We start from the raw sequence: 340,727 nt of genomic DNA on the forward strand, positions 1-340,727 counted from the left end.
TGCGGTCCACCCCTCGGGATGGGCCTCGAGAAACGCGTACGCCAGGATGTGGCAGGCGCCGGCCGCGAAGAACCACTGATCGGCCCGATCCCACGCGAGCTGCTGATCGGCGCGTTCCAGTGGAGTCCGCCGGAAGACCGAGCATGGAACGTACACCCCGCCAGCGTATTACGTGGTACTGCTACGTTCCGCGCGAAAGCCCCCTGACGGCGAACCACTGCGGACTTCGCCGTGCTGAACGCATCGGCGGGCTATCGCCGTACATCGACGGTTGGATAAGCGGACGAGTCGGTGGTTGACCTTCGAGATTCACTGATGAAATCGCGTGGGAATCTATACATCGACCTATGAATGGATTCGTCGATGTCTATCCGGGTTTCCCGGAACAGTGCGGGAAATCCGCCACGATATCGACGAGCAGATCGCTGTCGTTGTCAGAGCCGTCGAACGTCGAGAGCCGTCTCCATCGCGGTGCGGTCATGGGCCTCGACGAAATATGCCCCGGCATCTGCGTTTTCGGCGACCGCTTCGATGAAGTCGGTTCCGCGATACAGCAATCCGGCGCCGTCATCGGTAGCGTACGCCGCTGGTATCACGCCAGCGCCGACGAGTTCGTGCAGCAAGGGGCGGCGCTGGGCTTCGGAGTCGTAATGCACGCCGTTGGCGTACGGCACGAAAGCCAGTCCGTTGGTGACCGGTTCCAGTCGAGGACCGAACGAATCGGTGGTTCCGCCCGCGTGCCAACAGATCGACCCGGCGGAGATTCCCGTCAACACCACACCGGCCTGCCACACCGTCCGCAGCGCGCGGTCGACCCCGTGCAAACGCCACATCGCCAGCAGGCCCGCGACGCTGCCACCGAACACCCACACCACGTCTTGTTCCAACAGGTGAGCGGTGATGTCTTCGACCGAGGGCATCGGGAACAACGACACGTGCGACGCCACGAATCCACGGCTCTGCGCCGCCTCGGTCAGGTAATGCAGCACAGCCTTGTCGTCACCCATCGCCGTTGCGAGCAGACATATCCGCGGCGCCCGACCCGAAACTCCCGACAGTTCCACGGCGAAGTCCGTCAAAGGGGTGAACGTGAATCGGGTGCGTTGTCCGGCACCAATTCCTCCGCTGGTGGCCAGAATGGTCGGTGCGTCGGCAGACATACATGCGAACGTAATACGCCCGTCTTGCCCGGGACAACCGAATACATCGGCGGTCAGCGGCGAAAGTCCTGGTCAGCGCCGAAGCGGCAGAGCTCGACGACATCATCGATCTCGCCGGCTTTGGGCCGGCTGACGCGACGGGGGGTTGGCTTGCGAATTGCCTCGAGATCTCGGTGCAGTTAGGACGTCAACTGTCCTATCTCCTCCGCATACTCGAATCATGAGCCAAACGGAATCGACTGCGGGACAGCTGGATCAGGCCGACATCACCGACTACAACGATCCGGACGCGCCGTGGAACCAGGCGTGGGACCAAGACGGCGGCATCGCCGATTGGAATGATGATGTGATCAAGGAGTTCCGGGAGAACTCGGGCAAGGTGGGTGGCGCTTACGCGGGCGGGGACCTCATCCTGCTCACCACCATCGGAGCCAAGAGCGGCAAGCGGCACACGACTCCGCTGGGCCCCCTGTACCGGGACGACACCATGTACGTGAGCTCGTTCATCGAGGACAAGTACCCCGCCTGGTGGTACAACATCAAGGCGAATCCGCAGGTCACCATCGAACTCCGCGACAAGACCTACCGGGCGACCGGTACGGTGCTCGAAGCCGAGGACTACCACGAGTTCGCGGCGTGGGTGCTGGCCGACAACCCGCTGCTGGCGGATTTCCAGTCCAAGGTCGACCGGCCGATTCCACTGGTCGTGCTGACCCTCGACAGCGAGGGCTGAACGCTACCGGGAACCTCCGGACACGGCCTGTCGACACCGACCACGCATCTGTTGTCGAATCCGACCGATGAAGAGGTCGAACTGATCGTGGAGCAGGAACTGCCTAAATCTGCCGTCGGCATCGGTGGCCACTACTCCGGCTTGGTTAGGCGCAGGTCACCTGTTCCGTCCGACCGGAAATTCCTCGCGACGCGATTGCGACATCACCAACCACCCTGTTGTCGCCAGCTTTCCGGGGATTTGGCCAGCGGATCTGGCGCCGACGGATAGGCCGGGGCGGGTTGCGGCACGCCGGACGGCGGGCCATAGACGGGAGCGGCCTGGCCGCTGTAGGGCTGCTGCGGATAGCCGGGCTGCGGCGTACCGAACTGCGGCGTACCGAAATGCGGGTTGTACGGTGGCGCGAATCCGGGCTGGGGTCGACCGGGCGGCGGATAGCCGGGGCGCGCAGACGACGGTCGGTAGGCCAACCATTTGGACGTCGCGGGCACCAGGGCCAGAACCATCGTCGCGATCGGGAAGATCACCGACACCAGTGCGCCTTCTCCGCCGAGTACGGGGCCGACCTCTTCGGGGCCGATAATGCGCACTATTCCGATCACGCCGACGATCCTCCACAGGATCGTCCCCGCGCAGCCCGCGACGACCAGCGCGCGGCCCGACGCCTTGCGATTGAACAACATGATCGCGCCGACGGCGAGAACGATCGCGGTGATGATGTGGCCGACCCCGACAGCCACGGCGACCACGGAGGGGAAGGTGTAGTAGCCGCGATAGCGGAGTAGGTCGAGCAGATCGATTCCCGCGAATTCCACACCGCCACGGGCGACGCCGATCACGAGAAGAACCACCGCGCCGCCGAGATTGCCCAGCACACCGAGACACGCCGACACGCCCGCGATGATCGCGGTGGCACCGCTGGGCGCCGGGGCCGAATTGCCACCGGGATACGGACCGTAGGTCCCCGGATACTGCTGATACGCCACTGTTCTCCCCCTCCGGCACCGCCCGTCCCGGCGCGCGTTCGGCTCAGAATAGAGCAGCCCACCGTCATCGGGCGGACCTGCCGGAGTGGAACCGCACCTCACAGAACCTGCCGTAGCCCGGGTCAGCACGGGTAGCCGCAGGTCGTTTGGATCGGCTCGAGGTCTGCTCGAGGTCCGCGCCTAGGTAAGCGGCCCAGAGTCGAGATATGTCGTCGCCCCTCGCTCCGATCTCCACTCCTCAGGGTGCCGCGCGAACGCGGCGCATGCTGGCGATGTTCCCCGGCCAGGGGGCGCAACGACCTGGTATGGCCGCGTGGCTGATCGAGCGCTACCCGGAGGCCGCGCGACTGTTCGCCTTGGCCGACGAAGTGCTGGACATGCCGCTGACCGAATTGTGCACCTTCGCGGATGCCGAGCAGCTCACTCCGACCGAGATCGCGCAACCCGCCGTGGCGGCGACTTCCCTCGCGGCCTACGAGGTTCTGCGCGCGGCCGGAGTCGAGCCGCAACTCGTGGCAGGACACAGTCTCGGTGAATTCCCGGCCCTGGTCGCGGCGGGGGTACTCCACCGTGTCGACGCGTTGCGGCTGGTCGGGGTGCGCGGCCGATTGATGGCCGACGTGGCCCGCCGGACGCCGGGGGCGATGGTTGCCGTATCCGGACTCGCAGTGCACCTGCTCGAAGACATCTGTGCCGACGTGAGTGGCGTCGTCGAGATCGCCAACCACAACGAGCCGCGCCAATCGGTGCTGTCGGGCGAACGGCGCGCGGTGCTCGACGCGGCGCGAGCGGCCAGGTTCGCGGGCGCCGACCGAACGGTCGAGTTGCGTGTCGGCGCGCCGTTCCATTGCTCGCTCATGGGCGAGATCGAAGACGAATTCGCCGCGGCTACAGCCGATGTGGTCTTCGCCGATCCGGTCCTGCCGCTGATCAGTTCCGTCACCGCGACCGTGGTCGAGGGTGGAGAACAGGCGCGCGAACTACTGCGTCGGCAACCGACCGGTCGGGTGCGCTGGGTGGATGTGCTCACCACCGCCGACGGGATGGGCGTCACCGACTACCTGGAGGTCGGCCCCGGCCGGGTGCTGAGCGGGCTCGTCGGCCGCACGGTGAGCGCCGCGACCGTTCGCAGCACCAATGACAGCCGTCGCATGACCGCCGTGACAAGGGCCTACCGCTGAAATCCGAATTCCGACAACCGATAAGGAGAGGTCACATGACCGGTACAGCCGAAGAGCTCACAGCTGTGGTCATCACGTCCATCGCTGACGCGATCGGACTGGAAGAAGACGAGATCCACAGAGAGTCCACTTTGATCGATGAGCTCGGCGCGGAATCGATCGACATGCTCGACGTCATGTTCCGCATCCACCGGGACACCGAGGTGGCGATCTCGGTCACCGATGTCGCCGATCTGCTCCAAGGCGGCATACCCGACGACGAGTTCGGGGACGAGAACGAGATCGTGACAGATGTGGGGCTGGCCCATCTCGAAAAGGTGCTGCCGCAGTTCGACCGCGATTCGCTGACCGGTCCGCTGCGCGGTGACCAGGTACTCGGCCTCGTGACCGTCGGCAATCTGATCGATCTGGTGCATCTGCTCGCGGCCCGGCAGCGCGAGGCCGAAAATGCGGCAGCGGGAGCACCCCGTTGAGTCGCGCCGGACGCATCGGGGGCGGCGTATGAGACGGGTTGTCATCACCGGTATGGGCGCGGTGACGCCACTGGGCGTCGACGCCCCGACCACCTGGGCGAATATGATCGCCGGCCGCAGTGGTATCAGTCGGTTGAGGACCTTCGACTGCACCACCTTCCCGGTACAGATCGCCGGTCAGGTACCCGACCACTTCGATCCGGCCGTCGCGGTGTCCCCGCGTGCCGACCGGCGGTGGGTCAATCGTCCGGGCCTTTTCGGGCTGGCGGCGGTGACCGAGGCATTGCGTGACGCCGGATTGGACGGCGAGATCCCCTACGAATCGGACCGGCGCGGGGTCGCGATGGGTGCCAGCGCGGGCCGACCGAGCGTCGACCTGCTGCTGCGTATCGCGGGTGCCCGGACTCGATCGGGAACCGGAGACGCCTTCGTCACCCAGGCGCCGAGCCAGGTGATGACCGGTAACCAGAACGTCCCACTCAACGCGATGGCGCGTCTGCTCGGGGCCCACGGTCCGATGGTCGGAATCCACACCGCGTGTGCGGGTTCCGGACACGCGATCGGCGAGGCGTTTCGGCTGGTGCAGGAGGGGGACGCCGATCTGATGGTGGCGGGCGGCTACGACTCGCTGACCGCATGGGCGGACATCATCGGTTTCGGGGTGCTCGGTGCGCTGACCGACAGGTACAACGACAGGCCGCAGGCAGGTTCGCGTCCGTTCGACGCACACCGGTCGGGATTCGTACTCGGTGAGGGGGCGGGGGCCTTCGTGCTGGAGGACCTGGAATCGGCGCGCGCTCGCGGCGCGCGCCCGCACGGGGAGATCCTGGGATTCTCCTCCACCCTGAACGCCTGGCGGATCACCGATTCGCCACCCGACGGTGCGGGCGCCACCGAGGCGATGGAGGCGGCCATCGCCGAATCCGGTCTGGGCACAACGGATATCGACTACATCGTGGCCCACGGGACCGGGACGCCCGGCAACGACCTCTCCGAAACCCGGGCCATCAAGAAGGTTTTCGGCGATCATGCCTACCGGCTGGTGGTCAGTTCGCCCAAGTCCATGGCGGGCCATCTCACCGCGGCCTCGGCGGCGTTGAACGTGATCGCCGGACTCGGTGCGATTCGCGAGTCGATCGTGCCGCCGACGACCAATCTCGACACTCCGGACCGTGCGCTGGATCTGGATTATGTCCCCCACATCGCCCGTGCGATGCCGGTGCGGGCGGTCGTGGTCAACGCCCTGGCCTTCGGTGGTTCGAACACAAGTCTCGTCATCGGAAGGGCCGCTTCATGAGGCGTGTGATGATCACCGGAATAGGGTTCGTGACGGCCTTCGGCGAAAGTGTCACCGCGACCTGGGACGCGCTGACAGCCGGTCGGAGCGCCGTCGGCCCGTTGCGCGCATACGACACCGGGCCGTTGCGTACCCGGATCGGTGCGGAAGCAACCGATTTCGACCCGGCGCGATTCATGTCGGCACGCACGATGCGGATGTCGACTCGCGGTGACCGATTCGGAATCGCCGCGGCACGGCTCGCCCTCGGCGACGCGGGGCTGGACAAGGACGCACTCGGCATCCGGACCGGACTGTATCTGGGCGGCAACAAAGACGTCTGCGATCTCGATCCGCTGATCGCAGGCATCGTCGGGATCCGGGATGTGGACGGGGAATCGAGTATCCGGATGATAGGGGAGCTCGCGCCGTCGGTGATCCCGCCGCTGATCTATGTGGAGGGGTTGCAGAGCGCCGTGTGCTTCCACGTGTCGTTGATGTTCGGCATACGAGGTCTCAACGCCTATTACGCGGGGGCCGCCGACGCGGGAGCCACTGCGATAGGCCGGGCCATGCGCACGGTGCGCCGCGGCGAGGCCGATATCGCGGTGGCAGGCGGCTGCGACGATGCCACCACGTGGTGGGCCATGTCGAAGATGGACGGCCTCGGACTGCTGACGACACAGAACGAACTCGTGCAGCGGGCATGTCGTCCCTTCGACCACGGTCACAGCGGCGCGGTGCTCGGCGACGGCGGTGTCGTCCTCGTGCTGGAAGAACGCGAGCACGCCCTCGCACGTGGCGCCCGTTGCTACGCCGAGGTGACCGGTTTCGGCATGGGCAACGAATCGGTACGGGCACCGGGCAGTACCGCCGACGGCCGCGGCCTGGTCCGGGCGATCGATCGAGCGCGCACCGACGCGCAGGCGGTCGATGGCATCGGGATCGTCGATCAGGTTGTCGCGCACGGATCGGGGACGCCGCTCGGCGACATCTCCGAAATGCGCGCACTGCGAACCGCTCTCGGAGCCGATGTCGACCGCGCGCAGATCACGAGTCCGAAACCGCAGACCGGTCATCTCCTCGGCGCCGCGGGCGCGTTGAACGTCGCCGTGGCCGCGCTGTCGCTCTACAGCGGCGTCATCGCACCGACGTCGAACTTCGAGAAACCCGCTGTCGATTGCGATCTCGATGTCGTGGCGGGCGAGGCCAGGGAGTCCGCGCCCGGCAACGCTCTGGCGTTGGCGCGCGGGCTGGAGGGTCAGGCCGTCGCGATCGGATTGACCACAGCGAGTTGAAAGGACAGACATCAATGCCGACCATCTCATCCGATATCCGTCATGTCTCGGTGCTGGCCACCGGGGCGTACCTGCCGGGGGATCCGATCGACAACGCCGCGCTGACCACGCTGTGCGGTGCGCTACCGCCCGATGTCCTCGACGAGATTCAGGTACGGACCAGACACTGGATCATCGACCCGGCGACCGGTGAACATCGGACCGGCACCGCGGATATGGCGGTCGCGGCGGCCCGGCAGGCGCTGGGACGTGCCCGTGTCGACCCGGCCGAAGTCGATCTGCTCGTCATGTCGACCGCCAGTCCCGAGTTCCCACTACCCGCGGCAGTGACCTATGTGCAGGAGAAACTCGGGCTGGAACAGTGCGCTGCCATCGAATTCCGCGCGGGCTGTGTCGGGGCGGTGCAGGGGCTGGACTACGCGCGGCGGCTACTGGCCGACGGCAGCTACCGGACCGCCGTCGTGATCGGCGCCGAATCCATCTCCCCGCTTTTCGCTCCGATGTTCCTCGGCCAGGATCCGGCGAAACTGCGGATGCGTGACCTGCTCACGATCTATACCTTCGGCGACGGCGCCGGCGCCCAGGTGCTGCGTGCGGGAGAGCCGGGAAGTGCGGGCGCCGCAGAGGAATTCACGTTCGCAACCCGGTGTATGGGCGGTGCTCGCAAACCTGGTATGCAGATCATCGGCGGCGGCACGGACGCACCGGCCGCGGTCCAGGTGCGCCGCAAGCGGCTCGTCGAGATGAAACTCGATGTGTCGGGCACCCAGAAGTTCGGGCCGCGTGTCTTCGCGGAGGCCATGGCGGACATGTTCGCCCGCTCGGGTTCGGCCGTGGCCGATTTCGACGCCTACGTGGTGCCCGAGGGCAACGCGGAGTACTTCGCCAAGGAGTTCGCCGCCGCCGGAGTCTCGGACGCCGACCGCGCGACCCTGGGCAAACGGATGGTCGAAAACCTGGCCGATGTCGGCGCGACCGGGTCCGCGGCGGTTCCGCTGGCCCTGGACGCGGGCTGGGTCAGCGGGCGCGTGCAACCGGGTGACACCGTCATGCTGCTCGCGATCGAGGCCAGCCGATATCTGTACGCGGGTCTCACCATGACCTGGGAAGCCCCGACGCCCGATGGAGCAACCGGTGTCGCCTGAGCACAACCTCGAGATCGTGCGGTCGGTCTACGACGGTTTCGTCAACAGGGGCGACACCACGGTCTGCGATGTGCATTATCGAACCGACGTGGTGGATCACCAGGGCCTGCCGGGTGCGCCGGGGGGCATCGACGGAGTCAAGTACACCATCGCCGGACTGCGCGCCGCCTTCCCCGATCTACACGTGAGCATCGACGCGTCCAGCGCCGACGGCGACTATGTCGTCATCCACTGCACGTGGCGCGGAACATTTCTGGGCACCCTGCTCGGTGTGGCACCGACCGGCGCTCCGGTCGAATTCCGCGGGGTGGTGGTGTGGCGGCTCGAGGCAGGACAAATGGCCGAGCGCTGGGCGATCGGGGTCGACAACGGGATGATGGAAGCACTCGGCCTCGGCTTTTTCGGCAAGCGGCGGAGACAGCGATCATGAGTGGACGGCCGACCGTACTCATCGCCGGGGGTGGAATCGGCGGGCTGGCCGCCGCACTCGCCTTGCAGCGAGTGGGGATCGCCACCAGGATCTTCGAGCGCGCCGAAGCCCTGCGCGACGGTGGGGCGGGACTGCACATCTGGACCAACGGAACCCTGGCGCTGGATTACCTCGGCGTGCTCGGACCGGTGCTCGATATCGCCCCCGTGCAGCGAGTCTGCCACTTCGGCACCTGGCGCGGTGAGCTGTTCGGCCGGTGGCCGGTGGCCGATTTCATCGACCGTTACGGGACGCCGACGGTAGCGATCCAGAGATCGGCTCTGCACGCGATCCTTATGAGCGCGTTGGCACAGCGGGAACCGGCGCCGCGGGTCAGGACGGGCGCGGAGGTCGTCGCGGTACAGAGCGACCACACCGGCGTGACAGTCGAGTTGTCGGACGGGAGTGTGGAACGCGGCGATCTGCTGATCGGTGCGGACGGCGTACACAGTACGGTGCGCTCGGCACTGTTCGGCCCGTCGCCCGCGCGCTACAACGGGCATATCGCATGGCGCGGTGTCGCCGAACTGCGGCACGATCTCATCCCGCCGGGCAGCTTCTACGGGTTGTTCGGGCCAGGAACGCGTTTCGCCTTCTACGACGTCGCGCCGGGCAAGGTGCACTGGATGAGCGTGGCCAACGGTCCCTCGGGCGGACGTGACGACGCCGGGGTGCGACGGTTGCTGGCCGAGCGCCACCGGGGCTGGATGCCACCAGTCGAGGACATCCTGGCAGCCACCCCGGAGAGCGCGATCATCCGCAACGATGTCTTCGACCGGAAACCGACCGGGCGCTGGGGCCGCGGACGGGTGACCCTGCTCGGCGACGCGGCCCACCCGATCACCTTCGACATCGGACAGGGAGCGTGCCAGGCGTTGGAGGACGCGCTCGTGCTCGCCGGTCATCTCGGCGACGCGGACGATCCGGTCGCGGCGCTGCGGTCGTACGAATCCGAACGCCGTAGGCGTACCTCGCCGATGCAGCGAACGGCATATCTGATCGGGCAGGCGGGTGCCTTCGAACATCCGCTGCTGGTCCGCACCCGTGAAGCGGTACAACGAGTGGTCTGGCCGATGATCGCGTTCCGGATCGCCGAACGAAACCATATTTCCTACGGTCGACGCTGGCGTGTGCCGGGGGCGGCCGCCGACAGCGAGGCGAGACCATGACGGGCAACAGCACCGACGAATACTTCTTCGCCCAGTTCGCCGACACCTGGTGGTCCCAGGATTCGCAGATGAGCGGACTGGCTTCCTTCCAGCGACCGCGCTTCGCCTATTTCGATACCCATATCGCCGAATGGGCGGGCAAACGGGTGCTCGATGTCGGGTGCGGCGGCGGATTCACCACCGAATTCCTCTCCGCCCGTGGCGCATCGGTAACCGGGGTCGATCCGTCGACGAGTCTGATCGACGTGGCTCGACGTCATGCCGAGCAGACCGGGAAGCATATCGAATACAGCGTGGGGACCGCGGAGGCCCTGCCGTTCCCCGACGCGGCCTTCGACATCGTCACCTGCGTAGACGTGCTCGAGCATGTGGCTGACCCGGCCCGGTCCATCAGCGAGATCGCGCGGGTTCTCACGCCGGGCGGGGTGTTCTGCTTCGACACGATCAACCGGACCGTGCGTTCACGCATCGTGATGATCTGGATTCCGGAGTACCTCCTCGCGGTAGGTACCAAGGGTGTACATCTGTGGAAAGACTTCATCACGCCCAGCGAACTGCGCGGTTATCTCGCGGACGCAGGTCTGGTCGGCGACGGTCGCCTACGCGGTCTGACCATTCTCGGAAAGCGTCGCGGCAAACTCGTGATCAAGGAAACCGGTGATCTGTCGTGCACGTATATCGGAGTCGCCCGGAAACCGCACCGCCGAAAAGAAGACAGGACACATGGTTGAATCATTGATTTCTATTTCCGAGGTATCCGATACCGCGATCTGGATGGCTGCCTATCGTGCCGAGGAATCGTTGCGGCCGGATGCTCTCTTCACCGATCCCATCGCCGAGAAATTGGCCGGAGAGTTACGTGCGGCGGTTTTGTCCTCCAAAGTGGCTGTGCCGGGCAGTCGCGATGGATGGCCGCCCGTGGTGCGGACCGCGTTGATCGACAGCCTGATCACGAGATCCCTGACCGAGGGCTGTGACCGTGTGCTGAACCTCGCGGCCGGCTGGGATACCCGGCCCTATCGACTCGATCTGCCGCCCGCTCTGTCCTGGTTCGAGGTCGATCTGCCGAAGATCATCGATGCCAAGAACCGGGTGCTCGCCGACGAGGTGCCACGCTGTCGCGTGACGAGGGGGTCGGTCGACCTGACCGACCCCGCGGCGTCCGCTGCTGTCGTCACGGCCATGGCCGATGGTGCGCGACAACCGCTGGTCATCACCGAGGGTTTGCTCCAATACCTCGAGCCCGCCGAGGTCCGGGCCCTGTCGGAAATTCTGCTCGCGGCCGGGATCCGCTGGTGGATCACCGACCTGTGGACCCCGTCGATGCTGCGATTGGTGAACCGAACCATGGGAAGACATCTCGGACAGGCCCGGTGGGCGTTCGGACCCGCGCGAGGGGTGGACTTCTTCCAGGGCTGGACTCGGGTCGACGGCGAGTCGATCTTCTCGGCCGCGGCACGGTGGCGTCGCTCGCCGGTATGGCTGCGGTCGGCCGCCGTGCTGCCCGGCGCACTGCTGCGTTCCGGTGTCGTGCGGCTGCGTGTAGCGGAATGACGACGACCGGGAGCGTAATTCGGGTTACGGGTATGTGAAGCCTCGCATATAAGGTATTTGCCGCCGGTATTGGCGCGTGCTACGCTCCCCGAACTATATGAACAGTGGTGTTCACTGGTCGATTTATATTATCGGTAGGGGACATGGTCGAATTCAGACTCTTGGGGTTCGTGGAGCTGGTTGTCGACGGCCGGACCATAGATCTGGGGCCTTCCAAACAACGCGGAATTATGGCAGTCCTCCTCGCCGAACCCGACCGTCCGATTTCCACCGATATTCTGGTCGATCGCGTGTGGGACGATCCCCCGGAAACCGTCCGGCATTCGGTATACACATACGTGGCTCGGTTGCGCCGGATTCTGCGCGCGGCCACCGGGCATACCGAGACGCCGGTACAGATTCGGCGAACCTTCGGCGGATACCGGCTGGAGGTGAGCCCGGACCGCATCGATCTGACCGAATTCCGCCGCCTCCTGGCTTCGGCACGAGCCATGGACGCCGACCATCCCGATCGACCCGCGACCCTGGCGCGAGCCCTCGATCTGTGGCGCGGTGAGCCATGTGCCGGACTCGACAGCGACTGGGCCAGGAATTTCCGGGAAAGCCTGCGGCAACTACGGCACGAGGTGGTGATCGAACGGGCCGACACCGGGCTGCGATCGGGTGAACTGAAAGCGGTTTCGGCCGATCTACGTAAAGCGCTGATGGACAGTCCTTTTGCCGAGGATCTGCACGAACGCCTGCTGACGGCCTACTATCTCGACAACCGAAGTGCGGAAGCGCTCTCGCACTACGACAGGATGCGCCGAGCGTTCGTCGCCGAACTCGGTGTGGATCCCGGTCCTCGGTTACGCGAGCTACATCTGCGGCTGCTCGGCCGACAGAAGCCCGGCATCCCCCGTCTCGTCTCGATCTCGACTTCGGTGGCCGCCGAGGTCGCTCGGCTACCCGATGCGATGACCTTCCGTGGTCGCGACGGCGAAATCGCCTCTATCAGGCAAGCATTCACCGAGGACACCGGTCACGGAGTCCGTCCCGTGCTGGTCACCGGCGGACCCGGAATCGGCAAATCCGCCCTGGCAGCACATGTAGCGACCCTGCTCCGCGATCGTTTCCCCGATGGCCTGCTGCGCGTGGATCTCGGCGGTCGGACCTCCGAACCCGCCGGCCCCACAGCGATACTCGCGCGCCTACTCCGCGGAATCGGCCTTTCCGATGCTGAGATCCCGGCCGATCCCCACGCCCGAGCCGCTCGATATCGGGCGTTGCTGGCCGAGCGTCGCATATTGGTGCTGCTCGACGACGCCGCCGGTGCCGAGCAGATCGCACCGTTGCTCACGGTCGGGCCCCGCAGTTCGGCGCTGATCACCAGTCGCGTGTCCCTCGGCCTCAATCGGATTCACACCGTGGTGCTGCGCGAACTCACGATGGCGGAGAGCATCGAAATATTGGAAGCCGATGTCGGGGCCGAGCGGATACGCGCCGAGGAATGGGCAGCGAGTGCCCTCGCCCGCTGTTGTTCTGGCATTCCGCTCGCGTTGCGGGCGGTCGGCGCGAGATTGGCCGCCCGCCCCCACTGGACCGTCGCGGGTCAACTCGGCAGGATGTCGGACGAGCAGCAGCGACTGAACGAATTCAGTTACGGCACTTTCGATATCCGCCGCAGCATGGCCCCCACGGTCGATCGACTGGGTCCGCGCGCCGCCGCCGTGTTCCGATACCTCGGCACCACCCTCGGCCCTCGCGAACTCTTCACGACCGCCACCCTGCCGGGCAATTCCGGCCCGTCGGGGATGGACGCCCTCGATGAACTGGTCGACGCTCACCTGCTGTCGGTCGTAGAGCAGACCGACGGCACCCGCGCCCAGTACCGCATGCTCGAGATCCACCGGCTGTACGCGAAGCAACTCGCGCGTGCCGCTGCCGCCGAACCCCTTCTTGCCTGACCTGTGCGTCTCGGCTTCGACAGCACTTGAACGCCGCGTCCGGGTTTCCCCTGTTCCGGAGACCATGTGGTCGTGTCTGCTAACGTCGATACATAGTAGATCTAGGTATCGGAGTCCGGTGCATATCGACAAAGATTTGGTAGCGGCATCGGCGACGCCGCTGGTGCTCGGGATACTCGCCGACGGCGATTCCTACGGGTACGCCATTCTCAAACGCGTCAACGAGTTGTCCGGCGGGCGTATGCAATGGACCGACGGAATGCTCTATCCACTGCTGCACCGGCTGGAACGGCTGGGCTATGTGACGTCCAGTTGGCAGTCCGCCGACAGTGGGCGGCGGCGCAAACACTATGCGATCACCGATTCGGGCCGGGCCGCGTTCGCCGAGCGCCGCACGCAATGGGCGGTCGTGGCAGACGCGCTCGGCCAGGTCTGGCGCAGTGTCGAGCGGCCCTCGGCAGTGGCGAAGGGGTGGGCGTGATGAGTACCGATGCCGAGCTGGAAGCGCAGATCGGGCAGTGGCGCGGATATGTCCAGCGGCATCGTGCGATATCGGCCGCCGACATCGAGGAGATGGAAGACCATCTGCGCGAGCGGATTTCCGACCTGACCGGCGTGGGACTGGCATCCGACGAGGCGTTCCTGGTCGCGGTCAAACGGATGGGCAGCGTGGACTCGATCTCGCGCGAGTTCGCGCGCGAACATTCCGATCGGCTGTGGAAACAGCTGGTACTGCTGCCGACCGAACCCGAAGGTGAGGCCGACCGTCCCAAGCGTGAGTTGATCATCGTGCTCGCCCTGGCCGTCATCGCGGCGCTGACGTTGAAGGTCGGCCTCGCGGTACTCGATGGCGCCGCGGTAGCGCGCAATGTCAGCCTGTTCATATTACCTTTCCTCGCTGGATGTTTCGCGTGGAAGCGGCAGGTGTCGCCGCGTGTCGCCGCTGGGTTGCTGGTGCCGTTCGCGCTCGCGGCCGTCGTACTGAACGTCTTTCCCTTCGCCCCGGATGGCTCGACCGAGGTCATCGCCGCGATCCACGCGCCGATCGCGTTGTGGTTCGTGGTCGGTCTCGCCTACGTCGGCGGGCAGTGGCGATCCGACCGTCGCCGAATGGATTTCGTCCGATTCACCGGCGAATGGATCGTCTACCTCACCCTGCTGGCCTTCGGCGGCGGCGTCCTGACGGGGCTGACGGTGGGCGCGTTCGACACGCTCGACGTGGACATCGAATGGGTCATCGAAGACTGGGTGATGCCCTTCGGCGTCGCGGGTGCGGTGATCGTCGCGGCGTGGCTGGTCGAGGCCAAGCAGAACGTGGTGGAGAACATCGCCCCGGTACTCACGCGGGTGTTCACTCCGCTCACCATCGTGATGTTGTCGGCGCTGCTGGTGGCGTTCGCGACCAACCGCAGCGTGATCGACATCGACCGCAATCTGCTGATCCTGATGGATCTGATCCTCGTGGTGGTGCTCGGATTGCTGTTGTACGCGATCTCCGCGCGCGATCCGCTGGCCTCACCCGACACCTTCGACCGGCTGCAACTGGTCCTGATCCTCAGCGCCCTCGCCGTCGACATGGTGATGCTGGCCGCGATGCTCTCGCGTATCGCGGAATTCGGCTTCACCCCGAACAAGACGGTGGCACTCGGCATGAACCTGGTGCTGCTGGTGAATCTGGTGTGGTCGGCGCGGCTTGGCTTCGGGTTCGTCCGTGGTCGGCGTGGGTTCGCCGACGTCGAACGGTGGCAGACCCGGTACGTGCCGGTCTACGGTGCGTGGGCCGTCGCCGTGATCGTCGTGCTGCCACCGATTTTCGACTTCGCTTGAACACGAAACCGCTGCCGTTCCGCCGAAACGGCCCATCATCACCGGGTTGCCGTGCGGTCCGGTCGGCCAACAGCCCCCGCGTCACCGCCGCGCCGCGGATATGGAACCAGCTCACGGTGCGCGTTCCAGCCGACTCACACGCGGGCCGAGCAAGTCGGCGGGGAATGCTCTCCGATCGGTTCAGGGTGATTCGGCCGTCGCCGTGCTCCGCCGGGAACTGATCTCTATCAGGTCGATGACGAGGTCGTTCGCGGTATCGGATCCGTCGTGAATACCTCGAGTCGGTTGGCGGGTCCCCCTTCGGGATATCCCGAGTCCGGTCGTATTGCCGACGAGTACGTCGTACACCGCGTACCGCTCGGGCTTCTCGCTCACGCACGCTCCGGCGGGTTCATCACGATCGCGGCCTTGCTGAAATCCCGCCGGCCTAACCAGGTTTCGGGTCTGCGGCCGTCTCGGCGCGAATACCGTCGAAAGCATCGGCGCAACGAGTCAGTAGGTCCTGAAGGGTGGCACGCTCCTCGTCGGTGAAGGCCGCACCCACGGCACGCTCCACGCGGATCGCACGCACATCCGCGTCCCGCATGACCTCCGCGCCGCGTTCGGTGAGGCGGGTCTCGAGTACATTGCGGTGCCACTCGTGCTGGCTGCGTTCGATGAGACCCCGCTCTTGCAGATTGTTCAGGATCGTGTTCATGGTCGGCGGGGTGACACCGCACAGCCGGGCCAACGCGGCGGCCGAGATACCCGGATTCCCGGTGAGAAACAGTAGGGCCGAATACTGCGGCACGGTGACGCCCGCCGGCTTCAACGCCGCGTTCTTGGCCACCGTGAGTGCCTGTTCAGCGCGTTTGATGTAGGACCCGAGGCGCTCCGAGGGTGGCATGGACGTCATGAACGCATCGTATCTGCCCGCCCTGTCATTCGACTCTTGACGTGTATTAGAGCTCTAATATAACTTAGAGCTCTATTTTAGAGATGACCTCATATGTACTCGAGCCAACCGAGGCAGGACCATGTTCCACACGCGCTTCCGTCATCGCTTCGCCCTCACCGCCGCAACGACTCTCACGGTCCTGGCCGCCGCCTGCGGCTCGGACGCTGCCCACGAGCCGATCGAAACCGCCTACGAGCTACCCGGCGATCGCGTGTATCCCGAGGGCATCGCCGCCGATCCCCGGACCGGGGACACCTACGTCGGTTCCTACAGCACCGGCGCGATCTACCGTGCGACCTCTGCGGCAACCACGGCCGAAGTCTTCTTGCCCGAAGGCACCGACGGCCGTCACACCGCCAACGGGCTGGAGGTCGATCGCGCCGGTCGGCTGTGGGTGACGGACTCGACCGCGGGCGTCACCGTCTACGACATCACCAGCCACGCCCTGCTCGCCCGCTTCGACGTTCCGGGATCGGCCCCACGTTTCGTGAACGATCTCGCCATCGCTACCGATGGCACCGCCTATCTGACCGACTCGGTCCGCGGTGTCGTCTACCGGGTCACCCCGCGACAACTGGACGAGACCATCACACACGGCACCCGAACCGATCTGCCGGTGGGATTCGACCTGAGTGGAATGCTGACGCCCCGTGATCCCGGCGCGTTCAACCTCAACGGGATCGTGGTCGACCCCGCCGGGGACTACCTACTCGTCGTCGACATGATCCCCGGTGAGCTGTACCGCATCACCCTGACGCCCGACGCCGTCACTCCGATCCACAAAGTCGTGCTGCGTGGCGGCGACCTCACCCACGGCGACGGCCTGGAACTACAAGACAACACGCTATGGGCGGCCCAGAACACGCTCAACACGATCAGCCGATGGTCGATCACGGACAACGGCGCAACCGCGACCCGCACCGACGCGCTCACCGACCCCGCTTTGAACATCCCGACCACCCTTGTCCGGCTCGCCGACCGAACACTGGTCGTCGCCTCCCAATTCGACCGCGGCGGGCCTATGGGGTCGGGCACGCCCACGAGCTTCCGAATCGTCGCCGTCGACGGCATCTGAGCAACGTCCGCGCACGCGCCCCGACGGCTGTCAGAGCCGTCGCATGCCGCGGAGAAGTTGCACGAGGGGGAGTGAAGAACTGAGGCCGACACGGAGTTCGGGGTGGACCGGGCTGAGATTCAGAATGACGGCATATCGAACACCGTGGTCGCGCCATTCACTCAACTGATCGAGGATCTCCGACGGAGTTCCGGCCAGGCAGGTGTCGCGGACAAGCGACGGCGGCACCCTGTCGATGTGGTCGAGGGCGTGGGTCTACGTCCTCTCCACCGGATTCCAACGCGACAAGGGCATCATCCTGCGCCGCGTCCGCGAGGACCGGATCACCGAACCCGATGCCTATATCGGTTGGGGTTCACGTGATGGACAATGGAATTGGGGAAATCCGCCCACACCGGTCCTCGAACACGAGCCGTCTGCCGAGAAGTTCGGCGAGATGTGCGTGCGCCCGTTGCGAGGTTCGGCATGGGGCGAGGAAGGTGACGGGAAGGTCGCGCAACTGTACGGGCCGAGCATCGTTCCGGGATCCACGCTCGATGACGGACTGCAATTGCTGGTGTCCCAGTGGAAGACCGACGAGGGGTGGCCCTATCGGGCCATGCAGTTCGAGGTTCCTGTCGGATAGGGACCGGACGGCGTACCGAACGGGGCGAACAGCGTCATACCGACGCTGTTCGCCTCCGCGCCGCGCTCCGGTTCGAATGAGACTGTCGCCAACGAGGTTTCAACCACGGCAGATCGGCTGAGCCTGATCGCGGTCGAAGCGGGAGTATCGTTGGTGCTGTCGACAGTGCTTCGGCGCTTCGTCGTTCAGTGCTGGTTGTCCGAAGGGATGCGCGGGTGGTGGGCGATGGTGGGAAGCGTGACAGGGCGGGCAATCGGGCAGGTCGGGGCCTGTTCCGGACGATGCTGGTCGTCGATCGTGTCGAGGTGGGCAGTTCGCAAGGATGCGTAACCGTCCGGGTCGGTGATGTCGAGGGTGATCCGGTCGGCATCGTCGTTCCGGGCGAATCGGTGCCCGGGCTGCTCGATACCGTCGACCGAGCGATCCTCGAGGCCGAGGACCAGTACTGGGATGTGGTGGTGCCCTATGTGCGGAGCGTGGGTGCGGCCGATCAGGAAGAGGTGGCGCGCGCGTTGTCGGCGTGGCATCGGGAGCAGCGGTGGGAACAGGCTGCGATGGACGCGCCCGCTGAGGACGTCATGTTCCTGTTGAGCAATGCCGGTCACGTCGCGGTCGGAGCCAACCCTCCGGCCAGCCCGATCCCGGTACTGGCCATCTTCGACCCGCTCCAGCTACGTCGGATCAGCCCGGCGATACGAGCGGCTTCCCGGCAAGCCGTGCTCGAGACGGCGACGCGCCCCGCGCTACTGCGGGTCCGGGCCGCGCACGAGGTTCTCGGTGCCCGGCCCTGGCGTGAATCCGACAGCCGTGAGGCGTCATCGCAGGCCGAGGCCTCCGCCGACATCAAAGCCCGGTATACCGCGCACGTGCGCCGCTCACCCCGTGGCGGTCCGGCCTGAACGGCCCACGAGCGAACCGATCCGCCCGACAGATCGAACTCGGGAATCCAGCTGGGCTCGTCCAGGGTCGCCGCGCCGACGACTAGCCTTGTCCGGTGACCATTACCGAGTTGCCGTTCGGATCCTGGCCGACTCCCGTCACGTCCGAATCCGTCGTCTCCGTCGCGGTGCGGTTGTCGGAGGTGCGGGTGGACGGGACCGACGTCTACTGGTCGGAGGGGCGTCCCACCGAGGGCGGCCGTACCCAGATCGTGCGCCGCGGTGCCGACGGCACCGGTACCGATCTGCTTCCGGAGGGAATGGACGCGCGGACCGCGGTCCACGAATACGGCGGTGCGGCCTGGTGGGTCGCCGACGGCGTGGTCTGGTTCACCAACTGGGACGACCAGCGGGTGTACCGGCTCGAGCCAGGGGGAGTGCCCGTTGCCTGGACTCCGATTCCCGCCGTGCCGCGCGGTGACCGGTACGCGGACGGGGTATTCGCCCGCGACGGCGTCGTGGCGGTCCGCGAACGCCACCCTGCCGACGGTCGCGGGGCTGTCGATGTCCGCAACGAGATCGTGCGTCTGCGCGCCGACCCCTCCTCGGAGCCGGAGGTCCTGGTGAGCGGCTCGGATTTCGTCGCCGCGCCTCGACTGAGCCCGGACGGTGCTTCGCTGGCGCTCGTGTCGTGGGATCACCCCTCCATGCCGTGGGACGACACCGTCCTGCGGGTGCGTGATCTCGCGACCTCGACCGACACTGTCGTCGCGGGTGGCCCGGGGGAGTCGGTGCTGGAACCGCGCTGGCAGTCCGACGGCTCGCTGCTGTTCCTGTCCGATCGCAGCGGGTGGTGGAATCTCTACCGCTGGACTCGCGGCGGCGCGGTCGCTCCGGTGAGCGAACTGGACGCCGAGATCGGCGTTCCCGCTTGGCAACTGGGCTCGGCCCGTTACGCGGTACTCGATGACGGCAGCATCGTGTTCGCGCGGTGGCGCGACGGCTACGACGGCCTCGGGATGCGCCGCGCGGACGGGTCGGTGATCGATCTCGACCTCCCCTTCTCCGTGATCACGGCGGTCGAGCGTGCCGGTTCGGATTCCGTAGTCGTGGTGGCGGGTACGCCCACCGCCGAATTCGGCGTCTACCGCATCGAATTCGGTGTCTCCGCACCACGAGTCGAAACGCTGCGTGCGCCGCGTGAGATCGCTCTCGGCGTCGCGGAGATCTCCGTCCCGGAGCCGATCGCCTTCCCCTCGGAGGACGGTTCCGGTGTGCGGCGGACCGCGCACGCGCTGTTCTACCCACCCGTGCGCAGTGGTTACGGCGGGCCGAGTGGAGAGTTGCCGCCGCTGCTTGTCATGATTCACGGCGGCCCGACCTCCCACGCGCTGCCCGTTCTGTCGCCGAGCATCCAGTACTGGACCAGCCGGGGATTCGCGGTAGTGGATGTCAACTACGGCGGATCAACCGGATACGGCCGGGCCTACCGTGATCTGCTCAAAGGCGCGTGGGGCGTCGTGGATGTCGCCGACTGCATCGCCGCGGCCCGCTGGCTGGGCGAACACGGTCGCGTGGACCCGCACCGGCTGGCGATCCGCGGCGGTTCGGCCGGAGGCTTCACGACCTTGGCAGCCCTGACCAGGACCGATAGTCCCTTCACCGCGGGTGCCGACCATTTCGGCGTCGCGGATCTCGAGGCGCTCGCGGCCGAGACACACAAGTTCGAGAGCCGCTACCTCGACGGTCTGATCGGCGAATATCCGGCCGAACGCGACGTCTATCGTGACCGATCGCCGATCCACCACGTCGACCGCTTCCGCAGTCCCCTGATCGTCCTGCAAGGCAGCGAAGATCCGGTGGTGCCGCCGAACCAGTCGCAGATGATCGTCGACGCGCTTCGTGCCCGGCGGATCCCGGTGGCCTACGTGGTCTTCGACGGCGAACAACACGGCTTCCGTCGAGCAGAGAATATCCGCCGCGCCCTCGATGCCGAATTGAGTTTCTACAGCCAGGTTTTCGGTTTCGCCCTGCCGCCGGAGGAGGGCATCGAGCCGGTCGACGTCGAAAACCTCACCCGGTGAGCGGAATGGTCGCTCGACCAAGGACTCACCACCGGTTCGATGCTGTGCGCTCGGCCGGAATGACATCGGCGGCATCACATGGCCGCCACCACGAACACGTCCACGCCACGCTCCGAGACCGATCGGTTGATCATGATCGGCGCGAATATCGGCGCGCAATGGATAAGCCGTTCGGCAGCCGAAGGCGGCAGCCGAACGCGTGCGAGAACGTCGGCCGCACCGCGTCCTCCGGTAGAAAACAGCACTACCGTCCGGCGCGGGAACTTCCGACCTACCCGGACCGTCTCACAGGACGGCCGTGGTCACCGGCGGCCCGCGGTTACCCGATCCCGAACTCAGCAGAAGTCCGCCGGGCGCGGCCGGATTGCGTGCTGACACGGCAAAACGTACGGGCTCGGGGAGGGTTCCGATGTCGTGGGCGAGCAGCACCAGCCACCGGCGCACCGACAACTGCGCCGCCCGTGCCAAGTGTTCGGCGACGCCCAAGGTGATACCGACGGTGACGGCGAACACGAGGTGGCTGAACAACATCGCCGGTGTCAACGCGATCGGGTGGGTGTGCTGTGAGGTCATAGCCAACACGAGATGACCGAGCATTTGGCCCGCACCGAGTTGGGCGACCAGTACCGGCATCCGACGTCCCGCCGGCCGGGCCCCCATGACACCGACCGCCGTGCATCCTGCCACCAGCAGTACCAGGGCGCTGTCGGTCGGGACCATCCCGCCGCCGATGCCGTGCGCGGCGAGGGCCGCCCCGCCCGACACCGCGCCCGTCATCGCGCCGCGCAGACGCGCAGCCTGGACGGACGCAGCGGACATGTCGGGAACGATACCGCCCTTGCCGCTACCTCGCCCTGGATAGATGCGGGCCGAACGAAACCCGCGGTGCCGATCGGAGTGTCGACGGCGGCACCACGGAACTCGGGCGGCGATCTCGTGGCACGCCCCCGCCAGGTGACGATCAACGGGCCTGGGCTGTCGAGACGGTCGGCGAATCGGTCGGGACCAGTGCGATCGCCGAAGTCGGTGCGCTGGAAATGATCTGTGCCGTACTGTGTTTGCCGATACCACGTGCAGATCAACTCTCGAACGAGGTCGTGTTTTGGCTCTGATCGCCCGATTTTCGTCACCGCCGTCGACCCTCTCGGGGGTAGATGTGGGGGTGGCACACGAACTACCGTGGTGGGCGGAGCCGGGCGGGTGGATGCCTTCGGTCGTCGATCCGGTTCGGGGACACGGTCATTCGAATCTGACACGTCTGGAACTGTTGTCGTCCAACAGATCCGCATCGGCAGAGGTTGGTGGCCGTGCTGCCGGTATCGCGGCGTAGCGACGCGGGGCCCACGGGGACCGCGCAGTCGCGGGTGTCGCTGTTCTCGGAGCGGTTCGCCTCCGCGCCGCATGAGGGCTATCGATACATGCGGGAGACGTACGGTTCTATCGCGCCGGTATGGCTTGCCCCGGGTGTGGCGGCCACCTTGGTGGTCGAATGGCAGGCCGCGGTGCGAATTCTCAACGACCCCGAACATTTCCCCGCCGATCCGACCAGGTGGGAAAAGACCGCTCGTACGGACAGCCCGGTTTTCGAGGTCTTGCGGGGGCGCCGCAACGCGTTGCGATGCGCCGGAGTGGAGCACAGCCGCTATCGCGCGACGATCAAGGCGGCTCTCGCCGAGGCGGATCGGTTCAAGGTGGAGCAAGCCGTCGAGCGGGCCGCGGAAAGTCTCATCGGCGAGTTTCACGCGGCGGGTAGCGCGGATCTGCGTGCGCAGTACGCGCTGCCGCTCACCGTTCGGGTGATGTGCGAACTACTCGGCCTCACCACCCGCCAAGCCCATCAGGTATGGGCCGAGATGGCCGCCATGATGGACGGTGTCCCCGAAGCGGGCGAACGGTTCGGGGCGGCCCTGTACGAAGCCGTCACGAGCAAACGCGCCCATCCCGCCCAGGACATGATGTCGAGGCTGATCCAGCACGAGCACGGCCTCGACGATATCGAGGTCGTCGAGCAGACGGCGTTGCTGCTGGGGCCGGGTACCGAGACCACCTGCAATCTCATCACCAACGCGGTACTCATCGCGCTGACCGACGAACGATTCGCCGGCGGGCTGCACGGTGGTTCCCTGGTGACCAGGGACGCGATCGACGAGGTTCTGTTCACCGACACCCCGCTGCCGAATTTCTGCATCACCTACCCGCGTCAACCCCAACTGATCGATGATGTCTGGCTTCCGGCCGACGAGCCGGTGGTGATCAGCATGGCCGCCTGCAACTCCGATCCCGCCCTCGAACCCACCAGGGGGTTCGACGTGATCGACCGGTGGGGCAACCGCTCCCACCTGTCGTGGGGTGCGGGACCGCACGCGTGCCCGGCGCAGGATATCGCCGGAATCATCGTCCAGCGCGCCATCGACCAGCTTTTCGACGTCCTGCCCGATCTTCGGCTGCCGCCCGACGAAGTGCCCCGATGGAGGTCGGGGCCCTTCCACCGCGCCGTGGTCACGTTGCCCGTCGTCTTCCCACCCGCTCCCGCCGTGTTCCCGGCGTCGCCGTGATCGGCTCACAGGAGGTTTCATGATCGTGCGTGCCCACGACCCGTTCGTCCTCACCGGCTCCGCGTGGACCGAGGAACTGGCGTGCCTGCGCGCCCGAGGCCCGATCGCTCGTGTCCGGCTACCGGGCGATGTGGAGGCATGGGCGGTCAACGACGCGGCCACGCTCAAGAAACTGCTGACCGATCCGCGAGTCTCCAAAGACGCCCAACAGCATTGGCCCGCACTGGTCAACGGTGACATCGCCCCCGATTGGGTGATGTATCCGTGGGTGGCGGTACGCAGCATGCTGACCACCTACGGCGCCGACCACAAGCGTCTGCGCGCGATCGTGACGCCGGTGTTCACCCGCCGTCGCCTCGAGACGCTGGGCCCGAGCATCGAAGCGATCACGACCGACCTGCTCGACCGGCTCGCCGTGCCGCAGGTCGACGAAATCGTCGATCTGCGTGCGGGTTTCGCCGACGAAGTGCCGATCCGGGTGATCTGCGAACTGATGGGCGTAGCGCCGGGACCCGCCGCGGAATTGTGCGCCTGCACCACGGCCATCCTCGACACCACGCTCACCCCCGAACAGGCGGGAGCCAACTTCGTCACGCTGTATCGGGTACTCGACGAACTCATCGCCGACAAACGAGCGAATCCGGGCGACGATGTCACCAGCGCACTGCTGGCCGCGTACGAGAAGGACGAGACAGCGCTCAGTGCGCGCGAACTCGGCGACACCTTGATGCTGATCATCACCGCCGGCTACGAAACCACCACCCACCTGCTGGATCAGGCGATCGTCGCCGTGCTCGGCGACCGTCGACTGCGTGCGGACCTGACGGGCGCGCGGGTGCCGTGGACGAACCTGGTGGAGGAGATCCTCAGGGTCCAGCCGCCGATCGTGCACATGCCGTTTCGTTTCGCCGTCACCGATATCGACCTCGGCGACGGCGTCCGCATCGCTCAGGGCGAAGTCATTCTCGCCTCGCTCGCGGGGGCAGGACGTGACCCGGGAGTCCACACCGATCCGGATGCGATCGATCTCGATCGTCCACACAGTGACCACCTCGCATTCGGCTACGGCTCGCACCACTGCCTCGGCGCACCGTTGGCCCGCCTGGAAGCCGCGATCGCCCTACCGGCGCTGTTCGCGCGATTCCCCGACATCGAACTCGCCACCGATCCCGGCGATCTCGAACACATCCCGAGCATCGTCGTCAACGGCCACCGCACCATCCCGGTCCGCCTGAACCAGCGTTGACATTCGCGGTCGATGACCATTGACCCCGCCGTCGCGGGGGGCCTGCGCCGATCGGCCGGGGAGAGTTCTCGATGGGCCGGTGGTCACGTCGGCCACGGTTCACACGGGCGGCGAGGATCGTCGCGGTGCAGTGTGGCGATCCATCCGTCGTGTGCGCTTCCTGGTTGGACGAGGAGTTTGCGGACCGTGCCCTCGAGGCGGAAACCCAACTTCCACACTGTCTTGCGACTGGCCCAATTGCCCACGACGGCCTGCCAGTGCATTACCTCGATGTCGTCGTGCGTGAAGGCGTACTCCAGGACCAGGCTCACCGCTCGGCCCATGAGGCCCGCACCCCGTGCGGCCGGATGCAGTCCGAATCCGATCGTGGCGGTGCCCACCCCGGTCGGTCGGTAGTCGACGGTGCCGCGGAATCGCGGTTGTTCCGCCGCTACGGACGTGGTGATCGCCCATCCGCGGCGCGAGGTCGGCGTACCTTTTTCCCACTCGCTGGCAGAGCGCTGTAAGAAGTCGTGCGCGTCATCGCGACCGTACGGCCGCGGAACCGTCGTGTAACGCACCATCTCGACGTCGCGGGCCTGCTCGACGATCGCGTCGAGATCCTGTTGTCGATGCGCGCGCAGTGTGACCTCGCCCGAGGCGAGGACCGGAACATCGTCCGGGTATCGGAAGGCCATGTTCATAGGACAGCAGGAACTGTCGGCTACAGCAATCGAATTCGACAGCGATGGGATCTCGCGCCGGGTGCGCCCCCTTACCCTGGGATGATCTCTAGGACAGGAGCTTCTCGATGGCAGAGCGACGTTATCTGCATTTGAACCTGGTAGCCAACGATCTCAACTTGCATCAGGGCGCCCACAAATACGAGCGGGCCCAGGGGATTGCCGAGCGTGGCACGTTCGAGCGCCTGCTCGAGTACGGCAGGTTCGGCGACGAGGGCCTGTTCACCGCGTTGTTCGTCGGTGACATCCCTGGCATGCAGGGTTCCCCGGCGTTCGACGGCGGACCGGCGGAGCCGATCACCGCGCTGACCGCGATCTCACAGCACACCAAGCATGTCGGCCTGATCGCGACGGCGTCGACGACGTTCTACGACCCCTACAACCTGGCGCGGTTGCTGGCCTCGCTGGACCAGGCGTCCGACGGCCGCGCCGGATACAACGCGGTCACCTCGGTGATCGACCGGTTCGCGTTGAACTACAGCTTGGAAAATCATTTGGACCGCGAGGCGCGCTATCACCGCGCCGACGAGTTCCTACAGGTGCTCCGTGGGTTGTGGGACAACAGATCGGTGCGCCGTGATCCCGACGGCCGCACCCGTTTCTACGCCGAACCGATCGATCACCGGGGCACCCTGTTTCAGGTCAGCGGACCGCTCAACATCGCGCCCAGTCGGCAGGGCAGGCCGCTGATCGCACAGGCCGGTGGGTCGGGATCGGGTATCCGGGTCGCCGCCAAACACGCCGATATGGTGTTCACGAACTCCTCCACCCGCGCGAGCGCCGCGATCTACCGTGAGACGTTGGACAAGGCGCTGGTCGAAGAGGGGCGAGCGCCCGGCTCCGTTCCGCCGATTCCCGGTCTCATTCCCTATCTCGGCCGGACGACGAAGGAGGCGGAGGAGAAGTTGCGGGAACTGGACAGCTACGTCGATTGGGAACCCCTCGCGCCTTTCGCGTTGGGACAGTTCGGTATCGAAGTTCCGCTCGGCGACCTCGCCGAACCGTTCCCCACGCATCTGCTGCCGCGCCCCGAGGATGTCGAGGCGACGATCAAGAGCACGTTCGGCAACTACGTGGGACTCTACAACTGGATCGAGGAGCGTCCGGGCGTGACCGTGCGCGAGGTCGTGGCACAGGCGGTCGGGCGCGGCGGTGCGACGCACCGCAAGTTCGTCGGCACCTACGACGGCCTCGTCGACGACTTCGCGGCCTGGCACGAGGACGGCAACGTCGGGGGCTTCAACCTGATGTTCTCGGCGGGCTCGGCGGCCATTCGGGAATTCATCGACGAGGTCGTGCCCCGCCTCATCGACCGCGGCATCTATCGCGGCGCTCCCGCCGACCGTCCACTGCGAGAACGTTTCTGAACCACCACATTTCGTGAGGTAGGCGATCAGTGCGAGGAAGGGCAGGTGAGATCACCTGCCCACTCCTCGACGGTTCGGATCAGGGCGTGGCTCGAGCGGTGATCTCGCGAGGACCGAGGACGTGACTGTCCGCCCCGGAGACCGCGACGGCGATCATGGCGCGACCGATTTCACGATTGTTGTTGATCATGTTCGGTGCCACCCGCCTGAGCAGCGGGACGAATGGTCCGGTGATCGCGTACCCGACGCGGTACAGTCGCGTTCTGGAGACCGCGCCGTCGGTCGGGTAGACGAATCCGGGACGGAACATGTACGCGCGGAGGGGAAGTGCGAGCAGATCATTTTCGGTCTTCCCCTTGACGCGCGCCCACATCGAGCGGCCCTTCTCGGTGCTGTCGGTGCCGTGCCCGGAGACGTAGATGAAGGTCAGTTCCGGGTTCGCAGCTGCCAGCGTGCGACCGATTCTCATGGTCAGGTCGTAGGTGATCCGGCGGTAGTCCTCTTCTTTCATGCCGACGGCCGAGACGCCGAGGCAGAAGAAGCAGGCATCGAACTCCGGCAGGTCGTCGGCGATCGCCGAGAGATCGGCGGGATCGGGCTGGACCAGTTCGCGCAGTTTTTCGTGCTCGATGCCCAGCGTGCTGCGCCCGACGGCGAGGACCTGCCCTACTCGCTCGTCCGCGAGGCACTCGTTGAGGACCCCTCGGCCGATCATGCCGGTCGCGCCGAAGAGGATCACTTTCCGGTCAGACATCGTGCCTCCATGGTGTGGGGATCTGCCCAGGTTGTGCGGCGAGGTTCGGGCCGCGTGTCATGTCAGGCATCGGCAGGCGCGATCAGAGTGGCGACCGCGTTCAGCACGACGGTGCGGCGTTGATGTTCGGGCACCAATCGCACGACATCTTCGGCCGGTTGGTGCCACATGTTCGCGACCGTCAGCACCAGGGCGAGGATATGCGCGGCAGGTTGGGCGGTGGTCACCGTCCCGCGTCGCTGAGCCGCTTCGATCGCCTCGACCTTCGCGCGCATCGACTCGGCCACCGCCGCGCGTTGAGCGGACTCGCCACGCAGCAGGTGATACCACATCAGGAACCGTACGACCTCGGGATGAGCCAGCCCGGCGTCGTAGAGCTGACCGGCGTACTCCGGCAGTCGGTCCGCGTCCAGCGGCACGGTCGCCATCGTCATCTCCACGATCATGTCGAAGACCGCGTCGAAGAGTTCGTCTTTGCCCTTGTGGAACGAATACACCAGTCCCGCACTGAATCCCGCGCGCTTGGCCAGCCGATCGATACGTGCTCCGGCCAAACCGAATTCGGCGAACTCGGCCAGCGCGGCGTCGAACAGCAGTTGCCGTTTCGCTTCGGGGTTCCTGGTGCGCACACCGTCAGCTTAGTTAATGAACGTTCATTTGAGAAAGCCGATGAGCCGGCGCAGGCTGTTGATGAACATTCATTCAACAACGGAGGCGTGGCCCGCATGGCGCATTGGACACCCGGTGAGTTCATCGGTCCGGCCGGACGTGACCAGACCTCCGGCACCCCCAAGCCCGCGAAACTCCCGAAAGGCGCGGACGATGCCGGGCTGGGCGCGCGACTGTGGGCCGACAGTGCACGACTCACTGCGGTCACCTTCGAGCCCTGACATTGCCCGGGAACGGGCGCGAAAAACGTCGCTGGTTCACCAGCAGGCACCCTCCCGGCAATTCCGGGAAGTGCTCGAACCCGGGTCTCCTTGACGATCGGTCAGCTCTGCCTTCATAGTGGTGAGGCATTCCCTGACCGATCGGTCAGGACGGTGGATCGAGAGGGTGGTTCGGCATGTCCACGATGCGCGCGGTAATGGTCTTCACCTCGGGTGGTCCCGAGGTGTTGCGGGTGGAGGAGATCGACCGACCGACTCCGGGAACCGGCGAGGTATTGGTCAGGGTGCACGCCGCCGGGGTGAATCCCGCGGATCTGCGCGGGCGCAGCGGGTTCGCGGATCTGCCCGCGCAGTACCGGCCCTCGATCGCGCGGCCCTCGGTGCCCGGCGCGGACGTCGCGGGCGAGGTCGTCGCCGTGGGCGCGGAGGTTACCGATATGGCGGTGGGTGATCAGGTCTACGGTCTGGTGCGGTTCCCGCCGTTCGACGGTCGGGGCTACGGCCGCACACATGCCGAGTACGTGAACGTTCCGGTCGCCGATCTCGCGTCGAAACCGAAGCGGCTCAACCATATCGAGGCGGCGGCGGTGCCGATGGCCGCGCTGACGGCGTGGCAGCAGATCCACCGATACGGTGCGGTCGCGTCGGGAGAGCGGGTGCTGGTCGTCGGTGCGGCCGGTGGGGTGGGACATTTCGCCGTGCAACTGGCTCGGCTGCGAGGCGCAGAGGTCGTCGCGGTCGCTTCGGGTCGGCACAAGGAGTTCCTGCGGGAGTTGGGCGTCGAGACTTTCGTGGACTACACCGTCGGGGACCCGATCGGCGCCGTGGGCACCGTAGATGTGGTGTTCGATTGTGTCGGCGGGGTCGATGCCGGACGTTGGCTGTCGGTCATTGCCGACGGCGGCCGTTTGGTGCCCATCACGCTGGGGTTCTATCCGCCCGAAGAGCTTTCGCGGCGCGGTATCGAGCGAGTCGGCGCGCAGGTGCGGTCCAGCGGCGCCGATCTGCGTGAGCTGAACGAACTGTTCGACGACGGCAGGCTCGTCGTCGCCATCGACAGCGTCTTTCCGTTCGAGGATGCACGTGGCGCGCACGAACGCGGGGAACGCGGGCATGTCCGAGGCAAGATCGTTCTGGAGATGGTGGCGGGCGGGCGGTGACCGCTCGACGCCGTGACGAGATCCTGACCGCCGCCCGGGAATTGTTCCTCCGCAGGGGCTATGCCGCGACCTCGATCGCCGATATCGCCGCGGCGGTCGGGGCCAGCAAGGCGGCGGTGTTCTACCACTTCAAGACCAAGGACAGTATCGCCGCCGAACTTCTGGAATCGCCGTCGCACGCCGTGACCCGGCTGATCGAGCGCGCCCGGGAACAGCGATTTGGTCCGGCGCAGATCCTCACCGACTACATCGAGGGCGCGGCCGAAACAGGCGCTCTCTTCATCGCTTTCGCGACCGACCCGTCGGTGGCGGACCTCATTCCGCAACACGACGCCGACGCCGCGTGTCGCCAGATCATCGAACTGCTCGCTGGCCCCGCACCGACTCCCGCCGATCGTGTGCGCGCCCGAGCGGCCTTCGCCGTCGCCCAAACCGTGGTGTCCGCGCTCCAGGAGAACGAGGGCCTGCTCGACGTCGAGGTCCGCGACGAGATCCGTGCGGCCGCGCTGCGCGCCCTCGGTGCCTGATGACCGGATCATCGGCCACGGGACCGGACCGGGATCGGTTGCACCGCAGGGCGGCTCAGCAGGGGGTGTGCGGTCTCCAGAATGCCGGGGTCACCGGCGACTCGAAGCATCGTGCGAGGCGGTTGCCGTGGCCCACGGTAACCTGTCGGCCGACTCGGCGTCGGTCGACTTCTTTCGGTGTGCCGTGACGCGGTGTTCCAGCCGTCGAGCATCTACGGCGATCTTCTCGCCGAGCCGACCGGTGCGGGTCAGAGTTGTCGGCTGAGGAGGCGACGACCGTCGTCGTGGAAACCGCGCGCGAGGTAGTAGCTGAACAGATGCCCGACATCGCGGCCGTCGGGCGCTACGACCAACTCCAGCGACGCGCACCCTCGCTGGGCCGCCCATCCGGCGCTGTCCTCGATGAGCCGACCCGCCAGCCCACGCCTGCGTGCCGTCGGTGTCACGAACAGATCGTCGAGCACGGCGATGTGCCCGTTCTCCAGGCCGAAGCCGGTAGTGGTGACCGCATAGCCGAGCAACCCGGTCCCCGAATCCACCACGGCGACACGCGCCGAGGGCCAGGCGAGCAACGTCGCCACGTTGTCACCCAACTCCTGTTCGTCGATGGCGACACCGTCCCCGGTATAGAACGCGTCGGCCAGAGCCGTCACCGCTACCAGATCGAGCGAGGTGGCAGCTCGCACCGTCGCAGATGAATTCGTCATACCCGCAGTACATTCGCTCGGCCCGGATCCGACAACCGATTTCACCCGAACTCGAGGCCGAGGCCGCCGATACTGTCGGCGCGTACTCCCGCAGCGATGGCTGTCGTGCTCGTCGCGGAACCCGTCGGTGCTCAACGCGCCGACTTCAGTGACTTGCAGGCCTGGATCTCGTTCGCGAGCGCGTCCTTGTCGCTGGTGTACACATTCACCGTGCACTGATGGAACCTGTCGCCATCGGCAACCATCGCGGTCACCAACACATTCGACGACGACTGCGTCGCCACGTAGAAACCCTTTCCGCCCGCGATATCGACATCCTCGAGTACGACGATGTCGGGCGCGCCGGTACCGCCACGCGCGAATTCGCGACGACTCGACACGAATTCCGGTGACGTCGGGAACATCTCGGTGCGCACCACGAGGTCCTGGGCCGCTTTCGGTTCGCCCCCGCGCGCGAAGACGACCTTGCTGTCGGATTCGGTGGCGGTCGTGCCCGCAGGCGGCGAGAAGCAGAACCCGCTCGCGGCCCGATACGGGCAATCCTTACCCGAGGATGCCGCGGTCGTGGTGGCGGTGGGTCTGTCCGCCGCATGACTGTCGGTTCCGCACGCGGCGGCGGCCAGGCACGCGACCAGCAGGAGCAGGCTTTTGATCTTCACGCTGTCTTCCTCACCGAGCCGGTCGCTGTCGACCGACCCTTCGGCTCTCGTTCGCACACGCGAACTCATTCGGGACGGGGTGTGGTCCGCAAACAAGACCGCGCGACAGTGTCGGCGAAGTGCTGCGGCGGTCACGGCGAGAAGTGTTGTTCGCGAGTGCTCGCCGTGTCATGGCCGATTCCGGCCATTATCACGATCGGCATGGGCTGATTCATCCGAACCGCGCCACGCGACCGAACCTGGAGTCGGACTCCGGTCGGGTGAATTGCCCTGGCGGACGTCACCTCCCGTCAGCTATTCCGCTATACCGGCGGACAGGCTGACGATGCGATCGCCACAGTGCCGGTACCAGCCAGTCGCCGGACGTCGACATTCCAGGTCGGCCGGCAAGGCGCATGTGGCCGCGTCGCGCGGATCCACGCGCAGCATGATTCACCTCGGGGCGCATCGACATCGATCCGCGCCGCACCCGGATCCATCTCGCCGACGCCGAAGATCACGGGGATCGAACGCGCGGCTTCCACCGGTGCACGAGAGGCCGGTGTAAGAAGATCAAGAACAATTTCCGTTGACGTGGGAAGGAATACCGGTGAATACCGAGATCAGAAACGCAGTGGTGACCGGTGGTGGTCGCGGAATCGGCCGCGCCATCGCCACGGTGCTCGCCGCGCGCGGCGCCGCGGTCGCGGTGTGGGACCGGACCGTCGCCGACGCGGAAGAGACCGTCGCGTCGATTCGCGAAGCAGGCGGTACGGCGGTGGCCGTTATCGGTGACGTCGCGGATTCGGCCGAGGTAGCCGATTCCGTGAAACGCACGCGTTCCGAACTCGGCCCGATCTCGATTCTCGTCAACAATGCCGCTGTCAGCGAATACGTGCCTTTCGTGGATATCACCGACGACGCCTGGGACAGAATGATCCGAGTGAACCTCAAGGGTCCGTTCCTGGTCACCAAGGCGGTGGTGCCCGATATGCTCGCCGCCGGTTGGGGTCGGATCATCAATATCTCGTCCTCGTCCGCGCAGAGTGGGGGACCGCTGATCGCGCACTATGCCGCGTCGAAGGGCGGTCTCATCGGACTGACCAAAGCGCTGGCGATCGAATACGCGGAGACCGGCATCACCGTGAATCACGTCCCGCCCAGCTCGATCGACACCCCACTGCTACGCGACGGCCTCGACCCGGACGAAGTCGCCGCGCTCGTCCCGATGAAGCGAACCGGTCAGCCCGACGATATCGCCTACGCGGTAGCGTATTTGGCGTCCGAACAGGCCGGATTCGTCACCGGACAGACGCTCAGCGTCAACGGCGGACGGTACCTCGCATGATGGACTCGCACCGTCGACGCAGCGCGCGTAATACCTGAGCGGTAGCCGCCTGGTTGTGGTTGGTGGGACCCGCACGCTTCTCGCGGGCAGACCGGAGGCCGTCAGCGGTCGATTCACCGTCCTGATGCCGACCGGCGTCTCGAGGGCCCGTAGTGCCGTGCGAGAGGTGTTCGCCGAAAAGGGTTTCACTCTGGCAACTCTCGACGACATCGCATATGCGGTCGGCTACACCAAAGGCGCTGTCCAGCGGTTGAATTCGGCGCGAGCGCGGACCGTTGTGAAGTACCCCAGCCGAGACATGTTGGGATTCCGTGCAAGTCTGTGATGAGGCGATATTTCCATCGAGGGCAGGCGAGGCATTATTCGATCTGTTGTTGCCCGGCACGATATGCACTGGGGGCCACCCCCGCACGGAAATTCCGGTCGAGTTGCCGGGCTGGACTACGCTGTGTAGTAAACGCGCAAGCAGGGGAGACCGAGTTGGACGACGTCGACGTGATCGCTCGATTCTGTGCCGCAACCGAGGCGGGCGATATCGACGCCGTGATCGCGACTCTCGCGGTGGATGCGGAGTTGGTCTCACCTCTGGTCGGACGTGCGGTCTTTCGCGGTCACGACGATCTGCGCGTCTTGTTCGCCGCCTTGTTGCCCACCCTGTCCGGCCTGACCTGGCGTCACCGGGTCGGCGGCGCGGGCACGGCAGTCGCCGTGGCCGAGGCTCGCGTGATAGGTGTGCGTATCGGGGACGCGATGTTGATCGAGTTGGACGTCGACGGACGTATTCGGCGACTGACCCCACACATCCGGCCTTGGCTGGGTTCGACCTTGTTGGCAGCGGTTTTGGGACCAAAACTGGCCCGCCACCCCGGGGTGGTTCGACGCTCGCTCCGACGAAACTGAACACCCGTTTCCGCTGGAATTCGGTGGAACCGCAATGGTCAGTCGGCATGGAGGACGAAGAACAGGAAACAGAGGAATCTCGTGCCGGTGCTTTCGTCGAATATGCCGGGGAACAGATCGCGGGCGGCGGGCAGGGCCGGTGGTTCGCTGATGACATCGATGCGGAACCCGGCGGTGGCGAAGGCCTCGGTCATCGCGTGCAACGGCCGGTCCCAGAAGCTCAGTCGGGCGGTCTGCCCGCCCATGGTCCACTCCTCCGTCCGGTTTCGGGTCTGGAAATAGTTGGTCTGGTTCCCGGCCAGGTGCTGCCCGAGGAAGTTGGCGAAGGGATGCTCGACCGAGGCGAGCAGTCGGCCGCCGGGGACCAGCACGCGCCGCAACTCGGTCAGTGTCGGTCCCCAGTCCCGCAAGTAGTGCAGAACCAAGGATGCGACGACGTCATCGAACGCGTTGTCGGGGAAAGGCAGCGGGTCGGCCAGATCGGCGACGCGCAGGTCCGCGTCTGCGCCGAGGCGTAGGCGTGCCTGCTCCAGCATTCCGGCACTCGCGTCGATCCCGGTGACGACGGCGCCCCGATCGCGGAGCGTGGCGAACAGCGGACCCGAGCCGCATCCGGCGTCCAGGATCCGGCGTCCGGTCACGTCCCCGGCGAGCTCGAGCATCGCGGGCCGCTCGTAGTAGGCGTTGAAGAGGCTGGTCTCGTTCTCGGCCGAGTAGCCCTGCGCGAAACTGTCGTAGCCGCCGGCTCGGGCCGAATCAGCGGGGCGTGCACGCTCTTCTGGATCCGGAGTCATGCGGCCCATCGTGACACGGCGAACCTGCTGATGTCCCCGCTATCGTTCGGTGGTCGGGTGGTGTCGCCGCATCCTCGGCGAGCGAGGTGAACTCGACCTCGATGCGTGAAATCCCCTGGTAAAAGGCGCTTCCGGAAGGCACCTGCGTGAACCGGCGTGGTGGTGATCGGTTCGGCAGTGTCGGGGGTGCTCCTCGCCGCCCGAATCCGACTTGCCCGTGTGGCCGTCGGGCGTCGAACAACCGTCGGAATATCCGTTCGGGGATGCCGTCATGGCGCGCGACCAACGGGCGTAGGGCCCTGTTTTCGATTCGATAGCCCGCTGATGAAGGGTGGTGCGCAGCTACCGAAGCTCGGACGGTCAGCACATGCTGGCCATGGTCGGATTGGAACCCCAGGTCGGGAATAGCGTGGCTCCGTTGACGGCAGTGGGTACGTTCTCGCGGAATTCGTAGTGATTCGAATCATGCTGGGCCACTCGTGCTATGGAAAATCCGGAAGAGGTGTACATCCAGCCGACCCGACTTCCACGGCGGAATCGCTCGGGTGGTGAATCCGCTGTACCTCGACCTGAATCTGTTGGCGCGGCTGCCCTATCTGCGCAGATCGACCGAAGGAGTCGTGAATGCCGCGGGCGTGGACGGGTCGAATTCGACGGACCGGCTGGAGTCGACGCGGAACGGGCAAGGTCGCGATGCTCGGCGGAAAATGTTTGCGGTGGAGTCGTATTCGGATGGCAGCGTGGGATGGAGGGGACACGAGATCGGTTGATACGACGACGGCCGGATCGGTCGATTCAGGTCAGATAGGTCGGAACCTGCGGATACACCACACGCAGATCACAGTGCGCGGTCCGTGCCAGTTCTACGATCCGGTCGATGTGATCGGCCCTGACGAACCCGAGGCCGTAGCCGTCCGATCCGGTGTCGAGGATGATCAGTGCGGTGGCGAGGTCGCGGCACCGTGCGGCGAGCGGCCACAGAAAGCTCTCGATCTCCTCGGGATTCCAGTCGTCCTCATCGAAATCATCCACCCAGTCCCAGTTCAACGACGCGGGGCATCCGGGCAGTTCGATCAGGTAGCTGCGGATTTCGGCCGGATCGGAGCGCCAATCGCAGTAGACGATGCCCGCTTCGTTGAGGTCGCCGCCATCGGGGTAGAGGGCATCCAGCAACGCCCCGGTCGGAGCCCGGTCCGCGAGTTCGACCGCGGCGATCGCGTCGGCCATTCGTCGCAGAATCGGCTCAGAGTCGGGTGCTATGAGTGCGACGATTTCGGCCAGGGCCTGTGGGATCTGCTGTGTGTCGGGCATACGGGAAATCTATTGGTTCGCACCGACAGCTAGCACCCGACCGACCGCCAATGGCTGGACGGGGCCCCGCTTTCGGACAGCGTGATATTCCAGAAGGGTGGATCGTCGGCATCCACCTCGAGAATCGGACCGCGTCACGAGTGACTATGTCCGCTGTGACGAAAGGAGGTCGCCTGAATGGTCGGGCGCCCGCTGTCGGATGACGAATGCGACCGACTCTGGCAAGCATGGAGTCCCGCCGAAGCCGCCGAGCGGCTCTCGGACGCGCCGCCGTGCTGGTATGTGGCAGCCGGGTGGACGCTGGATCTGTTCGTGGGAGGCCTCGGACGTGAGCACTCCGATCTCGAAATAGGTGTTCCGCGTGCACGATTCGCCGAGATCGTGGAGGCGTTGCCGGGCTACGAGTGGGGTGTCGTCGGTGACGGGCACGTCTGGCCGTTTCCCGAGCAAGCCGACAACCAGCATCAGACATGGCTGCGTGAACCGGCGACCGGGCTCTATCGCCTCGACGTGTTCCGGGAGCCGCACCGGGGCGATCGGTGGGTGTGCCGCCGCGACGCTTCGATCACCGTGCCCTACGACGAGCTGATTCTGCGCACCGCAGAGGGCATCCCGTACGTCATCCCCGAGGTCGTGCTGTTGTTCAAGGCCAAATCTCGGCGCGCCAAGGACGAGTCGGACTTTCTCCGGGCGCTCCCCGTACTGGACGGAGCACGCCGGTCCCGACTATCCGGGTGGCTGTCGCGAGTGCACCCGGGCCATCCCTGGCTGGAAGAACTCTCGAACCACGGGCACTGACAACTCTTTCCAGCACCGATCGCAATCCACGGTCGCGCTACTCGGGTGACGTGCGAGTGCACGCGGCCGCAGGAGAGAACGCGAGGACTCGAGGCGGCGAGCTGGTAGGCCCGTACTCTCATGGGTTGTGCCGTCACCGTTGCAAGACACGCTGTTTCTGCTCCTGATGGAGCCCGAGCGTCCGGCACCGCTGCGCGATGCCGCCGCCGCACTACCGCGCAGCCTCGCGGAGTTCTTCTCGATCGTGGGCGAGATCCCGCTCGGCCAGGACGGTTTCCCGCGCACCGTGTGGAACGAAGGCGGCGGAAGTCCCGCGGTCGGCGAGGTGACCGATGATTATTGGATCGTCGGCCTGCCCGATCTCCTCGCCGACTACTGGGCCGCCGACGTCACCTCGCTCGCCACGTTTCTCGAACCGGGCGTGTGTACCGACCCCGCTGCCACCGATGATGTCGATACAGAATCGATCACAGAGCTTCCTCCGGGCCCTATGCGTGGCCCGTTGCGTCTGCTGTTCACCAACGAGACCCGCGACGGTCGCGCTTTCGTCGAGCTCGACGGCAGCGACGACCCTCCGGTCCACGAACATTTCGCCTCGACCGGGTGGGACACGCCGCGCCCGTTCTCCGCCTGGTTGTTCACCCTGTTCGCCGACGGGTACGTCTTCCACGACTGGGCCCCGAGCTCGTTCTGGGGCCCGAATGCCGACCTCGCACGCTCCGAGGTGAAGGCGCCGCTCCAGCTGTTCAAATCCGGCCTGTGGCTGCGTGCCCACGGCCCGCTCACCGACGACGCTCGCGCGGCCCTCGTCGCCGAGTTCTCCGAACACGACGTCCGGCCGTACGACGACTCGGCCCTCGAACAATTCATCGACGACGATGCCGCGATCTGGATCGTCGGCGCCACCTACTGGTGGCTGTGGGCCGACAACACCGCCGCGCTCGCCCGAATCGCGACGGTCGCCCGCACCCATGGCGAACTCGGCGCCTTCATCGCCGACACCCGTGATGCCCGCACCGTGCTCGCCGACCTCGGATGACCTCCGGATCTTTCCGCCGCGCGCAGTAGGTGAAAGGTCGAGTCGCCTTTCCGATACCGCGAGGGGGAACGGCGTGGTGCCCGGTCAATCGTGTAATGCTCGCTCGCGCAACGTATCGAGGGTTCTGGACAGGATCCGTGAGACCTGCATCTGTGAGACGCCGAGTTGTGCGGCGATCTGACGCTGGGTTCGGAATTCGAAGAACCGCAGCACCAGGGCACGTCGGTCTTGTTCGGGCAGGGCCGCGATCAGCGGCCGCACCGAGAGGTAGTCCTCCACGACACCGTATTCGGGCTCGTCGGCGCCGAGCACCGCGAGTAGCGCCTCGGGCACACCGGGGTTTTCGTCGTCGGTGATCGGCTCGATCGGCGCTGTCCGATACGCGTTGTGGGCGATCATGGCTTGGGTGACCTCGGTCGTGTCGACGCCGAGTTCCTCGGCGATCTCGCGTGCTTTCGGTGGTCGACCGAACCGGTGGGTCAGGGCCTCGGTGGTCGGCCCGAGTTGCTGGTGGATCTCCTTGACGCGCCGTGGAACTCGCACCGCCCAGGTGTGATCGCGGAAATGGCGTCTGACTTCGCCCATGATCGTCGGTATGGCGAAGGCCAGGAACGGCGCGCCGTGCGTGTGGTCGAAGCGGTCGACCGCGTGGACGAGTCCGAGACGCGCGACTTGTCGCAGGTCGTCGAGGCTCTCGCCGCGGCCGGTGAATCGGCGGGCGATATTGTCCGCCAGCGGCAGGCATCGTCGGATCGCTGTGTTCCGCAAGTTGTTTCGACGTCGATCGGACGGTGCGAGGCCTGCCAGTTCTGTGAGGAGCGGTTCGATGTGGTCGTAGCTGTCGCGGCCGCGGTGCCCGTGCGCTCCGTTCGTGACGACGGGCGTGGAGGTACGCGTTCGTGGCGGGCGAAGGTCGAGGGCCGAACTCATCGGAGCACCGCCCCGGCACCGCCGCCGATCAGCCCGCTGGCTGATTCGTGTGTGCTTTCGAGGAAGCGTGGGCTGGATCGAGATCGTCTGGACCGGTTCACCGCTGGCGATTTCCGCATTGTGGACTCCCTGTGAATCGGGTTCGCGCGGGCGAACCAACCTTGTTCGGCGAAGACGCGGGACGTGACGCGTCGGGGTGAGGGGTGAGAACTTCGGGTTCGGAGGCGGCGATCTCGACCGCGTTGCCGCGGCCGGACGAAGGCGGCGCCAGGAGCCGGTGTCACGTCGCGGACGTCGGCTGTTCGGCCGACGCCCGCGACGGTTAATCCGGGCTGTGCCTGTCGAATTCGACTACCGCGAGGAACCTGTGGTCTGTGCGGCGTCGAGAATCGAACTCGTCACCGCGTCGGGCCGGGAGACGCTCAGGGCGTGGGACGCGCCGGGAATCTCGACGGTTCCTTTGGCACTCGCGCGATCGGCCATGAAGCGGTGCAGTGCGACGGGGATGTTGAGGTCGGCCGCACCGAAGACGAACCACGACGGGATCGACTGCCAGGCAGGGGTTTCGGTCGACAGTCCCGCGGTGAGCGCGATCTCGGTGACCGGGCGCTGGGTCGCGCACATCACGGCGGCTCGCGTCTCGGGCACGTCGGCGGCGAACTGGTGATGGAAAGCGTCGGGCCGGATGGCGAATTCGGTGCCTCCCTCGGTGAGGGGGTAGGCGGACAACGCTGCGCCGAGGGTGCCGCCGGGGAACTTGTTCGACAACTCGAGTGCGGACTCCCCGTGTTCGGGGGCGAACGCGCAGACGTAGACGAGGGCGGCCACCTTGTCACTGCCCGCGGCCGCTTCGGTGATCACCATGCCGCCGTAGGAGTGCCCGACGAGGATGACGGGTGCCTCGATTCCGGCGAGGATGTCACGCAGGTAGGCGGCGTCGCCGGGCAGGCTGCGCAGCGGGTTGGCGACCGCGACGACGTCGATGGAACGTTCGCGCAGTCCTTCGATGACGCCGGACCAGCTCGCGGATTCCGCGAAGGCGCCGTGGACGAGGACGACGGTGGGTTTCTGCTCGGTCATGTGCTTCTCTTCTCGTCATTCGGTGTGATATGTCAGTGGAGTGCGGCGCGCAGGACGCGGACGGCGTGTTCGATCGCGGCGGTCGACGCGGCCGTCGGGCGCAGGGGGTCGAGCATCATGAAGTCGTGGATGGTGCCGTTGTAGCGGGCGCTCGTGGTGCGCACGCCCGCCGCGATGAGGTTGCGGCCGTAGGCTTCTCCCTCGTCGCGCAGGACGTCGTTCTCGGCCACGATCAGGAAGGTTTCGGGCACCCCGGCCAAGTCTCGAGCGGTCGCTCGCAGCGGTGAGGCGGTGATCTCGCTCCGCCTGTCCTCGTCGGGCAGGTAGGCATCCCAGAACCACGCCATGGCTTTGGCGGTGAGGTGCGGTCCGTCGGCGAATTCGCGATAGCTTCCGGTGTCCTGGCCCGCGTCGGTGACCGGGTAGTACAGCGACTGGTGCACGAACCGCACGTCACCGCGCTGGGTGGCGAGGAGTGTCAGGGCCGCGGCGAGATTGCCGCCCGCCGAGTCTCCGACCACCGCGAGCCGGTCGGCATCGAGGTCTTCGCCCGCACCGTGTTCGGTGATCCAGCGCGCGGTGGCGTAGGCCTGCTCGAGCGCCACCGGGTAGCGGGCTTCGGGTGAGCGGTCGTACTCGACGAAGACGACCGCCGCGTCCGCGCCGACGGCCAGTTCACGAACGAGCCGATCGTGGGTGCCCGCGTCGCCGAGGATCCAGCCGCCGCCGTGGAGGTAGAGGACGGTCGGCAGCTGGGCCCGGGCGTCGACGGGGCGGACGATGCGAACCCGGACATCGCCGACCTCGGCGGGGACGGTGATCCACTGGTCTCGAACGGGAAGTTCATCGATGGGCGCGGCCTGGATGTCGTCGAGCACCTTGCGGGCCGCTTCGGGGCCGAGTTCGTAGAGCAACGGAGGATTGGCGGCGGCTTCGGCGAATGTCTGCGCCTGCGGTTCGAGGATGGGCTTTTTCATCTGGCTGCCTTTCTGTGCGGTCACAACACCAAGGACCGAGCGGCTCGCGGATTTCGTGACGGAAGGGCGCGAATACCGGTGCCCGGGCTGCTTTCTCGCTGTCGACCGCGGGTGGAATGGGCTGTGACGTCCTCGGCGAGCAGCCCTTCGAGCCGCGCGACGGGTCCGTTGCGAGTGGCGTCGACGAAAGCTCTCAGTAACCTGTCACGGGCCGCGCGTTGGACCGGTTCGTCGCGTGGCGCGGCGAGGTGGGTGCGGGCGCGCCGTGCGAGTTGGCGTGCGTTGGCTTCACTGATCCCGAGCCTGTCGGCGATATCGCGAAACGGATAGTCGAACGCCTCGCGGAGTACGAAGACGGCCCGTTCGGTGGGAGTCAACCGTTGCAGCAGTAGCGCGACCGCGTGTTCGAGGTCGACCGACCGCTCGAGCGCCGACGACGGGTCCTCGGTGGTGGCCACCTGCCCGGGTAGCCAGCTGTCCACCGGAACCTCGCGGCGCGCGCTGGCCGAGCCCGCGGCATTGAGCGTGACCCGGGTCGTGATCGTCACGAGGTAGGCGATGTTGTCGCGGACCATCGCTCGGTCCGTGCCCTGCCAGCGGAGCCAGACGTCCTGGACGACGTCCTCGGCGTCGGTCGCCCGGCCGAGCATCCGATACGCGATCCCGAACAGGCGCGGACGGACATCCTGGAATTCCGCCACGTAGGCGGCCGTTTCCCGCCCTACCGGACCGGGTGCGGAGCCCGGCTCGGAGATGACATCGGTGGTGGTCGTCGAGTGCATGGAGGCCGTCCTTTATCCGTGGTGGCCTCGACCGCCGAAACTGGATCGGTGATCGATTGACGGCCCCGGCGAGCCGCACAATCACCGTCGCGCGACACGGTTGTCGGTCGCGCCCTTGGCAATCCCGGGTGGACCCGACCAGGGACACGTGTCCACTGCGCCCGTCACCCCGGGGACCCCCGTGTGGACGCACACCGATCGGCTCGGCCGCGGTGAGGTTCGGTGGGAGGTCCGCTGTGGTGGACGCCACCGGGGTAGCTGTCCGGACCACGCTCGAGCGAGTGACATCATGAGCTGGCCCTACCGCCTGAGGTGGGACGTTGTGGATTCGGCGGTGGTGTGGTTGATGTCGAGCAGCGATTCGCTGCGTGGCAGGCGTAGTGAGTGTGAGCCACTGGATCGGCTACTGGCGGACGTCAGCTCCGGGCGGAGTCAGGTACTGGTGCTGCGTGGCGAGGCGGGGATCGGCAAATCCGCGTTGCTCGAGCACCTGGTACGCGGCGCGGCGGGTTATCGGATCGCGCGGGCCGGTGGTGTCGAGTCCCAGATGGAATTGGCCTTCGCCGGGTTGCACCAGTTGTGCGCGCCGATGACCGAATATCTCGATCGTCTTCCCGGCCCGCAGCGTGATGCGTTGGCCGTCGCTTTCGGTCTGAGCACCGGCAGTGTGCCGGACCGTTTTCTGGTGGGGTTGGCGGTGCTCAGCCTGCTGGCCGAGGTAGCCGAAGAACAGCCGGTGGTCTGTGTGATCGATGACGCCCAGTGGCTCGACCAGGTGTCCGCGCAGACGCTGGCCTTCGTGGCTCGCAGACTGCTCGCGGAGCGGGTGGCGCTGGTATTCGCGGTGCGGACCCCCACCCCCGAGGGTGAGGACCCGTTGGCCGGGTTGCCCGAACTCGCGGTTCACGGGTTGCGCGACGGCGACGCGCGGGCGCTCCTGGAATCGGCGATCCACGGGCGGCTCGACGAGCGCGTCGTGGATCGGATCGTTTCCGAGGCCCGCGGTAATCCGCTCGCGCTGCTCGAGTTGCCGCGCGGGTTGACGGCGGCGGAGCTGGCGGGAGGGTTCGGGCGTCCGGACGCCCGGCCGGTGGCAAGCCAGATCGAGCAGAGTTTCCTGCGGCGTATCGAAGCGCTTCCGCGCGCGACACAGCGGCTGTTGCTCGCGGCGGCAGCCGAACCGGTGGGGGATTTGTCGTTGTTGCGGAAGGTCGCCGAGAAACTCGATATCGGCGCGGACGCCATGGCGGTGGCCGAGGGGGCGGGGCTGATCGAGTTCGGCGCACGGGTCCGATTCCGTCATCCGCTGGTGCGGTCGGCGGCCTATCGCGCGGCAGACCCCGGTGAGCGCAGGAATGCGCATCGTGCGCTGGCCGAGGTGACCGATCCCGTATCCGACCCCGATCGCCGAGCCTGGCATCGCGCCAACGCGGCGGTCGCGCCGGACGAGACGGTGGCGGCCGAGTTGGAACTGTCGGCCGAGCGGGCGCAGGCCCGAGGCGGAATGGCGGCGGCGGCCGCGTTCTTGAGACGGGCGACCGGACTGACACCTGATCCGCGCCGCCGCGGAGCCAGAGCGGTGTCGGCGGCGCGGGCCGCGTTCGAGGCGGGCGCCCCCGATACGGCGCTCGAACTTCTCGCCGCGGCGGAGATGGGTCCGCTGGACGACCTCCAGCGGGGACGGCTGGCCCGGCTGCGTGCCCAGATCGCCTTCGCGCGCAGGCGCGGTGGTGAGGCGCTGCCCGCGATGCTCGACGCGGCCCGCCGACTGGAACTTCACGATGCGGAACAGGCGCGGGAGGCGTATCTGGAGGCACTCGGGTCAGCGATATTCGCAGGCCGACTCAACGGGCGCGGCGGAGTGCGGATGGTCGCCGAGGCAGCGCGTGCCGCACCGCCGGGGCCGCGCCGACCGCGGCTGGCCGACGTGCTGCTCGACGGCCTGGTGGCGAGGTTCGTCGAGGGTGGGGCCGAGGGCGGTGCGGTGTTGAAGCAGGCTCTCCTGGCGTTTCGAGAGGACGCGGGCGGAAACGCGGACGACATCATGCGCTGGCTTTGGCTGGCGTGGCCCGCTTCCGCCGATATGTGGGACGGCCAGACCTGGCACGACCTGGCCACGGGCGTGGTCCGGACGACACGCGAGACCGGGGCGCTCAACTTCCTACCGCTGGCTCTCGCCTATCGCGCCGTGGTGCACCTGCACGCCGGAGAATTCGATCTGGCCGCGGCGCTGGTCGAGGAGTCGGACGCGATCACGGCGGCGACCGGCAACGCGCCCATCGGATATGCCTCGTTGCACCTGCTCGCCTGGCGTGGCGAGGATGCCGAGGCCGCGGAGGTGATCGAGGGCGGCGTCAGATGGGCGACCACCTGGGGTGACGGCCGCTCGATCGGTGGCGGCCACTGGGCGGTCGCGGTGCTCTACAACGGGCTCGGCCGGTACCGGGCCGCCCTGAGCAGCGCTCAACGGGCGTGTGAGCACGATGATCTGGGTGTGATCGGTCCTGCCCTGCTCGAATTGGTGGAGGCGGGAGCCCGAGCCGACGCCCGCGAGGCCGCCGAGGCCGCCCTGCGGCAGTTGGAGATACGCACCGAAGCCAGCGGCACGGACTGGGCCCTCGGCGTACTGGCACGATCCAGAGCCCTGCTCAGCACAGGCCAGGAGGCCGAACCGCTGTACCGCGAGGCCATCGAGCGACTCGGACGCACCCGGATCGCGGTGCACCTCGCGCGTGCCCACCTGGTATACGGCGAGTGGTTGCGTCGCGAGAACCGGCGCGTGGACGCGCGCGCGCAATTGCGCACCGCCTACGACATGCTGCACGGTTTCGGCGCCGTGGCTTTCGCCGAGCGCGCCAGGCGCGAACTGCTGGCCACCGGCGAATCGGTGCGTCGACGCGCGGACGAGGACCGTGAGATCCTCACCGCGCAGGAAGCCCAGATCGCCCGTCTGGCCGCCGCGGGATCGACCAATACCGAGATCGGCGCCGAGCTTTTCATCAGTCCCCGCACGGTCGAATGGCATCTGCGCAAAGTCTTCGCCAAACTCGACGTCACCTCGCGCAAAGAGCTGCGCGGCGCGCTGGACACCTGAGCCGCTACCAGTTCTGCCCGCCCGCTCGCAGCACTATCTCGTTGACGGCGACGCGCCGTTCACGGGTCACGATGTAGGCGATCGTGTCCGCGATGTCCTCCGGCCGCAGCGCTTCCGGACGACCGGGCTGCCGGTGCGCGGACTCGTCCGCCACCCCGGGCGCGACCATACTGACCCGCACGCGTTCGGGCAGCAATTCCTGGCGAAGCGATTCGGTGAACCCGGCGCGGCCGAACTCGGTCAGGCTGTAGACGCTTCCGGCCCGCCGGGCGATCCGCCCGGCGGGTGAGCCCACGTTCACCAGATCGGCCACCCCACGGGGTGAGGTCGCGGCCGCGTCGATCAGGTACGGAACGGCGGCGTGGGTGACATGCAGCATGGCCGACACATTGAGCGAGATCATCCGGTCCCATTCCTCGATCGGAGTGTGCAGTGCGGTGTCGAGCACCATGACACTGTCGCTGTTGACCAGCACGTCCAAGCGCCCCAGCCGTTCATGGGTGTCCTCGACCGCCTGGTAGGCGAGCGCGGGGTCGGTGATATCGGCCGCCACCGCGACGGCGTGACCGCCCAGGGCGCGGAGATCGGCCGCGATTTCGTCCAACCGATCGCCGCCGCGCGCGACCAACGCCACCGCCGCGCCCGCGCGGACCAGGCGCCGCGCGGTCGCCCGGCCGATACCACCGGTGGCACCGGTGACGAGCGCGACGGCCCCCTGCAACGGCTGCTCTGACATATCTGCCTCGATTCCCTGGGTCGCTGACGCGTTCGGCACGTCGGACCGACGCGTTCAGCCTCGCGCGTTCGGCCCTCCGGTCGCCCCCGGGAAAGTCCCTGGTCCATGCAGACCAGGGATCCGACCCGACCTCACCTGTCGTGCGACACAGCGCCTCGGAGTTGACGACGGGAAGAGATCGACAACTTCGTGAAGATCTTGCGCAGATGCCATTCGACCGTGCGCGGACTGAGGAACAGTCGCGCGCCCACCTCCGGATTGGACAGGCCTTCTCCGACGAGCACGGCGATCTGCCGTTCCTGCGGCGTCAACTCGTCACCCGACACTTCGACGGCGCGCCTGTCGACCTTTTCGCCACAGGCGAGCAGTTCCCGGCGCGCGCGTTCGCCGAAGGCCGTCATACCGATCGAGACGAACATGTCGTAGGCGGTGCGCAGTTGATGCCGCGCGTCCACGCGTCGGGATTGCCGCCGCAGCCATTCGCCGTAGAGCAGATGGGCGCGCGCCAGTTCCGGCCGCAACAGTGTCCGACCCAACCGCTCGACAGCGTCGCGATACAGCGTGTCCGCGGTCTGCTCGTCGGCCAACAGCGCCCGGCAACGAGCCAGAATCCCCTGCGCCCAGTCCGTATCGGCGGCTTCGGCTTCGGCGACCAGACGTTCGAGCGCACCGCGGGCGACGTCGTCGTCTCCGGTCCGCACCGCCGCTTCGATGAGTTCGGGCAGCACCCACACCGAGACGATCAGCTGGGCGATCCGGGTACTGGCCTCGGCCGCGGTCAGCGCTTCCTCGTAGCGGGCCAGGCCGTTGTAGAGGACCGCCGCCGCCCAGTGCGCGGTGGTGACACCGGTCAGCTGGCCGTCCGCACCGGTCTGTTCGATGGTGGCGGCGATCAGCACCGACGCCTCGGCTTCCTTGCCCTGCATCGCCGTCAGGATGAGTGTCGTGTACGGGGCGAGAGGGATGCCCGTGGCGGCCGCGATCCCCTCTGATTCGGCGACGATTCCGGCGGCGGCGGTGAAGTCTCCGATCAACGAGGTCGCCGCCCCCAACGAGGCGAGATAGATCGGGAGTTCGGTCAGGATGCCCGCGGTCCGCACCACCTCGGCGGCTCTGGCGTAGGTCTCGAGCATGACCTGTTCGCCCCAGACGGCGGGGCTCAGGCCGCAGGCGGCCCATCCCCATTTCAAGAGGTCGGGCACGGGCAGGTCGACCAGCGCGGCCATCGCGTCGCGCAATGCCGTGATCGCGGTGCCCCTGCCTTCGGTGACGAGCAGGGCGCAACCCGCGAGCACCAGGTCGATGGGACGCGCAATCCCCTCCCTCGGTGCGAGTTCGGTGATCGCCTCGGAAATCGCCGTGAGGCTCGCGTTGTCGGCGGCGCCCCAGGCTGCCGCGCCCCAGGCGAGCAGATAGGTCTCGCGCGCGAGTTCCATGTCGAAGGGTTCCAGCCGCCGTGCCGCCGCGAGCAACATCGGCGGCGCTTCGTGATTGAAGCCCGCCGCGTGCGCGATGCGACCGCGCACCAATTGGGTTCGGGCGCTGAGTAGTTCGCTTCGCGCGTCGAGTTCGGCGAGGTCGACGTATCGGCGTGCGGCGTCGAGGTCGCCCGCCCGGACGCTGGCGTCCGCCGCTGCGACGGCGCGCTCGGCCCGCAGCGGGATATCGATGGTCAGTGCGACGGATCGCTGTAGGAAGGCTGCGGCGGCGGCCAGGCCTCCGCGGGCCTGCGCGCGGTCGGCAGATCGTGCGAGTTCCGCGGCGACCGACTCGTCGGGGTCGGCGGTCGCGGATGCCAGATGCCAGGCACGGCGGTCCGGGTCGGCCAGTGGGTCGGTGACCTCGGCCAGCGCCAGATGCACCGCGCGACGGTCGTGGTCCGCGGCGGACCGGTACACCGCCGACCGCACGAGCGGATGCCGGAAGGTGACCCGCACGTCGAAGGACAACAGCCCGTCGGTCGCGTCGTCGAGGGCCGTCGCCGGTGTGACGCCGAGTTTCTCGGCGGCACACCAGACGAGGGCGGGATCGCCGACCGGTTCGGCGGCCGCGATGAGCAGGAGCAGCCTACTGTGTTCGGGTAGCCCTTCGATCCGGGCCAGGAAGCTCTGTTCGAGCCGGTTGGGCAGCGTATCGGTGTGCAACAGGCCGAATCCGCCGGCCAACTGGGTGACACTGCGTTCCCGGGGCAGTTCCAGAAGTGCCAGCGGGTTACCCCCGGCCTCGGCCACGATCCGATCGCGGATGTGGTGATCGAGCCTGCTCGGAGTGGCCGAATCGAGCAGCGTGTACGCATCGGACTTGTCGAGACCGGCGACCTCCAGCTCCGGTAGACCGAGCAGATCGCGACTCCGCCCTCGGGCGGCGAACACGAGCGCCACCGACTCCGCGAGCAGACGACGCGCCACGAAGGCCAGCACCTGCGCCGAGGCCTGGTCCATCCACTGCGCGTCGTCGACGACGCACAGCAGGGGCCCACCCTCGGAGGCGTCCGAGAGCAGACTCAGTACCGCCAGTCCGACGAGGAAGCGCTCCGGCGGGGTACCCGCCCGCATCCCGAACACCGTCTCCAGCGCGTCACGCTGGGGCGCGGGGAGCTGTTCGAGCCGATCGAGCAGCGGCAGGCACAACTGGTGCAGGGTGGCGAACGCGAGCTCCATCTCGGATTCGGCCCCGACCGCGTGCAGCCCTCGCACTCCCGTCGCCGAACTCTCCAGGTATCGCAGCAGCGCGGATTTACCGACTCCCGGCGCACCGTGCACCACGAGCACGCGACTCTCACCGGTACGGACGGCCGCGATCATCTGATCGAGGACGGCGCACTCCGACCGGCGCCCCACCAATCGGGGATTCCCTGGAACCGCCACCCTGGCCCGCCTTCACCGTGATCGATCTGTGCTGGTCGATTCCAGCAATCACGGAGATTACCCCGACTTTGAAACATTCCAGTTTCGGTGGGGCTTATCGGTCCAGGTCGCGTCGTTTCCCCGGGTCCGCCGGTCCGGACGACTACTCGACCAGTTTCCCGACGGTCGAGACGTCGCGCATCAGGCGGGCTATCTCGGCGGGTACTTCGGGAATCGCTTCCCGTTCGATTTTCCCCGGCCCCGACCAGACCAGGTTCACGCGCAGTTCGGGATCGAGATCCGGGTAGTCCGAACGGTTGTGGCAGCCGCGTGTTTCGCGCCGTTCCACCGCGGCCTCCAGGGTCGCGCGGGCGGCGAGCACCGATGACTTCAGATCGAAGGCATGCGCCAGATCCTGGAAGCCCGCCGGATCGGGATGCACGCCGACGCCGGTGATCCGTTGCTCCAATTCGTCGAGTTCGGACAGTCCCGCTCGCAGCCCCGTGTCGCTGCGGACCACACCGGCGTGTTCGGTCATCGTATTGCGCAGCGTTCGCTGTAGTGCCCGGACGTTCTCCCTGCCGTCCGCCGCCAGGAGTTCGTCGACCTCGCGGCGGGCATCGGCGAGCGCGCCTTCGGAGCGGCGGTGCGTCAGCAGCGTTTCGGAGTACTGTGCGGCGGCCTCGCCGACGATCCTGCCGTAGACGAACAGTTCGATCAGTGAATTACCGCCGAGCCGGTTCGCGCCGTGCAGTCCGCTGGACGCCTCGCCGATCGCGTAGAGGCCGTCCACGCCCGTCCCGTGATCGTGTGCCCGCACCCAGACACCACCCATCGAATAGTGGGCGGTGGGCGCGATCTCGATCGGGGACCGGGTGATGTCGAGCATCTGCAGTTCCAGCATCGTCTGGTAGACGCGCGGCAACCGCCTCATGATCGTCTCGCGCGGCAGATGCGAAATATCCAGCCATACACCACCGTTCGGTGTGCCACGGCCTTCCTTGATCTCGGTGTAGGCGGCCAGTGCGACCCGGTCGCGGGTCGACAGTTCCATCCGCTCGGGGTCGTAGCGGGTCATGAACCGTTCGCCGTCGGCATTGCGGAGAATTCCGCCTTCCCCGCGCGCGGCCTCCGACACCAGTGTCCCCGCGGCGTTCTCCGGCTCGATCAGCCCGGAGGGATGGAACTGCACCAGTTCCGGGTCCCGGATTCGTCCGCCCGCCTGCACCGCGAGCCGGAACGAGTCACCGGTGTTCTCGTCACGTCGCGACGAGGTGCGACGCCAGATCCGGGTGTGCCCGCCCGTGGCGAGGATTACCGCGTCGGCCCGGAAGGTGTAGCGTCCGCCGTTGTCGAGGTCGAAACCGTAGGCGCCGAATACAGCGTTGTCGCGCACCAGGATTCGAGTCACGTAGCAGGTGTCGATGATTCGGATGCCGAGTTGCGCGGCCCGGTTCACCAACGTCCGCTGGATCTCGAGTCCGGTGTAGTCGCCCGCGAAGGCGGTGCGCCGGTAGGTGTGCGCGCCGAAGAACCGCTGCGAGATCCGTCCATCGGCCTCGCGTGCGAACGGCATCCCCCAGCGCTCCAGGTCATCGATGCCGCGTGCGGCGTTCTCGGTGACGATTCGCACGGTGTCGGGACGGGCGAGCAGGTAACTCTCGGTGATCGTATCCGCGGCGTGCTGTTGCCAGCTGTCCTCGAGGTCCATCGTCGACAGCGCGGCGTTGATGCCACCTGCCGCGAGCGTGGTGTGGGCGTCGGCCTTGGGGCGTTTGCCGAGCACGAGAACGTCGACGCCGCGCTCGGCCAGTTCGATCGCGGCCCGCAGTCCGGCCCCGCCGGTGCCGATCACCAGGACCGATGTGGTGATCCGACGTTCATCCGGGTAGTCGAGCATCGATTCCATTCCTTCGAACGAGGGTGGGATACGTGCGGGCGGCGTCGCGCCGCCCGCACGCCGGGATCACTGCCGCGCCAGCCACTCCGACAGCCGGGTCTGCGCGAGTTGGGCGTCGCGGCCGGGCAGCAGGGTGTCGAGTTCGAGTACCGCCCCGAAGTACCGCGCCCGCGGGTCGGTGACGACCTCGCGCGGATCGGAGCGCGCGACCAGGACCGTGCGGATCCACTGGTCGAGTCCGAACACCTCCGGACCCGCGACCTCGATTGTGCCGTTGAGCGGTGACCCCGCCGCGGTGCGACCGACCGCGGCGGCCACATCGTCGGCGGCCATCGGCTGCACACTCGCACCCGACAACCGCACGTAGTCGCCGTCGGTGGCGGAATCGGCGATGCTGCGGGCGAATTCGAAGAACTGGGTGGCATGCACCAGCGAGTAGGGCAGGCCCGAACCCTTGATCAGTTCCTCCTGGGCGACCTTCGCCCGGAAGTATCCGGACTCCGGCAACCGTTCGGTGCCGACGACCGACAGTGCGACGTAGTGGCCGACACCCGCTCCGCTGGCGGCGTCGAGCAGGGTCGTGGTCGAGGTGCGGAAGAAGTCCATGACGTCGTCGTCGGCGAACGACGGCGAGTTGGAGACGTCGATCACGACGTCGGCGCCCTGGAGGACTTCTTTGACTCCTTCACCGGTGAGCGTGTTCACTCCGGTGTCGGGTGCGGCCGCGACCGCGCGATGGCCGTGCTCACCCAGGCGTGTGACGAGCTTCGAGCCGATCAGCCCGGTGCCGCCGATAACGACGATCTTCATGGTCATGCCTTCCGTTCGAGGGTTGTTTCGGGGGCCGACGCGATTCCCCTGCACCAAGGACAGGGTGGTCGGCGATTTCGTGACGGTGTCACCGGTCGGGCGCGCTCATCGGTCGCGGCGGCGCGCGAGTTCCTCCGCGCCGACCGGTTCCAGAATCGGATATCCCGGCGGGCAGAACATCGTGACCAGGAAAACCGATTCGGCATCGTCGAGGTTGTTGCCGTCCCGGTAGTGAATGACATCGCCGGGTTCCCAGAATGTCTGTCCAGCCTTGACGATCCGCCGCGGTTCGCCCTCGAGTTCGAAGATGATCTCGCCTTTGAGGACATAGCCGTACGCGGGGCCCGGATGTCGGTGCGGGGGAGATCCCGGACTTCCGGGAGGAAGCGTGACCATGACCGTCATGGCCTCCGCTCCGACCGGGATCTGCGGAGCCCCGGACACATTTCCGATTACCACGATCCGCGGGGCGAGCAACTCCGCCTCGGGATCCTCGCGGTAGTGCGCGGGTTCTGTGCTCATAGTGATTCCTTTGCCATCGGCGGACAGGTGTGTGTTCGGTGACGGGTGGGACCAGCCACGCTCTGCTTGGCGCATACTCCGAGAAGCCGCCTGAAACCCGTTGCCCCCGCTCTTATCTCGCGACTCGACCGAACACCTCATCAGGTAGGACAAGACGACGGCCCGGATCGTGACGTCCCGACCGGTGCTCTAGATCCGCTGTTCCGACGGCACGTATTCGAACGTCGGCCCGGCGGTCGTCCGGCCGTCGCCACTCGGCATCCGCATCAAAGCCTGAGCCTGGGATTTGAGGGCATACATCGCCGCGACGGCGTCGCGCATCTGCGACGGACTTCCGTTGAAGGTGTCATCGAGCAGATAGAGGAGCAAACAATAGGTGTTGTTGAATTCCTCTTGCGCCACGCGGATCTCGCTGCCCGGCGGATAGTCGGCCGTGCGTGGATTGGGCCGCATCGGCGCTATCCCGTCCGGATCGATCGGCAACAGCTCGCCCGTCGGCCCGGACTGCGGAGTGTCGCCCTGCTGAAATCGCCTGCCCCGCGCGAGTTCCACGAAACGGTAGTAGTGGGCGACCTCGTCGCGCTCGGGGTGGAAGACATCCTTGTCTCCGTCCCACACCTCGGTCCGACCCGCCCCCTCGCCCTGCTCGACGATCTCCGCCAGCGCGGCCAGCGCCGACTTCAGATCATGAATCGGGATGATCGTGCCGCCGCCGCTGGAGAAGTGGACTTCGTTCAGTTGTCGTCGCGGGTCACCACAGAAGACCGCGTCTTCGCCCATGGAGTCGCACAGGGTCTGGATACCCGCCTCGATGGCGGCATAGAACTGCCCGATCGTCGTATATCGATCCGATTCCGGCGGCGCGTCGGCCGACGCGGGCTTCTCGATGGCCAGGAACTGCTCGAGCGCCTCGGATCCGAACGGCACCAGATCGACCCGCACGGACCGATCACCGTGCGGCAGCGGATACGGGTAGGCCGGAAGCATTTCCGGCGCGTCGATTCTCGGCTCACCGCCCACGGCGTTCAGCAGGTTCGCCGCCAACGCCATGTGCAGCATCTCCTCCACGAACACGCTGGCGATCACCTGGACCGCCTCGGTATTGCGCGCGGGATCCAGGGAGTACAACGCGCACAGGTACGGCGGAATCGTCGCGTGCTCGAGTTCGATCGCCCATTGCAGGTGGCGGCGAAGATCGTCCAATGTATCGATGGCGGGAGCGCCACTGGTATTCACGGTGCAACCTCGTCTCGGCAAGTCGTCAGCTGTCGACAACTAGGACAGGGCGCCGCGGCGATCCGTGACAACATCGCGCCCTGCTCGCCGTTCGATCGACGGTGTCGTCCTGTTACTCGGGGCCGAGCTCGCCGAAATCGACACTGCGCTCGATGATTCGGGCGTCCGCGATCCGGAATCGATAGGTTCGTGTGACGGTGAACCGCAGATGACTGGCTCGCAGTGTCCGACAGGGCAGGCCGTCGTCTCCGTGCAGAACGAGGTCGCTGGTGTGCCGCCCGGTCATGTCGGCGCGAACCGCGACCCTGGATTCGTCGGCCGATAATGCCCGGATCGTCCATTTCAGATCGCTGAAGGTGCGACGCAACCACATCGAGGTCGCGTACACCGCGCCCGGGCCGGTGGCCCGGCACGCCGCAGGTGCGTAGCCACCCGGCCGGTTGACGGCCTGGGGTGCGATGATCGTCGCGAAGTCGTCGATGGTCCCGTGGTCGAGCAGGGAGACCGCCAGCACGCCGAGGATCTTCGCCCGCATCACCGGATCCGTGGCCGGACCGTGCAACACGGTGCGTCGCGACATATCCGGATCTCGATGGTGGACGGTGGTCACGACCCCGCCCCGATCGTGGGCACGACACTCGACGGTGCGAGGAAGACGGGGCGCGGTGCGAGAAGACCTGTGGTGGTGGTCATTTCGCCTCCAACGGGGTCCGAGAACGATTCGCGGCGGTCGCGAGGATCGCGACGCCGAGGAAGTAGGGAATCAGCGTCGCCATGAAGGGGATGCTGAGAGCGAAGGCGATGGCAGCAGGTACCGCGTCGACGCCGTGCGGCAAGGCGATGGCGGCAACGACGGTGATCGCCAGCACTGCGGCCGAGACGTAGGCCGCCCGAGTGACGAACGTTCCGAAACGGCGCGGCACTGCCGATTCGCCGGTCGCCAGCCGGGCGAGAGCGCCCGCCGCGACGTACGCGGAGCCGACGTAGGCGATCTGCACCAGATCCAGCCAGACCAGGATGTAGCCGACGAAATCGACCGGGCCCGACAAGCCCCGCAGGTATTGCGCGGCAGACCAGTGCGTGTCCTCGACCGTGACCTGCTGTTCCGCGCCACCGGTGAGCACCATCGCCGTGCGCGCCAACAGGTTCAGCAGGAAGCCGCCCGTCGCGATTCCCAGGACGAACACCGCGGGCACCGCCACCGTCATCCGGTGGGATCGACGGAATCGCACGAGCAGTCCGACCGCTCCGACCAGGACAGCGAGCGATACGGCGAACAACACCGCGGTGTTGATCAGCATCGACGACGGCTGCCGGGCCGTGGGTTCGCCGGTGAAGCCCGCGATCGCGAAGAGGGCGATGGAGGCCGCCACCCAGTTCACCGCCGCGGTCGGGCCCGAGACGGCGACACATCTGATCACGGCCGCCGCGAGCGCGACGTAGATCCCGGCGAACACCGCGAATACCGGCGTGGTCACCTGCGGAACCTGGGCATTGATCAGTGTGAGGACCAGCCCGGTCGGCCACAGCGTGAGCAAGCCGTACACGGCTTGCCGAGAGGTCAGGTGGCTCATAGCGGGTCTCCATTTTCATAAGACAGGTCGACTTATGAAAGAGTGACTTTAACCGGACGACTTGTCAACTGAAATGTGAAAGGATCGATTTCGCCATGTGCCGACACGATCGGTCCGCCAGCGTGCGAGTCGGACTCGGTATCGCTTTCTCGACGCCGCCGCGGCAGACATTCGACCGACGGTTATCGTCGGTCTTCGGGTGTCGTAGCTTCCGCACGCGGAGATGGGGGTCGGGGTGTCGTTGCACCCACATGGTCGGCGGGTCCAGCGGTCGGCCGCGGTCGACGGGTTCCGCCTGGCATATGACCGAGTCGGGACCGGCGTCCCGGCGGTCCTGCTGCACGGTTGGCCCAGCGACAGGACCGAATACCGCGACGTGATCCCGCTGTTGAGCATGCTGGATGTCGTCGTACCGGACCTCCGCGGCTTCGGCGAATCCGACAAGCACCCCGGGGACGCCTCGACCCATTACAGTGCCGAGGCGCAAGCACGCAGCGTGATCGGACTCATCGAGGAACTGCGCTTGGACCGGCCGGTGCTGGGCGGACACGACATCGGCAGCAGGATCGCGGTCGCGGTGGCGCGCCTGCGTCCCGATCTGATCCGGGAACTGGTGTTGACGCCGCCATTGCCCGGCATCGGTGCACGGATCCTGTCACCCGAAGCCCAACAACAGTTCTGGTACGTGTCGTTCAACAAACTCGGACTCGCCGACGAACTCATCGACGGCAAACCCGACGCCGTGCGCGCCTTCCTTCGACATTTCTGGTCGCACTGGTCCGGCCCCCACTTCACCCTCGCCGATCACCACCTCGACCATCTTGTCGCGATGTACTCCCCGCCGGGCGCGTTCACCGCCTCGCTGGCGTGGTATCGGGTCGGTGCCGGGGGAGTGGCCCGTATCGCCGCCGAACGCCCGCCCACCACGGGCGAGCGACTGGCCGTGCCCACCACCGTGCTCTGGCCGTCCGACGATGTGCTGTTCCCCAGCAGCTGGGCCGATCGACTGACCGACTATTTCGCCGACCTGCGGGTCCACCACCTCGCGAATACCGGGCATTTCGTCCCGTTGGAGAGCCCGGATACGTTCGCCACCAACGTGATCCGCGCCGCACACCGAGACGTCGATCCTCGGCATTCGCGGTGAACGCGCGGGTTGGTGATGGTGCAGCTGGTCGCTGTTCGGGGCTGCCCGGCATCTACGCGTCGATGAGCGTGGTGTCATCCGGTATCGATCCCGCACTGAATGGTTGCCTTCCGCGTCATCGCAGACACGGACGGGCTGTAAACCACAGCTGGCGAGGGACCCTCGAGTCCCCGCGGATTGGACGGTGTCCGCCCCGAACATTCGGGCGGATTCCGCCGGGGGCGAGTTGGCTGACCGTGGTCGCGCCCCACAGTCGATAGAAATCCGGTGACAGCCGAGGTCGTGCGGTGATGATCGTCGATTCGGCGGTCATCGGGTCACGGTAGAACGCTGGGTCGTGAGCCCGCGTCCGACGCGGGTGCGGCGAGGTCTGTTGGCGAAATCCCGCTGTTCAACGGCCCTCGGCCGGGTAACACGTGAGAGTTCCGCTGTCGGTGTCGAGTTCGGCGGCGACCCCCAGAGCAATGGCGTGTGGGTCCGGGCCGTGGCCGATCTCGAGCCCGCCGAGGATCGGTTTGCCCAGTGGGAGCAGCAGATCGCGCAGTAGGTCGATGAGGTTCCAACCGCGGTCGGTGTAGTCCTCGAAACCGTGGAACCGGCCCAGGGCGATCGCCGCGATACCGTCGAAGGCGCCTGCGCGGATCAATTGGGTGAGTTGACGGTCGACTTGTCCGAGCCCGACCAGGCGTTGGGCTTCGATGACCACGATGGCGCCGGACAGGTCGGGGAGCCCGGTGCCGACCATGCCGGCCAGCGCGGCCAGCGAACCTCCCATCGTGAAACCGCGCGCACGGCCGGGTGTTTCGACCTCGGCCGACATCAGCCGCGGGTTGCGTGCGAGCACGTGCGGTCGGGTGGTGGTCAGCAGATGGTGGACGGTGTCGATCGCGTGGGCGCCGACCAGGCAGCCGTGGATACCGGGGACGCGGGTGTGCTGCCAGATCGCCAGATGCAGGTAGGTGATGTCGCTGAATCCGATCACAGGCTTCGGGTCGGCGCGGATCGCCGCGTAGTCGAGTCCGTCCAGGATCCGGTAGGCGCCCGCCCCGCCCCGGGTCGTGATGAGCGCTCGGACAACGGGATCGGCGTAGGCGGCGTTGAGATCGGCCAGCCGGTCCTTGTCCGTACCGGCCATGTATCCGTGCCGGTCGAGCGCGTGCTCACCGACCTGAACCCGAAGACCCCATTCGTGCAGTATTCCGGTCAGCGCCTCGATCGCGCCGGGGTCTTCGGGGAAGCTCGCGGGGGAAACGAGGCGAACGGTGTCACCCGGGCGAAGTGGTGGCCACGGTCGTACCGCGGATTCGCTCGATCGGTTCATCACCGACCGACGGTAGCGTCCGGTCGCATCGGGGGCACCGTCTCGGGGAAGATGGAACGAATATGCTGTGGCGTCGGATATTTGGACGCAATCGTGTGGTGTAGCAGCTCAGGGGGGAGGAGTCGGGCCTGCCGGTGGCAGCGCGTGCCGGGGTCTTCGGATCATCGAGGACGACGCGTTCATCGGCTCGCGGTCGATGGTCGTCGAAAGCGCCCGTGTCCGTACGGGCGCCAAACTCGGTGCCGGAGTGATCCTGACCAGATCGACACGAGTCTTCGACGCCGAGACCGGTGACGAGTTGCCGCGCGGTGAGGCCCCCGCCTGGTCGGTGTGTGTCGGCTCGACCAGGATCAAGAAATTTCCCGGAGGAGAGTTCGGGATGCCCTGCATGCTCGTTCTGAAGCGTCTGCCCGAGGGCGGGAGCCACGACAAACTCGCGCTCGAGGAAATCCTGCGCGACCACGGCCTGGCCGGGTGATCGCACGTAGCCCACGGCGTGGATCGGCCTACCGTGTCGGTGCCCGGGTCTAGGGTCGTGAGCCGAGACCGAAGGGAGTCACAGATGGTTGAGGCGCGGACCTATCCCGCGGGTGTGACGTCGTGGATCGATGTGGACTGCGGCGATGTCGAGGTCGCGAAAGCGTTCTACGGCGGCATATTCGGTTGGACCTTCGCCGACGCGACCCCGCCGACGGCGCCGTGGCGATACGTCATTGCACAGTTGGACGGCAAAGACGTCGCCGGAATAGGGGGTCCGGCTGATCCGGGGGCAGAACAACCTGCCCCGGCGACGTGGAACACCTATGTCGCCGTCGACGACGCGCAGGCGGTTGCCGGGCGCGTGGTGGATGCCGGTGGGAGTATCCGCGTGCCGCCGACTCCGGCGGGTGAGGGTGGAATTTCCGTCGTGTGCGTGGATCCGGTCGGCGTCGAGTTTCGACTGTGGCAGGCCGCACGTCGGCTGGGAGCGCAGATCACCAACACTCCCGGCGCGTGGAATTTCAGCAACCTCCACACGGCCGACACAGTCGCGTCGCGTGCCTTCTACACCGAGGTTTTCGGCTGGTCCATCGATGATCTCGGCTTCTCGACGATGATCCGCCGCCCCGGGTACGGAGATCATCTGGCAGCGACCGTCGATCCGAATATCTACGAACGCCAATCCGGCGACATGGTGCCGCCGGGCTTCGCCGACGCGATCGGCTGGGCGGTGCCGGTCCCGCCCGATCAGACGCCGCATTGGCATGTCGCGTTCACCGTGGCCGACCGCGACGAAACCGCCACCGCTGCGGACCGACTGGGCGGAACCGTGCTCGCTACCAGCGACAGCGAATGGACCAGGGACGCCCTCATCCGTGACCCGCAGGGCGCGACATTCACGGCGAGCCAATTCACGCCGCCGTCCTGAATCCCCTGCCTTCCGGGGGCGCGAGCAAGTCGGGCCCGACCCACCACAAGCCGTGTCACGGGTCCGGAACCCGTGACACGGCTGTAGTCGTACGGTGGGCCCGTTCGATCACGCGGCTTCGAGGGCCGCGGTGATCTTGCGGGTCATCTCGGTCATGGTCGGGCTGGGTTGGGTCTGATGGATTCCGGCGGCTTCGATGGCGACGAGGACGGTGCTGCGGAAGTTGTCGGCTTCGGCGGGAGCCTGTTCGCGGAGCAGGTTCATGGCCGCGGTGAGGGCGGGCAGCACGTGGTCGGCGAGTTCGGCCACGGTCTTGCCGCCGAGTTCGATCCTGCCCGACTTCTCGGCGAGCACGTGCCCGATCGGTCCGGTCGCCGAGGTCAGGGCGACGGTGCCGTTGGTGGCGATCCTGTGCGGTTTCGCACCTGCGGCGGCGAGCAGGGAGACGGCACCGTAGGCGGCGGTACGCAGGGTGGTCTTGTCCTGGTCGGTGAGGGTGATGGACATGGTGGGGTGCTCCTTGTAATCGGTGGTGCTGGAAGATGTTCGGACGGTGGGGAGGTGAGAAGTCAGCGGTGCTGCGCGTCCTGCGGGGCCCCGGCGGTGACGGTTTCGCGGACGGCGTCGGTGATGGCGCGGAAGTCCTTACGCAGCAGTGCGCCGTGGTTGCTGGCGACCTTGGCGCTGACGCGGATGCGGGGGTTGCGGGCGGTGACGGCGTCGAGGCTGGTGCGGATCTTCTCCTGTTCGTCGCCGCGGCTACCGAACGAGGTGCCCGAAGCGACCACGTAGCGGGTCGGGACGGTGATGTTGTCCAGGACGGGGCCGAGTTCGCGTTCGCGGGAGATGACGCCGATCTCGATATTGCTGTCGGCCTGTTGCGCGGCGGTCATGCGCGGGGTCAGGCCGGTGGGGCGCAGTAGCGGCAGGAACCAGCCCATCCTGCGGAACAGTGTGCGGATGCGTTTCTCCATGGCGTCGTCGAGCCAGTCGTAGGGGAACGCGCCGTCGACCAGGACCGCGCCCCGGGTGCGATCGGGATTCCGGCTGGCCCAGTGGGCGGCGAGGTATGCCCCGTAGGACCAGCCGACCAACAGCGGTCGTTCCACTCCCCGGGCGGTGAGGACGGTGTCGATGTCGCGCAGGCAGGTGGCGAAGGAGTAGTCGGCGGATGTGCGTGATTTGCCGCGGGCCCGCTCGTCGAAGGTGATGTGGCGGAAATCGGGGCCGAGGTCGGCGATGACTTTGCGCCAGTATCCCTGGGTGGCGAACTGGCCGTTGAGGTAGACGACGGGGATACCGGGACCGCCGGTGTCGGTGACCGCCAGGGCGGTGTCGTCGACCTGGACCATGCCGGTCCATCCCGAGTCGCTGGAGGACGTGTTGTTCTTCGTCATGGCAACTACTTTCGGCGCCGGCCCTGTCACGACCCTGACAGCGGTCTGACACGGCATCCGAGCCGGTGTGTCACCTGGTCAGCGCCGTGACAGGCCGGTGTCAGGGCGTGCGCCGATGGTGTGTGTCATGAGTAATTCAGCGATCGCGGTGTCCGGACTGCGGAAGAAATACGGGGACAAGGTCGTGCTCGACGGCATCGATCTGGAGGTTCCCGAGGGCACGATCTTCTCCCTGCTGGGCCCGAACGGCGCGGGGAAGACGACCACGGTGAACGTGTTGAGCACCTTGACGAAGGCCGACGGCGGGTCGGTACGCGTCGCGGGCCACGACATCGCCACCGAGGCGAAGGCGGTGCGCGCGGCGATCGGCGTCACCGGTCAGTTCGCGGCCGTGGACGAACTGTTGACGGGGCAGGAGAACCTGCGATTGATGGTTGACCTCCACGGGCTTTCCACCAAGGTGGGCAAGCAGACCATCACCGAGCTGCTGGAACGTTTCGATCTGACAGAGGCGGCGACCAAACCTACGTCGACCTATTCCGGGGGTATGCGCCGCAAACTCGACCTGGCGATGACACTCGTCGGGAACCCGCGGATCGTCTTCCTGGACGAGCCGACGACGGGACTCGACCCGCGCAGCAGGCGCACCATGTGGTCGATCGTCGGTGACCTGGTCGCCGACGGCGTCACCATCTTCCTCACCACCCAATACCTCGAGGAAGCCGATCAGCTCGCCGACCGGATCGCGGTACTCGACCAGGGCCGCCTGGTCGCCGAGGGCACCCCGGCCGAACTCAAACGACAGATCCCGGGAACCCATGTCCGGCTCCGGTTCACCGACACCTCCCGGCTCGACGGTGCCGCGCGACTGTTCCCCGGCGCCACGCGGGACGACGAGGTACTGACCCTGCGGATTCCCAGCGACGGCGGGACCGCATCGCTGCGCGCGCTGCTGGACCGGCTCGACGAATACGGACTCGCCGCCGAAGAGTTCTCCGTGCACACACCCGACCTCGATGACGTTTTCCTCGCCCTGACGGGCAGCAATACCGCGGAGGTAGTCGCGAAATGAACGCCAAATCCCCTTCGATCGTCATGTTGCGCCGCAACTTCACCCATATCGCCAGGAACCCGACGTCGGTGTTCAACGCGGTCCTCATGCCGATCATCATCATGCTGATGTTCGTGTACATGTTCGGTGACGCGTTCGACGTCGGCGTCGACTACATCGACTACGCGACACCGGGATTGATCCTGTTGGCCGTCTGCTACGGGCTCGGAGCCACGGCCACGGCGGTGAACTCCGATATGACGACCGGCATCATCAACCGGTTCAAGGTCATGGACGTCTCGCGCGGCGCGGTGTTGACCGGCCATGTCGTCGCCAGTGTGCTGACCAACATCGTCGCCATCGCCGCCCTCCTCGGGGTGGCCTTCCTGCTCGGATTCGGTCCCTCGGCGAGTGTGCTCGACTGGCTCGGCGTCGTCGGCCTGGTCGTGCTGCTCGGTTTCGCGACCGGATGGCTCACGGTCGCTTTGGGTTTGGCGGCGAAATCGCCGGAGACGGCGGGACTCGCCTCCGTGCCGCTGGTCATGTTGCCGTTCTTCAGCAGCGCGATCGTCCCGGCCGACAAGATGGGGCCCGGCCTGCGGCAGTTCGCGGAATACCAGCCCTTCACACCGATCATCGAAACCCTGCGCGGATTGCTGGACGGCGCGCCCGACACCGGCGACGCGATCACCGCCATCGCCTGGTGCCTGGGTATCGCGATCGTCGGATACTTCTGGGCGCGTTCCACATTCACGAAGCGAGCGTGACCGCGGCCAGGTCGTGCCAGCTCGCCCGTGCTCCTTCGGCAGTCGCCTCGGTGAACCCTGTTTCACCGAGGCGATCTCGCGTCTGCTGTTCGATTCTGGCCAGATCCGGTTGTGAACGATCCGCCAGCCCCCGCACACCCGCGGCGGCCGCGAGCAGTCGTGCGGCCTGCTCGTGGTGCTGCTCGCGCAGCGCCAGATCGGCGATCCCGACCAGTATCTGAGCGATCAGCGGTGCGTGGCCCGCCTCGGACGCCGCCTGGAACGCCGCGACCCGGTGTGCGCGGGCGGCGTCGAGATCCTCGGCGAGGTAGCCGAGCAGATCCCGGGTCACCGCGCGGATGATCGCCCGCTCGGCGTCGTCGCCCAGCATCGCGGTGGCGATATCGAGTTGTCCGCGTGCCTGCTCGGCGTGACCGCTCCAGCGCGCGAGTTCGGCCTTCGCCAGCGCGAGTTCGGCCAGCACGGTCGGCCAGGCGACGCGTTCGGCGTGACGCTGCGCCTCGGCCATCGCCGCCGCGCTCGCCTTCACATCGCCTGTCAGCCAATATAATTGGGCCTGCCGCGACCGGATGACCACCACATCCTCGATGGCCCCGACTTCGGTGACGACCGCGACCGCTTGTTCGTAGTACGCGCACGCACCGGCGAAGTCGCCCCGCACGGCGATCCGATTCGCCAGCTCGGTGAGGGCGAACGAAATACCCCACCTGTCACCTATCGCGCGGAATTCGGCCAACGCCGTCTCGAGACAGGCGTCGGCGTCGCGGCTGCCGTGGCCGAGTTCGATCCGCACCTTGCCCAGTTGCAGCCGCGCGACCGCCCGCACCCAAGGATCCTCGTCGCCCAGCATCGATTCCCACGCGGGCAGGAACGCGTCGGGCCCGTGCAACATGCGTTCGAGTGGGGCGGCGAATCTCGGTGCCGGATGGCGACTCTCGACACGCCGGCTGAGTTCGTGGGCCTTGCGAATCCAGTCCTGCGCCCGGTACTGGTCACTCTCCCGACCGGAGGCCACGAACTGCACGACGAGCCCGTACACCACGGCCCGGATCTCGTCGGCGACATCGCCGGGCAGGTCGACCGCCGCCATGATCAGCTCGTTGCCTTCGGCCTTGTGTCCGCCGAGCCACCAGTACCAGCCCGCGGCGGCGGCGAGCCGCATGGCGCCGTCCGCCTCGCCCGCCGCGAGCGCGCCGCGCATGGCGGCGGCGATATTGTCGTGCTCGGCCTCGAGCGTCGCGAGCCATTCCAGCTGCTCGGCGCGGCGTAGTCGTGGTTCCGCGATCTCGGCGAGTTCGGTGAAATACGCCAGATGCGCGCGGCGCGTCCGGTCCGATTCCGCCGCCTCCGCCAGACGCTGTTCGGCGTACTCCTTGATGGTGCCGAGCATCCGGTAGCGCGGTGCCCGATCACCCTCGGTGAGCACCAGTGACTTCTCGGTCAACGCGGTCAGCAACTCGAGCACGTCGGCGGCGTCGACGCCGTCGTCCGCGCAGACCGACTCGGCGGCTTCCAGACTCCCGCCGCCCGCGAACACCGAAAGTCTGCGCAGTACCGTCCGTTCGGCGTCGGAGAGCAGCTCCCAGCTCCAGTCGACCACCGCGCGCAATGTGCGGTGCCGTGGCAGCGCGGCCCGACTGCCGCCGGTGAGCAGGCGGAACCGGTCGTCGAGCCGGTGGGCGAGCTGGTCGAGGGACATCGTGCGCAACCTGGCCGCGGCGAGTTCGATCGCCAGCGGCATCCCGTCCAGTGCCCGGCAGACCCGCGCCAGCATCGACAGGGTGTCGGCATCGGTCGTGAGGTCCTTGCGCACCGCGCGAGCACGGTCGAGGAGCAGCCGGATGGCCGGAGCGGCTTCGATCTCGGCGAGGTCGGCGCCGTCCGCGGGCAGAACCAACGGTGCGACCGGCCACAGTGCCTCGCCGGTGATGCCGAGCGGTTCCCGGCTCGTCGCGAGGATCCGCAGCCGCCTGCACTCGCCGAGCACCCGATGGGCGAACGTCGCCGCCGATTCGATGACGTGCTCGCAATTGTCCAGGATCAGCACCATCGTCCGCTCGCGCAGCGCGGCGATCACCCGATCGGTCGGCTCCGCGTCCGGCGCCTCGCCGAGCAGCGCGTCGCGCAGTTTGAGCGCGGCCAACGTCGCCTGGGCCACGTCACCGCCTGGACCCAGGGCCGCCAGTTCGACCAGCCAGACCCCGTCGGGCAGGTCACCGACCAGCGTGCGGGCGGTTTCGGTGGACAGTCTGGTCTTTCCCGATCCGCCCGGCCCGATCAGGGTGGTGAGCCGATGTTCGGCGACGAGTTCACGGACCGCGGCGATATCGGCGTCCTTGCCGACGAAACTGGTCAGCTCGGCCCGTAGGTTGGTCTCGCGGTTCTCCTCACGCCGTCCCAGCTCACCTCGCAGTAGCGCGAGGTGCAGTGCGGCGAGCTCCGGCGCCGGGTCGACACCCAGCTCCTCGGACAGGGTTTCGCGCGTGCGCTCGTAGACCAGCAGCGCGTCGGTATCGCGTCCGGTCGCGACGAGAGCGCGCATCAACGCGGCGACCAGCCGTTCCCGCACCGGATTCGCCGCCACCACGTCGGTCAGTTCGGTGACCAGATCCCCGCCGTGACCGAGGCCGATCTCGATGTCGAACCGATCCTCCATCGCCGTCAACCGCAGCCCCTCGAGGCGGGTGACGACCGCGTCGAACGCCGCACTGTCCTGGAGACCGACATCCTGCATGGCCGCCCCGCGCCAGAGCCCGAGCGCTTCGCGCAGCCGTCCCACCCCGTGGGTGCCTTCGGCGGTGCGGGCCTGGGCGACAAGGCGTTCGAACCGCACGGCGTCGACCGCGTCCGGCTCCACCCGCAGTCGATAGCCGTCCGTCCGACCCTCCACCGAACCCTCCGGGAGCACCTTACGCAGCCGGGACACCAGACGGTGCAGGGCGTTCGCCGCCTCGACGGGCGGGCTCTCGCCCCAGATCCAGTCGATCAGCGTCGTTCTCGGGACCGCGTGACCCGGTTCGAGCGCGAGGGCGACCAACAGCCCTCGCAGCCGCGCGCCCGGCACGTCGGCGAGAGCGCCGTCGTCCGTGCGTACCTCGAATGGTCCAAGAATCCCGATCTGCACTCGGCCGATCTTGCCACGGGCGATCAACGGGCCTGCGCCGCTGACCGGGGCGCACACCTCGCGGGCCACCGGACTCGGTCGGTGTCAGCGCGCTGACAGTCCCGTGTCAGCGCCGTCGGCGAGTGTTGCCACAACAACCGCCACGAAAGGAAAATACGATGAGCCGAACGGTTCCCGTCCCGCAGAGCCTGCCCATGGACCGCGACGCGGGCCCCTTCGACCCGCCCAGCGCGATCACCCGACTGCGCGAGGCGCACCCGGTCAGCCTCCTGCTGTTTCCCGACGGTCACCAGGGCTGGCTGGTCACCGGTTACGACGCGGTCCGCGGCGTGATGGCCGACACCCGGTTCAGCTCCCGCCAGGACATCGGCATCGTCCATGTGCCCTACGAGACCCCGGGCATGCCCTTCGCGACCGAACCCTCCCCGCGGATTCCGGGGTTGTTCATCGCCATGGACCCGCCGGACCACACGCGACTGCGGCGCAAGCTCACCGGCGCCTTCACCGTTAAACGCATGAAGGAACTCGAAGAACACATCATCGATATCGCCGAGCGGCAACTCGACGAGATGGCGCGCCTGACCCCGCCGGTCGATCTGGTCGCGGCGTTCGCGCTTCCGGTGCCCTCGCTGGTGATCTGCGAAATGCTCGGTGTCCCCTATGCCGACCGGGCGACCTTCCAGACCAATTCCGCCCAGTTCCTGGTCAAGGACCAGTCGCTGGAGGAGAAGATGGCCGCCTACGGTGCGATGACCGCCTACCTCGCGGGACTCGTCACCCGGAAGCGCGCCGAACCCGGCGACGACATACTGTCCGACCTGGCCCGCGATGACGATCTGGGCATCGAAGAACTGGTCGGCATCGCCTTCCTGCTGCTGCTCGCGGGCCACGAGACCACCGCGAACATGCTGGCACTCGGCACCTTCGCGCTGCTCGAGCACCCCGACCAACTCGAACGACTGCGCGTCGACCGGGATCTGTTCCCCGCCGCGGTCGAGGAACTCCTGCGCTACCTGTCGGTCGCCGACATCTTCTACCGCTATGCCACCGAAGACATCGAACTCGGCGGCGAACTGATCACCGAGGGCTCGACCGTCGTCGTGTCGCTGCTGGCCGCCAACCGCGACCCCCGCCACTTCGACGACCCCGACACCCTCGACCTCGGCCGTGAGGCGCGCGGCCGTCTGGCCTTCGGCCACGGCATCCACACCTGCCTCGGCCAGCAACTGGCGCGGATCGAGATGCGGGCCGGGTTCGAGGCACTGCTGCGCCGCTTCCCGACCCTCGAACTCGCCGTCCCCGCCGACCAGGTCGAGCTCAGGACCGACATGAATATCTACGGCGTCCACGAACTGCCGGTCACCTGGACGAGGAGTTGACACCGATGCGAATCGCCGCGAATCGGGACCGCTGTATCGGTGCGGGCATGTGCGCGCTCATCGCGTCGGAGGTCTTCGATCAGGACGAGGACGACGGCAGGGTGCGTGCGCGCGCCGTGCGCGCGGAACGCGATCACGCGGCGGTGCGTGAGGCCGTGGCGGCTTGCCCGTCCGGGGCGCTGGAAATCGATGAATCCTGAGCTCCGCCGTCACCGGCCGTCGGGATATGTTGCCGCTTGGATCATTTCGGGAGTCTTGCGGTCGGGCAGGGTGGCGCCGTCGGGGGAGGTGTAGTCGGCTTGGACCTTGTAGTACCGGTCGTCGGCACCGTAGGCGGCGTAGAAGTTGAATCTCTGTGCTCCGGCACCCGCATACGGCGCGCCGTCGACGAAGCGTTCGAGTACCGGATGCAGATGGGTCGGGAAGTTCTCGCGGGAACACCGCACGGGGAAGCACACGCGCTGTATCCGCGGCGAATCCCAGGAGAAGGTGCGGTAGATGTTGAAACTCTGGCCCAGCACCCGCAATTCGTCTTCGGTGGCCGAGACGAGATCCAGCTCGGCCAGCGCGGCGCGGATGTCGTCGCCCGTGAGCGTTCCCGGCGCCAGTACCTGTGAGTAGACGTTCATGGTGTGGCTGAGGAAGTCCAGGCCCAGGATCGCGACTCGGTCGCCGTAATGGGTGAGATGTTCGGCGTGCCCGTGTATCGCCTCGGGGATCGCGGGAAATCGCAGCAACTGTCGGATACCGATGGTCTCGGGAAACAGCATCCAGATCTTCTGCACACCGGCGGCGACCCCGATATCGACGCCCCACAGCACGGGCAGCGTGGCGGACACCTCGGCGAGGACCCGCTCGATCGGATGACCGGTGAACGAGAGCAATCCGGCCTCACGCAGAATTCGCGCGGGCTGCGCGGCGAAGGCGAAGTTGTTCAGCCGCACATTGACCGCGCGTTGCGGCACCGGGTGGGTCGTGGTGCGCACGGCAGGCCACGTATCTGCGACACGATCACCGAGCGCGTCCAGGATCGGTTCCAGGACCGACGCGTCGTACCGCACCTCGACCGAGCGGGCGAACTCCTTCAGATCCCGCTGAAACCGGTCCACGCCCACGAACCAGGACTTATCCACGATTACCTCGAAACTCCACCGCCACAACAGGTGTGCACGGCTGCGTCAACGATCGCTTTCCCGCCTGCTGAAAACGATAACCCACCTGCTCGGCGGGTACCTGCGAAACACATGCCGTAGCGAGCGGACACGGCAGCAGGGGATTTGGAACCCGGTGTGCCTGCGGTGCATTCGACGCCGTATCTCCGTCGGATGGATGAGGTCGCGTTCACGACGTCGCTACCCCGCGCCGGGATGGCGTCGCACACTTCGGCGCGCGCGTCGATGTACGAGTTCGGCGATCGGTCGGATGGAACGTGCGTCGGTGCCGGTGACGAGCCTGCGAGGGTTTCGGGGACCGGTCGCAGCGACTACGTCTGGGCCGCATCGGGGATACACGGCGGAGCGGAATGGTCGATCTGCTCGCGCAGGATGTCACTGTGCCCGGCATGACGCGCGAAGTCTTCGATAGCGAGCAGATAGATGAATCGCAAACTGACCTCGCCGATGCGCGGATGTGTCCTGATCTCATCGAGATCGAAGGCGGCCGCCGCCACGCGAGAGCGTTCGCTGGCGCGCTCGAATTCCGCGATCACATCGGTCACCGACTCGTTGTCGTCGACCATGAAACTCGCGTCCCCCGGCGTCGTGGCACCGCCGCACTGGCTCTCGGGCACTCCCGCCAAGACATGCTGGAACCAGATCCGCTCGGCGACCGCGGCGTGTTTGAGCAGACCGAGCGGGGTGGTCACAGAGGCGACCAGGCGCAGGCGGGCGTCCTGTTCGGACAGGCCACGCACCGTATCGACCAACTCGGCACGGTTGCGGTCGAGCATGCTCTCCAGCAATCGGCGTTCGGTACCGACGGTGATTCGTGGCATCGACCATGTCATGGGGGGCTCTCATTTCGTTCGAATATGGTTGTTGTAGCGATGATTTCGGGTTCGAATTCTCCGCACGGAGGAGGAGTGGCACATTGTGTTGCGGCGCGCGATCGGTGTACCGGTGTCGTCACTCGTCCCTTGGGGCAGGTGATCTGCGTGAGGGAGCCCGCGCACGCGCTGAGGTCGATGATTCATGCCGCAGGCCCGGACGACCGCTCGCTGAGTGCGCGGTTGTCGGCTTCCGTCGTGCACGCCGGAACCGGCCGCTGAGCAGCGCGACACCGTACGTGGCTGGTCCGGTGCCCGCCGCTGAGCGGCTCGATCCCGATCATTCGAGGTCGAGATGCTCATCGGGTCGATCCGGGCACCGGCCGCATCCGGGCCGATCCTTCAACGCGCGATGCGACGGGACACGATGGTGACCAGCGGGCATCGGCCTATGTGACGTGGTCGGCTGCGAGCCGGTCCAGCCACTCCCGGAGGAGTTGCTGCTCGGCGCCGGTGAGTGTCGTTTCCTCGGGGAGGGTGGCGCGCAGGGCGCGGGCCGCGCCCGCCGGTCCGGTGTCCCGCACGGCCGGGCGCTCGTTGGTGACGGCCGTGACCATGGCCTCGCGCAGAGCTGTGAGCAGAGCCGGATTCCGCTCGGGCTCCGGCAGGGACAACCACGTGAGGACCGCGCCCCTGCCGGTGGCGTGAATGATCCCGGCCGCGAGTTGCTCGTCCACACGTAACCGGCCACCCGCGGCGAGCCGACGGACCCGTCCGCGCAGGATCTCCAATCCGGCCCGGAACGCGGACGACTCGCGTCCGGCGGGTTCGCTGTACATGAGGGTGTAGAGCGCCGGATTGGACAGTCCGAACTCGACCGCCAGATCCCAACCGGCCCGCAGGTCGTCGATGAGGTCGGTCGGGTCGGGATCGACCTTCTTGCTCGCTACGAACTTCGCGAAACCGTACTGCGCCACCGCTTCCAGCAACCCGTCCTTGTCACCGAAGAGCCGGTAGATCGCCGGTGGTTGCAAGCCCGCCGCCTCCGCCACCGCACGGGTGGTCACCGCGTCACGACCCCCACGTTCCAACAACTCGGCGGCAGCTTCGATGACGCGCTGCCGATGCTGTTCGCGCCCCGAAGCGACGCCGTCGGGTTCGACGGCGGTCGTGGGCTTGCTGGTCGGCGTGGGCGATCTCATGAATCAACGATAACGCTTGACTGTTTCCAGTGAGAGTATCATTGTTAACGAAATGACGTTTCCAATGGAATCAAAGTGAGGAACAGCATGATCATCGTGACCGGAGCCACCGGGCTACTCGGCCGTCGAATCGTCGAGAACCTGCTGACGCGGGTACCGGCCGACCAGGTGGGTGTCAGCGTCCGCGACGTGCGAAAAGCCCAGGACCTGGCCGACCGCGGCGTGCGGGTGCGACAGGGGGACTTCACCGACCCCGACAGCCTGGCCCACGCTTTCGAAGGCGCCACGCAAGTGCTCATCGTCTCGGTCGACAAGCTCGGCGCAGAAGCCATGCGGCAGCACCGGGCCGCTATCGACGGTGCCGTCGCGGCGGGCACACACCGCATCCTCTACACCAGCCATATGGGCGCCGCCCCGGCCTCGCGCTTCGAAGCTTGCCGCGATCACGCCGCCGACGAACACATGCTGCGGACCTGCGGCGTGCCGTTCACCTCACTGCGCAACGGGTTCTACGCCGCCAGCGCGATGCGGTTCTTCGGACAGGCCGCCGAGACCGGACAACTCGTGCTCCCCGCCGACGGAGCGGTGAGCTGGACCGCACACGCAGACCTCGCCGCCGCGGCCGCCGCCATCCTCGCCGACGAAGGCCGATTCGACGGCCCCACACCGCCGCTGACGGCCGCGCGGGCGATCGACTTCGAGGAGATCGCCGCGATCGCCGGTGAGCTCACCGGCCGAACCATCCGACGCGTGACCGTCTCCGACGAGGAGTTCCGTCAGCAGATGGTGAGCTACGGCGTCCCGGCCGAGCAGGCCGACATGATGGTGGACATCTTCGCCGCCGGCCGAGCCGGTGAATTCGCCGCCGTCGACCCGACATTGGCGACGTTGATCGGCCGCGAGCCCATCGGCTTCGACACGGTTCTGCGCGAGGCATTGTCGGCGAACTGAAAGGCCGCACTCGGACGGCTGCTCCGGACTGCGTGTGGACTCGCATCGAACGAACGAACTCCGCGTGACGCTGAACGAATGCGTGCGCGACGACGCCAATATTCCGTCAAGAACGGATCCGTACCGGTCAGGGATGTGTCAGCGACCGTCCCGGCCGGTACCACTCGGCGTATGCCTGATATCGACCCCGCCTGACGAACAGCGGGGACGCCATCAGGAGACACCGTGACGCTGCTCGAAATCTTCCCGTCGCTGCGGTCGGGAATGCCCTCGCGCCTGGACTCGGCGGTGTGGCCGCGTGAGACGCACTACGACGACGCGGGCCGCGTCACCGTGGGCGGGGTCGCGCTGGCCGATATCGCAGACCAGTACGCGACACCGACCTATGTCATCGACGAAGACGAGGTCAGACAACGCTGCCGCGCCTACCGCAGGGTGTTCCCCGACGCCGAGATCATCTACGCGGGTAAGGCCATGATGATCCGCGCCGTCGCGAAATGGGTCGGGCAGGAGGGACTTTCGGTCGACGTGTGCTCGGCGGGCGAGCTGGTCATCGCGCTCGCCGCCGGAATCGAGCCGGGACGGATCGTGCTGCACGGCAACGGAAAATCCTTCGACGAACTCGAGGCCGCGGTACGGGCGGGCGTCGGGCGGATCGTCGTCGACTCGCTCGCCGAGATCACCATGCTCTCGGCCCTGGTCGGCGGTACACAGAAGGTGCTGATCCGCCTGTCGCCCGGAATCGACGTGCGCGGGCATCCCGCGGTGAGAACCGGTGTCACGGATCAGAAATTCGGGTTCCCGATCGCAAGCGACGCCGCCGCCGAGGCCGTCGAGCGGGTGCTGCGCAGGCCCGAACTGGATCTCGTCGGCTTCCACTGCCATCTCGGCTCGCAGATCCACGATCCCGACCACTACGGCGAGGCGGTGCGGCGGATGATCGCCGAGATGGCGATGGTGCGGCGCGAGCACGACGTCATCCTGACCGAACTCGATCTGGGCGGTGGACACGCGGTCGCCTACCGGGGCGGCGACGCGGAGATGAACCTCGCCGAACTCGCCGATGTCATCGAGGACGCGCTCGACGCCGCCTGCGCCCGTCATCGGTTTCCGCGCCCGAGAATCGCACTCGAGCCGGGGCGAGCGATCGTCGCCCGCGCCGGTGTGACCCTGTACCGCGTGGTCTCGGTGAAACACGTCGAGGGCGGCCGGACGTATGTCACCGTGGACGGCGGTATGGGCGACAACGCGCGCGTGGCCCTCGACGGCGCGCGCTACAGCGTGGTCGTCGCGAATCGACACCCGGATTGCGCCCAGATGACCGCGACGGTCGCGGGCCGGTTCTGCGAAGCGGGTGACATCATCGCCGCCGACGTACGCCTTCCCGTCGACCTGCGCCCCGGCGAGGTTCTCGCCGTCCCGTGCACCGGCGCCTACCACCACAGCCTCGCGTCCACCTACAACAGCGTCGGCAGGCCACCGATCATCGCGGTCGGCGACGGTCGATGCCGCGAACTGCTGCGCCGCGAAACCATCGACGACCTGCTGCGCCGCGACGTCGGCCATTGACGACCCGTGCGACGGCGGAGAGCGACGTCCGGAGACTGTGCGGCACGACGTCTGCGGCCCTGAGTCGGGACCGACCCGAACAGAGGGTTCAGGAGATCTTGCGGCGGTAGGTGGCCATGGCGAAGAGGTAGGCGAGGACGAGGATGCCGACACACCAGGCCAACGCGATCCAGATGTCGGTGCCGACGGCTTGCTGGGTGAACAGGTCGCGGATGGCGTTGATGATGGAGGTGACCGGCTGGTTTTCGGCGAAGGCACGCAACGGACCGGGCATGGTGTCGGTCGGGACGAAGGCCGAACTGATGAAAGGCAGGAAGATCAGCGGGTAGGAGAATGCGCTTGCCCCGTCCACGGTCTCGGCGGTCAGTCCCGGGATCACCGCCACCCAGGTCAATGCGAGGGTGAACAGGAGCAGGATGCCCAGAACCGCGAGCCAGGCGAGTATTCCCGCACCGGAGCGGAAGCCCATGACCAGGGCGACCAGCACGACGACCACGAGCGAGATCAGATTGGCGACCAGCGAGGTCAACACGTGTGCCCACAGCACCGAGGACCGCGCGATCGGCATGGACTGGAATCGTTCGAAGATGCCGCTCTTCATGTCGAGGAAGAGCCGGAACGCGGTGTAGGAGATGCCCGAGGCGATGGTGATGAGCAATATGCCGGGCAGCAGGTATTGCACGTACGAGTCCGATCCCGAGTCGATCGCGCCACCGAAGACGTAGACGAACAACAGCATGAACGCGATCGGCAGGATCGTGGTCGTGATGATGGTGTCGACGCTACGGGTGATGTGGCGCAGGGATCGTCCGAGCAGCAGGCCGGTGTCGGCGAAGAAGTAGGTGGTCATTGTTGTTCCTTGCTGGTGGCCGCCGTACCGCGGTCATGGGAGGGGACACCGTCTTCGTCGCCGACGAGGGCGAAGAAGACATCTTCGAGGCTGGGCTGCTTCTCGACGTATTCGATTTTCGCGGGCGGCAGGAGTGCCTTGAGTTCGGTGAGCGTGCCGTTGACGATGATCCGGCCCCGGTGCAGGATCGCGATCCGGTGGGCGAGTTGTTCGGCCTCGTCGAGGTATTGGGTGGTGAGCAGTACCGTGGTGCCGTGTTCGGCGAGTTCCTTGATCGCCTGCCATACTTCGATGCGTGCCTGGGGGTCGAGCCCGGTCGTCGGCTCGTCGAGGAAGATGACCGGTGGGTTGCCGATGAGGCTCATGGCGATGTCGAGGCGACGTCGCATGCCTCCGGAATAGGTCGAAACCTTCCGTGTGGCGGCATCGGTCAACGAGAACCGTTCGAGGAGGTCGTCGGCGATCGTGTCCGCGCCCTTCAAGTGGCGAAGTTTCGCGATCAGCACCAGATTCTCGCGGCCGCTGAGGATTTCGTCGACCGCGGCGAACTGTCCGGTGAGGCTGATGGATTCGCGTACGTTGCCCGGTTGGGTGGCTACGTCGAACTCGTTGACGGTGGCGATTCCCGCGTCGGCCCTGGCCAGGGTGGACAGGATTTTCACGATGGTGGTCTTGCCTGCCCCGTTGGAGCCGAGCAGTGCGAAGATGCTGCCCCGGGCGACGTCGAAATCCACCCCGCGCAGTACATCCAGGTCGTCGAAGGACTTCTTCAGCCCTCGGACGTGAATCGCCGGTGCGTGCTGTGTGGTCATCGAAGGCCCTGCTCTTCTTTTCCGTTGTCACCGACGTGCTCGATGGCACTGACGAGCCGTGCCCGTTCCCGGTTCATCCAGGACTCTTCTCGGTAGTTGCGCGCGAACGTCTCGATGAATTCCACCGGATCCTCGCCGACCACATCGTGTATCGGGGTCGCGTCCGCGGCGCTCTGCTCGAACAGATCGGCGAGGTCTTCGAACATGGCGACCCCACCACCCTGTCCGGCGAACATCAGGTACCGCTCGAACGCGTCGACCGCGGTGCGGTAGGTCTCGGGCAGCTGTTTCGTGCGCGCCCTGTACTGCCGCCACCGCTTCTTCTCGCCGAGTTCACCGATCACTTTCGAGGTGAGCTTCGAGATCTCCATGCTTATTTGTCTCCTTTGTCGCGGAGCTGTTCGAGCCGTTCGGTGAGGAAGCTCCAGGTCCTCCAGAACTCGTCGAGATATTTCTGTCCAGCGGCGTTGAGGGAGAACACCTTTCGTGGAGGTCCCTTCTCCGAGGCGACCTTCGCCACGTCCACCAGGCCCCGTTTCTCGACTCTGATCAGCAGGGCGTAGATGGTGCCCTCGGCGATATCAAAGAAGCCCTGCTCGCGCAGCCATGCGGTGATCTCGTAGCCGTACGCGGGGCGGTCGGACAGGATCGCCAGCACGATCCCTTCCAGCGTTCCCTTGAGCATCTCCGTCTCCTGCTTGCCCATGAACACTCCTTCCATCTACTTAGTATTAATGACTACTGGTACATAGTTACACTGAGTAGTATCTCGCGCAAGCATCTCCGGCGTGGTTGTCGCAACTCGGATCCGAGTCGAATCGGCCTGGTGTGGGGCCCATCTCGCGCCTCGGATCGACGCGGCCATTCCGTGTGGATCGATCGGGGTGCGGCCTAGCTATAAGTAGATGTATACGTATGGTCTGCGTACTAACTATAAGTAGACATATACGTAGATGCAAGTGGGTGGTCGACGTGGCTTCACCGCCAAGGCTCCGATCAGATAGGACGGGGGCAGGCCGATCGAGCGACTACGGGTTCGCACGTGAACTCGCGGAACGCTTTTCGCTAGACGATCACTGCGTCCGGCAAACATGAACCGGCCCCGAACTCTTCCGGAATCGCGGGCCGGTACCGGTCATCGATGGAATAATCGGGGCCGACCGTCACAGGGCGACGGCTGGGGGTACATGGGGACGCGAAGAGCAGTGCTACAGGCGGGGCTGGTCATGCCGCTGGCGGCGGCATGCGCTCCGAATATCCTGCTCGGCAACCCCGGCGCGGTGCGGATCGGAGTGTCCTGGAGCGGGTCGGAGCTGGCCGCGTTCCGGAAAGTTCTCGCGCAGTTGGCATTCGAGCATCCGATCGAGGTGATTCCACTCGGCGACGAAATCGGCTCGGCGTTCACCGCGGGCGGCAAGTCGGCACCCGATATCGTGATGCTTCCCCAGGCCGGACAGGTTCGAGCCCTCGCGGAAGCGGGAAAGATCCGTTCGATCCCCGGGGACCCGTGGACAGGTGCCGACGGGCCGCGGTATCCCGAACTGTGGCGACAACTCCTGAACCACAAGGGAAAGACGTTCGCTCTGCCGTTCAAGGCGGCCGACAAATCCTTGGTCTGGTACGACCGCGAGTCGATCGAGCACTACGATCTCGGTGTCCCGGCCGACTGGACGATCGCGGACTGGCGCGATCGCGCGGAGGTCCTGTCGAATACCCCGATCAGGTTGCTCGCGCTCGGCGCGGCCGACGGTTGGGTATTGACCGATGTCTTCGAGAATGTGCTGCTCGCCGAATCTCCGCGCACCTACGACGATCTGGTCGCCCATCCGAAAGAACGCAGCTGGCAGCGACCGGCTGTGCGTGCGGCCTTCGGGCATCTCGCGACACTGTGGGGACAGCCGCGTGCCTTCCCCGGTGGTGCCGCGGTGGCGTTGACCCGTCAGTTCCCCGACGCGATCCGGGATGTATTCCAGCATCGGCGCGCCGCCATGGTTATCGCCCCCGACTTCGCGGAACCGATTGTGCGGTCCGGTCTGCGCGCTGCCGGACGCAAAGAAGATGTCGTCGGCATCGCATCGTTCCCCTCGGTCGGCCCCGGTGCGCACCGCCCGCGGATCGTCGGTGGTGACGTCATGGTGGTGACCGCTCCCGCGTCGCCGGTCGCCGAGCGCCTCGTCGCCGCGCTGGCCGCCCCGCAGGCGCCGGTGCCGTGGATCGAGGAGGACGGCGGTTTCATCGCGCCGAATCTTCGCACCGAAGCGCGGTATTCGGCGCTGATGGCACCGATCGTGCGAGCGCAGAGCGCCTGGAGCGCGTTCGATCTCTCCGACCAGTTGGGTGCCATCGGTGGACGGAACGGGTTGTGGCGCATCCTGACCGACTTCCTGATCGAGATCGGTGACCGTGCGAACGAGGATGCCGGCGGGGCGATAGACCGAGCGATCGCCGCACTCGACGGATTCGAGCGGGGATTGCGATGACGGGAATTTCGGAGTTCGACGCTGCCGGTCTGAAGCTCGAACTCACCCCTCGGCGAATGCGCGGGCCGCTCGTGCCGGGCGGTCGTCCGCGCAGGTGGCTGCGCTGGGCCGGGGTGCCCGCCCTCGTGCTGATGTGCGCCTTGCTGATCGCGCCGGCGGTGTGGACGGTGTGGACGGCGGCGGAGGCTCGTCCGCAGGTGGTGAGCTCCTGTGGAGTCCTGGCTGTCGCGTGCGTCGGACTGACCCTGATACTTCGACCGGGGCAGCGCGTGGAACTGCGTATTGCCTCGGGATCGGGACTCGCTGTCGTGGCGGTGGCGGCGTTGTGGTTTCTCGGCGCGGCACTGACCGAGGACGGCTTGTGGGCTTACCTGCGCACACTGGTATGGGTCGCTTTCGCGATCGTTCTGTTGGCATCGGCTCTGGCGCTCGCCTGGTGGTCGCGCAACGCCCGCTGGGTGTGGGCGCCGCTGATCGTCCCGTTCGGCATTTCCGCCTTCGTCTCCGGCGTCGCCTTCCGGCTGATCTTCGAATTTCTGGCAGCGCGCCTCGGTATCGATACCGTCGGCGGCTACCGATTCTGGTACGCCGCGATGCTGGGGTCGGCGTTCCTATGGACGTGGCTCGGCTTCCTCACCGGCCTGCTGCGGGCCGATATCCAGGCGATAGAAAATGATTCGGTGTGTGCAGGCTATCTGCACGATCCAGCGGATGGCGCCCGATCCACGGGTGGTGCCCTATCGGCGAGGTTCCACACACGAGCCCGGTTCGTAGGTCGTCTGCTGGCATTGGTGCGTCCCGTTCTGCTGGTCGTCGGTCTTGTGGTCGGTGTCGCGGCGGCCCGGGTTTTCGACGTGGTGCTGATCGGGGTGCCCGGTTCGATGCAGTACGAGGTCGACAGCGCAACGGTGCACTGGTGGCGATTGGCTACCGACGCCGACCTCGGGCCGGGGGTTGCCGCGGCGTACTCGCTGCCTTTGACGCTGGTCGTCGGACTCGTGGCCTGGTTGCTGCAAATCGGCATGCAGAGCCATCGGAGACGGCGAGATACGACGACCAAGCCTGCCTCCGCGACCGGACGGACGCGATTCGAACCGATTCGTGCCGTCGGCATCGCGGTGGTATCGTCGGCGGCGCTCATCCCAATCGCGGTGCTGATTGGCGTATGTCTCGTCACACCTTCCGGTTTCGCTTTCTCCGCGTTCTCGACGATATTCCGCGACGAGGCGCTGCGACACGCGTGGCAGATCACCGCGTGGGTTGCCACAATGGCCACGCTGATCGTGGTGTCCGCGGCGCTGCCGGTGGCCTATCGACTCGCCGCGTTGCGACCCGAGGGGGTGGCCTCGAAGCTCGCGGTGGTCACCCTGGTGGTGTTGTCGGTGCTGCCTGCCCAGACCTACCTCGGTGCACTGGACACGTTCATCGACGAATACGGGCTGTCCGGTACCAGAATTCCGTTGATCTTCGTCCATGTCGCTGCCGGGTTGCCGATCGCGGTACTGATCCTGCGCGGAGCTCTGCTGGCTCCACCCGGCAGTCCGGCCAACGATGAGTTGTATGGGCTCGCCACCTCGGAAACGACGCTCCGTCGACTGTGGACGTCGGCCGGGCCCGCCCTGGTCGCGGTCGCGGTGCTGGAATTCATCCAGGTCTGGAACGACTTCTTCATCGGTTTGATGATGAGCGGGGCAGGCGCCAGTCCGTGGTCGCTGCTGCTGTGGGGTGGGGTCAGGCGATTCAACGAGAGTTCTGCCGAGCTGGCAGCCGGGGCGCTGGTGTCGGCTGCGTTGCCGGTCCTATTGCTGTTGCTCACATGGCGACGGTGGCTGGTGCCCGGATTGACCGGAGGAGTGTCGCGATGACACAGCCGGATTCGTCGCGGCCGGACAGGACACCGCGGTCACCGATCTGGGACGGGCTGCTCGGTACCGCCGAGGTTGTCGCCTGGGCCCTGGTGCTCGAGTTGGGCCGCAATGTAGTGATCAGCTCGTTCGGCGAAAACGCCACCGTCAAGGCGATCGGGGGCGCCCTGCGTGGACTCGCGGTGGTGCTGGTGCTCGTCGCCGGTAGTTACGTGGCGTATCGGCGAACGGCGGGGTTTCGTGAGCAACGACGCGCCGATCGCGAACTCGCGATGGTCGCAGACCTGGTGGGACCCGGAGCGCCGGTGGCCGACGGATACGTCGGTAGTAGTTGCGCAGCGCCGCGCGAACTGTGGTCGTTGAACGACAACAGGGTCGCTGCGGTGCTGCGGCATCTGCCGGTGCGCGAATTCGAGACGGCGGCGTTGCTGGCTGTGTTGAGCGCGATCCTGGAAGCACCCGGACGAATACCGATGATCGATCCGCCGTCGGAACAGCGGACCACGCGAATGCTCTTGGCGGAACTGTGTGCGGGGCCGAACAAGATTGTCGAACATCTCCGCTCCGACCGGTACTGCTTGCGCGCGATGCCACACTTTTCCGCTATCGAAACCGTAGTCACCTACCCGGAGTGGCGGGCAGCGATGCCCGCACTGGTCGGGTACCACGCGGATCAAGCGGCCCGTTGGGCGATCGCGCTCGAGTTGACCCCTACTGCCAAAGTAGCCCGTCGGTGGTTCGAAGCCAAAGAACCTTACCTGCGCAAGATCCTGGAAGGCTGCATGGGAGACGATCTCGCACAACATATTGCGTATTCCACCGCGTGCGAGCTGGCCAGGATTTCCGACGCGTTGGACGTCTGGTACACGCGGACAGACTCTGCGGATCGTTTCGCGTTGGCGGGCCGCCTTCTCGGCATCCGCGCCTTGGAGGAACTCCCGTTGATTCAGTTGCGCGCGAACCTGCCTCCCCAGCCGCAGGGAGATAGCTCGCGTGTCCTTTCGAGCGGCGTGCTCGCCCGCTGGAAGCATCGCGAGGCTGTGCGCCGCCTTTCCGGGACGCGAATGAATCTGGTCGTGCCGCCGTCGACGCTGTCCGAAGCCGAAAGCGAACTGGAGGCCGCATGGTGGCTACTGCCACGAGCCGACGTCGCGGGGCAGGTGTGCGCGTTGATCAATCTCGCGATCGTGCACCTGAACCAAGGTCGTGTGGACGCTGCTCAGGACCGTCTCGAGCTTGCGGAATCGCTGACCGAGAGCGGGCGGAACCCCGGAGGTCGCGCCCACACCCATGAAATCCTGGGCGCAGTGCGTTGGGCTCGTGGCGAAAACGCCATCGCGCTGCGCTACTGGCAGCGCGCTTTGGGCTCCTATCTGACTCTCGCCGATGATCGAGGTATCGGCCGATGCCTCCAGCACCTCGGCTCGGCCATGGTCGTCGCGCCTGACTACGGCAGCCACTTACTGCCACCCCACCTGTCCTCGCCCCACGACAGAGTGGTTCGACAGGCCAGCGGCTGGCTTGCCGAAGCCCGCAGGTTGAATCCCTCGGTAGGCTTGGCCGGACACTATGCGGACAAAGCAAGCGCAGAGCTGAGGAGATTCGGTCCGGTGCCCGACTCTCGCGGCGCCCTGTCCGCGATCGACCAGTGGCCACTGCTCATTTCCGAACAGCGAAACGGGTAGGCGACTGCTCTGGACTCGAGGCTGTCGCACGACCAAGAGTCGTATCACTTATCCGCGCATCGCCGACATCGCGTCTGTGGACGGCACACCCGCTGACGTCGGCGCCGTCGACAACCCCGGCACACCGGCGGCATCGGAGAAGACGACAGTAGGATCGGCAGAAGCGTTCCCGCTGAGGCAGTTACAGCATATTTCTGGAGGAAGAACCCGATGACGACTGGGACCACCGAAGACACGCCGCAGGCGCCGCCGACGCCGCCGACTCGGGCGGAGCAACTGCGCGCGGTGGCGACACTGATCAAGTCGGGTGGTCTCAAACCGCTTGCCGTCTACACCTACGGCCAGCAGAAGACAGCCGCGAAGACCACCATGTACAAGTATCTCGGCAAGGGCGTAGTGGCGGGGACAGCCGCGATGTACCGCGTGCTCCTGCCGACCGTGACCGCGCCCGGCGAAGGGACGTTGCGCGACAAGCTGATCGAGCTCGTCGACCGGCAGGCGGTAGTCATCCAAACAGCGCCGCTGAGCAAGGTCGCCCTGACCTGGTTCGCCGCCGGCGCCCCGGCCGAGGCCAGTGAAGCGATGACCAAGGCCGCCATGTTCCGCATGGGATTGAACTACTACTACCGTCAGCCGTTCGAGGAACTGTTCGCGACCGAAGAAGGCCGCGCGGTGCTCGGCGATGACAATGTCCCCGCCGCGGTCGCCCAGTTGGTCGGCCCGGTGGCATACGGGCGGCTGGTCGGTGCCGCCCGAACCACCCACAGCGACCATGTCCGCATCGTCGACGAGTTCCTCGCCGCACGTCCGGTACCGGTGGTCGAGACCGATGCTGCAGTCGCCGCCGAGTCGAGCGACACCGTGGGCACGGAGCCGAACGACAACGCGACCGTCGCGGAGTCCTGAAACCCCGATTGCCGTGAGCGGCTGATAATTTCGGTCCGCTCACGGCCAACGGTGCATCGACCGCCGTGTTGGCCCCGCCAACTCAGGAAGGCTGCGTGCTGTCGGCATCGGACTTGCACACACCCGACAACCTCGACTATGGGCCCGCCACCGGACGAGTTACCGGCCCGTGTGCCCGATCGAGCTGTCGGGTTCCGGGACGTCACCGGTGAGATCGGCGCGGGACCGGCTGCTGTGATCGTGATGGACTGTGCAGGTCACCATTTTCCGTCCTGGACCGGCGATTTGCCCAGCTGGATCACAGGGAGGGGCTGGTCGAGGACCGGGTCGTGGCCTTCGTCGGTCAGCCATTCGCCCGTGGGGCGGACGGCGGCGAGGTTGTCGGAGGGCGGGAGGTCCTCGGCGTCGCTGTCGTAATAGTCGAACCAGGGGAGGCCCCGTTCGGCATAGGAATGCGCGGTCACCGGGGTGCTCGGCGCCGGTTCGCCGGTGATCTCCTGCCATTCGGCTGCTGAGACCAGGGAGGCACACAATACCGAGCGCACCCGCTATGTCGTGCCGAGCGTCGACCTCGCACCCTAGCTGTCACCACGTCCCGCAGAGCAGAACCTGCACGTGGGCGAACGGTGTGCGTTCTTGCGGGATAGGGACGAGAGGCGGCGTACGGAGCAGGGTTGGTGGCTGGGTAGGTTTTCTCGGTGATCGTCGCTGTCGAAGGGCCCAGTGCCGCTGGTAAAACCACGTGGTGCAGAGCTACCGGTGCACCGTTCGTCGCGGAATATGCCCTGACCGGTCGAGAGCCGGATGGATCGGACCCGGTGGCGCAGGCAAGCTATTGGGCGCAGGTCAATGTGCGCCGATGGACGCAGGCACTGGGCTCGGAGGAAAGCACCGGTGTGGCGGTGTGTGACAGTGACCCGCTGAAACTGCACTACAGCTGGTGCCTGGCCGCGGTAGGGGCGGCACCGCTCGTCCGATTCGAGAACGAACTGACCGCGGTCCGGGAGATGTTCGCGCAGCGTCGTCTCGGGTTCGCCGATGTTGTGCTGCTGTCGGTTCCGGATCCTGAGCAGTTGGTACGGCAACGCGACGGTGATCGTACTCGTCGGCGTGGGCATTTCGAGTTGCATGCTCGCTTGGCCGAACCGTTGACTCAGTGGTACGCGGGGTTGGAACGACTCGACCCCGGTCGGGTTTTGGACGGCTTCCCGCGCGAACTCGACATCGCGACCCTCCCGAAGCCGAGGGCGGACCGTCACGACGTGGGTTTGCTGGACAGCTTGATCGACGAACTGCCGCGGGTGTGACCACCCGGCCGCTACCTCGTTGGATCGTTCAGCGCGGTCGCCGCGACGCGTACCTCGGTGTCGGGGCGGGTCACCGACTCCGGATTCGACACCAGCATTCCCGGGCTGATCGCGCCGATGTGCAGCGGCTGAGCCGGAACGTACCGGAGTTGCGGACTCGGGGTGCTCCAGATCAACGGTGTCCCGTTGCGCCACCTAGGAGCTATCTCCACAGCGACTCGTAGAGCTCCTCGATCTCGGATACGGACGCGATTCGGGGGTTGTTGTCGGGTGATCCCGAAGCTTTGGCTTGGCGCGCCATGATGGCGACCTTCTCCCGCCACGAACTCTGGGAGATTCCGTATTGCCGTGGTCCGGGAACCTCGAGATCGGTGTTGAGGTCTCGCAGACCTGTCACGAGTCGCGCGGCGGCCTCGGAGTCGGACAGGTCATCGGTGGCGATTCCGAGCGTGCGTGCGCAGGTGGCGTAGCGCGCGGGCGCGGCGTCGACCGAGAACGCGGTGATGTCGGGCATCAGCATCGAGTTGGAGAGCCCGTGTGCCACAGTGAAATGCGCGCCGAGGGGACGACTCATGCCGTGCACCAGTGCGACGCTGGAGTTCGAGAACGCGATCCCCGCCTGGGTGGAGGCGAGCATCATCTGCGCTCGGGCCGAGGCGTTCGACGGGTCTTCGTACACGGTTCTCAGATTCGTGAACAGTGTGCGCATAGCGGTCAGCGCGAGGTCGTCGGTGAACGGATTGGACTTTCGGCTGACGAAGGCCTCGACGGCGTGCACGAGTGCGTCGACTCCGGTGTCCGCGGTGAGTCGTGCGGGCATCTGCATGGTCAGTTCGTAGTCGACCAGGGCGATGGTCGGCAGGAATGCCAGTCCCGCGCAGAGCATCTTCTCGTTGGTGGCGCTGTCGGTGATGATGGTGAATCGGGTGCATTCCGAGCCCGATCCGGCGGTAGTCGGTATCGCGATGAGCGGCAGGGTCGGGGTGTCGGTCAGGATCGGAGCCTTGTAGTCACCCATGGTGCCGCCGCGTGATCCCAGCAATGCCACGGCTTTGGCGGTATCCATCGGGCTGCCGCCGCCGATACCGACCACGCAGTCGAACTCGCCTCCGCGGAACACCTGGACGGCTTTGTCGACGGAGTCCGTGGTCGGGTCCGGTCGCACCTCGGAGAAGACCTCCGCTCGGACCCCCGCCGCGTCGAGTCGGGACACTATGCGGTCGAGGAACGGCTGTGCGGCGAGGTAGGGGTCGGTGATGATCAACGGACGCGACAGCTCCGCGTCCGACAGGACCTCTGCCAAGTCGGCGGAGCAGCCGCCGCCGATGCGGAGAAGCCGGGGTAGCGCGATAACGGATGACATGGTGGCAGTCTCTCAGGTGGTGCCCGGGTATCGAGGGCCCATGCAGGAGATGGGTCGACCGGGCGCGCTCGGTGAAATCGAGGGTGGAGTCACCTTCACCGCCTCGCCGGTTGTGCCGCGCCCACGTGGCGGTGGAGGAAGGCGATCTGGTCGGTGACGAACGCTACATGTTCGGGGCCGTCGTAGATGTCGAAGTGGTCGACGCCGGGGTAGAGGCGTAGTTCCGCGTATGGGGCGCTGCGGGCGGCGCGGATGGCTGGACCGGGGGCGGCGACTCGGTCCTGTTCGCCGACGCAGACCAGCCACGGGCAGTGCAGGGTGCGCGCGGCACGAGCGGGTCGGAATGGTCGGCCGAGTAGCCAGCGGGCGCTGACGCGGTTGCGCCAGCGGGAGTCCTCGCCGATCGCGACGACGTGGCGCCAGCCGTGTTCGCTGTCGGGCGCGTTGATGAACGCGGGTTGGTCGGGTTGTCCGACGGCGGGCAGGTAGCCCCCTCGGGCCGCGGTCAGTAGTGTGCGCAGTCGCACCGACAGTGGTCCGCGGTAGGCCTGCGAGAGGATGTCGAGGAACGGCACCTGACTGATCGCGGCGGCGATGCGGAGGTCTTCGGCCGCGGCGGCCAATGCGTTGCCGCCGCCCATCGACGAGCCGAAAGTGACGACTCGGTGCGCGTCGACTTCGGGGCGCGCACGGGCGTAGGCGATCGCGGCGCGCCAGTCTTCGAGTTGGCGGGCGGGCACGAACAGGTCGGGTTCGCCTTCGCTGTCGCCGAATCCGCGGTGGTCGAACACCAGCGCGGCGAATCCGGCGTCGGCGAAACGTTCGGCGAACGCTCCGAGCCGGTCGCGGCGGGTTCCCGAGAGGCCGTGTGCCATGACGATCACGGGGCCGGGCTCGGTCGTGTCGTCGGCGGGATACCACCAGGCGGCACACCGCTCGTTGCCCGAAATGAAGGTCGTGTCTGCGCGGGTCGTCATGTTGTCGAGTGTGTGCTGTGCGAGAAGGCAGCGCTGGCAGAAATTGGTCGCGGCGTTCACCCGGCCGCGAGGTGGCGGCTCCTCCGACACATCGAACCTGATCGAGTGATCGGGTAGGTCAACTGACTCGGTGCAGGGGTGATCCGGTCACGCTGTTCGCGACTCCGAGAGCAGATCGAGGCTGCCGGTTGCGGCCCGTCGACCTCAGGCCGCGGCGCGAAAGGCGCTGGGGCTCATACCTCTGTAGCGCTTGAAAGCGGCACTGAAGCCGAAGGAGTCGGCGTACCCGACGGCCTTGGCCACCTGGGCGACGGTGAGGTCGGAGGCGGTCAGGAGGTCTTCGGCCTCGTCCATGCGGTATTCGGTGAGGTAGCTCAGCGGCGGGCGTCCCATGAGTTCGGCGAAGCGCTTGGCGAAGAGGGCGCGCGATACTCCGGCTTGGGCGGCGAGGGAGGCCACGGTCCAGCTCCGGGACGGGGTGCCGTGGATGGCTTCGAGCGCGGGAGCGACCACGGGATCGGCCATGCCGCGGTACCAGGTCGGGGCAGCGGAGCCCGCGTGGGCGAACCAGGTGCGCAGGGTGCAGACCAGCGCCCAGTCGAGGAGACGGTCCATGAGCGCCTGTGAACCGGCGGCGTTGGTGGCGGAATCGACGGCCGCTTTCTCCAGCCAGTCGCAGGTGTCGACGTCCTCGCGGATGACGAGTACCGGGGGCAGGGCGCGAAGTAGGCGATCGGGGCGACGGCCCGAGGTTCGGTAGGCGCCCACGATCAGCGCGGTGGCCTCGGCCGAGTTCGTTCCCCAGTGGATTCCGGAGAGTTCTTCGGTGACGCATTCGGGATCGGCTGTGAAGCAGGCGATTTCGTATTCGATGTGGGGGCGGTTCAGCGAATCCGGGTGATCGGCGAGGTGGAAGGGTTCCGGGCCGCGCACGATCGCGGTGTCACCGGGCTCGACCGGCCTCCGGGTGCCGTCGGCCAACACCAGCACGCCGCCGCCGTGCAGCACCGTGACCATGGTCAGTGGGGCGCGGTCGGCGAAGCGGATGGTCCACGGTGCTTTCAGTACGGCGTGACTGACGGCCGAGCCTTCGGCTCGAATTCCGTTCAGGAGAGAACTCACCGGATCCATGCCACGCAGTGTAGACGAACTCCTATCTATTGAAGTGTTTCTCCTATGGATCGTCCACGCGAACAAGGGTGTACTGGACACATCGCAAAGTTAGACGTCACCGCCAGTCAGGAGAAATACATTGCCGCACAACGGTAGTGAGAACCACGGTCGTACCGCTCTGGTCGTCGTCGCCCATCACCGCTCCGATTCGCTCACCGCGCACACCGCCCGCCGGGCGACCGCGCAACTCGAGACGGCGGGCTACCGAATCGACCTCCTCGATCTCCAGGCGGAGGGATTCGATCCGCGCATGAACGCGGAGGACCAGCCGGACTGGGGAAACCGCGAGAAGCCGTATTCCGACGAAGTGCAAGACCATATGCGGCGCATCCTCGCCGCCGATGTGATCGTCACCGTATTCCCGGTCTACTGGCTGAGCGTTCCCGCCATCCTCAAGGGCTGGATCGATCGGGTGTGGAATTACGGATTCGCCTACGGCCGCAGCAAGTCTCGCCTCGCAGGAAAACGAATCCTGTGGCTGGGCCTGGGCGGAATCGCGGGCGACGATCCGGCACTGCCGGATATGCGGGCCGCCCTCGAAACCCAGCTCGACGCGGGCCTGGCCTACTACTGCGGCTTCGCCCATTCTTCGGTCGGCATACTCCCCGACGCCGAGGAACGCCGTCAGCGCCTCGACGCCGCGGGCAACTTCCTCCTCGACGACGCCAGCGCGGGCGCCGAGCGCACCGCCCAGTACGCCGAATTCGACCGCCGAGCAGCCGAATTCGTGGAGGAGTTCATCGTCGCCGACCGCGTACCGGCCTGACAGGTCGGGTCGGAAGGGGGCGGGCGGGTCCGAGGCTATCGGGAACTGGTCGAAGGAGTGTGGACGATCCACTGCCCCCTCCCGCGTGCTTTCGCTTCGTGCAGACTGGAATCCGCGGTGCGGAGCAAGGTTTCGGCGGTGACTCCCGCGACCGGGGTCACTGCCGCACCGATGCTGACCGAGACGTTCAATCGGTGATCGTTGACGGTGATCGGGATCGAGACGACCGACGACAGGCGGTGTGCGATGAGGCCGACCCGGTCGGTGTCGGCGGGAGGCGCGATGAGCGCGACGAATTCGTCACCACCGAGTCGTGCGATGAAGCAGTCGAATTCCCGTTCGAGGTCACGCAGTCCGGAGGCGACAGCGGTGAGGACCTTGTCGCCGGTGTCGTGACCGTAGCGGTCGTTGATGTCCTTGAAGTGGTCGATGTCGGCGAAACATATTCCGACCCGGTCGGTTTCGCTCGCGTTCGCGGTGCTCATGGAGGTGATCTGTTCGAGCAGGTAGCGGCGGTTGGGCAGGCCGGTCAGCGGATCGTGTCGGGCCTGTCGATGCAGATCGTCCTCGAGGTCGAACCATTCGGTGATTTCGGCACCGACGGCTCCCAGATAGTCGGGTTGTCGCCCCGTGCCTCGAATGTAGGTGACGACGAACGCCGCACGCCCGACGGTGCCGTCGGTGCGCAGCAGGCGGTGGCGCAGGGTGACCGAACCCTCTCGTGCCGGAACCAGTTGTTCGTAGAGCAGGGTGCTGATGTCAGCGCGGTCGTCGGGGTGTGCGAAGTCGTAGACCGATATCCCGCGCAGTTCCTCGACGGAGGTGCCGATCATCTCGGCCAGCGCCGGATTGGCATCCAGAATATTTCCGTCGAGATCGCCGAAGGCCACCGCGACGATGGGGCTGTCGAACAGCACGCGGAATCGCGCGTCGCGATGCAGGCCCGCGTCGTGGCCGGTCGGATCCGTGCGCCCGGTGCGCAGCGCGTGTTCTCGACGCTGATAGCCCTGACCGAGCGCGGTGACCAGTACGGCGAAGCGAACCGTCGCGTCCGGGCTGACGCTGTTGCCGACGAGGTCGGCCAGCACGCGAGCGGAGAGCGCAGGAACCCGGTCGTCACCCAGTCGCGCGTCCGCCAGTTCGGCGCCGACACGTGAACCGACGGTCGCGTCGAACGGTTCGGCATCGAGCGCGGTGAGCAGATCGATCACCAGGTCGCGCAACAGCAAGCGTCCCGGTTCGTCGGGTATCGGCAGATCCATCGCGTCGGACAATGTCTGCCACCAACAACCTGCCAAGCCCGCGGTCTCGATGCTTTCACCCACATTCGTTGTCGACGTGCCGCGCGATCCCGCGCGCGTCGTCACCGGCGGCGCAAGTTCGTCGGGCGTGAAGGTTGTCGTGCGACTGTTTCATCGGTGCACCCGATTATTGCAGCGACCACGCTTCGGCGACCTGCGGGCAGGCGGGCGAGCACTGTCGCCGGTGTGGGGCGAGGCCGTCACGCCATCCGTGACCGGGTTTCGCGCGGGACTGTTCGGTGCGGCGTCGCGATCGGAAGGTCCCCGCATTCCAGCCCGCCCGAATCGGGAGTCGGATGCGTCCGTCGATCGACCGGGCGCTCCCTGATCCGGGCCGCTGCGGCGCCTTCGTCGACCGTGATCCGGCCGTACAGCGGGCGGGTCATCCCACGATGCCTCGCTGTACTCGAGAGGGGCTGTTACGGGTTCACGGGCACGTCCTCGGCCGTCGTTCGGTCAGTTCGCGAGTTCGGCGTGCTTTTCCAGGAATGTTTCCACTGCGGCCGGATCTTCCAGGGGCAGTGGGTAGATCAGCAGTCGGTCCACGCCGAGTTCGGCGTAGCGCCGAGCGTTGTTCGCGTCCACCTCGACCGGATCGATCTGCATGAAGTTGATCTGTAGCCGTCCCAGGTGCGCGGGCCGGGGTACCTCGGCGGCGGCTCTGCGCAGGCCGTCGAGATGAACGATCAGGTCCTGCGGTGAACTGCCGCTGCCGATCCATCCGTGTCCCCGGCCGACCGCCCGCCGATAGGCGGCCGGGCTGTGGCCGCCGATCATGATCGGCACACCGTCGGGCCGTACCGGGCGTGGGTGGGCGTCGATGTGCTCGAAGTTCACGTACTTTCCGTGGAAGGCCGGTTCCGGCTCGGTCCACAGTTGCCGGATCGCGTCGAGGTATTCGTCGGTGCGCCCGCCGCGCTCGGATAGCGCCACCCCCACCGCGGCCATCTCCGGCTCGAGGTAGCCGGGCGCGACACCGAGCAACAAACGGCCCCGCGACAGTACGTCCAGACTGGCGGCCTGTTTGGCCAGCACCACCGGATTGCGTTGCGGCAGAATCAGAATTCCGGTGCCCAACTCCATCCGCTCGGTCAACGCGGCCACAAAGGACAGATGCACCAGCGGGTCGAGAATCGGGTCGGTGGGCGCCATCGGCGAGTCGGGCACCCGTGGGCTGGGTAACACCACGTGGTCGCCGACCCACCAGGATCGATAGCCAAGCTTCTCCGCTCGCCGCGCCAGCCGCGCGGTGTCGAGCGGACCCAACGTCGCCTTGGCACTGAGGCCGTACACGCCCAACTCCACGAACCCACACCTCCCTCGATACCCGTCTACCGATGCGGCGACCGCTACGCGATGCCGTGCAACAGTTCAGGCCGCCTGTCGATCCGCAGCGCGAAATCACCGCCACTTATTCCTGCGAGTCACGGCCACCGGGTTCGATACCGGAGCTACGACTTCCAGACGTAGACGAAACCACTGAGCGCCACTTGGGCGTTGGTGAGCTACCGGAAGCACGGATTCGGCCGAGAAAACAGGAGCCTGTCTCCTTTTATGGCTATTGCTCAGCTAGTCAATTTCGATACTAGTTTTCTTCACGAAAGATGTTCTCAGGCAAGGCTTATCAACATTCGTGATAACGACGTCGTTAGGTGAAATGCTGGCGTAGCAACAATGTGATAACAGGTGAAACCGTGACCGGAATTCTATGGCCGAACGCTGGATTCGGGAGGTTAATGGAGGTACCGAAACCGCTGAACACACAGGCGCTTTCGGTGTCGGGGAGTCCCGATTCAGTATCGACACAATCCATAAGGGGGAGGGCGTCATGCCTACCATCACTGCGGTTTCACCTGCGTCCGGTCCGTCGACCGGCGGCACGAGCGTGGTCATCACGGGCACCGGGTTCGGGGGACCGACCACGGTGCGGTTCGGTGCGACCGCAACCACATTCACTCTCGATTCGGCCACCCAGATCACCGCGATCGCCCCGGGTGGCGCTGTCGGCACAGTGCAGGTGACCGTCACCGACGGCACCGGTGCCAGCAACGGAGTCACCTACGAGTATCTGGCGGTTCCCTCGCTCACCGGTGCCACTCCGGGACAGGGATCCACCGCGGGCGGGACCACCGTCGTGCTCACCGGCACCGGACTGTCCGATGTCACCGCGGTCTCGTTCGGTGGTGTGCCTGCCACCTCGTTCACCGTCGATTCCGACACCCAGATCACCGCTGTCTCGCCTGCGGGAACCGGGATCGTGGTCATCACGGTGACCGCACCCGGCGGTACGAGTTCGGGGGTGTCGTTCGTGTACGTGGTCGTCCCCGACGTCACCGCCCTCGCGCCCGCCTCGGGACCGGCGGCCGGGTTCAACACCGTCACGGTCACCGGCACGAACTTCACCGGTCCGCTGACGGTGCGATTCGGTGGCACGGCGACTTCGTTCACGGTCGATTCGGCCACGCAGATCACCGCGATCGCCCCGCCGGGTACGGGAACGGTGCAGGTGAGCGTCGAAGGTAACGGCGGCGCGGGCACCAGCGTCGCTTACACCTATCTCTGATCCCCGGGGGAGGGGAGGCCCGGGCCGTCGGGTGGCACCGACGCCCCGGGCCGCGCGGCTCGTCGGCACGATCGCATGGGGCACCGAGCAACTCGACGGTCGGGCCGTCGAGCGCGACTCCGTGCGACGAACAGCATCATCGGAAGATAGGTAGATCGACCGATTCGGGCGTACCCGTGGAATGCGCATCATTGGCACGTGAAGCGAACGCTACGAAGAGCGCTGGTCGTGCTGGGGTGTGCGGTGATCGTCGTGCTGTACAACCCGATGGCCGCTCCGGCGCATCCGATGCCGGGCACCAACCTGCTGCTGGATGTGCGCGAGACAGCGATCGATGCCGAATTATCGATACCCGCAGCCGATCTCGCGCGGGCCAGTGGCATCGATGTCAACATGCGCGCGCGCCTGTCCGCCGACGACTCCGCCGGACTGGCGAACTATCTGCGCATCCATGTGCGGCCCACCACGCCGGACGGCGTGCCGTGGTCCGTCCGGATCGGCGACATGGATCTGGACTACGCCGACCGGTCGGCCACCGGTTCCTACAAGGAACTCGTCGTCCACGCGGAGTTGACCCCGCCGCCTGGCGTCGACATGCGGCGATTCGTCTTGGGCTACGACGCCGTCCTGCGCGAGGTCGCCACCCACATCGCCATCGTCTCGGTCCGTCAGGACTGGCGAGCCGGGCAGGTCGACGCCGGTAACGACGCCAGGCAGGTCGGTGTCCTGCGCACGGACACGGCGTCCATGACCGTGGCGCCTCTGCCGGTGGATCTGACCGATGCCGGTGTGTGGCGGGGATTGGCCGCGATGGTGGTACTCGGCGGCCATCACATTCTGGAGGGCACCGACCATCTCCTGTTTCTGTTCACCCTCCTGCTGCCCGCGGTGCTGATAGCCGGGGACGGTCGTTGGCACCCGGACAACCGCTGGCGTCGCGCCGTGCGGCACATCCTCGCTGTCACGATCGCATTCACCGCTGGGCACTCGGTCGCGCTCGTGGTCAGTGCCCTGAGTCGGGTGGAGATCCCCTCGGCCCCGATCGAAACACTCATCGCCGCAACGATCCTGGTGGGCGGCGTACACGCCGTCCGGCCGCTGTTCCCGGGCCGAGAAGCTGTCGTCGCCGGGATATTCGGGCTCGTGCACGGTATGGCGTTCTCGTTCACCCTGGCCGAACTGAAGTTGTCCACCGGCCAATTGGCGCTCAGTGTGCTCGGGTTCAATGTCGGCATCGAGGCCATCCAGTTGCTGCTGGTCGCGCTCGTCCTACCTTCGCTGCTGGTGCTGGCCACCACCCGAGCGCAGCCGGTACTTCGCGTCGGCGGCGCGGTCCTGGTGATCATCGCCGCCCTCGGCTGGGTGTTGGATCGACTCGGCGTCACCAATCCGATCGCCGATGCCGCGGACCGGTGCGGCACAATGCTTTTCCCGATCATCGTCACCGTGGCCGTGATCGCCGTCGTGGTCCTGGTCACCCAGGCGCTGAGACGACGGTCGCCGCTCGTTGTGGCCGAGATGGTTCCGTCGGAATGAGGCGTCGCGCCGGTCGCGGGATTCAGCTGGTGCTCTGTGAACTCGGTGGCGTGGCGATGCTTTCGAGGGATCTGCCCTCGGCGCGAACTCCGAGAATCAGGTCGACGACTCCGCCGAGGATCATCATGATCGCTCCGGTGCCGAAAGCGAGCGCGGTCCGGCCGGGGTCGCCGTCACCGGTGAGTTCGGCGAAGACCAACGGCCCGGCGATGCCACCGACCGCGGTGCCGACGGCGTAGAAGAAGGCAATGGCCATGGCCGAGTCCGGTAACAGGTCGAAGTCACCTGTCCGCGCGGCAGGCCCCGGTGGTCGCCGTTGCCCGGTGGTGCGGCGTGTGGTGAACGCGACGTGTCGAGTTGTGGCGTTGCGTTCCGCCCGGTTGCGTCGGGGCTACCCGGGTGGCGGATCGGTGGGTTCGAGTCCGGTGATCAGTCGCTCGACGAAGGCGATCAGTTCCGCGTGACCGAATGTGATGCCGAGCGACTGTTCGTTGACCAGGATCGAGGCGAAACTTCCGAGCATGATGGACAGGAGGACCGGTGGCAGGTCGTCGGGGTTCACGCCGCGAGCGCGCAGCAGGAAGGTGAACGCCGCTTGCTGGATCTCGCGGAATCGTTCGATGTACTGCGCGATCTCGAGCCGGATCTCCTTGCGGTGATTGGCCATTGCCATGAATTCCATGAGGAGTTTGCCGCCGAACGGTCCGGTGCTCACCTCCCACAGCGTGTGCAGCGGGAACTCGGTCGTGAGCGACTGTCGTTGCCGTTCGAGATTGGCTTCGGCGCCGCGTCGGAAGACCTCGAGGAACAGTTCGTCCATCGTGTCGAAGTAGTAGTAGACCAATGCCGGATTGACTCCGGCGGCGGCGGCGACCTTGCGTGTGGTGACGCCGGCGTATCCCTCGTCGATCATGACCTGCGTCGTCGCCTTGATGAGGGCGTCGCGGGTCTTCGAGTTCTGCGCGCCTAGTTTGCGAACGCCCACCGCACCCCTCCTGTGTTCCGCTGGATGGCAGATATGTCATGCATTTGCCCAAACCTATCACGCTAATGCATGTCCGAACCTGGGTAGGGTCGTTCGGCGAAATCTGTCGACTTCGGCTGCGCGATCCATTGTGGTGCAACCGTTCTCGGAGTCCTCACCGGACCGATCTCGGCACCTCCGTTGCCGTGTTTGCGCATAAATTAAACGGGTGACTAAATTCGAAACCAGCTGGTCAAGGACATCTCCGCAGTGGTGATCGGCGCCTGAACGGCTATGACCTGCGAATATGGTGAAGATCTGGGTTGTATGCGAAAGCGTTGACGCCCCAAGAGAGCTCGTGCTAAACAAGTGTTGAAACAAAACGGCTTGACCGAGGTTGCGATCGACCTTCGATGGCCACCGCCGAACGAACCGCGTCGTACGCAGCCCCGTGCCGACGCGAACTCCGCATCTGTGACGTGACCATCGATCATTCTGCCTGGTCGGAGCATATTCTGAGGAAATTTGCGCAGAATGTGTCCCTCGTCGACACGGGTGCGCGACGCTGCCGCGAATGCGGCGTTCGTCCCGCCGACTATTGAACACTTGCCTAAATCTGATCTCTCGGCCCGGATCGTGATCCGGCCGATCCGGTCATCGTTCGAAGGAGAACGTATGCGACCACCGCGTGCTCGCCGGTCCGAGTTGGCGACACCCGCCAGTAGCGAGTCCATGTGCGAGAAGGCCGCCGCATCGGGGGCCGACCTGGTCTTCATCGATCTGGAGGACGCCTGCGCGCCGTCGGTCAAGGAGTCCTCGCGCAGCATCGTCGTCGAAGCCCTGACCGGGCTCGATTGGGGCCGGACCACCCGTGCGGTGCGCGTCAACGGCCTCGACACCGAGTGGTGCCACGACGACATCATCTCCGTGGTGACCGGCGCCCGAGACGCCCTCGATGTCATCATCGTGCCCAAAGCGCGATCGGCTCGCGACGTGTGGTGGGTCGATGTCCTGCTCACGCAGTTGGAAGCCAAACTCCGGCTCACCCGCGCGATCGGTCTGGAAGTACTCATCGAGGAAGCCGAGGGGTTGGCCAACGCGGCCGAGATCGCGTCGGCGAGTCCCCGGGTGGAGGCGGTCATCTTCGGGGCCGGGGATCTGTCGGCGTCGTTGCACGCCAGGGTCGACGGGAACTTCCAGCCGCAAGCCGGCTACCCCGGCGATTTCTGGCACTTCGCCCGCGTGCAGGTGTTGACCGCGGCCCGCGCCGCGGGGGTCGACGCGATCGACTCGCCGTATACCGCCTATCAGGACCCCGCCGGATATCGAAGTAGCGCAACGCATGCCAGCGCTCTCGGCTTCGACGGCAAGTGGGCCATCCATCCGAGCCAGGTCGCGATCGCGCACGAGGTGTTCACCCCGACGACGCGCGAGATCGCCGAGGCCAGGGCCACCGCCGCTACCTATCGGGAGTCCGAGACGAGCGGCACGGGAGCGATCGGCTACGACGGGAAACTGGTCGATGCCGCGCACATGCGCCACGCGAGCACCGTGCTACGTCGCGCGGCACTGGCGGATGTCGAGCACGCGGCGGTCGCGCGATGAGCGAAACAAGCTTGGGCTCAGGACGATTGGCCGGCAAGGTGGCCGTGATCACCGGCGCGGCCTCCGGAATCGGACGCGCGACGGCCACACTGTTCGTGCGCGAGGGCGCGCGCGTGGTGTGTGCCGACATCAGCGGTGAGGAGAAGCAGACCGCGGCGGACCTGGGCGAGTCCGCGGTGGGCGTCCATGTCGATGTCGCCGACCCTGATGCCGTGAAACGCATGATCGCCACGGCGGTCGAGGAATTCGGCCGATTGGACGTGCTGTTCAACAACGCGGGCTACGGCGGCCCGCGCGGTCCGCTGACCGAATTCGACGACGACATCTTCGACCGGCTCGTCGCGGTCAATCTCAAGAGCGTGTATCTCGGGATGAAGTACGCGATCCCGGCGATGCTGGCGAACGGCGGCGGCTCGGTGATCAACACCGCGTCGACAGCGGGGCTGGTCGGCCAGAAGGGGCAGGCGGTGTACGCCGCGGCCAAGGGCGGGGTGGTGCAGATGACCAAGTCCGTCGCTTTGGATTTCGCCACCGAGGGCGTGCGGGTCAACGCGATCTGCCCCGGCATGACCTGGACGGCGCTGGCCCACCGCGGGGTCGGCGGGCCGCCGCCCGCCGACTCGATCCCGCCGCAGCCGATGAAACGGTGGGGACTGCCCGAGGAGATCGCCGCCGCCGCCCTTTTCCTGGCGAGCGACGAATCCTCGTTCGTCACCGGCACCGCGCTCCCGGTCGACGGCGGGTACGTCGCCCGATGACGACAACGAGCCGATCCCGCCGTCGCGCGGAGGCATGAATATGACCAGACCGTTCCGGTTCGCCGTGCAGGCGACCCGCGCAGCATCGGCGAAGCAATGGGTCGAGTTGGCCCGTCGCGTGGAGGGATTGGGATACTCCACGCTGTTCCTCGCCGATCACTACCTCGGAAAAGGTCCAGCCAGCAAAGAGGCGAGATGGCCTCCGCAGTATCTCGCGCCGTTGACGGCCATGGCCACCGCCGCCGCGGTGACTTCGACACTGCGCGTCGGCTGCCGAGTCTTCTGCGTGGATTACCACGTCCCCGCGGTGCTGATCAAGGAAGCCGCGACCCTCGACGTCCTCTCCGACGGGCGTGTGGAGTTCGGGCTCGGCGCGGGGTGGAGCGAACCCGAATACCGCGCGATGGGTCTGAAGTTCGCCGAGGCGCCCGATCGGGTCGGCAAACTCGAGGAAGCCGTCGCGCTGTACAAGGCCCACACCGGTGGGGAACCGCTCGACATCGACGGTGAGTACCTCACCGCGCACGGATACGCGGGATTGCCGCTGCCCGTGCAGAAACCGCATCCACCACTGATGATCGGCGGCAGTCGCAGACGCGTGCTCGGCTTGGCAGGCCGCGAAGCCGATATCGCCAGCATCAGCAATGTGCCGTTCGCCGCGGTGAACGCCGCGGGACGGACGCCGCAGCAGGAGGCGGTGTATCGCACCGGCCACGTGCGTGCGGCGGCGGGCGGCCGGTTCGGTGACCTCGACATCGAGAGTTCGCCGTTCTTCACCGCGGTGACGACGGATTCGGCCGAGGCGGTCGAGCGCATCGCTTCGCGCGTGCGCGCGTCCGAGGAAACGATCGCCGAGCACCCCAATGTGCTGATCGGCGACGTCGAGGAGATCGGCGACCGACTAATCGAACGCCGAGAAAGCCTCGGCGTGAACTACATCAGCATCCAGCAAACCGAGATCGAGAGTTTCGCCCCGGTCGTCGCGCGTCTGGCCGGGCAGTAGGAGGAGTAACGACATGGTGAAACGAGCGAGATTCAGTGAGTACAAGGACCGGTACGCCAACTACCGCTTCGAATTGACCGAAGAAGGCATCCTGTTCATGCAGTGCCATACCGACGGCGATTCGCTGGTGTGGGACTGGAAAGCGCACGACGACATGGCCGACGCCTTCGCCGATGTGGCGGGCGACCGCGAGATCAAGGTGCTCATCCACACCGGCACCGGCGCGAACTACAACGCGAACTGGGGTCTGCTACCCGACGGAAGTATGCCCGCCGAACCGATCTATCAGGCCATGCCCGGGTCTCGCGGACAGTGGAAGCTCGATGAAAAAGCCTGGTACAACCGCAATCTCATGTTCAACGTGCTCAATGTCGACGTGCCGGTCATCAGTGCGGTGAACGGACCGTGCAACATCCACTCCGAGGTCCCGCTGATGGCCGACATCGTGCTGGCCTCGGAGGACGCGTGGTTCCAGGACGTCGCGCACTTCCCGCGCGGGCAGGTGCCCGGCGACGGCCAGCACGTGATCTGGAACTTCCTCGTCGGGCACAACCGCGGCCGCTACCTGCTGCTGACCGGGAAGAAACTCGGGGCGCGCGAGGCGCTGGACTGGGGTGCGGTCGCGGAGGTGCACCCCAAGGACCAGCTGCTCGATCGGGCCTGGGAACTGGCCTACGAACTCGCCAAACGACCGCCGATGGTGCTGCGGTACACCCGACAGCTGTTCACCCACGAACTCAAGCGGGCGTTCCTGGACCAGATGGGGCAGGGCATCGGCCTGGAGACCTACGCCCAACGCGAATTCTTCCCGTTCGGCGGCGGGATGGAACCCCTCGACCGGGCATGGGACGACAAGCCCTGGTCGCAGAGCCAGTAGACGCGTCGAGTGCCGGAGGTACGCCATGCACGCACTGGACGGCGTCCGGGTTCTCGACCTGGGCACCTACCTCGCCGGACCGTTCTGCGCCACGGTCCTCGGCGAATTCGGAGCCGAGATCATCAAGGTCGAGCGGCCGAGTTCGGGTGACAATCTGCGACGGTTCGGCAGCGACACCGAGTGCGGCGACACGCTGGTCTGGCTCAGCGAAGGCCGCAACAAACGCTCGGTGACGTTGAACCTCGCCGACCCGCGCGGCCGGGAACTGCTGCGCGAACTGATCCGGGTCTGTGACGTCGTCGTCGAGAACTTCCGCCCCGGCGTCATGGAACGGTGGGGACTGGGTTTCGAGCAGATCCAGGAACTCAACGAGCGCGCGATCATGCTGCGGGTCTCGGCCTACGGGCAGCAGGGTCCGTACCGGGACCGGCCGGGCTTCGCCCGTGTCGCACACGGATTCTCGGGTCTGGCCTACCTCGCGGGTGAACCCGACGGTCCACCGGTGACACCGGGCTCGACCTCGCTGGCGGATTACATGACCGGGCTCTACGGCGTCGTGGGTGTCCTGCTCGCCCTGCGGGCCCGCGAGTCGACCGGTCGCGGCCAGTGTGTCGATCTCGCGCTGTACGAGTCGGTCTTCCGCGCGCTGGACGAGCTCGCCCCGGCCTACCAGCGCACCGGATACGTGCGCGAGCGCATGGGCGCCGACACCGTGAACGTGGTGCCGCACAGCCACTATCGCGCCGCCGACGGCGGGTGGATCGCCATCGCGTGCAGCAACGACGACATGTTCGCCCGGCTGGCCGAGGCGATGGGGCGACCCGAACTGGCGGACGCCGAGCGATTCGGTCCCAAAGCCGCGCGCTTGGCCCAGCGCGACGAGGTCAACGACCTCGTCGGCGCCTGGGTCGGCGGCCTCACCCGCGACGAGGTCCTCGAGCGCTGTCATCGGTCCGAAGTGCCCGCGGGACCGCTGAATTCGATCGCCGACATCTTCGACGACCCGCAATACCGAGCCCGCGGCACGCTGGTGACCGTCGATTCACGGATCGGTCCGCTCACCGTGCCGGGAGTACTGCCCACGCTGTCGGAGACACCGGGTGAAATCCGTTGGCTCGGAGGTGAACTCGGCGCACACACGACCGCCGTTCTCGCCGAACTGCTCCACCTCGACGCCGAGAAGATCGGTGCGCTACGCGCCGACGGCGTCATCTGAAAACCATCGACACAGAAGAAGGAAGAGATCATGGCCATCCAGGACAAACTCGCCACCGGCCGTGGCAAATACACACCGGACTATCCGGAACTGGGTACCGCGCCGGTCAGTTACGAAGACGCGATCTCCGAACAGTTCTATCGCGACGAGCACGAGGCGATCTTCAAACGCTCGTGGTTGAAGGTCGGACGGATCGAACAGATCCCCAAGACCGGGCGGTATTTCACGCGCGAGCTGGCCGGGCTGGGATCGATCGTCGTGGTGCGCCAGGCCGACGGCAGCGTCAAGGCGCTGCACAACGTGTGCGCCCACCGTGGCAACAAGGTCGTGTGGCAGGAACATCCGGCCGAGGAATCCTCGGGATCGTGCCGCGCGTTCACCTGCAAATACCACGGCTGGCGCTACGGACTCGACGGCAAGGTCGACCACATCACCAACCCCGAGCAGTTCTTCGACCTGGACCGGTCGACGCTGCGGATGCCGGAACTGCACTGCGATGTGTGGGCCGGGTTCATCTTCGTCAACTTCGCCGAACACGCCGAACCTCTGCGCGCCTTCCTCGGCGACCGGTTCGGCGCTCTCGACGCGTTCCCGTTCGACAAGATGACCGAGCACTACGGGTACAAGACCCGCATCAAGGGCAATTGGAAGCTGTCGATCGACGCGGTCCTGGAGTGGTACCACCCGCCCTACGTCCACGGGCGATTCATCGATCCGGACGTGGCCAAGGCCGAGAAACTGGTTCCGCCGATCGACTCCTATCACTACGACGTCTGGTCCAACCACATGTTGACCTCGGTGCCGGGACCGCCGCCGCTGCCGCCGCGCGAACCGGGGGCGCTCGGTCCCGCGCAGCGCAACCAGAAATGGATCTACAAGCTGTTCCGCGCCGGACTCTTCGGCCCCGACGACGTGCCGGACCTGGGTGAGCTGCCCGATGCGCTCAACCCCGGCGATATCAAGGCGTGGGGCAACGACTCCTACTGGCTGTTCCCCAACCTGTCGGTGCAGATCTGGGCCCGCAACTACTACATCACCTACCAGTACTGGCCCGAAGCCGTGGATTCGCACAGCTACGAGATCGACATCTACTTCCCGCCGCCCGCCAACGCCGCCGCGCGCTTGGCGCAGGAACTCGTGGCGGCCAGCACCATCGAATTCGCCATGCAGGACTCCAACACCGTCGAAGCGACCCACCAGGCGCTCTCGACCCGGGCCACCCGCCAATTCCACCTGTCCGACCAGGAACTGCTGATCCGCAACTTCCACAAGGTCATTCGCGACGCCGTCGCCGCCCACACCGCCGCGCACGACTGATCAGGAGACGAACATGAGCACGACGACTCTGCCCGACACCTTCCGTGATCTCGAACCACACGTCGCCGAATGGGCTCTGCCCACCAGGCAGGAACGCTACGACGTGCGCCTGTCCAAGGACATCGCCGAACTCGAACTCTTCTACGACGCGGTCGCCCCGCACGCGGAGGCCGCGATCGACCATCTCAACGGTTTCGATCTCGCGGACCTGCCCGAGCCGGAGACCCGGCTGTTGCAGTTGCTGTACTCGTTGATCATGGTGTCCTACCCGGTCAACATCTTCCGCCAGCCCCGAATCCCCGACTCCGGTGCCGCCTTCTTCGACACCACCGCCGAACCGGCAGTGTGATCCGATGGGGTACACCGTGACCGATATCGGCGAGACGACCGGAGTGGAGTTCTCCGGTGTCGGCGGCGGCGACATCGTCGACCGGTCGATCGCCGAGCAATGCCTCGCCGCCCTCGATCGCCGAGGGGTCGTGGTCTTCCGGGAAGCCCACGTCAGTGACGAGGACCTGGTCGAGTTCAGCAGGCTCCTCGGCCGCGTGGTGGCGTTGCCGCTGGGCGGGGAGTCGGAATTCCCCGAGATCCAGCGGGTGACCCGCGACGCCTCGAAGAGCAAACTGGCGGCCTACCGGGAGGCCACCTTCTTCTGGCATATCGACGGAACCACCGATGAAGTGCCCAACAAGGCCACCCTGCTGACCGCCCGGCAGGTCTCCGACGACGGTGGCGGCGACACCGAATTCGCCAACACCTACGCCGCCTATTCCGAACTGCCGGAACATTTCAAGTCGCAGTTGCGGGATCTGCGGGTCGTGCACAGCTTCGCGGCCTCGCAATTGCTCGCCGTGCCGAACCCGTCGGAGGCCGAACGCGCGATCTGGGATCGGACACCGGCCCGGGAGCACCCGCTGGTGTGGACCCGGCCCACGGGACGTCGATCGATGCTGGTCGGCGCCACGGCCGGGCAGGTCGTCGGCTGGTCGGAAGCCGCGGGTCGTGAGCTGCTGGATCGACTGCTGGCGTGGTCGACCCAACCGCGCTACGTGCTGCGACACACGTGGCGCCGTGGCGATCTCGTCATCTGGGACAACACCGGGATGCTGCACCGGGCACTGCCCTACAGCGAGTCGTCGGCGCGACTGATGCACCGGACCTCCCTCGCGGGTGAGGAAGCGGTCGCATGAGAACCGCGATCGTGACCGGAGGTGGCTCGGGTATCGGCCGGGCCATCGCCCTGCGGCTGGCCTCCGACGGGCACCGCACCGCGATACTCGACCTCGACGCCGAGTCCGCCGAACGCGTGGCCCAGGAGATCCGGGACAAAGGCCACGAGGCGATGGCGGTCGGCGGCACCGACGTCTCCGATCGCGCCCTGGTGGACGCGGCGGTCCGGACCGTGCGCGAAAAGTTCGGTCCCGCTTCGATACTGGTCAACAACGCGGGCAGGACCGGATTCGACAAATTCCTGCGCATCGACGACGAGCTGTGGAATCGGATGCTGGCGGTCAATCTGACCAGCGTCTACTACTGCAGTCAGGCGATCGTGCCGGACATGATCGATGCGGGCTGGGGCAGGATCGTCAATATCTCCTCCTCGAGCGCGCATTCCGGTCAGCAGTTCATGACCCACTACGTGGCGGCGAAGGCCGGGGTCATCGGACTCACCAAATCGCTTGCCCTGGAACTGGGTCCGCGCGGAATCACCGTCAACACGATCCCGCCGGGATTCGTGGACACCCCGATGCTGCGCAACTCCGAATCGCAGGGCATGCTCGGCGGCTCGGTGGACCACCACGCCGAACGCACCCCGGTGCGCCGCGCGGGCAAACCCGAGGACATCGCCGCCGCGTGCGCGTTCCTGGTGTCGGAGGAAGCCGGGTACATCACCGGCCAGGTGATCGGCGTCAACGGCGGTCGCAACACCTGACCGGCCCCGGCGCACAACGCGAGACCTGGGTCGCTCGAACAAGAGGAATTCCATGTATCAGAGAAGCGAACTATTCATCGGCGGTGAATGGGTAGCACCCGGTGGCGGCCTGTCGCCGCTCATCTCACCGCATACCGAAGCCCACATCGCCACCGCGCCGATGGCGAACCCGGACGACGTCGACCGCGCCGTGCGAGCCGCACGGGCCGCTTTCGACACCGGCCCGTGGCCGCGGACACCGCCGTCGGAGCGACTCGAGGTCGTTCGACGACTCGCGGCGCTGTACAAGCAGCGTCGCGGCGAGATGGCGGAGCTGATCAGCGCCGAGATCGGCGCACCGATCACCTTCGCCGAGCAGGCGCAGGTCGGCGTCGCGTCCTTCGCGCTCTCGGCGATCCGCCGGATCGCCGAGAACTACGAATGGGTCGAGCACCGGCCCGGCTTCTACGGCCGGGACATCACCGTCGCCAAACGGCCCGTCGGGGTCATCGCGGCCGTGGTCCCGTGGAACATGCCGCAGTTCCTCATGATCGTCAAGACCATTCCGGCTCTGCTCGCGGGCTGCGCCGTCGTACTCAAACCCGCACCCGAATCACCGCTGGACGCTTTACTTTTCGCCGAGCTGGCGGCGGAGGCGGGTCTGCCCGATGGCGTGCTGAACGTCATCCCGGGCGACGGCGCCGTCGGTGCGCGTCTGGTCGATCATCCCGGCGTGGACAAAGTGTCGTTCACCGGTTCCACCGCCAGCGGGCGAGCCGTCGCGCAGGCGTGCGCCGCGGGACTGAAGCCGGTGAGCCTGGAACTCGGCGGGAAATCGGCGGCGGTGGTTCTCGACGACGCCGATCCGGAACGTGTCGCGGAGGGGATCTGTCGCGCGAGCCTGGCCAACAGCGGTCAGGTGTGCAACGCGCTGAGTCGCGTACTCGTGCCCGCGAACCGGGCACAGCACTACATCGATGCGTTGGCCGCGGCGCTCGGGGCCCTCACGGTCGGCGACCCCGCCGACCGCGGCACCGAGATCGGGCCGCTGGTGGCACAGCGGCAGCAGCACAGAGTGCGCGACTACATCGAGGACGGGCAGCGCCGAGGCGCGAAACTGGTCGTCGGGGGAGCCGAGCTGCCCGAGGGCATCGACCGCGGGTGGTATGTCCGGCCGACCTTGTTCAGCGACGTGGACAACGATATGCGCATCGCTCGTGAGGAGATCTTCGGTCCGGTGCTGACAGTTCTCACCTACACCGGCGAAGACGAAGCCGTCGCGATAGCAGAGGATTCCGAGTACGGCCTCGCAGGCGCGGTGTTCACCGACGACATCGACCGCGGGCTCGCCGTGGCCGCGCGGGTGCGCACCGGCTCCTTCGGCATCAACGAGGGCTACATCATGGACCCGTTCGCCCCCTACGGCGGGGTCAAGACCAGCGGTTACGGTCGCGAACTCGGAAAGGAGGGCCTGGACGGCTACCTTGTGACGCAATCGATTTCCCGCGCAGCGCAACCGGTCCGAACGACCTGACGCGCATCCGGCCGTTCGGTGGACACCTGGGTCGCCGACGGTCGGTATCGGATTCGGCCGGTGGGCCGAATACCGCGCTGGGCGAGGGTGCGCCCAGCGTCGATCGGACACCGGGTGGTGCCGCGCCCACCGCCGCGACGAGATTCGTCACGGCGGTGGGACGGGACACGGCGATCTCGGCCGTGTGCTCGAGCGGCACCGCCGTCCACGGCGACGTCCAAGGGAGCGTCGCCGTGGCGGCGGTACGCCACCCGGTGTCCTCGATCTGCGACACCCGAGATTCGTGTACCGGAGCGGAACCGGTGCCGTCGCGACGGAGTGTGCCCGGCGCGACACGTTGCGAACCACCGCCACAACTCGGGCCGCGTTTGCGCCGATCACCCGCACCGGACAGCCACGCCCCATACTGAGGTCTACAACATAAAATGGGAGTCTCGTGCGCACACTCGGCCGACCGATCGACATCCTCATCGTGGAAGACGATCCAGGTGACGAGTTGATGACCATCGAGGCCCTGGAGGAGAACCGGGTCGGCAACACCTTGCACGTGGTCCGTGACGGGCAGGAGGCCCTGGACTTCCTCTACCGCACCGGGGACCACACCGACGCGCCACGGCCGGGGCTGGTGCTGCTCGACCTCAACCTGCCCAAATACAGCGGCCGCCAGATCCTCGAACGCATCAAATCCGACCAGGATCTGTGCGACATTCCCGTGGTCGTGCTCACTACCTCCTCCTCGGAGGACGACATCGTGAGCAGCTACCGCAGCCACGCCAACGCCTTCGTCACCAAACCGGTCGACCTGAGCCAGTTCCTCGACGCGATCAAGAAGATCGATGACTTCTTCGTCCAGATCGTGCGACTCCCCGAACATCCCCGATCCTCGCCCGGCAGCGGGCCGCGGTAGTCGCCTGTTCGCGCAGGCCGCCGATGACGCGGGTCGGGGCGCGCGAGACCTGCCTCTGAGAGACGCCGGCCCGTTCGGCGATCTGGGTCCGGGTGACCTCGGCGGGTTCGACCCCGACTTCCACGGCGATCTCCCGCGCGGGCTCTTTCGTTCCCCGGCTCCGCCGAGCCTCGGCGACGTGTCGATGACAGTCAGCCGAACGGTCGGCCTAGCGCAACTATTGGAAATGTGAGAATTCTAATCCGTATCTACGGTACGTGTGATCTACTCGATACGAGAGTCGCATTCTACTTACCGAGGTGCATCGCACGGCCGAGGAACAAGGTCCGCCAAGCGGACCACCTCCGGGTCTTCTCATCCCTCAGCTAGCTGATTCGGCTCTCGCCCTGTCCAACAGTCATCCAACGACGGCCGACCGAGGAACCCAGAAATGCTGATCAGAAGAGTTGTTCTCCCCATCGTGATCACCGCGAGCGCGATGGCGTCCCCATCGCTGACGGCAGGTACGGCAGCCGCCGAGCCCGCCGCCGCGGTCGGTTACACCGCCCGGACCACACCGGAATCGACGGTCATCGTCACCGATTCGGGTTCCATGGCAGTCCGCGACGGCGTGTTCACCATCGTGTCCGACCGCGGCGCGGTCCTCGCGGGCACCGAACTGTCGTTCCGCGTCGACGACTTCGTGTTTCCCATCGCCGCGCAGATCGACGGCAAGACCGCGACGCTCACGCCCCTGCTGGACCGCGACCACGCCGAGTACCGTCCGGTCGCGCTGCCGTACGAGGACAAAGCGCCGTTCAAGAACGAATACGATCGCGAACAGGCGGCATGGGGCCGAATGGTCAGCACCATCACCATGGGCGCCTCGCTCGGCTCGTTGGTCGGCGGCCTCAGTGGTGCCGCCGTGGGATGTGTGCTCGGCGGAATCGCGGGCGCGACAATCGCTTCGGCCGCCATCGTCGGGTTGTTCGGAGCCTTCATCCCCGCCGCGGCAGTCGGATGTGTCGGCGGGATGGTCGCGATCGGCACCCTGGGCACCCTCGTGGGTCAGCTGCTCGTGACCGCGCCGATGGCGATCATGGCGGCGGTCCAGTACTTCACCACCATCGCCGCACCGGCCCCGGCGAAATAGCCGCCTTCTCGGCCGATCCGCCCCGGTTGTCCCGGCGACTCGCTGCGGATCGGTCGATCATGAAGCAGCAGAACAATTCTCACGATCACAGGAGTACTGCCGTCATGCGCGAAATCCCGGCCGAACTGGTCGAACGCTACATCGGAGAAGGCTGGTGGACTTCCGAAACCCTGGGTGATGTCCTCGCCCGCGGGCTCGCCGCCGCGCCCGATCAGGTATTCGAAGTGCATTCGGCGACCCGGCCCTGGTCGGGAACCTTCCGCGAGGTCGAGACCGTGGCACGCAGACTCGCCGCGGGGCTGCGGGAACGTGGTGTCGGTGCGGGCGACGTGATCGTGGTGCAGCTGCCGAACTGGATGGAGGCCGCGGCGACCTTCTGGGCGGCCTCCATCCTGGGGGCCGTGATCGTCCCCGTCGCCCACATCTACGGGCGCAAAGAGGTCGGCTACATCCTGGAGAAGGTCCGGCCCGCGGTCTTCATCCGGGCCGAGCGTTTCGGGGCGAAGGTCTACGACCCGGATCTCGGCGCGGGCGTCCCCGTGGTCGGCGTCGTCGACCGAGATTTCGACGAACTGCTCGCCGACCGGCCGATGACGGGCGTCGGCTCGACGGATCCAGCCGGGCCCGCGGTCATCGCGTTCACCTCGGGCACCACCAGCGATCCCAAGGGGGTCGTGCACAGCCACCGCACGCTCGTCTTCGAGACGCGCCAACTCGCCGAACGCTATCCGGCCGATTTCGATCGCCAGATCACCGCGGCGCCGTTGGGCCACTTCATCGGCATGCTCAGCGCCCTGCTGATCCCGGTGGTGCAGGGCTGGCCGATCCACCTGCTCGACGTCTGGAATCCGCGAACGGTGCTGGCATTGATGGCCGAGCGGAATCTCGTCGTGGGCGGCGGAGTCCCGTACTACCTGACCAGTCTTCTGGACGAACCGGAGTTCACGCCCGCGCACCTTGCCAATATGCGGTACGCGGGAATGGGCGGCGCTTCGGTGCCCGCCGCGGTCACCGAACGACTCACCGCGCTCGGCATCACCGTGGTCAGGTCCTACGGGACGACCGAACACCCGTCGATCACCGCGTCGCGATACACCGCGCCGGTCGACAAGCGGCTCTACACCGACGGCGCCGCGACGACCGGTGTGGAGCTACGCCTCGCCGCCGACGGTGAGATCCTCAGTCGCGGTCCGGATCTGTGCCTCGGATACCTCGACGACGAACTCACCGCCCGGGTCTTCGACGCCGAGGGCTGGTATCACACCGGCGACATCGGCGAACTCGACGCGGACGGCTACCTGAGTATCACCGACCGCAAATCCGACATCATCATCCGCGGCGGCGAGAACATCAGCGCCCTCGAGGTGGAGGAAGCACTCGTCGCCATGCCCGAGATCGCCGAGGCGGCCGCAGTCGCCTCGCCGGACGAACGGCTCGGCGAACATGTCGCGGCCGTGATCCGCCTCGTCCCCGGCGCGGCCGCACCGACCTTGGAATCGGTCGGCGCGCATTTCGCGTCGAAGGGTCTGGCCAAGCAGAAATGGCCGGAAGAGATCGTCGTGGTCGCGGATTTCCCGCGCACGGCCAGCGGCAAGATCCAGAAGTTCCGTATTCGCGAGCAACTACGAGAGCGAATCCGCGACACCGCGGCGAACGCACCCCGGTAGTCGCCGCCATGTCGCTCGTAGGCCGACAGCGATACGCCGACAGACGAATTCGAGCGGAGCCCCGATGGGCGCAGCCCATCGCCGAAGAATCCGTTCCAAGAGGAGTTACCACCGTGAAAGTCAACCGAAGACTCGCAGTCCTGTCCGTCGTCGCGCTCGTATCACTGTCGGGTTGCGCCCGCACGGGCACCGAAGAGGCCGGTGGCCCCGTGGCGGCCACGAACCCCGCCGTCGCCGATCAATTCGGCGATCTCGGCACCGTCTGCGGCAAGGGCTCGCCGAAATCGGCTCCGGCGCAGGGCGTCACCGCGGACACCATCACCCTCGGAGTCTTCACCGATCTCGGATTCACCAAGAATCCCGAGTTCATCGAGGCTTCCGAGGTTTTCGCGTCGTGGTGTAACGCGCACGGCGGGATCGCGGGCCGCAAGATCGAGTTGAAGATCCACGACACGAATTCCACCGAGGTACGTCAACGGATGCGCGAGGCGTGTCGCGACGATTTCGCGCTCGTCGGCGGCGGGACCGGAATGGACGGGCTCGGCGTCAAGGACAGGCTCGCGTGCCTGCTGCCGAGTTTCCCGGCGCAGGTCGCCCAAATCGGCAGTGTCGCGGCGGATCTGGAGATCAGCGCGTCGCCGACGACTCTTCCCTTCCACGATATCGAGACCGGATTCCGGCGCTGGCTGGTGACCGAGGGATATCCCGAATCGATCGGCGCCATCGGAATGGTCGATGCCGACTCGCCGGTCATCAAGGCCTTCGCCGACAAAGCTCAGGAGAGTTTCGAATCGATCGGCGCGAAGATCGTCTACCGTGACCGATACCCGGTCGCCGGTGTGTCGGACTGGACGCCGTTCGCGCACGCGATCAAGGAAAAGCAGGTTCGTGGCTTGATCTTCAACGGTCAACCCTCGCAGTTGCCGAAGCTGGAGGACGCGTTGACCAGCATCGGGTATCGACCGGACTGGATCGATGCGAAGAACAACAATTACCGGCCGGGGTTCCTGCGTGAGGCCGGGCGCTCCATCGAATTCCAGAACAACGTGGTCGATCTCAATGGTGTCGCGCCGTTCGAGAAGGCGGACGACGTACCGGCCCTGCGCCACATCCAGGCGATGTTCGCCGAGTACGGCAAGAGCGCCGAGATCACGTTCCCGCAATTGCGGTCGATGTCGGCCTGGCTGCTGTTCGCGAAATCCGCGGCCGGTTGCGGAGACAATCTCACTCGACGCTGCGTCTACGACGCGGCCCTTCGGCAAACGGCGTGGACCGCGGGCGGCCTGCACGCCCCCGTCGACGTTTCCGACCGCGAAGAGCCCATCCAATGTTTCAATGTCGAGCGCGCCACCGCGACGGGTTGGGTTTCCGTCGAATTGGGAACGGACGGGCAGCCGTACCGTTGCGGTATCGCCCACTACCGGTTCACCAAGGATTACGGCGTACCGGCGACGCTCGCGGACGTAGGGAAGTCGATGGCCGATCTGGAGTGAGGCCGGGCCGATCCTGTCCACCGACACCGAGTGTCCGAGTTCCGATAGCATCGGTTCGGACGAGAATATTGCTCTCGTCCCGACCGCAACATGGTAGGCGGCTAGGATAGAGCATGACTCTCGTGCTCGCGGGAAAATGGATAACTCGGTGAGCGGTGGGGTTCGCAGGGTTGTGTCCGGTTGGGTAGAGAGGTGTCGCGATGACCATGTCTGATCCTTCTGTCGACGACGGTGTGAAGACCTCCGCGCCGGCGTGGGCCGACCGCGCCGCCGACAGGTCCCGGTCGGTGCAACGATCGCGGGCGCGCAGTGTGGAACAGGCGAAGGTGATCGTCGCGGCCGCCCGCCGACTGTTGCAGACCGAGGGAGCCACGCTCACCACCCAGGAATTGTCGAAGGAAGCGGGCATCGCGCTACAGACCTTCTATCGGCATTTCCCCAGCAAGGATCAGCTGCTGCTGGCGGTGTTCGAGGACTTCGTCAGTGAGCGACTCGCCGAACTCGAGGCAGGTGCGCGGGAGCTGCCGGATCCGGTGCACCGCTTGCGCTTCTACATCGAGGGCGTGCTGCGTTCGGTGGCCGAACCCGGTGGTGTCGGACAGCGTTTCGTCACCGCGGAGCACTGGCGGCTGCACCAACTCTTCCCCGTCGAGATGCAACAGGTGAATCAGCCCTACGCCGATCTGATCGAACGTGAACTGCGTTCGGCCGCCGAGGCGGGCTCGCTTCGACCGAATGATCCGGCGACCGACGCGTGGCTGGTGATGAAACTGGTCATGTCGGTGGTCCACCACGTCGCGTTCGCTCCCATGGAGGATGGCGCCGACGTCATCGAGCGGGTCTGGTTGTTCTGTCTGTCGGCGTTCGGCGGATCCCCGAGTGGTGAAGCTCGGCTCGGCGACAGCGGTGCCGCCGAGGCGAAAGACCTGTAGCCCGGCACCGCTGTCGCCGAGAGTATTTCGCTACCGGATCGACACTCCGAGGCTCGGTTCCGGCCCCGCGTAGGTCAGGTCGGCGTTCGAGCGGAGACGCCCTGGTCGTACCGACGTTCGCTCCGCAGCCGAACAACCTCGTCGCGCTGATACCTCGCGTGCTGTTCGTGGTGATCCCGTTGGTGACGCCGACGCTCATCACGCGGCCGTACCGGACGGCGTTGTAGCCGAGGTCGAACCCTGGGTGCTGGCGCAGTCGGCGAATACGCGGCCTTCATTTCCAGCGCCGGGCGCGAATCGGCGGCGCTGTGTCGTTGCCCGAACAGCACTCCGCGCAGCGGAATGACATCCCTCCGGTCGCTCGCGATCGAGCGGAGCGGCGATTCGTCGTGTCCGATGGGCGTTTCGACGCATTCCACCGAAGGGAAAAGCGTTCGCCCGCTCGTATTTCCGCAGGCGCGAGCTCAGCGCACAGGTCGATTCTCGTAAAAACGAGAGTGGCACTTCCCAAAAGTAGAGCCATGTTCTACCTTAGGTTGCAGTCAAGTTCCATCGAATGCTCGGGAGGTCAATGTGGACGGCGAAGCGTTCGACGGCGTGCACGTGGTCGAGTTGGCGCAATGGGTCTTCGTGCCCGTCGCGGGTGCTCTGCTTGCGGATTGGGGTGCCGACGTCATCCGAGTCGAGCGTCCCGAAGGCGACCCGTATCGTAACCTCGCCACCCAGGGCATCGGCACCGACAGCTCGGGCGTGAATCTGTCTGTGGCACTGGCGAATCGCGGCAAACGATCGATCGCGCTCGATCTCCACACCGAGGAGGGGCGCGCACTGCTCGATCAGCTGCTGGAGTCGGCGGATGTGTTCCTGACGAACTTTCGCCCGGCGGCGTTGCGCAAACTCGGACTCGACGCCGAGGAGTTGACGCGGCGGTTTCCCACGCTGGTCTACGCCCGTGGGCACGGCTTCGGTGTGCGCGGACCCGGCGCCGACAAACCCGGCTACGACTCCTCGGCGTTCTGGGCACAGGGCGGCCTGGCGCATATCCTCACACCGCCGGAACGCGAGTACCCCATCAGCCAGCGTGGCGCGATGGGCGACCGGAACGGCGCCATGGCCTTGGCATTCGGGATCGCGGCCGCGCTGCTGCGGCGTCAGCGCACCGGCACCGGGACCGTCGTCGATGTCTCGCTGCTTGCCACCGCGATGTGGACGCTGTCCTCCGATGTGCTCTCGGCGTTGGCGGGCAACACCCCCCGAGCGAGCAGCGGTCGCGGCGGTGCGGTCAATCCGCTCGTCGGGACCTACCGAACCGGCGACGGTCGCCATATCCAGCTGGTCTTCCTCGAACCGGATCGCTACTGGGCGTCGTTCTGTCATCTGATCGATCGCCGCGACCTCGTCGAGGACCCGCGCTACATCGATCTCGCGGCCCGTCGCGAGAACCTGCAATCCTGTGTGGCGGAACTGGAATCGGAATTCGCCAAACGGACCCTGCGCGAATGGGAGGACCTGCTGTCCGCGCTGGACGCGCCGTGGGCGCCGGTCCGCACGGTCGAGGAATTACTCGACGACCCCCAGGTCGTCGCCAACGACTACATCGGCACCGTCGACACCGAAGACGGACGTTCCTACTCGCTTCCGACCGGACCGGTGCAACTCGCACAGCGTCCGCCCGCGCTGCGGCGTGCCCCCGAACACGGTGAGCACACCGAAGAAGTGCTGCTGGAACTGGGCTGTTCGTGGGATCGGATCAGCGAGTTGAAGGACGCGGGGGTGATCCCGTGACCGCCAGGCCGCTACCGGTACCCGACGAGTCGTCGGCGCAGTACTGGGCGCACGCCCGCGAGCATGTGCTGAGTGTGGCGCGTTGCCGTCACTGCGATCGGTTCACCATCCCGCCGGGGGAGACCTGCCCGCACTGCCTCACCTCGGAACCGCGATTCCGGTTCGAGCCGGTCAGCGGCCGGGGCCGGGTCCGATCGTGGACGGTGATCCGGCGAGCCTCACTGCTCGGATTCACCGACGAAGTGCCCTATCTGCTGGTCGACGTGGAACTGGACGAACAGCCCGAACTGCGGATGATCGGCCGTCTCGTCGACGGCCCGAACACCGTCGTCCACGTCGGGGATCCGGTACGCGTCACCTTCGAGGACGTGACCGCCGAGATCGCCGTTCCCGCATTCTGTTTGGCGGGCCACCCGTGAGCGGGCGGTTCGCCGCGAGCGGCCGGGTCGCGATAGCGGGGTTCGCGCACAGCATGGTGGATCGGCACGCCGATCGCTCGCTCGGAGCGCTCACCGTCGACGTCGCCCGCGCCGCGATCGCGGATGCCGGACTGACACCACAGCAGATCGACGGGTTCGTGACCGCCGCGTTGTTCCCGAGCGCGGGCAGCCACACCTCCCGAGACGGCGTGAGCACGGTCTCCGCGGACTGGCTCGCGCAGCGGGTCGCGACGCAGCCGAGGTATGTCGCCGGTTTCCAGGGCATCGGTCAGCTGCCCGGCGCGGTCGCGTTGGCGGTCAACGCCATCGCCTCCGGCGCGGCGGACTACGTCGTGGTGCACCGAGCCCTGCACAACCCCGCGGGCGGATACCACGACACGGCGGTGCGAGAGGTGGCCGGATCGCAGCAGTGGACCTCGCCGCAGGGTTTCGGTGGTCCGCTGCCGATGATCGCGCTGCCCTACAACGAGTATCTCCAGCGATACAAGGCCGATCCGGAGACGATGGCCGATGTCGTGGTGGAGGCTCGCAAGAACGGCGCGCGGATCCCGTGGTCGTACTGGCGCGACCGACCACTGACGCGCGCGCGGTATCTGGCCGACCCGATGGTCAGTGATCCCGTGCGCCGCGTCGACTGCGACATACCGGTGGACGGTGTCGCGGCATTCGTGCTCACCTCGGCCGAACGCGCCCGCGACCTACCGCACCACCCCGTGTACGTGTCCGGTTACGCCAACAGCGGCCCCACGACCCGGCGACTGCCGCTGCACTGGCCGCTCGACGACATCATGGCGGGCGGTGCCGTAACAGCGCGGAGGCTCTGGGAGGCAACGGGTCTGGGACCGGGTGACATCGACCTGCCACAGCTCTACGACGGATTCTCGCCGTTCGTGTACTTCTGGCTGGAGGCGCTGGGCCTGTGTCCGATCGGTGAGGCGCACCGCTTCGTCCAGGACGGCGGAATCGACAGCGACAGCGCCGGTGGGTTGCCGGTGCTCTCGGGCGGCGGAGCTCTGGGAAACGGCCGGATGCACGGCATTCCGCAAATGCTCGAATGCTATCTGCAACTGTCCCGGCGCGCGGGTGTGCGCCAGCGCGACCGGGCGACGGTGGCATTGGCCGCCCATTCCTCACCGCATTTCGGTGGCGCGGTCCTCTACACCGCCGAGCCCGGCTGAGCCGGGACCGAGCACCCCATGAATTCCCATCACACGCCGCGTCGCGGCGGCAAGGAGGCATCGGCCGGATGGCAGCGATAATCAGCGAACGCGGCTCGTATGTGGCAGGCGAGTGGGTCGGTGGGACCGGAACGCTCGCCGTGGAGAATCCGGCCGACGAGACACATGTCGTCGACCTGGACGCCGCGACGCCCGCCGATATCGAACGCGCGATCGTCGAGGCCCGACGCAGTTTCGACAGCGGGGTGTGGGCCTCGATCCCGGTGGCCGAACGGATCAGGACCGTTCACGCGTTCCTCGACCACATCGAGGCCTCGCGGGACAGCTTGATCGCGACGATGGTCGCCGAAGCCGGTCAACCGCTGAGTTTCGCCGAAAGGTCGCAGTTCCTGGGCGGATTGGGCATCGCGCGTGCCACCGTCGCGTTGTTCGCCACGCTGCCCGAGGAAGAAGCCAATCCGGTGCCGGTGGACGAAGCGACCCGGGGACGGGTCGCGCTGAGTATCCGCCGCTTCGAACCGGTCGGCGTCGTCGCCGCGATCACCCCGTACAACGCGGCGCTGATCATGGCGTTGCAGAAGATCGTGCCCGCGTTGCTTGCGGGCAATTCGGTGGTGCTGCGCCCGAGTCCGCTGACACCGATCTCCTCGCTGATCCTCGGCTCGGCCGCCGAAGCCGCCGGTCTGCCGCGCGGTGTCTTCAGCGTGGTGATCGAGTCCGGCGCCGAGGGCGCGCATCTGCTGACCAGCCATCCCGCGGTGGACATGGTCTCGTTCACCGGATCGACCGCGATCGGCGCGCGGATCCTCGCCCAGGCCGCGCCGACGGTGAAACGGGTCGCCTTGGAACTCGGCGGCAAATCCGCCCAGATCTACCTGCCCGACGCCATCGCCCACGTGGCAAGGGGCGCGGCGGCCGTCGTCGCGGGGACAGCCGGTCAAGCCTGCGTCGCCGCCACCCGAATGCTGGTGCCCCGCGAAGACAAGGACGAAGTGCTCGAGGTGGTGGCGAAGACCTTCGCGGCCTTGAAGGTCGGATCACCGACCGATCCGGCCACCGCGATCGGGCCGGTGATCAGCGCCGCCGCGCGTGAACGATGCGAGCGATTCATCGAGGCGGCCGTGCAGAACGGCGCGTCCGTGGTCCAGGGCGGCGGCAGGGCGGCCGATATGAACCGCGGTTATTACGTCGAGCCGACCGTGCTCGACGTCCCCGACAACGCGAATCCCGCAGCGGCGGAGGAGATCTTCGGCCCCGTGCTCGCGGTACTCGGCTATCGCGACATCGACGACGCCGTCACCATCGCCAACGACAGCCGCTACGGACTGTCCGGGCAGGTCTACGGATCCGACACCGCCGCAGCGACCGCCGTCGCCCGACGGCTGCGCACCGGCGCTGTGAACGTCAACACCACGCTGTTCAGCGCCTACGCGCCCAGTGGCGGCTACAAGCAGAGCGGTTTGGGACGCGAACGCGGGCCCGACGGCATCCGGGCCTTCCAAGAAATCAAACACCTGGCCATCGGCGAACTCCGATAGCCGCCCTCCGATCCGAAGGAGTAACAATGACTTCCGACTTCTCGCTCGACTGGCTGATCTCGGTCGACGATCACATCCTCGAACCCGCGCACCTGTGGGTGGACCGGGTGCCGCGCGCGGACCGCGACCGGGCGCCGCATATCGAGGTCGACGACAACGGCGTCGACGCCTGGGTCTACGACGGCAAACGCTTCCCCAGTTCGGGACTGTCCGCGGTGGCGGGCAAGTCGAAAGAGGAATTCAGCCCGAAATCGCTGTCCTACAGCGAGATGCGGCCGGGATGCTACGACCCCACGGCCCGGATCGAGGATATGAACCGCGCCGGAATCCTTGCCTCACTGTGCTTTCCGACGGTGACACGGTTCTGCGGTCAGCTGTTCATGGAAGCCTCCGACCGCGACTTCGGCCTGGTATGTCTGCGCGCCTACAACGACTGGATGATCGAGGAATGGTGCGGCGCGGCGCCGGGACGCTACATCCCGCTGGTGCTGATCCCGCTGTGGGATCCGGCGGCGGCCGTCGAGGAGATGACGCGCTGCGCGAACAAGGGCGCGACCACCTTCGCGTTCTCGGAAAACCCTGAGCCCCTGGGACTTCCGACCATCCACGACGTCAACGGATACTGGGATCCGGTGATGGCCGCGGCCAACGACCTGGAGATGGTGGTGTCGATGCATGTCGGATCGTCGTCGACGGTGCCCCGGATCTCGACCGACGCCCCGTTCCTGGCCAACCTCGCCTGGGGCGCGACCAGGACCTCGGGCGCGATGCTCTCGTGGCTTTTCAGCGGCATGTTCCAGCGCTTCCCGAAGTTGAAGATCGCCCTGTCGGAAGGGGAGATCGGCTGGATGCCGTACTTCCTCGAACGCGCCGAGCAGGTCCTCGACAAGCAGCGGCACTGGGTCAAGAAGGGGATGAAATTCGGCGAACACGAGATCAGCCGCAATGTCGATCTCGACACCCTCGACATCCGCGCGACCTTCCGCGACCACATCTACGGATGTTTCATCGAGGACACCCACGGCATCGCGAGTATCCCCGACCTCGGCGCCGACAACATCATGTGCGAAACCGACTACCCCCATTCGGATTCCACGTGGCCGAACTGCATCACGGTGGTCAAGCAGCAGATCGCGCATCTGTCGCCGGAGATCCAGTACAAGATCCTGCGCGGTAACGCCGAACGGCTCTACCGCTTCACCCCCGCCGAGCCGCCGGTTCTCGCGGGGGTCTGAGATGCCCGGATGGACGGTCGAGGTCGACCGCGATGTCTGCCTGGGTTGCGGCGTCTGCGCGGCGTACGCGCCCGGCGCTTTCGACCAGGACGAGGACGGCATCGTGGTCTTCCTCGGCGCGTCGACCGAAACGTCGACGTCGATCCGGGCCGCCGTCGACGGCTGCCCGACCGGCGCCCTGCGACTGGTCGCCGACGACCTCCGCACCGACGACATCCTCGCCAACGACAAGGGAGTGTGAGCAGTGCTGCTCGAAGACAAGAACGCCGTCGTCACCGGGGCGGGATCGGGAGTCGGTGCCGCCTCGGCGCTGCGCTTCGCCGCCGAGGGAGCCCGGGTGGTCTGCGCCGACATCCAGGTGGAACAGGCGAAGGAGACGGTACGACGCATCGAGGCCGCCGGTGGCACCGCGGTCGCGGTGGCCTGCGACGTCGCCCGGGAGGAGGACGTCGAGGCGATGATCGCGAGCGCGGTCGATCACCTCGGCAGCGTGGACATCGTGTTCAACAACGCCGGAATCCCGACACCGCGGCTCGGCGCGTCGCTCGAGGAGCACACCGCCGAGGACTTCTCCCGGCTGGTCGCGGTCAATCTCGGAGGCGTGTTCTTCGGATGCAAACACGCGGTCATCCAGTTCAAGCGACAGGGCGGCGGCGGGGTCATCCTCAACACCGGATCGGTCGCCGGACTCGTCGCCTGGGGCGGGGCGGTGTACGCGGCCACCAAGGGCGCGGTCCACCAGCTCACCCGTTCGGTGGCGATCGAGGGCGCGCCGTTCGGTATCCGGGCGAACGCGCTGGGGCCCGCGGGTATGCCGTTGACCAAATTCATGTCGGCGGGCGGGCTCGGCGAGGATCCGGAGACGGTCGAGCGGATGGTGCGGGCAACGGCCGCCAACCATCCCCTGCAACGTCCGATCGCCGCCGAGGATTGCGCGGAGGCGGCGGTATTCCTGGTCTCGGATCGTGCCGCCAACATCACCGGTGTTCTGCTGCCGGTCGACGGCGGATACGTGGCGAGGTGAGACGACGTGAGTGCGAATAGTCCACTGGCGCTGCTGGATCGCGACCGAGTGCGCGAGTTGTTCGACCTGCGTGGCGCCTATCTGGTGCAGACCGGCGGCGACTATCGAGGCGATCCCTACCCCGTCTGGCACCGGCTCCGGGAAGAGGCCGAAGTGCACCCCGGGGTCGTCCACGAACTGACAGGCTACGACCGGCCCGCCGTATTCGCGGGACTGCCGATACCGGAACGTCCACACTTCTCGGCGTTCAGCTTCGCCGCGTGCGACGCCGCCTACCGAAACCCGGAGGTTTTCGCCTCTTCGCCCACACCGGTCGATCCCAACGACGGCGATCTGCGCACACAGAACAGCATGATCTCCATGGGCGGTGCCCAGCATCGACGCTATCGGTCGCTGGTCCAGCCCTCGTTCATGCCCGCCAACGTGGGATGGTGGATCGAGCACTGGATCGAGGAAACCGTCCAACATCTGATCGACGGCTTCGCCGAGCAGGGCCGCGCCGAACTCAACGTCGATTTCTGTGCGGCGATTCCGGTACTCACCATCACCAGCAGTTTCGGTGTGCCGGTATCGCAGGCGCTGGAAATCCGCGCGGCGCTGCGACAGCCGCAGGTGCTCATCGATCTGCTCCGTCCGGTCGTGGCCGACCGTCGCCGCACACCGAAAGACGATCTCATCAGCGTGCTCGTGGAGGCCGAACTCCCCGACGAGGACGGCACCGCGCAGCGGCTCACCGACGCCGAGATCTACTCCTTCGCGCTGCTGCTGTTGACCGCGGGCTCGGGCACCACCTGGAAGCAGATGGGCATCACCCTGACCGCGCTGCTCCAGCGACCGGACGTACTCGAGGCTGTGCGCGAGGACCGAAGTCTGCTGCGGCCCGCGATCGACGAGACATTGCGCTGGCTGCCGACCGACCCGATGTTCTCCCGATATGTGACGCGCGACATCGACTTTCACGGTGTCCACCTCCCCGCGGGCGCGGTGCTGCACCTGTGTATCGGCTCCGCCAATCGTGACCCCGCCCGCTGGGACGACCCCGACGAGTACGACATCACCCGACGATCGCGCCTGTCGTTCGCCTTCGGCAGCGGCGCGCACGCCTGCCTCGGCATGCACGTCGCCCGGGCCGAGATGACGACCGGAATCGCGGCACTGCTCGACCGGCTGCCGAATCTGCGACTGGATCCCGACGCCGAACCCCCCGTGTTCATCGGCATGTACGAGCGGGGCGCCACCGAAATCCATGTTCGTTTCGGTTGAACCGTCACCGCGAACATCTCGACAACGATGAGGACCACACGCATGAACCAACCGGTCTACCGAGCGCCGGATCTGTCGCTGCGCGGCGCGGAGCACGTGCGGCAATACCTGGAAACCGACGGAGCGGTCGGACACGAATGGAACGGCGTGCCGATCCTGCTGCTCACCACCACCGGGCGAAAGTCGGCGCGGCCTCGCACATCGGCGCTGATCTACGGCCGCGACGGTGACGACTACCTGGTGATCGCCTCGGCGGGCGGATCCGACACCCATCCGGCCTGGTATCTGAATCTGCTCGCCGAGCCCGCTGCGGTCGTGCAGGTCGAAGCCGATCGCATCCCCGTGCTCGCACACACCCCGTCGCCGCGAGAGCGGGAACGACTGTGGGAGATCGCCACCGGATACTGGCCGAACTACGACATCTACCAGACACGGACGAGCCGACCGATTCCGGTTGTCGTGCTGCGCCCCACGTCCGGGGAGACGCCTCGATGACCCCGCCGACACCCGTCTTCTCCAAGGGGCGCGACCTGGACGCCACCGCGGACCGTCTGCGTCCCTGGCTGTCGACTCACCTGAATGTCGCGAGCGTCGACATCGATCACCTCGAGTATCCGCAGGGCGCGGGGGTGTCCAACGAGACGATCCTGCTCCAGGCCCGATACGGCGACACCACAGCGGATTTCGTCCTGCGGGTCTGTCCGACGCCGCAGTATCAGATGTTCCTCGACCCGCGCTTCCGGTTGCAGTACGACATTCTTGCCGCATTGCGACAGCACGACGACGTGCGAGTTCCCGAGGCACTGTGGTTCGAGGAGGATCCCGCCGTGCTCGGGCGTCCCTTCTACCTGATGCGCCGCATGCGGGGCCGCGTCCCGGTCAGCATGCCGGTGTACAACGCCACCGGCTGGCTCGCCGAAGCCACCCCGGCGCAACGACACACGCTGTGGCGCAACGCGATGCGTCAGCTTGCCGCTGTCCACCGGGTGCCGGTGGAGGCGGTGCGGTTCGTGGATCGGCCCGAACGCGGGCTCACCGGCGACGAACAGCAACTGTCGTACTGGCGCGACTACGCCGACTGGGCGGTCGGCGCCGAAGTGCCCGGCGCCGTGATTCGTCTGTTCGACTGGTTACGCGACCACCGGCCGTCGGATTCGGCGGTCGGCCTGTCGTGGGGTGACGCGCGTATCGGGAACATGATGTTCGACGACGACTTCCGCGTCGTCGGAGTCATGGATTGGGAACAGGTGTCCTTCGCGGGACCGGTATCGGATCTGGCCTGGTGGTTGCTGTTCGACGAGGCCCACAGCACCGGCCAGGAACTGCCGCGGCTGCCCGGACTGGGAACCCGCGACGAGACCATCGCGCTGTGGCAGGAATTGACGGGCCTGCGCGCCGATCACCTCCGGTGGCACGAAGTATTCGCGGGCGTCAAAGCGGGCCTGCTCAGCATGCGCAGTCGTCGCATGCTGGAACTGCCGCCGTCGGGAACGCGGCGTTACTCGTTCCTGCGCCGAGCCTGCGAGATGGTCGGCATCGAAGAAACGGGGGATCTGTAGTGGCCGTCGACCTCGACCCCGCGCCCTTCGACGAAACGGTGGTGCTCTCCCCTGGGTGGCTCACCGGTGTTCTGGCGCAACGCTATCCGGGAACTGTCGTGACCCGAACCGACGTGGTCGAACGAATCGAGACCGTGGCGACCAAGGTTCGCTTCGGCGTCGAGTACGCCGGGCCCGCCGACGCACCGAACGCCCTGTGCGCCAAAGGATATTTCAACCCGGCCCTCCGGCGACCGGTGCGCACCGAGGCCGACTTCTACCGTCTGATGGCCGATCGTCTTCCCGTGCGGACCCCGCCCTGCGAGTACGCGGCCGTGGACGAGTCCACCGGTCACGGATTGATCGTCCTGCACGACCTGGTCGCGACCGGTGCCCGATTCCTGGACCCGATGGTCGGCTACAGCGCCCGACAGGCACTCGCCACCCTCGACCAACTCGCGACCCTGCACGCCGCCACGTGGGAGGCCGACGATGCCGCCCTGCGTCGGCTGTTCCCGCCACGGCTGGCATCCCTCGCCGGGCACGTCGGCGTCGAGCAACTCCAGAAACTACTCGATGACGGACGCGCACAGGGCATTTCGAGCGCCACTCGCCGCGCGGAACGACTCCTGGCGGCGATGGCGGTCCTCGACGAATCCGTTGCCGAGAATCCGGTATGCCTGGTGCACGGCGATCTGCACACCGGCAACATCTACGAACTGGCGGACGGCAGTCCCGGTCTGATCGACTGGCAGGTCGTCCAGTGCGGCACCTGGGCGCTCGACGTCAGCTATCACTTGGCAACCGTGCTGGATTCGGACGAACTGGCACGCAACGAACGTCACCTGCTCGACCACTACCTCGACCGGCTGGCCGCCTACGGCGGAATACCACCGGACCGAGAGACCGCGTGGCGCATGTATCGAGCGTCCCTCCCGTACGGACTGTTCCTGTGGTCGATCACCCGCGCCGTCGCCAGGCCGATCATCGAACACCTCACCGGACGTCTGGCCCGGGCGGTCGAACGTCACCGAAGTCTCGACCTGCTCGCCGTCTGAGTTCGAGGGTTCGATTTATCGACATCGACCTCATCAATGTCCGAATCGCGATAGATTCCCCCGCGCGGAACCGAACAATTTAGGAGAACACCATGCCCCATTCGCCCCTGGAAGAACTGCCTGCCGGAGGTGGCGGCCGCTGGCCCGCCAGTGCGGGAGGATTCCGATCGGCGCACTGGGGGGATATGGAAGTCGGTCTGACCACCTCGGCCGGGGCCCGCGACTGCACCGAACTCTACAAAGCGGGCGGGATGCCCGGCGGTGTCTGCCCCTGCCCCCACTACGGCTACATCTTCAGCGGCACCATCCGCGCCACCTACCCCGACACCGGACTACCGGACGAGGTCGCCACCGCGGGCGAGGCCTACTTCTTCCCGGCCGGACACATCCTGATCTACGAGGAAGCCACCAGGGCATTCGAGGTCAACCCGGCCTACGCCCTGCAACAGTGCATGGACGCCATCGAGCGTGCGGCCGGCGGGGGAGCGCGCTGATCGAGTGCGCGTCGGCGCATTCGAACCCGACTCGACCGTCACCTCGCGGTCGATGAACTCTTTGTGGAGATCACCATCCGCCTTCGAAGACCGCCTGTAGCGCTGGTATCGGATGTGCGACGGTGCTCGTGTTGGCGACCGCGACAACGATCAGGCCCAGCGCCGCCAACGCGAAGAACATCGCGAGCGAGGTCATCGCACGCCTGAATTGCCGGACCGTAGACGCTGTCCTGCCCTTCACCCGACACCACACACCGACGCCGATCGTCAGGATCGCGGCGATCGTGGCGATCACCGCCATCGCCGAGTGGTATCGGGTGAAGTCGGTGATCATCGCCTCGAGTGCGGGACTCGCGCGTTCGCCGGTGCTCGCGCGGTGGTCGAGTTGCTGCCCGAGTTGGTCGAGCGTGTCGGCGTGCTGTCCCTCGGCGTCGTCTCCGGTGAGCATCGGCAACAAGGAGGCGAAGGGGGCGACCGTGCCCTGAATATTGGCCATGAAGATGATCAGCGATGCCGCGGCGCAGACCGTGGCGAGCGCACCGCCGCCGACGAACGCGAACGTGCCGCGAGCCGTAGTGTTGTCGAGCTTCGAGAACGCGCGCCACACAAGCACACCGAGTATCGCGAACACGAGCAGCAGTAGTGCGGCGATCACGGCTTTGGCGAGGTGGTAGCGAAACCAGTAGTCGACCATGGTGTCCAGACCCGTCGAGAAATCGGCTTCGCTGGTCCGCCAGTACTCATCGAATTCCGCGCGGAACCCGGTGCGGAGATCGTCCTGGTCGAGGGCGCCCATCCCGGATCCGTAGGCTGCGAGCCGACCGGGGGCGAGGACGAAGGCGACGACCAGGACGATCGCCTCGGCGACGAGCACCGCGATCGCGGTTCGGAAGAATCCGCCAGGTGGGGACAGGGCGCTCGGGTTCGACAAGACGGAACCTTTCTCGGTGTCACCGTCGACGGTACCGAGTCCATCGACGTCGCCGCGGAGCCGACGGGAGGTGTCAGCAGGCGGGGGAGTGGGTGTCGGTGAGCATGGTGAGGTCGATCGTGTCGGCCATAGCCCGGTAGCCGGCGGGGCTGGGGTGTAGTCGATCGGGGCTGGAGTAGATCTGCTGGAGCACCGCGGGATCGGCTGGATCGCGGAGTGCGGCATCGAAGTCGACGATGCCGTCGGCACGGTTCTGTGTCCGAATCCAGGTGTTGATCTGTTGACGGTCGGTTTCGCTGCGCGGTGCCAGCAGGACGCCGTCGACGAGCGCGTCGGAGGCGGGCAGGAGTGTGCCCAGCCAGATCTTCTTACCGCTGCGGTGGGCCGCGGTGATGAGTTGTTCGTATCCGGCGATCATGGCGGCGACATCGGGGGCCGGTGGGAGCCCGAGATCGTTGATTCCCTCTTGGACCAGTATCGCGGCGACCCCGGCTTGATCGAGCGCGTCGCGTGGGAAACGTGACAGTCCACTCGGGCCGAGCAGTAGTGGTTCACCGCTGGTCAGCACACGGTTGCTGCCGATTCCGGCGTTGACCACCGAGATCGGGATATTCGCGGCGTCGAGTCGCCGTTGTAGCAGGTCGGGGTAGCGGCCGTTGGTGTCGGCTACCGCGCGGTCCGCGGGGACCGACAGGGCGGTCGCGCCCACGAATCCGTCGGTGATGGAGTCGCCGAATGCCACCACGGACCGGGTGTTCGCCGGTGCCGACACGTCCAGTGCCTCGACGTAGAACCAGGCTCCGGTGGTCGCGGAGAACTGGTCGGAGCCGGGCTGTCCGGTCAGGTCGCCGCTGCCGTGCGGGGAGTAGTAGGAGGTGGCGTTGGCGTTCCAGTGTTTGGTCGGTGGACCGGCGGCTCCGGACACGTGGATGCTGACGGCCAGCGGGGCGAAGGAAGCGACCGCGAAGGAGATCGGGTCGCTCGTGACATCGTTGCCCGCGGGAACGGTGATCGATGTCTGCCCGTCGAACTGCACCGGTGCGATGTCGCCGACCACCGGGCCCGAGACCTGGTTGCCGATGCTGACTCGGTCGAAGGTCACGGGGGTGAGTCCGAATCGGTTGGTCAGGTGCACACGCAGCTGGGTTCCACCCAGGTGAGGGGTGATGATCATGCGGAAGGTCTGATCATCGACCGTGAGCGGGGTCGGTTGTCCCCAGGCGTCGAGCGGGGTCACCGAATCGGTGGGGCTGGCCGTCCACGATGCTACGAAATGCGTTCCATCACAGTCGGATTGCGCGTGGCCGACCGCGGGATCGGTGCCGACCCCGACCAGCGCACTCACCAGCACCGCCACGGCGGCAGGCACGGTCAGCGCGGATGGACCCGAAGCGCGGTTTCGCCGCGGTGTCGGACCGGGAAAATTCATCGTCGAACTCCCATTCACGTCGTCGTGAGGTATCGCCGTTTCTGGCACACCGTGTCGAGTAGGTCGATCGGCCGTGATGTGCGGTCGGTGCGTCTCGGGTCGTCGTCGTGGCCCACGCCTATCTGGACATATCGGTCTATCTCAATCCTGCCGAACCGAATGAGCCGTGCCCCCGAACAGTCGAGGGTGTCGCGACCGCAGATTCGGTGTATCCGGAACTGCCTCGGTACCAGGGACCCGGCGTCGGCGGGTGCGCAACCCGATCGTCGGGTGTAGCCGCGGCCGGTGTGGCGTGGGCCCCGACCTCCCGCGCCACCGGTCACGCGGGCCGCGGCCACCGTCACGGAAGTACCGCCTACCCGCCCCCGAGCCGATCGCGGTGGGGGTTGGATGCATTGCGGCCCTTCCGTCGACACCATCTCGACGCGTTCGTCGAGATGTCCCGTGTGACGTGGCGATGGCACCGAATTGGTGCGCCGCGACGTGCACAAATGAACAGTAACGCGGTTACTGGTGGCGGGGAACCGGCAATCCGCGAATTGTCGAAAACCATATGCAGCGCTGAATAATTTTGTGATGCATGTGTGGTGAATCCTCGCGTAGGCAAACGTCGTGATGCCGAGATGGCGCCGTGGAAGCGACCGCAGTCCAGATCGTGCGGTATCCGACGCTGATGTCGTCGGCCGCCGCGTTGATCGGACGGTAGTCCGGCTACTCGGCGGGGTAATCCCGTCCCAACTTCTGGGATGGTTGTGTCGTTCAGGTCGTCCAGGCGCCGTTGGCGACGGCGGTCTCGACGAAGGTTCGGAAGTCGCGGGCGGGTCTGCCCAGTGCGCGTTGCACACCGTCGGAGACGTAATTGTCCATCCCGCGGCGGATAGCGCCGACGGTGTCGGCGAATTCCGCGGCGTCCGCGGCGGGCCATCCTTGTTCGGTGAGTTCGGCGATGAACTGTTCGTGGCGCAACGGGACGTATTTCAGGTCACGGCCGGTGGCGGAGGAGATCTCGGCGGCCGCCTCGCCGAGCGTCACCGCCTGGGAGCCCGAGACCTCGTAGATCTGTTGGTGATGGCCGTCTTCGGTCAGTGCCGCGACCGCCACGGCGGCGATATCTTCGGCGTCGACGAAGGTCGCCGCGCCATCCCCGCCCGGAAGTCGCAACTCGCCCGCCAGCACCGCGTCGAGGAAGAAGCCCTCGCTGAAATTCTGCGCGAACCACGCCGGGCGCACGATGGTCCAACGCAGTCCCGATTCCCGCAACGCTTCCTCGACATCGCCGAGAAGTTGTCCCACGCTGCTGTTCGCATCGGCATAACCGGGGGTGTCGATGCCGCGGCCGGACAGCCCGACGATCCGCTCGACGCCGAGCTCTCGGGCGCGAGCGACGAAGGGCTTCGCGACCGGATCGAGCTCGTACGGAACCAGATACACCGCCTCGACCCCTTCGAGAGCGATGTCCCATGTCGAACGATCCGCCCAGTCGAACCGAGGTTGAGCCGAACGTGAACCCAGGCGGACAGGGATGCCCTTCTCGCCGAGCTGGGAGACGACACGCGAGCCGGATTTGCCGGTCGCACCGGTGACCAGGATGGGTTGCTTTGTCATGCCTCGAGTCAATCCGCCGAGGGGGTGGCTCGGCCATCTCTGGAACGCTCGGATGGATTTTCGAGTGTCTATATTGAGAGGTGTGGATGGGCTCTCGGAGCTGTTGGACGGGGTTCGCGCCCGAGGAGCGTTGCTGACGCAATCGATCCTGAGTCCGCCGTGGTCGCTACGGTTCACCAGCGGCGCCGAGTTGAGCACGGCCACGATGCTGAGCGGCCGGGCATGGATCACGCCGTCGACCGGTGAGCCGGTGATGATCGAGGCGGGTGACATCGCGATCATTCGGGGACCGGCCCCCTACACCATCTCCGACGATCCGACGACCTCGGTGCACCGGGTGATTTCGGTGGCGGACTACTGCGCCGAGTCCACCGCACGGCTCGGTGAGGAGCAGCGTCCAGCGCAGCCGCGGACATGCGGCAACGTCGATGAGGGCGGCGCGACTCTGCTGAGCGGCGCCTATAAGAGTGCCGTGGGAATCAGCGAACGACTGCTGGAAGAACTTCCACCCGTGCTCGTCGTCCTCGAATCCAATGGCGAATATCCGATTCTGGACATCATCGCCCGCGAGATCCCGCATGACCGGTCCGGACAACAGGCGGTGCTCGACCGTTTGCTGGACCTCATGCTGACCGCCACCCTGCGGGCCTGGTTCGACCGGCCCCAGCGGCACGCCCCCGGCTGGTACCGAACCGGAGACGACACGATCGTCGGCCAGGCCCTGCGACTACTGCACGACCAACCGGCGCAGGCATGGACGGTCTCCGAGCTGGCCGCTCGCCTCGGAGCGTCCCGGGCGGGCCTGGCTCGCCGTTTCACGGCCGAAGTGGGTGAACCGCCCATGGCCTATCTGGCGGGCATGCGCGCGGCACTGGCGGCCGATCTGCTCCGCGACACAGATCTGACCGTCGCGGCCATCGCGCGAAAAGTAGGCTACGCCAACCCTTTTGCTCTGAGCGTGGCTTTCAAACGTCGTCGGGGTATCACGCCGACCGAGCATCGGTCCCTCGTCAGGCCGGGTACTCGCCTCGTATCGAGATGACGGAGCGCTCGAGCCCACGCAAACCGCCCGATGTGGTCCTCCGATTTTCAGCGACCGCCGAGTGCCACCGAAACCGCGGGCGTAGCCACCGGGCCTACTCGCGCCCGATCTCGTCCAGTTCGGCGAGGTCTTCTTCGGAGAGTTCGAGTCGGGCGGCGGCGATGTTCTCGCGCAGATGCGCGATCGAGGAGGTGCCGGGGATCAGCAGGATATTCGGCGACCTGTGCAGCAGCCAGGCCAAGGCGACCGATGTGGGGCCGACGTCGAGTCGGGTGGCGACCGCCGAGAGTGCGGAGGACTGAATGGGGCTGAATCCGCCGATCGGGAAGAACGGCACGTAGGCGATGTGTTCGAGGTCGAGTCGGTCGATCAACTCGTCGTCGTGGCGGTGGGCGAGGTTGAACATGTTCTGCACGCTCACGATCGGCGCGATGCCCTGGGCTTCGACGACCTGCTCGGCGGTGGCGTTGCTGACACCGAGGTGACGGATGACGCCCCGGCTCTGGAGTTCGGCGAGCGTCTCGAAGGCTTCGGCGATCGAGCCCGCCTGCGGTCCCTCGGCGTCGCCGAGTCGAAGGTTCACAAGATCCAGCGCCTCGAGTCCGAGGGATTCGAGGTTTTCCTCGACCTGGCGACGCAGCTGGTCCGGTTGCCGTGCCGTCGGCCACCCACCCTGCTCATCCCGCTGAGCGCCGACCTTGGTCGCGATGTGCAGCGACTCCGGGTACGGGTGCAGTGCTTCGCGGATCAGTTGGTTGGTGATGCGCGGTCCGTAGGCGTCGCTGGTGTCGATATGGGTGATCCCGAGGTCGACGGCCTCGCGTAGGACGGCGATCGCGCCGTCACGGTCGGCGGGCGGCCCCAAGACCCAGGGGCCCGCGAGTTGCATCGCGCCATAGCCGACGCGGGTGACGGTCAGATCGCCCAGAGCCCAGGTGCCGCCGGGCAGTGAAGGGGAGGGTGTGTTCATGCCTTTGTCTTTCGCATCGATTCTGCGGAGGGGCGTGGCGTCGGACTTCATATTGGTTGTGCAACTTCCTGATAGGAAGTGCGCACTTCGAAGTGCGTTGGTGACCCGCGGGTGACGGGAGTAGACGATGGGTCCGACCACGGCGGTCGAGAGAGCCGGGGCCACGATGGAGTACGACGCTCTCGTGGCCGCCTGCGCGAACCGGATATTGCTCGACCGTGACGGCGTGCGGCTGCTGGAAAACCTGTCCGTCGAAATACTTCTGAACGTTCGGTGTGCGCACCTGTTCCTGCCGGTTCGGCTCTCCTCGTTGCCGAATATCTCACCCCTTCACCCTGCGTTCGTTTCACTCGATGACCGGGGGGTATTGCACGACAGGCAACGCCGGTCTCGGCCGGTGCGCAGGTTCGGCCGCGATCTACATTCACGGGACGCGCCATGTCCCAGGATCCTCGACCGATCACGTCCCTGACCAACCGAATGCTCTCCGGCATCCTCGCGCCGAGGGCCGAAGTACCCGATCGCCTGCTCACCCAGGGGGCGGTGACGAACTGTGCGACGAATATCCAGGAGCGGATGGAATGCGTAACTTTGTGTGCGGCACGTGCGGACAGATGCTGTCGTTCGAGAATTCGGTGTGTCTGCATTGCAAGAGCCGGGTGCGGTTTCACCTGCCGAGTCGAACAATGCTGGCACTCGATCAGCACGGCAGCGTCGAGGTCGATGACACCACCTGGCGTAGCTGCGACAATCTGTCTCTGGCGCAATGTAATTGGCTGGTCGAGGCAGCAGAGGCCGACCCGTTGTGTCGGTCCTGTCGGCTCACACGGACGCGACCGGCCGACAACGATGTCGAGGGTCTGCGGGCGTTCGCCGACGCCGAAACCGACAAACGTCGGGTAGTGCTCGAATTGACCGAACTGGCACTGCCCATCACCGGACGTGAAGACGATCCCGACACCGGCCTCGGTTTCGATCTGCTCTCGAGCAGTGCCGAGCGAGTCACGACCGGACACGAGGATGGTCTGATCACCATCGATCTCGCCGAGGGTGACGACGTGCACCGCGAACAACTGCGAGTATCGATGGAGGAGCCCTACCGCACCATGGTCGGGCACTTCCGTCACGAGATCGGGCACTACTACCAGACCGTTCTGGTCGGCACCGGGGAGCACCGGTCCGGATTCGAAGCGCTCTTCGGCGATCCCGACACCGACTACCAAGAGGCGCTGTCGCGCCACTACGACCAAGGGGCCCCGCAAGGTTGGAAGTCGGAATTCGTCTCGTCGTACGCGACGATGCACCCCGCCGAAGACTGGGCCGAGACCTTCGCGCACTACCTCCACATCCGCGACACCCTCGACACGGCGGCGGCGTTCGCCATGGCGCCCGCCGCTTCGACCTTGGACTCACTGCTGCCAGGCAAGGTCGGCTTCGAGCGGATCATCGAATGGTGGCTGCCGCTGTCATGGGCACTCAATCAAATCAACCGCTCCATGGGCCACCAGGACCTCTACCCGTTCGTCCTGCCGCAGCGTGTGCTCGACAAGATGCAGTTCGTCCACGACCTGATCGTCCCCGGCAACTGAGACCGCCGTACACCTCGATCTGATCCGGCGGGACCGCGCACTGCGGCGGGCAGGCTTGCGCCCGGTCGCGAAACCCCGGTGCCGACGCCCGTAGTCGTCGCGGTCGACCCTCGAGTGTCGGAGTGATCGAACCTCGCGTTCCTCATGACCCACACCCGGGTCGGCGCAGCAGCTCGCCGAACTCGTGCCGGTTGCTGTCCATCCCGGACTGCCTCTCGGTGGCTTCGGTCGACATCGCGGTGTGGCTCGTGGCCCGGATGAAAGCGGTCAGCGCGTTGGTCACGAACTCACGGGGCAGTAGCGCGGCAGGTTTCATCGTGGACTCGCCGTGGGAGACCTGACGTGAGGTCATCCAGGAGACGGAGGTGACACTGCGCCGTCGGGTTCTGCCGTACCAGCGCAGCGCTCGAGGAACGGTGCGCGGCGACGCGAGGGCTCGGCGCAGCACCATCGTGTCCAGCAGAGCCTGATTGGTGCCCTGGGCCAGCGTGGGCGGCATGGTGTGGGCCGCGTCGCCGAGCAGCGTGATTCGGCCTCGTCCCCAGTTGCGCGGTATCGGATGTCGGAAGTGCGGAAACGGGGATCTGCTCAGGTCGTCGTCGGTCAACGCCGCCAGCACCCGGTCCACCGGTCGTGACCAACCCTCGAAATGCGAACGGATGGTGTCGATCGGGGAGTCGGGTCGCACGAAATCGGGGGACCAGGGCAGGTCGAACCACCATTGGAGGTGACCGTTGCCCGCGGGCCAGAGGCCGAGGTTCCCGCCTTCGCCGATGATGATCACGGCGACGTCGCTGTCGGCGATATCGGGCAGCTCGACCAGCCCCTGCCAGCTGCACCAGCCGGTCGGCTCCGCGTCGTCGGCGTCCAGTACCGCGCGTACCGTCGAATGTCGCCCGTCCGCGCCGATCAGCAGGTCACCTTCTGCCGATGTGCCGTCCGCGAAGTCGACTCGCACGCCGTCGGGGCTGTCGGTCACGGCGACGGCGCGAGCATCGACGCGGATGCGATGGATCGGAAAGTCGTCCAGCAGTCGTTCGAGGAGTACCCGACGCGGAACCATGCGGGTGGGTGCTCCCAGTTCGGCGTTCAACGCGGTCACGTCGACCGTGGCGACGCGGTGTCCGGCGGCTGTCGACACATGTACCGCGGAGAGGAGTTGACCGGCTCCGGTCATGTCGACGCCGAGCTGGGTGAGTACTCGGGCGCCGTTGGGCCAGATGGTAATCGCTCCACCGGCGGCTCGTACCGCGGAGGCTTGCTCGAACACGGTGACATCGTGGCCGTCGCGCAACAACCCTCGGGCAGTGGCTATTCCGCCGATCCCGGCGCCGACTATCAGTACCCGCTGCGCGGATGCCGTTGGGACAATGCTGTTTCCAGGTCTCTCACCTGTTCTCGACTTCCACACCCCTCAACCACGCGCGAGCGGCCGGATCGGTTCATATGGGGTTCGAGCCGATAGTCGCGAGTCGGCGGCGGAGTGGATCGGACGCAGGCCGAGTCGCCGCCCGCGTACGGATTCCGGTGAAGTCCATGCTTCGGGGGCCGTAGAAAACGACGATCAGCCGCGGCGGGAGAGATCGTCTCCGAGCGCGGCGTGGGCGTCTTCGAGTGTCTCGCAGACGTGCAGCAGGTCCGTGAGGCCGGTGAGGCTCATGGGGCGCAGGGTGGCGGAGCTGTTGGCGACGACGACGAGTCGGTCGCGCTGGTTCGTAGGCCGCACGTATTCGGCCAAGACCGCGAGTCCGGCCGAGGCGAGGAAGGTCACGTTCGACAGGTCGACGACGACGCCGTCGGCCCCCTCGGCGGGGACGGCGCGCAATGCCTCTTCGATTCCGGCGTGCAGTCGGGGCGCGGTCAGCACGTCGATCTCACCGCTCACCCGGAGCACTCGCACGGCACCTATCGCTTCGACCGCTGATTCCATCTGCGTGCCGGACTGATGCGACGACACCACACCCTGCTGTTGTGGTTCATTGGAGGTCACGAGGCGAGTTTACATTGTATCCGTCGGCGAGACCTGGGCACGGCGAGGGCGGTGTGCGGTCCAGCCCTCGAGGCGGTCGATCAACGCTTCGAGGGCGTCTTCGAATTCCGCGGCACTGTGATCCTGGGACAGCATCGGTTGAAGCCGACGCAGGTTCGGATAGTCCGACAGGTCCCGTGCGGGGACGGTCGCGGACTCGTGGACGGCCGCGGTGTCGTGGGGTGCGCGGGCAGCGACCTCGAGCAGGAGTTGGCCGAACAGGAATGTCGTGTAGGTCCGGTATGCCGCGACGGCGGCCTCGTCATCGAATCCATAGGACAATATCGTGTTCAGGAAGGTTTCCGTCCATCGCAGACTGCGTAGTGATGGCGGCACCCACGGAGCTTGCGGCGGGTGGGGTTCCTGTGGGAACAGTTCCGAGTGGTTCAGGGCGACCTGACGCACGCCGTGTGCCAGGCGCACCAGGAAGTCCTGCCAGTTGTCCGAGCGCGATGCTTCGACGAGGCATCTGCCGATCGCGTCATCGGGCTCGGCGTCACGCCTGTCGACGGAACCCTGACCGCACATTCGACACAATGTAGCTGGCAGCGTTTACCTTGTAAACTGAGCAGATCAGGTGTGACATTTCCGGATTTCCACACCGCGGCGCAGTCGGTCGCTTCCGTGCGTCCGGAGGGTCGGGGCGTCGCCGATGAACGATGCTTGCCCCGTTTCCTACGGCGTTGCCAGTTGGGTCACCTGTGATCGTTGAAATACTCTGACCGTGGTCTTGCTTCAACGCGCGCAGTGAGGAGATGTCCTGGTGGACGATCATCACGACGGTCGTGTCGAGGATCCGGCGACGCGGCCGGGCTCTCGCGAACCACGGTCGGGTGAGCGCCACGAATCGCGTGCGCCGTTGAGCCGCCGTCTGATCTTGGAATTGGCGATCGACCTCGTGGATCAGGAAGGCCTGCGCAAACTGACCATGCGCAGACTCGGCTCGGCGTGCGGCGTCGAAGCGATGGCCCTGTATCGATACGTGCACAGCCGCGAGGATCTGCTCAGCGGCATGGTCGACCTCCTGGTCGACGATCTACACGCCGATCAACTCGCGGCCCGACGTCAAGAGGACGGCTGGCAGGACTTCCTGGTGCGCTTGGCGCACGGCGTGCGTCAGATCGCGCTGGACCACCCCGAGTTGTTTCCGCTGGCGGCGACTCGCCCCCCGGAAGCACCGTGGGTGCGGCCCCCGTTGCGAAGTCTGCGGTGGATGGAGACTTTCCTGGAAACGATGCTCTCCTACGGGTTCGACGACGAGGCCGCCGTCGCGGCCTATCGCTCCTACACGACATTCCTGCTGGGGCAACTTCTGCTCGAGGTCGCGGCCCGAACCTCGCAAGAGACCGTTGCGACGGAATCGGTGGCCTCTCCTGTACGGGAGTTGTCGGACTATCCGAACCTGCATCGGCTGCAAACGTTGTTGTCGCAGGACCACAGTGCCGCTGAATTCGAAGACGCCCTCGAGGCGCTGTTGGACCGGCTCGAGCGTCAGGTCGACGTCCAGTAGAGGACCCCCTTTCCCTGGGTGCCGCTCACCAACGAAATGGGCGGTGATCCCCGCACACCGTCGCGCGACGCCCTCTGCGCCGTGCTCGGGACCGATACGCCTGCCCGATCGAACGATCAGGCCGCAGCGGAACCTCCGGCGGATAGCCTCGAACGGTGACCGACCCGCGCCCGCCCGCCGAATCCGCATCACTGACTATGGCACGTCAATTCCTCGGTCGCACAGTCGATCTCACCATCGACCGGCCTTACGGAAGTCGTCACCCCACCTGCGGATTCCTCTACACCGTGAACTACGGATTCGTTCCCGGCACGCTCGCGCCCGACGGCGAGGAACTCGATGCCTACTTTCTCGGCCCCACCGAGCCCATGACCTCCGCAACCGGAACATGCGTCGCGATCGTCCACCGTCTACACGACGATGACGACAAGCTGATCGTCGTCCCGTCCGACGGCCTCCACCTCGATGACTCGGCGATCGCCATCGCGGTCGAGTTCCAAGAGGAACCCGGGCACTACGTCATCGTCCGGTCCTGACCGGTCGGCCCGCGCCGGTAATCGTTACGGATCGGAATGCCCGCTCACTACGGTTCGTCGCGTTGGGGCAAGATGGGTTTCTCGTCGGCGGAACCACCTTGCTGAATCCGCCGCCCTCGCGCGAGTTCGGCGTCGAATTGGGCGCCGAGCAGGATGGCGATGTTGGTGAGCCACAACCAGACCAGGAACACGACCGCCCCGGCGAGAGATCCGTAGACCTTGTTGTATGTGCCGAAATGTGTTGCATAGAAAGCAAATCCGGACGATGCGGCGATCCACAGCAGGACGGCGAGCGAGCTACCCGGTGTGAGCCAGTGGAACCCGAGCTGGCGAGCGTTCGGTGCGGCCCAATACAGCAGGGCGAAGGCCAGATTGACCAGGATTGCCATCACCGGCCACTTCACGATTCCCCAGACCGTCACACCGACCGATCCGAAACCCATCCATTGCCCGACGGTTTCCGCGATCTGGCCGCTGACCACGACCCCGACCGTGCATATCGCGACCAACAGCACGATGACGGCGGTCAGAACGATCTGCAAGGGAACGGTTTTCCAGAGCGGGCGGCCTTCCTCGGTGTCGTAGATCGAATTGACCGCGCGCACGAACGCCCCGATGTAGCCCGAGGCCGTCCACAGTGCGGTCGCGATGCCGATGATCGCGATCGGACCGGCCAGCGAGCGTGAACGCTGAAGTTCTTCGAGGACCTGCACGATCACCGAATTGTCGCCGTCGCCGACCTGGGTGATGGTGTCGATCAAGGACTGGGTCGCCTCGGGTCCCGCCAAACCCAGCAGCGCCGACAGCACGATGGTCCCGGGAAACAGTGAGATGACGCTGTAGTAGGTCAACGCCGCGGCCCAATCGGTGAGATTGTCGCCCCAGAGCTCGGAGACGGTGCGGCGCAACACTCCCCACCAGATAGGGCGGTGCAGTGCCCAAGGACCTCTGATTCGCCGGTGCCGAACAACCGGATCTGCCGTGATATCCGACATCGACCAACCTCCCGCTCACACCGGCAGATACCCGGCGAATACCAGGCGAAACGGCTGAAAAGGGAGGTTGCTCTCGCGGCTCGGCGTGTCGGCAGCGACCCGCCCGCAGACACGGGGACGAGAGGGGAAGGGTCCTTAAATGGTTTGCGCCCGATCTCGCGTGCGGGGATGCTCGGCCGAACAGTCATCGAGAGGAACGTGAAATGGCCGCAGCCGGCACGCCGTCCGAGTCCGAGCCGCAGGTCCGCACGGCGGCCGGTGTGTTGCGCGGTCGCCGGGAGGCGGGACTGGCGGTCTTCCGCGGCATCCCGTTCGCCGAGCCGCCGGTAGGCGACCTGCGTTTCGCCGCGCCCCGGCCGGTTCGAGGCTGGGAGGGGGTGCGACCCGCCGTCGCCTACGGCCCGCCGCCTCCGCAGTCCGCGGTACTCGCGGTGGCCGACAGCACGGCCGGAGACGACTGGCTGACGGTCAATGTCTGGACGCCGGAACCGGATTCGGCCTCCGGACTTCCGGTGATGGTGTGGATTCCCGGCGGCGGTTACGCCATCGGCAACTCCGGCCTGCCGGATTACGACGCCGGACACCTGGCCGCGACCGGAACCGTGGTCGTGACCCTCAACTACCGTCTCGGTATCGAGGGGTTCGCCCAGATCGATGGTGCCCCGGCCAACCGTGGACTGCTCGACCAGGTCGCGGCCCTGGAGTGGGTGCGCGACAACATTCGGGTGTTCGGCGGCGACCCCGACCGGGTGACGGTCTTCGGACAGTCCGCAGGGGCCGGATCGGTCGCCGCGCTGCTCGTCATGCCGCGCGCCACCGGGCTCTTCCGTCGCGCGATCGCGCAAAGTGTGCCGGGGACGTTCTTCTCTCCCGAGCTGGCCACCGACCTCACCGCGGCCTTCGCCACCGAACTCGGCGTGGCTCCCACGGTGTCGGGGCTGTCGGAGGTGCCACCGGACCTGCTGCCCGCCGCGGGCGACGAGGTTTTCGCCAAGATGGACCGGTGGCGGGAGCGCTGGGGGCAGATCACCCTCCGGCCGATTCCGTACGCACCGGTCATCGACGGTGACGTGCTGCCCACGACCCCCTGGCAGGGGCTGGCCGACGGCGCCGCCCGCGACGTCGAGCTTCTCGTCGGACACACGCGCCACGAGCACCGGCTGTTCAGCCTGATCGACGGTGTGCTCGGCCAGGTCACCCCCGAACAAACAGAGACCGCGCTGCACGTTCTCACCGCGGGCCCGGATGGTGCGCGGCGGTATCGCGAGGCGTTCCCGGACGCCGACGACGAGGAACTCTACGAACTGGTCAACGCCGACTGGCTGTTCCGCATGCCCAGCGTCGCGCTCGCCGACGCCCGGATCGCGGGCAGCGGCCGGGTCCACCTCTACGAGCTGACCTGGACCGCCCCCGGCATGGACGGCGCTCTGGGTGCCTGCCACGGTCTGGATGTGCCGCTGGTCTTCGGCAACCTGGACAGTGGGCGGACCGCCATGCTGATCGGTGATCCGCCCCCGCCGGAGGCTGCGGAACTCTCGGCGCGCATACGCGGGTCGTGGACGGCATTCGCCGCGCACGGCGACCCGGGCTGGCCCGCGTACGACGCCGATCAGCGCCTCACCCAGATCTTCGACACGCCGTCGACGGTCACCGCCTACCCGGAGGAGACCTCGCGGCTGCTGTGGCGGGATTTCGCCTTCCCGGCGCTGCCGCTGCACGCGCGGTGAAATCTCGCCCGCGGGCTAGATCGACGATGTGGCTCTGCCTCGGTGTTCGACCACTCTCGTACGGAGGCCGAATACGACGTGCGCGTTCGAGCTGCGCCGACGCCCCGAGCGTGGCCAGGGGACGCGATCGTCGCCAGGTACCGTTGTGCGGTGAACCCAGCTGATGCGCGTCGCCTGAAAGACGGTGATCTCGAGACCCGCGAGGAAAATCTGCGGCTGCTACTCGTGCGGGCTGGTGACGGGGACACATCCGCCGAGGAAGCGCTGCGCGCGCTCGTGCGCGATTATCCCGACTACCACCGGTCGCTCTATAGTCGCGCGTTGAACCGGGCCGAGGTCTTCGGCGACGACACACTGAAGGCGCCCCTGCTCGCATCCCTCGGCGACACTCGGTACAACTGCCAGGCGTGGGCGGCGATGGGCTGCGCGGCGCTCGGCTTCCGCGAGGCGGTTCCCGGCTTGGTCGCGATGCTGGACCACTCACAACAGATGGCCCGCGACCAAGCGGTGATCGCGCTGGGCACCCTCGGCGACGAATCGGTCGTCCCCGCACTCACACCCCTGCTGCACGACTCGATCGCGGGAATGCGCGAACGCACCGCCGAGGCCCTCGGCATGATCGGCGGCGATGCGGCCCTGGCCGCACTATGGGACGAATTCGAGAACCGCAAGTACTTCCGCATCGGCTATATCGCCAGCGCGCTGTCCCAATTCGCCCCCGACGTGATCCCCAGGTTGTGCGCGGCCGCCGAGAGCGACGACCCCGACCAGCGATACTGGGCGGCTGTCGCACTCGGATCGACCGGCGACGATCGTGCGGTGCCGACACTGGAACGGCTGATGGCCAACGACCGGGGCTCGACGGTCTTCGACGGCATGGTGAGCGTGGCCGCGAAGAAGGGCCTGCGCACGCTACGGCGAATCCAAGCCGCGATCGCAGCGCGCGAATCCTGATACGCGGCTGCCGTTGCTGTAGTTGCCCGTGGTGGTGAAATGTCACTGGGATGGAAGAGACGATCGAGACTTCGGTCCTCGAAGAGATAGGCCGGGTTGATCCCGAGCCGATTCGCGAGCACTGGATGGTTGTTGCGGACAAACGCTATCCGCCGAAGCAGGTGTACCAACTGATCACCGGATTGCCACGATCGGCGTACACATCGCATCGAGCCCTCAGGGAGCTGCGCAGGTTGGGGCTGCGGACCAGTAGCTATACGCCGCAGCGGACTGCGGATGTTCACGCCGAAGACGCCGACAGGTCCAGTGGCAGTGCTGAACTGGCAGAGTCGTTCGCGACGTTGTTGCGGTTTCTCACCGACCGCGACCTGACAGCCCACCTCGCCGCCGCGGAGTCCGCGCTCGACCGTGCTGGATCGGAAACGAGTCGTGAGGTGGTCACCGAGTACGGATTCAGCGACGACCTGCTCGATGCCGCACTGGCCGTGCGCGCACATGTCGGGCGCCTCAGCGACGTCATCCATGCGACGGTTATCGCCCGTGTGCTACCGGCCATTCTGGAACCGGGAGAGATCGTCGTCCGCCGTCCGTCCCTGGGAGCGGGAAATGATCCCTCGCGTCCGTTCGATCTGGAAACCGACCGTCGAATAGCCGAATTCAAAGTCGCACAATGGAAAGGCGCCGACACCATGCGCAAACGAGGTGTCGTCGCCGATCTAGTCCACCTGGCACTCGATGAAAGCGGTCGGCGCGCTCAGCTGTTCGTCGTCGGTGCGCTGCCCGGCAGGTTTCTCACGACATCCACATCGACAATCGAGTGGGCGCTCGCCCGATCGTCCCCTCATGCCAGGGCACGATTCGCGGAACGCTTCGGGCCCGCCACCGATTTCACCATCGCGGAGTTCACTCGCGTTCACGGCGCCCACATCGAGCTCGTCGACCTGGCGACACTCGTCCCGTCGTTGACACTTCCGCCGGAGCTGATCTGACCTCGACAACGCCTTCGCTCGACGTGAAATCCCCGCAGGCATTTCGTGGTACCGCGCGACGCGGTTCGGGTACGGATCGGGAGGGGGACTTCGGCGACAGCGCTCCTCGCTGATCCGATGTCAGGTCCTGGGCCTGTCTCTCGTTCGGCAGACGGGAACGGGTGTGAGATTCAGACGCTGGGTGGTAGGCCTCGCTTGGTCTTGGGGCTGCTGAACACCAGATTCGTGGTGACATGGCCGAAAGTGACCAGCCGGTCGGCCAATGATTCGAGGTCGGTCATCGACTGGGCGACGACCTCGAGCAGGAAGCAGTCGTCTCCGGTCAGGTGATGCGCTTCGAGGATCTGAGCGGTGTTGTCGAGAAACTCGTGGAAACCCTTTCCCGTGCCGACGGTGAGGCGTAGGCGGATGAACGCGGTGAGGGGGTAGCCGAGGGCGGCGGGGTCGATGATCGCTGTATAACCTTGCAGGACACCGAATTCGGTCAGCCGCCGCACACGCTCGGCGGTCGAGGACGGCGACATCGCGACCGCGCGCCCGAGGTCGGCGATGCTGATGCGCCCGTCCTGCTGAAGCTGTTGCAGAATCGCATTGTCGGTGGAATCGAGAGATGGCCGTTGATTCGATGACACCGATCCGATGGTACCGGTGTTCCAACGGCAAATGGCGATATTCTCCGTTGATCAGTGGTTCATGAAGCGGGTTCCCGGCGCGACGATAGTGTCATGAACAACGCCCCCGCGCGTCGCGCTGAACTCGCGCTTGCCGCGAGTTTTCTGTCCGCCTTGATGTTCGGGCTGGAGATATCCAGCGTTCCTGTAGTCCTGCCGCTGGTCGGCGACCTTCTGAACGCAGAGTTCACCGATCTGCAGTGGATCATGAACGCGTACACGATCGCAGGCGTCGTCGTCCTGGTCGCGGCGGGTGTATTGGCTGATCGCTATGGTCGTCGCCGCGTATTCCTCACTGCTGTCACCGTTTTCGGGATAGCGTCGGCGCTGTGCGGATTGGCGCCGCAGGTTCCGGTTCTCATCGGTGGACGGTCGCTACAGGGTGTGGCCGGCGGGGCGATGATGATCTGCGGCCTGGCTATTCTGTCGCAGCAATTCCGCGAAGGACGCCCACGTGCTCGGGCCTTCGGGATATGGGGGATCGGTCTCGGCTTCGGACTCGGCTTCGGTCCGATCATCGGTGCCGGGCTGGTCGCTGTGGCGGGGTGGCGATGGGTATTTCTCGTGCATGTCCTGCTCGCCGCGCTCACTCTCGTGCTGATCGCCTTCGGGGTTCGGGAATCCCGTGAGGCCGCCCGGGGCTACCTCGACATCCCCGGCATGGTGACACTGAGCGTCGCGCTGTTCGCCCTCGTCTTCTACATCACCCAGGGGCCGACCGTAGGGTTCGCCAGCCCGCTCGGAATTGCGGTGCTGTGCTGTGCCGCAGCAGGATTCATCGCATTCATCCTCATCGAGCTGCACGTCGACCGGCCGATGGTTCCGTTGACGTTGTTCGGCATCCGACCGTTTCGTGGCGCACTACTGGGCGCGGTGGGCATGAACTTCAGTTTCTGGCCGCTGATCGTCTATCTCCCCATCTACCTCGAACGCGGACTCGGCTACGACGTCGCTACCGCATCCGCCGTGCTCCTGGCCTACACCTTGCCCACCTTCGTGCTCCCGCCCTCGGCCGAGCGACTCGCACTCCGCTTCGGAGCGCGCACGATGATTCCGATCGGCTCGGCCGTCATCGGCGCGGGGCTTTTCCTGCTCTACCTGGGAAGTGCGGTGAGCCAACCGAGTTGGATGACCATCCTGCCCGGGGCGCTGGTCGCGGGAGCCGGGCTGGGACTGACCAATACGCCGGTCACCAACACCACCACCGCCTCGGTTCCCGAGTCACGTGCCGGAACGGCCTCGGGAATCGACATGACCGCACGACTGACCTTCTTGGCGATCAACATCGCGATCATGGGATCGGTGCTCATGACCGGCATCACCGCCGGCCTGCGCGCAAACCTGCCCGGCCTGTCCGAGGATCGACTCCGGGATCTCGCTACGCAGGTGGCGAACAACGAGGACCCGGCACCGCTGATGGATACCGCCGGAGAACTTCCCGTCGGTGAACCGAGCCACAGTTGGATGACGAGCGCCGTCACCCAGGGTTTCGGCCTGGCCACGCTCTACGGTGCTATCGCGGTCGCAGCACTCGCGGTCGCGAGCTGGGCTGCCTTCGCGGAGTCGTTCTCGGCTGGGCGGCGGCGACCACGGCTGAACTTGCTACGTCGACAATCCGTTCGCGAGCAGTCCCGAATAGATTAGCCCGCTGATCTGCGAGGGACCCGTCCCCGGCGCCATGTTCGCGTTGGTCGCCGTCCGGACGCGGAGGCAACCGGAATTCACGCTATCGCGACACTCGCTGGGTCGGGTGATCACCGATCGCGCGGCGTGTACCACCGCGTATTCCAGTGAGGTTCAGGGTTCCCGGTAGAGGTCGGCGCGGTGGGACAGGCGTTCGGTGAACGAGGATTCCCACGCCTGTTCCTCGGTTTCGTCGACCACCACGGGAATGCGTCGAGAACGTGAAGGTGATCTCTGGTGTCGAACCTCGGCCACAGCGGGCCCCGACTGCTGAGCCAAAAGTTTTGTGTTCCAACCGATGTAGGCCTGCACGGTCATTCCCGCACAGTCCGCGGCATCTTGCAGAAGCCGCCAGTCGTTTTCGTCGATCGTCACGGTGACTGTGACGTCCCTGATCGCCATACCCCACACTAGTCACGCTTCGCGAACCGCGCGCTGGGTTACACGCCGACAAATCCGAGTTCGTCGTGCGCCATTCGTGGAGGGCCCGGGTTCGGTCGACTCGCCGGTGTGGTCGGCCACGCCGCGAATCCGAGCGTGCTCACCGTGTCGAATTCGATCGAGAACAATATTTCGTTCGTGAACATGTACGTCAGTGAATTCGCTGATGTCGACGGCTCCGGGGTCTTGCGTGGCTCTGAATCCGGGCTGTCCCCGTCGGGCCGATGTTGGATGGAATCGGTTGGCGGGCTGTGTGCTTCGTCGATAAGCCCCGCTTCCTCGGCTTCTGCTACTCGACGTGTTCCGCGGCGGTGATCATGTCACGCGAGGCATGCCAGAGCCGGGATGCGTGCCGAGGGTCGAGCGCGTAGGCGGCAACGCCTCGTCGGATGCCGGGCTGATGCGGGACGGCTTGGTTGCAGTCTTCGAAGTAGGTTCCGGTGACGGCCCGGACGAGTGGGGACGCGGCGAGCAGGACCGAGGTCGCGGCGCCTTGTTCGACGGTTTTCCAGGATACGTCGGTGCTGGTGGGGTCGAACGACGCCGGGGCAGAGGCGATGTCGCCGATGTGACGGGCGAGGTTGGTTGCGGTGATCCGTCCGGGGTTGAGGGCGTTGACGGTGATCGCGTCGGTGGCCCAGCGCCGTGCGGCTTCGACGGTGAACAGGATGTTCGCGGTCTTGGATTGGCCGTAGGCCGTCCACGGATCGTAGAGGCGGTGGGTGAAGTGGATGTCGTCGAAGTCGATGTCGCTGTTGAGATGTCCGACGGAGCTGACCACGACGACGCGGGCGTTCCCGGCCGCCGCCAATGCGTCGTGCAGTCCGGTGACCAGGGCGAAGTGGCCGAGGTGGTTGGTGGCGAACTGGAGTTCCCAGCCCCGGGGTGTGCGGGTTTCCGGTGGTGCCATGATGCCCGCGTTGGCGACGAGGATATGGAGTGGGCCGTTCCACGCGGTGACGAAGTCGGTGACCGACGCGGGGTCGGCGAGGTCGATGTGGGCGTATCGGATGTTCGGGTTGACGGTGTCTTCGGCGATGTCGGCGGCGACGCGTGCGCCGGCTTTCGGGTCTCGGGCCGCCAGGGTCACGTCGGCGCCCGCGCTTGCCAGCGCGCGGGCGGTTTCGACGCCGATGCCGGACGCGCCGCCGGTGACGATGGCGCGTCGCCCGGTCAGGTCGATGCCTTCGATGACCTCGGCTGCGGTGGATCGGGCCCCGAACGGGGTGGTGACGAGAGTGCTGTTCATTGCGAACCTTTCGACACGTACAGTAACCGGAGCTGACTCCGTTTACTCGTCCACTGTAAGCGGAGATGGCTCCGCTTACAACCGCTGTGCATGGGGAGACGTGATGACCGATCGTTCGGGACGGCCACTGCGAGCGGACGCGCGCCAGAATCATCAGCGACTGCTCGAGGTCGCCGCGGCGGCGTTTGCCCGAGAGGGGACGGGGGCTTCGCTCAAGGCGATAGCCGAGGAGGCGGGTGTCGGTATCGGGACCCTCTACCGGCGGTTTCCGACCCGCGAAGCGCTGGTAGAGGCGGTGTACGGCAACGAGATCGCTCGGTTGTGCGGGTCGGCGGAAGTGTTGGCCGCCGAGCTTTCGGCAGTGCGGGCTTTGCGTGCCTGGATGGGGCAGTTCTTGGATTTCATGGCCGCCAAACACGGGATGGCGGACGCCCTACGGGTCGTTCTGGCCGCCGACGACGACCGTATGCGCACCCGCGGACTACTACGAGACGCGCTCGCGACCCTGCTCGATGCCGGACGCGCCGACATCACGATCCGCTCCGGCGTGGACGCCTATGACCTGCTCATGAGTTTGGGCGGGATCGCCCTGATCACCGAGAGTGTTCGGCAGGAGGGTCTCGCGCCACGCCTACTGGATTTGCTCATCGACGGCGTGCGGCCGAACCGACCTGAGGGTGGCTTTGCGGGGAGTGCCCAGCCGAGCTGAGGGCATCGCAGGCGGCATAGGAACAGGTCGCGGAAAGTGCTGCGGTACTGCTGAGTTCAGTTGTTCTGTCGTCTTTGGAGGGCCCGGCGACGCGCTGCGGCCGCGCGGCGGTGCAAAGGTGCCGTTTCAGGTGATGCCGTGTCGGAGGGCTTGGTGTGCGGCGGTGGCGATGTTTTCGGTCCAGGGTTGTCCGTGGCCGGGTAGGACGAGGTCGGCGTCGATGGTGGCGAGTCGTTGCAGTGAGGTGGTCGCGGTGTGGCTGTCGTGGGTGAAGGCGCGGCAGATGGCTGTGGGGCCGTGGTGGTGGCCGACGGCGTCGTGGGTGACGAGGGTGTCGCCGGTGAAGATGATGCCGTGTTCGGGCAGGAGGAAGCTGCTGCTTCCGGGGGTGTGGCCGGGTGTGTGCAAGGCGATCGGTTGTCCGGGCACGTCGATGTGCTGCCCGTCGTGGAAGGTGTGTGTCGCGGTGACGGGTGGCACGGTTGCCATGCCGAGGCGCAGCAGGTGTAGTGGGGTTCGGGCTGAGGTGGGGTGGCGTAGGAGGTAGGGCAGTAGTGGGCGTTCGGGGCGGGCGTGGCGTCGCAGTGCGCGTGGGTGGGCGGCCAGGTCGGTGTCGGCGCGGTGGATCCAGGTGCTGGCGCCGCTCAGTTGGTGGATGCGGGTGGCGAGTCCCAGGTGGTCGGGGTGGGCGTGGGTGATCAGGATCGCGGTGATGTCGGTGGGGCTGTATCGCAGTGATTTCAGGGCGGCGGTGAACGCGGGCCAGTGGCCGGGTAGCCCGGTGTCGATGAGGGTGAGTCCGTCGGGGGTGGTGACGAGCCAGAAGTTGACGTGGTCGTCGCCGAGTCGGTGTATGTGGGAGGGCAGTGGGGTCATCGCGGCAGCCCTGCCGTTCCGGTGGTCAGGTGGCGGATATCGGCGGCGTCGGCGGCGAGTTCAGGGCCGAACAGCGCGCCCGGTGTCCATGCCCCCGCGATTGTCGCGAGATCGCTGTCGAGCAGCCTGAGGGTCAGTGTCGCCGCGATCGCCGCGGTCGCTTCGGCGCCGCGACCGAGGGCGACCGTTCGGGTGAATGTTTCTGTCGCGGTGTCGATTTCGATGTGAACATAGGAGGTGGGTGTCGGAGCGGCGGGGCGGTTGCCGGGGGCGGCGAAGTAGGCGGTCACCTCGGGCGCGGCGGTGAGGCGGTGGGCGACGTCGAGGTCGGCGGTCGGTGCGGGCAGCACGGTCCAGTCATGGCCGCCGAAGGTGATGTGGATCTGTCCGGAGCCGAATGGTGAGGAACTCAGGGTGCCGTCGACGTATCGGGTGGCGCCGTGTGCGATGGCCTGGGTGACGGTGGCCTGTACCGCGGGACTCAGGGTTTCGGCTGCGGGCGCGCACACCACGCGTACCGCGCGAGGGGTGGTGGTGAGGGTGGGCAGTAGTTGCCGGAGAAGGGATTCGGAGATGGCCGGACCGAATCCCGCGCCGGTCACCAGGGGGACGCCGGCGGCCCGGGCGTCGTCGTCGAGTTCGAGTAGTTCGTGGACGGCGGTGAATTCGTTGGCGATATCGATGTAGGGGACACCGGATCGTAGACAGGCGCGCACCAGTGCGGAGGTGGTTCCGGTGAAAGGGCCGGCAGCGTTCACCACCGCCGCGGCCGATAGCACCGCGCGGTCGGGGTCGGTGAGGTCGAAATCGGTGACGGCGGTGGCGGCCAAGGTGTGGGCCAGGTCTTGCAGCGGTGTGATGCGGCGGGCGGCCAGGGTGAGTGGTATGCCCGCCGCGGCGAGGTTGCGGCTGATCAGTGTGCCGCTGACGCCGGTGGCGCCGATGACGAGAACCCTGCGATCGGTGGTGTTCATAAGGGTCGTGCTCGCTTTCGTGTCCAGGAGAGGTGTGGAGGAAGTCGATCCGGCCGTTGGTCGTCGCGCTCCTCTCGTCGGGGTTGACGGGGTCGGTCGATCCGATTCGTATTCGGTGAGAGGACAATCAATGTTGTTTAAATCAGTGATACAACATCAATGTGTTGTCATTGATACGCTGGGTGGGGCCACTCGTCAACCCGGCCGCCGAGGAAGGACCGTCGATGACCCTGCGAACCGAGATCGAAAGATCCGATGGCGTCCCCGCTTCGGTCGATGAGCTCCGCTATCTGGTGCTGGCCGCGCAGCGGCACGGCAGCCGCACTCTGGCCGCAGGTCTGCGCGAACACAACCTCACGCCCGCGCAAACCGAGGTCTTGGAGGTTCTCGCGGAGAGTGGGCCGCTCACCCTCGTCGACCTGGGCCGGTCGCTGGTGTGTGAGGCGGGTAGCCCCAGTCGGTTGGTCGACACTCTTGTCCAGCGCGGCCTGGTGACCCGTGACCGGGGCACCCACGACCGCCGCATCGTCACGCTCGCGCTCACCGCGGACGGCAGGAAGGCGGTGAACGCCGTCGACGGTATGGGGGAACTCCGCTCACATGTCACCGACCGACTGACAGCCGATGAGGTCGACCAGCTCGCCACGCTGTTGCGCAAGCTGCTCGTCGGCACCCCGGCGTCGACCGCGTTGGCTACACGTTTCGCTCGGGAGCAAGAGGTGGCCCCCGGCTCGGGCCGCTCGTCGCCTACGCGCGGCCCGAAGGCGGGACCAAAGAACCCGACATCGAAGTCGACCGTCATCCCGACGCCGCCGCATCGAGGTCATGACCGGAAACCGTAGCGGCAGAAGGGAACAGAAGCAGATGATCGATACCGTCGGCGGATGACGGCTTCCGTCACGGCGCCATCGACGCGCGGCCGCTCCCTGTCGGCTATTCGAGGAGTTGGTGATCGGACCGGAACCGATCGTCGGAATCCTCGCAGGCGTCGCGTGGATCAGTGCCGGGGGTGTAGGGCCGATTCTTCGGTGTAGGTGTAGGCCACACGCCGGGCCTGGCGGATGAGTTCGGGCAGACGTGGGTGCGTCGCGGTGGCGGGGTAGGCCAGTCCGAAGCCGATGGTCGGCGCGTCGGGCACTGCGACGGCGACGACGTGGTCACCGAGACGTGTTGTCACATCGCGGCTGGCCAACACCGAGCGCCCCTCGAGGCGGATCAGGTCGACGATCTCGTCCAGGGATATCTGCGGGCAGTCGACCATGTGGCCGGGCAGTCGCCGGACTTGTTCGACGCCGAGTGTGGAATAGCTTGCCAGCGGGTGGTTTTCCGGCAGCAGGACGACCGCCGGTTGATCGACGAGTTGATCGACGGCCATATTCGCGGGAGCCTGGGACAGGCAGAGCAGCGCGATATCGGCTGCCCCGGACAGGACCGCCGCGCCGGGATCTCGTTCGAGGATCACGCGCAGCCGAAGGGGATCGGGCAGTCGGGCGGCGCGTTCCAGAATGTCGTGCAGCAGTCCGGAACCGGTGGCCGGGCGGGCCGCGATCACCAACTCGCGCCGCCGATCGGCGGCACCGGTCCGATCGATCAGCGCCTGTAGTTCTTTCAGGATGGTCTGCGCGTCGGCGACGAACTCGGCCCCCGTCGCGGTGAGCGTGACCGAGCGGCTGGTGCGTGCGAACAGCGCGGCTCCCAGTCGACGCTCCAGGCGCGCGATCGCCCGGGACAGCGGTGGTTGAGCGATCCCGAGACGGGCGGCGGCGCGGGTGAAGTTGAGTTCCTCGGACAAGGCGATCGCGTACTCGAGGTCCCTGATCTCCAGATCCATACCCACAGGGTATAGGTCCGAGACGAAACGGGGCATAGCTCCCGGCCGCGCGACGCGGTGAACTCGACGATATGAACGCAACCATCTCGAATCCCGATGCTCTCACCCCGACATCCCACCGTCTCGTCTCGGAGGTCTTCGCCCGATACGTGCGCGCCGCAGACCACCGCGACCCGGACGCCATGGAATCGGTCTTCTGGGAAAGCGCCACGGTGGCCGTCTACTACCGGGGTGAGGGTCAGTCACAACTGCTCGCAGAACTCACCGGCGCGGCGACGATCGCGACCGCCGTCACCACGGCGATGGCACCCCATCCGGTCCGGAGTTGGAGCCATCACACCACCATGAACCCGCTGGTTTCCGTCGCCGGGGAACAGGCACGATTCGACGCCCAGTTCATCGTCTACAACGCCGCGGGCGCGGCACGCCCCGATTCCGGCTGGCCCGCGGACGCGCTCGGCGCCCAAGGCGTCATCACACCGATCGAGTGCGGATATCTGAAGGCGGATCTACGATTCCGCGATCGTGAATGGCGGATTTCGCACCTGAGAATCGAACACGATCTGCCCTACGCGTTCCCGGCACGGTGAACCGGATGCTGGCAGTCCGCCTGGTGGATCCCTCCGCTACCGACCCGCGTCTCGCTGTCTCCGTCACCGACGGGCCGGAATCATTGGTCCCGGTGGGCTGGACCACCGTGCGTATGCGGGCGGCCACCATCAACGCGAGCGATTTCGCGATGATGCGTGGCCACGGCGCCGACCCGACCAGACTTCCGACAGTTCTCGGTTCCGACGGTGCGGGTATCGACGCCGACGGCAACGAAGTGATCGTCTACCCCGTTGTCACCGACCCGACGCGCACCGTCGGGGACCCGATGCTCGACCCTGGACTGCGGATGCTGTCCCAGGGTATCGACGGCACCTTCGCCGAAACCGTGCATGTACCGGTCGCGAATCTGGTGCCCAAACCCGCTGTGCTGTCATGGGAATCGGCGGCATCGCTGGGAACCGCATGGCTCACCGCCTACCGCGCGTTGTTCACTCGCGCGCAGATCAGGCCCGGGGAAACGGTTCTCGTCCATGGCGCCGGTGGGGGAGTGGCCACCGCGACGATCGTGCTCGCCCGTGCCGCGGGTGCGCGGGTATGGGTGAGTTCCCGCAGCGCCGCTCGAGGCGCCCGCGCGGTCGCGCAGTTGGGTGCGGAGGCGGCCTTCGAACCCGGAGCGCCCGTGCCCGCACCGGTCGACGCTGTCGTGGACTGCGTCGGCGGCGACTCGGTCGGCCACGCGCTGACATCGCTGCGGGCGGGCGGACGCGTGGTCAGCGTCGGCGTCGCCGGTGGACACCCGACCGCGTACCTCGACCTCACACAGATTTTCACGCGGTCGCTGTCGGTGCTGGGCACCGCCATGGGATCGGCCGCCGAACTGAGGCTCTTGGCGAACCTGTGCGCTACCGCGGATCTCGAGATACCCATCGATTCGGTCTGGCCGCTGAAGCGAGCCCATGCCGCGTTCGACCACGTGCGCACCGGTGACGCTTTCGGAAAGGTCGTCCTACGTTGCGATTGAGCGCGATTGGGGCGGAGGCGTGGTCCGGGCTCGGGTTGTGCAGTGCCCGCGTCCGGGTGTCATCGGCGTGCCGATGTGTCGGCGTCGAATTCGTTTCGCGCGGCTTCGATCTCGTCGTCGTGGTCGGTGGCCCACTGGGCCAGGGCTGTGACCACGGTGCGCAGGCTGTCGCCGAGGGCGGTGAGCCGGTATTCGATGCGCGGTGGGAACTCCGCGTAGGCGGTGCGGGTCAGCAGGCCGTCACGTTGCAGGTGACGCAAGGTGAGGGTGAGCATTCGTTGCGAGATTCCGGGAACGCGCTGGTACAGCTCGCCGAACCGCAACGGCCCCGACATCGCGAGAATCCCGATGACCAGCACCGACCACTTGTCACCGACCCGGTCCAGCGTCTCGCGGATGGTCCGGCCGTTGTCGGGCCACGCCGCACACGGATGCATCGGAGGGGCGGCGACCAGATCGGGCAGGGGGTGCGTTTCTGACATGAAAGTGCCTTTTGTCGGCGTGCGTTCTTCTCGCTAGCGTGCATTACATACAAATCGTAACCAATGAGGAGCGCCATGACTTCCACCCCTGCCGCCATCGCCGTCGTCGGCGCTGGCCCCGGCCTGGGCGCCGCGATCGCCCGTCGTTTCGGGACCGCCGGTCATCCCGTGGCCCTGATATCACGCAACCGCGCCAAACTCGACCCGATCGCGGCTGCCCTACGCGAGGAGGGGATCACCGTCGAGGCCTTTCCCGCCGATGTCACCGACGAAGAAGGACTGACCGCCGCCTTGGCCGCGGCCGGTGGTCGCCTCGGCCGTATCGGCGTGTTGTCCTACAGCCCCAACGCCACGTGGGACTACACCGGTGGACAGATGCCCGATCCCGCCGCGCTCGGGTACACCAGTGCTCGGGACACCACCGCGCTATCGGCGCGGACGCAGTTCGCAGTCGGAGTCGAGGGCGCGCTCACCGCCGCGCGAGCGGTGCTGCCCGCCATGCGCGGCGCCGGTGACGGCGCGTTGATGTTCACCACCGGCATGTCCGCGATCGTCCCACTGGCGATGATGGGCAACGCGGGCATCGCTGCGGCCGGACTCCGTAACTGGGCGAGCGCGGTCCGCGACGACCTCGCCGAGGACGGCATCTACATCGGACACGTCTGCATCGGTCTGCCGATCGCCCCGGGCGCCGGGGACGGTGATCCGGACGCGATCGCCGACCGCTGGTACCGGCTCACCCGGAGTCGCGATACTTTCGAAACGACCATCGGCTTCTGACCAGACGACACCGCCGTCCGTGCCGGTTCGGCGCGGGGCGCAGCCGGTCGGACCGTGTGGTCAGGAGTGGGTGGCGTCGATCGCGGTGACGGCGCGGACGAGAAGCGATCCGAGCAGTTCGACCTCGGGCAGGGGCAGAGCGGTGAACGGGTGCAGGCAGAGGTTGAACGCGGTGCGGCCGTGTTCGTCGAAGAGGGGGGCGGCGATCGCGCCGATGTAGTACTTCTCGGCCGGGTCGCTCGGGCTGCCGAGGCCGGGGCTCGTGGTGAGTTCGAGGATGACCTCGTCGATGCGGGTGCGTACGGATTCGGAGAGCGCGCCGGTCTGCATGCGGGTCATCGCGGGGATGGCGGTGGCCATGTCGGGGCTGAGGTGTTCGATGCTGTATCCGCGCTCGCGAGTTGTCTCCAATTGTTGCTCCATGCGCGCCCGGTGGGTGGCGGTGGTGATTCCGCTGCGCTCGAGCCAGTCTCGACGTTCGTGTTCGGGTTCCCATGCCGCGTAGGCCGGCCCGAACGGGGCTTCGAAGGGAATCGTGTCCCCGGCGGCGAAGGTCCAGCCGGGTGCGGCGGCGGGTACGAACGCGCGGACGACGAGCGTGTCCTCGAGTCGTTCGGATACCGACGCCGCGTAGCCGGTTTCGGTGGCGGCCGCGTGTGCGGCGGCGTGCGCGGCGTGCACTGTGTGCCGGGTCGGGTCGGCCGACCCGACCAGTCGCAGTAGTGCGGCGCCCAGCGCGTAGGTCTTGTCGATCGGGTCGCGTGAGATCCATCCGACGGCGGTGAGTTCGGCCAGGATCGCGTGTGCGGTCGCTTGATTGAGACCGAGGACGTTGACCACGTCGTTGAGCCTCGGCGGTCGGTCGTGCCGTTCGGCGAGCAGCGCCACGACCTCGACCACGCGCCGGGTCGGTGGTGACGACGCGGGCACCGGCAACTCCTGACCATCGGCGAACGAACTTCGCGAAGACTACAACGACGCTCCCGGTCCGGTGCCTGTGGCGACCGGATGCGGGGGCACACGCGTGCTCCGAGCAACCGGCCGGGGGATTGACCCGGACCGCGAACTTCCCTACATTCTTCGAATATACAACTTCGAAAGTTGAATATTCGATCCTGGGTGAATCGGAGTGGAGGAGCGGCATGGGCTACGCGGACCCGGAACCGCCGGATCTACCCTGCCCACCCTCGCGCGGCGCACATGGTCCGTTGCGATACCTCACGGGGCCTTTCGGCCGACAGGAGTAGATCACCATGACGTCACAGAGTCATCCGGCTGCGGACGAGTCGGACACCGAGGTCGCCGTAATCACCGGCGGTGCTTCGGGTTTCGGGCTCGCACTGGCCGATCAGTGCGCGGGGCGAGGGATGCGGGTCGCGCTGCTCGACATCGATGTCGACCGTGCGCGCGCCGAAGCCGAGACCCTGTCCGCGCGACACGGCATCGCGGTGACCGCCATCGAGATGGACACGTCGAGTTCGGCTTCGGTCGACGCGGCGGCCGCGTCCGTCGTCGATCGGTACGGGCGGGCCGACCTCGTCGTGTCCAACGTCGGGGTGCAACTGTTCGGCGCGGTCGAACGACTCACCGATCAGGAATGGCAGTGGGTGCTCGACGTCAACGTCGTCGGATCCGCCCGAACCGCGCGGGCCTTCCTGCCACTGCTGCGCAGCGCGCCGAACGGCCGTCTGGCCTTCACGGCATCGTCATCGGTCCTGGATCCGGCCGGGAGACTCGGTCTCTACCAGGCCAGCAAATTCGCCGTGTGGGGTCTGGCGGAGACCCTGCGGCTGGAACTGGCGGATCAGATCACGGTCTCGGTCATCTTCCCGTCCGGAATGGCGTCGCGGCACCTGGAATCGAGCGCGGCCGTGCAGCCTGCCGAGTTGCGTCGCCCGATCGGCGAGCCCGCCGATTTCGAGGCGATGGCGGCATCGAACCCCGGGATGGTGCGCGCGCCCGCATCTCCCGAGCAGGCCGCGTCCAATATCGTCGACGAGGTGCTGGCCGGGGCCCGCTACATCATCACCCACGGCGACCTCGATGTCGCCGTGCGGGAACGGTCGGCGCTACTCCAGGACGCCGCCCAGCGCGCGCTGTCCAGGACATCCACCGCCGAGTCGACTCGGCACTAGCCACGGTCTGCCGGGGCAGCGCTCATCGCGCACAATCCCGTACCGATCACCCTGGAAGGGAACGAATTATGGATGACTACGAGGCGATCCGTCAGCTGAAGGCGCGATACTTCCGCACGATGGACACCAAGGACTGGGCCGGTATGCGGGCGCTGTTCACCGACGACGTCGTCATCGACTCCAGTGAATCCGGTGGTTCGCTGGTGGCCGGTGCCGACGAGTTCATGACCTTCCTCACCGCGGCGCTGGACGGCGTCGTCACGGTGCACCACGGTCACACTCCAGAGATCGAGCTGATCTCGGAGACCACCGCTCGCGGTATCTGGGCAATGGAGGACAACCTGCGCTGGCCCAACGGCACCGAACTGCGCGGATACGGCCACTACCACGAGTCGTACCGCAAAGTCGGCGACCACTGGTTGATCGAAAGGTCGAAACTGACCCGGCTGCGAATGGATTCGACCACGCCGTAGGTCCATTCACGAACCGCAGGTCGGTGGGTGTTCGAGGAGGGCGGCGTACGGTCACCCGGCGCTCGAACCGCAGACTCGCCGGCCGTTCAGGCCGCGATGTCGAACAGCGTCAGCGCCGGGGTTCCGGCTGCGCGCAGTTCGGCTCGTTCGCGGATCGCGCAGGTCGGTCCGATGCCGTCTGCGACCGATCGTGGCGAGAGCAGCCAGCCGTGGCAGCGGCGGCAGTGCGCGACCAGTCTCACCTCGGGCCGGTCTTCGGTGGCGGCCATATCGTTCTCCCTCGTGGCCGGACAGCTACGTGGTGAGTGTGGCACGAGGGACCGACATCAACGCGCGGACAACGGTTCCGGTCCTCGGACGGACCGTATTCGGCGATCAGATCCGACAGCGCGAAACCGAACTGCTCGGCGATATTCGCCTCCAGCTGTTCGATGCGCAGCGCCGCGGAGAAGTGAAGCGCACGGTTCGGCCGCAAGTATTACGGGCCGGTTCCCACGGTGGATCGGATTCGGTCATGCGTCATCCGGCGAGGGATCGATGCGTTCGACGGCGACGTACACCGCGTTCAGTGCCGAGGTCTGGGACAGCGGATCGACGGCCGCGGTATCGACGAGCAGGTTGCGGTTGGTGCCGTAGGACTCGGGTGGTTCACCGCCGGTGGGGTCGAAAATACGAGAGCCCCAACCGTGATCGATCGTCACGACGCCGGGGCGGGGTCGATCGCTGAGGATCGCGCGAAGTTCGATGGTCGCGGTCGGCGACGACACTCGGACCCGATCTCCCGCCCGGATTCCGAGTTTCCCGGCGTCGGCGGGATGCATCACGATGTCGTTGTTCTTGCCCGCGGTGTGCAGGCCCGGGAGTTCGTTGAGCCAGGAATTCATGGAGTGGCGTCTGCGCTGGTTGCCGAGCAGGAACGGGTGGGTCGCGGGGGCGGTCGGGGGTGGATCTGCGAGGAGTTCGCCTGCGCGGGTGAGGAATTCGTCCGGGGCGAGCAGGACGCGTTTGTCGGGGGTGCGCAGCGCGTCGCGGAAGTGGCCGTACTCGCGTGGCCCGAGGATCATGCCGTGCGGGTGTGCCATCAGGGTGCGCCACGTGGTTCGACGGCCGTCGATCTTGCGTGAGGTCGCGATGATCAATCGGTCGATCCAGCGCGGGTTGAAGGCCAGGGCGGGTGTGCGGAACAGTCGTGCGAGCGCGCGGGTGACCCGAATGAAGCCGTTGAGTCCGCGAGCACCGAACAGGGGAGTCTTCATTGCCAACGCGAGGTCGAGGAAGATGCGCCATTCCTCGCGGGCCTGACCGGGCGGCTCCACCACTTTCGCGCCGTATTGGATGTAGGGCTCGTCGTGCAAACTGCTGGTCAGGGCCAACAGGTCGTCGCGTTCGAGCCAGTGCACGGCCGGAAGCAGCCAGTGCGCGTGGCGGTGGCTTTCGCGTTGGACGAAGTCGATCGCGACGAGCAGGTCGAGGTCGGCCAAGGCCGCGTCGAGTTTCGTGCCGTCAGGGCCGGAGACGACGGGGTTGCCGCAGTTGATGACCATCGCCCGGATCCGGCCGTGGCCGGGGGTGGTGATCTCTTCGGGGAGTTCGGCCAGGGCGTGGGCGCCCGCGACGAGTCCGCGACCGGCGACTCGGCTGGTGTGGGGCGCGGATCCGGCCAGGTCGGCCAGGCGCAGGGTGTCGACGTAGCCGGGCTGGAAGCGGCGGCCGCCGGGGCGGTCGGTGCGGCCGGTGATCACGTTGAGCACGTGCCCGAGCCATTCGGCGATGGTTCCGGCGGTATGCAGGGACAGCCCGGTGCGGGTGATCGCCATCGCACGTGGTGCGGCCGCGAAACCGCGTGCCAGCGAACGGATCCTGTCCGTGTCGACATCACATCTGGTCGCGAGGTCGGATAGATCGGCCTGTTCGGCCAGCCGCCGCAACTGCGGCAGTTGATCCACCAGGTCCGCGCAGTCACCACGATGGTGTAGTTCCTCGTCGAGGACGATCTTGACCATCGCCAGCAGCAGGGCCCAGTCCTGGCCCGGTCGCACGGCCACGTGGACGTCGGCTTTGTCGGCGCTTTCGGTGCGCACCGGGTCGATGACGACGATGGTCGCGCCGTGGCGCTGACGCTCGAGTGCCCTGGCCCATCCGTCGGGAGCCGACTCGACCCAATTCCACGCGCTCACCGCGGGATTCGCGCCGACGATCAGAAAGTAGTCGCAGTTGTCGATATCGGAGGTCAGCACCATCAGCGGTGACCCGTACATGGCCTCGGCCACCACGTGGACCGCGTTCTGGTCGACCGAGCCGACCGCGTAGCGATTGTGCGTGCCGATCCCGTCGAGCCACCCGTTCATGAACACCAGGTTCGAGGACGAGAAACCGGCCGGGTTGCCGGTGTAGATACCGACCGCGTCGGGTCCACCCGCCGTGATCGCGGCGTTCATCCGCTCGGCGATATCGGCGATCGCTTCCTCCCAGGTCGCTGCCACATACCGATCGCCCACCCGCCGCAGGGGAGTCGTGATCCGTCGTGGATGCTCGACGAGGCGATTCGCGGTGCGTCCTTTCGCGCAGAAATCGCGCCAACTGTGCGGATTCTGTTTGTCGGGGCCGATTCTCAGCACTCGGTTGCCCTCGACGGTCACCTTCACCCCGCACGACGCCGGGCAGTAGCGGCAGAAGGTGTAGGTCACCCGGGGCGGATCGCGATCGATGTCCGTGCTCGCCTGTCCGTCGCTCATCGGACGGCCTCCGATCTCCGCGGGGCTCACCCGCTACCGAGAGTTGTCAACGGCACGGGCGACGTCTGACGCCATGTCGATGCGCCCGCATGTCGCTCGGGTGAAGAAATACGTTCTCAGCAGGCCGAACGGGGCCCGTAGGCGACACGTGGTCCGGCGTCGACATTAAATAAACTGGTTGATTTAATCAAGGGGCGATGTTTCACTGGTGGAGTGACAGCCTCATCGGAGTTGCGCAACGATCGGGCCGCCACGACCCGCGATGCGCTGCTGCGGGCCGCGGAGCGTCTGTTGGCCGAATCCGGAATATACGCGGTGTCGAACCGACAGATCAGTGATGCTGCGGGACAACGGAACAACGCGGCGGTGTGCTATCACTTCGGCACGCGAGCGGATCTGCTGCGCGCGATCGAAAGCAAGCATCGGGAGCCCATCGAGGCACGACGGCAGCGCATGCTCACCCGGATCGCCGATTCGGCCGATCTGGGCGATTGGGTCGATGCCTTCGTGCGTCCGTTCACCGAGCACCTCGACGAGCTGGGCGTCCCGAGCTGGTACGCGCGTTTCGCGGCACAGGCGATCGCCGACCCGGCATACCGCGATGTCGTGTCCGCCGACGCGTTGGCCTCGCCGCCGCTGGTTTCGACATTGGCGGGAATCGCCCGATGCCTGCCGGATCTGCCCGAGGCGGTGCGTTCACGCCGCATGATGATGACACGAAATCTGTTGATACACAGTTGCGCCGAACTCGAGGGTGAACTCGCGGAGTGGGGTCCTCGATCGGAGTGGAACTGGACCGATGCCGCCGATGAACTCACCGATGCCATCGTCGGAGTGTGGCAGAGGTCCAATGCCGAACCGGGATCCGGTGCACCACGGACGCATCCGTAGCCGAATATCGAGTGAGACAAGGAATCCTATGACCGGGAACCGATCTACATCCGACAATGTCGACACGTCGACGGCGGAAACGACGAACGCCGACTCGAACGGGACCGACGATCGGCTCGTCGCGTCCCTGCGCGAAGTCGGCCTGTCCGATCGCCAGATCGACGGTCTGGCACGTGCTTTGGATGCCGACGGACATGTCGGCAAGAACAGTACGTTCGGGCCCAAGGTCTCCGGGTGGCTGTTCCGCTTCCGGACCGAAGAGGCAACCTCGGTGGTGGCCGCGGTGATGGCGCTACTCACGAATCATCTCGGACTGCCGACCACCTCGTAATCGATCTCCCTTCTGCCTCACGGTTCCGCCCGGTTCGGGATAGCTCGAGTCTCGACCGGTGCGGCACGACCGGAGTGTTTGAGCACCGCCGCTCCGGGCACAGCTCGATCAGTGTGACATTTGCTTCTCAGCGCACCCTGACCGAGAAATGCACTCGAACGAGGCGGACCGACATGGTGACAGATCGCGGCGGCGCGACCCGGCACGGTGATGAGGCCGGGAAAACGGTGAGCACCGATGACGGTGCCGAGGCCCGGGACCCGGCGACCGATTCCGGGGCCAGACCGGACCTCGACCCGAACCAGCCGAGCAGTCCGGCCGAATTATCGCGGCCGTCGCTGATCGCGGTCGTCAAACGCGCGGCCAAGGAATTCCAGCGCGACAATTTGACCGATCTGGCCGCCGCGCTCACCTACTACGCGATTCTGGCGATCGTGCCGGGGCTGATCGTGCTGGTCTCGCTGCTCGGCCTGTTGGGACCCGACGCGGCCGATGAGCTCATGAACCAGGTGGAGCAGCTCGCGCCGGGCTCGAGCGCCGATTTCGTGCACACGCTCATCACCCAGGCACAGTCCAACAAGCGTGGCGCGGGCATCGGAGCGTTGGTCGGCCTGGGGGTGGCGTTGTGGTCGGCGTCGGGGTATGTGGCGGCGTTCATGCGCGCGTCGAACGTCATCTACGGCATCGGGGAGGGGCGCCCGATATGGAAGACCGCGCCGATCCGGCTGGGCGTCACCATCATCGCGGTGATCCTGCTGGTGATCAGCACGGTCATCGTGGTGGCCAGCGGTCCCGTCGCCCAGCAGATCGGCGACTTCCTCGGCCTCGGCGACACCACCGTGCTGGTGTGGAACATCGTCAAGTGGCCGGTGCTGTTCGTACTCGTGTCGGTGCTGCTGGCCATCTTGTTCTGGGCGAGCCCGAACGCCAAGCAGGGCGGGGTGAAATGGATCAGCCCGGGCGGCGTCGTGGCGGTGTTGATCTGGTTGGTCATCTCGGTGCTGTTCGCCGTCTACGTCGCCAACTTCTCCTCCTACGACAAGACCTACGGATCCCTCGCGGGCGTGGTGATCTTCCTGGTGTGGCTGTGGCTGACCAATATCGCGCTACTGCTGGGCGCCGAGATCAACGCCGAACTCGACCACGGCAAGGCGATCGCGGCGGGATTGCCCGAGGACGCGCAGCCGTTCGCCGAACCGCGGGACACCCGCAAACTCGACCCGGCGGACAAGAAGGCAGCCGAAGCCGTGAGATCGGCCCGGCACGGCTGAGTCGGATCTGCGCGGCCGCAGGTCAATTGGGGGTGTCGCCCTCGTAGTCCATCTCGGCGGCTTGGTCCTTCTCGTCGGTCGGCGTCTGTTCGTCCGAATCCGGCAGATGATCGACGTCGTCACGGTCGGTGTCGGAGTTCTGGGCACCGTCGGCGCGTGGTCCGGAATTCATGGCCGGGTCCTCTCGGTCTCGTGTCATGGGCACAGGTCGTGTGCCCGGTAGTGGTCGCGGCAAACAAGCAGCCGCCCGACCGTGCCGGGAGGCCGGTCGCCGGATCACTGAAGGGTCGCGTGCGCGAGTTCGGTCACGACGTCGCCGATATCGCGGTGGGCGCGCAGTGCGCGGAGCTGGCGGCGTGCACCGTTGCCGCGTTCGTCCACGGCGGCGAGGGCCTCGGTGACGAAGGCGTGGTCGCCGAAGTCACGCAGAACCGGCTCGACGTGGTCGACGAGGCGGGCGACCATCCGGCGGTGGGGAACGACGTCGCCGTGGACGGGATCGAGTCCGTCGCCGTCGAGACCGGAGTGCGCGGCGTTCCAGTAGGCGGCGCGCAGCACCTCGGCGGGCACGTGCGGAGCGGGTGTTCCGCGTTCGATCGCCCGCAGACCGGTGGCGACGGTGCCCCGGACGAGCGCGGCGAGCAGCGCGGTCTCTTCGACGGTGGCGGGGACGTCGGCGACCCGTGTCTCGATGGTAGGAAAGGATTCCGAGGGCCGGACATCCCAATACACCATTTTGTTGTCGAGGATGCTGCCGCTCGCGCGCATCATCGCCACGATCGAGTCGTAGTCCTCCACCGAGGTGAAATACGGCGGCGGTCCCGCGCTCGGCCAGCGCCGCCACAGGATGCTGCGCCAACTCGCGTAGCCGGTCTCACTGCCGCGGTAGATCGCGGAGTTGGCCGACAACGCCAGGAAGACCGGCAGCCACGGCCGCAGATGATTGCTGACCAGTATCGCTGTCTCGCGATCGGGCACGGCGACGTGGACGTGGCAGCCGCACATGCCCTGTTCGTGGGCGATCATGCCGAAGGTGTCCGCGATCTTCTGGTAGCGGGGCGTATCGGTGACGGGGAACCGGTCGGGCACCGTGGGCGGCACGGCCACCGCCAGTAATCGGGTGCCGTTCTCGGCCGCGCATTCGGCGACGGTGCTACGCAGTGTGCGCAGTTCACCGCGCAGTTCGGCGATATCGGTATGCACACCGGTGCTGGTTTCGACCTGGCAGCTGGTCAGTTCCAGTTGCAGGTCGATCCCCGCTGCTTTCGCCGTGGCGGCGACGTCGATATTCCGGGGTGTCGGCGCGCCGGTTTCGGGATCGGTCAGCAGGAATTCCTCTTCGACACCGACGGTCGGGATCCGGGAGTCCACGGTCACCTCACCCCGGCCGATTCGGAGCGTGCCGAGACCGGCATTTCGTGACCAACTTGTGCGCCGTCGATCCGGTCGCGTGGCATTCCATCGACATCCGACACCTCCTCGCTGCGCGGATACCCGGGCCGTCGCCGGGCAATCACGGGTGGACCGGGTTGTTCGCGCGTAGCGAGCAGCTCAGTCCGCGCCCGCCATTCGGCCGACCGCGTTGATCTCTTCGGCGGCGGTGAGCAGGAGTCGGAGCGCGTACTCGACCGTTCGGTCGATGACTTCTTCGGGACTGCCGTCGAACCGGTGATGGACAGCCGAGCGCGTGCTCCGCCCGGCGACGGCGAACCACACGGACCCCGGCGGATGCCCGTCCTGAGGATCGGGCCCGCCCGCACCGGTGACGGCCACGGCGAGGTCGGCCCCCATCAGCGCGGCGACGCCGACAGCCATCGCCGCGGCGGCCGTCTCGCAGACGACGGGTCCCTCCGGAACGCCGAGTACGCGGTGCTTCACGTGACGTGAGTAGGCGACGACACCACCACGGAACCAGTCGGCCGCCTCGGGTGCCGCGCCGAGTGCGGCGGCGAGGTGTCCGGCGGTCAGCGATTCGGCGACGGCGATGGTCAGGCCGTTGCGCGTCGCGAGCGCGGCGATTTCGTCGGCGACGGTCGACACGACGTCTCAGTCTTTGTTGTCGTTCGCCGGAGGATTGCCCGTCGACATGTCGAGATTCTTGTCGGTTCCCTTGATCTTGCGGTAACCCACCACCACCGCGACCAAGAGGACGAGACCGAGAATCACGAAAAGTTCCATGGGTAAGCGCTACCCGATAGCTGCGGGCTCTAACGAGAAAGTCGCCGATTCCGCGAACGACTCCGCGTACTGCCGCCGAATCCGGCGATGCCCCGACAGAGCCTCGGGGCTCCTGTAGGCGACCATAGCCCATCTTGCATATGAGGCATACAATCTTGCGTATGACGCAAACGGATGGGGAGTTGGACGGCCTCGTACGCAAACGCATCCGGGCGTTGCGCGTCGCACAGGGCTGGTCACTGGAGGAACTGGCCACCCGCGCCCATCTGAGTCAGTCCACGCTCTCGCGCATCGAGAACGGTCAGCGCCGACTCGCGCTGGACCAGTTGGTCACCCTTGCCCGGGCCCTGGACACGTCTCTGGATCAACTGGTCGAGACCGCCGCCGACGACAATGTCGTCATCAGCCCGATGATCGACGCGGCGCACGGGGTGATGCGCTGGTCGATGAAGGGCGAGCCGGGCATGAGTGTCGTGCGCAAGCGAGTGACCGAACCGCCGCCGGACAATCCCGCCCGCATGCGCGCGCACCCCGGTCGGGAGTGGCTCGTCGTGCTCTCGGGAACCGCGGTCCTCATGCTGGGCCACAAGCGGTTCCGGGTCGAGACGAACCAGGCCGCCGAGTTCCCCACCATGCTGCCGCACGCTATCGGAGCCGAGGCGGGCCCGTGCGAGATCCTCGGCATCTTCGACCGCGACGCCCAACGCGGCCACCAGCCCGAGGGAGGCGGCCGGGGTCCGATGGCCACCGAACTGTGACGTGAGAGGCAGTGTGACAACACGTTCCGGGAGTTGACGCGATCGCTGTCGGTGCCTGCTACTACCGTCGATTGGCGTGGAGGCGATCACCGATACCCGGTTCACCCGTTTACTCACCGAAGTGCGGCCTTTGCGGGTCAGCGGTTACACGGCGGGCGAGATCGAGGATGAATGGGACCGTTTGGGGTGGCAGCGAGGCGATTCCCCGTCGGTACTGATTCCCGGCACCGGTTTCCTCGGCCGCATCGAGCCCGCGCCGGGGCCCATGTACAGCACGTGGACCACGCAGTTCACCGTCCCGCTCGGCACGACAACGCCCGAACGGTTTCGCCACTTCCACGCTCTGATGACCGCGACGTGGGGTCCGCCGTCGTGGTACTGCGGGCTGGGCAATCTCGAGGTGGCGTGGGTCGACGGTGGCGTGCTGCGCAAGTTCGACCTGTCCGACTACGGAACGGTGGATCTGACCGTCTGTTCCGTCGAAGGCGACAATCACCGGCGGATGCACTGGTACGAGAACCCGCACGAGTATCTCGAATCCATCGGTGAGGACGACATGGACCTCACCGACGTGAACGATCTGGCCTATTCGGTGGCGGACGGATACGAGTTCTCGCACCTGTGGTCCGCGGGCGGGAGCCCGGGATATCAGAAATGGCGGATCGAAACACCCAAACAACTACGCGGGGTGCTGACCGAATTGCTCGATGGCGTGCACCTGGCAATGCGCGCGGTCGGCACCGGGACCGAGGCCCTTCGCCTCGCCTTCGCCGGCGGATCGCAGCCACGCCCGGTTCTCGAGTTGGACAGCGAGGAGATCCGGTTGCGGGTGGGACGAACCGAACTCGCCGAGGACTACCTGAGCGCACACGGATTCGTCGACGGCCCGGACGGCTACGTGCTGTGTCGGTGGCCGACGGTTCCCGGACAGGCCCGGGTGGCCGCCACCGCCACCGTCGTTCTCCTGAACCACCTCGGAATGGCCGACGACATGTTGGGGATCGTGGTCTCCGGCGATCCGCTGGCGGTCGAGGGCTTCTCCGTGGACATGTACCTCGACTTCGTGGACCGGGGCCCGCAGGATTGAGCTGTCGCCGCGCTTGCGTATGCGGCAGCCTCAGCGCCCCCATTCTTGCCTATTCGGCAATTTCTTATGCGGTGTGCGCATGGCGCTCTAGCGTGGTGGTCATGGCTTCCGCACACCCACACCACGGCGCGCATCACTCCTCCGTCCACGTCGCGGACTCCGCCGTCCAAGCCGAGATCCTCGACCTGGACGCGGAGGTCCTCGCCGACCACACCGACGCCGTCATCTCGTGGCTGCCGATCGCGGCGGCTCCGCGCGAGATCCTCGACCTGGGTTGTGGCACCGGCGCGGGCACTTTCGCCCTCCTCGCGCAGTTTCCGAAGTCGCAGGTCACCGCCGTCGACTCCTCGGTCGAGCACCTCCACCGCCTCCATCGAAAAGCGTGCGCCGAGGGAGTGCAGGAGCACGTGCGCACGATTCAGGCGGACCTCGACGCCACCGAATGGCCCGACTTCGGCACGCCGGACCTGGTCTGGGCTTCGGCCTCGATGCATCACATGGCCGACCCCGACCGCGCGTTGCGAAAAGTGCACGACGTGCTCGCGCCCGGCGGACTGTTCGCGGTCGTGGAACTGGCGGGAATGCCGCGATTCCTGCCCGAGGCCGCCCCGGACGACCGGCCCGGCCTGGAGAACCGGTGTCACGCCGCGGCCGATCACCTCCATGCCGAACACATGCCCCACCGTGGCGCCGATTGGGGGCCGATGCTGACCGCCGCCGGATTCACCGTCGAAGGAGTTCGCACCCTCGCTGTCGACATCGACGGCGCGGGCAGCGCCGCCATCGGCCGCTACGCACTCGGCACTCTGCGACGCCTCCGCCACGCCGTCGCCGACGTGCTCTCGCCCGCGGACCTCGCCGCGCTCGACCGACTGCTCGACACCGACAGCCCGCACAGCCTCCTGCGCCGCACCGACCTCGCACTCCGCACCGAACGCACCGTGTGGGCGGCCCGCCGCACCTGAGATACAGCACGTTCGGCCCGCGCCGGTGGCCTTCGACGTCGATCAGGTTGTCGGCCAGGGTGATTCGGGTTCCGACTACCGGATCGACGCGGCCGAGACGGCGGACACGGTGTCGACGAGTTCGTCGATCCCCCGCGCGGCGCCGATCTGCTCGGCCAGCGCGGCGGCTGCCTCCCGGTAGTTGGGCGAGGCGAGTGCTTTTCGCACGGCTCGGCGTATCGCGGTGGCGCCCGGGCGGCCGGTGCGCAGATCGATTCCGCTGCCCGACCAGGCGACTCGGGCGGCGACCTCGGGTTTGTCCTCGGTGTCTCCGGCGATGACGATCGGCACGCCGTGCGCGAGCGCGTATTGGACGCCGCCGTATCCGCCGTTGGTCACCAGCAGGTTCAGCCGGGGGAAGAGACGGTCGTAGGGGAGGAACTGCGCGGCCAGGACATTGTCCGGCAGTACTCCGAGTTGCTCGATCGGTCGGCCACCCGTGGTGACGACGACGAGGACATCCTCGGTCGCGAGTGCGTCGAGCGTGGGACGCACGAGTTCGTCGAAGTTCTGGTTGGCGATGGTTCCCTGGGTGACCAGCACCACCGGTCGGGAGGTGTCGAGTTCGTCCCACCAGGACGGAAGGGGGCCGTCGGTGGACGCGATGACCGGACCGGCGAAGCGCACGGGCACCGTGAGATCGGGGCGCGGATATTCGAAACCCGGCACGGACAATTGGACGATCGCGTCCGCCTCGCTCATCCAGTTGATGACGAAAGTTTCGGCATCGCGTCCGTGCACGGAACGGTACAGCGCGTCGACGTCGGCTTGGACCGGGGCGAAGATCCACTTCTCGACCAGGGTGCGCAGGACGGCGTTGCGCGGGCGGTTGAGGGGGCCGCGCCACGGCTGGAGCCCGAGTCCGAACGGCGGCACCGCCGAGGAGCTGAGCGGCAGGGGAAGCATGCCCGCGACGATCACCGGTGGTCGCCTGTCCCGAGGATGACCGCTGAGGAGCATGGCGCCGACGAAGGTCGGGTCGACCACGACCGCGTCGGGTGGGGTTTCGGCGGCCAGTGTGTGCGCCAGGAGAGCGTCGTATTGGGCGCGGGCGGGTCGCAGGAAATTCTGGGCGACGTCGTGGCGCAATCCGGCGATCCCGGTCGGCCGGTCGCTGTCGGGGCCTGTGCCGAGGAGTCGGTCGTCGTAGTCGGCTTCGGCCGGTAGAGCGATGAATCGGCTTCCGGTCCGCGTGACCGCGTCGGCGAACCGCGCTCCGGTCAGGAATTCGACCCGATCCCCTCGCCGGGTGAGTTCGGTGGCGATTCCGAGCAGGGGAGTGACGTGCCCGTGTATCGGGACGCTGGCGATGAGGTAGTGGGCCATGATCTTCCTTCAGTGGCGGTCGGCTGGTATCCGATAACATTCACCTGTACGACGTACCGGTGAATCTTGTCGAAGGAATATGGTGTCCGAGCCGCTTTACGTTTCACCGCTGCGAGCACGACAGGCGGCGGCCACGCGCCGGATGGTCATCGATACGGCCGCCCAGCTGTTCGCCACCCAAGGCTACGGTCCTACGTCGTTGCGCCAGATCGCGCAGACGGCGGGGGTTTCGCTCGAGACCGTGCGGGCCCAGGGGCGAAAGCGCAGTCTGCTGGCGTCGTCGGTGCGAGTGCTCAGTTTCGGCCGTGACGTCGACGAGCCCGTGCTCGCGGCTCCCGAAGCCGACGATCTCCGGAAAGCCTCGACCCCCGACGAGTTCGCGCAGGCGGCGGCCCGATTACTGACCGGACTCGCCTCGCGCACGGTGGGGGTGTGGCGGGCTTTCGTGTCGGCGGCCGCCGACGACCCGGAGGTGGATGCCGAACTGTCGCAGGTTCAGGCGTCGGTCAGGGCGAATGTCGGCAGCGCCGTCGAGATGCTGTCCGGGCGCGGCTGGCTGCGATCCGATATCGAGCCCGACGAACTCGCCGTGAGCCTGTGGCTGCTGGTCTCCATCGAGAATTACGACAAGCTGACCGGTCGCCTCGGCTGGAGCCCCCGGCGTTACGAGCAGTGGCTGACGCGCGCGCTGAGCGATCTACTGTTCCGCTGATCGCCGAATCACACCGTCCGATGTGGTCGGTCTGCCCGGCATCGATACCCGGGCAGGTGCAGACTCGCGACAGTGCGCCGCGAATTACGCGATTCGCCTGGCGATCTCGTGCAATGTCGCGAAACGCGCTTCGAGGTAGGCGAGTTCTGTGCCGTCGACGACGGTTCGCTGGATACCGGTTTCGACCAGGAACGCGCCTTGGCGATGGTCCTCGATCGTATCGATCTGGAGGGCGACGGCCACGTAGTCCGGTGCGTCGGGCATCGGGTCGGCCACCACCCGCGCGAAGCCGCCGGCGCTCACGGCCACATTGCCACCGGCGAGGATCATCAGCACCACCTCGGGGCGTGCGCGCAGGCGGGTCAGCGATCCACGATGGTTCATGAGACTCAGCAGGATTCGACGATCACCAGCGCGGACAGGCCACGAGACGGGGATGGCGTGGAGGGTGTCGTCGGCTGTCGCGAGTACCCCGATGGTGTCACGCGGCCATTCCGGCAGAATCGGCAATTGGGGATGCCCGGCAACTTCGGTTGCCTGCGGCTGGGAAAAGGAGTGCTGTCGACGGGCTGTAGTCACCATGTGCTCGCTATCTGAGGATCCCCTTGTATTCCGATGTGGCTGCCCGGATGAAGAGCCTACGCGGATTGTTTGCTCGCCGTAGGAAATTCGACATTTCGGTGTTTCGTCCGACCGCTGCGAAATCGCGGAACCGGAATATCGCAGACGGGCGCCCCGGCCTTCTACATGTCCAGGACGATATCGGTCTCGGGCCGGGCGCAGCAGATCAGGACTTCGCCGTCGGGTGGGGCTTCCAGCGGGGTGGGACGGTAGGTGATCGCGCCGGCCAGCAGGGTGGTGGTGCAGGTGTGGCACACGCCGGTGCGGCAACTCCACCGTGACGGGACGTCGCAGGCGTCGGCGAGGTCGAGCACGCTGTGCTCGTCGTCCGGGTAGGGCACCGAGAGGCCGCTGCGGGCGAAGGTCACCAGCGGGCCGGACCCTGGCGGCCCGGGTGGCTGATGCGGTGGCAGCCCGGTCTGCTTCGCGATGCCGGGATTGACGGCAGCGAGGGTTCCGAACAGTTCGCTGTGGATACGAGCCGGGTCGAGACCGGAGGTGGTGAGTGCCTGCCGCATATCGGACATGAAGGAGGTGGGGCCGCAGACGTATGCCGTCGCGGTGGCGGGGATCGACAGCGCGATAAGTTTGTCCGCGGTGAGGCGTCCGGTGTGGGTGTGGCCCGGTTCGGCGGGCGTCTCGGCGCTGTAGAACACGTGCTCGTGGCCGTGCGGAAGCGAGGCGAGCAGGGCGTGGGCTTCGGCGGCCAGCGGATGTTCCCGCGGGCGGCGTGCGCCGTGAATCCACCAGATCTCGCGTTCGCTGTCGCGGGCGGCGAGTTCGTGCAGCATGGCCAGTACAGGCGTGAGGCCGATACCTGCGGAGACCAGGAGGACGGGGCCGGTGTCGTCGTCGAGGACGAAGTCGCCGCGCGGTGCCGCGGCGTCGACGGTATCGCCCGGCCGCGTCCTCGTCGTGAGGTAGGTGCTGACGCTGCCGTGCGGTTCGTGTTTGACGCTGATCCGGTAGTCGCCGTTGTCGGACACCGTCGACAGCGAGTAGCTGCGCACCGGGGCGGGTGTGCCCGCACCGGGGAGCCGTAGCGTGAGGTACTGGCCCGCACGGACATTCGGGAGTGGGACACCATCCGGGGTGGTCAGATGGATCGAGGAGACCGTCGCGCTCTCGGGGACCACCTTCGCCACGCGCAGCGCGCGGAAGCCGGGCCAGGCGGGACCGACGGCGGTGCTCGACGCCTCGGCGGCGGCGAGCAGTTCACGGAACGAGCCCTGCCATCCCGGGCTCAGCGCGGTGAGACCCGTGGCCCGGCGCAGCGTGGCGGTATCGCGTTCGGGCAGGTAGAGCAATGCGTCGATATCGGCCACGCTCATGGCGCCGGGGCCGGTCACGGTTCGGACTATCGGGTCGCCCGCCCGTATGTGTCCTTCGCGGATGACGCGCATGTAGAAGCCCGGCCGGTGGTGGCTGACCAGCAGCGCGGGCATTTCGGGTTCATCGAGGCGCAGGCCGACGCGGTAGCAGGTGACCCGCGGCTGGGTGACTTCGAATTCGGCCTCGCCGATGCGGTACCGGTCGCCGATACAGACCTCGTCGTCGGAGAGTCCGTCGACGGTGAGATTCTCCCCGAATCGGCCGTACTCGAAGTCGTCGCGTCCGAAATGCTCCTGCCAGTGCCGGTAGGACTGGATCTGGTAGACGAGCACGGCCCGCTGCTCACCGCCGTGGCCCGCGGTGTCGCCCTGACCGTCGCCGTCGATATTGAGGCGACGGACCATCACCGGGCCGTCCTGCGGGTACTTCCACACGCCGGTGTGCACAGTTCTGCCCTGCCAGCGGTGGTCCTTCGGCATTCCGACGTTCACCGACAGCAACGATTGCATCGGTTCCTCCCGTGAAGGTGATAGCGGTTCGCGAGCCGACAACCGAGCGGGCAATCCTTCATCGTGGGTGAGGTTCGAGCGACGAGCTGGTCGGGTAGGCGCTGTGGTCGGAGGCGACCGGACCCCGTCGGACCTGATGCTACCGGTGACGCTTCGGCTGGTCGGACGAGACCGGGGTGGCCGCGAGGCTGCCGAGGAGGCGGATCCGTTCCTCTGTGGGTGACCCCGGTTCGGTGGTGAGCGCGTAGAGCGTCCAGTCGGGTGTGCCGGGGAGATCCATTCCCTCGTAGACGAATTCGAGGTCGCCGAGGTCGGGGTGGTGGATCCGTTTTGTGCCGGTGCGGTGGAAGCGCACGTTGTGGGCGGACCAGCGGTGGCGGAAGGTGTCGCTGCGGGTGACGAGTTCGCCGATGAGGTCGGTGAGTTCCTTGTCCAGTGGGTTCTGGCCCGCGTAGGTGCGCAGAGTCGCGACGATGGAGTTCGCGCCCAGTTCCCATTCGGGATAGTAGGTGCGCGCGGCCGGGTCGAGGAAGACGAACCGGGCGTTGTTGGCTCGGTTGGCGGGATCGTCGAGCACGGGGGCGAGCAGCGCGCGTCCGAGCGGGTTGGTCGCGATGATGTCCATACGCCTGTTGCGGATCCAGGCGGGCGCGTCGGTGATCGCGTCGAGGAATCGTTGCAGGCTGGGACGCACGCTGTGGTCCTGCCCCGATTTGCGGCCGCGTGTCTGCCGGGGTTGCGCGGCACGGGTGAGGTCGTGCAGGTGCTGGATTTCGGCTTCGTCGAGCAGCAGGGCGCGGGCCAGGCTGTCGAGCACGTCTTCGGAGACCCCCGTGAGGTTGCCGCGCTCGAGGCGGGCGTAGTAGTCGACGCTGATCCCGGCCATCAGCGCCACTTCCTCACGGCGCAGGCCCGGCACCCGGCGGTGTCCGGCTCCGGTGATGATGCCCGCCTGTTCGGGGCTGATCCGTGCGCGTCGGGTCCGCAGGAACTCGCTCACCTCGGTCCGATTGTCCATACCGTCCACGGTAGGTCCTTCCGGTCACGGGAAGGAGGACCTATCGGTACACGGAACAGTGGTCACTTCCGGAGACCGCCGGTAGGACGTCGAATGGTGGCGTGAGTACGGACTGCGCCATCGCACCGCCCAGCACGGGCGCCACCGACCCCCGGCACGGGCGTGCGGTCCCGGCGATCGTGCTGGTCAGCTACTTGCCCATCCCCGGCACGACGCGCGCCTCCCATCTCCTGGAGCATGTCCGCGCCGGAGAGGTCACCTGCGTCACCGACGAGTTGCGCGAACTCGCCGAGATCACCGGGGCGGACCACAAAGCCTGGGGCCAGGGGGACCATTACCCCGGACACGCGCGGTCACCGACCCTGACGCCGAACACGCGGGTTGTCCCAGGTGCTCGTGCCAGCGCGCTCGGGACGCCGAGAACCGAGTATCCGAAGTCGACATCACACCAGGAGGACGCCATGACCACCCCATCGAACACCCCTCGCACCGCCGTGATCACGGGTGCTTCCTCGGGCATCGGTGAGGCAACCGCCCGTGCCCTGCACAGTGCGGGCTATCGGGTGGCGTTACTCGCTCGTCGGACCGACCGGATCGACGCTCTCGCCGCAGAACTCGGTGACAGGGTGCTCGCCGTTCCCGCCGATGTCACCGACCGCGATTCCCTGTCCGCGGCCGCCGAGCGGGTGCGCGCGGAACTCGGTGGCGCCGACGTGCTGGTCAACAACGCCGGTGTCATGCTTCTCGGTCCGTTCTCGGCCGAACAGCGCGCGGACTACCGGCGAATGATCGAGGTCAACCTACTCGGCGCGATCACCACCACGGAGGTCTTCCTCGACCAGATCCGTGACGGCGGAGGCGATATCGTCAACATCTCCTCGGTCGCGGGTCGCACCGCGCGTCCCGGCAACGGGGTGTACGCCGCGACGAAATGGGGCATCAACGGCTGGTCGGAATCGCTGCGCCAGGAACTGCTGCCCGACGTGCGCGTCACAGTCATCGAGCCGGGAGCGGTGGCCACCGAACTGCCCGACCACATCACCCACGCTCAGACCAAGACCGATATCGAAGCCCTCTACAGTCAGGTCCCCGTCACCGCGACCGATATCGCCGAGGTCATCGCGTTCGCCGTGCAGCGGCCCCGCCACCTCGTCATCAACGAGATCCTGCTGCGCCCGGCGGGGCAGCTGGGCTGACTACGGTTCACGGCGAATCACGTTGAGCGCGAAGGCCTCCGAGTCGTGGGCCCTCGCCTTTCCGTCCTCCGCCACACCCGTGGAACACCGGGCAAACCGGATGCGGGCCCTCAGCATTCGCTGGGGGCGGGTTCGCCGCGCAAGCGGGCATCGGTCCAGCGGTCGAGATCCGGCGAGCCGGTGATGTAGCCGATCAGATGCTCGCCGGGCACGCTGCGGAAGACCGCCGGTACGCCGCGGCCGCACTGTTGCAGGTACATGCGTCGGGCGTCATCGATGGGGATCCACGGGTCGTGGGCGCCGTGATAGATGTACAGCGGCACGGTGGATGTGCGTCCGGTCAGGTCCAACTGCTCGAACATCTTCGCGGCGAACGGGCTGTCCAGCGGGGCCGCGGTATCGGCCGCGACGTCGATCGGGAGCCCGACCACGCCGAGTGGTCCGGAGGAATCGCCGCAGATGTCACGCAGCGGTGAGGTCGCCACCCACTGCGCGAGATGATTCATGTGTCGCAGCAGTTCGGGATGTTCGCGCGCGATGGCCAGCGCCACCGTCAACAGGATCCCGGAGGAGATGTTGCCGTTGAACTGGTGGGCCACGTTCGCGTAGTCGGTGACCAATCCGCCCGCGGCCGCGCCGACGAGAACGCCCGACAGTTCCGGCGCGTACTCGTCGAGCAGCATGGCCGCCGCGTACGCGGCGATCGCCCCACCCGAGTAGCCGACGGTCACATATCGACTGTCACCGTATTCGCCCGGCAGGTAGGACCGCACCGCGCGGATGGAATCGAGCATCACGTGCGCGGCGATATTCGGTTCGGCGTAGGCCATCAGCGGCCCTTCGTGATCCGGTACCAGGACCGCGTGTCCTTTGGCGAGGGCCGACCAGAGGGCTGGCACGAAGATCGGGAGATCGGTGTTGGGCCGAACGAGGAGGCCGTGGGACAGCTGGAAACCCGGCGTGCAGTGCGCCCCGAGCGAATTGATCGGCATCGCGTTCACCTCGACCGGCCGTGACCCGGTCCCGGACCACCGCGTCGCGGGAACGATCAGTGTGGCCGTGCCGAAGGTCGGGCCGCCGGTCGCCGACGTGGACCGGAACTTGATCAACGTCGCCCGGGAGATCGGCGTCGCCATCCGCAGCGCCGTCGTCGCCGTCACGTCCCGGGTTTCGATGACCTGCCCCGGTACCAGGGTTTCGAGGTCGGCGGGCCGGACGTCGAAGATCGGGTCGCCGGTCGGCGGGGACAGCACCTGCCGCAACAGTGCCGATTCGGCAGGCTCGGACGCCGAGGGAGAGGCCCGCGGCGGTGCCGGAACCACGCTGTCGATCCACTGCTGCAACGGGGAAGGACCGGCAGTTGCCGGGGCCGACGGCTCCGCCTGCACGTCGGGCGGATCGGCCAGGGCACGGGAGGTCGGCCCGCACAGCAACGTAGAGCCCACGAGCACTGTAACCACAACTGCCAGAGACGACTTCACGGATCTCACTCTCGATCGGACCGACGACGCCGAGGGTATCGACTATCCGGTACCGGAATCCGAATCCGATCGAGGGTTCTTGGCCACTCACAAGAATCGACTGTCGCGGTGTGAGTTTCACCAACGTGGGATCGGCCTGTCTTCCGATCGAGCCCGCTTACGGCCAGGTCTTGCGGGCGCGTAGGCCCGCGACGGCGATGGCGAGGTCGGCCACGATCTCGAATATCGCTGCGAACCAGGAGAATCCGATCACCCGCGCTGACGGTGGCGCGGCGATGAAGCTGTCGCTCAGTGGTCCGAACCAGTCCGGGAGCAGGTGTACGACGGTGAATCCCGCCGCGCTCGCGAAACCGATCGAGATGGCCGCGGTCGGGGCCCATCGGTGGCGGGTGAACACCAGGGCGATCGTCACGATCGCGAGCACCATCTGAATTGTGCCGAGTGTCATGACCAGCATCGAGACAGTGTCCATGCCACGTCGTAGGTGGTCGGCGCCGTGCACGGTGAGTGCGATCGCGAAGACGACCGTCACCCGACGTAAAGCGGTGTTCGGAGGTACGGACAACCGGTGTAGTCGCCGCGTCGAACTGATCATGGGGTCCTCCAGAATGTTCTCTCGGCTGGTCGATCCGGGCAACGGCTTCGACTGGTCCGGCGCGGCGGCGCGGCTCGTGGCAGCGTTCTCGCGCTACCGCTGATCGCATAGGGTCGGCGATCGGTGAATCGGTCGCCGAGTGCGCTGGTCGTTTCGGTTCGCGGGTGCGGCACAGGTGATGTTCGACGGTGCGTATCGGCCGTACGGGCGAGGGACCGATGCGTCGTTTGTCGAAACACTTTCGTGGACGGTAAACGGCTGTGGGAGTGCCGGATCCGGGTTGTAGGCATGGTAGGGCGTACGTGTGTCGGTCATGGTGTTTCCGTGACAGCTCGGACCGCGGTGCGCACGAGGTCGTCGACCCAGGCGGGCGGGGGTTGGAGTTCGGCGATGTGGCGACGTACCGCTCCCGCGGGGAGGTCGAAGACCGCGAAGCCGACCCGATGTGGATCGAGATCTGGGTGCTGCTTCAGTAGCGCGCGGTAGGCGGCGGCCGCGTCGTCGTTCAAGGTGGTCAGCGCCGTTCCGAGTTCCGTCGGCCAGCGACGGGCGAGATCCTCGCGGCGGTGCATCAGCAGTACCGCCGCCTCGATGGGGTGAGCGCGGCACCAGCGCACGCCGTGCAGCGCGGCCGCTTCGATATCGCCCGTACGCAACGCCTCCACGAAACCGGTTTGGAAATGGCGGATTCCGCGAATCCAGAGCTCGGCGACGATCAGGTCGCGGGAGGCGAAGCGGTGATAGATCGATCCGGTCGGTGCGCCCAATCGCGCCGCGATGGCGGCCACGGTGGCGGCCGCCGGCCCCTCGCGGGCGATGAGATCCAGCGCGGCGTCGAGGATCGCGTCCTTGTCGTATTTGGCTGACCGACCCATGAAACCGATATTAGAATGAAGAATCTAGAATGTGAAGTCGTCAATCCGCCCGGCCGAGCCCGGTGCGTGGTTCGAGGGAGACGGTGATGCTCTACGACCGGACCGGACGGACCTACGCATCGACGCGTCGGGCCGATCCGAGGATCGAGGCACAGATGCGCCGCCATGTGCCCGAGACCTGGTCGGTGGCCGATATCGGGGCAGGTGTGGGTGGCTACCAACTCGGCCGAACCGTGGTGGCGGTGGAACCGAGCGCGGTGATGATCGGCTAACGTCCGGCGGAAGCGGCGCCTGTCGTCCGCGCGGTCGCCGAACACCTCCCGATCCGCGACAAAGCCGTGGATGTCGCGTCGGCGGCTTTGACGGTGCATCACTGGAGCGATCTCGAACTGGGGCTGCGTGAGATGTCACGGATCGCGCGCCGACGGATCGTCGTCTTCACCTGGGACCACCTGGTGATGCGTGAATTCTGGCTGCTCCGCGACTATCTCCCGGCGGCCGCCGCGACCGACGCGCGGCTGGCGGTGCCGCTCGACCGGCTCGTCGACCTGCTGCCCGGCACGGTCGAGGTGCATCCGGTCGCGGTGCCCGCGGACTGCACCGACGGATTCGGTGCCGCGTTCTGGCGCAGACCCCACGCCTACCTCGATCCGCGAGTCAGGGCCGGGATGTCGATGCTGGCCCTGACTCCACTCCTGCTCCTCGAGGACGGTCTTCGCGATCTCCGCCACGACCTCCACACGCGGGCGTGGCACCGGCACAACGCGCGTCTGTTGGTCCGCGACGAGTTCGACATCGGCTACCGCCTCGTCGTCGCATCACTCGGCGAGTGAAATCGACCCGTCCTGTCCACTCGAACAGCGCCCGATGGCGCCGCGACCCGGCCCCGGTCCGACGGTCGCTCCCTGACTGGGCACCCCTATGGGTCGAGTGTGATCGCTGGTGGCTGGCTGAGTGGTCCGGGGTATTCGGCGTAGCGGTCGCGACGTCAGTTCAGTCGCAGGAGGCCGGCGTCTGTAGGGCGGAAACCGCAGGCGTCGCGATAGAAGCCGTGCAGGTGTGGTTCGTAGTCGACGTGGAGCCATGCGACACCGAGTTCGCGTAGGTCGTCGATCAGCGCTGTGACCAGACCGGTTCCGATGCGTCGACGGCGCAGGTCGGGGGCGACGGCGGTGTCGAGCAGGAACGCGTGTGCTCCGCCGTCCCATATCGCGTGCACGAATCCGACGAGCCGGTCGTCGACGAACGCGCCGACCCATGATCTGCTGTGCCGATCCAGCCGTGCTTTCCAGGGGTCGGCGTGTGGTCACCGCCGAACGCGTCGGTGTGCAGTCGCGAGAGTGCGACGTCGTCGACGGCGAAACGTACGCGCAGATCCACGGGCGAACGGTGTCCTCTCGGCGCGGGTCGCGATCGACTCGGCGGTGTCATGGTGGCATGACGGTGATGCTGGAGCCAGCGAATTTCAGCAGGGCTGCTCGGCTTTCGGACATGGCGTAGCGGACGTCACCGAGTCGGTTGGGGCCACGCAGATCAGCTCACACACCGCGCGGCAATCGCGGTCGTAGCGGGGCGACTGGCCTCGAAGAAGACACTCGCACAATGGCTCCCCGTCACCGGCGCGGAAAGTCGTTGTTTCCGTTTGCCGTGCGGCGGGCATTCTCCGCGAGATAGTCTCCGGGAAACGGGCGACGGGGAGGTGCGGTCCTGGACACGCTGTGGGATTTCGTCGTCGCGCGGCGGCATCAACTGCTCGTCGACTCGTATCTGCATGTCTCGGCGGTGGTGCAGTCGCTGATCATCGCCACCGTCGTCGCGGTGTTGATCGGGATCGTGGTGTATCGCAGTCCGCTGGGTTCGTCGGCGGCGACCGCCACGGCCAGTGCGGTCCTCACGGTGCCCTCCTTCGCGTTGCTCGGCCTGCTGATACCGCTGTTCGGGCTCGGTGTCGGGCCGACCATCGTCGCTCTGGTCGTTTACGCGCTCTTGCCGATCCTGCGCAACACCATCATCGGGCTCGCGTCGGTCGATCCGGCGGTGACCGACGCGGCCCGCGGTGTCGGCATGAACCGGCTGCGCGTGCTCGCGGCGGTGGAACTGCCGCTGGCCTGGCCGTCGATCCTGGCGGGTATGCGGGTGAGCACCCAGATGATCATGGGCATCCTCGCGCTGGCCGCCTACGCCAAGGGCCCCGGACTGGGCAATCTGATCTTCTCCGGTCTGTCGCGGCTGGGCAGCCCGAACGCCGTGCCGCAGGCACTGACCGGCACCGTCCTCATCATCGTGCTCGCACTGGCGCTCGACGGGATCCTGCTGCTCGTCGGGCGTCTCACCACCTCGAGGGGTATCCGTGACCGAGACTGAAACCCGCACCGGCGGGTCCGGACCCGCCGGGGACGGAGTGTCCGGGGTCGAGATCGTGCTCGACGCCGTCACCAAACACTATCCGGGACAAACCGATCCCGCCGTCGACCGGGTGTCGATGACGATTCCGGCCGGGAAGATCGTCGTGCTGGTCGGCCCGTCGGGGTGCGGCAAGACCACCACCATGCGGATGATCAACCGGCTCATCGAACCGAGTTCGGGCACGATCACCATCGGCGGCCGCGATGTCACCGGCATGGATCCCGACCAATTGCGGCGCGGGGTGGGGTATTCGATCCAGCAGGCCGGACTCTTCCCGCACATGACGGTCGCCAAGAACATCGCGACCGTGCCCGGACTGCTGGGCTGGGACCGACGCCGGACCTCGGCGCGCGTGGACGAGATGCTCGATCTGGTCGGCCTCGATCCAGGCACCTACCGCAACCGCTATCCGCGTCAACTGTCCGGTGGCCAGCAGCAGCGGGTGGGGGTGGCCCGAGCGCTGGCCGCGGATCCTCCCGTCCTGTTGATGGACGAGCCCTTCGGCGCGGTCGACCCGATCACCCGCGCGTCGTTGCAGGACGAATTGCTGCGGCTGCAAACCGAATTGGGCAAGACCATCGTGTTCGTCACCCACGATTTCGCCGAGGCGGTGAAACTGGGCGACCGGATCGCGGTGCTGGGCGAACGATCCCGCATCCTCCAATACGACACCCCCGCCGCCGTCCTCGCCGATCCCGCCGACGACACCGTCGCCGGATTCGTCGGCGCGGACGCCTCCCTCAAACAATTGACCCTGACCCGGATCGAGGACGTCCGCCTCGACGAATGCCCGTCCGCCGTCGAATCCGAACCGCTCGAGACCTTGCGCGCCGCAATGGGAGACCGTCCGCTCGCGGTGATCCTGGACGAGAACCGCCGCCCGCTGCGACGGGTCACCGCCGCCCAACTCGCGACCGCGTCCTCGTTGCGTGAGGCGGGGACGTCGGTGGGGGAGACGGTCTCGGCACGCTCGACCCTCCAGGACGCGCTCGCGGCGCTGCTGGCCGAGGAGTCCGCGAGTGCCGTCGTCACCACGCCCGGCGGCGAATACGCGGGACTGGTCACCATCGACACCCTCGTCGGCCATCTGTCGGCGCTGCGCGCCGCGACGGGCGAGACCTCGGAGCCGACGACGTGACCGCGGCCGTCGAGACCACCGCACGCCCGCGCGGGACCCGGCCCGCCACCGAGGGCAGGGCGGAATACCTGCGGTTGCTCGCCCAGCCGGTGCTCGTGCTGCTGCTGACCGTCGGGGTGCTGACCTGGGCATTGCGCCGCGACCTCACCGTCACCCAGCAGGCCAGCCTCAACACGAGCAATATCGTGACCGTCACCTGGCAGCACATCCTGATCACCGCGACGGTCGTGGTCATCGTGGTGGTGATCGCCGTCCCCCTGGGCACCCTGCTGACCCGGCCCGGATATCGCCGTCTGACACCGATTTTCGTCGGCGTCGCGAATGTGGGGGCCGCCGCGCCCGCCATCGGCCTGATCGTGCTGTGCTACCTCGCGACCCGCACCACCGGATTCTGGATCGGCGTCGCACCGATCGCCTTCTACTCGCTGCTCCCGGTCCTGCGGAACACGATCCTCGGCTACCAACAGGTCGATCCCGTGCTCATCGACGCGGGCCGCGGACAGGGCATGTCGGCGGCCACGATCCTGCGTCGCATCGAGTTCCCGCTCGCCGTGCCCTACATCCTCGCGGGTCTGCGCACCTCGCTGGTGCTCGCCGTCGGCACCGCGACCCTGTCGTTCCTGGTGAGCGCGGGCGGACTCGGCATACTCATCGATACCGGATACAAGTTGCGCGACGACGTGACCCTGGTCGTCGGTGCGGTACTCGCGGTCGCGCTGGCTCTGCTCGTCGACTGGCTCGGCGCGCTGGCCGAACAGTTCCTCGGACCGAAGGGACTGCGATGAGGGCGGCGCGCGCGCTGGCCGCGCTGCTGGGAACAGCACTGCTCGCGGCATGCGGTCTGCAATCGGGTGGCGCGGTCCCGCTGCGGGTCGGACCCGCGGGCATCGGCCCGGTCCCCGAACTCGGCGGTGTCGCGATCACGGTGGGGTCCAAGGATTTCACCGAACAGAACATCCTCGGCTACCTCATCGAATTCGCCCTGGTGGCCGCGGGTGCCGACGTCCGCGATCTGACCAATATCCAGGGCTCCAACAGTCTGCGCGACGCCCAGCTGCACGGCCAGATCGACCTCGCCTACGACTACACCGGCACCGGCTGGATCAACTACCTCGGCAACGAGACCCCGATCGCCGACGAACTCGAACAGTTCGAGGCCCTGCGCGCGGCCGACCTCGCCGCCCACCACATGGTCTGGACGGCGATGGCCCCGATGAACAACACCTACGCCCTCGCGGTGAGCCGCCGCGTCTCCGAGGAGACCGGGGTGCGCACCCTGTCCGACTACGCGCACCTGGTCGACACCGATCCAGCGGCCGCGACCACCTGCGTCGGCACCGAATTCAACGTGCGCCAGGACGGATATCCCGGAATGGCCCGCAAATACGGAATCGACACCGGCAAGGTGCGCAAGCAGATCGTGCAGGACGCGGTCGTCTACCAGGCCACCGCCGACGCCACCCAGTGCCGTTTCGGTTCGGTCGCCGCGACGGACGGCCGCATCCCTGGTCTGGATCTGGTACTACTGCGCGACGACCGAGCGTTCTTCCCGAAATACAATGCCGCCCTGGTGATGAGCGCGGATTTCGCCGAGGCACACCCGGCCGTCGCCGAGATCATGTCACCGATCTCACGGCTGCTGACCAACGAGACGATCACCGAGTTGAACCGTCAGGTCGACGTGGAAGGCCGGGAACCGGCCGATGTGGCCCGGGACTGGATGGTCGCGCAGGGCATGGTGACGAAGGGCTGACATCTGAGCGGGTGGGCGTGCGGACGGATCCGGTGCCCCTGGGTGCGTGACTCGAGTGCGAGTCCGTCGACATGGTGGAGGCGACCCCACATGACCTTCGAACGCCCTTTCACATCCGTGGCGGAAACCGCTGCTGTATCGCTGTTCGACTGGAACGTTTTTCGGCGTCGAGCCGCAGCATCGCGGAGGTGAGCGTTGGTGCGAACAGGTGGTCCTCGCCGCGCTCGATCATTCTCGTGATCGCCGCGTCGATATCCTTTGCGGTAGCGATGAGGGCCTGCGCGGAATGACGGTACGCACTGGTCGGAATCGGTCCCGGCTCCAGTGAGGGGTTCATCCGCCCGAGTAGATCGACCGCGCGCAGATAATGATGGACGAGATCCTTTTCCGCCGTTGTCATACCGGGCAGTCGCGGAGGTTCATCGGATGGCTGGTTCGGCATTTCATCGCTTTCGATCGGTGGCAGATGGTGGTGTACCGGCGTTGCCGGTGGGCGTTCGCGCGATCGTGGCTCCCCTCGAAGTCGTCATCACAGCGACGGCGTTGATTCGGGGCGGTTGCACCGCGGAGAGCTTCTCCCAAGCTGGGAGATTAGGACAGTGCGCGTACCAACGCATCGAAGGTCGGCGCGTCGTCCCACCTCGGGGTCAGCGTCCCGACTCGCGACCAGCCCCAACGCCGATAGGCGGCATATGCGCGCTCGTTGTCCGGCCGAACGAGCAATGTTCCTCGCTGTTCACCACGCGGACGAAGCAATTCGTCGTGCAAGCTGTGAGCGAGCCCCTTCCCGGCGTGATCGGCGTCGACCATGATCTCGCTGAGTGCGAAGGTACGTTTTCCGTCTTCGGCAACGAATTCAGCTCGGTCAATGGTGGCGTCATCGAGTTCGAGCCCGCCCCACCATGCCGATTCCGTCCCCAGCGGCCAGCCCCACGACTGTCCAACAGCGATATCGGAAATGTAGGCGACCACCAGATCGAAACCGGCACCCCGGGTGTAGGCGTCGAATCGCTTCCCGAACGCGTCCGCCGACTCGAACGGATCCCCCGACGCAATCGCATCGACGTATGACCGAGTGAAGATGTCCAGCACCGTGTCTCGGATTTCGCGCGCCTCGACTGAGTTGTAGCGCCGGAACTCGATCACGTGGTCACCTTCTCGGCCTCGAGTGCGTCGAATCGCGCGCAGAATTCGGATGCGGCGGGAAGTTTCCGCACTGCTCGTCGCACTGGCCTCAGCGCCGTCACGGTTCGGGGAGAAGTCACCGCGGATTCCAACTGCTCGAGCACTGGTGTACCTCCCTCCAGCGCGCCGTCCAAATCGCCGACTCGGGCGCGGCCCGACGCAGCCCACGCCCATGTGTTCGCGGTGTTGCCGGGGCTGGCGTGCTCGGTCACCGCGACTTCGAAGAGGGCGAGGGCCGCGCGATGTCTGCCGACATCGGCGCAGCCTCGGGCTTCGTGCCCGCGGACCTCTTGCGGGGTGACGAACCTCAGCCACGCTGGGCAGTCACCGATCGGTTCGAACTGTTCGGCGCGCTCCAACTCTCGCCACGCCGTAGCGATGGCTCGACTGAAACCGTCACGGTCTCCCAGGACGCCTAGTGCGGACGCTTCCCTGACGGCGATCAATGCATGGATGCGCGACGGCGGCTTTCGGTGCATGGCGTCGGCGGCACGGCTGATCAGCGGCAGTGCACGAGAGGCGGAGCCTTGCCCGTTACGGGCCAGCGAGATCGGCTGCGACGAGGCGGTGAGGCACGCGCGTGCGATCAGTCCGTCATCGTCCGCGGTAGCCGCCAAGGACAGGGCTTCTGTGAAGCATCGGCGGGCGAGGGCATGTTGGTGGCTGTCGTAGGCCAACCAACCGGTGGTCGTGGCGAGATGACCGACAGCGGACATGAGCATCCGGCCGGTATCACCATCGAAGGTGCCACTGTCCAGTAGCGCGAGCCCTCTGTCGAGCGCGGCTTGTGCGTCACCGACCAGGCCCGCACCCCCCGATCGTTGGGCGGCCGCGCTCAGCTCGGCGGCGATCCCCTCCAAACGGATGGCGTCGCTTCCGCCGACGCGGGCCGGGGCGAGGCTCGTCGCGGCGGCAGCGAGTGCGAGTGTGCCGAGAGTGCGCCGTCGCATGTCGTCCTCCTCATCGGTCGTAGAGGTCGCGACCGCAGTTCCAGAGTGCCTGCTTCGGTCCGACTCTGCTTCGGTCAACGCGGCTGTGAAGCGCGCGAGTTGTTCCGAGGACAGCTCGGCGAGTGTCGTATCGAGTGTGGCGGCCCGGTCGCCGAGGACAGCGCGCGAGCCGCCGTGTTCCCACTTCTGCACGGTCGACGTCGCCCAGCCGAGGCGTTCGGCGAACTGCTCGCGAGTCATGCGCAGCGCCGCTTCGCGCAGTGCCCGAACTTCGACGGCCGTCCACGTGTTGACGATCATCCAGCCCCCTGCCCTCGCCCGAAATCGCTTGTATCGGAATCGTATCGGCAGCGTGTGTTTCGCGCGCTGGTCTCGAGTACCTGCGACCGAGAGGCTGGATTCGAGCCCGCTGCCGGGTCGACACCGCGCCGCTTACTCATCCGGTGCACACCACCGGCCCGCGTGGGCGAGGGCTCCGGCGGCGGGTGCCGTTCGAATCGGACTGGAGGCGTGGGCTTGTGGATGCTGTGGGAGTGGTCAGTGTGGATCTGACCGAAGACATCGGAGCGAAACTTCCGATACTCGACCGGATCGCGGGCCAGCACGGCGTGTCGATCGCCGACGTCCTGACGATCGACCCCGGCGAACAGGGGTGGGTGTTCCGATTGCTCGAGCGGGTGAATGTTCTCGGTGCTCACGCTGTTGTCGTCGAGAGTTTCGAGCATGTGCACGGTCTCGAGCGTGCGGTGACGGGTGTGGCCGATCTGCACAGCCTATTCGGGTCGGTGCGCTACGTCGGCTACGGGGCGGGGCACACCCGGCCGTCGGCTGCGGGCGAGGGGACCGGGCTGTGAGCGTCATGGAGTGGGCAATGTTGGGGTACGCGGTCGCGATCGGGGTGCCGCTGTTCGTGCTGCTGTGGGTGGTGTTCTGGCCGTCGAAGCGCAGCGGGCCGAGTGTCGATGACATCACCGACCGGATCGCGCGGGAGGATCGGCAGCCAGAGCCTCGGCGTCGAGGCCCGCGGCCCCGGGATGGTCGACAGTGACGGATGGTTCGATATCCGCCGAGATCGAGAGATCTCGGCGATCGGGTTGGGGGATGTCCTGGCCGTTCGATCCCTGTGCCCGTCGTATCGAGGGGTTGTCGCCCCGGCCCACGGCTGTTGATGCACCATTGGGACCCATGGGAACCTCCGACACCGCCGCTGAGCCCGTCGCCGAGGACACTCTGGTCAGCATCGGCTACGAGGGTAAGACGGTTGGTGACCTCGTCGCCGAGCTCGTCGAGCAGGAGGTGCGGGTACTGGTCGACGTACGCTTGACCCCGCTGAGCCGTAAGCCGGGACTGTCGAAGACCAAACTCAGCGAGGCCCTCGCCGCAGTGGGTATCGACTACGTTCACCATCGCGCGCTCGGCAACCCGAAAAGTAATCGGGAGGGGTTCCGCGCCGGTGAGCCGGAGTCCCGTGCCCGGTACCGCGAGGTTCTCGACAGCGCCGCAGCGACCGATGCCCTCGCGCATGTGTCCGAGCTTCTCGACGGTGGCGTTGTGGCGCTGTTGTGCTTCGAGCACGACCACGCCGAGTGCCACCGCGACATCGTCGTGCATCGACTTCTGGAAGTCCGCCCCAACGCCGCGGTGGTGCACGTCTAGAACAAGGCCAGCTCCGTCTTCGGGTACCAGACGCCGAGGACGGAGAAGGAGCGACGGTGTTGGTTCTGGTTGCCGACATAGAAGTGGACGTCGCGGTCGGGGGAGAGCATCGTGTCGCGCCATTTCTCGAGGAGCATCTGTCGCGCTCGGATGTCTCCGTTGGACTTCAGCCACCTTCGCCCGGCTTGTCCCGCCTCCCAGTCGAGTACTTTCTGGTCGTGGCCGCGGCATTTCGGAGCCTCGCAGCGGTACCTGTATCGCACGGCGTAGGGGGCCGGTTCCAGCGGCTTCAGAGAGGTGCCGAACAAGTCCGGGGCCGACGCCTTGTCTATTTTCGCCTGTTCTGCTGCGGACCAGGCATTTCCGGTGACGACGCTGACCTCGATGTCGGTCGGTTTGATCAGCCCGAGTGACGGTGACGGGATGCCCATGCCGCCGAGGGGGTTCTGTGCGACGAGCCCGCACATCGTGGTGGCGCCGATGAGACCGTGCAGGTTCATGCGCCGCCGCTGCCAATTGCCGCCGGTGTCCAAGAGTTCCACATGCTCGAGCTCGTCCTGGCGCGGGCGGAACGACTCGGGACGATTGTCGTTGGGTTGTTGGTAAGTGCCGTTCACGCGCAGGATTTCGTACTTCTTGAACTTCCTGTCGAAGTCCGCGCTGCGGAATTTCACCGGATACAGACGTATCCATTCGAGGTGCCCTCGATCGAGCCTGACACCCGCGACACAGACTGTCTCGCCGTACGTTTCGCTCGGGTTCGGGTAGGTCTTGACGGTGATCATGACCTTTGCTGTCTCGTCTCCTGCACGAGGTGACCTGAGACTCGACGCATCCATGGCACCCGGTAGATCATTGTCCCCCACTTGTCCAGGGTAATGATCTGGAACTCGTTTCGGAACGAGATTGCGGCCGTCGATGGCTCGGCAGCAGATGTGGAGAAGGCTGTTGTGTCACCGCGACATTCGGAACGCTGGCGAGCCGTGAGAGGGGCTGCGACACGATCAGGCGACAGCGGCGATGATCAGCGAGGCCTCGTTCATCGCGGATCGGGCGATGGCCAACTTCTGCCTCCATTCTGCGACAGAATCACTCCGTCGCGCAGCCTGACCGGAGTCATCGACGCGGTGCGCGCGTGGAAGCAGGCGCGTCCACGGGCGCGAGGCTGATCATTCCTCCGGGGCTACGACCCACAGGGCGGTTTCGAGGAAGTCCTCCACGTCGTCACGACCCGGTCCGAAAACCCAGATCTCCGGGCCGCCCTGAGCGGTGTCGATTTCCGCCCGAACGGTGTCGTCCTCGGACCACAGACGGATCTCGTCGCTATCGTGAAAGACGAGCAAGGTTTCCGACGAATCCTCACGACTCTCTACCAGATACTCGGCCAAGGCCTCGGACAGCCGATGGCGCAGGCTCTCGACTGTCGGCACGGTCATCGCACTCCCCGGATCGGCTGCCGGACACAGCAACCGGCTCGCGGGTAATCCTGCACTACGGACTGGAACCCGGCGCAGCGCCCCGGATTCAGGAGCCGACGGCTACCCCGTGACTCAGTGGGCCGCAGCGAATATCGAATCGTTCACGCACGGTGTCCAGGGTCCGGCGGAGGTGTTCGCGTCCGCGATGGTGGGTGAGCAGGAACCGCGTTGTGCCGATCATCCGGCGCGGCAGCGGGTACCAGTGATCGAGGTCGAGTCCGCAGTCGAGCAACACTTTGTTCGGGACACTGTCGGCGATCAGACTGAGGTTGTGCATGGTCAGCGATCCGAGCGCGTACGGCAATGCCGCGTTCGATTTCTTCTTCAGGGCCGCAGCGTCGAGTTCGTACAGGGGGATCTCCCCGAGTTTGTCCAGAAAGAGCAGGTGGGTCAGGAAATAGCCCATGTACGACGTCAGGTGGTGTGTGGCGGAGCGCGGCTGCACCGAGACGACCGCGCCGCTATCGGAAACGTAGGGCTCGTAGGGGAGATCGTGACGCAGGAGGTATCCGGTGCAGTTCACTATCCAGCTGCCCGGCTGAATCGTCTTCGTCGATCCGCTACGGAACACCAGGTCGGTATCGCCGTTGCGGTCGACGGCGTCGACGAGGTGATCCATGATCACGTCGTTCAGGCCCGCGGCGATGGTCTCGTTCTCCGATTCGGACAGTATGCCCAGCAGGAAGTTGCCCGTGGTGGGGGTCAGCCAGGTGCCGTAGGTGGTGCGCAGCCAGGTTGCGATATCGGCCTCGTTGGTCCCGTCGAAGCGCCGACCCAGTTCCGTGAAAATTCCGGAAGTCAGTGTGCCGCTCCACCATCGTCGGCCGCCGGTAGGGAACAGACGGTCGCGGCTCGAGAAGAATGTGCCCGAACCCGCGACGAGGTTTACTTCCCGACCGGGGTATTCCGTGATCAGCGCGTGAGCGGTATCCATCGCGGTCTTTCCGCCGCCGACGATCCACACGGGTGCGTCGCTGGCCCGCATCTCGTCCCCTTTCATGTCGCAGAAGTCGGGTGAGACCGACACGACACGTGAGCTGGAGATCTCGAGCGGGTCGTTGGGCACAACCCCGAATCCGCCGGCTTTGATCAGTCGCGTCGCTTCTACAACCATGAGTCGGCCGTCCGACGACGTGCAGCGCAGCCGCACGAGCCCGTCGGTCTCGTGATGTGACTCCAGCGCCCAGCCGAAGTACGGATCCACCCGTACTCGCTGCTTCGCAACCTCGAGGCAGTGGTCGAAGTGGGCGAGCACCTCGTCCTTCGTTGCCAGGTACGAGCGATCCCGGCCGAGCGTCCATTCGATGTTGCCCGCGGTGAACAGGCCGTGCGGTTGGTGGAGCCGCACGTAGTCGTAGGTGTCGACCCACATACCGCCGGAACGATCACGGCGATCGATCAGGATGATCTTCTGCGAGCGAGACATGTACCGACTGGCGACGAACAGGGCATTGACCCCGGTGATGCCGGCTCCGACGATGCAGAGGTCGCAGTGCTCCACCCGAACGGACGTCTCGGTCGACGCGGCACCATTTGTCACCGCAACCTCCAAGGGAGACTTCGGGGCAACAACCGTTCTGGGCTGTTGTGCCGCCTTATCCGCTCTTTATCAATTGCGGATAGGTGGCTATCAGTCGATCTTCCTCGCAGTAGCGATAAAAGTCACTGATGATTTGCTGCGCTAAACGCCTGCCTGTTGAAGAATGTTCTGCCCGGTGCCGACCCTTCGCTGTCTCGCCTGGCTGTCGAGCCGCGAATCGCAGTGAATCATATTGCCGAAGAACATACCTGAGCTACACGAGTGGCGATGTCCGAAATGGGTGACATGAAAAGTTCGTCTCTAGATGGATAAAGGTACAGAATTGAATCATATCCACCGTCAGATACCGCGTTTGCTGTGGTCGAGCAGAAACCGATCCATTCGAGCGCTGCCGCGAGTTTCCGGCAAAAATTGATCACAGGGTTGGGTTGTGCGGTGAAACGGAGATTCCAACTGTCCGAATTTCATGCCCCGCCGACGTTTCGAGACCTCATTCGGTCGGACCTTCAGGCAATTTCGCACATCCGCCTGTACGTCGGATTTTGTGGCGACCACGATCGGCACCGCTCTCCGAAGCGCGAGCATCGCGCGGTGAACGCTATCGCGGCAGTGACGCCCAGGTTCCGAACGGTGTCCCCACGCACGTGGCCCCGGTGCCCTCATCCCAGGCGATCGCTCCCGCACCCAAGCATTGCACCGAGCCCTCGACCGCGCCGACCTGAGCGCGGGAACCGAAGAACGCGATCGCCACCGCTCTCGCCGCTCCGTCGGTCGGGTCGTCGTCGGTTACCGAACTCGAGGCCATCGCGTCGGGACCGAAGCCCAACGCGAGCGGAACACCGCCCGATCCCTCGCTGGCTCCGACACCACCTGCTATGCCGACCCCGAGGGACGACGCGCCGAGCGTCGCGCGAGCGTAGCCGACGCCGCCGTATCCGGCCGAATGGGCCTGTCCTGCTTCGTCACCGACGGCGCGGCATCCGGTATCACCGTCGACGACGGTGTCGTCGGCACCGAATTCGGCGGTGCAGTGCACCGCGGAGGTGGCTACCGCGGCGGGGACGGTCAGAGAAGCGCCCACCGCGGCGGTCGAGCACAGAATCGCGCCGATGAACCTCATGGACAGCCTCGTTTCCGCCACGTGTGACCGGCGCGCCGACTGCGCGCGGTCCTGTTCAGGTGGCTACCCGGAGGTCGGTCCGGCAAACACGCGCGCTTCATGCCTGGAAGGGCACGGTATTTCCGGCGGCGTCGCGCGTGTTCGCCTCGGCTTCGACGGCGGCGGCGAGTTCGGCGACGGTCTTCCAGGTGCGTGGCGGTTCCGCATCGAAATTCCCGATGGTGTACCAGGATTCGGTCTCGCGATAGCGGACCAGCCCTTTGCCGGTGTCGTCGACGGTGACATCGAGATCGCCCGATATCGTGCCTTCTTCCTCGGTGAGAACGGCTGCCTTGGCGGCGATCTCGTTGCTCTCGGTACTGTCGATCATCTGAACTCCTCGCGCGGCACGATCCGAGACCGCGATATCAGGCCACACGGCGGCGGATATGGGTGACGGTGGCCGGTTTCTGCTCGGTGTCGGCGAGGGCTTGCTCGCGCAGTTGCGTGAACAGGCGCGTCAGCTTTCGCGAGACCTGCATCTGGGAGACACCGAGCCGTTCGGCGATCTCGGATTGGGACAGATTCTCCGAGAACCGCCACACCAGCAGTTGGCGTTGTTCGGCGGGAAGGGCTTCCAGCAGCGGCCGGACGGTCATCGCGTCTTCGAGTTGCCGGTAGGAGGTGTCCTCGGCTCCCATACGGGCCACGACGGGGTTGTACCCTTCGCCGTTCTCGTCGTGGAAGGTCGTGTCGAGGGAATCGGCGCGGTAGGCGTTGGCCGCGACCAGCGCGTGGGTGACCTCGCCGCGGTCGAGGTCGAGTTCGGCGGCGATCTCCGACGGACGCGGCATCCGGCCCAGTCGCTGCGCCAGCATCTCGGTCGCGGGACCGATCTTGGCGTGGACTTCCTTGGTGCCGCGCGGCACTCGCACCGACCAGGACTGGTCGCGGAAATGACGACGAACCTCACCCATGATCGTCGGGACCGCGAACGACAGGAAACTCGAACCGTGCGAGGGGTCGAAACGGTCGACCGCCCCGACCAACCCGAGGTAGGCGACCTGGCGCAGGTCGTCGTCATCGATTCCGCGACCCCGGAACTTGCGGGCGATATTCTGCGCCAAGGGCAGACACCGCCGCATGATCTCTTCGCGGATCGCCCGGCGTCGGGGGTCCGATTCATCGAGGGCGCCGAGTTCGTCGAACAAGGGCTCGATGTTGTCGTAGGAATCGCCACTGCCGCGGGGCGATGGGGACGTCGTGTTCGGGTATTCGGTCATCGAGATCATCTCCGCATGCTGCCGGGAACGACTTCCGTTTCACGCCCGGTTATCCTGCGAAAACGATCTCAAACGCTGCCGCTCGTAGGAATTTTTCCTCTCGACGTGCCTGTAGGCCGTTGTGAAACCCTGCCGCATCCGTGATCGCCGGTCGACTCCGGCGGATGGTCCCGCGCGACGCGGCAATGCCCTGGTTCCCGGCTCGGTGTGAAGCCATGCCCAGGTCCACATTCGGAGAACAATGTCGGTGCGAGTACGCGTTTAAGATCAACTTCGCAGGCTATCCCTGCGTGCGGCGGTCGATCCCCGGCATACCCGGAGATGTCATCGATGACCGACCTCGACCACGACATGCGAGATATGAGCACGAACCGAGCACGCTTCCTGATGGCCCTCACAGCGGCCTTCACCACGACTTTCGCCATCGAAGCACAGTTGGCGTCAGCAGATTCCGGAGCCGTTCCCGCGAAGGACTACGGCGACGGCTGCGTCGTCGATCCAGCCGACAGGTCGGTCACCATCGATTCCCTACGGTCGTGGTGCTCGCTCGAACAACAGACCGCCATCTTCTCCGACGCGAGCGCTGGATCGGTGCCGAGGGGAGTAACAAACGGGTGGGTCGTGAGCCCCGCCGCGATACATCCGATCGCGCCGACCTTCTGGACCGGCAAGACCTTCTACACCGGAAGCGACGGCGGGTATCTGATGAACCAGGTGACCTCGGCCGGTTTCGAGGGATTCCGCGCGGATGTCTACACCGGCCCCGCGATCACCGATGGCAGGCCGACGTGGGTGTTGAACTACGACTCGTCGCCGATCCCGCAGATCTACGACGAGATCAGGGAGATCACGCCGGGGCTGTGGTTCGGCTACTCCTGGCGGCGTGACACCGCCCCGCCGACGCTGCTGCTGACCTTCGCGCTGACCTGACGGCGACAACCTTCGGGCATCCTGGGCCGTAGTCGCACGTTCCGTATCCTGCTGGTACGTAAGCGATCAGAGCCACTCCGAGTTGGCGGAAGGTCATGAACACCGTGTGGCGAGCGTGGACCGATGTTTTCGCCCCGCGCCGGGGGTGGCGGAGGCGAGCGAGGTGGGAGTGATGGAACGTGACCATGATGTGTCGACCCGATCGAGGGCAGCGGCTCGGCAGGCTTCGATTTACGCGAACGAAGTAGAGGCCGGCGCGGTGGGCCGACCTCTACCTCCTGTTTCGATCGCGAAGCGCTTGGACTGTCGCCGTCAGCCGAAGGTCGGTGTGGACAGGGGCAGTTCGAGCACCGAGCGGATACCGGGGGGCGCGGCGCAGACGGCTTCGACGAGGTTCACCGCGCGGTTGGCGGTGTAGGCGGGTGTGGTCTCGGCCATCTGTTCCAGTGAGATCGGCATCCGCAGCGTGACGTCGAGGGGTGCGTCGCCCTGGATATCGATATGCCAGCCGGTGTCGCCGAGTTCCCACGTCGCGTCGAGATCGGTGGTGGTGTACCAGGTGGCGCGGAAGGTGATCAGCTCGCGGCCTTCACGCAGTCCGGTGATGGTGATACGTTGCCCGGCAACGGATCCGGCCTTCTGGGTTCCCGCGGCGATCGTGAGTTCGCGCGGAGTGGTCGCGAGTTCGCCGCTGGCGACCACCTCGTCCAACGGCAGGCCGACGGCGTCGGCGATCAAGCGGAGCGAGGGGCCGAAACTGGCGCCGAGATAGTCGGCCCGGAATTGCTCGAACGGGGCCAGGTCGCGACCGAAACCCATGAGGTCGAACAGCATCTCGGGCGAATTCCGTCGCGACAGGTCCGCGTACTCGTCGATGATGATCTTGTCCAACCGGCGCTGGATGGAGGTCAGCACCAGGGGGACGGCTTCGGAGATGAAGCCGGGGCTGCTTCCGGTGCTGTGCACCGATGTGCCGCCGGTCCGGCAGGCCGCCTCGACGCGGTCGCGCACCGCCGGGTCCATGCTCGGGGGATGGTGGAACACGCCGCAGGTCGCGACGACGTTCGAGCCGGATTCGAGCAGTCGGCACACGTCATCGAGATCGAACACCCGCGGCATGTAGAGCACGCAGTCGGCGTTCGTCGCCAGCACGTCTTCCAGTTTCCCGGTGGCGGCGACACCGACGGGGTCGAGTCCGCAGAGTTCACCGGCGTCGCGTCCGACCTTGTTCGGGTCGTAGACGTGCACTCCCGCCAACGTCATCGAGGGGTGTTCGATGATTCCGCGCAACGCTTTGAGTCCGATATTGCCGGTGGCCCACTGCGCCACGCGGTGATTCGTGTTCGTCATGCGGGATCCACACTCACCGGAACGCCGGAATAGCGCACCATACCTGTCATCACGTCGATGTCCTCCTTGTTGGTCAGCATGTTGACGTTGCATTCGGGGTAGCCGTGCGGCACCGATACCGCGCCGGAGCGGATCGCCGGATCGAGTTTCGCGACGCCGGTCAGCGCGCCGTGGGCGCCACGAACCGTGACCGCGGCACCGTCGGTGACGCCGACCTCGGCGGCGTCGGCGGGATTGATCAGCACGTCCGGGCGGTCGCCGAGGAAGTCGAGTTGGGCGTTGAGCCGTCGCATCTGGCGTCGCGGGATCAGCACCATCGGCGCGGTCTGCCGCAGGGTGGCCAACTGGTCGACCAGGAGGGACGGCGCCAAACGCCAGCCGCCCATCCGTTCGATGTGGCGCGTCACCCAGGGGGCGGGCAATTCGTGACCGACATCGACCCAGCCGGTGCGCGTCAGTTCGTCGAACGAGCGTCGCCCGCCGACCGTCACGCCCGCCAGCACTGTGTCGTCGGACTGATCAGGATCGGCCACGTCGTGACCGAGCCGTCGACCGAGTTCGGCCAGGAACCACCACATCGATCGCCGGTCACCGACGGGGGCGACCACGGCCGGTGTGTGCTGGGCCGAGACCCGCGAGCTGAGGGCGTCCCAGATGGTGACGTCGGATCGTTCGAGCTGATCCTTCGTGGGCAGCACATGCGTGGACAGCGCCGTCGTGTCGTTGGCGATGATCTCGGTCGTCGCGAGCACTTCGAGTCGGCCCAGCGCGGACCGCATGGCCGCGGTGTCGGGGAAGGAGGTCAGCAGGCTTCCGCCGAGGTTGAGTACCGCCCGGATATTGCCCGCCTCGATCTCGTCGGCCAGTGTGGCGCAAGGCCATTCGCCCATGAACGAGCGAGCTTCGGGGCGGCTGCGCGGACCGGGACCGAACGAGCCGTCCGGTGCGGAGATGGGCAACTCGAAGGATTCGAGCTGGTAGGCGAAACCCGGGTGGAACCAGAGACCCCCGCGACGGTTCATCGATCCGGTCAGAATCATCAGGACCCAGGCCAGCCACTGGGTCACATTGCCTTTGTCGGCGGTCATGGTCACGCCGGTTCCGGTCTCGACGGCGAGGTGGCCCGCCGCGCGGACCGCGTCACGCAGACGGGTCAGATCCTCGGGCGCGAGGTCGGTCGAGTTCGCCGTGTGTTCGAGTGTGAACGGTTCGACCGCGGCGGCGAGCTCGTCGAGACCCTGCACCGGAACGCTGGGATCGATGCCGTCGCACAGTGTTTCGCGAACCAGATAGGCCAGTAGGGCGTGGTCGGTGCCTGGTAGCGGCGCGAGGTGGCCGGTGGCCGATCGGGCCGTTTCGGTTCGTCGCGGGTCGATGACCCACACCTGGCCGCGCGCGGCGATATCGCGGATCGTGCCGGTGGGATTGGGCACGGCGATCGCGTGACCGTGGGAGATCATCGGGTTGGTGCCGATGAGGAGCAGGAAGTCGACGTCGTCGTAGTCGGGCCGACCCGACAGGCCGACGAATCCGCCCACCAGATCGGCGATGAACGGTTTGGCCGTGCCGTCGATGGTCAGCGGGCTGAACTTGGCCGGTGTGCCGATCGCCGCCCGCAATGCCTCGGCCACCCGGGTTCCGGTGGCGTCCATGCCGACGCCGGTGCCGAAGAAGATGCCGACCGACTCGGGGCCGTGCCGGTCGATGATGTCCTTCAGTCGAGTGCCGAGATCGTCGAGACAGGCTTCCCACGAAGCGTCGCGCAGGCCGCCGTCGATACGGAGCTGCGGACGCTCGATTCGTTCGGGGTGGTGATGCATCTGCGGCAGCGCACGGCCCTTCGGGCAGGTGTAGCCCTTCGACAGGGGATGTTCGCGGTCGCCGCGCACTCGCGTCACCACATCGCCCTCGACCTCGACGACGATGCCGCACACCGACGTGCAGATCCGGCAGAAGCTGCGCACCGTGCGCGCGGCTTCGAACGGCTCGGCATCCTCTGCGGGGGATCGCCCATGCCCTATGACTCGGATCACACGGGGAAATATAGGCAGCACCGGCCAATGCTGTCAATGACAACATTGTAGGATCGCCAAACATGTCCGAGCGTCGCTACCACCACGGCAACCTTCGCGCCGCACTGCTCACGCAAGCCGAGACGACACTGCGGACCTCGGGGGTCGACGGGTTGTCGCTCCGCGAACTCGCCCGCGAGGTCGGGGTCAGCTACGGCTCTCCGCGACGGCATTTCGAGGACAAGGCGGCCCTGCTCGACGCGCTCGTCGAGGTGGGTTTGCAGCGCTTGGGCGCCGAGCTGGCCAAGGCGGTCGAACCCGACGGGCGCGATTTCGCCGAGGTGCTGACCGCGGTCGCGATCGGATATATCCGCTTCGCCACCGAGAGTCCGGCGATGGTGGATCTGATGTCGAGGAGCCGGTATCTCTCGCAGGCCCCCGCCGCGTTGGTCGAGGCGCGTGACGCGAGTTTCGCGCCGGTCCGCGATCTGGTCGAACGAGGCCAGGCCAGCGGTGAACTGGTGCCGGGCGACGTGCGACGGGTCGGGACGCTGATCTTCGCGACGCTGCACGGCCTGGCGACACTGGCCAACAACGGGATGATCGATCCGCTCGACGATCGATTGATCGCCGATGCGATCCAGTCCTTGCTGGCGGGGATATCCAACACCGAGTCCCGGTAGCTGGGAAGAGTTGGGCGAGATCTGTCGTTGTGGGCGGCGGCGAGGCCGGTGCTGGTGTCGCGTCCGACTGATGTATCCCGACCTGCGGTGATTCGACCGGCGAAATCCCGCTGGTGGGCCCTGTCGCACGGCAGAATGCGGCCATGCGGATATTTGCTCGATTGTTGCAGGCTGCCGTCGTCGGGTTCGTGCTCGTGGGGGCCGGTCATGGCGCGACGGCCGCACCCGCCGCGAGCGACACCCATGTCGGTCTGCCCTGGCCGAGCCCCGGGCCCGAGGGTGTGCAGGCGACAGGGGGGGCGCTGGCGGACGGATTCACCGGCACGATGCTGTGGTCGCGACAGTCGAACACCTCGGTCCCGATAGCCAGTATCACCAAGGTGATGACGGCGCTGGTCGTGATCGATGCGGGCGACCTCGACCGAGCCGTCACCGTGCCGCGCGAGGCCATCACCTACGCCGCCGAGTACGACGGAAGCACCGCGGGCCTGGTCCCCGGCGAGGTGCTCACCGCGCGGCAACTCCTGTACGCGATGATGCTGCCGTCCGGCTGCGACGCCGCCTACGCCCTCGCCGAGGCCTACGGTCCCGGCCAGGACGCATTCATCGCCAAGATGAACGACACCGCGCGTCGAATGGGCTTGGCGGGAACGCATTTCACCGATCCCAGCGGATTGCCCGCGCCCACCGACTACTCCACGTATTCCACACCGGCGGACCTGCTCACCCTCGGTCTGCGTGTGATGAGCCTGCCCGCGTTCCGCGATATCGCCGGGGCGCGGACCCATCACGTGGCCGAGGGCCCCGGCAACCGCGCTCACCTCTGGCAGACCACGAACCTGCTGCTGCGCGACTATCCGGGCGCCATCGGCATCAAAACCGGATACACCGACGCCGCGGGAACCTGCCTTCTGTTCGAGACGGTCCGGGCGGGCATCCCGATGATCGGCGTGGTCCTGCACAGCTCGCCCCACAGCGAACTCGTCGCGAAGAACGACGCCGAGCGCATGCTGAACTGGGCCTACCATCCGATCGCGAGCGCACTGCCGATCGGTTAGCGTCCAGCGGACGAGGCCGAACGCGCGGAGTCCCGCACGGCATACCGTGCGGGACTCCGTGGTTCGTGCGCGACAGGTGACGCGCTAGCTGCTGTGGGCCAGTTCGGGCCGGTCCACGGTGTCGGCTCGCGCTTCGGTGTCGAGTCCCGCGCCTTCGATGTCGACGTTCGGCAGAATCCGATCCAGCCAGGCGGGCAGCTGCCATGCCCGGTGTCCGAGCAACGCCATGACCGCGGGGACGATGGTCATGCGGACGACGAAGGCGTCCACCAGCACACCGATGGCCAGAGCGAAACCGATGCTCTTGATGGTGGTGTCGTGGCCGAGGATGAAGCCCGCGAATACCGAGCCCATGATGAGCGCGGCGGCGGTGACGACGCGGGCGCCGTGGCGGAATCCGCCGATGACGGCCTCGTCGGGGGTGGCACCGTGGGTGTAGTCCTCGCGCATGCGGCTGACGAGGAAGACCTCGTAGTCCATGGCGAGACCGAACAGCAGTCCGATCAGCAGTACCGGAAGGAAGCTGATGATCGGTCCGGTGGTGTCGATGCCGAGAAGTTCGGCGCCCCAACCCCATTGGAATACCGCGACCAACGCGCCGAAGGTGACGGCGAGGCTGAGCAGGAAGCCGAGGGTGGCCTTGAGGGGCACCAGGATCGAGCGGAACGCGATCATCAGGAGCACGAACGACAGCCCGACCACGACCGCGAGGAAGATCGGCAGCGCGGAAGCGAGTTTCTGGGAGATGTCGATTCCGGTGGCGGTATTGCCGGTGACGAGGATGCGGGTGCCCGTGGTGTCCTCGATCTCACCGCGCAGGCCGCGGATCTGACCGACGAGGTCCTTGGTCTCCTCGGTGGAGGGCCCGCTGCGCGGGATGACCGTGACCAGTCCGGTGTCGCTGCTCGCGGGCACCGGCACGACCGCGGCCACGTCGGAGGTGTTCTGGATCGCGGAGGTGATCGCGGAACTCGCGGCGTCGAGATTGCCGCCGTCGGCGGCGTCGATGACGAGGGTCAGCGGGCCGTTGAAGCCGGGTCCGAAACCTTCGGCGAGCAGATCGTAGGCGTGACGTTGGGTGGTGTCGGCGGCTTTGGTGCCGTCGTCGGGCAGTCCGAGTTGCAACCCGAGCGCGGGCAGTGCGAGCACTCCGGTGCCGATGATCGCGACCAGCAGTACCGGCAGCGGACGCCGGGTGATGGCGCGGGCCCAGCGGGTGCCGAAGGAGTCGCCGGTGCTCAGGCGTTGCTGCCGTTTGCCCATCCCGGGCACCGGCCACCGGTCGAAGCGTTCACCGGCGAAGCCGAACAGCGCGGGGACCAGGGTCAGCGCGATCAGCACCGCGATCGCGACCACTCCGGCGGCGACCAGGCCCATCGAGGTCAGGAACGGGATTCCGACCACCGACAGCGCGGCGAGGGCGATCATCACCGTGGCTCCGGCGAAGACGACCGCGCTGCCCGCGGTGGCGACCGCGCGGGCGGTGGCCTCACGCGGGTCGAGTCCGGCGGCGAGGTTCTCCTTGTGGCGGGTGACGATGAACAGCGCGTAGTCGATGCCGACGGCTAGTCCGATCATCAGGCCGAGGGTGGGCGCGATGCTGGACAGATCGATGACGGCGGTGAGCGCTGTGACCGCGGCCATGGCGGTGCCGACACCGAACAGTGCTGTCAGCAGCGGCAGTCCGGCGGCCAGCAGTGAGCCGAGGGTGACGGCGAGGACGACGAGCGCGACGGCGACACCGATCAGTTCCGCCGCGGAGTTGCCCGGCGGGGTGTTCATCGCCTCACCGCCGTATTCGACCTGCACTCCGGCCGAAGCCGCTCGGTCGCCCGCCGCGTGCAAGGCGGTGCGGTCGGCGTCGGTGACGGCGTTGGCGTCGCCGCGGTAGGTCACGGTGGCGTAGGCGATGCGACCATCGGGGGAGATCGCGCCGGTGCGGTAGGGGTCGGAGACTTGAGCCACCGCGCCGCCGGTAGCGGCGGCGGCGATCGTGGATTCGATCCCGTCCCGGTACGCGGGATCGGTGACGGTGCGGCCCTGTGGCGCGGCGAAGACGATCCGGGCACTGGCGCCGCCCGCGCCGCTTTCGGGCAGGCGCTGGGCGAGCAGGTCGGCGGCTTCGATCGCTTCCACGCCGGGAATGGTGAACGCGGTCTCGGTCGATTTGCCGAAGCCCATGGCGAGACCGCCGAAGGCGACGAGGAGGAGCAGCCAGGCGGCGAGGACGCGCTTGCGGTGCGTGAACGCCGCTCGCCCCAGGCGATACAGAGAGGTGGCCATCGAAGAAGTCCTTCCGAACGAACATTCCGGATCGGGTCGGTCCACGTCGACCAGTTCAGCGGTACTCACACGATAAATGCAGTCACTGCAAACAGGCAATGAATGTAGTAGGATAGTGACGGCACTTACATGAGCGTTCGGAGGACATCACCCCATGGACTCGGCACCGACAACCGTCCACGCACCCGATACCGGAGAAATCGACCCGGCGTCGGATCCGGTCGCCCTGTCGCGCCGCGAGCGCAAGAAGTTGCAGACCCGCCAGGCGATTCACGACGCCGCCGTGCGCCTGTTCGCCGAGCGCGGGTTCGCGGGCACCACCGTCACCGATATCACCGAAGCCGCCGATGTGTCCCCGCGCACCTTCTTCTCCCATTTCGCCGCCAAGGAGGACGTACTGTTCGGCGACCGAGCCTCCGCGGTCGCCCACTTCGAGGCGGCACTGGCCGAGCAGCCACCCGAAGTCGACGCGTTCACCGCCGTACGCCGCACCGCCCTGAACGGACTGATCAACCGCGAGACACCGATCGAGCAGATGCGACTTGCCGCGCGACTGCTCCACGACGACCGCATTCTGGTCGGCAGCCTCGCCGAACGTTTCGCCGGACTCGAGGAAGGATTCGCCGCCGTCATCGCCCGCCGCGGCGGCCACCCTCTCGTGCCCGACAGTCATTCCCGCCTGTTGGCGGCCTGCCTGCTCGCGGTGGTCCGCACGGGGCTGACCGTGTGGCACACCGACCGCAGCGACGACACCCTCGAAGAGGTCGTCGAGGAACTGTTCGACCTGCTCGGTGCCGGTTTACGCGGCGATACCCCGCGCGCGTGAAGTAGGGCCGTGGGCGGCCCCCGGGGAGACCGCCCACGACGCTGTCAGGTGAGGATGACCAGTTGCTGCGTCGCCCGGGTCATCGCCACATAGCGGTCGACCGCCCCTTCGACGCCGTCGCCGAACGCTTCCGGTTCGACGAGAACGACGAGGTCGAATTCCAGTCCCTTCGACAGCGTCGGGGACAACGATCGGACTCGCGATGTCGCCCGGAACGTCGGATCGCCTATGACGCAGGCGATTCCGTCGGCACGTTCGGCGAGCCAGGTTTCCAGGATCGAACCGAGTTCCGAGGTGGAGCCGTGAGTGACCGGGATGGCGCTGCTACGGATGGAGGTCGGCACGTTGGCGTCGGGAAGTACCGCCCTGATGACCGGCTCGGCCTCGGTCATCACCTCCCGCGGCGTCCGGTAGTTGATGCTCAACGAGGCCACGTCGATCCGGTCCAGCCCGATCCGCTCCAGGCGTTCGCGCCACGACTCGGTGAATCCGTGCCGGGCCTGGGCGCGATCACCGACGATGGTGAAGCTGCGCGACGGGCAGCGCTGCAACAGCATCTGCCATTCCGCGTCGGTCAACTCCTGGGCTTCGTCCACGATGATGTGCGCGAAGGGACCGGCGAGCTGATCGGGCTCGGCGCCGGGCAGCGCGGTCTCGTCGACGAGTACCTCCCGCAGGTCCTGCTGACGTAACTGGGTCATCAGGCCCTCGCCGTCGGCGTAGGTGTCGGAGGCGATCAGGTCGTCGATGACGCTGGACATGCGCTCGCGTTCGGCGGCGACCGCGGCATGGTGTCGGCGCGCGCGTCGCGACGCCGTCGGGTCACCGAGCCGCCTGCGGGCCGCGTCCAACAGCGGCAGATCCGACACGGTCCACCGTCCGGGGTCGGTGCGCTGGAGTTTCGCGACCTCGTCGGGGGCGAGCCAGGGGGCGCATTTACGCAGATAGGCGGGTACCGACCACAGGTCGGCGATCAGGTCGGCCGCTTCGATCATCGTCCACGCGTTGTCCAGGGTCGCGCGCAATTCCTCGTTCTGCCGCAACGAGTTCCGCAGTTGCGCCGCCGAGGTGTCACCGTCGTACTTGTCCATCAGGATCGTGATGAGCAGTTCCCAGATCCGCTCGCGCGCTTCGTTGTGCGGGGTGCCGGGTTCGGGCGCGTCGAACGCTTCGGTCCAGTCCTCGGGGCTCAGCGGAATATCGGTCCAGTCGGTGGCGACCGTCATGCCCTTGGTGGGCGGCTGCTCGTAGAACTTCACGGCCGCTTCGATCGCCTTCATCATGTCGGCGGACGATTTCAGTCGCGCGACCTCCGGGTCGGTCTCGAACGTGGCCGCCGCGCCCTCGGTGACGAGATCGCGCAGCGTGCACAGTTGCACGTTCTCCTCGCCGAGACTGGGCAGCACATCGGCGACATAGGACAGGTAGGGCTCGTGCGGGCCGACGAACAGCACGCGGTGACGAAGCGCGGGGTCGGAGTAGAGCAGGTAGGCGGTGCGATGCAGGGCGACGACGGTCTTGCCCGTTCCCGGACCACCGTCGACCACCAGCGCGCCGCGCGACCCGGCGCGGATGATCGCGTCCTGATCGGCCTGGATGGTGCCGAGTACGTCCCGCATCCGGGCCGACCGGTTGCCGCCCAGACTGGCGATGAACGCGGACTGATCGTCGAGCGCGGCATTGCTCTCGAATCCGTCCGGGGTGAACACCTCGTCCCAGTAGTCGCTGATCCGTTCGCGGGACCAGCGATATCTGCGGCGACGCACGAGCCCCATGGGGTTGGCGTGGGTCGCGCCGAAGAACGGCTCGGCGTCGGGGGAGCGCCAATCGATCAGCAGCTGATTTCCCGCGTCGTCCAGCAGCCCCTGTCGTCCCACGTACACCGGCTCCGGGTTGTCCGCGAGGACCATATGCCCCAGGCACAGGTCCACGCCGAAGCGACGCAGCGAGCGCAGGCGCGAGGTCAGCCGGTAGATCTCCGCATCACGTTCCACGGCCTCCTGTCCCGCGCCGACGGGCGCTTTGCGGGTGATGTCGAGGCGTCGGGTCAGCTCGGCGATCGACCGCTCGAGACTTTCCGCGATGGCGGCGAAATGCCGCTCGTCGGTGGCGACGAGCGTCGGGTCGGCTTTGTGGGACAGGTGGTCGGGAAGGTCGAACACACTGGTGGTCGATGGGCTCGCGTCATCTGTTCCGTTCGACCCGTCGGTCGACGACAACATACGCAATTCGCACTCCATTTCCGCAGGTAATGGCTTCGGTGGGCCATTGTGCGGCATCACCGGGGTCTTGCCGCAAGCCCCGGGGTGCGCTATAAGTTGGAAGTGGAAGGAGACGTTTTCCGCTCCTCCGTCACCGTGTTGTCGACGCGCCGGTGCCGTGTCCCACCTGGATCCCCACCACGCAGGTGTCGTCGTCGGTGTTCGCGTCACTGTCCCGGAGCACGTGGTCGACGAGATCGTCCAGCGCTCCAGTGAACCGCGCCGCCTGTGTCAGCAGCCGCTCCACGCAGTCGTCCAAGGGCAGGTCGCGGCGCTCGATGAGACCGTCGGTGTAGAGCAGCAGGATATCGTCGGAGTCGAGTTGGAGTTCGGCTTCCTCGTAGGTCATCTCCGCGACAGCGCCCAGCAGCATTCCGCGAAGTTCGGGTAGTGACGTGGCCACACCGTCACGCACGAGCACCGGCGGCAGGTGCCCCGCCCGCGCCCACCGCAACACCCGTGTCTGCGGATCGTAGAGCCCGCAGACGGCGGTGGCGTAGAGATCCTCGGTCAGGTGATGGGTGACGAGATTGAGCCAGGTCAGCATCTGCCCCGGCCCCGCGCCGGTGGTGGCGAGGCCGCGAAGTGCGTTGCGCAGCACGACCATTCCGGTGGCGGCCTTGATGCCGTGCCCGGTGATGTCGCCGACGGAGACCAGGATCTGCTTGGAGGGCAGCACGATCGCGTCGTACCAGTCGCCACCGACCATATGGCTCTGTTCGGCGGGGCGGTAGCGCACCGCGATATGCAGGCCGAAGGCCTCGATGGACGGTTGTTTGTCGGGCATGATCGCCTGCTGGAGTTGCCGCGCCAACCGGCTCTGCTCCGCCGCGTGCTGTTCGGTGTGCGCGAGACGATCCTGGGTCGCAGACAGCGCGACCTCGGTCCAGTGCTGTGCGGAGATGTCCTGGTATGCGCCACGTAGGGCGAGCAGGTTTCCGTCGTGGTCGAGAACCGGCTCGGCGACGATCCGGATATGGCGGGTGTCGCCGCTGGGCCGGATCAGGCGGAACGCCGCCGAGGCCGGACGGTGGTAGCGCACCAGCGTCCGCACCAGCCGCCGCACCGATTCCGCGTCGTCGGCGTGGACGTGGTCCGGAAGCTGTTCGAGGGGAACGGGATTCGCCGCTGGGCCGAGTCCGTGCAGGTCGTAGAGCTGTGTGCTCCAGGTGATTCGGCCGGTGGCGGTGTCCTCCTCGAAACCGCCGACGCGTCCGAGGCGCTGGGCGTGTTGCAGCAGCGCCGCCAGCCGAGCCGTCTCGTCTTCCACCCGCCAGAGCACCAGCACGCAGTCGCCGTGGCGACTGACGGTGAGCGCGGCCGAGACCGTCAGCGGTACCTGATCGACGAGTTCGGTCAGCACGACCCGGTCGGTGCGGTAGGTCTCGCCGGTGGCGAAGACGTGCTCGATCCGTTCGAACAGTCGCCCCTCGACCGTGGCCAGCGGGTAGGCCTCCAACAGCAGGGCGCCGCTGACCGCGCCGCGTGCACGCCCGACCGGATCCACGAAACACGAATTGACGTGGTGGATGCGGAAATCGGTGAGTGCGCCGTCCGCGTCGAGATGCGGCAGCAGCACCAGCGCCGGGTCGAACAGACTGTCGGTCAAGCGGACCAGGTCGGCGACGTCGGGTCGATCCGGTTCGCCCACGGCGGACGGACCGGATTCGAGGGTGTGGGCACACAACTCCGCCAACGCCTCCAGTTGCCGCCGAACGCGGGTCGGTTGCGGTGCCAGCGGTGTCGGCCAGCACATTTCCAGCACCCCGGTCAGCTTGCCGCCGGTGCCCGCCGGGATCGCGACCCGCCCGCCCGCGCGATCACCGATCGACGGCAACCCGGCCGCCCGCAGGTCTTCGATCCACTGCGCTTCCCGTCGCATCAGCGCCTGACGGGCAGGTGTGGCGACACCGGGCGGCACATGACGCCACCGCTCGGCCTCGTGCCGGTCGATCCCCGCGAAACCCACCAGCGACAGCGAGGAATCCGCGCCGACGGACCAGATCGCCACCGCCGACGCCCCCAGAGGCACCAGCGCGTGGTCGAGTACCGACTGGGCCACGCGCTGCGGGTCGCCGGTCGCGAGCACCGCGCTTTCGGCGGTACGCAGGCGAGACGCCGTCGAGGGTTCCTCGGAAGTGCCGGTGCGCGGCGGGAATTCGTCGATCACGGCGCTCAGCGTGTCGTCCGCGGCCTGGTTGATCAGATCGACGGCCAATTCCAGCGACGTGACACCGGCCCGCTCGGCCAGACTCTCCAGCTGCCGCGCCGCCTGCGCGGGTCCGCATCGCAACCGTTCGACCATGATGCCCTTGGCCATCTCGATCAGCGCCCGTCCGTCGGCGGTGGCCTGAGCGTGCTGGATCCGCGCACGCAACCGCGCGACGGTGGCCGCGAGACGGGCGACGGCCGCTTCCGGTGCCGTCCCCTCCGCCGCGCCGGGTATATCGAGATCGGTCATCTCGTACCGAGCCAGTGCTGGATGCAGACCAGCAACGCGTCGGCATCGACCGGCTTGGTCACGTAGTCGTTGGCGCCCGAGGCCAGGCTCTTCTCCCGATCACCCAGCATGGCCTTGGCCGTCACGGCGATGATCGGCAGATTCTGGTAGTGCGGCATCTCGCGGATCTTCGCGGTCGCGGTGTAGCCGTCCATCTCGGGCATCATCACGTCCATGAGGACCAGGTCGGTTTCCGGGTGGGCGAGCAGGGCGTCGATACCCTCGCGCCCGTTCTCGGCGTGCAACACCGTGACGGCGTGCAATTCGAGAATGCTGCTGAGCGCGAACAGATTACGGGCGTCGTCGTCGACGATCAGCACGGTGCGCCCGGCCAGCCGACCGTGGCGACGCCGCGGTACGGCGGCCGGAGTCTCGTCGGCACGGACCAGCGGCAGCACATCGCCTGGCGCCTCGGCGGTGATGTGCAGGGCGATGCGCTCACGCAATTCGTCCAGACTCGACAGCAACTCCAGCGGCCTGCGCATCGTGCGTTCCTGGAGTAGGTGTTCCTGTTCGAGGCCGAGTCGCCGGTTGTTGTGGGCGAGCACCGGGACATCGGTCAGTGCGACGTCCTCGTCCATCGTCTCCAGCAATCGCAGCGCTGCGCCCTCTGGCATGTCCAGTTCGAGCACCACGCAGTGGAACACCTCGGAGGCCATGGTCGCGGCCGCCTCCCCGACGCCGATCGCGGTGACGACCTGGACGGGGCCGCGCGGATCGTGGGTGTCGGCGAGATCGGCCACGGCACTCTGCGCGACGAGCGTCAACAGCCCCTGCGGGCGTTCCTCCACGACGAGCAGCCTGCGGTGCTGCTGTGGCGTGGTCGGGGCGGGCACGTGTTCGGGCTGACGGTCGGGCTGCCGATCGTCCTCGCGTTCTGGATGCTGCGCCTCGCGGAAGTCGGGACGGGCGACCGGCAGGTAGAGGGTGAAGGTGCTGCCCTTGCCCGGTGTGCTCTCCGCGGTGATCGCGCCGCCGAGCAGGTAGGCGATCTCACGGCTGATCGACAGGCCGAGACCGGTGCCGCCGTATTTGCGGCTGGTGGTGCCGTCGGCTTGCTGGAACGCACCGAAGATCGACTCGAGTTGATGTTCGGCGATGCCGATACCGGTATCGATCACCCGGAAGGCGATAGCCGGGCCGTGACGGCGGGCGGCGGCGGGCAACTCGTCGATCGTCGCCGATTCCATGCGTAACTCCACCGACCCGGTCTCGGTGAATTTCACCGCGTTGGACAGCAGGTTGCCCAGCACCTGGCGCAACCGCGAATTGTCGGTGAGCAGGTCCAGCGACAGACCCGGGGCCGCGCTGACCCGGAATCCGAGACTCTTCTGCGTGGTCATCGGCCGGAAGGTGGCTTCGACGTAGTCCAGCAGCTTGCGCAACGGCACAGCCTCGGGCGTGATGTCCATCTTGCCCGCCTCGACCTTGGACAGATCGAGGATGTCGTTGATCAGTTGCAGCAGGTCCGAACCCGCCGAGTGGATGATGCCCGCGTATTCGACCTGCTTGGCGGTGAGGTTGCGGGCCGGGTTCTGCGCCAGCAACTGAGCCAGGATCAGCAGGCTGTTGAGCGGCGTGCGCAGTTCGTGGCTCATATTGGCCAGGAACTCCGACTTGTACTTCGAGGCGAGCGCGAGCTGCTGAGCACGGGTCTCCAGCTCTTGGCGGGCCTGTTCGATCTCGAGATTCTTGGCCTCGATATCGCGATTCTGGGTCGCCAGCAGCGCCGCCTTCTCCTCGAGTTCGGCGTTGGAGCGCTGCAACTCGTCCTGCTGCACCTGCAATTCCTCGGAGCGGGCCTGCAACTCGCTGGTCAGGCGCTGCGACTCGACCAGCAGCTCATCGGTGCGGGCGTTGGCGATGATGGTGTTGACGTTGACGCCCACCGTTTCCATCAGCTGGTCCAGGAAGTCGCGGTGGATGCGGGTGAAGCGGTGCAGCGAGGCCAGCTCGATCACACCGAGTACCTGCTCCTCCACCACGATCGGCAGCACGAGCAGGTTGACCGGCGCGGTCCGGCCCAGTCCGGAGGAGATGGCGACGTAGTCGCCGGGTACCTCGTCCACCGCGATGGTGCGGCGGCTGCGTGCCGCCTGCCCGACCAGCGACTGACCGAAGGTGAACCGCACCTGCGAACCCGGTTCCGTCGGACTGCCGTAGGAGCTGATCAGGATCAGTTCCGGTCGTTCGGTGGTCTCGTCGGCCAGGTAGAAGGCGCCGAACTGCGCCGAAACCAACGGCGCCAGCTCATCCATGATCAGCTCGGCGACCACGTGCAGATCGCGCTGGCCCTGCATGAGTCCGGAGATGCGGGCCAGATTGGTCTTGAGCCAGTCCTGGTCCTGGTTGGCGGTGGTGGTCTCGCGCAACGACCCCACCATCGAGTTGATGTTGTCCTTGAGTTCGGCGACCTCGCCGGAGGCCTCGACGGTGATGGACCGGGTGAGGTCGCCCTCGGCGACCGCGCTGGTGACCTCGGCGATGGCGCGGACCTGACGGGTCAGGTTGCCCGCCAGTTCGTTGACGTTCTCGGTCAACCGTTTCCACGTGCCCGAGACACCCTCGACCTCGGCCTGGCCGCCGAGGCGACCCTCCGACCCCACCTCGCGAGCGACGCGGGTGACCTCGGCCGCGAACGCGGAGAGCTGATCGACCATCGTGTTGATCGTGGTCTTGAGCGCGAGGATCTCCCCGCGCGCGTCGACGTCGATCTTGCGGGTCAGATCGCCCTGGGCGACGGCCGTGGTGACCTGGGCGATATTGCGCACCTGATTGGTGAGGTTGTTCGCCATGGAGTTGACGTTGTCGGTCAGGTCCTTCCACGTGCCCGCGACATTGGGCACTCGGGCCTGACCGCCGAGCATGCCCTCGGTGCCCACTTCGCGCGCCACACGGGTGACTTCGTCGGCGAACGCGGACAGGGTGTCGACCATGGTGTTGATCACCCCGGCCAGCGCCGCGACCTCGCCCTTGGCCTCCACGGTGATCTTCTGGCTCAGATCGCCGCGGGCCACCGCGGTGGCGACCTGGGCGATCGAGCGCACCTGACTGGTCAGGTTGGAGGCCATCACGTTGACGTTGTCGGTGAGGTCTTTCCAGGTGCCCGAGACGCCGCGCACGGTGGCCTGGCCGCCGAGGTTGCCCTCGGTGCCGACTTCGCGGGCCACGCGGGTGACCTCGTCGGCGAAGGAGGACAGCTGGTCGACCATCGTGTTGATGGTCTCCTTGAGTTCCAGGATCTCGCCACGGGCGTCGACCCGGATCTTCTGGGTCAGGTCACCGCGCGCGACAGCGGTGGTCACCTGCGCGATCGAGCGCACCTGCGCGGTCAGGTTGTCGCCCATGACGTTGACCGACTCGGTGAGGTCCTTCCACGTCCCCGAGACACCCTTCACATCGGCCTGGCCGCCGAGCCTGCCTTCGGTGCCGACCTCGCGGGCGACGCGGGTGACCTCGTCGGCGAAGGCCGACAGCTGGTCGACCATCGTGTTGATGGTGTTCTTGAGTTCCAGGATCTCCCCGCGGGCGTCCACGGTGATGTTCTGGGTCAGATCGCCGCGGGCGACGGCGGTGGCGACCTGGGCGATCGAGCGCACCTGCGCGGTGAGGTTGCCCGCCATGAAGTTCACCGAGTCGGTCAGGTCGCGCCAGGTTCCCGACACGCCCTTGACGTCGGCTTGGCCGCCCAGAATGCCTTCGGTGCCGACCTCTCGCGACACCCGGGTGACCTCGTCGGCGAACGAGGAGAGCTGGTCGACCATGGTGTTGATGGTGTTCTTCAGCTCGAGGATCTCGCCGCGCGCCCCGACCGTGATCTTCTGGCTCAGGTCACCGCGCGCGACGGCGGTCGTCACCTGGGCGATATTGCGGACCTGGTCGGTGAGGTTGCCCGCCATGAAGTTCACCGAGTCGGTGAGATCACGCCACACTCCGCCGACGCCGGGCACCTCGGCCTGGCCGCCGAGCCGACCTTCGGAGCCGACCTCGCGGGCGACGCGGGTGACCTCGTCGGCGAAGGCCGACAGCTGGTCGACCATCGTGTTGACGGTGTTCTTCAACTCCAGGATCTCACCGCGGGCGTCCACGTCGATCTTCTGCGACAGATCACCGCGGGCCACCGCCGTTGCGACCTGGGCGATATCGCGGACCTGACTGGTCAGGTTGCCCGCCATCGCGTTCACCGAGTCGGTGAGGTCCTTCCAGGTACCCGACACCCCCGGCACCTCGGCCTGTCCGCCCAGACGTCCGTCGGTGCCGACCTCGCGCGCGACGCGGGTGACCTCGGAAGTGAACAGCGACAGCTGGTCCACCATGCCGTTGAACACGGTCGCGATCTCACCGAGTAATCCATCGGCGTCGGTCGGCAGCCGGGTGCCGAAGTCGCCGTCGCGCACCGCGGTCAGCCCGGCCAGGAGTTGATGCAGCTCTACCTGACCGGGGGCCGTCTCGACCTGCGTCGGCGCCGTCCCCGCGTCGGGCGTCACTGTGTCCGTCATAACCCAACCTCGCATCGAAAAGGCTTGAACCGGAATCCATCTGGTCCGCGCAGGAAACACCGGCTCCGTCTCGGTCGACCATGTCGACCCGTGAAACGGTTATGTACTACTTGTTCCCGGGAAAACCTTACGTCCCTGGCTGCGGCCAGTCCTGACTCGAGCCGATATGTGTACCCCGAATCGCCGAAACCAATCTCGCACGAGCATGTTGTGGCACGGTCTCGTCGTCGCGTGTCTTCGCCGACCCCGTTCGAAGCGACACGAATCCCGTTGTGACGCTCCAGGAGTACGCCGAACAGTCCGAGTGGGGCGTTCTCGGCGGAAGGGGTCCGTGTGTGAGCACGATCTCATCGCCTACGACGCCCCGCCCACCGGCGGGGCGGCTACCGAGGTCGCCCGGCGGCGTCAGGTCCTGGGGCTGCGCGCGTGCTCGGTGAGGTACCGGAGCACCTCGTCGTCGATCTCGCGCTGCGGACCCAGGTTCCTGCCGTCCACCCCGTGCACCTCGGTATGCAACTGCTCCATCCGGCGGTCGAGTTCGGCCGCGGTCGCGGCGGCGCTGGTCAGATCATCGATGAGCCGCTGCGGGACATCGCCGTCGTATTTGTAGAAGATCTTGTGCTCGGTCGTCGCCCAGAAGTCCATGGCGACGGTGCGAACCTGGAGTTCGACCGTGACGTTCACCGGCCCGGTCGACAGGAACACCGGGATCTCGACCAAGGCGTGCAGGCTCTTGTAGCCGTTCGGCTTCGGGTGGGCGATGTAGTCCTTGACCGCGATCACCCGCACGTCGTCCTGCGAGGTCAGCGCCTCGAGCACGCGGTAGGTATCGCCGATGAAGCTACAGGTGACCCGCACCCCCGCGATATCGGTGATGTGCTCGCGCAGAGCGGGCAGCTCGGGCGGGATGTCCTTGCGGATCGCCTTCTGCAGAATGCTCGTGGGAGATTTCACCCGGGACGTGACGTGTTCGATGGGGTTGTAGTGGTGCAGATGCAGGAATTCCTCACGCAGGATCGTCACCTTCGTGAGCAGCTCTTTCACCGCGAACTCGTACTCCATCACGAAGCGCGTCATCTCGTCGCGCATCCGGCTCATGAAGCCGATCATCGCCTCGTCCTGTGTCGGCCGATCGCGACAGACGCTGACCTCTTCCGTCACGACCTCGCCTTTCCGTCTCGCTGCACTGTCCAATGGAGACGACGCCCGCGAGGGCGGTCCGTCCCGATGCCATCGACAGTACGCGGCAAATCTCCAGCGCCGCTCACGCGCCGATCGGAAGAGGTGTGCTCACCGCGCACATGTCGTCGAGTCCTCGGGAATGTGCTCGACGATGTGCTCACGCGACGCGATCCCGAGTTTTCGCAGGATCGCCGCATCTACCTATCGGTGCGGTCCGCACTCACCGATGTCGCGACAACGGGCATGGGTGATACTTCCTGCGCGAAGCTCTACCCGAACCACTGTCGAAAACTATTCGAGGACGTCATGATCAAGCTCTTCTCCGCCGCTCTGCTGACCGTGGCCGCGGCCGCCGCTGTGCAGGTCCTGCCCGCCGCACCCGCGCACGCGCAGTCCCCGATCTGCGCCAAGGCGGTCGACCTGATCAACGCCGCGGTCGATATCAGCGGCGGCAACTTGGACGATGCCACCGCGCGGAGTCTGTCCGACCGACTGTCGGGCCTGGCGGTGCTGACCGGCGGTGAGGAACAGGCCGCCATCGTCGGTTACGCCAATGCCTTGGTCGACGACAACATCACCGATCTGGACCCCGCCACCGACGAACTCAATCGCGTCTGCGGCGCCGCGAGCTGAGCCGGAAACGGACTACCCGCCGCCGTCGCCGAACAGGTCTTCGCGCGTCTCGGCGGGTGTCCGCCCGTAATGCTCGCGATAGGATTCCCGGAATCTGCGCGTACTGGGGAATCCTTCCTCGAAGGCGATTCGGTCCATGTCGACCGGCAGCGCGGCGGACAATCGCCGATGCGCCCGTTCGACACGGACCGCGCGCAGCATCGCACCCGGCGAAGGATATTCGGCCCTTTTCAGTGCCCTGTACAACGTCGGCTCGCTGATACCCAACATCGCGGCGATGGCTCGTGGTGTCACAGCGCGGTCGTTCGCGTGCTCTTCGATGAGACGTCGTGCGCGTTCCGCGTCCGCGGCGCGCGTGCCCGACCCGACGGCCGGGAACGGGTTGAGCACCCCGTCGAGCAGCATGAGCGCACCGGAGTACGCGACGCTGAAATCCGCTGCCGTCCACCCCTCGGCCTCGACGAGCAATCGGACCTGCGCGTCCAGGGCGCGTACCAGGGGACGCTTCTCGTTCAGCGCGAGCGGGGCGTCCTCGGCACGTCGGGGATCGATCGATCGTTCGGGGACGGTCATGATCAACGCGCTGATGGTGTCGTCGTGCGTCATGAACAGCGGACGGTTCCAATGGAAGAAGCCGATCTTGCCCGGCTGGAAGATCTCCCTGGAATCACCCTGTTCGAACGCGAAGCGCCCGCGCAACGGGATCAGGAGCCGGTAACTGTTATCGCCTTCGTCGGCTCGGATATTCCGTCGAGAGCGCCGGTAATCCAGTGCGGCGGAAGAGAATCGGACGATCTGGTACCGGCCGACGTTCTGGGCGTACGCGTCCGATCGGAATTCCTCGGCACGAAAAGCCAACCCGACCGAGCCCTGCCTGTTGCTGAGATACCAATCCCAGGACGCCGTCGGATCTTCGTCGTCGGTCGTGAATTCCTCTCTCCGATACTCCGCATCGGTCAAGGGACCGCCCTTCCACGCACCCGCAAGCAGCAAAACTTGGCACAAGATTACAAGTCGAGGGTCGATGTGCCTTGGCGACAGTGGCGGGGGAGCGGCGGTGCGTCGGCAGTCGACTGTCGCATGGACTCGACTGCCGGTCGCTCGTCGGGCACCGGTGTCGACAGGAAATGACCGTGATCCGACAGGAAAACGGTCGAGACCTGAAAGTCACGCGACTTATTGTGCGAGAAGACCTTTCACGAGACCGGTCGGTCCCGTCCACGACGAAGTGGCGTCCGAAGATCTCACAGCGTGATCGGCACCCCCAATGCCATACACCGAATGGCAACACGATAACCCCGCGCTGGAAGCCACTGATTCGGCGAACGGGCCGAGTACCCCGGCCTCCGGCCATCCGTCGTGCGCCATGGTCGCGATCACCCGGTAGGTCGATCGTGTGCCGACAGGACAGGCGGCGCCGCTGTGCAGCGCCGCCCGACGGTCCCGGCCCCGGTGGCTGGAGGGGAGTTCGCGGTGAGTGCACCTGACCCGCGAACACCGCCACCGGGGCCGGCGACCACGAGTCGCCCCGACGATCCGGCACGAAAGGCCTTTTGGTCGGTTGGGTCTGCTGTTGCCCTGTGCGGTGTGGCGGTGAGCCACACCTCGGTGACGGTCCATGGCCACTCGGTCGAGGTGGGCCGGAGGTAGAATACGAGGCTGGTATGTAGTGCCGAAAGCTGCCTCGAACAGGTAGTACTTCACTGGTCGCTCGCTCGGGCGTTCTTCTCGCATAACGATACCCGGGTCTGCTTCGCCAGTGTCGGGGAGGATTGCGAGGGAGGCGTCAACCCTGTAGCGTCCGTCGCATGCAGACTGAGGGGGTTCACACTGCGCGCGGCAAGATTTGGCGCTGGAACAGGAAACGCGCAACTGGGATCGTAGAATCGACAGCCGGTGATCAAATTTGGTTCGGCTTGGATTCTCTTCGAGGAAGAAATTTCGACGCAATCAATATCGGGGATGTTGTTGACGTCGAGTATGAGTTCGCTCGGCAGGACTCGCACGATCGACGTGCGGTGCTCATAACCTGGGTCGAATCTTAAAAGAAACATAAACGGGGGAACAAGTGAATAAGCTGATTTTGGCGTTGGCTTCGGCCGCAACGGCTCTATCGATTCTTGCCGTGCCGGCGGTTGCGGAACCTAATCCTGCGAACCTCGAGTTCACGCAAAGCAAGCCATACAAAGAGTACCAGAACAATGTTGCTCGATTCACCGGTCAGATGGACTATGGCACAGGCACTCTCGCCTGGTCTTTGAAGCTCACCTCATCGACTCAGAATGTTGTCTACGGGTCGATGAGCTGCCGAACTACAATTAACGGTATCTCAGGGTACTCGGACAGCCATCCTGACATTCCGCGTGACTATCTGCTCCACTCGAGTGTTCGGATCGACCGAGGGCGCTGGTATGGCCTGCGGAGCAGGTGCGATTTCAAGGTTTTGACCGATACCGGAATGCAGCCGGGCAATGTCGAGACTTTCGTGGACTTTATTGCGCGATAGGATATTCGACACCAACGGTGCCGGTTGTCCCGTTCGAGGCGGGGCGACTCCGACCGGCGACGGAGCACGAGAACAGATGTCGGTGTCAATGCATACCACTGCATTGACACCGACATTAGAATCGGCCAAGGAAATTCAAACAACACGGCGTTCGGCGAATTGTAAAACAAAATACCTCCCGCTCATGTGTCGGCGAATGTGTCGGGGGCGCACTGGATGGGGTGAACTCACGCTTGGGTTTTCCACCAGGCGACGGTGGCGGCGACGGCCTCGTCCAGGGGTGTGGCTTCCAGGCCGAGTCGAGTCTCGCTGAGGGTGGAATCGAATTCGATCGGTCCGGCGAGGTGGTAGCTCATCTCGGCCATTTCTCGCATGAGGCCGTTGACCGAGCCGATCGCGCGGATCATCCAGGGGGCGAGGGCGGTGACTTTCGGGTCGTCGATTCCGGCGACCTGTCCGATGAGTCCGATCAGTTGACGTTGGGTGATCGCGGGTGCGGTGGGAGCGTGCAGGAAGGAGTTCCAGAGTTCGCGGTCGGTGGCGGCCCGGATCATGGCGGCGGCCAGATCGGGTACGTAGGTGAAGGAATGGGGGAGGTCGATCCTGCCGAGTGCTTTGGCGCGTTTGCCCGCGAGCAGGGGTGCGAAGAGGGTTTCGCCCGCCACCGAGGAGCGGACGTGGGGGCCGAGGAAGTCGGCGGCGGCGACGCTCACGGTCGGTGTGGTGTGGGCTTCGCGGGCGCGCAGTAGGGCGACGCGGACCGCGGGTTTGCCGAAATCGGCGTCGCGGGGGAGGTTTTCGGTGATGCGGCCGGTGACCCGGCCGTAGGAGTAGACGCTTTCGGGGAAGGCGACCACTGTTCCCGCCCGTCCGGCCTCGTCCATGACGAGTTGTTCCATGCCGGGCAGTTCCTTCCACCAGGTGGTTGCCTCGTATTTCGAGGCGTGCACGCAGTGATAGACGGCCGCGGCGCCGTCGAAGCGTCCGGCCAGTTGCCGGGGGTCGCTGATGTCGACGCGCTGACGCTCGACGAGGGGGTGGTCGGGGCCGCCGCCGGACCGGGTCAGGACGCGGACCGTGTGGCCGGAGGTCGCGAGTTGTTCGGCGACGGAGAGTCCGACGGGTCCGGCTCCGGTGACGATATGCAGTGGCGACATGGTCGATCCTTTTCGTTCGTCGCCCCGTTCGGGGGCGGTGATCTCTTTCGAGAGCGACGCTCTCTGGCGACTTCGAGCATGGCCGATGTCCGCCGACATTGTCAAGAGCAGTGCTCTCATTAGTTGACATCGCTCTCTAGTGCGAGCATGGTGGTCCTATGCCGACGACACCCCGCTCCCGCGCTCGCGCCCAGACCATGGAGGACATCGTCAGGATCGGCCGCGAACACCTGGCCAGTGACGGCGCGGCGGCGCTCTCGCTGCGCGCGGTGGCACGCGACCTGGGTGTGGTGTCCTCGGCGGTGTACCGCTACGTCAGCAGCCGTGACGAATTGCTGACCCTGCTCGTCATCGACGGATACAACGCCCTCGGCGACGCGGTGGACGCCGCGCTCGCCGATGCCCCGGACGATCCGGCGCTTCGGCTACGGGTGCTCGGCCGCGCGGTATTGCACTGGGCGCGCGCCGAAACAGCTAGGTACGGATTACTTTTCGGCACACCGGTGCCCGGCTACGCCGCGCCCGCCGAGCAGACGGTCGAACCCGGTACCCGTGTGATCGTCGCCATGCAGGCACTATTCGCCGACGCCCATGCGCGGGGTTTGCTGACTCCGCCCGATCCGCTGCCGCGACTGTCGGGTCCGCTGGCGGCGAGCTTCGCCGCGATCCGGTCGGAATTCGGTCTCGACGTACCGGATTGGCTGATGGCCAGGGGGGTCACGGTGTGGCCCGCCCTGTTCGGCGCGGTCACCTTCGACGTCTTCGATCAGTACGGCGCCGAGACCTTCGCCGATCGCGACGAACTGTTCGAGCTGCAACTCGACGGATTCCTGGACATGCTCGGTTTCGGTCGCTGAATCGCGACACTCGGTGATTGCCTGTTGCCCGGAGGTGTACGCGCCGTTACAGTTACCCGCCAGTAGGCAGGCGATGTCGTCGGTGACATCGGAACGAGTGGGGACTCATGAACAGACGGCGTCGTCTCGTCCGGGTCGCGGTCACCTTCGTGGTGGCGGCGATCGCGATCAGCACCGGTGTGATATCGGCGCAATCCGGGCGGGCGGTGCCGGACGGGGGAGCGCTCGGGGCGCAGTGGACCGCGACGCACGACGGACCGCGCGCCTATCCGAATGTCTTCATCGAATGGGACGTCCCGATCACGATGAGTGACGGCACCGTGCTGAAGGGCAATGTGTATCGGCCCGCCGACGCCTCGGGGCAGCCGATCCAGGAGCGCACGCCCACCATCGTCAACCTGACGCCCTATTCGAAACTCGTGTCCAATGTGGCAGATTCGGCGCTGAGCGTTCCGGTGCTCGGTGACGCGCTGATGGATGTGCTCAACCGCTTCGACCTGTCCGGACTCGGACTCGGCGGGCTCACCGAGATCGCCAAGGCGCTGCCCGCCGGTGCGGCGCGCACGTTCGCCGTCGATCGCAAACTCGTCCAGAGCGGGTACACCCAGGTCGTCGTCGATGTGCGCGGAACCGGTTTCTCCCAGGGGGTCTGGCAGGTCTTCGGCGAGCGCGAGCAGGCCGACGGCGTCGAGGTGGTGAATTGGGCCGCCGCGCAACCGTGGTCGGACGGCAAGGTCGGGATGAGCGGCATCTCGTATTCGGCCATCAACCAGTTGCAGACCGCCGAACGCGGTCCCGAGGCGCTGCGGGCGATCTTCCCGGTGGTGCCGGGCAGCGATCTCATGCGCGATATCGCCGCGACCGGCGGCGGTGTCGGCATCGGTTTCCTGCCGCTGTGGTTGTTCGCGGTCAACAGCACCAAATGGGTGCCCGACGTGCGGTCCATCGTGACTGGCACCTTCGACTGGCGATGGCTCGCCGATCGTGTGCAGGATCCGATGACGTTCTTCGACTACCTGTTCGCCGCACTGACGGTGCCGAGTGTCGACGAGATTCCGCAGAACCTGATGGGGCTGCTCCAGGACAGCACCCCGGTGCGTCAGGCGTGGCTCGGTCATCCCGACCGGATCGAGATCCCGACTTTCGTCTACGGCGGCTGGCACGACATCTTCGCCTACTCCTCCCCTCGGGTCTACGACGCGGTGAACGTGCCCGCCGACCAGAAGAAACTGATCATGGGCGACACCTACCATCTGACCACCGGCAGCGGCCTCGGCCAGCCGGGCGGACCGCCGCGGCTGGACGTGCTGCAACGGGCGTGGTTCGACCACTGGCTCAAGGGCATCGACAACGGCATCGAAACCTACGATCCGGTCACGCTGTGGCAGCAGGGCGGCGGCTGGGTCGGCGGCACCGAATTCCCCCGCGCCGGAGCCGAATACCGACGCATGTATCTCGATCCGGCCGTTTCGGGCACCGCGCGCAGCGCGTACGACGGCACGCTCGCCACGGCTCCCGGCGGCGCGGCACGGCTGACCGTCGCACCCGAACTGCTCACCCTGTGTTCGCGGGATTCGGCCACGGGAACCGCAGGCGTGACCGCGGTGCTCGACGTGTGCGCCAAGGATTCCCGCATCAGCGAGGCGGCCGCGCTGACATTCACCAGCGCGCCCGTCGCCGAGCCGACGGTCATCTCCGGACCCGTTGCGGCCCACCTGAATACGGTACTCGACAGCACCGACGGGTATTGGGCGGTGACGGTCAACGACGTCGCGCCGGACGGCCGGTCGACCGTGTGGACCAGCGGTCAGCTCCAGGCGTCGCTGCGCGCGGTGGACGACGCGAAGGCCACCCGGTCGCCGAGCGGTGACTACACCGATCCCTATCCGGTGCTCACCCTCGACTCGCGTCGGCCGATCGTGCCCGGCGAGCCGACCGTGGTCGATATCGGTCTGGCCGCGACCGACGGCGTGCTCGCGCCGGGGCATCGCCTGCGCATCGATATCTACGCGCTGAACCTGCCGCGTGGCCTGCCGCTGCGGCCGCTGCTCAACGAGAGCGAGCTGAAACCGCAGCATCTGGAACTCGATCCGAGTCGGCCGAGCTGGGTGAACATCCCGGTCCTCGGCGATCCCGGATGGTGAGCGGATCACCGCCGGGTATTGTCTGGGACCGCGAGTCCCATATATTCTGATGCCACGCGCACTACCGCGCATCGCCGACGCCGCACGCCAGCGGCCGGAACGAGGAGGCATCGATGACGCTGTCCGAATCGGTGGGCGCCGAACTGTTCGACCAGAGCTACCGGGACGCGCTGGCGACCCTGTCCGAGGGTTCGGTGCACCGCAAGTTCGACCCCTATCTGGATATCGATTGGGACGGGCCCGAATTCGCCATCGACCCGGATGATCCGCGCTGGATCCTGTCACCGGAATACGATCCGCTCGGTGCGACGAGTTGGTACCGGAATCTGCCGGTGCGGCGCCAGATCGACATCGGCAAATGGCGCGTCGCGAATGTGATCAAGGTCGGCGCGGCCTTCGAGAGCGTATTGATCCGCGGCATGATGCAGTACGTCATGAAGTTGCCCAACGGCGCGCCGGAGTTCCGGTACTGCATGCACGAGATGACCGAAGAGTGCAACCACATCCAGATGTTCCAGGAATTGGTGAACCGCATCGGCGTCGACGTTCCCGGTATGCGTCCACTGTTTCGAGCGCTCTCGCCGTTCATCGGTGTCGCGGGTGGATACGCGCACGTCATCCTGCTGATCGGGGTCCTGGGCGGCGAGGAGCCGATCGACCACTACCAGAAGGCGGTCATCCGCGACGGCGGCAATATCCCGCCCGCGGTGCTGCGCACGATGGAAATCCACATCGCCGAGGAGGCCAGGCACATCTCCTTCGCGGGCGAATTCCTCGCCGCGCACCTGAAGCGGATGAGTGGGCCGGGAAGAATGGCCGCCGCGCTCGCCTTTCCGTTGGCCATGCGCTGGCTGGCCGGGGAGATCATGGCGCCGCCGAAATCGTTCGCCGAGCGTTTCGACATTCCCGACGAGGTGATGCGCGAGGCGTTCTGGGACGGTCCGGAGCAGCGCCGCATCCTGGCCGGCTATTTCGGCGATATGCGCAAACTCGCCCGCGAACTGGGGCTGATGAATCCGGTGACCGAGCGACTGTGGTCGGCGTTGCGTATCGGCGGTGCGCCGTCGCGCTATCGCAGCGAACCGGAACGCCGCATGCGCGAGGTCGCCTGAGCACGCGTCACGGATCGGGGACGGCCAGCCGCTCGAGCAGGGCCAGCAGCGGCTGGTCCGGATCGAGCGCGAGCCGGTGGGCGCGAGCGACGCCGTCGAGCACGCTCCACGCGTAGTTCGCGAGTTCGGCGACGAGCCGATCGCGATCGAGGGCCGGTGCGGGATCGTGCGCCCACCGGGTGACGGTGGCCTCGGTCATCGAGACGATCGCGAAGGTCATGGTGTCGACGACCGGTTCGTCCACGACGCCGACCACCCCGGCCAGTCCGGAGACCAGCCGCCGCGTCCTCGCCGCGATCGAGGTCTGCAAGCTGCTCATCGCGTTCGTCTCTTCCGGATCGCCGACGGCGGGCCCGCGGCGCAGGAATTCGTGCAGCCGGGGATGCCGATCGATCCAGTCGACCACCGCGCCGATGCTGCGGTGCAGGATGTGATGGATGGAGCCGTCGGTGACGTCGAGGGCGGTGTCGAGCGTGTCGGTGAACTGTTCGCAGATCGTGGTCCTGGTCCGGCGATCGAGTTCGTCGCGGCCGGAGAACTGGCGGTACACCACTGATTTCGACAATCCGGCACGTTCGGTGATCGACTGCATCGCCACCTCGGCCCCGGCCGGGCCTTCCTCGAGCAACTCGATGAGCGTCGCCACGATGCGTTCGCGCCGCTGGTCGTTGTGCGGCTGCCAACGCGCCTGCCTGCCGCCCCCGACGGGGGTCGACGCGGGTGACGAGGGGACCGGCACCGGTCGAGTCTAGAACACCGGGCCGGGGCCGCCCGAGACCGTCGGAACACCTCGGCCCCTCGGTGCGGGCTTCGCATTCGGCCGAAGGAGCGACCGCGGACGCATACGGTGTGTATGTCGGATTCGTCGGTTGAAGGTGGATCGTCATGGAGATGTCGACGGAGGTCGTCGTGGTCGGCGCGGGCCTGGCCGGGCTGGTCGCCGCCAGGGAGTTGATCCGGCGCGGCCTGGACGTACTGGTGCTCGAGGCGCGCGACCGCGTGGGCGGACGCCTGCTCAACGCGCGATTGCCGGGCGGCCTGCCGATCGAGGTCGGCGGCCAGTGGGTCGGTCCCGGCCAGAAACGGGTACTCGCGCTGATCCGCGAACTCGGACTGAAAACCTTCCCGACCTTCGACGACGGGTTGCGCATCGCCGAACTCGGCACGGCGCGTTCGGAATACAGCGGACGGATCCCGAGGCTGAATCCGGTGGCGCTGGCCGATATCGCGCAGACGCAGTGGCGGCTGGATCGGATGGCGCGCCGGATCCCCGCCGCGGAACCGTGGCTGGCCGCCGACGCCGAACGTCTGGACTCCCAGACCTTCGCGACCTGGCTGCGCCGGACCGCGCGCACCCGCGACGGGCGGGCCTTCCTCCGGTTGATCACCGAGGCGGTGTTCTCGGCGGGCCCGGAGGATCTGTCGGCCCTGTGGGCCGGTTTCTACATCGGCGCGGCGGGTGGGCTCGACGCGTTGATCGATACCGGGGGCGGGGCGCAGCAGGATCGCGTCGTGGGCGGATCGCAGCGGATCGCCCTCACGCTGGCCGAGGAGCTCGGTGAACGGGTGATACTCGGAGCGCCGGTGGACGGGATCGACTGGGATCCGGCGGGTGTCCGGGTGCGGGCGGCGGGCATCGTCGTCCGTGCCCGTCGTGCGGTGCTGGCGGTCCCGCCACCGTTGAGCGCTCGCATTCGCTACGCTCCCGGCCTGCCCGGTGATCGTGATCAACTCGTCCAACGTCTTCCGATGGGGCGGGTGATCAAGGTGAACGTCGTCTACGACGAACCGTTCTGGCGCCGTGACGGTTTCAGCGGCCAGGCCAACAGCGATACCAGGCCGCTCGGTACGGTTTTCGACAACACGCCGCTCGACGGCGCCCCGGGCGTACTCGTCGGGTTCCTCGAGGGCCGCCACGCCGATATCGGCGCCCGCCTCGGCCACGGCGGCAGGCGCGCGCGGGTGCTGGCCGATCTCGTCGGCTACTTCGGGCCGAAGGCGGGCGACCCGATCGATTTCATCGAAAGAGACTGGGCGGAAGAGGAATTCAGTCGCGGTTGCTACGGCGCGTTCGCCACTCCGGGGACGCTGACCCGATTCGGTCCCGCGCTGCGCGCCCCGGTCGGGCCGCTGCACTGGGCGGGCACCGAAACCGCTACGCGTTGGGCCGGTTACATGGACGGGGCGGTCGAGTCCGGCCTGCGTGTGGCACGCGAGATCGCTCCCGACGCGGTGGAATCGCCCGTCTGAGCGCCGCGACGCCGTCCCGGTGGACCGCGCGCGGTCGTGCGTGCGGAAAGGGGCGGGGACAAGGGATTCGACCCGGCGGAAGTCGGGAACTCGGTTGATGCCATACTTCTGATCCCGAGCTGAACGTGAACGGTCGACGTTCGCGCGCTATTCTGCACACAGCGTTACGGAAAACACCGAAGGCAGTACCGAATACGACACGAGGGGGCTTGCTATGGCCGAGAAGGTGACTGTCACCCTGGTCGACGACTTCGACGGAACTTCGATCGCCGACGAAACCGTTCAATTCTCTCTGGACGGCGTGCATTACGAAATAGATCTGTCGACCGCGAACGCCGCCGAACTACGCGAATTGCTCGGCCCCTGGGTCGAGAATGCGCGCAGGACCGGTGGCCGGACGAAACGTTCGCTCATCACGAAGGTGCCGTCGGCATCGGACCGTGAGCGCAGCGCGGTCATCCGTGATTGGGCGCGACAGAACGGTCACCCCGTTTCCTCGCGTGGTCGCGTCGCGTCCGGCGTGGTCGAGGCATACGAACGGGCGACCGCCTGAGTTCCGTAATGGGACACTTCACAACCTGGATTCACTCGTTTCGGGCTTTTGCTCGAGACAGGCCGGTCGACGCCGATGTGGGGCGTTTTCGCCACTAACGTCGGTGGCGAGTTCGGTGCGGGTGAAGGAGTGCGATGGACGTGGACGGAACGTGCGAGCCCAGGTCGAGTCCGTCCGCGCCGCGCGGGTTCGCAGGTCAGGCGGGTGCGGAGTTCTTCGCGGCATTCCGCGACGGGCTCGATCGCGCGATCGCGATGCTCGACGACCTGGATGAATCGGGTGTCGTGCTGGCTCGGCTGGAATTGGCCGCGGCTCAGCGCGCGCGCGAAGGTGTCCCGATCGAGGCGGTGCGCAGTGCCGTCAGCGACAGCGTTCGAATGTGTTTCGGGCTCATCGAGCCGACCGCGGCGCATTCTGTCGCGGGCATGAAAGTCGATGGTGTCCGCATGGTGGAAGTGTTGGATTTGTTGACCGCGGCTGTCGACCGCGCCTATGGAATGCGGCGCGGAGACGGTTCGTAGTGTCAGGGCACGCGATAGGTCCGGGCAACCAATGCGGACCGCAAGTACCACAAACCGGATGGTTGGGTGGGATCGACTCCGATCAGACTGCCGATTTTCTTCAGCCGGTAGTCGACGGTATTGGTATGCACGTGCATGACGCGCGCGGTGCGCTGGCGATTCAGACTATTTCCGATGTGCAGTCGCAGCGTCTCGAGCAGTTCGGGATGATGGTCGAGCGGGTCGAGCAGCGCGCCGAGATATTCGCGACCGGGCCCCGGCCTGGTGAGCTGGTATTCCAGCGCCATATCGTCGAAGCGGTACAACCCGTTCTCACATCCCAATCGCTGCACCATATCGAGCAATTCGTGGGCCTGGTCGGCGGCTTCCGGAATCCGCTCGGCCGCCGCGTCGACCACGGCGACCGTGATCGGCACGCGCGCGGCCTCGGACAGTTCGCCGACGAGCGCGTCGAGCTGTTCGTGGGAGAGCGCGGTCCGCGGGATCAGCACGGTCCCGCCGTCGACGCTGAGCAGCGACAGCGGCCGGTCCCGGCACGCGGTCGCCAGTCGCGCTTGCACCCGGCGCAGCTTGCGCCGTGCCACCACCTTCGCGTCGAGCCTCGGATCGTGCTCGTCGGGGTGGGCGGGAATCGACAGTGCCAGTACCGAATACGAATCCGCGATCTCGATGCCGCATTCCCTGGCCATGGTCGAGGTGCTGTGGCCGCCGAGCAGCGCGGAGGTCAGGGTGTGCACGGCGGTGTGGTGTTCGCTGACCACCGACCGCAGTTCGCGCACGTAGGCGACCGATATGGCGGTGGTCATCGTGTCGAGGATTTCGAGGACGAGTTTGGTCCCGTCGACGAGATCGCCGAAATCGGTGGTCGTGGCTTTTCCGACCACGAGGTCGAGACCGAGTTTGAACCCCTCGTGGACCGCGTGCAGGATGGTGTCGATCGGCACGCCCTCGCGTGCCCATCCGGCCGCGGCGTGTTCGAGCTGCTCGGTCTTCTCCGGGATGTCGTCGCCGTCGAGCATGCCGACGGCCAACTGGAGACAGACGCGCGTGATGGTGGTGACGTCACCGTCGATCGCCTCGCCGGGCAAGGTCCCGCACGGCGCCACGTTGGCGACGAAGTGACCGACCATACGTCGCGAGAGCGCCCGAACATCTTGCAGCGGGGCCGACATGGGCTGTCCGGCGAGGGTGAGACCACTGCGACTCACGTTGTCGATGGCCATGGTGACTCCTTATACCGCTTCCGACACGCGATTCGGGGTGCGGACGCACACCCTGTCCTCGCCGTCATGGGCTCACACCCTACCGCCCGCGTCGCGCGGCTGTGGCGCGGTGGGGTATCGGGTCACGAGGCCGCCTCGCATCGTTCCCGAACGGGAAAACGTTTCACATATTGGACACTCGATTATGAGATCTTGATCACTGCGATGGTCGTTCGTTCCGCCGGTGAACACGTTGTCGGCCCGACCCGGAAATCGCGTTCTCCCACGTCGGCGAACTTCTGGCGTCCCGGCGCCGCTCGATCGCCCCGTGGGCTCGTCGCCGGCGAGCGGAGGCGGGCGGTTCGCCGTCGAAGCGGGCAGCCCTGCGGGTCCGCGGATTGGTTTATCGTCGGCGTCGGTCCTGGCCGTAATGCGCACAATGGTTGGTGCGTGGACGATGTCGGCCGGGTTGCCGGTTTGTCCGAACAGCAGTCGTCATCGGGGACGACTCACACACGTACCGAGGTCGACCTTGCGCCACATTCCCTGCCCGAAGCGTGACGGATCCGGTGAATCCGGGAACCGCCCGGTGCTGCCCCGTCGAGTATCGGTGATGACGCAGCCGCCCGTGCGGCTCGAGGTTCCCGACGATCTGGTGGTTCGTGCGGCGAACGCGTTCACGGTGTGGGCGATCACCGACTACGACTGGGACAACTTCGACGCGCTGTTCTCTCGGGATACCACCGGCACCGATCGCAATCGTGGAATACGCGGCGTCGGTTGATATTCGACGAATCGTGACGAGGTCGCTCATCGGTTTACCATGCGCCGATGACTCCCACCACGTCGCTGATGGACTATCGCGTCATCACCGCCGAGGAAGCACAACAGCGTTTCTCGGTCTCGGCACACATCCAGCACCCGTTCCAGGATTTCGGCGACGAACAGGAGATCCGCCTCTACGAGAGCGGGCTGCGCGTCGAGGGGTCGATCAGGCCGGAGTCGGACGGCGACTGGGTGCCCTACAACGTCATCGTCGCCGGTGATCTGACGGTCACCGACGATATCGACTGGTGGGATCACGGCGGCGGCAACTTCCTGCTCGTCACCGGAAACGCGCGGGCCCGCAACATGATCCTCTTCGGTTGTCCCGAAGTCGCGGTGCGCGGCGATCTGACCCTCACGGGCGGAATCCACGGCAGCTACGGCGACAACGGCGGTGTACTCGCCGTAAAAGGCCACGTCCGAGCCGAATTCGTCATCAGCACCTCCTATTTCTGCATGTCCTTCTCCGGTCAGCCCGAGGCGCTGTTGGTCGCCGACCCCTATCGCGTCGACTGCCCGGTCGACTTCGAGGACGACGAACTGCTCGACATCGCCCTGCCGGAAGTGATGGGAAAGGATGGCACGCCCGACGAACGCCTGATCCGTACCGCGATGCGGGCCGGTCGTCCCGTCCTGCCCGCGGGGCTGCGGCCGAGTCATCTGGCGGTGCTGGACGAACTGCGGGAATCGCTGCCGCGGGCGCGGGAGGTGACCGAACTGGACCTGTCCGGCCGGAAGTTGCGTGAACTGCCCGTCGAGTTGCTGGAGTACTCGAACCTTCGGGTGCTGTCCCTGGCGGGTAACGACAGCCTCGGCGGTGCCGCCACCACCGGCGAACGACTCGGAGCGCTGTCGGCGCTGGCGAACCTGGAGGAATTGAATCTGGCATCGACGGGGCTGACCGGTCTGCCCGACGCCATCGGCGCCCTGCGTGCCCTGCGGGTGCTCGACATCTCCGGCAACGTCTTCGAGTCGCTGCCCGAGCGGATCGGCGAGTTGTCCACGCTGGAAGTACTGCGGGCGGCGCGGCTTTCGTGCCCGGTTCCCGAAGGGCTCGGTCGGCTGACCGGATTGCGCGAACTGGATCTGTCGTCGCTACAGCCGGGGGACTACAAGAGCAGGGTCGAATTCCCGATGGCCGTCACCCGGCTGACCGGCCTGCGCAGGCTCGACCTCTCGCACGTATGGCTGACGACGGTGCCCGACGACCTGCTCGCCCTGACCGAACTGGAGGAACTCGACCTGGGCGGCTCGCTCTCGGCGATCCTGCCGGGTCTGCCGCGACTGGACCGGCTACCGCGTCTGAAAGTGCTCCGGGTCAACGGCAGCACCCCGTGGTCGTTCCAGCCCGAACCGCCCCGCGAACTGCTCGACCACATCTGGGCGATCACCACCCTGGAACACCTGGCGATCGACCGCTGGGGCGAGAAGTCCGCGGCGGGCCGGGTGCGGCGTCCCGGGCTCACCGAACTGCCCGACGACGCGTTCGCCCGGATGCCGGGCCTGCGCAGGCTGGATCTGGCCTTCAACGACCTGACGACGCTGCCCGAGTCGTTCTTCGGACTGCGCCGTCTGGAATCGGTGGACCTGCGCTACGTCGAACTGGACGAGCCGACGCTCGAGCGGCTTCGCGCGGACTTTCCCGACCTGCGCGCGCGACTGGGGGACGGCTAGGACCGCCGCCGCCCGCACCGCTGTCTCCGGAATCGGGATCTCGAAAGCATCGAATATGCCTATCTACTAGTGGTAATCTGATTACCAGTGAGTGAGAGTATCGGCTCCACCGACGGCGGGAAGGGGCGGGTCGCATTGGCCGAAGGCCACGATGTCGTCATGGAGTCGGCCCTCGGGCAGGGTGAGTACCGCATTCGCGAGACCGTCGTCGAACTGCTCGAGGTCCAGGGGTACGAAGCGATCCAGGTGCGCGAGGTCGCCCGGCACGCGCGGGTGTCGCTGACCAAGATCTACAAGCTGTACGGCACCCGCGACGACCTCATCCTCGCGGCGCTGGACTGGTGGATGGCGCGGAACTGCTACGCCGGACTTGCCGAATACTCGGCCGCTCCCGGCGAATCCCTGCACACCGCGCTCATGCGGGTACTGCGACCGATCTTCGAACCGTGGGAGCGTCATCCAGGACTGCTGGTCGCCTACTTCCGGGCCCGCGCCTCGGCGAGCGGGGAAACCTTGATGAGTCACGGCATCGAGGCCGTCTTTCCCGCCGCGATGGCCGCCCTGGAGGACGTCGACCTCGGATTCATCCGGGATCTCGACGCGATACTCACCAGCCTCGTGTACGGGCTCATGGGTCGTTTCGCGGCCGGGGAGATCGCGGTCACCGATATCGTCCCGGCGATCGACCGCACCATGTTCTGGCTCACCGCCGGCTACGACACCGTCCGCGCGCGACCATGACCGCATCTTTTCCGCCACAGCCACAGCCCGACATCGACGTCACGAGAAAGCCCGACAGCATGACCGAAACACACGCACAGCCCTCGACCGTGGTGACCGAACCGGCGCCGGTGTACTGGGATCCCTTCGACCGCGACATCGCCGGCGACCCCTACCCCGTCTATGCCCGGTTACGCGCGGAAGCCCCCCTCTACTACAACGAGAAACACGACTTCTACGCGCTGAGCCGCTACGAGGACATCGATCGCGCGCTGCTGGACTGGAAGACCTTCTCCTCCTCGCGCGGTCCGATCCTGGAAATCATCAAGGCGGGCATCGAGATTCCGCCCGGCACCCTGCTGATGGAGGATCCGCCCGCCCACGACATCCACCGGGCGTTGCTGCGCAGTGTGTTCACTCCGCGCCGGGTGCTGTCGCTGGAACCGCAGATCCGCGAGATGTGTACGCGCTCACTGGACCGGCTCGCCGGACTCGATCACTTCGACCTCATGACCGAATTCGCGAACGAGGTGCCGATGCGCGTGATCGGGATGCTGCTGGGGATTCCGGAGGAGGATCAGCAGGCGGTCCGCGACCGCGCCGACGAGAATCTGCGCACCGAACCCGGCCAGCAGATGCGGGTGTCGGACAAGGCGATTCCGCACGCGGACCATTTCGCGCAGTACATCGACTGGCGCGCCGAACACCCCTCCGACGACCTGATGACAGAACTGTTGCGCGCCGAATTCGTCGACACCGAGGGCGTGACGCGCACGCTGACCAAACAGGAGATCCTCACCTACGTCTCGGTCGTCGCCGGTGCGGGCAACGAGACGACGGCCAGGCTGCTCGGCTGGCTGGGTTCGCTGCTGGCCCGCCACCCCGACCAGCGTGCCGAACTCGTCGCCGACCCGCGGCTGATCCCGAACGCGATCGACGAGGCGCTGCGCTTCGAACCGACCGGGCACGCGATCGCCCGCTATGTCACCACCGACGTCGAGTTCTACGGCACCACCGTGCCCGCGGGCAGCGCGATGATGCTGCTGATCGCCTCGTCGAACCGCGACGCGGACCGCTGGTCGGACCCCGACCGGTTCGATATCCATCGCAAGATGAACAACCTGCGCACCTTCGGTTTCGGCACCCACTTCTGCCTCGGCGCGGCCTTGGCCCGGCTGGAAGCCAAAGTGGCGCTGGAGGAATTCCTCGCCCGGTTCCCGAGCTGGGATGTCGACTGGGACCGGATCGCACTGTCGTCGACCTCGACGGTGCGCGGCTGGGAAACCCTGCCGATCACCGTGGGCTGAGCGGGACCGCCTACCCCCGTAGCCGTTGCGGCCCCGACGGCTACGGGGTGCCCGGCCGACAGCTCACCGAAGTCCCCGCCACGAGGGCCATCGTGCCCTTACCTCGCCGATGTCCACGGTGCGACCGTGAAACGACATCGAACAGAGGACGGCGACATGGAACACGGAATGCCCGACGACACGACCATCGAGGCGGCCATCGCGCTCGCCGTGCGGGCACCGTCGGTGCACAACACACAGCCCTGGCGGTGGCGCATCGGTGACCGCTCGGTCCATCTGTGGCTCGACCCGACCCGGGCACTGCCCGCCACCGACCCGGATCAGCGCGAGATGCTGCTGAGTTGTGGTGCGGCCCTGCACCATTTCACGATCGCCTCGGCCGCGTCGGGCTGGTCGGCCGTGGTGCGCCGCATGCCGAATCCGGCCGACCCGAACCATCTGGCCGCCGTCGAACTGGTGCCGCATCGGGCGACGCCGCAGGACATCGCCCTGTGCTCGGCCATCACGATGCGCCGCACCGACCGGCGGCACTACGCCCCGGAACCGATCCCGCCCGGATATCTCGGACTGCTGGTCGAACGCGCGCACAAACTCGGGGCGACCCTGCGCCCGGTCGCCGATCTCGAACGCGAGCGCCTGCTCGACACCGCCAGGGCGGCCGCCGCCGAGCACGAGCAGGATCCGGACTACCTGTACGAGTTGACGATCTGGAGCGGCAGGCACAGCAGTCCGGACGGTGTGCCCGCCCGCAACGCTCCGATACCGCGCTCGCGAGACGACCTGCCCGCCCGGCACTTCGCCGGCGCGCGGCTCCACGACCCGGCGTCGGAACCGGATGCCGCCCGGCTGTTGGTACTCGCCACGGCCGGGGATGATCGGGTGTCCTGGCTGCGTGCCGGGGAGGCGTTGAGCGCGGTTCTGCTGACGGCGACCAATATCGGCCTGGCGAGTTGCACGCTCACCGAACCACTCGAAATCCCGCGATCACGGGATCGGGTGCGCGGGGGAGTACTCGGTGGATCGGCCGCCCCACAGGCGATTCTGCGGGTCGGCTGGGCGCCCACGGGTGCGCCGCCGCTGCCGCAGACACCGCGCCGGGCACCGACCGAGGTGCTGGATCCGTGCGAGTCGGTCAGGTGACCGCGCGGCCCACCGGTTCAGGGCAGCGGCACCGACCAGTGCAGTACCGTGCCGCCCTCGGCGGGCCGCTCGATCTCGAACGTGCCGCCCGCGGCCTCGGCGCGGGCGGCGAGATTCCTCAGCCCGCTGGTGCGGGGCAGGTCGGCGGATAGTCCGATGCCGTCGTCGGCGACGTCGATGGTGACGTCGTCGCGGATCTGCACGTGGACCGAAACCGTCGTCGCCTCGGCGTGGCGCACGACATTGCTGACCGCTTCGCGCAGCACCGCCTCGACATCGTCGGACAGGGGCGGTTCCAGGACCGAGACCGGCCCCGCGAGACGGACACTCGCGCGCAATCCGGTCTCGGCGGTCATGTCGGTGATGATCGCGTGCAGTCGTTTTCGCAGTTCGGGGGTGTCGGTGGAATTGCCGCCGTGCAGGTCGAAGATCGAATGCCGGATGTCCTGGACGATGGCCTGGATGTCCTGGATCGTCTCGGTGAGACGCGTTCTGACCTCGGGGACGTCGGCCCGGCGCGCGGTGCCCTGTAGCGCGAGGCCGACCGCGAAAAGCCGCTGGATCACGTGATCGTGCAGGTCGCGGGCGATCCGGTCGCGATCGGACAGCACATCGAGTTCTCGCATGGTGCGCTGGGTGTGCTCGAGTTGCAGCGCCAGGGCCGCCTGGTCGGAGAACGCGGTCATCATCGCCCGGCGCGCGGCGTCGAGTGGTTCCGCGTCGGGGGCGCGTACTGCGGCGAGTACGCCGATGACCGAGCCGTGGGCGCGCAGCGGAAAGATCAACGCGGGCCCGAGTCCGGTCCTGGAGTCGAAGAGCGGATCGCATTCGACCCGGTCGACAGTCACGGTCCTCCCGTCGCCGAACGCGGCGCCCGGATGTGTGCCGTGTATCGGAATGCGCTGTCCGGGTAGAGCTCTCGCGCCGATGCCGGACGCGGCGGCGACGACCAATTCGGTGACATCGTCGTGCGGGGTTCCTGGATCGTCCGGGAGCGCGAGAAATGTGCGTACCGAACGGGTCAACTCGAGCGCGCGGTCGGCGACGAGTTGGAGTACCGCGCCGGGTTCACCGCCGGTGAGCAGTTCGGTGGCCACGTCCTGGGTCGCCTGCAACCACTGCTGACGCAGGCGCGACTGTTCGTAGAGCCGGGCGTTCGCGATGGCGATACCCGCCGCGGCGGCCAATGCCTGCACGACGACTTCGTCGTCCTCGGTGAACTCCTGGCCGTCGGCCTTCTCGGTCAGGTAGAGATTGCCGAACACCTCGTCGCGGACCTTGACCGGCACACCGAGGAAGGTGTGCATCGGGGGATGGTGTCGCGGAAAGCCGACCGAGGCGGCGTGGGTCGAAAGATCTTTCAGCCGTATGGGTTTCGGGTCCTCGATGAGCAGGCCGAGAACGCCGTGGCCGCGCGGCAGGTCACCGATCATGACCCGGGTCCTGTCGTCGATGCCCTCGTAGACGAATTCGGCGAGCTGGGTGATCGACCGGTCGGTCTCTCGAACACCCAGTGCGCCGTAGCGGGCGTCGACCAGCTCGATCGCGGTGTGCACGATGGAACGCAGCGTGTCGTCGAGATCGAGGCCCGCGGTGACCACCAGCATCGCCTCGATGAGTCGGTCCATCTGATCTCGGACGCCGACGATTTCGGCGATCCGGTCCTGGACCTCGCCGAGCAGTTCGCGCAGCCGCAACTGTGCCAGTGTCTCGATCACCGGGGGTCCGCCGGACATCGACGATCGCGGCGCGTCGCCGCGGCGCGAGGTCATCGCCGGTTCGGTTCCCGGCCGAGTTTCGAGGCGAGAACCGCAGCCTGGGTCCGCCGCTCGACGCCGAGTTTGGTCAGAAGCCGGGAGACGTAGTTCTTCACGGTCTTCTCCGCCAGGAACATGCGCGCGGCGATCTGCCGATTCGTCAATCCCTCGCCGAGCAGTCCGAGCAGTACCCGTTCCTGATCGGTGAGCGTGGACAACGGACCCTTCTTCGTCTCGGCCTCGGCCCGCAACTTGGCCATGAGCGCCGCGGCGGCCCGATTGTCGAGTAGTGATTTCCCCGCGCCGACGGTGCGGATGGCGTCGACCAGTTCCAGCGTGCCGATATCCTTGACCACATACCCGCTCGCCCCCGCCAGGATGGCGTCGAGCATGGCCTGCTCGTCGGTGAACGAGGTGAGGATCAGGCAGCGCAGCTCGGGATGCCTGCTCAGCAGTTCGCGGCACAGCTCGACGCCGTTGCCGTCCGGCAGCCGGACATCGAGTACGACGACATCGGGCATCATGGCCGGGATACGGGCCAGTGCCTGGGAGACGGTGCCCGCCTCGCCGATCACCTCTAGATCGGGTTCGGCGCCCACCAGATCGGCGACACCCCTGCGGACGATGTGGTGATCGTCCACCAGGAACACCGTGGTCATTCCGGTCGGCCTTCACGACGCATACCTCCAGCTTACGACGACAATCCGACGACGAGCACCGACGACGGGCCCCCGATCCGGTGACCGAAGTCCCTTGACGGGTGTCGCGACCACGCGCGGCGCGCGGGAACGGTGGCGGCCGAACGGTCCGGTTTGCGACATCTGCCCGACGGTGTCGCGGCCCGGGGGGATTCTTCGGGTGGAACGAGGTTGCGCGCCGGTTTCGGGGACCTTGGACCCTGTTGCCCGCAGGCCGCACGTGGTGGCGTGGGTCGGTCTCATCTCACTCGTCGGAAGCGGGGTTGTCGTCGGTGGAACTGTCCGAAACGCGGTCGATCGGGACGGTATGTCGTGTGAGTTGATCACCCGCGGCGATGTCGGGGATCGGGAGGCCGAGCGCACACTGCGATCGGTCGATCGGGTGCTGCGATATCACCGAATCGAGGCGACCGCCCGGGTGCGGCTCACCGCAGCGCCGGACGCGGAAGGTCCGGTGCTGGCCCAGGTGAACACCCGATTCGCCGAACAACCGATTCGCGTTCAGGTCGACGGTCCCGCGGGGTTCATCGCCCCGTTCGTCGCCGAACGACTGGATCGGCAGATCGCGCGGATGTCCACCGGCGCGGTGCCACGGCTCTGGCCCGATCCGGCGCGCCCGACACTGGCTTCGGTGACCGGACCGCGACCGATCACCCGCCGCAAATTCTGCGAGCTACGCAGGGGCGGTCTCACGGCTGCCGTCGGTGTGCTGGACGCGATGGACTACGACGCTCACCTCTACATCGACGGCGAGACCGGCGAGGACGCCACCGTCTACCGCGCGGGGCCGATCGGCGTGCACCTGGCCCGGCAGCATCGCGTCGATCCGCCACGGACTCCGAATGCCCTGCCGCTGAGCATGAATTCGGATCCCGCACCCGTGCTCACCGACTCCGAGGCCGCCGAGCGGCTGTGCCGCGACGGTCTGCCTTTCGTCTTCTTCACCGACCCCGGAGACGCCAGGGGCAGGCTGCTGTACCGGCGCTACGACGGCGATCTGACGCTGGTGACTCCCTCGGCGGGCCGGGTCGCCGGATCCGACGGTGCGTCGGGGGAGTAGCTCACCGCCGCACGGTGAGGAATTCGGCGAGCGGCCTGCGCGGCGTCGGTGCGATCGCGTCCCCGCCGTCCGGGGCGGTGCCGACCCTGACGACGACCTGCGGAACACTGGATTTCGGCAGCAGCCCGGCCAGTGTTGTGCGGCCGGAGGGCAATTCGGTGATATGGGTGAGGGCGCAGGTGGCGAACCCGCCCGCGGTGCACTCGAGCAACAGCACCGACAGCGCCTCGCCGGTATGCAACCATGCGGCCGTCGAGTCGGCGGCGGTGCTGAGCACGAGCAACCGGGCGTGGTCGTCGAGATCGCCGCGTCGCGCGGAGGGCGACCCGGGCGGGAAGCTACGTCCGACGTCGACCCGGGCGGATTCGGCGGCCGAGGCGAGCGCGTCCGCGGGCACGCCTTCCGGCGTACTGGAATGCCCTGACCACCAGTGCAATTCGGTCTGGTACTCCATATCGTATCGGCGCAACGCCGCGGCCTGATCCGAGGCGGCCGCGACACGGGGGCGCGCGGATTCGTCGAGGACGTCGAGTTCGAGATCGTGGGGGTGCACGAGCATGCGTGCCGCGTGCAGCAGATCGGACAGACCCTCCGGCGCGCGCAGCGGTAGACGATCGGTCCGGCGACGTTCGATGACCCCGGCCCGCTCGGTGACCCCGTCCGGCGGGTCGGGCCACCGGCGGAAGGTGATGGTCGCGAGCAGATCCGGATGTATCGGATCGGGCAGCCGCACCGTATCGGTGTGCCAGCCCTCGGCGGCCAGCGCCGTGCGCACGTGGTGCAGCATCGCACCGCAGCTGATCACCTGCTGCCTACCGCGCGGATCCGTCGTCGTCAGCTGCCGGTCGGTGTCGCGGTACAGGTGCAGCCTGGTGCCGTCGTACACCCACCGCCACGGCTGGGTGTTGTGGACCGACGGAGCCCGGCTCGCGAGCCGCAACGCCGCCGACACCGTCGCGAGGTCCGGTACGGACAGTGCCGAATTGCCCGGCGCGGGCGGTGCCGAATTGCCCGGCGCGGACGGTGCCGAGGAGTCCGGCGCGGACAGAAGTGAGGTAACTCTGCTGTCGGTCATACCCTCGAGTGTCGTCCCGGAGGTGCGCTACCGATATGGGACTTCTTCCCGAATTCGGGGGTCGATGGTCACCGTGACCGTCAGGCGTCGCGGCTGTCGTAGGCCTCGCGGTTGGCGAGCACGTCGTCCATGTGCGCCTCGGCCCAGACCTTGATGCCGCGGACGACGTGGTGCAGGGAGAGTCCGAGGTCGGTGAGTTCGTAGGTGACCGTGACGGGCACCGTCGGTGTGACGGTGCGGGTGAGCAGGCCATCGCGTTCGAGGGCGCGCAACGTCTGGGTGAGCATCTTCTGGCTGACGCCCGCCAGGCGGGCTCCCAACTCCGAATAGCGCATGGCCCTCGGCTCACCGGCGCACGTCGAATCGGGGTGCGGACCGTCGCTGCCCAGCGCGGCGAGCACGAGGGCGACCCACTTGTCGGAGATCCGGTCCAGGAGTTGGCGGCTCGGGCAACGCGCCAGGAAGGCGTCGTAATCCATTTTCGCCTCGGCTCGCTGCTGGGCCACTGTCTTGGTCGGCATCGGTCCTCCTTGTCGCCACGCGGTGGCTTACGCACTTCGGAGTGCGTACTTCCCATTGGAGAGTTACCCATCCATCGTGGAGTAGCAAGACCGAAATGTCCACAGGAGGCGAATATGTCCAGCACTTTCCGCACAGCGGTAATCCGTACCCCGGGCGGCCCGGATTCCATCGAGATCATCGAGGTTCCCGTGGCCGATCCGGGGCCGGGTCAGGTTCGCGTCGAGATCGCCGGGGCGTCGGTCAACCCCGTCGACCTGGCGCTGGCGGACGGAATGTTCCACGAACTCGGATTCGTCGATCAACCCGACCACACCGGCATCGGGTGGGATTTCGCCGGAACCGTCACCGCCGTCGGCCCCGATGTCGACGTACCGGTCGGCGCCCGCGTGGCGGGCCTCGTCACCGGCTTCGATCGCGACTACGGCACCTACGCGGAGCAACTGATCGTCGCGGCCGCCGATATCGCCCTCGTCCCGGACGGACTCGACCTGACCACCGCGGCCACGGTCCCGATGAATGGCCTGGCCGCCGCCCAGGCGGTCGACCTGCTCGGCGACGGTGCGGGCAGAACTCTGCTCGTGACCGGCGCGGCGGGCACCGTCGGCGCCTACGCCGTCACGTTCGCGCGGGAACGCGGCTGGCTGGTGACCGGTCTCGCCCGCACCGACGACGAGCGGTTCGTCCGCGGTCTCGGCGCGGATTTCACCACGCGGACCGACGTGCGCTCGTGGGACGCGGTCGTCGACGGCGCCGCCCTCCAGGAGCAGGGCTCGGCCCTCGTTCGCGACAACGGAGTCTTCGTCGGGGTGCGACCGGGCGCGGAACCGCAGGCCGAACGCGGCATCACCGTCAGCGCGGTATCCGTCCAGCCCGACGGCTCGCGGCTCACGCGGCTGCTGGCCGATACCGCGAGCGGCCGGCTGGCCGCGCGCGTGCACGCCGTCGTCCCGCTCGAACAGGCCGCCGAGGCGCACCGCGCGGTCGCGAAGGGTGGCGTGCGCGGGAAATACGTGATCCAGCCCTGAAATCGGAGTTCCGGTGACGTGAATTCCGGTGCCCTCTCGGCGTCGGGATCGCGGACGTAGTCGAGCGTTTCACCTGGCCCGAGACCTGAACGCATCCCGCCGCGGGCGACCGAGATCGCCTGCGGCGGGATTATTCTCACCGCGATCCGAATCGTTGTCCTGTCGACCGAACTCCGGCAGGCTTGGCTATCACACAGCAAGTGGCATGGCCTCGAGGTCGTATCTCTACACGGGATGATCCAGAGGCCGAACCCTATAGGATATTCGACAGCGAATCGGGATGAGACGTGAAACCATTGCGGCACTCGCTGGTCGACGGTGTGCACGAGATTCTCACCTCGCGTCTGTTCTCCGGCGATATCGCGCCCGGTTCGAGCTTGAACATCGATGCGCTGGCTCGGGAATTGGAAGTGTCGCAAACGCCGATCCGGGAGGCGCTCGCGCGATTGGCCGCGACAGGTTTGGTCGTTCGGGTCGCGCATATGGGATACCGGGCGGCCGAACTGGTTTCGGACGAGCAGATGAGCGAGATCCTCGACGCCCGTCTGGCCGTCGAACCGACTCTGGCGCGGCTGGCCGCGGGCCGGACCACGGCATCGTTCCTGGATGAACTCGATCGGTCGGTGCGCAGCCTGGAGGCGCGTATCGCGGGGGAGTTGTCGCAATCCTCGAACGAGGTACTCGAGCAGAGCGAAGATTTCCACAATCTGATCGCCACACAGTCCGGAAACCGGTTCCTGTCCAACGCGCACGGGACGATCACCGGACATTCTCGCCGATTCCAATTGATGGGTGTCGCAGGGCGTTCCGATCACGTCGAAGTCTTCCACGAGCACGGGCTGATCCTGGACGCGCTGCGCGGCGCCGATCCCGATCGCGCGGAAGCCGCGATGAGGTGTCATATCAAGGCGATTCGTGAACGGACCCTCCAGGATCTCGGCGCGATCTCCGAACCCGAGTGCGCGTCGTGAAACGCGGGGCGTTCGCGACGGCTTGATCCTATAGGATATTTTCTCCAATTCTCTTGAATTCCAACACTTTTCTCGGGCGCGACGGTGTGGAAATCCGGCGCCATTCTCCGCGAGATAGTGTCTCGCCCGAATCAGAAGGAACGAACGTGTCGACTCTGCTCACCGGCCAGGCCGAGCAATCGCCCGGCATCACCCTGTCGGAGGTTCGCAAGAATTACGAATCCCTCGACGGCGATCAGGTCCTCGGCATCGCTCCCGTCTCGCTCGACATCGGGGCCGGTGAATTCGTCTCCTTCGTCGGGAGGTCGGGTTGCGGCAAATCGACGCTGTTGCGGATGATCGCCGGTCTCACCGCGCCGTCCGGCGGCGCAGTCCACGTCGCGGGCGGTGTCATCCGAGGCCCCGACAAGACGGTCCGCTACGTCTTCCAGAACTACGGCGAGTCACTGCTGCCGTGGAAAACGGTGGGGGACAACGTGGAATTCGGTCTGCGTCACTCGTTGTCACCGCCGCCGAAGTCGAAACAGGCCCGCCGTGCGTCGATCGAGCACTACCTCGCGGAGGTAGGACTGCACGGCGTCGCCGCCAGGTATCCCAGTGAACTGTCCGGTGGCATGCAACAGCGGGTGGCGATCGCTCGCGCGCTGGCCTCGTCGCCGACGGTGCTGCTGCTCGACGAGCCGTTCAGTGCGGTCGACGCGTTGAGCCGCGCGAATCTCCAGGACCTCGTCCTACGTCTGTGGGAACAGCACGGACTGACAGTACTTTTCGTCACCCACGACATCGACGAGGCCCTGTACCTGTCGGACCGAGTTCTTGTCCTGGGCCCGGCGGGAACGGGGATCGTGGCCGATGTCGACGTCGCCCTCGAGCGGCCACGCGATCAGGTGGACACCCGGGAATCCGCCCGCTACCTGTCGTTGCGCCGCGAGGTCATGGAAGCGGTACTGGCATGAGCGCCTCGGTGATCGGTGAAAGGGAGGTCGCGGCCGAAGCCTCCGAGATCGCACCCGCACGTCGGATTCGCGGCGGAACGATGAAACCTAACGGACGCACACTCGGCAGGCGATTCTTTCGCAGCCGCCTATTCGGTTGGCTGGCGCTCGTCGCGGTCGTCGTCGCCTGGCAGTTGTCGTCACAGGTCCGATACAACCCGTCGATCTCCTCGCCGTCGCGTATCGGCTCCGCGGTGGTGTCGGGTCTGTCCGGCGGCGAATTGCTGACGGCTCTGCTGGACACCCTGCGCACGATGGGAATCGGATTCGCCATCGCGGTTCCGGTGGGTATCGGGGTCGGATTCCTCATGGGCCGCGTACGGGTCATCTGGGCGCTGCTGGAACCGACGGTCGAAATCGCCCGACTGCACCCGACGTCGGCGGTGATCCCGATTCTGATCCTGTTCCTCGGTCTGGGCGACCCGATGAAGATCACCGTCTTCCTGCTGTCCGCGGTATTCCCGCTCCTCATGACCGCGTACGCGGGCGCGCAGAGTGTGTCGCCCACGCTGCGGGAAACCGCCCAGACCTTCCACCTGAACTGGGTGCAGACCCAATGGGAGATCGCGCTGCCCGCGTCGATTCCCTACATTCTCGTCGGCATGCGCCAAGCGCTCGGATCGGCCCTGTTGATGGCGGTCGTGGTGGGCATGCTCGCGGGTAACGGCGGCATCGGCTATTTCATTCTCGAAGCGCAGCAGTCGCTCAATGTGACCGAACTCCTCGCGGGTGTCGTGACGGTAGCCGCCGTCGGATACGTCTTCAACACCATTTTCCTGCGTCTCGAGCGTCGATTCACACGCTGGCGCCGTACCGACACGATCGGAGATTGATCGACCATGACCGAATCCCGCCCGCCACAGCTGGAATTCGGGATATTCAGCTTCGGTGACACCTACCCGCACCCGGTGACCGGAGTGCGGCAATCACCGGGCGAGAATCTCGCGCACGTCCTCGAACGCATCCGCCTGGCCGACCGGCTCGGGCTCGACTATTTCGGTGTCGGGGAACATCACCGCTCGGATTTCTCGATCAGCGCCTGTTCGACGGTGCTCGCCGCGGCCGCCTCGACCACCGAACGTATCCACCTCGGCACCGCGACCACGGTCCTGACCACCGAAGATCCGGTGCGACTGTACGAGCAGTTCGCCACACTCGACCTGATCTCGGGTGGCCGCGCCGAACTCGGCGTCGGCAGCGGAGTCTTCGTCGAACCGTTCGCGCTGTTCGGCGGCACACTCGAGGACAAGGCCGCGGTGTTCGCCGAGAAATTGGCACTGCTCACCGCCATCGACGCGCGCGAGCGGATCACCTTCACCGGTTCCAGTCGCCCGCCTATCGACGACGCCGAGGTGTGGCCGCGCGCGACCGAAGGACATCTGAGTATCTGGCAGGCCACCGGCCCGTCGTGGGAATCGTTCGACCGCGCGGCCCGGCTGGGGCTCTCGGTCCAAACCGCCGCCACCGGAGGCGATCTCACCGCATTGCGACCATTGGTCGCACGGTATCGAGCGGCCGGACTCGAACACGGATGGCCCGCGTCGCGACTGCGGGTCGCCATCGGCGGGCACGGCATCATCGACGACGAGAGCCGCCGCGCCCGTGACGAATTCTTCCCCCACTACCGCGACTACATCGCCGGAATGCGCGCCAACCGAGGCAAACCCGCACCGACGCGCGCACGCTACGACGAACTCCTCGCCGATCCCGGCAGCGGGATCTTCGCGGGCGATCCGGAACAGGTGGCGGCGAAGATCGTCCACCAGCACCGAGTACTCGGCCACGACCGGCACATATTCCAAATCGATTGGCGCGCTGTCCCGCACGACACGCAGGTGCGCACCATCGAACTCCTGGCCACCGAGGTGGTCCCGCTCGTGCGGGCCGCGTTGGCCTCCGACGACACCAGTATCCCCTCGTTCGACATCCACGACACCGCAGTTGGAGCAGACACACTATGAGAATCACGAAGGGCGCGCGTCGCGTCGTCACCGTCGCGCTGGCCGGACTTCTGGCCGCGGCACTGACCTCCTGCTCCTCGGACGAGAGCGGTTCTTCCGGTGACAACATCCGCGTCGCGGTCACCACCGGCACCACCAGTGCCGAGATCGCCGCGGCGAAGAACTACTTCCAGGCCCGGAACCTCACCGTACAGATCAGCACGCTTGCCACCGGCACCGAGACGATCGCCGCGGTACAGGGCGGCAGCGCCGATATCGCCTACGCGGACACCTTCGCCGCGGTCAACGCCATCAGCAACGGCTTCGATATCGAACTCGTCGCGGGCGCCAACCACACCAGTCCGGCGGTCAGCTATCTGGTTCGCGCCGACAGTGACATCCGGGAACCGCGAGACCTGGTCGGCAAGAGCCTCGGCATCGGCGGTGTGCCCTTCTTCCGGGTCTTCGCCAACGGTTTCTTCGAACAGAACCGGATCGACCCGGCTTCGGTGAAATTCAACGTCATCCGCCAGAGCAACGCGCTCCCCGAAGCGTTGGCCAACGGAGCGGTCGACGCCATCCAGACCCTCGGCTACCAGGTCGCCTATCTCAACGACGGTATCGGACACCGTTTCCGGACGGTCGGCAACCCCGACACCTCCGCCTTCCAGAATCCCAAGGCGATGCAGGCGGGCTGGTGGACCTCGAAGAAGTGGGGCGAGCGCAATGCCGATGCCGCACAACGCTTCGCCGACGGCTACCGTTCCTTCGCCGCCTGGTACAACGCCGCGAGCGTCGACGAACGCAGTGACCTCTCCGCGCAGTACAACAAGATCGACTACCGCGCCACCGCGGGCGGTGATCAGAAGAAACTCGACAATCTCGCCTTCGCCACGATCGCCCGCTACATCGACGCTCCCGTCGACCTGGTCGCCACCCAGGAATGGATCGACAAGGGCGCGGCGGTCGCCCCCGACCAGGTACCCGGCGGCGTCGCCCTGAGCGGACACGTCCTGCCCTCGGCCTCGTGACCCTCACCGGAAGCAACCTGTCGGCCGACCCGTCCGTCGCGAAGGCCGCGCCGCGCTGGGACATCATCGTCCTGTGCGCGGCGCTGGCCGGACTCACCATCCTGGACCTGTCCAAGGTGAATGTGGCGCTACCGTCGATCGGGCGCGATCTGCACGCCGACGCCACCGGCATGCAACTGGTCGTCGGCGCCTACATCGTCACCTACGCCCTGACCCTGGTCCCGGCCGGACGCCTCGGCGACATCCGCAGTCGCAAACTCCTGATAATCGTGGCCCTGGTGATCTACCTCGCGGCCGGTGTCGGATGCGCGCTCGCGGTCGACGTGCGGATGCTCGTCATCGCGCGCGCCGTGCAGGGCGTCGCGGCGGGAATGCTGATGCCGCAGGTCCTGGGCACCATGCACGCCACCCTCGCCGGCGCCGATCGCGGTCGCGGCTTCGGACTCTACGGCGCGACCGTCAACGCCTCGATCGCGCTCGGACCGGTCCTCGGCGGTGCGCTCATGGCGCTGTGGCACGGCTCCGACAGCTGGCGAGCGGTGTTCTGGATGAATATCCCGCTCGGACTCGCCGCGCTGTGCGCCGTCCTGCGCTACGCCCCGCGGGGAGTCGCGGTGACGGCGACGGAAAGACGCGGCATCGATCCGATCGGACTACTGCTGTTCGCGATCGCGCTGGTGTGCACGCTGTACCCGTTCGTCACCACCACCGGAGGGGACGACGACCCCGCCGCGCGTTGGCTCGCCCTGATCCCGGCCCTGATCCTCACGGCGGCCTTCGTGTACTGGGAGCGAGCGGCGGCCTCGCGTGCGCGCCCACCGCTGATCGAACCGCGCCTGATCCGGGAATCGACCTACCGCAACGGAATAGCGATCGCGGCCTGCTGGTTCGCCGCCAATCTCGGTGTCGTCCTGGTCATCACCCTGTTCCTCCAGGACGGTGTCGGACTGTCACCCCTGGCCTCGGGACTGGCCAATGTCACCTTCGCCGTCGCCGCCGGATTCACCTCGTGGTTCGGCGCCCGCAACGTAGCCCTGCGCGGGCGCGGCGTGGTCGTCCTCGGAATCTCGGTCACCCTGCTCGGGCTCGGCGCCACCGCCGCGATCGGGGCCGTGGCCCCGATACACCTCATCGCCTACCTGGTTCCGGTGACGCAATTGATCGCGGGCGCGGGCGCGGGATTGGTGGTGTCGCCGAATCAGGCACTGAGCCTGGAACGGGTCGCCCCCGAACTCGGCGGCACGGCCAGCGCCCTGACCCAACTCGGCCAGCGAGTCGGGAACTCGGTCGGCGTAGCAGCGTGCGGCGCGGTGTATTTCGCGCTGCTGCCGACAGACGACGGTTCGGGCGGCGTTCGCTCCGCGTTCCTCGGTGGCATCGCGGTGGTCGGCTCGTTCATGGTCCTCGCGTTGATCCTGGCCGTCGCCGACCTGCGGCAGCGCCGCGCACATCCGTCCTCCCCGTGAAGGAGATCCAGCCATGAGCACATCCGAACGCCGACAACTCAAGATCGGCTATTCGATCTGGCCCACGGGCCACCATCGCACCGCGTGGCGACTGCCCGAGGCGGTCAACAGCGGCACCACCGACGCGGCGTTGCTGGCGAAATCCATTCGCACCGCCGAACGCGGACTGTTCGACTATTTCTTCATCGGCAACTCGGTCAAGAGCGACCCGCACTCCACCAGGGCCAACGGCAACGAGACCTTCAAGATCGAGGGCTACACCCTCGCCGGATACGCGGCAGCGATCACCGAGCGCATCGGCGTGGTCGTGACGATCAACGCGACCTACTCCGATCCGTACAACACCGCGCGCGCCATCGCCTCCCTCGATCACCTCACCCATGGCAGGGCGGGACTCAACGTCATCACCGGGGTCGCCGGATCCCACGAGGCGGCGGCCAATTTCAGCCGCTCCGCCCATCCGGATACCGAGGACAAGTACGACTGGGCCGACGAATTCACCGACGTCGTCTACGCCCTGCTCGGCAGCTGGGAGCCCGACTGGTTACTCGACGACCGCGCGACAGGCCGTTTCCTGGACCCGGCCAAGGGCCACCGGATCGACCACGAAGGCAAATTCTTCTCGGTACGAGGACCGCTGAACGTTCCGCCACCGCCGCAGGGCCGTATTCCCTTGATCCACGCGGGGACCTCCGAGCGTTCCTTCGAATACGGCGCCCGATACGCCGACATCCGGTTCAGTCCGTATCGCGGCCCGGAATGGAATCGCCGCTACTACGACGACATCAAGGGCCGCTTGGCCGCGCACGGCCGCGACCCCGAACACCAGTTCATCCTGCCCGGCTTCACCTTCTTCGTCGCCGACACCACCCGGGAGGCGCGCGCCAAATACCGTGAGATCCAACGATTCACGACCGACGAATACCTGCCCCACGCCGTCTCCGACTTCGTCGGCATCGACCTGTCCGCGGTGAAACCCACCGAACGGGTACTCGACGTCATCGACCCCTCGGCACTGCGCCCGACCCTCACCGGCACCGATGACCTCGCCGCCGCGGGCAATACCTGGACCATCGATCGCTACTCCGGCAACAAGCTGTGGGCCGTCGAACTGGCGCTGGAGGCCTACGGCGGCGACGAAGCGGTCACCTTCCGTGACCTGTTCAACTACATCGCCAATTTCCCAGGGAACCAGGCGCCGGTTGTCGGCGGCGGTCGCGAGGTCGCCGACTGGATCGAGCAGCGATTCGAAGACCGCGAGATCGACGGCGTCAAAGTGTTTCCGCCCTATTCCGAGTACCCGCTCGAGGCATTCGTCGATCTCGTCGTCCCCGAACTGCAACGGCGCGGCATCTTCCGCACCGAATACACCACCTCGACCCTGCGCGACCATCTCGGCCTGCCCGCCGTACCCTGACCGGCGTCGCCATGTCCTGGCTGTCGCGTAGGCGTGAAAGCCGGCGTCTCAGGCGAATCGGATGATCGAGAAAGCCCCGACGACCACGCAATACGCGGCGAAGGGCAGCAGCGTGCGGGTCTGGAAGTATCGCTCCAGGAACCGCACGGCCAGCCACGAGGACAGTCCGGAGACGATGGCCCCGACCAGCACCGGCCCCCTGATACCGGCGGTCTCGGGGCCGATCAGTTCCGGAATCTGCAATATGCCCGCGCCCAGGATCGCGGGGGTCGCGAGCAGGAAGGCGAATTTGGCCGCGTGTTCGTGTTCGAGACCGCGCCACAGTCCGCCGACCATGGTCAGACCGGCGCGGCTGAACCCGGTCAGCAGTGCGCCGACCTGTGCCGCGCCGATACCGAAGGCGTCGCCGAATCCGAGGGCGGCCAACGGCCGGTCGGCCTGGCGTCGCGGTGGCGCTGTCGCCGTGCGGGCACCGCTGCGGTTCTGCCGCCGGGCGAACCGTCGCCCGTATTCGGCCAGTGAGGGTTCGTTGCGTCGGCGCAGTCCCTCGCCGATGACGAGCACGACACCGTTGCCCACCAGGAAGGTCGCGGCGCATACCGGTGCGGCGAAGAGCGCGTGCAGCGGATGTTGCAGCGGCGGACCGAGTACGGCGACGGGAACGGTGGCGATGAGGATCAATATCGCCAGCCGTTGGGACACGGTGTCGAGTCGCCCGGTTCGTATGGTGGTGAGCAAACCGGTCACGATGGCGAGCCAATCCCGCCGGTAGTGTCCGAGCAGGGCCACCGCCGTTCCGACGTGCAAGGCCACCACGAACGCCAGATACGGTGTGCGCGTGGTCGACTCGCCCTCGGTGACCAACTCCTGCCAATCACCGCCGAGCCACGCCGCGACGAGTACCGAATGTCCGAGACTGGAGATGGGAAACAGTTCGGTGACACCCTGCACCGCACCGATGACAGTCGCTTGGAAGTAGGTGAGCATCGCGATGAGTCTCGCATGCGCGCAAGGGATTCCCGGAGCGGGCCCGTGCAGGTCCGATATGACCGAATCGTCTATACCACAGTGACTTTCGTCTGATTTGCGCCATTGCCGTAGGGGAGATGTGGCTCCCTATGAGCCGACTGCTCGGCCTACAACGCCCGGTAGTAGAACGAGGCCAATTTCGGGCCGTGTTCACCGTCGAATCGGACGGTGACTTTCCATTCGCCGGGGGCGGGGACGATGAGTTGGTCGCTGCGCCACACCAGGGTTCCGTTCTCCTCGACGGCGTCGGTCATCTTCACCGGCAGGCGGGCGACATTGGCGGACGCGGAGGACAGGTCGACGCTGACGGTGGGGGAGTCACGGGGTGCGGGGCTGTTCGCCCTCGGGTGCTCGATGGTGAGCCGCTGCGGGCCGCGGCGAACGGAATCGATGTCGACATGAAGGATTTCGGCGGATCCGAAGTCGAGCGTGGTCGCGAGGTCGGTGGTGTAGGTGTCCTTGGCCGGAGGCAACGTCGTCAGTACCGAGGTCGCCGCCAGCACGGTGACCGCCAGCCCGGTCTCCAGGGCGATGAGGCGCGGTGCTGCGGTGTCCGCGCCGACGCGGTGGATGCGTCGGTAGGCCCCGTATCCGAGACCGGCGACGACCGTCGCGCCCAGGACCTTGCCGACCAGGACGAGACCGTATGTCGTGTCGAGGAGGGCGGCCAGGGGCCGCACCTGAAGGAAGCTCAGCAGAAGTCCGCCGACGATCGCGACGACGACGTGCCCGACGGCGATCGCGTGCCATCGTCGAAGTTCGGGCACGCCGCAGTGTACCAGGAAGATCACGGCCACACCGCCCAGCCAGACGGTGATCCCGTACACGTGAACCAGCGTGCCGAGGAACGACCAGGGCCACCCCTGCACCGAGCCGCCGTGGCCTCCCAGCGTCACCGCGAGTACCGCCGCGATCGCTTGCAGTACGAGGAGCGGCGTGTGGCGACGGCCCGGCGGCGCGAGCGCGGCGGCCGAGAGCGCCACCGCGACGGCCGTCGCGAGTCCGTGCGGTGTGGCGAGCAGGGTCCGCGCGCTCGCCGCCGACACCTGCGAGAGTCCGCCGGACTGCTGTGCCGCGAGCACCGCGAAACGGGACACGAGGCCGACGATGAATATTCCGGCGCCGACACGGTAGGTCACCCGGAATCGGCGCAGACCCGTCGCCGTCGGCCATACCCACCGCGCCGAGGCGAACAGCCCGGCCGACAGGACGAGTCCGAGGTACGTGACCCCCTTGGTCGGATAGTTCAGATACTGCTCGAACCCGACGGCGGTGTCGTCGGAGAACTTCCCCTGTTCGGTGACCGATCCCACGGTGAACTGGATCGACAGCGAGACCACGTGGGTATCCGCCGAGACGACGCGCGCGGTGGCCAGGTAGGCCCCGTCCGGCACGACATCGGCCGGAACCAGCACGACGCTGCGCTGGCCGTCGTCGAGCCGCACGTCCGCGAGAGCGAATCGCTTTCCACCGCTGTCGATCAGCTGCGCCGAACCCTCGACCAGGGTGACCGGCTCGTTGAGTCGTAGCAGGAGCTCACCGGGCGGCTTGTCGGCATGGGCGCCATCGGCGGGCGACGTCGATTCGAGTCCGGCATGGGCCGACGCGGCACCGGCCGCCCACACCGAACTCGCTGTGACAACGAGGAATACGAACACCCACGGCAGTACGCTACGAACCCGTGACACGGTCCCGCCGCAACACCCACGCGACTGCGACCGAGGCGGCGAGAGCGAGGAGGAGGCCGATCACCGAAATCGAATGCCACAACCCATCCGACGACTCGTTCGCGTCGGGGGCCGCCGCGTCGTCGTGATGATTCGCCCCGGCCGCCGTGGCGGACTCGCCGTGCCCGCCGTCGTGGCCGTGTCCATCGGCCGCCGCGTTCAACGTCACGATCGGGGCCGGATGCTCGGGCTCGCTGGCCTTGTCGACCGCGACCTCGTTCCACGACACCACCACGCCGTCGCTGTAGCGCTGATCCGAGGGCAGCGCCACCGAATCCTTGCCCTTGGGCCACGGGCCACCGGAGAAGGAGAACTCCCGGTATTCGGTGTTGCCGAACCCGCTCGCCGGGTCGGTCGCGGTCCACACGATCCGCGACACTCGCTCGGCACTGCCCACCTTCTGGCGTTCGACGGTCGCGCTCCAGCCCGGAATGGGCAGTGTCCTGGCGGATTTCAGGTCGACACCCTCCGGAATCGTCACCGTGAGGGCGACCGTGGCGGCGCGCTCGGACTCGCCGGGCACGATCAAACGCACGATTCCGTAGCCGCCCTGTGTGACCGGTGTGCCGTCGGAACGGACATGGGCGGCGGCGGGAGCCGCGAGAGCCACGACCGCCAGCGCCGATGCGAGAGCCACGGCACCCGACCGCCGGGGGAAATGCTTCCGCACGGGTGCTCGTTGTCCGCGGGAGTCGCTGTCGACCATGGTCGTCCTTCTCGAATCGTTCGATGGATATCGGCCGAGATATGCGGCCGAAGAGGAGGTCATCTGCTGGTTCCGGCGGTTGCGGGGATATTCGCGCCGTGGAACTTCGTCTCCAGGAACTGCGCCAGCTCAGGGGTTTCCAGGGCGTGCGTCAGTTCGAGAACGCGTTGATCGCCTGCCAGCCGGGACGGCGCGACGAGCACATGGGTGTAGGGGTTGTCCCGGCCGGGTTCGATGGCGAGCGCGTCCTCGGCCGGATCGAGACCGATGGATGCCGCGTGCTTCGGGCTGAGCACGACCGCGTCGTAATTGCGGTAGATGGACTCGAGGTATTCGCCGTAATCGAGCCCGAGCAGGGTGAGATGTCGCAGCGAATCCAGCACGTTCGCCTGGGTGATCGTGAGATCTGCCGCGGACGTGCCGCCGAACGGGCGATCGAGTTTCACCAATCCCGAACTCTGCAACAGATAGAGTCCGCGCGCGAAACCGGTCGGAGTGGTGGGCAGAACGACCTGCGAACCGTGCGGGAGACTTCTCCCGGTAACCTGATCCGCCACCAGTCCCACGTTCACCCAGTCCTCGGTCGACGCGACATCTTTCCATTTGGATGAATACAGCGCGTAGGGGACCACATTCACCTTGGAGACGACACTCAGATTGTCGAACGAGTTCTTTTCCTTGTCGGCTTCGAACGCGGGGATGTGCTGGTAATAGGAAAGGTCACCATCGCCCGCCGCGACCTTGAAATTCGAATCCTCGGACGCGTCGACCAGTTTCACCTTCACCGAATCCGGAAGAATATTCTCGACGACGTATTCCAGGATCTCCCGATCGTCTCCCGCCCCCACGTAGACGAGGAGTGCGTCCCCGTCGGCCGCGGAATCGTAGGCGACCGTCGTCTCCGATCCGCACCCCAGCACGCCCGTCGACATCACGAGGGTGAACGCCGCCGCCGCCGCGAGGAAGCCGCGACGGCCGCGAATCCTCTCTCGCCCTGGTGGATTCATGACTTGTTCGTCAGACCGCGTTGCCAGGACGTCAGACGCCATTCGGCGACCGTCATCACCCCGTTGACCAGGATGCCGATCAGGCCGAGCGCCAGGATCCCCGCGTACATCTGCGGGGTCTGATACCGCAGCGCGGCATTGTTGATGTAGATGCCGATCCCGTGCGCGCCACCGACCAGCTCGGCCGCGACGAGCGCGGTGAACGCGTTGGCCGCCGCCAGCCGAATGCCGGGGAAGATCGCCGGGATCGCCGCGGGAAGGACGACACGGGTGAAGATGTACCCGCGCCCCGCACCGAGGGTCCGCGCCGCGTTGATCAGCAGGCGCTCGACCCCGCCCACAGCGCCGACCGCGTTGATGAAGATGGGCCAGAAGCACGCCCACACCACGATCGCGACCTTCGATTCCTCGCCGATCCCGAGGAAGACGACGAAGACGGGCAGTAGTGCGAGTAGCGAGAGATTGCGGAAGAACAGCAGGACGGGTTCGGCGAGCCGCTGGAAGATCTGGAACGAACCCACGAAGATGCCGAGGGCGATACCGGTCACCAGGGCGATCACGAATCCGAGCAACGCCCGCTGCACACTGGGCAGGACCTCGGACCGCAGTGTTCCGTCGGCGAGGCCGTCGATGAACGCTCGGACGGTGTCCTGCGGTGTCGAGAGGTAGAGGTCGCTGACGGAGCCGGAATCGACCACCCACCACCACAGGGTCAGGAAGAAGGCGAGGCCGAGGGCCCCGTAGATCACCCTGCCGTATTTCGCGAGCCACGGGTTGGGCGCCTTCGGCGGGATGAGATCCTCGTCGTGCCGGTGGTCTTCGCCGAGCGGGGGCTCAGTGATCGTCGTTGCCAAGGCGCACCTCCTCTTCGAGGATCCGCGCGACTCGGGAGCGGATATGGACGAAATCCTCGGAACTACGGGTCTCGAGGTCGCGGGGGCGTGGCAGGTCCACATCGATGAGTGCCTTCACCGTGCCCGGTGCCCGCGTCATGACCGCGATGCGATCGGAGAGGAAGATGGCCTCGTCGATCGAGTGGGTGACGAACAGGACCGTCTTCTTGGTTTCACCGGCTTCCCAGATGCGCAGCAATTCGCCCTGGAGGAATTCGCGGGTCTGCGCGTCCAGTGCGGCGAACGGCTCGTCGAAGACCAAGACCTCGGGCTCGTAGGCGAGGACTCGTGCGATCGCGACCCGTTGGCGCATGCCGCCGGAGAGTTGGTGCGGCAGTCGATCGGCGGCGGACTCCAGCCCCACCGTCTTGAGCACCTTCGCCGCCCGTTCTCTGCGCTCCGCCTTCGGAACGCCGCGAATCTTCAAGCCCACCTCGACATTTCGCTGTGCTGTGAGCCACGGGAACAGGGCGTATCCCTGGAATACGACGCCGACGTTCTTGTTGACGCCATCGACCCGCTTACCGTCGACGAGGACGGCGCCTCCGTTGTAGGACTCGAGACCGGCGAGGATATTGAGGAAGGTGGACTTGCCGCAACCGCTCGGGCCGAGCAGGGAGACGAACTCGCCCGCGCCGATCTCGAGGTCGAATCCGTCGAGCACCGCGGTGGCTTCCCCGCCCGACCTCCAGCCGGTCTTCGGGAAGAGTTTGGTGACGCGTTTGGCCTCGATCTTCCAGTCCGTGCGTGCTGGGCGTCGGAGGCCGGCCCCCGCGTCCCTTTCTCGTTGCTCGACGAGCACTTGCTGACTCATGTCAACCGACTTTTCTCTGGGTGGATGATGGCGCCGGGCCCGGAATCGAGCCGGGCCCGGCGGAAACAGGTGTCGTCGCGTTCAGTGCCGAGCGCGTCGAATCACTCTTCGACGCCCTGGATGTCGACCAGCTTGGTCTTGAGCACCCGGTCGTTCTGCTCCTGATCGAGGATCACCGTGTTGTGATCCTGGCTTTCCAGGAGATCGGCCGATTTGGCATACGGATTGAAGGCGTTGGTCGCGATGTCCTCCGGCTTCAGATGCTCCGAGCCCGGCAGTGGACTGCCCACCTCTTCCACGAGATCCCACCAGAGTTGCAGGCTCGCCTTGTCGAGCAGCGCGTTGGGCGCGTAGTGCCAGTTGGTGGTCTGCTCGACCGGGTAGCCGGTGGTCTTGCCCGCGATCTCGGCCGATTCCCGCGGATGGGCGTTGGCCCAGTTCGCCGTCTTCGCGATGATGCCGACGAATTCACGCGCGGCCTGCGGATTCTTCTGCAACCAGGCGTTGCTCGCGACATACGGCGCCTGGCCGCCGAGCGGACCCCAGTCGTCGTAGGAGGTGAAGGCCTGGGTGAATTTGTCCGGCTTGCTGAGCAACACTCCGACCAGCGGCGGGTGGAAGACGCCGAGGTCGACCTCGCCCCGTTCGATCGCGGGTGCGATGAGTTCGGCCTTGAGTTCGAGGAAGTTGACCCGGGCCACGTCGACGCCGTTGTTCTTCAGATACCGCTTGATCACCAGGTCGACGCAGCTGTTGAAGCCGTTGACGCCCACCGTTTTACCCTCGAGGGCCTTCAGGTTGTCCTTGGTGATATTCGAGCCGGCCTTGGTGAAGTAGGCCATATGCGGCTCCTTCGGCAGGTCGAGCATGCTGGACGCGATGGCGGTGAATTTGAAACCCTTCACCTTGCCGTCGATGTCGTTGTTGAACATGCCGGTCGCGATATCGATCTTGCCCTGGTCCAGCAATTGCACCGCGGGCACCGCGGTGGCGGGCCCGACGTATTCCGGCCGAACACCGGCGTTGTCCCAGTAGCCCAATTCTTCCGCGATCCTGACGAGTGACAGGGCGGTGGGCGAGTTCGCGAAGCGGAAGTACACCACCCCTTCCTCTTTGCCGCTACCGCATCCCGCCAGCAGCACCGGCGCCGCGACGAGCAGTACCGATAATGCCGACAATTTCTTTATCAGGCGCAATCTTCCGAAGACACTCATGCTCGCGCTCCCGGATGCGTTGTTCTGCCGCTCACGGCGTTTCCTCTCTCGCGGTGGTCCGATCGCCGGTTCTGCCCGGCCGATCACTACCGAGGAATGGTTTTGATTCAGAAGGTAAGCCGCACAACAGGGTTTACCTACCGATAAATTCATGATGAACGGAGGTCTGGGCGCGCCGCATTTGAAGAATCTCTTAATGATGAGATGCGAAACCTTGTAGGTGGGAATTGTTTTCGCGTCGAACCTCGGTGCCGGTCCAACCGCGCACGGACCCGGTCAGGGCCTGACGGCGGTGGCGTAGAGCACCTCGACCGCCGCCATGTCGCGGTGGCGCGATTCGAGGGCAGCGCGGTACGCGAACTCGAAGTGGCGCAGCAGGTTCGAGTCGAGACGAGCCTCGAGATGTTCCCGGTAGAGACGCGCGTGCACGGTCCACGACTGTTCGAGATCGGCCCGGCCCATGCGGACCGTGCCGGAACGGATCACGACGTCGCCGAATCCCGCGCTCGACAGGGCCTCCGCACAGGCCGCCGCGCTACCCGAACCCGCTGCGGGATCTCTGCCGCGGTGGAACGGCTCGAGCTGCGTCGAACCCTGCTTCGGGATGGGGGGAGGCCGTAGGGTCTAGCGGGGCTCCCTGCCGGGTGCCCGCGTGCGATCCGTCCCGCAGATCAAAGGAGAACCATGGGTGACTCGTCTTCACTGCGTCGTATCGGGAGTTCCGGCCTGGCCGTCTCGGTCGTCGGTCTCGGGACCAACAATTTCGGGATGAAGCTCGATCTCGAGCAGAGCAGGGCGGTGGTGCACGCGGCCCTCGATCACGGCATCAACCTGATCGACACCGCGGATTCCTACGGCGAGTCCGAGCGGCGCATCGGCGAGATCCTCCAGGGCAAGCGCGACGATGTCGTGATCGCGACCAAATTCGGCAACGACGTGCGCAGGCTCGGCGAGGACAACGGCCAGGACTGGGGTGCGCGTGGATCGCGCCGCTACATCCGGCGCGCGGTCGAACAGTCGCTGCGCAGGCTGCGCACGGACTGGATCGACCTCTACCAGTTCCATCGTCCCGATCCCGAGACCCCGATCGAGGAAACCCTGTCCGCGCTCGACGATCTCGTGCACGAGGGCAAGATCCGCTACCTCGGGCATTCGAATTTCAGCGGCTGGCAGACCGCCGACGCCGAATGGATCGCCAGGACCAGGAATCTCGAGCGTTTCATCAGCGCGCAGAACGAGTACAGCCTGTTGCAGCGGGGGATCGAGGCCGATCTCGTCCCGGCGTTGCAGCACTACCGGATCGGCCTGCTCCCGTTCTTTCCGCTGGCCAGCGGACTTCTCACCGGCAAATACAAGCGCGGCGTGCCCGCGCCCGCGGGCAGCCGCATCGCCGCGTGGAATCGCGAATCGGTGCTCACCGACGCGACTTTCGACGTCCTGGAGAAGCTGGAGGATTTCGCGGCGCAACGGTCGATCACGCTGCTCGAGGTCGCCATCGGCGGTCTCGCCGCCCAGCCTGCCGTGAGTTCGGTCATCGCGGGCGCCACCTCGCCCGAACAGGTCGAGGCCAATGTCCGAGCGGGACAGTGGCAGCCCACCGCGGCGGATCTCGCGGAGATCGACCGCATCTCGAGGCCGGTTGGCGCGAACCAGGCGTAATAGCGGAAATATCGCCCCTGAGCTGCTGAAATGTATCTCGGGGGTTCTCGCGTGTTCTGGGCAGTTTTCGACGCTCGACGGCCTGTAGACGGCCTGGTGACTTCCCTTCCCCTGCTTCCTCATACTGGCCATCCCTGAGCGGAGGGAGGTCGTGTCAAGGGCGCTCTTTCCCTTGACTCGGCCGAGTGAGGTCAGACAATCGGGCCATGAGGAGGCAGGGGTTTCGCAACCATGACCGGCTCGCTTGGCGTGATCAAGAAAGCCGTGAGCGGGTTACCGGTCGAGACGGTTCGCCTTCGAGACTGCGACACCGAGTGCGACGGCTGAGCCGACAACGAGTGCGATACTGCCAGTGGCGAGCCACCTTGTGCGTCGGGCAGGACTGGGCTGCTCCGGGGCGACAGTCGTTTGCTGTGAAGCGCGCAGGTCTTCCCAGGTAATCGGCGCGGGACCGGTTGCGATGGCTTTTTGGTACTCCTCGTCGGCGATACGTTTGAATGTGCGTGTGCGCCGGTTGTAGCCCGACTTTCCTGGTGCCCAAAACTTTGAGGTTTGAGCCCAGTAGTCTCGTCCGATATCACTACGGAATACGGCACCGAGCACATCATCCCGGAGTATCTGCTCACTGATGACACCGGATTCGTAGCCCATCCGGCCGTACCGCATCCATGAAGCGGTGTAGTAGAACTGACGGCCCTCGACTCCAGGTGGATCAAAGCGGCGGCCGATGCATGGCGCGAAGATCGTTGGCTCGTCCATTGCGATGCGTGTCAGGTCCAAATGGTGGCGGCGAATATTCTCGAAGCGACTCGCCTTGAACTGTCGGGCCTGTATGAACAGGGAGACCGAAACCCCGCATAGCGCAAGTGCCGACACGATTGCAGTCGTCGCGCCGTAGGTTTGACTGACTTGGCGCAGCTGCCACCAGTCCGCGCCGTCCTGTGCTGGCAGTAGCAGAAGCAGGAACGGCGACACGAGGACAGCAGATACACCGCCGATGATGACGGCGGCTCCCACGGCGATGCGCCCCGTGGAGCCTTGACTGAACCAGCCGATAGCCCGGTCGGTCCAGGCTTGACGACGCGAATATGTGCTCATGTGTATGGCCCCCTGAAACACCGACATGTAGTCGATCCTGCATGTCGAACTCTCCAGGCTATCTCGAGATTTAGCCGTGCTGTGGAGATGACGGTCCGCGCTGTCGCGATCGCTTCGACGCAACCACAGCCAGGCCCCACGTACGAGTGCCGGCGGATTCGGCGGGCAGCTGCGGGAGAGCAAGCCGGGGACGGCTCACGTAGTGCCCAGCACTGCTCAGTGAAACGAAAAGTGGCCAGAGTCGGAGAGTCTGCGTTCTGCCACGTCGCCAAAGCGGATGCCAGTACATGCGATGAGGACCAACTATGCGCCTCGGCGGCGCTCCCGCCACCGCCGCGCCGACGTACCCGGTTCGGTTCCGAGGAGCGTGCGACGAGGGACCGGAGCGCGGCACGTCGTGGGCGCGGCGGCGGCGCGGCGCGCCGCCGAGGCGCTCTCTTGTTCCTATATGGCGAAATTCGGCAACAGCTCGCAAACACCACCGGCGTACGATGGCAGCGATGAATGAGGCCATGGATGAGCTGCTGTCTCCGCTGACGAAGTCCCGGCGCGCTCACTCGATCGCTGTCGGACGTCGAATGGAACGCGTAGCGGGAGTCCTACCCGCCGAGCTGCGCGACGACGCGGTTGCTGCGGCTTATCTACATGACGTCGGGTACGGGCACTCGGTGCTTGGGTTTCATCCGATTGACGGCGCACGCTTGCTGCGGTCGCTGAACTACTCGTCGGTTGTGTGCCACCTGGTGGCGTTCCACACGGCGGCCGAAGTTGAGGCGGAAGTGCGAGGACTCGCCGCGGCAGTTTTCGATGAGTTCCGATTGACTGGGGTTCCATGCCTTGAGGTTGCCGATGACCTGCTGTGGTGGTCGGACCTGTCTACAGGACCCAATGGGGAGGCGTTCACGGTTGATGAACGTCTATCGGAGATTCTGAGCCGCTACGAACCGGGGAGCATCGTCCATACGGCGATCACAAGGGCGGAACCCCGGCTGCGGGCAGCAGCTCAGCGAGCTTCCGGGTCGATGTAAGGGGTCGTTTCCGTCAGCGCCCACTCGATCCGCTTCCGCTGACTGGCGTCCATCGTCAGATCCTCGATTTCGCGGGTTGGCACCCATTCGACTCGTGTGCTTTCGCTACTGGGCGTCGGCTGTCCGCCGATACGTTCTCCGCGATAGACCACGGTGAACTCCTGTCGCACCTCGTCGTTGCTGGTGTAGTGGATAACGTGAGTGGGATCGGTGAAGATTCCGACTATCCCGGTCAGGTGGATGTCCACGCCGGTCTCTTCCTGCGTCTCGCGAACGGCAGTATGACTGAGCGACTCACCCGGATCGTGTGCGCCACCTGGCATCGACCAGTTTCCATTGTCTGACCTGCATATCAGCAGAATTTTGCCGTCCTGCTCAATAAAGGCTGCTGCGCTCGGGCGAACGCTGTTTGCGGCCGGTGCCGAAGGGTCTTGGTGATAGTCGATTCGACGTCCCATGAGGTCAGGCTACTGGGCGTCCTGTCTTCCATGCAGCTTCGAAAGACTCCAGGTAGTAGGAGAAGAGTCGGCCACCCGGCACTTTCTGGAGGTGTTGAACGGGAGACTTCGCCGCGTAGGCACCGTAGCTGTGAGTGTTGAGGAGCATTGAGTCGCCAAAGCGGTAGATGCTGTTGTAGAGCGTCGTGCGATGGGTGCGTATGTCGACCATCGGCAGGTCTATCGTTTCCCGGAGGTATTCCAAGGTTGATTCACACCGCTGCGGAAGCGAGGGCAATCCTTCCTCGCGGGCACGAGCGGTTACCTCTGGGGAGCCGCTCTCTCCGAGGAGGATACGAATCTGGACGCCAGCGTTCGCTTTGGCGCGGACGACGTTCACGAAGTCGAGCGATTCAACCAAAAACCCGCCTGCGTAGACCAGAACGTCAATGTGGTCGGCTGACTGCTGCATGAGTGAACGCCAAACCTCGTGAGGCACTTCGGGTCTGGTGGGCCATATCTGCACAAGCTCGGACAGTGACGCGGTAGCGGATCGGCTGCCCGCTAACAGCTCCGGCCAGAGGTAGGTTTCGTCTCGATCGAGTACGCGGGCGACCTTGAGTCGTAGCCCAGGATGCGGGCAGCGATCTTGCGTGATCCACCGCTCGACAGTCTTGGTGCTGATCTCGAGGCGCTCTGCCAGAGCATGTTTCGTCAGATTGGCGGCAGCTAGCGCACCGCGCAGGCGCTCGTTCGTCATGAGTCCAGTCTACCTTCAAAGTGTCCCTAAATGTCCCAATTCTTGGGTTATTTCGTCCCTGTATGTCGCGGGATTCTTGAGGTACCGAAGCGAACTATCGACATTCGGTTCCTAATCGCCACGGACACAAGGGGTTTCAGAGATGGCTTTGAAGGACATGTGGATTCCGACCGATTTTCGTTCGGTGTTCCCGAAGGGGGTGTTGCTGCTCGGTGATGTCGAGGCGCAGACCGAGTTCAGTGAGGATCGCAACGCGCCGAAGCGTCAAGCGCAGGACTACGACCGTGAGGGCAATGGCTCGGGTAAGCGCCTGTGGAAGGCCACGATCATGGACCGGGCGGGCGGCAAGGCGAACCAGGCGAGTTTCGATATCACGTTCGTCGCTGATCAGATGCCGGTTCCGGTGGAGCCGGAGGTCGTGGAGGGCTTGCGTCCGATCGAGTTGGAGGGGCTGTTGCTCAAGCCTCGCGTGGTCGGTAACGGCCAGTTCAAGTCGATCGGCTTCTACATCCGCGCGACCGGTATCAAGGGCGACAACTCCGGTGCCAAGCAGGCTCCGGCCGATCCGGGCGCTTCCCGTCCGAACTCGACCGGTAAGGCGGCGTGATCATGTCGCAGTATCAGATCCGGTCGAGCGTGACCACGGACGTGACGGTCGATGAGGTGACCGCGAAGTATCACCCGGCCTACGAGTTCCGCGGCGGCGACTTCTCGGCGTCGGTCCAGATCAAGTTCGGGATTCTCGGTTCGACCTCGGTGACGTTGAGCATCGCCGATGCCCGCACGTTGGCCGAGCAACTGCCCGCGATCCTGGCCGAACACGACGCCGCCTCGGTGTCGGTGCCGGTGTCGCTGGTCAAGGCGGCGTGATGAGCGCGGCGGATCAGCACAAGTCGACGGCAATGAAGTGGGCTCGCTGGTCCGCCGCTGTCATCATCCTCGCGGTCGGTGCTGCGGCGTTCCGGCTCTCGTTCACCACGTTGCAGGATCTCGCCGTCATGGCTCGGGTTCCGGCCTCGGATGCGTGGCTGGTCCCGTTGATCGTGGACGGCACCATCCTGCTCGCCACCTTCGGTGTCCTGGTCGTGCCGAGTGGCACCAGTGAGCGCCGGTTCTTCCTCAGAGTGCTCGTGGCCGGTGCGGTGGTGTCGGTGGCGGGCAACAGCATTCACGCGATGGCATCCGGTCACCAATTACCGGGTTGGGCTGCGGCGATCGTCGCGGCGGTGGCACCGATAGCCCTGCTGGCGTGCACACACGGGTTGGCGTTGTTGTTCCGCACGGTCCAGCGTGCCCCGGCTGCTGCTGCGGTGGTCGGTGCGGTTGCGGTCGAACCTGTTTCGGCCGATCCCGTTCCGGTCCCGGTCATCGAACCCGAACCCGTTCCGGCACCCACGCCGGTTCGGCCGAAGAAGTCCAATCGGACCGATCCCGCGCTGGTCGCTCGCGCGGTCGAGCTGGACCGCCAGGGCATGAAGTACGCCGAGATCGCCCGTGAGCTGGGTGTGTCGGCTCGTACGGCGGCGAAGTACGCCAAGTCCGCTACCGCGTCGGAATCGGTTGCCTACGAGACGGTTCCGGCCGAAGTCCTCGACTCTCCGATTCCTATTCCCGAACCCGAACGCGCTCCTGTGCGTGTGGCTGCTCCGGTGGTTCCGGTTCGTGTAGCTCCTGTTCGTCCCGTGCGTCCGGTGCAGACCATGCTGCCGGTCGCCGCTGTCCCTGCTGGGGGTTTCTGATGGTCTCCGTCGTCTCGATCGCCGTCCCGTCCATCTTCGCCGCTGTCATGGCTCCGGCCGTGCTGCTGGCCTCTGCCTCAACTCCCGAACCTGCGCCGGTGTCGCGTCCGGTTCCGGGTGAGTGCGTCATGTTCTGCGAGGAACCGACCGGGCAGACCCCGGATAACTGCGTCATGTTCTGCACCGAACCTTCGGCGCCACCCGCTTCGGACGGGTGCCGGTTGTTCTGCGAACTCGATCGTCGCTCCGATGACTGGGGGCTGTGACATGTACGAGTCGTTTGTCACCCTCATGCCCGCGGTCGAACTCGGTGCCGTGTCCTACCTTCCGCACGCGATCCTCAGCGACCCGTCGACGCCGCCGATGGTGCGGGTCGAACTCGGCTACTTCGGCTCGGGGATCTCGCTGACCATCACCGATGCCCGTGCTCTGTTCGCCGGTCTGGGTGACGCCCTGGCCGAAAACGACCGCGCTGCGGTCACTCTCGTGAAGGCGGTGGCGTGATGTCGGGGACGCTGCACAAGGCCCAGAACTATTGGGTGTCGCTGGACAAGACCGCACACGTCGATTTCGCCGTGCATGGCACCTGCGTTCGTGGGGCCGGTAATCCAGCGGTCCGCTACGACGAAACCGCCGACCGGGTGGTGCTGGTCCTCGGTGGACATCACGCGTCCGGTCGTATGCCGGAGTTGCGGTTGAAGGTGTCGGCGGCTCTGGAGTTGGCGGATCTGCTCGAAGCTGCGGCCGTGGACGCTCTCGCCCCCGGTCAGCCGCTGTTCGCTTACGTCGATGTCACCGCCGAGAACTGCGACTGTGCCGAATGCGCTGCTGTCCGGGCTGCTGATCGCGCGCTGTGTGTCTGCCCGGAATGCCTGGTCGAACGCAGCGAAGGGAACCGCTGATGTCCGCGTTGGGTTCGATCGTCTTCGCTGGCGGTCTGGTCGCTGCTTCGGGCGGCATGGTGTGGCTGCGTTCCCTCGGTGCGGGTTCGGGTCCCCGGTTGGTGTCGCTGGCTGACATCGTGGCGGCTGCCCCGTCGGAGTTGCGGACCACGGTCTCGATCTTCGCTGACCCGTCGCAGATGAATCTCATGCTCCACGCGTTGGGTCTCGGGTCGGCCGAGGTCGGGTTCCCCAAGCTCGATGACTGGGTCTATACCGCGCACGGGCTCCAGATCGACCTGTTGATGCTGGGCGGGCAGAAGCTCAAGGACTGGACCGACGAGGGCGTGCGTGACCAGTTCGCGCACTACCTGGCCGCGCCGGAGGTGACAGTGTCGTCACCCGCGAAGGGCTGGGTCCGTCTCCAGGTGAGAGTGTTCGACACTCTCGCTGCCCCGGCAGCGTTGCCGGTGGCGGTTGCCGATGATGTCGACCTGGAGGCGGTCCTGGCAGGTGTGTTCGAGGACGGCGACGCCTGGCGGGTGCCGGTGCAGGGCCGTCACGTCCTGATCGCGGGCGGGACGGGCTCGGGCAAGTCCGGCGTGCTCTGGTCGCTGGTCAACGGCATGGGTCCGGCGATCGCGTCGGGACGTGTCGAGCTGCGGGTGATCGACCCCAAGGGCGGACAAGAACTGTGGTTCCTCGAAGGATTGTGCACTCATTTCTCGTGCACGACCGGTGAGGAGATGGTCACCCAGCTCGAGGAAACCGTCACCGACATGGAACAGGCCACACAACGGTATCGCGGTGTCCGCAAACCGGTTCCGACACCGGAAAACCCTCTGGTGGTGACGATCATCGATGAGGCCGCGACGTTGTCGGCGTTCTCCGACCCGAAGTTGCAGGCCCGGTTCGAACGCGCTCACGGCAAGCTGCTCTCCCAAGGGCGTGCCCCGCTGTTCTCGGTGATCGAGACCGTGATCGACCCGTCGAAAGAGAATGTGCCGCAACGGCAATTGCTGCCGTACCGGATCGGCATGCGCATGGACGAAGCGGCGCAGGTCGTGATGATCCACGGTCAAGGCGCACGTGAACGTGGCTCACACTGCGATGAGATCCCGCACACCACTCCGGGTGTCTGCTACGTCCAGGAGGACGGCAAGGCAGGGTTCCGGCGGGCTCGCGCGTTCCTGGTCACCGATGACGACGTGGACCGCATCGTCGTCACCTACAAGCCGGTCTCACCTCCGGTCGACCGGACTCCGCAACCCGCCGATGCCCCGATTCCGGCTCACGCTGCCGCGGCTGTCGCGAACGATCCCTACCCGCTCGAAGGTGTCGATGCGCGCGAGCTGCTGGGCGACGACGACATTCCCGGCGACGGTGAGACGGGTCCGGTGGCGGCATGAAACGGGGATTCGTGACCGAGATCCATGTCCGCGTCTACTGCGATGCCTGCGGCGAGGTCTACACCGATCCCGGCGTCACGCCCGAACAGTTCGAGCCCGAGGACGTGGGCGCGTGTTTCCGCTCCCTGGCCGCCGCGGTCACCTGGATCGCCGATTGCCCGAATGTGGGCTGGACCTTCGACGGCGACCGCGTTCTCTGCGATGTCTGCCAAGTCATCGAACGCCGTGACCGTGACCTCACCGACCTTCACACCAAGGACTGAACCATGAAGAACACCAACAACACTCGCAAGCCCAGCAAGCCCGCAACCGGCTACGCGGACAGCGTGATCGACCTGGCCTCTCGTCGTCGCGGACTGCTCGAACGTCGCGGTGCGGACCCGCTGGAAGTCGCGGTGCACATGTGCCTCGAGACGGGCGGATTCGCGGCGTGGGGCATCGACTACGACGACGGCGGGTGGGCGGCATGAGCACCCGCAAAACTGTGGAGTGGGGCGTGCTGATCGGTGAGACCGTGCGTCCTCTGCCTAAGGCTCAGAACGTTTCTCAGGCTCTGCTGATGGCCGATAAGCCCAGCAACCGCGGCAAGCGGGGCTCGAAATCGGTGGTGGTGTTCCGCGACGGCGAACACGACATGTGGAAGCGCTGGCGTGACAGCACACCGGTGCCGACTCAGTTCGCGCTGTTCGATCAGGAGGCGTCGTGAGCACGGTCAGGCCGCGGTTGTTGGATCTGTTCTGCTGCGCCGGTGGTGCCGCGACCGGGTATCACCGTGCCGGGTTCGACGTGGTCGGTGTCGACATCGCACCTCAACCCCGGTATCCGTTCGAGTTCCACCGGGGGGACGCGTTGGAGTTCCTGGCCGCGCACGGGCACGAGTTCGACGCCATCCACGCCTCCCCGCCCTGCCAGGAGTACTGCACCCTGCACGCGTTGTCACCGGACAAGCGGTACCCGGATCTGGTCGCGGCCACTCGCGCTCTGCTCGACCAGGTCGGGCGTCCCTATGTGATCGAGAACGTCATGACGGCACCGTTGATCCGGTCTCGGTCGGTCGTGCTGTGTGGCAATGCTTTCGGTCTGCGGACCTATCGGCATCGTCGGTTCGAGTCCCGGCTGTCGTTGTCGGCACCGGCCCATCCCCGGCATGTGGTGCGTACCGCGACCCGGCAGCGTAAGGCCCGGTGGGCGGACGGTTGGAACATCTCGGTGACCGGTGATGTCGGCCGTTACGTCGGTCCGGAGGCGATGGGCATCGACTGGATGACCGGCGACGAACTGTGCCAAGCCATCCCACCGGCCTACACCGAACACCTTGGCCACCAACTCCTGACCCAACTCACCGACCCCACCGGCCCACTGACCCTGTTCGAGGTGGCATGACCATGACCGCAAAGCACATCAAGACCGCGAAGACCTATCTCGGTCAACAGGATCCGTCCGACGAATTCACAGATGTTGTCGTTGCGATCGCTTGGTTCGCGGTCAAGGCCGCGGCTCGGTCGGTGTGGTGGGCGCTGCTGTTCCCGATGCTGTCGATCCCCTTCGGCGCGGCTGTCGCGGTGTGGCTGGTATTCGGCTGGCTCGCTGGTGTCGTGGTCGTCGTTGTCGGCCTGGCGCTGCTGACCGGTTGGCGCTTGGCTTCCCCTGCCACCTTCGGCCGCTGGGTCACCGACCGGGTACGGCAACGATTCGTGGCCTGGTTGCGGTATCGGCGGCGGTGGGTCGCGATGAGCGCGGCATGTGGTCTACAGGTCACCTACGGCCAGAACATCGCCACTCCCCGCCTGGTCTCGATACGAGTCGGTGAGTTCACCGACCGGGTGACGTTGCGGATGCTGCCCGGTCAATGCCCCGCCGACTACACCGCCCGCACCACCCACCTCGCCCACGCATTCGGTGTCCTGGAATGCCGTGCGGTCGTCGTCGGCCCCTCCACGGTCGAACTGGCCTTCCGTCATCACGATTCACTCGCAACAGCCGTCGCCGTGCCCTCTACGCGGGTGGAGTGGCTGTGGGACCGCAAGAACGGAGAACCGGCATGAGCGACCTCGTGAACCTCGACACCGACACCGACACGGCACCGGTTCGTCAAACAGCGGCCCAGCGTCGTGCACTCCCGGATTTCACCGACATCGCTCACGCCGCGGCCGAAGAGTTCGGGGTGTGCGTGCGCCCGATCACGATGGCCTCGGTCGACCCGATCACCGGCAAGACCGAATACCTCGGTTCACCCTGCAAGGCCACCATCGCCAGCGTGTGCAAACCGTGTGCCGACAAGGCACGGTGGCTGCGCATCACGCAGGGCCGCGAGGGCTGGCACGTGGAATCCGAACCGGTCGATCTGGTCCGCACACCCTCGAAACGGCAAACCGAGCTGCTGACCGCCCGCGCTGACCTGGTCACCGAATACCGCAGCGCACGCAGCGACGGTGACGACGAAATGGCCGATGCGTTCGCGGCCCTGGTGGGCGAGATGGACCAGGAACTCCGCGATTCCGGGATACGGGGCCGTCTGCCCGCGTTGGACCCGAAACCGTCCAAACGCCGTGCCCGGTCGACTCGTCGCCGTCAGGATGTCCCGAACCTGCCGCGACAGAAAGTCACGAAAAAGACCATCGGCAAGATCTTCGGCGGCAAGCATCGCCCCTCGATGATGGTCACCCTCACCATGCCCTCCTACGGCTCGATGAACCAGGACGGCGGCATCGACAAGAAGGGCAAGGAGTGTGGTGACGGCTCCCCACAGGACCCCGACACCTACGACTACACCAGCGCCGCACGCGACATCGTGTTCTTCGCCGCGCTGATCGACCGGTGGATCCAGAACCTACGCCGCTGCCTCGGCTACGACATCCAGTACTTCGCAGCGGTGGAACCACAACGCCGCGGCGCACCCCACATTCACATCCTGCTGCGTTCCGCGATCTCGCGTGACACGTTGAAGCTGGTGACCGCGGCGACCTATCACCAGGTGTGGTGGCCGCACTTCGATCCGGAGAACGAGGTGTACTCCGGCGAGATCCTGCCGGTGTGGGACTGGCAGGCCATGACCTTCGTGGACCCTGACAGCGGTCAGCCGTTGACGGGCTGGGATGAGGCGTTGGACATCCTCGATACCGTCGATGACCTGCGACCGGCCTACACCGTGCGTTTCGGTGAGCGGATGGACCCCGGCCACATCAAGGGCCACATCCCCGGCAACAAGGCCGATGCCGCGATCGGCTACGTCACCAAATACCTGACCAAAGCAGTGTCCGAGGTGCTCGAAACCGACTCGGTGCGGACCGCGATCCACTACGACCGCCTGCACGCCGAACTCCAGCACACCCCGTGCTCACCGAAGTGCCCGGTATGGCTGCGCTACGGCATCGTCCCCAAGGGCGCCAGCGATAAAACCGTAGCGGGCAAGTGCAAGGGCAAAGCCCACCGCCGCGACACGCTCGGGCTCCCCGGTCGACGGGTCCTGGTGTCGCGTCGCTGGTCGGGCAAGACGCTCCCGGATCACAAGGCCGATCGCATCGAGTTCGTTCGGCAACTGCTGGCCTCGGTCGGCATCGTCAAACCCGACAACCCTCGTCTGATCGTGCGACCGGTCCAACCCGGCGACCAGAACGCGCCACCGCGCGATCACCTGATCCTGTCGACCATCGCCCAACGCAAAGCCTGGCGAGTCGAATACGACAACGCCCTCTTGGCGGCGGGACCTCAAGCGTGGAAAGAACATTCGGCAATCAAGCAAGGGGGTCCGGGTTATGACCGCACTACCAGATGATCGGCTGTGGACGGTGGAGGAAGCCTCGTACTTCCTTCACGTCCCGGTCAAAACGCTCTACCAGTGGAAGTGGCTCGGTGAGGGGCCTCCGGTCCGCAAGATCGGCCGTCACCTGCGCTACAACCCCGCCAAGGTGCGTGCGTGGGCTGAGCTGGATGAGGCTGCCTGATGGGCCATGTGGATGACCGGTGGTGGCGACCGACCCGCGACGACGACGGCAAAGTCCTCGTCAACGGTCGCGGCAAGCCGGTGATGGAGAAGACCGAATTGTTCGGCCGTGGCCTGCGCTACCGGGTGCGCTACATCGATCCTGATGGTGTCGAGCGGTCCAAATCGTTCCCGGACCGGGAGAAGAAGCGCGCCGACGACTTCCTGATCGAGGTCGAATCCGACAAGCGCGAAGGCAAGTACATCGACCCTCGCGCGGCCCGCAAAACATTTCGGCAACAGGCGGAAAGCTGGTACAAGGCGCAATCGACAGACCCTGCGACCCGCGAGACGCTGCGTAGTCGACTGCACAAGCAAATCTATCCGGCGCTCGGTAATTCGACGTTCGACAAGATCGAGAAGCCCGCCACCATCCGTGATTGGGTCGGCACCCTCGATGAACAGGGGCTATCCGACAACTACAAATCGGTGTTGTTCACCATGGTTTCCTCGGTGTGTGACTCGGCGGTGGATGATCGGGTGATCCGAGTCAATCCGTGCAAGGCCAAGACGGTCCGGCGTCCGATCGGCAAGAGTCCGAAAGTCGTTGTGTGGCCTGATGATCGACTCGACGCGGTGATCTCCGGTCTTTCGGAAAGATTCAAGATCGCTGCCATGCTCGGGGCTGGCGCTGGTATGCGGCAAGGTGAGCTCTTGGGATTCTCGGCCGAGGACATCGACCGCGACGCGCAACAGCTCTCGATTGTTCGGCAACTCAAAACCGTCAAAGGCGCAACGATGTTCGCTCTCCCTAAGGGCGGCAAGACTCGCACCGTACCGCTGTCCGGCGTACTGCTCGAGGCGCTCGACGCGCACATGAAGCGATTTCCACCCGTCGCTATCACGCTACCGTGGGGCAAACCTGACGGTGAATCCGTGACGGTGAATCTCGTGGTCACAGATAAGGCCGGGTCTCTGCTGTCCGGTGACCAGTTCACCAAGATCGCGTGGAAGCCTGCGTTCGGTGCGGTCGAGCCATCCTTCCGAGGGCGACCGGACGGCATGCATGCGTTACGTCATTTGTTCGCCTCGACGCTGCTGGCGCGTGGCTGCTCGGTGAAGGAACTGGCCGAATTCCTCGGACACTCCGATCCGGGCTTCACGCTGCGGACGTACACACACTTGGTGCCCTCCAGCTACGAGCGCGCTCGTAGTGCGCTGGATGAGGTACTTCGGCGGTCTACGTCCGATGACGGCCTGTAGACGGCCTGGCAACTGGGTACAAACCGAGAAGGGTGAGAAATTGAGAGCGATAGGACCATCTGACCAGGCAATTCACACTGAGTGTTGCTTCGACGCGGCCGGTCTCGCGGAGATCGACCGCATCACCGCACGCGAGAGCTGAGATGTCGTCGCCGTTGCCGGACGAACGGTGGTCCGGCGTCGGCGAACCTCATCGCGCGCTGAACACCGCGCGCGCCCCGGCGAGATCGACGTAGCCTTCGTCGGGCACACCCCACCGCGCCAGCACCTCGATGACAGCGTCTGGCGGTCGACCCGCTGGACAATGCCTCCGGATCGAGGTTCATCCCGATCCGTGGATCCGGCATCGACAGTCGCGGTTCGAAGCGTTCGACGTAGTGCCGTGCCTCCTCGACGGTCAACTGCCCGAGTCTCGCCAGGTCCATACGCACCCCTTCGTTACGCATCGTTCGATGCCGGTCACGGCCCATGCACGGCCGGTCGGCTCAGGGTTCGCGACGAGAAGCGGTGAGCGCGTCCATGATCAGCGCGTACAGGTGATCGCTCCGGTCGACGAGCCGGGGTGATTGTTCCACGATCCAACCGACCGCGCTGACGAGCGCGATGACGTCGAGATGGTCGACATCGCCGCGTATTTCACCGCTGCGTTGCGCGCGTGTCAGCAGTTCGGAGGTGGCCGCTCGCATGGCCGCGCACGAGGCGTGCAGCGCGGACGACTCGTCGTCGATGGTGGCGATCATGTCGGTGACGAGTCCGCGGTAGGTGGTACTTCCGGCGAGGAAGGTGCGCAGCCATTCGACGAGCGCTGTCCGGGGTTCGCGCGTATCCGCCAGGGTCTCGGCCAGCGCGGTGAGCTCGTCGAAGCGCTGTCGGAGCAACGCGTCGAGCAGCGCCTCCCGGTTCGGGAAGTGCCGGTACAGCGTGCCCAATCCGACTCCGGCGCGCCGTGCGATCTCGCGTAGCGATGCCTGCGTCCCCTGTTCGGCCAGCACTTCGCCGGCGACCTCCAGCAGGTGTTCGCGATTGCGCCTGGCATCGCTGCGCGCTGTTCGACCCGGTTGCGGGACAGGCGAATCCATCGACACAGCCCTTCCATTGACAAACGGAGCAGTGCTCCGTTAACTGATACGGGCGGCCGTTCGACCGCACACCCCCGATGAACAGGATCACCGGTGAACGTATCCACCATGCGCGCCGTACTCGTCCAGCGGTACGGCGGTCCCGAAGTTCTCGTCGAACAGACCGTCGCGCGACCGGACCCCGGACCCGGCGATGTCCTGGTGCGGGTCCACGCCGTGGCCCTGAATCCGCTGGACCTCTACAAGCGCGCCGGATACGCCGCCATCCCCGAATCGCTGCGCCCTGCACCGCCGACGCTGCCGTTCATCCCCGGCGTCGACGTCTCGGGCACGGTCGTCGCTCTGGGGGAGCGGGTCACCCGATGGCGGGTGGGCGACGAGGTCTTCGGGCTGGTCCGGTTTCCCTCGCGTGAGGACGGCGGCCGCGGGTACGCGGAATACACCACCGCGCCGCAAGATCATTTTGCCCGCAAACCGTCTCGGCTGGACCACATCAGGGCGGCCGCGGCTCCGCTGGTCACGCTGACCGCGCACCAGTTCCTGAGCGAGCACACCGAAGTCGGCGCGGGCGACACGGTCCTCGTCAACGGCGCGGCCGGAGGAGTCGGCCACATGCTCGTGCAGCTCGCCGCGCGTGCGGGCGCCTCGGTCATCGCCGTCGCCTCGGGCCGCCACCGCGCGTTCCTGACCGAATTGGGCGTCGAGACCTTCATCGACTACACGACGACTCCCGTCGAGGACTGGCCCCGCGATGTCGACTACCTCTTCGATTCGGTCGGCGGACCTGGGTCGTCCCGGCTGACCGCCGTCGTGCGGGACGGTGGAACGATCATGCCGGTGTTCTACGGGGACTACGGCGCGGAACGCGGCATCACGGTGCGCACGGGCCAGGTCCGCTCACACGGCGCCCAATTGGCCGAGATGGCGGAACTGTTCGACGCAGGCACGCTTCATGTCGGTGTCGACAGCGTGTTCCCCCTCGCCGAAGCCGCCGCCGCGCACCGTCGCGCCGAAGCAGGACATATCCGGGGCAAGATCGTCCTGACGGTCGACGGCGCCTGACGGATCAGTCGCGGCGACAGACCGTCGCCAGGATGGTCCGGGCGACCGCTCGTGAACCAGGAATACGGAAGAGGACTCGATGACCGACCTAACCGCGCAACTGCGCGAACTCACCGATCGAGCGGCGATCATCGATCTCGCCGTCGCCTACGCCGCGGCGGTGGACAACCGGGACTGGGACAGATTGGCGACATTGTTCGCCGACGATGCCCACTGGGAGTACCCTGCGGGCAGACAGCGCCACGAGGGCCCGGCGGCCATCGTCGCCTACATCGGCAGCGCGATCGAAAACCTCGATGCCACACAGCATTTGAACGGCAACCATGTCGTCACCGTGCGCGGAGACGACGCCGAGCACAGCTGCTACTACCACGCCCAGCACATTCGTCGCGGCACGGAGGGCGGCGACAATTTCCTGGCGGGCGGGACCTACCACGACCGACTACGCCGCACGCCCGACGGTTGGCGCTTCGTATCCCGCAGTGTCCGAGGTGTCTGGGCGGAAGGCAACCCCGCCGTCCTCGGACTTCGCTCCTGAGCGCACCTTCCGGCCTCAGAACAGTCCGCCTCCGGCGTGCACCGTCGCACCCGTGATCCACCGGGCCGCGTCGGAGGCGAGGAAGGCGACGATATCGGCGATATCGTCGGGTTCGCCCATACGCCCGAGCGGGGTCTGCCGCACGACGCTGTCGGTGGCGCTCGCGGTCGTGGCGGCGACCAGCGCCTCGGTCCTTGTGACGCCCGGCAGTACCGAATTCGCGGTGATACCCCGGGATCCGAGTTCGCGGGCGATCACCCGGACCAGTTCTTCTCCCGCGGCCTTGCTGGCGCCGTAGATCCCGGAAGCGGGGCGGTGGGTCGCGGTCACCCCGGATGACACGAGCACGATGCGCCCGTTGTCGCGCAGTCGGTTCGCGGCTTCACGCAACGCGACGAAGGTCGCCCGGGTGTTCACCGCGAAGGTGTGGTCGAAATCCTCGTCGGTGGTCTCGGCGATCGGGCCGAAACGTGCTGTGCCGACATTGTTGACGAGGATGTCCAGTCCGCCGAAGCGCTGTTCGGCGACGTCGAAGAGTCCGCGTAACGAGGGCGGATCCGCGACATCGGCCTGCTCCGCGACGGCCCGGCCGCCCGCGGCTTCGATATGGGAAACGACCTGCTCGGCCGCGTCTCGGTCGGTGTGATAGTTCACCACCACCGAGACGCCGTTCGAGCCGAGCCGCTGTGCGATGGCCCTGCCGATTCCCCGCGAGCCCCCGGTGACGATCGCAACCGGCATATCCGCCTCCCATGATCGATGTCAACGATTGTCGATACTATGGACTATTAGGTCGATAGTATCAACTATCTATCATCTAGACTTTCGACATGGCGACGACCATCGACCCCGCCCTCGCGACCGCCTTCTCCGCGTTGCATCGTGAACTCGGCGCGCTCTACAGCCTCATCGCGCGTAGTTTCGGCTTGACCACCCAGCAGATCGAACTGTTGTGCCAGCTCAACGGTCACACTCCCACCTTCGGCGAACTGGCCACCCTGCTCGGTTGCGACAAGACCAATGTCACCGGCATGGTGGATCGCCTGGAGCGCAGGGGATTCCTCACCAGGCAAGCCGATCCCGCCGACCGCCGCGTCACCCGCGCCGCCCTCACTCCGCACGGCATCGCGCTGCGCGCCGAGATCCGAGCCGTGCTCGAACAAGAACTCGCGGGTCGGTTGCCGACCGCCGACCGGACCGAACTCCTCGCCCTCGTCACGGCCGCCGCCGCCGCGCTCGCCGAAACACGCTGAACAGCTCGGCTTCTGGTGCGATCCGATCCGTGAGCGCGTTCCGATCATGACCGGGCAAGCGCGAAGCGGGGTTGCATTCCCGCTGATCGCAAACCTGTCGCCCCCGCCTCGCACGCGGTGGGATCGAGTGACGCGGTGGACGCGCCACTGTCCACCGCGTCTTTCGCCATGACACGAGATCGTCGATGGCGCTGGTCGAGAGGAGCACCGTATGACGACATCGGCTGCCGCGGGCCCCCGCACCGACGCGTTCGGCGTCGACTGGGAGAACTGGCACAGTGCCCAGGAAGCTCGATTGTCCGCACCGCACGGATTCCTGGCGATCACCGCCCTGCACTGGCTGACCGACACCCCGCAGCGGTTCTCCGACGCCCCCGGCGCCTGGTCCGCGGGACCGGACGGTGTCCTCGTCTCGCTCGACGACGGTGAGGAACTGGTGATCGACGGCGCGACCGTCCACGGTGAGCACCGATTCGGGATCATCCCCGAACGCGGTGGCATCGAAGCGATCTGGGGCGACGCGGTGATCGAGGTGGCCAAGCGCGGCGGCTACGACATCGTCCGCCCCCGCCATCCCGGTAATCCGCTGCGGACCGGATTCCGCGGCACCCCGGCCTACGCACCGGACCCGAAATGGGTGGTCGAGGGACGGTACGTGCCCTTCGAGCAGCCGCGACCGACCACGGTCGGCGCGTCCGTGGAAGGACTGGAACACGTCTACGAGGCGCCCGGGCGCGTGGAATTCGAACTCGACGGGCACGTGCTCGGACTGACCGCCTTCCCCGGCAAGACGCCGGGCAGTCTGACGGTGCTGTTCACCGACACCACCTCCGGAGTCACCACCTACGCCGCGAATCGTGTTCTGCAACTGCCGCCCCCGGGTTCCGGTGGCGCGGTCACACTCGATTTCAATCGGGCGGTCAATCTGCCGTGCGCCTACACGGATCTGGCGACCTGCCCGCTGCCGCCCGCCGAGAACCGTCTTCCGGTCGCGATCGAAGCGGGCGAGAAGATTCCCCACGAGCGGAACCGATGAGCGCGGAACCGACGATCGCGGACGAACCCCGGATCGCGACACTCGCCTTCCTGACCCCCGGCAACTTTCCCGACGCCGATCCGGCCACCGGACTCGAGGACACGCTCGAACTGTTCGAATACGGCGAACGTCTCGGTTTCGACGGGGCCTGGATCCGGCAGCGTCACCTCGAGCACGGCGTCGGATCCGCGGCGGTGTTCCTCGCCGCGGCCGCCCAGCGGACCAGCCGTGTCGAACTCGGAACGGCCGTGATCCCGATCGGCTACGAGAGCCCCTTCCGGCTCGCCGAGGATCTCTCGGTGGCCGACGCCCTGTCCAAGGGGCGGCTGCAACCGGGTTTCAGCGCGGGCACTCCACCGCACGCCGATCTCATGGGCCATCTCGTCTTCGACGGGGACTGGCGAACCTACGATCTGTCCTACGGCCGCATCGAGCGGCTGATCGGGAATCTGCGCGGCACCTACCTCGGTGACGAGGACGCGGTGATCCACTCACCGGGCAATACCCAGCGCCCACGTCTCCAGCCGTACAGCCCCGGCCTGGTCGACCGGGTCTGGTACGGCGGCTCCAGCACCCGTTCGGTCCGCTGGGCAGGTGAGAACGGGTTGAATCTGCTCACCGGCAATATCGTCATCGGCGACCGCAGCGACGATTTCGCCACCACCCAGCTGGGCCTGATCGACGACTACCGTCAGCGCATCGATCCGGCGCGTCCGGGCAGGATCGCGGTCGGGCGAGTGATCGTGCCGCTCGACAGCGCCGACCGGGCGACCCGCGAACGCTACCGCGCCTACGCGGCGTCCCGGCACGAACGCACCCTCGCGCCCCAGGGCGAGCGGAGGGTGCTGTTCGCCCCGGACGTGGTCGGTACCGCCGACGAGATCGTGGATCGCCTGCGCGCCGATCCGGTTCTCGCGCAGGTCTCCGAATTGCGACTGGAACTTCCCTACGAATTCCATCGCGGTGAATACGAGCAGATCCTGCACGACACCGTCGAACTGATCGCGCCGAGACTGGGCTGGAAACCCGCCGGATCGACCGCGGCCGAGGACATCACGCTCTCGGCGTGAGAGCGGTCAGTCCCTTATCGGATGGCTACGGAAGAAGTCCCAGATCAATGCCGTGGCACTGATCGAGTTCGTGTTCTGGCCGACGATGAACGACGGGTACAGCGGCGAGTCGGTGCCGGGCCAGATATGGCCGCCTCCGACGATCGAGTACAGGTGCACGTCGATACCGGTCGGGCACGAGTAGCGGTCGACGACCACGTCGGCCGCGATCGTCGTCCGGACCGGTGCCCCGGTGCACCCGTCGCGGCGCGCCCAGGCCGCGGCGTTGTCGGTGACGGCTCGTGGACTCGCGGAGGTGTTCTCGTCACTCGCCCCGGAGCCGGACGCCGAACCGGAATTCGATTGTCCGGCATACGGAACGATCGCGTCGTCGGTGCCGTGGAACGCGATCACCGGCACCGGCCGCGCCGGACGGCACCAGCTGAAATCCCTCAACCCGGAGACCGGAGCGATGGCCGCGATCCGATCGGCGAACCGGCAACCGAGTGAACTGGTGGCGAACGCGCCCATGGACAGGCCGGTGACGAAGACGCGCCGTAGATCGACGCACAGGGTGGACTCCACGTGCGTCAGTACCTGGGACAGCCACGTGATGTCTGCCGAGTCGGGGCCGAACTCCCACTGTGCCGGGCCGAGCCGGTCCAGTTGCGGGGTGATGGTGACGAACCCGTTTCGGTAGCCGTATTCGCCCAGACCGCTGCCCAATTCGGCGATGTCGATATTCTCCAGCAGGCCGTGCAGGGCGAGGACCAGCGGTAGCGGTCGATTCGCGCCTGCCGGGACATTCTGTCGATACTGGCCCGACTTGTCGGTGCCCTGGAATTTCACCGTCGTCGCCCCCTGGACGGGGACCGGTCGGCCACACCCCGCGGAAGGCACGGGGGCGGGCCCGGGGTTGTCGGCGTAGGCGACGCCTCCGGCGGCGACGACGAACGAGGCGACGCACACCACCTTCATCGCCACCGTGGTGAGCACCCGGAGTCCGTGCCCGACGCTTCGACGGCGTCCGGCGATCGGATCATCGACTATCGCAATATTGTTCTCGAACATGAGAGGCAGAGTCTCAGGCCGAGTACCTGATTCCGAAGGCCTCGCGATATCTATTGGAAATCCTCATGTCCGATCGCCGCTCCCGTCTCCAGCGATCACAGGCATCGGGTGATCGGCGCGGTAGAGGGCGTGCCGTAACAGGCTCCAGGCGTGGCGCGCGGCGCCGCGACGGTCGCTCGGTGGCGTCTGATGCAGCAGTGCCGCGAGCATGCCGAACGCGAGGTAGATGTCGTTGGCCGTGATCTCCTCGCGTAGGCTGCCGCGTCGGCGGATGTCGGAGAACTTGTCCGACAACAGCTTCCGCAGTCTGGCCCGGATCGAAGCGAGATGCGGGTTGTGGCTTTCGGCGGAGTCGAGTACCGCGATGAAGGCGGCGGCGTCGGTGAGTTGCCGGTAGAGGGCTTCGAGGACGTCGTCGATGGTTGACTCGTCCTGCTGGGCCAGGGATTCGAGCGCCACGAGATTGCTCTCGTAGACGGCGTGGATCAACTGACCGCGGGTGGGGAAATGGCGATAGAGACTGCCCTGCCCGACACCTGCGGTCTGGGCGATCAGCGTCATGGGCGCGGATCTGCCGTGTTCGGCGAAGATGTCGCGGGCGGCGACGAGGATCGCGGCGCGGTTCTCGGCCGCGGCGGCGCGCCCTCGGTTGACGCGACTCGCGGTACTCACGGTTTCGACTCTACTCGGCGGGTCATCGAGTCGGTGGTCACGCGGTGCGGTGTGAGGCCCCGCGAGTCGTGTTCCGTCGTCGAATGTGTCAAGACGCATGCGGGCCGCCGCGCGAAATATTCGACGCCAGCGGCAGTTTCGAGCTGCGGGTTCGGTTCGGCGCCCGCGCGCGTGGCGTGCCGTCCCCGTCACTTCGAACCGGGGCGTCGAGCGTCACATCTTGACCGACGAAGTGATGTAGGGAACACTACTGACGGGTAACCGGATTCTACTGTCCGGTTGCCGGTGTGGCCCTGCGAGACCACACGACTCGAAGAGGAGTTGTCGATGGACGAGCGCAACCGCAGCGGTATGCACGGGCGCGGACGGGGTCCACGGGTCGCGGTGTCGGCTGCGGCAGTGACGCCGACCGAGAGATCCCGCCATACCGGTGCCGCTCGGGCACTCGGGCCTGCCGCGATATCCCTGCGTGACACCGAGTCGCTCGCCGAGGAGATGGTGCGGCACTTCCGTCAGACCGTCGCCCAATGCCTCACGCTGCCCGATGACGCGCTCCGTGGCGACATCACCGCGGTCACCGTGAACTGCCTGCGGATCGCCACCACGATTCTCGACGGACGCGGTACTCCCACCGAACACGAAGTGGCACAACTGGAATCCGCCGCCGGGCGATGGGCCCGCGACGGCGTACCGGTGGATGTGATCCTGCACGCGCTGCACGAGGGTTCGCGGATGGCCCACGAACTGGTGGCGACCAGGTCCGGGATCGTCTCGGTCGCCCAATGCGTGGACATCGGCGCGCGCACCGTCGAACTGCTCGACCTGATGACCACGACCGTGACGATGGCCTATCTGCGCGAATATCGTGCTGCCGCGGGGCAGAGCCCCGATCCGATACGCGCGCTCACCGTGGCGATGATGAACGGCAGGGCCACGGCGGCGATGGCGCGCGAATGCGGCGTGACCATCGCCGATCGCTACCACATCCTGGCGCTGTCCTTGGCATATCCCGCCGCCGCGTTCGGCGGCACCGTCGACCGCCGGGCCGCATCACGGCAAGTCGTTCAGCGAATCCGATCGGAACTCGCCGCCGAGGGTGGCAAAGACGTCATTTCCTCGCTGAGTCTCGGCGGTGGGACGATCCTGATTCCCGGCACGACACTGCCCGTCGATCGGTTGAAGTCCCTCGTCGAGGCCGTCGCCGACGCGGCCGAGGCCGTTGTCACGGCGGTACACCTCGAAGTGCCCGTCGACGCCATCGCGGAGCACTCGCAAACACTGCATCACATGGTCGACCTCGCCGACCGACTGCAACGTGCCCTGTCGGCGAAGGCGGAGACCAGGCTGTACCGGTTCGACCAATTGGCCGCCGAGTACCAACTGACCCGCCCGGGAGCGGTCAGGGACTCCCTCGCCCGCCGACTCGACCCGCTGATGGCCCACCCCGTACTGCTGGAGACGCTCACCGTCTACCTGCTCAACGATCAGAACCGCCAGCACGCCGCGCGACGAATGTACATCCACCCCAACACCATCGACCACCGACTCAAACGGATCGCCGTGATCACCGGACTCGATCCGGCGCGCGCCGACGGCCAATGGGCCCTCCGCGCGGCGCTGATCGCGCGGACATTCCCACCGCGAGCGGAGAGTTCGGCCGTCGACGAGGAAAATTGATGAACGAGCATGTCGGAACCCGAGCCGGGCAAGACGGTGAACCCGTCGCCGACCTGTCCTTCCGAGACCGGTACGGCCCGTGGGCGATCATCGCGGGCGCCTCGGAAGGGGTGGGCGCGTTGTACGCCCGCGCGATGGCGGAGCGCGGCTTGCACCTCGTCCTGCTGGCCCGCCGCCGCGAGACCCTCGAAGAAGTGGCCGAGGACATCCGCACCGCGACCGGGGTTCACGTGCGCGTGCTCGCCGTCGATCTGTCCCGCCAGGACGCGACCACGACCATCGTCACCGCGACCGAGGACCTCGACGTCGGCATGCTGATGTACTGCGCCGGCGCGGACCCGAACTTCGCGCATTTCCTCTCCGAACCGCTCGACACCGCACTGGCGATGGTGCAGCGCAACTGCGTGACGCCGATGCGGCTGTGTCACCATTTCGCCCCGGCCATGGTGGAACGGGGAAGGGGTGCGCTGGTGGTGATCACCTCGGTGGCGGGGCTCTACGGAGCCCCGAATATGGTGACCTACTCGGCGACCAAGGCATTCGACCTGGTCATGGCCGAGGCCCTGTGGTCCGAACTGCACGGACAAGGCGTCGATGTCCTCGCATTGGTGCTGGGAACCACCGATACACCCGCACTGCGTCGTGCGCTCGCCGAGCGCGGCGCCCTCGACCATCCGACCGCGACAACCCCGCTCGCGGGGGCCGCGACACCGGAAGAGGTTGTCGCCGAGGCGATCGCGAACCTGTCCAACGGTCCCACCTGGATCGTCGGCGACCAGCTGCGTGAATTCACTCGCAGGCTCGGCCTGAAAACGCGCGGCGAGGCGATCGGAGTGCTGGCCCGTCACAGCGGCGATGCCGCAGGCGGTCAGCGGTAGGGCGGCTCGTGATGCGCATCCAAGAATTCGGTGATCGCGGTGATGTAGTCGGTGGGGCGGCTGAGCAGCAACGAGTGTCCGCCGTCGGGGAAGGTGCGCAGTTCCGCGTCGGGGTGCAGGTCTTGTAGGCGTTGGGTGTGGGTGGTGGTGATGAGGGGGTCGTCGTCGGCCCGGATGATCAGGGTGGGGCCTTGCCATGGTGTGCGGGGGTGGAGGTCTGTCAATCGTCGGGCGGCGTCGAGCAGGCGTTGGTAGGAATTGATCGCGGCCTGGTGTCCGGCAGTGCGGGTCGCGGCGTCGACGCGTTCGACCCAGAAGTCGGCTTCGGCGGCGTCTTTCCAGGTATTGCGCAGGGAAGCGCCGATCGCGGCGAGGGTGTCGTCGAAGGGGGTGTCGCGGGTGCGGGTGAGGGAGGTTTGCAGGCGGTTGATGTCTTCGGGGCCGTAGAGACCGGTGCCGGTGAGCATCAGGGATCGCACGCGATCGGGTGCGTATTGGGACAGGACTTCGGCGAGCATGCCTCCGGCAGATTGACAACGGACCGCGAGTGCGGGTCGAGCGGAAGCCGCCGTGGCCTCGCGGCGCGCAATTGAGTTAGGGTATCCTAATTATAAGCTCGGCGGGAGGGGCAGTTCACCTGTGTCGGGGTTACCGGCGCGCGATTGAGCCTTCGTCGGCGCGTGTTCCGCTCTGTGTATCGGGCCAGGAGTACCTGTAAATCCCACTGGTACTCAGAGACTTTCCGCTCCATTTTCCGGTGACGGTGAGGTAGATCGGCGCGACGTTGAGCACGCTGGTGATGGCGGTGACGAGCGAGGCCGGTGCGGTGGTGAGGCGGTGGTTGACGTCGGCGCCCATGCGGGTGCGGTCACTGGTGAAGCGGACCAGGGGGATCAGGGCGAAGGGGATGCCGAAGGACAGCACCACCTGGGAGATGATCACGGCGCGGGTGGGTCGATCCCGACGGCGAGGATGACCAGGGGGATCAGGGTGACCACCGCTCGGCGCCTTCGCGTGACTTTCTTGCGACCGTTTCGTATCATTGCGCGAGTTCCCTTCTCGACACTAGCTGGTGATTGAAACGTCCGGTCGACATCGCGGCCCCGCGGCGCCCACAGGCCGCACCTCCCTGATTGTTTGCAGTCTCGCCGCGACTGTGCCCGCGATGCTCTGGACGGCGGTGCGGCCGAGCGGGTCCGAAGTGCAGCAGATCAGTGCGGTCTCGGTGCCGGGGCCGTCGGCTATCGAGCTCGATTCGTTGCCCGTCCTGGCGCATGACGCGCCGGCGCCGGCGCCGGCGCCGAGGTTACGCCCGATTGCCGCAGACGACGAAGAGGCGGCACCCTCGGCTCGGAAGGCGAAACTCCCGTGCGGGACGGAGTGGAAGGGCACCCAGCCGCATGTCGCGCAGGTCAGTTACATGGTGCAGCAGATGTTCGGGATTTCCGATATCGGTGGCGCGCAGGGGCGCTACGGCAACGATGATCACGCTGCCGGTCTCGCGCTCGACATCATGACGTCGAACCCGGCCCAGGGTAATGCGATCGCTGCGTTCGTACTGGCCAACAAAGCGCGGTTCGGCGTTACCTACGTGATCTGGCAGCAGCGCTACAACGATGGCGGCGGCTGGTCGTTCATGGAGGACCGCGGCGACCCGACCCAGAATCACTACGACCATGTGCATGTCTCATTCGCCCGATCCGGGGCAGCGAATCTCACCTGCTGATGAGAGGTCCCTCGATACGTTCCGAGGCGACCTCCGCCGCGACGGTTTCGATTTCCTCCGTCCGAAGGAAGTCGTTGGGCAGGGACAGGCGAATCACCTTGTGCCACGCCGAGGCGACTTGGCGGTGGATCGGACCCGAGGTGTAGGTGAGGCCGTAGCGCTGGAAGAGTTGCTCGACCTGCGGCGCGATCTCCTGGTAGCGGTTGCTTGGCAGGTCGGGAAACAGGTGGTGCTCGATCTGGAAGGAGAGGTTCCCGGTCATCAGGTGCAGCAGGGCGCTCCCTTCGATATTGGCCGACCCCAGCATCTGCCGCAGGTACCACTCACCCCGCGTCTCGCCGTCGATCGATGTCTTCTCGAACGTCTGCACGCCTTCGGGGAAGTGACCGCACATGATGACCGAATGGGTCCACAGATTGCGGAGGAGATTCGCGGTCAGGTTGGCCGTGAAGGTGGTCGGGGCCGATATTCCCGACAGGAGCGGGTGGAGCAGGTAGTCGCGGGTGGCGTGGCGGCCGATCTTGCGCAGTGTGGCGCCGACTCGGGCGCGGAACCCCGGATCGCGTCGGCGCTCGCCGCTCAGATTCTTCCCGAGTTCGAGATCGTATGCGGCGATGCCGTACTGGAAGAAGCAGGCATTGAGCAGATTCCACAGGGGCTGGCCGAGATGCAGGGGTGACCAGGGCTGGTCCTCGTCGACGCGCATGATGCCGTACCCGAGGTCGTTGTCCTTGCCCAATACGTTGGTATAGGTGTGGTGCAATTCGTTGTGGGAGTGCTTCCACTGATCGGACGGGGAAGCGTTGTCCCACTCCCACGTCGTGGAATGGATCTTCGGATCGCGCATCCAGTCCCACTGGCCGTGCATGACGTTGTGTCCGATCTCCATGTTCTCGAGGATCTTCGCGATCGACAGCCCAGCGGTGCCGAGCAGCCAGGCGGGCGGAAATATCGAGCCCAACAGCACGATTCGGCTGATCGCCTCCAGCGAGCGCTGGGTGGTGATCACCTCACGGATGTAGGCGGCGTCCTGCGCGCCACGGTCGGCGAGGACCTGGTCGCGAATGGTGTCGAGTTCGCGGCCGAGCGTCTCGATGTCCTCGGCGCTCAGGTGTGCCACGGGGCTGTTCGGGTTCTTCTGTATCGCGGTCATGAGTTTCCCAGTCTGTTGTCCGGTGGTCAGAGAGCGATTTCGCAGGCACCCGCGGCTGCGGAAACGCAAGTCTGGACGAGTACGCCGTCTCCGGAATCGGCGGCGGTGGTGAGGTCACCGTTGCGGAGGTCTCGGACGGCCCCCCGATGCAGGGGAACCACGCATCCGAAGCACACGCCCATCCGGCATCCCGAGGGCATGAGCACTCCGGCCGCTTCACCCGCGTCGAGCACGCTCGTCGCCCCGTCGGTCTGTACCGACGTCCGCGTGCGGGTGAAGGTGACGCTGCCGCCGACTCCGGTGACGACGGGGGCGGCCCGAAAGCGTTCGGTGCGAAGGAGATCCGCCATACCGGATTCCCGGTAGTGCTGTTCGAGCGCGTCGAGCATCGGCGCCGGTCCGCACGCCCAGGCGGAACGTTCCGCCAGATCCGGCACCGCCGCGAGGAGGTCGTCGACGGTGAGACGTCCACCGCCGGTGGTGAACCGTTCGACCAGGCGAATACGGCGGTCGGCGGCCAGCGCGCGCAGTTCGGCGCCGAAGATGGCGTCCTCGGCGGTGGGGCAGGAGTGCACGAGTACGACGTCGTCGAGTTCGCGCAAGGATTCGCGGAGCATGCTCATCACCGGGGTGATGCCGCTCCCGGCTGTGATGAACAGCGTTTTGGCGGGCCGAGGGGTGGGCAGGACGAACTCGCCCGACGGTTGATCGAGCTGCACGATCGTTCCGGCCCGGGCCCGATCGACCAGGTGGGACGAGACGACCCCGTCGGGTACCGCCTTGACGGTGATGGTGAACGTGCCGTCGTCGTGTCGTGAGGAGATCGAATAGGCGCGCCACTGCCGGACGCCGTCGACGTCGATACCGATGCGCACATACTGTCCGGCGACGGGGCGGTGCCACCCTCGGCCGGGACGGATCCTGATCGTGGCCGCATCGGCCGTTTCCGCCACGACCGACTCGATTCGCCCCCTCGGGTCGGTGCGACTGTGCAGCGGCCGTACGAGATCGACGAAGTCCTGGGGGACCAGCGGGGTGGTGACGAGTTCGGCCAGCCGACGCACCCGACGTCGGGCGACTCGGGCCACAACGGCGGTCTGCTCTGCCAACGAATGTGTCATTACTCCATACTGGGCGCTCGGAAGTGTAAAATCTTGACCTGAATGCGTGAAAAAATGGGCCAATTTTGTTCGCAGAGGATAAATCCATGGTGTCAGCGCAGGTGGATCTGCCGAAGGCCGTGATCGATGCCATGTGGTCGGCACTGCCGACGGTGGCCGAGCGAACGGTGGCAACGGTCATCGCGGAAGTGCCCAGCTACGCCGACGCTTTCAGCGGCAGGATGGGCCGCATCATCGAAGGCGCTGTACAGCAGGCACTTCAAGGTTTCATCAAGGAGTCCACCGAGCCTCCACCGGACGACACCGACGTCGCCGCGGCCGGACCGAGTCTCGACGGCGCGTATTCGCTGGGACGCGGTGAGGCCCGCCAGGGACGCTCGACCGACGTCCTGCTCGCCGCCTACCGGACCGGGGCGACCGTCGCGTGGCGTGAGTTGAGCGGCATCGCCGTGTCCCACGGACTGCCCGGGGACATCCTGGCACTGCTCGCGGAACTGATGTTCGGCTACATCGACCGTCTCTCGGCCTACAGCGTGGCCGGACATGCCGAGGAACTCGCGATCAGCGGGCTGTCACGTCAGCGCAATCGTGAGCGTCTCGTCCAGCAGATTCTGGCGGGCGCGTCGGTCGACGATCTCGCGGCGGCGGCCGAACGTGCGGAGTGGCGGCCACCCCGCACGCTGACCGCCGTGGCCCTGTCGGAGGGCGCCGAACGCGTCATCGCCGCACAACTCGATCCGCGGACACTGCGGCTACCCGACAACGTCGCCGACCGGACCGGCGAGCAGTGGCTCGTGCTGTTGCTTCCCGATGTGAACCGGAGGACCCGAACGAGACTGGTCCGCGCGTCGGCCGATCACCGCGCCGTCCTCGGCCCGGTCAGACCGTGGGAGAACGCCGCGGCCTCGGTGCACCGCGTCATGCGAAGTATCGACATGGATCTCGGCTCCGGCCCGGTCGTCGACACCGATGACTACCTGACCGAGATTGTCCTGCGCGCCGACCCGATCGCACTGTCCGACCTGCGGACCAAAGTGCTTGCCCCACTCGATGATCTGCGGCCGGCGACAAGGGAAAAGCTGATCGAGACATTGCGCGCGTGGCTACTCCACCACGGACGACGTGACGAGATCGCCGCGTCACTCCACGTCCACCCTCAGACGGTCCGCTACCGGATCGGCCAACTCCGCGAACAGTACGGCGAGCGTCTCACCGACCCGGGCACGATCCTGGAGCTCACCGTCGCCTTGGGGGCGGCGGATAGCCGCTAACAGCCGAATCGGCTCGGGCATGCCGGGGCGGCATGACTCACCGCGCTCGGACCAGGTGTGCCGCCACACACGTCAGAGCTGATCACCGGTGCTCGAGCGGCTCCGCGCACCCCCTCCGACGAGAACAGGTGCTCGGTGGCAGACACGGGCGAGATTGTCGATCCAGCCACCATCCCGCAAGCGCGATCTCAGCCACGGCGGCGATTACGCGTTCTCTGTGAACATGGTCGCGACGGCGGCGACCACGACCAGCCGGACCGGCCCCTCGGTCCGAAACCAGAGCAGCCGAGGTAGCGACAGCGACCGTCGAGCATTGACCGACAAGCCGACAGGCCACGGCTCATCACCGGGCTCGAGGATCGTCGCCTCCACTTTGTCCAGCGGTTCGGCATCAGGTCCCGGAAACCGGCTGATCGAAAAGTAGTAGAGCCGTTCGAAAGACAGATAGTAGTCGGGCTTTTGAGGTCCCCAATGCAATCCCACGTCGAGTGTGTCGCCCTCGGCACCTCGTACCAGTGCGAGCCGATCGATGAAGTACCCACCGAAATGCGGCGCAGCAGCACATACGTTCTCGATATTCGTCATCGAATTACTGTCTCTCCGGTGGAGTGTTTGTCGGTGAGCTGCCCGTCCGGGCCGATCCTCGGATGATAGTTCTTGGCGTTCGGGCCGGGATCCACCTTCGGTCCGAGGCGTATGACCTCTCCATCCGGCCTGATCCATACCTGGCTACCATCGGAATGGACGTATCGTCGATAGCCACCCGTGGTCTCGCCCTTCTGTGTGAAGCCCTGGTTCTCGATAGCGCGCTCGGCCTCATCGAGTGTCTTGCCTTGGAGATTCGGAACTTTTGCCGCTGCGCTGCTGGTAGCAGCGGACTCACCGGGTTGCGGGTTTGCGGTTCCGCTGCCGTCATCGCTGTTGGCAATCGACGCGATCGTCAGTGCGGCGATGGCGGCGATCCCGGTCGTGACAAGTGCGGCTGTGCCGAACTGGATCCCCGCCAATGTGGTGAAGAATGATCCAATCGCACCTGCGGCGGCCGTTGCCGCGCTGTCGAGTGTGACACCTTCCACTGCGACCGCACGAGGATTGCGGATGTACACGACGGTGACGGCGATCGTGATCGACGCACCGACGATAATCGCGGCGACCCCGGTGTTGACCTCGGAGCGGACTGAGACCAGCGCGGCGTGATGATGAGTGGTCGCCGCAGCGAGATCGTTGGCAGCCAATCGGATCTCATCTGCACCCGCAGCGAGTGTCCTGAGATGCGCGACCAGGTTCGGGATGTCCGGTGCATCGGAGCGGGACAATCCATCCGCTACGCCCTTCAACCGGGATTCCGCGCCGAAGACCGGCACGCTGTCGGCGAAGCGGCGCCATGCCTCAGCAGCGCGAGCCAGCTTGTCAGTATCCCCGTCGGGTATTCCGCCACCGGCGAGCTGGGCAGTGATCTTGTCGTACAGCTCCGGAAAGTCGGACTCGAGACCACTCCCGTTGCGTTTCGACGAGGCCACGCCTACAGCGATCGCTGCCCCATACGGCAATTCGGACGGAATCGCCCGCGGAGACGATGGGCCCGGCCCCTTGTTCGGATCTCGGTTCGCCGCATACTCCGACCATTCCCAGTTGTATCCGGACGCGATCGCGATATCGGCGAAATGTGTTAATGCTCTTGCGAAACCGGTTGCTGCTGTAACAAGGGCGCTTGCACGCTCATCATAGCTGCGCGACCATGCCGCGACAGCCTCGTACCGTCCGGCCATCCCGCTGGTTCCAGGTGTCGCTCCCGCTCCGTTGAGGGTGGCCTGCAGGGTGTTGTACGACACCTGGAAATCTTCCGACAGCCGGTAGCAGTTATCCGCAGCTGTGTAATGCGTCTGCGGCGCCACAACAGGCAAGTCAGCCCCCGGTCATCTTCAAGTTCGCCTCCGTCGCACGGGTATAGGACTCATGGGCGGCTTTCGCCGCATCACTCATCTCATAGATCCCGGTAGCGAACTCCCGAGCATCGGAGGCCCACCGCTGATGTGCCTCCTGGTACGCGGCGGCAGCCACACTGTTCCACCCGGACTCAGCGATGCCCGCCACTCTGCGGTCGATCTCCTCGAGGCGCTCAGCGATGAAACCGGCCAATCCCGAGAGCCGGGCAACGAGCTGTTCGATTTCGTTGCTGTCGAATGTGAATTCACCACTCACGGCAGTCCCGGAAGATCGAGACTGCTGACGGTGGTGGTGAGATCGGCGGCAGCGGCCTGATCTTGGGCCTGGTAAGTCTGCGCGGTAATTCCGAGTTTCTCCGCCATATCGCTCAGAGCAGAAGCAATCGCGTTCCCACTGTCCCGGACATCGCTCCAACCTGAACGGAACGCGTCGGAAGCGACACCGGTCCATGAACCATCGAGCACATCATCGATGTCGATAGCCGCACCGTCGAGGGCCGACTGGATGCCCATCACCGTCTCGTGTAGGTATCGGCCCAGATCCTGCACATCGGCCGGAACAACCGACAATGAGTCAACCCCATTCATTGCCATTCCGTAATTCTACCTGATAATGCGCTCACCGAATATCATGCGCCACAACCTATCTCGTCAGGCATAGCTCGCGCATCGATCCGAGTGCCCCATACGCCGAGCAACTCGCCTGTCGTCATTACGCCACGCACGGACTTTGCCGACGCCGGGGACGTATACCACCTTGCCGGACGCACTCCGGCGGGCGACGATATGACAGTCGAGAGTCGCGACGACGGAGGTGGGCACGGCATCTGGGATGGAGCAGCGAAGCGCCGTTTGCCTTGGAGGACGATCGGTCGCCTCGTTGTCGTGGACTGTGCATTGTGATGAGAACCGGTTGTTCTCGCGTTCATCGCCGACCTCGGCATGGCTGGACGTGACCCGCTCACCGCCGACGCGGCTCACTCCGCGGCGAACGCGGCGGCGACCCGCCGCACCGCGATGCGCAGATCCTCCGGAGTGTTGTTGCTGAACCCCAGCCGGAATCGGTCGGTGTAACGGACCGCGCCGTCCGGATCGAAGTAGCGGCCGAGAGCGAAATCGGTGCCGAACCCGTTGGCTCGCGTCTTGACCGCGGCCAGATCGACGGCGGGGTCGGTGGCCTCGGCCCACAGGAAGATTCCGCCCTCGGGATCATCGAACTCGACGGCACCGCGCAGACTGTCGCGCAGTTCCGAGGCCAATGCCGCCGCGCGGTCCCGATACAGGTCACGCGCCGTGGACAGAATTCCGTCGAAGGTCCCCGGTGTGTGCAACAGTCGTGCCACGGCGGTCTGGGTGAGCAGCGAGGAATGCTGATCGGTATTGGACCGCAGCCGGGTGAGTGCGGGGACCAGCCGACTCGGTGCGACGATCCAGCCCAGTCGCAGCCCGGGGCCAAGCGTCTTGGAGAAGGTGTTGACCCGGACCACCGCGTCGCTGTCGACACTCAGGTCGTCGACGGCCGTGCCCGCGAATCGCAGGTCCCGGTAGGGATTGTCGGAGACGACGACGAATCCGTACTGCTCGGCGAGGCCGACCGCGCGGGCACGATCGGCCGCCGACAACGTCGTCCCGGTGGGGTTCTGGAAATCCGGGATCAGATACAGCAGTTTGAGCCGCAGGCCGTCGCGAAGCCGCTGTTCGAGCGAATCCAGATCCAGCCCCTCGGCCGAGACCGGGACGGGAACCACTCGCGCGTCGTAGTGCCCGAGCAGACGCAAGGCCAGCGGGAAGGTCGGGCTCTCCACCGCGACGATATCGCCGGGATCGAGCAGCGCGGCGAACAACAGGCTCAGCCCGTGCAAGGCGCCGTTGGTGATCAGGACGCGGTCGGCGGCGGTGCCCTCGTGCTCGGCGACCCACGCGCGCAACGGCTCGATCCCGTGCACCACCGAATACTGAAGCGCCACCGCCGATTCGGCCGGATCCGCCAGCGTCTCGGCGAAGGCGCGCCCGAGTTGCGCCACCGGCAGCGCCTCGTTCGCGGGCACCCCGCCGAGCAGGCGGATCGCGTCGGCGGCGAGTCCGGTCGTCGCCGGACCGAAACCGCCCAGCGCCGATTCGCGCGCGCCGAGCGTCGAGAGGAGGTCGGAGGTCTGGAATCCCGAATCGATCGTGGAGGTCATGGAAGTGCTCCTTCGTGGGAGGCGATGGATGTGGCCCCGCTCCATCACCACGACGTGATCGCAGGGAATCGCGCGGAAAGAGTTGTTGTTCAACGGCAGCGCGCGTCAGCGGCGCGACGGGGAGGGGCTCAGCGACGACAGCAACTCGGACAGAACATGGTCCGAGGAGTGCCCTTCGAGCGGTCGCGGAGCCGACGATGACAACACATACGCCGCTCCCTCCCACTCGACCCTGTCCGGAATCGCACCCGCGATCCCAGTGCAGTGTGCCCAACGCCGACGGGCCGAACAATAAACTTGGACTTCGGGAATCGTTCAGATTTCGTGAAGTATCGGTCCGGGGGATCGGCGCCGTATTCGTCGGGTGAACCGCAAGCGGCCGCGCGACACCGCTGGGATATCCGGCGGATCCGCCCTCCCCGAGTGAGATCGCGGCAGCCCGCCACGGACCGAGGTGTCGGTCTTCTCGAATCCCGGGTCGGTGACCATCACCTCCGTCGCGGGCTGCCGCTTACCGTGACCCGGGCGGGCTCGATCCCGGACAGGTCCCGGTGCACCACGTGGTTCCGGTCGGACAGTGAACCCAGGCTGTAGCGTGACTGCAACCCGAACAGTTGGGTGCGGGAACGGGCACTCCAGCGCCGGGCGGCTTCGGATCGGGTGGTCTGGAAAGTGACCATGTAGCCGCCTTCGTACAGTCGTAGCAGCGAGTAACCGGCGGGGTATTCCTTGATCGAGGCCACTTCCAGGAATTCCACCGGGACGGGGGAGTCCGGGCTCGTCCGTCTGTTTCGGTGGGTGTGTCCGCTGTGGTGCAGGAATACCCCCGGTGCGCGCGCGTAGAGTCGGTGCAGAGTGGCCGCGTCGTCCCGATCGAGGATGAAACCGGGGCCACCGGGATTGGTCCTGCCCGAGGCTCGCGTCACCGGGTGATGACCGAAAACCATTGTCGGCCGGTCCGGTTCGGCGCTCAGTACCGAGCGCAGCGCGGACATCTGCTCGGCGTCCACTTTCCCGCCGGAGCCGTCGAGTTCGGTCGTGTCGAGCCCGATCACCCGCAGCCCGCCCACGTCGTATTCGACCATGCGCTGTCGAGGGAGGAAATGCGCGCCCCAGCAGTCGTGATGCCCGGTTGCCCGCAGCCGTGGGCCGGACTGCCACTGGGCGCCGATTCGAGGCCGGTCGTGATTTCCTCGGCACACCAACAGATCTCGGCCGAATTCGCCCCAATCATCGAGCCTGCGCCTGAGCTCGCGGGATTGGCCGGGGGTGCCGTCATTGGTCAGGTCGCCCGCGAGCACGAGGTGGTCGACGTCGCGGTCCGGTGCGCGGACATCGGCGAGCAGCGCGTCCAGCATCACCTCCGGATAGGGGGCGAGGCCGGGCTCCTGCCGCACCCCGGTCGGTACCGCGGGCACGATCTGACCGCTCACCTCCTCGCCGAAGTGCAGTGCGGTGAGGACGGTTCTGCGGGACGGCTCGTGGTGGCCCATCGCGACCCCTGACGTGGATCTCGTCGTACATCGACGGACCCGACGCTATCGGCGCGATCATGCCGAGCCGTGAACGCCGGGCGAGGGGTATGGGTCCGGTGGTTGCCACTTTTCTGAACGGGTCGATCGCGGCGAGGGCTTCGGTCTTGAAACCCGGTTGTCGTCGGCTCCGGTCAGTGATGGAACATTCGGCGGTTTGTGCGGACGAGTGCGATGTCGTGTTCGCGGCATGCGCGGACGATCGTGTCGCCGTGGAGTGCTCCCGCCGGTTCGACGATGACCGCGACTCCGTGTTCGGCCGCGACGTCGACGTTGTCGCGAAACGGCAGGTAGCCGTCGGAAACCATGGTGAGGCCGCTGAGTCGTCGGCTCCGAGTTGCGGCTTCGATGGCTTCGATCGCGACGCCGGACCCGAGCAGAAGGTGTGCGAGTTCGTCGTGCTGTGTCGCGGTGAGAGTGCCTGCGGCGAAGGCGATCTGCCAGTTCAGTCGCTGCTGCCGCGGCAGGTTCGCCGGTAGGGGCAAGCTCCGGATGCTGTGATGGCGGCGTGTCCACCAGGTTCGTGCCTTGGCCCCGGCCAATTGAGTGCAGTCGACGCGTGACTGCTGTCCGGCTCCGACACCGATGGTCATGCCGTCGCGTACGAAGACCACGGTGTTCGATTGGGTGAAGCGGGCGGTGATCATGCCCAGCAACGCATCCGTGATCGAGGCATCGGTGAGCGCGGACCCGTCGACAGCGTCGAGCAGGTCCGCGGTGATCGGTCGGTGGTCGCGGTCCTGCTCGATCGCGACGCCGAAAACGGTGCGGATCTCGGTCGACGGCGGCCGGTAGGCGGGGTCGATCTCGAGGACGAGGAAGCGCCCTCGCTTTTTGCGGGCCAGCTTCGCGACGGTCCCGGGTGCGTATCCCGGCGCGATGATGCCGTCGGACACCACCGCGGCCAGCATTTCGGCCAGCTCGTCGTCCACGGGTTCGGATACCGCGACCATGTCCCCGTACGACGACCGGGGATCGGCGTCACGCGCCCGGACATACGCTGCGGCAACGGATCCCAGCCGCGCGGTGCCCAACCCCCAGCTCTCGCGCATGGTGTCGTCGAGTGGACCCGCCAACGCCGCGCCCGCAGGGGAAACATGTTTGAACGAGGCAGCTGCCGCCTTACCGACTGTCCGTCGCGCATCGGAAACGAGTTGCCAGGCATTGAGTGCATCCAGGTAGTTGATCATCGACGCGGAACCAGCCAACACCCTGAGGTGATCGCCGCTGCCGTCGATGACGCGCGCCTGCTGATGCGGATTCATTCCGTACCGCAAAGCCATAGTCGTGCACCACTTCCCGAAGTCGAATTCGGGAGCACCCAGGCGGACGACACTCCGGTCTTGCGCTTCCTCGTGGTCAGCTCCACGTGACGCCAGTCGCGCACGTAACTCTAGAACATGACGTCGCGGCGACGTCACGCCACCCGACGGCGCGAGAAGGCCGCAATCTATCGCTGCGAAGTCCGCGCGCTCGGTCGCGGAGGTCGACACGAACGCTGCGCGGCCGTGATCTACGGTGGCCGTCGCAACCGGGAGAAAGCCGTTGCGCATCACGATGTCGGTCGCTTCTTGATGTGGGGGACGCGAGAAGTATCGTCTGGAGAACCATTCGATATCGCGCTTACCTGGAACAATTCAAGACTGAAACCTTGTTGGCAACATTTTGGTTACGCACCCCGGAACTGGGCGTCGGATTGGTAACGAGAGGGTAGCGGGCCGATACCGACCGGTATCAACCTCCACAAAAAGACCGACCGGTATTGCGAACCGGTTTGTTCACACATAGCGTCGAGATCTCATTCGATAGCGGTTGCACACTGCGCCGCGGTCGAGGGAAGCGCGGTTCGGAGCGATCCGACGGAGCGTTTCGACTGGTGTCTGGGAGGACCTGCGCATGAGTCAGTACCCACCGGGGTCGCGGCGCTCCGCCGCTCGCAAGCAACACAGACCTGTGTGCCTGCGTGATTATTGGGCGGTGCCCGCGGAGGTGCTGGTCGTCGAGGACGATCGGGCGATCGCGGAAATGATCGGCATCGTGCTGGCGGGCCAGAGTCTGCGGCCGTGTGTGACGGGCTCCGGTGAACGGGCCATCACCGAATTCATGCGTTCGCGTCCACGGCTGGTGCTGCTCGATCTCGTGCTTCCCGATATCGATGGCGTCGCCGTGTGCAAGGCGATACGGGCGCTCGCGCCGACGCCCATCGTCGTCGTGTCGGCGAGCCGTGATCCGGAGATGATCGCGGCGGTGATGGCGGCGGGCGCCGACGATTACCTGCTCAAACCGTTCACCATTCGCCAGCTGGTGAAATGTGTCGACGCACACCTTCCGGCGACGTCGGTGCCCACACCGATCTCCTTGGCCGAAAATCTCGCCGAGGCCGCGCCGGTGCGGTCACCGCAGGTCATGACTCCCAATCGCGACAGCGTCCCGGCACCGGTCGGCACCGGGGCGTTGCAGCGGTCTCCGAATATGTGATCCGGCGGTAGTCGACGCTCCCGACCGAACGGCCCACTTCCCGTCAGACCCGCGCCAGCGAGCGCAGGAAGTGGGCGACCTCCTCGTGCGACATGCGTCGATACAGCAGGATCTGGGGCAGCGAGGGGGAGAAGTAGTCGCCGATTCGCTGGGCGCCCAGCACCAGGCGTGCGCCGGTCCTGCCTCGGAGGGCGGGTGGGGCCCACGACAGGATGAGCGGTTCCAGACAGGGATCGCCGGAGGTGTCGAAATAGCTGAAATGGCACAGAAGCCAGCACGGGCTGCATTCGGGTAGCGCCTCGATGATCTGCGCGAAGGTGCCCGCCGTGCCGGAACCCGTTCGGTGGACGGCGCCGTTGTCCGAGCGCAGTCGCAGGAAGCGATTCGGGACTCTCTCGTTGTGGAAGTCGTCGAGATCGTTGTGCACCACATCGAGCGATACGCGCACCGTGGGTCCTCTTACTGCTGAAGGCGGGTCGGTCGCCAATGTAGTCGAATGCCCGAGCAAGCGATCGGCGATCGGATCGCGCGTGACGGAATCGATGTGCTGGAAGAGGCGAAGCGGTGCGTTCACTTCGATGCCAGGCCCGATGGCGTCAGCACGAGCCTGCCGAACACCTCACCGGCATCCATCTTCCGGTGCGCGAGCGCGGCCTGTTCGAGCGGTAATACCTCGTGGACCACGGATTCCAGGTCGCCGCGACTCGCGGCGGCCAGCGATTCGGCCGTCACGGCACGGCGGTCGGAATCGGTCACCGTATTCGCGCTGAACGTCGCGAAGGACAGTGATCGCTGGAATGCCGCGAACATCCGCATCCCGAAGTCGGCGGGCGGGTTGCCCGCGACGACCCCGACCGCGACCATGCGGCCGTTCGGGCGCAACCGGTCGAAGAACGAGGGCAGATCGGCGCCCGACACGACGTCGATGATGACGTCGTAGCCGTCGGCTGCCTCGTCGGGGCCACCGCCGCAACGGTCGAGCACAGCCGTCGCGCCCAACGCGCGCAGTCGATCCCCGCGTTCGGGCGAGGATGTGGTGACCGCCACCGCGCCCGCGCCACCGCGCGCCGCGAACTGGACCGCCATGAGGCCGATGCCGCCCGCCGCGCCGCGCACCAGCACCGACTCGCCGGGGGCGAATCGGGCGTGACGTAGTCCGAAATGGGCCACGACCGAAGAACTTCCGACCGTCACCGCGTCGACGGCCGACATGTTCGCGGGCAGCGGCACCAGCGATTCGGCCGGAACGACCGCCTGCTCGGCATAACCGCCGCCGAGTCCGGCGAAACCCCAGACCCGCCGACCGATCCACGCGGTGTCGACGTCCGTGCCGACCGCGGCGACCGTGCCCGCTACCTCGCCGCCGAGGATGTGTCCCTCCCGAAATCCGTATTCGGGGAGGGTGCCGCGCCGGATCACCGAGTCGACGCCGCCGACGCCGATCGCTTCGGTGACGATCAGCGCCTGTCCCCGCTCGGGGCTCGGGTCGGGGAGGTCCACGACCTCGAGCCCGGTGGGATCGCCGAATGTTCGGATCGCAACTGCCTGCACCGTCGTCTCCCTTGGTTGGGTACCGTTCGACCGACGCTAACGGACGCTTCCGTCCGTTTACCGGAAGTGAGAGTGATGACCGACCGTTTGACTCACACCCCGCGCAGTGACGCCCTGGTCAACCGTGAACGCATCCTCGACGCGGCCCGCGAGGTGTTCGCCGCCGACGGGCTGAGCGCGCCCATGCGCGAGGTCGCCCGCCGCGCAGGAGTCGGCCCCGCGACCCTGTACCGCCACTTCCCGACGAAGGAATCGCTGATCACGGCGGCTTTCCGGGATCAGATGCGGGCCTGCCGCGCGATCGTCCACGAGGGACTCGCCGACCCGGACGCGTGGCGCGGCTTCTGTTTCGTGATCGAGGAGTTGTGCGTGCTGCACGCGCGCAACGGAGGTTTCACCGCCGCCTTCATGTCCGCGTATCCCGACGCCATCGACTTCGGCGCGGATCGCAGAGCGGCGCTGGCCGCGGTCGCCGAGGCGGCCCGCCGCGCCAAGGCGACCGGCCGACTCCGTCCGGATTTCGTCATCGACGACCTGATCCTCGTTCTCATGGCCAACGCGGGCATCGACGCGGAGACACCGCCGGAGCGCGTGGCGGCCTCCCGACGTTTCGCGGCGCTCGCGATCCAGGCGCTGCGCGCCGCCCCGGACGCCTCACCCCTCCCGCCGGTACCGCGATTGGCCCCCGCGATACCCCGCTGAGTCCGATCAGGAGGGCTCGACCCGGGCATCCTCGGCCTGCGCGCGCATCCCGACAATGCCGTGGAGCAGGAGATCTTCCAGCGACGCCGAGAATCCGTCTAGATCATCGATACCGCGCACGCACAGCGCGAAAAGCGCCGCGCCCGCGATGGTGTCGAGCACCGTGTCGGGATCGAGGCCCGGTCTGCCCGCTGTCCGATTCTCGGAGAGATACTCGGCCAGTTCGTCGCGGGTCGGGGTATCGAGCCGGGCCGAGAGTTTCTGGTACAGGCCCGCGTCCTCGCGCATCTCGGCCATCAGGCCGGGCATGGCGGCGCGGGTCTCGGCCGAGCCGAACAGTTGGATGGTCCCCCGGATCACCTTGCTGATCTCGGAGGTCAAATCGGGGGCGACCTGCTCGGAACCGACATCGGGAAATACCGCCTGGGCGATGAGATGCGCCTTGGACGGCCAGCGCCGATATATCGCCGGACGGCTGACCCCCGCGCGCGCGGCGATCGCGTCGATCGAGGTCGCGGTGTAGCCCTGTTCGACGACCAGGCTCCGCGCGGCGTCGAGCACGGCGCGGTCCACGGCGGGATCGCGGTGCGGGCCGAGTCGGTGGCGTGCGGTCACGAAATCCGTCCTTGTCGGTGCGGTCAGGAGTCGTTACAGTCTGTCACATCTAAGTCGTTACGCTATGTAACTGCTATGGGCTCGAGGAGGAGTTCATGTCCGCTACCCAGCCCCTCACCGATCCGCCCGACACCTATCGGCCGGTGCCGCTGCTCCTGGACAAAGTCATCGTGGTGTCGGGTATCGGCCCCGGACTCGGGCATTCGCTCACGATCGAGGCGGCCCGAATGGGCGCCGACCTGGTCCTGGTCAGCCGCACCGAGACGAAGCTGCGAAAACTGGCCGACGAGGTGGCGGCCCTCGGGCGCAGAGCCCTGGTGGCGACCACCGACATCACCGACGAACAGCAACGCCGCGCGCTGGTCGAACGCTCACTCGACGAATTCGGCCGGGTGGACTGCCTGATCAACAACGCGTTCGCCATTCCGCCGATGAACCCGATCACGCAGATCGAACTGGACGCGTTGCGCACCGCGAACGAGACCAATGTCTTCGCCCCGCTGCGGCTTTCGGCCCTCTTCGCCGATGCGCTCGAACGCTCGCGCGGGTCGATCGTCATGCTCAATTCCTGCGTTTCCTACAGCTCCCAGCCCGAATACTCCGGCTACAAACTGTCCAAGGGCGCGCTGGCGCATCTGGCGTCGTCGCTGGCCACCGAACTGGGGCCGCGCGGGATCCGGGTGAACAGTGTCGCGCCGTCCTATGTCTACGAGGGCATCAACAAGGCCTACTTCGACTGGCTCGCGAGCCAGGCCGGTGTCGACCACGCCGAGATCTACCGGCAGAAGGCGTCGCCGACCGATCTGCAACGGCTGGCCGGGCCGGAGGAAGTCGCCCGCGCCGCCCTGTTCCTGGCCAGCGATCTGGCCACCGCCGTCACCGGGCAGATGCTCACGGTGGACTGCGGCGAATTCCACCGATGACGACGGGAGTAGCGGTGAAACGAATCGTGCTGTGGGGGACCGGCGTCGTCGGCTCGATGGTGCTGGCCGAAATCGTGCGGCACCCACTGTTCGACCTGGTCGGTGTCGGGGTGAGCAATCCCGACAAGGTGGGCAAGGACGCGGGCGATCTGTGCGGGCAACCGAAAACCGGTGTGCTGGCGACGAACTCGATCGAGGAGCTGATCGCGGCGCGGCCGGACGCCGTCGTGCACTACGGACCCACCGCGGCGCTCGCCGACGAGAATATCCGGGTCATCGGGGCGTTCCTGCGCGCGGGTATCGACGTCTGTTCCACCGCAATGACCCCGTGGGTGTGGCCGAGAATGGACAAGTTGCCCGACGTGTGGCGCGACCCGATCACCGAAGCCTGCGCCGAAGGTGGCGCCTCGTGTTTCACCACGGGGATAGACCCCGGATTCGCCAACGATCTGTTCCCCATGACCCTCATGGGCCTGTGCGGTGAGGTGCGGTCGGTCCGCGCATCGGAACTGCTCGACTACACCGCCTACGAAGGCGACTACGAATTCGAGATGGGCATCGGCCATCCCCCGGAATTCACCGCGCTGCTGGAACATCCGGACCTGCTCGTCATGGCGTGGGGCGCGACCGTGCCGATGATCGCGTCGGCGGCGGGAATCGCACTCGACGACATCACGACCACCTGGGACAAATGGGTGACACCGCGGGATCGCCCCTCGGCCAAGGGCGTCGTCACCGCGGGCAGCGTGGCCGCGATCAGGTTCACCATCAACGGAATTTACCGCGGCCGTGAGGTGATCACCCTCGAGCACGTCAACCGGATCGGCCGCGACGCCGCACCCGACTGGCCCGCGGGCACCAGCGACGACGTCTACCGGGTGGATATCATCGGCTCGCCGTCGATCTCCCAGGAGACCTCGTTCCGTTTCACCGACGGCTCCGGCCGCACCCCCGCCGTCGCCGGCTGCCTCGCCACCGGAATGCGCGCCCTCAACGCGGTGCCCGCCGTCAACGATCTGCCGCAAGGCTGGGTGACCGCGCTGGATCTGCCGTTGATCCCGGGAAAGGGAACCATCCGCTGAATCGCGAAGATCCTCGACCGGATTACTCGGTCGAGGATCATGAGCGATGAGACCCGAGATATTCGGGTAACTACACGCGCCGGAAGGTGGGGGCGCTGTCGAACAGCGAGATACGCCATTCACCCTCTTCGTCGCGGCGGGCTTCCATGTGCACGTCGGCGACGAGCGCGGTATCGGTCTGCTCCTGCTTGGCGGCGACGCCCGCGGTGGTGAAGTACGCGAGGCCGAAATCGATCGTGGCCGAGTCCGCACCGCCGAAGTCGACCCGCAGGTTGTGCAGGGTGTGGCGATGGAACGGCACACCTTCCTCGGTGGCCTCGAGCCGGGCGTAACGGTCCTTGTAGAACTGCAGCACCTCGTCGCGGTTCTGTCGAACTGTGCCGCCGACGTTGTAGCGGACATCCTCGACCAACAGCTCACCCATGCCGACGAGCCCGTTGTTGACGTCGAGCTCATGGGCCCATTCGTGAACGAGCTGCTGGATGGCGATCGCCGAGGCTGCCTGCTCCAGATCGAATTTGACCATTTTCAATCCTCTTTCTCGCCGGCCGGTCCCGGCGTGTATCGCGACTCGACGCTACCTCCTGTCGCCCGCGCGCTGTGCAATACCGTCAAGGATTGTCAGGATGCGAACTCCGAGTCGTTCCGCACCGCGTGGGCCCGCGGTCACGCATCATGTTCGCTGTGGCGATGCCGACGGGCCATCACGGGACGCGTGCCACCCCTAAGGTGGACGGTGTCGAGGGAAGGGGAGTCATGGAGCTGGTCAAGGGCGCGAACGCGCCGATCACCGCCTCGGAGGTCCTGGTCGCCGTGGTCGCGGCGGTACCGGTCGATGTCGCGGCGCTGTTGCTCACGCCCGCGGGCAAGGTCCGCTCCGACGCCGACTTCGTCTGCTACAACCAGCCGACCGCGCCCGGGGTCACCGTGCAGCCGCCCGCCGCCGTCCGCGTCGTGCCGGGCTCGGTACCCGGCGATATCGACAAGATCGTGGTGACCGCGAGTCTCGACGGTTCCGGACCGGCCGACTGGGGTCAGGCGGGCCCGCTGCGGGTGACGGTCACCGATACGGCGACCGGGACGGTGCTGGCGACGTTCGCGCCGACCGATCTGGGCCGCGAGACCGCGCTGATCGCCTGTGAGATCTACCGGCGTCAGGGCGCGTGGAAGGTGCGCGCGGTCGGTCAGGGGTACGCGAACGGGCTGGCCGGTATAGCCACCGATTTCGGTATCAGTGTCGATGACGACGAACCGCAGTCGGCGCCGGTGTCCACCGGGCAGGCGTCGGCTCAGCAGGCGCAGGATCGATCCCGGCCGCTCGTTCCGCCGGTCGGCACCGCGCCGCAGCCCTATTCTGCGCCCCAGCCGTCCGGCACGCCGCAGCCTGAGCAGCCTTTCGTCGCGCCGCCCCAGCAGCCGTTCCCCGGCCAACAGCCGTACGCCGCCCCGCCGCAGCCGTACCCCGCGCAACCGCCCTATGCGGACGCCGCGCCTCAGCCGTACGGTGCGCAGCCGTATCCGGTGTCGCAATCCGGACAACCGCCGGGTCACGCCTATCCCCAACATCCGCCTGCGTTCGGTGCACCGCCCGCCGCCCCGCCGTTCGATGGGGCATCACCCGAGACCGCGCCGCGATTCGGCCAGCCGACGGTCAGCCTGGACAAGGGGCGAGTCTCGTTGCGTAAGAACGAGACCGTCTCGCTCACCAAGCAGGGTGCGCCGCCGCTGAGTCGCGTGCGAATGGGGTTGGGATGGGACCCCGCTGTCAGTGGACGCAATATCGATCTGGACGCCTCGGTCATCGCCTACGACAACCGGGCCAAGAAGCTGGTCAATGTCTGGTTCATGAGGCAGGAGGCGTTCAACGGCGTCATCCGGCATTCCGGGGACAACCTGACCGGCCGTGGTGAGGGTGACGACGAGGTGATCTCGGTCGATCTGACCGCGTTGGGCCCCGAGGTCTACGCCCTGGTGTTCACCGTCAACTCGTTCGCGGGACATACCTTCGACCAGGTCGGACGCGCCCATTGCCGCTTGGTGGACGATAATTCCGGCGCGGAACTGGTGCGTTTCGAATTGTCCAAGGGGGAGCGGATGACCGGTGCGTTCATGTGCATGTTGACTCGCGGCGCGCAGGGCTGGAATATGACGGCGCTCGGCGAGTACGCGAAGGGGTCGACGGTGCGCAAGATGGTCGACCCGGGAAAACGTTTCGTCCTGACGTCCCTCGGCTGATTTTCTCCCGAGAACCCAGGCGAGCGAACGGATCCCCGCAATCGGCGGGCAGACCACCCGGGTGCCGCCGAGCGAGTCCGAGCTGTCATTCGAGGGGAACGTGGCATCGGGTACGGGCCCCGATGCGACGGGCCTACGCCACGAGCAACGTCCAGACCGGGAGCAGTACCAAAGCCACGACCGTGGTCTTGACCACCACAGATCCGGCGAAATCGAGGCCCACGTTGTATCGTCCGGCGAGCACGAAGACGTTCTGCGGTGTCGGCATGGCCGCGAGCACCGTGAGGTACGCGGGCCACGGATCATCGACGTGGACAACATATTCGGTCACTGCGTAGACCAGCAACGGCAGAATCACGCATTTGAACACGATGACGGCGTTCTCGTCCGGGGTCGCGCCGCGCAGGCGCAGCGCGGAACCGCCCAGATGCAGGCCGAGCGCGATCAACGCGACCGGTGACGCCGCGTCTCCGGCGAAGGACAGGCCCGACAGGACCGATTCGGGTACCGGCCACGAGGCGAGATTGACGACGATCGCGGCGACGCACGCGACGACCACGGGCGTGGCCAACGCCGCACCGACCGATCGCGCGACGGTGACCGCCGGATGTCGATGGGTCTCGTGGTCGGTTCGGGCGAATTCGAGAATCGTCAGCACGACGACGGTCAGCAGGCAGACCTGCAGGATCAGGATCGGGAAAATCGGTGTGGCGTCACCGAACAGCTGCACGAACACCGGGATGGCGAAGTAGGCGGTATTGACCTGGCAGGCGGCCATCATCCGCAGCGCGGTGTCGGCGGGGCCGAGTTCGGTCCGGCGCAGGCAGAGCGCCGCGACGATCACCATACCGGTGATCGCCACGGCGGCGTACGCGCCGATCGCGGTGAGGTCGAACAGCTGCCCGAGATCGCTGCCGTAGAGTTTCGGAAACAGATACGCCGGAATCAACAGCAGGAACGCCAAGTCGCACAGTGGTTTCGAGATCTCGCTCGCGATGATCTTCCGCCGTGCCAGCCACCATCCCGAGACGACCAGCGCGGCGATGGGCAGCAGACGCGTCAGCGTCGCGGTGATCTCGTTCACCGAACCGTCCGAACCGTCATGGACATCGGTCGCCCGCGCGACGGTGGGTGATCCCCTGTCGCGCGGGCGAATTCTCCGATATTCGAGTGTCTATTTCTGGACTGTGCGGGCGAGGATGCCCAGCGTCGCGCGTAGTGCCGATTCCGGAATGATCGGGAAGATGCCCGCTTCCCGGTAGCGCGGCGCGATCTTGCTCCAGTCGTAGTACGAGGTGGCCAGGGTGCCGATCTCGCTGGGTTCGAGCCGGTAGCCGTAGAGGTGTTCGATAGGCGGCTGGATCGCGCCGGAGATCGTCCATTCCAGATGCGCGTCCTGCTCGAATTCGGTGATGATGACCGTCACGTCGTATTTGCCCATCGGGAAGTCGTTGAGCGACTCACGGTCCATGTGCACGACGAACTCGTCGCCGATACCGTTGACCGGCTTCCCCTCCGCCGATTGCAGCATGCCGGAACTGTCGATCGTGACGTGCCCCTCGGGGGAGCACAGCAGCGTGAAGATCTCCGCGGGTGACGCGGCGATCTGCCGCTGGACCTCGAACCGTTCTACCGTCATGCCCTCCACCCTCGCACATCCGGTCGGCGCTCGAATCGGTTCGGGAACGCCCTGTTCGCTAGCTTGCTAGGATGCTAGCATCGGTGGGTGGGCGACGAGGATGTGAAGCAGTTCAACGTGTACCTGCCGATCGGACTGATCAAAGAGGTCAAGTTCCGCGCGATCGAGACGGGTTCATCCCTGTCGGCATTGGTCGCGCAGGCATTGCGTGCCTACCTCGACGACACCGATCAGCAGACTCCGGGAAAGGAATGACATGACCACCGAAGGCATCGAAGCGGTATTCCTCGAAACGCATAATTGGGGCCGCACGGCCGGATTTCTCCGAGCGCTCGGCTTCGAGATGGAATTCGACACCGGCCACAATTCCGGCCAGTTCCGCAACGGTGAGGGGCGACCGTACGTCTTCGTCGCCGAGATCCCCCGGACCGAGCAACCCCGGACCCAACTGATGTTGAAGGTGACCGATCCCGAGCAGGTCCACCTCGACGGTGCCGTCGACGTGGTCACCGGCTTCGAGGAAACTCACTACGGCACACGGGAAATGACCGTCCGTGATCCGGACGGCCGACTCTGGGCCCTGCAAGCCCCGGGGAAGCGGTGACGATGGCGACCGCCGAGCCGGACAGTACCGCGGTCCGGGTCGCGCTGTGGCGGGCACTGCACGTGCTGGAGGATTCCGAGCCGCACGTGATCTCCGACGAGATCGGCCTGCGGCTCGCCGACGTCGACGACGATTGGCGAAATCGTCCCGATATGGACCCGAAGGCGACGAGTTCGTCTCGCGCGGGAATCGTCGCCCGCGCGCGATTCGTGGAGGATCTGCTCACCGAACAGGTCGAACACGGTGTCGACCAATACATTCTGCTCGGTGCCGGTCTGGACACCTTCGCCCAGCGCAGACCCGATCTCGCGACCAGGCTGACGATCTTCGAGATCGACCGGCCGCAGCCACAGGCATGGAAACGTCGACGTCTCGCCGACCTCGGATTCGGGGTGCCGGACCGATTGCGGCTGGTGCCGGTCGATTTCGAGACCGACTCGTGGTGGGACCGGTCGATCGCCGCCGGATTCGATCCGGGTCGCCCCGCGGTGGTGAGCTCCACCGGGGTCGCCATGTATCTGACCCGCGCTGCGAATATCGCTACCCTGAACCAGCTTTCGAGACTCGCCACCGGATCGACCGTGGCCATGACCTACCTGCAACCGCTCGAACTGGTCGGGCCGGACGAGCAGGCGATACGACAGGTCATCGAGCGCAACGCCCGCGCGTCGGGGACCCCGTTCCTGAGCTTCTTCGGCCCGGACGAGATGTTGCGTCTGGCGGGGGAGTCGGGTTTCGCCACCGCCGAGATCATTTCGGCCGACGACCAGACCCGCCGCTACTTCGCGGACCGCGCGGATGGTTTGCGACCGGCGGATTCGGAGCAGATGTTGAAGGCGACGACGTGACAGGCGTCGCGGGACAGGGGTCTTCGTTGTCGTGAAGCGTCGCCGACGAATCGTTCAGGCCTGGAACAGTTCGCGTAGTCCTTCCGCGTACGCGCGGGGATACATGCGCGGACCGGTATGTCCTCCGGGGAACCGCGCGACGCTCACCTCCAACAGGCCGGCGAGCGCGGGTGCGGTCAGCGCGATCACGCCGGTCGTCGTCGCACCGGCCGCGGGGATGATCGATGAGGAACGGGCGCGCAAAGCAGCCGTGTCGGGACGATACGCGCGCACGGCCGGAGCGTCGTGGGTGAGGAAGTACTCGAGATTCGCCGCCCGGTAGGGGCTGGGGCCGGGCAGGTCGACATCGGGTTCGCGATCGAGCGCCGCGAGACCGGCCAGTCGCGCGAACAGGGCCATGGCGGCGGGTACACCGTCCGCGACGTGCGCCTGTTCGATCTCGTACTGCGCCGTCGCGAGTTCGGAACGTTCGGGCTCGGAGAGCAGTGCGGCGGCGGGAGGTTCGTGTACCACGGCGAGCCGCACCACATCCGGGTGCCTGGTGAGCAGTTCCAGGGCGATGACCGCGCCGATACTGGAGCCGAAGACGGCGGCGGGCGTATCGGAGAGGGTTCGCAGGATCTGTGCCGCGTCGTCGGCGTGGGTGGAGATGTTCGACGGTGGTCCTGCGTCGCCACTGCGGGACAATCCGCGCCGGTCGAAGGTCGCCACGGTGAAATCGGTCGCCAGGTGGTCGGCGAGCCGGTCGTAGGTGTCGGCATCACCGTCCCCACCGGGGAGGAGCAGCAGGATCGGTCCGTTGCCCCGCGTGCGGTAGTAGAGCGCTGTGCCATCGGAATCGAGATCGGTTTCCATGGTGGTTCCCCTCGGCTACTCGGTTCCCTCGCTGCACACCAGCGGTCGGGACGTCTCGTCCGGCGTCGACTCGATGTCGGGTTCCCGGTGTCCCTCGCGGCGGCGCCAGTGCTTGATCCCACGGTGTGCGGCGAAGGTGCCGATGATCGCGGTGGCGCACCACACGGCGATCGCGGTGTAGGCCAGCGGTACGGACAGGTCGCCGATCGACGCGCCGAGCGCGGTGTAGACGAAGGCGCGCGGCGCCGACCCGATGAACGAGCCCACCGCCATCTGCCACAACGGAATCCCGAACGCGCCGAACACGTAGGAGGCCATCGCGTCCGGGATGCCGGGGACGAAACGCTGCCCGACGACGGCCCACAGACCGTGACGCTCGACCTGTGCGTCGATGCGATCGGAACGCGCGGCGCCCAGTAGCGCGCGGGCACTGTCGCGGCCCGCGCGCTGCCCGAGGAAACTGGAGATCGTCGCCGTGCCCACGGTCGCGCCCAGTGTCACGAATGTGCCGACCAGTGGACCGAACAGCAGGCCGCTCCCGGCGGCCAGGATGGGGCCCGGAATCAGGATCGCGCCGAGGACGGCGGATACCGGTACGTAGACGAACGGCGCCGCGGGCCCCGTCGCCGCGACCATGGACCGCACGCCATCGATATCGATCACCCGGGCGACGGCGACGAGATAGAACATTCCGAGCAGGAAGATCACGCACGCCGCGAGCCGCGCGATATGCCGCCACCTGCCGCCCGGGGCGGAATCTTCCTCGTCGTTCATGGTGAACCCATCCTGCCGCACCCCGCCCGGACTCTCGAATCGATCCCGATTCGGGGCAGTTGCCCGATTCGCGGGTGGTGGTCGGAGGGGCATCGGGCGACACAGTGCAAAAAATGTGTTAATCAGTCGGTCACATAAATGGTGATGAGCCGTGGTCGATGTATTGTGTTGACCAGAATGTGCATTAACATAGGAGGAGCGTTCGGTGGCGCCGAGCGACGGGCCGCCAGGGTCGGGAGTGTCGCGTCGAACGTGGTGGGAGCAACACCGGCGCACCCGCGCGATGTGCTCACGGCGGTGGGTAGCCGCCGCGGAAATGTGTCTCGGGTCCGAGGAGAAGGCATGCCATGACCGCTGAAGGATGGTTCCCGTCCGAAGGGGACGTGCACCTGCGGATCTGGCTGGCCGACATGGTGTTCGACTACGTGGTTTCGGTGGCAGCGGCACACAACATCATCCAGGACTGGACCCGAAAGCATTGGTACACCATCGAATTGATCCGCGACACGATCGAGGACCGTCGCCTGCTGCCGCGCCTGCCGTGCGAACGGCTCTTCCACGGATCCTGAAGTCGGACGCCGCGCCCCGGCGCGAACGATCCGGGCCCGCCCCACGGGGGACGGGCCCGGAATCGTCACACCGATCAGGCGAGGTCGAACCGATCGTTGTCGACCACCTTGACCCAGGCCGCGACGAAATCGTTCACGAATTTCGCCGCACCGTCACGCTGGGCGTACACCTCGGCCACCGCGCGCAGTACCGAATGCGATCCGAAGACCAGGTCGTTGGCCGTGGCCGTCCACTTGACCTTGTCGGAGGAGCCGTCGAAGCCCTCGTACACGTTCTCGGCGGATTCCGACGCCTTCCAGCGCGTGCTCTGATCGAGCAGATTCACGAAGAAGTCGTTGCTCAACACGCCGGGCCGGTCGGTGAACACACCGTGCGTGGTGCCACCGTAGTTGGCCCCGAGGGCGCGCAGACCACCGATCAACACGGTCAACTCGGGGGCGGTCAGATCGAGCATGTACGCCCGATCCAGCAGCAAACGCTCGAGCGGAGCCTTCTCGCCCGCCCGCACGTAGTTGCGGAACCCGTCGGCACGCGGTTCGAGCACGGCGAACGACTCCACATCGGTGTCGGCCTGGGTGGCATCGGTGCGTCCGGGTGAGAACGGCACCGTCACGTCGTGTCCGGCGTCCTTCGCCGCCTTCTCGACCGCGGCGGACCCGGCGAGAACGATCACGTCGGCGAGTGAGACCTTCTTGCCCCCGGACGCCGAATCGTTGAATTCCGTCCGGATTCGCTCGAGCACGGACAGGACCTCGGCCAGCCGATCCGGCTCGTTGATCTCCCAGTTGCGCTGCGGCTCCAGGCGAATCCGTGCGCCGTTGGCTCCGCCGCGCTTGTCGGTGCTGCGGAAACTCGCCGCCGACGCCCACGCGGTCTTCACCAACTGGGTCACCGAGAGGCCGGAGTCGAGGATCTTGTTCTTCAGCGCCGCGATATCGCGCTCGTCGATCAGCGCGTGGTCCACGGCGGGGACGGGATCCTGCCACAGCTGCGGTTCGGGAATCCACGGTCCGAGGTAGCGGCTGACGGGCCCGAGATCACGGTGCAGCAGTTTGTACCATGCCTTGGCGAAAGCCTCGGACAGCTCCTCGGGATGGTCCAGCCAGCGGCGGGTGATCTCGCGGTAGATCGGGTCCTCGCGCAACGCGAGATCGGTGGTCAGCATCGTCGGCGTCCGCGCGGGACCGTCGAACGGATCCGGAATGGTGCCCGCGCCCGCGCCGTCCTTCGGCTTCCACTGCGCCGCGCCCGCGGGACTCTCGGTCAGCTCCCATTCGTAGCCGTAGAGGTTCTGCAGGAAGCCGTTGCCCCACTTGGTCGGCGTCGCGGTCCAGACCACCTCGAGTCCGCTGGTGATGGCGTCCTTGCCCTTACCGGTGCCGAACGCGCTCTTCCAGCCGAGGCCCTGCTGTTCGATCGGGGCGGCCTCCGGTTCCGCGCCGACCAGGTCGGCATCGCCGGCGCCGTGGGTCTTGCCGAAGCTGTGACCGCCGACGATCAGTGCCGCGGTCTCCTCGTCGTTCATCGCCATGCGGCCGAACGTCTCGCGGATATCGCGTGCCGCCGCCACCGGATCCGGCCTGCCGTTGGGCCCTTCGGGATTGACGTAGATCAGACCCATCTGGACGGCGCCGAGCGGCCCCGACAGTTCCCGGTCGCCGCTGTAGCGTTCGTCGCCGAGCCAGGTGTCCTCCGGACCCCAGAAGACTTCTTCCGGCTCCCAGATATCGGCACGGCCGAAGCCGAATCCGAAGGTCTGGAACCCCATCGATTCCAGTGCCACATTGCCCGCGAACACCAGCAGGTCGGCCCAGGAGATCGCGTTGCCGTGCTTCTGCTTGACCGGCCACAGCAGTCGGCGGGCCTTGTCGAGATTGGCGTTGTCGGGCCAGCTGTTCAGCGGCGCGAAACGCTGGGCGCCCTGTCCGCCGCCGCCACGGCCGTCGGCGATGCGGTAGGTGCCTGCCGCGTGCCAGCTCATCCTGATGAAGAGACCGCCGTAGTGGCCGTAGTCGGCGGGCCACCAGTCCTGCGAATCGGTGAGAACCGCCATCACATCGGCTTTGAGCTCGTCGACGTCGAGTTTCGCGAATTCGGTCGGGTAGTCGAAATCCGCGCCGAGCGGGTTGGCCTTGGACGAGTGGCCGTGCAGCACCGAGACATCGATCTGCTCCGGCCACCAGTCGCTGTTGGTGTGCGGGCGCTGGTCGGTTTTCAACGTCGGGGACGGGATCGCCGGGTTCTCGCTCTCGCTCGCGTCGCGAGTCTCGGTCGGGCGGCTATCTGATGCCACAGCATTCCTTCCGTGAGGGGGTGATCGGGGCTGCGATCACCGGGTTGATCGAGAAATCTGTGATGGCGCACAGTCCGGACACAGACCCCAGTAGACGACCTCGGCCTCATCGATCGCGAAGCCGTGATCATCGGAAGCGGTCAGACACGGCGCCGCGCCGAGGGCGCAGTCGACATCGGCGATCACCCCGCACGTTCGGCAGACGACGTGGTGGTGATTGTCGCCGACCCGCGACTCGTAGCGGGCCACCGAGCCCGACGGCTGGATCCGCCGGACCAGTCCGGCGGCGGAGAGGGTGCTGAGCGAGTCGTAGACCGTCTGGTGCGACACCTCGGGCAGTTCGGACCGAACGGCACGGATGATCGAATCCGTGTCCGCGTGCGGGTGGTCGTGCACCGCGCTCAGTACCGCGACCCGCGGACGGGTCACGCGTAGCGAAACTCCTCGCAGCAACTGCTGGAACTCCGAGCCGGTCGGCACGTCCCGAAGTCTCGTCCGCTTTCTGGAACCAGTCAAGCATTCGGATCGAAATCGGAGGTCGACGTGGGACCGCGGTGTGCGGTCAGCTCCTGGTGATCGCCGGGACCACATAGGTTCCATCGAGCACCGACGGGCCGGGTTCGTACATGCGCAGTACCGGCCGGAAATCGCCCGCGGGCGCGGGAAGCCAGTTCGCGAACGCGACGGGATCGGTCGGGGCGGTGTGGCTGATGGTGATCGTGATCGCGCCGCTGTCCTCCCGGACCGTTCCCGGGGTCCGGTCACCGACCGAGTAGCGGTCGATCGCGTTGGCCACCAGAAAGAAATCCGGCATGGAGTACATGGTCAGCGACCAGAACGCGCCGACCGGCGGCGTCGGATCCAGACGCAGTGTGTAGGTGTTCGCGCCGTTGAGCCGTCGCCCCTGGTCGTCGACGTAGGTCAGGAGATAGGCGGCCTCGTAGGCGTGATTGCCCCAGAGTCCGCCTTTGGCCGCGCCCGCCCTTTCGAGGATCCGGACCTTCGGGTCCGCGATCTTGAATCGTGGGTCGTCGAGGGTGCCGACCTCGAAGAAATCGAGGTTGTAGTCGAACGCGTGGAAGGTCAGCTTCCAGCCGTTCGACTCCAGGCTCGCACCGTGCAGCAGAACCGAATCCAGTTCCTTCTTCCCGGCGGCGATACCCGTGTACAGGGCGGACGCGGTCTCGGCGTCGGGTGACACGTAGGGGGACGCGCCGACGTCGCCGAGACCGATCGACGCGAACGAGTCCTGCAACTCGCGGTCGCGCGGTGCCGGCGGGAACGCCTGCGACCACACCCGGAGCTTCTCGAAGAACAGCAGGTTCGTACCGACCGCCGGGTCCGGGGAAGGCAGTCCCGACGGCTGTGCCGCGCTGTCGAGTGGCGTCAGCGTCGTGGCGTCCTGTAAAGCGTGCACCGCGGGAAGGTCGTCGGCGCCGGAACATGCCCACCGGCCGACGATCGAGGCGATCCTGGTCGGAAACCGGATGACGGTGCTCTCGGCCGGAACCGCCCCGTCCCAATCCGGTGGCACGAGAAGGAAATCGCCCGCCCCGGTCCCCGTGGCACGGTGACCGACATAGGCGAAATTGTCGGTCCACGCGTCGACGAATTGCAGGACGTAATAGCGGCCCGCGGTGTCGGGAACATGCAGGGCTACCGGCCCGACCGACAGATCGAGTTGGGCCATCGAATACACGGTGTCGTTGTTGATGGTCACGAACGTGTCGGCCGGTCCGGCCAACGTCCTGGCATGGGAGAACGTGTTGAACGGTGCTGCGGGATTCGATCCGATTCCCTCGTGCACCGCGCGATGGACCTGCTCCAGATCGAAGACGAGCGGAAATCCGTACAGGTAGGCGTGCGCGGCGACATCGGGTGATACCTGGCTCGTCATCGGTGATCCGTCCTCGGGTCTCGACAGGGCAGGTGCGCGCGACGGCGTGGGTCGGTGCGCACGCTGACCAGCGTCCGACGATCGCGGTCACCGGGCATCACCTGGTCGGGGTGATACGACCTCGAGACGTCCCGGTCGAGGTCAGTCGGGTACGGGGCGGACGAGGATCGCGCGGGCGTAGAGCAGTTGGAAACCGGTTCTCTGCGCGTTGTGCTGCGAGGTGGAGCCGGGCTGTGTGGTGACGACCGCGAGATCGCAACCCGCCTCGCTCGCCAAGGCCAGGCGTGCGGAGAGGAGCGCGCCCTGCACGCCGCGTCGGCGGAATCGGGGCAGGGTCGCCGCGCCGCAGAGTTGCGCGATACCGTCGCTCAGACGCAGTCCGGCGCCACCGGCGGGCGCGCCGTCGATCCTCGCGAGCGAGGCGAGGAAACCGCTGGTCGCGGCCATATCGCGTTCGGCGGCCTCGATGGCCTCGCGCGGAAATTCCTCGTGGGAGGCGACACCCTTGGTATCGGGGGTCGCGAAGCCGTCGACCACCACCGTCATCCAGGTATCGAGATCCGCGGGCGGGACCGCCTCGATATCGATACCGGCCGCGGCGTGGGCGGTCCGCCCGGGGACCAGACGAAGACCGAGGACGTTCTCGAACCCCGACAGCACATACCCGCGCCGGGTCAGTTGTGTCACGACAGCCGGATCGGCCACCGTCGAGACCTCGAACTGCACCGGCGAACGTCGCTCGGCGAATGCCTGTTCCACCGCGACGAGATCGCGCTCGTCGAGGCCGCCGTCCATGCCGACACCGACCACCTTGTCCAACGGCGAACCCGGTCCCGCCCATACCGCGCTACCGCCACCGATCGGTAGCGTGACGACCCGCTCGCGCGGTTCGCGCGCAGCCGTGGCCCGCGCCCCCTCTTCGATGAGAGTTCGTTCGGCCGCCTCGATCCGCGACACAAGTTCGGTCCCGGCGAACAAACCCGTTTGTGATGACATAACGCCGATTACTACCACCAGGATCGCCGCGTGCCCACCGAATTTCGAGGCACGGCACCGTCGCGGCCGCGCGACACCGCGGCATTCCGTCGCGTGCGCACGGCGACGTAGGCTCGACAGTCGGCGAGATCGTGTCGCCACGTCCACTGCCCCGATACGAGGAGGTTCGCAGTGCGGATCGGAATCATGCTCGACGCACCTTCCGGGCCCGACGGCCTGGTCCGCTTGACCGAGCAACTGCGACGCGGCGCCGAGGAGGGTTTCGATTCCGCGTGGCTGTCGCACATCTTCGGCATCGACGCGCTCACCGCGCTCGCCGTCGCGGGCAGTCAGGTGCCCGATATCGAAATCGGCACCGCCGTGGTGCCCACCTATCCGCGTCATCCCGGAGCGCTGGCCCAACAGGCGCGGACCACGGCGCTCGCGGTCGGCCCGAACCGGTTGAATCTGGGGATCGGTCTGTCCCACAAGGTCGTCATCGAGAACATGTTCGGCTACGACTTCGACCGGCCCGCCCGGCACATGAAGGACTACCTGTCGATCCTGGTCCCGCTGCTGGAGAATCGCCCGGTGTCGTACACGGGCGAGACCTACACGGCGAACCTGCAACTGTCGGTCGCCAACGAGGGCCGGGTACCGGTACTGCTCGCGGCGCTCGGTACCGCGATGCTGCGGCTGGCGGGACGTCGGACCGACGGCACCGTCCTGTGGATGACCGGCCCGGCCACCATCCGCGAGCACATCGCGCCGACCATCACCGCCGCGGCGGCGGAGGCCGAGCGCCCCGCGCCCCGCGTCGTCTGCGCGCTGCCGGTCCTGGTCACCGACGACGCCGACACCGCGCGCGCGACGGCCGCCGAGAATTTCGCCGCCTACGGCTCGCTGCCCTCGTACCGGGCGATGATGGACCGCGAAGGCGTATCCGGCCCCGGTGACCTGGCGATCGTCGGCTCGGAGAAAGAGGTGACGGCCCGTATCGAGGCGATTTTCGAGGCCGGTGCCACCGAGTTCGTCGGCGCGGTGTTCGCCGGTGGTGACGAGGGCGCGCAGACCCGTGCCCTGCTGACGTCACTGGCGAAATAGGCTCGCGACGGACTCTCTCCGACGACTGTCGTCGGAGAGAGTCCGCCGTGTCCGGACAGGTTTGCTGGGAGCGCGGATCCGGACCGAACTTCGGCTCCGATCAGCCGGTATGGCGGTGCTCGCCGCGTATGCTGGCGATATGCTGCTAGGTGGGTCGGTCGCCCGTCCCGGATATCGTGCTTCCGGAGCGGGGCTACGGGTCGGGAGTTAGGGTCCGCCGATGGTCGATGACGGCCAGTTACGCACCGAAGGTGATTTCGCCGCAAGGATAGCCACCGATCTGAAGGCGGCGGGTTTCGATGACGCCGCCGAGATCGGGCGCGGCGGGTTCGGCGTGGTGTTCCGCTGCGAGCAGCCCGCGCTGGACCGGACCGTCGCCGTCAAGGTGTTGACGGCGGATCTGGAGGCCGAGCATCTGGAACGTTTCCTGCGTGAACAGCGCGCGATGGGGAAACTGTCCGGGCACCCGAATATCGTCAGCATCCTGTTCAGCGGTGTCCTGACGGCGGGTAGGCCCTATATCGTGATGCCCTTCCATCCGCGGAAGTCGTTGCAGGACAGCATCGAACGCGACGGACCGTTGCCGTGGGGCGAAGCGGTGCGGATCGGTGTGAAGGTGGCGGGCGCGCTCGAGGCCGCGCACCGCGCCGGAGTACTGCACCGTGACGTGAAACCGGGCAATATCCTGACCACCGAATACGGTGAGCCGGAACTGACCGATTTCGGAATCGCCCATGTCTCAGGCAGTTTCGTGACCAGTACCGGCGTGATCACCGGTTCGCCCGCCTTCACCGCGCCGGAAGTGCTCAAGGGACACGGGCCGACCGCGCTCTCCGATGTCTACAGTCTGGGCGCCACCCTGTTCTGCCTGATGACCGGGCACGCGGCGTTCGAGCGGCGGGTGGGGGAGAAGGTCGTCACGCAATTCCTGCGCATCACCTCCGAACCGATCCCCGACCTGCGCGAACACGACATCCCCGACGAGGCGTGCCGCGCGATCGAGCGCGCCATGTCCGAGGAACCCGCCGATCGATTCCCGTCCGCCGCCGCTCTTGGCACCCATCTGGCCGAGATCCAACAGGTCTACGGTCTCGCGGTGGATCAGATGGCACTTCCCTCACGATCGCGAGCGGTCGACGAGATATCCGAACCGCCGCGCACCGTGGCATCGATCGTGGAAACCCGGCAGGCTTCGGTGCCGAGCACTCCTCGTCCGCGCCCGACGGTGGTGACGAAGTTCCGTCCGCCGACGCCGAGCCGTCCACTGGTGTCGCGCGACAGGCTGTTCGGCATGCTCGACGACGGACATCGACGCAGGCTGATCGTGATCCACGCGCCCGCGGGGTTCGGCAAGAGCACGCTGACCGCGCAGTGGCGCGCCAGACTGGTCGAGCAGGGAGTCGCGGTCGCCTGGTTGAGTATCGACCGCGACGACAACAACGCCGCGTGGCTGCTCGCCCATCTGGTCGAGGCCTTGCGGCAGGCGTTGCCCGCGCTCGCCGACGAACTGGCTCGTCTGATGGAGATGCACGGCGAGGACGCGGAACCCTATGTGCTGACCACGCTGATCAACGAAGTCCATTCCGAGGGCAGGCAGGTCGCGTTCGTCATCGACGACTGGCACCGGGTGGTCGATCCGGCCGCGGTCGCGGTGCTCGGCTACCTGCTCGAACACGGCTGCCACCACCTACAGTTCATCGTGACCAGCCGCAACCGTGCCGGATTGCCGATGAGCAAGATGCGCGTCCACGACGAATTGGTCGAGATCGGCGCCGACACCTTGCGTTTCACGCTCGCCGAGGCGCGGTTGTTCTTCGAGGGCGCGGGCGGGCTCGCACTGGATTCCACCGATATCACCCACCTGACCGAATCGACCGAAGGGTGGGTCGCGGCAATGCAATTGGCGTCGCTGTCGCTGCGCGACTGTGACGATCCGGGCGAGCTGATCGGCAGTATCTCCGGCAGTAGCAACACCATCGGTGATTTCCTGGCCGAGAACGTGCTCGACGGCCTGGAACCGCGGCTACGGACCTTCGTGCTGCGTACTTCGGTGACCCGGCGGCTGTCGCCCGGCCTGGCCGCGGAACTGTCCGAAACACCGGACGGGCCGGCGTTGCTCGCCGAGGTGGAGGCGCGCGACCTGTTCCTGAGCCGGGTGGATTCGGACCCGGGGTGGTTGCGCTACCACCACATGTTCGCCGACTTCCTGCGTCAGCGCCTGGCCCGCGAACACCCCGAATGGGTCGCCGACCTGCACCGCACCGCCTCCCGATGGTTCGCCGAGCACCAGTACCTGCGCGAGGCGGTCGATCACGCGCTGGCCGCGGGAGACGAGGCCCGCGCGGTCGAACTGGTCGAAGACGACGGGACCCGGCTGATGGAACAGGGGCGTTTCGCGATAGTGCCCGGGCTCATCGCGAAACTTCCGCCCGCCGCCGTCCGCGCGAGTCCGCGATTGCAGTTGACCACCGCATGGGCCGGTCTGCTGCTGCGAAATCCGGTGGGGGTCAATACCGCGCTGGCACAGGTGCGAGCGCTGCTCGCGCAGGGCGTCGACGATGCGGATGCGGTGGAAGTCGAGGCCGCGGTGCTCGACGCCGCCGTCCGCGTCGCGGGTGATCGCGTCGACGGTGTGAGCGAACGCCTGTCGGAATGTCTGGCGCGCCCGGAGTTGTTCGATCCGTGGGTGGTCAACACCGCGGCCGATATGGCGACATTCGTCGCCATCTACCGTTTCGACTATCCCGAAGCGCACCGGTTGCAGCAGTGGGCCGAGGCCTATCACCGCCGCAACCGCGGCCCGTTCAGCGCCATGTACGGGCACTGCTTCGACGGGATCGCCGCGAACAAAGACCTCGATATCCGCATGGCCCAGAACAGTTTTCGCAAGGCCATCCAGGTGGCGAGGAATTCCGGAGGCACGCAGTCGCACAGCGCGCGAACAGCGGGCGCGTTGCTGGGTGAGTTGCTGTTCGACGTCGGCGAGATCGACGCGGCGGAGCAATTGCTCGACGAGGGGTACGCGGTACTCGGCACCGAGGGCGCCATGGTCGACGCGATCGCGGCCAGCTACGGAACCGGGGCGCGCATCAAGGCGCTGCGCGGGGATCTCGACACGGCCCGACGATATCTGGAAGAGGGCAGACGGATCGCCGACGAGCAATCGCTGCCACGCCTGCGGGCCCGCGTCGACAACGACGGTCTACTGGCGGGGCTCGCGGACACCGAACCCGTACCCGACCCGATGCCGCCGACCGAAACCGACGGCATCGCGCTGATCACCGCGGAATTCCGCGAGGATTCCGCGATCCGACGACTACTCGCTCGACACTCGGCCACGGCCTCCGCGCTGGCGTGCGAACGGGCACGCCGCCTCGTGGACAGGATCGCGCGAATGACGCGCCCCCGCGCACTGCTGCGCGCTCGACTGCTCTTGATCGCGTGCCTGGCCGCCGCGGGGGAACGAGACGAGGCCGAGCGGATCCTGCGTCCACTGGTGCGCCAGTGCGCCGAACTGGGCCTCGTCGGAATCCTGAGGTTCGCCGATCCGAAGATCGGAGATGTTCTGCGGGACATGACAGCCGACGGAACAGGTACGTGGCCGAGCGATTTCGTCCGACGGGTGCTCGCTCCGCTGTCATGACCCGAGAGTCACAAGCCTCGGTCGCTCTTGCGCCGACACCACGTGATCTCGCGGCCCTTCGACGGCGACGATCACCGCAGTGGAAGGGGATGTTCGGGGTCGAGGGCGGGCAGACCGTCGATGCTGTGGCCGTTGTCGCCGGCGATCCGTCCGGCGAACTTCTCCTCGGGCACCGCGGCGAGATGAGCATCCAGGACGGGGCGCTCACCCACGAGGTCGTAGTAGGGGACCGCGTATCCGCACGAGTCCGCGATCCGATCCAGCGTGACGACGATCGCCATCCGAACGCCGGGGTGCTCCGTCCCGAAATGGGTTCGGAGGGTGTCGAACTCCGCGTCGTCGGGGCGGACGACGCGGCCCGTGCCGAACAGACGCAGGATTCGGGAGTTGCGGGTGAACGAACAGAACATGATGGTGATCCGGCCGTTGTCGCGCAGGTGCGCGATGGTTTCCACGCCGCTGCCGAACAGATCGAGGTAGGCGACGGTGTGATCGTCGAGGACGGCGAAGGTATCGCGGTATCCCTTGGGAGACAGATTCACCCGGCCCCCCTCGGAGGGGGCGGTCGCTACGAAGAACATCGCCTGCTTCGCGATGAACTCACGTAGCGAATCATCGATGGACGAAAACACTTTGGCCACGGGTTCCCCTTCCCACACCGTTTCGACACAGCGGTCGCCTTCGAGCCTAGCCTCGGTGCTCCCGTCCCGGACACCACCCGGACGTCACGGGACCACCTGTGGTCGGGTGCCGACGGCCTATGTGGATGTGGAACGCTTCGGCACATGGCGATCGTCCACAAGACCACCCTTGTCCCGTCGAAGCTGGAATTGCTGACCATCTGGCTGCCGCGGCAGCCGTGGTACCCGGGCGGGGACCGTCCGCGGCTCGCCCGTGCGGGCGGATTCCGACTCGACGACCCGGACGGCGAAGTGGGAATCGAAGTGATGGTCGTGACCGACGAGGCCGGTGCGGAGCCGGTCGGTTACGTCGTGCCGATGACCTACCGGGCCGCCGCCATGCCTGGGTGCGCGGACGCGCTCGTCGGAACCACCGAGCACGGGGTGCTCGGCACGCGGTTCGTCTACGACGCGCCCGCGGACCCGGTTTTCCGGACCCAGTTGCGGGCACTGGTCCACGGCGGCGTCCGAGCTCAGGCCCAGCACGCCAGCGACACCCCCGATCTCACCGTGCTCGTCGGCCCGGTGCCGGAGGTGACCGACGTCGACGTGGTGCGGGTGCCGATTTCGTCGAACGGGGCGCCCGCACCCGGCGAGGTATCGATCGCGTGGGAGTTGCCGAACGGGAGTCGAACACGCGGCGTCATCGCCCGTGCCCGCTGACCCGGCGTTCGATTCGGACCACGCGACCTACGCGGTGATACTTCAGTTCTCCCGGCTGCCGACCGACCGGGCCAGGAACGGCCAGGAACGTCGCAGGTCGTCCTCCCAGTAACCCCAGGAATGGGTGCCGACCGGCCTGTCGTCCACCGTCACGGGAATGTTCAGTTCATCGAGCCGGTTGGCCAGGTTCAGTGTGCAGTAGCGGATGGCCGCCTCGATCGGTCCGCCGAACGCGATCTGGACCGGCAGCGGAATCCGGCCGTCCTGGACCCGGGGATCGGTGGGAGTGTCGTGCGGAGCGGCGGGGATCCCGCTGCCCGTGCTCAGGTAGATCTCGGTGCCGCGCAACCGTTCCGCGTTGACCAGCGGATCGTTCGCGCGCCACAGCGGCCCGTTGCGCGGGCCCCACATGTTCTCGACACTCTGCCCACCGCCCCAGTTCTCCACCGTGATGCGGACGAACTCCTGGCCGACGGGATCCGAGGTCTGCGCGCAGCCGCTGTAGGAGGTGACACTGCGCCAGAATCCGGGTTTGGCGATCGCCAGATTCAGCACCGAGGTGCCGCTCATCGAGACTCCGACCAGCGCCCGGTCGTTGTTCGCGCCGAGGAATTCCTCGATGGCGGGCGGCAATTCCTCGTTGATGAATGTCTGCCATTTGTTGTAGCCGAGGACGGCGTCCTCGCGCACCCAGTCGGTGTAATAGGAATTGCTGCCGCCGTAGGGGGTGACGACATTGAGGTCCTTGCCGCGCAGGAAACCCACCGCGTCGGTCTGCGCGTCCCAGCCGCTCTGATTCGGGCCGCCCCCGGATCCGTTGAGCAGGTACATCGTCGGCCGCGGTCTCGACCTATCCGCGGCCCGGATGACCTGCACCATGATCGGCCGGTTCATGGCAGGCGAGAAGACCATGACGTTCTGCTGCCTGTCGTTCACATTCTCCGCGGAGACCACATGGGCCGCCCCCGGCTGCGCGTGAGCGATACCGGGGGCGCAGACCAGGCCCGCGGCGGCGAGTGCTCCCGCCAGCACCCAGTGCAACGTTGCCGTCCGTGCCGATCGTCGTGTGCTCACTGTCGAGGATCCTCTCGGGTAGTCCGAATTCGCTCCGTGATGCCTCGGTGGAACCGGCATCCCTCGGGATTCGCACTGCCTCCGCCCCCGGTTTGGTCATCCGCTCAACGGATTCGGGCACGGTCGTCCCGAGCGCCGAGGTGTTCGGGATGGGCTCCGCCTACATCCTGGATTCGAGTTCGCCTCTGTCTCCGGATATCTCGGGAGGTGGCAGTGGCGTCGGTGTATCGCCCCGTCGTCGACCCGGCGTCCATACGGCGGTGACGGCAGCGGTGATCAGCGCGACCACCCCGAGCGCGATCGCCGCCTGCTGCGACCCGTGCGCGAACGCGGCTTTGGCCTGGTCGGCGATCGGATCCGCTGAAGGGCCGATGGCGTCGGTCACCCGAAGTGCGGCGGCCAGGGAATCCGAGACGGTTCCGCGGATCTCTTCGGGAAGCATCGGGGTGAGCGCGGCGATGCGGTCGCTGTATCCGGCCGCGAGCACACTGCCGACGATCGCGATGCCGACGGCGGCGCCCACTTCGCGCGTCGCGTCGTTCACGGCGGCCGCGACGCCGTGTTTGTGCACCGGAATACCGGCGACGATGGCGGCGGTGGCAGGTGTGGCCGACAGGGCGAGTCCGAGTCCGATCACCATCAGCGGCCAGAACAGATCGATATAGGTGCTGTCGACGGTGAGCATCCCGAGTCCGAACATGCCGATCGCGGTGACCGCGAGACCGGCGCAGGTGACGAGCCGCAGGCCGACGCGTTCGGCCAGCCACGGTGCGACGGGCAGCGGGTGCTCCACGCGTAATTCGACGGCGACGAAGACCGCGCAGGCGCCGATGCCCGCACCCGTCAGGCCGAGTACGCGCGGATCGAGCCAGCCGTGTTCGGGTACTTCGGTCGCCGCGACGACGATCAGTCCGACCGCGGTGGCGGCGAACAGGGTGCCCAACAGATCGATGGCGGGCCTGGACTCGTCCGCCGATTCCGCCACCGTGCACCCCGCGGCGGCCAGTACCGCGCCCGCGACGACCATCACCTTGCGACGGCCGTAGCGATCGCCGAGCGCGCCGCCCGGCAGTACCAGGCACGCGAGAGCCAGGGCGTAGCCGTCCACGATGCAGGTGAGCTGTGCCTGCGTGGCCCCGGTGTCGGCCGCGATCGGCGGCAGCGCGCTGTACAGCGCGACCATCGCCGCGGTGACCAGCGCGACGGCCAGGCACGACAGTGCGAGCGACCATAGCTGCGCGGGCGCGAGGCGTCCGGTCTTCCGACCCGTCACTGTCTTCGGAAAGCTCTCAGACACTATACAGATAGATATACCGTAACTGTTATCGTAAGCATACTCAGCACTGGAGGTGGTCGATGAGGACCAAGGGCGCGTTGATCTGGGATTTCCATCAGCCGTGGTCGATCGAGGACATCGAGATCGGTGATCCACGTCGCGGTGAGGTGAAGATCCGGATGGAAGCGGCGGGGCTGTGCCATTCCGATCACCACCTGGCCACCGGCGATATTCCGATGGCGTCGTTCCCGATCCTCGGGGGACACGAGGGCGCGGGCGTCGTCATCGAGATCGGGGACGGGGTCGACGATATCGCGGTGGGTGATCACGTCGCGTTGTCGTTCATTCCGTCCTGTGGCCGGTGTCCGTCGTGTCGTGCGGGACGGACGAATCTGTGTGATCTCGGCGCCGGGCTGCTCGCGGGCGCCTCGGTGTCGGACGGGTCGTTCCGGGTCACGGCGCGTGGCCGGGATGTCTATCCGATGTCGTTGCTCGGCACCTTCGCACCGTATCTGGTGGTGCACCGCAGTTCGGTGGTCAAGATCGATCCGGAGATACCGTTCGAGGTGGCGTGTCTGCTCAGCTGCGGTGTCACGACCGGATTCGGATCGGCGACGCGGTCGGCCGACGTGCGTCCGGGCGAGGACGTGGCGATCATCGGAATCGGCGGCGTCGGGGTGGCGGCGTTGCAGGGCGCGGTGCTGGCGGGAGCCCGGTACATCTTCGCCATCGACCCCGTCGAGTGGAAACGTGAGCAAGCGCGGCATTTCGGCGCCACCCACGTCTATCCTGATATCGATGCCGCGTTCGCGCAGGTGCCGGAGCTGACGGCGGGCGCGATGGCCCAGAAGGTCATCGTGACGGTCGGCCGGGTGGAGGGACGCGATATCGACCTGTACCTGGCGTTGACGGCGAAGGCGGGCACCTGTGTCGTCACCGCGATGGGAGGGATACTCGACACCGAGGTCACGCTGAATCTGTCGATGCTGACCCTGTTCCAGAAGAATTTGCAGGGCACCATTTTCGGTGCGGGCAATCCACAGCACGACATCCCGAATCTGCTGGCGCTGTATCGGGCGGGCAAATTGAATCTCGACGACATGGTCACCCGCCGGTACCGCCTGGAAGAGGTCAACGACGGCTATCGGGACATGCTGGAAGGGCGCAATATCCGCGGCGTCATCCGGTTCACCGACGCCGACCGCTGACACCGGCGGGAGTACAACGGCCTGGTCACCCCCTGTGTGTCCGCCGACCGGACCCGGTGAACAACTCGTAGTGTGCCGATCGGCACGCTCGTCTTCGACGCTCGCGCGCACCGCTCGAACCCGCATGTTCAGCACCGTCGCATCGGCTCGTCCGATGCTCGCGGGAACCGGATGTCGAAGGAGTGGAATTCGATGAGTCGTACGGTGGCCGACGAACTGCTCGAGGTACTCGTTCAGGCGGGGGTGCGCCGGGTGTACGGCTTGGTCGGGGACAGTCTCAACGCGTTCAGTGACGCGGTGCGCCGGGACGGCAGGGTCGAGTGGGTGCACGTCCATCACGAGGAGGCAGCGGCGTTCGCCGCCTCGGCCGAGGCCCAGCTGACCGGTCGCCTCGCGGTCTGCGCAGGCAGTTGCGGACCCGGCAACACCCACCTGATCCAGGGGGTGATGGACGCGCATCGTTCCGGCGCGCCGGTGCTGGCTCTGGCCTCCCACATTCCCAGTCGTCAGATCGGCACCGGCTACTTCCAGGAGACCAAACCCGAGGCGCTGTTCGCACAGACCAGTCACTACTGCGAGACCGTCGCGCACCCCGAGCAGGTCGTGCGTCTGTCCCGCAGCGCGATCCAGAGCGCGATCGGCAGACGCGGAGCCGCGGTGCTGGTCCTGCCGGGCGATATCCTCGCCGAGTCCGCCGCCGCCGACCCGGTCGACAGCGCCACGGTCCGCACCGCGGCCAAGCCGTGTCCGGAGGCGGCCGCCGTCGACGAGTTGGCCGACCGGATCGGGGCGGCCGACCGTATCGCGATCTTCGGCGGAATCGGTTGTGCCGCCGCCCGCGACAGTGTGCTGCGTGTGGCCGAGCGGGTGTGCGCACCGGTCGGACACACGTTGCGCGGCAAGGACATCCTCCAGTACGACAACCCCTACGACGTCGGCATGACCGGCCTGCTCGGCTACGGCGCCTGTTACGAGGCGCTGCACGCCGCCGACCTGGTACTCCTGCTCGGCACGGATTTCCCGTACGACGACTTTCTCCCGACGCGCAACAACATCCAGATCGACCTCGACCCCGCCCGACTCGGCCGCCGCGCGCCCATCGTCCAGGGAATCGTCGCCGATGTCGGCGCCACGCTGGAGGCGCTGCTGCCCCGTGTCCCGCAGCGCGACGACCGTGCCTTCCTGGACGAGATGCTGCACGCCCACCACCGGAAACTGCGGCACAGCGTCGACACCTACAGCACCCACATCGCCACCCACAAACCCATCCACCCCGAACATCTCGCCGCCCTCGTCGACGAATTCGCCGCCGCCGACGCGATATTCACCGTCGACACCGGTATGTGCTGCACCTGGGCGGCCCGCTACATCACTCCGACCGACCGCCGCCGACTGCTCGGCTCGTTCGTGCACGGTTCCATGGCCAACGCGTTGCCGATGGCGATCGGGGCGCAGTTCGCCCATCCCGATCGCCAGGTCGTCTCGCTCTCGGGCGACGGGGGCCTGGCGATGCTGCTCGGCGAACTGCTCACGGTCAAAACCCACGGGCTGCCGGTCAAGATCGTCGTCTTCGACAACTCCAGTCTCGGCATGGTGCGCCTGGAGATGATGGTCGCGGGCGATCCGCCGTTCGAAACCGACCACGACCAGGTCGACTACGCCGCGATCGCCGCGGCCGCGGGTTTCTACACCCGCCGCGTCACCGAACCCGGCGACCTGCGCGAGGCCGTGCGCGCGGTGCTCGAACACGACGGTCCCGCGCTGCTGGACGTGGTCACCACCCCGGACGCGCTGGAAGTCCCGTCGCACCTCACCGCCGCCGAGGCGCGCGGATTCGCCATGGCCATGGGCAAGATCGTGCTGTCGGGCGGCGTCGGCGACATCGTCGACCTCGCCCGACTCAACCTGCGCAATATCCCCGGTGTGTGATCCGGCTCACGAATACCGACGAACCGTCGTCGAGGAACAGGCGAGCCGCCACACCATGACCGAAACCGCCGGACTGGTCCTCGGCCGACCGCACCCGCGCGCCGAGCCACTTCTCCACATCCGCCCGGACCGTCGAGGGGACCGAACTCCATCGGAGGCGTGTCACCGGCGGTTCATCCATGCCCGCGATAATCCGCTGCGGCACAGATGTTTTCCACCGAATTCGGTACCGGGCGTCGGTTCGGAACAGTGCATCGATCGACGGACCGCGATCCGCCCGCGGTCGCCAGGGACGGCTCGCTCGAATAATCGGTCAGGTCACCGAGATTCGAGCGTGTTCGCCGACGCCGGGATCAGCGCAGCGACCGGAAGCCCGCGCGCACTTCTTCGGAGAAGAGCCGGGGCTGTTCCCACGCCGCGAAATGACCACCCTGGGTGAGTTCGTTGAAGTACACGAGCCCGGGATAAGCACGTCCGGCCCAGGATCGCGGTGCGGCTCGTCGGGAAAGACGCTGACGGCGACCGGTATATCGCCTGATCTGCGATGCTATGCGGTCGTATAGCATACTATTTCGGCGGCAGTTCATGACGGGCGATCGGGAGGTGGGTATGACGGTGACACCTCGCCGTTTCGGTGCGGAGACATCGAAGACGCGGGAGATCCTGCTCGACTGTGTCGAGCGGTTGATGCTCGACGAAGGATATGCCGCGGTCACGTTTCGCGCGGTGGCGGCGAAGGCCGACGTGACGCCGAGTCTGGTGCAGTACTACTTCCGCACCCTGGACGGAATCTTCCTCGCGGCGATCCGCCGCTACTCGGAGCGCAATATCGCGCATCTGACGCGGGTGCTCCAGGTGTCGGCCGACCAATTGCCGCGAGTGCTCTGGAATTACAGCCGGGACGAGGCGACCAGCGCGCTGACCACCGAGTTCATGGCCCTTGGCAATCACAGGAAATCGGTGCGCGCGGAGATCGCCGCAGTGACCGAGCGGGTGCGCACACTCCAATTGGAGGCGCTCACCACGAATCATCGAGGTTTCGGTCCGCTCGGCGGTGATCTCGCTCCCGGCGCGCTGTTGCTCCTGCTCACCGGAATGCCGAAATTTCTCAACCTGGAACAGGGGATAGGGGTCACGACCGCGCATCAGGAACTGGTGGACGCGTTCGAGCGATACTTGAAGCCCGCTGGATCCGCCGCGCCGGATGGTCGGCCCACCTCGCGGCGGCGGACATGATGCGGCCCGGGCGCGGATCGGCGACCGGCGACCGGTGAAGGCGATCGGTCAGCGCGGGCTCGGCGGTCCGGACGTTCTCGAAACCATCGAAGTCCCGACCCCGGAACCCGGCCGGGGCGAGGTGCTGGTGCGAATGGGCGCGACGTCGGTGAACACCGTCGACTGCAAATTACGGTCGGGGCGTGTGACTTTCCTCGGTCCGCCGCCCTTCACCGTCGGGTTCGACCTCTCCGGCACGGTGGTGAAAGTTGGACTCGGCGTGACCGAATTCGCCACGGGGGAAGCTGTTTTCGGCATGGTGCACAGTCGCACCGGCACCTACAGCGAGTACGTCGTGGCGCGGGCCGACAGTCTCGGTCTGCGCCCGCCCGGCTTGGACGATATTCGTGCCGCGGCCCTCCCGACGGCCGCGTCGACCGCGTGGCAGGGGTTGGCAGCCGCGAACCTTCGAGCGGGCGAGCGCGTCCTCGTCCATGCCGCCGCGGGTGGCGTCGGCCACTTCGCCGTCCAGTTCGCCCGACAACGCGGCGCGTACGTCATCGGCACGGCGCGAGCGGTCAATCACGAATTCCTCCGCGGGCTCGGCGTCGACGAGGTGATCGACTACACCGCTACCGATTTCACGACGGCGCTCGATGGCCTCGACGTCGTGTTCGATCTCGTCGGGGGCGCGTACGGGCAGCGTTCGCTTCAAGTGCTGCGTACGGACGGCCGCTACATCACGGCCCAGGAATCCGATGCCGTCGCCGATCCGCGCTGTCGCAAGATCACCGCGCGCCCACGACCCGCGGAACTGGTGGGGATCGGGGAACTCGCCGCCGCCGGAGACCTGCGCATCCATCTCGACCGCGTGTTGCCGTTGAACGACGTCGCGCTCGCGCACACGCTCAGCGAGTCGGGGCATTCGCGGGGAAAAGTGGTGCTGACCCCCTGGGAATGACCACGGCGCCGGGCTGTGTCGTTCCGGCGGAATCTTCTCGGACCGGTCCCGCGAATTCGCCATAATCCCTTCCTGCGCTGCGATAACCTGTACGCGCGTATAGCACCTCGTGGTGACAATGGAAGGAACCACTGTGGACAAAGACGACATGATTCTGATCAGTGTCGATGACCACATCATCGAGCCGCCCGACATGTTCCTGAATCACCTGCCGAAGCGGTATATCGACGACGCTCCCCGGTTGGTGCACAATCCCGACGGGTCGGATACCTGGCGGTTCCGCGATACGGTAATTCCGAATGTCGCTCTGAACGCGGTCGCCGGACGGCCGAAGGAGGAGTACGGCCTCGAGCCGCAGGGACTCGACGAGATCCGTCCCGGCTGCTTCGATCCCGACGAGCGGGTCAAGGATATGAACGCCGGTGGCGTACTGGCCACCATGAACTTCCCGTCCTTCCCTGGTTTCGCGGCGAGGTTGTTCGCCACCGACGACTCGGATTTCTCGCTGGCGCTGGTGCGCGCCTACAACGATTGGCATATCGACGACTGGTGCGGTTCGCATCCGGGCCGGTTCATTCCGATGGCGTTGCCGGTGATCTGGGACGCCGAACTGTGCGCGGCGGAGGTGCGGCGTGTGTCGGAGAAGGGTGTGCATTCGCTGACCTTCACCGAAAACCCTGCCGCGCTCGGCTATCCGTCGTTCCACGATGACTACTGGGCGCCGCTGTGGCGGGCGCTGGTCGAGACCGACACGGTGATGAGCGTCCATATCGGATCGTCGGGGCGACTGTCGATACCCGCGCCCGATTCACCGATGGATGTGATGATCACATTGCAGCCGATGAATATCGTGCAGGCCGCGGCGGACCTGCTGTGGTCCAAACCGATCAAGGACTACCCGGACCTGAAGATCGCGCTCTCGGAGGGTGGCACGGGCTGGATTCCGTATTTCCTCGACCGTGTGGATCGCACATTCGAGATGCATTCCACCTGGACACATCAGGATTTCGGGGGTAAGCGTCCGTCGGAGGTGTTCCGCGAGCACTTCCTGACCTGTTTCATCTCCGATCCGATCGGGGTCAAGAATCGCCACGAGATCGGCGTGGACAATATGTGCTGGGAGATGGACTATCCGCACAGCGATTCGATGTGGCCTGGCGCTCCGGAAGAACTCGAGCGCGTGTTCGCCACCTACGACGTGCCCGACGACGAGATCGACAAGATCACCCATCAGAACGCGATGCGCTGGTATTCCTTCGATCCGTTCCAGCACATCCCCCGGGAACAGGCCACCGTCGGGGCGTTGCGCAAGGCGGCGGAAGGCCACGACGTATCCATTCGGGCACTCAGTCACCGCGAGAAGTCCGGCACCACTTTCGCCGATTTCGCCGCCAACGCCAAGGCCGTCTCGGGGGTGCGGGACTGACGGTATTCAACCGCGGCGGGGCAGTCGCACGACGTAGACGAAGAAGTTGTCGATCTGCTTGATGGCGGCGACGAATTGTTCGAGGTCGACCGGTTTGGTGACGTAGGCGTTGGCGTGTAACTGATAGCTGCGCAGAATGTCCTCCTCGGCCGCCGACGTGGTCAGGATGACCACGGGGATGGCGGTCAACTCGTCGTCGGCGCGGATCTTCTCCAGGACTTGGCGGCCGTCGTATTTGGGCAGGTTGAGATCGAGCAGAATCAGATCCGGCCGGGACGCGTCGGCGTACTCACCTTCGCGGAACAGGTAGTCCAGAGCTTCCTGTCCGTCGCGGACGACATGGAGGGTATTGCCGATCTTGTTGTCCTCGAACGCTTCCCGAGTCATCAATTCGTCGCCCGGATCATCCTCGACGAGCAGGATGTCGATGGGGTGACCGGGAATCGTCACGTGCGAACTCCTTCGGGATGACCGGGCGCGGTCGATCGGTGCCAGTGCGGCGCGCGCGGACGAACCGGCAACGAGTTCGCTCGTTGGGAGCGGTTGCGGTGCGGCCGCGTCGACGCGGTACCGGATGATCTTCGTACATCGGTGCCGGTCTACGCGCGGGTACCACCGCGTTCGCCGCCCGTTGTCGGGTGCGGGGTGTACGGGAACTCGTCGGCGAGGGGCTCGGTGACGGTCCGGCATCGGATGCCTATGAGACCGGTCACGATGCCCGCGCAATCCAAGCAACATTCTGGTTAACTATCACGGAATGGTCTACTACCAAGCTCGTATGCTGGTAAAAATATCAACTAGGGATCGTCACGAAGCTGTCAGCCAGCACTGGGTCGCCCTGCAAGACGGCGGTATCGCCGAGTGGAACGGTTGAAGAAGACAGCCTCCGCCGGCCGGTGCCGCGCCGGAAAGTCGGCCATCACCGTTCAGCAACCGGACAGCTGCCACCGAGCGTGACGGCGCCGCAATCAATAGCACGGGGAGTCTTCCCGATATGGCTGTGAATCCAACCCCTCCTGACAGAACTCCCAAATTCGAGCCGGGCACGGCCTGGCTGTCGGGCCTGATCGTCACGACCCTGACCACCGGCGTCGTCATCATGTCGGCCTCCGTGGTGGCCGCTGTTCTCATCGCCTTCGGCATGGCCTTCGCCCTGGCCGCGGCGCTCGGGTTCTTCCGCTGACACATCTGTCTCCGCCGTCGTGTTCTCGCACGGCGTCCGACGGCCTCGGGTGTTTCTCTGAGCTCCGGAACCGCAGGATCGCGGTGGTCGCCCCATCGAATGCCCCTGAAGGCCGACTCCGTACGGGGAAAGCATCCACGCGTTATTAGCTGAAAGTATGCTGACTGCGGTGGTGGGCGCGTGCCGGCGACGATGCCGACCTACATCGGGAGCCGGGCCACGGGGACCGATCGAGTCCGGGCGTAATCGGCCTCCGGTATTTCGAGCGGCCACCCGACCTCCCGATATCGGTGAGGTCCACGTCGAAGAGAGGTAACCATGGGCACAGTCACGACCGCGGATGGGACCGAGATCTTCTACAAGGACTGGGGCCAGGGACAGCCCATCGTCTTCAGTCACGGCTGGCCGCTGTCCGCCGACGACTGGGACAACCAGATGTTGTTCTTCCTCGCGCACGGCTACCGGGTCGTCGCCCACGATCGACGCGGCCACGGCCGCTCCTCGCAGACGGCCGACGGTCACGACATGGACCACTACGCCGACGACCTCGCCGCCGTGGTCGAGCACCTGGACCTGCGCGACGCCGTGCACGTCGGCCACTCGACCGGTGGCGGTGAAGTCGCGCACTACCTCGCGCGGCACGGCGAGACCAGAGCGTCCAAGGCCGCGCTGATCAGTGCCGTGCCCCCGCTGATGGTGCGGACCGAGGCCAATCCCGAAGGTCTGCCGAAATCCGTCTTCGACGACATCCAGGCCCAGTTGGCGGCCAATCGCTCGGAGTTCTACCGGGCGCTGCCGTCGGGTCCGTTCTACAACTACGATCAGCCGGGCGTGGAGTCGTCGGAGGCCGTCATCGCGAACTGGTGGCGTCAAGGCATGATGGGCGGCGCGAAGGCGCACTACGACGGAGTCGTGGCGTTCTCGCAGACCGATTTCACCGAGGATCTGAAACAGATCGGGATTCCGGTTCTGGTGATGCACAGCGAGGACGATCAGATCGTGCCCTACGTGGCGTCCGGTCCCAAATCGGCGGCGCTGTTGAAGAACGGGACGCTGAAGACCTATCGGGGGTTCCCGCACGGTATGCCCACCACGCACGCCGACACCATCAACGCCGATCTGCTCGCATTCCTTCGAGCCTGATCCGAGATCGGTGGCAGGAGCATGCCATCGAAACCGTTGCCGCAGATGACCTTTCCGATGCTCTTGCGCCGATCATCGCCGCCGGGAGTGGCGAGGACGGTTTGAGGCCCAGCGGCCCGGGTAGGCGATATGTGACCCGAACGTTCGCACGAAAGGGGTACATCATGAGCACTTTGGCAGCCACCGTGGATGTCGAGGTACCGGTACGGACCGCCTACAACCAGTGGACGCAGTTCGAGTCGTTTCCGAAGTTCATGGAAGGTGTCGAGGAGATCCGGCAGCTCGACGACCGGCATACGCACTGGCGTATCCACGTCGGTCCGGCGACCCGTGAATTCGACGCGACGATCACCGAGCAGCACCCGGACGAGCGGGTGGCCTGGAAATCCGACAGCGGCCCGAACCACGCGGGTGTGATCACCTTCCATCGTCTCGATGACACCCACACCCGGATCACCGCGCAGATGGAGGTCGATCCGGAAGGTTTCGTGGAGAACGCCGCCGACAAACTCGGCGTACTGAAGCACCGAGTGAACGGTGACATGAAGCGATTCAAGGACTTCATCGAGGACCAGCACAACGAGACCGGCGCGTGGCGCGGAGATATCCCGCGCCCGGACGCCTGATCCCGGCGAACCGCGCTCCCCGCACCGAGAGGGTGCGGGGAGCGCGGTTCTCTCGAACCCCCAACTCGGAACGCGGCCACCTCGGTCCCGCGTGACGATTCCGCGGCAGTGAAAAGCACGACGTGAGACCCCGATGATCGATTCGAACGAGCAGAGCACCCCTTCGGCCATCCGCCGGAACCGGTCCGATCCCGACAGTGCCGCACCGCCTACCGAGCACGCGCCGGAAACCGATCGCGAGTGGAATTTCCGGGTCCGTGGCGAGAATCGCACCGAACAACTCGACCGAAACCTGTCGAGCCTGCTCCAAGAGCTTCGCGTCGTGCAGACCGGCGTGCAATTGCTGACCGGTTTCCTGCTGACACTGCCGTTCCAGCCCCGTTTCACCGAGCTTTCCTGGTCGATGCAGGTCGTCTATCTCTTCGTCGTGGCGACCTCGATCGCCGCGACGGTTTTCCTCACCGCCCCGGTCGCCGCGCACCGAATTCTGTTCCGCCTGCGCCGGATCGACCAGGTCGTTCGGATCGCGCACCGCTGCGCCCTGCTCGGATTGCTGCTGTTGGGGTTCGCGGTCACCGGTGTCGCGGTCTTGATCTTCGACCTCGTCGCGGGCCCGATTCCGGCGCTGATCGCGGGAATCGGGTCCGCCGTGCTGTTCGCTTGCGTCTGGATCGCCTATCCGTGGTGGCAGCGCACCCGCGACGCCTGACGAACAATCACCCGTACGCGGGACGGAGTTCGGGGGAGGACTCGCTCACGGTGGCGTGCCGCCATTGCGCGACGGCGAGCCACACCAGCCCCGCGCCGCCGAGCACATGGCCCAGCCGGACCACCGGTGTGGGCAGCAGGAACGTCAGGCACAAGGCCGACAGCCCGACCACATACAGTGCGACAGCCACTTTCGGCACCGAGCCCGAACGCAGCAGTGCGGCGCCGAACAACCAGGTGCCGGTCAGCGCCAGAATCGCGGTCGCGAGAAACGCGTACCGCGCCGGTCCCTCGAGTAGTTCGTCGACGACGGAACGGTCGAGGTAGACCAGCACGAAATTGCGCGCGTAGGCGATACCGGCGAAATAGCCGAAGCCGAGGAATTGCACCACGAACGCCGCCGTGCCGAATCGTCCGAGTCGGTGGCGCTGCCACAGGTACAGCCCGATGAGCAGGCCGATGCCGAGCGGCACCGAGCCGCCGTTGAGTATCTGCGTCAGCGTGACCTTGTGGCCGATCGCCGATTCCAATGCTCCCGCCAGTGCGATGGCCGCGCCGCAGACGATGCCTGCCGCCGCGCTGAGCCGCAGTAGTGAGGTATCCATGCCGATTCCCTTCTCGAGGTAGGACCGAGGCTAGGAATCCGCTGGTCACGTGGTGAAGTGTCGTGCGACCCATGACTTTCGGCCGAACTTCGTTTCGGCGATACCCGCACACCCGCATACGGCTCTACGCTCGGGGGATGATCCGTCCCCGAGCATTGACGTGGGTGGCGTGGTTCCTCTACCTGTCCGTACTGGTCGCTGGGCTCGTCGTCGCCGCGTCGGGAGAGTGCGACGCGCTCGGTCTGTGGGGTTTCACCTGTGGACTCGCGGTGGCGGGCGCACTCGAATCGGTGGAATCGCGCATACCGGTCACGCCCAGTTATGCGGTGGCGGCACTGACCGTCCGCGCGGCGCTGTTCGCGTTCGTCACCGCGCTCGATTGCGCGGGTAACGCGAAACTGTTGTTCGTCCTGATCCCGCTGACCGCGTATTTCACCCTCGGTCATCGCATCGCCTACGGGCTCGGCGCGGCCGAGGTGGTGCTCGCCACTGTGCTGGTCGCGGTGGGTCCGGGGTTCGGCGGCGATCCCGAAGCCGTTCCCGATCTGCTGATGTTCGCCGTCGGTATCGGTTTCGCGCTCACCCTCGCCGTGATCGCGGGCCGCGAGGAAGCGGGCCGACGCCGGGCCGAATCGCTGCTCGTCGAATTGTCCGACGCCAACGCCCGGTTGGCGGAGTACGCCGATCAGGCCGTCACGTTGGCGACGGTCGCCGAACGCACCCGCCTCGCCCGCGATATCCACGACACCGTCGGCCACCATCTCGTGGTCACCGCGATCCAATTGGAGAAGGCCGCCGCCTACCGCACCCTCGAGCCCGACACCGCCGACCGGGCGCTCACCGACGGCCGCGATTCGGCAAGGCAGGCGCTGGAACAGGTGCGTCGCGCGGTGGGCGCATTGCACGACGACACCGACGGATTCACCCTGGCCACGGCCCTGCGAGCCTTGATCGCCCGACTGCGCGACACCGATTTCACCGTGACACTGCGACTCTCCGGCGACGAGCACCGGGTCGGCGAATCCGTGCGCCTGGCGCTGTATCTCGTCACGCAGGAGGCATTGACCAACGCGCGCCGCCACTCCGGCGCGGACACGGTCACCGTCGACGTCGACCTGACCGCACGCACCCTCGACATCAGCGACAACGGGCGAGGTCTGCGGCCCGACGCCGTCGAGGGACACGGTCTGCGCGGCATGCGCGAACGACTCGATCTGGTCGGCGGCCGATTGAGCATCACCACCGGGGCCACCGGAACACGCCTGCTGGCCACGGTGTCGGCACCGTGACCGCCATCCTGCGCGTCCTCATCGCCGACGACGAACGCCTCGTCCGAGAAGGAATCGCCGCGCTGCTGGCCCTACAGTCGGGGATCGAGGTCGTCGCCACCGCCGAGAACGGCGCCACCGCAATAGAACTCGCGCGTGAACTCGCGCCCGATGTGGTGCTGATGGATATCCGCATGCCGGGTATCGACGGTGTCGAAGCCGCCGCCGTGCTGCGTGACGAGACGACCGTGCTGATGTTGACGACCTTCGACGACGAGGAATACCTGGTCCGTGCCCTGCACGCGGGAGCGTCCGGCTATCTGCTCAAGGATCTGCCCGCACCCGAACTCGCCAGGGCCATCCATCTCGCCCACGCGGGCGTCGACCAGTACTCCGCCACCGTCGCCGCCCGCCTCGCGGCACTGGTCCGTCTGCGCACCACCGCACCCCCGATCGAACTGACCGACCGGGAAACCGATGTCCTGCGCCTGGTCGCGGCCGGTGCGGCCAATCGGGAAATCGCGCGCTCCCTCTACCTGAGCGAAGGCACCGTGAAGAACCACGTCTCCAGCATTCTCAACCGCCTCGGCGTCCGCGACCGCACCCAGGCCGCGATCTACGCCCACCGGCGTGGACTGCTGTGAGAGGTGCTCCGCGTGGCGCACGTGGTCGGGTGGATGACGAATCCCGGACAACGGGAGCGGGTGCGGTTGACCGACCGTTCGTCGGGTAAGCGAAACGCATGACGGTGAAGACGACGCATCGTGCCCGTCCGGGCAGGGCACGGCACAGCGCAACATCGCGACCAGGGTTCGTGTCGATCCTGGTCCGGCTGGGGGCCACGGTCGTGTACCTCATCGGGCCGGTGGTCATCGCCGGCCTCGGTGTCGGTCTTGCAGTGATTCGTCCGCTCGGGCTGCTCGGATAGCGAAGAGTGCCGGGGGTTTTCGGGCTACGCCCGGACGGGGACGCCCGCACTCGCGGTGGCGCGGACCCAGCGCAGGAACGGTTCGAGTTCCCGGGCGGCCTCGGCGCCGAGTTCGGTCAGTTCGTACACGACCGACGGGGGTGCGGTCGGCAGGACGGTGCGCTCGACGAGTCCGTCGCTCGCGAAGGTGCGCAAGGTCTGGGTGAGCATCTTGTCGCTGACGCCTTCGATGCCCGCGCGCAGTTGGTGAAAGCGCAGTGGGCCCTCGGTCAGTGAGGTCAGCACCAGGATTCCCCATTTGCCGGTGATGTGATCGAGGAGTACGCGACCGGGGCAGTCGCGACGGAGCAGGGCCTGGGATTCGGTCGACATACTGCAAACTTTCTTCTGGTTAGCAACCCACTTCAAAGTGGCATCTTACCAATCTACTGTTTCTCACCCATCATTGGTCGTATGGATAGCCCAGCCGACCGTTTCCGCGCCGCTCTGCGACCGGTTCCGGGATACCTCGGCCGCTGTCGCCGCTCGCCCGCGCGTCCGGCTACAGCGCGATTCCAGGGAACGTCCAGCGACTGATGTCAGGCTCGGCTTGTCCCGATCACCGGATCGGAGAACAAGCGGAGGAGCCAATCATGAGCGTGCAGGTCGGCGTCACGGAATTGAAGGACATCCTGCGAGAAGCCGCGGGTGAGGACGAGTCGGTGGATCTGGAGGGCGACGTGCTCGATGCCGATTTCGCCGACCTGGGCTACGACTCGCTCGCCCTGCTCGAGGCCGCCGCGGTCATCTCGCGCCGGTACGGCGTCAAGTTGTCCGACGACGAACTCGAGAACATCACCACCCCACGTCAATTACTCACCCACCTTCAGAACGGGCTGAGCGCCGCTGCCGGAGCCTGAACGCCGCGGCGCAGCGCCACGACACGATCGGGAAACGGATATGACGAACAGAATCGACAAAGCGACTGCCGAATCCGCCGGTGTGTCACCACCCGCGGCCGCCGTGGCACGCACCAGGGAATGGATCCTGGTCGCGCTCGCCTGCACGGGACAATTGATCGTCGTGCTCGACGTGTCCATCGTCAACGTCGCGCTGCCCGGCATCAGAACCTCGCTCGGATTCGGTGAACAGGATCTCCAGTGGGTGGTCACCGCCTACACGCTGACCTTCGCCGGATTCATGCTGATCGGGGGGCGCGCGTCGGATCTGTTCGGGCGGAGAAGGGTTTTCGTTCTCAGTCTGGCCGCCTTCACCCTCGCGAGCCTGGCGGGCGGACTCGCGACCAACGCGGTCTGGCTGGTGGTCGCCCGGACGGTGCAGGGCATCGGTGGCGCGGTACTGGCGCCGTCGACCCTGGCCATCCTCACCGCCACCTTCGAGGAAGGTCCCAAACGCACCCAGGCCATCGCGACCTGGACGATGATGGGCGCGGTCGGCGGCGCGATCGGCGCGGTGCTCGGCGGTCTGCTGACCGAATTCCTGTCCTGGCGTTGGGTTCTGCTGGTCAACGTGCCCGTGGGGCTGGTGCTCGCGGTGCTCGCGCTGATCTATCTGCGCAAGGACGACACCCGGCCGCAGGGCGGGCTGGACATCCTCGGCAGCCTCACCGTGACGGCGGGTTTCATCGCGCTGGTCTACGGCCTGGTCGAATTCGGCAAGGCGGCGAGCTTCGACGCGATCGCGGCGATCGCGACGGTGATCGGCATCGTGCTGCTGCTCGCATTCGTGGTGGTCGAGGCGCGGATCGCCGAGCATCCGCTGCTTCCGTTGCGGATCGTGCGGCAGCGTGCCGTCGCGGTCGCCAATCTCACCATGTTCCTGCTCGGCGCGGGATTTTTCTCGGTGCTGTATTTCGTCTCGCTGTATCTGCAAGGGGTGCGCGGACTTTCGGCGCTGGAGGCGGGGCTGGTCTTCGTCCCGTTCGCGGTGACCACCGTGATCGGGGCCCAGTCCGCGGCCAAACTGTTGAAGCGGGGCATACCCGCGCGGCCGGTGATCATCGGTGGAGCGGGGCTCTCGGCCGCCGCGTTCGCCGCGTTGACGCTGCTCGGATCGGATTCCTCCATCGGCTGGGCGGTGATCGCGCCGGGAGTCGTGGTGTTCCTCGGCATCGGTCTCGCACTCGCACCGACCGCGGCCACGGCGATCGGTGGGGTCGCACCGCAGGACGCCGGGGTGGTGTCGGGCCTCGCCAACGCCACCAGGCAATTGGGCGGCTCGGTGGGACTGGCCGTCCTGACCATCGTCGCCGCCGCGCGCACCGACGACGCGGGTGTGCCGACCGGGGCCGAGGTGACCGAGGGATACGCCACCGCGTTCGGCGTCGCGGCGGTGATCCTGGTCGGCGCCGTGATCAGCGCGACCCTGCTGCCCGGACGAGCCGGGGGACAGCGCACAACGACGAATCGTCCACAAGGAGAAGAGAGTCGACGATGACCGCACTGCCCTCCCACCCCGCCGCGAGCGCGAGATCGGTCGCACGGCCCGTGGATCGGATCCTGGCCGATGTGCATTCCTGGCCGTTGTTCGCCGGTCCGGTGATCCACACCAGGGCGCTCGCCGCCACCGACGATGTCGAGACCTTCGAACTGTGGCTGGAACAGGATCGATCCGTCCGGTCGGTCGTACTGGAGCGCCGGACGTCGGAAGTGCCCACGGCCCTGGTGTTCCGCGCGGACGGTCCGGCCACCGTCGTGCGCTACCGCGACGATCTCGCGGGCGCGGTCGATATCGAGACCACAGCACCGGCCGGAACCGACACGGGCGCAGCAGCTTCCCTCGAAATCGTGGTGCGCCGGATCCTGACCGAACTGGCCGAGTCCGCCGCGCTGCCCGGCGGGCCCGGCGCGTGGGTGTACACCTTCGAGGACGTGGTGCGCACGCACGGATCGGTCGGCGACGTCTTCGAATTCCTGCGCAGGCTGGAGTTGTGGCCCGGCGGCATCGCCCACGTCCACGAAGTCGACTACGACGAAGACGACGACGGCGTGCAGACCGTGTCGACGACGGTGCTCGGTGACGACGGAACCCGGCACCGGATCCCGTCGATCCGCATCTGCCTCGGGCAGGCGCGGGTGGTGTACAAGCCGTTGACGGTGCCGCCGATCGCCCGCGCGCACCTCGGACAGTGGTCGGTCGAACAGCACGCCGATTCGGTCACGATCACCGGACGGCACACCATCGCGCTCGACCCGGCCGGGGTGCGGCAGGTACTCGGCGCCGACGCGACCATCGAGGCGGCCACCCGCCTGGTCCGCTCCGCCCTGGGAAAGCACAGTCTCGACACCCTCGACGCCGCGAAATCCTTCGCCGAGAACCGTTTGCGGTCACACGATCCCGCGCTCTCGTGGGATCGGCTCGGCACATCGTGACCACCACCTCGCTCAACGAAGGAAGGTTCGAGCCGTGCCAGTAGACACGCAGACCCAGATACCCGCGTTCCCGTTCGACCGCACCGACGACCTGGCGCCACCGCGGGAATACGAACTGCTGCGCGGCAACTCGCCCGCCGCCCGCATCACGCTCTACAACGGCGCCGAGGCCTGGTTGCTCACCCGGTACGAGGACGTGAAGGCGACGCTGTCGGATCACCGGTTCAGCGCCGACGCCCGCAATCCCGGATTCCCTTTCGTCTCCGCCGCGCTGCGCGCCAGCGTGGGACAGAAACATATTCCGTTCCTTCGGCTCGATCCGCCCGAGCACGACCGACTACGCCGGATGCTGAGCCGGGAATTCATCGTCAAACGGATCGACGGGCTGCGCCCCGCCATCGAATCGATCGTCGACCGTTTCATCGAGCAGTTGCTTGCCGCGGGAGAACCGGCCGATCTCATCTCGAATTTCGCGCTTCCGATTCCTTCCGCGGTGATCGCCGAACTGCTGGGCGTGCCCTACAGCGACCACGAGTACTTCCAGGAGCGGGGTCGCCGCATGCTCAGTTCGGAATTCACCCTGGAGGAGAGTGCGCGCGCGGTCGTGGAGTTGCGCGAATATCTCGGCGAACTGGCCGACCGCAAACTGGCGCATCCCGGCGACGATGTGCTCTCCCGATTGGTGCTCGAACGCGAGTCCTCCGGTGAACTGCACCGAGAGGATCTGAAGAGTTCGGCCCTGCTGCTGCTGATCGCCGGGCACGAGACGACCGCGAACATGATCGGCCTCGGTGTCTATACGCTGCTGCGCCATCCTGATCAGCACGCGCTGCTGCGCTCGGATCCGGAACTGATCGGAAAGGTCGTGGAGGAACTCCTGCGGTTCCTGTCGATCGTGCACACCGGTGTACCCCGGGTGGCACTGGAGGATGTGCGGATCGGCGACACGCTGATCCGGCGCGGCGAGGGTGTCATCGCCTCGGTGACCGCGGCCAACTGGGACGGTTCGACCTTCGCCGAGCCGCAACGGTTCGATATCCGCAGGGAGCCCAACCGCCATCTCGCGTTCGGCTTCGGCATCCACCAGTGCCTGGGGCAGCCACTGGCGCGTAAGGAACTCGAGATCGCGCTGACGAGGCTCTTCGACCGGATCCCGACGTTGCGACTCACCGGCGACCAGACTTTCGGGCCGGAGAAATCCGTCTACGGGCTGCACAGCCTGCGGGTGACGTGGTGAGGCGATGCCGTGTACATCGACGCCGACCCGGGACTGTGCATCGGTTCGGGCCAGTGTGCCCGGCTGCTGCCGCGGCATTTCGCGCAGGACGAGGACAGCGGCACCGTCGTCGTGGTCGACGCCGAGGTGAATTCGGCTGATCCGGCAGTGCGCGCCCGCCTGGACGAGGTGCGTGATTCGTGCCCGGTGGCCGCGATCGAACTCGCGACCACGGGTGAAAGGAATGGAAATGAGCAGTAGGAAAGAACACGCGGACCAGCCCGTCGTCCTGGTGACCGGATCGTCGTCGGGAATCGGCGCCGAGATCGCCAGACGATTCGGGCAGGCCGGTTACCGGGTCGCGGTGAATTCCGCCAATTCGGTGGACGCGGGGGAGAAGGTCGCCTCCGATATTCCCGGCGCGCTCTACTTCCGGGCCGATATCAGCGACGAGACCGAAGCGGGCGATCTGATCAACCGGGTCGTCGCGGAATTCGGTGGACTCGACGTCCTGGTGAACAACGCGGGCGTGACCCGGCAGATCCCACACGACGATCTCGCCGGCGCCTCGGTGGAGGTCTGGCGGGATATTTTCGAGGTCAACGTCTTCGGCACCTGGCGGCTGACCGTGGCCGCCGTGGAGCACCTGCGTAAATCGCCGCACGGACAGATCGTCAACATCTCCTCCATCGCCGGGAGCAGGCCCGCGGGTAGTTCGATCCCGTACGCGGTGAGCAAGGCCGCGATCGAACATCTCACCCGGCTGCTCGCCGCCACGCTCGGGCCCGACATCCGTGTCAACGCGGTGGCCCCGGGTCTCATCGACACCGAATTCACCACCGCCCTCACCGGTCCGCGCGAACAGGTGAGCGCGATCGCCCCGCTGCGCCGGATCGGCCTGCCGGGCGATGTCGCCGAAGCGGTACTCGGCCTGGCCGGGGCCGGATACTCGACGGGGACCGTGCTCCTGGTCGACGGCGGCGTGCACCTGCGCTGACGCGCACTCTCGAAATCACCAGCTCCAGGAGAAGTCATGTCCGAATCAGGTTCCGGCCCCGCCGAATACACGACACGGCACAGTGTCGAGGTCGCGGCGTCGGCCGATCAGATCTACGAGGTGATCGCCGACGCGCAGAGTTGGCCGATCATCTTCCCGCCCACGGTCCACGTGCGGCGCGAACCAGGCCCGGACGGCACCGAATCGCTCGACATCTGGGCCACGGCGCAGGACACGGTCAAGACGTGGCGGTCGCGGCGTGAGCTCGACGCCGGGAATCGCACGGTGACCTTCCGGCAACTCGTCTCCGCCGCGCCCGTCGCCTCGATGTCGGGGACGTGGCGGGTCGACTCCACCGGGGACGGCACCTCGACGTTGACCCTCGACCACCGGTTCAGCGCGGTCGGTGACGATCCCGACTCGGTGGCCTGGATACAGCGCGCCCTCGACGCGAACAGCGACGCCGAACTCGCGGCGGTCGCGGCGACGGCGGTCGGCAGGAGCGACGGTTCCATCGTCTCCCTCGCGTTCTCCGACACCGTCGCCATCGCCTCGCCCGCGCAACCGGTCTTCGATTTCCTGTACCGGGCCGACTTGTGGCCCGAACGGCTGCCCCACGTGTCGCGCGTGGCGCTGTCCTCGGTGGACGACGCGCAGATCCTGGAGATGGACACCGTGAACAGCGCGGGCGAGGCGCACACCACCCGCTCCTACCGCGTGGTGACCGATCGCTTCGAACTGGCCTACAAACAGACCGTGGTCCCGGACGGATTCCTCGCCCACCACGGGAAGTGGACGTTGGAGGAGAACGGTGACACGACGGCGGCCACCTCGCATCACCACGTCCAGCTCGACCTGGAACGGCTGCGCGCGCGACTGGGCGCGACCGATCGCGAGGACGTCGAACGGCGGGTGCGCGCGGCCCTGGGCGGAAACAGCGTCGCGACATTGGAAGCCGCGCGGGCATTCACCGAAGCCGAGCGCTCGCTCGCGTGAAACCGGCGGCAGCCGAACACATCTCATGGAGGACCACAGTGACCATCACCAATGACCCGAGCATCCTCGGGCGAGACGTCCAGACCTATGTGCAGGTGCAGAGTTTCCTGGCCGGGCAGGCCCGATTGCTCGACGATGTCGACGCGGAGGGTTTCGCGGCGACGTTCACCGAGGACGGAGTGCTGCGGCACGCCTCGCGCCAGGACGCGCTGCGAGGCCGCGAGGCCATCGCAGAGGCCACGAGGGCGACCGCGTCCGCGCACGCCGAGGCGACCCATCGGCACTGGTTCGACCAGTTCGTGGTCGAACCCGGTCCTTCCGAGGACGTCGTGCTCGTCAGCTACTACGCGTTGACCTCGCTCGTGGATCGCGAAGGGGCGGTGCGTTTCCTGCCGAGCGTCCTGGTCGAGGACGAACTGCGCCGCAATGCCGACGGCACCCTGTCGGTGGCCGACCGCCAGGTGATCCGCGACGATCTCGATCCCGCGATCCGGCGGTCCGCGCGCCGATGAGATCCACCGAAGCCGCGCGAGCGATGCTCGCCGCGACACTGCTGTGCACCCTCGCCGCGGGTTGTGCGGGGACGGATTCCGCGTCGGGCAAGGACACGCTCACCATCGCGACGGCCAATACCGCCGACTGCATCGATCCCGCGCAGAATCTCACCGCGAACGCGAGTCCGTTCGTTCGCCCCCTGGTCGACTCGCTGGTCTACCAGAATCCCGCCGACGGATCGCTGCATCCCTGGCTGGCCCGCTCCTGGTCCGGTAACGACACCGCGACCGAATTCACCTTCGTGCTGCGCACCGACGTGACATTCAGTGACGGAACACCTTTCGACGCCGCGGCGGTCAAGACCACCTGGGACGGGATCGTCGGACTCGGCGCGCAGGCGGCGACGGCGAACAGCCTGCTCGCCGGTTATGTGGAATCGGTGGTGAAGAGTCCCGACACTGTGTCCGTGCGGTTCTCCACCCCGAAGAGTTCCTTCGTCCAGGCGACCTCGACCACCGCGCTCGCGCCGATATCGGCGGCCGCGTGGAGTCTCGGACCGCAGGAGCGCTGCGCCGGAAAGTTCGCGGGCACGGGACCTTTCACTTTGCAGTCGATCCAGGCCAAAGAGCGGGTCTCGCTGGTGCGGCGTGAGGACTACCGTTGGGGCGCCGCCCCCTGGCAGCCGGGGGCGGCCGCGCTTGCGCGGATCGATTTCCAGCTGGTCAAGGAACCGGGCGTACAGTTCGACGCTCTGTCCTCCGGAACGGTCGACGCGGCCACCGGCATCTCCCAACGCCAGATCGACGGCCTCGCCGGGGACCGGTACACGACCACGCGCATCCAGTCACCGGGAATCGTCTACACCATCACCCCGAACACCACGCGGGGTCCCCTGACCGACGACACGGTTCGCCGCGCACTCATCGCGGCGACCGATCGACGGCAGTTGGTCGGCACGGCGCTCGCGGGCGGGGCCCCGCCCGCGACCAGTATTCTCGCCGCCAACACTCCGGGTTATCTGGAACTGGGCAACGAACTCGCCTTCGACCGGAACCGGGCCGCAAGCCTGCTCGACAGCGCGGGGTGGCGGCCCGGCCCGGATGGGGTCCGGGTCAGGAACGGTCAGCGGCTCAGCCTCGCCGTGACCTATCCGTCGGTGGACCAGGTCAACGGTCCGCTGCTGGAACTGCTGCAACAGCAGTGGGCCCAGAGCGGTATCGAACTGCGATTGCGCGGGCTGCCCGTCGCCGAACTCTCACCGACCCAGGACGCCGGTGACTACGACCTGCTCGTGTTCAATCAGAACCGGGGCGATCCCGATGTGCTGCGCACGGTCTTCGCCGCGGCGGGCAAGAACCGGGCCCGCATCGCGGCCGACGATCCGCTCAACACCGCGCTCGATCAGCAGTCCGCGCAGGCCGAACCCGATAAGCGCGGCGCGACCGTCGGGCAGATCCAGCGCACGATCCTGCAACGGGGGCTGGCCGTTCCGCTCTACGAGCCGGGATCGCTCGTCGCCGCCGATTCCCGTCTGAACGGGTACTCGGTCGACGGGACGTTCCACGACACGAGATGGGCTCCGTGATGGGCCGATTCGTCTTGTCGCGTGTCGCGCACGCGGCCGTGACGATCTGGATCGCCTTCACCCTCGCCTTCATCGTGCTGCGGGTCGTGCCGGGCGACCCGGTCCAGATCCAGCTCAGCCGCAGCGGCGCCGACAACGTCGTGCTCGACCCGGAACAGGTGCGGGCGCTGCGCGCCGACCTCGGGCTCGACGAGTCGGTGTTCGCGCAGTACCGGGACTACGCGTTCGGCCTGCTGCACGGCGACCCCGGGTTCTCGATCAGGTCCAACGAGAACGTCGGGACCGTCGTCGCCGAAGCGCTGCCCGCCACCCTGGAATTGGCGGGCGTCGCGCTGGCCATCGGACTGCCCGTCGGGGTGCTGCTCGCTGTCCTCGCGACACTCGTGCGACAGCGCTGGATCGGCGGGTTCCTGAGAACCGCTCCGGTCGTCGGCATTTCGATACCGACCTTCCTGATCGGGCTGTTGCTGATCCATTTCGTCGCCTTCGAATGGCGGCTGCTTCCCGGAATCGGAGGACGTGGTCCCGGCGCCGTGGTCCTACCCGCGGTGACCTTGGCCGTGCCGGTCGCCGCCGTGGTCGGGCAGATCCTCGGCCGCAGCCTGGAAGCGACGTCGCGACAGCCCTTCGTACGGACGTTGCGCGCCAAGGGAATCGGCGAGGGCAGGATCATGTTCGGTCACCTGCTCCGCAACGCGGGACTGCCCGCGCTGACCATGACCGGAATGTTGATCGGCAGCCTCGTCTCGGGATCGGTGGTCGTCGAGACTGTCTTCTCCCGGCACGGCATGGGCAAACTCATCGCCGACGCGATCGTCGACAAGGACACCCCCGTCGTGTTGGCGGTGACGGTGCTCGGATCGGCGCTCATCGTGACCGTGAACCTGGTGATCGATCTGCTCTACCAGTATCTCGACCCGCGCATCCGCGCGAGCGGCGGCGCGATCCGGTCACGAGCGACGATGCGAGGCGACTATGCGCTCACCTGACAGAGCGGGCCGCGCGGGGATGATCGTCGCCGTCGGTGTGCTGCTGGTCGTCGCGGGCTGGGTGCTGGCCCCCGGCGTCTTCGCGCGCCGGGACCCGTACACGGTCGACCCCGAGGCGACCTATCGGCCGCCGAGCGCCGCGCACTGGTTCGGCACCGACAGTCTCGGCCGCGACCTGTTCGCCCGGGTCGTGCACGGCACGGCGGCGTCGGTTCCCGCGGCCCTGCTGGCGGTGGTGATCGCGCTGTTCGCCGGTGGACTGCTCGGACTGCTCGCGGGGTATTTCCGCGGTCCGGTCGAGGAGGTGATCACCAGGGTGGTCGACGTGCTGCTCTCGGTGCCGTCGTTCCTGCTCGCGATGAGCCTGATCACGACCTTCGGATTCGGCACCGTCAATGTGGCGCTCGCCGTGGGAATCGTGAGTATCGGCAGCGTCGCGAGGTTGATGCGTGCCGAAGTGCTGCGCATCGGCTCCCGGCCGTATGTGACCGCCGCGCGGGTGTCGGGACGCGGACACGCCGCGGTGCTGCTGCTGCACGTGCTGCCGAACGCCACCAGGCCGGTGGCGGCCCTGGCCGCACTGGAATTCGCCGCCGCCGTACTCGGGATATCGGCCCTGTCGTTCCTCGGATTCGGCGCGGCGCCGCCGTCGCCGGAATGGGGCGCGTTGATCGCCGCCGGACGCGGTTCGGTCTCCACCGAATGGTGGCTCAGTATCGCGCCGGGCGTGGTGATCGCGATAGTGGTCGTCGCGGTGAACATGCTCTCGTCGTACCTTCAGCCCGAGGAGGCGGGCATATGATCGCCCACAGCGCACCGGTACGCGACTCCCGCGACGAGATCCGACGCGCGGACCACGAGGACGAGCCAGCACCGGCACTGCGGGTACGCGGACTCACCGTGCGATACGCGAACAGCGTTGCGGCGGTGCGCGATATCGACCTCTCGGTCGCGCCCGGCGAGATCGTCGCCCTGCTCGGAGAATCCGGATCGGGCAAATCCAGCATCGTCAACGCCGTGCTCGGACTGCTGCCGCGCGGAGCCACGGTCGAGACCAGCGAACTCGCCTTCGGGCGGACCCGCGTCGACCCCGGTGACCGCCGGCAGATGCGTGCCGTACGCGGCAGCCGGGTCGGGCTCATCCCGCAGGACTGCGCCGTCGCGCTGGACCCGGTACTGCGGGTGGGACCGCAGATCCTCGAAGGGGTGGCCGAGGCGCGCTCGCTGTCCAGGGAGCAACGGCGTGCGCGCGTCGCGGAACTGCTCGACAAGGTCGGGTTCGAGGATCCTTCGGCCATCGTGCGCCGTTACCCGCACGAACTGTCCGGCGGGATGGCGCAGCGTGTCCTCATCGCGGTGGCCCTGGCGGCCCGGCCCGCGCTGCTCATCGCCGACGAACCCTCCGCGGCGTTGGACACCCTCGCTCAGGCCAGGGTGATGGACTGGATTTCCGGACTGGCCGAGCGCGAACGTGTCGGCGTGCTGATGGTGACCCACGACCTCGCGCTGGCCGCGCAGCGTGCCCACCGCGGGGTACTGCTCGACGGCGGCACGATCGTGGCACGCGGCGATATCCGAACCATCGCGCCGATCGCCCCCGCACGGGTGCGCTTCCCGTCGCCCGCGTCGACGGAGGTGGTCGACCAGAACTCGGTCCACCGCGAACCCGGAGGGGCGCAGGAGCGCATCGAGCCGACGAGCATCGTGAAAAAGGTTGCGGTAGTGCGGAAACCGGCCGCCGTCGGCGTGGATCTGCTCCGGCTGGAGTCGGTGCGCAGGCTCTATCCCGGCGTGCACGGGCCCACCGGGGTTCGCGAGGTCTCGGTGGATCTGGTGCGCGGGGCGACGGTGGGACTGGTCGGTGGCTCGGGAGCGGGAAAGAGTACCGTCGGTCGGCTGATGGCCGGGCTGGAAGTACCCGACGGCGGTGTAGTGCGTTTCCGGGGCGAGGACGTGCGAGGGCTGGACCGGGCCGAGCGTCGCCGGTTCCGGCGCGCGGTGCAGGTGATCGCGCAGAACCCGTACTCCTCGGTCGACCCGCGCTACTCGGCGCGGCGGGCCATCGAAGAACCGTTGCGCGCCTTCGGGATCGGTGATCGCGCCGCGCGGAGGCGACGCGTCGCCGAACTCGCAGAACGGGTCCGGCTGCCCGAATCGGTTCTCGGCAACACCCCGGAACAGCTGTCGGGCGGACAGTGCCAGCGAGTGGCGATCGCCAGGGCCCTCGCCACCGATCCCGAGGTGCTGATCTGCGACGAAGCCGTTTCCGCGCTCGACAATTCGGCGAAACGCCGCGTCATCGACCTGCTCGACGAACTACGGACCGAACTCGGCCTCGCCATCGTCTTCATCACCCACGATCTGAGCGCCGCCGCCGATCTCACCGATCGGCTGGTCGTCCTGCGCGACGGCCTGGTCGTGGAATCGGGCACGACCGCGACACTGCTGTCGGATCCCCGCCACGAATACACCCGAGAGCTCGTCGCCGCCACTCCGGCGCCCGTGACGATCTCCGATGAGAAGGAGTAGAACCGATGCCGACCAACGTCTTCCGTGAGCAGGACGCCGCACCGGCGGCCAGCTGTGACATGCCGGATTCGGCCGCCGGAGTGCTCCGACGGCCCGACGGCTCGATCGTCCGTCCACCCGCCCGCTTCCAGGGCAGGCTCGGCACCGAATCCTTCCCCGCCGAGTCCGGACGCTACCGGCTGTTCGTCAGCTGGGGCTGTTCGTGGTCCAACCGTGCGGCCATCACCAGGAAACTCAGAGGTCTCGAAGGCGCCGTGGACATCAGCTATTCCGATGACGACCCCGCCGCGCTGCGGGCGGTCTGGGAGGCCATGGAGCCGGGACACCGGGCCGGTGTGCCCACACTGTGGGATACCCGCAACCGGGTGATCGTGAGCAACGACGCGGACGCGATCAGCCGCGACCTCGCGATCCACTTCGACGAATTGGCGACCAAGGATATCGATCTGTATCCGGCCGACCTGCGCGCGGAGATCGACGAGATCAACGAATGGCTCTACGACAATGTCCACAGCGTCATCCATATCCTCGGCCACGAGGCGCGTGAGGACAATCATCGGGATCTGATCACCGATTCGCTGCGCGCGCTGGGGCGGCTGAACGACCGGCTCGCCGATCGCCGCTATCTCAACGGCGACGTGCTGACCGAATCCGATGTGCGACTGTATGTTTCGCTGGTCCGTTTCGAATGCGCCTATCCGGGGATCTTCGAGACCAATTTCCTCTACCCGGACGGCTACCCGCACCTGTGGGCCTACGCGCGTGGCCTCTACGCCATTCCCGAATTCTCCTCCACGACCGATTTCGACATCATTCGCCGCAATTTCGCCGTGGCCTTCGCGTTCCTGCGCGAGCACCTGGTGGTTCCCGGCGGCAGGTCGTCGCGCTGGGACTGATTCGACGGCTCAGGGCTGGATCGATCGTGGACCGTGGCTGGACCGTCCGCGGTCAAGCTGTTGACATGAGTCCCACGCACGCGCCCGCCCATATCGTCGATCCGGTGCTGGAGGAGGTGGCTCCCGATGTGTTCGCCTACATCCAGCCCGATGGCGGCTGGTGTGTGAACAACGCGGGCCTGATCCGCTCGGCGCGCCACAGCGTGCTGGTGGACACGGCGGCCACCGAGTACCGCAGCACGTTGCTCGCGACGACCGTCGGCGCGCTGCTCGGCGGCGCGCAGCCGACCTGGCTGGTCAACACTCATTTCCACGGCGACCATTCGTTCGGCAACGTGGTGTTCGACCGGTCGCTGATCGTCGCGCACACCAACACCAGGATCGACGCCGAGCGGGCGGGCCTGGGGATGACCACACTGTGGTCGGAGGTGGACTGGGGCGATATCGAGGTGCGGCTACCGGATCTGACCGTCGACGACGGCGCGGTCCTGCACGTCGGCCATATCCGCGTCGAGTTGATCCACCCCGGCCCCGCCCACACCACCGGCGACCTGCTGGTCTGGCTTCCAGAGCAGCGGGTGCTGTTCGGCGGCGATATCGTCATGGCCGGAGTCGCGCCGTACACGCTGATGGGTTCGGTCGCCGGGACGATCCGCGCGCTCGAGGCCGCCGCCGCACTGGGCCCGGTCACCATCGTGCCCGGCCACGGCCCCGTTTCCGGTCCGGACGTCATCGAGGAGAACATCCGCTACCTGCGCTGGGTGCAGCGCTCGGCGGCCGACGGCGCCGCCGCCGGACTTTCGGCGCTCGAGATCGCACGGGCAAGCGCGACAACGGAATTCGGGTCCCTGGGCGAGGCCGAGCGGCTGGTGTCGAATCTGCACCGCGCCCTGCTGGAACTGGAATCGGATCCGACGCTGGGGCAGCCGATCGATGTGCTCGGATCCTTCGCGGACATGATCGCCTTCCATGGTGGACAGGTGCCCCGGTCGGCGGCCTAGAGCGTGCGGTGCCCGCGCGGCTCGCGTTGTGAGGACCCGGAATGAGACTTACCATTCGAAGTGGGATCGGAAGGGAGGGCCGCGATGACGACAACGCGCGATATGTCCACGGCCGCTCCCGTTCGCTACCGGGGCACGCTCGGTTCCGGTCGATGTCGCGGAGTGACGCGCACGACGTAGCCCGGGGGCCGCCGTCGTGTACGTGCTGGATTCCGCGCCCCGCAGGAGCCGACCATCGCTCGATCACCGCGCCGTCTCCCGACGGTGACGCTCTTCGCGTGATGCGGTTCCGCTGCCGCCGAAATCGCGAAGGTAAGTAAGTCGTGTCTGTCGAATACAGTGTTCTCGGTCCCTTGTTCGTCGGTTTCCACGGTCGTTCGGTATTGCCGAGCGCGCCGAAACCCAAACAACTCCTGGCGCTTTTCATTCTCAACGCCAACAGCGTGGTCACCACCGGAATCTGCGTCGAGGAACTATGGGGCGACGGACCGCCGTCCACGGCCGCCTCCACCCTGCAAACCTACGTACTCCAGATCCGCAAATCCTTGAGCGATCTGCCCGGAATCGGCTCGCTGGAAGCGGCGCGCAGCATCCTGATCACCAAGGACTACGGCTATATGCTGCGCGTGGAACCGCAGGCGGTCGACGCGTTCCGCTTCGATGGTCTGGTGCGGGCGGGGGAGAAGGCCGCCGCGGCGGGCGACGATCTCAAGGCCGTACGCCTGCTCAATTCCTCCGCCGACATCTGGCGCGGTGACGCCGTGGTCGACATCCAGACCGGGGTCGCCCTCCAGACCTATGTGCGCGGTCTCGAGGAACGCAGGCTCGGCGCGATCGAACAGCGCATCGAGGCCGAACTCCGATTGGGCCGTCACCATCAATTGATCGGCGAGCTGTCGAGCCTGTCGGCGCGATATTCGCTCAATGAGAATATATTCGCCCAACTCATGCTCGCCCTGTACCGGTCGGGCCGACAGGCCGACGCGTTGGATCGCTACCGGGAACTGCAAACCCGGGTGCGCGACGAACTCGGCCTCGAACCCTCGCTGAAGATCCGCCGCCTGCGCGACGCGATGCTGCGCGGTTCGGAATACCTCTACGAGACGCCGACGGTGGCGGGCGGCATCTCCCTCGACCTCGCGTATCAGTCCCACGATCGACGATAGGCAACAACCCTATGTCACGAATTCTCGTCACCGGTGCCACCGGTAATGCCGCTCGGCACCTCCCCTCGACACTGCTCGACAGCGGGCACACCGTGCGCGTACTGGTGCACACCACCCTCGGCGACAGCCTCGATCCGCGCGCCGAGACCGTCACCGGTGACCTCACCGACGCGGGTTCGCTCGACGCGGCCCTCACCGATATCGACGAAATCTTCCTGCTCACCGTCGACGACGGCGCGGCGGCCTTCCTCGAAGCGGCCGCGGCACACGGCGGATTGCGGCGCGTGGTACTCCTGTCCTCGAAAGCGGTGGTCAACACCGAATTCGACGGATTCGACAATCCGATCTACCGCAAACATGTTCTGGCCGAACAACATATCGCCGAATCTAAGATCCCCGCGACCATCCTGCGCCCCGGCGGGCTTGCCTCCAACGCCCTGCGCTGGACACCGACCATTCGCGCGCACAACCGCGTCCAGGCGCTGTTCCCCGAACTGGCCGCGCCACTGCTCGATCCGGCGGATCTCGCGGCCGTGGCCGCCCTGGTCTTCGACAGTCCCGTCGAGGATCATCGGGACAAGACCTACACGCTGACCGGTCCGGAGGTCGTGACGGTCGCCGACCAGGTGCGCATTCTCGGCGAGGTTCTCGGCCGCGAGATCGAATTCGTCCGGCTGAGCGAGGACGAGGCCCGCGAAATCCTGTCGCGCACCCAGCCGCCGGAATTCGTGAAGAACTACATCCCGGTGCAGCGACGCTATCTCACCATCACACCCACCGTGCACGACACGGTGAGCGCGCTGCTCGGCCGTCCCGCCCGGACATTCCGAGAATGGGCCCTGGCCAACAGAACTCGGTTCGATTAGACCGTCCAGCGGTCCGCGAGTCCGACTGGAGCGTGCCTGTACCGGCTCGAGCGAGAGTCGTTGTCGACGGTAGATCCAACGACGAGCAGGAGCGCGTGATGCCCGAAACACCTCGGACGGCATTGGTCACGGGAGCGACGAGCGGTATCGGACTCGCCATCGCGACCGCACTCGCGCGGCAGGGACACCGGACCTTCATCGCGGCCCGCACCGCGGACGCGGTGAAGGAAACGGTCGAGCGCTTGCGCGAAGAGGGACACGACGTGGACGGAGCCGTCGCCGATGTGCGCTCCGACGAGCAGTTGGAGGCGCTGGTCGCCACTGCCACAGCGGCTTTCGGCGATATCGAGATCCTGGTGAACAACGCGGGGCGCAACGGTGGCGGACAGACCTCACAGATCACCAACGAACTGTGGGACGACATCATCGAGACCAACCTCAACAGCGTCTTCCGCCTGACCCGCCATGTTCTCGCGGCGGGCGGCCTCGAGGGTAAGGGCTGGGGGCGCATCATCAATATCGCGTCGACGGCGGGCAAACAGGGCGTCCTGCTCGCGGCGCCCTACAGCGCCTCCAAACACGGCGTCGTCGGGTTCACCAAGGCACTCGGCAAGGAACTCGCGCAGACGGGTATCACCGTGAACGCCGTGTGCCCCGGATACGTGGAAACCCCGATGGCGGAACGGGTTCGGACCGGATACGCGCAATTGTGGGGCACCTCCGAGGAGCAGGTGCTCGACAAGTTCAACGCCACCATCCCGCTCGGGCGCTACTCGACGCCGACCGAGGTCGCCGGGCTGGTGGGCTATCTGGCGTCCGAGCCCGCGGCATCGATCACGGCCCAGGCGATCAATGTCTGCGGTGGACTGGGCAACTTCTGACCGGTGGCGGCGCGAACGGGAGCGACAGTGACAACGATTTCGAGACAACCGTTCCAACTGGTGGCGCCGGACGGCACCGTGGTCGCCGACGACGGCGACCATCCGATCGACCGGGACGCGGCGCGCGACTACTACCGCGCGATGACGCTGGCACGCGCCGTCGACGACGAGGCCACCTTCCTCCAGCGCCGCGGCGAACTGGGGCTGTGGTTGCGCAGCCTCGGACAGGAAGCCGCGCAGATCGGCTCGATCAGCGCGCTGCGTGCGAGCGACTACGTCTTCCCGAGCTACCGCGAGCACGCGGCGGCACTGGCTCGCGGCCTGAGCCCCGGGCAGATCCTGGCCCAATGGCGCGGGGTGGCACACAGCGGCTGGAATCCGGCCGACCACAACTTCCACATCTACACGCTGGTGCTCGCCGCGCAGCTGCTGCACGCCACCGGATACGCGATGGGCGTCCAGCGCGACCACTCCGGCGACGTTGTCCTGGCCTACTTCGGTGACGGCGCCAGCAGCGAGGGCGACGCGGCGGAGGCGTTCAACATCGCCGCGGTCAACGCGGCCCCGGTGCTGTTCTTCTGCCAGAACAACGCGTGGGCGATCTCCACACCGAACGACAAGCAGTTCGCCTCCCCGGTCCACGTGCGAGCACAGGCGTACGGGCTGTGGTCGGCGGCGGTGGACGGCAACGACGTCTTCGCCGTACGCGCGGTGACCGAACGCGCGCTACGCCATATCCGCTCCGGCGGCGGACCCGCGCTCGTCGAAGCGCTCACCTACCGGCGCGCGGGACACAGTACCGCCGACGACCCGACCCGCTACCGACCCGACAGCGAGGTCTCCGAGCAGGCGAGCCGGGATCCAATCGACCGGGTGGAAGCCCTACTGCGCCAGCGTGACTGGGCCGACGAGACATTCTTCGCCACCGCGGCGGCCGACGCACGGGAAGCGGCGGCCCGCACCCGCGAGGAATGCCTGGCACTGCCGGAGCCGAGTCTGGCGACCTACTTCGATCACGTCCTCGCTGACGCCGACCCGGACGTGCTGCGCGAACGAACGGAGTCCCTGCGACAGCACCCGGTGGCGGTGTCGTGAGCGCCGACATCGCCGCGTCCGACATCGGCGCCGAAGTCACGCTGTCACAAGCCATCAACCGAGGATTGGCGCGCGCGCTCGAACACGACCCGAAGGTCATGGTGATGGGACAGGACGTCGGCACGCTCGGCGGCGTCTTCCGAGTCACCGAAGGTCTGCAACGGCGGTTCGGCAGCGACAGGATCATCGACACCACCCTCGCCGAATCCGGGATCATCGGCACCGCCATCGGTCTGTCGCTACGCGGCTACCGGCCCGTCTGCGAGATCCAGTTCGACGGATTCGTCTACCCGGCGTTCAACCAGATCGTCTCGCAGGTCGCGAAATTGCGAGCACGCACACTCGGTCGGCTCCACGCACCCGTCGTCATCCGGATACCGGCGGGTGGCGGCATCGGCGCGGTCGAACACCACAGCGAATCCAACGAGGCGTATTTCGCCCACACCGCCGGACTGCGCGTGGTCAGCTGCGCGACGCCCGACGACGCGTACTGGATGATCCAGGAAGCGATCGCCTCCCAGGATCCGGTGGTGTTCTTCGAACCGAAACGGCTGTACTGGCGCAAAGGCACGATCGGCGACCGCGGCGGCGATCGCTTCGCCCCCACGGTGGTGCGTACGGGCGAGGCGGTCACGATCATCGCCTACGGTGGCGCGCTCGCCGTCGCGCTGGCGGCCGCCGAGGAACTCGACGCCGCCGGAACCCGGTGCGAGGTGATCGATCTGCGGTCACTCGCGCCGATCGACTATGCCCCGCTGTTCGATTCGGCGCGCAAGACCGGCCGCGTCGTCATCGTCCACGAGGCCCACACCGCGGGCGGTCTCGGCGGCGAGATCGCCGCCCGCGTCTCCGAGGAATGCTTCTATTCCCTCGAGGCCCCGGTCCTGCGAGTCGGCGCGTACAACCTGCCGTATCCGCCCGCACGCCTGGAGAACGAATTCCTCCCCGATCCGGCCCGCGTCGTCGACGCGATCACCCGGTCGCTCAACTGGTAGGGGTTACCCGATGACCACCACTGTCGTCGCACTGGCCGATGTCGGCGAGGGAATCGCCGATGCCGTCGTGCTCGAATGGAAGGTCGCACCGGGAGATCCGGTGCACACCAACCAGACCTTGCTCGAAATCGAAACCGTCAAAGCGATCGTCGAGGTGCCCGCGCCGTGTGACGGCGTCGTGGGCGCGCTCGAAGCCCAAGAGGGGGAGACGGTTCCGGTGGGGGCGCCGCTGCTGACCATCGCGCACACCGACTCCGAGGCACCGCGGTCCGTCCCGTCGCCGCCCGTACCGTCGCCATCCGTCCCGTCGCTGTCCGAGTCGTCGCTATCGGCATCGTCCCCGTCGGGAGAGCTGTCGCAGACACCGTCGCCGACAGTGCCGTCGACGGCGTCGTCGAACGGATCGCTCGCCAAACCGAATGTGCGCAGACTTGCCCGTGAACTCGGCATCGACCTCGCCGAGGTCACCGGCACCGGCCCGCACGGCCGGATTACCGAGCAAGACCTCGCCGAACACCGGTCGAGTCACGTCGGTGGTTCGAGGGTGTCCTCGGCTCCGGATCGGGACGTGGGCGGGGTGATCGGACAG

336 protein-coding genes, 5 pseudogenes and 1 riboswitch (1 of these 342 only partly in view) are annotated in these 340,727 nt (G+C 66.5%); of the genes and pseudogenes, 198 read left to right on the top strand and 143 right to left on the bottom strand.

Annotated elements, in window-relative coordinates:
* Positions 1 to 156, bottom strand: partial view of a hypothetical protein gene (locus tag JZ792_RS00310; RefSeq protein WP_216905478.1) — the 5' portion only. 342 nt of this gene lie to the left of the window's left edge; the window shows 156 of its 498 coding nt (coding positions 1-156); its start codon is at positions 154 to 156; the stop codon falls past the left edge of the window.
* Positions 157 to 434: 278 nt separating this feature from the next.
* Entirely contained in the window at positions 435 to 1,160 is a 726-nt protein-coding gene (locus tag JZ792_RS00315; protein ID WP_216905480.1) for a Type 1 glutamine amidotransferase-like domain-containing protein, read from the bottom strand.
* A 220-nt stretch (positions 1,161 to 1,380) separates the two neighbouring features.
* Here JZ792_RS00315 and JZ792_RS00320 point away from each other — a divergent pair, with 220 nt between their 5' ends.
* Positions 1,381 to 1,893 (top strand): nitroreductase/quinone reductase family protein, encoded by a 513-nt coding sequence (locus JZ792_RS00320; protein ID WP_216905482.1) that lies wholly within the window; start codon positions 1,381 to 1,383, stop codon positions 1,891 to 1,893.
* Positions 1,894 to 2,096: 203 nt separating this feature from the next.
* Here the strand turns inward: JZ792_RS00320 and JZ792_RS00325 are convergent, their stop codons facing one another.
* Positions 2,097 to 2,879: a hypothetical protein gene (locus tag JZ792_RS00325; RefSeq protein ID WP_216905484.1), complete on the bottom strand. Its 783-nt coding sequence runs from the start codon at positions 2,877 to 2,879 to the stop codon at positions 2,097 to 2,099.
* A 206-nt stretch (positions 2,880 to 3,085) separates the two neighbouring features.
* Between JZ792_RS00325 and JZ792_RS00330 the strand changes: the two genes are divergently transcribed.
* The 12 genes from JZ792_RS00330 (at position 3,086) to JZ792_RS00385 (ending at position 15,217) form a co-directional block, all read left to right on the top strand.
* Entirely contained in the window at positions 3,086 to 4,060 is a 975-nt protein-coding gene (locus JZ792_RS00330) for an ACP S-malonyltransferase (protein WP_216905486.1), read from the top strand.
* A 35-nt stretch (positions 4,061 to 4,095) separates the two neighbouring features.
* The gene (locus JZ792_RS00335; protein WP_216905488.1) at positions 4,096 to 4,533 is read left to right on the top strand and encodes an acyl carrier protein; all 438 of its coding nucleotides are present in this window, start codon (positions 4,096 to 4,098) and stop codon (positions 4,531 to 4,533) included.
* A 28-nt stretch (positions 4,534 to 4,561) separates the two neighbouring features.
* A complete protein-coding gene (locus JZ792_RS00340; protein ID WP_216905490.1) occupies positions 4,562 to 5,830 on the top strand; it encodes a beta-ketoacyl-[acyl-carrier-protein] synthase family protein in 1,269 nt (422 codons plus the stop codon).
* On the top strand, positions 5,827 to 7,107 hold the full coding sequence (locus tag JZ792_RS00345) for a beta-ketoacyl-[acyl-carrier-protein] synthase family protein (protein ID WP_254189068.1): 1,281 nt from the start codon (positions 5,827 to 5,829) through the stop codon (positions 7,105 to 7,107). The genes JZ792_RS00340 and JZ792_RS00345 overlap by 4 nt, the downstream gene beginning before the upstream one ends.
* Before the next feature lie 14 nt (positions 7,108 to 7,121).
* Entirely contained in the window at positions 7,122 to 8,252 is a 1,131-nt protein-coding gene (locus JZ792_RS00350) for a 3-oxoacyl-ACP synthase III family protein (RefSeq protein ID WP_216905492.1), read from the top strand.
* Positions 8,242 to 8,682, top strand: coding sequence for an ester cyclase (locus JZ792_RS00355; RefSeq protein ID WP_216905494.1), 441 nt, complete (start codon positions 8,242 to 8,244; stop codon positions 8,680 to 8,682). Before JZ792_RS00350 ends, JZ792_RS00355 begins: the two co-directional genes overlap by 11 nt.
* Complete coding sequence (locus JZ792_RS00360; protein ID WP_216905495.1) at positions 8,679 to 9,890, top strand: FAD-dependent monooxygenase; 1,212 nt, start codon at positions 8,679 to 8,681, stop codon at positions 9,888 to 9,890. The genes JZ792_RS00355 and JZ792_RS00360 overlap by 4 nt, the downstream gene beginning before the upstream one ends.
* A complete protein-coding gene (gene ubiG / locus JZ792_RS00365) occupies positions 9,887 to 10,621 on the top strand; it encodes a bifunctional 2-polyprenyl-6-hydroxyphenol methylase/3-demethylubiquinol 3-O-methyltransferase UbiG (RefSeq protein WP_216905497.1) in 735 nt (244 codons plus the stop codon). The genes JZ792_RS00360 and ubiG overlap by 4 nt, the downstream gene beginning before the upstream one ends.
* Positions 10,614 to 11,444 (top strand): class I SAM-dependent methyltransferase, encoded by an 831-nt coding sequence (locus JZ792_RS00370; RefSeq protein ID WP_256461319.1) that lies wholly within the window; start codon positions 10,614 to 10,616, stop codon positions 11,442 to 11,444. The genes ubiG and JZ792_RS00370 overlap by 8 nt, the downstream gene beginning before the upstream one ends.
* Before the next feature lie 104 nt (positions 11,445 to 11,548).
* Positions 11,549 to 13,390, top strand: coding sequence for an AfsR/SARP family transcriptional regulator (locus JZ792_RS00375; protein ID WP_216905501.1), 1,842 nt, complete (start codon positions 11,549 to 11,551; stop codon positions 13,388 to 13,390).
* A 118-nt stretch (positions 13,391 to 13,508) separates the two neighbouring features.
* Positions 13,509 to 13,871, top strand: coding sequence for a PadR family transcriptional regulator (locus tag JZ792_RS00380; RefSeq protein WP_216905503.1), 363 nt, complete (start codon positions 13,509 to 13,511; stop codon positions 13,869 to 13,871).
* On the top strand, positions 13,871 to 15,217 hold the full coding sequence (locus JZ792_RS00385) for a permease prefix domain 1-containing protein (RefSeq protein ID WP_216905505.1): 1,347 nt from the start codon (positions 13,871 to 13,873) through the stop codon (positions 15,215 to 15,217). The genes JZ792_RS00380 and JZ792_RS00385 overlap by 1 nt, the downstream gene beginning before the upstream one ends.
* Positions 15,218 to 15,397: 180 nt before the next feature.
* Here JZ792_RS00385 and JZ792_RS00390 read toward each other — a convergent pair whose 3' ends face one another.
* Both JZ792_RS00390 and JZ792_RS00395 read right to left on the bottom strand, forming a co-directional pair.
* Positions 15,398 to 15,592, bottom strand: coding sequence for a hypothetical protein (locus JZ792_RS00390; protein ID WP_216905507.1), 195 nt, complete (start codon positions 15,590 to 15,592; stop codon positions 15,398 to 15,400).
* Positions 15,593 to 15,644: 52 nt separating this feature from the next.
* Complete coding sequence (locus JZ792_RS00395) at positions 15,645 to 16,112, bottom strand: MarR family winged helix-turn-helix transcriptional regulator (protein WP_254189070.1); 468 nt, start codon at positions 16,110 to 16,112, stop codon at positions 15,645 to 15,647.
* 121 nt (positions 16,113 to 16,233) lie between these two features.
* Here JZ792_RS00395 and JZ792_RS00400 point away from each other — a divergent pair, with 121 nt between their 5' ends.
* From JZ792_RS00400 to JZ792_RS42855, 4 genes are all read left to right on the top strand, one after another.
* Entirely contained in the window at positions 16,234 to 17,229 is a 996-nt protein-coding gene (locus tag JZ792_RS00400) for an SMP-30/gluconolactonase/LRE family protein (RefSeq protein ID WP_254189071.1), read from the top strand.
* A 202-nt stretch (positions 17,230 to 17,431) separates the two neighbouring features.
* The gene (locus JZ792_RS00405) at positions 17,432 to 17,854 is read left to right on the top strand and encodes a DUF4185 domain-containing protein (RefSeq protein ID WP_308165079.1); all 423 of its coding nucleotides are present in this window, start codon (positions 17,432 to 17,434) and stop codon (positions 17,852 to 17,854) included.
* Positions 17,855 to 18,159: 305 nt separating this feature from the next.
* The gene (locus JZ792_RS00410; protein ID WP_216905509.1) at positions 18,160 to 18,753 is read left to right on the top strand and encodes a hypothetical protein; all 594 of its coding nucleotides are present in this window, start codon (positions 18,160 to 18,162) and stop codon (positions 18,751 to 18,753) included.
* Positions 18,754 to 18,848: 95 nt separating this feature from the next.
* A complete protein-coding gene (locus tag JZ792_RS42855) occupies positions 18,849 to 20,816 on the top strand; it encodes a S9 family peptidase (RefSeq protein WP_216905511.1) in 1,968 nt (655 codons plus the stop codon).
* Between the two features lie 285 nt (positions 20,817 to 21,101).
* Here the strand turns inward: JZ792_RS42855 and JZ792_RS00420 are convergent, their stop codons facing one another.
* Positions 21,102 to 21,635, bottom strand: coding sequence for a hypothetical protein (locus tag JZ792_RS00420; RefSeq protein WP_216905513.1), 534 nt, complete (start codon positions 21,633 to 21,635; stop codon positions 21,102 to 21,104).
* A gap of 488 nt (positions 21,636 to 22,123) precedes the next feature.
* Here JZ792_RS00420 and JZ792_RS00425 point away from each other — a divergent pair, with 488 nt between their 5' ends.
* Positions 22,124 to 23,371 (top strand): cytochrome P450 family protein, encoded by a 1,248-nt coding sequence (locus JZ792_RS00425; protein ID WP_308165081.1) that lies wholly within the window; start codon positions 22,124 to 22,126, stop codon positions 23,369 to 23,371.
* Between the two features lie 19 nt (positions 23,372 to 23,390).
* Positions 23,391 to 24,617: a cytochrome P450 family protein gene (locus JZ792_RS00430; protein ID WP_216905515.1), complete on the top strand. Its 1,227-nt coding sequence runs from the start codon at positions 23,391 to 23,393 to the stop codon at positions 24,615 to 24,617.
* A gap of 83 nt (positions 24,618 to 24,700) precedes the next feature.
* Here the strand turns inward: JZ792_RS00430 and JZ792_RS00435 are convergent, their stop codons facing one another.
* Entirely contained in the window at positions 24,701 to 25,294 is a 594-nt protein-coding gene (locus tag JZ792_RS00435) for a GNAT family N-acetyltransferase (RefSeq protein WP_216905517.1), read from the bottom strand.
* A gap of 113 nt (positions 25,295 to 25,407) precedes the next feature.
* Here JZ792_RS00435 and JZ792_RS00440 point away from each other — a divergent pair, with 113 nt between their 5' ends.
* On the top strand, positions 25,408 to 26,706 hold the full coding sequence (locus tag JZ792_RS00440; protein ID WP_216905519.1) for an NtaA/DmoA family FMN-dependent monooxygenase: 1,299 nt from the start codon (positions 25,408 to 25,410) through the stop codon (positions 26,704 to 26,706).
* A gap of 79 nt (positions 26,707 to 26,785) precedes the next feature.
* Here the strand turns inward: JZ792_RS00440 and JZ792_RS00445 are convergent, their stop codons facing one another.
* Positions 26,786 to 27,460 (bottom strand): Rossmann-fold NAD(P)-binding domain-containing protein, encoded by a 675-nt coding sequence (locus tag JZ792_RS00445; protein ID WP_216905521.1) that lies wholly within the window; start codon positions 27,458 to 27,460, stop codon positions 26,786 to 26,788.
* Positions 27,461 to 27,522: 62 nt separating this feature from the next.
* Positions 27,523 to 28,089: a TetR/AcrR family transcriptional regulator gene (locus JZ792_RS00450; protein ID WP_216905523.1), complete on the bottom strand. Its 567-nt coding sequence runs from the start codon at positions 28,087 to 28,089 to the stop codon at positions 27,523 to 27,525.
* A 96-nt stretch (positions 28,090 to 28,185) separates the two neighbouring features.
* Between JZ792_RS00450 and JZ792_RS00455 the strand changes: the two genes are divergently transcribed.
* The 3 genes from JZ792_RS00455 to JZ792_RS00465 all read left to right on the top strand — a co-directional run bounded on the left by JZ792_RS00455 (position 28,186) and on the right by JZ792_RS00465 (position 30,037).
* Positions 28,186 to 28,350 (top strand): hypothetical protein, encoded by a 165-nt coding sequence (locus JZ792_RS00455; RefSeq protein WP_216905525.1) that lies wholly within the window; start codon positions 28,186 to 28,188, stop codon positions 28,348 to 28,350.
* Positions 28,351 to 28,526: 176 nt separating this feature from the next.
* Positions 28,527 to 29,510 (top strand): NADP-dependent oxidoreductase, encoded by a 984-nt coding sequence (locus JZ792_RS00460; RefSeq protein ID WP_254189072.1) that lies wholly within the window; start codon positions 28,527 to 28,529, stop codon positions 29,508 to 29,510.
* On the top strand, positions 29,507 to 30,037 hold the full coding sequence (locus tag JZ792_RS00465) for a TetR family transcriptional regulator (protein ID WP_216905527.1): 531 nt from the start codon (positions 29,507 to 29,509) through the stop codon (positions 30,035 to 30,037). Before JZ792_RS00460 ends, JZ792_RS00465 begins: the two co-directional genes overlap by 4 nt.
* Positions 30,038 to 30,285: 248 nt before the next feature.
* Here the strand turns inward: JZ792_RS00465 and JZ792_RS00470 are convergent, their stop codons facing one another.
* Positions 30,286 to 30,744 carry a GNAT family N-acetyltransferase gene (locus tag JZ792_RS00470; RefSeq protein WP_216905529.1) on the bottom strand — a complete coding sequence of 153 codons (459 nt, stop codon included), beginning with the start codon at positions 30,742 to 30,744 and terminating at the stop codon, positions 30,286 to 30,288.
* A 131-nt stretch (positions 30,745 to 30,875) separates the two neighbouring features.
* Positions 30,876 to 31,403 carry a hypothetical protein gene (locus JZ792_RS00475; protein ID WP_216905531.1) on the bottom strand — a complete coding sequence of 176 codons (528 nt, stop codon included), beginning with the start codon at positions 31,401 to 31,403 and terminating at the stop codon, positions 30,876 to 30,878.
* A 589-nt stretch (positions 31,404 to 31,992) separates the two neighbouring features.
* On the opposite strand from JZ792_RS00475, the gene JZ792_RS00480 reads away from it, so the two are divergent.
* The 3 genes and pseudogenes from JZ792_RS00480 (at position 31,993) to JZ792_RS00490 (ending at position 33,630) form a co-directional block, all read left to right on the top strand.
* Complete coding sequence (locus tag JZ792_RS00480; protein ID WP_308165082.1) at positions 31,993 to 32,730, top strand: SDR family NAD(P)-dependent oxidoreductase; 738 nt, start codon at positions 31,993 to 31,995, stop codon at positions 32,728 to 32,730.
* A gap of 124 nt (positions 32,731 to 32,854) precedes the next feature.
* A pseudogene (locus JZ792_RS41700) lies at positions 32,855 to 32,980 on the top strand (TetR family transcriptional regulator); the annotation flags it as partial.
* Between the two features lie 230 nt (positions 32,981 to 33,210).
* Positions 33,211 to 33,630: a nuclear transport factor 2 family protein gene (locus JZ792_RS00490; RefSeq protein WP_254189074.1), complete on the top strand. Its 420-nt coding sequence runs from the start codon at positions 33,211 to 33,213 to the stop codon at positions 33,628 to 33,630.
* A gap of 38 nt (positions 33,631 to 33,668) precedes the next feature.
* Here the strand turns inward: JZ792_RS00490 and JZ792_RS00495 are convergent, their stop codons facing one another.
* Positions 33,669 to 34,424 (bottom strand): class I SAM-dependent methyltransferase, encoded by a 756-nt coding sequence (locus tag JZ792_RS00495; RefSeq protein ID WP_216905536.1) that lies wholly within the window; start codon positions 34,422 to 34,424, stop codon positions 33,669 to 33,671.
* 795 nt (positions 34,425 to 35,219) lie between these two features.
* Positions 35,220 to 35,735: a DUF6630 family protein gene (locus JZ792_RS00500; protein WP_216905538.1), complete on the bottom strand. Its 516-nt coding sequence runs from the start codon at positions 35,733 to 35,735 to the stop codon at positions 35,220 to 35,222.
* Between the two features lie 177 nt (positions 35,736 to 35,912).
* Here JZ792_RS00500 and JZ792_RS00505 point away from each other — a divergent pair, with 177 nt between their 5' ends.
* Together JZ792_RS00505 and JZ792_RS00510 are read left to right on the top strand one after the other, a co-directional pair.
* Positions 35,913 to 36,533, top strand: coding sequence for a hypothetical protein (locus JZ792_RS00505; RefSeq protein ID WP_216905540.1), 621 nt, complete (start codon positions 35,913 to 35,915; stop codon positions 36,531 to 36,533).
* Positions 36,534 to 36,660: 127 nt separating this feature from the next.
* Positions 36,661 to 37,572, top strand: coding sequence for a hypothetical protein (locus tag JZ792_RS00510; protein WP_216905542.1), 912 nt, complete (start codon positions 36,661 to 36,663; stop codon positions 37,570 to 37,572).
* A gap of 84 nt (positions 37,573 to 37,656) precedes the next feature.
* Here JZ792_RS00510 and JZ792_RS00515 read toward each other — a convergent pair whose 3' ends face one another.
* The 4 genes from JZ792_RS00515 to JZ792_RS00530 all read right to left on the bottom strand — a co-directional run bounded on the left by JZ792_RS00515 (position 37,657) and on the right by JZ792_RS00530 (position 41,341).
* Complete coding sequence (locus JZ792_RS00515) at positions 37,657 to 38,340, bottom strand: SigB/SigF/SigG family RNA polymerase sigma factor (protein ID WP_308165083.1); 684 nt, start codon at positions 38,338 to 38,340, stop codon at positions 37,657 to 37,659.
* Positions 38,341 to 38,853: 513 nt separating this feature from the next.
* Positions 38,854 to 39,582, bottom strand: a complete 729-nt coding sequence (locus tag JZ792_RS00520) for an alpha/beta fold hydrolase (protein ID WP_216905546.1) — start codon at positions 39,580 to 39,582, stop codon at positions 38,854 to 38,856.
* A 32-nt stretch (positions 39,583 to 39,614) separates the two neighbouring features.
* Entirely contained in the window at positions 39,615 to 40,559 is a 945-nt protein-coding gene (locus tag JZ792_RS00525) for an alpha/beta hydrolase (RefSeq protein ID WP_216905548.1), read from the bottom strand.
* 20 nt (positions 40,560 to 40,579) lie between these two features.
* Positions 40,580 to 41,341, bottom strand: a complete 762-nt coding sequence (locus JZ792_RS00530) for a sigma-70 family RNA polymerase sigma factor (protein WP_216905550.1) — start codon at positions 41,339 to 41,341, stop codon at positions 40,580 to 40,582.
* A 346-nt stretch (positions 41,342 to 41,687) separates the two neighbouring features.
* Here JZ792_RS00530 and JZ792_RS00535 point away from each other — a divergent pair, with 346 nt between their 5' ends.
* Positions 41,688 to 44,435 (top strand): helix-turn-helix transcriptional regulator, encoded by a 2,748-nt coding sequence (locus JZ792_RS00535; protein ID WP_216906097.1) that lies wholly within the window; start codon positions 41,688 to 41,690, stop codon positions 44,433 to 44,435.
* Positions 44,436 to 44,439: 4 nt separating this feature from the next.
* Here JZ792_RS00535 and JZ792_RS00540 read toward each other — a convergent pair whose 3' ends face one another.
* The 8 genes from JZ792_RS00540 to JZ792_RS00575 form a co-directional block, all read right to left on the bottom strand.
* The gene (locus JZ792_RS00540) at positions 44,440 to 45,171 is read right to left on the bottom strand and encodes an SDR family oxidoreductase (RefSeq protein ID WP_216905552.1); all 732 of its coding nucleotides are present in this window, start codon (positions 45,169 to 45,171) and stop codon (positions 44,440 to 44,442) included.
* Between the two features lie 131 nt (positions 45,172 to 45,302).
* Complete coding sequence (locus JZ792_RS00545) at positions 45,303 to 48,038, bottom strand: helix-turn-helix transcriptional regulator (RefSeq protein WP_308165084.1); 2,736 nt, start codon at positions 48,036 to 48,038, stop codon at positions 45,303 to 45,305.
* 142 nt (positions 48,039 to 48,180) lie between these two features.
* Positions 48,181 to 49,917 carry an L-aspartate oxidase gene (locus JZ792_RS00550; protein WP_216905555.1) on the bottom strand — a complete coding sequence of 579 codons (1,737 nt, stop codon included), beginning with the start codon at positions 49,915 to 49,917 and terminating at the stop codon, positions 48,181 to 48,183.
* A gap of 66 nt (positions 49,918 to 49,983) precedes the next feature.
* On the bottom strand, positions 49,984 to 50,727 hold the full coding sequence (locus JZ792_RS00555; protein WP_216905557.1) for an SDR family oxidoreductase: 744 nt from the start codon (positions 50,725 to 50,727) through the stop codon (positions 49,984 to 49,986).
* A gap of 105 nt (positions 50,728 to 50,832) precedes the next feature.
* Complete coding sequence (locus JZ792_RS00560) at positions 50,833 to 51,249, bottom strand: cupin domain-containing protein (RefSeq protein WP_216905560.1); 417 nt, start codon at positions 51,247 to 51,249, stop codon at positions 50,833 to 50,835.
* Positions 51,250 to 51,438: 189 nt separating this feature from the next.
* Positions 51,439 to 52,485, bottom strand: a complete 1,047-nt coding sequence (locus JZ792_RS00565) for a ferritin-like domain-containing protein (RefSeq protein ID WP_216905562.1) — start codon at positions 52,483 to 52,485, stop codon at positions 51,439 to 51,441.
* Positions 52,486 to 52,597: 112 nt separating this feature from the next.
* Positions 52,598 to 53,095, bottom strand: a complete 498-nt coding sequence (locus JZ792_RS00570; RefSeq protein WP_216905564.1) for an ester cyclase — start codon at positions 53,093 to 53,095, stop codon at positions 52,598 to 52,600.
* A gap of 79 nt (positions 53,096 to 53,174) precedes the next feature.
* Complete coding sequence (locus JZ792_RS00575) at positions 53,175 to 54,059, bottom strand: hypothetical protein (RefSeq protein WP_216905566.1); 885 nt, start codon at positions 54,057 to 54,059, stop codon at positions 53,175 to 53,177.
* Between the two features lie 235 nt (positions 54,060 to 54,294).
* Here JZ792_RS00575 and JZ792_RS00580 point away from each other — a divergent pair, with 235 nt between their 5' ends.
* Positions 54,295 to 55,206: an alpha/beta fold hydrolase gene (locus tag JZ792_RS00580; RefSeq protein WP_308165085.1), complete on the top strand. Its 912-nt coding sequence runs from the start codon at positions 54,295 to 54,297 to the stop codon at positions 55,204 to 55,206.
* A 391-nt stretch (positions 55,207 to 55,597) separates the two neighbouring features.
* Here the strand turns inward: JZ792_RS00580 and JZ792_RS00585 are convergent, their stop codons facing one another.
* The gene (locus tag JZ792_RS00585; RefSeq protein WP_254189114.1) at positions 55,598 to 56,527 is read right to left on the bottom strand and encodes a S66 peptidase family protein; all 930 of its coding nucleotides are present in this window, start codon (positions 56,525 to 56,527) and stop codon (positions 55,598 to 55,600) included.
* Positions 56,528 to 56,594: 67 nt separating this feature from the next.
* On the opposite strand from JZ792_RS00585, the gene JZ792_RS00590 reads away from it, so the two are divergent.
* Both JZ792_RS00590 and JZ792_RS00595 read left to right on the top strand, forming a co-directional pair.
* On the top strand, positions 56,595 to 57,005 hold the full coding sequence (locus JZ792_RS00590; protein ID WP_308165086.1) for a DapH/DapD/GlmU-related protein: 411 nt from the start codon (positions 56,595 to 56,597) through the stop codon (positions 57,003 to 57,005).
* An 84-nt stretch (positions 57,006 to 57,089) separates the two neighbouring features.
* Positions 57,090 to 57,935, top strand: coding sequence for a VOC family protein (locus JZ792_RS00595; protein ID WP_216905575.1), 846 nt, complete (start codon positions 57,090 to 57,092; stop codon positions 57,933 to 57,935).
* Between the two features lie 108 nt (positions 57,936 to 58,043).
* Here JZ792_RS00595 and JZ792_RS00600 read toward each other — a convergent pair whose 3' ends face one another.
* Positions 58,044 to 58,442: a hypothetical protein gene (locus tag JZ792_RS00600; protein ID WP_216905577.1), complete on the bottom strand. Its 399-nt coding sequence runs from the start codon at positions 58,440 to 58,442 to the stop codon at positions 58,044 to 58,046.
* 62 nt (positions 58,443 to 58,504) lie between these two features.
* Entirely contained in the window at positions 58,505 to 59,332 is an 828-nt protein-coding gene (locus JZ792_RS00605; protein ID WP_216905579.1) for an alpha/beta fold hydrolase, read from the bottom strand.
* A 115-nt stretch (positions 59,333 to 59,447) separates the two neighbouring features.
* On the opposite strand from JZ792_RS00605, the gene JZ792_RS00610 reads away from it, so the two are divergent.
* Entirely contained in the window at positions 59,448 to 60,404 is a 957-nt protein-coding gene (locus JZ792_RS00610; protein WP_438804285.1) for an ATP-binding cassette domain-containing protein, read from the top strand.
* Positions 60,401 to 61,150, top strand: a complete 750-nt coding sequence (locus JZ792_RS00615) for an ABC transporter permease (RefSeq protein ID WP_254189075.1) — start codon at positions 60,401 to 60,403, stop codon at positions 61,148 to 61,150. The genes JZ792_RS00610 and JZ792_RS00615 overlap by 4 nt, the downstream gene beginning before the upstream one ends.
* Here the strand turns inward: JZ792_RS00615 and JZ792_RS00620 are convergent.
* A complete protein-coding gene (locus tag JZ792_RS00620) occupies positions 61,134 to 64,343 on the bottom strand; it encodes an ATP-binding protein (RefSeq protein ID WP_308165087.1) in 3,210 nt (1,069 codons plus the stop codon). The two genes, JZ792_RS00615 and JZ792_RS00620, sit on opposite strands and share 17 nt — an antisense overlap.
* Before the next feature lie 89 nt (positions 64,344 to 64,432).
* On the opposite strand from JZ792_RS00620, the gene JZ792_RS00625 reads away from it, so the two are divergent.
* Together JZ792_RS00625 and JZ792_RS00630 are read left to right on the top strand one after the other, a co-directional pair.
* Complete coding sequence (locus JZ792_RS00625; RefSeq protein ID WP_216905583.1) at positions 64,433 to 65,653, top strand: cytochrome P450; 1,221 nt, start codon at positions 64,433 to 64,435, stop codon at positions 65,651 to 65,653.
* Between the two features lie 5 nt (positions 65,654 to 65,658).
* Positions 65,659 to 65,853, top strand: a complete 195-nt coding sequence (locus JZ792_RS00630) for a ferredoxin (protein WP_216905585.1) — start codon at positions 65,659 to 65,661, stop codon at positions 65,851 to 65,853.
* Positions 65,854 to 65,862: 9 nt separating this feature from the next.
* On the opposite strand, the gene JZ792_RS00635 is transcribed toward JZ792_RS00630, so the two are convergent.
* The 3 genes from JZ792_RS00635 to JZ792_RS00645 all read right to left on the bottom strand — a co-directional run bounded on the left by JZ792_RS00635 (position 65,863) and on the right by JZ792_RS00645 (position 68,839).
* Positions 65,863 to 66,786 (bottom strand): aromatic prenyltransferase, encoded by a 924-nt coding sequence (locus JZ792_RS00635; RefSeq protein WP_216905587.1) that lies wholly within the window; start codon positions 66,784 to 66,786, stop codon positions 65,863 to 65,865.
* Positions 66,787 to 67,136: 350 nt separating this feature from the next.
* Positions 67,137 to 67,646: a DinB family protein gene (locus tag JZ792_RS00640; protein ID WP_254189077.1), complete on the bottom strand. Its 510-nt coding sequence runs from the start codon at positions 67,644 to 67,646 to the stop codon at positions 67,137 to 67,139.
* Positions 67,647 to 68,086: 440 nt separating this feature from the next.
* Positions 68,087 to 68,839: a TetR/AcrR family transcriptional regulator gene (locus JZ792_RS00645; protein WP_216905589.1), complete on the bottom strand. Its 753-nt coding sequence runs from the start codon at positions 68,837 to 68,839 to the stop codon at positions 68,087 to 68,089.
* 87 nt (positions 68,840 to 68,926) lie between these two features.
* Here JZ792_RS00645 and JZ792_RS00650 point away from each other — a divergent pair, with 87 nt between their 5' ends.
* Together JZ792_RS00650 and lysA are read left to right on the top strand one after the other, a co-directional pair.
* Complete coding sequence (locus JZ792_RS00650) at positions 68,927 to 69,790, top strand: SDR family oxidoreductase (protein ID WP_216905591.1); 864 nt, start codon at positions 68,927 to 68,929, stop codon at positions 69,788 to 69,790.
* 225 nt (positions 69,791 to 70,015) lie between these two features.
* Positions 70,016 to 71,359, top strand: coding sequence for a diaminopimelate decarboxylase (lysA, locus tag JZ792_RS00655; RefSeq protein WP_216905593.1), 1,344 nt, complete (start codon positions 70,016 to 70,018; stop codon positions 71,357 to 71,359).
* A gap of 88 nt (positions 71,360 to 71,447) precedes the next feature.
* Here lysA and JZ792_RS00660 read toward each other — a convergent pair whose 3' ends face one another.
* The 4 genes from JZ792_RS00660 to JZ792_RS00675 are packed head-to-tail and all read right to left on the bottom strand — an operon-like array spanning position 71,448 to position 73,727.
* Complete coding sequence (locus JZ792_RS00660; RefSeq protein WP_216905595.1) at positions 71,448 to 72,209, bottom strand: ABC transporter permease; 762 nt, start codon at positions 72,207 to 72,209, stop codon at positions 71,448 to 71,450.
* Positions 72,206 to 73,021, bottom strand: a complete 816-nt coding sequence (locus JZ792_RS00665; protein WP_216905597.1) for an ABC transporter ATP-binding protein — start codon at positions 73,019 to 73,021, stop codon at positions 72,206 to 72,208. The genes JZ792_RS00660 and JZ792_RS00665 overlap by 4 nt, the downstream gene beginning before the upstream one ends.
* On the bottom strand, positions 73,018 to 73,392 hold the full coding sequence (locus tag JZ792_RS00670) for a DUF1048 domain-containing protein (RefSeq protein ID WP_216905599.1): 375 nt from the start codon (positions 73,390 to 73,392) through the stop codon (positions 73,018 to 73,020). Before JZ792_RS00670 ends, JZ792_RS00665 begins: the two co-directional genes overlap by 4 nt.
* A 2-nt stretch (positions 73,393 to 73,394) precedes the next feature.
* Positions 73,395 to 73,727 carry a PadR family transcriptional regulator gene (locus JZ792_RS00675; protein WP_216905601.1) on the bottom strand — a complete coding sequence of 111 codons (333 nt, stop codon included), beginning with the start codon at positions 73,725 to 73,727 and terminating at the stop codon, positions 73,395 to 73,397.
* 481 nt (positions 73,728 to 74,208) lie between these two features.
* Here JZ792_RS00675 and JZ792_RS00680 point away from each other — a divergent pair, with 481 nt between their 5' ends.
* From JZ792_RS00680 to JZ792_RS00695, 4 genes are all read left to right on the top strand, one after another.
* Positions 74,209 to 75,501: an ABC transporter substrate-binding protein gene (locus JZ792_RS00680; protein WP_216905603.1), complete on the top strand. Its 1,293-nt coding sequence runs from the start codon at positions 74,209 to 74,211 to the stop codon at positions 75,499 to 75,501.
* The gene (locus tag JZ792_RS00685; protein ID WP_216905605.1) at positions 75,498 to 77,366 is read left to right on the top strand and encodes an ABC transporter permease family protein; all 1,869 of its coding nucleotides are present in this window, start codon (positions 75,498 to 75,500) and stop codon (positions 77,364 to 77,366) included. The genes JZ792_RS00680 and JZ792_RS00685 overlap by 4 nt, the downstream gene beginning before the upstream one ends.
* A gap of 182 nt (positions 77,367 to 77,548) precedes the next feature.
* A complete protein-coding gene (locus JZ792_RS00690; protein ID WP_216905607.1) occupies positions 77,549 to 79,051 on the top strand; it encodes a tetratricopeptide repeat protein in 1,503 nt (500 codons plus the stop codon).
* Positions 79,052 to 79,261: 210 nt separating this feature from the next.
* The gene (locus JZ792_RS00695; RefSeq protein WP_216905610.1) at positions 79,262 to 79,957 is read left to right on the top strand and encodes a hypothetical protein; all 696 of its coding nucleotides are present in this window, start codon (positions 79,262 to 79,264) and stop codon (positions 79,955 to 79,957) included.
* 257 nt (positions 79,958 to 80,214) lie between these two features.
* On the opposite strand, the gene JZ792_RS00700 is transcribed toward JZ792_RS00695, so the two are convergent.
* A complete protein-coding gene (locus JZ792_RS00700) occupies positions 80,215 to 80,502 on the bottom strand; it encodes a hypothetical protein (RefSeq protein WP_216905611.1) in 288 nt (95 codons plus the stop codon).
* Positions 80,503 to 80,775: 273 nt separating this feature from the next.
* On the opposite strand from JZ792_RS00700, the gene JZ792_RS00705 reads away from it, so the two are divergent.
* Complete coding sequence (locus tag JZ792_RS00705) at positions 80,776 to 81,264, top strand: hypothetical protein (RefSeq protein ID WP_308165088.1); 489 nt, start codon at positions 80,776 to 80,778, stop codon at positions 81,262 to 81,264.
* An 11-nt stretch (positions 81,265 to 81,275) separates the two neighbouring features.
* Here the strand turns inward: JZ792_RS00705 and JZ792_RS00710 are convergent, their stop codons facing one another.
* The 4 genes from JZ792_RS00710 to JZ792_RS00725 form a co-directional block, all read right to left on the bottom strand.
* Positions 81,276 to 81,476, bottom strand: a complete 201-nt coding sequence (locus tag JZ792_RS00710) for a hypothetical protein (RefSeq protein WP_216905615.1) — start codon at positions 81,474 to 81,476, stop codon at positions 81,276 to 81,278.
* Entirely contained in the window at positions 81,467 to 82,627 is a 1,161-nt protein-coding gene (locus tag JZ792_RS00715; RefSeq protein WP_216905617.1) for an iron-containing alcohol dehydrogenase, read from the bottom strand. Before JZ792_RS00715 ends, JZ792_RS00710 begins: the two co-directional genes overlap by 10 nt.
* 95 nt (positions 82,628 to 82,722) lie before the next feature.
* Complete coding sequence (locus JZ792_RS00720; RefSeq protein ID WP_216905619.1) at positions 82,723 to 83,604, bottom strand: alpha/beta hydrolase; 882 nt, start codon at positions 83,602 to 83,604, stop codon at positions 82,723 to 82,725.
* A 204-nt stretch (positions 83,605 to 83,808) separates the two neighbouring features.
* Positions 83,809 to 84,735, bottom strand: a complete 927-nt coding sequence (locus tag JZ792_RS00725; RefSeq protein WP_216905621.1) for an AraC family transcriptional regulator — start codon at positions 84,733 to 84,735, stop codon at positions 83,809 to 83,811.
* A gap of 121 nt (positions 84,736 to 84,856) precedes the next feature.
* On the opposite strand from JZ792_RS00725, the gene JZ792_RS00730 reads away from it, so the two are divergent.
* Positions 84,857 to 85,543, top strand: a complete 687-nt coding sequence (locus JZ792_RS00730; protein WP_216905623.1) for an NAD(P)H oxidoreductase — start codon at positions 84,857 to 84,859, stop codon at positions 85,541 to 85,543.
* Between the two features lie 35 nt (positions 85,544 to 85,578).
* Here JZ792_RS00730 and JZ792_RS00735 read toward each other — a convergent pair whose 3' ends face one another.
* A complete protein-coding gene (locus tag JZ792_RS00735; RefSeq protein ID WP_308165089.1) occupies positions 85,579 to 86,868 on the bottom strand; it encodes a diguanylate cyclase domain-containing protein in 1,290 nt (429 codons plus the stop codon).
* 432 nt (positions 86,869 to 87,300) lie between these two features.
* Positions 87,301 to 88,149 carry an LLM class F420-dependent oxidoreductase gene (locus tag JZ792_RS00740; protein WP_216905625.1) on the bottom strand — a complete coding sequence of 283 codons (849 nt, stop codon included), beginning with the start codon at positions 88,147 to 88,149 and terminating at the stop codon, positions 87,301 to 87,303.
* A gap of 523 nt (positions 88,150 to 88,672) precedes the next feature.
* On the opposite strand from JZ792_RS00740, the gene JZ792_RS00745 reads away from it, so the two are divergent.
* Together JZ792_RS00745 and JZ792_RS42860 are read left to right on the top strand one after the other, a co-directional pair.
* Positions 88,673 to 89,407: an IPT/TIG domain-containing protein gene (locus JZ792_RS00745; RefSeq protein WP_216905627.1), complete on the top strand. Its 735-nt coding sequence runs from the start codon at positions 88,673 to 88,675 to the stop codon at positions 89,405 to 89,407.
* A 198-nt stretch (positions 89,408 to 89,605) separates the two neighbouring features.
* Positions 89,606 to 90,943, top strand: a complete 1,338-nt coding sequence (locus JZ792_RS42860) for a HupE/UreJ family protein (protein WP_216905629.1) — start codon at positions 89,606 to 89,608, stop codon at positions 90,941 to 90,943.
* 22 nt (positions 90,944 to 90,965) lie between these two features.
* On the opposite strand, the gene JZ792_RS00755 is transcribed toward JZ792_RS42860, so the two are convergent.
* Positions 90,966 to 91,199 carry a hypothetical protein gene (locus JZ792_RS00755; protein ID WP_216905631.1) on the bottom strand — a complete coding sequence of 78 codons (234 nt, stop codon included), beginning with the start codon at positions 91,197 to 91,199 and terminating at the stop codon, positions 90,966 to 90,968.
* A 135-nt stretch (positions 91,200 to 91,334) separates the two neighbouring features.
* Positions 91,335 to 91,928, bottom strand: coding sequence for a TetR/AcrR family transcriptional regulator (locus JZ792_RS00760; protein WP_308165090.1), 594 nt, complete (start codon positions 91,926 to 91,928; stop codon positions 91,335 to 91,337).
* A 654-nt stretch (positions 91,929 to 92,582) separates the two neighbouring features.
* Between JZ792_RS00760 and JZ792_RS00765 the strand changes: the two genes are divergently transcribed.
* The 27 genes from JZ792_RS00765 (at position 92,583) to JZ792_RS00895 (ending at position 119,813) form a co-directional block, all read left to right on the top strand.
* The gene (locus tag JZ792_RS00765) at positions 92,583 to 93,512 is read left to right on the top strand and encodes an HpcH/HpaI aldolase/citrate lyase family protein (protein WP_216905633.1); all 930 of its coding nucleotides are present in this window, start codon (positions 92,583 to 92,585) and stop codon (positions 93,510 to 93,512) included.
* Complete coding sequence (locus JZ792_RS00770) at positions 93,509 to 94,270, top strand: SDR family NAD(P)-dependent oxidoreductase (RefSeq protein ID WP_216905635.1); 762 nt, start codon at positions 93,509 to 93,511, stop codon at positions 94,268 to 94,270. The genes JZ792_RS00765 and JZ792_RS00770 overlap by 4 nt, the downstream gene beginning before the upstream one ends.
* A 40-nt stretch (positions 94,271 to 94,310) precedes the next feature.
* Positions 94,311 to 95,273 (top strand): TIGR03621 family F420-dependent LLM class oxidoreductase, encoded by a 963-nt coding sequence (locus JZ792_RS00775; RefSeq protein WP_216905637.1) that lies wholly within the window; start codon positions 94,311 to 94,313, stop codon positions 95,271 to 95,273.
* Between the two features lie 13 nt (positions 95,274 to 95,286).
* Entirely contained in the window at positions 95,287 to 96,150 is an 864-nt protein-coding gene (locus tag JZ792_RS00780; protein WP_216905639.1) for an enoyl-CoA hydratase/isomerase family protein, read from the top strand.
* Positions 96,151 to 96,175: 25 nt separating this feature from the next.
* Positions 96,176 to 97,366 (top strand): CaiB/BaiF CoA transferase family protein, encoded by a 1,191-nt coding sequence (locus JZ792_RS00785; protein WP_216905641.1) that lies wholly within the window; start codon positions 96,176 to 96,178, stop codon positions 97,364 to 97,366.
* Between the two features lie 30 nt (positions 97,367 to 97,396).
* Complete coding sequence (locus JZ792_RS00790) at positions 97,397 to 98,683, top strand: aromatic ring-hydroxylating oxygenase subunit alpha (RefSeq protein WP_254189078.1); 1,287 nt, start codon at positions 97,397 to 97,399, stop codon at positions 98,681 to 98,683.
* Between the two features lie 13 nt (positions 98,684 to 98,696).
* Complete coding sequence (locus JZ792_RS00795) at positions 98,697 to 99,032, top strand: hypothetical protein (RefSeq protein WP_216905643.1); 336 nt, start codon at positions 98,697 to 98,699, stop codon at positions 99,030 to 99,032.
* A 4-nt stretch (positions 99,033 to 99,036) separates the two neighbouring features.
* The gene (locus tag JZ792_RS00800; protein ID WP_216905645.1) at positions 99,037 to 99,873 is read left to right on the top strand and encodes a TauD/TfdA dioxygenase family protein; all 837 of its coding nucleotides are present in this window, start codon (positions 99,037 to 99,039) and stop codon (positions 99,871 to 99,873) included.
* Positions 99,870 to 100,616, top strand: coding sequence for an SDR family NAD(P)-dependent oxidoreductase (locus JZ792_RS00805; RefSeq protein ID WP_216905647.1), 747 nt, complete (start codon positions 99,870 to 99,872; stop codon positions 100,614 to 100,616). The genes JZ792_RS00800 and JZ792_RS00805 overlap by 4 nt, the downstream gene beginning before the upstream one ends.
* Before the next feature lie 52 nt (positions 100,617 to 100,668).
* Positions 100,669 to 102,129, top strand: coding sequence for an aldehyde dehydrogenase (locus JZ792_RS00810; RefSeq protein ID WP_216905649.1), 1,461 nt, complete (start codon positions 100,669 to 100,671; stop codon positions 102,127 to 102,129).
* Between the two features lie 436 nt (positions 102,130 to 102,565).
* Positions 102,566 to 103,036 (top strand): response regulator, encoded by a 471-nt coding sequence (locus JZ792_RS00815; RefSeq protein WP_216905651.1) that lies wholly within the window; start codon positions 102,566 to 102,568, stop codon positions 103,034 to 103,036.
* 430 nt (positions 103,037 to 103,466) lie between these two features.
* A complete protein-coding gene (locus JZ792_RS00820) occupies positions 103,467 to 104,168 on the top strand; it encodes a DUF8020 domain-containing protein (protein WP_216905653.1) in 702 nt (233 codons plus the stop codon).
* A 104-nt stretch (positions 104,169 to 104,272) separates the two neighbouring features.
* A complete protein-coding gene (locus JZ792_RS00825; RefSeq protein ID WP_216905655.1) occupies positions 104,273 to 105,835 on the top strand; it encodes an AMP-binding protein in 1,563 nt (520 codons plus the stop codon).
* Positions 105,836 to 105,948: 113 nt separating this feature from the next.
* Positions 105,949 to 107,328: an ABC transporter substrate-binding protein gene (locus JZ792_RS00830; RefSeq protein WP_308165091.1), complete on the top strand. Its 1,380-nt coding sequence runs from the start codon at positions 105,949 to 105,951 to the stop codon at positions 107,326 to 107,328.
* Positions 107,329 to 107,534: 206 nt separating this feature from the next.
* Positions 107,535 to 108,260, top strand: a complete 726-nt coding sequence (locus tag JZ792_RS00835; protein WP_216905659.1) for a TetR/AcrR family transcriptional regulator — start codon at positions 107,535 to 107,537, stop codon at positions 108,258 to 108,260.
* A gap of 573 nt (positions 108,261 to 108,833) precedes the next feature.
* Positions 108,834 to 110,045, top strand: a complete 1,212-nt coding sequence (locus tag JZ792_RS00840) for a CaiB/BaiF CoA transferase family protein (protein ID WP_216905661.1) — start codon at positions 108,834 to 108,836, stop codon at positions 110,043 to 110,045.
* The gene (locus JZ792_RS00845) at positions 110,042 to 110,464 is read left to right on the top strand and encodes a Zn-ribbon domain-containing OB-fold protein (protein WP_216905663.1); all 423 of its coding nucleotides are present in this window, start codon (positions 110,042 to 110,044) and stop codon (positions 110,462 to 110,464) included. The genes JZ792_RS00840 and JZ792_RS00845 overlap by 4 nt, the downstream gene beginning before the upstream one ends.
* The gene (locus JZ792_RS00850) at positions 110,461 to 111,663 is read left to right on the top strand and encodes a thiolase family protein (protein WP_216905665.1); all 1,203 of its coding nucleotides are present in this window, start codon (positions 110,461 to 110,463) and stop codon (positions 111,661 to 111,663) included. Before JZ792_RS00845 ends, JZ792_RS00850 begins: the two co-directional genes overlap by 4 nt.
* 68 nt (positions 111,664 to 111,731) lie before the next feature.
* Entirely contained in the window at positions 111,732 to 113,201 is a 1,470-nt protein-coding gene (locus tag JZ792_RS00855; protein WP_216905667.1) for an aldehyde dehydrogenase family protein, read from the top strand.
* 26 nt (positions 113,202 to 113,227) lie between these two features.
* The gene (locus JZ792_RS00860; protein ID WP_216905669.1) at positions 113,228 to 114,436 is read left to right on the top strand and encodes an amidohydrolase family protein; all 1,209 of its coding nucleotides are present in this window, start codon (positions 113,228 to 113,230) and stop codon (positions 114,434 to 114,436) included.
* Between the two features lies 1 nt (position 114,437).
* Positions 114,438 to 114,677 (top strand): ferredoxin, encoded by a 240-nt coding sequence (locus JZ792_RS00865; RefSeq protein ID WP_216905671.1) that lies wholly within the window; start codon positions 114,438 to 114,440, stop codon positions 114,675 to 114,677.
* A 3-nt stretch (positions 114,678 to 114,680) separates the two neighbouring features.
* Entirely contained in the window at positions 114,681 to 115,460 is a 780-nt protein-coding gene (locus tag JZ792_RS00870; protein ID WP_216905673.1) for an SDR family NAD(P)-dependent oxidoreductase, read from the top strand.
* Between the two features lie 6 nt (positions 115,461 to 115,466).
* The gene (locus tag JZ792_RS00875; protein WP_308165092.1) at positions 115,467 to 116,723 is read left to right on the top strand and encodes a cytochrome P450; all 1,257 of its coding nucleotides are present in this window, start codon (positions 115,467 to 115,469) and stop codon (positions 116,721 to 116,723) included.
* Between the two features lie 42 nt (positions 116,724 to 116,765).
* Entirely contained in the window at positions 116,766 to 117,218 is a 453-nt protein-coding gene (locus tag JZ792_RS00880) for a nitroreductase family deazaflavin-dependent oxidoreductase (RefSeq protein WP_216905675.1), read from the top strand.
* Positions 117,215 to 118,282 (top strand): phosphotransferase family protein, encoded by a 1,068-nt coding sequence (locus tag JZ792_RS00885; RefSeq protein WP_216905677.1) that lies wholly within the window; start codon positions 117,215 to 117,217, stop codon positions 118,280 to 118,282. Before JZ792_RS00880 ends, JZ792_RS00885 begins: the two co-directional genes overlap by 4 nt.
* Entirely contained in the window at positions 118,282 to 119,319 is a 1,038-nt protein-coding gene (locus JZ792_RS00890; protein ID WP_216905679.1) for a phosphotransferase, read from the top strand. Before JZ792_RS00885 ends, JZ792_RS00890 begins: the two co-directional genes overlap by 1 nt.
* Before the next feature lie 185 nt (positions 119,320 to 119,504).
* Positions 119,505 to 119,813, top strand: coding sequence for a cupin domain-containing protein (locus JZ792_RS00895; protein ID WP_216906120.1), 309 nt, complete (start codon positions 119,505 to 119,507; stop codon positions 119,811 to 119,813).
* A gap of 70 nt (positions 119,814 to 119,883) precedes the next feature.
* Here JZ792_RS00895 and JZ792_RS00900 read toward each other — a convergent pair whose 3' ends face one another.
* The 3 genes from JZ792_RS00900 to JZ792_RS00910 form a co-directional block, all read right to left on the bottom strand.
* Complete coding sequence (locus JZ792_RS00900) at positions 119,884 to 120,744, bottom strand: hypothetical protein (protein WP_216905681.1); 861 nt, start codon at positions 120,742 to 120,744, stop codon at positions 119,884 to 119,886.
* A gap of 73 nt (positions 120,745 to 120,817) precedes the next feature.
* A complete protein-coding gene (locus JZ792_RS00905; RefSeq protein WP_216905683.1) occupies positions 120,818 to 122,173 on the bottom strand; it encodes a GDSL-type esterase/lipase family protein in 1,356 nt (451 codons plus the stop codon).
* Between the two features lie 759 nt (positions 122,174 to 122,932).
* Complete coding sequence (locus JZ792_RS00910) at positions 122,933 to 123,778, bottom strand: NAD(P)H-binding protein (protein ID WP_216905685.1); 846 nt, start codon at positions 123,776 to 123,778, stop codon at positions 122,933 to 122,935.
* Between the two features lie 82 nt (positions 123,779 to 123,860).
* On the opposite strand from JZ792_RS00910, the gene JZ792_RS00915 reads away from it, so the two are divergent.
* Entirely contained in the window at positions 123,861 to 124,820 is a 960-nt protein-coding gene (locus JZ792_RS00915) for an AraC family transcriptional regulator (protein WP_216905687.1), read from the top strand.
* Positions 124,821 to 124,914: 94 nt separating this feature from the next.
* On the opposite strand, the gene JZ792_RS00920 is transcribed toward JZ792_RS00915, so the two are convergent.
* A complete protein-coding gene (locus JZ792_RS00920) occupies positions 124,915 to 125,790 on the bottom strand; it encodes an aldo/keto reductase family oxidoreductase (RefSeq protein WP_308165093.1) in 876 nt (291 codons plus the stop codon).
* A 581-nt stretch (positions 125,791 to 126,371) separates the two neighbouring features.
* Between JZ792_RS00920 and JZ792_RS00925 the strand changes: the two genes are divergently transcribed.
* Positions 126,372 to 127,379, top strand: coding sequence for a zinc-binding metallopeptidase family protein (locus tag JZ792_RS00925; protein ID WP_216905689.1), 1,008 nt, complete (start codon positions 126,372 to 126,374; stop codon positions 127,377 to 127,379).
* 142 nt (positions 127,380 to 127,521) lie between these two features.
* Here JZ792_RS00925 and JZ792_RS00930 read toward each other — a convergent pair whose 3' ends face one another.
* From JZ792_RS00930 to JZ792_RS00940, 3 genes and pseudogenes are all read right to left on the bottom strand, one after another.
* Positions 127,522 to 128,751, bottom strand: a complete 1,230-nt coding sequence (locus tag JZ792_RS00930; protein ID WP_308165108.1) for an FAD-dependent oxidoreductase — start codon at positions 128,749 to 128,751, stop codon at positions 127,522 to 127,524.
* A gap of 192 nt (positions 128,752 to 128,943) precedes the next feature.
* Positions 128,944 to 129,369, bottom strand: coding sequence for an STAS domain-containing protein (locus JZ792_RS00935; RefSeq protein ID WP_216905691.1), 426 nt, complete (start codon positions 129,367 to 129,369; stop codon positions 128,944 to 128,946).
* A gap of 9 nt (positions 129,370 to 129,378) precedes the next feature.
* Positions 129,379 to 129,873, bottom strand: a pseudogene (locus JZ792_RS00940) (TetR/AcrR family transcriptional regulator C-terminal domain-containing protein); the annotation flags it as partial.
* A gap of 298 nt (positions 129,874 to 130,171) precedes the next feature.
* Here JZ792_RS00940 and JZ792_RS00945 point away from each other — a divergent pair.
* Both JZ792_RS00945 and JZ792_RS00950 read left to right on the top strand, forming a co-directional pair.
* The gene (locus tag JZ792_RS00945; RefSeq protein WP_216905695.1) at positions 130,172 to 130,918 is read left to right on the top strand and encodes a TetR/AcrR family transcriptional regulator; all 747 of its coding nucleotides are present in this window, start codon (positions 130,172 to 130,174) and stop codon (positions 130,916 to 130,918) included.
* A gap of 155 nt (positions 130,919 to 131,073) precedes the next feature.
* The gene (locus JZ792_RS00950) at positions 131,074 to 131,454 is read left to right on the top strand and encodes an inorganic diphosphatase (protein WP_216905697.1); all 381 of its coding nucleotides are present in this window, start codon (positions 131,074 to 131,076) and stop codon (positions 131,452 to 131,454) included.
* Positions 131,455 to 131,501: 47 nt separating this feature from the next.
* Here JZ792_RS00950 and JZ792_RS00955 read toward each other — a convergent pair whose 3' ends face one another.
* Entirely contained in the window at positions 131,502 to 132,365 is an 864-nt protein-coding gene (locus JZ792_RS00955) for a YihY/virulence factor BrkB family protein (RefSeq protein WP_308165094.1), read from the bottom strand.
* A 287-nt stretch (positions 132,366 to 132,652) separates the two neighbouring features.
* Here JZ792_RS00955 and JZ792_RS00960 point away from each other — a divergent pair, with 287 nt between their 5' ends.
* The 3 genes from JZ792_RS00960 to JZ792_RS00970 all read left to right on the top strand — a co-directional run bounded on the left by JZ792_RS00960 (position 132,653) and on the right by JZ792_RS00970 (position 136,119).
* Positions 132,653 to 134,176, top strand: coding sequence for a carboxylesterase/lipase family protein (locus JZ792_RS00960; RefSeq protein ID WP_216905701.1), 1,524 nt, complete (start codon positions 132,653 to 132,655; stop codon positions 134,174 to 134,176).
* 150 nt (positions 134,177 to 134,326) lie between these two features.
* Positions 134,327 to 135,130, top strand: coding sequence for a HEAT repeat domain-containing protein (locus JZ792_RS41710; RefSeq protein WP_216905703.1), 804 nt, complete (start codon positions 134,327 to 134,329; stop codon positions 135,128 to 135,130).
* 50 nt (positions 135,131 to 135,180) lie between these two features.
* Positions 135,181 to 136,119: a hypothetical protein gene (locus tag JZ792_RS00970; RefSeq protein ID WP_216905705.1), complete on the top strand. Its 939-nt coding sequence runs from the start codon at positions 135,181 to 135,183 to the stop codon at positions 136,117 to 136,119.
* A 170-nt stretch (positions 136,120 to 136,289) separates the two neighbouring features.
* Here JZ792_RS00970 and JZ792_RS00975 read toward each other — a convergent pair whose 3' ends face one another.
* Entirely contained in the window at positions 136,290 to 136,751 is a 462-nt protein-coding gene (locus JZ792_RS00975) for an Lrp/AsnC family transcriptional regulator (protein WP_216905707.1), read from the bottom strand.
* 93 nt (positions 136,752 to 136,844) lie between these two features.
* Between JZ792_RS00975 and JZ792_RS00980 the strand changes: the two genes are divergently transcribed.
* Positions 136,845 to 138,434: an MFS transporter gene (locus JZ792_RS00980; protein WP_216905709.1), complete on the top strand. Its 1,590-nt coding sequence runs from the start codon at positions 136,845 to 136,847 to the stop codon at positions 138,432 to 138,434.
* Between the two features lie 153 nt (positions 138,435 to 138,587).
* Here JZ792_RS00980 and JZ792_RS00985 read toward each other — a convergent pair whose 3' ends face one another.
* Positions 138,588 to 138,848: a hypothetical protein gene (locus JZ792_RS00985; RefSeq protein ID WP_216905711.1), complete on the bottom strand. Its 261-nt coding sequence runs from the start codon at positions 138,846 to 138,848 to the stop codon at positions 138,588 to 138,590.
* Between the two features lie 355 nt (positions 138,849 to 139,203).
* A complete protein-coding gene (locus tag JZ792_RS00990; RefSeq protein WP_216905713.1) occupies positions 139,204 to 140,163 on the bottom strand; it encodes an SDR family NAD(P)-dependent oxidoreductase in 960 nt (319 codons plus the stop codon).
* Positions 140,164 to 140,266: 103 nt separating this feature from the next.
* Between JZ792_RS00990 and JZ792_RS00995 the strand changes: the two genes are divergently transcribed.
* Positions 140,267 to 140,872 (top strand): TetR/AcrR family transcriptional regulator, encoded by a 606-nt coding sequence (locus tag JZ792_RS00995; RefSeq protein ID WP_216905715.1) that lies wholly within the window; start codon positions 140,267 to 140,269, stop codon positions 140,870 to 140,872.
* 126 nt (positions 140,873 to 140,998) lie between these two features.
* On the opposite strand, the gene JZ792_RS01000 is transcribed toward JZ792_RS00995, so the two are convergent.
* On the bottom strand, positions 140,999 to 141,748 hold the full coding sequence (locus JZ792_RS01000; protein WP_216905717.1) for an MBL fold metallo-hydrolase: 750 nt from the start codon (positions 141,746 to 141,748) through the stop codon (positions 140,999 to 141,001).
* On the bottom strand, positions 141,745 to 142,722 hold the full coding sequence (locus JZ792_RS01005; RefSeq protein WP_216905719.1) for a saccharopine dehydrogenase NADP-binding domain-containing protein: 978 nt from the start codon (positions 142,720 to 142,722) through the stop codon (positions 141,745 to 141,747). The genes JZ792_RS01000 and JZ792_RS01005 overlap by 4 nt, the downstream gene beginning before the upstream one ends.
* A gap of 224 nt (positions 142,723 to 142,946) precedes the next feature.
* Here JZ792_RS01005 and JZ792_RS01010 point away from each other — a divergent pair, with 224 nt between their 5' ends.
* Positions 142,947 to 143,564, top strand: coding sequence for a MarR family winged helix-turn-helix transcriptional regulator (locus tag JZ792_RS01010; protein WP_216905721.1), 618 nt, complete (start codon positions 142,947 to 142,949; stop codon positions 143,562 to 143,564).
* Between the two features lie 155 nt (positions 143,565 to 143,719).
* Here JZ792_RS01010 and JZ792_RS01015 read toward each other — a convergent pair whose 3' ends face one another.
* Complete coding sequence (locus JZ792_RS01015; RefSeq protein ID WP_216905723.1) at positions 143,720 to 144,553, bottom strand: LysR family transcriptional regulator; 834 nt, start codon at positions 144,551 to 144,553, stop codon at positions 143,720 to 143,722.
* Positions 144,554 to 144,624: 71 nt separating this feature from the next.
* On the opposite strand from JZ792_RS01015, the gene JZ792_RS01020 reads away from it, so the two are divergent.
* On the top strand, positions 144,625 to 145,143 hold the full coding sequence (locus JZ792_RS01020) for a nuclear transport factor 2 family protein (protein WP_254189081.1): 519 nt from the start codon (positions 144,625 to 144,627) through the stop codon (positions 145,141 to 145,143).
* Positions 145,144 to 145,148: 5 nt separating this feature from the next.
* The gene (locus JZ792_RS01025) at positions 145,149 to 146,126 is read left to right on the top strand and encodes a zinc-binding dehydrogenase (protein WP_216905725.1); all 978 of its coding nucleotides are present in this window, start codon (positions 145,149 to 145,151) and stop codon (positions 146,124 to 146,126) included.
* 59 nt (positions 146,127 to 146,185) lie between these two features.
* Here JZ792_RS01025 and JZ792_RS01030 read toward each other — a convergent pair whose 3' ends face one another.
* Positions 146,186 to 146,563, bottom strand: coding sequence for a winged helix-turn-helix transcriptional regulator (locus JZ792_RS01030; RefSeq protein WP_216906130.1), 378 nt, complete (start codon positions 146,561 to 146,563; stop codon positions 146,186 to 146,188).
* Positions 146,564 to 146,683: 120 nt separating this feature from the next.
* Between JZ792_RS01030 and JZ792_RS01035 the strand changes: the two genes are divergently transcribed.
* Positions 146,684 to 147,388 (top strand): SDR family NAD(P)-dependent oxidoreductase, encoded by a 705-nt coding sequence (locus tag JZ792_RS01035; protein ID WP_216905727.1) that lies wholly within the window; start codon positions 146,684 to 146,686, stop codon positions 147,386 to 147,388.
* A 60-nt stretch (positions 147,389 to 147,448) separates the two neighbouring features.
* On the opposite strand, the gene JZ792_RS01040 is transcribed toward JZ792_RS01035, so the two are convergent.
* On the bottom strand, positions 147,449 to 148,318 hold the full coding sequence (locus JZ792_RS01040) for a helix-turn-helix domain-containing protein (protein WP_216905729.1): 870 nt from the start codon (positions 148,316 to 148,318) through the stop codon (positions 147,449 to 147,451).
* Positions 148,319 to 148,641: 323 nt separating this feature from the next.
* Here JZ792_RS01040 and JZ792_RS01045 point away from each other — a divergent pair, with 323 nt between their 5' ends.
* The gene (locus JZ792_RS01045) at positions 148,642 to 149,523 is read left to right on the top strand and encodes an SDR family NAD(P)-dependent oxidoreductase (protein ID WP_216905731.1); all 882 of its coding nucleotides are present in this window, start codon (positions 148,642 to 148,644) and stop codon (positions 149,521 to 149,523) included.
* A 68-nt stretch (positions 149,524 to 149,591) separates the two neighbouring features.
* The gene (locus tag JZ792_RS01050; protein ID WP_216905733.1) at positions 149,592 to 149,996 is read left to right on the top strand and encodes a nuclear transport factor 2 family protein; all 405 of its coding nucleotides are present in this window, start codon (positions 149,592 to 149,594) and stop codon (positions 149,994 to 149,996) included.
* A gap of 86 nt (positions 149,997 to 150,082) precedes the next feature.
* Here the strand turns inward: JZ792_RS01050 and JZ792_RS01055 are convergent, their stop codons facing one another.
* Both JZ792_RS01055 and JZ792_RS01060 read right to left on the bottom strand, forming a co-directional pair.
* The gene (locus tag JZ792_RS01055; protein WP_216905736.1) at positions 150,083 to 150,265 is read right to left on the bottom strand and encodes a DUF6011 domain-containing protein; all 183 of its coding nucleotides are present in this window, start codon (positions 150,263 to 150,265) and stop codon (positions 150,083 to 150,085) included.
* A gap of 243 nt (positions 150,266 to 150,508) precedes the next feature.
* Positions 150,509 to 152,731 carry a molybdopterin-containing oxidoreductase family protein gene (locus JZ792_RS01060; protein ID WP_216905738.1) on the bottom strand — a complete coding sequence of 741 codons (2,223 nt, stop codon included), beginning with the start codon at positions 152,729 to 152,731 and terminating at the stop codon, positions 150,509 to 150,511.
* A gap of 213 nt (positions 152,732 to 152,944) precedes the next feature.
* On the opposite strand from JZ792_RS01060, the gene JZ792_RS01065 reads away from it, so the two are divergent.
* From JZ792_RS01065 to JZ792_RS01075, 3 genes are all read left to right on the top strand, one after another.
* Entirely contained in the window at positions 152,945 to 153,622 is a 678-nt protein-coding gene (locus JZ792_RS01065) for a TetR/AcrR family transcriptional regulator (protein ID WP_216905740.1), read from the top strand.
* 28 nt (positions 153,623 to 153,650) lie between these two features.
* Positions 153,651 to 153,953, top strand: a complete 303-nt coding sequence (locus JZ792_RS01070) for a hypothetical protein (RefSeq protein WP_216905742.1) — start codon at positions 153,651 to 153,653, stop codon at positions 153,951 to 153,953.
* A gap of 173 nt (positions 153,954 to 154,126) precedes the next feature.
* Positions 154,127 to 155,224 (top strand): YihY/virulence factor BrkB family protein, encoded by a 1,098-nt coding sequence (locus JZ792_RS01075; protein WP_216905745.1) that lies wholly within the window; start codon positions 154,127 to 154,129, stop codon positions 155,222 to 155,224.
* A gap of 22 nt (positions 155,225 to 155,246) precedes the next feature.
* On the opposite strand, the gene JZ792_RS01080 is transcribed toward JZ792_RS01075, so the two are convergent.
* The 4 genes from JZ792_RS01080 to JZ792_RS42560 all read right to left on the bottom strand — a co-directional run bounded on the left by JZ792_RS01080 (position 155,247) and on the right by JZ792_RS42560 (position 157,402).
* A complete protein-coding gene (locus JZ792_RS01080) occupies positions 155,247 to 155,396 on the bottom strand; it encodes a hypothetical protein (protein WP_216905747.1) in 150 nt (49 codons plus the stop codon).
* A 104-nt stretch (positions 155,397 to 155,500) separates the two neighbouring features.
* Positions 155,501 to 156,595, bottom strand: coding sequence for a glutamate--cysteine ligase 2 (locus JZ792_RS01085; protein ID WP_308165095.1), 1,095 nt, complete (start codon positions 156,593 to 156,595; stop codon positions 155,501 to 155,503).
* Positions 156,596 to 156,775: 180 nt separating this feature from the next.
* Positions 156,776 to 157,264: a CinA family protein gene (locus tag JZ792_RS01090; protein WP_216905749.1), complete on the bottom strand. Its 489-nt coding sequence runs from the start codon at positions 157,262 to 157,264 to the stop codon at positions 156,776 to 156,778.
* 6 nt (positions 157,265 to 157,270) lie between these two features.
* A complete protein-coding gene (locus JZ792_RS42560) occupies positions 157,271 to 157,402 on the bottom strand; it encodes a hypothetical protein (protein ID WP_256461320.1) in 132 nt (43 codons plus the stop codon).
* A gap of 161 nt (positions 157,403 to 157,563) precedes the next feature.
* Here JZ792_RS42560 and JZ792_RS01095 point away from each other — a divergent pair, with 161 nt between their 5' ends.
* The 3 genes from JZ792_RS01095 to JZ792_RS01105 all read left to right on the top strand — a co-directional run bounded on the left by JZ792_RS01095 (position 157,564) and on the right by JZ792_RS01105 (position 160,212).
* A complete protein-coding gene (locus JZ792_RS01095) occupies positions 157,564 to 158,160 on the top strand; it encodes a helix-turn-helix domain-containing protein (RefSeq protein WP_216905751.1) in 597 nt (198 codons plus the stop codon).
* Positions 158,161 to 158,236: 76 nt separating this feature from the next.
* Positions 158,237 to 159,247, top strand: coding sequence for a hypothetical protein (locus tag JZ792_RS01100; protein ID WP_216905753.1), 1,011 nt, complete (start codon positions 158,237 to 158,239; stop codon positions 159,245 to 159,247).
* Positions 159,248 to 159,348: 101 nt separating this feature from the next.
* Complete coding sequence (locus tag JZ792_RS01105; protein WP_216905755.1) at positions 159,349 to 160,212, top strand: class I SAM-dependent methyltransferase; 864 nt, start codon at positions 159,349 to 159,351, stop codon at positions 160,210 to 160,212.
* A 75-nt stretch (positions 160,213 to 160,287) separates the two neighbouring features.
* Here JZ792_RS01105 and JZ792_RS01110 read toward each other — a convergent pair whose 3' ends face one another.
* Positions 160,288 to 161,577: a glycosyltransferase gene (locus JZ792_RS01110; RefSeq protein ID WP_216905757.1), complete on the bottom strand. Its 1,290-nt coding sequence runs from the start codon at positions 161,575 to 161,577 to the stop codon at positions 160,288 to 160,290.
* 82 nt (positions 161,578 to 161,659) lie between these two features.
* Between JZ792_RS01110 and JZ792_RS01115 the strand changes: the two genes are divergently transcribed.
* Entirely contained in the window at positions 161,660 to 162,289 is a 630-nt protein-coding gene (locus JZ792_RS01115) for a TetR/AcrR family transcriptional regulator (RefSeq protein WP_216905759.1), read from the top strand.
* An 84-nt stretch (positions 162,290 to 162,373) separates the two neighbouring features.
* Here JZ792_RS01115 and JZ792_RS01120 read toward each other — a convergent pair whose 3' ends face one another.
* The 3 genes from JZ792_RS01120 to JZ792_RS01130 all read right to left on the bottom strand — a co-directional run bounded on the left by JZ792_RS01120 (position 162,374) and on the right by JZ792_RS01130 (position 165,769).
* Positions 162,374 to 162,871 carry a hypothetical protein gene (locus tag JZ792_RS01120; protein ID WP_216905761.1) on the bottom strand — a complete coding sequence of 166 codons (498 nt, stop codon included), beginning with the start codon at positions 162,869 to 162,871 and terminating at the stop codon, positions 162,374 to 162,376.
* Positions 162,872 to 163,032: 161 nt separating this feature from the next.
* The gene (locus JZ792_RS01125) at positions 163,033 to 164,751 is read right to left on the bottom strand and encodes an MOSC and FAD-binding oxidoreductase domain-containing protein (protein WP_216905763.1); all 1,719 of its coding nucleotides are present in this window, start codon (positions 164,749 to 164,751) and stop codon (positions 163,033 to 163,035) included.
* 139 nt (positions 164,752 to 164,890) lie between these two features.
* Positions 164,891 to 165,769 carry a helix-turn-helix transcriptional regulator gene (locus JZ792_RS01130; RefSeq protein ID WP_216905765.1) on the bottom strand — a complete coding sequence of 293 codons (879 nt, stop codon included), beginning with the start codon at positions 165,767 to 165,769 and terminating at the stop codon, positions 164,891 to 164,893.
* 101 nt (positions 165,770 to 165,870) lie between these two features.
* On the opposite strand from JZ792_RS01130, the gene JZ792_RS01135 reads away from it, so the two are divergent.
* A complete protein-coding gene (locus tag JZ792_RS01135; protein ID WP_308165096.1) occupies positions 165,871 to 166,965 on the top strand; it encodes an SDR family oxidoreductase in 1,095 nt (364 codons plus the stop codon).
* Between the two features lie 110 nt (positions 166,966 to 167,075).
* Here the strand turns inward: JZ792_RS01135 and JZ792_RS01140 are convergent, their stop codons facing one another.
* The 3 genes from JZ792_RS01140 to JZ792_RS01150 all read right to left on the bottom strand — a co-directional run bounded on the left by JZ792_RS01140 (position 167,076) and on the right by JZ792_RS01150 (position 169,916).
* Positions 167,076 to 168,410 (bottom strand): lipase family protein, encoded by a 1,335-nt coding sequence (locus JZ792_RS01140; RefSeq protein ID WP_308165097.1) that lies wholly within the window; start codon positions 168,408 to 168,410, stop codon positions 167,076 to 167,078.
* A 193-nt stretch (positions 168,411 to 168,603) separates the two neighbouring features.
* Positions 168,604 to 169,041, bottom strand: a complete 438-nt coding sequence (locus JZ792_RS01145; protein ID WP_254189083.1) for a hypothetical protein — start codon at positions 169,039 to 169,041, stop codon at positions 168,604 to 168,606.
* Between the two features lie 311 nt (positions 169,042 to 169,352).
* Positions 169,353 to 169,916 (bottom strand): TetR/AcrR family transcriptional regulator, encoded by a 564-nt coding sequence (locus tag JZ792_RS01150; RefSeq protein ID WP_216905767.1) that lies wholly within the window; start codon positions 169,914 to 169,916, stop codon positions 169,353 to 169,355.
* Positions 169,917 to 170,002: 86 nt separating this feature from the next.
* On the opposite strand from JZ792_RS01150, the gene JZ792_RS41715 reads away from it, so the two are divergent.
* Positions 170,003 to 170,188 (top strand): class I SAM-dependent methyltransferase, encoded by a 186-nt coding sequence (locus JZ792_RS41715; RefSeq protein ID WP_254189084.1) that lies wholly within the window; start codon positions 170,003 to 170,005, stop codon positions 170,186 to 170,188.
* 33 nt (positions 170,189 to 170,221) lie between these two features.
* A pseudogene (locus tag JZ792_RS41720) lies at positions 170,222 to 170,749 on the top strand (class I SAM-dependent methyltransferase); the annotation flags it as partial.
* Between the two features lie 155 nt (positions 170,750 to 170,904).
* Here the strand turns inward: JZ792_RS41720 and JZ792_RS01160 are convergent.
* Positions 170,905 to 171,201 (bottom strand): annotated as a pseudogene (locus JZ792_RS01160) (GNAT family N-acetyltransferase); the annotation flags it as partial.
* Positions 171,202 to 171,623: 422 nt separating this feature from the next.
* Here JZ792_RS01160 and JZ792_RS01165 point away from each other — a divergent pair.
* The 4 genes from JZ792_RS01165 to JZ792_RS01180 are packed head-to-tail and all read left to right on the top strand — an operon-like array spanning position 171,624 to position 175,213.
* On the top strand, positions 171,624 to 172,280 hold the full coding sequence (locus tag JZ792_RS01165) for an ABC transporter permease (protein ID WP_216906149.1): 657 nt from the start codon (positions 171,624 to 171,626) through the stop codon (positions 172,278 to 172,280).
* The gene (locus JZ792_RS01170; protein ID WP_216905769.1) at positions 172,267 to 173,460 is read left to right on the top strand and encodes an ABC transporter ATP-binding protein; all 1,194 of its coding nucleotides are present in this window, start codon (positions 172,267 to 172,269) and stop codon (positions 173,458 to 173,460) included. The genes JZ792_RS01165 and JZ792_RS01170 overlap by 14 nt, the downstream gene beginning before the upstream one ends.
* Positions 173,457 to 174,245 carry an ABC transporter permease gene (locus JZ792_RS01175; protein WP_216905771.1) on the top strand — a complete coding sequence of 263 codons (789 nt, stop codon included), beginning with the start codon at positions 173,457 to 173,459 and terminating at the stop codon, positions 174,243 to 174,245. The genes JZ792_RS01170 and JZ792_RS01175 overlap by 4 nt, the downstream gene beginning before the upstream one ends.
* Entirely contained in the window at positions 174,242 to 175,213 is a 972-nt protein-coding gene (locus tag JZ792_RS01180) for a glycine betaine ABC transporter substrate-binding protein (protein WP_216905773.1), read from the top strand. Before JZ792_RS01175 ends, JZ792_RS01180 begins: the two co-directional genes overlap by 4 nt.
* Before the next feature lie 109 nt (positions 175,214 to 175,322).
* On the opposite strand, the gene JZ792_RS01185 is transcribed toward JZ792_RS01180, so the two are convergent.
* The 3 genes from JZ792_RS01185 to JZ792_RS01195 form a co-directional block, all read right to left on the bottom strand.
* Positions 175,323 to 175,613 carry a hypothetical protein gene (locus tag JZ792_RS01185; protein WP_216905775.1) on the bottom strand — a complete coding sequence of 97 codons (291 nt, stop codon included), beginning with the start codon at positions 175,611 to 175,613 and terminating at the stop codon, positions 175,323 to 175,325.
* Between the two features lie 191 nt (positions 175,614 to 175,804).
* Positions 175,805 to 176,359, bottom strand: a complete 555-nt coding sequence (locus JZ792_RS01190; protein WP_216905777.1) for a GNAT family N-acetyltransferase — start codon at positions 176,357 to 176,359, stop codon at positions 175,805 to 175,807.
* Positions 176,356 to 177,648 carry a helix-turn-helix domain-containing protein gene (locus JZ792_RS01195; protein WP_216905779.1) on the bottom strand — a complete coding sequence of 431 codons (1,293 nt, stop codon included), beginning with the start codon at positions 177,646 to 177,648 and terminating at the stop codon, positions 176,356 to 176,358. Before JZ792_RS01195 ends, JZ792_RS01190 begins: the two co-directional genes overlap by 4 nt.
* 233 nt (positions 177,649 to 177,881) lie before the next feature.
* Between JZ792_RS01195 and JZ792_RS01200 the strand changes: the two genes are divergently transcribed.
* Both JZ792_RS01200 and JZ792_RS01205 read left to right on the top strand, forming a co-directional pair.
* The gene (locus JZ792_RS01200; protein ID WP_216905781.1) at positions 177,882 to 178,202 is read left to right on the top strand and encodes a hypothetical protein; all 321 of its coding nucleotides are present in this window, start codon (positions 177,882 to 177,884) and stop codon (positions 178,200 to 178,202) included.
* Positions 178,203 to 178,533: 331 nt separating this feature from the next.
* Entirely contained in the window at positions 178,534 to 179,004 is a 471-nt protein-coding gene (locus tag JZ792_RS01205) for a DUF488 domain-containing protein (protein WP_254189085.1), read from the top strand.
* Here the strand turns inward: JZ792_RS01205 and JZ792_RS01210 are convergent.
* The 6 genes from JZ792_RS01210 to JZ792_RS01235 form a co-directional block, all read right to left on the bottom strand.
* Positions 179,001 to 179,789, bottom strand: a complete 789-nt coding sequence (locus tag JZ792_RS01210) for a DUF8757 domain-containing protein (protein WP_216905786.1) — start codon at positions 179,787 to 179,789, stop codon at positions 179,001 to 179,003. The genes JZ792_RS01205 and JZ792_RS01210 overlap by 4 nt on opposite strands.
* A 384-nt stretch (positions 179,790 to 180,173) precedes the next feature.
* On the bottom strand, positions 180,174 to 180,440 hold the full coding sequence (locus JZ792_RS01215; RefSeq protein ID WP_216905788.1) for a hypothetical protein: 267 nt from the start codon (positions 180,438 to 180,440) through the stop codon (positions 180,174 to 180,176).
* Between the two features lie 88 nt (positions 180,441 to 180,528).
* Positions 180,529 to 181,908 carry an NAD(P)/FAD-dependent oxidoreductase gene (locus tag JZ792_RS01220; RefSeq protein ID WP_254189086.1) on the bottom strand — a complete coding sequence of 460 codons (1,380 nt, stop codon included), beginning with the start codon at positions 181,906 to 181,908 and terminating at the stop codon, positions 180,529 to 180,531.
* A gap of 712 nt (positions 181,909 to 182,620) precedes the next feature.
* A complete protein-coding gene (locus JZ792_RS01225) occupies positions 182,621 to 183,142 on the bottom strand; it encodes a DUF6764 family protein (RefSeq protein WP_216905792.1) in 522 nt (173 codons plus the stop codon).
* A 97-nt stretch (positions 183,143 to 183,239) separates the two neighbouring features.
* Positions 183,240 to 183,512: a hypothetical protein gene (locus tag JZ792_RS01230; protein ID WP_216905794.1), complete on the bottom strand. Its 273-nt coding sequence runs from the start codon at positions 183,510 to 183,512 to the stop codon at positions 183,240 to 183,242.
* A gap of 37 nt (positions 183,513 to 183,549) precedes the next feature.
* Positions 183,550 to 184,413, bottom strand: coding sequence for a SigB/SigF/SigG family RNA polymerase sigma factor (locus JZ792_RS01235; protein ID WP_254189087.1), 864 nt, complete (start codon positions 184,411 to 184,413; stop codon positions 183,550 to 183,552).
* Positions 184,414 to 184,764: 351 nt separating this feature from the next.
* On the opposite strand from JZ792_RS01235, the gene JZ792_RS01240 reads away from it, so the two are divergent.
* The gene (locus JZ792_RS01240; protein WP_216905796.1) at positions 184,765 to 185,334 is read left to right on the top strand and encodes a hypothetical protein; all 570 of its coding nucleotides are present in this window, start codon (positions 184,765 to 184,767) and stop codon (positions 185,332 to 185,334) included.
* 312 nt (positions 185,335 to 185,646) lie between these two features.
* On the opposite strand, the gene JZ792_RS01245 is transcribed toward JZ792_RS01240, so the two are convergent.
* Positions 185,647 to 186,684: an NAD(P)H-dependent amine dehydrogenase family protein gene (locus tag JZ792_RS01245; RefSeq protein WP_216905798.1), complete on the bottom strand. Its 1,038-nt coding sequence runs from the start codon at positions 186,682 to 186,684 to the stop codon at positions 185,647 to 185,649.
* Positions 186,681 to 188,717, bottom strand: a complete 2,037-nt coding sequence (locus tag JZ792_RS01250) for a molybdopterin-containing oxidoreductase family protein (RefSeq protein WP_308165098.1) — start codon at positions 188,715 to 188,717, stop codon at positions 186,681 to 186,683. Before JZ792_RS01250 ends, JZ792_RS01245 begins: the two co-directional genes overlap by 4 nt.
* A 62-nt stretch (positions 188,718 to 188,779) precedes the next feature.
* On the opposite strand from JZ792_RS01250, the gene JZ792_RS01255 reads away from it, so the two are divergent.
* Positions 188,780 to 189,379 carry a TetR/AcrR family transcriptional regulator gene (locus JZ792_RS01255; protein ID WP_216905800.1) on the top strand — a complete coding sequence of 200 codons (600 nt, stop codon included), beginning with the start codon at positions 188,780 to 188,782 and terminating at the stop codon, positions 189,377 to 189,379.
* A 143-nt stretch (positions 189,380 to 189,522) separates the two neighbouring features.
* Positions 189,523 to 190,437: a D-alanyl-D-alanine carboxypeptidase family protein gene (locus JZ792_RS01260; RefSeq protein WP_216905802.1), complete on the top strand. Its 915-nt coding sequence runs from the start codon at positions 189,523 to 189,525 to the stop codon at positions 190,435 to 190,437.
* An 84-nt stretch (positions 190,438 to 190,521) separates the two neighbouring features.
* Here JZ792_RS01260 and JZ792_RS01265 read toward each other — a convergent pair whose 3' ends face one another.
* Positions 190,522 to 192,720 (bottom strand): MMPL family transporter, encoded by a 2,199-nt coding sequence (locus tag JZ792_RS01265; RefSeq protein WP_216905805.1) that lies wholly within the window; start codon positions 192,718 to 192,720, stop codon positions 190,522 to 190,524.
* A gap of 154 nt (positions 192,721 to 192,874) precedes the next feature.
* Between JZ792_RS01265 and JZ792_RS01270 the strand changes: the two genes are divergently transcribed.
* Entirely contained in the window at positions 192,875 to 193,546 is a 672-nt protein-coding gene (locus JZ792_RS01270) for a TetR family transcriptional regulator (RefSeq protein ID WP_216905807.1), read from the top strand.
* Positions 193,547 to 193,590: 44 nt separating this feature from the next.
* Here JZ792_RS01270 and helR read toward each other — a convergent pair whose 3' ends face one another.
* The 4 genes from helR to JZ792_RS01290 all read right to left on the bottom strand — a co-directional run bounded on the left by helR (position 193,591) and on the right by JZ792_RS01290 (position 203,916).
* Positions 193,591 to 195,768 (bottom strand): RNA polymerase recycling motor ATPase HelR, encoded by a 2,178-nt coding sequence (gene helR, locus JZ792_RS01275; RefSeq protein WP_216906158.1) that lies wholly within the window; start codon positions 195,766 to 195,768, stop codon positions 193,591 to 193,593.
* A 130-nt stretch (positions 195,769 to 195,898) separates the two neighbouring features.
* Positions 195,899 to 198,268, bottom strand: coding sequence for a SpoIIE family protein phosphatase (locus JZ792_RS01280; protein ID WP_216905809.1), 2,370 nt, complete (start codon positions 198,266 to 198,268; stop codon positions 195,899 to 195,901).
* The gene (locus JZ792_RS01285) at positions 198,265 to 202,806 is read right to left on the bottom strand and encodes a HAMP domain-containing hybrid sensor histidine kinase/response regulator (protein ID WP_216905811.1); all 4,542 of its coding nucleotides are present in this window, start codon (positions 202,804 to 202,806) and stop codon (positions 198,265 to 198,267) included. Before JZ792_RS01285 ends, JZ792_RS01280 begins: the two co-directional genes overlap by 4 nt.
* A 405-nt stretch (positions 202,807 to 203,211) precedes the next feature.
* Positions 203,212 to 203,916 (bottom strand): GTP pyrophosphokinase, encoded by a 705-nt coding sequence (locus tag JZ792_RS01290; protein ID WP_216906161.1) that lies wholly within the window; start codon positions 203,914 to 203,916, stop codon positions 203,212 to 203,214.
* A 378-nt stretch (positions 203,917 to 204,294) separates the two neighbouring features.
* On the opposite strand from JZ792_RS01290, the gene JZ792_RS01295 reads away from it, so the two are divergent.
* Positions 204,295 to 204,621, top strand: coding sequence for a hypothetical protein (locus tag JZ792_RS01295; protein WP_216905813.1), 327 nt, complete (start codon positions 204,295 to 204,297; stop codon positions 204,619 to 204,621).
* Between the two features lie 12 nt (positions 204,622 to 204,633).
* Here JZ792_RS01295 and JZ792_RS01300 read toward each other — a convergent pair whose 3' ends face one another.
* Positions 204,634 to 205,581 (bottom strand): AraC family transcriptional regulator, encoded by a 948-nt coding sequence (locus tag JZ792_RS01300; RefSeq protein ID WP_216905815.1) that lies wholly within the window; start codon positions 205,579 to 205,581, stop codon positions 204,634 to 204,636.
* 1,108 nt (positions 205,582 to 206,689) lie between these two features.
* Between JZ792_RS01300 and JZ792_RS01305 the strand changes: the two genes are divergently transcribed.
* Entirely contained in the window at positions 206,690 to 207,127 is a 438-nt protein-coding gene (locus JZ792_RS01305) for a hypothetical protein (protein ID WP_216905817.1), read from the top strand.
* A 227-nt stretch (positions 207,128 to 207,354) separates the two neighbouring features.
* On the opposite strand, the gene JZ792_RS01310 is transcribed toward JZ792_RS01305, so the two are convergent.
* Positions 207,355 to 208,284, bottom strand: a complete 930-nt coding sequence (locus JZ792_RS01310; RefSeq protein WP_216905819.1) for an NAD-dependent epimerase/dehydratase family protein — start codon at positions 208,282 to 208,284, stop codon at positions 207,355 to 207,357.
* Positions 208,285 to 208,442: 158 nt separating this feature from the next.
* On the opposite strand from JZ792_RS01310, the gene JZ792_RS01315 reads away from it, so the two are divergent.
* From JZ792_RS01315 to JZ792_RS01325, 3 genes are all read left to right on the top strand, one after another.
* On the top strand, positions 208,443 to 209,141 hold the full coding sequence (locus JZ792_RS01315; RefSeq protein WP_216905821.1) for a TetR/AcrR family transcriptional regulator: 699 nt from the start codon (positions 208,443 to 208,445) through the stop codon (positions 209,139 to 209,141).
* A 107-nt stretch (positions 209,142 to 209,248) separates the two neighbouring features.
* Positions 209,249 to 211,285 (top strand): CocE/NonD family hydrolase, encoded by a 2,037-nt coding sequence (locus tag JZ792_RS01320; protein ID WP_216905823.1) that lies wholly within the window; start codon positions 209,249 to 209,251, stop codon positions 211,283 to 211,285.
* Between the two features lie 113 nt (positions 211,286 to 211,398).
* Entirely contained in the window at positions 211,399 to 212,397 is a 999-nt protein-coding gene (locus JZ792_RS01325; RefSeq protein WP_216905825.1) for an AurF N-oxygenase family protein, read from the top strand.
* Positions 212,398 to 212,404: 7 nt separating this feature from the next.
* Here the strand turns inward: JZ792_RS01325 and JZ792_RS01330 are convergent, their stop codons facing one another.
* On the bottom strand, positions 212,405 to 213,136 hold the full coding sequence (locus JZ792_RS01330) for a TetR/AcrR family transcriptional regulator (RefSeq protein ID WP_308165099.1): 732 nt from the start codon (positions 213,134 to 213,136) through the stop codon (positions 212,405 to 212,407).
* A 146-nt stretch (positions 213,137 to 213,282) separates the two neighbouring features.
* On the opposite strand from JZ792_RS01330, the gene JZ792_RS01335 reads away from it, so the two are divergent.
* The 3 genes from JZ792_RS01335 (at position 213,283) to JZ792_RS01345 (ending at position 215,721) form a co-directional block, all read left to right on the top strand.
* Complete coding sequence (locus tag JZ792_RS01335; RefSeq protein ID WP_308165100.1) at positions 213,283 to 214,647, top strand: flavin monoamine oxidase family protein; 1,365 nt, start codon at positions 213,283 to 213,285, stop codon at positions 214,645 to 214,647.
* A 214-nt stretch (positions 214,648 to 214,861) separates the two neighbouring features.
* Positions 214,862 to 215,200: a histone-like nucleoid-structuring protein Lsr2 gene (locus tag JZ792_RS01340; RefSeq protein ID WP_216905827.1), complete on the top strand. Its 339-nt coding sequence runs from the start codon at positions 214,862 to 214,864 to the stop codon at positions 215,198 to 215,200.
* A 134-nt stretch (positions 215,201 to 215,334) separates the two neighbouring features.
* Positions 215,335 to 215,721 carry a hypothetical protein gene (locus tag JZ792_RS01345; protein WP_109525758.1) on the top strand — a complete coding sequence of 129 codons (387 nt, stop codon included), beginning with the start codon at positions 215,335 to 215,337 and terminating at the stop codon, positions 215,719 to 215,721.
* 2 nt (positions 215,722 to 215,723) lie between these two features.
* Here JZ792_RS01345 and JZ792_RS01350 read toward each other — a convergent pair whose 3' ends face one another.
* Complete coding sequence (locus tag JZ792_RS01350; RefSeq protein WP_216905829.1) at positions 215,724 to 216,944, bottom strand: PucR family transcriptional regulator; 1,221 nt, start codon at positions 216,942 to 216,944, stop codon at positions 215,724 to 215,726.
* Positions 216,945 to 217,536: 592 nt separating this feature from the next.
* On the opposite strand from JZ792_RS01350, the gene JZ792_RS01355 reads away from it, so the two are divergent.
* The 5 genes from JZ792_RS01355 (at position 217,537) to JZ792_RS01375 (ending at position 222,589) form a co-directional block, all read left to right on the top strand.
* Complete coding sequence (locus JZ792_RS01355; protein ID WP_216905831.1) at positions 217,537 to 217,707, top strand: hypothetical protein; 171 nt, start codon at positions 217,537 to 217,539, stop codon at positions 217,705 to 217,707.
* A gap of 47 nt (positions 217,708 to 217,754) precedes the next feature.
* Positions 217,755 to 219,422: a leucine-rich repeat domain-containing protein gene (locus JZ792_RS01360; RefSeq protein WP_216905833.1), complete on the top strand. Its 1,668-nt coding sequence runs from the start codon at positions 217,755 to 217,757 to the stop codon at positions 219,420 to 219,422.
* 87 nt (positions 219,423 to 219,509) lie between these two features.
* Complete coding sequence (locus JZ792_RS01365) at positions 219,510 to 220,163, top strand: TetR family transcriptional regulator (RefSeq protein WP_438804286.1); 654 nt, start codon at positions 219,510 to 219,512, stop codon at positions 220,161 to 220,163.
* A gap of 59 nt (positions 220,164 to 220,222) precedes the next feature.
* Positions 220,223 to 221,449: a cytochrome P450 gene (locus tag JZ792_RS01370; RefSeq protein WP_216905835.1), complete on the top strand. Its 1,227-nt coding sequence runs from the start codon at positions 220,223 to 220,225 to the stop codon at positions 221,447 to 221,449.
* Between the two features lie 156 nt (positions 221,450 to 221,605).
* Positions 221,606 to 222,589, top strand: a complete 984-nt coding sequence (locus tag JZ792_RS01375) for an Acg family FMN-binding oxidoreductase (RefSeq protein ID WP_216905837.1) — start codon at positions 221,606 to 221,608, stop codon at positions 222,587 to 222,589.
* 17 nt (positions 222,590 to 222,606) lie between these two features.
* On the opposite strand, the gene JZ792_RS01380 is transcribed toward JZ792_RS01375, so the two are convergent.
* Together JZ792_RS01380 and JZ792_RS01385 are read right to left on the bottom strand one after the other, a co-directional pair.
* Positions 222,607 to 224,361 (bottom strand): GAF domain-containing sensor histidine kinase, encoded by a 1,755-nt coding sequence (locus tag JZ792_RS01380; protein ID WP_216905839.1) that lies wholly within the window; start codon positions 224,359 to 224,361, stop codon positions 222,607 to 222,609.
* Complete coding sequence (locus tag JZ792_RS01385; protein ID WP_216905841.1) at positions 224,358 to 225,005, bottom strand: response regulator transcription factor; 648 nt, start codon at positions 225,003 to 225,005, stop codon at positions 224,358 to 224,360. Before JZ792_RS01385 ends, JZ792_RS01380 begins: the two co-directional genes overlap by 4 nt.
* Before the next feature lie 346 nt (positions 225,006 to 225,351).
* Here JZ792_RS01385 and JZ792_RS01390 point away from each other — a divergent pair, with 346 nt between their 5' ends.
* Positions 225,352 to 226,104, top strand: a complete 753-nt coding sequence (locus JZ792_RS01390) for a hypothetical protein (RefSeq protein WP_216905844.1) — start codon at positions 225,352 to 225,354, stop codon at positions 226,102 to 226,104.
* Between the two features lies 1 nt (position 226,105).
* Here the strand turns inward: JZ792_RS01390 and JZ792_RS01395 are convergent, their stop codons facing one another.
* Together JZ792_RS01395 and JZ792_RS01400 are read right to left on the bottom strand one after the other, a co-directional pair.
* Entirely contained in the window at positions 226,106 to 227,179 is a 1,074-nt protein-coding gene (locus tag JZ792_RS01395) for an Acg family FMN-binding oxidoreductase (RefSeq protein ID WP_254189088.1), read from the bottom strand.
* A gap of 80 nt (positions 227,180 to 227,259) precedes the next feature.
* Entirely contained in the window at positions 227,260 to 227,700 is a 441-nt protein-coding gene (locus tag JZ792_RS01400; RefSeq protein WP_216905846.1) for a winged helix-turn-helix transcriptional regulator, read from the bottom strand.
* Between the two features lie 114 nt (positions 227,701 to 227,814).
* On the opposite strand from JZ792_RS01400, the gene JZ792_RS01405 reads away from it, so the two are divergent.
* From JZ792_RS01405 to JZ792_RS01440, 8 genes are all read left to right on the top strand, one after another.
* Positions 227,815 to 228,726: an NADP-dependent oxidoreductase gene (locus tag JZ792_RS01405; RefSeq protein ID WP_216905848.1), complete on the top strand. Its 912-nt coding sequence runs from the start codon at positions 227,815 to 227,817 to the stop codon at positions 228,724 to 228,726.
* A gap of 287 nt (positions 228,727 to 229,013) precedes the next feature.
* Positions 229,014 to 229,697 carry a GntR family transcriptional regulator gene (locus JZ792_RS01410; protein ID WP_216905850.1) on the top strand — a complete coding sequence of 228 codons (684 nt, stop codon included), beginning with the start codon at positions 229,014 to 229,016 and terminating at the stop codon, positions 229,695 to 229,697.
* Between the two features lie 146 nt (positions 229,698 to 229,843).
* Positions 229,844 to 230,653, top strand: a complete 810-nt coding sequence (locus JZ792_RS01415; protein WP_216905852.1) for an ABC transporter ATP-binding protein — start codon at positions 229,844 to 229,846, stop codon at positions 230,651 to 230,653.
* Positions 230,650 to 231,525: an ABC transporter permease gene (locus tag JZ792_RS01420; RefSeq protein WP_216905854.1), complete on the top strand. Its 876-nt coding sequence runs from the start codon at positions 230,650 to 230,652 to the stop codon at positions 231,523 to 231,525. The genes JZ792_RS01415 and JZ792_RS01420 overlap by 4 nt, the downstream gene beginning before the upstream one ends.
* A 6-nt stretch (positions 231,526 to 231,531) precedes the next feature.
* The gene (locus tag JZ792_RS01425) at positions 231,532 to 232,653 is read left to right on the top strand and encodes an LLM class flavin-dependent oxidoreductase (protein ID WP_216905857.1); all 1,122 of its coding nucleotides are present in this window, start codon (positions 231,532 to 231,534) and stop codon (positions 232,651 to 232,653) included.
* Positions 232,650 to 233,663, top strand: coding sequence for an ABC transporter substrate-binding protein (locus tag JZ792_RS01430; protein WP_216905859.1), 1,014 nt, complete (start codon positions 232,650 to 232,652; stop codon positions 233,661 to 233,663). The genes JZ792_RS01425 and JZ792_RS01430 overlap by 4 nt, the downstream gene beginning before the upstream one ends.
* On the top strand, positions 233,660 to 235,129 hold the full coding sequence (locus tag JZ792_RS01435; protein ID WP_216905861.1) for an MFS transporter: 1,470 nt from the start codon (positions 233,660 to 233,662) through the stop codon (positions 235,127 to 235,129). The genes JZ792_RS01430 and JZ792_RS01435 overlap by 4 nt, the downstream gene beginning before the upstream one ends.
* Before the next feature lie 13 nt (positions 235,130 to 235,142).
* Entirely contained in the window at positions 235,143 to 236,546 is a 1,404-nt protein-coding gene (locus JZ792_RS01440) for an NtaA/DmoA family FMN-dependent monooxygenase (protein WP_216905863.1), read from the top strand.
* A gap of 48 nt (positions 236,547 to 236,594) precedes the next feature.
* On the opposite strand, the gene JZ792_RS01445 is transcribed toward JZ792_RS01440, so the two are convergent.
* The 8 genes from JZ792_RS01445 to JZ792_RS01480 all read right to left on the bottom strand — a co-directional run bounded on the left by JZ792_RS01445 (position 236,595) and on the right by JZ792_RS01480 (position 244,422).
* Positions 236,595 to 237,539, bottom strand: a complete 945-nt coding sequence (locus JZ792_RS01445) for an undecaprenyl-diphosphate phosphatase (RefSeq protein ID WP_216906176.1) — start codon at positions 237,537 to 237,539, stop codon at positions 236,595 to 236,597.
* A gap of 143 nt (positions 237,540 to 237,682) precedes the next feature.
* Entirely contained in the window at positions 237,683 to 239,263 is a 1,581-nt protein-coding gene (locus JZ792_RS01450; protein ID WP_216905865.1) for a copper resistance CopC/CopD family protein, read from the bottom strand.
* The gene (locus tag JZ792_RS01455; protein ID WP_308165101.1) at positions 239,247 to 239,939 is read right to left on the bottom strand and encodes a DUF1775 domain-containing protein; all 693 of its coding nucleotides are present in this window, start codon (positions 239,937 to 239,939) and stop codon (positions 239,247 to 239,249) included. The genes JZ792_RS01450 and JZ792_RS01455 overlap by 17 nt, the downstream gene beginning before the upstream one ends.
* Positions 239,940 to 240,067: 128 nt before the next feature.
* Positions 240,068 to 241,015 (bottom strand): MetQ/NlpA family ABC transporter substrate-binding protein, encoded by a 948-nt coding sequence (locus tag JZ792_RS01460; RefSeq protein WP_254189091.1) that lies wholly within the window; start codon positions 241,013 to 241,015, stop codon positions 240,068 to 240,070.
* A complete protein-coding gene (locus tag JZ792_RS01465; RefSeq protein WP_216906211.1) occupies positions 241,012 to 241,869 on the bottom strand; it encodes an ABC transporter permease in 858 nt (285 codons plus the stop codon). Before JZ792_RS01465 ends, JZ792_RS01460 begins: the two co-directional genes overlap by 4 nt.
* Complete coding sequence (locus JZ792_RS01470; protein WP_216905869.1) at positions 241,850 to 242,722, bottom strand: ABC transporter ATP-binding protein; 873 nt, start codon at positions 242,720 to 242,722, stop codon at positions 241,850 to 241,852. Before JZ792_RS01470 ends, JZ792_RS01465 begins: the two co-directional genes overlap by 20 nt.
* A 101-nt stretch (positions 242,723 to 242,823) precedes the next feature.
* Complete coding sequence (locus JZ792_RS01475; protein WP_216905871.1) at positions 242,824 to 243,936, bottom strand: ABC transporter substrate-binding protein; 1,113 nt, start codon at positions 243,934 to 243,936, stop codon at positions 242,824 to 242,826.
* Positions 243,937 to 244,212: 276 nt separating this feature from the next.
* Positions 244,213 to 244,422 carry a hypothetical protein gene (locus JZ792_RS01480; RefSeq protein ID WP_216905873.1) on the bottom strand — a complete coding sequence of 70 codons (210 nt, stop codon included), beginning with the start codon at positions 244,420 to 244,422 and terminating at the stop codon, positions 244,213 to 244,215.
* 198 nt (positions 244,423 to 244,620) lie between these two features.
* Here JZ792_RS01480 and JZ792_RS01485 point away from each other — a divergent pair, with 198 nt between their 5' ends.
* Entirely contained in the window at positions 244,621 to 245,595 is a 975-nt protein-coding gene (locus JZ792_RS01485; RefSeq protein WP_216905875.1) for an aldo/keto reductase, read from the top strand.
* A gap of 273 nt (positions 245,596 to 245,868) precedes the next feature.
* On the opposite strand, the gene JZ792_RS01490 is transcribed toward JZ792_RS01485, so the two are convergent.
* Positions 245,869 to 246,720, bottom strand: a complete 852-nt coding sequence (locus tag JZ792_RS01490) for a DUF6082 family protein (RefSeq protein ID WP_216905877.1) — start codon at positions 246,718 to 246,720, stop codon at positions 245,869 to 245,871.
* A 473-nt stretch (positions 246,721 to 247,193) separates the two neighbouring features.
* Between JZ792_RS01490 and JZ792_RS01495 the strand changes: the two genes are divergently transcribed.
* Positions 247,194 to 247,721: an HD domain-containing protein gene (locus tag JZ792_RS01495; RefSeq protein ID WP_216905879.1), complete on the top strand. Its 528-nt coding sequence runs from the start codon at positions 247,194 to 247,196 to the stop codon at positions 247,719 to 247,721.
* Here JZ792_RS01495 and JZ792_RS01500 read toward each other — a convergent pair.
* Together JZ792_RS01500 and JZ792_RS01505 are read right to left on the bottom strand one after the other, a co-directional pair.
* A complete protein-coding gene (locus JZ792_RS01500) occupies positions 247,697 to 248,179 on the bottom strand; it encodes an NUDIX hydrolase (RefSeq protein ID WP_216905881.1) in 483 nt (160 codons plus the stop codon). The genes JZ792_RS01495 and JZ792_RS01500 overlap by 25 nt on opposite strands.
* A 4-nt stretch (positions 248,180 to 248,183) precedes the next feature.
* Positions 248,184 to 248,918 carry a helix-turn-helix domain-containing protein gene (locus tag JZ792_RS01505; RefSeq protein ID WP_216905883.1) on the bottom strand — a complete coding sequence of 245 codons (735 nt, stop codon included), beginning with the start codon at positions 248,916 to 248,918 and terminating at the stop codon, positions 248,184 to 248,186.
* Between the two features lie 142 nt (positions 248,919 to 249,060).
* On the opposite strand from JZ792_RS01505, the gene JZ792_RS01510 reads away from it, so the two are divergent.
* The 14 genes from JZ792_RS01510 to JZ792_RS01575 all read left to right on the top strand — a co-directional run bounded on the left by JZ792_RS01510 (position 249,061) and on the right by JZ792_RS01575 (position 258,132).
* Positions 249,061 to 249,525 (top strand): hypothetical protein, encoded by a 465-nt coding sequence (locus tag JZ792_RS01510; RefSeq protein ID WP_216905885.1) that lies wholly within the window; start codon positions 249,061 to 249,063, stop codon positions 249,523 to 249,525.
* A gap of 2 nt (positions 249,526 to 249,527) precedes the next feature.
* The gene (locus tag JZ792_RS01515) at positions 249,528 to 249,788 is read left to right on the top strand and encodes a hypothetical protein (protein WP_216905888.1); all 261 of its coding nucleotides are present in this window, start codon (positions 249,528 to 249,530) and stop codon (positions 249,786 to 249,788) included.
* Positions 249,788 to 250,657, top strand: a complete 870-nt coding sequence (locus JZ792_RS01520) for a DUF2637 domain-containing protein (RefSeq protein WP_254189092.1) — start codon at positions 249,788 to 249,790, stop codon at positions 250,655 to 250,657. The genes JZ792_RS01515 and JZ792_RS01520 overlap by 1 nt, the downstream gene beginning before the upstream one ends.
* A 249-nt stretch (positions 250,658 to 250,906) precedes the next feature.
* Positions 250,907 to 251,161, top strand: a complete 255-nt coding sequence (locus JZ792_RS01525) for a hypothetical protein (RefSeq protein ID WP_216905890.1) — start codon at positions 250,907 to 250,909, stop codon at positions 251,159 to 251,161.
* A complete protein-coding gene (locus JZ792_RS01530; protein WP_216905892.1) occupies positions 251,161 to 251,559 on the top strand; it encodes a hypothetical protein in 399 nt (132 codons plus the stop codon). The genes JZ792_RS01525 and JZ792_RS01530 overlap by 1 nt, the downstream gene beginning before the upstream one ends.
* Entirely contained in the window at positions 251,559 to 252,947 is a 1,389-nt protein-coding gene (locus JZ792_RS01535) for an FtsK/SpoIIIE domain-containing protein (protein ID WP_216905894.1), read from the top strand. Before JZ792_RS01530 ends, JZ792_RS01535 begins: the two co-directional genes overlap by 1 nt.
* Positions 252,944 to 253,210, top strand: a complete 267-nt coding sequence (locus tag JZ792_RS01540; protein ID WP_216905896.1) for a hypothetical protein — start codon at positions 252,944 to 252,946, stop codon at positions 253,208 to 253,210. Before JZ792_RS01535 ends, JZ792_RS01540 begins: the two co-directional genes overlap by 4 nt.
* A gap of 3 nt (positions 253,211 to 253,213) precedes the next feature.
* Positions 253,214 to 253,417 (top strand): hypothetical protein, encoded by a 204-nt coding sequence (locus JZ792_RS01545; RefSeq protein WP_216905898.1) that lies wholly within the window; start codon positions 253,214 to 253,216, stop codon positions 253,415 to 253,417.
* On the top strand, positions 253,414 to 253,653 hold the full coding sequence (locus JZ792_RS01550; protein WP_216905900.1) for a hypothetical protein: 240 nt from the start codon (positions 253,414 to 253,416) through the stop codon (positions 253,651 to 253,653). The genes JZ792_RS01545 and JZ792_RS01550 overlap by 4 nt, the downstream gene beginning before the upstream one ends.
* Positions 253,650 to 254,330: a DNA cytosine methyltransferase gene (locus tag JZ792_RS01555; protein ID WP_216905902.1), complete on the top strand. Its 681-nt coding sequence runs from the start codon at positions 253,650 to 253,652 to the stop codon at positions 254,328 to 254,330. Before JZ792_RS01550 ends, JZ792_RS01555 begins: the two co-directional genes overlap by 4 nt.
* Positions 254,331 to 254,332: 2 nt before the next feature.
* Positions 254,333 to 254,992, top strand: coding sequence for a hypothetical protein (locus JZ792_RS01560; RefSeq protein WP_216905904.1), 660 nt, complete (start codon positions 254,333 to 254,335; stop codon positions 254,990 to 254,992).
* Positions 254,989 to 256,722 carry a replication initiator gene (locus JZ792_RS01565; protein WP_216905905.1) on the top strand — a complete coding sequence of 578 codons (1,734 nt, stop codon included), beginning with the start codon at positions 254,989 to 254,991 and terminating at the stop codon, positions 256,720 to 256,722. Before JZ792_RS01560 ends, JZ792_RS01565 begins: the two co-directional genes overlap by 4 nt.
* On the top strand, positions 256,703 to 256,891 hold the full coding sequence (locus JZ792_RS01570) for a helix-turn-helix domain-containing protein (RefSeq protein WP_216905907.1): 189 nt from the start codon (positions 256,703 to 256,705) through the stop codon (positions 256,889 to 256,891). The genes JZ792_RS01565 and JZ792_RS01570 overlap by 20 nt, the downstream gene beginning before the upstream one ends.
* The gene (locus JZ792_RS01575; protein WP_216905909.1) at positions 256,891 to 258,132 is read left to right on the top strand and encodes a tyrosine-type recombinase/integrase; all 1,242 of its coding nucleotides are present in this window, start codon (positions 256,891 to 256,893) and stop codon (positions 258,130 to 258,132) included. The genes JZ792_RS01570 and JZ792_RS01575 overlap by 1 nt, the downstream gene beginning before the upstream one ends.
* 485 nt (positions 258,133 to 258,617) lie before the next feature.
* Here JZ792_RS01575 and JZ792_RS01580 read toward each other — a convergent pair whose 3' ends face one another.
* Complete coding sequence (locus JZ792_RS01580; RefSeq protein ID WP_216905912.1) at positions 258,618 to 259,211, bottom strand: TetR/AcrR family transcriptional regulator; 594 nt, start codon at positions 259,209 to 259,211, stop codon at positions 258,618 to 258,620.
* Between the two features lie 93 nt (positions 259,212 to 259,304).
* Here JZ792_RS01580 and JZ792_RS01585 point away from each other — a divergent pair, with 93 nt between their 5' ends.
* Together JZ792_RS01585 and JZ792_RS01590 are read left to right on the top strand one after the other, a co-directional pair.
* A complete protein-coding gene (locus JZ792_RS01585) occupies positions 259,305 to 260,273 on the top strand; it encodes an NADP-dependent oxidoreductase (protein ID WP_308165102.1) in 969 nt (322 codons plus the stop codon).
* A gap of 79 nt (positions 260,274 to 260,352) precedes the next feature.
* Positions 260,353 to 260,811: a nuclear transport factor 2 family protein gene (locus JZ792_RS01590; RefSeq protein WP_216905913.1), complete on the top strand. Its 459-nt coding sequence runs from the start codon at positions 260,353 to 260,355 to the stop codon at positions 260,809 to 260,811.
* Between the two features lie 15 nt (positions 260,812 to 260,826).
* Here the strand turns inward: JZ792_RS01590 and JZ792_RS01595 are convergent, their stop codons facing one another.
* The gene (locus JZ792_RS01595; RefSeq protein WP_216905915.1) at positions 260,827 to 261,552 is read right to left on the bottom strand and encodes an SDR family oxidoreductase; all 726 of its coding nucleotides are present in this window, start codon (positions 261,550 to 261,552) and stop codon (positions 260,827 to 260,829) included.
* Positions 261,553 to 261,641: 89 nt separating this feature from the next.
* Between JZ792_RS01595 and JZ792_RS01600 the strand changes: the two genes are divergently transcribed.
* The 3 genes from JZ792_RS01600 to JZ792_RS01610 all read left to right on the top strand — a co-directional run bounded on the left by JZ792_RS01600 (position 261,642) and on the right by JZ792_RS01610 (position 264,170).
* Positions 261,642 to 262,064, top strand: a complete 423-nt coding sequence (locus JZ792_RS01600; RefSeq protein WP_216905917.1) for a MarR family winged helix-turn-helix transcriptional regulator — start codon at positions 261,642 to 261,644, stop codon at positions 262,062 to 262,064.
* Between the two features lie 211 nt (positions 262,065 to 262,275).
* Complete coding sequence (locus JZ792_RS01605; protein WP_216905919.1) at positions 262,276 to 263,100, top strand: DUF1684 domain-containing protein; 825 nt, start codon at positions 262,276 to 262,278, stop codon at positions 263,098 to 263,100.
* Positions 263,097 to 264,170, top strand: a complete 1,074-nt coding sequence (locus JZ792_RS01610) for an LLM class flavin-dependent oxidoreductase (protein WP_216905921.1) — start codon at positions 263,097 to 263,099, stop codon at positions 264,168 to 264,170. The genes JZ792_RS01605 and JZ792_RS01610 overlap by 4 nt, the downstream gene beginning before the upstream one ends.
* 6 nt (positions 264,171 to 264,176) lie before the next feature.
* On the opposite strand, the gene JZ792_RS01615 is transcribed toward JZ792_RS01610, so the two are convergent.
* Together JZ792_RS01615 and JZ792_RS01620 are read right to left on the bottom strand one after the other, a co-directional pair.
* A complete protein-coding gene (locus JZ792_RS01615) occupies positions 264,177 to 265,220 on the bottom strand; it encodes a CE1 family esterase (RefSeq protein WP_216905923.1) in 1,044 nt (347 codons plus the stop codon).
* 63 nt (positions 265,221 to 265,283) lie between these two features.
* Complete coding sequence (locus JZ792_RS01620) at positions 265,284 to 265,892, bottom strand: TetR/AcrR family transcriptional regulator (protein ID WP_216905925.1); 609 nt, start codon at positions 265,890 to 265,892, stop codon at positions 265,284 to 265,286.
* Positions 265,893 to 266,219: 327 nt separating this feature from the next.
* Here JZ792_RS01620 and JZ792_RS01625 point away from each other — a divergent pair, with 327 nt between their 5' ends.
* Both JZ792_RS01625 and JZ792_RS01630 read left to right on the top strand, forming a co-directional pair.
* A complete protein-coding gene (locus JZ792_RS01625; RefSeq protein WP_216905927.1) occupies positions 266,220 to 267,569 on the top strand; it encodes a PucR family transcriptional regulator in 1,350 nt (449 codons plus the stop codon).
* Between the two features lie 53 nt (positions 267,570 to 267,622).
* On the top strand, positions 267,623 to 268,447 hold the full coding sequence (locus tag JZ792_RS01630) for an SDR family NAD(P)-dependent oxidoreductase (protein WP_216906189.1): 825 nt from the start codon (positions 267,623 to 267,625) through the stop codon (positions 268,445 to 268,447).
* On the opposite strand, the gene JZ792_RS01635 is transcribed toward JZ792_RS01630, so the two are convergent.
* The gene (locus JZ792_RS01635; protein WP_216906192.1) at positions 268,438 to 269,037 is read right to left on the bottom strand and encodes an alpha/beta fold hydrolase; all 600 of its coding nucleotides are present in this window, start codon (positions 269,035 to 269,037) and stop codon (positions 268,438 to 268,440) included. The genes JZ792_RS01630 and JZ792_RS01635 overlap by 10 nt on opposite strands.
* Before the next feature lie 163 nt (positions 269,038 to 269,200).
* Positions 269,201 to 269,493: pseudogene (locus JZ792_RS41725) on the bottom strand (divalent metal cation transporter); the annotation flags it as partial.
* Positions 269,494 to 269,612: 119 nt separating this feature from the next.
* On the opposite strand from JZ792_RS41725, the gene JZ792_RS01645 reads away from it, so the two are divergent.
* Complete coding sequence (locus tag JZ792_RS01645) at positions 269,613 to 270,173, top strand: VldE C-terminal domain-containing protein (RefSeq protein WP_216905929.1); 561 nt, start codon at positions 269,613 to 269,615, stop codon at positions 270,171 to 270,173.
* Here the strand turns inward: JZ792_RS01645 and JZ792_RS01650 are convergent.
* Positions 270,163 to 271,326 (bottom strand): fatty acid desaturase family protein, encoded by a 1,164-nt coding sequence (locus tag JZ792_RS01650; protein WP_216905931.1) that lies wholly within the window; start codon positions 271,324 to 271,326, stop codon positions 270,163 to 270,165. The two genes, JZ792_RS01645 and JZ792_RS01650, sit on opposite strands and share 11 nt — an antisense overlap.
* 26 nt (positions 271,327 to 271,352) lie before the next feature.
* Positions 271,353 to 272,447 carry a ferredoxin reductase gene (locus JZ792_RS01655; RefSeq protein WP_216905933.1) on the bottom strand — a complete coding sequence of 365 codons (1,095 nt, stop codon included), beginning with the start codon at positions 272,445 to 272,447 and terminating at the stop codon, positions 271,353 to 271,355.
* An 86-nt stretch (positions 272,448 to 272,533) separates the two neighbouring features.
* Here JZ792_RS01655 and JZ792_RS01660 point away from each other — a divergent pair, with 86 nt between their 5' ends.
* Entirely contained in the window at positions 272,534 to 273,718 is a 1,185-nt protein-coding gene (locus JZ792_RS01660) for a PucR family transcriptional regulator (RefSeq protein WP_216905935.1), read from the top strand.
* A gap of 204 nt (positions 273,719 to 273,922) precedes the next feature.
* On the opposite strand, the gene JZ792_RS01665 is transcribed toward JZ792_RS01660, so the two are convergent.
* The 7 genes from JZ792_RS01665 to JZ792_RS01695 form a co-directional block, all read right to left on the bottom strand.
* Complete coding sequence (locus tag JZ792_RS01665) at positions 273,923 to 274,303, bottom strand: hypothetical protein (RefSeq protein WP_216905937.1); 381 nt, start codon at positions 274,301 to 274,303, stop codon at positions 273,923 to 273,925.
* Positions 274,300 to 275,550, bottom strand: a complete 1,251-nt coding sequence (locus tag JZ792_RS01670; RefSeq protein WP_216905939.1) for a PASTA domain-containing protein — start codon at positions 275,548 to 275,550, stop codon at positions 274,300 to 274,302. The genes JZ792_RS01665 and JZ792_RS01670 overlap by 4 nt, the downstream gene beginning before the upstream one ends.
* Positions 275,551 to 275,623: 73 nt before the next feature.
* On the bottom strand, positions 275,624 to 275,920 hold the full coding sequence (locus JZ792_RS01675) for a WXG100 family type VII secretion target (RefSeq protein ID WP_216905941.1): 297 nt from the start codon (positions 275,918 to 275,920) through the stop codon (positions 275,624 to 275,626).
* Positions 275,917 to 276,258 carry a type VII secretion target gene (locus JZ792_RS01680; protein WP_216905943.1) on the bottom strand — a complete coding sequence of 114 codons (342 nt, stop codon included), beginning with the start codon at positions 276,256 to 276,258 and terminating at the stop codon, positions 275,917 to 275,919. Before JZ792_RS01680 ends, JZ792_RS01675 begins: the two co-directional genes overlap by 4 nt.
* Before the next feature lie 383 nt (positions 276,259 to 276,641).
* Positions 276,642 to 277,847: an aminotransferase-like domain-containing protein gene (locus JZ792_RS01685; RefSeq protein ID WP_216905945.1), complete on the bottom strand. Its 1,206-nt coding sequence runs from the start codon at positions 277,845 to 277,847 to the stop codon at positions 276,642 to 276,644.
* Between the two features lie 488 nt (positions 277,848 to 278,335).
* Complete coding sequence (locus JZ792_RS01690) at positions 278,336 to 279,340, bottom strand: metallophosphoesterase family protein (protein WP_216905947.1); 1,005 nt, start codon at positions 279,338 to 279,340, stop codon at positions 278,336 to 278,338.
* A 173-nt stretch (positions 279,341 to 279,513) separates the two neighbouring features.
* Positions 279,514 to 280,704 (bottom strand): hypothetical protein, encoded by a 1,191-nt coding sequence (locus JZ792_RS01695; protein ID WP_498044234.1) that lies wholly within the window; start codon positions 280,702 to 280,704, stop codon positions 279,514 to 279,516.
* Positions 280,692 to 280,772: riboswitch (ZMP/ZTP riboswitch) on the bottom strand. It overlaps the preceding gene by 13 nt.
* A 584-nt stretch (positions 280,773 to 281,356) precedes the next feature.
* On the opposite strand from JZ792_RS01695, the gene JZ792_RS01700 reads away from it, so the two are divergent.
* Complete coding sequence (locus tag JZ792_RS01700; RefSeq protein ID WP_216905950.1) at positions 281,357 to 281,857, top strand: response regulator; 501 nt, start codon at positions 281,357 to 281,359, stop codon at positions 281,855 to 281,857.
* Positions 281,858 to 281,900: 43 nt separating this feature from the next.
* Here JZ792_RS01700 and JZ792_RS01705 read toward each other — a convergent pair whose 3' ends face one another.
* Together JZ792_RS01705 and JZ792_RS01710 are read right to left on the bottom strand one after the other, a co-directional pair.
* The gene (locus tag JZ792_RS01705) at positions 281,901 to 282,305 is read right to left on the bottom strand and encodes a hypothetical protein (RefSeq protein WP_216905952.1); all 405 of its coding nucleotides are present in this window, start codon (positions 282,303 to 282,305) and stop codon (positions 281,901 to 281,903) included.
* Positions 282,306 to 282,427: 122 nt separating this feature from the next.
* The gene (locus JZ792_RS01710) at positions 282,428 to 283,408 is read right to left on the bottom strand and encodes a zinc-binding dehydrogenase (RefSeq protein WP_216905954.1); all 981 of its coding nucleotides are present in this window, start codon (positions 283,406 to 283,408) and stop codon (positions 282,428 to 282,430) included.
* Between the two features lie 75 nt (positions 283,409 to 283,483).
* Here JZ792_RS01710 and JZ792_RS01715 point away from each other — a divergent pair, with 75 nt between their 5' ends.
* Entirely contained in the window at positions 283,484 to 284,110 is a 627-nt protein-coding gene (locus JZ792_RS01715; RefSeq protein ID WP_254189095.1) for a TetR/AcrR family transcriptional regulator, read from the top strand.
* Positions 284,111 to 284,116: 6 nt separating this feature from the next.
* On the opposite strand, the gene JZ792_RS01720 is transcribed toward JZ792_RS01715, so the two are convergent.
* On the bottom strand, positions 284,117 to 284,725 hold the full coding sequence (locus JZ792_RS01720) for a TetR/AcrR family transcriptional regulator (protein WP_216905956.1): 609 nt from the start codon (positions 284,723 to 284,725) through the stop codon (positions 284,117 to 284,119).
* A gap of 95 nt (positions 284,726 to 284,820) precedes the next feature.
* Here JZ792_RS01720 and JZ792_RS01725 point away from each other — a divergent pair, with 95 nt between their 5' ends.
* Both JZ792_RS01725 and JZ792_RS01730 read left to right on the top strand, forming a co-directional pair.
* Positions 284,821 to 285,648, top strand: a complete 828-nt coding sequence (locus tag JZ792_RS01725) for an SDR family oxidoreductase (protein ID WP_216905958.1) — start codon at positions 284,821 to 284,823, stop codon at positions 285,646 to 285,648.
* Positions 285,645 to 286,730, top strand: coding sequence for an NAD(P)H-dependent amine dehydrogenase family protein (locus tag JZ792_RS01730; RefSeq protein WP_216905960.1), 1,086 nt, complete (start codon positions 285,645 to 285,647; stop codon positions 286,728 to 286,730). The genes JZ792_RS01725 and JZ792_RS01730 overlap by 4 nt, the downstream gene beginning before the upstream one ends.
* A 70-nt stretch (positions 286,731 to 286,800) precedes the next feature.
* Here JZ792_RS01730 and JZ792_RS01735 read toward each other — a convergent pair whose 3' ends face one another.
* Positions 286,801 to 287,256 (bottom strand): nuclear transport factor 2 family protein, encoded by a 456-nt coding sequence (locus tag JZ792_RS01735; protein WP_109525807.1) that lies wholly within the window; start codon positions 287,254 to 287,256, stop codon positions 286,801 to 286,803.
* A gap of 230 nt (positions 287,257 to 287,486) precedes the next feature.
* Between JZ792_RS01735 and JZ792_RS01740 the strand changes: the two genes are divergently transcribed.
* Positions 287,487 to 288,965, top strand: coding sequence for a TerD family protein (locus JZ792_RS01740; protein ID WP_216905962.1), 1,479 nt, complete (start codon positions 287,487 to 287,489; stop codon positions 288,963 to 288,965).
* A 133-nt stretch (positions 288,966 to 289,098) separates the two neighbouring features.
* Here JZ792_RS01740 and JZ792_RS01745 read toward each other — a convergent pair whose 3' ends face one another.
* Positions 289,099 to 290,049, bottom strand: a complete 951-nt coding sequence (locus JZ792_RS01745) for an AEC family transporter (protein ID WP_216905965.1) — start codon at positions 290,047 to 290,049, stop codon at positions 289,099 to 289,101.
* Between the two features lie 90 nt (positions 290,050 to 290,139).
* Positions 290,140 to 290,604, bottom strand: a complete 465-nt coding sequence (locus JZ792_RS01750) for an SRPBCC family protein (RefSeq protein ID WP_216905967.1) — start codon at positions 290,602 to 290,604, stop codon at positions 290,140 to 290,142.
* 87 nt (positions 290,605 to 290,691) lie between these two features.
* On the opposite strand from JZ792_RS01750, the gene JZ792_RS01755 reads away from it, so the two are divergent.
* The 3 genes from JZ792_RS01755 to JZ792_RS01765 are packed head-to-tail and all read left to right on the top strand — an operon-like array spanning position 290,692 to position 292,056.
* Entirely contained in the window at positions 290,692 to 290,859 is a 168-nt protein-coding gene (locus tag JZ792_RS01755; RefSeq protein WP_216905969.1) for a ribbon-helix-helix protein, CopG family, read from the top strand.
* 1 nt (position 290,860) lies between these two features.
* Complete coding sequence (locus JZ792_RS01760; RefSeq protein WP_216905971.1) at positions 290,861 to 291,208, top strand: VOC family protein; 348 nt, start codon at positions 290,861 to 290,863, stop codon at positions 291,206 to 291,208.
* Between the two features lie 2 nt (positions 291,209 to 291,210).
* Positions 291,211 to 292,056, top strand: coding sequence for a class I SAM-dependent methyltransferase (locus tag JZ792_RS01765; protein WP_216905973.1), 846 nt, complete (start codon positions 291,211 to 291,213; stop codon positions 292,054 to 292,056).
* Between the two features lie 54 nt (positions 292,057 to 292,110).
* Here JZ792_RS01765 and JZ792_RS01770 read toward each other — a convergent pair whose 3' ends face one another.
* Together JZ792_RS01770 and JZ792_RS01775 are read right to left on the bottom strand one after the other, a co-directional pair.
* On the bottom strand, positions 292,111 to 292,911 hold the full coding sequence (locus JZ792_RS01770) for an alpha/beta fold hydrolase (RefSeq protein ID WP_216905975.1): 801 nt from the start codon (positions 292,909 to 292,911) through the stop codon (positions 292,111 to 292,113).
* A 15-nt stretch (positions 292,912 to 292,926) separates the two neighbouring features.
* Entirely contained in the window at positions 292,927 to 293,685 is a 759-nt protein-coding gene (locus JZ792_RS01775) for a TVP38/TMEM64 family protein (RefSeq protein ID WP_216905977.1), read from the bottom strand.
* Positions 293,686 to 294,032: 347 nt separating this feature from the next.
* Between JZ792_RS01775 and JZ792_RS01780 the strand changes: the two genes are divergently transcribed.
* Entirely contained in the window at positions 294,033 to 294,254 is a 222-nt protein-coding gene (locus tag JZ792_RS01780) for a hypothetical protein (RefSeq protein WP_216905979.1), read from the top strand.
* A gap of 74 nt (positions 294,255 to 294,328) precedes the next feature.
* Here the strand turns inward: JZ792_RS01780 and katG are convergent, their stop codons facing one another.
* From katG to JZ792_RS01800, 4 genes are all read right to left on the bottom strand, one after another.
* A complete protein-coding gene (katG, locus tag JZ792_RS01785; RefSeq protein WP_216905981.1) occupies positions 294,329 to 296,548 on the bottom strand; it encodes a catalase/peroxidase HPI in 2,220 nt (739 codons plus the stop codon).
* 36 nt (positions 296,549 to 296,584) lie between these two features.
* Positions 296,585 to 297,028: a Fur family transcriptional regulator gene (locus tag JZ792_RS01790; protein WP_216905983.1), complete on the bottom strand. Its 444-nt coding sequence runs from the start codon at positions 297,026 to 297,028 to the stop codon at positions 296,585 to 296,587.
* An 82-nt stretch (positions 297,029 to 297,110) separates the two neighbouring features.
* Entirely contained in the window at positions 297,111 to 298,445 is a 1,335-nt protein-coding gene (locus tag JZ792_RS01795; RefSeq protein WP_216905985.1) for a DUF1254 domain-containing protein, read from the bottom strand.
* Positions 298,446 to 298,586: 141 nt separating this feature from the next.
* Positions 298,587 to 299,441: a GNAT family N-acetyltransferase gene (locus JZ792_RS01800; protein ID WP_216905986.1), complete on the bottom strand. Its 855-nt coding sequence runs from the start codon at positions 299,439 to 299,441 to the stop codon at positions 298,587 to 298,589.
* Positions 299,442 to 299,612: 171 nt separating this feature from the next.
* On the opposite strand from JZ792_RS01800, the gene JZ792_RS01805 reads away from it, so the two are divergent.
* Together JZ792_RS01805 and JZ792_RS01810 are read left to right on the top strand one after the other, a co-directional pair.
* The gene (locus JZ792_RS01805) at positions 299,613 to 300,524 is read left to right on the top strand and encodes a TIGR03564 family F420-dependent LLM class oxidoreductase (RefSeq protein ID WP_216905987.1); all 912 of its coding nucleotides are present in this window, start codon (positions 299,613 to 299,615) and stop codon (positions 300,522 to 300,524) included.
* 220 nt (positions 300,525 to 300,744) lie between these two features.
* The gene (locus JZ792_RS01810; protein WP_216905988.1) at positions 300,745 to 304,167 is read left to right on the top strand and encodes a serine/threonine-protein kinase; all 3,423 of its coding nucleotides are present in this window, start codon (positions 300,745 to 300,747) and stop codon (positions 304,165 to 304,167) included.
* A 71-nt stretch (positions 304,168 to 304,238) separates the two neighbouring features.
* On the opposite strand, the gene JZ792_RS01815 is transcribed toward JZ792_RS01810, so the two are convergent.
* Positions 304,239 to 304,808 (bottom strand): pyridoxamine 5'-phosphate oxidase family protein, encoded by a 570-nt coding sequence (locus JZ792_RS01815; protein WP_216905989.1) that lies wholly within the window; start codon positions 304,806 to 304,808, stop codon positions 304,239 to 304,241.
* A 144-nt stretch (positions 304,809 to 304,952) separates the two neighbouring features.
* Between JZ792_RS01815 and JZ792_RS01820 the strand changes: the two genes are divergently transcribed.
* A complete protein-coding gene (locus tag JZ792_RS01820) occupies positions 304,953 to 305,510 on the top strand; it encodes a maltokinase N-terminal cap-like domain-containing protein (RefSeq protein WP_216905990.1) in 558 nt (185 codons plus the stop codon).
* Between the two features lie 42 nt (positions 305,511 to 305,552).
* Here JZ792_RS01820 and JZ792_RS01825 read toward each other — a convergent pair whose 3' ends face one another.
* Positions 305,553 to 306,584 carry an alpha/beta hydrolase gene (locus JZ792_RS01825; RefSeq protein ID WP_308165104.1) on the bottom strand — a complete coding sequence of 344 codons (1,032 nt, stop codon included), beginning with the start codon at positions 306,582 to 306,584 and terminating at the stop codon, positions 305,553 to 305,555.
* 160 nt (positions 306,585 to 306,744) lie between these two features.
* Positions 306,745 to 307,857 carry an MFS transporter gene (locus tag JZ792_RS01830; RefSeq protein ID WP_308165105.1) on the bottom strand — a complete coding sequence of 371 codons (1,113 nt, stop codon included), beginning with the start codon at positions 307,855 to 307,857 and terminating at the stop codon, positions 306,745 to 306,747.
* A gap of 83 nt (positions 307,858 to 307,940) precedes the next feature.
* On the opposite strand from JZ792_RS01830, the gene JZ792_RS01835 reads away from it, so the two are divergent.
* From JZ792_RS01835 to JZ792_RS01860, 5 genes are all read left to right on the top strand, one after another.
* Entirely contained in the window at positions 307,941 to 309,068 is a 1,128-nt protein-coding gene (locus JZ792_RS01835; protein WP_216906003.1) for an NDMA-dependent alcohol dehydrogenase, read from the top strand.
* 192 nt (positions 309,069 to 309,260) lie between these two features.
* The gene (locus JZ792_RS01840; protein WP_216906006.1) at positions 309,261 to 310,997 is read left to right on the top strand and encodes a thiamine pyrophosphate-dependent enzyme; all 1,737 of its coding nucleotides are present in this window, start codon (positions 309,261 to 309,263) and stop codon (positions 310,995 to 310,997) included.
* A 609-nt stretch (positions 310,998 to 311,606) separates the two neighbouring features.
* Positions 311,607 to 312,233, top strand: a complete 627-nt coding sequence (locus JZ792_RS01850; RefSeq protein ID WP_216906008.1) for a TetR/AcrR family transcriptional regulator — start codon at positions 311,607 to 311,609, stop codon at positions 312,231 to 312,233.
* 34 nt (positions 312,234 to 312,267) lie between these two features.
* Positions 312,268 to 313,173: an NADP-dependent oxidoreductase gene (locus JZ792_RS01855; RefSeq protein WP_216906010.1), complete on the top strand. Its 906-nt coding sequence runs from the start codon at positions 312,268 to 312,270 to the stop codon at positions 313,171 to 313,173.
* Between the two features lie 133 nt (positions 313,174 to 313,306).
* Positions 313,307 to 314,599: an amidohydrolase family protein gene (locus JZ792_RS01860; protein ID WP_216906012.1), complete on the top strand. Its 1,293-nt coding sequence runs from the start codon at positions 313,307 to 313,309 to the stop codon at positions 314,597 to 314,599.
* A gap of 6 nt (positions 314,600 to 314,605) precedes the next feature.
* Here the strand turns inward: JZ792_RS01860 and JZ792_RS01865 are convergent, their stop codons facing one another.
* The gene (locus JZ792_RS01865; RefSeq protein WP_216906014.1) at positions 314,606 to 315,049 is read right to left on the bottom strand and encodes a response regulator; all 444 of its coding nucleotides are present in this window, start codon (positions 315,047 to 315,049) and stop codon (positions 314,606 to 314,608) included.
* Positions 315,050 to 315,593: 544 nt separating this feature from the next.
* Here JZ792_RS01865 and JZ792_RS01870 point away from each other — a divergent pair.
* The 4 genes from JZ792_RS01870 to JZ792_RS01885 all read left to right on the top strand — a co-directional run bounded on the left by JZ792_RS01870 (position 315,594) and on the right by JZ792_RS01885 (position 318,260).
* The gene (locus tag JZ792_RS01870; protein WP_216906016.1) at positions 315,594 to 315,782 is read left to right on the top strand and encodes a hypothetical protein; all 189 of its coding nucleotides are present in this window, start codon (positions 315,594 to 315,596) and stop codon (positions 315,780 to 315,782) included.
* Positions 315,783 to 316,100: 318 nt separating this feature from the next.
* Positions 316,101 to 316,925, top strand: a complete 825-nt coding sequence (locus JZ792_RS01875) for an alpha/beta fold hydrolase (protein WP_216906018.1) — start codon at positions 316,101 to 316,103, stop codon at positions 316,923 to 316,925.
* Between the two features lie 164 nt (positions 316,926 to 317,089).
* Positions 317,090 to 317,551, top strand: a complete 462-nt coding sequence (locus JZ792_RS01880; protein WP_216906020.1) for an SRPBCC family protein — start codon at positions 317,090 to 317,092, stop codon at positions 317,549 to 317,551.
* A gap of 133 nt (positions 317,552 to 317,684) precedes the next feature.
* Positions 317,685 to 318,260 carry a DUF6328 family protein gene (locus JZ792_RS01885; RefSeq protein WP_254189096.1) on the top strand — a complete coding sequence of 192 codons (576 nt, stop codon included), beginning with the start codon at positions 317,685 to 317,687 and terminating at the stop codon, positions 318,258 to 318,260.
* Between the two features lie 7 nt (positions 318,261 to 318,267).
* Here the strand turns inward: JZ792_RS01885 and JZ792_RS01890 are convergent, their stop codons facing one another.
* Positions 318,268 to 318,864 carry a hypothetical protein gene (locus tag JZ792_RS01890; protein WP_216906022.1) on the bottom strand — a complete coding sequence of 199 codons (597 nt, stop codon included), beginning with the start codon at positions 318,862 to 318,864 and terminating at the stop codon, positions 318,268 to 318,270.
* A 137-nt stretch (positions 318,865 to 319,001) separates the two neighbouring features.
* Between JZ792_RS01890 and JZ792_RS01895 the strand changes: the two genes are divergently transcribed.
* Positions 319,002 to 320,153, top strand: coding sequence for a sensor histidine kinase (locus JZ792_RS01895; RefSeq protein WP_216906024.1), 1,152 nt, complete (start codon positions 319,002 to 319,004; stop codon positions 320,151 to 320,153).
* Complete coding sequence (locus tag JZ792_RS01900) at positions 320,150 to 320,776, top strand: response regulator (protein ID WP_216906026.1); 627 nt, start codon at positions 320,150 to 320,152, stop codon at positions 320,774 to 320,776. Before JZ792_RS01895 ends, JZ792_RS01900 begins: the two co-directional genes overlap by 4 nt.
* Positions 320,777 to 321,084: 308 nt before the next feature.
* On the opposite strand, the gene JZ792_RS01905 is transcribed toward JZ792_RS01900, so the two are convergent.
* Positions 321,085 to 321,432 (bottom strand): winged helix-turn-helix transcriptional regulator, encoded by a 348-nt coding sequence (locus JZ792_RS01905; protein ID WP_216906028.1) that lies wholly within the window; start codon positions 321,430 to 321,432, stop codon positions 321,085 to 321,087.
* 260 nt (positions 321,433 to 321,692) lie between these two features.
* Here JZ792_RS01905 and JZ792_RS01910 point away from each other — a divergent pair, with 260 nt between their 5' ends.
* From JZ792_RS01910 to JZ792_RS02005, 20 genes are all read left to right on the top strand, one after another.
* Entirely contained in the window at positions 321,693 to 321,959 is a 267-nt protein-coding gene (locus tag JZ792_RS01910) for an acyl carrier protein (RefSeq protein ID WP_109525837.1), read from the top strand.
* Positions 321,960 to 321,999: 40 nt separating this feature from the next.
* Positions 322,000 to 323,496, top strand: coding sequence for an MFS transporter (locus JZ792_RS01915; RefSeq protein WP_216906030.1), 1,497 nt, complete (start codon positions 322,000 to 322,002; stop codon positions 323,494 to 323,496).
* Positions 323,493 to 324,431, top strand: coding sequence for an SRPBCC family protein (locus JZ792_RS01920; RefSeq protein ID WP_216906032.1), 939 nt, complete (start codon positions 323,493 to 323,495; stop codon positions 324,429 to 324,431). Before JZ792_RS01915 ends, JZ792_RS01920 begins: the two co-directional genes overlap by 4 nt.
* Positions 324,432 to 324,465: 34 nt before the next feature.
* A complete protein-coding gene (locus JZ792_RS42865) occupies positions 324,466 to 325,668 on the top strand; it encodes a cytochrome P450 (protein WP_216906034.1) in 1,203 nt (400 codons plus the stop codon).
* Between the two features lie 9 nt (positions 325,669 to 325,677).
* Positions 325,678 to 325,908, top strand: coding sequence for a ferredoxin (locus tag JZ792_RS01930; protein WP_216906036.1), 231 nt, complete (start codon positions 325,678 to 325,680; stop codon positions 325,906 to 325,908).
* Complete coding sequence (locus JZ792_RS01935) at positions 325,898 to 326,644, top strand: SDR family NAD(P)-dependent oxidoreductase (protein ID WP_216906038.1); 747 nt, start codon at positions 325,898 to 325,900, stop codon at positions 326,642 to 326,644. Before JZ792_RS01930 ends, JZ792_RS01935 begins: the two co-directional genes overlap by 11 nt.
* A gap of 36 nt (positions 326,645 to 326,680) precedes the next feature.
* A complete protein-coding gene (locus tag JZ792_RS01940) occupies positions 326,681 to 327,640 on the top strand; it encodes an aromatase/cyclase (protein WP_216906040.1) in 960 nt (319 codons plus the stop codon).
* Positions 327,641 to 327,678: 38 nt separating this feature from the next.
* Positions 327,679 to 328,152 (top strand): nuclear transport factor 2 family protein, encoded by a 474-nt coding sequence (locus JZ792_RS01945; protein ID WP_216906042.1) that lies wholly within the window; start codon positions 327,679 to 327,681, stop codon positions 328,150 to 328,152.
* A complete protein-coding gene (locus JZ792_RS01950; RefSeq protein ID WP_216906044.1) occupies positions 328,149 to 329,720 on the top strand; it encodes an ABC transporter substrate-binding protein in 1,572 nt (523 codons plus the stop codon). Before JZ792_RS01945 ends, JZ792_RS01950 begins: the two co-directional genes overlap by 4 nt.
* A complete protein-coding gene (locus tag JZ792_RS01955) occupies positions 329,708 to 330,709 on the top strand; it encodes an ABC transporter permease (RefSeq protein ID WP_216906046.1) in 1,002 nt (333 codons plus the stop codon). The genes JZ792_RS01950 and JZ792_RS01955 overlap by 13 nt, the downstream gene beginning before the upstream one ends.
* On the top strand, positions 330,696 to 331,511 hold the full coding sequence (locus tag JZ792_RS01960; RefSeq protein ID WP_254189097.1) for an ABC transporter permease: 816 nt from the start codon (positions 330,696 to 330,698) through the stop codon (positions 331,509 to 331,511). Before JZ792_RS01955 ends, JZ792_RS01960 begins: the two co-directional genes overlap by 14 nt.
* The gene (locus JZ792_RS01965; protein ID WP_216906048.1) at positions 331,508 to 333,238 is read left to right on the top strand and encodes an ABC transporter ATP-binding protein; all 1,731 of its coding nucleotides are present in this window, start codon (positions 331,508 to 331,510) and stop codon (positions 333,236 to 333,238) included. Before JZ792_RS01960 ends, JZ792_RS01965 begins: the two co-directional genes overlap by 4 nt.
* A gap of 5 nt (positions 333,239 to 333,243) precedes the next feature.
* Positions 333,244 to 334,134, top strand: coding sequence for a glutathione S-transferase C-terminal domain-containing protein (locus tag JZ792_RS01970; RefSeq protein WP_216906050.1), 891 nt, complete (start codon positions 333,244 to 333,246; stop codon positions 334,132 to 334,134).
* Positions 334,135 to 334,199: 65 nt separating this feature from the next.
* Positions 334,200 to 335,135, top strand: a complete 936-nt coding sequence (locus JZ792_RS01975; RefSeq protein ID WP_216906052.1) for an MBL fold metallo-hydrolase — start codon at positions 334,200 to 334,202, stop codon at positions 335,133 to 335,135.
* Positions 335,136 to 335,458: 323 nt separating this feature from the next.
* Positions 335,459 to 336,301: an AfsR/SARP family transcriptional regulator gene (locus tag JZ792_RS01980; protein ID WP_216906054.1), complete on the top strand. Its 843-nt coding sequence runs from the start codon at positions 335,459 to 335,461 to the stop codon at positions 336,299 to 336,301.
* Positions 336,302 to 336,312: 11 nt separating this feature from the next.
* Complete coding sequence (locus tag JZ792_RS01985; RefSeq protein ID WP_216906056.1) at positions 336,313 to 337,167, top strand: NAD(P)H-binding protein; 855 nt, start codon at positions 336,313 to 336,315, stop codon at positions 337,165 to 337,167.
* A gap of 98 nt (positions 337,168 to 337,265) precedes the next feature.
* Positions 337,266 to 338,048, top strand: a complete 783-nt coding sequence (locus JZ792_RS01990) for an SDR family NAD(P)-dependent oxidoreductase (protein WP_216906058.1) — start codon at positions 337,266 to 337,268, stop codon at positions 338,046 to 338,048.
* A gap of 27 nt (positions 338,049 to 338,075) precedes the next feature.
* Positions 338,076 to 339,143 (top strand): thiamine pyrophosphate-dependent enzyme, encoded by a 1,068-nt coding sequence (locus JZ792_RS01995; protein WP_308165106.1) that lies wholly within the window; start codon positions 338,076 to 338,078, stop codon positions 339,141 to 339,143.
* Between the two features lie 41 nt (positions 339,144 to 339,184).
* A complete protein-coding gene (locus JZ792_RS02000) occupies positions 339,185 to 340,138 on the top strand; it encodes an alpha-ketoacid dehydrogenase subunit beta (protein WP_216906207.1) in 954 nt (317 codons plus the stop codon).
* 10 nt (positions 340,139 to 340,148) lie between these two features.
* Positions 340,149 to 340,727, top strand: a 579-nt coding sequence (locus JZ792_RS02005) for a biotin/lipoyl-containing protein (RefSeq protein WP_216906060.1), incomplete at its 3' end; no start/stop codon positions are given.

Origin of the sequence: Nocardia noduli (genome assembly GCF_019038455.1) — a bacterium.
GTDB lineage: Bacteria > Actinomycetota > Actinomycetes > Mycobacteriales > Mycobacteriaceae > Nocardia > Nocardia noduli.

Coding starts and splice junctions, on each gene's coding strand:
- JZ792_RS00315 (WP_216905480.1), bottom strand. CDS start 1,160: ATGTCTGCCGACGCACCGACCATTCTGGCCACCAGCGGAGGAATTGGT.
- JZ792_RS00320 (WP_216905482.1), top strand. CDS start 1,381: ATGAGCCAAACGGAATCGACTGCGGGACAGCTGGATCAGGCCGACATC.
- JZ792_RS00330 (WP_216905486.1), top strand. CDS start 3,086: ATGTCGTCGCCCCTCGCTCCGATCTCCACTCCTCAGGGTGCCGCGCGA.
- JZ792_RS00335 (WP_216905488.1), top strand. CDS start 4,096: ATGACCGGTACAGCCGAAGAGCTCACAGCTGTGGTCATCACGTCCATC.
- JZ792_RS00340 (WP_216905490.1), top strand. CDS start 4,562: ATGAGACGGGTTGTCATCACCGGTATGGGCGCGGTGACGCCACTGGGC.
- JZ792_RS00345 (WP_254189068.1), top strand. CDS start 5,827: ATGAGGCGTGTGATGATCACCGGAATAGGGTTCGTGACGGCCTTCGGC.
- JZ792_RS00350 (WP_216905492.1), top strand. CDS start 7,122: ATGCCGACCATCTCATCCGATATCCGTCATGTCTCGGTGCTGGCCACC.
- JZ792_RS00360 (WP_216905495.1), top strand. CDS start 8,679: ATGAGTGGACGGCCGACCGTACTCATCGCCGGGGGTGGAATCGGCGGG.
- ubiG (WP_216905497.1), top strand. CDS start 9,887: ATGACGGGCAACAGCACCGACGAATACTTCTTCGCCCAGTTCGCCGAC.
- JZ792_RS00370 (WP_256461319.1), top strand. CDS start 10,614: ATGGTTGAATCATTGATTTCTATTTCCGAGGTATCCGATACCGCGATC.
- JZ792_RS00385 (WP_216905505.1), top strand. CDS start 13,871: ATGAGTACCGATGCCGAGCTGGAAGCGCAGATCGGGCAGTGGCGCGGA.
- JZ792_RS00395 (WP_254189070.1), bottom strand. CDS start 16,112: ATGACGTCCATGCCACCCTCGGAGCGCCTCGGGTCCTACATCAAACGC.
- JZ792_RS00400 (WP_254189071.1), top strand. CDS start 16,234: ATGTTCCACACGCGCTTCCGTCATCGCTTCGCCCTCACCGCCGCAACG.
- JZ792_RS00420 (WP_216905513.1), bottom strand. CDS start 21,635: ATGTCCGCTGCGTCCGTCCAGGCTGCGCGTCTGCGCGGCGCGATGACG.
- JZ792_RS00430 (WP_216905515.1), top strand. CDS start 23,391: ATGATCGTGCGTGCCCACGACCCGTTCGTCCTCACCGGCTCCGCGTGG.
- JZ792_RS00435 (WP_216905517.1), bottom strand. CDS start 25,294: ATGGCCTTCCGATACCCGGACGATGTTCCGGTCCTCGCCTCGGGCGAG.
- JZ792_RS00440 (WP_216905519.1), top strand. CDS start 25,408: ATGGCAGAGCGACGTTATCTGCATTTGAACCTGGTAGCCAACGATCTC.
- JZ792_RS00445 (WP_216905521.1), bottom strand. CDS start 27,460: ATGTCTGACCGGAAAGTGATCCTCTTCGGCGCGACCGGCATGATCGGC.
- JZ792_RS00455 (WP_216905525.1), top strand. CDS start 28,186: ATGGCGCATTGGACACCCGGTGAGTTCATCGGTCCGGCCGGACGTGAC.
- JZ792_RS00460 (WP_254189072.1), top strand. CDS start 28,527: ATGTCCACGATGCGCGCGGTAATGGTCTTCACCTCGGGTGGTCCCGAG.
- JZ792_RS00470 (WP_216905529.1), bottom strand. CDS start 30,744: ATGACGAATTCATCTGCGACGGTGCGAGCTGCCACCTCGCTCGATCTG.
- JZ792_RS00495 (WP_216905536.1), bottom strand. CDS start 34,424: ATGACTCCGGATCCAGAAGAGCGTGCACGCCCCGCTGATTCGGCCCGA.
- JZ792_RS00500 (WP_216905538.1), bottom strand. CDS start 35,735: ATGCCCGACACACAGCAGATCCCACAGGCCCTGGCCGAAATCGTCGCA.
- JZ792_RS00505 (WP_216905540.1), top strand. CDS start 35,913: ATGGTCGGGCGCCCGCTGTCGGATGACGAATGCGACCGACTCTGGCAA.
- JZ792_RS00520 (WP_216905546.1), bottom strand. CDS start 39,582: ATGACCGAGCAGAAACCCACCGTCGTCCTCGTCCACGGCGCCTTCGCG.
- JZ792_RS00525 (WP_216905548.1), bottom strand. CDS start 40,559: ATGAAAAAGCCCATCCTCGAACCGCAGGCGCAGACATTCGCCGAAGCC.
- JZ792_RS00530 (WP_216905550.1), bottom strand. CDS start 41,341: ATGCACTCGACGACCACCACCGATGTCATCTCCGAGCCGGGCTCCGCA.
- JZ792_RS00535 (WP_216906097.1), top strand. CDS start 41,688: ATGTCGAGCAGCGATTCGCTGCGTGGCAGGCGTAGTGAGTGTGAGCCA.
- JZ792_RS00540 (WP_216905552.1), bottom strand. CDS start 45,171: ATGTCAGAGCAGCCGTTGCAGGGGGCCGTCGCGCTCGTCACCGGTGCC.
- JZ792_RS00550 (WP_216905555.1), bottom strand. CDS start 49,917: ATGCTCGACTACCCGGATGAACGTCGGATCACCACATCGGTCCTGGTG.
- JZ792_RS00555 (WP_216905557.1), bottom strand. CDS start 50,727: ATGAAGATCGTCGTTATCGGCGGCACCGGGCTGATCGGCTCGAAGCTC.
- JZ792_RS00560 (WP_216905560.1), bottom strand. CDS start 51,249: ATGAGCACAGAACCCGCGCACTACCGCGAGGATCCCGAGGCGGAGTTG.
- JZ792_RS00575 (WP_216905566.1), bottom strand. CDS start 54,059: ATGAGCCACCTGACCTCTCGGCAAGCCGTGTACGGCTTGCTCACGCTG.
- JZ792_RS00585 (WP_254189114.1), bottom strand. CDS start 56,527: ATGAACCGATCGAGCGAATCCGCGGTACGACCGTGGCCACCACTTCGC.
- JZ792_RS00595 (WP_216905575.1), top strand. CDS start 57,090: ATGGTTGAGGCGCGGACCTATCCCGCGGGTGTGACGTCGTGGATCGAT.
- JZ792_RS00600 (WP_216905577.1), bottom strand. CDS start 58,442: ATGTCCATCACCCTCACCGACCAGGACAAGACCACCCTGCGTACCGCC.
- JZ792_RS00605 (WP_216905579.1), bottom strand. CDS start 59,332: ATGACGAAGAACAACACGTCCTCCAGCGACTCGGGATGGACCGGCATG.
- JZ792_RS00610 (WP_438804285.1), top strand. CDS start 59,448: ATGGTGTGTGTCATGAGTAATTCAGCGATCGCGGTGTCCGGACTGCGG.
- JZ792_RS00615 (WP_254189075.1), top strand. CDS start 60,401: ATGAACGCCAAATCCCCTTCGATCGTCATGTTGCGCCGCAACTTCACC.
- JZ792_RS00625 (WP_216905583.1), top strand. CDS start 64,433: ATGAGCCGAACGGTTCCCGTCCCGCAGAGCCTGCCCATGGACCGCGAC.
- JZ792_RS00630 (WP_216905585.1), top strand. CDS start 65,659: ATGCGAATCGCCGCGAATCGGGACCGCTGTATCGGTGCGGGCATGTGC.
- JZ792_RS00640 (WP_254189077.1), bottom strand. CDS start 67,646: ATGCCACGAATCACCGTCGGTACCGAACGCCGATTGCTGGAGAGCATG.
- JZ792_RS00645 (WP_216905589.1), bottom strand. CDS start 68,839: ATGAGATCGCCCACGCCGACCAGCAAGCCCACGACCGCCGTCGAACCC.
- JZ792_RS00650 (WP_216905591.1), top strand. CDS start 68,927: ATGATCATCGTGACCGGAGCCACCGGGCTACTCGGCCGTCGAATCGTC.
- JZ792_RS00660 (WP_216905595.1), bottom strand. CDS start 72,209: ATGACCACCTACTTCTTCGCCGACACCGGCCTGCTGCTCGGACGATCC.
- JZ792_RS00665 (WP_216905597.1), bottom strand. CDS start 73,021: ATGACCACACAGCACGCACCGGCGATTCACGTCCGAGGGCTGAAGAAG.
- JZ792_RS00670 (WP_216905599.1), bottom strand. CDS start 73,392: ATGGAGATCTCGAAGCTCACCTCGAAAGTGATCGGTGAACTCGGCGAG.
- JZ792_RS00675 (WP_216905601.1), bottom strand. CDS start 73,727: ATGGGCAAGCAGGAGACGGAGATGCTCAAGGGAACGCTGGAAGGGATC.
- JZ792_RS00680 (WP_216905603.1), top strand. CDS start 74,209: ATGGGGACGCGAAGAGCAGTGCTACAGGCGGGGCTGGTCATGCCGCTG.
- JZ792_RS00685 (WP_216905605.1), top strand. CDS start 75,498: ATGACGGGAATTTCGGAGTTCGACGCTGCCGGTCTGAAGCTCGAACTC.
- JZ792_RS00695 (WP_216905610.1), top strand. CDS start 79,262: ATGACGACTGGGACCACCGAAGACACGCCGCAGGCGCCGCCGACGCCG.
- JZ792_RS00715 (WP_216905617.1), bottom strand. CDS start 82,627: ATGTCATCCGTTATCGCGCTACCCCGGCTTCTCCGCATCGGCGGCGGC.
- JZ792_RS00720 (WP_216905619.1), bottom strand. CDS start 83,604: ATGACGACCCGCGCAGACACGACCTTCATTTCGGGCAACGAGCGGTGT.
- JZ792_RS00725 (WP_216905621.1), bottom strand. CDS start 84,735: ATGGATCCGGTGAGTTCTCTCCTGAACGGAATTCGAGCCGAAGGCTCG.
- JZ792_RS00745 (WP_216905627.1), top strand. CDS start 88,673: ATGCCTACCATCACTGCGGTTTCACCTGCGTCCGGTCCGTCGACCGGC.
- JZ792_RS00755 (WP_216905631.1), bottom strand. CDS start 91,199: ATGGCCATTGCCTTCTTCTACGCCGTCGGCACCGCGGTCGGTGGCATC.
- JZ792_RS00765 (WP_216905633.1), top strand. CDS start 92,583: ATGCGACCACCGCGTGCTCGCCGGTCCGAGTTGGCGACACCCGCCAGT.
- JZ792_RS00770 (WP_216905635.1), top strand. CDS start 93,509: ATGAGCGAAACAAGCTTGGGCTCAGGACGATTGGCCGGCAAGGTGGCC.
- JZ792_RS00775 (WP_216905637.1), top strand. CDS start 94,311: ATGACCAGACCGTTCCGGTTCGCCGTGCAGGCGACCCGCGCAGCATCG.
- JZ792_RS00780 (WP_216905639.1), top strand. CDS start 95,287: ATGGTGAAACGAGCGAGATTCAGTGAGTACAAGGACCGGTACGCCAAC.
- JZ792_RS00785 (WP_216905641.1), top strand. CDS start 96,176: ATGCACGCACTGGACGGCGTCCGGGTTCTCGACCTGGGCACCTACCTC.
- JZ792_RS00790 (WP_254189078.1), top strand. CDS start 97,397: ATGGCCATCCAGGACAAACTCGCCACCGGCCGTGGCAAATACACACCG.
- JZ792_RS00795 (WP_216905643.1), top strand. CDS start 98,697: ATGAGCACGACGACTCTGCCCGACACCTTCCGTGATCTCGAACCACAC.
- JZ792_RS00800 (WP_216905645.1), top strand. CDS start 99,037: ATGGGGTACACCGTGACCGATATCGGCGAGACGACCGGAGTGGAGTTC.
- JZ792_RS00805 (WP_216905647.1), top strand. CDS start 99,870: ATGAGAACCGCGATCGTGACCGGAGGTGGCTCGGGTATCGGCCGGGCC.
- JZ792_RS00810 (WP_216905649.1), top strand. CDS start 100,669: ATGTATCAGAGAAGCGAACTATTCATCGGCGGTGAATGGGTAGCACCC.
- JZ792_RS00820 (WP_216905653.1), top strand. CDS start 103,467: ATGCTGATCAGAAGAGTTGTTCTCCCCATCGTGATCACCGCGAGCGCG.
- JZ792_RS00825 (WP_216905655.1), top strand. CDS start 104,273: ATGCGCGAAATCCCGGCCGAACTGGTCGAACGCTACATCGGAGAAGGC.
- JZ792_RS00835 (WP_216905659.1), top strand. CDS start 107,535: ATGTCTGATCCTTCTGTCGACGACGGTGTGAAGACCTCCGCGCCGGCG.
- JZ792_RS00855 (WP_216905667.1), top strand. CDS start 111,732: ATGGCAGCGATAATCAGCGAACGCGGCTCGTATGTGGCAGGCGAGTGG.
- JZ792_RS00860 (WP_216905669.1), top strand. CDS start 113,228: ATGACTTCCGACTTCTCGCTCGACTGGCTGATCTCGGTCGACGATCAC.
- JZ792_RS00865 (WP_216905671.1), top strand. CDS start 114,438: ATGCCCGGATGGACGGTCGAGGTCGACCGCGATGTCTGCCTGGGTTGC.
- JZ792_RS00880 (WP_216905675.1), top strand. CDS start 116,766: ATGAACCAACCGGTCTACCGAGCGCCGGATCTGTCGCTGCGCGGCGCG.
- JZ792_RS00885 (WP_216905677.1), top strand. CDS start 117,215: ATGACCCCGCCGACACCCGTCTTCTCCAAGGGGCGCGACCTGGACGCC.
- JZ792_RS00895 (WP_216906120.1), top strand. CDS start 119,505: ATGGAAGTCGGTCTGACCACCTCGGCCGGGGCCCGCGACTGCACCGAA.
- JZ792_RS00905 (WP_216905683.1), bottom strand. CDS start 122,173: ATGAATTTTCCCGGTCCGACACCGCGGCGAAACCGCGCTTCGGGTCCA.
- JZ792_RS00910 (WP_216905685.1), bottom strand. CDS start 123,778: ATGACAAAGCAACCCATCCTGGTCACCGGTGCGACCGGCAAATCCGGC.
- JZ792_RS00920 (WP_308165093.1), bottom strand. CDS start 125,790: ATGAACACACCCTCCCCTTCACTGCCCGGCGGCACCTGGGCTCTGGGC.
- JZ792_RS00925 (WP_216905689.1), top strand. CDS start 126,372: ATGCGTAACTTTGTGTGCGGCACGTGCGGACAGATGCTGTCGTTCGAG.
- JZ792_RS00960 (WP_216905701.1), top strand. CDS start 132,653: ATGGCCGCAGCCGGCACGCCGTCCGAGTCCGAGCCGCAGGTCCGCACG.
- JZ792_RS00970 (WP_216905705.1), top strand. CDS start 135,181: ATGGAAGAGACGATCGAGACTTCGGTCCTCGAAGAGATAGGCCGGGTT.
- JZ792_RS00980 (WP_216905709.1), top strand. CDS start 136,845: ATGAACAACGCCCCCGCGCGTCGCGCTGAACTCGCGCTTGCCGCGAGT.
- JZ792_RS00990 (WP_216905713.1), bottom strand. CDS start 140,163: ATGAACAGCACTCTCGTCACCACCCCGTTCGGGGCCCGATCCACCGCA.
- JZ792_RS00995 (WP_216905715.1), top strand. CDS start 140,267: ATGACCGATCGTTCGGGACGGCCACTGCGAGCGGACGCGCGCCAGAAT.
- JZ792_RS01000 (WP_216905717.1), bottom strand. CDS start 141,748: ATGACCCCACTGCCCTCCCACATACACCGACTCGGCGACGACCACGTC.
- JZ792_RS01005 (WP_216905719.1), bottom strand. CDS start 142,722: ATGAACACCACCGATCGCAGGGTTCTCGTCATCGGCGCCACCGGCGTC.
- JZ792_RS01010 (WP_216905721.1), top strand. CDS start 142,947: ATGACCCTGCGAACCGAGATCGAAAGATCCGATGGCGTCCCCGCTTCG.
- JZ792_RS01015 (WP_216905723.1), bottom strand. CDS start 144,553: ATGGATCTGGAGATCAGGGACCTCGAGTACGCGATCGCCTTGTCCGAG.
- JZ792_RS01020 (WP_254189081.1), top strand. CDS start 144,625: ATGAACGCAACCATCTCGAATCCCGATGCTCTCACCCCGACATCCCAC.
- JZ792_RS01025 (WP_216905725.1), top strand. CDS start 145,149: ATGCTGGCAGTCCGCCTGGTGGATCCCTCCGCTACCGACCCGCGTCTC.
- JZ792_RS01030 (WP_216906130.1), bottom strand. CDS start 146,563: ATGCATCCGTGTGCGGCGTGGCCCGACAACGGCCGGACCATCCGCGAG.
- JZ792_RS01035 (WP_216905727.1), top strand. CDS start 146,684: ATGACTTCCACCCCTGCCGCCATCGCCGTCGTCGGCGCTGGCCCCGGC.
- JZ792_RS01045 (WP_216905731.1), top strand. CDS start 148,642: ATGACGTCACAGAGTCATCCGGCTGCGGACGAGTCGGACACCGAGGTC.
- JZ792_RS01050 (WP_216905733.1), top strand. CDS start 149,592: ATGGATGACTACGAGGCGATCCGTCAGCTGAAGGCGCGATACTTCCGC.
- JZ792_RS01055 (WP_216905736.1), bottom strand. CDS start 150,265: ATGGCCGCCACCGAAGACCGGCCCGAGGTGAGACTGGTCGCGCACTGC.
- JZ792_RS01060 (WP_216905738.1), bottom strand. CDS start 152,731: ATGAGCGACGGACAGGCGAGCACGGACATCGATCGCGATCCGCCCCGG.
- JZ792_RS01070 (WP_216905742.1), top strand. CDS start 153,651: ATGACCGGGAACCGATCTACATCCGACAATGTCGACACGTCGACGGCG.
- JZ792_RS01075 (WP_216905745.1), top strand. CDS start 154,127: ATGGTGACAGATCGCGGCGGCGCGACCCGGCACGGTGATGAGGCCGGG.
- JZ792_RS01080 (WP_216905747.1), bottom strand. CDS start 155,396: ATGAATTCCGGACCACGCGCCGACGGTGCCCAGAACTCCGACACCGAC.
- JZ792_RS42560 (WP_256461320.1), bottom strand. CDS start 157,402: ATGGAACTTTTCGTGATTCTCGGTCTCGTCCTCTTGGTCGCGGTGGTG.
- JZ792_RS01095 (WP_216905751.1), top strand. CDS start 157,564: ATGACGCAAACGGATGGGGAGTTGGACGGCCTCGTACGCAAACGCATC.
- JZ792_RS01105 (WP_216905755.1), top strand. CDS start 159,349: ATGGCTTCCGCACACCCACACCACGGCGCGCATCACTCCTCCGTCCAC.
- JZ792_RS01110 (WP_216905757.1), bottom strand. CDS start 161,577: ATGGCCCACTACCTCATCGCCAGCGTCCCGATACACGGGCACGTCACT.
- JZ792_RS01120 (WP_216905761.1), bottom strand. CDS start 162,871: ATGGTGACTACAGCCCGTCGACAGCACTCCTTTTCCCAGCCGCAGGCA.
- JZ792_RS01125 (WP_216905763.1), bottom strand. CDS start 164,751: ATGCAATCGTTGCTGTCGGTGAACGTCGGAATGCCGAAGGACCACCGC.
- JZ792_RS01130 (WP_216905765.1), bottom strand. CDS start 165,769: ATGGACAATCGGACCGAGGTGAGCGAGTTCCTGCGGACCCGACGCGCA.
- JZ792_RS01145 (WP_254189083.1), bottom strand. CDS start 169,041: ATGATCAGTTCGACGCGGCGACTACACCGGTTGTCCGTACCTCCGAAC.
- JZ792_RS01150 (WP_216905767.1), bottom strand. CDS start 169,916: ATGGGTCGGTCAGCCAAATACGACAAGGACGCGATCCTCGACGCCGCG.
- JZ792_RS41715 (WP_254189084.1), top strand. CDS start 170,003: ATGCTCTACGACCGGACCGGACGGACCTACGCATCGACGCGTCGGGCC.
- JZ792_RS01180 (WP_216905773.1), top strand. CDS start 174,242: ATGAGGGCGGCGCGCGCGCTGGCCGCGCTGCTGGGAACAGCACTGCTC.
- JZ792_RS01185 (WP_216905775.1), bottom strand. CDS start 175,613: ATGACAACGGCGGAAAAGGATCTCGTCCATCATTATCTGCGCGCGGTC.
- JZ792_RS01195 (WP_216905779.1), bottom strand. CDS start 177,648: ATGATCGTCAACACGTGGACGGCCGTCGAAGTTCGGGCACTGCGCGAA.
- JZ792_RS01205 (WP_254189085.1), top strand. CDS start 178,534: ATGGGAACCTCCGACACCGCCGCTGAGCCCGTCGCCGAGGACACTCTG.
- JZ792_RS01210 (WP_216905786.1), bottom strand. CDS start 179,789: ATGATCACCGTCAAGACCTACCCGAACCCGAGCGAAACGTACGGCGAG.
- JZ792_RS01215 (WP_216905788.1), bottom strand. CDS start 180,440: ATGACCGTGCCGACAGTCGAGAGCCTGCGCCATCGGCTGTCCGAGGCC.
- JZ792_RS01220 (WP_254189086.1), bottom strand. CDS start 181,908: ATGTCTCGCTCGCAGAAGATCATCCTGATCGATCGCCGTGATCGTTCC.
- JZ792_RS01225 (WP_216905792.1), bottom strand. CDS start 183,142: ATGAGGTTCATCGGCGCGATTCTGTGCTCGACCGCCGCGGTGGGCGCT.
- JZ792_RS01230 (WP_216905794.1), bottom strand. CDS start 183,512: ATGATCGACAGTACCGAGAGCAACGAGATCGCCGCCAAGGCAGCCGTT.
- JZ792_RS01235 (WP_254189087.1), bottom strand. CDS start 184,413: ATGATCTCGATGACCGAATACCCGAACACGACGTCCCCATCGCCCCGC.
- JZ792_RS01240 (WP_216905796.1), top strand. CDS start 184,765: ATGAGCACGAACCGAGCACGCTTCCTGATGGCCCTCACAGCGGCCTTC.
- JZ792_RS01245 (WP_216905798.1), bottom strand. CDS start 186,684: ATGACGAACACGAATCACCGCGTGGCGCAGTGGGCCACCGGCAATATC.
- JZ792_RS01255 (WP_216905800.1), top strand. CDS start 188,780: ATGTCCGAGCGTCGCTACCACCACGGCAACCTTCGCGCCGCACTGCTC.
- JZ792_RS01260 (WP_216905802.1), top strand. CDS start 189,523: ATGCGGATATTTGCTCGATTGTTGCAGGCTGCCGTCGTCGGGTTCGTG.
- JZ792_RS01265 (WP_216905805.1), bottom strand. CDS start 192,720: ATGGCCACCTCTCTGTATCGCCTGGGGCGAGCGGCGTTCACGCACCGC.
- JZ792_RS01270 (WP_216905807.1), top strand. CDS start 192,875: ATGGACTCGGCACCGACAACCGTCCACGCACCCGATACCGGAGAAATC.
- helR (WP_216906158.1), bottom strand. CDS start 195,768: ATGTTGTCGTCGACCGACGGGTCGAACGGAACAGATGACGCGAGCCCA.
- JZ792_RS01280 (WP_216905809.1), bottom strand. CDS start 198,268: ATGACCGATCTCGATATACCCGGCGCGGCGGAGGGGACGGCACCGGAA.
- JZ792_RS01285 (WP_216905811.1), bottom strand. CDS start 202,806: ATGACGGACACAGTGACGCCCGACGCGGGGACGGCGCCGACGCAGGTC.
- JZ792_RS01290 (WP_216906161.1), bottom strand. CDS start 203,916: ATGATCGGCTTCATGAGCCGGATGCGCGACGAGATGACGCGCTTCGTG.
- JZ792_RS01295 (WP_216905813.1), top strand. CDS start 204,295: ATGATCAAGCTCTTCTCCGCCGCTCTGCTGACCGTGGCCGCGGCCGCC.
- JZ792_RS01310 (WP_216905819.1), bottom strand. CDS start 208,284: ATGTCGCCACTGCATATCGTCACCGGAGCCGGACCCGTCGGACTCTCC.
- JZ792_RS01315 (WP_216905821.1), top strand. CDS start 208,443: ATGCCGACGACACCCCGCTCCCGCGCTCGCGCCCAGACCATGGAGGAC.
- JZ792_RS01320 (WP_216905823.1), top strand. CDS start 209,249: ATGAACAGACGGCGTCGTCTCGTCCGGGTCGCGGTCACCTTCGTGGTG.
- JZ792_RS01325 (WP_216905825.1), top strand. CDS start 211,399: ATGACGCTGTCCGAATCGGTGGGCGCCGAACTGTTCGACCAGAGCTAC.
- JZ792_RS01335 (WP_308165100.1), top strand. CDS start 213,283: ATGGAGATGTCGACGGAGGTCGTCGTGGTCGGCGCGGGCCTGGCCGGG.
- JZ792_RS01340 (WP_216905827.1), top strand. CDS start 214,862: ATGGCCGAGAAGGTGACTGTCACCCTGGTCGACGACTTCGACGGAACT.
- JZ792_RS01345 (WP_109525758.1), top strand. CDS start 215,335: ATGGACGTGGACGGAACGTGCGAGCCCAGGTCGAGTCCGTCCGCGCCG.
- JZ792_RS01350 (WP_216905829.1), bottom strand. CDS start 216,944: ATGGCCATCGACAACGTGAGTCGCAGTGGTCTCACCCTCGCCGGACAG.
- JZ792_RS01355 (WP_216905831.1), top strand. CDS start 217,537: ATGACGCAGCCGCCCGTGCGGCTCGAGGTTCCCGACGATCTGGTGGTT.
- JZ792_RS01360 (WP_216905833.1), top strand. CDS start 217,755: ATGACTCCCACCACGTCGCTGATGGACTATCGCGTCATCACCGCCGAG.
- JZ792_RS01370 (WP_216905835.1), top strand. CDS start 220,223: ATGACCGAAACACACGCACAGCCCTCGACCGTGGTGACCGAACCGGCG.
- JZ792_RS01375 (WP_216905837.1), top strand. CDS start 221,606: ATGGAACACGGAATGCCCGACGACACGACCATCGAGGCGGCCATCGCG.
- JZ792_RS01380 (WP_216905839.1), bottom strand. CDS start 224,361: ATGACCTCGCGCCGCGGCGACGCGCCGCGATCGTCGATGTCCGGCGGA.
- JZ792_RS01385 (WP_216905841.1), bottom strand. CDS start 225,005: ATGACCACGGTGTTCCTGGTGGACGATCACCACATCGTCCGCAGGGGT.
- JZ792_RS01390 (WP_216905844.1), top strand. CDS start 225,352: ATGTCGTGTGAGTTGATCACCCGCGGCGATGTCGGGGATCGGGAGGCC.
- JZ792_RS01395 (WP_254189088.1), bottom strand. CDS start 227,179: ATGACCGACAGCAGAGTTACCTCACTTCTGTCCGCGCCGGACTCCTCG.
- JZ792_RS01400 (WP_216905846.1), bottom strand. CDS start 227,700: ATGCCGACCAAGACAGTGGCCCAGCAGCGAGCCGAGGCGAAAATGGAT.
- JZ792_RS01405 (WP_216905848.1), top strand. CDS start 227,815: ATGTCCAGCACTTTCCGCACAGCGGTAATCCGTACCCCGGGCGGCCCG.
- JZ792_RS01420 (WP_216905854.1), top strand. CDS start 230,650: ATGAGCGCCTCGGTGATCGGTGAAAGGGAGGTCGCGGCCGAAGCCTCC.
- JZ792_RS01425 (WP_216905857.1), top strand. CDS start 231,532: ATGACCGAATCCCGCCCGCCACAGCTGGAATTCGGGATATTCAGCTTC.
- JZ792_RS01430 (WP_216905859.1), top strand. CDS start 232,650: ATGAGAATCACGAAGGGCGCGCGTCGCGTCGTCACCGTCGCGCTGGCC.
- JZ792_RS01440 (WP_216905863.1), top strand. CDS start 235,143: ATGAGCACATCCGAACGCCGACAACTCAAGATCGGCTATTCGATCTGG.
- JZ792_RS01460 (WP_254189091.1), bottom strand. CDS start 241,015: ATGAATCCACCAGGGCGAGAGAGGATTCGCGGCCGTCGCGGCTTCCTC.
- JZ792_RS01470 (WP_216905869.1), bottom strand. CDS start 242,722: ATGAGTCAGCAAGTGCTCGTCGAGCAACGAGAAAGGGACGCGGGGGCC.
- JZ792_RS01475 (WP_216905871.1), bottom strand. CDS start 243,936: ATGAGTGTCTTCGGAAGATTGCGCCTGATAAAGAAATTGTCGGCATTA.
- JZ792_RS01485 (WP_216905875.1), top strand. CDS start 244,621: ATGGGTGACTCGTCTTCACTGCGTCGTATCGGGAGTTCCGGCCTGGCC.
- JZ792_RS01490 (WP_216905877.1), bottom strand. CDS start 246,720: ATGTCGGTGTTTCAGGGGGCCATACACATGAGCACATATTCGCGTCGT.
- JZ792_RS01495 (WP_216905879.1), top strand. CDS start 247,194: ATGAATGAGGCCATGGATGAGCTGCTGTCTCCGCTGACGAAGTCCCGG.
- JZ792_RS01500 (WP_216905881.1), bottom strand. CDS start 248,179: ATGGGACGTCGAATCGACTATCACCAAGACCCTTCGGCACCGGCCGCA.
- JZ792_RS01505 (WP_216905883.1), bottom strand. CDS start 248,918: ATGACGAACGAGCGCCTGCGCGGTGCGCTAGCTGCCGCCAATCTGACG.
- JZ792_RS01510 (WP_216905885.1), top strand. CDS start 249,061: ATGGCTTTGAAGGACATGTGGATTCCGACCGATTTTCGTTCGGTGTTC.
- JZ792_RS01515 (WP_216905888.1), top strand. CDS start 249,528: ATGTCGCAGTATCAGATCCGGTCGAGCGTGACCACGGACGTGACGGTC.
- JZ792_RS01520 (WP_254189092.1), top strand. CDS start 249,788: ATGAGCGCGGCGGATCAGCACAAGTCGACGGCAATGAAGTGGGCTCGC.
- JZ792_RS01525 (WP_216905890.1), top strand. CDS start 250,907: ATGACTGGGGGCTGTGACATGTACGAGTCGTTTGTCACCCTCATGCCC.
- JZ792_RS01530 (WP_216905892.1), top strand. CDS start 251,161: ATGTCGGGGACGCTGCACAAGGCCCAGAACTATTGGGTGTCGCTGGAC.
- JZ792_RS01535 (WP_216905894.1), top strand. CDS start 251,559: ATGTCCGCGTTGGGTTCGATCGTCTTCGCTGGCGGTCTGGTCGCTGCT.
- JZ792_RS01540 (WP_216905896.1), top strand. CDS start 252,944: ATGAAACGGGGATTCGTGACCGAGATCCATGTCCGCGTCTACTGCGAT.
- JZ792_RS01545 (WP_216905898.1), top strand. CDS start 253,214: ATGAAGAACACCAACAACACTCGCAAGCCCAGCAAGCCCGCAACCGGC.
- JZ792_RS01550 (WP_216905900.1), top strand. CDS start 253,414: ATGAGCACCCGCAAAACTGTGGAGTGGGGCGTGCTGATCGGTGAGACC.
- JZ792_RS01560 (WP_216905904.1), top strand. CDS start 254,333: ATGACCGCAAAGCACATCAAGACCGCGAAGACCTATCTCGGTCAACAG.
- JZ792_RS01565 (WP_216905905.1), top strand. CDS start 254,989: ATGAGCGACCTCGTGAACCTCGACACCGACACCGACACGGCACCGGTT.
- JZ792_RS01570 (WP_216905907.1), top strand. CDS start 256,703: ATGACCGCACTACCAGATGATCGGCTGTGGACGGTGGAGGAAGCCTCG.
- JZ792_RS01575 (WP_216905909.1), top strand. CDS start 256,891: ATGGGCCATGTGGATGACCGGTGGTGGCGACCGACCCGCGACGACGAC.
- JZ792_RS01580 (WP_216905912.1), bottom strand. CDS start 259,211: ATGGATTCGCCTGTCCCGCAACCGGGTCGAACAGCGCGCAGCGATGCC.
- JZ792_RS01590 (WP_216905913.1), top strand. CDS start 260,353: ATGACCGACCTAACCGCGCAACTGCGCGAACTCACCGATCGAGCGGCG.
- JZ792_RS01595 (WP_216905915.1), bottom strand. CDS start 261,552: ATGCCGGTTGCGATCGTCACCGGGGGCTCGCGGGGAATCGGCAGGGCC.
- JZ792_RS01600 (WP_216905917.1), top strand. CDS start 261,642: ATGGCGACGACCATCGACCCCGCCCTCGCGACCGCCTTCTCCGCGTTG.
- JZ792_RS01605 (WP_216905919.1), top strand. CDS start 262,276: ATGACGACATCGGCTGCCGCGGGCCCCCGCACCGACGCGTTCGGCGTC.
- JZ792_RS01610 (WP_216905921.1), top strand. CDS start 263,097: ATGAGCGCGGAACCGACGATCGCGGACGAACCCCGGATCGCGACACTC.
- JZ792_RS01615 (WP_216905923.1), bottom strand. CDS start 265,220: ATGTTCGAGAACAATATTGCGATAGTCGATGATCCGATCGCCGGACGC.
- JZ792_RS01625 (WP_216905927.1), top strand. CDS start 266,220: ATGGACGAGCGCAACCGCAGCGGTATGCACGGGCGCGGACGGGGTCCA.
- JZ792_RS01645 (WP_216905929.1), top strand. CDS start 269,613: ATGCTCTGGACGGCGGTGCGGCCGAGCGGGTCCGAAGTGCAGCAGATC.
- JZ792_RS01650 (WP_216905931.1), bottom strand. CDS start 271,326: ATGACCGCGATACAGAAGAACCCGAACAGCCCCGTGGCACACCTGAGC.
- JZ792_RS01655 (WP_216905933.1), bottom strand. CDS start 272,447: ATGACACATTCGTTGGCAGAGCAGACCGCCGTTGTGGCCCGAGTCGCC.
- JZ792_RS01660 (WP_216905935.1), top strand. CDS start 272,534: ATGGTGTCAGCGCAGGTGGATCTGCCGAAGGCCGTGATCGATGCCATG.
- JZ792_RS01665 (WP_216905937.1), bottom strand. CDS start 274,303: ATGACGAATATCGAGAACGTATGTGCTGCTGCGCCGCATTTCGGTGGG.
- JZ792_RS01680 (WP_216905943.1), bottom strand. CDS start 276,258: ATGGCAATGAATGGGGTTGACTCATTGTCGGTTGTTCCGGCCGATGTG.
- JZ792_RS01685 (WP_216905945.1), bottom strand. CDS start 277,847: ATGACCTCCACGATCGATTCGGGATTCCAGACCTCCGACCTCCTCTCG.
- JZ792_RS01690 (WP_216905947.1), bottom strand. CDS start 279,340: ATGGGCCACCACGAGCCGTCCCGCAGAACCGTCCTCACCGCACTGCAC.
- JZ792_RS01715 (WP_254189095.1), top strand. CDS start 283,484: ATGACCGACCGTTTGACTCACACCCCGCGCAGTGACGCCCTGGTCAAC.
- JZ792_RS01725 (WP_216905958.1), top strand. CDS start 284,821: ATGTCCGCTACCCAGCCCCTCACCGATCCGCCCGACACCTATCGGCCG.
- JZ792_RS01730 (WP_216905960.1), top strand. CDS start 285,645: ATGACGACGGGAGTAGCGGTGAAACGAATCGTGCTGTGGGGGACCGGC.
- JZ792_RS01735 (WP_109525807.1), bottom strand. CDS start 287,256: ATGGTCAAATTCGATCTGGAGCAGGCAGCCTCGGCGATCGCCATCCAG.
- JZ792_RS01740 (WP_216905962.1), top strand. CDS start 287,487: ATGGAGCTGGTCAAGGGCGCGAACGCGCCGATCACCGCCTCGGAGGTC.
- JZ792_RS01750 (WP_216905967.1), bottom strand. CDS start 290,604: ATGACGGTAGAACGGTTCGAGGTCCAGCGGCAGATCGCCGCGTCACCC.
- JZ792_RS01760 (WP_216905971.1), top strand. CDS start 290,861: ATGACCACCGAAGGCATCGAAGCGGTATTCCTCGAAACGCATAATTGG.
- JZ792_RS01765 (WP_216905973.1), top strand. CDS start 291,211: ATGGCGACCGCCGAGCCGGACAGTACCGCGGTCCGGGTCGCGCTGTGG.
- JZ792_RS01770 (WP_216905975.1), bottom strand. CDS start 292,911: ATGGAAACCGATCTCGATTCCGATGGCACAGCGCTCTACTACCGCACG.
- JZ792_RS01775 (WP_216905977.1), bottom strand. CDS start 293,685: ATGAACGACGAGGAAGATTCCGCCCCGGGCGGCAGGTGGCGGCATATC.
- JZ792_RS01780 (WP_216905979.1), top strand. CDS start 294,033: ATGACCGCTGAAGGATGGTTCCCGTCCGAAGGGGACGTGCACCTGCGG.
- JZ792_RS01795 (WP_216905985.1), bottom strand. CDS start 298,445: ATGACGAGCCAGGTATCACCCGATGTCGCCGCGCACGCCTACCTGTAC.
- JZ792_RS01800 (WP_216905986.1), bottom strand. CDS start 299,441: ATGTCATCACAAACGGGTTTGTTCGCCGGGACCGAACTTGTGTCGCGG.
- JZ792_RS01810 (WP_216905988.1), top strand. CDS start 300,745: ATGGTCGATGACGGCCAGTTACGCACCGAAGGTGATTTCGCCGCAAGG.
- JZ792_RS01820 (WP_216905990.1), top strand. CDS start 304,953: ATGGCGATCGTCCACAAGACCACCCTTGTCCCGTCGAAGCTGGAATTG.
- JZ792_RS01835 (WP_216906003.1), top strand. CDS start 307,941: ATGAGGACCAAGGGCGCGTTGATCTGGGATTTCCATCAGCCGTGGTCG.
- JZ792_RS01840 (WP_216906006.1), top strand. CDS start 309,261: ATGAGTCGTACGGTGGCCGACGAACTGCTCGAGGTACTCGTTCAGGCG.
- JZ792_RS01850 (WP_216906008.1), top strand. CDS start 311,607: ATGACGGTGACACCTCGCCGTTTCGGTGCGGAGACATCGAAGACGCGG.
- JZ792_RS01870 (WP_216906016.1), top strand. CDS start 315,594: ATGGCTGTGAATCCAACCCCTCCTGACAGAACTCCCAAATTCGAGCCG.
- JZ792_RS01875 (WP_216906018.1), top strand. CDS start 316,101: ATGGGCACAGTCACGACCGCGGATGGGACCGAGATCTTCTACAAGGAC.
- JZ792_RS01880 (WP_216906020.1), top strand. CDS start 317,090: ATGAGCACTTTGGCAGCCACCGTGGATGTCGAGGTACCGGTACGGACC.
- JZ792_RS01885 (WP_254189096.1), top strand. CDS start 317,685: ATGATCGATTCGAACGAGCAGAGCACCCCTTCGGCCATCCGCCGGAAC.
- JZ792_RS01890 (WP_216906022.1), bottom strand. CDS start 318,864: ATGGATACCTCACTACTGCGGCTCAGCGCGGCGGCAGGCATCGTCTGC.
- JZ792_RS01895 (WP_216906024.1), top strand. CDS start 319,002: ATGATCCGTCCCCGAGCATTGACGTGGGTGGCGTGGTTCCTCTACCTG.
- JZ792_RS01905 (WP_216906028.1), bottom strand. CDS start 321,432: ATGTCGACCGAATCCCAGGCCCTGCTCCGTCGCGACTGCCCCGGTCGC.
- JZ792_RS01910 (WP_109525837.1), top strand. CDS start 321,693: ATGAGCGTGCAGGTCGGCGTCACGGAATTGAAGGACATCCTGCGAGAA.
- JZ792_RS01915 (WP_216906030.1), top strand. CDS start 322,000: ATGACGAACAGAATCGACAAAGCGACTGCCGAATCCGCCGGTGTGTCA.
- JZ792_RS01920 (WP_216906032.1), top strand. CDS start 323,493: ATGACCGCACTGCCCTCCCACCCCGCCGCGAGCGCGAGATCGGTCGCA.
- JZ792_RS01935 (WP_216906038.1), top strand. CDS start 325,898: ATGAGCAGTAGGAAAGAACACGCGGACCAGCCCGTCGTCCTGGTGACC.
- JZ792_RS01940 (WP_216906040.1), top strand. CDS start 326,681: ATGTCCGAATCAGGTTCCGGCCCCGCCGAATACACGACACGGCACAGT.
- JZ792_RS01950 (WP_216906044.1), top strand. CDS start 328,149: ATGAGATCCACCGAAGCCGCGCGAGCGATGCTCGCCGCGACACTGCTG.
- JZ792_RS01955 (WP_216906046.1), top strand. CDS start 329,708: ATGGGCTCCGTGATGGGCCGATTCGTCTTGTCGCGTGTCGCGCACGCG.
- JZ792_RS01960 (WP_254189097.1), top strand. CDS start 330,696: ATGCGCTCACCTGACAGAGCGGGCCGCGCGGGGATGATCGTCGCCGTC.
- JZ792_RS01965 (WP_216906048.1), top strand. CDS start 331,508: ATGATCGCCCACAGCGCACCGGTACGCGACTCCCGCGACGAGATCCGA.
- JZ792_RS01970 (WP_216906050.1), top strand. CDS start 333,244: ATGCCGACCAACGTCTTCCGTGAGCAGGACGCCGCACCGGCGGCCAGC.
- JZ792_RS01975 (WP_216906052.1), top strand. CDS start 334,200: ATGAGTCCCACGCACGCGCCCGCCCATATCGTCGATCCGGTGCTGGAG.
- JZ792_RS01985 (WP_216906056.1), top strand. CDS start 336,313: ATGTCACGAATTCTCGTCACCGGTGCCACCGGTAATGCCGCTCGGCAC.
- JZ792_RS01990 (WP_216906058.1), top strand. CDS start 337,266: ATGCCCGAAACACCTCGGACGGCATTGGTCACGGGAGCGACGAGCGGT.